Annotated in this window: 327 protein-coding genes, 2 tRNA genes, 2 pseudogenes and 1 CRISPR repeat array (2 of these 332 only partly in view); of the genes and pseudogenes, 149 read left to right on the top strand and 182 right to left on the bottom strand. The window is 71.9% G+C overall.

What is annotated here, in order from left to right; genetic code table 11:
- The 3 genes in view from WMF11_RS16705 to WMF11_RS16695 are tightly spaced (each overlapping or abutting the next) and all read left to right on the top strand, a layout consistent with a single transcriptional unit that may run on beyond the window.
- Window positions 1-768, top strand: partial view of an HD domain-containing protein gene (locus tag WMF11_RS16705; protein WP_437552852.1) — the 3' portion only. It extends 564 nt beyond the left edge of the window; 768 of the gene's 1,332 nt are visible here — the last part of the coding sequence; its start codon lies off the left edge, out of view; it ends in the stop codon at window positions 766-768.
- Complete coding sequence (locus WMF11_RS16700; RefSeq protein WP_437978133.1) at window positions 768-1,490, top strand: hypothetical protein; 723 nt, start codon at window positions 768-770, stop codon at window positions 1,488-1,490. Before WMF11_RS16705 ends, WMF11_RS16700 begins: the two co-directional genes overlap by 1 nt.
- On the top strand, window positions 1,487-2,788 hold the full coding sequence (locus WMF11_RS16695) for a DUF4147 domain-containing protein (protein WP_437978132.1): 1,302 nt from the start codon (window positions 1,487-1,489) through the stop codon (window positions 2,786-2,788). The genes WMF11_RS16700 and WMF11_RS16695 overlap by 4 nt, the downstream gene beginning before the upstream one ends.
- A gap of 120 nt (window positions 2,789-2,908) precedes the next feature.
- Here the strand turns inward: WMF11_RS16695 and WMF11_RS16690 are convergent, their stop codons facing one another.
- The 4 genes from WMF11_RS16690 to WMF11_RS16675 form a co-directional block, all read right to left on the bottom strand.
- Entirely contained in the window at window positions 2,909-3,913 is a 1,005-nt protein-coding gene (locus WMF11_RS16690) for a hypothetical protein (RefSeq protein ID WP_437978131.1), read from the bottom strand.
- Window positions 3,914-4,103: 190 nt separating this feature from the next.
- A complete protein-coding gene (locus tag WMF11_RS16685; RefSeq protein WP_020735583.1) occupies window positions 4,104-4,685 on the bottom strand; it encodes an ExbD/TolR family protein in 582 nt (193 codons plus the stop codon).
- Between the two features lie 15 nt (window positions 4,686-4,700).
- Window positions 4,701-5,270 (bottom strand): ExbD/TolR family protein, encoded by a 570-nt coding sequence (locus tag WMF11_RS16680; RefSeq protein WP_437300011.1) that lies wholly within the window; start codon window positions 5,268-5,270, stop codon window positions 4,701-4,703.
- A gap of 226 nt (window positions 5,271-5,496) precedes the next feature.
- Window positions 5,497-6,117 (bottom strand): MotA/TolQ/ExbB proton channel family protein, encoded by a 621-nt coding sequence (locus tag WMF11_RS16675; RefSeq protein ID WP_231864858.1) that lies wholly within the window; start codon window positions 6,115-6,117, stop codon window positions 5,497-5,499.
- A 997-nt stretch (window positions 6,118-7,114) separates the two neighbouring features.
- Here WMF11_RS16675 and WMF11_RS16670 point away from each other — a divergent pair.
- From WMF11_RS16670 to WMF11_RS16660, 3 genes are read left to right on the top strand one after another with little or no spacing between them, the layout of a single operon-like run.
- Window positions 7,115-7,792 (top strand): MotA/TolQ/ExbB proton channel family protein, encoded by a 678-nt coding sequence (locus tag WMF11_RS16670; RefSeq protein WP_012235624.1) that lies wholly within the window; start codon window positions 7,115-7,117, stop codon window positions 7,790-7,792.
- Window positions 7,793-7,795: 3 nt separating this feature from the next.
- Window positions 7,796-8,359, top strand: coding sequence for an ExbD/TolR family protein (locus tag WMF11_RS16665; RefSeq protein WP_437909370.1), 564 nt, complete (start codon window positions 7,796-7,798; stop codon window positions 8,357-8,359).
- Entirely contained in the window at window positions 8,356-8,964 is a 609-nt protein-coding gene (locus WMF11_RS16660; protein ID WP_012235622.1) for an ExbD/TolR family protein, read from the top strand. The genes WMF11_RS16665 and WMF11_RS16660 overlap by 4 nt, the downstream gene beginning before the upstream one ends.
- Before the next feature lie 160 nt (window positions 8,965-9,124).
- On the opposite strand, the gene WMF11_RS16655 is transcribed toward WMF11_RS16660, so the two are convergent.
- The 3 genes from WMF11_RS16655 to WMF11_RS16645 form a co-directional block, all read right to left on the bottom strand.
- Window positions 9,125-12,550, bottom strand: a complete 3,426-nt coding sequence (locus WMF11_RS16655; RefSeq protein ID WP_437978130.1) for an SNF2-related protein — start codon at window positions 12,548-12,550, stop codon at window positions 9,125-9,127.
- On the bottom strand, window positions 12,550-14,766 hold the full coding sequence (locus WMF11_RS16650) for a sodium-translocating pyrophosphatase (RefSeq protein ID WP_437978129.1): 2,217 nt from the start codon (window positions 14,764-14,766) through the stop codon (window positions 12,550-12,552). Before WMF11_RS16650 ends, WMF11_RS16655 begins: the two co-directional genes overlap by 1 nt.
- A 173-nt stretch (window positions 14,767-14,939) precedes the next feature.
- Complete coding sequence (locus WMF11_RS16645; RefSeq protein WP_437552844.1) at window positions 14,940-16,568, bottom strand: TolC family protein; 1,629 nt, start codon at window positions 16,566-16,568, stop codon at window positions 14,940-14,942.
- A gap of 438 nt (window positions 16,569-17,006) precedes the next feature.
- On the opposite strand from WMF11_RS16645, the gene WMF11_RS16640 reads away from it, so the two are divergent.
- The 5 genes from WMF11_RS16640 to WMF11_RS16620 all read left to right on the top strand — a co-directional run bounded on the left by WMF11_RS16640 (window position 17,007) and on the right by WMF11_RS16620 (window position 24,310).
- The gene (locus tag WMF11_RS16640; protein ID WP_437978128.1) at window positions 17,007-18,827 is read left to right on the top strand and encodes a c-type cytochrome; all 1,821 of its coding nucleotides are present in this window, start codon (window positions 17,007-17,009) and stop codon (window positions 18,825-18,827) included.
- Window positions 18,828-18,925: 98 nt separating this feature from the next.
- Window positions 18,926-21,151, top strand: coding sequence for a hypothetical protein (locus WMF11_RS16635; RefSeq protein WP_437978127.1), 2,226 nt, complete (start codon window positions 18,926-18,928; stop codon window positions 21,149-21,151).
- 100 nt (window positions 21,152-21,251) lie between these two features.
- Entirely contained in the window at window positions 21,252-22,865 is a 1,614-nt protein-coding gene (locus tag WMF11_RS16630; protein ID WP_437978126.1) for an aldehyde dehydrogenase family protein, read from the top strand.
- A gap of 24 nt (window positions 22,866-22,889) precedes the next feature.
- The gene (gene surE, locus WMF11_RS16625; RefSeq protein WP_437978125.1) at window positions 22,890-23,666 is read left to right on the top strand and encodes a 5'/3'-nucleotidase SurE; all 777 of its coding nucleotides are present in this window, start codon (window positions 22,890-22,892) and stop codon (window positions 23,664-23,666) included.
- 41 nt (window positions 23,667-23,707) lie between these two features.
- Entirely contained in the window at window positions 23,708-24,310 is a 603-nt protein-coding gene (locus tag WMF11_RS16620; protein WP_437978124.1) for an adenine phosphoribosyltransferase, read from the top strand.
- 4 nt (window positions 24,311-24,314) lie between these two features.
- Here WMF11_RS16620 and WMF11_RS16615 read toward each other — a convergent pair whose 3' ends face one another.
- Window positions 24,315-25,529, bottom strand: a complete 1,215-nt coding sequence (locus tag WMF11_RS16615) for a hypothetical protein (protein WP_437978123.1) — start codon at window positions 25,527-25,529, stop codon at window positions 24,315-24,317.
- 129 nt (window positions 25,530-25,658) lie between these two features.
- On the opposite strand from WMF11_RS16615, the gene WMF11_RS16610 reads away from it, so the two are divergent.
- The gene (locus tag WMF11_RS16610; RefSeq protein ID WP_437909355.1) at window positions 25,659-26,909 is read left to right on the top strand and encodes an esterase/lipase family protein; all 1,251 of its coding nucleotides are present in this window, start codon (window positions 25,659-25,661) and stop codon (window positions 26,907-26,909) included.
- Complete coding sequence (locus WMF11_RS16605; protein WP_437552836.1) at window positions 26,906-27,667, top strand: uracil-DNA glycosylase; 762 nt, start codon at window positions 26,906-26,908, stop codon at window positions 27,665-27,667. The genes WMF11_RS16610 and WMF11_RS16605 overlap by 4 nt, the downstream gene beginning before the upstream one ends.
- On the opposite strand, the gene grxD is transcribed toward WMF11_RS16605, so the two are convergent.
- A complete protein-coding gene (gene grxD / locus WMF11_RS16600) occupies window positions 27,664-27,978 on the bottom strand; it encodes a Grx4 family monothiol glutaredoxin (RefSeq protein ID WP_437552835.1) in 315 nt (104 codons plus the stop codon). The two genes, WMF11_RS16605 and grxD, sit on opposite strands and share 4 nt — an antisense overlap.
- A 672-nt stretch (window positions 27,979-28,650) precedes the next feature.
- Here grxD and WMF11_RS16595 point away from each other — a divergent pair.
- Window positions 28,651-29,334, top strand: a complete 684-nt coding sequence (locus WMF11_RS16595; protein ID WP_437909352.1) for a hypothetical protein — start codon at window positions 28,651-28,653, stop codon at window positions 29,332-29,334.
- Window positions 29,335-29,614: 280 nt separating this feature from the next.
- Window positions 29,615-31,189, top strand: a complete 1,575-nt coding sequence (locus WMF11_RS16590) for a hypothetical protein (protein ID WP_437978122.1) — start codon at window positions 29,615-29,617, stop codon at window positions 31,187-31,189.
- A 4-nt stretch (window positions 31,190-31,193) separates the two neighbouring features.
- Here WMF11_RS16590 and WMF11_RS16585 read toward each other — a convergent pair whose 3' ends face one another.
- From WMF11_RS16585 to WMF11_RS16565, 5 genes are all read right to left on the bottom strand, one after another.
- The gene (locus tag WMF11_RS16585) at window positions 31,194-34,070 is read right to left on the bottom strand and encodes a hypothetical protein (protein WP_437978121.1); all 2,877 of its coding nucleotides are present in this window, start codon (window positions 34,068-34,070) and stop codon (window positions 31,194-31,196) included.
- Window positions 34,071-34,511: 441 nt separating this feature from the next.
- Complete coding sequence (locus WMF11_RS16580; RefSeq protein WP_437552831.1) at window positions 34,512-35,855, bottom strand: zinc-ribbon domain-containing protein; 1,344 nt, start codon at window positions 35,853-35,855, stop codon at window positions 34,512-34,514.
- A 402-nt stretch (window positions 35,856-36,257) separates the two neighbouring features.
- Window positions 36,258-37,991 carry a sigma-54-dependent transcriptional regulator gene (locus WMF11_RS16575; protein WP_437909344.1) on the bottom strand — a complete coding sequence of 578 codons (1,734 nt, stop codon included), beginning with the start codon at window positions 37,989-37,991 and terminating at the stop codon, window positions 36,258-36,260.
- A gap of 298 nt (window positions 37,992-38,289) precedes the next feature.
- On the bottom strand, window positions 38,290-39,927 hold the full coding sequence (locus WMF11_RS16570; RefSeq protein WP_437909342.1) for a GMC family oxidoreductase: 1,638 nt from the start codon (window positions 39,925-39,927) through the stop codon (window positions 38,290-38,292).
- The gene (locus WMF11_RS16565; RefSeq protein WP_437978120.1) at window positions 39,924-40,511 is read right to left on the bottom strand and encodes a gluconate 2-dehydrogenase subunit 3 family protein; all 588 of its coding nucleotides are present in this window, start codon (window positions 40,509-40,511) and stop codon (window positions 39,924-39,926) included. The genes WMF11_RS16570 and WMF11_RS16565 overlap by 4 nt, the downstream gene beginning before the upstream one ends.
- A 179-nt stretch (window positions 40,512-40,690) precedes the next feature.
- Between WMF11_RS16565 and WMF11_RS16560 the strand changes: the two genes are divergently transcribed.
- Window positions 40,691-42,331, top strand: coding sequence for a hypothetical protein (locus WMF11_RS16560; protein ID WP_437978119.1), 1,641 nt, complete (start codon window positions 40,691-40,693; stop codon window positions 42,329-42,331).
- A gap of 82 nt (window positions 42,332-42,413) precedes the next feature.
- Here WMF11_RS16560 and WMF11_RS16555 read toward each other — a convergent pair whose 3' ends face one another.
- From WMF11_RS16555 to WMF11_RS16540, 4 genes are all read right to left on the bottom strand, one after another.
- Window positions 42,414-44,507 (bottom strand): ATP-dependent DNA helicase, encoded by a 2,094-nt coding sequence (locus WMF11_RS16555; protein ID WP_437978118.1) that lies wholly within the window; start codon window positions 44,505-44,507, stop codon window positions 42,414-42,416.
- Between the two features lie 10 nt (window positions 44,508-44,517).
- Window positions 44,518-44,943 (bottom strand): hypothetical protein, encoded by a 426-nt coding sequence (locus tag WMF11_RS16550; protein ID WP_437552825.1) that lies wholly within the window; start codon window positions 44,941-44,943, stop codon window positions 44,518-44,520.
- A gap of 127 nt (window positions 44,944-45,070) precedes the next feature.
- Entirely contained in the window at window positions 45,071-45,454 is a 384-nt protein-coding gene (locus WMF11_RS16545) for a PilZ domain-containing protein (protein ID WP_437909334.1), read from the bottom strand.
- Window positions 45,455-45,575: 121 nt separating this feature from the next.
- The gene (locus tag WMF11_RS16540) at window positions 45,576-46,085 is read right to left on the bottom strand and encodes a hypothetical protein (protein ID WP_437552823.1); all 510 of its coding nucleotides are present in this window, start codon (window positions 46,083-46,085) and stop codon (window positions 45,576-45,578) included.
- Window positions 46,086-46,214: 129 nt separating this feature from the next.
- On the opposite strand from WMF11_RS16540, the gene WMF11_RS16535 reads away from it, so the two are divergent.
- From WMF11_RS16535 to WMF11_RS16515, 5 genes are all read left to right on the top strand, one after another.
- Window positions 46,215-48,026: a peptidylprolyl isomerase gene (locus WMF11_RS16535; RefSeq protein ID WP_437978117.1), complete on the top strand. Its 1,812-nt coding sequence runs from the start codon at window positions 46,215-46,217 to the stop codon at window positions 48,024-48,026.
- Window positions 48,023-49,318 carry a M16 family metallopeptidase gene (locus tag WMF11_RS16530; RefSeq protein ID WP_437552821.1) on the top strand — a complete coding sequence of 432 codons (1,296 nt, stop codon included), beginning with the start codon at window positions 48,023-48,025 and terminating at the stop codon, window positions 49,316-49,318. The genes WMF11_RS16535 and WMF11_RS16530 overlap by 4 nt, the downstream gene beginning before the upstream one ends.
- Window positions 49,319-49,581: 263 nt before the next feature.
- On the top strand, window positions 49,582-50,694 hold the full coding sequence (locus WMF11_RS16525) for an ArsR/SmtB family transcription factor (protein ID WP_437978116.1): 1,113 nt from the start codon (window positions 49,582-49,584) through the stop codon (window positions 50,692-50,694).
- The gene (gene ahcY, locus WMF11_RS16520; RefSeq protein ID WP_437552819.1) at window positions 50,684-52,000 is read left to right on the top strand and encodes an adenosylhomocysteinase; all 1,317 of its coding nucleotides are present in this window, start codon (window positions 50,684-50,686) and stop codon (window positions 51,998-52,000) included. Before WMF11_RS16525 ends, ahcY begins: the two co-directional genes overlap by 11 nt.
- 46 nt (window positions 52,001-52,046) lie before the next feature.
- Window positions 52,047-54,116 carry a bifunctional aldolase/short-chain dehydrogenase gene (locus WMF11_RS16515; protein WP_437552818.1) on the top strand — a complete coding sequence of 690 codons (2,070 nt, stop codon included), beginning with the start codon at window positions 52,047-52,049 and terminating at the stop codon, window positions 54,114-54,116.
- 19 nt (window positions 54,117-54,135) lie between these two features.
- Here the strand turns inward: WMF11_RS16515 and WMF11_RS16510 are convergent, their stop codons facing one another.
- Together WMF11_RS16510 and WMF11_RS16505 are read right to left on the bottom strand one after the other, a co-directional pair.
- Window positions 54,136-55,641, bottom strand: a complete 1,506-nt coding sequence (locus tag WMF11_RS16510) for an MATE family efflux transporter (RefSeq protein ID WP_437978115.1) — start codon at window positions 55,639-55,641, stop codon at window positions 54,136-54,138.
- A gap of 65 nt (window positions 55,642-55,706) precedes the next feature.
- On the bottom strand, window positions 55,707-58,523 hold the full coding sequence (locus WMF11_RS16505; protein WP_437978114.1) for a protein kinase domain-containing protein: 2,817 nt from the start codon (window positions 58,521-58,523) through the stop codon (window positions 55,707-55,709).
- Between the two features lie 291 nt (window positions 58,524-58,814).
- On the opposite strand from WMF11_RS16505, the gene WMF11_RS16500 reads away from it, so the two are divergent.
- Window positions 58,815-59,309, top strand: a complete 495-nt coding sequence (locus WMF11_RS16500) for a hypothetical protein (RefSeq protein ID WP_437909324.1) — start codon at window positions 58,815-58,817, stop codon at window positions 59,307-59,309.
- A gap of 412 nt (window positions 59,310-59,721) precedes the next feature.
- Complete coding sequence (locus tag WMF11_RS16495; protein ID WP_437978113.1) at window positions 59,722-61,749, top strand: DsbA family protein; 2,028 nt, start codon at window positions 59,722-59,724, stop codon at window positions 61,747-61,749.
- A 219-nt stretch (window positions 61,750-61,968) separates the two neighbouring features.
- On the opposite strand, the gene WMF11_RS16490 is transcribed toward WMF11_RS16495, so the two are convergent.
- Window positions 61,969-66,039, bottom strand: coding sequence for a HEAT repeat domain-containing protein (locus WMF11_RS16490; RefSeq protein WP_437978112.1), 4,071 nt, complete (start codon window positions 66,037-66,039; stop codon window positions 61,969-61,971).
- 120 nt (window positions 66,040-66,159) lie between these two features.
- On the bottom strand, window positions 66,160-66,975 hold the full coding sequence (locus WMF11_RS16485; protein WP_437978111.1) for a sensor histidine kinase: 816 nt from the start codon (window positions 66,973-66,975) through the stop codon (window positions 66,160-66,162).
- Window positions 66,976-67,323: 348 nt separating this feature from the next.
- On the opposite strand from WMF11_RS16485, the gene WMF11_RS16480 reads away from it, so the two are divergent.
- From WMF11_RS16480 to WMF11_RS16470, 3 genes are all read left to right on the top strand, one after another.
- Entirely contained in the window at window positions 67,324-67,788 is a 465-nt protein-coding gene (locus WMF11_RS16480) for a response regulator (protein ID WP_012235586.1), read from the top strand.
- A gap of 228 nt (window positions 67,789-68,016) precedes the next feature.
- The gene (locus tag WMF11_RS16475; protein WP_012235585.1) at window positions 68,017-68,445 is read left to right on the top strand and encodes a response regulator; all 429 of its coding nucleotides are present in this window, start codon (window positions 68,017-68,019) and stop codon (window positions 68,443-68,445) included.
- Window positions 68,446-68,685: 240 nt separating this feature from the next.
- Complete coding sequence (locus tag WMF11_RS16470; protein ID WP_437552811.1) at window positions 68,686-69,678, top strand: sensor histidine kinase; 993 nt, start codon at window positions 68,686-68,688, stop codon at window positions 69,676-69,678.
- Between the two features lie 93 nt (window positions 69,679-69,771).
- Here the strand turns inward: WMF11_RS16470 and dapE are convergent, their stop codons facing one another.
- Genes dapE through ndk form a run of 4 tightly spaced genes read right to left on the bottom strand, consistent with a single transcriptional unit; the run spans window position 69,772 to window position 73,117 of the window.
- A complete protein-coding gene (gene dapE, locus WMF11_RS16465) occupies window positions 69,772-70,875 on the bottom strand; it encodes a succinyl-diaminopimelate desuccinylase (RefSeq protein ID WP_012235583.1) in 1,104 nt (367 codons plus the stop codon).
- Window positions 70,872-71,747 (bottom strand): 2,3,4,5-tetrahydropyridine-2,6-dicarboxylate N-succinyltransferase, encoded by an 876-nt coding sequence (locus tag WMF11_RS16460; protein ID WP_437978110.1) that lies wholly within the window; start codon window positions 71,745-71,747, stop codon window positions 70,872-70,874. Before WMF11_RS16460 ends, dapE begins: the two co-directional genes overlap by 4 nt.
- Before the next feature lie 42 nt (window positions 71,748-71,789).
- Window positions 71,790-72,683, bottom strand: a complete 894-nt coding sequence (locus WMF11_RS16455) for a hypothetical protein (RefSeq protein WP_437552809.1) — start codon at window positions 72,681-72,683, stop codon at window positions 71,790-71,792.
- Window positions 72,683-73,117, bottom strand: a complete 435-nt coding sequence (ndk, locus tag WMF11_RS16450) for a nucleoside-diphosphate kinase (protein WP_437552808.1) — start codon at window positions 73,115-73,117, stop codon at window positions 72,683-72,685. The genes WMF11_RS16455 and ndk overlap by 1 nt, the downstream gene beginning before the upstream one ends.
- Before the next feature lie 333 nt (window positions 73,118-73,450).
- Here ndk and WMF11_RS16445 point away from each other — a divergent pair, with 333 nt between their 5' ends.
- The 7 genes from WMF11_RS16445 (at window position 73,451) to phoU (ending at window position 80,447) form a co-directional block, all read left to right on the top strand.
- Window positions 73,451-74,146, top strand: coding sequence for a response regulator (locus tag WMF11_RS16445; RefSeq protein WP_437536566.1), 696 nt, complete (start codon window positions 73,451-73,453; stop codon window positions 74,144-74,146).
- Window positions 74,147-74,153: 7 nt separating this feature from the next.
- Window positions 74,154-75,650, top strand: coding sequence for an ATP-binding protein (locus WMF11_RS16440; protein WP_437978109.1), 1,497 nt, complete (start codon window positions 74,154-74,156; stop codon window positions 75,648-75,650).
- A 96-nt stretch (window positions 75,651-75,746) separates the two neighbouring features.
- Window positions 75,747-76,856, top strand: coding sequence for a phosphate ABC transporter substrate-binding protein PstS (gene pstS / locus WMF11_RS16435; RefSeq protein WP_437909309.1), 1,110 nt, complete (start codon window positions 75,747-75,749; stop codon window positions 76,854-76,856).
- Between the two features lie 80 nt (window positions 76,857-76,936).
- Entirely contained in the window at window positions 76,937-77,920 is a 984-nt protein-coding gene (gene pstC, locus WMF11_RS16430; protein ID WP_437909307.1) for a phosphate ABC transporter permease subunit PstC, read from the top strand.
- Window positions 77,917-78,828: a phosphate ABC transporter permease PstA gene (gene pstA, locus WMF11_RS16425; protein ID WP_437552804.1), complete on the top strand. Its 912-nt coding sequence runs from the start codon at window positions 77,917-77,919 to the stop codon at window positions 78,826-78,828. Before pstC ends, pstA begins: the two co-directional genes overlap by 4 nt.
- Before the next feature lie 9 nt (window positions 78,829-78,837).
- Window positions 78,838-79,701 (top strand): phosphate ABC transporter ATP-binding protein PstB, encoded by an 864-nt coding sequence (gene pstB, locus WMF11_RS16420; protein WP_437909305.1) that lies wholly within the window; start codon window positions 78,838-78,840, stop codon window positions 79,699-79,701.
- Window positions 79,702-79,721: 20 nt separating this feature from the next.
- The gene (gene phoU / locus WMF11_RS16415; RefSeq protein WP_437552802.1) at window positions 79,722-80,447 is read left to right on the top strand and encodes a phosphate signaling complex protein PhoU; all 726 of its coding nucleotides are present in this window, start codon (window positions 79,722-79,724) and stop codon (window positions 80,445-80,447) included.
- A 41-nt stretch (window positions 80,448-80,488) separates the two neighbouring features.
- Here phoU and WMF11_RS16410 read toward each other — a convergent pair whose 3' ends face one another.
- The 4 genes from WMF11_RS16410 to WMF11_RS16395 form a co-directional block, all read right to left on the bottom strand.
- Entirely contained in the window at window positions 80,489-81,007 is a 519-nt protein-coding gene (locus tag WMF11_RS16410) for a molybdenum cofactor biosynthesis protein MoaE (protein WP_437978108.1), read from the bottom strand.
- Window positions 81,004-81,519 carry a cyclic pyranopterin monophosphate synthase MoaC gene (gene moaC / locus WMF11_RS16405; RefSeq protein WP_044964956.1) on the bottom strand — a complete coding sequence of 172 codons (516 nt, stop codon included), beginning with the start codon at window positions 81,517-81,519 and terminating at the stop codon, window positions 81,004-81,006. Before moaC ends, WMF11_RS16410 begins: the two co-directional genes overlap by 4 nt.
- A gap of 77 nt (window positions 81,520-81,596) precedes the next feature.
- Entirely contained in the window at window positions 81,597-82,718 is a 1,122-nt protein-coding gene (gene moaA, locus WMF11_RS16400) for a GTP 3',8-cyclase MoaA (RefSeq protein WP_437978107.1), read from the bottom strand.
- A 25-nt stretch (window positions 82,719-82,743) separates the two neighbouring features.
- A complete protein-coding gene (locus WMF11_RS16395; RefSeq protein ID WP_276597196.1) occupies window positions 82,744-82,995 on the bottom strand; it encodes a MoaD/ThiS family protein in 252 nt (83 codons plus the stop codon).
- A gap of 156 nt (window positions 82,996-83,151) precedes the next feature.
- Between WMF11_RS16395 and WMF11_RS16390 the strand changes: the two genes are divergently transcribed.
- Window positions 83,152-86,697, top strand: coding sequence for a protein kinase domain-containing protein (locus WMF11_RS16390; RefSeq protein ID WP_437552799.1), 3,546 nt, complete (start codon window positions 83,152-83,154; stop codon window positions 86,695-86,697).
- A gap of 233 nt (window positions 86,698-86,930) precedes the next feature.
- On the opposite strand, the gene WMF11_RS16385 is transcribed toward WMF11_RS16390, so the two are convergent.
- Window positions 86,931-87,623, bottom strand: a complete 693-nt coding sequence (locus WMF11_RS16385) for a hypothetical protein (protein ID WP_437552798.1) — start codon at window positions 87,621-87,623, stop codon at window positions 86,931-86,933.
- 112 nt (window positions 87,624-87,735) lie between these two features.
- Window positions 87,736-87,960, bottom strand: coding sequence for a hypothetical protein (locus tag WMF11_RS16380; RefSeq protein ID WP_437978106.1), 225 nt, complete (start codon window positions 87,958-87,960; stop codon window positions 87,736-87,738).
- 137 nt (window positions 87,961-88,097) lie between these two features.
- On the opposite strand from WMF11_RS16380, the gene WMF11_RS16375 reads away from it, so the two are divergent.
- Entirely contained in the window at window positions 88,098-90,104 is a 2,007-nt protein-coding gene (locus tag WMF11_RS16375) for a PAS domain S-box protein (protein WP_437978105.1), read from the top strand.
- 11 nt (window positions 90,105-90,115) lie between these two features.
- Here the strand turns inward: WMF11_RS16375 and WMF11_RS16370 are convergent, their stop codons facing one another.
- On the bottom strand, window positions 90,116-93,712 hold the full coding sequence (locus tag WMF11_RS16370) for a protein kinase domain-containing protein (protein ID WP_437978104.1): 3,597 nt from the start codon (window positions 93,710-93,712) through the stop codon (window positions 90,116-90,118).
- A gap of 563 nt (window positions 93,713-94,275) precedes the next feature.
- Here WMF11_RS16370 and WMF11_RS16365 point away from each other — a divergent pair.
- Complete coding sequence (locus tag WMF11_RS16365; protein WP_437978103.1) at window positions 94,276-94,992, top strand: hypothetical protein; 717 nt, start codon at window positions 94,276-94,278, stop codon at window positions 94,990-94,992.
- A gap of 43 nt (window positions 94,993-95,035) precedes the next feature.
- Here the strand turns inward: WMF11_RS16365 and WMF11_RS16360 are convergent, their stop codons facing one another.
- From WMF11_RS16360 to WMF11_RS16350, 3 genes are all read right to left on the bottom strand, one after another.
- Window positions 95,036-96,949 carry a L,D-transpeptidase gene (locus WMF11_RS16360; protein WP_437978102.1) on the bottom strand — a complete coding sequence of 638 codons (1,914 nt, stop codon included), beginning with the start codon at window positions 96,947-96,949 and terminating at the stop codon, window positions 95,036-95,038.
- Window positions 96,950-97,114: 165 nt separating this feature from the next.
- Entirely contained in the window at window positions 97,115-98,479 is a 1,365-nt protein-coding gene (locus WMF11_RS16355; protein ID WP_437978101.1) for a DUF1552 domain-containing protein, read from the bottom strand.
- Window positions 98,476-100,182: a DUF1592 domain-containing protein gene (locus WMF11_RS16350; protein ID WP_437978100.1), complete on the bottom strand. Its 1,707-nt coding sequence runs from the start codon at window positions 100,180-100,182 to the stop codon at window positions 98,476-98,478. The genes WMF11_RS16355 and WMF11_RS16350 overlap by 4 nt, the downstream gene beginning before the upstream one ends.
- Window positions 100,183-100,496: 314 nt before the next feature.
- Between WMF11_RS16350 and WMF11_RS16345 the strand changes: the two genes are divergently transcribed.
- The 3 genes from WMF11_RS16345 to WMF11_RS16335 all read left to right on the top strand — a co-directional run bounded on the left by WMF11_RS16345 (window position 100,497) and on the right by WMF11_RS16335 (window position 105,036).
- Window positions 100,497-101,873, top strand: a complete 1,377-nt coding sequence (locus WMF11_RS16345) for a hypothetical protein (protein WP_437978099.1) — start codon at window positions 100,497-100,499, stop codon at window positions 101,871-101,873.
- A 20-nt stretch (window positions 101,874-101,893) separates the two neighbouring features.
- Window positions 101,894-102,484: a hypothetical protein gene (locus WMF11_RS16340; protein WP_437978098.1), complete on the top strand. Its 591-nt coding sequence runs from the start codon at window positions 101,894-101,896 to the stop codon at window positions 102,482-102,484.
- Between the two features lie 107 nt (window positions 102,485-102,591).
- Entirely contained in the window at window positions 102,592-105,036 is a 2,445-nt protein-coding gene (locus WMF11_RS16335; protein WP_437717902.1) for a hypothetical protein, read from the top strand.
- Between the two features lies 1 nt (window position 105,037).
- Here the strand turns inward: WMF11_RS16335 and WMF11_RS16330 are convergent, their stop codons facing one another.
- The 4 genes from WMF11_RS16330 to WMF11_RS16315 form a co-directional block, all read right to left on the bottom strand.
- Entirely contained in the window at window positions 105,038-105,169 is a 132-nt protein-coding gene (locus WMF11_RS16330) for a hypothetical protein (protein ID WP_437978097.1), read from the bottom strand.
- Window positions 105,170-105,231: 62 nt separating this feature from the next.
- Window positions 105,232-106,815 (bottom strand): tetratricopeptide repeat protein, encoded by a 1,584-nt coding sequence (locus WMF11_RS16325; protein WP_437978096.1) that lies wholly within the window; start codon window positions 106,813-106,815, stop codon window positions 105,232-105,234.
- Between the two features lie 200 nt (window positions 106,816-107,015).
- Window positions 107,016-107,924, bottom strand: coding sequence for a hypothetical protein (locus WMF11_RS16320; RefSeq protein WP_437909283.1), 909 nt, complete (start codon window positions 107,922-107,924; stop codon window positions 107,016-107,018).
- A complete protein-coding gene (locus tag WMF11_RS16315) occupies window positions 107,921-109,459 on the bottom strand; it encodes a hypothetical protein (RefSeq protein WP_437978095.1) in 1,539 nt (512 codons plus the stop codon). Before WMF11_RS16315 ends, WMF11_RS16320 begins: the two co-directional genes overlap by 4 nt.
- Window positions 109,460-109,806: 347 nt before the next feature.
- Here WMF11_RS16315 and WMF11_RS16310 point away from each other — a divergent pair, with 347 nt between their 5' ends.
- Entirely contained in the window at window positions 109,807-113,697 is a 3,891-nt protein-coding gene (locus WMF11_RS16310; protein ID WP_437978094.1) for a serine/threonine-protein kinase, read from the top strand.
- 72 nt (window positions 113,698-113,769) lie between these two features.
- Here WMF11_RS16310 and WMF11_RS16305 read toward each other — a convergent pair whose 3' ends face one another.
- Both WMF11_RS16305 and WMF11_RS16300 read right to left on the bottom strand, forming a co-directional pair.
- On the bottom strand, window positions 113,770-115,407 hold the full coding sequence (locus WMF11_RS16305; protein ID WP_437979314.1) for a protein kinase domain-containing protein: 1,638 nt from the start codon (window positions 115,405-115,407) through the stop codon (window positions 113,770-113,772).
- 189 nt (window positions 115,408-115,596) lie between these two features.
- Window positions 115,597-126,879: a tetratricopeptide repeat protein gene (locus tag WMF11_RS16300; RefSeq protein ID WP_437978093.1), complete on the bottom strand. Its 11,283-nt coding sequence runs from the start codon at window positions 126,877-126,879 to the stop codon at window positions 115,597-115,599.
- A gap of 87 nt (window positions 126,880-126,966) precedes the next feature.
- On the opposite strand from WMF11_RS16300, the gene WMF11_RS16295 reads away from it, so the two are divergent.
- Window positions 126,967-127,149 (top strand): hypothetical protein, encoded by a 183-nt coding sequence (locus WMF11_RS16295; RefSeq protein WP_437978092.1) that lies wholly within the window; start codon window positions 126,967-126,969, stop codon window positions 127,147-127,149.
- Between the two features lie 73 nt (window positions 127,150-127,222).
- Here WMF11_RS16295 and WMF11_RS16290 read toward each other — a convergent pair whose 3' ends face one another.
- The 6 genes from WMF11_RS16290 to WMF11_RS16265 form a co-directional block, all read right to left on the bottom strand.
- Window positions 127,223-128,131, bottom strand: a complete 909-nt coding sequence (locus WMF11_RS16290; RefSeq protein WP_437552778.1) for a tetratricopeptide repeat protein — start codon at window positions 128,129-128,131, stop codon at window positions 127,223-127,225.
- Window positions 128,132-128,693: 562 nt separating this feature from the next.
- Window positions 128,694-130,739, bottom strand: coding sequence for an AgmX/PglI C-terminal domain-containing protein (locus tag WMF11_RS16285; RefSeq protein ID WP_437978091.1), 2,046 nt, complete (start codon window positions 130,737-130,739; stop codon window positions 128,694-128,696).
- Between the two features lie 90 nt (window positions 130,740-130,829).
- Window positions 130,830-131,069, bottom strand: coding sequence for a hypothetical protein (locus tag WMF11_RS16280; RefSeq protein ID WP_157906686.1), 240 nt, complete (start codon window positions 131,067-131,069; stop codon window positions 130,830-130,832).
- 360 nt (window positions 131,070-131,429) lie between these two features.
- Entirely contained in the window at window positions 131,430-132,911 is a 1,482-nt protein-coding gene (locus WMF11_RS16275) for a tetratricopeptide repeat protein (protein WP_437552776.1), read from the bottom strand.
- Between the two features lie 11 nt (window positions 132,912-132,922).
- Window positions 132,923-136,792: a tetratricopeptide repeat protein gene (locus tag WMF11_RS16270; protein ID WP_437978090.1), complete on the bottom strand. Its 3,870-nt coding sequence runs from the start codon at window positions 136,790-136,792 to the stop codon at window positions 132,923-132,925.
- A gap of 91 nt (window positions 136,793-136,883) precedes the next feature.
- A complete protein-coding gene (locus WMF11_RS16265; RefSeq protein ID WP_437552774.1) occupies window positions 136,884-138,530 on the bottom strand; it encodes a tetratricopeptide repeat protein in 1,647 nt (548 codons plus the stop codon).
- Window positions 138,531-139,234: 704 nt separating this feature from the next.
- Here WMF11_RS16265 and WMF11_RS16260 point away from each other — a divergent pair.
- On the top strand, window positions 139,235-140,086 hold the full coding sequence (locus WMF11_RS16260; protein ID WP_437978089.1) for a hypothetical protein: 852 nt from the start codon (window positions 139,235-139,237) through the stop codon (window positions 140,084-140,086).
- Between the two features lie 241 nt (window positions 140,087-140,327).
- The gene (locus WMF11_RS16255; RefSeq protein ID WP_437552772.1) at window positions 140,328-140,651 is read left to right on the top strand and encodes a YraN family protein; all 324 of its coding nucleotides are present in this window, start codon (window positions 140,328-140,330) and stop codon (window positions 140,649-140,651) included.
- A gap of 85 nt (window positions 140,652-140,736) precedes the next feature.
- On the opposite strand, the gene WMF11_RS16250 is transcribed toward WMF11_RS16255, so the two are convergent.
- Window positions 140,737-141,606 carry a HAMP domain-containing protein gene (locus WMF11_RS16250; protein ID WP_437552771.1) on the bottom strand — a complete coding sequence of 290 codons (870 nt, stop codon included), beginning with the start codon at window positions 141,604-141,606 and terminating at the stop codon, window positions 140,737-140,739.
- Between the two features lie 76 nt (window positions 141,607-141,682).
- Window positions 141,683-142,480 carry a HEAT repeat domain-containing protein gene (locus WMF11_RS16245; RefSeq protein ID WP_437978088.1) on the bottom strand — a complete coding sequence of 266 codons (798 nt, stop codon included), beginning with the start codon at window positions 142,478-142,480 and terminating at the stop codon, window positions 141,683-141,685.
- 488 nt (window positions 142,481-142,968) lie between these two features.
- Between WMF11_RS16245 and WMF11_RS16240 the strand changes: the two genes are divergently transcribed.
- The 9 genes from WMF11_RS16240 to WMF11_RS16200 all read left to right on the top strand — a co-directional run bounded on the left by WMF11_RS16240 (window position 142,969) and on the right by WMF11_RS16200 (window position 154,522).
- Entirely contained in the window at window positions 142,969-144,747 is a 1,779-nt protein-coding gene (locus WMF11_RS16240) for a carboxypeptidase regulatory-like domain-containing protein (protein WP_437978087.1), read from the top strand.
- 145 nt (window positions 144,748-144,892) lie between these two features.
- Entirely contained in the window at window positions 144,893-146,251 is a 1,359-nt protein-coding gene (ftsY, locus tag WMF11_RS16235; RefSeq protein ID WP_437978086.1) for a signal recognition particle-docking protein FtsY, read from the top strand.
- Window positions 146,252-146,738: 487 nt separating this feature from the next.
- On the top strand, window positions 146,739-147,602 hold the full coding sequence (locus tag WMF11_RS16230; protein ID WP_437978085.1) for an outer membrane beta-barrel domain-containing protein: 864 nt from the start codon (window positions 146,739-146,741) through the stop codon (window positions 147,600-147,602).
- Between the two features lie 73 nt (window positions 147,603-147,675).
- Window positions 147,676-148,554: a hypothetical protein gene (locus tag WMF11_RS16225; RefSeq protein WP_437552766.1), complete on the top strand. Its 879-nt coding sequence runs from the start codon at window positions 147,676-147,678 to the stop codon at window positions 148,552-148,554.
- A gap of 271 nt (window positions 148,555-148,825) precedes the next feature.
- The gene (locus WMF11_RS16220; RefSeq protein WP_437552765.1) at window positions 148,826-149,587 is read left to right on the top strand and encodes a HEAT repeat domain-containing protein; all 762 of its coding nucleotides are present in this window, start codon (window positions 148,826-148,828) and stop codon (window positions 149,585-149,587) included.
- 242 nt (window positions 149,588-149,829) lie between these two features.
- Window positions 149,830-151,491, top strand: coding sequence for a hypothetical protein (locus WMF11_RS16215; protein WP_437978084.1), 1,662 nt, complete (start codon window positions 149,830-149,832; stop codon window positions 151,489-151,491).
- 11 nt (window positions 151,492-151,502) lie between these two features.
- Window positions 151,503-152,951: a cytochrome c3 family protein gene (locus WMF11_RS16210; RefSeq protein ID WP_437978083.1), complete on the top strand. Its 1,449-nt coding sequence runs from the start codon at window positions 151,503-151,505 to the stop codon at window positions 152,949-152,951.
- A 108-nt stretch (window positions 152,952-153,059) separates the two neighbouring features.
- On the top strand, window positions 153,060-153,314 hold the full coding sequence (locus WMF11_RS16205; protein WP_044964942.1) for a hypothetical protein: 255 nt from the start codon (window positions 153,060-153,062) through the stop codon (window positions 153,312-153,314).
- Window positions 153,315-153,373: 59 nt separating this feature from the next.
- The gene (locus tag WMF11_RS16200; protein ID WP_437978082.1) at window positions 153,374-154,522 is read left to right on the top strand and encodes a hypothetical protein; all 1,149 of its coding nucleotides are present in this window, start codon (window positions 153,374-153,376) and stop codon (window positions 154,520-154,522) included.
- 16 nt (window positions 154,523-154,538) lie between these two features.
- Here the strand turns inward: WMF11_RS16200 and WMF11_RS16195 are convergent, their stop codons facing one another.
- On the bottom strand, window positions 154,539-155,435 hold the full coding sequence (locus tag WMF11_RS16195; RefSeq protein ID WP_437909264.1) for a diguanylate cyclase: 897 nt from the start codon (window positions 155,433-155,435) through the stop codon (window positions 154,539-154,541).
- A 77-nt stretch (window positions 155,436-155,512) separates the two neighbouring features.
- Between WMF11_RS16195 and WMF11_RS16190 the strand changes: the two genes are divergently transcribed.
- Entirely contained in the window at window positions 155,513-156,277 is a 765-nt protein-coding gene (locus WMF11_RS16190) for a DUF3105 domain-containing protein (RefSeq protein WP_437978081.1), read from the top strand.
- A 41-nt stretch (window positions 156,278-156,318) separates the two neighbouring features.
- Entirely contained in the window at window positions 156,319-160,842 is a 4,524-nt protein-coding gene (locus WMF11_RS16185; protein WP_437978080.1) for a sigma 54-interacting transcriptional regulator, read from the top strand.
- A gap of 16 nt (window positions 160,843-160,858) precedes the next feature.
- Here the strand turns inward: WMF11_RS16185 and WMF11_RS16180 are convergent, their stop codons facing one another.
- From WMF11_RS16180 to WMF11_RS16150, 7 genes are all read right to left on the bottom strand, one after another.
- The gene (locus WMF11_RS16180) at window positions 160,859-161,593 is read right to left on the bottom strand and encodes an SCO family protein (RefSeq protein ID WP_437978079.1); all 735 of its coding nucleotides are present in this window, start codon (window positions 161,591-161,593) and stop codon (window positions 160,859-160,861) included.
- A 52-nt stretch (window positions 161,594-161,645) separates the two neighbouring features.
- Window positions 161,646-162,644: a heme o synthase gene (gene cyoE, locus WMF11_RS16175; RefSeq protein WP_437552757.1), complete on the bottom strand. Its 999-nt coding sequence runs from the start codon at window positions 162,642-162,644 to the stop codon at window positions 161,646-161,648.
- 364 nt (window positions 162,645-163,008) lie between these two features.
- Window positions 163,009-163,899: a carboxypeptidase regulatory-like domain-containing protein gene (locus WMF11_RS16170; RefSeq protein ID WP_437552756.1), complete on the bottom strand. Its 891-nt coding sequence runs from the start codon at window positions 163,897-163,899 to the stop codon at window positions 163,009-163,011.
- A 195-nt stretch (window positions 163,900-164,094) separates the two neighbouring features.
- Window positions 164,095-165,312, bottom strand: a complete 1,218-nt coding sequence (locus tag WMF11_RS16165) for a hypothetical protein (protein ID WP_437909258.1) — start codon at window positions 165,310-165,312, stop codon at window positions 164,095-164,097.
- A gap of 19 nt (window positions 165,313-165,331) precedes the next feature.
- On the bottom strand, window positions 165,332-165,835 hold the full coding sequence (locus tag WMF11_RS16160; protein WP_012235526.1) for a T3SS (YopN, CesT) and YbjN peptide-binding chaperone 1: 504 nt from the start codon (window positions 165,833-165,835) through the stop codon (window positions 165,332-165,334).
- A 44-nt stretch (window positions 165,836-165,879) separates the two neighbouring features.
- The gene (locus WMF11_RS16155; protein WP_437978078.1) at window positions 165,880-167,643 is read right to left on the bottom strand and encodes a hypothetical protein; all 1,764 of its coding nucleotides are present in this window, start codon (window positions 167,641-167,643) and stop codon (window positions 165,880-165,882) included.
- Window positions 167,644-167,916: 273 nt separating this feature from the next.
- Window positions 167,917-168,762: an SDR family NAD(P)-dependent oxidoreductase gene (locus tag WMF11_RS16150; protein WP_437909255.1), complete on the bottom strand. Its 846-nt coding sequence runs from the start codon at window positions 168,760-168,762 to the stop codon at window positions 167,917-167,919.
- 242 nt (window positions 168,763-169,004) lie between these two features.
- Between WMF11_RS16150 and WMF11_RS16145 the strand changes: the two genes are divergently transcribed.
- Complete coding sequence (locus WMF11_RS16145) at window positions 169,005-169,778, top strand: J domain-containing protein (protein ID WP_437909254.1); 774 nt, start codon at window positions 169,005-169,007, stop codon at window positions 169,776-169,778.
- Window positions 169,779-169,796: 18 nt separating this feature from the next.
- On the opposite strand, the gene WMF11_RS16140 is transcribed toward WMF11_RS16145, so the two are convergent.
- The 3 genes from WMF11_RS16140 to WMF11_RS16130 all read right to left on the bottom strand — a co-directional run bounded on the left by WMF11_RS16140 (window position 169,797) and on the right by WMF11_RS16130 (window position 172,913).
- The gene (locus WMF11_RS16140; protein WP_437552751.1) at window positions 169,797-170,531 is read right to left on the bottom strand and encodes an OAM dimerization domain-containing protein; all 735 of its coding nucleotides are present in this window, start codon (window positions 170,529-170,531) and stop codon (window positions 169,797-169,799) included.
- Window positions 170,532-170,848: 317 nt separating this feature from the next.
- Window positions 170,849-171,340: a hypothetical protein gene (locus tag WMF11_RS16135; RefSeq protein ID WP_437978077.1), complete on the bottom strand. Its 492-nt coding sequence runs from the start codon at window positions 171,338-171,340 to the stop codon at window positions 170,849-170,851.
- Between the two features lie 28 nt (window positions 171,341-171,368).
- Window positions 171,369-172,913, bottom strand: a complete 1,545-nt coding sequence (locus WMF11_RS16130; protein ID WP_437978076.1) for a lysine 5,6-aminomutase subunit alpha — start codon at window positions 172,911-172,913, stop codon at window positions 171,369-171,371.
- A 205-nt stretch (window positions 172,914-173,118) separates the two neighbouring features.
- Between WMF11_RS16130 and WMF11_RS16125 the strand changes: the two genes are divergently transcribed.
- From WMF11_RS16125 to WMF11_RS16110, 4 genes are all read left to right on the top strand, one after another.
- Window positions 173,119-173,715 carry an FxsA family protein gene (locus tag WMF11_RS16125; protein WP_437978075.1) on the top strand — a complete coding sequence of 199 codons (597 nt, stop codon included), beginning with the start codon at window positions 173,119-173,121 and terminating at the stop codon, window positions 173,713-173,715.
- A gap of 473 nt (window positions 173,716-174,188) precedes the next feature.
- A complete protein-coding gene (locus WMF11_RS16120; RefSeq protein ID WP_437552747.1) occupies window positions 174,189-174,731 on the top strand; it encodes an NUDIX hydrolase in 543 nt (180 codons plus the stop codon).
- A gap of 382 nt (window positions 174,732-175,113) precedes the next feature.
- Window positions 175,114-175,806 (top strand): oxidoreductase, encoded by a 693-nt coding sequence (locus WMF11_RS16115; protein WP_437552746.1) that lies wholly within the window; start codon window positions 175,114-175,116, stop codon window positions 175,804-175,806.
- Window positions 175,807-175,899: 93 nt separating this feature from the next.
- Window positions 175,900-178,086 carry a RecQ family ATP-dependent DNA helicase gene (locus WMF11_RS16110; RefSeq protein WP_437978074.1) on the top strand — a complete coding sequence of 729 codons (2,187 nt, stop codon included), beginning with the start codon at window positions 175,900-175,902 and terminating at the stop codon, window positions 178,084-178,086.
- 13 nt (window positions 178,087-178,099) lie between these two features.
- Here WMF11_RS16110 and WMF11_RS16105 read toward each other — a convergent pair whose 3' ends face one another.
- The 4 genes from WMF11_RS16105 to WMF11_RS16090 all read right to left on the bottom strand — a co-directional run bounded on the left by WMF11_RS16105 (window position 178,100) and on the right by WMF11_RS16090 (window position 182,605).
- Entirely contained in the window at window positions 178,100-178,312 is a 213-nt protein-coding gene (locus WMF11_RS16105; protein ID WP_437909244.1) for a hypothetical protein, read from the bottom strand.
- Between the two features lie 325 nt (window positions 178,313-178,637).
- Window positions 178,638-179,693 carry a tyrosine/phenylalanine carboxypeptidase domain-containing protein gene (locus WMF11_RS16100; RefSeq protein WP_437552743.1) on the bottom strand — a complete coding sequence of 352 codons (1,056 nt, stop codon included), beginning with the start codon at window positions 179,691-179,693 and terminating at the stop codon, window positions 178,638-178,640.
- Window positions 179,694-179,828: 135 nt separating this feature from the next.
- A complete protein-coding gene (locus WMF11_RS16095; RefSeq protein WP_437552742.1) occupies window positions 179,829-181,148 on the bottom strand; it encodes a PhoH family protein in 1,320 nt (439 codons plus the stop codon).
- A gap of 95 nt (window positions 181,149-181,243) precedes the next feature.
- Window positions 181,244-182,605, bottom strand: a complete 1,362-nt coding sequence (locus WMF11_RS16090) for a sigma-54-dependent transcriptional regulator (RefSeq protein ID WP_437552741.1) — start codon at window positions 182,603-182,605, stop codon at window positions 181,244-181,246.
- A 387-nt stretch (window positions 182,606-182,992) separates the two neighbouring features.
- Here WMF11_RS16090 and WMF11_RS16085 point away from each other — a divergent pair, with 387 nt between their 5' ends.
- From WMF11_RS16085 to WMF11_RS16060, 6 genes are all read left to right on the top strand, one after another.
- A complete protein-coding gene (locus WMF11_RS16085) occupies window positions 182,993-184,657 on the top strand; it encodes an aminotransferase class I/II-fold pyridoxal phosphate-dependent enzyme (RefSeq protein WP_437978073.1) in 1,665 nt (554 codons plus the stop codon).
- Between the two features lie 124 nt (window positions 184,658-184,781).
- Complete coding sequence (locus WMF11_RS16080; protein ID WP_437978072.1) at window positions 184,782-185,489, top strand: hypothetical protein; 708 nt, start codon at window positions 184,782-184,784, stop codon at window positions 185,487-185,489.
- Window positions 185,490-185,809: 320 nt separating this feature from the next.
- On the top strand, window positions 185,810-186,619 hold the full coding sequence (locus tag WMF11_RS16075; RefSeq protein ID WP_437909239.1) for a hypothetical protein: 810 nt from the start codon (window positions 185,810-185,812) through the stop codon (window positions 186,617-186,619).
- Window positions 186,620-186,731: 112 nt separating this feature from the next.
- A complete protein-coding gene (locus WMF11_RS16070) occupies window positions 186,732-188,180 on the top strand; it encodes a serpin family protein (protein ID WP_437978071.1) in 1,449 nt (482 codons plus the stop codon).
- 117 nt (window positions 188,181-188,297) lie between these two features.
- Window positions 188,298-189,467 carry an acyl-CoA dehydrogenase family protein gene (locus tag WMF11_RS16065; RefSeq protein ID WP_437978070.1) on the top strand — a complete coding sequence of 390 codons (1,170 nt, stop codon included), beginning with the start codon at window positions 188,298-188,300 and terminating at the stop codon, window positions 189,465-189,467.
- A 36-nt stretch (window positions 189,468-189,503) separates the two neighbouring features.
- Entirely contained in the window at window positions 189,504-190,562 is a 1,059-nt protein-coding gene (locus WMF11_RS16060) for an LNS2 domain-containing protein (protein WP_437978069.1), read from the top strand.
- 85 nt (window positions 190,563-190,647) lie between these two features.
- Here the strand turns inward: WMF11_RS16060 and WMF11_RS16055 are convergent, their stop codons facing one another.
- Window positions 190,648-191,844: a vWA domain-containing protein gene (locus tag WMF11_RS16055; protein WP_437909235.1), complete on the bottom strand. Its 1,197-nt coding sequence runs from the start codon at window positions 191,842-191,844 to the stop codon at window positions 190,648-190,650.
- Window positions 191,845-192,176: 332 nt separating this feature from the next.
- Between WMF11_RS16055 and WMF11_RS16050 the strand changes: the two genes are divergently transcribed.
- Window positions 192,177-192,806: an HAD family hydrolase gene (locus WMF11_RS16050; RefSeq protein ID WP_437978068.1), complete on the top strand. Its 630-nt coding sequence runs from the start codon at window positions 192,177-192,179 to the stop codon at window positions 192,804-192,806.
- Between the two features lie 27 nt (window positions 192,807-192,833).
- Here WMF11_RS16050 and WMF11_RS16045 read toward each other — a convergent pair whose 3' ends face one another.
- Window positions 192,834-193,502 (bottom strand): DUF2293 domain-containing protein, encoded by a 669-nt coding sequence (locus WMF11_RS16045; RefSeq protein ID WP_437978067.1) that lies wholly within the window; start codon window positions 193,500-193,502, stop codon window positions 192,834-192,836.
- Window positions 193,503-193,531: 29 nt separating this feature from the next.
- On the opposite strand from WMF11_RS16045, the gene WMF11_RS16040 reads away from it, so the two are divergent.
- Both WMF11_RS16040 and WMF11_RS16035 read left to right on the top strand, forming a co-directional pair.
- On the top strand, window positions 193,532-194,254 hold the full coding sequence (locus tag WMF11_RS16040; protein ID WP_437978066.1) for a class I SAM-dependent methyltransferase: 723 nt from the start codon (window positions 193,532-193,534) through the stop codon (window positions 194,252-194,254).
- A gap of 134 nt (window positions 194,255-194,388) precedes the next feature.
- Entirely contained in the window at window positions 194,389-195,198 is an 810-nt protein-coding gene (locus tag WMF11_RS16035) for a fumarylacetoacetate hydrolase family protein (protein ID WP_437978065.1), read from the top strand.
- Between the two features lie 50 nt (window positions 195,199-195,248).
- Here the strand turns inward: WMF11_RS16035 and WMF11_RS16030 are convergent, their stop codons facing one another.
- The 8 genes and pseudogenes from WMF11_RS16030 to WMF11_RS15995 all read right to left on the bottom strand — a co-directional run bounded on the left by WMF11_RS16030 (window position 195,249) and on the right by WMF11_RS15995 (window position 205,724).
- A complete protein-coding gene (locus WMF11_RS16030) occupies window positions 195,249-196,172 on the bottom strand; it encodes a glycoside hydrolase family 11 protein (RefSeq protein ID WP_437978064.1) in 924 nt (307 codons plus the stop codon).
- A 442-nt stretch (window positions 196,173-196,614) separates the two neighbouring features.
- On the bottom strand, window positions 196,615-197,283 hold the full coding sequence (locus WMF11_RS16025; protein WP_437978063.1) for a hypothetical protein: 669 nt from the start codon (window positions 197,281-197,283) through the stop codon (window positions 196,615-196,617).
- Window positions 197,284-198,142: 859 nt separating this feature from the next.
- A complete protein-coding gene (locus WMF11_RS16020; RefSeq protein WP_437978062.1) occupies window positions 198,143-198,430 on the bottom strand; it encodes a hypothetical protein in 288 nt (95 codons plus the stop codon).
- A gap of 439 nt (window positions 198,431-198,869) precedes the next feature.
- A pseudogene (locus WMF11_RS16015) lies at window positions 198,870-199,127 on the bottom strand (ATP-binding protein); the annotation flags it as partial.
- Between the two features lie 275 nt (window positions 199,128-199,402).
- Window positions 199,403-200,863, bottom strand: a complete 1,461-nt coding sequence (locus tag WMF11_RS16010; protein ID WP_437909226.1) for a serine/threonine-protein kinase — start codon at window positions 200,861-200,863, stop codon at window positions 199,403-199,405.
- Between the two features lie 79 nt (window positions 200,864-200,942).
- Window positions 200,943-203,084 (bottom strand): DUF2169 domain-containing protein, encoded by a 2,142-nt coding sequence (locus tag WMF11_RS16005; RefSeq protein ID WP_437978061.1) that lies wholly within the window; start codon window positions 203,082-203,084, stop codon window positions 200,943-200,945.
- Window positions 203,085-203,237: 153 nt separating this feature from the next.
- Complete coding sequence (locus tag WMF11_RS16000; RefSeq protein ID WP_437978060.1) at window positions 203,238-204,098, bottom strand: hypothetical protein; 861 nt, start codon at window positions 204,096-204,098, stop codon at window positions 203,238-203,240.
- A gap of 9 nt (window positions 204,099-204,107) precedes the next feature.
- Window positions 204,108-205,724 carry a hypothetical protein gene (locus WMF11_RS15995; protein WP_437978059.1) on the bottom strand — a complete coding sequence of 539 codons (1,617 nt, stop codon included), beginning with the start codon at window positions 205,722-205,724 and terminating at the stop codon, window positions 204,108-204,110.
- 125 nt (window positions 205,725-205,849) lie between these two features.
- Here WMF11_RS15995 and argJ point away from each other — a divergent pair, with 125 nt between their 5' ends.
- The 6 genes from argJ (at window position 205,850) to WMF11_RS15965 (ending at window position 211,122) form a co-directional block, all read left to right on the top strand.
- Window positions 205,850-207,025, top strand: a complete 1,176-nt coding sequence (gene argJ, locus WMF11_RS15990; RefSeq protein WP_437978058.1) for a bifunctional glutamate N-acetyltransferase/amino-acid acetyltransferase ArgJ — start codon at window positions 205,850-205,852, stop codon at window positions 207,023-207,025.
- A 330-nt stretch (window positions 207,026-207,355) separates the two neighbouring features.
- Window positions 207,356-208,231, top strand: a complete 876-nt coding sequence (locus WMF11_RS15985; RefSeq protein ID WP_437978057.1) for a hypothetical protein — start codon at window positions 207,356-207,358, stop codon at window positions 208,229-208,231.
- 48 nt (window positions 208,232-208,279) lie between these two features.
- A complete protein-coding gene (locus tag WMF11_RS15980; RefSeq protein WP_437552722.1) occupies window positions 208,280-208,876 on the top strand; it encodes an OmpH family outer membrane protein in 597 nt (198 codons plus the stop codon).
- A gap of 41 nt (window positions 208,877-208,917) precedes the next feature.
- Window positions 208,918-209,385: a 3-hydroxyacyl-ACP dehydratase FabZ gene (fabZ, locus tag WMF11_RS15975; protein ID WP_437552721.1), complete on the top strand. Its 468-nt coding sequence runs from the start codon at window positions 208,918-208,920 to the stop codon at window positions 209,383-209,385.
- 20 nt (window positions 209,386-209,405) lie between these two features.
- Window positions 209,406-209,993 carry a TlpA family protein disulfide reductase gene (locus WMF11_RS15970; protein WP_437978056.1) on the top strand — a complete coding sequence of 196 codons (588 nt, stop codon included), beginning with the start codon at window positions 209,406-209,408 and terminating at the stop codon, window positions 209,991-209,993.
- 28 nt (window positions 209,994-210,021) lie between these two features.
- Window positions 210,022-211,122 (top strand): dipeptide epimerase, encoded by a 1,101-nt coding sequence (locus tag WMF11_RS15965; protein ID WP_437978055.1) that lies wholly within the window; start codon window positions 210,022-210,024, stop codon window positions 211,120-211,122.
- Here the strand turns inward: WMF11_RS15965 and WMF11_RS15960 are convergent.
- Together WMF11_RS15960 and WMF11_RS15955 are read right to left on the bottom strand one after the other, a co-directional pair.
- Entirely contained in the window at window positions 211,088-211,813 is a 726-nt protein-coding gene (locus tag WMF11_RS15960; protein ID WP_437978054.1) for a pseudouridine synthase, read from the bottom strand. The genes WMF11_RS15965 and WMF11_RS15960 overlap by 35 nt on opposite strands.
- Complete coding sequence (locus tag WMF11_RS15955) at window positions 211,810-213,018, bottom strand: protein phosphatase 2C domain-containing protein (RefSeq protein WP_437978053.1); 1,209 nt, start codon at window positions 213,016-213,018, stop codon at window positions 211,810-211,812. The genes WMF11_RS15960 and WMF11_RS15955 overlap by 4 nt, the downstream gene beginning before the upstream one ends.
- A 311-nt stretch (window positions 213,019-213,329) precedes the next feature.
- On the opposite strand from WMF11_RS15955, the gene WMF11_RS15950 reads away from it, so the two are divergent.
- Together WMF11_RS15950 and WMF11_RS15945 are read left to right on the top strand one after the other, a co-directional pair.
- Entirely contained in the window at window positions 213,330-213,479 is a 150-nt protein-coding gene (locus WMF11_RS15950) for a hypothetical protein (protein WP_157906681.1), read from the top strand.
- 259 nt (window positions 213,480-213,738) lie between these two features.
- Window positions 213,739-214,704: an FHA domain-containing protein gene (locus WMF11_RS15945; protein WP_437552716.1), complete on the top strand. Its 966-nt coding sequence runs from the start codon at window positions 213,739-213,741 to the stop codon at window positions 214,702-214,704.
- Between the two features lie 22 nt (window positions 214,705-214,726).
- Here the strand turns inward: WMF11_RS15945 and WMF11_RS15940 are convergent, their stop codons facing one another.
- From WMF11_RS15940 to WMF11_RS15910, 7 genes are all read right to left on the bottom strand, one after another.
- A complete protein-coding gene (locus WMF11_RS15940) occupies window positions 214,727-215,866 on the bottom strand; it encodes an acyl-CoA dehydrogenase family protein (RefSeq protein ID WP_437552715.1) in 1,140 nt (379 codons plus the stop codon).
- Between the two features lie 79 nt (window positions 215,867-215,945).
- Window positions 215,946-216,089: a hypothetical protein gene (locus WMF11_RS15935; RefSeq protein WP_012235483.1), complete on the bottom strand. Its 144-nt coding sequence runs from the start codon at window positions 216,087-216,089 to the stop codon at window positions 215,946-215,948.
- On the bottom strand, window positions 216,089-216,367 hold the full coding sequence (locus WMF11_RS15930) for a CcmD family protein (protein WP_437978052.1): 279 nt from the start codon (window positions 216,365-216,367) through the stop codon (window positions 216,089-216,091). Before WMF11_RS15930 ends, WMF11_RS15935 begins: the two co-directional genes overlap by 1 nt.
- Before the next feature lie 4 nt (window positions 216,368-216,371).
- Window positions 216,372-217,163, bottom strand: coding sequence for a cytochrome c biogenesis protein (locus WMF11_RS15925; RefSeq protein ID WP_437552713.1), 792 nt, complete (start codon window positions 217,161-217,163; stop codon window positions 216,372-216,374).
- 109 nt (window positions 217,164-217,272) lie between these two features.
- Window positions 217,273-218,664: a TolC family protein gene (locus WMF11_RS15920; RefSeq protein ID WP_437978051.1), complete on the bottom strand. Its 1,392-nt coding sequence runs from the start codon at window positions 218,662-218,664 to the stop codon at window positions 217,273-217,275.
- Window positions 218,665-218,743: 79 nt separating this feature from the next.
- Window positions 218,744-220,207 carry a sigma-54-dependent transcriptional regulator gene (locus WMF11_RS15915; RefSeq protein ID WP_437978050.1) on the bottom strand — a complete coding sequence of 488 codons (1,464 nt, stop codon included), beginning with the start codon at window positions 220,205-220,207 and terminating at the stop codon, window positions 218,744-218,746.
- A gap of 22 nt (window positions 220,208-220,229) precedes the next feature.
- The gene (locus tag WMF11_RS15910) at window positions 220,230-221,405 is read right to left on the bottom strand and encodes a diguanylate cyclase (RefSeq protein ID WP_437978049.1); all 1,176 of its coding nucleotides are present in this window, start codon (window positions 221,403-221,405) and stop codon (window positions 220,230-220,232) included.
- A gap of 190 nt (window positions 221,406-221,595) precedes the next feature.
- Between WMF11_RS15910 and WMF11_RS15905 the strand changes: the two genes are divergently transcribed.
- A complete protein-coding gene (locus WMF11_RS15905; protein ID WP_437978048.1) occupies window positions 221,596-222,564 on the top strand; it encodes a COX15/CtaA family protein in 969 nt (322 codons plus the stop codon).
- A 59-nt stretch (window positions 222,565-222,623) separates the two neighbouring features.
- Here WMF11_RS15905 and WMF11_RS15900 read toward each other — a convergent pair whose 3' ends face one another.
- Window positions 222,624-223,298: a hypothetical protein gene (locus WMF11_RS15900; RefSeq protein WP_437552708.1), complete on the bottom strand. Its 675-nt coding sequence runs from the start codon at window positions 223,296-223,298 to the stop codon at window positions 222,624-222,626.
- Window positions 223,299-223,358: 60 nt separating this feature from the next.
- On the opposite strand from WMF11_RS15900, the gene WMF11_RS15895 reads away from it, so the two are divergent.
- On the top strand, window positions 223,359-223,934 hold the full coding sequence (locus tag WMF11_RS15895; protein ID WP_437909214.1) for a DUF99 family protein: 576 nt from the start codon (window positions 223,359-223,361) through the stop codon (window positions 223,932-223,934).
- A 45-nt stretch (window positions 223,935-223,979) separates the two neighbouring features.
- Here WMF11_RS15895 and WMF11_RS15890 read toward each other — a convergent pair whose 3' ends face one another.
- Complete coding sequence (locus WMF11_RS15890) at window positions 223,980-225,362, bottom strand: hypothetical protein (RefSeq protein WP_437978047.1); 1,383 nt, start codon at window positions 225,360-225,362, stop codon at window positions 223,980-223,982.
- Between the two features lie 240 nt (window positions 225,363-225,602).
- Here WMF11_RS15890 and WMF11_RS15885 point away from each other — a divergent pair, with 240 nt between their 5' ends.
- The 4 genes from WMF11_RS15885 to WMF11_RS15870 all read left to right on the top strand — a co-directional run bounded on the left by WMF11_RS15885 (window position 225,603) and on the right by WMF11_RS15870 (window position 234,906).
- Entirely contained in the window at window positions 225,603-226,220 is a 618-nt protein-coding gene (locus tag WMF11_RS15885; protein ID WP_437909212.1) for a bactofilin family protein, read from the top strand.
- Window positions 226,221-226,409: 189 nt separating this feature from the next.
- Window positions 226,410-227,237: an SRPBCC family protein gene (locus tag WMF11_RS15880; RefSeq protein WP_437978046.1), complete on the top strand. Its 828-nt coding sequence runs from the start codon at window positions 226,410-226,412 to the stop codon at window positions 227,235-227,237.
- A 509-nt stretch (window positions 227,238-227,746) separates the two neighbouring features.
- Window positions 227,747-230,890: a PD-(D/E)XK nuclease family protein gene (locus tag WMF11_RS15875; protein ID WP_437978045.1), complete on the top strand. Its 3,144-nt coding sequence runs from the start codon at window positions 227,747-227,749 to the stop codon at window positions 230,888-230,890.
- Window positions 230,887-234,906: a UvrD-helicase domain-containing protein gene (locus WMF11_RS15870; protein WP_437978044.1), complete on the top strand. Its 4,020-nt coding sequence runs from the start codon at window positions 230,887-230,889 to the stop codon at window positions 234,904-234,906. The genes WMF11_RS15875 and WMF11_RS15870 overlap by 4 nt, the downstream gene beginning before the upstream one ends.
- Window positions 234,907-234,975: 69 nt before the next feature.
- Here WMF11_RS15870 and lon read toward each other — a convergent pair whose 3' ends face one another.
- From lon to WMF11_RS15850, 4 genes are all read right to left on the bottom strand, one after another.
- Entirely contained in the window at window positions 234,976-237,390 is a 2,415-nt protein-coding gene (lon, locus tag WMF11_RS15865) for an endopeptidase La (RefSeq protein WP_437978043.1), read from the bottom strand.
- A gap of 52 nt (window positions 237,391-237,442) precedes the next feature.
- A complete protein-coding gene (locus WMF11_RS15860; protein WP_437978042.1) occupies window positions 237,443-238,294 on the bottom strand; it encodes a hypothetical protein in 852 nt (283 codons plus the stop codon).
- Between the two features lie 76 nt (window positions 238,295-238,370).
- The gene (locus WMF11_RS15855) at window positions 238,371-240,356 is read right to left on the bottom strand and encodes a hypothetical protein (RefSeq protein ID WP_437978041.1); all 1,986 of its coding nucleotides are present in this window, start codon (window positions 240,354-240,356) and stop codon (window positions 238,371-238,373) included.
- Window positions 240,356-241,366, bottom strand: coding sequence for a PEGA domain-containing protein (locus WMF11_RS15850; protein ID WP_437978040.1), 1,011 nt, complete (start codon window positions 241,364-241,366; stop codon window positions 240,356-240,358). Before WMF11_RS15850 ends, WMF11_RS15855 begins: the two co-directional genes overlap by 1 nt.
- A 175-nt stretch (window positions 241,367-241,541) precedes the next feature.
- Here WMF11_RS15850 and WMF11_RS15845 point away from each other — a divergent pair, with 175 nt between their 5' ends.
- From WMF11_RS15845 to WMF11_RS15830, 4 genes are all read left to right on the top strand, one after another.
- The gene (locus WMF11_RS15845) at window positions 241,542-243,305 is read left to right on the top strand and encodes an OmpA family protein (protein ID WP_437909204.1); all 1,764 of its coding nucleotides are present in this window, start codon (window positions 241,542-241,544) and stop codon (window positions 243,303-243,305) included.
- Window positions 243,306-243,397: 92 nt separating this feature from the next.
- On the top strand, window positions 243,398-245,494 hold the full coding sequence (locus WMF11_RS15840) for a thrombospondin type 3 repeat-containing protein (RefSeq protein WP_437978039.1): 2,097 nt from the start codon (window positions 243,398-243,400) through the stop codon (window positions 245,492-245,494).
- A 134-nt stretch (window positions 245,495-245,628) separates the two neighbouring features.
- Window positions 245,629-245,895, top strand: coding sequence for a hypothetical protein (locus WMF11_RS15835; protein ID WP_437552692.1), 267 nt, complete (start codon window positions 245,629-245,631; stop codon window positions 245,893-245,895).
- A 13-nt stretch (window positions 245,896-245,908) separates the two neighbouring features.
- On the top strand, window positions 245,909-246,451 hold the full coding sequence (locus WMF11_RS15830; RefSeq protein WP_437552691.1) for a nucleotidyltransferase: 543 nt from the start codon (window positions 245,909-245,911) through the stop codon (window positions 246,449-246,451).
- Window positions 246,452-246,518: 67 nt separating this feature from the next.
- Here the strand turns inward: WMF11_RS15830 and WMF11_RS15825 are convergent, their stop codons facing one another.
- The 4 genes from WMF11_RS15825 to WMF11_RS15810 form a co-directional block, all read right to left on the bottom strand.
- Window positions 246,519-247,367 (bottom strand): hypothetical protein, encoded by an 849-nt coding sequence (locus WMF11_RS15825; protein WP_437978038.1) that lies wholly within the window; start codon window positions 247,365-247,367, stop codon window positions 246,519-246,521.
- 771 nt (window positions 247,368-248,138) lie between these two features.
- Window positions 248,139-249,047, bottom strand: a complete 909-nt coding sequence (locus WMF11_RS15820; RefSeq protein ID WP_437978037.1) for a hypothetical protein — start codon at window positions 249,045-249,047, stop codon at window positions 248,139-248,141.
- The gene (locus tag WMF11_RS15815; protein ID WP_437978036.1) at window positions 249,044-250,138 is read right to left on the bottom strand and encodes a PEGA domain-containing protein; all 1,095 of its coding nucleotides are present in this window, start codon (window positions 250,136-250,138) and stop codon (window positions 249,044-249,046) included. The genes WMF11_RS15820 and WMF11_RS15815 overlap by 4 nt, the downstream gene beginning before the upstream one ends.
- The gene (locus tag WMF11_RS15810; protein ID WP_437978035.1) at window positions 250,135-251,754 is read right to left on the bottom strand and encodes a serine/threonine-protein kinase; all 1,620 of its coding nucleotides are present in this window, start codon (window positions 251,752-251,754) and stop codon (window positions 250,135-250,137) included. The genes WMF11_RS15815 and WMF11_RS15810 overlap by 4 nt, the downstream gene beginning before the upstream one ends.
- 168 nt (window positions 251,755-251,922) lie before the next feature.
- Here WMF11_RS15810 and hisB point away from each other — a divergent pair, with 168 nt between their 5' ends.
- Together hisB and hisH are read left to right on the top strand one after the other, a co-directional pair.
- Entirely contained in the window at window positions 251,923-252,510 is a 588-nt protein-coding gene (hisB, locus tag WMF11_RS15805) for an imidazoleglycerol-phosphate dehydratase HisB (protein ID WP_437552686.1), read from the top strand.
- Between the two features lie 3 nt (window positions 252,511-252,513).
- Window positions 252,514-253,191 (top strand): imidazole glycerol phosphate synthase subunit HisH, encoded by a 678-nt coding sequence (gene hisH, locus WMF11_RS15800; protein WP_437909190.1) that lies wholly within the window; start codon window positions 252,514-252,516, stop codon window positions 253,189-253,191.
- Between the two features lie 16 nt (window positions 253,192-253,207).
- On the opposite strand, the gene WMF11_RS15795 is transcribed toward hisH, so the two are convergent.
- On the bottom strand, window positions 253,208-254,140 hold the full coding sequence (locus WMF11_RS15795; protein ID WP_437552684.1) for a sensor histidine kinase: 933 nt from the start codon (window positions 254,138-254,140) through the stop codon (window positions 253,208-253,210).
- Between the two features lie 382 nt (window positions 254,141-254,522).
- Between WMF11_RS15795 and WMF11_RS15790 the strand changes: the two genes are divergently transcribed.
- Complete coding sequence (locus tag WMF11_RS15790; RefSeq protein WP_437909189.1) at window positions 254,523-254,999, top strand: pyridoxamine 5'-phosphate oxidase family protein; 477 nt, start codon at window positions 254,523-254,525, stop codon at window positions 254,997-254,999.
- A 76-nt stretch (window positions 255,000-255,075) separates the two neighbouring features.
- Here WMF11_RS15790 and WMF11_RS15785 read toward each other — a convergent pair whose 3' ends face one another.
- The 4 genes from WMF11_RS15785 to WMF11_RS15770 all read right to left on the bottom strand — a co-directional run bounded on the left by WMF11_RS15785 (window position 255,076) and on the right by WMF11_RS15770 (window position 258,513).
- A complete protein-coding gene (locus WMF11_RS15785) occupies window positions 255,076-255,828 on the bottom strand; it encodes an HAD-IB family phosphatase (RefSeq protein WP_437978034.1) in 753 nt (250 codons plus the stop codon).
- A 91-nt stretch (window positions 255,829-255,919) separates the two neighbouring features.
- Window positions 255,920-256,957: an aldo/keto reductase gene (locus WMF11_RS15780; RefSeq protein ID WP_437552681.1), complete on the bottom strand. Its 1,038-nt coding sequence runs from the start codon at window positions 256,955-256,957 to the stop codon at window positions 255,920-255,922.
- Window positions 256,958-257,092: 135 nt separating this feature from the next.
- On the bottom strand, window positions 257,093-257,635 hold the full coding sequence (locus WMF11_RS15775) for a non-canonical purine NTP pyrophosphatase (protein ID WP_437909187.1): 543 nt from the start codon (window positions 257,633-257,635) through the stop codon (window positions 257,093-257,095).
- Window positions 257,636-257,670: 35 nt separating this feature from the next.
- Window positions 257,671-258,513 (bottom strand): SIR2 family NAD-dependent protein deacylase, encoded by an 843-nt coding sequence (locus tag WMF11_RS15770; RefSeq protein WP_437909186.1) that lies wholly within the window; start codon window positions 258,511-258,513, stop codon window positions 257,671-257,673.
- On the opposite strand from WMF11_RS15770, the gene WMF11_RS15765 reads away from it, so the two are divergent.
- The 7 genes from WMF11_RS15765 (at window position 258,446) to WMF11_RS15735 (ending at window position 265,486) form a co-directional block, all read left to right on the top strand.
- Window positions 258,446-259,018, top strand: coding sequence for an SUMF1/EgtB/PvdO family nonheme iron enzyme (locus tag WMF11_RS15765; protein WP_437909185.1), 573 nt, complete (start codon window positions 258,446-258,448; stop codon window positions 259,016-259,018). The two genes, WMF11_RS15770 and WMF11_RS15765, sit on opposite strands and share 68 nt — an antisense overlap.
- A gap of 107 nt (window positions 259,019-259,125) precedes the next feature.
- A complete protein-coding gene (locus tag WMF11_RS15760) occupies window positions 259,126-260,691 on the top strand; it encodes a protein kinase domain-containing protein (RefSeq protein WP_437978033.1) in 1,566 nt (521 codons plus the stop codon).
- A gap of 97 nt (window positions 260,692-260,788) precedes the next feature.
- A complete protein-coding gene (locus tag WMF11_RS15755; RefSeq protein WP_437978032.1) occupies window positions 260,789-261,760 on the top strand; it encodes a hypothetical protein in 972 nt (323 codons plus the stop codon).
- Window positions 261,761-261,843: 83 nt separating this feature from the next.
- Complete coding sequence (hisA, locus tag WMF11_RS15750; protein WP_437909182.1) at window positions 261,844-262,569, top strand: 1-(5-phosphoribosyl)-5-[(5-phosphoribosylamino)methylideneamino]imidazole-4-carboxamide isomerase; 726 nt, start codon at window positions 261,844-261,846, stop codon at window positions 262,567-262,569.
- A 37-nt stretch (window positions 262,570-262,606) separates the two neighbouring features.
- On the top strand, window positions 262,607-264,304 hold the full coding sequence (locus tag WMF11_RS15745) for a tetratricopeptide repeat protein (RefSeq protein ID WP_437978031.1): 1,698 nt from the start codon (window positions 262,607-262,609) through the stop codon (window positions 264,302-264,304).
- On the top strand, window positions 264,294-264,950 hold the full coding sequence (pgsA, locus tag WMF11_RS15740) for a CDP-diacylglycerol--glycerol-3-phosphate 3-phosphatidyltransferase (RefSeq protein ID WP_437909180.1): 657 nt from the start codon (window positions 264,294-264,296) through the stop codon (window positions 264,948-264,950). The genes WMF11_RS15745 and pgsA overlap by 11 nt, the downstream gene beginning before the upstream one ends.
- A gap of 44 nt (window positions 264,951-264,994) precedes the next feature.
- Window positions 264,995-265,486 (top strand): hypothetical protein, encoded by a 492-nt coding sequence (locus WMF11_RS15735; RefSeq protein ID WP_437978030.1) that lies wholly within the window; start codon window positions 264,995-264,997, stop codon window positions 265,484-265,486.
- Window positions 265,487-265,624: 138 nt separating this feature from the next.
- Here the strand turns inward: WMF11_RS15735 and WMF11_RS15730 are convergent, their stop codons facing one another.
- On the bottom strand, window positions 265,625-267,838 hold the full coding sequence (locus WMF11_RS15730) for an MYXO-CTERM sorting domain-containing protein (RefSeq protein ID WP_437909178.1): 2,214 nt from the start codon (window positions 267,836-267,838) through the stop codon (window positions 265,625-265,627).
- A 418-nt stretch (window positions 267,839-268,256) separates the two neighbouring features.
- On the opposite strand from WMF11_RS15730, the gene epmA reads away from it, so the two are divergent.
- Both epmA and WMF11_RS15720 read left to right on the top strand, forming a co-directional pair.
- On the top strand, window positions 268,257-269,444 hold the full coding sequence (gene epmA, locus WMF11_RS15725) for an EF-P lysine aminoacylase EpmA (RefSeq protein WP_437978029.1): 1,188 nt from the start codon (window positions 268,257-268,259) through the stop codon (window positions 269,442-269,444).
- On the top strand, window positions 269,441-269,992 hold the full coding sequence (locus tag WMF11_RS15720) for a hypothetical protein (RefSeq protein WP_437978028.1): 552 nt from the start codon (window positions 269,441-269,443) through the stop codon (window positions 269,990-269,992). Before epmA ends, WMF11_RS15720 begins: the two co-directional genes overlap by 4 nt.
- A 76-nt stretch (window positions 269,993-270,068) precedes the next feature.
- On the opposite strand, the gene WMF11_RS15715 is transcribed toward WMF11_RS15720, so the two are convergent.
- A complete protein-coding gene (locus tag WMF11_RS15715; RefSeq protein WP_437978027.1) occupies window positions 270,069-270,962 on the bottom strand; it encodes a hypothetical protein in 894 nt (297 codons plus the stop codon).
- 194 nt (window positions 270,963-271,156) lie between these two features.
- Between WMF11_RS15715 and WMF11_RS15710 the strand changes: the two genes are divergently transcribed.
- Window positions 271,157-271,549: a DUF423 domain-containing protein gene (locus WMF11_RS15710; protein ID WP_437978026.1), complete on the top strand. Its 393-nt coding sequence runs from the start codon at window positions 271,157-271,159 to the stop codon at window positions 271,547-271,549.
- A gap of 27 nt (window positions 271,550-271,576) precedes the next feature.
- On the opposite strand, the gene WMF11_RS15705 is transcribed toward WMF11_RS15710, so the two are convergent.
- The 6 genes from WMF11_RS15705 to WMF11_RS15680 all read right to left on the bottom strand — a co-directional run bounded on the left by WMF11_RS15705 (window position 271,577) and on the right by WMF11_RS15680 (window position 283,150).
- Entirely contained in the window at window positions 271,577-274,897 is a 3,321-nt protein-coding gene (locus WMF11_RS15705; protein WP_437978025.1) for an efflux RND transporter permease subunit, read from the bottom strand.
- Between the two features lies 1 nt (window position 274,898).
- A complete protein-coding gene (locus tag WMF11_RS15700) occupies window positions 274,899-276,167 on the bottom strand; it encodes an efflux RND transporter periplasmic adaptor subunit (RefSeq protein ID WP_437978024.1) in 1,269 nt (422 codons plus the stop codon).
- Window positions 276,168-276,331: 164 nt separating this feature from the next.
- The gene (locus tag WMF11_RS15695) at window positions 276,332-277,219 is read right to left on the bottom strand and encodes a hypothetical protein (RefSeq protein ID WP_437978023.1); all 888 of its coding nucleotides are present in this window, start codon (window positions 277,217-277,219) and stop codon (window positions 276,332-276,334) included.
- Between the two features lie 40 nt (window positions 277,220-277,259).
- Window positions 277,260-277,364, bottom strand: a complete 105-nt coding sequence (locus WMF11_RS15690) for an AAA family ATPase (RefSeq protein WP_437909171.1) — start codon at window positions 277,362-277,364, stop codon at window positions 277,260-277,262.
- A gap of 177 nt (window positions 277,365-277,541) precedes the next feature.
- Window positions 277,542-282,035: a DEAD/DEAH box helicase gene (locus tag WMF11_RS15685; RefSeq protein WP_437978022.1), complete on the bottom strand. Its 4,494-nt coding sequence runs from the start codon at window positions 282,033-282,035 to the stop codon at window positions 277,542-277,544.
- Window positions 282,036-282,652: 617 nt separating this feature from the next.
- A complete protein-coding gene (locus WMF11_RS15680) occupies window positions 282,653-283,150 on the bottom strand; it encodes a hypothetical protein (RefSeq protein ID WP_437909168.1) in 498 nt (165 codons plus the stop codon).
- A gap of 182 nt (window positions 283,151-283,332) precedes the next feature.
- Here WMF11_RS15680 and WMF11_RS15675 point away from each other — a divergent pair, with 182 nt between their 5' ends.
- Complete coding sequence (locus tag WMF11_RS15675; protein ID WP_437978021.1) at window positions 283,333-284,187, top strand: AraC family transcriptional regulator; 855 nt, start codon at window positions 283,333-283,335, stop codon at window positions 284,185-284,187.
- Window positions 284,188-284,237: 50 nt separating this feature from the next.
- On the opposite strand, the gene WMF11_RS15670 is transcribed toward WMF11_RS15675, so the two are convergent.
- Window positions 284,238-284,969 carry a 2TM domain-containing protein gene (locus WMF11_RS15670; protein ID WP_437978020.1) on the bottom strand — a complete coding sequence of 244 codons (732 nt, stop codon included), beginning with the start codon at window positions 284,967-284,969 and terminating at the stop codon, window positions 284,238-284,240.
- A gap of 75 nt (window positions 284,970-285,044) precedes the next feature.
- Between WMF11_RS15670 and WMF11_RS15665 the strand changes: the two genes are divergently transcribed.
- From WMF11_RS15665 to WMF11_RS15640, 6 genes are all read left to right on the top strand, one after another.
- On the top strand, window positions 285,045-286,250 hold the full coding sequence (locus WMF11_RS15665) for a serine/threonine-protein kinase (protein ID WP_437909165.1): 1,206 nt from the start codon (window positions 285,045-285,047) through the stop codon (window positions 286,248-286,250).
- A gap of 88 nt (window positions 286,251-286,338) precedes the next feature.
- Window positions 286,339-287,097: a CDP-alcohol phosphatidyltransferase family protein gene (locus WMF11_RS15660; RefSeq protein ID WP_437552657.1), complete on the top strand. Its 759-nt coding sequence runs from the start codon at window positions 286,339-286,341 to the stop codon at window positions 287,095-287,097.
- Window positions 287,098-287,245: 148 nt separating this feature from the next.
- Window positions 287,246-287,650: a hypothetical protein gene (locus WMF11_RS15655; RefSeq protein WP_437299832.1), complete on the top strand. Its 405-nt coding sequence runs from the start codon at window positions 287,246-287,248 to the stop codon at window positions 287,648-287,650.
- Between the two features lie 210 nt (window positions 287,651-287,860).
- The gene (locus WMF11_RS15650) at window positions 287,861-289,180 is read left to right on the top strand and encodes a hypothetical protein (RefSeq protein ID WP_437978019.1); all 1,320 of its coding nucleotides are present in this window, start codon (window positions 287,861-287,863) and stop codon (window positions 289,178-289,180) included.
- Between the two features lie 77 nt (window positions 289,181-289,257).
- The gene (locus tag WMF11_RS15645; protein ID WP_437978018.1) at window positions 289,258-290,949 is read left to right on the top strand and encodes a L,D-transpeptidase; all 1,692 of its coding nucleotides are present in this window, start codon (window positions 289,258-289,260) and stop codon (window positions 290,947-290,949) included.
- A gap of 185 nt (window positions 290,950-291,134) precedes the next feature.
- The gene (locus tag WMF11_RS15640; protein ID WP_437978017.1) at window positions 291,135-292,436 is read left to right on the top strand and encodes a UDP-glucose dehydrogenase family protein; all 1,302 of its coding nucleotides are present in this window, start codon (window positions 291,135-291,137) and stop codon (window positions 292,434-292,436) included.
- 58 nt (window positions 292,437-292,494) lie between these two features.
- Here WMF11_RS15640 and WMF11_RS15635 read toward each other — a convergent pair whose 3' ends face one another.
- The 6 genes from WMF11_RS15635 to WMF11_RS15610 form a co-directional block, all read right to left on the bottom strand.
- Window positions 292,495-294,105, bottom strand: coding sequence for a sigma-54-dependent transcriptional regulator (locus WMF11_RS15635; protein WP_437978016.1), 1,611 nt, complete (start codon window positions 294,103-294,105; stop codon window positions 292,495-292,497).
- A complete protein-coding gene (locus tag WMF11_RS15630; protein ID WP_437978015.1) occupies window positions 294,102-296,459 on the bottom strand; it encodes an ATP-binding protein in 2,358 nt (785 codons plus the stop codon). The genes WMF11_RS15635 and WMF11_RS15630 overlap by 4 nt, the downstream gene beginning before the upstream one ends.
- Before the next feature lie 209 nt (window positions 296,460-296,668).
- Window positions 296,669-298,639, bottom strand: coding sequence for a S8/S53 family peptidase (locus tag WMF11_RS15625; RefSeq protein WP_437909159.1), 1,971 nt, complete (start codon window positions 298,637-298,639; stop codon window positions 296,669-296,671).
- Window positions 298,636-299,739, bottom strand: a complete 1,104-nt coding sequence (locus WMF11_RS15620; RefSeq protein WP_437909158.1) for a hypothetical protein — start codon at window positions 299,737-299,739, stop codon at window positions 298,636-298,638. Before WMF11_RS15620 ends, WMF11_RS15625 begins: the two co-directional genes overlap by 4 nt.
- A 156-nt stretch (window positions 299,740-299,895) precedes the next feature.
- Window positions 299,896-300,204 (bottom strand): hypothetical protein, encoded by a 309-nt coding sequence (locus WMF11_RS15615; protein ID WP_157906673.1) that lies wholly within the window; start codon window positions 300,202-300,204, stop codon window positions 299,896-299,898.
- Window positions 300,205-300,514: 310 nt separating this feature from the next.
- The gene (locus WMF11_RS15610; RefSeq protein ID WP_437909157.1) at window positions 300,515-301,987 is read right to left on the bottom strand and encodes a DUF4178 domain-containing protein; all 1,473 of its coding nucleotides are present in this window, start codon (window positions 301,985-301,987) and stop codon (window positions 300,515-300,517) included.
- 107 nt (window positions 301,988-302,094) lie between these two features.
- Between WMF11_RS15610 and WMF11_RS15605 the strand changes: the two genes are divergently transcribed.
- The 3 genes from WMF11_RS15605 (at window position 302,095) to WMF11_RS15595 (ending at window position 306,398) form a co-directional block, all read left to right on the top strand.
- Window positions 302,095-303,699: a polyamine aminopropyltransferase gene (locus tag WMF11_RS15605; RefSeq protein ID WP_437978014.1), complete on the top strand. Its 1,605-nt coding sequence runs from the start codon at window positions 302,095-302,097 to the stop codon at window positions 303,697-303,699.
- 4 nt (window positions 303,700-303,703) lie between these two features.
- A complete protein-coding gene (locus WMF11_RS15600) occupies window positions 303,704-305,341 on the top strand; it encodes an FAD-dependent oxidoreductase (protein ID WP_437909155.1) in 1,638 nt (545 codons plus the stop codon).
- Between the two features lie 238 nt (window positions 305,342-305,579).
- A complete protein-coding gene (locus tag WMF11_RS15595; RefSeq protein ID WP_437552642.1) occupies window positions 305,580-306,398 on the top strand; it encodes a PP2C family protein-serine/threonine phosphatase in 819 nt (272 codons plus the stop codon).
- A 217-nt stretch (window positions 306,399-306,615) separates the two neighbouring features.
- Here the strand turns inward: WMF11_RS15595 and WMF11_RS15590 are convergent, their stop codons facing one another.
- From WMF11_RS15590 to groES, 4 genes are all read right to left on the bottom strand, one after another.
- Window positions 306,616-307,383: an MBL fold metallo-hydrolase gene (locus WMF11_RS15590; protein ID WP_437552641.1), complete on the bottom strand. Its 768-nt coding sequence runs from the start codon at window positions 307,381-307,383 to the stop codon at window positions 306,616-306,618.
- 4 nt (window positions 307,384-307,387) lie between these two features.
- Complete coding sequence (locus tag WMF11_RS15585) at window positions 307,388-308,044, bottom strand: Crp/Fnr family transcriptional regulator (RefSeq protein ID WP_437552639.1); 657 nt, start codon at window positions 308,042-308,044, stop codon at window positions 307,388-307,390.
- A gap of 199 nt (window positions 308,045-308,243) precedes the next feature.
- Window positions 308,244-309,932: a chaperonin GroEL gene (groL, locus tag WMF11_RS15580; RefSeq protein ID WP_437717766.1), complete on the bottom strand. Its 1,689-nt coding sequence runs from the start codon at window positions 309,930-309,932 to the stop codon at window positions 308,244-308,246.
- Between the two features lie 68 nt (window positions 309,933-310,000).
- The gene (gene groES, locus WMF11_RS15575; protein ID WP_012235412.1) at window positions 310,001-310,297 is read right to left on the bottom strand and encodes a co-chaperone GroES; all 297 of its coding nucleotides are present in this window, start codon (window positions 310,295-310,297) and stop codon (window positions 310,001-310,003) included.
- A 599-nt stretch (window positions 310,298-310,896) separates the two neighbouring features.
- On the opposite strand from groES, the gene WMF11_RS15570 reads away from it, so the two are divergent.
- The 3 genes from WMF11_RS15570 to WMF11_RS15560 all read left to right on the top strand — a co-directional run bounded on the left by WMF11_RS15570 (window position 310,897) and on the right by WMF11_RS15560 (window position 311,939).
- Window positions 310,897-310,970 (top strand) — tRNA-Gln (locus tag WMF11_RS15570).
- Window positions 310,971-311,009: 39 nt separating this feature from the next.
- Window positions 311,010-311,084: transfer RNA gene (locus WMF11_RS15565), tRNA-Glu, on the top strand.
- Window positions 311,085-311,228: 144 nt separating this feature from the next.
- Window positions 311,229-311,939: an NUDIX hydrolase gene (locus WMF11_RS15560; protein ID WP_437978013.1), complete on the top strand. Its 711-nt coding sequence runs from the start codon at window positions 311,229-311,231 to the stop codon at window positions 311,937-311,939.
- Window positions 311,940-311,971: 32 nt separating this feature from the next.
- Here the strand turns inward: WMF11_RS15560 and WMF11_RS15555 are convergent, their stop codons facing one another.
- Window positions 311,972-312,943 (bottom strand): hypothetical protein, encoded by a 972-nt coding sequence (locus tag WMF11_RS15555; protein ID WP_437909153.1) that lies wholly within the window; start codon window positions 312,941-312,943, stop codon window positions 311,972-311,974.
- 556 nt (window positions 312,944-313,499) lie between these two features.
- On the opposite strand from WMF11_RS15555, the gene WMF11_RS15550 reads away from it, so the two are divergent.
- The gene (locus WMF11_RS15550; protein ID WP_437552634.1) at window positions 313,500-314,387 is read left to right on the top strand and encodes a DNA adenine methylase; all 888 of its coding nucleotides are present in this window, start codon (window positions 313,500-313,502) and stop codon (window positions 314,385-314,387) included.
- 27 nt (window positions 314,388-314,414) lie between these two features.
- On the opposite strand, the gene WMF11_RS15545 is transcribed toward WMF11_RS15550, so the two are convergent.
- Window positions 314,415-314,681 (bottom strand): hypothetical protein, encoded by a 267-nt coding sequence (locus tag WMF11_RS15545; protein WP_437552632.1) that lies wholly within the window; start codon window positions 314,679-314,681, stop codon window positions 314,415-314,417.
- 295 nt (window positions 314,682-314,976) lie between these two features.
- Between WMF11_RS15545 and WMF11_RS15540 the strand changes: the two genes are divergently transcribed.
- From WMF11_RS15540 to WMF11_RS15525, 4 genes are all read left to right on the top strand, one after another.
- A complete protein-coding gene (locus WMF11_RS15540; RefSeq protein WP_437978012.1) occupies window positions 314,977-319,539 on the top strand; it encodes a DUF2339 domain-containing protein in 4,563 nt (1,520 codons plus the stop codon).
- A 77-nt stretch (window positions 319,540-319,616) separates the two neighbouring features.
- Window positions 319,617-320,867 (top strand): hypothetical protein, encoded by a 1,251-nt coding sequence (locus WMF11_RS15535; RefSeq protein WP_437978011.1) that lies wholly within the window; start codon window positions 319,617-319,619, stop codon window positions 320,865-320,867.
- 135 nt (window positions 320,868-321,002) lie between these two features.
- Window positions 321,003-321,896, top strand: coding sequence for a LysR family transcriptional regulator (locus WMF11_RS15530; protein WP_437872101.1), 894 nt, complete (start codon window positions 321,003-321,005; stop codon window positions 321,894-321,896).
- Window positions 321,897-321,958: 62 nt separating this feature from the next.
- Window positions 321,959-323,650, top strand: coding sequence for a right-handed parallel beta-helix repeat-containing protein (locus WMF11_RS15525; RefSeq protein WP_437978010.1), 1,692 nt, complete (start codon window positions 321,959-321,961; stop codon window positions 323,648-323,650).
- Window positions 323,651-323,683: 33 nt separating this feature from the next.
- On the opposite strand, the gene WMF11_RS15520 is transcribed toward WMF11_RS15525, so the two are convergent.
- Window positions 323,684-324,577: a helix-turn-helix domain-containing protein gene (locus WMF11_RS15520; protein WP_437909148.1), complete on the bottom strand. Its 894-nt coding sequence runs from the start codon at window positions 324,575-324,577 to the stop codon at window positions 323,684-323,686.
- A gap of 156 nt (window positions 324,578-324,733) precedes the next feature.
- Between WMF11_RS15520 and WMF11_RS15515 the strand changes: the two genes are divergently transcribed.
- Window positions 324,734-325,789, top strand: coding sequence for an aldo/keto reductase (locus WMF11_RS15515; protein ID WP_437979313.1), 1,056 nt, complete (start codon window positions 324,734-324,736; stop codon window positions 325,787-325,789).
- Window positions 325,790-325,820: 31 nt separating this feature from the next.
- Here the strand turns inward: WMF11_RS15515 and WMF11_RS15510 are convergent, their stop codons facing one another.
- The 3 genes from WMF11_RS15510 to WMF11_RS15500 form a co-directional block, all read right to left on the bottom strand.
- Window positions 325,821-326,543, bottom strand: coding sequence for a type II toxin-antitoxin system RatA family toxin (locus WMF11_RS15510; protein WP_437909147.1), 723 nt, complete (start codon window positions 326,541-326,543; stop codon window positions 325,821-325,823).
- A 200-nt stretch (window positions 326,544-326,743) separates the two neighbouring features.
- Entirely contained in the window at window positions 326,744-328,291 is a 1,548-nt protein-coding gene (locus tag WMF11_RS15505) for an aminopeptidase (RefSeq protein ID WP_437978009.1), read from the bottom strand.
- A gap of 229 nt (window positions 328,292-328,520) precedes the next feature.
- Window positions 328,521-329,633, bottom strand: a complete 1,113-nt coding sequence (locus WMF11_RS15500) for an S-(hydroxymethyl)glutathione dehydrogenase/class III alcohol dehydrogenase (RefSeq protein ID WP_437909145.1) — start codon at window positions 329,631-329,633, stop codon at window positions 328,521-328,523.
- A gap of 251 nt (window positions 329,634-329,884) precedes the next feature.
- Between WMF11_RS15500 and WMF11_RS15495 the strand changes: the two genes are divergently transcribed.
- Entirely contained in the window at window positions 329,885-331,102 is a 1,218-nt protein-coding gene (locus tag WMF11_RS15495) for a hypothetical protein (protein ID WP_437978008.1), read from the top strand.
- A 9-nt stretch (window positions 331,103-331,111) separates the two neighbouring features.
- On the opposite strand, the gene WMF11_RS15490 is transcribed toward WMF11_RS15495, so the two are convergent.
- Window positions 331,112-332,005, bottom strand: a complete 894-nt coding sequence (locus WMF11_RS15490; RefSeq protein WP_437979312.1) for a serine/threonine-protein kinase — start codon at window positions 332,003-332,005, stop codon at window positions 331,112-331,114.
- Window positions 332,006-332,764: 759 nt separating this feature from the next.
- Window positions 332,765-333,187: a tellurite resistance TerB family protein gene (locus WMF11_RS15485; RefSeq protein WP_437909143.1), complete on the bottom strand. Its 423-nt coding sequence runs from the start codon at window positions 333,185-333,187 to the stop codon at window positions 332,765-332,767.
- Between the two features lie 253 nt (window positions 333,188-333,440).
- Here WMF11_RS15485 and WMF11_RS15480 point away from each other — a divergent pair, with 253 nt between their 5' ends.
- Window positions 333,441-334,484, top strand: a complete 1,044-nt coding sequence (locus WMF11_RS15480) for a serine/threonine protein kinase (protein ID WP_437909142.1) — start codon at window positions 333,441-333,443, stop codon at window positions 334,482-334,484.
- A gap of 26 nt (window positions 334,485-334,510) precedes the next feature.
- On the opposite strand, the gene WMF11_RS15475 is transcribed toward WMF11_RS15480, so the two are convergent.
- The 11 genes from WMF11_RS15475 to WMF11_RS15425 all read right to left on the bottom strand — a co-directional run bounded on the left by WMF11_RS15475 (window position 334,511) and on the right by WMF11_RS15425 (window position 349,242).
- Window positions 334,511-335,950, bottom strand: coding sequence for a GNAT family N-acetyltransferase (locus WMF11_RS15475; RefSeq protein WP_437978007.1), 1,440 nt, complete (start codon window positions 335,948-335,950; stop codon window positions 334,511-334,513).
- Window positions 335,947-337,083 (bottom strand): D-alanine--D-alanine ligase family protein, encoded by a 1,137-nt coding sequence (locus WMF11_RS15470; RefSeq protein WP_437552618.1) that lies wholly within the window; start codon window positions 337,081-337,083, stop codon window positions 335,947-335,949. The genes WMF11_RS15475 and WMF11_RS15470 overlap by 4 nt, the downstream gene beginning before the upstream one ends.
- A gap of 512 nt (window positions 337,084-337,595) precedes the next feature.
- Window positions 337,596-339,332, bottom strand: a complete 1,737-nt coding sequence (ftsH, locus tag WMF11_RS15465) for an ATP-dependent zinc metalloprotease FtsH (protein ID WP_437909140.1) — start codon at window positions 339,330-339,332, stop codon at window positions 337,596-337,598.
- A gap of 406 nt (window positions 339,333-339,738) precedes the next feature.
- Window positions 339,739-342,120, bottom strand: a complete 2,382-nt coding sequence (locus WMF11_RS15460) for a PAS domain-containing sensor histidine kinase (RefSeq protein WP_437978006.1) — start codon at window positions 342,118-342,120, stop codon at window positions 339,739-339,741.
- Between the two features lie 232 nt (window positions 342,121-342,352).
- Entirely contained in the window at window positions 342,353-342,778 is a 426-nt protein-coding gene (locus tag WMF11_RS15455; protein WP_437909138.1) for a DoxX family protein, read from the bottom strand.
- 128 nt (window positions 342,779-342,906) lie between these two features.
- Window positions 342,907-343,752 (bottom strand): ABC transporter ATP-binding protein, encoded by an 846-nt coding sequence (locus tag WMF11_RS15450; protein ID WP_437978005.1) that lies wholly within the window; start codon window positions 343,750-343,752, stop codon window positions 342,907-342,909.
- The gene (locus WMF11_RS15445) at window positions 343,749-344,726 is read right to left on the bottom strand and encodes an ABC transporter permease (RefSeq protein ID WP_437978004.1); all 978 of its coding nucleotides are present in this window, start codon (window positions 344,724-344,726) and stop codon (window positions 343,749-343,751) included. The genes WMF11_RS15450 and WMF11_RS15445 overlap by 4 nt, the downstream gene beginning before the upstream one ends.
- Entirely contained in the window at window positions 344,723-346,162 is a 1,440-nt protein-coding gene (locus WMF11_RS15440) for an ABC transporter substrate-binding protein (RefSeq protein WP_437978003.1), read from the bottom strand. Before WMF11_RS15440 ends, WMF11_RS15445 begins: the two co-directional genes overlap by 4 nt.
- Window positions 346,163-346,166: 4 nt before the next feature.
- Entirely contained in the window at window positions 346,167-347,162 is a 996-nt protein-coding gene (locus WMF11_RS15435; RefSeq protein WP_437978002.1) for a HEAT repeat domain-containing protein, read from the bottom strand.
- A gap of 21 nt (window positions 347,163-347,183) precedes the next feature.
- Entirely contained in the window at window positions 347,184-347,468 is a 285-nt protein-coding gene (locus WMF11_RS15430) for a 4Fe-4S dicluster domain-containing protein (protein ID WP_012235387.1), read from the bottom strand.
- A 40-nt stretch (window positions 347,469-347,508) separates the two neighbouring features.
- Window positions 347,509-349,242, bottom strand: coding sequence for a fumarate reductase/succinate dehydrogenase flavoprotein subunit (locus tag WMF11_RS15425; protein WP_437978001.1), 1,734 nt, complete (start codon window positions 349,240-349,242; stop codon window positions 347,509-347,511).
- 485 nt (window positions 349,243-349,727) lie between these two features.
- On the opposite strand from WMF11_RS15425, the gene WMF11_RS15420 reads away from it, so the two are divergent.
- The 3 genes from WMF11_RS15420 to WMF11_RS15410 all read left to right on the top strand — a co-directional run bounded on the left by WMF11_RS15420 (window position 349,728) and on the right by WMF11_RS15410 (window position 356,871).
- On the top strand, window positions 349,728-354,212 hold the full coding sequence (locus WMF11_RS15420) for a serine/threonine-protein kinase (RefSeq protein ID WP_437978000.1): 4,485 nt from the start codon (window positions 349,728-349,730) through the stop codon (window positions 354,210-354,212).
- The gene (locus tag WMF11_RS15415; RefSeq protein WP_437552608.1) at window positions 354,209-355,495 is read left to right on the top strand and encodes a patatin-like phospholipase family protein; all 1,287 of its coding nucleotides are present in this window, start codon (window positions 354,209-354,211) and stop codon (window positions 355,493-355,495) included. Before WMF11_RS15420 ends, WMF11_RS15415 begins: the two co-directional genes overlap by 4 nt.
- A 674-nt stretch (window positions 355,496-356,169) precedes the next feature.
- The gene (locus tag WMF11_RS15410) at window positions 356,170-356,871 is read left to right on the top strand and encodes a hypothetical protein (protein ID WP_437977999.1); all 702 of its coding nucleotides are present in this window, start codon (window positions 356,170-356,172) and stop codon (window positions 356,869-356,871) included.
- 139 nt (window positions 356,872-357,010) lie between these two features.
- Here the strand turns inward: WMF11_RS15410 and WMF11_RS15405 are convergent, their stop codons facing one another.
- The gene (locus WMF11_RS15405; protein ID WP_437977998.1) at window positions 357,011-359,350 is read right to left on the bottom strand and encodes a PilZ domain-containing protein; all 2,340 of its coding nucleotides are present in this window, start codon (window positions 359,348-359,350) and stop codon (window positions 357,011-357,013) included.
- 349 nt (window positions 359,351-359,699) lie between these two features.
- Here WMF11_RS15405 and WMF11_RS15400 point away from each other — a divergent pair, with 349 nt between their 5' ends.
- Window positions 359,700-360,059: a hypothetical protein gene (locus tag WMF11_RS15400; protein ID WP_437552603.1), complete on the top strand. Its 360-nt coding sequence runs from the start codon at window positions 359,700-359,702 to the stop codon at window positions 360,057-360,059.
- Between the two features lie 20 nt (window positions 360,060-360,079).
- Here the strand turns inward: WMF11_RS15400 and WMF11_RS15395 are convergent, their stop codons facing one another.
- Entirely contained in the window at window positions 360,080-365,218 is a 5,139-nt protein-coding gene (locus WMF11_RS15395) for an AAA family ATPase (protein ID WP_437977997.1), read from the bottom strand.
- Window positions 365,219-365,478: 260 nt separating this feature from the next.
- Between WMF11_RS15395 and WMF11_RS15390 the strand changes: the two genes are divergently transcribed.
- From WMF11_RS15390 to WMF11_RS15380, 3 genes are all read left to right on the top strand, one after another.
- Window positions 365,479-366,120: an RNA polymerase sigma factor gene (locus tag WMF11_RS15390; protein WP_437909128.1), complete on the top strand. Its 642-nt coding sequence runs from the start codon at window positions 365,479-365,481 to the stop codon at window positions 366,118-366,120.
- A complete protein-coding gene (locus WMF11_RS15385; RefSeq protein WP_437977996.1) occupies window positions 366,113-367,489 on the top strand; it encodes a FecR domain-containing protein in 1,377 nt (458 codons plus the stop codon). The genes WMF11_RS15390 and WMF11_RS15385 overlap by 8 nt, the downstream gene beginning before the upstream one ends.
- Window positions 367,490-368,051: 562 nt before the next feature.
- The gene (locus WMF11_RS15380) at window positions 368,052-369,056 is read left to right on the top strand and encodes a substrate-binding domain-containing protein (RefSeq protein WP_437977995.1); all 1,005 of its coding nucleotides are present in this window, start codon (window positions 368,052-368,054) and stop codon (window positions 369,054-369,056) included.
- Between the two features lie 287 nt (window positions 369,057-369,343).
- On the opposite strand, the gene WMF11_RS15375 is transcribed toward WMF11_RS15380, so the two are convergent.
- Window positions 369,344-372,112, bottom strand: coding sequence for an RICIN domain-containing protein (locus WMF11_RS15375; RefSeq protein WP_437977994.1), 2,769 nt, complete (start codon window positions 372,110-372,112; stop codon window positions 369,344-369,346).
- Between the two features lie 1,001 nt (window positions 372,113-373,113).
- Between WMF11_RS15375 and WMF11_RS15370 the strand changes: the two genes are divergently transcribed.
- Window positions 373,114-374,157, top strand: coding sequence for an MBL fold metallo-hydrolase (locus tag WMF11_RS15370; protein ID WP_437977993.1), 1,044 nt, complete (start codon window positions 373,114-373,116; stop codon window positions 374,155-374,157).
- A gap of 52 nt (window positions 374,158-374,209) precedes the next feature.
- On the opposite strand, the gene WMF11_RS15365 is transcribed toward WMF11_RS15370, so the two are convergent.
- The gene (locus WMF11_RS15365) at window positions 374,210-375,922 is read right to left on the bottom strand and encodes a hypothetical protein (protein ID WP_437977992.1); all 1,713 of its coding nucleotides are present in this window, start codon (window positions 375,920-375,922) and stop codon (window positions 374,210-374,212) included.
- Between the two features lie 298 nt (window positions 375,923-376,220).
- On the opposite strand from WMF11_RS15365, the gene WMF11_RS15360 reads away from it, so the two are divergent.
- Together WMF11_RS15360 and WMF11_RS15355 are read left to right on the top strand one after the other, a co-directional pair.
- Window positions 376,221-377,348: a hypothetical protein gene (locus WMF11_RS15360; protein WP_437977991.1), complete on the top strand. Its 1,128-nt coding sequence runs from the start codon at window positions 376,221-376,223 to the stop codon at window positions 377,346-377,348.
- A gap of 153 nt (window positions 377,349-377,501) precedes the next feature.
- A complete protein-coding gene (locus WMF11_RS15355) occupies window positions 377,502-379,079 on the top strand; it encodes a hypothetical protein (RefSeq protein WP_437977990.1) in 1,578 nt (525 codons plus the stop codon).
- Between the two features lie 12 nt (window positions 379,080-379,091).
- Here WMF11_RS15355 and WMF11_RS15350 read toward each other — a convergent pair whose 3' ends face one another.
- From WMF11_RS15350 to WMF11_RS15320, 7 genes are all read right to left on the bottom strand, one after another.
- Window positions 379,092-379,670, bottom strand: a complete 579-nt coding sequence (locus WMF11_RS15350) for a redoxin family protein (protein ID WP_437977989.1) — start codon at window positions 379,668-379,670, stop codon at window positions 379,092-379,094.
- A gap of 3 nt (window positions 379,671-379,673) precedes the next feature.
- Window positions 379,674-382,808 (bottom strand): efflux RND transporter permease subunit, encoded by a 3,135-nt coding sequence (locus WMF11_RS15345; RefSeq protein WP_437977988.1) that lies wholly within the window; start codon window positions 382,806-382,808, stop codon window positions 379,674-379,676.
- A 10-nt stretch (window positions 382,809-382,818) separates the two neighbouring features.
- The gene (locus WMF11_RS15340) at window positions 382,819-384,183 is read right to left on the bottom strand and encodes an efflux RND transporter periplasmic adaptor subunit (RefSeq protein ID WP_437977987.1); all 1,365 of its coding nucleotides are present in this window, start codon (window positions 384,181-384,183) and stop codon (window positions 382,819-382,821) included.
- 1 nt (window position 384,184) lies between these two features.
- Window positions 384,185-384,517, bottom strand: a complete 333-nt coding sequence (locus WMF11_RS15335) for a hypothetical protein (RefSeq protein WP_437977986.1) — start codon at window positions 384,515-384,517, stop codon at window positions 384,185-384,187.
- A 340-nt stretch (window positions 384,518-384,857) separates the two neighbouring features.
- A complete protein-coding gene (locus tag WMF11_RS15330; protein ID WP_437977985.1) occupies window positions 384,858-385,148 on the bottom strand; it encodes a hypothetical protein in 291 nt (96 codons plus the stop codon).
- A gap of 139 nt (window positions 385,149-385,287) precedes the next feature.
- A complete protein-coding gene (locus tag WMF11_RS15325; RefSeq protein ID WP_437977984.1) occupies window positions 385,288-385,965 on the bottom strand; it encodes a cation diffusion facilitator family transporter in 678 nt (225 codons plus the stop codon).
- A gap of 70 nt (window positions 385,966-386,035) precedes the next feature.
- Window positions 386,036-387,151, bottom strand: coding sequence for an STAS domain-containing protein (locus WMF11_RS15320; RefSeq protein ID WP_437977983.1), 1,116 nt, complete (start codon window positions 387,149-387,151; stop codon window positions 386,036-386,038).
- 248 nt (window positions 387,152-387,399) lie between these two features.
- Between WMF11_RS15320 and WMF11_RS15315 the strand changes: the two genes are divergently transcribed.
- Complete coding sequence (locus tag WMF11_RS15315; RefSeq protein WP_437977982.1) at window positions 387,400-388,491, top strand: serine hydrolase domain-containing protein; 1,092 nt, start codon at window positions 387,400-387,402, stop codon at window positions 388,489-388,491.
- On the opposite strand, the gene WMF11_RS15310 is transcribed toward WMF11_RS15315, so the two are convergent.
- The gene (locus tag WMF11_RS15310) at window positions 388,475-389,230 is read right to left on the bottom strand and encodes a LytR/AlgR family response regulator transcription factor (protein WP_437909113.1); all 756 of its coding nucleotides are present in this window, start codon (window positions 389,228-389,230) and stop codon (window positions 388,475-388,477) included. The genes WMF11_RS15315 and WMF11_RS15310 overlap by 17 nt on opposite strands.
- Window positions 389,227-390,261 (bottom strand): sensor histidine kinase, encoded by a 1,035-nt coding sequence (locus WMF11_RS15305; RefSeq protein ID WP_437977981.1) that lies wholly within the window; start codon window positions 390,259-390,261, stop codon window positions 389,227-389,229. Before WMF11_RS15305 ends, WMF11_RS15310 begins: the two co-directional genes overlap by 4 nt.
- A gap of 108 nt (window positions 390,262-390,369) precedes the next feature.
- On the opposite strand from WMF11_RS15305, the gene WMF11_RS15300 reads away from it, so the two are divergent.
- The 3 genes from WMF11_RS15300 to WMF11_RS15290 all read left to right on the top strand — a co-directional run bounded on the left by WMF11_RS15300 (window position 390,370) and on the right by WMF11_RS15290 (window position 395,105).
- Window positions 390,370-391,878: a 3' terminal RNA ribose 2'-O-methyltransferase Hen1 gene (locus tag WMF11_RS15300; protein ID WP_437977980.1), complete on the top strand. Its 1,509-nt coding sequence runs from the start codon at window positions 390,370-390,372 to the stop codon at window positions 391,876-391,878.
- Complete coding sequence (locus tag WMF11_RS15295) at window positions 391,875-394,442, top strand: polynucleotide kinase-phosphatase (RefSeq protein ID WP_437977979.1); 2,568 nt, start codon at window positions 391,875-391,877, stop codon at window positions 394,440-394,442. The genes WMF11_RS15300 and WMF11_RS15295 overlap by 4 nt, the downstream gene beginning before the upstream one ends.
- Window positions 394,443-394,730: 288 nt before the next feature.
- The gene (locus WMF11_RS15290) at window positions 394,731-395,105 is read left to right on the top strand and encodes a hypothetical protein (RefSeq protein WP_437977978.1); all 375 of its coding nucleotides are present in this window, start codon (window positions 394,731-394,733) and stop codon (window positions 395,103-395,105) included.
- Between the two features lie 587 nt (window positions 395,106-395,692).
- Here the strand turns inward: WMF11_RS15290 and WMF11_RS15285 are convergent.
- Window positions 395,693-396,577, bottom strand: a complete 885-nt coding sequence (locus tag WMF11_RS15285) for a polysaccharide deacetylase family protein (protein ID WP_437979311.1) — start codon at window positions 396,575-396,577, stop codon at window positions 395,693-395,695.
- Here WMF11_RS15285 and WMF11_RS15280 point away from each other — a divergent pair.
- Window positions 396,537-396,929: a hypothetical protein gene (locus WMF11_RS15280; protein ID WP_437979436.1), complete on the top strand. Its 393-nt coding sequence runs from the start codon at window positions 396,537-396,539 to the stop codon at window positions 396,927-396,929. The two genes, WMF11_RS15285 and WMF11_RS15280, sit on opposite strands and share 41 nt — an antisense overlap.
- On the opposite strand, the pseudogene WMF11_RS15275 reads toward WMF11_RS15280, so the two are convergent.
- From WMF11_RS15275 to WMF11_RS15240, 8 genes and pseudogenes are all read right to left on the bottom strand, one after another.
- Window positions 396,929-397,120: pseudogene (locus tag WMF11_RS15275) on the bottom strand (cellulose binding domain-containing protein); the annotation flags it as partial. The gene WMF11_RS15280 and the pseudogene WMF11_RS15275 sit on opposite strands and share 1 nt — an antisense overlap.
- A gap of 751 nt (window positions 397,121-397,871) precedes the next feature.
- The gene (locus WMF11_RS15270) at window positions 397,872-398,648 is read right to left on the bottom strand and encodes a polysaccharide deacetylase family protein (protein ID WP_437977977.1); all 777 of its coding nucleotides are present in this window, start codon (window positions 398,646-398,648) and stop codon (window positions 397,872-397,874) included.
- Window positions 398,649-398,958: 310 nt separating this feature from the next.
- Complete coding sequence (locus WMF11_RS15265) at window positions 398,959-400,338, bottom strand: MFS transporter (protein ID WP_437977976.1); 1,380 nt, start codon at window positions 400,336-400,338, stop codon at window positions 398,959-398,961.
- Between the two features lie 319 nt (window positions 400,339-400,657).
- Window positions 400,658-403,666, bottom strand: a complete 3,009-nt coding sequence (locus WMF11_RS15260) for an ATP-binding protein (protein ID WP_437977975.1) — start codon at window positions 403,664-403,666, stop codon at window positions 400,658-400,660.
- On the bottom strand, window positions 403,663-403,953 hold the full coding sequence (locus WMF11_RS15255; RefSeq protein ID WP_437977974.1) for a hypothetical protein: 291 nt from the start codon (window positions 403,951-403,953) through the stop codon (window positions 403,663-403,665). The genes WMF11_RS15260 and WMF11_RS15255 overlap by 4 nt, the downstream gene beginning before the upstream one ends.
- A 96-nt stretch (window positions 403,954-404,049) precedes the next feature.
- Entirely contained in the window at window positions 404,050-405,012 is a 963-nt protein-coding gene (locus tag WMF11_RS15250) for a macrolide 2'-phosphotransferase (RefSeq protein WP_437977973.1), read from the bottom strand.
- A gap of 404 nt (window positions 405,013-405,416) precedes the next feature.
- A complete protein-coding gene (locus WMF11_RS15245) occupies window positions 405,417-407,771 on the bottom strand; it encodes a pyridoxal-dependent decarboxylase (RefSeq protein WP_437977972.1) in 2,355 nt (784 codons plus the stop codon).
- 226 nt (window positions 407,772-407,997) lie between these two features.
- Window positions 407,998-409,149 (bottom strand): DTW domain-containing protein, encoded by a 1,152-nt coding sequence (locus WMF11_RS15240; RefSeq protein ID WP_437977971.1) that lies wholly within the window; start codon window positions 409,147-409,149, stop codon window positions 407,998-408,000.
- Between the two features lie 728 nt (window positions 409,150-409,877).
- Window positions 409,878-411,004: a CRISPR direct-repeat array (repeat unit 36 nt; unit sequence CTCTCCGCCGCTGAAAGGCGGCGGCCCCATTGAAGC).
- Between the two features lie 1,078 nt (window positions 411,005-412,082).
- Here WMF11_RS15240 and WMF11_RS15235 point away from each other — a divergent pair.
- Window positions 412,083-414,122, top strand: coding sequence for a GMC family oxidoreductase (locus tag WMF11_RS15235; RefSeq protein WP_437977970.1), 2,040 nt, complete (start codon window positions 412,083-412,085; stop codon window positions 414,120-414,122).
- A 376-nt stretch (window positions 414,123-414,498) separates the two neighbouring features.
- Here the strand turns inward: WMF11_RS15235 and meaB are convergent, their stop codons facing one another.
- The 3 genes from meaB to WMF11_RS15220 are packed head-to-tail and all read right to left on the bottom strand — an operon-like array spanning window position 414,499 to window position 418,586.
- A complete protein-coding gene (meaB, locus tag WMF11_RS15230; protein WP_437977969.1) occupies window positions 414,499-415,491 on the bottom strand; it encodes a methylmalonyl Co-A mutase-associated GTPase MeaB in 993 nt (330 codons plus the stop codon).
- 1 nt (window position 415,492) lies between these two features.
- Entirely contained in the window at window positions 415,493-418,141 is a 2,649-nt protein-coding gene (gene scpA, locus WMF11_RS15225; protein WP_437977968.1) for a methylmalonyl-CoA mutase, read from the bottom strand.
- Window positions 418,134-418,586, bottom strand: a complete 453-nt coding sequence (locus WMF11_RS15220; protein WP_437552567.1) for a VOC family protein — start codon at window positions 418,584-418,586, stop codon at window positions 418,134-418,136. Before WMF11_RS15220 ends, scpA begins: the two co-directional genes overlap by 8 nt.
- Window positions 418,587-419,169: 583 nt before the next feature.
- Here WMF11_RS15220 and WMF11_RS15215 point away from each other — a divergent pair.
- Complete coding sequence (locus tag WMF11_RS15215; RefSeq protein ID WP_437977967.1) at window positions 419,170-420,033, top strand: PAS domain-containing protein; 864 nt, start codon at window positions 419,170-419,172, stop codon at window positions 420,031-420,033.
- 19 nt (window positions 420,034-420,052) lie between these two features.
- Here the strand turns inward: WMF11_RS15215 and WMF11_RS15210 are convergent, their stop codons facing one another.
- A complete protein-coding gene (locus WMF11_RS15210) occupies window positions 420,053-421,552 on the bottom strand; it encodes a M14 family metallopeptidase (protein ID WP_437977966.1) in 1,500 nt (499 codons plus the stop codon).
- Between the two features lie 517 nt (window positions 421,553-422,069).
- Here WMF11_RS15210 and WMF11_RS15205 point away from each other — a divergent pair.
- The 3 genes from WMF11_RS15205 (at window position 422,070) to WMF11_RS15195 (ending at window position 424,992) form a co-directional block, all read left to right on the top strand.
- Window positions 422,070-422,390, top strand: coding sequence for a hypothetical protein (locus WMF11_RS15205; protein ID WP_437977965.1), 321 nt, complete (start codon window positions 422,070-422,072; stop codon window positions 422,388-422,390).
- A gap of 309 nt (window positions 422,391-422,699) precedes the next feature.
- Window positions 422,700-424,100, top strand: a complete 1,401-nt coding sequence (locus tag WMF11_RS15200; protein ID WP_437977964.1) for a hypothetical protein — start codon at window positions 422,700-422,702, stop codon at window positions 424,098-424,100.
- A gap of 82 nt (window positions 424,101-424,182) precedes the next feature.
- Window positions 424,183-424,992: a class I SAM-dependent methyltransferase gene (locus tag WMF11_RS15195; protein ID WP_437977963.1), complete on the top strand. Its 810-nt coding sequence runs from the start codon at window positions 424,183-424,185 to the stop codon at window positions 424,990-424,992.
- 114 nt (window positions 424,993-425,106) lie between these two features.
- Here WMF11_RS15195 and rnk read toward each other — a convergent pair whose 3' ends face one another.
- Window positions 425,107-425,529: a nucleoside diphosphate kinase regulator gene (rnk, locus tag WMF11_RS15190; RefSeq protein ID WP_437977962.1), complete on the bottom strand. Its 423-nt coding sequence runs from the start codon at window positions 425,527-425,529 to the stop codon at window positions 425,107-425,109.
- A 975-nt stretch (window positions 425,530-426,504) separates the two neighbouring features.
- Here rnk and WMF11_RS15185 point away from each other — a divergent pair.
- Both WMF11_RS15185 and WMF11_RS15180 read left to right on the top strand, forming a co-directional pair.
- Window positions 426,505-426,663, top strand: a complete 159-nt coding sequence (locus WMF11_RS15185) for a hypothetical protein (RefSeq protein WP_437977961.1) — start codon at window positions 426,505-426,507, stop codon at window positions 426,661-426,663.
- Window positions 426,664-426,724: 61 nt separating this feature from the next.
- The gene (locus tag WMF11_RS15180) at window positions 426,725-426,967 is read left to right on the top strand and encodes a hypothetical protein (protein ID WP_437977960.1); all 243 of its coding nucleotides are present in this window, start codon (window positions 426,725-426,727) and stop codon (window positions 426,965-426,967) included.
- Window positions 426,968-426,995: 28 nt separating this feature from the next.
- Here the strand turns inward: WMF11_RS15180 and WMF11_RS15175 are convergent, their stop codons facing one another.
- From WMF11_RS15175 to WMF11_RS15145, 7 genes are all read right to left on the bottom strand, one after another.
- A complete protein-coding gene (locus WMF11_RS15175; RefSeq protein WP_437979310.1) occupies window positions 426,996-429,533 on the bottom strand; it encodes an FG-GAP-like repeat-containing protein in 2,538 nt (845 codons plus the stop codon).
- 173 nt (window positions 429,534-429,706) lie between these two features.
- Entirely contained in the window at window positions 429,707-431,101 is a 1,395-nt protein-coding gene (locus WMF11_RS15170) for a PEGA domain-containing protein (protein ID WP_437977959.1), read from the bottom strand.
- A 93-nt stretch (window positions 431,102-431,194) separates the two neighbouring features.
- Window positions 431,195-431,683 (bottom strand): hypothetical protein, encoded by a 489-nt coding sequence (locus WMF11_RS15165; protein WP_437977958.1) that lies wholly within the window; start codon window positions 431,681-431,683, stop codon window positions 431,195-431,197.
- Window positions 431,680-435,402: an nSTAND1 domain-containing NTPase gene (locus WMF11_RS15160; RefSeq protein WP_437977957.1), complete on the bottom strand. Its 3,723-nt coding sequence runs from the start codon at window positions 435,400-435,402 to the stop codon at window positions 431,680-431,682. Before WMF11_RS15160 ends, WMF11_RS15165 begins: the two co-directional genes overlap by 4 nt.
- Window positions 435,399-437,396: a CHAT domain-containing protein gene (locus tag WMF11_RS15155; RefSeq protein WP_437977956.1), complete on the bottom strand. Its 1,998-nt coding sequence runs from the start codon at window positions 437,394-437,396 to the stop codon at window positions 435,399-435,401. The genes WMF11_RS15160 and WMF11_RS15155 overlap by 4 nt, the downstream gene beginning before the upstream one ends.
- Window positions 437,397-437,941: 545 nt before the next feature.
- A complete protein-coding gene (locus WMF11_RS15150) occupies window positions 437,942-441,202 on the bottom strand; it encodes a protein kinase domain-containing protein (protein ID WP_437977955.1) in 3,261 nt (1,086 codons plus the stop codon).
- A 92-nt stretch (window positions 441,203-441,294) separates the two neighbouring features.
- The gene (locus WMF11_RS15145) at window positions 441,295-442,029 is read right to left on the bottom strand and encodes a hypothetical protein (protein WP_437977954.1); all 735 of its coding nucleotides are present in this window, start codon (window positions 442,027-442,029) and stop codon (window positions 441,295-441,297) included.
- A 387-nt stretch (window positions 442,030-442,416) separates the two neighbouring features.
- Between WMF11_RS15145 and WMF11_RS15140 the strand changes: the two genes are divergently transcribed.
- The 4 genes from WMF11_RS15140 to WMF11_RS15125 all read left to right on the top strand — a co-directional run bounded on the left by WMF11_RS15140 (window position 442,417) and on the right by WMF11_RS15125 (window position 448,270).
- Complete coding sequence (locus tag WMF11_RS15140) at window positions 442,417-444,030, top strand: sigma 54-interacting transcriptional regulator (protein WP_437977953.1); 1,614 nt, start codon at window positions 442,417-442,419, stop codon at window positions 444,028-444,030.
- Between the two features lie 779 nt (window positions 444,031-444,809).
- A complete protein-coding gene (locus WMF11_RS15135; protein WP_437977952.1) occupies window positions 444,810-446,642 on the top strand; it encodes a hypothetical protein in 1,833 nt (610 codons plus the stop codon).
- Between the two features lie 93 nt (window positions 446,643-446,735).
- Window positions 446,736-447,749 carry a hypothetical protein gene (locus WMF11_RS15130; protein WP_437977951.1) on the top strand — a complete coding sequence of 338 codons (1,014 nt, stop codon included), beginning with the start codon at window positions 446,736-446,738 and terminating at the stop codon, window positions 447,747-447,749.
- Window positions 447,746-448,270, top strand: coding sequence for a hypothetical protein (locus tag WMF11_RS15125; protein ID WP_437977950.1), 525 nt, complete (start codon window positions 447,746-447,748; stop codon window positions 448,268-448,270). The genes WMF11_RS15130 and WMF11_RS15125 overlap by 4 nt, the downstream gene beginning before the upstream one ends.
- A 1,124-nt stretch (window positions 448,271-449,394) precedes the next feature.
- Here the strand turns inward: WMF11_RS15125 and WMF11_RS15120 are convergent.
- Complete coding sequence (locus tag WMF11_RS15120; protein ID WP_437977949.1) at window positions 449,395-449,928, bottom strand: LEA type 2 family protein; 534 nt, start codon at window positions 449,926-449,928, stop codon at window positions 449,395-449,397.
- Window positions 449,929-450,224: 296 nt separating this feature from the next.
- On the opposite strand from WMF11_RS15120, the gene WMF11_RS15115 reads away from it, so the two are divergent.
- Window positions 450,225-450,650, top strand: coding sequence for a CBS domain-containing protein (locus WMF11_RS15115; RefSeq protein WP_437909078.1), 426 nt, complete (start codon window positions 450,225-450,227; stop codon window positions 450,648-450,650).
- A 26-nt stretch (window positions 450,651-450,676) separates the two neighbouring features.
- Here the strand turns inward: WMF11_RS15115 and WMF11_RS15110 are convergent, their stop codons facing one another.
- Together WMF11_RS15110 and WMF11_RS15105 are read right to left on the bottom strand one after the other, a co-directional pair.
- The gene (locus tag WMF11_RS15110; protein ID WP_437977948.1) at window positions 450,677-451,351 is read right to left on the bottom strand and encodes a hypothetical protein; all 675 of its coding nucleotides are present in this window, start codon (window positions 451,349-451,351) and stop codon (window positions 450,677-450,679) included.
- A 25-nt stretch (window positions 451,352-451,376) separates the two neighbouring features.
- Window positions 451,377-451,922, bottom strand: coding sequence for a DUF4123 domain-containing protein (locus tag WMF11_RS15105; protein ID WP_437909076.1), 546 nt, complete (start codon window positions 451,920-451,922; stop codon window positions 451,377-451,379).
- A gap of 71 nt (window positions 451,923-451,993) precedes the next feature.
- Between WMF11_RS15105 and WMF11_RS15100 the strand changes: the two genes are divergently transcribed.
- Window positions 451,994-452,533: a hypothetical protein gene (locus WMF11_RS15100; RefSeq protein WP_437909075.1), complete on the top strand. Its 540-nt coding sequence runs from the start codon at window positions 451,994-451,996 to the stop codon at window positions 452,531-452,533.
- Window positions 452,534-452,597: 64 nt separating this feature from the next.
- Entirely contained in the window at window positions 452,598-454,949 is a 2,352-nt protein-coding gene (locus WMF11_RS15095) for a DUF2169 domain-containing protein (RefSeq protein ID WP_437977947.1), read from the top strand.
- A gap of 18 nt (window positions 454,950-454,967) precedes the next feature.
- Here WMF11_RS15095 and WMF11_RS15090 read toward each other — a convergent pair whose 3' ends face one another.
- The 8 genes from WMF11_RS15090 to WMF11_RS15055 form a co-directional block, all read right to left on the bottom strand.
- Window positions 454,968-455,810 carry a DUF4123 domain-containing protein gene (locus WMF11_RS15090; RefSeq protein WP_437977946.1) on the bottom strand — a complete coding sequence of 281 codons (843 nt, stop codon included), beginning with the start codon at window positions 455,808-455,810 and terminating at the stop codon, window positions 454,968-454,970.
- Window positions 455,807-456,163, bottom strand: a complete 357-nt coding sequence (locus WMF11_RS15085) for a PAAR domain-containing protein (protein ID WP_437909072.1) — start codon at window positions 456,161-456,163, stop codon at window positions 455,807-455,809. The genes WMF11_RS15090 and WMF11_RS15085 overlap by 4 nt, the downstream gene beginning before the upstream one ends.
- Window positions 456,164-456,182: 19 nt before the next feature.
- On the bottom strand, window positions 456,183-458,189 hold the full coding sequence (locus WMF11_RS15080) for a type VI secretion system Vgr family protein (protein WP_437977945.1): 2,007 nt from the start codon (window positions 458,187-458,189) through the stop codon (window positions 456,183-456,185).
- 168 nt (window positions 458,190-458,357) lie between these two features.
- The gene (locus WMF11_RS15075) at window positions 458,358-459,191 is read right to left on the bottom strand and encodes a class I SAM-dependent methyltransferase (RefSeq protein ID WP_437909070.1); all 834 of its coding nucleotides are present in this window, start codon (window positions 459,189-459,191) and stop codon (window positions 458,358-458,360) included.
- On the bottom strand, window positions 459,188-459,598 hold the full coding sequence (locus WMF11_RS15070) for a hypothetical protein (protein ID WP_437977944.1): 411 nt from the start codon (window positions 459,596-459,598) through the stop codon (window positions 459,188-459,190). Before WMF11_RS15070 ends, WMF11_RS15075 begins: the two co-directional genes overlap by 4 nt.
- Window positions 459,599-459,981: 383 nt before the next feature.
- A complete protein-coding gene (locus WMF11_RS15065; protein ID WP_437977943.1) occupies window positions 459,982-460,797 on the bottom strand; it encodes a hypothetical protein in 816 nt (271 codons plus the stop codon).
- Window positions 460,797-461,051 carry a hypothetical protein gene (locus WMF11_RS15060; RefSeq protein ID WP_437909068.1) on the bottom strand — a complete coding sequence of 85 codons (255 nt, stop codon included), beginning with the start codon at window positions 461,049-461,051 and terminating at the stop codon, window positions 460,797-460,799. The genes WMF11_RS15065 and WMF11_RS15060 overlap by 1 nt, the downstream gene beginning before the upstream one ends.
- Before the next feature lie 153 nt (window positions 461,052-461,204).
- A protein-coding gene (locus WMF11_RS15055) for a PAS domain S-box protein (protein ID WP_437977942.1) crosses the window boundary here: on the bottom strand, window positions 461,205-461,373 show its end. It continues 764 nt past the right edge of the window; 169 of the gene's 933 nt are visible here — the last part of the coding sequence; the start codon falls outside the window, past its right edge; its stop codon occupies window positions 461,205-461,207.

Below are 461,373 nucleotides of genomic sequence, written 5' to 3'. Positions count from 1 at the left end.
AGGTACGGCGAGTACGACCTGCCATGGCTGCTCCGCAGCCTCAGGTTCAGCGACGTCCAGGTGGAGATGCCCGGCGGCGGCGCCGCGTCTGCCCCGCCGGCGCCCGCGCTCGCCATCGACGGGACGAAGGGGATGAGCGCGATAGAGTCGTTCCTGCTCGCTCGCTTCTTCATGTTTCAGCAGGTCTATTTCCACAAGACGACGCGCAGCGCGGAGTGGATGATCGGCGCCATCCTCCGGCGCGTCGTCACCCGCCTCGCCGCCGGGGACCGGATCCCCGAGGTCCCCGCGGCCGTCGCGGCGATGGCCGTCGGCGAGATGCCCACCCTGGAGCAGTACCTCGAGCTCGACGATCAGGTCCTGCTCGGGTCCATCCATGCCTGGGAAGCGGCGCCCGATCCCGTGCTGTCCGATCTGGCCCGCCGCCTGCGCGTGCGCTCGCTCTTCAAGTCGGTCGAGCTGTTCCCGGAGCCCGGCGAGTCGCCGTCCGAGCGCGACGCCCGGCGCGCGGCGGCGCTTGAGACCGTGCGCGAGATCGCGCAGAGCGCCGGGCTCGACCCGGAGGTGTACGTCGGCGTCGACGTCGCCGAGGACACGCCCTACGCCGAGGACGCGTCGCTCATGGTCGTCTACTCCAGAGGGCGCCCGCGGCGCCCCGCCGAGGTGTCCTTCTTGCTGGATCGGCTGCGCAACGAGACGATGACTCGCACCCGGATCCTCTTCGCGCCCGAGCTGCGGGATACGGTGCGGGAGGCGCTGATACGCTGATGACCACCAGGAACAAGGCAGCCCGGGGATCGTCCGAGCCCGCGCGCCGCGCCATCACCAGAGCGCTCGCCGGCGTCGCAGCGCTCGCGGCGCTCGCGGGGGCGTCCACGGCGCATGCGGAAGGCGACGGCGCGTACGGCCGGCTGGACGGAGACCTCGATCTGCGCGCGGGCGCGGGCGCCTCGTTCGCGGACGGCGGTCCGGCGCTCTGCGCGCGCGGCGCAGCGGTGTACCTCTCGACCGCCGGCCTGTACGCGCACTACACCGACGCGCTCGGCGCAGAGGGGGCGCCCGTCGCGCGCTCGATCGCGAGCGGCGTCTTCATCCAGCCGCTCTTCCTCGCCCGCTATGCGAGCAATCTCGAGCGCAGCGCCCCCCGGCTCGACCTCTTCATCGATTCCGTGGCGCTCGGCGTGGGCTCGTTCTGGGAAGCGCCGCCCGGAGCCGGGCTCGCCGCGGAGCCCGGGCTGGAGCTCTCGCTGTCGCTCGACGTGCCGCTCCTGGGAGACGCCACGGGCCCGTTCCTCGGCCTGCGGGGCGCGCTCCGCTTTCGGGGGCCGGAGCTCTCGGGCGACGATGGCCCGCGCGACGCGCAGCGGGCGCTCCTCTCGGTCACGCTCGGCTGGCATCACGTCCTCCGCGCGCACCTCGTCGACGCAGGCGACCGCGCCCCCGCCCAGGGGGCGGCGCAGCGCGGCGTGGTCGGCGCGAGGACCCGTTGAGCGCCGCGCTCGACGAGCTGCGCGCGGCGCTGGTGACCGCGTTCCGCGCCGGGCTGACAGAGCTCGACCCAGCTGGGCTCGTCGAGCGCGCGCTCGACGCCGAGGCCGAAGCGCACCGCGGCCGCGTGTTCGTGATCGCAGCGGGGAAGGCGGCGCCCGGGATGGCCCAGGGCGCGCTCCGCCGCTGGGGTGGCAGGATCGCCGGAGGGCTCGTCATCACCGTCGCAGCCCCGGCGCTCGCCGCGCGCGATGAGACGACATCGATGGCCGCCCCCGAGGAGGCCGCGCTGCGCCCGCTGCGCGTGATGCGCGCGGCGCACCCCATCCCCGACGCGCACAGCGTGGACGCGGCCGAATCGGCCCTCGCCATCGCGGCCGCGCTCGGACCCGAGGATCTGTTGATCGCCCTCCTCTCCGGCGGCGCCTCGGCGCTGCTCGCCGCGCCGCCTCCCGGCGTGTCCCTCGCGGACAAGCAGGCCGTCGTCGCAGAGCTCCTGGAAGCAGGCGCGCCGATCCAGGACGTCAACCTCGTTCGCCGCCACCTGTCGCGGATCAAGGGTGGGCGGCTCGCGGCGGCGGCGGCCCCGGCGCGCGTGCTGACGCTGCTCATGAGCGACGTCGTGGGTGGACTCCCGCACGACGTCGGCTCGGGCCCCACCGTCCCGGACCCGACGCGCGTGGAGGAGGCGCTCGCCGCGCTCGATCGCTGGACCCCTCGGTTCGCGCGGCTCACGCCCGCGTTCAGCGAGTCGCTGAAGCCAGCGGACGCGCGGCGCCTGGAGGCGCGCGTGCTCGCCGATCCGGACAAGCTCGCGGAGCGCGTGGCGGCGGCCCTCGCCGACGGGGCAGGGCTCCGCGCCACCGCCGCCCCCGCCGAGGACGGCGACGCGCGCGCGATCGTGGAGCGTCGCCTCGCGCTCGCGCGCACCCTCGCTCCCGGCGAAGCGGCCGTGATCCCGTGCGAACCGACGCTGGCGCTGTCGGCTGACCGCGGGGCCGGCGGCCGCGCAGGATGGATCGCGCTCGCTGCCCTGCGCGGCTTGCCGCCGGACGTCGCGCTCCTCTGCGCGGCCTCCGACGGCGTCGACGGCAGCTCCGGCGCCGCGGGAGCGGCCGTTGCCCGCGCGGCAGCCGCCGCGACGGACGACCGCACGATCGACTCCGCGCTCGCGCGCTTCGACGACGCCGTCGTTCACCGCGCGCTCGGCACGCGCGTCGAGACGGGCCCGACAGGTCACAACCTCACGGACTTGCACATCGTCGCGCGCGACTTCCTCGGAGCCGCGCGTGTGCGCTGACGCGGCAATGCGCGCTGCGGCGCGGCAGCGCGCGTGAGCTCACGCGGCGGCGCGGGCTACGCGGCGAGCTCACGCGCGCGGGCGCGATGAGCGGCACGCCCGCCGCGGGGGCGGCGCGCCTTACTGCGGCTCGGTGACCGCGGCCGTGGTGTCGCCCATCGCTTCGCGCACCGCGAGCGCAAGCGCACAGCTGTTCGCCTGCCGCTGCCGTGCGTCGAGCACGCTCCCCTCGACCGAGGGCGTCCCGCCGATGAGGTTGCCGCTCGCTTCGCGGCGCACCCGCAGAATGGGCTTGCCGTCCGACAGCCGCCACACCCCGACCCGCGCCATGTGCGGCACCCCGAGCAACGCCTCGGTGCTCGCCGCTCCCTCGGCCGGCTCGTCGAGGACGAGGAGGTAATACTGCGCCCGCGTGAGGAGCTCCGCCGCGAGCGGAACATCGTCGCGCATCGTGTCCTCGAAGCTGGACTCCAGCAGCCGCAAGCGGAGCTCGCTCGAGGCATCCTGTGCGTCACGCACCCACTCGTCCGAGAGGACGTGCATCGTCCGGTAGGCGACGCGCAGGTTGAAGGGCTGCGCGGGCCTGGAGCAGCGCTCGGCCTCGTTGCAGTACTCGCCCGCGGGGCAGTCCCGCGTGCGCTTGCACTCCGCGCCGGCCAGCGGGTTCGGGTTCGGCACACGCAAGAGACACGCAGTGAACGCATCGCGGAGCGACTGCTGCGCGTTCTTCCGGACGGCGTCGACGCCCGTGGCCTCGTCTACCCGGAGGCGCAGGTAAATACCCGCAAGTTCACGGAAATTCCACGTCTTGAGCGCCTCCCGATCCACGAGATCGGCGCCGGCGCTCCGCGCCAGATCGAGGGTCCAGCCCTCCACGCGCTCGCGCATGGGGAACCAGCGCGGGCCGAGCTCGACGGCGACCGCACGCTGGCGCGCCATCAGCTTCTGGCGCGCGCTCTCCATCTGCCCCTGCGACCATTTCCAGTGGAGGATCGCCGAGACCACCAGGACGAGGGCCGTGTAACCCCAGAACTTCGCCGGGGGCCAGCGCATCTTGGAGCGCGCCTCGCGCGCCTTGTAGACCGACGGCAGGCCGCGCTCGCGGGGCGGCTGTTCAGAGGACATAGCAGAGGCTCCACGCAGGAGGCCCCAGCCCGATCACCCGAGCAAGGCAGCCTCCTCCACGCGAGCCGCGTAGAGGCGAAGGCCGCGCCGAGCGCGCCGCTGGAGCCACCACGTTCCATGGTGACCGAGGCCGCCGGGGGTCGCCCGGCGTGCCCCATCCTTCTGTGCTCGATAGGTCAAGAAGCGGGGATCACTGCGACTTCGGGAGCTTGCTGACCATGAAGCTGACGTTCGGGTAACCGGCGAACGCCGCGGTCTGGAACACGCTCTTCACGACCAGCGCGGGCACGTTCTGATCGACCTGGAGGATGCACACGCCGGGGAACGGCTTGTTCGGCTGCACCTGCTTCCACAGCTCGCGCTTGTTCTTGAGCAGGTTGAAGAGCTCGTCGATCTTCTGAAGCCGCCCGAGCTCCTCGATCGCGCGGGTCGACCCGGCCAGGGCGCCATCGACGAGGATCTGGTTGCCGTTCACGGCGACCATGGGCGCGTCGATGACGTCCTCGACGTTCTCCGCCTTCGGGAGCTTGACGTTCTTGTCAACAGCGATCTCGCCTGACGCCGAGAACGACATCAGGAGGAAGATCACGGTCACGACGAGGAAGTCGATGAAGCTCACGAGGTTGAGCCCCGCGTTCGGGCTGCGAGCCCCGTGTCCGGACACCTTGTTCCACACGAACCGGAGCGGCACGCCCTTCATCAGCCGGCGGCCCGGCTGGTGGATCACATGGGCGTGGGGGTTCTTGTGGTGCTTCGGATTGAACCTATCCATGTGCGCGCTCCTGCCTCAGCGGACCGAGAACGTCATGTTGAACACGGGGACCTGCTTGTTCCCATCGGGCAGGCGCATCTCGCGCTTGGGCGCGTAGAGCGCGTCGAGCACCGCGACGATCTCCTTGAAGGGCGTCCGGTTGTCGGTGTGGAGGATGGCCTGGTCGAGCTTCTTGTCGCTCGGATCCCGGTGGCCGCCGTGGGTCTTCCACTCCTCCTCGATCCGCTTCGCCAGCTCGGGGTAGCGGACGATCTTCGAGCTCGCGTCGCCGATCTCGACGGGCGACTTGTTCACCTTGACCTCGTTGACCACCGTCGCGCCCTGCTTCCACACGAGCCCGAACTCGCTCTCGCCGATGTGCAGGTTCAGCACCTTCTCCGGCGTCTGCGGGGTGAGCTCCTTGTTCGGGTCCGGAGGGCCAGGGACCTGGGCGTCCGCGTTCATGCGCGAGTTGGTGACCCAGACCGCCGTGATCAACAGGAATGCAATCGTGACCATCAGCAGGTCGATGAACGGGATCATGTTGATATCGCTGTTCGTCGACCGCTTCTTGCCGCCACCGTCGCCGACGTCTACGCCGCCCATATTGCCTTCCCAACGTGAGCCTGAGCCCACCTATCCAAGTTGTTCCGGGGAACGCCCTGCCCGCAGCTCGCGGTGGGCCACCATGCTGGGTCTGACTTCGTCGCTCTTCCGAAGTTCCCGGGACCCCGGCGGCGGAACCCGCCGTCCGGGGCTTCGAGGCGCGAGAGCGGGCCCAGGCGACATCGCGCGCGGAGGGCGCTCGACGACCCGGGCCCGCCGAGGACCATCAGGCAGCCGCCTGACCTACTGCTGCGACATTCACCTTCTGACGGTTCGCGACGACGAGGTTGAGGATCTGCACCGACGCCTCGTTGATGTCGTCCTCGATGTGCTGCGTCTTGCCGTTCAGCACGGCGAAGCCGATGAGGCCGATGATGGCGACGCCGAGGCCGAAGGCGGTGCAGTTCATGGCCTCGGAGATCCCGAGCGCGAGCACGCGGGCCTTCTGGCTGGGGTCGACCGACTCGCCGGCGACGGAGCCGAACGACTTGATGAGGCCCGTCACGGTCCCGAGGAGGCCGGAGAGCATCGCGAGGTTCGCGAGCAGCGCGAGGTACGAGGTACGCGCCGAGATCTTCGGCAGCTCGCGGAGAGCCGCCTCGTCCATCGCCGCCTGGACCTCCTCGTCGGGACGGTTCACCTTGACAAGGCCGGCCTGGACGATGCGGGCGAGCGGGGCGTTCGCCGCCGAACACATCTTCACGGCCTTGGCAACGTCGCCCGCCAGGATGCACTTCTGCATGGTGGCGAGAAAGACGTCCTTGTTGATGGACGAGCCGAACAGGTAGAGGGCGCGTTCGACGATGATGCCGATCGTGAGGATCGACCAGAACAGGATGGGCCACATACCCCACCCACCCTCTTTGAAAGCTTCATACGCTCCGTGCATTGCTTCTGTCCTCCAGTTCGCCTCGCGTCCCCGGGATGAGGTTTCGCGCAACTCGATCGGTTCCCTTTGTCAGACTCGTGTTGCCGAGGGGCGGCAGTCTTTCACTCACACGTAAAGACGGATGAGAGGCCTGTTTTGCTTGGCGGCGCTGGCCGTGGACGGCGTGCTGCTGTCGCTCTCTGGCGAGATGCCCACGGGACGCTAGCCGAGCGGCGCTGACCTCTGCAAGAGTCCTGATCGTCTCTTCTGGTGCCGGCGCGCGGCGCCGTCCCAGCTCTCCCACCTGTCGTCCAAGACTGACTTCGCGTCGTCGCGCCAGGGGCCCTTTCATGGCTCTGGGCGCGGCTCCCCGTTCACCGCAGAGCGTGCCGCCTTGTGGCCGAGCTACGCCGACGCGCCCGGGGGACTCGCGCATCTTCGCGATTGAGACCCGGCGCCGTCAAGAGAGATTTGGCCACACGTGAGCGCTCTGATACGGGCAAAACTTTACAACAATCGCGGGGTTATGTCATGATCGGCCGGGAGCGATGCGGGCCGACCTGCGGCAGATGCCGCGAATTTCAGGGGGCGCAGCGCCCGCATGGACCATCGCCGGCCGGATCGCGCGCCGCGGCAGTGCGAGCCACGTCACCCGAAAGCGAGCGCAGCGACTCATCCGCCCGGACGACGCGGCGATGGCCGAGCACGGCGGCCCGCTCAGACGCCGGCAGCCGGGGCGATTCAGGGGTCTCCGGACCACCCTGTCCGGCCTCGGCGCCGACGGCGCCCGTCCGCGTGGCCGGGGCGAGCTCGTCGTGAGATGCGCTGGTTCTTGCGGGGATTTTCGGCGATCCCGGCCTCGCGGCTCGGGGCGCGGCAGCATCGCCGAGCTTGCACACGGGATCGGGCGGCAGTTATAGTCGCCGCGCCTGGAGATTGTCGGGCTTCTGACGACGCTGAGAAAGGGACTTCGAGGATGCGTCATCTGCTGATGTTGGCGGCCGAGGGTGGTGGCGAAGGTGGGATGTGGGAGGCCATCAAGCACAATCCGACCTTCCTGATCGCGAACCTGGTCGTCTCCGCGGTCGTGGTGACCATCATCATCGAACGAACCGCGTTCCAGCTGGGACGCTACCGCGTGAACTCCAAGGAGTTCTTCGCGCAGGTCAAGAAGCTGGTGGCGGCCGGCAACATCGATCGCGCCATCAAGCTCTGCGACGCGAGCGACTACCCGATCCTGCAGCTCGTCAAGGCCGGCCTGACCCACGCGAACAAGGGGGCCGACGAGATCGACGCCGCCCTCAGCGAGAAGCTGTCCGAGCTCAAGCCGGCCGTGGAGAAGCGCATCGGCGCCCTGTGGTCGCTCGCGAACATCGCGACGCTGATCGGCCTCATCGGGACGGTCTCCGGCCTGATCAACACGTTCGCCTCCATCGCCGCCCAGGGCCTCTCGCAGGCCGACAAGCAGCGGATGCTCTCGAACGGCATCGCGGAGGCCATGTACAACACGGCGTTCGGCCTCGCCATCGCGGTCGTGTGCATGATCGCGCACGTGCTGCTCCACACCCGCTCCAAGAACATCCAGCACGATCTCGAGTCGACGACCGAGCGCGTCTTCAACCTGCTCACGATCAGCAGCAAGCCTGGCTACTAGCCCATGGCGGACACGCAAGACGTCCCGCTCAGCTCGGCGCAGCGATCGAAGATCCGGCGCCTATCGCAGCCCAAGGAGCCCGAAGCCGGGGAGGAGGCCGGCGAGCTCAACGTCGTTCCGTACCTCGACATCATCACGAACATCCTCATCTTCGTGCTCGCCAGCGTGTCGGTGACATTCGTGTCGTCGATCGACACGACCCCGCCATCCATCGGCGGCGGCAAGGTGCGCAGCGAGCTCTCGAGCAAGGCGTTGAACCTCTCCGCGTTCATCACGAGCCAGGGGATCTCGCTGAAGACGTCGAGCGGCAACATCGCGACCGGCTGCCAGGACGTGGGCGGCGGGGTCACGGTGCCGAAGGCGAACGACAGCTATGACTACCCCGCGCTCACGGCGTGCGCGAAGCGCCTCAAAAACGCCCGCCCCGAGTTCAAAGAGGAGACGCAGGTGACGATCACGGCGAACCCGGGCATCGACTACAAGACGATCATCGACGTGATGGATGCGCTGAGGAGCGACGACGGGGAGGTGCTGTTCCCGGAGGTCCACTTCGGGGTGGCCCGATGAGCGCCGAGCAGCGACCTGCCCCGCGGCCGAAGGCGAGCGTCGTCCGCTACAAGGCGGCCCTCCGGAAGGCGATCCGAAGGAACCGGCGGGACCCCGAGATCGACTTCTTGAACATCACGGCGATGCTCGACCTGATGACGATCATCCTCGTCTTCTTGCTGAAGAGCGTGGGATCGTCGGCGGCATCCATCCCGCAGTCGAAGGACCTCACCCTTCCGAAGTCGGTGATGCAGGCCGAGCCCTCCCAGGAGGGCGTCGTCGTCATCGTCTCGAAGTCGCAGATCCTGGTCGGCGAGGATCCGACCCCGATCGTCATGCTGCCCAACCGCGAGCAGCTCGCGCAGTCGGGCGTGGACGCAAAGTACAAGCGCAGCGGCCCGAACGATCTCTACATCGTGCCGCTGGCGAACGCCCTGTCCCACGCGCGCGAGACGGACAAGGCCATTCGCGCAGCGAAAGGGCTCGATCCGTCGTCGTCGGAGGCGATCATCGTCGCTGACGCAACCACGCCGTACCGCCTCCTGATCGAGGTCCTGTTCACCCTGGGGCAGAGCGAGTTCGGCAAGTACCACCTGATGGTCCTGAGCGGCGGCCGCAAGCCGTAGCCCCCTCCCCGCCCTGCGGTGCCGGAAGGCCCCGCGAGGGCCACTCCGACCGCCGTTATGGATCCACCCGTGCCCCCACGAGGGCGCGCTCCCCTGCGCGCCCTCATGGCTCGGCCGGTGCTCCGCGACCGGCGCGCTCCCCGTGCGCGCCGTCGTCCGTTCAGTCCACCGCGAACAGCTCTTCCAGGTCGGCCTTGGTGAGCTTCTTCGCGCCGCCCGCGTCCTCGCTGAGGACGGAGGCGACGAGCTGACGCTTCTTGTCCTTGAGCAGCAGGATCTTCTCCTCGATCGTCCCCTCGGCGATGAGCCGATAGGCCGTCACCACCTTCGTCTGCCCGATGCGGTGGGCGCGATCGGTGGCCTGCTGCTCGACCGCCGGGTTCCACCACGGATCGAAGTGGATGACCGTGTCGGCCGCTGTGAGGTTGAGGCCCGTGCCGCCCGCCTTGAGGCTGATGAGGAAGACCGGCACGCTCGGATCGTTCTGGAAGCGGTCGACGCGCTCCGCCCGGTCCTTCGTGGAGCCGTCGAGGTACTCGTAGGCGACACCATCCTCCTTCATCGCCTTCTCGATGAGCCTCAGCATCATCACGAACTGGCTGAAGACGAGGACCTTGTGCCCGCCCTCGACGGCGTTCGCGATGAGCTCCCGGACCGCGACGAGCTTGCCCGAATCGTCGTCGCCGAACTCCCGCGGCAAGCCGAGCAGCCGCGGGTCGCAGGCCGCCTGCCGGAGGCGGGTGAGGCCGGCGAGGATCTGCAGCTGGCTCTTCGCGAGGCCGACGCGCTCGACCTCGCCGAGGACCTGCGCCCGCACCTCGCGCGCGACCTGCAGGTAGAGCGCCCGCTGCTCGCCGGTGAGATCGCAGATCTGATCCATCTCGATCTTCTCGGGAAGATCCTTGGCGACCTCCTGCTTCGTGCGTCGCAGGATGAACGGGTGGATGGCGGCGCGGAGCCGCTGCGCTGTCTTGTAGTCGCCCGCCTCGATCGGGCGCGAGAAGCGGGCCTCGAACTTGTCGAGCGAGCCGAGCAGGCCCGGCGAGACGAAGTCGAAGATGGACCAGATCTCCGAGAGCCGGTTCTCGATGGGCGTGCCCGTCAGCGCGAGCCGGCGCTTCGCGCGGAGCCGCTTGGCCGCCGCGGCGGTGGCGCTCATCGGGTTCTTGATGTGCTGCGCCTCGTCGAGGATGGCGTAGCTCAGGTCGAGCTGCGCGAGGAAATCCTCGTCGCGACGGAGGAGCGCGTAGCTCGTGATCACCACCTCCGCGGCCTTCACCTCGTCGATCTGATCTTTGCGATCGGCGCCGTGCCAGAGGGCGACCGACAGCGAGGGCGCGAACCGGGCGAGCTCGCGCTCCCAGTTCGTGACGACGCTCGTCGGGGCGACGATCAGCGCGCGCATGTGCTTCTCCTCCTGCTTGACGGCGAGCAGGAGGGCGAGCGTCTGGACCGTCTTGCCGAGGCCCATGTCGTCGGCGAGCACGCCGCCAGAGCCGATGTCATGGATGAACTTGAGCCACGAGAGGCCCGCCTCCTGGTAGGGACGGAGCGTCGCCTTCAGGTTCCTGGGCCGCTTGGTGCTGCCGATCTCGTCGATGTTGCTGAGCTTCTGGAACAGCTCGCGCGCGGAGGCGGTCACGCTCGATCCGCTCGCGTGCTGGAGCAGCTCGTGCACCCGCCCGGCCTGCGCGAGCGGCAGCCGGCCGTTCTTGCCGGACGCCATCATCAGCTCGACCTCGCGATCGAGCATCGCGCGCACCGCGTCGGGATCGAACGCGGCGAACGACCCGTCCTCGAGGCGGACGTAGCGCTTGCCCTCGGCGAGACAGCGGCGCAGCTCGTCGCGATCGACGCCGACGCCCTCGCTCTCGAAGCTGAGCTTGACGTTCAGCCAGTCCATCCCCGAGGTGACCTTGGCGAACACGCCGATCGGCCTGCCGCGCACCTGCGTGTCGACGAGATCCTCGGGGACGAAGAGGTCCCAGTCGTCGGGGAGCTCGGCGAGCCCCTCGGTCCAGAAGGTGAGCGCCTGGTCGCCGTTCGCGATGAAGCCCTGGCCCGTCTCGTCCGGCCTGAGCCCGAGGGCGAGCAGCTTGCTCGCCGCCTCCTGCTGCGCGGCGATGTCCACGCGGATGCAGCGGGCGCGCTTCATCCCCTCCTCGGGCGGCTGAATGAGCACCGGGGGCGACATGCCGTCGGCGCGCACGGCGACCTCGGCGTCGCCGTAGGCGGCGGTCAGCGTGACGCGCGCCTCGATGAGCGAGCCGCCCGCGCGCATGCGGAACGTGGGCACGAGATCGACGACCTCGGCGATCTGGTTCAGGTCGGGCAGCTCCGCGCCGACCTCGAGCGCGATCTTGGGCAGCCCCTGCATGATGATGCGGGCCAGCTCGCTCATCGGCTCGCCGATGGTCGGCGAGCGGAGCAGGCGGCGCATCGCCGCGGGGGATACGCGCTTGTCGATCCGGCGCGCGAGCCCCTCCTGCGTGTCGATGTGCCAGCCCGGCCAGCCCTCGAACCACCCGCCCTGCAGCAGCGAGAAGCGGCGCTTGTCGTTCCCCCGCTCGAAGCTCGTCTTCACGATGATGGTGTCGCCGCCGACGGTCTCGAGATCGAAGCGCGGCCGCAGGCTGTCGTCGCCGAAGCGGAGCTGCATCAGCGCCGGCTCGAGCAGCACCCGCTGGCCCTCGAGCAGCGGGAGAAGCTCGGCCACGTCCTCGCCGCGGATGTCGACGGCCGGGTGGCGCGGGTTGCCGCTCTCGAACCGGGCGAGCAGCCGGAGCGCGTCGCGATCCGGCGTGGGATAGAGCGCCTGCCAGGCGAGCGCCGCAGAGGGCAGCACCGGGACGCGCGCCTCGGCGTCGAGGACGGTGACGGTCAGCGCCCCTTGCCGCACGTGGAGGCGGAACTCCACGCGTCGTGCCCCGGTGACGCCCTCGGGCGGCAGCCAGGCGCCGATCCCGGTCTGCTTGGCCGTCGCGTCCAGGATCGGCGCCGCGAGGGCGACGGGTGAGCCCGGCGGCCCGTGGGTGCCGACGACGGTCGGGACGGGCGCCGCCGGCGTGATCGCCAGGCGCCCGCGGCGGTCGCGACGGCGCACGCGCTTCAGGGCGTCACCGCCGGCGTGAGCGGTCTGCGGGACGAGCGCCGGGATCGGCGGCTCGCGCCGCGGCTGCGCGCCGCGCGCCTGGTCGCGGATGCTGATGAGCAGCGCCGCGACGTGCTTGCAGTGCTGCCCAGCCTTCTGGAACGCCGGACAGGAACACTGCGACTGGATGCCATCGGGGGATAGCTCGACCTTGACCGGATACGGCTCGGAGTCGGCGGCGCGGACGGTGCCGCTCGCCATCGTCTCGTTGATGGAGATGTCCTCGACGACACGGCGGCGGAAGTACTCCAGCCCGCGGAGGAAGGTGCGGGCGCCAAGCAGCCTTCGCAGGCCACGATCGCTGAGGGTGGAGAGTGCGTCGGAGATCGGAGGCGGCACGTCGTGGGCTCGGGATACGGGTGCGGCGGTTATTCGCCGGGATGGGTCGGGTGAACGGGATCTCTTGGCAAATCCCGCTGGGTGAAGAACCGTCATCAGATGAAGAACGGCAAGAACACGATGATCACGGCGGGTAGCATCTTGATGAGCACGTGGATCGCGGGGCCGGCCACGTCCTTGAGCGGATCGCCGATCGTGTCGCCGACGACGGCGGCACCATAGGTGGGGTTGTCCGCCCGCGCCCCCGTCTCGTCGACAAGGTAGCGCCCACCGTGCGCGCCGGTCGCGATGTACTGCCTCGCATTGTCCCAGATCGCCCCGGTATTCCCCAAGAAGAGCGACCCGAGGACGCCTGCGACCGTCCCGGCCATGATCAAGGCCGCGACTGAATCGGCCGCGACCAGAGGATTATCTTCCGTCCTTGCAAAGCGCAAGGCAAGTCCCACGACGACGGGCACCACCGCGGAGACGAGGGCTGGCGCGATCATATGGCGCAGCGCGGCCCGAGAGACCATCTCGACGCAGGGCTCGTGGTCGCCGACGAAGCCCGGCGGGCGGGCGCGGGCCTGGCGCCTCACCTCGTCGAGGACGCGTCGGCCAGCCTGGAGGACGTTGCGAATGCAGCGGCCGGCCAGCCAGAAGACAAGGAGGATCCCGACCAGGGCGCCGAGATAGACCTCGGGCCGATCGAGGCGCAGGACCATCGCGGTCGTCTCGCCGCGGATCGGCGCGCTCGACGCCAACGCGCGGCGCCGGGACTCATCGAGGTAGCCGGCGACGAGCAGCAGCGAGGCGAGCGCGGCCACGCCCGCCGTGTACGCCTTCGTGAGCGCCTTGGTCGTGTTGCCGACGGCATCGAGCACGAGGGTGCGGCCACGCACGTCCGGCCGCTCGCGGGCGACGGTCACGGCGACGATGCCGCCCGCGTTGTCCACGATGGGGCCGAACGCATCCATGGCGAGGACGTACCCCGCGGTGCCCAGCATCCCCATCGTCGCGACCGCGGTGCCGAACAGGCCCCCCCCGGCGAGCCCGGAGCGGGCGCCGAGCAGGTAGGAGCCGAAGGTGGCGCCGACGACGACCAGGAGCGGGGGCACCGAGCTCTCGAGGCCGATGGCGAGCCCGCGCAGGACCGCCATCGCGGAGCCGCTGCGGGCCGCCTCGGCAAGCTCGCGCACCGGGCGGTGCCGCTGCTCGGTGTAGTACTGCGTGACATGCAGCACGCCGATACCGGTGACGATGCCGATCACGCCGCAGGCGAAGAAGATGACCCAGTGGGCGCCGAGCAGCCACTTGGCGGCCCCGGCGATGCCGACGGCGTGGAGGGTGGCCGTGACGTAGAGCCCCCGCACGAGGGCGTTGAAGGCGTCCTCGCGGTCGTCAGTCTTGACGACCATCACGCCGAAGAGCGTCGCAATGAGGCCGAACGCGCGGCTGACGAGCGGGAAGAGCACGACGGCGAGGGCGCTCGGGAGCCCGGCGTTGTTGCGGAAGAGCATCGCGCCGACCACCATGGCGCCCGCGTTCTCGGCGACGGTGGAGGCGAAGACGCCAGCCGCGCGCCCGGCGCAGTCGCCGACCGTATCACCCGCCAGGTCGACGATCGTGGCCGGGTTCTGGAGGTCGTCCTCATCGAGCCCGACCTCGGCGCCGGCGAGGTCCGCGCCGAGGTCGGCCGCCTTGGAGAAGGTGCCGCCGCCGAGCTGCGCCATCAGGGCGGCGAAGGAGGCGCCGAGCGGGTAACCGGCGATGACCCAGGGGATGGTCGGGGCGAGCGCGAGCGCCTCGGCCGGCTCGGCGCCGAAGCCGCCACGGAACGCGAGGACCGCGGCGAACAGGCCGCCGAGGCCGAGCAGGCTCATGCTCGCGACGAAGAGCCCCGACACGGCGCCGCCGCGGAGGGCGATCTGCAGGGCGAGATCGAGCGAGCGGCGGGCGCCGCTCGCGGCGCGTACGCTGGTGCGGGGCGCGATCCAGGCGGCGACGCGGCCGGTCGCGACCGCGCTGGCGGCCCCGACCGCGAACGAGAGCGTCAACCAGACACCGAGCTCCAGCGCTGGCACCGGGTTGTTCTCCCCGGCGCGCCGGAGGAGGCCGTAAGCGAGGAAGATGGCGCCTCCGAGCATCGCAGAGACCGCGCCGATCACGCTGCTCTGGCGGCGAAAGTACGCCTCCGCGACCCCCTGGATGATCGCGGCGACGCGCTGCATCTCGGGCTCGACCGCGGGGCGTGCGACGACCCAGCGAGCGAGGTAAGCCGCAAAGGCGAGCCCGAGCAGGCCGCCGCTGAGGATGAGCGCAAGCTCCGTCATGACGGGCGGACCGGGCGCGCACCGTGGACGCGCTGCCTCGGCCGGTGAGGGATGATGCGGGTGGTTGCCGCGGTGTCGACAACGGCGCCGCAGGAACCCGCGGTGCAGCGGCGCACGCCTTCCCTACTCCGGCCAGGAGGGCCGCGCAAGCGAAGAAGACGCGCGCGGCGAGCTCATTTCAGGTCCTTCACGTCGCGTCCGACCACGTGGTCCAGCCGGGTCTTGGCGACGAGCGCGCCGACACGCGCGTTGAGCTGCTGGAGCCGCGCGCGCGTCACCTCGCCCTCGGCGTCGACCACGTCGACGCTCGTGGCCCGCCCTGCGCGGAACAGCTCGGATCGGACGCGCATCGACTCCGCGGCCGCCGCGAGCTGGCGCTCCGCTGACTCGATGCTGCTCGCGGTCTTGCTCAGCTCGGAATACGCGGAGGCCACCTCGAGGCGGAGGGCGTCGCGCAGCGCGGCCTTCTGCTCCGCGATCTGCGTGGTGCGGGCGTTCGCCTCGGCGGACGCGCCCGCGGTGGTGAAGATGTCGTTGACGACCCACGTGGCGCGGACGCCCGCGGACCATGTCAGAGCGAACTTATCCTGCGTCGGGAAGACACGCTGGTTGGGGTTCGCGTAGGTGAGATCGGCGAACCCATCCACGCGCGGAAAGTAGCCGGCCCTCGTGACCGCCTCGGCCTTCTCGAGCGAGTACTGCGTCTCGTCGAGCGCGCGGATCTCGAGGCGCTTCTGGAGCGCCTCCTGGACCAGCGCCGGGAGCGCCTCGGCGGGCGGCTTCGCGGGCGCGCTGCCCATCACGTCGATCCCCAGCGTGAGCGGCCTGTCCTGTGCGGCGCCGAGCGCGATCCGGATCTGGTCATCCGCGACCAGGAGCGCGGCTTGCGCCTCGTTGAGCACCTGCTCCGCGCCGGCCACCTGAGCCTCGAGCCGGAGCACGTCGGCGCGCGAGAGCAGACCCACCTCGAAGGTGCGGCGCGCGTCCTCGACGTGCGCCTTCGCCTGAGACACCGCCTCACCTGCGACGACGACCTGCCCCCTCACGCGGACCCAGTTGAAGAAGGCGACCTTCGCGTCGGCCGCGGCCTGAAGGGTCTCCGCCTGGAGCTCGAGCTTCTTCGCGCTCTCCGCGTGGGACGCAGCCGCATATCCCTGGGAGATGCGGAACACGTAGTCCGAGATGGGGACGGCGAGATTCGCCGCGAGCGAAATGCTGTTGAGGGGCGCCGGAAAGGACAGCGAGGCTGCCCCCACCGGCTGACCGCCGCTGTCGACGACACACTGCCCTTGCACGCCAGGCGGACACGGACCGACCTGGATCAGACCCGTGTTCTGCGCGCCGACCACGCCCCCGAGCCCTGCGCTCTCGACCTCAGACAGACGCGTGTACGTCGCTGTCAGGGTCACCCGCGGAAAGAAATTGACCATCGCCTGGTCGACCTTCGCAGCCGCCGCGCGGAGATCGGCCTGCTTGGCGCGGAGCGACGCGCGCGTCCGCAGCGCAGCCTTCGCGACGTCGTCCGGCGTCAGCCCTCCCGGCTGCGGCGCAAGCGCCGTGGCGAGCGGATCGGCCTTCGGCGCCGCCGGCTGGGCCGCAGCGACAGGAGCGCCCGGGGGCTGCGGTTGGCCCGCGGCAGGAGGCGCCGGGGCGGGCGGCGGGGTGACCGGCTGCGGAGCCGCCGGTCGGGGAGCGGCCGGCTGCCCCGCGGCCGGTGAGGCGATGAGCCCGAGGGCGAGCAGCCCGGCGAGCGTCGAAGCCAGCGAGATGCTGCGTCGAGACGAGGGTGCGGTGCTTTTCATGACCGGTCGGTCACTTATGGGCGGCGAGAGCACCCGTCAAGTCACAGGCGATCCCACGCATCGCGTCTCGGCGATGGCTCGCCTCGCGGTCCGGCGAAGGTGACCGGGCAGCCCGCGCTCTCGGCCCACGGGATGCTTGCGCCCCAAGGCCCACGTCCTACGCAGACCGCGCCACACACCGTCCGGGGCCACGCCGGGCCCGATGGTCTGGTGCGCTCGTCATGCCGTGCCGCAATGGGCCACGACAGCAGGGACGGCGTCACCGATGCGCATCACGGGACTCTCGCCGGACGCGCCCCCCAACCCCGCTCACGCGCGTTGTGGACGGCAGGAATACGTCGCTCTCTCCTCGGCAACACGTATTGCCGCGCGCGATCGGATGGAAGAACATCGAATGAAGTGGCCGCCATCTTGCTTGGCGGCGGACCGGAGGCCCTCATGCATAGACTGCTTGCGTCGCGCCGCAGCTTCTCCCCGTTCCTCGCCATCCTTGTCATCGCATCACCCTTTGCCGCCTGCGCTCCGTGGGAGCTCGGTGAGGACGACACCCCCGACATCGGCGATCCGGGGAGCGTCGCGGTCGCGGCGGAGCCGCCGCCCGCCATCAGCGGCGGAACGCTCGCCGTGAGCAAGAGCGCCCTCCGGGCGGTGGCCGCGGATCCGGATCGCGACCGGGTCTGGATCGTCGATCTCCAGGCGCAGCAGCTGACCGCGGAGATCGCCCTGCAGAAGGGCGACGAGCCGGGCAGGGTCGTCGAGGACAACGCGGGTCGCTTCCACGTCGCGCTCCGCCGCGGCGGCGCGATCGTGACCGTCGACGCGGAGAGCGGGACGATCGTCGACCGTCGCGACGTGTGCCCGGCCCCGCGGGGGGTCGCCTACGATGCGCAGACCGACGCGCTCCATGTCGCGTGCCTCGGCGGCGAGCTCGTCACGCTCCCGGCCGGTCCCGGAGCGGCGACGCGCCGCCTGAAGCTCGATCGCGATCTGCGCGACGTGATCGTGGACGGGGACCGGCTCCTGGTCAGCAAGTTCCGGTCTGCCGAGCTGCTCACCATCGGGGCGGACGGCATCGTCATGGAGCAAAAGAAGCTCCCGAAGTTCAACCTGTTCGGGCAGGAGTTCGCGCCGACCGTCGCCTGGCGAACGATCAAGCTGCCGACAGGCGGTGTCGCGATGGTCCACCAGCGCGCCTTGATCGCGCCCGTCGAGATCGTGGAGGGGGGCTACAGCTCCGGCGGATGCGATGGGAGCGTCGTCCACACCACGGTCTCGGAGGTCGGCACGCCCGACTCCGACGGCCAGCCGAACCTGGCCGCTGCCCTCCCCTCCGCGACCCTGCCGGTCGATGTCGCGGTGTCCGATGACGGTCTCTCGTATGCGGTCGTCGCGGCAGGCAGGAGCGAGATCCTCATGACCAGCCGCGCGAACTTGAACCTGACGGCTGATGCCTTCGAAGGAACCTGCGTCGAGGCGGAGCAGCGCGTGGTCGTGGAAGGCGAGCCCACGGCCGTCGCGTTCGCCGGCGGCTCCGTGGTGGTGCAGACCCGCGAGCCGGCGGGCATCCAGGTCCTCGGGGCTCCCAACACCGCCGGCACCCGCGTCGCCAAGGTCATCACGCTCCCCGGGGAGAGCCGGAGGGACACCGGCCACGAGATGTTCCACCGGAACGCTGCCGGCCCGATGGCGTGCGCGTCATGCCATCCGGAGGGAGGCGACGACAGCCATACCTGGCACTTCAACCCCATCGGAGCGCGGCGCACCCAGTTCGTCAGCGGCGGGATCCTCAACACGGCCCCGTTCCACTGGGACGGCGATATGTCGGGTATCGAGGCCATCATGGACGAGGTCTTCGAGCGGCGCATGGGCGGCATGCACCAGGGACCGCGCCGGGTGAAGGTCTTCGCCCGGTGGATCGACAGCCTCCCCGCTCCGCCGGCGTCGTCGGCGCCCGACGCAGAGGCCGTCGCGCGCGGCGACGCCCTCTTCCACGACAAGGCCGTCGACTGCGCGAGCTGCCACGCGGGCGCTCAGCTCACGACCAACGACTCATTCGACGTCGGCACGGGCAAGCCCTTCCAGGTGCCGTCGCTGGTCCGCATCGGCGCGCGCGCGCCGTTCATGCACGACGGATGCGCGCCGACGCTGAAGGACCGGTTCACCAACCCCGCCTGCGGCGGCGGCGACCGGCACGGCAAGACGTCCCAGCTCTCGGACGCCCAGATCGACGATCTGGTCGCCTACCTCGAGACCCTCTGACCCCTCCCGGCGGGATTTTCCGCCGGTGAGCCCGCCCGATCGCGCCCCTTCACCGCGAATGATGTAACGAGCGCCGAGCCGCGATATGCTGGCGCGGCGTGAACGTCGCCGAAAAAGTCGCCACCCTCGAAGCGCTCCTCCACCGGGTGCAGCGGAACGCCGCTGCGCCCCGCACCCGGGCGCAGCTCGCGGCCTCCGCCGAGCTCGTCCCGCATCGCGGCGAGGCGCCCGGCGCCATCGCCAACGACACGGCGGGCGCGGCCTCGCCCGACCCCAGGTTCAGCTCGACGGAAACGTCGCCGGCGAACGAAGCACGGCCGGCCGCGAGCGCGATCGCCGCGGGCGGACCGTCTGCGCCGCGCTCCCTCGAGCCCGCCCTGGACGACGTCGGTGGCATCGACGCCTTCAGCCCGGCGGCCGCGCAGGCCTCGCAGAGCGCGGCGGCCAGCGCCGCGAAGCAGCCCGCAGCGGCCGCGAAGGCACCGCAGCAATCTCCGGCGAAGACGCCGCAACAGCCCCCGGTGAAGACGCCCGTGGCGGCCACGCCCGCAGCGAGCGGGGTCAAGGCCGCGGCCGTCAAGCCGGCCGCGGCGACGCAGGCGCGCACCCCTGCGCCGCCTCCCAGCTCCCCCGGGAAGCCGGCCGCCAGGCCCGCCGCTTCGATCGATTTCCCGCGGGCTGACGCCGGCTCCCCCGCCGGTGCTCAGGAGACCTTCCGTCCTCCCGCGGAGGCGGCCGAGCTGAAGCCGAGAGAGGCAGCCAGGACGGCGGCCAAGGTCACCGCGCCTGCGGCCAGGTCAGCTGCCCTGGGCAAGGACGCGCCCGCTGCAGGCGCGGCGGTGCCCCCGGCCCGGGGCTCCAGCCCGCGCGCAGAGACGAAGCCGTTCTTCCCCCACGAGGACGTCGCTGCGCGGCCGAAGGTGGTGGAGAGCGACAGCGAGCTCTCGTTCGCAGGGCTCCTCCCCGACGAGCCGGAACCCGGCCAGAGGCCCGCTGCAGCGCTGAAGCTCCCGGCCGAGCGCAGGGCGGCGCCGGATGCCGAGGCGCGCGCGGAGCGCAGATCCCTGCCCGACCGCGCGGAGGTACACGCCACGGCCGCGTCGGCCGCCGCGGACGACGCCTCCACGCTCGAGGTGGTCACTGCCCGTGGGCCGTCCTCTTCTGGTGAGCCGGTCACCCCCAAGGCGCCGGATCCGATCGCCGCCGCCACGCGGCGCGCGATGGGGGAGCCTTCCACCGAGCGAGAGTTCAGCCGCGAGATGGTCGACGACGAGCCGACCGTGATCCGCGGCATGCTCGAGGACGAGCCCACCGTCATTCGTTCTCGCCCCGAGGGCCTCGAAGACGAGGAGACGGCGGTCCGTTCCGCGCGGTCCGAAGCTCAGGCTATCGCGCGCTCGGTCGCGGAAGAGACCGGCGATGCGTCGCCCGGAGCGCTGTCCAGGGACGCGAGCGACGAAGCGGATCGCAGGTCCAGGCCGAAGGCGGCCGACCGCGACCTTCTCCCGAAGGTCATCACCAAGGACCCGCCCCTCCCGGCCGACAAGGACGTGAAGCCTTCCGACCACGTCACGACGCGGCCGGCCGCGGACGCCGGCATCACCGTGCGACCGCCGCCGCGACCGCGCTCCCGCGTGGGCATCGTGATCGCCGCCGTGGCGCTCCTCGTGGGCGGCGCAGCGGTCGCGTACCGGCTCAGCATGTCTGACTCCGAGCCCGCGCCCCTCCCCAACGTCGCCCCCGACACGTCTGCGGGAGCGACCCAGGGCGCGACAGCGCAGCCGCCGACCACCGAGCCGACGCCCACCGCCGCGCCCACCGAGACGGCGCCCGCTGCACCGTCCGCGGCCGAGACCGCGACGCCGGCAGCGAGCGCTGCGCCCGAAGCGAGCGCTGCGCCCGAAGCGAGCGCTGCCCCCGAGGCGAGCGCTGCGCCGGCCGCAGGCAAGGCCGAGGATCTGCCGCCGGGCCGGGGCCACCTGATGGTCAATTCGCCGGAGCGCGCGTCGGTGTATGTGAACGGCTCGCTCGCCGGAAGCACCGGAGAGACGCTCGACGTGCCTTGCGGGACGCGTTACGTGCGGCTCGGCAAGCTGACGACGGAGAAGACGTCGGACCCCGCGTGGCTCTCCGCCGGCCAGGCGGTCATCGTCGGTTGCCGCAAGCAAACGATCTTGTCGATCACGCCCTCCGCGGCGAGCCCCACGCCCGACCGGCCCACGAAGCGGAAAGGCAGCCCCGCCGGCACCGCCACCCCGGACGGTGAGGGCGCTGCGCCCGCGCCCGCTGAAGAGACCGCGCCCGCACCTGATCCCGCTCCGTAGAAACCCGCGCCCCCGGCCGGTCCGGTCGGGGCCTGCTCCCTCGGGGTCGCCACATGCCCCATGCAGAGGGGCAGGAGCGCGGTGCTAGGCTCCGCGCCCGATGGATTCCGAGACGACTCCCCTTCCCCACGAGGCCGGCGCCGCAGCTGGCGACGCGGCGTCGTCGGCGTCCGTCAGGGTGGCGAGCTCCGGTCCCTTCCCGCTGCGCAGCCCGGCAGGGGGAGCGCCCCTCGACGACGTGGCGGAGACAGAGCTCAGCGACCTCGCGACGATCGTCGCCAGAGCGCGGGCGGCGCAGATCGCCTGGGCGGAGGTCCCGATCAGGGAGCGCGCCGAGCTCATCGCGCGCGTCAAGAAGCGCCTGCTCGCGCGGGCCGAGGAGATCGCGACGCTCGTGCACCGCGAGTGCGGCAAGCCGATCGAGGAGGCCGCGCTCGCTGAAGTGCTGCCGAACGCGGATCTCATCGACTACTGGACCCGGTCCATCGAGGAGCTCCTCGACGACTCCACCGTCGCGCTCGATCCGCTCGCCTACCCCGGCAAGGTCGGGCGCATCCAGAGGGATCCGCGCGGCGTCGTCGCGCTCATCACGCCCTGGAACTACCCTGTCGCGATCCCGCTGCGCACGATCGTGCCGGCGCTGCTCGCGGGCAACGCCGTCGTCCTCAAGCCGAGCGAGGTCACGCCGCGCTCCGGCGCGCTCGTCGCGTCGCTGTTCGACGGGCTGCTCCCGGACGGCGTCCTCGCCGTCGCGCAGGGCGGCGGCGACGTCGGCGCCGCGCTCGCCGGGGCCGGCGTCGATCTCGTCGTCTTCACGGGCAGCGTCGCGACCGGCAAGAAGATCGCCGTCGCGTGCGCCGAGCGCCTCATCCCGACGTCCCTGGAGCTCGGCGGGAAGGACAGCGCCATCGTCCTCGGCGACTGCGATCTGGAGCGCGCCGCGCGCGGCGTCCTCTGGGGCGCCTTCACGAACGCCGGACAGAACTGCGCCTCCATCGAGCGCGTCTACGTCGAGCAGGCGATCGCGGACCGCTTCGTCGCGCGCGTCGTCGCGCTCACGGGGCAGCTCCGGGCCGGCATCGACGTCGGCGTGATGACGACGGCGCGGCAGGCGGAGATCGTAAGGCATCAGCTCGAGGCGGCCGTCGAGGGCGGGGCAGAGATCCTCGCCGGCGGCGCGCCGGAAGAGGGCTCGCTCGCCTTCCCACCGACGGTCCTCAGGGTGGAGCGCGAGGACACGCCGCTGCTCCGGGAGGAGACCTTCGGCCCCGTGCTTCCCATCCTCGTGGTGAAGGACGCCGAGGAGGCGATCGCGCGCACCAACGCGTCCCGCTTCGCGCTCACGACAAGCCTCTGGACCCGCGGCTATGAGCGGGCCCACGCGCTCGCGCGGCGGCTGCGCTCCGGCGTGGTGACGATCAACAACCACGGCTTCACGGGCGCGCTCCCGGCCGCGCCGTGGACGGGGGCGGGAGACAGCGGCTACGGCGTCACGAGCAGCCCACACGCGCTCGCGGAGCTCACGCGGCCGCGCTTCTTGCTCGAGGACCGCGGCAGGGCGAAGAGCGAGCTGTGGTGGTACCCTTATACGCCCGCGCTCCGGACGGTCGCCTTCGCGATGGCGCGGGCGCGCGGTGGAGCCGGATGGTTCGGCCGCGTCAGCGCCCTCGTCGAGCTCGTCGCCGCGCTCGCGAGGCGCATGCTCGGTCGCTGATCCAGAGACCCATCGAGCGAACGCATGCGCCCTCTGATCCTCCTTTCCAACGATGACGGCTACTCAGCCCCGGGTCTGACCGCGGTGCTGGACGAGCTCGCCCGGCACGCCGACGTGGTGGTGTGCGCCCCCGCGGTCAACCAGAGCGCGACGAGCCACTCGCTGAGCCTGCACCGCGTCCTCCGACTGCTGGAGGCTGCGCCCGGCGTGTTCGCGGTCGACGGGACGCCCGCCGACTGCATCTACGTCGCCCTTCACGCCGGCACGCGCGTGCTGCCGCGGCGCCCCGATCTGGTCGTGTCGGGCATGAACCACGGGCTCAACCTGGGCGCCGACATCTTCTACTCGGGCACCGTGGCCGCCGCGCGCGAAGGAGCGCTCCGCGGCGTCCCCTCGATCGCGCTCTCCGCCGATGCAGGCGCGTCGCTCCCTGCCGCAGCGGCGCTCGGCGTCAAGCTCGCCCTCGCCCTCCACCGCGCCGCCGGGAAGGAGGGCCGCCGGCCAGCGCCGCTGCTCAACGTCAACATCCCCGCGGGCAGCAGCTGGCCCGTGCGGGCCACGCGCATGGGCGCGCGCCTGTACACCGAAGAGGTGATCTTCCGCCGGGATCCGCGCGGGCACGAGTACCTCTGGATCGGCGGCGCGGGCGTGCGCCACGACCTCGTCCCCGGCTCGGACACCGAGGCCTACGACGCAGGGGCCGTCAGCGTCACGCCGCTGACCCTCGACCTCTTCGCCGCGCAGCACGAGGGCATCGCAGGCCTCCTCGCCGCCGAGCTCAACGACGGCCAGGTCACCTGACGTAGCTCGCGTCGCGACGCGTGGAGCGCTTTCCGGCTCGAATGCGCTCGCCTACGCTCGGCGTCATGTTCAACCACGACGCCCTGCCCTCCGAGCACGCGCTCCGTTATCTGAAGGCGCACCTCCGGAACGTCCCGGATTTTCCGAAGCCCGGGATCCTCTTCAAGGACATCACGCCGCTCCTCGCGGATCCGCGGGCGCTCCACATCACGCTGGATCTCCTGGCCCAGCGCTTCGTGGGCGAGCACGTCGACGTCGTGGTCGGCGCCGAGTCCCGGGGCTTCATCTTCGGCGGCGCGCTGTCGGCCCGGCTCAACGCCAGCTTCGTGCCCGTGCGCAAGCCAGGCAAGCTCCCGGCCGCGATCGATCGCGTGGCGTACGCGCTCGAATACGGCAAGGCAGAGCTCGAGATGCACAAGGGCTCGATCAGGCCGGGGGCCAGGGTCCTCATCGTGGACGACCTGCTCGCGACCGGCGGCACGGCCGCGGCCGCGGCCGAGCTCGCGCGCAAGCAGGGCGGCGAGGTCGCCGGCTTCGCCTTCGTCGTCGAGCTCGATTTCCTCGGCGGTCGTGCGCTCCTATCGGAGCGCGCCGGCGACGCGGCGCGGGTCTTCTCGATCGTGCACTTCGCCGCGGGCGAGTGAGCGTTCACTCCTGGCCCACGCCGACCTGCAGCTTGCGCGCGACGGTGCGGCTCGCGGTCGTCGCCCGGGTCGGCCCGCCGACGGGGAACGTGATGACGACCGCGCCTGTCCCGCCCTTGGTGATGCCCCCGCCGTGCGCCCCCACCAGCTTGCCCAGGCTCGCGGCATCGAGCGAGGCGCCTGCGCCGCGCAAGGCGTCGATCGGCCCCACCCCTGGCAGCGCGGTGAGCGCCCCTCGATCGACCGCCGACATCTCGGCGAAGAGGCCGGACGCATAGACGAGCGCCGTCGCCGCCGCGGCCGGATCCGAGCCGCGGAACCAGGCGCCGGCGTCGTGGTAGGGCAGGTGCGCGCAGCGCGCGTACAGGGCGCCCAGCGCCGCGTCGGCCGCGTCGGCCATGCGATCGCCGAGCGCGACGAAGCGCGCCCGGTGCGCGGGATCGAAGTATGCCCGCGCGTATCCGCCGGAGAAACGCGCGGTGATCGCGCGCCACGACGGAGAGCGCCTTGCCTCCTCCGCATCGAACCCGGGGACGATCTCCACGACCCCGTCGGTGATCGCGGCGAGCTCGGCGTCGGCGCCCGACGTCAGCTTGCCCTGCGCGATGAGCGCGCCGAGCCCCACGGACTCGGCGGTCAGAGCTGGTGGCTCCCCGGCGCCGGAGGCGACCTCCGCAGCAGCTGCGCCGCGAGGCATCGCCAGCCAGAGCTCGGCGACCCAGCCCGCGAGCTCGAAGGGCCCCATGGAAGCGCCGGCGTAGATCCGCTTACGGGCGGCCTCGCAGGTGCGCGCGTTCCGCGCCGCGTCCTCGCCAGACGTCGTCTCCGGCTCTGTCGGCGAGGCGGCCGGGGCCTCCCGCGATCGGAGCATGCGCGACGCGAAGAGCGCGACGACGACCACCAGCGCGAGCGCGCCGACGGGGATCACGAGGTGCCGCGCTGGCCGGACCCGGGCGGCCGGCGCAGGCGGCGCGAGCGAGCTCACCGCGCGGTGCGCCTGAGCGAGCCGCCGCGCGATGTCGGACGCCTTACGCGTGCGCAGCTCTTGTGGCAGAAGCGGCCACTGCTCGACCAGCTGCTCCAGATCGATGGCAACGGGCGCACCGCGCCCGCGCAGCGCGATCTGGCGCCCCTGCACGCTCACCGAGCCCGATGTTCCAAACAGGCCAAGGGCCTCCTGTACAGCCGCCTCGATCTCCCGCGCGCTGGGGTCGTCCACGATCGCAGGGTAGCCGGATTCGCCGCCGGCATGCCGCCGCTTCTTCACGCCGCCCGGCTGTCACGGTCGCAGGCGCGGGCGGCGACGGAAATGCCGCGGAGGGCCGGCGGACATGGCACATTCCCGCGCGTGCAGAAGACGCGCGTCTACCTGTCGCCGGGCATGTTCGGCTTCGCGACCCTCGCCTCCCTCGAGTATTTCGAGCATTTCATCCGCGCGATCGAGGAGCGGTTCCGCGATCGCGGCCGGATCGTCGAGATCCACGTCTGCGAGGTCCACCCGACGGCCTCCATCCTCCGCCGAGCGGCGAAGCTCGCCCGCCTCGTGGACGAGAGCGCCGGGGACGACGACGGCCCCATCCACATCGTGGGCCACTCGACCGGAGGCCTGGACGCTCGCCTCGTCGCTTCGCCCACGTCACGGCTCCCCGGGAACGCTCACCGCCGGCTCGGCTGGACGAGCCGGCTGCGGTCCGTCACCACCATCAACACGCCCCATTTCGGCACCCCGCTCGCCGCCTTCTTCGCCACGGTGAGCGGCCAGCGCCTGCTCTACGCCGTCACCGCGCTGACGGTGGCCGGCCTCAAGCTCGGCGCGCCGCCGCTCGCCGCCGCGTCGGCGCTGGTCGCCGCCTTCGGCCGGGCGCAGCTCGGCTTCTTCGAGGTCGAGCTCATCGATCGCGCGGTCGAGAGCTTCATCCGCGTGCTCGACGACGCATCGAGCCGCGAGCTGCGCGCCTGGCTGAAGCTCTTGCGCGACGACCAGGGCGCCATCGTCCAGCTCATGCCCGAGGCGATGGATCTGCTCCACGCCGGACTCGAGGACCGCGCGGGCTTGCGGTACCAGAGCGTCGCGACGTACGCGCCACGCAACGCCGTCCGCGACTGGGTATCGGCGCTCCGGTCGCCGTGGGGAGCGATGTCGGCTGCCATCTTCACCGCGCTGTCGAACATCACCGCCCGCCTGAACGAGCACTACCCTTGCCGCTCCCATGACGGCTCGATCGAGCAGAAGCTCGCGCGCGTGCTCGGGGAGCTGCCGCCGCCGGACGCCAACGACGGCGTGGTCCCGCTGGCCTCGCAGGTCTGGGGGGAGCTCATCTGGGCCGGCAAGGCCGACCACCTGGACATCGTCGGCCATTTTCCGGGCAAGGGCGGGCACATCGACTGGCTGGCGAGCGGAGCCCGCTTCAATCGCCTGCGCTTCGACGCGGTGCTCGACCGCATCGTGACCGGGATGGTGGCCGGCGAGCAGAGCGGCCTGACGGAGCACCCGGCGGCGCCGCCGCGCCCGCTCGCGGAGGCGCGCGCATCGGAGCGCGGCGTGGACGTGGGGCAGAGCAGCGCATCGACGAGCTCGGGCGGCGAGCCCGCCGCGTGAGCCGCGGCGGCGCGGCGCGCGCGCTCGATCTGATCACGGCGGAGCTCGTCGAGTGCCGGCGCTGCCCGCGGCTCGTGGCGTGGCGCGAGGACGTCGCGCGAGAGAAGCGGCGCGCTTACCGGGACCAGACCTACTGGGGCCGCCCTGTGCCGGGCTTCGGCGATCCGGACGCGCCGCTCGTGATCGTCGGGCTCGCCCCGGCGGCGCACGGCGGGAACCGCACCGGCCGCATGTTCACGGGCGATCGATCGGGTGACTTCCTCTACGCGGCGCTCTATCGAGCGGGGCTCGCCTCGCAGCCGACGAGCACCTCGCGCGACGATGGGCTCTCGCTCCGGGGCGTGTTCATCACCGCCCCCTGCCGCTGCGCTCCCCCGGACAACAAGCCCACGATCGCCGAGCTCGCGGCGTGCCGCGGGTGGATCGACCGAGAGCTCGCGGCGCTGCATCGGGCGCGCGTCTACCTCGCGCTCGGCAAGATCGGCTATGACGCCGTCGGCGCGCTCGCCCGCTCGCGCGGCGCGTCCGCGGGGGATCGCGCGGAAGCTCACCCGCGCCTCCCGCCGTTCGCGCACGGCGTGGAGGCGGCGATCCCCGATCCGCGCGGCGGCGCCGGGGCGGCGCTGCTCTTCGGCAGCTACCACGTCAGCCAGCAGAACACCCAGACGGGGCGGCTCACCGGCGACATGTTCGACGAGGTCCTGCGCCGCGCCGTCAGCGCGGCGGGGCTTCGCTCCCCCGAGCGATCCGGACGTTAGTCCTGCTTCGACAGGAGCTTCTGCAGATCGCCCGACTGGAACATCTCCGTCAGGATGTCGGAGCCGCCGATGAACTTCCCGTCCACGTAGACCTGCGGGATCGTCGGCCACTGTGAGAAGTCCTTGATCCCTTGGCGCAGCGAGGGATCGGACAGCACGTTGACGTCCTTGAAGTCCACGCCGCACTTTTTCAGGATGTCGACGGCCCGCGCCGAGAACCCGCATTGCGGGAAGGTCTTGGTGCCCTTCATGAAGAGGACGACGCGGTTGCTCTCGACGGTATCCTTGATCGCCTGGTGGATGTCGCTCATGGCTCGTTCCTGATCTCCCGCCGCGAGCGGGATCGCCCATTGTTCAATCTACACAGAAGCGGCGCGTGACTGCCGGGCCGCACGCCGTGGCGTGCCGGCCGGGCTCGCGACGGGACCGCGCTGGGCTCGCCAAGCGGACCACGTGACCGCCCCGCCCCGCGCGCGGTTGTGAACGGGGTTTCTGGTGTCGCCCTCCGCCCGCGTCAACTGGGCTGGAGCGCCGCAGGGGTCCCATGGAGGGCGCAGGGACCCGTGGTTCCTCCGGCGGGTGCGCCGACGGCTTGGTGCGTCTTCGCGAGGAATGGGGGGCGGTAGGCGGCGCCGGCCAGGCTCAGCGCATCCATCGGGGGGCTCGACGGCCGCGGCCGTGTGGGGACACGGGGGGCGATCGACACCGCGCGCGCCCGCCCGCGAACACGGAAACGTCGAACGCTGGTCGACAACGTGCTCCAGGACCTGTGTGCCCAGGCCGCGGCGACGCCGCTTTCCGCTCGCTGGACGCGCCTCGTGCCATCTGCACCGCAGCGTCTGGCCTCGCGCAGCCAAGTCGTTGTAGAACACGCCCCCACCTCGGCCGTCTTACCGACCGTGACCAGCGGCGGTGAGCCGCCGCGGGTGCGGCGAGCGTCCCATTCTCGCGGCCTCACCCGCACAACCCTGAAGGAGCCTCGTATGCGCTTGCACGTCCTCATCCCAGCGGCCCTGCTCGGCCTCGCGCCCCTCGCCTGCGGCGGCAGCGACCCGGAGCCGAACAACCCGTCGCAGATGCAGAACCAGTACGGGGCGTCAAACCAGTACCCCCCCGGACAATACCCGCCCGGACAGTACGGTCAGCCCACCCAGCCGGGCCAGTACGGCCAACCCACCCAGCCGGGCCAGTACCCGCCGCCGGCCAACACGACCCCCACCCCGGCGCCGACGACGCCGACCGCAACGGGCACGAGCACCGGCCAGGCGACCCCGATCGCGCCGGCCGCGGTCAGCGCAGCGACCCCGATCCTCACCGCCATGGCGGCCTCCGAGGTCCAGGGCATGCAGCCGGAGGGCGGCGCGTTCGCCGGGCAGTTCCAGGACGGCCAGACGCTCGAGCAGCCGTTCAATATCCAGCCGGGCAAGTGTTACTCGGTGATCGGCGTGGGCCTCGGCGTCCAGGAGCTCAACCTGCAGATCGTCGCGCAGCCCGCGCCGATGCTGCCGCCCGTGGTGCTCTCCCAGGACAACACCACGGGACCGAACGCCACGCTCGGTGGCAAAGGCTCTTGCTTCAAGAATCCGCTCCCCGTGGGCGGCCCCGCGAAGGCCATCATGACCGTCAAGGGCAGCGGCCTCGCCGTCGCCCAGATCTACGTGAAGTAGTCGCGCCCCTGCAGGCTGGCGCCGTCTGCCTCAGGTATCGAGGCGCGGCGCCGCCGGTCGCGCCCAGGGACGTCCGCTGCCCTGCGGTCGTCCGCTGCCGCCACGCAGCCCCGGCACCACCGCCTCGCGGCACAGCTCGCGACGGCACGATTGTGCGACCCTACTCACCCCAAGCTCTGCTCGGCAGCGTCGGTGGCCGACGGACAGGGCTCACCCGGAATGCCGTCGTACGTTTGCCCCTCCACTGTTCGCTGGGGGAGATGCAAGGTACACTCCAAGAGTGAGCTTGCCTTGGAAGTACTCGGCTCCCTGGATCGCCATCGTCGGACTGGCGTCCTGCTCTTTTCGTATGGCCGATGAGTCGACGGGCGGCCCCGATATGCCCGGGGACACCGCTCAACCCACGGTCCTGGCGTTCGAGGAGGAAGGCACGCTCCAGCTCGTGCCAGGGGAGCTGCGCACGGTCTGGGTCACGGGACAACCACCGGCGCCCTACGAGGTGAGCTTCACCCTCCTCGGCGAAGCTGCAGGTGCATGGGTCGACCGCACCACGGCCGTCGCGGACGAAAATGGCAGGGCCTCGGTTCAGCTCCACGCGTCGACCCTGGGAAGCACGTTTCGGCTCCGCGCCGCGACAAAGGGCGGGCCGTCCGCGGAGCTCGGTGTTTCGGTGAGCGCGGAGGGCTTCGGTACGCTCCGCGTCATCCCGGTCTACGAGGGGACGCGCGTCGCGAAGGACTGGACGGCGAGCGTCGTCGCGGAGGCCACCTGCGAGGAGATCGCAGCCGCTGCGCCCGAAGCACCCGTGGGCGCGCTCGTGGCGCACGGCGGTCCGGACGAACCGGTGGTCGTCAAGGGCGCGCCTGTAGGGCCGAGCCTTACCGTCGCCCTGCACAGCGGTCGGATCATGTGGGGTTGCGTGGGCGAACGAGAGCTGCAGGCCGGCTCCGCGCGCGACGTCCGCGTCCCGATCAAGGACCTGCCGATCGATATGGCGGCGGCGCGCCTCGACACGAAGCTGACCCTCGTGACGGCGGAGGGCCTGAGCGCGATGCTCGAAGCAGCGACCGAGCAGCTGCTCGACGCCTTCTTGCCTGCCGGCGCGGAAGCCGCGTCCCTGCTCGACGCCATGCAGCGCGCGGCGCCGCCGGACCAGGCGCGCGCGCTCGCCGCGCAGCGGGTCGAGCGTGACTGGGACGCCGCAGCACAGGCGCACCTCGCCGCGCTCCCGATCCCCCTGCGCGACAGGTGTCGTGGATGGGCGCGTACCGGGCTCGCGGGGACGCCGCTCGCGCTCGACGGCCAGCTGAGCGGCGTGGCGGACATGCAGGGACGCGCGCTCTTCGAGGCGAGCTGGCTCGGCAGCGTGACCTCTGACAACGCGGGCGTACCACCGGCACATTTCATGTCGTGGACGGCGGATCCCGGCGACGTGCTCCGGCTCGCGGGGACGCTGACGTGGTCGCCAACCCGAACCATCGGCGGGCTGACGGGGCTCGGGGTCGCAGCGGAGACGGCCGCGGAGTCCGTCCCCGCGGCGCTCGCCGCTGCCGCAGAGTGCCAGGCGCTCGGCGAGCTGCTCGGCGGCTACTCCGACTGCACGAGCGACTGCATGGCGATGCTGTGCACTGACGGGCTCACGCTCCTGTGGCGTGCTGGAACCGAGGCATCGGAGACAGCCGGGAGGATCGGCGAGATCGTCGTGAACGCTTCAGGCCCTGCGCAGCTCGACAGCTCCGCCGCGCCGATCGCATGGACGGCTGACTGGCTCGGGACCATCCGCGACGGAGGAGGCGAGGAGGTCGGCGTCGAGGGACGGGTGAACGCGGTTTCGCCGGAGGCCATCACCCACTAGCGGATCATCTGGCGGCGTCCTTCGGCTCGCAGCGCAACCGCCACCTCCGGCCCGTTGCGCGCTCGGTCGCAGCGAGCGGGATCGCGCTGGCGCCAACGTCGTTCTGCTTCTCGGGTGCCTTCGCGAAGGCGCCCTGCAGCCTCACCGCCATCGCCTCGACGCACGCGCTGCCTGGATCCAGGCGAAGCCGGAACTCGGCGCCGTCGACGGAGGGAGAGCTTCCGCCGACGTCGAAGCTCGGCGAGCCCTCCAGGCTCGTGTCGAGGAGCCAGCCGTCCTGACCCGGAGCGCAGCGCTCGATCCGCGTATCCGCGAGGTCCTTGCGGCCGAGCGGCACGGCCTCGCCGAGCGCGCCGGTCTCGCGGTCGATCGGGAGCACGTGCCAGGAGCCGGCGCGCACGCCAGGGTCCGGAGCCGCCGAGATGAGCAGGCCGACGCCGCCGCCCAGCGCACGCCGGACCAGGCGCGGAGGATCCACGCCGTAGCCCGAGCGGCCAGGGCGATAGTAGGTCGCCAGCTGCCGCGCGATCCCGAGGTCGGCGCGCCACAGCGCCACGACGTCATACGAGCCGCCGGGCGTCGCGAAGAACCACGTCTCGCCGAGCCGCACGGCGCCGTTCGGAAACGGCCGAAGGAAATTCCCGGCGCGGCCTGCGCTGTCGCGCAACGGAAGGATCGGCAGCCCTTCAGAGGCCGCGAACAGGCTGCAGCCGGCGCCGCGACACACGTGGGTCAGCGCGGCCCGTCCGCCAGGATCGAGGTACGCGCCCCAGGACGCCGCCCCCTGACTCACCACCCCGAGCGCCTCGGCGGCCGACGCCTCATCCGACCAAGGCGAGGCGCTCACGCCGCTGGAACGCACCCCGCCATCCGGGTCGAAGCGATCGTCGAAGCGGAGGAGCCAGCGCCCGGCGCGCGCCCAGTCTGCGCCTCGCTTGCCCCATGCGTAGGCGCGCATCGTCACGATGTCGTACGGAGCCCCGTTATCGAGGCCTATCTCGTCGGCCCCGCGCTTGGGCGGCGGCGTGTTGCGGAAAGGAGCCCACGGCGACGTCGGTATCTCCGTCGACGCCGAGCGCGTGACCGACGAGGCCGGGCGCGCTCCCTCGGCGCGCGCGGCAGGCGCGGCGGGAGGCTTGTCCGGCAGCGGCGGCGTCGAGGAGCCGAGGGCCGCGCAGCGCATCGCGATCGGGCTCCCCGCGCGGAGCGGCGTCTGGAGCACCGGCGGCGGCTTCGCCTCGGCGAGATCGTCCGGCAGCGCCGTCTTGCCCCAGCCGACCCGGATCCAGCCCCTGAAGACGCAGCCGACGGGGCCGCACGCGCGCGTCCTCGACGCCGCGGTGTCGGCGTCCCGCTCGGGCAGATCGAGGGAGCGCCAGGTCATGCCGCCGTCCGTCGACTCGGCGGCGCGCTCGCCTTCTCCGAGGGAGAACGCGAACCGCCCAGACAAGAGCGCGCCCGTGCCGTCCTGGCGCGGCGCCCCCGCGGTCACCTTCCCGCTCTTCGCGTCGATCCGAACGCCCACGATCGGACCGCCTGCCTCTACCCAGCCGCCGATGACGCCGGGCTCGCGCTCCTCGAACCCTTCGATCCACATGCCGTGCTGCAGATCGCGCGCGGTGCTGCGCGGCTTGGGCGGGAGGATCAGCGGGACGGTCGTGACGTCGCTCCCCTTGAGCAGCGTGAGCTGCCCCGACGCGTCCAGGCGAGGCGGCGAGAGGACGGCGATGCGGCCGTCGGACAGCGCGACGACGCGCTCGATGCCGACGTCTCGCGCGGGCGCGCGGACGTGGATCTCGCGGGTGCGCCCGTCGGCGGCGACGACGCAGTACGCACGCCCGGCACGCTCCGCGCTGTCTTCGCTGCAGGAGCCGCGGATCACCAGCGCGCCGTTGCCGCTCGCGACCACGAAGCGGGGCTCGTCGAAGCGCATCAGCCGGCGCATGCCGAGCGGCGGCTGGAAAGCGTACAGGGTCGTCGGCCCCTCGCGCTCGCCGCACACGAACCCGAACGACGCCCCCGCGCGGATCGCATGGCAGGCCGCCTCTCGCTCCGGATAGGCGTCGGGCGCGACGTCGATGACCGCCCCGTCGCGCAGCGAGACGCGCGCCAGGGCGCCGCCGCGAGCCACCACCGCGGTCGTGCTCGAGTCGGGCCACCCGTCCTCGACCGCGGCGCGGAGCGGGCGCCTCCCGAGAGGCCCCTGCGCGCGCGCCGGCGGCTCCTGCACGTCGTCGGAAGCCTCCAGCGTGCGGTACGTCACGCCGCCGCGCGCGTCGACCGCGTAGAGCCCGCTCGCGGTCATGACGGCAGGATCGCCGCCGACGACGGCGACAGAGGTCGGCCGCGCGTCGATCTCGACCTCACGCCAGGTGGCCCCTGCGTCGAACGTGACGAGCAGGCCGCGCAGATCGGCCTCGACCAGGGCGCGCCATCCGTCGGCGAACGCGATCTGGCCGTACGTGCTCGCCGGTGGGAGCGGGCCGAGCGGCATCGCCGCGCCCGTCTGCGCGTCGATCGCGAGGAGCCGGTGGCTGTGCGAGAGCCGCGCGTAGAGGCGATCGAACCCCGCGAGGATCTCGTTCGCCTCCGACGGCAGCTGCACGAGCGGCTCGAGCGGGGCGAGCCACGCCTGGGCCCGCCAGAGCTGCGCGCTGCCGCGGCTCGAGGCGTGGAACAGGTACCCGCCGCCCAGGCGCGTCGGCAGCTTGAGCGAGGTGATCTGACCTGACGGCAACAGGTCGGCGGCGCGCTCCAGCGATCCATCGTCGTGCGCGACGACGCGCATGCGATCGATGAGCACCCGCTTGGCCCCCGCCTCGCTGGCCACCACCCCGCGCTCTCCGACGAGATCCGGGAGCAGCCGCGATGGAGTGACCATGGTCACGAGCGCCCCCTGCGAGGATCGCCCGCCCGTAGCCGGGCGCGACGCTTGCCCGGAAGCGCTGCGATCGCTCGACGCCGGTCCTCCGGAGGGCGCCATCGCCGCCTGTCCACCGCACCCTGCCGCGCTCGCGCAAAGGAGCAGCGCCATCGCGGAGCGCCGCGCCGCGCCCGGCATCCGCCGAGGAATCGGCGCGCGCAGCCGCCCGTCGGGCTCACTCATGACGGACGATGCTAGCGCGGCGGTCCAGGCGCCGCACCGTCCTTGCGGGCGCCCGCGTCAAGGTTCAGCCGCGGCTCGCGTCGCGCGTCTCTGCAGCGGCTGGCCCACGCCGGTCGCGCATCGCCCGCCCAGCGCCGGAGCAGCCGCTGCACGCGCGGCTCCGGCGACGAGCATCTCCGCTCACCGATCGGACGACGGCCGACGGCCGACGCGCGTTCACTTGCCCTTTGCGGAGCACTGCATCGCGCACATCAGATCGCCGACCGCGCACCCGCAGCCGCCGCGCTTCGCGGGGGCCGGAGCGGCCGGCGCCGGGGCGGCCGCAGCAGGCGACTGCTTGCCTGCGGTGCTGCCGCCGGTGTTCGGTCGCGGCGTCGGCCTCGCGTTCGGGCGCGCCCCTGCTGCCGTCGGCGTGGCGCTCGGCGCGGCGCTCGCGACCGGCTCTGCCGTCGCGGTCGCCGACGCCGTCGCCGGCGCGGTGGGCGCGGGCGCCGGCGCCGTGTCGAGGGGCGCCGTCGTCGCCGGCGCGGCGGCCGTGGGCGGCGCGGTCTCGACCGCGGTGGGGACCGGCGTGCTGCCCCCGCCCTTCATCAGAAAGAAGACACCTGCGATCGCGATGCCCGCGATCGCGATGCCCGCGGCGATGATCAACGGGGCGCGGTTCTTGGAAGGGGCCTCGCCGACGTTCGGCGGCGCGACCGACGGCGCTCGCGCCGTGGTGACGATCGGCGCGCTGAGCTGGAACAGGCCGCCGTCGTTGGCGACGATGCTCGCGACGGGCGACGGCGCTCGGACGCCAGCTCCCGACGCGAGGGCCTTCAGGTCGATGAGGCCGGAGTCGTCCGAGGCGCTGACGGCCGCCCGCGCCGGGGCCGGAGCGGCGGCCTTCGCCGTGAGGGCGCTCAGCGAGAACAGCATCGAGTTCTCGTCGCGCTGGCCAGGCGCGGCGCCGCTCTTGAAGAGCGGAGCGCTCGTGGCCACGTCGTCGGAGCTGGGCCGGTGCGCCTCGACGCCCGGGCTCGCGCCGAAGAGATCCTGCGTCGGACGCGCCGGATCGCGACGCACCGCCGCTGCTCGAGGAGCGGCCGCCGCGACCGACTCGACGCCCGGGGAGGTCTGCCCGAGGGCCGCTCCCCCGCTGGGCGCGGACGTCGACTGCACCGGCGCCGCTTCCTGCGCGGCCACGGAGGCAGGAGCGCTGCCAGCATGCAGGGCCGCGACGATCGTGTCGATCTGGCCGAGCGGCTGCCAGTCGGCCATGCCGTCCGCCCAGACGTACGTCTCGGCGTTGATCACCCCCGACTGGTAGCTCGTGACGATCTCGGCCAGCGCCATCGAGCGCTGATCGCCGTCCGCCACGTTGACCAGGTACGTCGTCCCGTCATTCGGAACGCTCGTGCCGGAGACCGGATCGGCGACCCCGCCGTTGGTCGTCACGCCCGAGCTGTTCACGAGGATCGTCGCGCCGCATTTGCGGCACTTGATCTTGACGGTTCTGCCTTGGACCTTCTCGTCCGAGACGGTGTATTTCGACTGACAGGACTGGCAGGTGATCTTCATTGGGGGCTGGCCCGCTGGGGTGTAGTGCCGGCGAGGCGTCGCGTAGAGTTTACCTTGATGCCGCGCCGGTGGCTCGCTCTCTGACGTGCCAGTCGCGCGTCTGATCTCGCAGCTCCGCTTTACGATAGCCGAGGTCGTCGTCCCTTCGTAAAGCACAAAGGGACGGACCTCCAACGAGACCGTTGTCGGGGTGCGGCGCAGCAGCGCCCAGATCGGGCTCCGGAGTGCGACCAGCCGCCTCGCGGGGCGGCTCAGGGGCCCATCCGCGCGGGGAGGCGCCTCACACTCGACACGCCCGCGCGACCCGTGATTGCTGCGGCACTGCGAACCTGCGGTGTGGCGGTGTGAGCTCGCGGCGCGGCGCGGTGTGGCCTCGCGGCGCAGAGCGGCAAGGAGGCTCCGTCAGGCGTCGCCGCGCGCGGAACCGAGCTCTTCCAGGACGGGCTCGTCCGTGACGACCGGCACATCGTCGACCGGGTCTTGCGGCTCGGCGCTCTCGCTGTGCCCCTGGGCCTCGTGGCTCCCCACGTGCTCCCCGTACGCCTGCAGCTTCGAGTACAGGCCGCGGCGGCTGATCCCGAGCACGCGGGCGGCGCGCTGTTTGTTGCCGCGCACCGCCTCGAGGGTCAGCAGGATGAGCTTGCGCTCCGCGTCCGCCAGGCGCGTTCCGACCGGAAGGCGCAGCACGAGCGGGTGCTCGGCCGCTTCGCCGGCGTCCCGCGACGGCTCGGCCTCGTGCGCGCCCGCCTCCCCCGGCCTCCGCGGCATCGAGGCTGGGCCGATGGAGGACGGCACGGGCTGCGCGCCGACGTGCGACGGCACGGGCTCGGAGGGAACCACCAGGTCGGCGGCATGAACGATCGGCACCGAGAGCGGCTCGGCCGGCTCGGCAGGGACGACCGGAGCCGCCACCCTCGCCGACGGGATGCTGTCGTAGGAACGCCGGCCCGAGCGCCGCTCGATCCGGCCCTGGCCGAGCTGGACGTCGTTGGCCGAGACCAGCTCGTTCGAGGCGAAGAGCGCCGTCTGCTCGATGACATTGCGCAGCTCGCGGACGTTGCCCGGCCAGTCGTGCTCGGTCAGCCGCTCGACGGCGGCGTCCGAGAGGCGGCGGGCCGGGGTGCCGTAGCGCTTGGCGAACTTCAGCAGGAAGCGCTCGGCGATGGGCAGGATGTCCTCCCTGCGCTCGCGCAGCGGCGGCAGCGTCACCGTGAACACGTTGAGCCGGTAGTAGAGGTCCTCGCGGAAGACGCAGTCGTCGACGAGGTCGAGCAGGTCCTTGTTCGTGGCGGCGACGACGCGGACGTCGGCCTCGATCTCCTTGCGGCCGCCGACGCGCGTGAACCGGTACGTCTCGAGCACGCGGAGGAGGCTGACCTGCACGGCCGCGTCCATCGTGCCCACCTCGTCGAGGAAGACGGTGCCGCCCGCCGCCGCCTCGAACTTGCCCTCCGCGGCCGCGAACGCGCCGGTGAACGAGCCCTTCTCGTGGCCGAAGAGCTCGCTGCCGATGAGCTCGCGCGGGATCGCGCCCGTGTGGACCGGCACGAACGGGCCCGCGCGGCGGCGGCTCCGGTTGTGGATGGCGCGCGCGACGAGCTCCTTGCCCGTGCCGCTCTCGCCGACGATGAGCACGGGGGCCATGGTCGCGGCGACGCGATCGATGCGGGTGAAGACCTCCCGCATCCGCGGCGAGCCGCCGATCATCCCCTCGAACACGAGCTGCCCATGGAGGGGATCGTCGTCGTCGAACTCGGTCGGCGGCGACGAGAGGAGCTCGCGCACGAGCAGCACGAGGCGCGCCGGATCGAGCGGCTTCTGGAGGTAGTCGGCCGCTCCCAGCTTGAGCGCGTCGACGGCGCTGGTGATCGACGCCGCGCCGGTGACCATGACCACGTGGGGCGGCGGCGCCTTCGGCTCGGGCCCCTCGAGCTCGCCGGGCGAGAGCCGGCGCATCAGATCGACCCCCGTCATGCCCGGCAGGTTGAGATCCGTGACGAGCACGTCAGCCGGCGTCCGCTGGTGGATCTCGAGCGCTTGCTCGCCGCTCGACGCAACGACGACGTCGAGCCCTTCATGGCGCAGCACCGCCTCGAGGATGGCCGCCTGGTCGGGCTCGTCCTCGACGAGGAGCACACGGCCGTGATGGCTGTGGCTCCGATGCGTCGAGCGCGCTTGTCCGCGCGGAATTGCAGCTGAAACTGCGTTCGGTCCCAAAGCTTCCCTCCCAGCTCGGCGGACGGACGGCTCGGCCCCGTGCGAGTTGAAACGTGCCGTTAAACTTGTACCTCGCGGGGCCTCGTATCAACTCGGGAGTTGCCTCCTTCTCGGGTGCAAAGCCCCCCTCACATACCGTCCGCGACATGCCGTGCCTGCCCGACGGATGTGGCGCCCCTGGCTCACTGACTCCTGTGGTGACACGCCGCCGCGCGCATCACCAGCGCTCGATGATGCCGCATGCGATGCGATCGGCCAGCGCCATGCACGTAAGCATCGGATTCACTGCCGGACTTCCAGGAAAGATGCTCGTGTCAGCGACGTACACATTGTCCAGATCGTGGCAGCGCCCCTCCTCATCGACCACCCCGTCCCGCGGGCGCCTCGACATCCGCGCCGTACCGAAGGCGTGATTCGCCGCGGTGATCGTGTCGCGCCCGTCGAGCCGTTTGCTCTTCAGGATCTCGGCTTCTTTGGGCGACGTCAGCTCGTCGGGCACGCCGTGCAGCCCGGGCAGTATCGACGAGGCCCCCGCCGCCCAGCAGATGTCGGACAAGATGCCGAGACCGCGCTGGATCTTCTCGACGTCGCGCGGTGCGTAGTCGAATCGCACATCAGGGTCCCAGCTGCCGCGCTTCGGACGCACCGTCCCGCGCGACTGCTCGGCTGCAATGATGACGTCGAACGGCGCCATCCGGTTGTATGTCCGGAGATGACGCTGGTAGTCGTGCCCGAGGCCGGGAAATCGCGCGGCGAGCACGGCCGGAGGCGACCAGAGGACCTCCAGCTTGATCCCTTGCTCGATGAAGTGGAGCGAGTGATAGCCCTGGGTCGCGCCCTCCCATGGATCGATGGGCTCCGGGAACACCGCCATGATGGCGAGCCCAGGGTGGAGCTGCAGCTCGTTGCCCACATGGCCGCTCGAGCCGGCGGCGCCGCTGCGGAGCAGGATGAGGGGGGTCGCCATGCAGCCGGCCGCGAGCACCACGAGCTCCGCCCGTATCTCGACGGGCGCCCCCTCGCGCCAGGTGAACGGCTCGATCGTGCGCCCGCGCATCCCGGTTGCGCGCCTGCCGGCGAGCAGCAGGTGCTCGGCGCGCACGCTGGTGAAGACGCGGGCGCCCGCCCGGATCGCGGCGGGGACGTACGAGACGTCGGTCGACATCTTTGCGCGGTTGCGACACCCCGTGAAGCACTCGCCCGAGCCGCGGCAGCCGCGCACGTTGCGGTGGGTCGGCTCGCTCGACAGCCCCAGCGCGTCGCAGCCGCGCTTGAAGCGCAGGTTGCGCTCGCCCTGCACCTCCATCGGCGTGGGCGAGACGCCGAGCAGGCGCTCGACGCGATCGTAGTGGGGCAGCAGCGCGTCCAGGGTGAGCGAGGACGTGCCGGTCCGCTCTGCCCACTTGTCGAACACCCAGGCGGGCGAGCGCGCGCAGATGGCCGAGTTGACGACCGAGCCGCCCCCGAGCGCGATCGCCTGCATGGTCGGGATGAGCATGCGCCCGCGGGCGGCGCGCATCCCGCCCTCGCGCAGCGTGCGCGAGAGCGACTCGCCCGGCTCCTGGCGGAAGTCCTCCACCCCGAACGGCGGCCCCTCCTCGACGAGGATCACGTCGCGCCCCGCCTCGGCGAGCTCCTTGGCGACGACCGCGCCGCCCGGACCGGAGCCGACGACGAGCACCTCGCACGACGCCCGCACCTCGCCCTCGTAGTCGGCGAACACCTTCACCTGCGAGCGCGGCTCGTCGGGCGCGAGCGGCTCCACCGCGCCCCGCGATCGGAGCGTCGCCTCGGAGAGCGAGCGCCGCTCGCGGGCCACGGCGCGAGGCGGCTCCGGGAAGGCGGGGAGCTTCACGCCGTCACCCCCGACGCGAGCGACGGGGGCGCCACGGCGGCGGGCTCACCCGCCGCTCCGCTGGCGGCGCGGCGCTCGAAGGGCGTGGCGCAGCAGGCGACGCCGATCGCGCCGGCGACCTTCTCGTTCGCGAGATACCCCATCGAGAGCATCGTCCGCAGCGAGAGGAACGTCACCCGCCGGAGGTAGATGCAGCTCTGCGCCATCGACGCGAGCACCGCGATGCGATCGGCCTGCGGGAGGCGGGTGAAGCGCGCGCGGCGCGGCCCGAAGACCCAGGGCGAGAGCTCGACGAAGTGGAACAGCAGCCGCATGTAGGGCCGGAGAGGCCGCGGTGTGCGCGCGACGTAGCGGTCCACGTACTCGACCAGCCCGGCCTCCGTGCCGGAGACCGGGATCGGGCCCCCGGCCGGGAACAGGGCGTCAGCGCAGGCCGCCACGATGGCCCGCTCCTTCACGGACAGCGCGGAAGAGGGCGCACCGGGGGCCGACGCCCTGCGCACGAGGAAGACCGCGGCGAGGGCGAGCGCCGCCAGGACAACGACGGGAACGATCACGGGCAGGTGCGCAACGAGCTCGCTCATCACTCGACTCCTTCCTTGTCAGCACGGGAAGCCGTCGCCGTGGCTGCCTCGACAGCGTAGCCCTACAGTCAGAGTGCGCAATTTCGTTCGCACTGCGTCCGGGTGTTCGCACACCATCCTGTCCCGATTTACGCAGCTCGACGTTGTGGCTGTGACAATCGCGGTATCGTCGGCGCCCGATGAGCGACGAGCCCGTGACCGCAGTGGGGAGGAGCGAGGAGGTGGGACACGACGAGTCCATCGAAGGCGAGGAGCCGTCCGGAGCCGAACGCCACAGCTCGCCGGCGCGCGATCTTCGAACCTGGCTCGCTGGCGCTCCCCTCCCCGCCTCGCTGGAGCTCACGCTCGGGCTGCTCGCGCCGATGGTGATCACGATCGCGGCTGCGCTCCGCGTCGCGAGCTTCACGATCGACGACGCGTACATCTCGTTCCGGTACGCGGAGAACCTCGCGAACGGAAACGGGCTCGTTTACAACGTGGGCGAGCGCGTCGAGGGCTACACGAACTTCCTCTGGACGGTGCTCCTCGCCGCGGCGGTGAAGCTCGGCGCGGCGCCGGCGGCGGCGGCGAAGGTGCTCGGCGCCGCGTGCGCCGCAGGTGCGCTCGTCCCGACCTACCTCCTCTCCCGGCGGCTGCGTCCGTTCTCGAACGTGCCCTGCCTCGCGACGTGGCTGCTCGCGATGAGCGTCCTCTTCTCCGGCTACGCGGTGTTCGGACTGGAGACGCCGCTGTTCCTCCTGCTCACGCTCGCGGGGACCGAGCTCTTCTTCCGCGAAGAGGACGCCGCCAGCGACGACAGCGGCGCTCGACCCGCGCTCGTCTCATGGCTCCCCTGGTCCGGCGCGGTGTTCGCGCTCGCCGCGCTCACCCGCCCGGAGGCGCCGCTGTTCCTCGGGTTGCTCGTCGTCTGGCACTCGGAGCAGGCGCTCTCGCGCCGGAGCGTGCTGCGCCTTGTCGCGTTCGCGCTCCCGGTCGCCGCGCACCTCGTGTGGCGGCATAGCTACTACGGCGCGTGGCTCCCGAACACGCTCGCCGCGAAGACGGGCGACTTCGCGCAGCAGATCCAGGGAGGGGGCGACTACGTCCGCAAGTACGCGCAGCACGCCGGCGCCTTCCTGTGGCTCGGGATCCTCTCGGTCGCCTCATCCATCGTCCACCGGCGCCGGAGCGGCCTCGCGATCGCGTCGATCGCGCTGCTGTTCGGCGTGTACGTCGTCGCGGTGGGCGGCGACTGGATGCCTTACTTCCGGTTCCTCGCGCCCGCGGAGCCGTTCGCGTTCCTGCTCGCCGACGACGCGGTCCGCGCGATCGCCGCGCGCCGCGAGCGCGTGGCGTCGCTCGCGATCGCGGCGTTCGGCGCGATCACGATCGCGACCCGCGCCGGCGAGCTCGTGCGGGCCCAGCGGAACCTCCTCGTCAACGACAAGGGCTTCTGGGACGACGCCGCAGGGCGCTCCGCGGTGTGGCTCGTCCAGAACGCGGAGCCTGGCCCCATCGCGCTCGCCGACATCGGCTACATCGGTTACCGCACGGGCTTCCCGGTCGTGGACCTGCTCGGGCTGCTCAGCCCCGAGGTCTCCCGCCTGCCGGGCGCGTACACGCACAAGGTCGGGGCCGGCTACACCGACGCGATCTTCGCGAAGAACCCGCGTTACTTCTTGCTCATCTCCTCCGCGATCGACTGCAAGAGCCCGACGGTGCCCTCCTCCCGCGCCTCGTACGACGACCCCAGGTTCAAGGCGGACTACAGGCTCCGCCAGGCCATCGCCCTCCGGAAGGGCGGCGCCTGGTGCATCTACGGGAAGACGTCGTATCCCTGACGAGCGCTCCGACGCAGCCCGCGCGTCGCCGGAGCGCGCGCCTCATCTCGCGCTTCGCCTCGCGGCCCCTTCGCGCCGCGCCTCACGTCCGCGCCGGCGCTCCGCCTCGCTCCGCTTCCGCGTCGGCCGCGTGGGCCGCCCAGAAGGCGCGCACGTCCTCGATGCGGTCGGTCCGGCGCGCGTCGGGCAAGCTGTCGAGCAGCACGCGGCCGTAGCCGCGCGTGCGGATCCTGCGGTCCAGGATCGCGACGATGCCGCGATCCGTGCGCGCGCGGATCAGCCGGCCGAAGCCCTGCTTCAAGGTGATCGCGGCCTGAGGCACGCTGTAGGCGATGAACGGGTTGCCGCCGCCCTGCTCGATCGCCGTGCACCGGGCCGCGACGACGGGATCGGTCGGCACCGCGAACGGGAGCTTCTCGATGATCACGAGGCGCAGGGCCTCGCCGGGGACGTCCACGCCTTCCCAGAAGCTCATCGTCGCGACGAGCACCGCGTGCCGCTCTGCGCGGAAGCGGCGGAGCAGCGCGCCCTTCGGCGCGTCCCCCTGCACGAGCAGCGGGGCCTGCCGCCCCGGAGCGCTCCCATCCGCGCGGGCCACCGCCGCGGCGCGCCCGAGCCGGACGCGGAGGGCCGCGGCGAGCGCGTTCATGGCGCGGATCGACGTGCAGAGGAGGAACGCGCCGCCGCCCGTGATGCCGATGAGCTCGGCCGCGCGATCGGCGGCCCGCTCGACGAACGCCGCGTCGGTCGCCTCGGGGAGGTCGCGCGGCGTGTAGAGCAGCGCGGCGGTCGGGTAGTCGAAGGGCGAAGGGACCTCGAGCTCGTCGACAGGGACGGACACGTCCTCGTCGAGGCCCATCCGCGAGCGGAGGAAGCGGAACCCCGCCCCGGCGGAGCCGCCCGTCGTCAGCGTGGCGCTCGTCAGCACCACGGAGCCGATCCGCTCGAAGACGTGCTCCCGCAGCATGTTCCCGAGATCGACCGGCGACGCGCCGAACGAGACGGCGCGGCCGCGCACCTCGACCCACGTGACCTGGTTCGTCGCGGGGTCGACGATCCGCGCCGCGTCGTCCCGCAGCTGCGCGGCGCGGTTGCCGACGAGCTGCACCGCCTCGTTGATCGCGTTCGCGCTCGCGTACGCCGCGAGCGCCTCGAGGTGGTCGTCGAGGCGGTGGTACGCGTCGAGCAGCTCGCCGGACCAGGCGTCCCTGGCGAGCGGGCTCCGGGCTTCGCCGCGATCCCCGCCGCCGGCGGCGCCGCCCAGCGAGGCGAGCCGATCGAAGAGCGCGTCCGCGGACTCGCGCACCACGGCCGTGATCGCCGTCCCCTCGCCCCGCCCGAGGATGCGATCGGCGAGGCCCGACGCGATGAAGGCCCGGTCCGCGTCGCGCAGCATCGAGTCGACCCGCGCGCGAGAGACGCGGACGCCGAAGAAGCCCGTCGCGATGTCCTCGAGCTGGTGCGCCTCGTCGAAGATGACCGCGTCGTACGGCGGGAGCGCGCCGGCGCCGGCGAAGCCGCGGCGCGCTCCGGCGATCTTCAGCGCGAGATCCGCGAAGAAGAGGTGGTGGTTGACGACGAGGAGGCGCGCCGCCTCGCTGTCGCGCTTCATCCGCGTGACGAAGCACCTCTCGAAGTGCTCGCACGAGGCGCCGAGGCGCGTCTCGCTGGACGACGCGACCTCTCGCCAGAGCGGATCCCCCTCGGCGAGGTGGGCGAGCTCCGCGACGTCGCCCATCTCGGTCTCCTGCGCCCACGCCTCGATCAGCGGCAGCGAGCGCCCCGCGATCCCGGCGCCCGCGCCGGGGCTGGTCCGGAGCTCGCTGAAGCGCCGCAGGCACAGGTAGTTGCCGAGCCCCTTCACCAGCGCCGCGCGCGGATCCAGCCGGAGGTGCTCGGCCACGAGCGGCAGGTCCTTCGTGTAGATCTGGTCCTCGAGCGCCTTCGTCGCGGTCGAGACGACGACCTTGCGACCGCTCAGGATCGCGGGCACGAGGTAGGCGAGCGTCTTGCCCGTCCCGGTGCCCGCCTCGCAGAGGAGGATGCGGTCCTCCGCGAGCGCGCGCTCGACGGCGCTCGCCATCGCCACCTGCCCCTGTCGGTCCTCGTACCCGTCCAGGCCGCGCGCGAACGGGCCCGACGGCCCGAGCAGGCTCGCGGCGCGGTCGAAGGGCATCGCGTACCGCTCAGCGCGGCAGGGCGGTCTTCTCCAGCGAGAGGGCGAACCCCACCTCGCTGACGGCGAGCTCGAGCGACGCCACGCGCTTCTCGAAGTGGACCTCGCACCACGTATCGAGCGTCCTCTCGGCGTCGCCGGGGTCGCGGACGTGGCGGAGGGCGGCCTCGGCCTCGGTGTAGCCACGCGCCACGGCAGGCTCGGCCATCCCGCGCGCGCGCTCGAAGAGCAGCTCGTCCGCCGCACCCGGGAAGTCGTTGCGCTGCGCGCGCACGACGAACCCGACCCGCAGCGGCTCGGCGCCCACGACGATCCCCGAGTCCATGAGGAGGTTCTCCCGCACCCGCTCCGCGACCTGCACGGCGTCGCCCCGGGTGCGGTAGACCTCGAATCCGGCCTGGAGCAGGGCCTTCTTTATCTCCGCGGGTGTCGGCATCTTCCGCTGGTTTCCGGCTACCCCCAGCTGTCAGCAGGAACATCCATCGCAAAATTGCGGGTGCCTCGTCAAGCCGACAGCGCCTACCCCGTGTGGCGCTCTGGCGCGCCGGCGCGCTCCTGTGGGCTCAGGAGCTCGATCGCGGCGACCTCGAGGGGCCTCCTTCCAGGCCCCCCAGACCGTTGATGCCCTCCCGACCCTCCAGGCCATCCAGGAAGCACACCCCAACGATCGATCCATCGGGCTCGTCTTGCACCCACATTATCCTACCCGGACGTGGGCTTCTGCCGTCGAGCCAGACCGTTAGCTCGGTACCGGGATCGAGTGAATTTTCTATCACCACCCTGAGCCCGCCGACGCTCACGTTCAGCGTCCAGCCGGCGACGGCGCGCTCGCCGGTCTCCAGGCGTACCCGTTCGCTCAGCTCACGGCGTGGGCTCCTGCGACGGTTGGCCAGGAGCTCAGGCGGAATCTGGAGTGACGGGGGTGTGAGGGTTCTGCGTCGAATCACGAAAGAAAATTACAAGCACACGCCGTGCCCGGGGACAGAAATGTGAGCTCCGGTCGATATTCAGTATGGACGGGAGCTGCGTCCTGCGCGGTGCACGAGGATGCACCCTCTACGGCGGTCCTCAGTGCGCGTCGGCGTGATCGGGCTGGTGGCCGGAGCCGTCGCTCGGCTCCTCGAAGACGGAGACGGGCTCGAGCAGGGAAAGCTGCTCGCGCTTGATGCCTACGCCCTTGTCGGAGAAGAAGAGGTCGTTCTCCTGAAGCCGCGAACGCACACGGGCGATGAACAGGATAGGCATGCCCGCCTGCGTGTAACCGAGCTGCACGAGCGTGCCCTTCGGCCAGTTGCCGCCGTCGAACGCGAGCTCCTTGCGAAGCGTGTAGAACCCTTCGGCGGGGAGGCGCTGCAGGGAGTCTGCCCACGTCGTGCCCCGGAACGCGACGGCAGGGCCGTGGAAGTGCCAGCGGTTGTGAACGTTGTGGTCGGGCGTCGTCACCGTCGGCAGACCGTTGTCCGAGTGGTTGTGGAAGGAGACGATGGTGCCAGCAGGCACCTTGTCCTCGTGTCCGGGGAGCGGCTTTGTCGTCAGGTAGAGGCCGCAATCGGGGAGGTGTGACTTCGAGCTTGCCATGGCATGTGCCCCTAGCCCCGCTCCCGACCGCCGTAAAGACACGCCGTCGACGCCGTGCTATGCCGCGCCAGGCCAAGGCGGGAGGCCGCTCGAAGAGCGAGCGGCGCACGCCCCGGGAGCGAACCCTTCGTGAACAGACTGAGCCAAATCTTCGGCGCCGCCATCATCATCGCGATCGCCGTCGTCTTCATCGTCCAGTTCCGCCCGAGCACGGGGCCCGTGCAGTCGGCCGGGAACACCTGCGCGGTCGAGGTCCGAGGCAGCTGCATCTCCTCCATCGACTTCAACGCGTCGAAGAACCTGCTCGCGATGCGGAGCCCCGACGAAAACCGCCTCCGGGCGATGGGTTACCGGCGGCTCACGGCGGAGGGGCTCTACGAGCGGTGGCTCCTCAACGAGGACGCGAAGCGCCTCGGGATCACCGTCTCGGACGACGAGCTCACGAGCGAGCTCGTGGCTGGCAGGGTGCATGTCTCGCTCCCGGCAGACAAGATCCGCCAGGTCGGTTACGCCCTCAGCCTCCGGGAAGACCTCACTCGCTACCTGGACGTCCGCAACCGGCAAACGAAGAAATTCGACAACAAGCAGTACGAGAAGCAGATCCGGAACATCACGAAGATGAGCCCCACGGACTTCCGCGATTACCAGCGGAAGGAGCTCATCGCCGCCCGGATGCGCGAGCTCATCCGGGCGCGGGTCCGGGTCGGCGAGAATGAGGCGTTCGAGCAGTTCTCGCGCGAGAAATCCACGAGGACGCTCGCCTATGTGCGCTTCGACCGGCGCTTCTACAGCGATCTCATCGTGGACACGTCGGAGAAGGCGATCCAGGCCTGGGCCGACAACAACAAAGAAGAGCTCGACAAGGCCTGGGAGGGGCGGAAAGCGCAGTATCAGCCCGAGTGCCGCGTCGCCCGAGTCCTCGCGGTCGAGGTGAAGCCCGAGGAGGCCGAGCAGGGGCCGGAGGCGGGCAAGGCCGCCGCGAAGGCGCGGATCGAGGGCGCGGTCCAGCGCCTCAAGAAGGGTGAGAGCTTCGCCGACGTGGCCCGCAGCGCGAGCGACGATCCGAGCGCGGCGCGCGGCGGCGAGCTCGGATGCGTGGCCAAGGGCCGCCTGAGCAAGCCTGTCGAGGACAAGCTCTTCGAGATGAAGGCGGGCGATGTGTCCGACCTGATCGAGACCGAGGAAGGCTTCCACGTGATCAAGCTCGAGCAGATCGCGAAGGACGCCGAGGCCGAGAAGATCGGCCGGCAGGAGACGGCGCGCGACCTCTACATCGCCCACGAGTCGGAGCGGCTCGCGGCCGAGGCCGCGAAGCAGGTGCTCGCCGCCGCCGCGGGCGGCAAGTCGCTGGAGGACGCGCTCGCCGCGTACATGGCGCAGCTCACGCCGGCGAAAGCGAAGGAGAAGGAGGGCGCCGCCGCGCCGGGCGCAAAGGCGAGCGGCGGGGCCGCCGCGGCGAAGCAGGATGGCAACAAGGACGCGGGCGCGAAGGAGGGTGGCGAGGCCGGGGAGGCGCGAGTCCCCTACACGATCGCGACGCACCCGAACCGGCCCACCGTCGAGACGAGCCTGCCGTTCAACGTCTCCGGCTCGCCCATCGCCGACGCGAGGGACAGCACCGAGGCCGCGCGCATCGCCTTCCAGCTCGACAAGCCGGGCGACCTGCCCAAGGACGTCGTGGCGCTGGCGAACGGTTATGCGGTGATCCAGCTCAAGGAGAAGACCTCTGCGAGCCAGGAGCAGTGGGACAAGGATCGCGAGTTCTACACGTCGGCCATGCGCGCCGCGAAGCAGAACGACGCGCTCATCGGGTACGTGCGCCGGCTGAAGTCGACGATCGGCAGCGAGGTGAAGTACGACCAGAACCTCCTCAAGGAGTCCAAGCCAGCCGAGGACGGCTCCGGCGAGCCGCCGCTGCCGCTCGAAGACGAGGGGGAATGACGTCGCTCCCGCTGCGTGACGCGCGCGACGTCGTCCTCTCGAACGGCCTCAAGGTCGTCCTCGTACCGCAACCGCACGTCCACCGGGCGGTCGCCTCGCTCTACCTGCGCGTCGGCTCGCGGTTCGAGAGCCAGCAGAACAACGGGATCTCTCACTTCCTGGAGCACATGGTGTTCCGGGGTACTCCGACGCTGCCGACCGCGCACGCGCAGGCGCTCGCCTTCGAGCGCCTCGGAGGGACGCTCTACGCGGCGACCCACGTCGACCACGGCGTGATGAGCATCTCCGTGCCGCCGACGAACCTGGAGCCGGTGCTCGCCCTGCTGGGCGAGGTGGCCACGTCGCCTCGCTTCACAGCGATCGAGGTCGAGCGAGGCATCGTGCGCGAGGAGATCCTCGAGGACCTCGACGACGAGGGGCGCGACATCGACGCGGACAACAACGCGCGCGCGCTCATGTACGAGCGACACCCGCTCGGGTTCACCATCACGGGCGACATCGAGGCGCTCGATCGCTTCGACGAGCCGATGCTGCGCGCCCACCACGCCCGGCACTACACGACGGCGAACGCGGTGCTCTGCCTCGCGGGGCGGCTCGATCCCGAGGCGTGCGCGCGGGTCGCCGAGCGGCACTTCGGCGCCATGCCGCGCGGCGAGCAGGTGCCCGCCGCGCCGCCGCCCAACGCGCAGAAGAAGCCGAGGTTCCGCTTCATCGAGAACCAGTCGAGCCAGACCGATCTGCGGATCGCGTTCCGGGGCGTGAGCGAGCGCGATCCGCGCGAGCCCGCCGTGGAGATGCTGCTCCGCGTCCTCGACGACGGCATGTCGACGCGGCTGTACGAGCGGATCTGCGATCGGCTGGGCCTCTGCTACGACGTGTCGGGGATGTTCGAGGCCTACGAGGACGACGGGGTCGTCGACATCGCCGCGGGCGTCCAGCACGACCGCGCGACCGTGGTGGTCCGGGAGATCTTCGCGCTGCTCCGCGAGCTCGCCGAGGTCGGCCCGCGCGAGGACGAGCTCGCCAAGGCGCGCGACCGCCACCTCTGGTCGGTGGAGGCGATGCTCGACGACGCCGAGGCGACCGCCGGCTTCCATGGGCTCGCCGCGCTCGCCGACATCACGCGCACCCCGGAGGCGCGGCACGAGGAGCTCGCGCGCGTCAGCGTCGCCGACGTGCGCGACGCCGCGCGCGCGCTGTTCCGGCCGGAGCGCCTCACCGTGGTAGCCGTGGGCCTGCTCCGCTCCTCGGAAGAGGCGAAGCTGGAGAAGGTCGTCCGCTCGTTCGGTTGACCCAGCGCGAGCCAGGAGCCGCGGCGCACCACGGCAGGGGCGATCGAAGAGGAAGCAGAAGGAGCCCCGGTAAGGAGGCGGCCGTCGATGGGCGCCCCCGTGCGCATGGCTGGCCACGGCTGCCCGCTGCACGAGAGCCTGCTCCGCCGCGCGACCCGAGGGTGCCCACGCATGTCAGCGGGGGCCTTCTCGGTGAACCGAGCGCGTTCAGGGCCTTGCTCAAACTATTTGCATTCATGCGCATCAACACATATATATGAGCCATGGTCTCGGTCGCAGAGACGCCGGCCCAGCCGGAGGAGGCGGTCGCGCGGTGCGAGCTGTACCGGCTGCTGGCGGATCCGGTGCGGGTGCGGCTCCTCGGCCTGGCCGCGGCGGAGGAGCTCGCCGTCGGGGAGCTCGCCGAGCTGCTCCGCGAGGGCCAGCCGAAGATCTCGCGCCACGCGGCCGCGCTCCGTGAGGCGGGGATCCTGCTCGCCAGGCGCCAGGGGACGTGGACGCTGCTCCGCCTGGATCCGCGCGCGACGACCGATCCCGTGGTCGACGACGCGGTGCGCGCGGGCCAGCGCGCGTGCGCGGCGGACGGGACGCTCGCGCGCGTCGAGGAGGTGCTGGCCGCGCGCGACGCCGAGACGCGCGAGTTCTTCGCGCGCGGGGGGCGGCCGTTGCGCCCGGGGCCGCCGGCCGAGCTCGCCGCCTACCTCGCGGCCCTCGCGCCGCTCCTGCCCCATCGGCGGCTGGCGGTCGACGCGGGCACCGGCGACGGGGCGCTGCTCGAGGTGCTGTCGCCCGTCTTCGATCGCGTCGTCGCGCTCGATCGCGCGAGCGCGCAGCTGCAGCTCGCCGGGGAGCGCCTGCGGCGGCGCAGCCTCGAGAACGTCGAGCTGGTGTGCGGCGAGATCGACGGGCCCGAGGTGATCCGGGCCGTGGCGCGCGCGCTCGGCGGTGATCCTCCGGAGGCCGGCGAGGCCCTCTCCGGGGGCGCCGACGTTGTCTTCGCGGCGCGCGTGCTGCACCACGCGCCTCAGCCGGCGAAGGCGATGCGCGCGCTCGTCGAGCTCGCGCGGCCGGCCGCGCCCGGCCGCGGCGACGACGCTCACGCCCGCGGGGGCGCGGTGTGCGTGCTCGATTACGAGGCGCACCACGATCAGGCCCTCCGGGAGCAGGAGGCGGACATCTGGCTCGGCTTCTCGCCGGGCGACCTCCGAGGCCTCGCCGAGGAGGCCGGGCTCTCCGGCGTCGAGCTCCGGCGGCTGCCGTCCGCATGGCAGGGCGAAGGCCCGGATCGACACCTGGTTTGGCAGCTGCTCGTCGGCTGGCGCGGCGCGCGCACAAGCGCATTCACCGAAAAGGCAAAGGGACACCATGACTGCTGAGAAGAAGCTCTCCTACAAGGTCGCCGACATCACGCTCGCGGACTGGGGTCGCAAGGAGATCCGCATCGCCGAGAAGGAGATGCCCGGGCTGATGGCGCTCAGGGCGGAGTACGGCCCGACGCAGCCGCTCAAGGGCGCGCGCGTCGCCGGCTGCCTCCACATGACGATCCAGACCGCGGTGCTGATCGAGACGCTGGTGGCCCTCGGCGCGGAGGTCACCTGGACGAGCTGCAACATCTACTCGACGCAGGACCACGCGGCGGCGGCGATCGCGGCGGCCGGCATCCCGGTCTTCGCGTGGAAGGGCGAGACCCTCGAGGAGTACGACTGGTGCATCGAGCAGCAGCTCTACGCCTTCAAGGGCGGCAAGGGGCCCAACATGATCCTCGACGACGGCGGCGATCTCACGATCGTCGCCCACGAGAAGCACCCGGAGCTCTTCACCGGCGCCGACCCGATCCGCGGGCTCTCCGAGGAGACGACGACCGGCGTGCACCGGCTCTACGAGATGCACCGCGCGGGCAAGCTGAAGGTGCCCGCGATCAACGTCAACGACTCGGTGACGAAGAGCAAGTTCGACAACCTCTACGGTTGCCGCGAGTCGCTGGGCGACGGGATCAAGCGGGCCACCGACGTGATGTTCGCGGGCAAGGTCGCCGTCGTGTGCGGCTACGGCGACGTCGGCAAGGGGTGCGCGCAGTCGCTGCGCGGCCTGGGGGCGCGCGTGATCATCACCGAGATCGACCCGATCTGCGCGCTGCAGGCGGCGATGGAGGGCTACGAGGTGAAGCGCCTCGAGACCGTCGCCCCGGTCGGCGACATCTTCGTCACGGCGACGGGCTGCGAGGACGTCGTCCGGGCGGAGCACATGATCGCGATGAAGGACGAGGCGATCCTCTGCAACATCGGGCACTTCGACTCCGAGATCCAGATCGCGTGGCTCGAGAAGAACCCCGAGATCAAGGAGGAGAGCATCAAGCCGCAGGTCGATCACTTCATCTTCCCGGACGGCAAGCGGCTGATCGTCCTCGCGCGCGGCCGGCTCGTGAACCTCGGGTGCGCCACTGGCCACCCGTCGTTCGTGATGTCGACCTCGTTCTCCAACCAGGTCCTCGCGCAGATCGCCCTGTGGACCGAGAAGCACACGATCGGCGTGCACCTGCTGCCGAAGAAGCTCGACGAGAAGGTCGCGGCGCTGCACCTGCCGAAGCTCGGGGTCGAGCTGACCCAGCTCACGACGGAGCAGGCGAAGTACCTGGGCGTCCCCGCCGAGGGCCCCTTCAAGGCCGAGAACTACCGCTACTGAGCGGCGGGCTTTCGGCGCCTCCGCCGCTGGGGTAGGCGGCCGATCGATGGATCCTCGCCACAGCAAGGACGAAGCCCAGCGCACCCTCGACACCTACGCCTCGACCTGGGGCGAGGATCTCGCCCTCCGCGTCTACACCTCGCGCCTGCTCGGCGCCGATCCGTCGCTCGTCCTCCACGGCGGCGGGAACACGAGCGTCAAGAGCACGGCCGTCGACCTGCTCGGCGATCGCGTCGAGGTGCTCTTCATCAAGGGCAGCGGGTGGGACCTCGCGACCATCGAGCCGCGCGGCTTCCCGGCGTGCCGCCTCGCGCCGCTCCAGCGCGCTTGCGCGCTCGAGGCGATGACCGACGAGCAGATGGTCGCGCTGCTGCGCGGCCAGATGCTGGATCCGGCGAGCCCGACGCCGTCGGTCGAGGCGCTGCTGCACGCGATCATCCCCGCGAAGTTCGTCGATCACACGCACGCGGACGCGGTGCTCGCGGTCATCGATCAGCCCGGCTCGGCCGAGGTCGTCCAGGCGATCTACGGGGACGGCGCGCTCTTCGTGCCGTACGTCATGCCCGGCTTCGCGCTCGCCCGCCGCGTCGCCGAGCTCGTCCGGGAGCGCCTCGCCCGAGGGGCGCTCCCGTCGCTGATGATCCTCGACAAGCACGGCGTCTTCACGTGGGGAGACACCGCCGAGGAGAGCTACACGCGCATGATCGACGCCGTCACGCGCGCCGAGCACTACATCGCCGAGCGCAGCGTGATCGTCTCGCACCCCACGGTCGTGGCGGATCCGGACCTCCGGGCCGCCATCGGGCCGGTCGTCCGCGGAGCGCTCGCCCGCGCGTCGGGGCGCCCCTGGGTCTGCACGCTCCGCACCGGCCTGGAGCTGCTCGCGTTCTGCGCGCGCGACGATCTGGCCAGGGTCTCGCAGATCGGCTGCGCCACGCCGGATCACGTCATCCGCACCAAGGCGCGGCCGCTCGTCATCCACGGCCACGACATCACCGACACGGCGCGCTTCCGCGCGACCGTCGAGCAGGCCATCGCGAGGTACGTGGACGAGTACCACGAGTACTTCCGCCGCTCCTGCGCGGCGCGGGGCGTCGTCCGCGACGAGCTCGATCCGTTCCCGCGGGTGCTGCTGTTCCCCGGGGCGGGCGCGCTGTGCGTGGGCGGCTCCCGCGCCGAGGCGGAGATCGTCGCGGACGTCTACGCCCATACCGTCTCCGTGATCGAGGCCGCCGAGGCGCTCGGCGGGTACCAGCCGGTCCCGGAGCTCGATCTCTTCGACATGGAGTACTGGAGCCTCGAGCAGGCGAAGCTGAAGCTCGGCGCAGGCCCGCGGGGCCAGCTCGATCGACGGATCGCGCTGATCACGGGCGCCGCCTCGGGGATCGGCCACGCGACGGCGGCGGCGTTCCTCGCCGCGGGGGCGCACGTGGCGCTGGCCGATCGCGACGAGGAGTCGCTCGAGAAGGCCGCCGCCGAGCTCGGGGGCCGCTACCGCGGCCGCTGCATGAAGGTCGCCTGCGACGTGCGCAGCGAGGCGAGCGTGCACCGCGCGTTCGCGCAGTGCGCGGCGCACTTCGGCGGCGTCGACGTCGTCGTGTCGAACGCCGGCCGCGCGTTCTCTGGATCCCTCCACACGTCCGAGGGGCACGAGGCGCTGTGCGCGTCGCTCGAGCTGAACCTGCTCGGCCACCAGAACGTCGCCCGCGCGGCGGCGCGGGTGCTGCTCGCGCAGGGCTCAGGCGGCGCGATCCTGTTCAACGCGTCGAAGAGCGCGTTCAACCAGGGGCCCGATTTCGGCCCCTACGGCGTCGCCAAGGCGGCGCTCGTCTCGCTGATGCGCCAGTACGCCGTGGACCTCGGGCCTCAGGGCATCCGGGCCAACGCCGTGAACGCCGACCGGATCCGCACCGCGCTCTTCGGCGCCGGCTTGCTGGAGGCGCGCGCCCGCGCCCGCAACGTCTCGGTCGACGACTACTTCCGCGACAACCTGCTCCGGCGCGAGACCACCGCGGCGGACGTGGCGCAGGCCTTCCTCTACCTCGCGACCGCCGAGGCCACGACGGGCTGCGTCGTGACCGTCGACGGCGGGAACGCCGCCGCTTTCCCGCGCTGAGCCGGTCGGCTCAGCGCGCCTACGCGCTCGCCCCGCCGCCGCCCTCGCCGAGCACGGCCTCGTCGAGGGGCTTCTGGGCGTCGAGCCGGATCTTCTTCCAGTCCCCCGAGCGGAACTTCCACACCATGGTCGCGGCGAGGAGGACCACGTAGACGACGCCGGCGCCCCAGATGCCCATCAGGCCGAAGCCGAGCGTGATGCCGAGCAGCCACGCCAGCGGGACGAGGCAGGTGAAGTGCAGGATGAGCTCCACGACCATCACGAACATCGTGTTGCCCGCGCCGAAGAGCGCCTGCGTGAGGATCATGCCGACCGCGACGAGCGGCGTGCAGATGCCCATGATCTGGAGCGGCCGGAGCGCCGCGGCCTGGACGAGCTCGCTGCTGCTGGCGAACGCGAGGATCTGCGGCGCGAAGATCGCCTCGAGCAGGCCGACGACGCCGAAGATCGCGAGCCCCAGCCGGACGCTGGTCCAGCCGAAGCGCGCGGCCTTGTCGCCGTCCTTCTCGCCGAGCGACTGCGCGACCAGCGTCGCCGTCGATGTGCCGAAGGCGAGGCAGGCCGTGAACGTGAGCTTCAGGATGCCGACGATCACCGTGGTCGCGGCGCCGTACACCGGCTCCGCGCGGCCGCCGGGACAGAGCGGCGAGACGACGCCCGCCGGCGCGACCTGGTCGAGCTTGCTGGCGATCGCGTAGAAGAGGGCGAAGCCCGTCATGATCGCGACGGTCGCGACGGCGCTCGGGATCGACAGCCGGAGGATGGACCAGACGAGCGGGGCCGAGAGCTTGCTCGTGGCGAACGGGCGGTAGCGGCGCCGGTACTCCGGCAGGAGCGCGTACGCGAGCATGATCGCGAGGCCGACGTAGGTCGAGATGAAGCCGGCCATGCCCGCGCCGGCGATGCCGTACTTCGGGATGCCGAGCGAGGCGTTGCCGAAGATGAGCAGGAGGCAGAGCACGATGTTCAGCCCGTTCATCGCGAGGGCCGAGATCAGGTGGATGTGCGTCTTGCCGATCCCGTCGAAGAACGCCTTCAGCGCGAACGTCGCCGCCATCGACGTCACGCCGAGCAGGCGCCAGCCGAGGTAGTCGAGCGCCGCCTGCCGCGCGTCCGGCACCTTGATGATGACGGACAGGATGTACGGCATCGTCAGGTACCCGATCGCGGAGAACACGACGCCGGCGACGATCGCGAAGAACAGGGCGTTCGCGAGGACCGCGCCGGCGTCCCCGGGGCGATTCTCGGCGAAGCGGCGCGCCGTGAACGCCTGCGTGCCCACCGAGATCGCGCTGAGCGAGCCCCCGAACAGCCACAGGACGATCAGCGACGGCAAGAGCGCCGCGTGCGCGTTCGAGGACTCGGGGCACGGCAGGTGCGCGAAGAAGACGATGTCGACCTCGTTGACGATGCTCTGGGTGAGCATCGCCGCCACGGTCGGCAGCGCGAGCCGCAGGATGGCGCGATGGGGTGGGCCCGAAGTAACGGCGTTCGAACCCGGCGCGGACAAGGCGATCTGAGCCATCGCAGGCTGCGCGGTATACAACGCCGCGGCCCATGCGCGAGCGAAATGCGCCGCGCGACGCGCGGCTACTCCGCTTTCGCGACCCGGGACCGCCGCTTGTGACGGCGCCGCTTCGCTTCGCTGCGATCCTCGTGCGCGTCTTTCGCCGCCGTGTCAGCCTCGCCACGCGCGGGTGTCGGGGCGGCCGACTCGCGCGCCGCGGACGAGGACGATCGCTCGCGCGCCTTCGGCTCGCGCTTCGCGACCTCGCGGGAGGCGCGATCCGCCGCGCCGCGCGCCGCAGGTTTGTCGGCCTTCGGCGCCGGCGCGCGCGCGGTCATCGCCGAGGCGCGCCGGGCGGGCTCGTCCCTCGCGGGCGGCTTCGCCGCGTCGCTCTTCGCGATGGCGGCCTGCGCAGGCGACACGAACGCCGCAGGCTGCGCGGCTCCCTCTCGGGGCGCGGCGGCATCGGAGCCGGCGGGCACAGCCGCGAGGGCCGAAGGCGTGGCGCTCCCCTGCCCTGCCGCGCTGGCCGCCGCGAGCGCTGCCGCGACGGACGCCGGCGCGTAGGAGGCTGCCGCGAGCGCGCCGCCCGCCGGCGCCTCCGCGGCTGCGGCGAGCGACCGCGCCTCCGCAGCTGCCGCCGGCGCCTCCGCGGCGACCGCCGGCGCAGCGGGCTGCGCCTCGTCGCCCGACGACGCGGCCGCCTCGCCCGCAGCGCCGACGAGCGCAGCGACCGCGGGGACACGGGCCACCAGCTCGCGCCCCTTGCCGACGACCAGCACGCCCGCGAGCGTCATCGCGGCGGCGACCGCGGCGAACCCCATCGCGCGGCGGCGGGTGCGCGCGCGAGCAGGTCGCCCCAGCGCCTCCAGGATGGCCTTTCGCATCTCGGCGGCGCTCTGGAAGCGGACGCTCGGGTGACGGGCCAGCGCGCGCATCACCAGATCGTCGACGAACGTCGGGATCTGCCGGGTCGGCGCGCGCTCGCGGAGACGCTCGGGGCTGCCCTTGATCTTCGCGTCGATCAGCGCGACGAGGCTCTGCTCGACGAACGGCAGGCGCCCCGTGAGCATCTCGTAGAGGACGCAGCCGAGCGCGTAGAGATCGGCGCGCCCGTCGATGCGCCCCGACGCGGCCTGCTCGGGGGCCATGTACTCGGGCGTCCCGACGATCGCGACCGCGGCTCGGGCTGGCCCTTCGCCGGCGCCCGTCTCGTCTATGACGCCGTCGGCCTCGCCGCGATCGTCGGCGAGGCGCTTCGCGAGCCCGAAATCGAGCAGCTTCAGGCCGGCGTCCGCGAGGGAGAGCGCCCCCTCGGCGCCGCGCGGGCGCGTCATGAAGAGGTTCTCGGGCTTGATGTCCCGGTGAACGAGCCCCTCGGCGTGCGCGAGCTCGAGCGCGCTCAGCACCTTGGCGGCCATCGCGAGCGCGTCCCTCCAGTCGATCGCGCCGCCGCGGACGAGCAGGGCGTCGAGCGTCTCGCCCTCCAGGAGGTCCATGGCGCAGAACAGCCGGCCGTCCGCGGCCATGCCGAAATCGTGGACCTTCACGAGGTGCTCGTGGGAGAGGCGCGAGAGGACGCGGGCCTCGCGGCGGAAGCGGCTCGCGATCACGTCGGTCGCCGACTGCTCCGCCGAGACGACCTTGAGCGCCACGCGGCGCCCCAGATCGACGTGCTCCGCCTCGTGGACGGTGCTGCTCGCGCCCGTCCCGATCTCGCGCAGCAGCCGGTAGCGCGTGCCGGGCAGCGTGCCGTCGTCCACGCGCTCGGCGGAGGCCATGGCCTCGGCGCGCGGGCTCACCGGCGTGACGGCCGTGGCGCGATGGGCCTTGGCGGCGGCGACGAGGGCCGCGAACTCGCCGCGCGAGCGCCCCGGCTCGCCAGGGAACAGGCGCTGCATCAGGTGCGCGGCCCGCGCGCGCACGCCGCGTTCGCCGCCAGGCAGGGCGACCGCCGCCCCGAGGAGCGCGGCGAGGTCGCGCGCGGCGGCGCGGCTCGACGGGTACCGGGCCTCGCGGTCGAAGGCCGTGAGCCGCCCGATGGCGGCGTCGAGCGCCGACGGGGCCCCGAGCGACAGCGCGATCGGCGGCGGGTCGTTCTGGTTGCGCGCGACCGCGGCCATGTGCGTCTGCGCGTCGCCCTGGAGGAACCGGCGCCCGGCGCACAGCTCCCAGAGCATGATCCCGAGCGCATAGAGATCGACCCGCGCGTCGCCCGGGTCGCCGTTGGCGACCTCCGGCGCGACGTAGCCCGGCTTCGCGAAGACGACGCCCGCGACCGTGTGGCAGCGCCGGTTCTGCCCGCGGGCGGTGCCGAAATCGATGATCTTCACGTCGCCGGCGAAGCCGAGCATCACGTTCTGCGGCGACAGATCGCGGTGGACGATGGCGAGCGCGGCGCCCGACGGGTCCCTGCGCTCGTGCACGTGGGCGAGCGCCTCGGCGATCATCGTCGCGATCGCGACCGCCTCCGCCCAGTCGAAGCGGTGCCCGAGCTGCACCGCGCGGGCCCGGACCTCGCCGAGGCTCCGGCCCTCGACGTGCTCGACCACCGCGTACGGCTCCCCCGTCGCGGGGTCGACGTCCGCCTCGATGACCTGCGCGACGCCTGAGTGCTGGAGCTGCGCCTGCACACGCGCTTCGTCCAGGAAGCGGGCGATGTAGCTCGGATCGGACGCGTGCTCGCGGCGGATGATCTTCACGACGACGGGGCGCTCGGCGCCTTCCAGCCCGGTCGTGGAGGCGAGGAACACCTCCCCCATGCCTCCCCGAGCGATGCGCCGCAGGAGCACGTAACGGCCGAGCGGCCGGGGAACATCATCCGCGGCGAAGCCGCTCTTGGTGGGCTCGTGCGAGGGCGGAGGAACCGGGCGAGGCACGGTCGCGGAGGAGTTCGCCATGAAGCGAACCTACCGGATGTAGGACAAGGTGGGCCAAGTTCGCGCGAAACGCTGCGCGACGCGGAAATCGCCCGTGCTCCTGCTGGCGCGGGCCGCTCGAACCACCGTTTCGACACAGGGGATCTTCAACTTATCCACAGAGTTATCCACACCCTGTCGACAAGTGGCGTCCTCCGGGCGGTACCCTGGAGAAGCGTCGGGATCCGTCCAGGAAGACCCCGAAGTGCCGCGTTCCCGCGGGGATCCGGGCCATTGCTCTCCCTGCACGCCTCGGCTAATCCTTGGCGAGGGATGTCGCGACACGCTGTCCAGCGCCTGATGACCGTGCTGACGTTCGCGTTGGCGCTGGTCCTGCCGCTGACAGCGCGCGCTGCGATCGTCCCCGTGTGCGAGGACGACCGGATGACGATCGTCGCCCCGCCGGACGAGCCGTCGTGCACCGTCTTGACCAGCGTCGACGATGCGACGGGCGAGACGAGGTACGCGCCCATCTGCGATCCCCGCGGAGCTTCCTCGGTCGCTCCGCCCCGCACCCTCCCGATCACCGACGCGCGGATCGACGCGGCGCCAGGCTGCGCTGGGAGCGATGGCGGGCCGATGGTCGGGCCGAACTCGCGGCACCCCGGCCCTGTGAGCGAGCTCTCCAGCGCCCCGCAGCAGGCGTTGCTCCTTCCTGACCTCGTCCTCCCTGCTCCGCACGCGTCGGTCTCGCTCTCCTCGTTCGCGGCGGTCTCCGGAGGACCGCGTCCCGGCGTCGCGCAGGGCGTCTACCACCCGCCTCGATGAGGCGAGCTCGCCGGCAGCCCGCCCCCGATCGCGCCGCGTGGTCTCTCGTGGACCGCAGCTCTCGGCGCGAGGGCGGCGCTGCCGCGAGGTCCGGAGCGCTTGCCGGTCTGACCCGAGCCTCCTAGGCGCTGGTCCGGTCCCACGTCGCGCAGGCTCGCCCTCTCGAGGGCGACGTGCAAGCCGCGCCCGAGGCCGGTCGCTGGCGCCGGCGTGAGGGGTCGAGAGCGGTCCTGGCGCTCCGCCGGGGGCTGCGCCGCGCGCACGCGGCGGAGGCTCCCTCGGCCCGGGGTGGCTCGCCGCCCCGGGAGGTCACGATTGGCGATCTTGTCGCGGGCGCTGCACCCGGTGCCGCGCCCGCGTTGAAGGAGGGGCCCGCCTGGCGGAGCCCCACCACGTTGAGAGAGGAAACATCATGAACAAGGGAACAGCCATCGTCGGCTTTCTTCTCTGCTTCATCGCAGGGATGGGGCTGATGTGGAGCATCGATCGGAGCGCCGGCTCGCGCGGACCTCACGAGATCGTGAGCGCTGACGACGGTCAGCCGTGGACCGACGAGGAAGCGGCGGTCCCGGTGTCGTCGAAGGACCCCATGTGGGGCACGCGGGCGGCGCCGGTGACGATGGTCGTCTTCAGCGACTTCGAGTGTCCGTTCTGCAGCAAGGTCGAGACGACGATCAACCAGCTCAAGGACAAGTACGGTCCTGAGAAGCTGCGCATCATCTGGAAGAACAACCCGCTCCCCTTCCACAAGAACGCGCGCCCGGCGTCGCTCGCGGCCGAGACCGTGTTCCGCCTCGGCGGCTCGAAGGCGTTCTGGAAGTTCCACGAGCTGGCCTTCCAGAACCAGAAGAGCCTCACGCCCGAGAACTTCGAGAAGTGGGCCGGCGACGCCGGCGTCGACAGGGCGAAGTTCAAGGCGGCGTTCGATCGGCAGGAGTACATGGCCAAGATCGACGCCGACATGGCGGTCGGCAAGAGCTCGGGCGTCACCGGCACGCCCGCCTCGATCATCAACGGCGTGTTCCTGAGCGGCGCTCAGCCGATCGACAAGTTCACGTCCGTCATCGACGAGCAGCTCAAGGCCGCGCAGGCGGCGGTCGCCGCCGGGACCAAGCCCGACAAGGTGTACGCGAAGCTCGCAGCGGAGAACAAGGCGAAGGCGCCGCCGCAGAAGGACCGCGAGCGCCCGCAGGAGGACGACAAGACCGTCTGGAAGGTGCCCGTCGGCGACGCGCCGGCGAAGGGCCCGGCCACCGCGCTGGTCACCATCGTCGAGTGGTCCGACTTCCAGTGCCCGTTCTGCTCCAAGGTCGTCCCGACCCTCGACGAGATCCTCACGACCTACGGGGACAAGGTCCGGGTCGTCTGGAAGAACAACCCGCTCCCGTTCCACCAGCGCGCCGAGCCCGCGGCTGAGCTCGCCATGGAGGCCCGCGCGCAGAAGGGCGAGAAGGGCTTCTGGGACGCGTACTACCTGCTCTGGAAGAACCAGCAGAAGCTCAACGACGAGGACCTGCTCGGCTACGCCAAGGAGCTCGGGCTCGACGTCGAGAAGGTGAAGGCCGCGATCGCCACCAAGAAGTTCGGCGCGTCCATCGCCGCCGATCAGGAGCTCGCGGACGACCTGCAGGCGTCCGGGACCCCGCACTTCTTCATCAACGGCCGCCGGCTCGTCGGCGCGCAGCCGCTCGACAAGTTCAAGGCGATCATCGACGAGGAGATCAAGAAGTCGGAGGCGCTGCTCGCCAAGGGCGTCGCGGCCAAGGACCTCTACGCCGAGATCATCAAGGACGGCAAGGAGCCGCCGCCGCCCGAGCGCAAGGAGGTCTCCGCGCCGGCGCCGAACAGCCCGTGGAAGGGCGGCGAGAAGGCCAAGGTCGTGATGCAGGTCTTCTCGGACTTCGAGTGCCCGTTCTGCAAGCGCGTCGAGGACACGGTCTCCCAGATCTCGAAGACCTACGGCGACAAGCTGAAGATCGTGTGGCGCCACCGGCCGCTGCCGATGCACAAGAACGCGCCGCTCGCGTCCGAGGCCGCGCAGGAGGCCTACACGCAGAAGGGCAACGCCGGGTTCTGGGCGTACCACGAGGTGCTCTTCAAGAATCAGGGGCAGCCGGACGCCTTCTCGCGCGCCTCGCTCGAGAAGTACGCCGAGGAGCAGGGCCTCGACATGACGAAGTTCAAGAAGGCGCTCGACGCGAACACCCACAAGGCGTTCGTGGACTCCGAGAACTCCGTGGCGGACAAGGCGGGCATCAGCGGGACGCCGGCGTTCGTCGTGAACGGCTACTTCATCAGCGGCGCGCAGCCGTTCTCGAAGTTCAAGAAGCTCATCGACAAGGCCATGAAGGAGGCCGGCGAGACCGCGCCCGCCGGGCTGCCCGCCAAGAGGCCGGCGCCCGCCACGCAGCCGGCCGCCGCCCCCGCCGCGCCGAAGTGAACCGCCGCTGCGCGGTTCGCTCACTCCCCTTCCCCTGACCCTCCCTGAAGCCCACCCGACGGGCGGCTCCCGCTGAGCGGCCGAGCCGCCCGCCTCCCCGCGCGACGCGGGCTCAACCTCCTTCTGCGCGCGTCGCCCGTGAGGCGCCGGCGCGCCGCTCCCACGGGAGGCGGCGCGGCGAGCCGCCCGCCCGCCGCCACCCGCTCCATGGTTGCGGCGTCAGCCGGTGGTGCGGAACCGCGAGCGCCCCTCGGAGATCCACCACGCGCGGTAGCGCTCCTGGGCGGCCTCCCGCTCCTGCCGCGGCAGGTCCTCGTAGTACCCGAAGTACTCCTTGGTGACGCCCTTCAGCTCGTCGATCGCCGCGCGGCGGATGGCGGGCTTCTCGTGCGTGAGCGCGTCGATGATCCACTCGATGCGATGGCGCTCGCCGTTCCTCGACCACCACGACAGCCACCTGCGCGCGTCTCGGCCGAGATCGTCCCGCGTGACGACGACCAGCGCCCGCGCCGCCGCCTCGACGATCGCCTCGTGAGGGTCGGTGAGCGCGCTGATGAGCGCCGGCACGCTGGCTCCCGAGCGGATCTCGGTCATCGTCTCGATGGCCGCGAGCCGCCGCGCGGGCGCCTCCTCGCGGTCGCGCGCGATGTGGTCGAGCCCCTGCAGGATCGGGCCGCCCGCAGGCGGCGCCGCGATCAGCGAGGCGGCCGACTGGATCGCGATCCGCCGCACGGCGATGCTGTCGTCGAAGAGCCGTGGGAGCAGCGCGTTGGCGGCCTCCGGGTACGTCAGCTCGCCGAGCACGTGCGTGGCCCACAGGCGCACCTCGGGATCGGGCGAGGAGCTCCGCACGGTCATGAAGGGCAGCGCCGGGCGCCGGATCGCGACGATGAGCTCGAGCAGCGGCCCGCACTGCGAGGCGGGGGGCACGGTGGCGACGATCGCGGCGCCCTCCGGGCCGGCGAGCTGCTCACGGAAGCGCTGGCGATCGACCCGGAGCGGACCGGGAAACCGCGCGGCGACGACCGAGATCGCCGTGTCGCCGTTGCGCACGAGCTCGGCGAACGCCCTCGCGCCGGCCTCGCCGCCCGAGAGGACATGTTGAAGGAGCGAGGTGTATTCCGCGCGCAAGTCGCCGGCCGGCGACGGCGAGACGGCGGCGCGCCGCTCGGACGGGGGCCTCGCGTACGCCGTGGCGGTCTCGACGGCAACAGGCGTACGGCGGCGCCATGAAGGCCGCCCCGTGGCCGGCGCCGGCCCGAGCTCCCGGTGCTCTTCTGCGCCCGGCGTGATCGAGCTGTCGAGCATCCACGGAGGCCGTGAGTACCGCTTCGTCCGCGCCTCTTCCGGCTCGCCGAGATCGAGGTCCTCCGACGCCGAAGGGACCGGCGCGGCGGGGATCTCGAGGTCGGGGATCTCGTCGATGATCGCCGGCGCCGACGACGCCGCGGCGCGCGGCGCAGGCAGCGGCGTGATCGCCGGCATCATCGGCGCTGTGACCGCCGGCATCATGGGCGGCGTGATCGCCGGCATCATCGGCGCCGTGACGGCCGTGCCGGAGACGACGTCCGCGTCCACCTCGAGGCCCGACCGGAACTGCGGCTCGGAGCCCATGCGCTGCGCGTGCGGCGTCGGGGCCGGCGGGATCGTCGAGCTGAAGGCCATCGCATGCGCGACACCTTCGTCCGGCCGCACGGGCTCGGTCTCCACGCCGGTGCCGCGAAGGCCGAAGGCCCGCGCGACGGCGTCGATCCCGGAAGCGCCGTCCTCCGTTGTCCAGCCGCCCTGCGGCCGCACGGCCTGCGGCGCGGCGTCGGAGGGCTCGGCGGGCGGGGGCTCTCCCGCGTCGCGGTCTGCGTCCGCCGCAGGCAGCTGCGCGCCCGCGGCGGCGACGTGCGAGCCGTGCGCGTCCGCGCGGACCATGCTGCTCAGCTCCATGAGCGCGGCGCGGGTGCGGAGGGAGAGCGGTCCCTCCGTGGCCTGCTCGTCCATCGGCGCAGCGGCGTCGTCAGAACGGGCGGGCGCGGGATGCGGCGGCGCGGGATGCGGCGGCGCGGGATGCGGCGGCGCGGGCGCCTTCTGCTGCGGCGTGGCGGCCTCGTGGGGCGCCGGGCCGTCGCTTTGCTGGGCTCCGCCGCTGCGGTTCTGCTTCTTTCGCAGGATGAGCCGCTCCAGCACCGTCGCCGCGATGCCGGCGAGCGCGATGAGGTCTCCGATGCTCGAGAGCTCGACCGAGGTGGCGCCGTCGTCGCCGTAGACGAGCGCGACGACGCGGCTGCGCACGACGATCGGGACCACCGCCACGGCGGCCGCATGGACCTTCCTTCCGAGCTCGCGCTGGAGCTCGGCGTCAGGCGCGCTGCCGGCGACGGCGGTGACGACCGGCGCGCGGAGCGCACGCGCCCTGGCGAGGGCGCTCGGACGTTCGAAGGGCACGGCGATCTTCGTGACGCGCTCGCGCTCGGCGCCTGGACCTGAAGCGTTGCGGCCTTCGGCGCGCTCGCCGTGCACCGTGAACAGGACCGTGTACTCGAAGTACTGTTGAGCGAAGTCGAAGAGGACCCCGAGCACCTCTTCGCTCGATCCGACGGCGGCGAGCGCCTGCTCGGCCATGGCCAGCGTGAAGGGGCCTTTCCGCTTCGGCGCGGCGGACGCAGACCGTCCCGCCTCCCGCATGGCGACCTTCGCCGCCGGCGCGCTCGAGGAGAGCTCGCGTCGCTCCGCCGGAGTTGCCGCAGGTGCCGACACTGCGGGCGCCGGCGCCGCAGGCGCTGACGGCACGGGTACCGGCGCCTCAGGTGTCGAACCTGCGGGTAGCGATGCCGCCGTTGTCGACGCCGTGGACGCGGATCCGTGGGGCTGCTGCTGGAGCGCCGCAGCGGCTCCCGGCAGCGGCTCTTGCTGCGGCCGGTGTGCAGCAGAGGCCCGCTTCAGCCAGCCCGTCAGGAGCCGAGTGCCTGGCGCTGGCGAACGCACGCTGGACAGCGCCGACGCCGGCGAAGCCGCTGCTTTCGGGGCCGGCTCCGGGATTTCGACGGGCGGCGCCGGGGCTTCCACGCGCGGCGGCGTGCGCGCGGCCTCCGATGGCGCCAGCGGCGAGAGGTGCGGCGCGAGCTGCTCGGAGCGCGGCGTCGGCACTGCCGGCTCGATCGCCGGCTCTTCCTGCAGCGCGGCCGCCTGGCCGGTAGGCGCGGCCGCTTCACCAGGTGCTGGCGCGGCGCGCGGTGAAGCGACCGCCTCGACCCGAGGCATGTGCGCCTCGGGATTGCGGAGCAAGGAGAGATCGAGCGGATACGCAGCGACGACCGTCGGCTCGTCATCCATCTCATGAAGCGGCGGCTTCCTCGGCGTGGGCACCGCCTCGTTGAGCGAGACGTCCGCGACGACCGTGTCCTCGTCGTAGATCGAGGTCAGCGATTCGACCGTCGGAGCATCCTCGATGCTGGGTCGCTGTTGCTGGGTCTCAGCGGCATCCTCGGGCTCGTCGACGCTGGCCAGCGAAGCCGCATCGACCCCTGGAGGTGACGTGGGGCGGACCCCTGCCGGTGAATCCGCATCGGCGCCGAGGGGCGAGGCGGCAGCGAGCTCGGCCGATGGATCCTCGACGACCTCGGCAGGCGAACTCGTGTCGATCTGCGCGGACGAGCTCGCGTCGACCGCCGCGTGCGGAGCCGCGTCGGTGCCCGCAGGTGAGGCGGGCGGCGGCGCCGGCGCCGGCGGGACCGCAGGGCCAGGCTCGTTCGCCGGGTTCGGCTCGTTCGACTCGTCGGGGCTCGGCTCGGCGCGCGCGTCGAGCTGCTTCACCAGCCGCGACAACCGCCGCTCCAGGGCCACGCCGTAGTGCTCGGCGAGCGCCTGGCGGATGCGCACCAGCGGCGCGGCGAGCTGCCGCAGGCTGACCCCCAGCGCGAAGCTCAGCTCCTCCGCCACGGGCAACGCGAGGGGCTCTGCCGTGGCGATGACGAGCGTCGCCTCGCGCTGCGGGGCTCCCGTCGCTGCTACGTCGAGGCCTGCGCGTACGTCGAGGGGGAACACGCGGTGCTGGACCGCAAGATCGACGGGGATCGTCCGGAGCACCTCGGGCGACGCGGGCCGCAGCCGGCCCACCGCGGGCGGGAGCCCGAGGCTCTCCGCGAGCAGCGCCGTGAGCTCTCGCTCACGCACCGCACCCAGCTCCAGCACATTCGTGGCGAGATCGCCGCCGTGGAGCACTTGGCGGGCGATCGCCTCCTCGACCACCCGCATCGAGGTAACCCCATGCTGCACGAGGAGAGAGCTCAGCGTCGGCATCGAGGCGCATTCATCGGTGGGCGGTGGAAGTTGGAGCACGCTCGCGACGTGCGGCCCCGTCCATCCTAGACGAAGTCTTCATCGGACACGATCCGCGCGTTGCGAGCCCAGGGCAGGATCTCATCCGTCATCGCCGCTCGCGCTTGCCGCACGGCCGCGATCCGTCGTTTCGGTCGAGCCGGGGGGCGAGCCCCGCCGAACGCCGCCGAGAGAGCACGTGAATCGCAGCCCCGTCGCGGAGAGCCCCGAGGCCGGCTCCGTGGAGCCGCCGTCCGCGCGCTCGGACGACGGCTCCACGGTCAGCCCGCCCCCGTGCGCGCCGAGGATGCCACGCGCGATGGCGAGCCCGAGGCCCAGCCGCTCTCGACGGCGCGGCGCGACAGGGTCGGCGGGGATCGCCGCCCGCTCGCCGAACGGATCGAGCAGCCGGGCGAGCGGCTCGGGCGCGACGGGGCCGGCCTCGTCGATGACGGTCACCATCGCCTCGCCGCCAGAGATCGAGACACGCATCTGCACGGGGCGATCGCGCGAGCGCAGGATGGCGAAGCCGAGCACGTACTCGAGCGCCACCCGGAGCAGCTCCGGATCCCCCTCCACGGGCGCGCCCCCGTCGGGCTCGGCGTCGAAGGAGATGCGCACGCCGCGCGCGGCGGCCGCTTCCTCGAGATGCCCCGCCGCGCGGCGGGCGAGCTCGCCAGCATCACACGAGGCGATCGCCATGGGACGGCTGGCGTCCTGGCGGAGCCAGATGGAGTTGTCGAACTCGTCGAGCAGCCGCTTCAGCCGCTCGCCCGCGCCGCGCACGCGCTCCAGCATGTCCCGCGGGGCCGCCCCGAGGTCCTTCTGGTAACGCAGGAGATAGTGGACCCCGGCCAGCATGGTCGCCAGCTCGCCCCGAAGATCGTGGCCCACACGCGCGAAGAACTCGTCATCCATCCACATAAACGCCTGCTCCGAATATGCAGCAGCGCGGACCGCGAGCATCAGACGAGCAAGCCAACTGTCGTCGGGGCTCCCCCGAAACAGCGGTCGCCGGAGGCTGGGGGTGAACCGCGCAGAGACCCCCATCTGCGCTGGACAGTTGATGGTTGCGGATAAGCGACCTGGGCACAAGGTGTACCTGGGGTTCAGGTTCCGCCTCCACCAGCGCAGGGGGGCCTTTCCAGAAACGCCGGCGGGAGGCCGTTGCTCTTCGTTGCTCTCCTTCCACGCTTCCGCGCATCACAGCGCATCGAAGCCCGAGCACCTGGGGAGCGCTGTCAGCCGAGCCGCGAGCGGGGGAGCATGTCCGAGGCAGAGCGCAGAGAGTTCACCGAGCATCACGACGAGCAGGGAGACGAGGATACCCTGGTGATCGAGCGGCGGCGCCGGGTCCTCATCGTCGATGATGATCCCGATTTCCTCGTCATGGCGGAGGCGGCGCTCGCTGCGCACGGCTTCCTGGTAGAGCGGGCAGCCGGCGGGTTGCGTGGCGTGTTCCTCGCGACGCAGGACGTGCCGGATGTGATCCTGTGTGACCTGAGGATGCCCGGCATCGACGGCTTCGTCGTCGCCGAGGCGCTGCGCGCCGATCCGGCGACCCAGCACGTCGCCATCTTCGCGTGCACTGGCCGGCGCGATCTCGAGGCCCGCGCCGCCCTCAACGCCTCGGCGTTCGACGGTGTCCTCGTGAAGCCGGTCGACTGGGACAGCGCCGCTCGTTTGCTCCACGAGATCGTCGGCGTCCGCCGCCCCTACGGACCCACCTAGGGCACGTCAGGAGCAACCTGAAACCCCTTCAGGGCAAATGCAGGATAACCCCTGCGCGGGAGGGGAAATGCCCGGCATTGTGCCCGCAATCAGGTATACAAACATGACGTGACCCGAGCGGATCGCCCCCCTACATGACCCTGCGTGAGAGGCCGGCCGAGCGATGCCGGAGCCCCTTACGATCGATCGGGCGGCGCGGCGCGCCGAGGAATGGAAAGGTTCACTGGGATGGAAGTGAAGTCTGATGACAACGCGGTCTCGCCGCTCGTCCTGGTCGTGGACGACTTCCAGGACAACCGGGAGATGTTCGCGGAGTACTTGTCTTTCTCCGGGTTCCGCGTGGCCGAGGCGGCGACGGGGCGCGAGGCGCTCGACCGCGCCTTCGAGCTGATCCCGGACCTCATCCTGATGGATCTCTCGCTCCCCGAGATCGACGGCTGGGAGGCGACCCGCCACCTCAAGAGCGATCCTCGCACCATGAGGATCCCCATCGTCGCCCTCACGGGTCACACGCTCGCGGGGCACTCGCGCGAGGCGAAGGACGCGGGGTGCGACGCCTTCCTGACGAAGCCGTGTCTGCCGGACACGCTCGTGCTCGAGATTCGCCGCCTCCTGTCGCGCGGCAGCGCGTCATCGCAGCCGGAAAGCGCGCCCTGACGCGCCGCGAATCCCCCTCCACGGAACCGGCGAAACCTACACAGCGCGCACGAGCTCGCGAGATCCGCGAGGCGCGTGCCCTCCGCGAGACCGCGGCGAGACTGCGGCGAGACTGCGGCGAGACTGCGAATAACGCACCTGCGCTCCCGCGCTGCCAGGACTTGACTGCGGCACCACCTGACTATTCTCGGCCCGGTCTTTCTGGCTAACTGAGTGCTTGAGAGGCACGAGGGGACAAGAATGGCGGGGGTGACGAGAAAAAAAGCCGGGAAGAACGCGGCGGACGGCGCGGACGCAGCGCACGGCCGCACGCTCCGCGGGCGCACAACGGCGGCGCCCCTGCGCGCTCCGAAGCGGGGCTCGACGTCCGCCGCGGCGAGCGGGCCTCGATCCGCGGGACCAGCGACCTTGCGCGCCAGGGCGCCCAGGCGATCGAAGGCGGACGCGGAGCGGCTCGCCCCGCGGGGCGACGCGGCCAAGCGCGAGCGGATCATCGAGGAGCAGCGCCAGCTCCTCGAGCGCCGCGCGGAGGCGGCAGAGCGCATCCTGCGCGAGACCGTATCCACCATCTCTCACGACCTCAGGAACTCGCTGAGCGTGATCGTCGTGAGCGCCCGCATGCTGATGCGATCCGTCCCTCAGGAGGGCCCGGGCAGGCGGCAGCTCGAGGCGATCACCCGCGCGGCGGACGAGATCAACCAGCTCGCGCAGGACCTGATCGACGCCATGAGCATCGAGAGCGGATCGCTGAAGGTCGGCAAAGGCGCGCACGAGGTCGAGCCGATCCTCGACAAGGCGATCGAGCTCATGGCGCCCACGGTCGCGCTGAAGCCGCTCGAGATCGCGAAGGAGCTGCCGCACGAGCTGCCGCCCATCGCGTGCGATCGGGAGCGCATCGTCCAGGTCATCGCCACCCTGCTCGGCAACGCGATGCGCTTCACGCCGAAGGGCGGACGCATCACGGTGCGCGCCGAGCCGTCGGGCACCGACGCGCGATTCTCGATCTCCGATACAGGGCCTGGCATCTCCCCGGAGCAACGACCGCTGCTCTTCGCTCGCCACGCGCCCCCTCGAAGGCCCATGGGACAAGGGATGGGGCTCGCGGCGTTCGTCACCAAGGGCATCGTGGAGGCCCACGGCGGTACGATCTGGGTCGAGAGCTCGCCCGGCCAGGGGAGCACGTTCTTCTTCACCATCCCCGCCGCCGGGCTCTCGGTGCGCACGGCCACCTGAAGGGCACGAGCGTCACCGGGGCGCGCCCCGAACGCCGCGCGCGATCAGGCGGCTCCCCCTGACACCGAGCGCGCGCAGCGGGTGCGCGCGGCGTCAGGCCGGTCCGAGCGCCGAGAGCCAGCGGCGGAGGATCGTGCGACCCTCGGACAGCTTTCGGAGCGACGACCACTCGTTGCGCTGGTGCGCTTGGGCGTTCTCGCCGGGGCCGAAGTTGACCGCAGGCACCCCGAGCTCCGCGAAGCGAGCCACGTCGGTCCACGCCTGCTTCGGCTCGACCGCGGCGACGCCCGCCTCGCGCAGCGCGACGACGAGCGGGTGCGACGCGTGCGGCGGCGCCGAAGGGCTGAGGTCGCGCCAGGCGATCTCGGCGCGGCCGTCCACGAGCGCCTCGATGGTCCGCTGCGCCTCCTGGATCGACGTCCCAGGCGGGAAGCGGTGGTTCAGGTTCATCGTGAACTCGTCGGGAACGACGTTCCGCCCGCGCCCGCCCTGCGCCATCGTCGCCGTCGTCACGGCGCGGTAGACGAAGCCGTCGATCTCGACCTCGCGCGGCGCGAGCGCGGCGAGCTCGCACAGGAGCGGGCCCGCCTTGTAGATGGCGTTCTCCCCTTGCCACGGCCGCGCGCTGTGCGCCGTCCGCCCGCGGAACGTCAGCCCCGCGTGGAGCGACCCGCTCGCGCCGAGGCTCAGCCGGTTGTCGCTCGGCTCGAGGCACACCGCGAGATCGAGCGCGCGCAGGTCCGGCTCGCGCTCGATGACCAGCGCGAGCTCGTTCTCCAGGTACGGCCCCTCCTCCCGCGCGTAGAACACGAGCGTCAGATCCACGCCCGCGATCGCCTCCCGCTCGCCCTCGACGAGGTCGAGCATCAGCGCGAGCCCCGACTTCATGTCGCTCGCGCCGGGGCCGTAGAGGCGATCCCCCTCGATCCGCGGCGGCCCGTCGTGCGAGGTGCGCACCACGTCGAGGTGCCCGGCCAGCGCGATCTTCGGGCCGCCCGTGCCCTGCGTCACCTGCACGACGAGCGAGTCGCCGTGGCGGCGCACCGGCGCGGCGAGCCGAGCCCGACCGAGCCGCTCCGCCACCGCGCAGCACAGCTCCTGCTCTTCGCCCGTGGGCGACGGGACGGAGCAGAGCCAGAGCAGCGTGTCCGCGAGATCGGCCGCGGCCGCCGCGTCCGCGTCGGCGCGCGCGCTCACACCGGCACCGCGAAATCTCGCAGCGCCGCGTTCAGCGACACCTTGCGATCCGTCGCCTCGCTCCGCTTGCCGATGATGAGCGCGCAGGGGACCGAGAACTCCCCTGCGGGGAAGCGCTTCGGCCGCGTCCCCGGGATCACCACGCTGCGCGCGGGCACCCGGCCGCGGTGCTCGACGACCTCCGGCCCCGTGACGTCCAGGATCGCCGTCGACGCGGTGAGCACCACGCCGGCGCCGAGCACCGCCTCCTCCTCGACCACGACGCCCTCCACCACGATCACGCGGGAGCCCACGAAGACGCCGTCCTCGATGATCACCGGCCGCGCCCCCGGCGGCTCGAGCACCCCGCCGATGCCGACGCCCCCGGCGAGGTGCACCCCTCGCCCGATCTGCGCGCAGCTGCCGACCGTCGCCCAGGTGTCGACCATCGACCCCGAGCCGACCCACGCGCCGATGTTCACGTAGCCGGGCATCACGATCGCGCCCTGCTCGAGGAACGCGCCGTAACGCACCGTCCCCGGCGGGACGACGCGCACGCCCGCCTTGTCGAGGCCGCGCTTGAGCGGGATCTTGTCGTGGAACTCGAAGGGGCCGACCTCCATCACGCTCATGCTGCGGAGCGAGAAGTAGAGGAGGATCGCCTCCTTGATCCACGCGTGCGTCACCCACCTGTGCGGGGCGCCCTCGCCGGTGGACGCCGCGCCTTCGCCGCCCGCCTGCGCGGTCTTGTCGGGCTCGGCGACGCGGAGCAGGCCTTGATCGAGGCTCTCGATCGTGCGGAGGACCGCGGCCTCGTGCGCGGGCGAGCGGAGGAGCTCGCGGTCGCGGAACGCCGCCTCAACGAGGGACTTCATGGATTCTTCGGTGGCCATGGCGCCGCCTTTAGCACGGCCGAGCCAGCACCGGCACCGGGGTCAGAACGTCATGGTGACGACGCGCCCGCCCGTCCCCTCGACGAGCTCGATGCGCGCGCGGCGCGCGACGACGCGGGCCACGGCGGCCGCCCGCTCGCCGCCGTCGCGCAGCACCACGTCGAGGGCGACCGCCGGCGCGCCCTCGCGCGGGCCGCGTTCGGCGATGCGCACCGTCGAGCGCCCGTCCGAGAGGCGGGACACGGCGAGGTGCGGGCTGGCCACGCCCGCGGCGCTGACCATGCCGACCGCGAGCTCCATGAGCCCGCTCACGGCGCGCACGTCGCCCTCCACCTCGTTGGCGCGGCCATCGGAGGAGGCGACCGAGATGCCGACAACGGGCCGCCCCTCGGCCGGGGCGGCGCTCCAGTTGCGGAGCACGTCGATGAGATCGAGCGGCGTCGGGCGCAGCTCGAGGGTCGCGATCACGAGCTCGGACAGGCGAAGCGCGCCGCTCAGCTCCCGGGCCGTCCTGCGCACCGACGCCTCGAGCCCGAGGCGCTGCCGCGCGTCGATGCCGCGCTCGGAGCCGCCGCGATCCGCGCGGCCGCGGCCAGAGCCGCGCGCCGGCGGGGCGCCCGCCGCGGCGCGGGACAGCTCGTCCGTGAGGCGCGCGACCTCGACGCCCGCGTGGCCGAGGACCGCGCAGGCGGCGTCGGCCGCCGCGGCGTCGGCCGCCACGGCGGCGTCTGTCTCGACGAAGCCGTCGCGGACCGCCGCGGACAGGCTGTCGAGGGCAACGACGAGCGCCGCGCACCCCTCGCACACCTCCGGCAGCGCGAGCGCGACCCCGCGCGGCCCGACGCGGCGCGAGCCGAGCAGGTGCGCGAAGCTCTCGATGCCTGCCGCGCCGTCCCGCGCCGCGCCGAGCGCAGCCGCGAGCCGCTCGCCGAGCATCAGGCCGTCGCGCTCGGGGCGACCTCGTAACCCGCGAAGAAGTAGCCGATCTCCCGCGCGGCGGTCGCCGGCTTGTCGGACCCGTGGACCGCGTTCTCGCCCACGTTCGCCCCGTAGAGCTTGCGGATCGTCCCCTCCGCCGCCTTGGCCGGGTCCGTCGCGCCGATGACCTCGCGGTACTTGGCCACCGCGTCCTCGCGCTCGAGCGCCATCACGAGGATGGGGCTGCGCGACATGAACGTCACGAGCTCGTCGAAGAAGCCGCGCCCCCGGTGCTCCGCGTAGAAGCCCTCGGCCTCCGCGCGGGTAAGGTGGATGCGCTTCATCGCTTTGACCGTGAAGCCCTCCTGCTCGAGGCGGGCGACGATCGCGCCGGCCGTGTTCTTTTCCATCGCATCAGGCTTGATGATTGAGAGTGTTCGCTCGAGGGCCATGGGCGGCCCAGTTAGGCGAAAACGCCGAGCGTTGCAAGCGCCACGCATTCCGTCCTGAAAGGCCGCCGCCCGCCTCGCTGCACGACCCGCCGCCCGGCCGCGCTTCCGTCATCGCCGTTGGTCCCCCCGGACCGCTCCAGGCTGCTCTCCCGGCCGCGCCCCCCGGGTGAGGATCGGCCGCGTCCGATGCGCCCGCCGTCCGTCTCGGATCTCCGCGCTCTCCTCGCGCTCGCGCTGCACCTCGTCCTTGTCGCAATTCCGTCTCGCGAGGGCGACGCGCGACACGCGCGATCGACATCAAGCTGTCACAATGCGCTGCTAGATACATCCGCCATGCCGAGCCATGTGCTCATCGTGGAGGACGAGCGCGACCTGCAGCGCGTCCTCACCTACAACTTCCGTCAGGCTGGGTTCGATGTGGTGTCCGCGGGGAGCGGAGAGACAGCGCTCCGGGCGGTCAAGGAGGAGCGGTTCGATCTCGTCCTGCTCGACCTGATGCTCCCGGACATGTCGGGCACGGAGATCTGCCGCCGCCTCAAGCAGAACCCGCAGACCTCGGCGGTGCCCGTCATCATGGTCACGGCCAAGGGCGAGGAGATCGACCGGATCGTCGGCTTCGAGCTCGGGGCCGACGACTACGTCGTCAAGCCGTTCAGCGTGCGCGAGCTCATCCTGCGCGCGCGGGCGATCCTCAAGCGCTCGGAGAGCCCGGCGTCGGCGCCGGAGAAGTTCGATTTCGGCATCCTGCGGGTCGACCGCGCCGCGCACCGGGCCTGGGTGCAGGAGGCCGAGATCGCGCTGACCGCGCTCGAGTTCCGCCTGCTCATGATGCTCTACGATCGCCGCGGGCGCGTGCTGTCGCGCGATCTCCTGCTCGACGAGGTGTGGGGCTCGCACGTCGACGTCACCGCGCGCAACGTCGACACCCACGTGAAGCGCGTCCGCGAGAAGCTCGGGGCGGCGGGCGACTACATCGAGACCGTGCGCGGCGTCGGCTACCGGTTCCGCGCCGAGCCCGAGATCGCCTAGAGGGCCCATGCGCTTGCCGAGGGGGCTGGGCATCGGCGCGAAGCTCGCGGCGGGGACGGTGCTCGCCCTCCTCGTCGCTGGCGTCCCGATCGAGCGCCTCGCCGCGCGCGACATGGAGGCGGCGCTGCTCGCGGAGCACAGCCCGCGCGCGGCCGTCGACGCCGCGCTCCTTCGCTCGCGGCGCACCCTGCTGCTCGGCATGGGCACCATGATCGTCGTCGCCGTCTCGGTCGGCTCCGCCACGGCCTTCTTCGTCACGCGCCCGATCCGGAGGCTGACCCGCTTCGCGCAGGCGATGTCCGAGGGCGACCTGTCGACGCGCGCCCCGCTGCGCGGCTCGGGCGAGCTCCGCCAGCTCGCGCGCGCGCTGAACCACCTCACGAGCGAGCTCTCCCGCTCCACCGCCGAGGTGCGGACGGAGCGCGCCCTGCTCGCGGGCATCCTCGACGGGATGAGCGAGGGCGTCCTCGTGCTCGATCGCGACGGGAGGATCCTCCTCGCCAACCGGGCGCTCCGCGCGATGGCCTCCCTCGGCGAGGACGCGCTCGGTCGATCGGTCATCGAGTCGATCCGCAACGCGCGGCTCACCGAGGCGATCCAGCTCGCCGGCCAGCGGGACGAGCCGGTCGACGCCGAGGTCGAGCTCGGGCGGACGCTGCCGAGGCGGCTGCTCGTGCGCGTGTCGCGCCGGAAGGGCCCGGAGCGGCTCGGGCACGATGAGCGCGAGGCCCTCGCCGCGTGGGGCGCGGATCACGACGGCGCGTCCGCCGAGCCGGGGCTCATCGCGGTGTTCCACGACGTCACCGACCTCCGCCGGCTGGAGACGATCCGGACCGACTTCGTCGCCAACGTGTCCCACGAGCTGCGCACCCCAGTCACCGCGATCAGCACCGCCGCCGAGACGCTGCAGCTCGGCGCGCTGAAGGACCCCGACGAGGCCGCCGAGTTCGTCGACGTGATCGATCGGCACGCGAAGCGCCTCCGCCACCTCGTCGACGACCTGCTCGACCTCTCGAAGATCGAGGCGAAGAACTTCCGCCTCGCGCTGTCGGAGCTCGACATCGCCCCCGCCATCGAGCACGTCACGCAGCTGCTCGCCGAGGCGGCGCGCCGGCGCAGGGTCACGCTGACGGTCGACGCCTCCGCGCTCCCGCCCGTCCGGTGCGACCGCCGCGCGCTCGAGCAGGTGCTCATGAACCTGCTCGACAACGCCATCAAGTACGCGGGCGAGGGAGCTCACGTCACGGTGAAGGCGCGCTCGGTCGATCAGCAGGTGACCCTCGCCGTCGTCGACGACGGCCCCGGGATTCCGCCTCACCACCTGGGCCGCATCTTCGAGCGATTCTACCGGGTCGACGCCGGCCGCTCACGCGATCTGGGCGGCACCGGGCTCGGCCTCGCCATCGTGAAGCACCTGGTCGAGCTGATGAACGGCTCGATCGAGGTCGAGAGCGCCATCGGCCGCGGCACCCAGTTCACCGTCCGCCTGGCGCGCGCCGGGTGATCCACGCGAACCACGCAAAGCCAGGAAAGCGCGGTGCTCGCTGTTCCACCTTGCCGTCACCGAGCTGTCACAAACCTCGATTACGCCTTGCTGTGCATGGCTCGAATTCTGCTCACCCTGGCGATGTTCCTCCTGACCGCGGCGTGCGGTCGCTCCGATGCCCCCCAAGACACCGGCTCGCTCCCCGGCGCGAAGAAGGACACCGCGCCGCAGCCGACCGCTGACGGGGACATCACCTTGACGGGCGCGGGCGCGACGTTCCCGTACCCCCTCTACACGAAGTGGATCGCTGAGTTCCAGAAGGCCAACTCCAAGGTCAAGATCAACTACCAGTCCATCGGCTCCGGGGGTGGGATCCGGCAGATCACCGAGCGGACCGTCGACTTCGGCGCCACCGATGCCCCGATGAACGAGGAGCAGCTCGGGAAGGCCGCCGGCATCCTTCACCTGCCGACGTGCCTGGGCGCGGTCGTGCTGACCTACAACCTCGAGGGGGTCCCGTCTGGCCTGAAGCTCACGCCGGAGGCGGCCGCGCACATCTTCCTGGGCAAGATCAAGAAGTGGAACGACCCGGCCCTCCAGAAGGAGAACCCGGACGTGAAGCTCCCCGACAAGGAGATCGCGACGGTCCACCGCTCGGACGGCAGCGGGACGACCAAGATCTTCGTCGACTACCTGAGCGCGGTCAGCCCGGACTGGAAGAGCGGACCCGGGAGCGGGACGAGCGTCAACTGGCCTGGCGGCCTCGGCGCCAAGGGCAACGACGGCGTCTCCGCCCTGATCACGAGCACGCCCGCCTCGATCGGCTACATCGAGCTCGCGTACGCGATGCAGAACAAGCTCACGTTCGCGTCGCTCAAGAACAAGAGCGGGAAGTTCATCACCCCGTCGCTGGAGAGCACGACCGCCGCGGGCGCCGGCGCCGCCGCCAAGATGCCGGACGACCTCCGGATCTCGCTCGTGGACGCCGAGGGCGAGGACGCATACCCCATCGCCGGCTTCACGTACCTGCTCGTGTACCAGGAGCAGAAGGACCTCGCGAAGGGCAAGGTGCTCGGCAGCTTCGTCAAGTGGGCGATGCAAGACGGCCAGAAGTTCACGAACGACCTCCATTACGCCCCGCTGCCCGCGGCTGTGGTCGAGAAGGTCAACAAGAAGCTCGCCGCGCTGGTCGGCCCTGACGGCAAGCCCCTGCTCGCCCCATGACCCCAGGAATGCGCGCCAGCCGCGCGAACGGCGCCCCGCCGTGCGCGGCTGGCGTGCGCGCAGGAGCGCAGGATAGGTCCATGAGCACCGTAGAAGTCCCGATGCAACAAGCCGCCTCGCCGGCGCCGCACAGCGATGCGCCACATGGCACGCGCGGAGCCGATCGAGCGTTCCGCGCCATCCTGACGATGTTCGGCCTCACGGTGCTCGCGGTGCCAGCGCTGATGGTGCTGGAGCTCATCCGATCGTCGCGGCTCGCCATCGACAAGTTCGGGCTGGGGTTCCTCGGCGGGAGCGTGTGGGACCCTGCGCGCGAGGAGTTCGGCGCGCTCCCGTTCGTCTACGGCACGGTCGTCACCTCGCTGATCGCCATCGTGCTCGCCGTCCCCGTCTCGCTCGGCCTCGCGATCTTCCTGTCGGATCTGGCCCCCCACCGGATCCGCAAGCCGCTCGGGTTCATGGTCGAGCTCCTCGCGGCGATCCCGAGCGTCGTGTACGGCTTCTGGGGCATCGCCGTGCTCCGCCCCTGGCTCCGGGACACCGTCGAGCCGGTCATCATCAAGTACTTCGGCTACATCCCTCTCTTCGAGGGTCCGCCGCTCGGATTCGGCATGTTCGCCGCGGGCGTCATCCTCGCCATCATGATCGTCCCGACGATCACGTCGGTGTCGCGGGAGGTGATGCAGGCGGTGCCCCAGCTGCACCGGGAGGCGGCGGTCGGCCTCGGCGCGTGCGCGTGGGACACGATCCGCTACGCGGTCCTCCCGTCGGCGCGCTCCGGCATCATCGGGGCCATCATCCTCGGGCTGAACCGGGCGCTCGGCGAGACGATGGCCGTCACGATGATGATCGGCAACGTCCCGAAGGTGAGCGCGTCGATCTTCCACCCCGGCTATTCGATGGCGAGCGTCATCGCCAACGAGTTCGTCGAGGCGACGAGCGACATGTACGTGTCGGCGCTGTCCAAGATCGCGCTGCTCCTCTTCGGGGTCGCCCTCCTCCTCAACCTCTTCGCCCGGTGGCTCGTGAGCTCGACCAAGAGCAAGCTGGAGAAGCGCGCATGAACAGCGACACCCCTGTCCCCGTGGCGAGCCCCACGAGCGCCCCCCGGCGCACGCTGCTCGAGCCCGCGCCCGGCGAGACGCTGCGCCGCGTACGCAGCTACTTCTTCGAAGGGCTCTGCGTGTCGAGCGCCGTCGTCGTCCTGGTCCCGCTGTTCCTGATCTTCATCTACGTCGTCAGCAAGGGCCTTGGCGGGCTGTCCCTCGACTTCTTCACCCAGCTGCCGAAGCCCGTCGGCGACGAGCGGAGCGGCATGGGCAACGCGGTCGTCGGCACGCTCATCCTCGTCGCCATCGGCTGCGGCATCGGGTTGCCGACGGGCATCCTCGCCGGCATCTACCTGGCCGAGATCGGGCGCGGCAAGCTCGCTGCCGCCATCCGGTTCATCGCCGACGTGCTCGGCGGCGTCCCCTCGATCACCATCGGCGTGTTCGTCTACGCCCTCGTGGTGGTCACGATGAAGCGCTTCTCGGCGCTCGCGGGCGGCATCGCGCTCGCGATCGTGATGCTCCCGACGGTGACCCGCACGACGGAGGAGCTGCTCAAGCTGGTGCCCGCCCACCTCCGCGAGGCGTCGCTCGCCCTCGGCGTGCCGGAGTGGCGCACGAGCCTCCTCGTCGTGCTCCGGACGGCCTCGCCCGGGATCGGCACCGGCGTGATGCTCGCCGTGGCCCGCATCGCCGGCGAGACCGCGCCGGTGCTCCTCACCGCGCTCGGCTCATCGTACTGGAGCTTCGCCATCGACCGCCCCATCGCCTCGCTGCCGGTGCAGATCTGGCGGAACGCCACTTCGCCCTACCCGAAGTGGCAGCAGGAGGCGTGGACAGGCGCCCTCGTGCTGATCGTCATCGTCTTCCTCCTCAACCTGCTCGCGCGCATCGTCACGTCGCGGAGCGTCAAGGCGCGCTAAAGGCACTCGATGAGCTCGTTTGACTCACTGCACCACAAAGTACGGTCCGGGGAACGCCGCAGCGGGCTCGACACCGATGGCATCGACAGCCGCTCCATGGAGCCTGAGGACGAGGCGCCGCCAGCCAAGATCAGCGTCACCCGGCTCAACGCCTATTTTCACAAGTTCCACGCCATCCACGACATCACGCTGAACATCCCCGACGGCCAGGTCACAGCGGTGATCGGCCCGTCCGGGTGCGGGAAGTCGACGTTCCTGCGCTGTCTCAACCGGATGCACGAGCAGGTGCCCGGGGCCTCGGCGAAGGGCTCCGTCATGATCGACGGCGTGAACATCTATGACAAAGCCGTTGACCCGGTGCGTCTGCGGCGCCGCGTCGGCATGGTGTTCCAGAAACCCAACCCGTTTCCAACGATGTCCATCCGCGAGAACGTCCTCGCCGGACACAAGCTGAACGGCATCTCCGTCAAGGATCCCACAGGCCTCGTCGAGAAGTGCCTGCGCCAGGTGGCGCTCTGGGACGAGGTGAAGGACAAGCTCGATCAGTCCGGGCTATCCCTCTCGGGCGGCCAGCAGCAGCGGCTCTGCATCGCCCGCGTCCTCGCGGTGGAGCCGGAGGTGATCCTGCTCGACGAGCCGTGCTCCGCGCTCGATCCCATCGCGACAGCGCGCGTCGAGGAGCTCATCGACGAGCTGAAAGAGCGATATACTTGCGTGCTCGTAACACACAACATGCAGCAGGCCGCGCGGTGCTCTGACTATACCGCCTTCTTCTACATGGGGGACTTGGTGGAGTTCGACAGGACCCAGACGATCTTCACCAACCCCAAGGAGAGCAAGACGGAAGACTACGTCACCGGGAAGTTCGGCTGATGGAAGCGGGGGATAGAGTCATGCCGACGTCGCACACGAGCAAGGTCTACGAGCACGAGCTACGCACGCTTCGCGAGAAGCTGCTGCTCATGGGCAGCCTCGTCGAGGAGATGATCCAGAAAGGCTCGACCGCGCTCGCGACGCGCGACACGGGCCTCGCCAAGGCGACGATCCGGCTCGATCGCCGGATCAACCGCCTCGAGTGCGAGGTCGACGAGCTCTGTATGAGGATCCTCGCGACGCGCCAGCCCGTCGCGTCCGACCTGCGCTTCGTCACCACGGCGCTCAAGATCGTCACCGATCTGGAGCGGGTCGGCGACCTCGTGGTGAACGTCTGCGAGCGCGTGCAGGAGCTCAACGAGGAGCCGCCGCTCGCGCCGGTGGCGGATCTGCAAGGCCTCGCGGACGAGGCGATCGAGGTGGTGCACGAGGCGCTGGACGCGCTGGTCGCCCGCGACTGCGAGCGAGCGAACCAGCTGCTCACGCGCGATGACGTGATCGACGAGCACTACGCCCGCATCTTCCAGGAGGTGCTCCTCGTCATGAGCCGCGACCCGAGCACGGTGTACAGGGCCACACGCATCCAGTCGATCGCCAAGTACCTGGAGCGCATCGCCGATCACGCGATGAACATCGCCGAGTCGGTCGTCTTCCTCGTCAAGGGGACGGACATCCGGCACCACAACCGCCTGAAGGAGAACGACCCGCTCTCCTCGCCTCCGCCGGCCGGGCTTCGCCTGCGCTAGGCGCCAGCGCTGGCCGGAGGCGCGCACGGCCGGCGCCTGCGCTAGGCGCCAGCGCTGGCCGGAGGCGCCGTCCCACCGTGGCCGTGGGGCCCCTCGTCGCCGTGCGCGTGCCCGTGATGCGCCTCGTGCCCGTGCTCGCCGACGCAGCGGGCGTCCTCCCATCCGACCCAGTAGGGGCCGTCCGGCCCGTGCTCACGCTTCCAGATCGGCAGGCGCTCCTTGATGCGGTCGATGAGCAAGCGGCACCCGCGGAACGCCTCTCCCCGGTGCGGCGCGCTCGCGGCGCAGGCGACGGCGACATCGCCGACGTGGAGCGCGCCCACCCGGTGCGTCGCGGCGACGCGCACGCCAGGGATCTCTGCGGCGAGCTCCGACAGGATCCGCTCGAGCTCGGCCTCGGCCATCGTCCCGTAGGCCTCGTACTCCAGCAGCGTGACCGAACGGCCCTCGTTGACGTCGCGCACCACGCCCAGGAACGTGGCGATGCCGCCCGCGCCAGGGTGAGACACGGCGGCGATGAGCTCGTCGAGACCGAGCGGCTCGGCGCGGATCCGGCTCACGGCGCGCTCCGCTGGAAATGGCCGGAGCGGCCCCCGCTCTTCTCGAGGAGCTTGATGTCCGAGATGACCATCTCGCGATCGATTCCCTTGAGCATGTCGTAGATGGTCAAGCACGCGGCGCTCACCGCGACCATGGCTTCCATCTCGACCCCTGTGCGATCCACCGCCTCCGCGGCGGCGGTCACACGGATCGTCGCGGAGGGCTCGTCCACGTCGAGCGAGACCGAGACGTGGGTGAGCGCGATGCCGTGGCAGAGCGGGATGAGCTCCGGCGTGCGCTTCGCCGCCATGATCCCGGCGATCCGCGCGGCGGCCAGCACGTCGCCCTTCGGGGCGTCGTCGCGCGCGACCCGGGCGATGGTCTCGGGGCGCATCATGACGGCGCCGGACGCGACAGCGCGGCGGTGCGTGACGGGCTTGCCTTCGACAGGCACCATGCGGGCCTCGCCGCTCGGAGAGAGGTGAGTCGAGAGCGCTTCGCCCTCGCCGGGTCGATCAGGGGTTCGCGGCATCGCCCGGAATCTGACACGGCAGCCGTGAGGACCGGAAGCCGAACGTGATCCGGCCCCGCTCGGATCCGCCCGCTCCGTCAGCCGCCGATCGCGCGGATCGACACCGTGGAGGCCGTCTCTTCGGTGCAGCCCTTCCAGACCTTGCCGTCCGGCTTGAGGCGCCACGCCTCGTCCAGGCGCAGGCGGATCGCCGCCCGATCGCCGCTCTTCGCCTCGCGCGAGGCGTCGACGCCATCGTCGGTGGCGAGGCACGGCCGGAGCACGCCCGTCGAGGAGACGCGCAGGCGATCACAGCTCTCGCAGAACGTGTCGCTCGTGCCCGTGATGAAGCCGACGCGGAGCGACGGGTCGCGGCGAGCGCGGACGTACCTGGCCGGGCCGAGGCCGGGCTCGCCGGCCGCCTCTTCCGGCAGGAGGTGCTCGGCAAGGCGCGCCCTCATCTCGGCCGCGGTGACGAGGTGCTTGCCGACGAGCCGAGCGCCCTCGGCGATCGGCATCACCTCGAGGAAGCGCGGCACCATCCGGCGCTCCCAGGCCCACAGCGCGAGCCGCTCGATCTCGTCGTCGTTCACGCCGCGGAGGACCACCGTGTTCAGCTTGATCGGCGAGAAGCCCGCCGCGATCGCGGCGTCGATGCCGTCGAGCACCCGGGCGAGCTCGCCGCCCCGGGTCATCTCGCCGAAGCGCCCGGGATCGAGGGTGTCGATCGAGACGTTCAGCCGGTGCAGCCCGGCGGAGCGAAGCGCCCCGGCGAGCCGCGCGAGCTGCGACGCGTTCGTCGTGAGGGCCAGATCCTCGAAGCCGAGCGCGGCGAGGCACTCGATGATCGACACGATCTCGGGGTGGAGCAGCGGCTCGCCGCCGGTCAGGCGCACCCGCCGGACGCCGGCGTCGCGCAGCGCCTCGAACATGGTGCGCCAGGCGGCCGTCATGAGCTTGCCGTCGGCATAGCCGTCATGCCGCGACGGGCGGCAGTAGGTACACGCGAAGTCGCACCGATCCGTGACCGAGATGCGCACGCTCCGCGGCGCGGGCCCCGCGTGCTCGCCAGCTGCCTCGCCGGCGCCGTCGCGGTACGGGATCACGGCGACGCGCCGGCCAGCGTCTCCGCCGCCGACGAGCGGCAGCGATCGCCGCCGCGGAGCCGATGCGTCGCCCGCACTGCGCGCAGGATCGAGGCCGCCGATAGAAGAAGGCATGGCGCGTCCCTCTCGGGTCCTCTCGCTAGCCGCCCGCCACCGGCGGGATCAGCGCGACCTCGTCACCGAAACCTACAGGATCGCTCGGCGTCGCATAGACGCCGTTCACCGCCACCCGGATGGATCCCTTGTAGGGGCCGAGCCCGGGATAACGAGCACAGACGTGCTCCAGGAGCTCCGCTGCGGTGCAGGGGCCAGCCAGCGGCAGCGCCACTTCTCCGGTACCCAGCACATCCCTCGCGCCAGCGAATGCGAGCACGCGTACCGCTGCATCCATCACCGCAACCTAGCATCGCTCCGCGGACCCGACACGACGAACTGCCGCCAGGCGACCTCGGGCCGCCCTGGCGCCAGGCGCCTGGCGCCGCGCGCCTCGCGAGATTCGAGTCTACCGGGCCCGGCCGGCACGGCTATCATCGGGCGGCTCACCGTCATGTCGGAAGAAGGCTTTTTACCGGGCACGATCCTGGCCGGTCGCTATCAGGTCCGCCGAGAGCTGGGCCGCGGCGGCATGGGGGTCGTCTATCTCTGCCGCGATCTCGTGCTCGACGAGCGCGTGGCCGTGAAGCTGCTCGACCGGCCAGGCGCGGCAGCCCGCCCCGAGGACGCCTGGTGGTTCCAGGAGGAAGCCCGGGCGCTCGCCGGGCTCTCCCATCCGGCGCTCGTCAAGGCCCGCGACTTCGGGGCGCTCAGCAACGGGACGCCGTACCTCGTGATGGACGCCGTCCCGGGTCGATCGCTCCACGAGTGGCTCTACCTCGCGCGGCTCGAGGACCCGCTGCCCTGGCCGATCATCTGGAGCGTCATCGACCAGGTGCTCGGCGCGCTGGCGCACGCGCACGCGCGCGGCGTGATCCACGGGGATCTCAAGCCCTCCAACGTCCTCGTCGATCTGCAGCACGGGGGCGAGCCGCCGCTCGTGCACGTGCTCGACCTCGGGCTGGCCTGGCTCATCCAGGACCGGGTCGATCACCGGCTCGACGGCTCCAGGGAGAGCGAACCCACGGTGCGCTGGGGCGCGGGCACCCCGGGCTGGATGGCGCCCGAGCAGATCCGCTTCGCGGCGCCCCACGTCGGACCGCCGACGGACCTCTACGCGCTCGGCTGCATCCTCTACGCCCTGCTCGCCGGCGGCGAGGTCTACGACGGCAACAACGACGAGCTCCTCCAGCAGCACCGGAGCGCGTCGATCCCGGACCTGCCGCTCCCCCCGGTGGTGCCGGGCGACGTCGCGAAGTTCGCGAAGCGGCTGCTCGCGAAGCGGCCCTGGCACCGCTTCGACTTCGCGGGCGACGCGCGGCGGGTGTGGAAGCGGTTCGAGCCGCGCAACAACGCGAACGTGACCGCGACGCCGCTGCCGATCGCCCTCTTGACGAGCGGCCGCCTGCCCCCGAGCCGCAAGGAGCTGCTCACGCCCGAGCTCATCGAGCCCCCAGACGACGACCCGCCGCCGTCCGTGACGACCACCGGGCTGCTCGCGCTCCGGCCGAGCCCGTTCGTCGCGCGGACCGGGGAGCGGGCGCGGCTCATGGAGGTCGTGGCCGAGATGGTCGACGCGCCGAAGGCGATGCACCGGTTCGTCCTGCTCGCGGGCGAGGCCGGCGTCGGCAAGAGCCGGCTGGCCGAGTGGCTCTGCGAGGAGGTCCACGAGCGGGCGCTCATGGTGCCGCTCCGCGCGCGCTACCGGCGCATCGCGGCGCCGCTCGACGGCGTGCTCGGCGCGGTGACCCAGCACTACCGGCTGGAGCGGGCCGAGCGCGAGATCGTCGAGAAGGTGCTGATGAACCTGTGGGAGGTCCCGCCGGAGGACGAGGTCGGCAAGACGTGGGTCGCGGCGACCGCCGAGTGGATCAAGCCGTCGCCCCCGGGGAGCGAGGCGGTCGGCCCGACGGGGAAGCGCTTCCGCCTGGATCGCCCCGAGCTCCGCTGGCTGATCATCCGCAAGACGCTGGAGAGGATCGGCCGGGACAGGCCGGTGCTGCTCTGGCTCGACGACCTGCACTACGCCTCGTCGACGACGTTCGAGGGGCTCCTCACGCTCCACCGCGACGCGCCGAACCTGGGCCTGCTCGTCGTGGCGACCGTCAGGAGCGAGGCGGTCGAGTGCGATCCAGTGGCGGCGAGGCGCATCGAGGGGGCGCTCGCGGCCTACGTCGGGGAGCGGCTCGACGTCGCCCCGCTGAACCCCACGCAGACGCACGCGCTGCTCCGGGAGACGCTGCCGCTCGACGACGCGGCGGCCGAGGCGGCGACGGCCCGCAGCAAGGGGAACCCGCTCTTCGCGCTGCAGCTGCTGCACGCGTGGGCGGGCGGCGGGCACCTCCAGCTCCGCGCGGGCAAGTACTTCGTGCCGAGGGCGTCGATGGCCGTGCAGGCGGCCACGACCGCCGACCTCTGGGAAGAGCGCCTCGCGGCGCTGCCCGAGGAGCTCCGCACCGGCGCGCGCGCCGCCGCCGCGCTCGGCGGCGACATCCGGCGCGAGATCCTGCGCGCGCTGCTCACCTCGCTCGACATCTCGGCGGACAGGGCGATCGCGTCCATGCAGCGTGCCCAGATCCTCCTCGCCGTGGGCGATCGCCTGCGCTGGCCGCACGCGCTGCTCCAGGAGCACCTCCTCTCGCAGCTCTTCCTCGAGCCGGACGCGGCACGCGTGTTCCGCGCCGCCGCCGACGCGCTCGGGGCGCACCCGGCCGCGTCGAGCCGCCGCATCCTCCGGCACCGGGTCGTCAGCCTCCTGCGCGCCGGCGACACCGACGAGGCCGCGGCGCTCATGCACGCGCACGTGGCGGCGCACTGGCAGAGCTCGCGTGACATCGCGGCGACGCTCCGCGATCTCGCCGTGCTCGACGGCAAGCTGCCCGGGGGGAGCGACTCGCGCCCGGGCCTCCGGGGCGGCGTGGACGCGCGGCCCGTGCTGACGGGGACGCGCCTCGGGACGCAGCTGCGCTTCCGCGCCGAGGCGCTGCGGCTGGCGGGGAGGCTCGACGAGGCGCGGCGCGACGCGGAGGACGCGCGGCGCATCTTCGAGCAAGCCGGCGACCGCGAGAACCAGGCGCACTGCCTGCGCCTGCTCGGGCACATCGCGTCGGACCTCGGCGCGGAGGCGCAGGGCCGGCGGCTCGTGGCGCGGGCGCACGCGATCTTCGACGAGATCGGCCACGGCCACGGGCAGGCGCAGTGCGAGGTGCTGCTCGGCGAGATCGACTACCTGCTCGGCGAGCACGCGCGGGCGCGGGCGGTGCTCGCGTCCGGGGCGTCGCGGTTCATGGAGGTCGGCGATCGGCTCGGCCGGGCGCAGTGCCTGCTGCTGCAGAGCATGGTCGAGCAGGCCGGGGCGACCTCGGACGCGGCGCGCGCGCTGCTCACGACCGCGCACGCCGACTTCGACGCCATCGGCTACCGGCTCGGGCTGGCGCAGTGCGACCTCGCGCTGTCGCACTCGGACCACCGCGTCGGCAACTTCGAGGCGGCGCGCTCGGGCGCGCTCGCGGCGCGGCAGAGCTTCCGCGACGTCGCGAACCCGCGCGGCGAGGCCGGGTGCGAGCGCCTGCTCTCGATGGTGGCGCTCGACGCGGGCGCGCCGGAGCTCGCCGAGGAGCACGCGCTCGCCGCCGGCAGGCTCTTCGAGCGGCTCGGGGATCCGTGGGGCCTTGTGGAGGCGCGGCTGCTCTTCGCGCAGATCGCGCTCCACCGCGGGGAGGCGGAGCTCGCGCGCGAGCACCTGATGGCGTGCGAGGCGGTGGCGCTCGCGGAGGCGGAGCCCCGGCAGCACCGGCACCTGACGCTCGCCTGGCTCGCGTACCACGAGGGGCGCTTCCACGAGGCGGCGCGCGAGCTCGACGCGGCGCGCGCGGCCTTCAAGGACAGCCGCACCGGGGACCACACGCCGCAGCTCCTCGAGCGCTTCGCGCGGATGGGCTGGCCCAAGCCGGCGGGCGCGCGGATCAGCGGCTGGATGCGCACCCTCGAGAACACCTGAGCCGGAGGCCGAGCACGCGGGGCGCCCGCGCACGGCAACTCCCCTCCACGAGAGCTCTCCAAGGGGATCAGAGGCCGTCGATAGCTGACGTTCTCACGAGCTGCGTCGCCGAGCGGGTCTCACCCGCACAGGAGACGGGTCCAGATCGGCGTCTTCGGCGCGCAAGCGCACTCCCGTGCGCTGAGCACCGAAAACGCCGAGATGGGCCCGTATCCGAAGCGGGTGAGCCCCGCTCAAAGAGGGAGCCAGAAGTCGGGGCCAAAGAGCCGGCGCGCGTCCTCGATGGTGCGGAGGGCACGCGGCAGATCGAGCCTCGCCTGGTGCTCGGCCAGCTGCACGACGTAGGGGATCCAGAGCGGCCTGCAGACGACGAGCGCGGCGAGGTGGAACTCCGCCTCCTCGGTCTGGCCGAGATCCATCGCGACACGCGCAAGGAGGCTGTGCACCGGGACGGGCGACCCGAGCGGCGCGATGGCCGTGGCGCAGCGCCGCACGCTCTCCGCGGCCTCCTCGCTGGGGTGCCGCCGGAACTCCTGGAACGTCTCCTCGAGCTCGTGCTCGTCGCTCACCTGCTCCGGCAAGTGCTGCGCGACGAGCGCCTTCCAGTGATCGACGAACGGCAAACCGGCGAGGGCGCTCGAGCTGTCGGCGTGGGCAAGGAGCATATCGGCCTCCTTCCAGTCGCCAGCCTCTCGGGCGAACTCGAGCCCCGAGACGACCCGAGCCTCCTCGTGGAGCCCAGGCTCCTTCGTCAGGAGCCAGCGCTGCCAGTAGAGCGCGCCCCGGAAGGCCACGCGCGCGAGCGGCTCTTTGTCGTCCGCACGCATCTGCAGCGCCATGTCCAGGAGCGCCCCCTTGTGCCGCTGCACGTCGTCGACAACGAGGCTCGCTGGCCAAGCGCAGAGCCCGCACGCCTCCGAGATCATCGCACCCCCCTCGCACCGCGCGAGAGCTGCCTGCCGAAAGGCAGCGCAGAAGAACCCCCCCGCGATACAGGCCAACGCTACCACGGCGCCCGCAGCAGGCGAGAGGTCGTCGTCAGCGGGTGGCAGGCAGACAACATCGACGAAGGCGACAGCGCTCGAATGCCGCCGCGCGAGCGGCCTGCACCGGGACGGATCCCGGACCAGGGAGCGGACGAAGGGCGAAACCGACGAAAGCGACGAAACCGACGAAAGCGAGCGGGACGACGAGGACGGCGAGGACGACGACGACAACCACCCGCGCCGAGCCGCGCGCGGGCTCATGGACCTCGATCTCCACCGAGGCTTCCTGCACAATGCGCCGCTGGCGGCAGCGGCAGAGAGGGGTGTCGGCGGCCGCTCGAGGTGCTGATTGGCGATCGAGATCGAGAGGACAACGCGGCGGCACGGCGCTCCTGACCCCCTGCGGCGCCCACGATGAGCCAGCCTGATCTCCACCGGGCCGCATTCGATGCGGCCGAAGACGCGATCCTCCTCCTGGAGAACGGCCGCGTGATCGACGCCAACCCGAGGGCGATCCAGCTGCTCGCCGGATCCGCGGACGGCCTCGTCGGACGGGAGCTCGCGGACCTCGCGCCGCTCCTGCAGCCCGACGGACAGGCCTCCGCCGAACGCCTCGCGCAGCGGCTCGACGCGGCGGGCCGGGGCGAGCCGCAGCGATTTCGGTGGCTCTACCGGCGCCCGGGCGGGGACTTCGTCCAGGCCGACACGCAGATCGCGCGGCTCGCCCTCGCTGACCGCGCAGGGCCGATCCTGCGCGCGGTCGTGCGCGAGGAGGACAAGGAGCAGCGGCGGCTCTACGCGCTCGCCGTCGACATGCTCGGCGCCGCGACGCTCGACGGGCGGTTCAAGGAGCTCAGCCCCTCGTGGGAGCGCACGCTCGGGTTCAGCCGTCAGGAGCTGATGGCGCGGCCCTACCTCGAGTTCATCCACCCCGAGGACAAGGCGCGCACCCTCTCGGAGACAGACACGTTCTCGACCGGCGCGCAGACGATCACCTACGAGAACCGCTTCCTCTGCAAGGACGGCTCGTACCGGTGGCTCGAGTGGAACGCGATGCTCGCGCTCGACGAGGGGCTCGTCTACTTCGTCGCCCGCGACGTCACGCGGCGCAAGACCGCCGAGCTCTCGCTCCGTGAGTCCGAGGAGAAGCTGCGGGCGCTGTACGACGGCATCCCGTATTACCTGGTCGTCGTCGACAAAGACGCGCGCATCGTCTCGGTGAACCGGCCGTATCCCGGGGTCCGGGAGGAGAGCGTCGTCGGCCGGAGCCTCTACGATTTCACGTCGCCGGAGTACCACGCCACGGTGAGGGAGGCGCTCCAGACGGTGATCCGGGAGGGAGGCCGCGCGAGCTACGAGGTGGTCGGCCTCGGGGCGAACGGCGGGCGGGCATGGTACGCGAACCACGTCAGCGCGATCCGTGGGGCGGACGAGGTCACGAACGCGCTGATCGTGGGGGAGAACATCACCGAGCGCCGGCGCGCCGAGGAGGAGCGCCGGGAGAGCGAGGCGCGCTTCCACGCGGCCGTCGAGGCCAGCATGGACGCGTTCCTCACGCTGGCCTCCCGCCGCGACGACAGCGAGGAGATCGCCGACTTCGTGATCACGGGGCTCAACGCGCGCGCCGCGACGATGCTGTCGTCGATGCCGCGCGAGCAGCTCCTCGGTCGGCGCCTCTCGGAGCTCGTCCACTCGGTCGAGGCCGGCGTCCTCCTGGAGAGGTGCCTGCGCGGCCTCCGGAAGGGGGCGCCGATCGAGGAGGAGATCCTCCTGCCCGCGCCGAACGCCCAGGCGTCGCGCCCGAGCGTCTGGGTGCACCACCAGATCGTGCCGATCCAGAGCGGCGTCGCCGTGACGATGCGGGACACCACCGAGCGCAAGCGGCTCGAAGATCAGCTGCGCCAGTCGATCGAGCGCCTCGAGGTGTACGCCGAGGAGCTGGAAGGCAAGAACCGGATGCTCGCCGCGGAGAACGCCGAACGCGAGCGGACGGCGAGCGTCCTGCGCCAGCAGCAGGAGGCGATCCGCGCGCTGTCGACGCCGATCATCCAGGCGTGGGAGGGCGTCCTCGTGCTGCCGATCATCGGCGCGCTCGACCGCGCCCGGGCCACGGACGTCATGGAGAAGCTGCTCGGGGAGATCGTCCGCACGCAGGCCCACTTCGCCGTGCTCGATCTGACCGGCGTGGAGGACGTGGACACGCCGACGGTCGACCACCTGTTCCAGGTGGCCCGGGCCGCGAGCCTGCTCGGCAGCCGCTGCCTCGTCTCCGGGATCTCCCCCGGGGTCGCGCAGGCCATCGTGACGCTCGGCAGCGACGCGCGGACGCTCGAGACCTTCGGCGCGCTGGAGGACGCCCTGCGCCACGCGCTTGTCGTGTCCGGCGCCCGGCTGCCCAGCGCGCGCGGCAAGGCGCTGTAGCGGCGGCCTCCCTACGCGTCGTCGGCCGCGAGCTCGTCGTGGAGCTCCCGGGCGCGCGCCGCGTGGCGCAGCGCCGCGGCGCCCTCACCGATCGCGGCGGCGTGCGCCGCGGCGCGGTCGTACGCCGCCGCGGCCGCCCGCAGATCGCCGCCCCGCTCGTAGTGGTGGGCGAGGAGGGCGGCCCCCTCGTCGCGCGCCTCCACGTTCGACGCGCGGTGCTCTATCCAGTCGGCGACGAGCAGGTGGATCCGCCGGCGGATCTTGAGGCTCAGCATCTCGTAGGCGACCTCGCACGTCGCCTGCTCCACGAACACGTACTCGCGCTCGCCGGGGAACGACGCGGGGGAGCGGAGCCGGATCAGCTGGCGCTCGCAGAGGCGCGCGAGCAGCTCGGCGGTGGACGCGCTGCCCCCGTGGCGCACCGAGAACGGCGGATCGAGATCCTGGAGCTCCGCGAGGATGCGCTCGCTCGACATCGGCGAGCGCGCCTGCGGGGCGTCGTTCCGGAGCCGCTCGACCGCGCCCTCCCAGAAGGTCCGGCCGACGACCGCGGCCTGCGCGAGGAGGCCGCGCGCGCCTTCGTCCAGGCGGTCGAGGCGCGCCTGGACCACGCCGTGCACGGCCGGCGGCAGGCTCAGCGCGCCGATCGCGTCGTCACGGACGTGCCACGCGCCGTCCTGGGCCTCGATGGCGCCGGCGTCCACGAGGAGGTGGAGCGTCTCCTCCACGGTTCGCGGGTTGCCTTCGGAGCGCTCGGCGATCGCGCGCACGAGCTCGTGGTCGAGCGCGGAGGCGCCGCGGAGCCGATCCCGGATCATCTCCTCCGCGTGCCGCCGCGCGAGCGGCGACGCGTCGACGCGGACGTACGCTTCCTTCCCGACGCCCCAGTCCGGGCGGCGCTCGTAGAGCTCGGGGCGCGCGGTGCACACCATGCAGAGCGGCAGCCCCTCGGCGTTCGCCACGAGCTCCTCGACGAGGTCGAGCGTCGCGTCGTCGGCCCACTGCAGGTCGTCGCACACGATCACCATCGGCGTCCGCTCGAGCGCGAAGGTGACGAGCAGCGCCAGCGCGGAGGCGATCCGGCGCCTCGCCAGCACGCTGCCGCGCGCCGCGGCCTCGAGGAGCCCGGCGGGCGCGGGCCGCGCGCCCAGGATGGCCGCCAGCCGGGCGAGGATCTCCTCGAGGTCGCTCCCCCCGGTCGGCCTCGACAGCGAGGGGGACGGATCGAGCTCGTCGTCGTCCTCGTACCGCGCCGCCCCGGCTCCCCTGCGCCCGCTGACGGTCGAGCTGATCGGCCCTCGGAGCGGGACGGACGAGGTGCGGGTCACGATGGGCGACGCGCCCCCGAGCGCGGCGGCCCTGGCCCCCGCGCCGGCGGCCTCCCGCTCGGCGCGGACGCGGGCGCGCGCGGCGCGCAGCCGGATCCAGCGCAGGCCGCGGCGCAGCTTGCGCAGGATGACCTGGGCCGGATCGGCCTCGTGGATCCCGAACCAGCGGCGGAGCAGCGCGCCGGCCAGGCCATAGCTCGAATCCTGCGCGAGCGCCGAGCACTGCGCCGACAGGACGAGCAGCCCCCCGGGCGGCGCCAGCGCGTACCCGCGCTCCGAGGAGGGCGCGCCGCCCCCGGCGCCGCCGTCGCGGAGGCCCGCGAAGAGCTCTGCGAGCATCCGCGTCCGTCCCACGCCGGGCGCGCCGACCAGCGTGATGAGGCGCGGCCGCCGCTCGTGGAAGGCGGTCTCGACGAGATCACACAGGCGCTGCATCTCCGCGCCGCGCCCGACGAGGCGCGTCGAGAGCCCATGGAAATCGGGCGGTACGAGCGCGTGGTGGAGCGGCGCCTCGCCGAGCACGCGGTAGATCGGCGGCGCCGCGCCGTGCGCGGTGGACGCCGGCGGCGCCGCCGGCGCCCGGACCGCGCCGGCGCTCGCGCCCGCGTCGAGCGCCTCGACGAGGAAGCGCCCGAGGACGAGGCGCCGGGTGTCGCGGCCGATCACGATCGCGCCGCGCGGCGCGAGCTGCTGCAGGTGCCCCGCGCCGTCGACCGCGTCGCCGATGACGGCGAGATCTTGCCGCGCCGAGCCCCCGACGCCGACGAAGGCCCGCCCCGTCGCGATCCCGAACCGCACCGAGAGGCGGACCGAGCGCGCGGCGCGCGGCAGCGTGAGGCGCGGGATCGCGGCCTGCGCGCCGAGCGCCGCGACGATCGCTCGCTCGGCGTCGCTGTCGGTCGAGCGAGGGACGCCGAAGACCGCCATGACGCGCCCGCCGATCGGTCGCTCCACGATCCCGTGCATCTGCTCGACGTGCTCCGCGAGCACCTGATAGCAGCGGTCGACGACGTCCTTGACGTCCTCGGGATCGAGCCGCGACGAGAGCGCGGTCGCCTCGGACAGATCCGCGAAAAGGACGGTGCAGACCCGGTGCTCACCGCCCTCGAACGGCAGCGCGGCCCGGGTCCGAGGCGAGCCGCGATCGGAGCTCACGCTCCCCCTCATCCCGCTGCTGTCCGGCGCCCGCCACGGCGTCGACGACGGCGGCAGCGACGGCGGAGGGACGGACAGCGCCGGCGGCGGCGGCAGCGGCGGCAGGTGGACGGCGGCGAGATCGAGCAGCCCGTCATCCGCGTCGTCGTTCGCGTCGCCTTGGCCGAATGCGGGCGCGCGCAGGGTGTCGCGCGCCACGACGACGACGCTGGAGCGGTGGGCGGCCTCCAGGGCGGCCCACATCTCGCCGAGGTTGTGGAACCGCTGCGAGGGGTTGATCGCGAGCGCTCGGCCGAGGACCGCCTCGACGTCAGCGTTCGCGTTCACCCCGCGGGCGCGGAAGCTCGGCCGGATCGCCTCGTCGCTCGAGGCGACGAAGAGCTGGATGACGTCGCCGCCCGAGAGGGCGGGCTGACCGCTCGCGACCTCGACGAGGATGAGGGCCATCGCGTAGACGTCGGTCCAGGGCCCCGTCGCGCCGAACCGCGGGCTGAACTGCTCGGGCGCGCCGTACTGCGGCGTGAAGGCGCGGAACGTTCGTCCCGTCTGGACGAGCGCCTCTGCGAACGTCGGCGTCTCGGAGAAGACCTTGGCGAGGCCGAAGTCGAGCACCTTCATGCGGTCGCCGAGCAGGAACAGGTTGGCCGGCTTGACGTCGCGGTGAGACACGTTCTCGTCGTGGGCGACGGCGAGCGCGGAGGCGACCGGCGCGAGGAGCCGGATCGCCTCGCCGAGGCTCCTCGGCGGGAGCTTCTCGGCGCTGCGGCGCTTGAGATCCTGCTCGAGCGTCTCGCCCTCCAGCCACTCCATGACGATGTACGGCGTCCATGGCCCCTTCGGAGCGGCGGCGGCGCCGATGTCGAGCGCCTGGACGATGCCCATCGTCCGGCGTGAGAGCTGGTGGAGCAGGCGCGCCTCCTCGCGGAACTTGGCGAGGAAACCGTCCTGCTGGTCAGGGCTTAGACCCGCGGGGATCTTGAGACATTTGACGGCGACCGGCGAATCGAAGCCGAGGTGCCGGGCCCTGTAGACGACGCCGAACGCTCCCTCGCCCGCCAGCGCCTCGACGGCGAACTGGCCGTCGATGATCGACCCCACCCAGCCGAACGGGTCGCTGGCCTGCATCGTTGCCTAGGCTACCTGTTGCGCCGAACCCCGAGCAAGAGAAGCAACGGCCGCGGGCGAGGGGATGTGCGAGGCGGGGCGCGCGTGAGGCCCCGCCGAACTCGCGGCTCCAAGGAGGAAAAGGGGCCATGACGGCCGCAGCGGGCGACTGGCATGGATCCATCTCCGCTGGCCGGCTAACGGAGGCAGGAGATGCGAGCTCGACGGCGCCGATCTGCCTACATGAGCGCTGCGGCGCCGCGGCAGAACTCGGACCGCCGGACCACCGCAGATCCGGTTCATCGAGGCGCACTGCCGTCCTCGCGCTTCTCTCATCGCCACGCGCACCACGCGGCGCGTACCGGTGGATCGAGCACGAAGACGAGTCCCCTGGATCGGGGACAGGCAGCTCATGGGCGCTCCTGCCTGCCACGGCCGGCCTGCGCTGCAGGCCCTCACGGGCCCGCGGCGTCGCCGAAGCAGCCGTATCCCTTGCCCCACAGCGGGAATTCAGAAGGGCGAGGGAGAGCGCGCCGCATCGCTTCGCCGTCGACCGCCGCGGACGGCGGCGCCATCCTGAACGCATGAACTTCCTGCTTCATCGCCACCTCGCCGCGCGCGACCTCGGCTCGGCCGCCGCGGGTGCGGCGGCGATGCTCCCGGACCTCTGGCGCATGGCCGACCGGCGCGTCAGGCCCTCGCGCGCGCCCGATCGTCCCGCCGCCCCGCCGCCCCGCCTCGCCGAGGTGCTGGCCGGCATCGACCACCACGTCGCCGCCGACCGCTGGTTCCACGCCGCCCCTGTCTTCGTGGAGGGCGAGCGCCGCCTCGCCGCCGCGTTGCGCGCCGCCGCGCTCGGCGCGCCCCGGCTCGCGCTCTTCGCCCACGTGCTCTGGGAGATGTGCCTCGACGGCGCGCTCGTCCGCAGGACCGGCCTCGCGCCCCTCCTCGACGACCTCCGCGCCGGCCTCGAGGCCATCGACGGCGCCCCGACCGAGGCCGCCGCCTCGATCCACCACTTCCAGCAGCGCGCCCCCTCCCCCGCCGGCGCCCTCGCCGATCGCGCCGCCTTCGAGTCGCGGCTCCGTCGCATCTGCGACGAGCTCACCCGCGGCCCCTGGATCGCCGGCTACCAGGACGGCGCCGGCCTCGTCCTCCGCCTCTCAGGCGTGCGCGCGCGCTTCGGCATGCCCCCGTTCACCCCGGACCAGCAAGCCCGCCTGGCCGCGCTCCTCGACGCCCTCGCCGCCTCCGCAGACGACGCGCTGACCGACCTCCTCCACACCGCGCCGAAGCACTGAAGCGCCCCCTCTTCTCCCTCATCGATAACAGCGACCGCCTCACCTACTCGTGGACGATGATCGTCGTGCCCTCACCCAGCTCTTCGCCTGTGTTGATCGCGTGCCATCCGGGCGGCACCGGGGGATCGGTCCACAGGAACAGCCGGTGGGCGTCGATGGGCGACAGGTTGATGCAGCCGTGGCTGCGCGGCGTGCCGAAGACGTCGTGCCAGTACGCTGCGTGGAGCGCGTAGCCGCTCGCGAAGTACTGGATGTACGGCACGTCCTTGAGGGCGTAGGTCCCCTCGCCGCGGCGCCGCGTCACGCCGTACTCCCCGTCGCCCTTCCGGGGGACCACCTTCTCGCCCGCCGCGGGCTTCGCCGCCGCGCTCGCGCCAGGCTTCTTCGAGGCGCGCTCCTTCGACGAGCCGCCCTTGTCCGGCTTCGCGCCGCGCGAGGCCGACGGCGCGTCGGCGGTCGTCTCCGCGCGGCCGCCGACGCTCGACGACTCGTTCGAGTCCATCGTCGCCGTGATGTGCTTGTTGCGGATGCGGAAGACGCCGCGCACCGTCGCGGTCGTGGTCTTGGGATCGGCCACCCCGGCCTGGCCGGTGGAGACCAGCGTGGCGTAGACCGGGCGCTTGCCCTCCCAGAGGACCAGCGTCTGGTGCGTGATCGACACCTCGATCCACTTCTCGCCCTTCTCGGCGACCTCCGGCCACGCGGACGGGGCGACCGCGAGCCCGACGTCCAGCTGGCTCACGTACCGCTGATCCCGGGTGCGGTAGTACTTCACGCCCTCGATCCGGCGCATCCTGCCGGTCAGCGGGACGATGTCCCGGAACGGCAGCTCCTTGCCCGGCGTCGCCTTGTCGCCCTGGATCTGGACGTCGCGAGCGCCGCGCGCGCGGACGAAGGCGAGCGGCAGCGTGAGCGCATCGGTCAGCTCGACCCCGTGCCAGGGAGAGCCGGTGTCGGGCTTGATCTTCGTGGCAGGCGCGAGCCGCAGATCGGTCGTGATCGCGAACCGCCGGCTCAGCGACTCCGGTCCCGTCGCGAACGATCCGATCAGCGACAGCCCGGTGAAGCGCCGCGCGCGATCGGCGAAGACCGCGTAGTCCGGGACCTTGAAGTCGCTGATGTTGCGGATGAGGCGCTTGCCGCCCTCGAGCCAGAAGGGGATCGGGTCGCCGTCCCCTTCCCCGCCGAGCAGGGCGCCCTCGCCGAGCTCGAGCGAGTTCTTCCCCAGGCCGAGCTCGCCGAGCTGCTTGCCGGGAAGCGGCACGCCGCGCGCGTCGATCGCCACGTCGTTCGCGCCGAGGATGACCCGCTGCACGGTCGCCTTGTTCTCCTCGAACCACGACAGGTGCTCGTCGAGCTTGAACTCCGATTTGCGCTGCTCCTCGGCGGTGGGGACGCGCAGGTAGAGCGGCAGCACAGCGCGGACGAAGGCGTACCGGTACGGGAGCGCGGTCCTCAGGTTCGGCCCGGGGCCGGCGGCCTTGAGGATCGGGTCGTTCAGGTCGAGCGTCGCGTCCTCGCCCACGCAGAGGTAGCCGTGGGGCTCGATCGCGTACCAGCCGCCCGGACAGCCCGCGGTGCCGGCGGGCTCGGCGGAGCGGGGCACCCTGGAGCCGACGCGCAGGTACCCGAGCTTCTTCGACGTGTCGCGCGGCTCCTTGTAGACGGTCGCCACGAAGGCCGTCACGCCGAGCAGCGGCTTGTCGCTCGGCGGCCACGCGGGCGCCGCGAGCTCCGCGGGCGCGGCCTGCCCGTCGGTCGCCGTGAGCGCCGCGGGGGCCGCGCCTTCGCCCGAGGCGCCGGTGGGGGCCGCGGCCCCCGCGTCCGCCGGGACGTCCGCGGGCTTGCGACAGCCGCACGCCGCCGCCGTGAGCGCCGCGAGGTGAGCGAGACAGAGAGCGAGGCGCGCCGCGCGCCGCGCGCCGTGAGGCTTCCCGGAGGACAGCAGGGCGCCCATGCGGGCGTACTTGCCAAAATCGGCGCGCGACGAAAAGCCCAAAACACGCGGCGGCGCGCGCCGGCGCTGGTCCCTCGAGGCTCCGCCCCGAACCCCGGCGTCCGCTTCGCGGCCGCTCTGGTTGCGCGCTTCAGCGAGCCCTGGCGGGATTTCCGGCGCGCGCACCTAGGCCAAGAGGCCCGGCAACACCCCCGTGCAGTAGGCGGGGTTGCCGAACGTCGACACGTCCACGCCCATCGCGTTGCACAGCGCGACGAGCAGGTTGTTGTGGGGATCGCCGGTATAGCGCAAAAATCTTCCAGTCCTGAGCGCACCGCCGGCGCCCCCCGCGATCACGTACGGCATGTCGCGCCGCGAGTGGCTCTGCCCCTCCGAGATGTCCGTGCACCAGAGCACGAGCGTGTTGTCGAGGAGCGTGCCCGTGCCCTCCTGGACGGCGTCGAGCCTCTCGAGCAGGTACGCGAGCTGCTCCGCCTGCCAGCGCCCGATGTCGACGAGCTGCTGCTGCTTTTCCGCGTCGCCGATGTTCGAGTGCGAGAGCGCGTGGTGCGTCTCCGACTGGCCGAGCCACGTGAACACCTTGCCCGCCTGGGTCGCGCTCCACTGGATGGACGCGACCCGCGTGAGATCGCAGGCGAGCGCCATCGCGAGCAGATCGGTCTGCAGCCTCCCGATCGCGGGGAAGTTGTCGTTCGCGTAGACGTCGAGCGGCTCGCCCAGCGCCGGCAAGGCGCACGCGCCGCCGAGGAGCGCCGGCACGTCGAGCCGCTGCTCGATGTCGTTCAGCGCGTGGAGGTGCTGCTCCAGCTTCCGCCGGTCCTCGCCCCCCAGCTCGCGCGCGAGGGCGCCGTAGTCCTCCATGACGCCGCCGAGCACCCGGCGGCGCAGGACGCGCCGCCGCGCGAGCTCCGCCGGATCGGCGGTGAGGTCCAGGAACAGCCGGTCGAACGCCGCGCGCGGATCGTCCTCGGGCGGGACCGGCTGGCCCGGGCCGAGGTAGGAGAGGCGCGACGAGACGTTGGCGTACTGGACCTGGACGCCGAGCTCGAGCGACGAGAGCTTCGTGCGATCCCCGAGCCTCGCGGCGAGGAACTGGTCGACCGAGATGCCCCCGCCCCAGCCGACCCGCGCGGCCGGGTTGCAGGCGTACGGGAAGAGGGTCCCCTCCTGGAGCTCCGTGCCCGTGAGCGCCTGGCCGATGCCCTGCTGGTGAGAGTCGCCCGGCCCGTGGTAGGCGGACTCCATGTCGATGCCCTCGACGACGAGCAGCTTGTCCCGGTAGGGAGAGAGCGGCGCGAGGATCTCTCCGAGCTCGAACGACGTCTCGGTCCCGGTCGGCTGCCAGGCCTCCTTCACCGTGCCGAGGCCGGTGAAGAAGACGACGAAGCGCTTCGGGAAATCGACGGCGCTCGCCGAGCCCGCCATGGCGTCGAGGAAGGGGAGCGCGAGGGCGAGCCCGCCGGCCCCGCGCAGGAAGGCGCGGCGATCGAGGCGCCCCCTCGACGCCCGGCGCTGTGCGGCGCCGCTCACGGCGCGCCCCCTGCGTCCGGCGCCGCGCGGCGGTAGCGGAACGCGTCCGTCTGGGTCAGCGCCACGAGCAGCGCCTTGATGTTGTACCCGCTCTCGGCGAACGCCGCCTCGATCTGGCGCATGCTGCACTCGTCGTCCGCCTGCTCGGCGCGGCCGTAGCCGAAGCGGAACCACTGCGTCGCGACGCACTGGCGCACCTCGTCGCTCTCCGCGAGGCGGTGCGCGAGCTCCACCGCCCCGTCGAAGGGCCCATCGACACTCCGGCTCGCCACGATCTCGCCGCTCGCGTCGACCGGGACGCCCTGGTCGACCTCGCGGTAGAGGCCGATCCCGTCGTAGCGCTCGAACCCGAAGCCGATCGGATCCATGAGCCGGTGGCAGCCAGCGCAGGCCGGGTCCTGCGCGTGCTGCTCGAACTGCCGGCGGGTCGGGATCCCTTCCCGCACCGGCGGCGGCTGGATGTCCACGTCGGGCGGCGGCGGCGGCAGGATCTGGCAGAGCAGCCGCTCCCGGACGAACTTGCCGCGGTGGACGGGCGAGGACTGATCCGGCTTCGCGAGCACCGCGAGCACGCTGGCGTGGGTGAGGAAGCCGGCGCGCTGCGCTGGGTCGAGCGGCACGACCGAGAGCTCGCCGGGCGCCTCCGCGCCGCCCGCGGCGCCCAGCCCGTAGAACGCGCGGAGCTCGGCGTTCATCAGCGAGTAGGGCGCCGTCAGCAGCGTCGCCACGTCGCCGGCGCCGTCCTCGAACACGACGTGATCGAGGAACGCCTCGGTCTCCGCCCGGAGGAGCGCCGGGAGCCCGGCGTGGAAGCCGGGGTAGACCGCCGGGTCCTTGGTGAGGGTGTCGATGTTCGAGAGCTGCAGCCATTGCGCGTGAAAGTTCGCGACGGCGGCGCGGGCGCGCGGATCCTCGAGCATGCGGCGGGCCTGCGCGGCGATCTGCGCCGCGGAGCGGAGCTCCCCCGCGTCGGCTGCCGCGAACAGCGCGTCGTCGGGCATCGAGCTCCAGAGCAGGTACGAGAGCCGCGAGGCGATCTCGTGGTCCGAGAGCGCCACCACGCCCTCGCCGGCCGGATCCGGCATGCCGTGCTCGACGCGGTAAAGGAAGTGCGGCGACTGGAGCAGCGCCTGGATCACGAGCTCGACCCCCGTCGAGAAGCCGTGCTCGTCGTTCCCGAAGGCGAAGAGCCGCGCGAGCCGCTCGCTCTCCGCGGGCGCGAGGGGCCTGCGGAACGCGCGCTTGCCGAGGCGCTCGATGAGCTCGGCGGCGCACGCGTCGGGCCCCTGCACCGCCGGGTCGCACCCCGGAAGGAGCTTCCCGAGATCCTTCGCGGCCCGCGCCGCGATCGCCTCGGAGGCCTTCATGAGCTGCTCGGCGAGGAGCTGAGTGACCCCGAGCGCCGCCGCCTGGTTGTTGAACCCGAGCGCCTCCTCCTCGACCACGAAGGCGTCGGCCGGCGCGCTGTCGTCACCGAGGAGATCGCGGATCGTGTTGTTGTACTCGAAGCGCGTCATCCGCCGGAGCGGCGACGCGCCCGGCCGGATCTCCGCGCAGCGCGGCGCCTCGCCTTCCGGTCCCCCCGCGGCCCCGCCGCCGCGCCCGCCGGAGCAGGCGGCGGCCGCCGCCACGACGATCGCAAGCCCGAGAGAGCCGCCGGGGCCGCGCGCCGCGCGGCGGTGCCGTCCTCTTGACCGATCCATCTGCCCTCTCCCCTGGGGGACGCGCTGGCCTGCGATGCGATGCGGCGCTGCGCATCGGGCGACGACATTTCTCACGTCGCAGGGGCCCGTCAAGGCGCCAAGAAGACGAGGCTCGGCGCGCCCCGCGAGTTCGATTGTAGCGGAGTCTCGTAGCGACACTGCGCGTCACCCGAAATGTCGCTGAGCCCCTCGAAAGACGCTGGATCCAGCCGGGACATCGCCTGTAGGCTCGCCGCGTGCAAGCTTCGTTTGACGCCGCTGCCGGCAAAAGGCCCGCGCGGAAGCCGACCAGGTTCACAACGCTGTCCCTCTCTTTGAGCCTCTGCGGGAGGATCCTCCTCGGGCTCTCCGCCGCGACGGTCACGACGTTCGCGCTCTCGCCCATCGCGCTCGCCGCCCCCAAGGGGTCGAAGTCGATCGCGATCTACATCGAGGGGCCGAACGCGGACGACATCCGCGAAGATATCGTGTCCCTCGTCCCGGACACGCTGAAGGTCGTGGACGACGACGCGTTCTCGAAGTCGCTGCGCAGCGCCGGCCAGACCAAGCCGGTGGGCGACGCGCTGGTGATGAAGGCCCAGCGGAAGAAGGCGCTCGACCGCATCCGCAAGGCGGGCAAGGCCGCGAAGGTCGAGGGTGTGATCTACGGCGTCTCGCGGACGAACAAGAAGAAGAAGAAAGAGGTCTACCTCGTCTACGTCGACGAGAACGCCGGCGACCTCGCGGTGGACAGCGCTGTGCCGCTGGGCGGCTCGCGGGACGACCGCAAGAAGGCGCTGGAAGATCTGCTCGGCCCGACGCTCTCGCAGATCGCGCCCGCCGCCGCCGCGGCCGACGACGACCAGCCGAAGGACGGCGGCGACGACGGCGACGGCGAGAAGGACGGCGACGAGAAGGACGGCGACGGCGACGAGAAGAGCAGCGACGACGGCGACAAGGGCGGCGACGACGGCGACAAGGGCGGGAAGCGCAAGCCCCACGACCCCCGCTCGGCGCTCTTCTCGATCGAGGCCGGCGTCGAGTTTGCCGGCCGCTGGTTCGACTACTCCGATCCGGTCACGCAGAACCTCCGGCCCTACGACGTCTTCGGTCAGCCCGCGCTGTCGATCTCCGGCGAGGTATACCCGCTCGCGTCGACGGACATCCCGGTGCTCAAGGGCCTCGGCATCACCGCGGGGTTCATGATGGCGCCCGGCCTCAACTCGGCGGTGGGCGAGGGCGATCCGCTCGCCACGACCTACCAGCGCATCAACCTGGGGCTGCGGGAGCGGCTGTCGATCGGCGAGTCGTCCGTGCTCGGCATCTCCGCCGGGCTCCGGCTCCTGACCTTCGAGGTCGACGCGGCGGAGGCCCTGGCCAGTACGGTGCCGAACGTCTCCTACACGCTGGTCCGAGCCGGCCTCGACGCGCGGGTGCCGGTCGGCCCGGTCGCGCTGGCGCTCGGCGCCGAATACCTGTTCCCGCTCTCGTCGGGCGAGGTCTACGATCGGTTCGAGGGCGCGAGCGTGCAGGGCATCGGCGCGATGGCCGGGGTGCTCGTGCCCGTCACGACCGGCGTCGAGGCGCGGCTCCTCGTCGAGTACGCGCGGTTCTTCTCGTCGTTCGAGCCCGCGATCGGCGACCGGTACGTCGCCGGCGGGGCGATCGACCAGTACCTTGGGGTGCGGCTCGCCGGAGCCTATATTTACTGAGCGAGAGAGAGAGGTAGCACGTGACGTACATCGCTTTCCTTGGCGGGCGCACCGCGCTCGCCGCCGCCGTGATGAGCGGCGCCGCGTTCATCATCAGCTGCGCGGGGACCCTCGAGGACAAGGACCAGTACCTCGCCGGCGGCGACGGGCCTGGCGGCGGAAACGGCCAGGGCACCGGCGCGGCGACCGGCGGCGCCGGCGACGCCGCGACCACCACCACGGGCGGCGACGCCGCGACCACCACCGGCGGCGACGCCGCGACCACCGGCGGCGACGCCGCGACCACCAGCGCGAGCAGCGGCGGTGGCGCCGGATGCGCTGAAGCGCAGGCGCTGGTGATGGCGAAGTGCGCCACCGCGGGCTGCCACGATGGGCAAGCGAACCTGGGGGGCCTCAATCTGACGGCGGGCTGGGAGACCAGGGTCGCGGGCCAGGCGTCCGATTGCGGCGGCGAAGCCACGGTGGTCGTGCCGGGCGATCCGGACGCCAGCCTGATGTACCTGAAGGTCACGGACGCCCCGCCGTGCGACAACCGGATGCCGCTCGGTCCGACGCTCAACGCCGACGAGATGAAGTGTCTCTACGACTACATCGCGGCGCTCCCGCCGTGAGGTAGCGAAGGAGCGTCTGGCCGCGGCAGCGGCGCGGGCGGCGCGGTCGTCCCCTCGATGAGACCGCCTCGTTGGCGCCCCCGTGGCCAAACGCTACGCTCGCCGCGATGCTGCGCCGGCGCTCGTTCTGGATCGCCGCGGCCGCCGTCGCCTACACCGCCTTCGCTGCGCTCCGGGCGTCCGGCGGCCACGGGCCCGCGTGGCTCGCCCTGCTCGGGCTGCCGGTGTTGCTCGCGCTTGGCCTCCGCTGGGTAGAGCGGCCGCCGCGGGGAGAGGACCGGATCGAGCCGGCGGCCCGCCGCGCGGCCGCCGTGTGCCTCACCGGCGCCGCGATGCTCGCCGCCGCGCGGAGCGGCCCCTCCGGGCTCGCGCTGATCGCCCTCGGCAACCTCGGCGCCGCGGCCGCGTCGATGGCCGCCCTGGTCGGGCTCGCGCGCATCGCGGGCCTCGGCGGCCTGCTCGAGCCTCCGCCGAGCACGCGGCGCCTCGACGCGGCGGCGTTCGCGTCGCTCTTCTGGACCGTCGCGGTCGCCCTGCCCGCCGTCTCCGCCGTGGCGCCCGAGCGCGCGGCGGATCTCGATCCGCTGCTCGTCCACTACGCCACCTCCGCAGCGTCGCTCGGCTCGCTCACGGTGACGCTCGTGGCGATCGCGCGCGTCCGCATCGCGCGGCGGCTCGAGCTCGGCGTGGCCGACCGGGTCGAGGCAGCGCTGCTGCTCACGGCGACCGCGCTGGCGGTCGGCCTCGCGGCGGCCTTCGTCGGCGTCGCGCCCCCCGAGTCGATCCTGCCGGTCACGAGCGCCGTCGCGGCGGTCTGCGTCGCGTTCTGCACCGTGGCCGCGGACGCGGCGCAGGTCTCGCGCGCGCTCCGCGGCACGCTCGCCGTCGCGACGCTCGCGACCCCGCCGGCGCTGCTCGCGGTCTACGCCGTGCACCAGGCGCCGCGCGGTGATCTCGGGCTCCGCGGCGCGCCGCAGTCCTCCGTCGGCGTCGCCGTGTTCGGCGCGTGCGCGCTCTGCGCGCTCGCGGGGCTCGCGGCGCCGGCGCTCGCGCGCCGGTTCGCGCCGGAGGGGGCGCGCTGGCTCGGGGCGTTCGACGCCGCGACGCGCGCGGCGATGAACCCGGAGCCGGAGGCGGCGCTCGAGGCGGCGCTCTCCGCGCTTCGCGAGGCGTCGGACGCCGGCGTCGCCGGGCAGGCCCCGCCGGCGCTCTACCTGCTCTCGCCGCCGGAGCAGGTGACCGTCGATCGCGCCGGTTACAAGCACACCGAGCCGGCGGAGGTGCCGGCGCGCCTCATCGAGCTCGCCCAGCTCGAGCCGGAGCGCGTCCTCCGCGTCGAGGCCGCCGAGGCCGTCGAGGTCCGGCGGCCGGAGGTGCGCCCGCTGCTCGCCTGGCTCGCGGAGCGCGACGTCGGCGTGGTCGCCCTTGTGAACGACGCGGAGGGCCCGATCGGGGCCCTCGCCATCCCCCGGGCCCGGCGCGCGTCGCCGATGACGCTGGAGGAGGTGAGCGGCCTGCGCGCGGTCGCCGACCGGCTCGGGGCGGTGATCGCGGTGTCGGCGATGCTGTCGGGGTCGCGCGGCCGCGAGGTCGCCGCCCGCCGCGAGGCCGAGGAGCGGGCGCGCGAGGTGAGCCGGCTCGAGCGCGCCGTGGCGCAGGGCGCGGGGCGGTTCCGCGCGATCGCGGCGCTGCTCGCGCGGCCGGCGCGGGCGGCCGCCTACAGCCCCGCCGCCCGCGCGGCGCTCGAGCAGCTGGAGCGGCTCGGCGTTGCCGGCGGCCCGGTCACGCTGCTGACGGCGCCCGGGATCGACGCGGTGGCGTGGGGCGCGGTCGTCCACTTGACCTCACCGCGCGCGGGCGGCCCGCTGGCGATCGTCGACGGCGCGGCGCCCGTCCCCGAGGGGTTCGCGCAGGCGTTCGCGCAGGCGCGGGGCGCTGCGCCGGCGCGCGACGAGGCGGCTGCGATCGAGGGCTCCGCGGGGACGCCCAGCGCGCTCGCGCTGTGGCGCGATCCGGACAGCTCGCCCATCGAGGCGGCGCGCGGAGGCACGCTGCTCGTGCTCGACGCCCAGGCATTGCCGTCCGAGGTGCAGAGCTACCTCGGCGCGGCGCTGCCGGACGACGTGGGGCTCGTCGTGGCGGTGCCTCAGACCGTGGACGCGCTCGCGGCGACCGGTCAGCTGAGCGAGCGGCTCGCGGACCGGCTCGGCGACCGGGCCGTCGCGCTGCCCTCGCTGTCGTCGCGCGCCGAGGATCTCCGTGCGCTCGCGCTGGATCACCTCGCGCGCATCGGCGTCCGCCTGCGGGGCCGGCCGTTCGGCCTGGATCTGCGCGCGCTGCAGGCGGTGCTCGACCACCCGTGGCCCGGCAACGACGCCGAGATGGGCGCGGTCCTGCTCCGCGCGGCGCTCGTGGCCAAGGGCGACGTCATCGGCGAGAAGGATCTCGCGGCGATCGGCTTCGCCCCGCCGCCCGAGCCCGCCAGCGGGGCGGACAGCGCCCGCGGCGAGGCGCGCCGCGCCCGGCGGCGGCGCGCGGACCCGAGGGGCTAGGCTACGCCTCGGGCGGGGCCCGCCGCGCTGCCCTGGGTGGCACGCCGGGGCGGAGCTGCGCGGGCTGCAGCATGTTCTTCCGGAGGAGGTGATCGAACAGGTGCTGGCGGCTGGGACAGGGCTCGTCGGGCACCGAAGCTCCCGGTGCCCTCACCCGGGCGCCCGGCAAGAGAGCGCGATGGGTCGCGAGGCCGCTCAGTAGAAGCGGTAACCGAGGCTCGCCGGCGCCGCGAACACCCAGCCGTCGAGGCCCTTCATGATCGTCGGCGAGACGCTCAGCAGGAGCGCGCCCGACGTCCAGCCCGCGCTCGGAAGGTCCGCGAGCACCAGGGACACATCGACGCTCCCGCCGAACGCGAGCGTCTGAACGAGCGCGCTCTCAGGGAGGCTGCCCTCGCGCGCGTTCACCGCGACCTCGCTCCGACCGTAGTTGAGATGGACCACCTCGGAGGGGATCTCCCCCTTGATCCCGGTGACCTTCGCCTGCTGCGCCACCGGGCCCACGAGCCCCGAAAGGCCGAGCCAGAGACGACCGAGGCGCATCGAGACGGAGGGGCCGCCGACAGCGAGATAGCCGCCGCCGAACCGGTAGCCGCCCAGCACACGCGCGCCAAGGTGCAGATCCTCAGAGAGCGCAACCCCGATGAACGCCTCCCCGCCGGCAAACGGCCCGATCGCCGGATCGAAGCTCGCATGGCAGACCTCATCGTCGCAGGGCGCGATGAGCTCCCCCTCCGGGATGTTGTAGCTGTACGAGTACGCGCTCAGATCGCCGAAGCTGCCGGAGTCCATCAGGCCGATCAACGCGCCGCCGGCCACCCCGGCCTGGATCACGAAGCTCCCTGTGTGCCTCGGCGAGGATCCGGAGCTCGGCTCCTGCTCCTCGGCTGCAGGAGGTGCCGCAGGCGGCGCATCGGGCTCCGGCCCCGCAGCAGCCTTCCCCGGCCCCGCAGCGCCCTTCCCTGGCCCAGCAGCGCCCTTCCCTGGCGCCGCAGCAACCGCGCCCTTCTCAGGCGCCGCGGCGCCCCTCCCGGCCCCTGCAGCGCCCTTCCCCGGCTCCGCTGCGCCGTCCCCGGCCCCCGCGCTCCCCTTCTCCGGCGCCGCCGACGCGGGCGCTTCCGCCGCGGGCGCAGGCTGCGCAGCGGCCGATGCGTCCTTGGCGAGCGCCGGCACCGCGACGGTCTTCCGCTCGCCCCGCTTGATCGTGACCGACTTCTCCCACGGCTTTCTGCCAGGGGCGTTCGCGCTCACCTTGTGCTGGCCAGGATCGATCGGCCTCGCCTGACCCCAGAGCGCGCCGTCGACCGGCGCCCCGTCCAGCGTCACCTCGAGCCCCTCGATCGCGGCCGCCCGCGGCACGCTCAGCGTCAGCCGCGGGAGAGACAGCTCCAGCTTCGCTCCCCTCGCCTTCGCGTCGGCCTCCAGGCGCTTGTTGCCCTCCTTGCGGGCCGCCGCGCCGAGATCGATGTACTCGGACCACGCCGTCGCGATCTTGCCCTGCTTCTCGTGGCACATCGCCAGCGCGAGGAGCGTCGCCGACCTCGGGCTCAGCCTGTAGCTCTCCTCGAGCTTCGGGCAGGCCTCCGCGACCTTGCCCTTCTTCATCAGGCTCTTGCCCTCGTCGAGCAGCGCCTCCGCCTGCGCGAACGCGAGGCCCGGGCTCACCGCGAGCGCGAGCGCGAACGCGACGCCCGCAAGACGCGCGCAGCAGCGCCCGGCGCGCGGCAACGCCTCGAGACAGGAGCCGCGGCGCCGCGCGCGCCAGGGAGAAGCAAGCAACTTGTCGGAAGTCTCAGCGTCTTGCCGGTTCAAACGGTTCGTCGCTCCCAGGGCCATGCCCGTGAGGTGATGTCGAAGGCGCGGGCGCGATGACAGCGCGCCTCTCCAAGGAGGACGGAGCGTACCACGCCCCGTTTGAACCGAGCAAAGCCGCGCGCGGTGCGTGGAGATGACAGGACGGGCGCGTGGCGAGGCGCGGGTCAGCCGGCCGCAGAGCGCTCGTCGAGCAGCTTGATGCCGGCGGCGACCTCGCTGGCGAACGACTCGGCGAGCGCCCGGGCCTGGCCGAACCGCGGCGGGACTTCCCGGGCGGCGCGGGCGAGCGCCGCGACGGCGAGGTCGTGGGGCTGGCGCACGAGGACGCGGTACGCGAGGCTCCGGCCAGGAGGCGTGGCGACGACCGCGAGCGTCGAGGCCGACCACGCGAACGGCGGGTCCTTCCGCGCGGCGGTCGCGAGATCCGTGAGCGGCGTGCGCGTCATCCAGAGGGAGAGCGCCTCGGCGAAGTCCGGCGGGGCGAGCCCCGGCACGCCGTGGCCCATGTCCGCGAGGCCGACGCGCCGGGTCTCGACCTGGACGCCGCGCAGCTGCCGCCACCGGAGCAGCCGCGGGGGCGGGCGCTGGCCGCGGAAGCTCGCGCGGCCCGTCCACCAGGCGACGAGCGCGTCCGTGCGAAAGCAGTCGAGCACCCGCGCGAACGTCGCGTGCCGCGAGAGCGCGGACCCGACGTCCGCCGGCGCGGGCACGAGCTCGCAGAGGTCGCGCACGCTCGCGAGCAGGCGGGGATAGCGGCTGCGCGTGAGCACGCCGGCGAGCTCGTGGTTCGTGAGCTGGAGCAGGTCGTTCAGCGCGGCCAGGAGCGCCCACTCGGCCGCGCCGAGCTCGGGGAGCACGTCGATCGGGGCGATGAGGCGGGCGACGCGGACGCGGACCAGATCGATGCGCGAGCCGAGGTCGCGATCGATCGCCGGCGCGCCGTCGCCGAGGAGGAGCGCGAGCCGGACGCCGAAGGGGCGCACAAGGCGCAGCGGACCGCCGAGGACGAGCGGCGCGAGCACGTCCGCCTGGAGCTCGGAGAGGCGCTCGGCGATCGCTTCAGGCTGGGTCATTGGGGCGTCCGGCCAGGGCCCGGCGGCAGCGCCCTCGGCTCGGCCAGCGGCTCGGACGGAGCCAGGTCGCGCAGCGGCCGGATGCCGACGCCGCCGAGCACGACCTCGGGCAGCTCGGTGGCCAGCGCCGCCGTGAGGCCCGCGGACGACACGGCCACCGCCGACCATTGCTGGGCCTCGAGCAGCGCCGTCTCGAGGGGGACGAACGCCTCCTCCGGCACGCCGATCGCCCCACCGTCGCGCCCGATGAACAGCGCCTGCCCGGCGGGGGCGCCCAGCGCGCGGAACAGCACGCCGGGCGCGACCGCAGGGACCGCGTCGTACCCGGCAGGGATGTAGAGGCCCGGATGGACCTCCCGGAAGAACTCGCCGACCGGGATCCCCTCGATGCCCGTCGGGTGCCGGAGGAACGCGCCTGCCGCGGTGAAGGCGATGCGGGCGCGGCGCAGGGTCTCGGGGCCGAGCGCATAGGCGACGTGCCGCAGGAGCGGCATCTCCTGCGGCCGGATCCACGACGCCGTGACCGACCGCCACGGCTCGGAGCTCGGGACGAGGCGGAGCGAGAGCACGACCGACGCCGGGCGCTGCGCGTCGCCCTCCGCCGCCACCTTCGCCGCGACAGGCTCGCGGCCGAGCTCCACCCGGGCGAACGCCGCGACGTCGCCCATCGCCGGAAGCTTCGCGATCTCCAGCGCCTCGCGGCCCCCGCCCCGGAAGAGCACGAGGCCCGCCTCGCCGAACACCGGGCAGGCGCGGAGGTTGACCGGGTGCCGGAACCCCACCTCCACCGCCGCGCCCGGCGCGACCGGGACGAAATACCCGAGCCCCGGCGTGCTCGTGAGCAGCGGGACCATCCGGGCAGCGATGGCCGGCACGCGGAAGAGGTACCGGAGCACCGGGGCGTCATCGAAGCTCGACTCCGGCGGCCACTCGCACAGGCCGACCTCGGCCTCGACGCTGCTCCGGGAGAAGTAGCGGATCAGCGCCGGGCCGAGCCCCGACTCCGCGAGCAGCCAGCGCGGGCCCGGGTCCTGCCCGGCGGACGGATCGAGGTGCGGCTCGAGCCGGAGCAGCAGCGTGCGCACGTCGACGCGCCGCTCGACCTCGTACGTCTGCGAGAAGGCGTTGTGATAGAGCGAGAGCGCCGCGTCGCTGGGCAGGATCTGCGGGACGTCGTACCCGAACGGCGCGGCCGCGTCGCGGTACTGGACGAAGTGCCGGCTCGTGCCGGTGAAGCTGTAGCCGCCCGCGAGCCGCGCGATCTCGGCGACACGGTCGAGCCGATCGCTGCTCTCGGCCGCGAACAGGAGGGTGACCTCCCGCGCCCCCAGCTTCGATCGCACGATCTCGACGACGAGCGAGCGGAGGATGTCCGCGAGCGAGCCCTGCCGCGTGTAGAGCGCCAGGAAGGCGACGAGCCGATCGATCGACGGCAGGAGGACGAGCCCCTTGGCGCCGAGCGCGACCCCCTTGGCGTCGAGCCCGAGGCCGGGCGTGCGCAGCCGGGTCTGGTGAACGGCGACGCGATCGAGCATCGAAATGGCCCCCGTCGCTCGAACGTAACGTGACGGTGAACGTAACGTTGAAGGAGCAGCGGAGCCGACGACCGTAGGAGGAGCCGCCGGATCCGTCAAGGGAGGCCCGCCGCGCGCGCAGCGCGCTGCGCGCTCGACGACGTCTCCGGCCGGCTCGCCGCGTCCGCGACGCTGCCGGTTCCCGTGACCGCGACACTGGAACTGCCATGAGCGACGGCGTAGTCTCTTTCGCGAATGCGCCCTGTCGGAACACCGCAGGCCCACGCGGCCCGGCGCCATGAGATCGCCTCTCCGCTGCGCCGGAGCCCCCCCGGCGCCCCTATCCTACGGACCACGTCGGCCAGCGCATGAGCTCCGCGCGCATCGAGTCCGCACGGCCGCTCGTCGCAGGCCGGTTCCACATCGAGCACGAGGTCGGCCGCGGCGGGATCGGCACCGTGCACCGCGCCTTCGACGTGCAGACAGAGCGGTACGTCGCGCTGAAGATCATCACGGCGGTCGGCGTCGACGCGGAGGGCCAGGCCCGGCTCTCCCGCGAGGGGCAGATCCTCTCCGAGCTCGATCACCCGGGGATCGTGAGGGTCGTTGCGTTCGGGACGCTCGAGGCGAGCGCTGTCGACGCGGAGGGGCGGCGGATCGAGGAGGGCGCGACCTTCATCGCGATGGAGTGGCTCGACGGCGAGGACCTGGCGGCGCGCCAGAAGCGCTCCCCGCTCTCGCTGCGCGAGGGGATCGAGGTCGGGCGGCAGGTCGCGAGCGCGCTCGCGGCCGCGCACGCCGCGGGCGTCGTCCACCGCGACATCAAGCCTTCGAACATCATCCTCCTGCGCGGCTCGCCGGACGCCCCGCTCCGCACGAAGCTCGTGGACTTCGGCGTCGCGGCGTCGAAGGAGCTCGTGCTCACGACGGACGCGGGCGGCCTCGTCGGCACGCCGGCGTACATCTCGCCGGAGCAGGCGCGCGGCGACGCGACCGTGGACGCGCGCAGCGACCTCTACTCGCTCGGCGCGACGCTGTTCGAGCTGGTCGCCGGCCGGCCCCCGCACATGGGGCCGACCTCGATCGCGACCCTCGTCCGCCTGGCGACGACGCCCGCGCCGCGCCTCTCGGAGTTCCTGCTCGACGTGCCGCCGGCGCTCGACGACCTGATCCACGCGCTCCTGCTCGCCGACCGGGAGCTCCGGCCGAGCTCGGCGCACGAGGTGGCGGACAGGCTCGCGGCGCTCGCCGAGGAGCCCTACCTGCCCACCCCGTCGCCGCTGCGCGTGAGCGACAACCCGCCGGGCGCGATGGGCACGCGGCTCGTGACCACGATCGTGGCGCTGCACGTGGCGACCGGCGAGGAGCGCCAGCGGGAGCTCGAGGCGCTGCGCCGCCGCGGGGCCGACGCGCTGCCGCTCGGCACGGACTCCATCGCCGCCCACCTCGGCGTGCGGCAGGCCCACGGCGACGAGGCGTCGCGCGCCCTCGAGCTCGGGCTCGCGCTCGGCGGCCGCGGCGGCCGCGTCGGCGTCGCCTCCGGCCGCATGCGCGTCGACAGGACGCGCGCGGCCGGCGAGGTCGTCGACCGCGCGGTCGCGCTCGCGCGCGAGGCGGGCCTCGGCAGGGTCCTCGCCGACGCCACCACGGTGGAGCTGTCCCGCGGGCGCTTCATGGGCGAGCCCCTGGAGAGCGGCGCCGTGCGGGTGCTCTCGCGCGCGCCGAAGCGGCCCGACGCGCAGACGCCGTTCGTGGGGCGGGACGCCGAGCTCATCACGACCGTCGCGGCGTTCGAGCGCTGCGTGGAGGACGGGACGCCGGTCGTGATGAGCATCTCGGGGCCGCCGGGGATCGGCAAGAGCCGGCTCGCGCGCGAGTTCGTCGCCCGCATCGTGGATCGACCGGATCCGCCGCGGCTCATCCAGCTGCGCTGCGAGTCGTTCGGCCGCGCGCAGGCGCTCGGCGTCGCCACGGACGCGCTGCGGGTCCTCATGGGCCTGCCGAAGGGCGCGTCGCTGGAGCAGGCCGAGGACGCGGTGCGCGCGCGGCGGCCGCTCCACGGCGACGGCGGGCTCCTCGCCCGCCTGCTGGCGAACCAGCCGTTCCCCGACGGCGTCGACCTGCGCGGCGCGCGCGACGCGCTCTACCTCTCGATGACCGACATCGCCGTCGACGCGGCGTCGAGCGAGCCGTGCGCGCTGCTCGTCGAGGACGCGCAGTGGGCCGACCCGGAGAGCGTCGCGTGGCTCGATCACCTCCTCGGGCGGGCGACCGGGAGGGCGCTGTTCATCCTGCTCATGGTGCGCCCCGCGTTCTGGCGCGACCAGGGCCAGCGCTTCGCCGGCCGCGACCACGTGCGCGTGGAGCTGCGCCCCATCGCGCGCCGGGCCACGCGCGAGATCGCGCGGGCCGTCTTCAGCGCTGCCGCGGCCGCGCGGCCGTTCGAGGACGCGACGCTCGACCGCGTCGCGCAGCAGGCGGCCGGCTCGCCGCTCTTCGCCGAGGAGCTCGCGCGGGTCATCGCTTCAGGCAAGGACGCCGCCACGGCGCCGACCATCGAGGCGGCCATCCAGGTGAGCCTCGACGCGCTCGACGAGCCCACCCGGGAGGCGGTGGTGCGCATGAGCGTCTTCGGCCTGTCGGTGTGGGACGTGGGCCTCGCCGAGGTCGGGGTGGCAGAGCCCGCGACGGCGCTGAAGAAGCTCATCGCCGCGGAGCTCCTCGTCGCGCAGCCCGCGTCGCGCTTCCCGGCCGCGCGCGAGTACCTGTTCAAGCACGCGCTCGTCCGCGACGTCGCCTACGCCTCCGTCGGCGACGAGCTCCGCCAGAGGCTGCACGCCGCGGCGGCGCGCTGGCTCGATCGGCTCGGCGAGGACAGCGCGACGGTGGCGCAGCACTTCGACCTCGGCGGCGAGCACGAGGAGGCCGCGATCCGCTGGGAGGCCGCGGCGCGCCGCGCCCTGGCGACGAACTCGCTCCGCGACGCGGTCACGATGGCCGATCGCGCGCTCGTGTTCTCCCCCGACAAGCCGACGGGGTTCGCGCGCGCGGTCCTCCTCGAGGAGGCGTACTCGCGGCTCGACGCGCGCTCGCCCGAGCGCGACTCGGCGATCCGGGCGATGTGGGAGAACGTCTTCGACGAGGCGAGCGAGCTGCGCACGCTGACGGCCCGCGCGCGCTACGACCACGCGTGCGGCTCGGGGATCGACCTGGAGGAGCGGCTGACGGCGCTGCGCGACCGCGCCCGGTCGATCGATCTCGTCGAGGAGGAGGCGCAGTGCTCGGCGACGCTGGCGCAGGTCCACGCGTTCGCCGGGCAGCTGGCGATGGCCGAGCAGGAGGCCGCGCACCTGCTCGACCTCGCGGCGCGGCGGAACCTCGTCTGGGCGGCGGTCGACGCCTGGCAGACGCGCGCGGTCGCCCACCAGACCCGCGGCGAGCCGGCCGCCGCGCTGGGGGCGCGCCGGAACGCCGCGCGGGCCGCGCGCCGCGCCGGGCTGCAGGAGCGCGAGGCGATGCTGACGATGAACGTCGGCTTCGCGCTGACGACCATCGGCGCCCGGGAAGAGGCGCTCCAGGAGATCGAGGGGGGCATCGCCAGGGCGCAGGCGATCGGCAGCTCCGGGGCGGCGCGGCACGGGCAGATGATCCTGCTCTGCTGGGCGGCGACGTTCGGCCCCGAGCCCCGGCTCGACGCCGTGCTCGCGGAGCCGCGCGCGAGCGCGGACGAGGCCGCGGGGAGCATGTGGGTCGTGCGCGACCGCGTGACGCTCGGCATCCTGTTCTACCGGGGCTGCGAGCTCTTGCGCCTCGAGTCGTCGGGCCTGGCGCGGGCGCGCTCGCTGCTGAAGAAGGCCACCGACGCGTACCGCGTCACGGACAACCGCGACGTCCTGCCCGTGGCGCTCGGGTTCTGCGCCGAGGCGGAGCGCCGCTTCGGCGACGCCGAGCAGGCCCGCGAGATCGCGCGGGAGGCGGCGGCCCTCGTCGAGGCGGGCGCGCCGAGCCTGCTCAACGAGGCGCCGATCTACCTCGCGCTCCACGACGCCTGCGTGGACATGGGCGATCTGGAGGGCGCGCGGGCCGCGATGGAGCGCGCGATGCCCCCGCTCCTGCGCCGGCTGAAGGGCCTCGAGGGGACGCCCTACGCCAGCTCGTTCCTGCTCAACCTGCCGCAGAACTCGGCGCTGCTCGCAGCCGCCGAGGCCTACGGCTGCGTGCCGCCGGAGCTCGAGGTGATGCTGAGCGGCCGGCCGTAACGCCCGGCGCGGCGCTCCCGGCGCCCTCTCGCGCGGCCTCCGGCGGTCACGCCGAGCCCGCGGCCCTGCCGGTCACTTCCGAGGCGCGGTTCCGCCGCCTGCCTTGGGGGACGTCGACGGCACCGGGCGGAGGTTGATGGTCAGCACCTCGTCGCGCGTGAACACCACGAAGCGCGCCTCCGGGGTGTACCCGTCGGCGGTGACCCGGATGCGGTGCCCGGTGCCATCCCGGCTGAACCTCGCGAAGAACGGGTTGCTGGGGAGCTCCACGTCGTCGAGGTAGATCTTCGCGTCCAGCGGCGTGGCGATGATCCGGAGCTCGACGAGGTTGGCGACCGGGGGCGCGTAGGTCGGAGGAGAAGGGGTCGTGGCCTCGCCCCCCCTGGTCTCCGCGGGAACATCGCCCTCCGGCGGGGTCGCCGTGGGGCGAAGCGCGAGGACCGCCCACGCGCCGCCGATCAGCAGCACCGAGAGCACGGCGATCCCCGCGCTCCAGAGCGCCTTTCGCCGGGTCGACTTGGTGTTGGCGACCATGATCGTGGGGATCGTCTGGCGGTTCGAGATGCTGTCCTCGCGCGACGGATCGTCGCCCAGCATCTGGTCCCCCACCGGCGCGGAGAACTGCTGCGACATCTGCGAGAGCGGCATGCGCTGAGACCACGGCACGGCGCCGCGCTCCTCGAGCACGGGCAGGATCTCGAACTCCTCCCCGCCCTCGGCCGCGCCGGCGTGGAGCCTCCCCAGCTGGTCGCTGATCGCGGACCTCACCTCGGCGCGGCGGTGCGCGAAGGTCTCACCGATGAGGCGGCCGATCTCGGCCGACGAGGGGCGGCGGCCCATCGTCGCCAGGTACGCCTCGACGTCGTCACGCATCTGGGCCGCCGTCGCGTACCGCTCCTCGGGCGCCATCGCGAGCGCGCGCGAGCAGATCCGATCGAGGGCGTCAGGCGCCGCGGGCCACCGCTCGCGCAGCTTCGGGATCTCGCCGAACGTGAGCCGCTGGAGGATCTGCACGTCGGAGAGATCTCCCCAGAAGCGCTCGCCCACGACGAGCTCCCAGAAGATGAGGCCCATCGAGAAGATGTCCGCGCGGCGGTCGACCATCGTCGCGAGGGCCTGCTCCGGCGCCATGTACCGGATCTTCCCCTTCACGACGCCGGTGCTGGTGTCCGCGTCGCGCGTCGCCCACTTCGCGATCCCGAAATCGACGACCTTCGCCTGCCCGTCGTAGGTGACGAAGATGTTGTGCGGGCTGATGTCGCGGTGGACCACATGGAGCGGCTGGCCGTTGAAATCCATGAGGTCGTGCGCGTAGTGAAGCCCGGCGAGCGCGTCGGCGAGGATCGCCAGGTAGACCGCGCGGTGACGCGACGGGTCGATCTTCCTGCAGATCCGATCGAGGGAGTGCCCTTCCAGGTACTCCATCACGATGTAGTACTGGTCGTCGATCTGGCCGCACTCGTACGTCTGCACGACGTTCGGGTGGTTCAGCCGCGCCGCGAGCCTCGCCTCGTCGAGGAACATCGCGTTGACCTCGGGCTCGGTCGCGATCCCCGGCTTGAGCCGCTTGATCACGACCAGCTTCTCGAACCCGAGCGGGCCGCGATGCGCAGCGAGGAAGACCTCGGCCATCCCTCCCTGCCCAAGCTTTGCGATCAGCCTGTATCTCCCGAAGCCTCTGGCGGACTGCACGGGGAGCCGGACGATCATCGATGACGAGGTCACAGCACCTGATCGTTCGTAAGGATTGCTGACTCGTCAAGCAGACTCATGGAGATGTGCATCCCTCCGGCACAGCGGAGCCCCGGGGCGAGGAGCGCACGCGCGCTCCCCCGAGTGCCCCGGGTGCTCCGGTTAATGAGGTGAATTCCGCTACTTAGGCCCTGCTGCCGCGCGGGATCACCCCTCGCCGATGGCGATCCCGAGCGCCTGACGCAGCGCGAAATACTGATCGCTTGTCGAGAAGACGATCAGCTCCTTGAGCCTGTCCTGGGGCGGGAGATCCCCGGGCTGCTGCGGCTCGGCGGCGATGATCTTCTTCGCGATCTCGAGATCGCCCGAGAGGAGCAGGCCGGTGCGCGCCGCGGTGATGTCGACGCACTGGACCCACCTCTTGATGTTGGCCTTCGCGCCCTCCGCAAGGAACTTCTTGACCACCATGCGGAGCCCCTCGAGCTGCATCGGCTGCATGAACCCGCGGAGCGTCTGCGCGGTCGCCGTGATCTGCTTCTCGATGTCCGGCGGGACCGACGTGTCAGGCGCGACGAGCTTGATCCCGGCGAAGAGGAGCACCGTCAGCTCGGTGACCGTCGGGAACAGCGTCTTGATGTAGTGCTCGCCGCGGTACATCGCGAGGTGCTTGCCGACGATGAACGTGAGCTCCTGCGGCGAGAACCCGGTCAGCACGGTCTGCCCTGCGACGGACGCCGGCTGCTCGTTCGCCACAGCGACGAGCGCGCCGGGCACGTCGCTCCGCACGTAGAGCCGCGGCGCCGGCAGGCCGAGGACGTTGGCCGCCCACCCGAAGGTCCGGGCGAACGTCACCGTCGAGGTCGCCGGATCCTGCAGGAAGCGCTGATCGAGGACCGGCAGCTCACGGCGCTGCTTGAGCGTCTCGATCTTCGCCCTGAGCGCGGCCCCCGCGATCATCTCGAAGATCTTGCCGACGTAGAGGTTCTCCTCCTCGTGGAACAGGTTCCTGATCCACTGCTCGTTGTCGAGCCGGCTCTTCGCCTGGATGAGCCCCTGCGGGCGGTAGTCCTCGAAGTACTGCTGCTCGTCGGGATCGGCCTTGCGGAGGAACGACAGCGCCGCCGCGACGCACCAGGCCTGGTCGTAGCGCTTGCTGTCCACGTACAGGCGGTAGAGCCGCTTGTACGGGTCGATCTTCATCGGATCGATCTTGACCATCGCCTGGAACTCGCCGGTCGCCAGATCGAACTGCTCCGACTGCTCGTAGAGCTCCGCGAGGATCAGGTGCTCCGTCGCGTCCTCGGGCTTGAGCCGCGACGCCATGCGGAACGTCTCGAGGGCGGCCGTCCTGTCGCCGAGCCGATCACGGTAGATGAGCCCGAGCGCGTGCCAGAGGCTGTACTCGAGGTCCGTGTTCCCCTTGCCGGCGACCCTGTGCAGCATCTTGCGGTACGCCCGCTCGAGCTGCTTCCACTCCTTCTGCGCCGTGAGGATCTTGTTGATGCGCTCGAAGGCCTCGAGGGAGTGCGGGTTCAGATCGAGCGTGTCGTTGAACAGCTCCACCGCGCGCGCCGGGTCGTCCAGCTTGTCGCGGTAGATCTGCGCCATCGTGTAGAGGTAACGGCTCTTCCGATCCGGCTGCGGCTCCAGCTCCGCGATGCGCTGGAGGCAGTCCACCATCCGCTCCCACTGCCCCGTGCGCTGGTAGAGCTGGAGCAGCTTGTGGAGCAGCACGTGGTTCTGCGGCTCCAGCTCGAGCGCCTCCTCCAGGGCCTCCACGCCCTTCGGGATGTTGTTCTCCTTGTCGACCCAGATGTCGCCGATGTCGTTCAACATCCTGAACCGCTCGGGGCCGTCCATGATGTTGTCGAGGATCAGCCGCTTGTAGTGGCAGACCTGCTTCCAGTCCTTGAGCGCGTCGTAGACGGCGACCATCGCCTCGAGCGTCGGCCGGTGCGCGGGCTCGGCCCCGAGCGCCTTCTCGAAGTTGTTGACCGCCTGCTTCGACTGCCCCTGCGCCTGCTTGATGCAGCCGAGCTTGTAGTAGACGGTCGCGCGCTCCTCGGTCTCGGCCTCGTCGAGGCTGGTGAGCACCTTCTGGTAGTTCGTCAGCGCGCTCGCCCAGTCGCCGAGCTTGAAGCTGACGTCCGCCAGGCCCCGGATCGTCTCCTGATCGGCCAGATCGAGGTTGTGCGCGGCCGTGTACGCCTTGAGCGAGGCGTCGTCCTTGCCGAGCCGCTCGAGGACCCGCCCGAAGGTCCGCTGCAGCCGGTGCTGCTCTGACCTGTCGCGCTTGCCGCTCTTCCTGACGAGCATCTCCGCGAGCGGCTCGGCCTGGGCCCACCGCTCCGTGGAGACGTACTCACCCAGGAGCGGCATCGCGGCGTCCTCGTTGTCGGGATCGCTCTGGAGCGCCATCTCGTACGCCTGCACCGCGAGCGCGTGCTCGCCGAGCATGTCGTCCCGGAGCTTGCCGAGCTCGACGAGCAACCGCGCCTTGGCGCGGGGCGCGTCGGTGTTCATCTGCTCCTGATCGAGGTAACGCGCCGCCCGGTCCCAGTCGGCCGCGTCGATCGCGATCACCCGCAGCGCCGCCAGCGTCGGCACGTGCGACGGCTCGAGATCGAGCGCCATCTCGAAGCGCTCCTGGGCCAGGACCCGCTCGCCGAGCTTCTCGTCGAGCTGCCTGCCGATCCGGAAGTACATCTCGACGCGCTGCTTGCCGTCGGCCGTCAGGTCGGCGACGCGCGTCATGTACTCGATGGCCTTCGACGAGTTGTCCTGCTTCTCGTAGAGCTTCGCCAGCGCCTCCAGGGCCGGGATGTGCGTGTCCTGGATCTCGACGATGTTCAGGTACGCGTCGATCGCGCGGTCGAGGTCCTCGATCTCCTCTGCGTAGACCTTGGCCGTGTGGGACCAGAGCTCGATCTTCTTCTGCCGATCCTCCGCCGCGTTGATGTGGCGATCGTAGGTGTTGATGAGATCGTGCCACTGGCGGAGCCGGCGATAGCAGCGCTCCAGGGCCTCGAGCGCGGGCTCGTGGCTCGGGTCGATCTCGACCACCTGCTCGAGGCGCGCGGCCGACAGATCGGGCTTCAGGAACTGCTCCTCCTGGAGGGTCGCGATCTTCATCAGCACGTCGATGCGCTCGCGCTCCGTGGTGACCACGTCGAGCTGCATCTCGAGGACGCGCACGAGATCGGGCCACTGGTGCGTCGCCGTGTAGACGCGCTCGAGCCCCCGCATGGCGAGGAGGTTCGAGGCGTCGATGTCCAGCACCTCGCGGTAGACCGCGCCGGCCTTCTCGATCAGCCCGAGCTTGGACTCGTAGAGGCCGGCGGTCCGCAGCTTCACGGCCGCGACGACGTCGGACTCGTTCACGGCCCGCGCCTTGCGGAGCAGGACGTCGACGAGATCGTTCGACTGATCGCGATCCGTGTAGATCCGCTCCAGCGCCTCGAGGGCCGGGAGGTGCAGCGGATCCACGTCGAGGGCGCGCCGGTAGAAGCTGAGCCCCTGCTCGACCTCGCCCATGTGCCGCTCGAGGACCTCGCCGAGCTCGGTCAGGACCTCTTTCCGATCGACGTCGGTCACCGCGACGTTGAGGGCGCTCGTCAGCATCTGCCCCTGCTGCTGCCACTGGCCGGTCTTCTTGAAGAAGTTCGCCATCTGGCGCAGCACGGCGACGTTGTTCGGGTCGTGCGCGAGGATCTGCTGGTAGTACGGCTGGGCGTACTCGGGGTGGCCGAGGTCCTCCGCGTACCACTTGGCGAGGCGCAGGCAGAGCGTGATCTTCTGGAGCGGGGCCGTCTGCTGCTGCAGCCACCCGTTCACCGTCTGCACGAGCTCCGGCCAGCGGTTCGTCGCCTGCGCCATGCGCTCGAGGTAGCGGACCGTGTCCATGTCGGAGAAGTCCATCTCGAACGCCGTGAGCAGCGCGTCGAAGGCCTGCGGCTTGTCCTCGAGCTGCTCCTCGAAGACCCGGGCCACCTTGCGGAGGATGTCGGTCTTGTCGGAGACCTCCTCGCGCGAGTCGAGCCGCGCGAGGTAGAGCTCGATGAGCGGCTCGCTCCGCCGGGCCGCGTCGTGGAGCTGCTCGAGGGCCGCGAAGGCCTGGTCGTGCGTCGGCTCGAGCTCCAGGACCTTCTCGTACGCGAGCGTGCCCCGGTCCCTCTCCTCGACCTGGTGCTCCCAGATCTGCGCCACCTCGAGGTACTCGCGCACCTTGTCCGCCGGCGACTCGTAGGCCGCCGCCCGGCCCATCTTCACGTCGATGACCTCGACCCAGCGCCCCTCGGCCCGGAGCAGGTTCTCCAGGGCGGCCATCGCCTCGAAGTCCTTCGGGTCGACCTCGAGCAGCTTCCTCCAGGCGTCGATGGCGTCGTACGCCTGCCCGAGGACGTGCTGGTAGGTCGTCCCGAGCTCGCGGTACAGCGCGATCACGTTCTCGGCCGGCAGCACGTCCCGCGCCCGATCCACCGTCTGGTGGAGCGAGCTCACGATCTGCTCGGGCTCGTTGCGCAGCCGCCAGATCGCCGCGATGGCGTAGAGCGCCTCGAGGTTCGCGTAGTCGATGTCGAGGACGCGCTGGTAGTCGTCGAGCGACGAGTCGTCGCGGCCGAGCTGCTCGTGGAACAGCTTGGCGCGGCGGAGCAGCACCGCGACGCGCGACTCGTCGTCGATCGCGATGTCGTAATGCCGCTCGAGGACGTCGCAGAGCTCGGACCACTGCCCCACCCGCTCATAGAGGTTGGACAGCGCCCCGAGCGCCTCCGGGTCCTCGCCCCGGAGGTCGAGGACGCGCTTCCAGGTCTCGACCGCGCCCTGGACGTCGTTCAGCCGATCGGCGAGCAGGTGCGCCATCTTGGCGCGGATGTCGGCCTCCTGGCTGTCGCCCATCGCGTTCTCGAGCTCCCGCTCCAGCACGACCTTGAGCTGGGTCCAGGCGCCCTTGGCCGTGTAGATGCGCTCGAGGGCGCTGATCGCCTGCTCGTTCGTCGTCTCGAGCTCGTCGAAGATGCGCCGGAACGCGCGGATGGCGTCGTCGAGCTGACCGAGCCGCTCCTCGTACGTCTGCCCGAGCCGGAGGTACAGGTCGACGAGCTCCGGGCGATCCTCGGTCGCGCGCACCCGCTGCTCGAGCACGCTCGCGAGCTCCGGGTACTGCTCGAGCTGCGTGTAGATCCGATCGAGGTTCGAGAGCGCCTCGGCCTCGAGCGGCTCGATGCCGAGCACGTACCGGTACGTCTCCTCGGCCTTGGCGACGTCGCTGAGGTCGGTCTCGAAGACCCGCGCGAGCCGCTTGCCGATGCCGGTCTGGACGTCCTTGTCGCTGTGGATGCCCAGCACGTCGGCGTACGCGTTGGCGAGCATCTCCCAGCCGCCGTCGACCGAGCCGGCGAGCCGCTCGACCTCCTCGAGCGTCTTCTCGTCGCCCGGGTACTCCTTCAACGCCCGCATGAAGACGGCGAGGGCCCCGTCCGGCGAGATGAGGCGCTCCTCCTGGAGCTCCCCCAGCCGGTAGTACATCGCCTGCCGCTCCTGCGCCTCGGTGAGGTGGGTGAGCTCCGCCTCGAGCACCCCGCCGAGCTTCTCCCACTCCGCCGCCGCCTGGTAGAGCGGCTCCAGGATGGCGCCGATCTCGATCTGCTTGATCCCGGCCGCGAAGAGCCCCTCGAGGGCCTCGAGCGTCGGCGAGTGCTCGGGCGCCGCCGTGAGCACCTCGCGGTACGCCCCGATGGCCGCGGGCAGGTCGTTGAGGCGCGTTTGATAGACCACGCCGAGCCGGTACTTGAACTCGAGGATCTCGTCCGGCGACTGCGCGATCTCCGACTCGCGCGACAGGATGGTGACGAGATCGCCCCACCGCTCGGTCGCGGTGAACAGGCGATCGAGCGACGCGATCGCGGTCTGGTTCTCCGGCTCGACCTCGAGCACGCGCCGGTAGCGCGCGACGGCGCTGTCGATGTCGTCGAGCTGCGTCTCGAAGATCTGCGCGAGCCGCAGCCCGAGCTCCACGAAGCGCGCCGGCTCCTCGCCGAGCCGGCCGAGCTCCGCGTCGTACAGCGCGGCGACCTGCGGCCAGCGGTTCACCATCATCGCGAGCCGCTCCAGGTTCGAGAGCGACTCCTCGTTGCCGATGTCGCACGTCACCGCCCGCGCGTACGTCTCGAACGCGGTGACGTGGTCGCTCAGCATCTCCTCCGACAGGCGCGCGATGCGGTGGAGCAGATCCACCTTCTCGTACGGGTCCTCGGCCACCTTGACCCGGACCTCGAGCACGCTGATCAGCTTCTGCCACTCGCCGGACGCGTCGTAGATCGGCTCGAGCACCAGCGCGGCGCCGAGCGGCTCGCGGCTGCCGTCCTTGATCTGCTCGAGCGCCCGCAGCGTCGGCTCGTGATCGGGCATCTGCTGCAGGAGATCGCGGTAGAGCTCGATCGCCCGGGACACGTCGTCGAGGTGCTTCTCGTAGAGCTCCGCGATCCGGTACTGGTAGCTGATGCCCTCCGCCGGGTCCGCGGTGATCTCCGCCTCGTGCTGGAGCACGCTGAGCAGCTCGAGCCAGTTCTGCGACGTCTGGTAGAGCACGTCGAGCCGCCCGAGCGCCTGGAGATCGTCCGGATCGATCTCGAGCACGCGCTGGTACGTGTCGATCGCGCTCGCGACGTTGCCGAGCTCGCGCTCGTACACCGCGCCGATCTGGTAGTAGATGCGCTTCTTCTCGTTCGAGTCGAGGACGAGATCGGCCTTCTTCGCGTAGACCGAGAGGAGCTCCTGCCAGCGTGAGAGGCTGAGGTAGAGCTTCGTCAGCGCGTCGATCGCCCGCAGATCCTCGGCGTCGAGCTCGAGCACCTTGCCGTAGACGGCGATGGCCTGATCGTGCCGCTCGAGCACCTCCTCCTCGAGGCTCGCGGCCTGGAAGAGGGCGAGCTTCTTCTCGGTCAGGTCGTCGAGGATGTCCGCCTTCTGCTGGAGGATCTGCGACAGCTCGTTGTAGCGCTCCGAGGTCCTGAACAGCCGCTCGAGCGACTCGGCGGCGTGCAGGTTGCGCGGATCGATCTCGAGCACGCGCCGGTAGTGCCCGACGGCGCTGTCCATGTCGCCGAGGTCTCCCTCGTAGATCCGCGCGCTCATCGTGTAGAGCGAGCTCGCGAGCTCCGCGTCCGTCTGCTGCGCAGCCAGCGTCTCGAACACGCGCGCCAGGTCGGCGAAGCGACCGGTCGCGCGCGCGAGCCGGTCGAGCCCCTCCTGCGTCGACTCCGAGGCCGGATCCTGGCTCAGCGCCCGCGCGTAGGTGTCGAAGGCCGAGCTGAGGTCGCTGCCCGCGTCCTCGTAGAGCACGGCGATCTGGTGGAGCAGCTCGACGCGACGGGTCACGTCGTCGCTGCGCCGCACCTGCACCTCGTGCACCCCGATGAGCTTCTGGAAGTCGCCCGACTGGCGGTACAGCGGCTCGAGGATCTCCGCGATCGCGAGCTCGTGCTCGGCGACCTTCCCGAGGCGCTCGAGCGCCCCGAGCGCCTCGACGTTGGTCGGCTCGCGCTCGAGCACCTGCCGGTAGATGTCGATCGCCGAGTCGACAAGCCGCATCCGCGACTCCCGCAGCGCGGCGAGCCGGAGCATCAGCCGGATCTGCGCCTCCTCCTCGACCGCGATGCCAAGCTGCGCCTCGAGGTTGTCCGCCAGCTCTTCCCACATGCCCTGGCGGCTGAAGAGCCCGTCGAGCGCCGTCAGCGCCACCAGGCTCGTGTTGTCGATGGAGAGGACCTCGCGGTACGCGGCGATCGCCTCCTCCGGCTGCCCGAGCCGCTGCTCGTAGACCTCGGCCATCTGGGCATAGAGGCCCTCGCGCTCGGTCGGCTGGTGCACGAGCTCGATGCGGCGCCGGTAGACGCCGATGAGGTCGCCCCAGCGCTCGGTGCGCCGGTAGAGCTCGTCCATCGCCTCGAGCGCCTCCGAGTCGGCGGGGTCGATCGAGAGCACGCGGAGGTAGCCGTTCGCCGCCTCCTCGACCTTGCCGAGCCGCTCGTGGATGCTCGCGAGGCGCATCCAGTACTCGCGGCTCAGCCGCGCGTCGCTCAGCGAATCGGCGATCTCGCTGAAGATGACGTCGAGCTTGTCCCAGGCGCCCGCCTGCGCGGCGAGCGACTCGAGCTCCGCCCGCGTCTCGGCGTGCGACGGGTCGTCCTTGAGCGCCCGCGACTGCGCGTCGAACGCGCGGCCCAGGTCGCTCAGGCTCTCGGCCGCCGTCCGCGCCACCTTCCGGAGCAGCGCCACGCGCGTCGCGGTGTCGCCCTCGGCCGCGGCGAGGATCTCGAGCGCCTGGATCAGCTTCTCCCAGTCGCCGCGCCCCTCGTAGATCTCCTGCAGGATGGCCGCCGCCTCGGCCCGCAGGGACTCGTTCGAGAGCAGCGCCTCGAGCGCGAGGCGCGCGGCGTCGTTGCCCGGATCGAGGATCAGGATTTCCTTGTAGTTCTCGAGCGCTCCAGCCGCATCGTTCAGGTGCTTCTCGAGGGTGCTCCCGAGCCGGAACTTGAGGTCGATGAGCGCCTGCTCGTCGAGCGGAGAGTCGATCCGCTTGCGGAGCACGTCGACGTAGGACTCCCAGTCCTGCTGCTCGCGGTAGAGCTTGTCGAGCGCCGCGAGCGCCTGCGGGTCCGTCGGCTCGTCGTCGAGCACCTGGCGGTACGTCCCGATCGCCTGCGCCGCGTCGCGCAGCTCCCCTTCGTAGAGCTCCGCGATCGCATAGAGGATCTGCTTGCGCTCCTCCGGCTCGGTGACGATGCCGAGCTTCTTCTCGTAGATGCCGAGCAGCTCGCCGAACCGGCCCGTCTCGCGGTAGAGCCGCTCCAGCGCGCCGATCGCGGCCTGGTTCTCGCCGTCCGCCTCGTACACCGCGCGGAACTGCGAGAGCGCCTCGTCGATGCGCTTCACCTCGTCGAGCAGCACCCGCCCGAGCCGGAGCCGGAGATCGACCCCGAGCGCGATGTCCCCCTCGCTCTCCGCGCGCGAGATAGCCGACGAGTAGGCCTGGATCAGGGCGTCCCACCCCTCGGTCGAGCGCGCGGCGCGCTCGACGTCATCGATGCACTGCTCGTCCTGCGGGGCGATCTGGAAGGCCGAGAGGTAACGCTCGAACGCCCGCTGCGGCTCCTTGAGGCGCGTCTCGTAGAGCGCCGCGACCTGCCGGTAGAGGTCGAGCCGGGAGACGTCGTCCTGGTCGTGCGAGAGCTTCACCTCGATGGCGCCGGCGAGCCCCTTCGGGTTGTTCGCCTGCGTGTAGATCGGGATGAGCGCCTCGGCCGCGGCGAGGTGCGAGCCGTCGATCGAGAGCACCTTCTCGTAGGCGCGCGCCGCGCGATCCGCCTTCTGCTTCTGGACCATCCAGAGCTCGGCGATCTTGACCAGCAGGCTGATCTTGGCCGCGTCGTCGGTCTCCTTGGCCTCCTGCGACTCGAGGACGCGGATGAACTCGTCCCACTTGCCGCTCTCGGCGTAGAACACCTCGAGGTCGTCCCAGCGCTGCAGCTGGAGGTACGCCTTCTTGAGCGCCTCCTGGGCCTTGCGGTCCTGGGGGTTCAGCGCGATCACCTCTTGCCAGGCCTTGACGGCCGCCTCGTCGTCCTTGAGGCGCTCGCCGTAGAGCTGCGCGAGCTTGCTGAGGAGCGCGAGCTTCTGGGTGCTGTCGAAGGTCGTGTCGACCTGCTTCTGCAGCACCCTCGCGAACGCCTGGTAGTCCTTGTTCTTCTCGTAGAGCCCGGCCAGCGCGTTCAGCGCCTCGGGGTTCTCCGGGTCGTTCGCGAGGACCTCGTCCCAGAGCTCGATGCAGAAGTCGACCTTCTTCACCCGCTCCGACGCGAGCTTCGCGATCTCGAGGTACTTCGCGGCGCGCTCGCCGCCCTCCGGGAGCGCCGCGGCCTCGCGGCGGAGCAGCCCGATGAGCTTCTCCCAGTCGCGCCGCTTCTCGTAGCTCTGGCGGAGGAAGTCGATCGCCTGAGCGTGCTCGCCGTCGATCGCGAGGATCGACTCGTAGCACTTCACCGCCTCGGCCGCGTTCGAGAACTTGCCCGAGTAGAGCTCCGCCGCCTTCGCGTAGTTGTCGATCTTCTCGGCGGGATCCGAGACCGCCTCGGCGATCTCGATCAGCGTCTTGACGTACTCGTTGTACCGCTTGGCCTGCTCCTGCTTCTGGGCCTTGGCCTTGAGCTCTTCGACGCGGCCCGCGGCCTCCGCGGCCGGAGGCGGCGGCGCTGTCGGCCGCCGGCCGACCTCCGAATCCGCAGGCCTGCTCTCGGCGGGAGCCCGCGCAGGGGGCGGCGGCTCGATGTCGGCCACCGAGGACCTCGCGTCGCGCTCGTCCACCGACGAGGTCGACACAGGAGCGCTCGCGGGCGCGCTCGCCCTGCCGCTCACCGGGGCCGGCGCGCTGAGCGGGGCCGGCGTGCTCACCGGGGCTGGCGCGCTGACGGGCGCAGGCGCGCTCGCGGGAAGCGGCGTGGCGTCCGCAGGCGCGGCCGGCGCGACGACAACGGGCGCGGGCGCGACCACAACAGGCGCGGGCGCGACGACGACGGGCGCAGGCGCGACGACGACGGGCGCGGGCGCGGCAGCAGCCGGCGGAGGCGCGGACGGCGCGACAGGCGCGGCCGTGAGGCGCTCGCCGATCTGCGCCTCGAACGCGCTCACGCTCGGGTGCGTCGGGGCGACCGCAGAGAGCTTCTCGAACCAGCTCCTGGCCCGGATGAGGTTGCCGAGCTGGCGCCATGCGACGCCGCCCGCCTGCGCGATCATGTACGGGGAGCTGCCGTTCTGGTTGGCAGCGCTCTCCGCCAGCGACGCGACGCGCTCCCAGTTGCCCTCCTTCGTCCCCCAGAGCTCGCGCAGGTAGGCGAACGCAGCCTCGTTCGAGGGATCGAGCCGGAGCGACTCCTCGAGGAACTTCGAGCCGATCTCGACGTCCTGGTGCCGCGTGGCCCAGCGGACGCCGAACTTGAACGCCGCCTCGCCGCGGGCCACGCCGGCGCGCGCATCGAGGATGCGGCGCTGCGTCTCCACGATCGCCTGCTTCCGCTCCGCCTCGACGAGGAGCCCCTCGAACATCGCCGCGGCCTGCTTGTCGGAAGGCGCCGCTTCGTACGCCCTCCGGAGCAGGTCCTCGAGCTGACCGCGATCGAAGCGCTTCGCGAGCCGCGCCGCGCGGAGCAGCAGCCGCTTGCGCTCGTCGGTGCTCGCGGCCGCGTCGGCCGCGTCCACCAGCTCCGCCATGCGCGCCGACCACGACGACTGATCGACCTGCATGTCGAAGAGGCAGGCCCGCGCCTCCTCGCTCGTCCCGCCGGACGCGGCGAGGCCCTTCGCGTACATCTCCGTCGCGCGCTCGAAATCGCCCGCGTCGCAGAGCACGTCGCCGAGCTCCACGCGGAGCTCGGCGGCCGCGGTCCCCTCGGGGGCGTTCCTCAGCTCGAGCTCCAGGAGCTTCTGGACCATGTTGGTCTTGCCGAGGTCCCAGTAGATGGAACGAGCCGACTCCAGCGCCTCTAACAGCGCTGGATTCAGCTTGTAGGCGTCCTGGAAGTGCTTCAGCGCCTTGACGGCCTGAAGGAACTTCTCCTCGAGCAGCCGCCCGAGCTTCAGGTGATATGCCGCCTTCCGGGTCGCGTCCCCTTCGGCCGCAATCCCCTTCTCGAGCTCCTCGACGAGCCCTTGCCAGTCATGAACCGACTCGAGATGATTGAGACGCTGCGCAAGATCCATTGATTATCGACCCTCGGCCCCGACCTTCGAACGAATTGAAACGCTTAGGTGCCCCGTGCCGCGCGCGGCATCACGGCTATTGACCGCCGAGCCGCGCGACGAGCGTGTTCGCCGTCTCGCACTCGGTCTTGAAGCTCGCCGCCTTCGAACCTTTGCAGGCGCGCGTGGTGAACCCCTTGAGCATCTGGATTGCCTCCTGCTTGCGCGGCGGATCCAGGGTCGCGTAGGTGCTCCCGAGACTCCAGAGAATCTGCACCGACTCGGGACCATCCGTGGGCGCCACCGCCTTGGCGGCCTCGAGCTCGGACACCATCTCCGCCGTGGACCCGCGGTCCTGGTAGACCGACGCGAGCAAGCTGTGGACGCCGAAGAGGTACTTGTCCCCCGGCTTCGCGAACGACTTCGCCTCCTTGAGCACCTGCTCGGCCTCCTTCGTGTACCCGAGACGGGTGTACAGGTCGGCGAGCGCCGCGTAGTAGCGGATTTCGTTCGGATTGTGCTCGATCGCCTTGGTGAGGTTCTCGAGCGCCTTCTGCTCGTCGTCCGTCCAGAGGTAGACGTTCCCGAGCTGGGAGTAGCAATCCGCGAAGTTGGGGTCGTTCTCGATACACTTCTGGTAGGGCTCTTTGGCCTCTTCGTACGAGATCGTCTTCTTCTTCGCTTGCTGCTCGAGCGCCCAGCCTCGTTCGAACCAGTAGTTCGCGAACTTCGGGGCGATCTGCGTGGCGCGCGCCAGCGTCGATGCGACCTTGTCCCACGACTCCGACTTCTTGTGTGCCATCGCCAGCTTGAAGAAGATGCGGTGGTTGTTCGGGTCGAGCTTGGTCGCCTGCTCGTACTTGTTGGCCGCACCGTCGGGGTTGACGGCGACCTCCTTGTCGGCCTGATTCGCCAGGATGACGGCCTCCTGGCGATGGCGGCTGCAGCCCAGGCCCGCCGCGCTCGCCGCGACCAGGCCAACCATCAAGAATGCCCCAAGCTTCATCTCGCTCACCTTTCGAATGGCCCCGGCATCGCCGGCCTCTGAGTGACCTGGGCGTCGCGTCGCCCCTCTTCAACGTCCCGGAGTCGGCTGCGCCGCTCCTTCACAGCGTCCCGGAGTCGGCTGCGCCGCTCCTTCACACACAGCGTCCCGGAGACGGCTGCGCCGCTCCTTCCAGCGTCCCGGAGTCGGCTGCCCCGCTCCGTCCCCAATCCCGGAGCCGGCTGCGCCGCTCCTTCAGCAATCCAGGAGACGGGCTGCCCCGCTCCGTGTGGCACCGTCACAAGCGTCCCGAGGTAGCGCGCGTTGAACCTCGCGCGGCGACGCGAGAATAGGCGGAGGCAACCGCGGAAGTCCAGGGCTTCAGACCCCGCGCATGCGCCTCGCTGCAGCGCCTCACGCAGGGCCCCGCCCTCCCCGCGCGGCGGACGCCGAGCTGGCCACCCCACGGCGCTCGCCGCAGACCGCTGGCCGCGCCCGGCGCCGGCCGCGTCCAGCGCTGAAATGGAAAACGCCCCGCACTTCGCGTGCGGGGCGTTCGCTCGAACCGAGCGGCGAGGCGGGCTCAGCCGCCGGGGCTGAGCATGATCGGGTAGACGACGGTGACGATACCGCCCTCGGGCTGCGGGAACGACAGGCCGTAGAACGCCCGAACGACGCAGGAAACCACGCCGTTATCGGGCAGATCCGAACCGCCGTTACCCACGTTGGAGACCGCACCGTCACGCCCGATGACGAAGCGCACCGCGACACGGCCCTGCAGATTCGGGTTGTTCCTGAGCCCGTTCTCGTAGCAGAGCCGGAATCGACCGAAGTTCTGGCGGACGATACGCTGGATGACCTCGGGGGGCAGACGGCCGCTCACGCTGGTCGCACCCATGCGCACCTGCGGCGGCTTGGTGCGATGCGACCCGCCGAGTCGGCCATGGCCGGAGCCGAAGCCCTGGCCGGTGCCGGTGCCGGCGCCGTGACCGATGGTGCCGATCGAGCCGAGGCCGATGCCCTCGCCGCGCCCGCCACCGCCCTCGCCGATGCCGGAGAGGCCGAGGCCGCCGGCGCCGAACGAGTCGCCGATCTGATCGCCCCACATGTTGCCGCGGGCGCTCAGCGGATCGTTCCCGAGCGAATCGTCGCGTCCCCACGGCGCGGTCGGCGCGTTCGGATCGCCGCCAGCGCCGGCGTTCAGCAGCCCGATCATGCCGAACTCCGCGGCGTCGCGGAGCGCGGCCTGGCGCGCGATGTGCGGGTCCGGGTTGTCGGCGGGCCCCTGGACGCCGTAGCGGTTGCCGGTGGCCTTGGTGTTCGGGTTACCCATCGAACCCTCTTCACCCTTGGCGCGGGTACCGGTGCCCCCCTCCTTGTTGTCCGCCGCGTTGTCGGCGACCTGCTCGGTCTCCTTCTCCTCCATCTCCTTCTCGGCGGCCGCCGCGAGGTACTGCTGGATGAGGAACTGCTGGTCAGCGGAGATCCCGTCCTCGCCGGTATCGCCGAGGGGCGGCATGAAGAAGGCCATCGCCGCGAGCAGCCCGAGGTGAACCGCCATCGAGAGGCCCGTGTACAGCAGGCTCTGCGTGTCCAGCTGGAGGTGGCCGGCCACGACCTTGCCTGCGTTCACGGCGGACACCTGGAAGACGATGCCGTCGAGCTCGATCTTCGCCTTCCCGCCCGACGGAAGCGCCATCTGGTAAGCGCCAGAGAGCTCGGAACACGGCTGCGTGAGGCCCTGATCGATCGCCTGCTGCACCGTCATCTTCGGCCTGCCCGGGATCTCGATGGTGCCGGTCGCGCGGGGCAGGAGCACCACGGAGACCGAGCCTGAGCGATCCGCGAGGATGATGGGCGCCCGCGTCGTGCCGAGCTTCTCCGAGGGGATGAAGTAGTCGCACTTGAAGTTCTTCCCCGCCTCCTCACCCACGTAGAAGGAGCGCGGCGGCGTGAGGTGCTCGACGTGGAGCACCGCCGCATCCCACAGAATCATGACCTCGACCGAGGCCGCCGGGACCTCGGTTTCGTCGCTCGGCACGTCCGGCCCGTTCTTCACGAGCGTGTACGTGTAGGAGCCCTCGGGCGCGTCCGGGGGCACCTCGTCGACGGCCGGCGCCGACTGCGCGAACGGGTTGTTGTAGGAGAACGGGTCCGCGCCGCCCGCGGAGGCCGCGGCGAACGGGTTCCCAGGCGGCGCGGCCGCGAACGGATTCCCGGGGGCCGCAGCGCCGAACGGGCTCCCACCAGGCGCCGCCGCAAACGGGTTGGCGGGGACCGGCTTCGCAGGGCCCGCGGCCGCGGCGACCGCCACCGGCTCCGCGCGCTCCAGCATGATCTTCGTGCCGCCGATCTGGAGCTGATCGCCTGGGCTGATCTTGCACTTGTTGACGCGCGCCCCGTTCACCATCGTGCCCGGCTCGTTGCCGAGATCGATGAGCGTGATGTCCTGCGGGGAGGCGACCTCGATGACCGCGTGCATGCGCGAGGCAAGCTCGTCATCGACACGCAGATGGCTCTTCGCGTCCTTGCCTACCTTGACGATATCCTGGGTGATCGTCTCCCGGCGGACGAGCGCCTCGTTTTGGTAGAGCGCAAATGTGAGAGCGACCCTTTGCTTGCCTTCCATCTCCGCCAGCCTTCCCTATGCGCCGCGCGGCGCACGCCCCCAGCACCGGGGGGTAAATCGATAGGGCAGGTGCCAAACCTGCCCGTCACATCAGAGGTTCTCGACCGACTTGAGCATCTCCGGAACGAACGAGGTGCGGGGCCTGATCAGCGTCGTCCGGACAGGGCCGGGCCGCACGCGGATGGTGGCGTCGTTGGGGCCGAACCCGCCGGCGTTCAGCGGATCGTCCGAGAACTCGTACCCGTACCCCTCGTCCTTCTTCCCACCGCCAGGAGCCGCTCCCTGCGCGAACGCCGATGAGGCGACCACGCTCGTAAGAACGGCAGCCACGACTCCCGCACCCAATCGGGTCAACCCTCTCATTCCAGCCTCCTCACAATGTTCCGACGCGGTTACAGTGCCATTGTACCGCCTTACGCGGCGGCCGGTCAACCAGCTTCGCATGCTATCGAGGCGTCGGAGAGCACGACCCACACACGCCTCGACAACCGATTCCACCCAAGGTTCCCAGAGAGCTGCGACGACGACGAAAAAAGGAAGCCCCCTTCTCCTTGATGCAGCTTCGTGCAGCGAGAGAAGAGGGCTCCAGGTGCCGTTGTCTGTCGCACCGCCACGCGGTCCGACCCGCCCGTCGAGCTCGCCCGGAATACTACCGTATCCCTTGCTCACTGCGCGCGGGACGAGGCTCCGCTACTGGGCAGGAGCCGGGGCCGGGGTCGTCGCTTCGCCCCCTTCACCCTCGCTCCCGGCAGCTGCCTCCTGCTCGGCTTCCTTCGTCTTCATGTCGGCCTCGGCCGCCTTCCGCTCGGCCTCGGTCTGCTTGTTGAAGGCGATGATCTGGTCGATCTCGCTCATACGCTCCTTCGACCGCTTCACCGCGTCGGCGAACTCGGCGCTCGCGCCCGCCTTCTGGATGAACTGACCGAACAGCCCCTTCGCCGACATGAGGGCGCCCTCGGCCCCCTTGCCGCCCGACTTCGCCTTGTACTCCTGGGTCAGGATCGCCTCGTTGTAGTAGGTCTCGGCGCGCTCGGGGGCGACCTTCTTGGCGGCTTCGAGCTCAGCGCTGGCGGCGGCCACCATGCTGTCGAAGTTCGCGTCATCGATCTGACCGCGCAGGGCGAGCGCGAGGCCCAGATGAGCGTCGTAGTCGTTCGGACGCATCTTCAGGGCCGCGCGGTACGCCTCGTCCGCCTGCTGGAACCCGCGGAACTGGAGGTTCACCGCCGCGTAGTTCATCTGCGCCTCGTAGAAGGTCGGATCGAGCCTCCTCGCGAGGTTGAACTCCTGCACGGCGCCGTTCAGGTTCGCGAGCTCGACCTGGATCATCCCCGCGGTGTTGTGGATCGGCGCGTAGTTGGGGTTCTTGCGGATGGCCTGGGAGCAGACAAGCGCCGCGAGCTCCAGCGCCTGGGTGTCGACCTTCTTCTGCTTGCTGACGTTGGTCGCGACCGCCTTGCCGGTCTTCCTGCCCGCCTTCTGCTTCGCCGTCTCCAGGTAGTAGATCGCGAGCTGGTTGAACGCGGGCATGAAGGCATCATCGACGGCCAGCGCGCTCTGGATGTACCGCTTCGCGCGCTGGAAGTCGTTGGGGCCATCGTTGTCCGCGACCTGGTTGCCGCGCTTCATGTACAGGAGCGCGAGGTGCACGAGCGCCTCGACGTTCTTGTACTGAGCATCCACGACGGCGGCCTGGCGCATCTCGCTGATCGCCGCGTCGAGGTTCCTCTCGCCCGACTCCGCCAGGTTGTAGAGCGCCACCTGGACCCGCGCGGGGTGGAACTTCGGGTTCTTCTGAAGCGCTTGCGTGAAGTACTTCTTCGCCTCCGAGTCCTTCTTGCAACGCTGGTACGCGAGCCCCGCGTTGTAGATGGCCTCGGCGAACGTCGTGTCCCCTTGCTCGTCCGCCGCGTCCAGGAACAGCTGGGCCGTCGAGCTGCAAGTCGCCTCGGACCAGTCCCCAGCCTTGTCGTGCTGGACCATGGTGTCCATGGCGGTCTTGAACTTGTTGGCCGCCTCGACCGACACAGCCTGACCCTTGCTGTCCGTGATCGCCTTGCCCGTCGTCGGGTCCTTCGCCCCGTGAGCCGTGCCGCCGGTGGTGCCGCCGCCACAACCCGTCGCAGCCAGAAGGAGCACCGCAACCGCTGCCAATGAGGTGATGCTTCTCATGTTTCGCTCCATCACTTCCTGGGTCGGGTCGTGGCCCGATCGAGCGCCGAGCCTTCCTTGGACGCGCCAGCCGCCGCCGGCGCCGCCTTCTTGTCCTCGCCCGCCTTCTTGTCCTCGCCCTCTTCCTTGTCCTTGTCCTTGCTCGCAGCCGGCTTGTCGGTCGCGGACAGCGCTTCTCGGAAGGGGGTCCCGTCGAGGTTCAGCGGCGCAGGGCGTTCGCTCATGCCGGAGTTGACCCGCGACGGCGAGCCACGGAATTCGTCGATGAGGTGGTACTCGGCGCCGTAGTTCTTCGACAGCCACACCTCGCAGGTACGCGAGTAGTCGTCGAAGTACTGGTACTTCACGGACAGGTCGAGGCAGGTCTTGAACGCGCCCTTCGCCATCTGCTTCTGCGGCTCGCTCGCCTCGTCGAGGCGCGAGTAGTACTCACCCCGGATCTCGTCGTACGAGACGTCGGTGCCCGGGACCATGCCGTGCCCCTTCCATTCCTTCGGGATGGGCGCGGCCCGGAACTCGGCGACGAACTTGCCCCACATCTGACCGACGCGCGCACCGGCCGCGATGACCCACTTCGGCGGAGGCGTCGGCTCCAGCTTGAGGATCTTCTGGTACTCGACGTCGGCCGCCTCGATCGCCGGGCGCTTCTTCTTCACCCAGTCGGCGACCTTGGTGTTGATGTGCTTGAGGACGTCCTCGCGGTTCCCGGAGCCCTTGTACTCGGGGAACTTGATCTTATCGACGTCCTTCCGCTTCTGCTCGGCGAAGTGGAAGTAGGCCTCGCCGACCGCGGTCAGCACCTTGCCGAGCCGGCGCAGCTTCTCCGGCTCCTCGCCGCCGATCGCGTCGAGCTTCTTGAGCGCGGCCGCGGGGTCCTTCCAGTAGCCGCGGACCTTGTTGTACTCGCCGTTCGCCGGGGTCACGCTCTTCGTCTGCAGCAGGACGCGCGCGTACATCGCGTGCGCCTGCACCTGAACGTCGAACGTCGCGTTGCGATCGATCTGCGGCATCGCCGTCGACAGCCGCCGGCGCGCCTGATCCCAGTCCTCGCGATCGATGTAGTGCGCGCCGATCGCGAACGCGATCTGCGCCGTCTGCGCCGGCTTCGCCTTGCCGTAGTTCTTGTTGAAGAGGTCGGCGTCCTTGATCGCCTGGTCCTCCTGACCGAGGCCGAGCCGAAGCACGACCGCGTCCTGGAGCGCCTCCGCGGCCTTCTCCCCCTTCGGGTTCTCGCGGGCGTAGCGCTCGTACCAGTTCGCCGCCTCGTCATAGACCGCGATCGCCTGGTAGTTGCCGCCGATCTCGTAGATCGACGTCTTCGCCAGCTCGGTGTTGTGGAGGTTGTACCGCGGGTCGAGCAGGATCTTGCGGGCCGAGATCGACTTGGCGATGAGGCGGGCGGCCTGGAACGCCTTCGCGGCGTTGTAGAGGACCTCCTCGCTCTTCTCGCACGCGGGCTGCTTCGCCTCGCAAGCGGCCTCGCCGTACTTCTTCCACATGTCCATGTAAGCGACGGCGGCCTTCTCATAGTTCTTGAGGGCCTCGACGCCACCGGCCGCGTCAGCAGCCTCGACGAGCTTCTGCGCGCGCAGGCGCTCGATGTCGCGCTGGATGCGGATCAGGATGCCGCACTGCTCGGCGTTCTCCTTCTCCTTGCCGCCCTTGCAGTAGAGATCGATGAACTTGGGCACATCCGCGGCCATGTCGTCGTAACAAGACGGACGCGGCGGGTCCATGTTCGCGCCGAGGACGTTGAGCGACTCGAGGTAGAGCTGAGACGCGTAGATGCCGACCTCCTTGTCGGCATGGTTCAGCGCCACGTCGCGGAACGCGAGCGCGGCCTCCTCCCAGTGCTGCGCCTCGAAGTACGTGCGGCCACGCGCGTACTTCACCTCGACGTACTGCTCCTGGGCCTCCTTGTCGTTGGCGGCGGGCTTGATGTAGCAGACGTACCGGTTGAAGGCGGTGATCATGCCCTTCTGGCTGTCACTGAAGTCCTTCGGCTGGAACTTCGCCTTCTCCGCCTTCTTGTCGCCCTTCTTGCCCGTCCCCCCGTCGGGGAGGTTGCCCGACCCCTTCTTGTCGGAGCCGTCCTTGTGGGTCTCGGTGTAGATGTTCTGGTAGCAGAGCACCGAGGCGTACGCGGCCTCAGCCGCCTGCGGGCCGTTCGGATCCTCGGCCACGACCGAGTCGAACGCGGGACCGCACTTGGCCCAGTCCTTCTGGAAGTACAGAAGGTCGGCCATCGCGTACTTGATCTTGAAGATGTTCGGCCAGTCCTCCTTCAGGATGCGGGGGAACTCGAACTTGGCGAACTGCTCCTGCTTGAAGTTGTTGACGACCTTGTCGTAGAGCTGCGCGGCGAGCTGCATCGTCTTCTTGTCGCCGGTGCCGCGCACGCCGCCCGAGCCCACCGCCTCGAGGTGCCAGGCCATCGCCGTCTCGGTCAGCAGACCGGCGGTGATGTTCGAGCACTTCAGCTTGGCGTCCGCCGGGTGCCCCTCGCCCTGGAACTTGTTGTGGACGTCGAGCTGGCGCCCGAGCTCGCCGATGATCTGGTCCTTGTTGCCAGACTTCATGGCGAGCGTCGCCTCCGCGATGTGCCCCTGGTAGACGCAGTACCTCGGGCCGCGATCGCGGGTCATCAGGTCGGTGTAGAGCTCGATGCCCTCCTTGTAGTGACCGGTGTCGAGGTAGTTCTGCCCGAGGTCGTCCATCATCTTGAACGTCTTCTCGGAGCTGCCGCCCGCGTCGCCGCTGAGCGGACGGAGGAAGTCGTGCGACTTGCGCGGGTCGCCCGCGAGCGCGTAGACGGGGATGATGTCGCGACGCGCAGAGACCGCGAGCTGCGCAGCGTTCGGCATCTGCTGGAACTGCTGCCCGTACTCGATCGTCTTCTTGAACTCGCTGATGGCGCGGGCGAAGTCGCCCTTGTTCCAGTAGACGTACCCGAGCTTGTAGTGGGCGTAGCCCCAGACCTTGTTCTCGGGCGGCGGGTACTGGGTGACCTTGACGTACGACTGCTCCGCCAGGTCCCACTTGGACGGGTCGCCCTGCGCCTCGTTGAAGAAGAGCTCACCGAAGGCGAGGTACGCGTTCGGGATGTACTTCGAGTTCGGCCAGTTCTTGATGAGCTCGAAGTAGACCTTGCGAGCGTCCTCGAGCTGCTGGGCCTGCTCGTACTCATAGGCGAGGTAGTAGAGGACCTCGTCCGTGCAGCCCGTGCTCTTCGCGGGGTCGGCCGCGTTGGTGCTCTGGCAGTACTTCGGATACTGCGTCTTCAGGTCCGTGTAGTACTTGATCGCCTGCTTGCGCGCGAGGACGAGGATCTTGTCGGCCTTGGCGATCTCGGCCCGGATCCCGGCGACCGCCTTCGGGTTCTTCCGCTTGGCCTCGTCCGCCTTGATCTGCCCCTCGGTCTTGTCGCGGAACGCCGCCGACTCGAGCTCGACGTAGCCCTCGGCGAGGCGCCGCATCAGCTTCGGCCGGTCCGGCGCGTTCTTGGGCGTCGAGGAGTACAGGCCCTCGAGCCCCTGGATCTCCGTCACGAGCAGGCTCCTCACCTTCGGGGCGAGGCGATTGCGCCGCTCGTCGCGCTGCGCCGAGGCCTGTGAAGCGGTCGGATTGGCCGGCTTCGTCAAGTCCTCGCGCTTCTTCAGCTGGATCCCCTGCGGGGCTGACTTGAAGCTCACCTGCGGCTTCTTGCCCGCCGACACCTGGAGCTTGCCGCCCGGACAGGCGGCGATCGCATCCTTCGCCGGCTGCGTGATGCACGCGTCGGCCGCCGACGCGGGGCTCGTTGTGACCGCGCACGCCGCCACGGCCAACGTACCCGCCGCCGCGCGGAGCGCATGCAGTACACCGAACTTCGACTGCTTCATCTCCATCTCCGTCCCTCCGCCACGGACCCCCGTGAGGAAGCGCTGCCTGCCCCGCGACCTCTGGCCGCGGGGCCAACCATGATGAAATCGCTCACTTGCTGCACTTCGACGTCACGACCTGCCGGTAGAAGCCGAGCTCGTCGCGCCAGTACTCGCCGTCGAACGGCCAGAGCACGTGCTCGTCGTCGGGCTTGACGACGCCGTACGTGAGCGCGTCCTCCTTCGACAGCTGGCCGCTGACGACCTGCTGATCGAGCTTGTTCCTCTCGGCCGCGGTGATGTCGATGAGGATCTTCGACGAGTCGCGGAGGTGCTCGTTGAGCTCGTCGAGGTTGCGCTGGTAGCGCTCCCGGCCGAGCGTGCCGGCGTTCCGGATCGCGAGGCTCCTCGCGAACTCGAGCGCGTCGGTCACGTCGCTGCCGACCGGAGAGTTGCGGAAGTTGGCGGGCGCCTTCTTGAACCGGTCCGCCTCCTCATCGAGGATGCGCACGTACTCCATGTTGCGGCGGAGCTGGCGGTCGGAGAGCGCGTTCTCGACGATCGGCCGGACCCTCGGCGGGATGTCGCCCTTGCCGGCGCCCACGTCCTTCAGGAACTGGAAGAAGCGCTCCTCGTTCCCCTCCCCCTGGTACCGCGTAAGGATCGACTCGAGGTCCTTCTTGATCGGCTCGTACTTCTTCTTCATCTTCGCGACGATCGTGGTCGCGTCGCCGTACTGGCAGATCGTGAACGAGACGACGGCCTTCAGGATGTCGGCCTCGGGATAGAACGAGTTCGGGAAGTAGGGCGACTCGATCGTGTGGATGTTGCCGAGCGCCTGCGGGTACAGCCCGGCCATGAAGTACGCCCAGGACTGCTCGAAGAGGCTGTCCAGCCAGTACTCGCTCGCGACGTCGACGCGGTTCCAGTACTTGACGGCGGCCGAGAGCTTCGCGGCGTCGATCGTCGGAACGTTGTTGTCGTCGAGGCGGACGGAGGCCGAGTAGTAGGTGCGCGCCATCGAGAGGAACGCGAGGTCGCGCATGCGCGCCTCGTCCTCGAGGCCCTCGACGCCCTCGTCGATCGCCTGGACGATGCGCTGGAACGACTTGACAGCCGGCACCGACTTGCGCAGCTGCACGTACGAGATGCCGCTGAAGAACTGGGCCTGGACGTAGTACTTGCTGTTCGGGTCGACCTTGGCGAAGAGGCTGATGGCCTCCTCGTAGTTCCGGTTCCGGTACTTGTAGCGGCCGAGCAGGTAGTTGAGCTGCCAGTAGAGGTCGCGCTGCTGGGGGTTGTTGAACCGCGCGATCTGCTCGGTCTTGTACTTGCCGACGCGCTCGATGATGTCCGCCGGCTCCGGGAGCTGCGTCGCGAGCTTGGACAGCCAGAGCAGCGTCTCGTTGAACTTGAGGTGGTTCGGCTTGTCGGCGATCTGCGAGAAGATCGCGTAGCTCGCCTGGTAGAACTGCATGCGGTAGAGCGCGATCGCGAGGTGGTACTGGGCGATCTGCTTGTTGCCATCGTCATCGCCGGTGTCGCCGTCGACGACGCGCTTCAGCTGCCGCGCGGCGTCGCTCCACCGCTCGCTGTCGAAGAGCCGCTTGCCCTGCGCCGCCTCCTCCGTCATCTGGCCCGCGGTCACGGGGCCCGCATCCTCGTCGGCGCTGACCTCTTTGCTGGGCTTCTTGTCGCCCTTGGCGTCCGCCTTTTCAGCCGCGACGGGCTTACCTTTGCCGGGCTGCGCATGCCCCACGGCGGGGGATAGCAACAGGGCAGAAGCTACAAGGCAGATACTCGCCACCCGGTTCCGCATCGTCGTTCCTCGCTTTCGGCGACGTAAAGATCGTGGCCCCTTCGCCCCGTTCGCGGCTCCACACACGGAGAACGCGCGCCGTAGACCCCCGAGGCAGCTCGGTCAGGAACCAAAAAGTTCAATGAGAATCAACGGATACTTGCGTGTGGCGGGGGATGGTAGGATTGTGGCGCGCAGCTTGTCAAGCGATGCCGGGCGAGGGGCCCCCTCTTGCATTCCCGTCCTGAGACACCGGGCGCCGGGCCGACCTTGGGGTTGCGCACTGCGTAGGAGTCGACGGTGGAATTATCGAACGGAGGCGCGCTCGCTTCCTTAAAGCGCGATCGCCGCGCCGTCGCCGCGCCGTCGCCGCGCCGTCGCCGCGCCGTCGCCGCACGATTGCCGCCCAGGCGGCAGCCTGACCGTCCGCTGCCAAGGGACCAGCGCGCGCAGGGTCGAACGCCTCGCACCGGCGGCGCCCGCCCACCTCGGCGACGTGGACGGGCGCGCCCCATCCGGCTGTTGACGCTCGAGGCGCGCTTCGTCTAGGGTCCAACCGCTGACGTTGTGCCTTTGAGCACCTCGACTTGAGCGTTTTCTTGCCTCCCGTCCGCGCGCCTCTGCCGAAGCGGTGGCGCGCACCGCCGCCGAAGGAGCACGTTCTGATGACCCGTTCCATTCTGTCCGGCCTGCTCGGCCTGCTCAGCGTCGTCGCAATGGCGAGCCTGCCCTCCGCGTGCGAGAGCGGCGGCGTCGGCGACCCGTGTCTGCCCGAAGACGAGTACGATTCGCAGTTCGCTGGCTTCAAGGTGACGGAAGAGAACATCGAATCGCGATCCTTCCAGTGCCAGACGCGGATCTGCCTGGTGAACCACTTCCAGGGGCGCGTGAGCTGCCCGCTCGGCCAGGAGGCGCCCGCGACGTGTGTCCCCGGGCAGGCCGGGTGCACAACCTGCGAGGAGTCGGGGACCTACGCGCCCGACTGCGAACCGTCGAGGCCGGATGGCGGCAAGAGCCAGTGCCTCAGCGGCATGTGCGACCCCGCGGGCGCCTTCTGTCGCTGCGGCGGCGACGCGGACTGCCCCGGCAGCGGCTGGATGTGCCAGGAGGGCGTCTGCAAGCTCTACCTCTGCCGCGACGGCTTCACCGGCTGCCAGGACCCGACCAAGTCGGCGGCAGAGAACGAGGGCAAAGCCTGCTGCGTGCCGGGGACCGACGACCAGGTCGCGTCGCCCGTGTGCGGCCAGTGCGCCGCCAACTCGAACCGGAACGCGCAGCAGGCGGTGTACTGCTCGTGCCGGTGCGGCGTGGCCGACGGCGAGCCGGACGACCCGAACTTCAACTTCTGCGAGTGCCCGCAGGGCTTCACCTGCTCGGAGATCCGGCCGAACGTCGGCCTCGGGGACCCGAACATCACCGGCAAGTACTGCATCAAGCAGAACACGGGTTTCGAGAACGAGGGGTCCTGCGGCGACGTGCAGGGCCGCGCCAACTCGGACCAGTGCGAAGGCTTCTAGGCGTCGGGTGACCGGCCGTCGCGGCTCGCGAAGCCCTCGCCCGACGGCGGCCGATCTGGCCGGCACCTCCCTCTCCCTCCCTCCCAGCGACGATTCGGGCTCACACGACGGCCGTCCGCCCGGGCGCACCGCCACGCGCAGCGCGCCGGCGGCTTCGGCGACGAGCCGGACCGCGATCGGGCGCGCTGGCGCTCCGGCGGCCAACGCGCGGCGAGCGCTCGGCGCGCGCGCGGAGGACGCGGTGGTCGCTCACCTCGCCGCGCAAGGCGTGGAGATCGTCGCGCGCAACGCGCGGGTCGGGCGGCTGGAGATCGACGTGGTCGCGCGCGACGGCCCCGTCATCGTGATCATCGAGGTGCGGACGCGCGGCGCCGGCTCCTACGTCCGCGCCCTCGACAGCATCGACGCGAGCAAGCGCGCCCGCGTGCGGCGAGCGGGCGAGCGGCTCTGGCGCGCCACGTTCTCGCGCGTGCGGGGCGTGGAGCGGATGCGCTTCGACGCCGCGTCCGTGACGTTCCTCCCGAGCGGAGAAGCGACGGTCGAGATCGTCAAGGCCGCCTTCTAGCGCGGCCTGAACTCTTCCTATTTTTAGCTTGATTTCGCGCTGGATTTGGATGGCGCGTGCATCGTTCGACCGCGCGCGGGCGCGATCACGCGTCGAGCTGCTCCTGCATCTCGCTGCGGAGTCGCTTCAGCTGGGAGAGGCCCTCGGGGTCGATCTCCATCGTCCCCTTCTGGGCGTGCGCCCCCGCCTCGAGCTTCTCGAGGATCGCATCCATCTTGGCGATCTTGCCCTGCTGGCGCGCCCTCAGGTCCTCGACCATCTTCTCGAACGCCTCGAAGAAGTGCTGGAGCTCGTCGCCCTTCCGGAGCTTCTCGCGCACGATCAGCTTGCCCTCGCCGACCTGACGCAGCAGCCGCTTCATCTTGAAGATCGGCCCGGCGATCTTGTGCGTGAAGACGATGCCCGCGACGCCGACGCCGAGGACGAGCAACGACAGGAGCGCGACGATGAGGCGGAGCAGCATCTGCTGGTTGTTCGCGACGTCGGCGGCCTGCCGCTCGAGCGCCTCCGCCCGCTGCTGCAGCGTGGCCGCGTCGCGCTCGAGCCGCGACTGCTCGTCCTTGAGCTTGCTCTCGTCGAGCTGCGCCGCCTCGCCGAACGTCTTCGCGAGCTCGGGGTCGTCCTTGTACTCCTTCGCGATGTTCATCGCGACGACCTCGCTGACCCGACGGCTCTGGACGAGCACCTCCTGGCCGCGCTTGACGGTCTCCTGACCCTGACGGACGGTCTCCTGCCCCTGCTGCACGGCGCTGCGGCTCTGCTCGATGATCTTCGAGCTCGCGTTCCAGAGGAGGATCCCGAGCGCCACGGAGAGCGCAAGGCTGATCCCCACGAGGAACCCCGTGTATTTCAGCTGGAAGTTCTGGTCGAGCAGGTAGTTCCGCGCGCTCCGCTGGTAGCGCGCTCTGACCTCCGGCGCGGAGGTCTGCGGGGCCGTGCTGGAAGCGTCGCTCATGGGATCCTCGAAGCTGGCTGGAGATGACAAGGGTCGTGAGGCACTGGAAAAGCCAATATCGAGCAGCGAAGGTGCGTCACAGCGAGGCGACGACCTTGTGGAAGGTCTCGACCGCGTTCTCGACGCACATCTTCATCAGGATGTTCTCGCTCTGGACGTCTTTCTTCGGGGTGCCGCTCTGCGTGAGCTTCGGCGCGAACTCACCCTGGAGCGACTTGGACGGATAGGTCCACATGCTGACGCGGACCACCTGGGTGAGGTTGCCGCCCTGGTACACGGCGGGCTCGACCGTGGCGAGGAGATAGAAGCCTTTCAGCTTCTTGCCGTTCAGAATCTTCTTGCCTTGCGCCACCGTCTCGCCCTTGGGGGCGACCGCGTAGCCGGCCTTCGCGAGGATCTTCGACTGTATCGCGGCGCGCACGAGCGGCTCGATCTCGGACTCGGGGCGGCCGCTCTTGTTCGTGATCTCGATGGCCACGTAGTACTTCGTGTCCGCGCCCGGAGGCGGCGGCGCCGCCGAGCCGCTCCCGCCGCCGCCGCCGCCGCCGGCGGACAGCGCGGCGATCGACTTCTGCATCTGCGACTTGACGGCCGGCGTCTGCTCGCGGCCCTCGGCGCGCTCCAGGCACGCGAGCCCCGCGGGCTTACCGAGCTTGCCGAGCGCCGCTGCCGCCGCGACCTTGACGGACGCGTTGCCGTCCGTGAGCGCGTCGCAGAGCGGCCTCGTGGCGGCGTCGTCTCCTGACGCGCCGAGCGCGAGCGCCGCCTGCGTGCGGACGCGATAGTCCTCGTTGGTCCTGAGCTGGTCGGCGAGGTAGCTCGTGCGCTGATCCGCGTAGAGCCTCGTGGGTATCAGCGAGAGTACAAGCGTCACAACCAGCAACACGAGCACTGAAAAGGGCCGACGCATTCCACGTCCGACGATACACGAGCGCATCGCCGCCGTGGCGATCGGATCAGCGGGTCTACACCCGAAAATTGGTGCGCACACGCTCGCACTTTTGCCTTGCATTCGCTCGCTCCTCGCTGCGACCAGACTGGACGGTTTGACGCGGCCTGCTCGCGGCGCTTCAACCCGTGAACCATGTTGGGCTCACGGCGAACACGGCTTCACCATCCGCTTATCTACCCACCGCTGCCGCCATCGACCCGACGCGCTGCCGCGAGCTCGCGTGCACGTCCGCTCACGTCCGCTTACGTCCGCACTCGCCGCTTGCTCGCTCGCTCGCGGCACGCACACCACGCCCGCCGGGCGAGCGCGAGCTCGGCACGACTTCGGATCGGCTTCCTCTTGCCCGTGCCGCGCCGGCGTGACCGATAATGCGCGACCATGACGAGGAGCTCGCCGGAGGCGTTCGGGAGATGCGCGGACTGAGACGATGCCTGCCGTGGGCGCTCCTCGCGGCCACGGCGCTCGCGGCGGCGCCCGCGGCGCACGCGCAGACGCAAGGTGCGCCGCTCCGCATCCATGTGCGCGGAAGCGCGCAGATCGAGGCGGTCGCATGGACCGAGCCCGACGGGTTCGTCGTGCGCGGAAGCGTGGTCGACGACGCGCGGAGCGCGATCGCGGAGGCGCCGCTCTCCCTCGATGCCCTCACGAGCGCCGGCGCCCCCGCGGTCCTGCCGGCGGCCTTCGGGTGCGGGGCCGACGGCGCGGCGCGCGCACGCGAGCCCCGCCCCTCGCAAGGCGGCTACGTGATCGCGACAGACGAGCGCGGCGGGTTCTGCCTCCGCGGGCGCGCGCCGCTCGCGGACGCGACGCTGCGCATCCGGTTCGCAGGGGGAAAGCTCTACGACGCGGTCGAGGCGAAGATCCCGCTCGAGGCGCGCGCGGCCCCGCTCGCGCCGGTGATCCTCCGGTTCGATCCGCCGGTCGACGCGGTCGATCTCGATCGCCCGACGGTGAACGTCACCGTGGCGCTCCGGCTCGATCGCAGCGGCGCGCGCGGCGTCGGGAGCGGCGCGCCGTTCGAGCGCGAGCGCCTCCCGGTCGTGCTCGAGGACGAGCGCGGCGCGCGGCTCGCGGAGGCTCCGACCGGCGGCGACGGCCGCGCGCGCTTCGAGCTCCCGACCGAGCGCCTCGACGGCGCCGGCCAGGGCGTGCTGCGCGCGCGCTTCGATGGCACCGCCACGCTGGCGAAGGCGAGCGTCAGCCAGAGCGTCGTCCGGTACGCGCAGGTCACGCTCGATCTGTCGCATCCTGTCGAGCCGGCGCGCGCGGAGGACGGCGTGCCGATCGACGTCGAGGTGCGCTCGTCCCGCGGCCCGGTCGAGGGCGGCGTGGTCGAGGCGCTGCGCGCGGGCGAGCCCGTCGGGGCGGCCACCGTGGCCGGCGGCAAGGCGCGGGTGATCGCCGCGTTCACCGCCGAGCGAGCGGGGACGGTCCCGATCTCGCTCCGCTACGTGCCCGCCTCGCCTTGGTGGATCCCCGGCGCGGAGCTCGCGATCGACGTGCCCGTCGCGGGCCCAGGGGCGTGGCGGCAGATCGCGCTCGGCGCCGCCGTCCTCGCCATCGCGGGCTGGGTGCTCGGCGGCTGGCGGCGGGCGCCGAAGCGCGCCGCAACGACGCGCGCGGGCGACGAGCGGCCCGTCGCGCCGCCCGGCCGCGCCGGCGTGCGCGTCATGGGGCCGCTCGAGGGCGCGACCGGCTGGCGTGGCGCCGTCGCCGACGCGCATGACGGAACGCCCATCGCGCGCGCCGAGCTCGTGATCGTCGTCCCCGCCTTCGACGGCAGCGGCGTCATCGCCCGCGCGCAGACGGACGACGTCGGCGAGTTCTCGATCGAGGCGCCGTACCGGAGCGACGCGAGGCTCGTGGTCCGCGCGCCGATGCACAGCAGCCATGAGCAGGCGCTCCCGTCGCCGAGCAAGCTGGGCATCGCGCTGGTCACGCGGCGCCGCGCCGTCCTCGATCGCCTCGTGCGCTGGGCGCGGCGCCAGGGGGCGCCCTTCGAGGGGCCGCCGGAGCCGACGCCCGGGCACGTGCGCCGGGTGGCGAGCAGGGTTCAGCAGCGCGAGGTCGAGCTCTGGGCGAGCCGGATCGAGCACGCCGCCTTCGGTCCCGATCCCGTGGACGAGCGGATCGAGCAGGACCTCGGGGCGTCGGAGCCCAAGCCGGGCGCCGCGCCGCTGGCCCCGTGAGCCAGGCGCACGGGGCCCGCGGAGCGCCGGCCCCGTCGCCGCGCCGATCTGCCGTTTCGCTGGTCGGATCGCGCCCCCGCGCGACCGCACGTTGACGTATGGGGTGCGTCCCATATAGTCGGCTCCCTCGCCGGAGAACGCCAACGTGGAAATCGCCCTAATTATCGTCGGCCTCGTCGTGGTGGCGGCGATCGTCTACTTCGTCACGAAGAAGGCGCCGCCACCGGAGATCGCAGCGCCCCCCGAACCGAAGAAGCTCCAGGAGAAGGCGAAGCAGCCCTCCGAGAAGCCGGCGGACAAGCCGACCGAGAAGCCGCGTGCCCCGAAGAAGCCTCCGGCGGAGGAAGCTCCTCCGGCGAAGGCGAAGGAGCCCGCGCCGCAGGAGGAGCCGCCCGCGGCGGCGCCCGCCCCTGTCGAGGCGCCCGTCGCGCCGCCGCCCGCCGTCGAGCCGGCGGCGACCGCGGCCGCGGAGGCGCCCATCGCGCCCGCGATCGAGGCGCCGGCCGTCAAGCCGGCCGCCAGGCCAGCGCGGGAGACCGCGCCTCCGGCCGCGCGCAAGCGAGACATCGAGGGGCTCCGCAAAGGCCTCACGAAGGTGCGGGAGAGCGAGGGGTTCTTCGGCCGGCTGAAGGCGCTGTTCGCCGGCAAGAAGGAGATCGATCCCAACGTCGTCGAGCAGATCGAAGAGGTGCTGCTCACCTCGGACGTCGGCGTGAAGACGACAGAGCTCCTCCTCGACGAAATTCGGTCGGCGCTCAGCAGGAACGAGCTCGCCGACACCGACAAGGTCTGGGACGCGCTGCGCGAGCACGCGAAGCGGATCCTGCGCGTCGGCGCCGGCGGCGGGCTGCCGTTGAAGGCGCAGCCCACCGTGGTGATGGTGGTCGGCGTGAACGGCGTGGGAAAGACGACCACGATCGGCAAGCTCGCGACGCAGCTCAAGGCCGAGGGCCGGACGGTGGTGCTCGCGGCGGGCGACACGTTCCGGGCGGCGGCGGTGCAGCAGCTCAACGTCTGGGGCAAGCGCGTCGGCTGCGAGGTCGTGCGCGGCAAGGACGGCGCGAACCCCGGCGCGGTGATCTTCGACGCGATCCAGAAGGCGAAGGACACCGGCGCCGACGTGGTGCTCGCCGACACCGCCGGCAGGCTGCACACGAAGACGAACCTCATGGAGGAGCTGTCCCGGGTCGCGCGCACCATGAACAAGGCGCTCGAGGGCGCGCCTCACGAGACGCTGCTCGTGCTCGACGCGACGAACGGCCAGAACGCCATGCAGCAGGCCGCGCTCTTCAAGGAGGCGCTGCCGATCACCGGCATCGTGCTGACGAAGCTCGACGGCACCGCCAAGGGCGGCGTCATCCTCGGCATCTGCGCCGAGCACGGGCTGCCCGTCCGGTACGTCGGCATCGGCGAGCGCGCGGAAGACCTCCGCGAGTTCGAGCCCGACGAGTTCGTCGAGGCGATGCTCGGCCGCGCCAGCGGCTCCGAAGACGCGGCCGCCTGACGCGCGGTCCGCGGCGTGAGCGCCGGCGGCGCTCGATCTCTCCTCACCACCCAATCGCGCGGCTCGACACCGGTCCAACCAACGGGCGATGGCTCCGATGTCTCAGCACGCCGCGCCTCTGCCGCTGAACCCGTCAGGCGTCACCACCGTCGCGCCCTCGGCGCAAGCACACCGGCGATCCGGGCCCGCGGTGATTGTGCAGCGGCTCTGCCGCTCGCCGCGTGTCCACCCGCCGGGCCCCCTCTGCGACGCCGCCGGTCGTCCGTGGCAAAAGGATTTGGTTGTTGATCCTTTTATTTTCGACGTGATATAGTCCGTCGGGCTTGGCGGTTGACCGAATTATTTAATGAATTCGAGTAGTTAGGAAGCTGTACTACCTGGGCGATCGATCGCTCGCATCGCACGGACTTTGGAAGGGATGGCGATGAACCAGGCTCGCGTGGGGCTTCTCGTTGCGGCTGCGCTGGTCGCGATGCCGCTTACGGCGTTGGCTCAGCCAAAAGAGCAACCCAAGGAAATCAACCTCGACGAGCCAGAGACTCCTGCCGAAGGCACGGAGCCGGTGGAGGCGCCCGCGGCCCCTGCCGAGGGCGGCGAGACGACGGGGCTTGGGGACATCTGTGCGATCGACCCGACGGCGTGTCCCACGATCAATTTGGAGAAGGAGGCCGCGAAGGATCTCAGAAACGAGACCTACGCGGTGCAGCAGATCTACGCGCTGCGCTACCACCGCTTCGAGGTGAACCCGTACTTCGGGCTGACGATGAACGATCAGTTCGTCGGCCACAACGGGCCGGGGCTCGCGGTCAACTGGTACCTCACCAACGTCCTCGCGATCGGGGTCAACGGCAACTGGTACGGTGCCCTCAACACGCCGTCGGACTTCAACTTCCAGACGAGCAGGGCGGCGCGTATCGGCGAGCCGATCACCGAGTATCAGTGGAACGCGAATGCGAACTTCACGTACGTCCCCGCGTACGGCAAGTTCGCCGGGTTCAGCGACTTCATCTTCCACTACGACTTCTTCGTGCTGGGCGGTGTCGGCGCGATCTCGACGAGGCCCATGGCCGTCGTCGATCCCGACAACCGCACCTTCGACTGGAAGCCGAAGCTCTCGTTCCACGTCGGCGGTGGCCTCCGCATCTTCTTCAACCGCTGGTTTGCGGCGATGTTCGAGGTCAGCGACTACATCTTCTTCGACGAGCTCGAGAACCCCAGCGTCGACACGAACAACCCTCAGGACAAGAGCACCTGGCTCGCCGAGGGGAAGAGCTTCACCAACAACGTACAGGCGCAGGTCGGGCTGTCGGTCTTCCTGCCGTTCTCCTGGGAATACCGGCTGCCGAAGTGAGGACTTTGGACGCGGGGACGCGCAGACGCTGAGCGCGAGACATAGGATGATTCAGCCAAAGACGGGGACAGGCATGATGCGTCGATTCGTCCAGAGCCTCTGCACCGTGGTGGCAGGGCTTACCGGCTGTGCACTTCTGATGACGGCTGCGCCCGCGGAGGCGCAGGAGATTCAGCTCACGGGCCCTCTGGCCGGCGCGCCGGCCGTGCGGAAGCTCCGGCTCCACCGTGACGGGCGGTTCGAGGTGGCTCCAGGCGCATCGTTCACGCTGCTGGACGAGTACCGGCGGACGATCATGCCGGGCCTGCGGCTCACCTACCACTTCACGGACTGGCTCGGCTTCGGCGCCTGGGGCGGGTACGGGTTTCAGTACAACACCGGGTTGACGGACGAGCTCCAGCGCGTCGCGATCGACGGGCGTAACTGCGACACCCAGCCGTTCACGAAGGCGTGCCAGCTGACCAGGGTCAACCTGACCAAGGGCGACCTGACGAAGGATCAGCTCGGACAGATCCAGTGGGTCGCAGCGCCACAGGTCACGGTCGTTCCCTTCCGCGGAAAGCTGGCGCTGTTCGCCGAGCTCTTCGTTGACACCGACGTGAGCTTCTTCGCGGGAGCCGCGGCGATCGGCGTGAAGGAGCGCAAGGAGTGCGGCACGACCAACCAGAACGCCTGCGCGGAGACCTTCGGGCTCGAGAGCCGCATGGCCTTCGCGCCGACGTTCGGCCTCGGCTGGAACTTCTACCCGTCGGACTTCATCGGCTTCGGAGCGGAGTGGCGCGCCCTGCCGTTCGCATGGAATACTTCGGGCTTCGACAACCACGGGCTCGGAACCGACGAAGCGTTCCCTGACCGCAAGGTGGACGACAAGGACCGCGAATTCCACTTCACGAGCATGGTCACCGTGAGCCTGAGTATTCAATTCCCCACCGGCATCAAGACGACCGAGTAGACGGCTGCGCCGGCTCGCGGTGACCGAGCCGGTCCGCCCGGGATAGCTCGGGCGGGAGGCCCCCCTCTACCGGGAGCCACTCTGGCGGGGTGCAGGTTCGCGTGATACGGGCTCAGCCGCTAGGCAAGCGCGTGGGCGTACCAAAGTGCGCCGCAGCGAGCCGAACTAGCGGATGAGCCCGTAGCGCACGAAGATGCGCCCCGCTATAGATCGGGCCACGATCGCCGGGTAGCTCGGACCGGGCGGCGGGGACAGCCACCAGAGGTCAGCGTTGGGTATTTTCGATTTTCTCCGCAAAAGCAATCCCCCTGCCGGGGGCGCCCCCTCCGACAAGAAGGTGGCCGGGCCTGCGAAGGTCGTCGCGGACAAGCGCGCTCAGACGTACGACCGCCTTGACGCCATCCAGTCGCTCGCCGCGATGAAGAGCGCGGATGCGGCGGCGGCGCTGCTCAGGCGCTTCACGTTCTCGATCGACCCCTCCATCACGGATCAAGAGGAGAAGGATCTGGCCTTCCGGGGGATCGTCGATGCGGGCAAGGACGCAGTGCCCGCCGTGGTCGAGTTCTGCATCAAGGCCGAGGCGCTCACCTGGCCGCTCAAGATCCTGCGGGCGCTGCTCGACGACACCGGGTACCGGACCGAGCTCGTCCAGCTGCTCGACCGCTTCGACACGGAGTATGCGCGCAACGTCGAGCCGAAGCAGCAGCTCATCATGGCGCTGGGCGACATCAAGGGCGACGACGTGCGGGTGGCGGTCGAGCGGTTCCTCGACGACGTCAACGAGACGGTCCGTTTCCACGCCGTGCAGACCATCTTTTCCCAGGGCGATGAGGCGAGCGTGCCAGCGCTGGTGAAGATGCTCGCGACCGAGGAGTCGGTCCGGGTGAAGAACAAGGTCGCCGAGGGGCTGATGACCCGGGGCTGGACGGTGCCGGCCGAGCTGCGGAGCAGCGCGAGCCAGGCGCTCCAGGACTCGAACGGCTTCAGCGTGGGCTCGGACGGCAAGCTCCGGAAGGGCGCTGGATACAGCTGACCCGGCGCGCGTCGTGAGAAGTCCGTTCGTCCTGCGATCAGGTTGACAGCATCACCGCACGTGGACGAAACTCCACGCCATGCTTGTTCAGCCCTCGGCGGTAGCTGAGAGCGAAGCCGCGCAGACCGGCCCGCACAAGACGAAAGCGAGCGCAGTCCGTGATTGAGCACCGCTCATGGATGGCGGAGCTTCCGTCACGACCTCGTCCCCGGCGCTCCAGCGACGCGCGCCCAGGCACGCTCGTGGGGAGCGCCCGTCGCGTCCTCCTCTGTCGCCTCCCCCTGTCACGCGCGCTCGCCGCGGCGTGCCTGCTGCCTTGCGCGCTCGCCGCGCGCAGCGCGGCCGCAGCCGACTTCGAGGTCGAGTCGACGACCGGCGTCCAGGCCTACGAGGTCGCGGGCCCCTGGGGCGACACGAACATCGAGCGGCGGCGGCTCCTTCAGACGCTGGGGCTCGCCGTCTACAACCTCCAGGGCGACTCCGCCCCAGGCGAGGCCGACTACTCGGCGACCGTGCGGCTCCGGCTCGACGCGGACTTCGGGATGAATGGCCACCTCGACGGCGCGCAGCGGGGCGGCGAGACCGACTACAGCATCGATGGCGGCTCGCGCTACATCCCTGGGCTGCGCGAGGCGCCCCTCGATCTGATGTACGCGTACGTCGAAGGGCGGAACGTCGCCAGCGGGTGGCTCGGCTTCCGGGTCGGCCGCCAGTACGTGAGCGACGTGCTCGGGTGGTGGTCGTTCGACGGCGCGCTCGTCCGGGTGACGACGCCCTACTACGTTCAACTCGAGGCGTACGGCGGGCTCGAGCAGCGCGGCGGCCTCCCGCTCTCGACATCGCGCTTCGAGCGGCAGGGGATCTGGCGCGGCAGCCACCGGGGATTCGGTGACGACCGTACGCAGCCCGGGAGCGCAGCCGATTTCCCGTCGTACCAGGAGGCCGATCTGGCGCCGGCGTTCGGCGTCGCGCTCGAGAGCGCCGGTCCGAACTACATCCACGGTCGCCTGACCTACCGCCGCGTTTACAACCTGGGAACCTCTGTCACCCAGCAGTTCCCGGATCCGGACGGAGGCGTCCGGACGTCCGATGCGTCGCGCATCTCGCAGGATCGGCTCGGGTACGCCGCCAACCTCAACAAGCCCGATCTCGGCGGCATCAAGGGCGGAGTGACCTACGACTTCTACAACCAGCTCGTCGGCTCGTTCTACGGCGGCCTGGAGGTGTACGCCGGGAGCCGGGTCACGCTGGGGGCGGACGTCGACTACTTCGTTCCGACGTTCGACGCTGACTCGATCTGGAACTGGTTCACCCACGATCCCATCACCACGATCACCGGACGGGCGGCGGTGGACATCACCCGCGAGATCGATGTCGCGGCCTGGGGCGGCACGCGGATGTGGATCGCCGAAGGCAACCCGGAGGAGTTCGGCGCTGGCCAGTGCGAGGCGGTGGATCGACCGGGCTGCGTCGGCGCGACGTCGCTCGATCCGAACGACGGCGATCTCCGCGACTACGCGCGCGACGAGGAGAACCGCGCCACGACGATCTCGACCGATGTGCTCGCGAACCTCGCGGGCCGCTACCGCACGCGCACGACGTCGGTCGAGCTCCGCGGGATGCTGCAGACGGGGGAGCGCGGGCGGCGGACGGGGGCCGATCTCTCGGGAGAGAAGCGGCTGAGCGGGCAGCGCTACGCGCTCGGAGCGCGGATGTCGCTGTACAACTGGGAGGATCCGCTCAGACCGGACCGGGGCGCTACGTCGTTCGGATATGTCCTCGGGGCCGGGTATCGGCCGGGCGAGGCCGCGGATTTCAAGCTCGAGTGGGAGCACGACATGAATCGGCTGGTGGGCCAGCGCTTCCGGGTCGTCGGCCTCGTGAACCTGCGGGTGGCGCCGTGAGCGAGGATCGCATGGACGCAAGACAGGACGGACGCCGCCGCGCTCGGCGAGACGAGGCGAGGTTCGTCCCTGGGTGGGTCGCGATCGTCGCGTGCCTTGGCGCGCTGGCGCTCGCGATCGTGGGGCCCGAGGCGGCTGCCCAGCCGAGGCCGCCGGCGGCAGCAGGCGACGACAGCGCCGAGGCGGCAGAGGATGACGCGGAGGAAGGCGACGCCGAGGGAGAGGCGCCCGCCAAGGCGCCGCGCGGCGGGTACACGTCGGGCCTCCACCCGATGCCCGACGACGCGGAGGTGCCGCTGGCGTGGATGCCGCCTGGGACGAGCGCGACCCCGGTCCCGAGCGACGAGATCTACCCCCCGCAGACGCTGACGATCCGGTTCAACCACAAGAAGCACGTCAAGGGGCTCAAGCAGACGTGCAAATCGTGCCACGGCGCGGCCTACACGAGCGGCGCAGTGACGGACCGGCTGCTGCCGAAGCCGAGCGAGACGTGCGACAACTGTCATGATGTCGATCACTCCGACCTCACCCAGGTGAAGGCGGGGACGAACGAGAACGGACAGTGTGTGTACTGCCATATCGGGGAGAACGCTGGCAGCGACGGAAAGGTGGCGCCGCTCGTGCTGCCGCACGCGAACCTCCGCTTCCCTCACGCGAAGCACGTGAGCCGCAACATCAAGTGCAGCCAGTGCCACGGCCGCGTCGACCGGATCGAGCTCGCTACCCGTGATCAGCTGCCGCGCATGGCCGGCTGCTTCACGTGCCACAACATGAGCGGCGCGGCCCAGGGTGAGGCGAAGAGCGACTGCGACGTCTGCCACCTGACCCGCCCTGACGGGCGGCTCGTGACGGCGTTCGCCACGGGCGATCTGCTGCCGCCCGCGTGGCTGCACAGCGCGGGGCACACGCCCGACTGGCTCGAGCGGCACAAGCAGATCGCCGCCAACGACAGCGCCTTCTGCGGGTCATGCCACAGCGCGAACTACTGCACCGACTGCCACGACGGGAAGATCCGTCCGCGCAACGTCCACCCGAACGACTTCCTCTCGATGCACCCGCAAGCGGCCCGGCAGGACAATCCTCGCTGCGTGAGCTGCCATCAGGAGCAGACGTTCTGTGCGGACTGTCACCGGCGGACGGGCGTGGCGCGCGACGCGCCGAGCGCAGCGCGGCCCGCGGGGCGCCGCTTCCATCCCCCGCCGGCGGAGTGGACCACGGCGCCGCGGAGCGCGAAGCACCACGCCTGGGAAGCAGAGCGAAACCTGAATGCGTGCGTTTCCTGCCACACCGAGCGGGACTGCGCGACCTGCCACGCGACGCGCGGGGCGTCAGGCGGGCAAGGGCTGAACCCGCACCCGCTCGGGTTCGAGAGCAAGTGCAAGACGGCGTTCTCCCGGAACCCGCGTCCGTGCCTGGTGTGCCATCAGTCGAGCGACAGGTTCGTGCAGCGGTGCCAATGAAAAGTCAAAATCCGTCAGTATATTCCTTGCCCTGGCCTTCCAGCGACGGGTATAGCGAAGTGCGCGCGGCTTCCCTAACGATCGCCGCGAACGCCAAGGAGAACGGGCGTGAAGGAGCTGATCAAGTACCTGATCGACAACCTCTATCTCGATTTCCAAGGGGAAATCACGCTGGAGACAGTGCGGGGCTTCCTCCGCGAGGACGACGGACGGGAGGCACGCCAACTTTTGTCGAAGCTCATCGAGGAGAAAGGGGTAGACGACATGCTGATCACGCTGGCCGACTGTCTCAAGGAGCACATTCAGTCCGGGGTAAACGAGAAGGTCGTCCGCGAGCAGCTCTCGCTCTACTCCGAGAGCTGAGCACGCTGGCTCGCGCCACACGCCTCACCCCCCTCCCCCTCTGCCTGCAGGCGGCCCTCGTGACGGCCGGCTGCGACGTGGGGGAGGCCATGCTCCAGCCGATCGACGCCCCTCCTGTCCAGCTGATCGAGGCACGCGCCACGACCAGCCTCGACCAGAACTACCAGCCCGTCCGCACCGCGCTCGATCCCGCCGGCACGACCGAGGTCCTGTCGACCGCTAGCTTCGTGCTGAAGTTCGATCGTTACCTGCTGCCGAGCTCGGTGAGCGCCACGGTCGGCGCCGAATCCGTGTGCGTCTCGGGCGATCTGGCGACGGTCCAGACCTACGCGGACTGCGTCAATCCGATCGCCCTGGCGCCCACGTACAACCCTGTCCAGCGGGAGGTCATCTTCCGCCAGATCGAAGGCACGCCGGGCCTGGTTCCCGGGACCCGGTATGCGCTGACGGTCTTCAAGCCGGCGGACGAGGCTGCGCCGTCCGGCATCCGCGCGTTCGACGGCGCGCCCCTCGGCGGCAACACGCGCATCGAGTTCTCCGTCGCGGCGACGAACCCGCCTCAGGCGATGCCGGAGCGCCCGCCGAGCGGCGACTTCTTCTGCCAGCGAGACCTCGAGTGCGTCACGGCCACGGCGGCTTGCCAGGGAGACGCTCCCATGGATCCGACGTGCGTCACCTGCGTGAGGGGCGCCGCGTACTACCTCTTCTACGGCTGCTTCGGGTGCCACAGCGGCGCGAGCGCCGCCGCAGGGCTGGACCTGAACCTGGGCATGGCGTTCAACCAGCTCGATCCGCTGCTCGAGACCGCGATCGGGCGCACCGCGCACCAGACCCAGATGGGCGAGAAGGCGCACGTGGGGGAGGCATCCCCGGAGCGCTTCGGCAGGGCCATGCCGCTCATCGACCCGGGAAACCCGGGGAACAGCTACCTGCTCTACAAGATCCTCATCGGGCAGAGCGCGCTCGACCCCTCCTTGCCCGCCGATGCGGCGGAGAAGCTCCGCCAGGAGAACGAGCGGCTGCAGGCGGCGTTCGTGGTGGGGATGCCGATGCCGCCCCCGCCATCCAACCCCATCTTCTGGTTCCATCCCCAGGGGCCGGACGATCAGAACACAACGCCCTACGTGGACGGCATGGACATCCTGTCCGCGTGGATCCTCAACGGCGCCGCGCCGCGAGACTGCTCCGCCCCGGCTGCCTCGCCCTGACGGCGCTCGCGGAACGTCACATCACGCGATTCCGCCCGGCCTTCTTCGCATGATAGAGCCGCTCGTCGGCGCGGCGGTAGAGCTCCATCGGCGAGACCGGCGCGTCCGGCGTGACGCCGGCGACCCCGAAGCTCGCGGTGACGGCGACCTCGCCCTCCTCGAAGCGGAACGGCGTGCGCTCCACGAGCGCGCGCAGCTTCTCGGCCACCAGGCGAGCGCTGTCGACGGCGATCTCCGGCACGAGCAGGGCGAACTCCTCCCCGCCGACGCGCGCGAGGATGTCGTCGCGGCGGACGTTCGCCGCGGCGAGCGCGGCCATCTGGCGGAGCACGGCGTCGCCCGTGAGGTGCCCGCGGGTGTCGTTGATGTTCTTGAAGTGATCGATGTCGAACATGATGAGGGCGAGGTGGCGATGGTAGCGACAAGCCCGCGACACCTCGCGCTCCAGCGCGACCTCGAAGGAGCGCTTGTTGTGGACCTGCGTCAGACCGTCGAAGGTCATCAGCCGGTAGATCTCCTCGTGATACGAGAGCTCGACGTTCCCACCCTGGATGAACTTGAAGATCGTCCGGCCGATCTTCACCTGGTCACCGTCTTTGAGGGCGCGCTCATCGACGGAGACGTCGTTCACGTAGGTGCCATTCGTCGAGCCGAGATCGCGGACAACGTAGCTCATCCCCGTCCAGGAGATGCGCGCATGGCGCCGGCTCACCGCGTCGTCGTCGAGCGGGATATCGGTCTGTATCGCGCGCCCACACTCGATCGCCCCGGTCCCTAGCGCGATGCGGCGCCCGAGCTCGGTGCCGTAGATCACCACCAGGCACGCGGTGCCCGGCGCCGCCGGCAGCACCGGCGGGGCGATCGCGGTGCAGGTGACGAGCGTCTGCCGATGATCGTTCTCTTGCTTCGCCACGCTAGGGGACCCAAGTACACCAGAGCCGACGTGCCAGGGCAACGCGCGTCGCGCGTCGGACATGGTAGGCTTCGGCCATGAAACACTGCGGTTTCGCGCAGATGTGTGTCGCTGCCACGATGGTCGCCGGGCTCGGCGTTCCTCTGAGCGGGTGTGGCACGAGCTCGCCCCCGATCGACGAGGGCGACGCCGCGCCCGCGCCGCAACAACCCGAGACCGTCACGAGCTTTCCGGAGGCTCCGCCGCTCCCGGGCGAGGCCGAGTGCAAGGTCGTCGTCACGACGGGGATCCCCGTCACCTCGGCGCAACACGTGGCCACGTGCGCGCCTGTCCAGTACGCGACCAACCCGCCGAGCGGCGGAGATCACTGGGGCCTGTGGGCCGAGTACAAGCGCTTCGAGTCCGAGGTCCCGCGCGAGGTGTACGTCCACAACCTCGAGCACGGCGCGATCGTCCTCGCGTACCGGTGCGCCTCGTCCGGCTGCGCAGAGGTGAAGGCGGTGCTCGACGAGGTGCGGGCCGAGGCCGCCTCCGATCCGAAGTGCCTCATGGTGCCGGGAGGGCCGGAGGCGCGCCTCGTGATGACGCCCGACAGCGCGCTGGACACGCCGGTCGCGGCCGCGGCCTGGGGCGCGACGTACACCGCGACGTGCCTCGACAAAGCGTCGCTCGCGCGCTTCGTGGCGGACCACTACGGCAAGGGCCCGGAAGACACCTGCAGCGACGCGGGGGCCGTCGATATCGATCTGCCAGACGGCGGCGCGCCGAGCTGCGGTGACGGATCGGGCGGAAGCGGGGCAGGCGGGGCAGGCGCGGCGGGGGGCGCTGCGCCGGATCCGTAACCGGGTTGACAGGTGGCTCCTTGCCCGGGAGCATTCCGGGGATGAGCGAGCCGTCGACCGTGACACCTCGGTTGGCAGAGCGCTTCCGGCTGCTGGACGCCGCGGGGTCCGGCGGGTCGGCCGAGGTCTGGAGGGCCGTCGATCAGGAGCGCGGCGGCTTGGTGGCGCTCAAGATCGAGGCGCGCGGGCGCGGAGCGTCCGCGGCGCAGCGCGCCTCCGTGCGGCGGGTGCTCGGCCGCGAGGCGCTGCACGCGGCGCTGGCGCTCTCGCCGCGGCTGCCAGAGCTCGTCGACGTCGGGTGGCTCGCGGCGCCACCTGGCGGCTCGCGCGTCGAGGGCGCCGCCGGCGAGGAGGGGCGCGCGTTCGTCGCGATGCGCTGGATCGAAGGGCGAGCCGTCGCCGACGCCCTGCGCGGGCTGCCCCCTGGCGAGCGCGCGGCGCTCGCGCTCGCCGCCGCGCGCGACGCGGGCGAGGCGCTCGCCGACCTGCACGGCATCGGCCTGGCGCACGGAGACCTCAAGCCGGAGAACCTGATCCTGACGCCGGAGGGGCGGATCGCGGTGATCGACCTGGGGCTCGCCTGCTCGATCCACGAGACGTCCGTGGACGGGGCGACGCTGCGGTACATCGCGCGCGGGGACGCGGAGCTCGGAGACGCGCGGGCGAGGGACCTGCTCGCGCTGGGGACGCTGCTCGCCGAGATCGCCTTCCCCGGCGTGGCGGACGCGGACGATCCGATCGGAGCGGCGCGGGCCGCGTCGGCCGCGGAGAGCGCGGCCGGGCCGCCGCTCGACGCGATCTGCCGCGCGCTCCTCTCGCCCTCCCCCGCGGCGCGCCCGTCGTCCGCGTGGGTCACCGAGTCGGCCCGCGCGGCGATCGCCGGCGCGCAGCGGGCGCGGCCCCCGTTCGCCGCGCCCCCCGCGGGGCGCGCCGGCCGCGACGCGGGGGCGCCCGGCGCAGAGCGCGATCGACAGGACCGCGACGCGCGCCGCGTGCGCGCCGCCTACCTGCGCCTGCGGCGACACGAGCTCGAGGCGGCGCTCGGGGTGCGCGACGATGTCGCCCCCTGGCTCGTGGACGCGTTCGCGGTGGTCGAGCGGGTGCGCGCGCTCTCCGGCGCGTCGCTCCGCGCGAGCGACGGCGCGGCGCGCGCGGGCCCGCCGCAGAGCGACGCGGCGTGGCTGGGGCGGCTCGGGCCGGACCGCGTCGCGCGGTGGCTCACCGCGCTCGCGGGGACGAGCGCGGCGGCGTGGCCGATGGGGCCGCTCGCGTCTGCGCCGGAGAGGGCGCTCGCGGACGCGCTCGTCGCGCTCGCGCGGCAGGTCCCGCCGCGCGCCTGGACGTTCGCGGACATCGAGGCGGCCGTGCTGGAAACGCCGGGGAGCAGCGCGGGGCGGCGGGCGAGCGCGGCGCCGAAGGACCGCGGAGCGGCCGAGGGCGCCGCCGAAGCGCGCGCCCTCGGCGCGGCGGAGGCGGCGGCGCTGGCGCTCGCGATCGCGCGGGTGCCGCCGGATCCACTCGCGCTCGAGGCGATCGAGCAGCGCGACGACGCGCCGGCCAGCCTGGTCGTCGCGGCGGCCAACGCGCTCCGGCTGCACGGCGACGCCGGGCGCGCGCGGAGCCTGATGCTGCGCTCGTGCGTTCGCGGCGCGACGGAGGCCGCGGCGCTCGCGGCGGAGGTGCTGCGGCGCGCCGGCGATCGCGCCCTCGCGGAGGAGCGCGCGCGCGCCGCGATCGACGCCGGCGCGGACCCGGAGGGGCGCGCGCGCGCGGTGCTCGCGCGCGTCGCGATCGACGCGGGGGCGCTGGAGGCGGCCGACGCGCTCGCCGGGGACGCGGTCACGGCGCCGCTCTGCGAGGTGCGCGCGCTGCTCGCCGTGCTGCGCGGCGACACCGCGCGGGCGCTGTCGGAGGTGGCGCGCGGCGAGGCGCTCGCGAGCTCCGTCGAGGAGCTGGCGCGGATGGCCGCCGTGCGCGGCTACGCGTGGCACGCGAGCGATCCGGAGCGAGCGCACGCGTCGTTCAGCGCCGCGGTCGACTACGCCGTCCGCGCCGGCGCGGTGGTCGAGGAGGCGACCTACCGGACCGGCGAGGCGGCGGCGGCGGTGGATCTCGGCGATCTCGACGGCGCGATCGCGACCTCGACCCGTGCGGCACTGCTCTGGGAGCACCTCGGCCGGCCGGCGCAGGGCGCCCGGGCGCTGCTCGCCTGCGCCGCCGCCTACGCAACCGCTGGGCTGGTGCACGAGACCTGCCGGACCGCCGAGGACGCCATCGCGCGGGCCCGCGACGCGGGCGACGCGAAGGCGGAGGCCTACGCGCTCTGGGCCATCGCCGACGTGGTCGCCGCGCGGGGCGACGGCGTCGTGAGCGCGGACGCCGGATCGCACGTCGACCCGCGCGCGGCGGCGGCGCGCGCGGCGGCGCTCCTCGCCGGAGGCTCCGCGGACGACACGCTCCGGGCGGCCGCGCGGCTCCTCCGCCACGGCGCGGGCGAGCTGGATGGAGCCCGCGTCGAGGAGCTCGACGAGCTCGCGAACGGCCCGGAGCCCGCGGCGGCCTCGCGGCTCGATTGGTGGGGAGCGCGCGCCGCGATCGCGCTCGCCGCGGACGACGTCGGCGCCGCGGACGACGTCGGCGCCGCGGACGACGTCGGCGCCGCGACCGCCGCGGACGACGCGCCACGCGGCCCGGCGGGCGCGTCGGCGTGGCGCGGCCGCAGCGACCGCATCCTCGCCGCGATCGCCGCGATCGCGGGCGCCCGCGCCTCGATCGCGGCGCGCGGCCCAGCGCTGGCCGCGGCGCACGCGCTGGCCGTCAGGGCCGGGCAGACGGACGTCGCGCACCGGGTGCTCGCGGCGCTCGCCGACGCCGCGCGCGAGCTCTGCGGGCGCACCGCCGGCGCAGGCTCGGCTGGCGCCTCCGCTGCGTCGCCAGGGGCGTCGGCGCTCTCCGGCGCGGTCCGGTCGCTCCCGTGGGTCGTCCGCGCGCGGGCGCTGCAGGAGAGCGGGCTTCGGCCCGAGCAGGCGCGCGATCTGGAGGCCCTCGTCGGCGCGCTCGGCGAGCGCGAGCGGCTCGCGCCGCTGCTCGACCGGGTCGTCGACGCGCTCGTGCTCTGGACGGGGGTCGAGCGGGGGCTCCTGCTCCTGCGCGCCCCGAACGGGCGCCTCGTCCCGCGGGCCGCGCGCAACCTGGCGCGCTCGAGCCTCGGCGCGGAGCAGCTCGCGCTGTCGGAGACGCTCGCGCGCCGCGCCCTGGAGGCGCGCGAGCCGGTGGTCGCGGTCGACGCGGCGGGGGAGCTGCCGAGCGTGCACCACAGCGTGCACGCGCTGAAGCTGCGGAGCGTGCTGGCCGTCCCGCTCGTGGCGCGCGGCGAGGCGCTCGGCGTCGTCTACCTCGACGACCGCGTGCGCCGCGGCGCGTTCGGCGCGCAGGAGCTGCGGTGGGCGCGCGCCATCGCGTCGGTCGCGGCGCTGGCGATCTCCGACGCGCGCGCGCAGGTCGAGCTGCGCCGGGCGGCGCGCCGCGCGGAGCGCGCCTCGTCGCGCCTCGCCGAGGAGCTCGCGCGGCGCGAGGCGGAGCTCGACGCCGCGGCGCTCGAGCTCGCCAGGGCGCGCGGCGGCCGCGACACGCGCTACCGGTACGACGCCATCATCGGCGAGAGCGAGCCGCTGCGCGCGATGCTGCGCCTCGTCGATCGGGTGACCGCCTCCGAGGTGCCGGTGCTCGTGTGCGGCGAGTCCGGCAGCGGCAAGGAGCTCGTGGCGCGGGCCATCCACCACAACGGCCCGCGCGCCGCGCACGCGTTCGTGAGCGAGAACTGCGGCGCGATCCCCGAAGGGCTCCTCGAGTCGGCGCTCTTCGGGCACGTGCGCGGCGCGTTCACGGGCGCGGATCGCCCGCGCGCCGGGCTCTTCGAGGTGGCCGATCGGGGCACGCTGTTCCTCGACGAGATCGGCGAGATGAGCCTCGCGATGCAGACGAAGCTGCTGCGGGTCATCGAGGACGGCCTCGTGAGGCCGATCGGCTCCGAGCGGGCGCGCAAGGTCGACGTGCGCGTCATCGCCGCGACCCACCGGGATCTGGAGGCGCTCGTCCGGGCCCGCGCATTCCGGGAGGATCTGCTCTACAGGCTGAACATCATCACGATCCGGGTTCCGCCGCTGCGCGAGCGCGCGACGGACGTGCCGCTCATCGTCCAGCACCTCGTCGAGAAGCACAGCCGCGGCTCGGTCCGGGTCACGCGCGGGGCGATGGATCGCCTCTCGGCCTCCGCGTGGCCGGGCAACGTGCGCCAGCTGGAGAACGAGATCCGGCGGGCGATCGTGCTCTGCGACGGGACCATCGATCGGGAGCACCTCTCACCGGAGATCGCGCACGGCGGCAACGCGACGCCCCGCGAGCTCGGCCTCAACGTCCGAGCGAGGATCGACGCGCTGGAGACGGAGCTCGTGCGCGACGCGCTCGAGCGCACGCGCGGGAACCAGACGCAGGCCGCCAAGCTGCTGGGCCTGTCCAGGTTCGGCCTTCAGAAGATGATCAAGCGGCTCGCCATCGAGGCGTGAGGAGGGCGGGAGCCGGTCACCTCGACTTCACGAGGGCGCCCGCGTCGCGCAAGACCGCGTCGATCCCGTCGTCGTTCGCCTCGTAGTAGCCGCGGATCACGCCCTGCTGGTCGACCAGCACGAGGCGCTCGCCATGGAAGATGCTGAAGAGGCCAGGGCTCGACTCCTTCTTGCCCATGGCGATCTTGAAGCCGTCGAGGACCGTCGACTCTATCTGATCGAGCGGGCCTGTCAGGAACGTCCAGCGCTCGAGCGGGAGCCGCTGCGACGCCGCGTAGGCCGCGAGCACCGCCGGGGTGTCGTTCTCCGGATCGACGGTGAATGTCACGAGGTGGAGCGCGTCACCGAGATCGCGGCCTCGGCGCTCGATCTCGCTCATGCGCTGCGTGAGCTTGGGACAGACGGTCGGGCAGGTCGTGAAGATGAAGTCCGCGATCCACACGCGGCCCCGGAGCTGCTCCAGCCCGAACCGCGCGCCCCGCTGATCCGTGAGCTCGAAGGCGGGCAGAGGGATGCGGATCGCGGGCGTCTCCGCGGCCTGGCCGTGGAGCGCGCGCCCGGCGACCCCGATGGTGATGAGCGCCACGAGCCCGACCAGCGCGAGGAGCGCGGCCCAGAACACCGGCGTGCCCACGAGCCCGCCGCGCCGAGGCCTCCCCGCGTCGCCGCGGTCGGACGGAAGCGATTGGCCGGTCGGCTCCGCAGGCGACAGAGCGCCGTTCGTGTGGCGCGTGGGCTCCGTTGAGACCATCCGGTGACGCTTAAGGGCCTGTCGCCAGTGAGTCAAGGCGACGAGGCGCCGCTCAGGCGCCGATCATCAGCGCAGCGAAGAGGAGCACCAGGTAGACCATGGAGGCGAAGAAGACCTGACGCGCCCAGCGAGCGCCGGTGCCCGCGCGGAGACCGTAGACGCCGAGCCCGAAGAACGCCCCGCCGAGGAGGATCGCGGCGCCGAGGTAGACAGGGCCCGCCACGCCCAGCGGGACGAACAGCACCGAGGACAGCACGAGCAGCGCCAGGTAGCCGACGATGTGGCGCCGTGTCGTGAGATCGCCCTTCTCGAGCGGCAGCACCTTGAGCCCCGCGCGCTGGTACTCGTCCTGACGGAAGAGCGAAATCGCGAGGAAATGCGGGATCTGCCAGAGGAACATGACAGCGAAGAGCAGGAAGCCGGGCGCGTCGATCTGGCCTGTGACGCTCGTCCACCCGAGCAGCGGCGGGATGGCGCCGGGGATCGCGCCGATCGGCAGCGACAGCGTCGTCCTGCGCTTGAGCGGGGTATAGACGAGGACGTAGCTGAGCAGCGCCACCGCGGCGAGCACGCCCGTGATCGCGTTCACCCCGAGAAACAGCACCGGAATCGAGGCGGCCGAGAGCGCGATCCCGAACCAGAGCGCCAGCTCCGGCGAAAGCCGCCGCGCCGGCAAGGGGCGGCTCCGCGTCCGCGCCATCAGCAGATCGGTGTCGCGCTCGATGTACATGTTGAGCGCGTTGGCGCCGGACACGACGAGCGCCGTCCCCAGCAACGCCAGCGCGAGCTGCGCCGGCGGCACCGCCGCGCGCTCGATCGCGGCCTCTCCCGCCAGTCCGGCGCGGAGATAACGGCTCGCGACCCACATGCCGCCGAGCATCGTCGCGACCACCATCCTCGTGATGCGCGGCTTGGTGAGGCTCACGAGATCGGCCGCTCCCTTGAGCAGCGGGCGCGCGCTCGTGGGGACCGCACAGCCGCCGCCCTCGGATGGCTCGGCCTGGCGAACGTAAGGGACCGGGGCGCGCTCGGCGGCCGGCTCGACGCTCATGGTCACGCGCGCACCTCGCTGCTGTGCCCGGCGCCCGCGCCGCGCGCTCGCGCGACAGCTCCGAAGATCCCTGGTCTCGGGACAGCTACACTGAAAAACGACGTCGTCACCGGAGCGCGGGAGGCGGGAGAAAACAGCATCGGGGCCGGGAGACTAGCGCGCACAACACGGCTCGGGGAGTCGAGTTCGTCAGTTGTCGCCCGCCACCCTTTAGGGCACGAGTCGCCTTGCGGCAACCGTCGTGGCGTGCTCATCCGTTCTTTGCGCGTCGAGTGAGCCTGGAAAGGTGGCTCCACCGCGCCGCTCGCCGCCAGCCGGGCGGCCCGGGGCGGGGCGACGCCTGCTGCAGGCGCTGCCATGGATCTCACCAAAGGCCCTTGAGCTCGTCCTTGTTTTCCGCCGGCTCAGGCTCGGTGCCGGCGTACGTGAACGTGACCTGGGCGGGCTTGTCGTCCGTGACCGTGACGTCGGCCGTCTTCAGGCCATGGTGCGGGTGCCACGCCTCGAGCTTGTACTTGCCGGCAGGGACCTTCTCGATCGTGAACGAGCCGTCATCGCCGCTCACGGCGAAGAAGGGGTGATCCGTCACCACGACAAAGCCGCGCATCCACGGGTGGACGTCGCAGGTGAGCTTGATGATGCCGTCCTTCCACGCCTTCGTCAGCGGCGCGGCGCCCCCCGGCTGCGCCTGGTTGAACAGCGTCTCAGAGCCCTTGTAGGTGTGCACGTTGTGCAGCGTCCGGTCGCTGTTCTTGATGTCGACCTGCTGCTCGGAGACCACGCCCTGGATGCGCGGCACATACATGCAGTCCTGCTGGTCGACCACCGCGTGCGCGTCGGGCGCCTTCCAGCTGCCCGGCACGCCTCCGACCGCGATGCGGACGAAGGTGTCCTTGAGCTTGCCATCGTTGACGACAACAGCGTTGTACAGGACATCTTTGTCCTGGCAGACCGGGGCGTCCTTGCGCGCGGTGGGGACCTTCATCTCGACCGGCTTGCCGGTGAACTTGACGATCCCCTTGATGATCCCCTTGCCCGCGGGGGCCGCCGGGGCGGCCTCCTGCGCCGTGGCCTTCGGCGCTTCAGACCCCTGCGGGGCCGCGGCGGGCTTCTCGACCGAGGCCGCCGGGGGCGCCGCCGTGGTGGCGGTCGCGGCCGTGCCGCCGCTGGGCCTCGAGGGCTCCTCGGGGCACCCTGCGAGCGCCAGCGCGGTGAGCGCGAGAGCAGAGAGCGAGGCGAGATCGCGACGATGCATGAGGACTCTCCCGCGCCCGCGGCGCGCCACGCGAGCCTGGTTCGCGCCCCTCCGAGCCTGATCTGGCCTTTTGAGGAGGGACCGTCTGGACCGGGCGGCGGCTCCCACCGCGTCCTTCTGGCGAGCAGCGGGTGGAATGCCGCGCGCTGTTCTTCCGCACAGCGAGGGCGTGCTTAACGAGTGTCGTCGCTCGCGTCAACCTGACGCGCCGCCGGTGATGTCCGGCTTCCCGGCGCCCGGGAGCGAGCTCGAGGTGCGCTCGCGCTCGTTCGCGAGCATGGCCGCCCAGAAGCCGCGCTCGTCGCGGGCCGCGAGCGCGATGCAGAGGGCGGCGATCACCAGCGACAGCGCGCCGAGCGGCACCTCCGGGGCGCTGCCCGCGACGAGCAGCAGCGCGAGCGCGCCGCCCAGCGCCGGCAGCCGCGGCGGGGCGACGAGCGCGAGCGCGACGACCACCACCGACAGGGCGGCGACGAAGAGCTGGATCGAGAGCGGCACGACCGGAGCGGGGCGAGTGAGCAGCCGGTCGAGCGCGCGGCGGAAGAGCGCCTCGACCATCGATGCGTCGTCGGCGGCGCCCGCGAGCGCCGCCCGCGTGGCGAACAGCGCCGACGCGAGCGCCACCAGCGAGAGCGGGCTCACGAGGCGCGGCGGCGGCGGCTCGGCGTCACGCGGCCGCGCCTCGCGGCCCGCGCCGAGCGCGACCGTCGCCGCGAGGACGGCCAGCGCATCGAGCGCGAAGGCTGCGGTCGCGACAGAGCTCGTCGCGCCGGCGAGCGCCTTCGAGCCGCGGTCGTTCGCCCAGACGGCCAAGAGGACGCCGGCGAGCCGCACGAGCGCGGAGGCGCCGATGAGCCCGAGCGCGGCAGCGACCGGACGCACGAACGGGACGCGGAGCGCCTCCCACGCGCTGCCGAGCGCGAGGATCGCGGCGCTCACGCCGATGAGCGCGGCGGACAGATCGGGCACGCGCTGCACGGTCGCGTGCAGCACGACCAGGATGACGAAGCTGCCCGCGACGATCGCGCCGATCCGCAGCGCGTACGGGACGCGGCTCCGCACGACCGCGCTGATCAGCGCCATCGCGACGACGATGGCGCCGATCGCGAAGAGCTGCGAGGCGCCGGCGCCGGCGAGCTCGATCGTGTGGACAGCGCGCTCGATGCCCACCGCCAGGCCGACCATCGCCGGCGCGACCATGCGGCCGAGGATCATCGCGAGCAGGGCGAGGACGGCGAGCGGCCGGATGAGCGCGAGCACAGGCAGGCCGGCGAGCGGAGGCCGCCCGGCGGCGGAGGACCGGCGCTCGGCGGGCGGAGGCTCGCCGCCCTCCTCGCGACGGGGCGAGGCAGCGGTGTCCGGCGCGGCGGAGGGAGGAGGGCCTTCGGGTGGGAGATCGATGGTGAGGAGCATGAAGAACAGCGCCCGTCGCTCAGCCCTTGTCCCAGGCGCGGGGAGCTTCGAGATCCGTGAAGACCGCGGCGGTCGCCGAGGCGTCGATCAGGTCCTGCATCCGCTGGCCGCCGGCCTCCTCGACGATGCGATCGTCGTACTCGTCCGCGAGCACGGACAGATCCCGGAGGGCGACAAGGATCTCGTCGGCGTCGAGCGTCTCGCCGCCGAGGAGCGTGTGGACGATGACCACACACGAGCCCTGCGCGACGTAACCGAAGGCGCCGAAGCGGATGCGCGCGTTCAGGCGGAGCAGCTTCATCGCGAGGTCCGGCGTCATCTCGACGCCGCGGGCGAGCTGCGCGACGAGCCGCACGAGCGCGCGATCGGGCGCCCAGGGAAGGACATGAAGGTAGACGTACGCTGTCCCCTGGCGAACGACGTAGAACTGCGGCTCGACTCGGGTGAACGCCGGGGAATCCGCGAGCGCCGCCTCGATGCGCGCGTTGGTCACTCGAACGGCCTCGTCGGAATCCTTCGGCATGACGCGGAGGATACATCGCCGCGGTCCCGGTGCAGAGCCGGGACCTAACGCCTGAGCGGAAGCAGCGGGCCTGGCGGCGCTGGCGCCCCCTCGTCGCCCGGGACGGGCCGCGGCCCCTTGCGCACAGGCGCCGGCTCGATCGGGGCGGCGCCGGAGGGCGCCTTCAGCAGGAACGGGCGGGCGTTGCGGGTGGAGCACGCGTCGTACGGATCCCGGTGGAACTCCCAGTGCAAGTACACGTTGCCGTCCGGCGACACGATCGCGTCCGGCGCCTTGCCGAAGGGCGACGCGCGGTGCACCGAGTTCAGCGCGACGATGTCGAAGGCCGTCATCCCGCTCGGCCTCGTGACCCCGAGGCGCACGACGCTGCCGCTGTCCTTGTTCAGGACGATCTCCACGTGCGTGACCCGGTTCTGGTTGAACGCGTGCCCGGAGGGCAAGCTCTCGAGCGACGCCAGGAACTCCTCCGCGAAGATCGGGTGGAGCCGGTTGTGGATCATGTTGATGTACGTCGCGAACGGCACCCGCGCGGCGTTGAGCGAGGTCTGGTTGCCGGGCTTGACCGAGGGGTCGTAGTTCTCGATCGCGGCACGCCATTTCTTCCACTTGTCCGTCGTCTCCCACGAGCCCCGGTGCGCGCTCCTGCGGGAGGCGCCGTCCGAGGCCCGCTCCGCCCTGAGCTTCTCGTTGCCGACGGCCGCCTGCACGCCGGCCATGTCCAGGTTGAGGTTGGGCCCGCCGGGGAGCCCCGGCGCGCCGAGGCCGATCGAGCCGACACGGACCGGGCTCTGGTAGGGCTGCGGCGTCGCCTTCTTGCCGGCCACGCGGCTCTTGCCGTCGCCGCCCGGGTTCGCCGGATTGAGGGTATAGCCGCCGCGCGCGCCGTCGATCACCTCGGGCGACGCCGGGCCGGAGCCGCCCGCGGCGCCCTTCTCCGGCGGCGGAAGCGCGGGAGAGACCTGCGCGACGCGAGCGCCGCCGCTCGCGCCCGGCACGCTCGGGGGGGGCGCCGCCCGGGAGGCCTGCGCTGCCTTCGCCGGCGACGCCGGGCTGTGGTGCTCCGCGCTCTCGCTCTCGGGGTTCCCCTCGCCGGGCGCGTGCTTCTCGTTGCCGGCGCGCTCCTCGCTGTGGCCGCTGTGATCGTGGTCGCTGTCGCCGACCCTGTCCGTCGGCGCCTTCGGCCCCGACGGCGTCCCGGGCGTCGGCTCGGGGTCGTCCTGATCCTTCGAGCGGATCTGCGCCATGGTCTCCTCGTCGACCTTGTTGGCGTCGTCCGCGATCCGGCTCGCCTCGGGGTTGTCCTGCTGGTCCTTCTGGACGTGCTGCCGGACGGCGATCCGCTGATCCGCCGGCGGCAGCGGCGGCGGCGGCGCCGGCTGGACCGGTACGATCTTGGCCGCCTCTTCCTTGGGCGGCTCAGGCTTTGGCGGCGCGGGCGGAGGCGCCTTCGCCTGGCGCGGCGGCTCGGCCTTCGGCGGCTTCCGCGGCGGGATCGTCGCCGCCTTGGTCGGCTCGGGGTTCGGCTGCTGCGGATCGGGCGTCGCGTCCTTGTCCGGCTCGCTGTCCGACGGTCGCTCGGGCGGCGCGAGCGGGGCGGGGGGCGGCGTGAGCGCCGCGCCGTCGGTCAGGATCTCGAACGTCGTGTCGCCCGGCCGGAGGCCATCCCTCACCGCGTGGACCATCTGGCGGAGCTGGGCGCGATCCTCGATGACCTGCGCCACCTCGACGGCGCCGCCGCCGCCCGCCATGTGCGCCACGATCGCCGCGCAGATCCACAGGGCGAGCGGGATGTGGGCGTCACGCGACACGGCGCTCAACGCCTCCGCGCTGCAGAGGCCGCACCGCGCGACATGGCGCAGGCGTAACAGCAGCGAAAGACGGTCACCGGTGGCACCTCCAGACTCCGCGTGAACGACCTGCTCGAACAGTGCGCCGATGCGCCAAACGTACCCCGGAAGCGGTTCGAACCTAGCATCCAGGGATCAGCGCAGCAACGGTCGGCTCACGCGCAGCCGCATCGTCCGCGCCGGCGCTCCGGCCGCGCCCGCCCTCGGCGAGGCCGCCCTGCGCCGTCGCCACGATCAGAGCTTGATGATCGCGTCCCAGTGATCCGCGATCTCCTGCGCCGTCCAGACGCCGCCCTCGTCCTTGAACTTCCCGGGGCTCTGGACGACCTTGTAAATGTACATCTGTGCACCGGCGACGGCGAGGACGTTGCCGGTCTTGTCGGCGCACAGGTCGGACGCGAGGAACAGCGCCGCAGGCGCCACGTGCGACGGCGTGAGCGTGTCGCCCGCCGATTGGAACATGGGCAGATCCTCCGTCAACCGGGTCTTGGCGATGGGCGCGATCGCGTTGACGGTGATCCGTTGCTTCTGCAGCTCGATCGCGGCGGTGCGGGTGAGGCCGTAGATGCCGGCCTTGGCAGCCGCGTAGTTGGCTTGCCCGAAGTTGCCGAGCATCCCGGAGACGCTCGTGGTGTTGACGATCCGCCCTCCCCCGCCCTGCGCGACCATCTGCTTCGCAGCGGCCTGCGTGCAAAGGAACGTCCCCTTCAGGTGAACGGCGATGACGGCGTCCCACATGCCCTCATCCATCTTGAGGAGCGTCTTGTCGCGGACGATCCCCGCGTTGTTCACCAGGATGTCGACCCGGCCGAACGCATCGACGGCGGTCTTCACGATCTTCGCCGCGCCCTCGGGGGTCGCCACGCTGTCGAAGCTCGGCGCGGCCTGCCCGCCCGCGGCCTTGATCTCCTCCGCGACCTGCGCCGCCATCGCGTCGCTCGAGCCCGACCCGTCGCGCGTCCCGCCGAGGTCGTTGATGACGACCTTCGCGCCCTCCCGGGCGAAGAGCAGCGCTTCCTCGCGGCCGATCCCGCCGCCGGCTCCCGTGATGATCGCGACCTTTCCGTCGAGCAAGCCCATCGCAGATTCCTCCTGATCCGCGCGCCGGCGCGGTGCGCCGTGCCGTTTTCGCGCGGAGCTTCGCACGGCGGGCCTCGGCCCGGGCACACATTCGTGCGCGCAGGCGCGCGCAGCGCAATCGAGCGAGCGCCGAGCGACGGTGCGCGCGAGCGGGCCCGTCCGACGAGGGTGATGGCCGCGCGCCGGAGCGCCCGCGCCGCTTCTTTGGCCGATCGAGCGCGGCAGTGATAACGCCGCCTTCGATGCAACTGCCCAGCCGCCTTTCCACGTCGACCCTGGGAGACCTGCTCGGCGCGCTGCACCGCGAGAAGACCACCGGGCTCCTGGAGCTCTGCGAGCTCCGGACGCCGAGCGGCTCGACGGTGCCAGGCCGCCAGCACCGGATCCAGCTCTTCTCCGGCCTCGTCACGGCCGTCGAGACGCCGCTCCGGGTGCCCCGCCTCGGCGAGATCCTCGCGAAGGAGGGCTCCGCGCCCGAGCCGTCGATCCAGCGGCTCGCCGCGCTCGTCGCCGCGCACCGGGGGCGCCGGACCGGCGAGGTGCTCGTGGCGGCGGGGCTCATCCCGGCGACCGCGGTCGACCGCGCGCTCCGGATCCAGCTCCGCGCGCGCCTCGAGGCGCTGTTCAGCATCGAGGAGGCGACCATCTGCTTCCACACGGCGAGGCCCCTCGCCGGGTCGCTGCGGCAGACCGGCCCGCTCCCGCCGAGCGATTTCCTCCACGGCCGCCCGCGCGCGCGGGATCGGCAGCGGCGCGCCGGCTCGTCGGCGCGCGCCGCGCACAGCGGGCCGACGGGCGCGCCGCCGCGCGCCGCTCGGGCGGACGAGCCGCGCCGCCGGGCGCTCGATGTGCTGGGCCTGCGCGAGGGCGCGAGCGAGGCCGAGATCCGCCGCGCATTCCGCCGCCTGGCCGCGTCCATGCACCCCGACCGCGCCGCCGCGCACGCCGGCGACGGCGCCCAGCGCACCGCGCGGTTCGCCGAGCTCTCGGCCGCCTACCACCTGCTCGTCGCCTGACCGCCTACGCCTGACCGCCTACGCCCGGCCCACGAGGCGCTCGATCAGGAACGACGCCACGGTGATCGGCTTCGTTCCCGGGCCGAAGCCAGCGTCGAAGCCGAGCTCGACGGCCAAGTTGTGATCGATGCGCGGACCGCCGAGCAGCAGGATCACCTTGTCCCGGAAGCCCTGGCGCGTCGCCAGGTCGACGAGCGCCGCCGCGTTCTCCTTGTGGCAGTTCCGCTGCGTGATCACCTGCGAGACAAGGATCGCGTCCGCGCCGAGCGCCTTGGCCTTCTCGCAGAGCTCGGCGTTCTCGACCTGCGCGCCGAGGTTGTGGGCGTCGAAGCACTTGAAGCTCTCGAGCCCCTTCTCGCCGGCGAACCCCTTGTAGTTCAGGATCGCGTCGATGCCGACCGTGTGCGCGTCGCTGCCGGTGCACGCCCCGACGACCACGATCTTCCGGCCGAGCTTCTTGGCCTGCGCCTCGATGTCGTCCCGGGTGAGCGGCTGGGCGGCGAGCTCCTGGACCTCGATGTCCGAGAGGTCGACCCCGTGCTGGGAGTGCCCGTAAACGACGAAATACGTGTGCTCCCGGCTGGCCTGCTCCATCGCCGTGACCAGCGGCTCGCGCAGGCCGTGCGACTCGGCAAAGCGCTTCGCCGCCTCGCGCGCGCGGTCGCCCGGCAGGACGCGGAGCGTGAACGACATCTGGACCATCCCGTCGCCCTCGCGGTCGCCATACGCACGCAGGATGTTTCGCGGTGTCATGCTCACCTCCGTCTACAGGCTACAGGGGGCGGACTGCGCCGATCCCTGGTTGACAGTAGCGCCAGGCAGCCTCGCGCGGCTAGGGCGATCGCGCCGCAGAGAGCGAGCGAAAACGACACGAAAGCTCAGAGAGCATGCCTTTTGAAGACTCCAGTGACGCGGCTTCCCGGAGCGGTTCGAGCCCGACTCTGGCGCTGTGCTGGGACGAGAAGGGAGTGAGACGCCAGGATGTAAGGAGGAGAGATCCAGGGGTTCCTGGCGTCCATGGCGCTTCGGCGGTCCCTTCTCCGATCGTTCCGTTCCCCTCGATCGGCGCGTCAGCGCTGGAAGGAGAGGGGCTCGTTGCAGCGCGGGCATCGACCCGACCAGTACCGCTCGTGGTGGGCCGGCTCGCTGGGGTCCGGGCGTCGGATCCGCCGCGCGCAGCGGGCGCAGTGGACCCGATCGACGAGCTCCTCGATGAAGCCGTGCGCCGGGTGGGCGTCGACCAGCTTGCGCAGCTCGGAGAACACCTCCGACGAGGGAAGGCGACCCGCGCGGCGCAGGAGCTCCTCGGCCGCGCGGCGGACGTCGTCCCTCTGCGGCGGCTCCGCCTTCGCGGGGGGCGCGGGCGCCGGGAGGTGAGCGAGCTGAGCGCGCATCCGCTCGAGCTCCTCCCTGAGCTCGTCGATCGCGCGCTGCTGTCGGTCGAGCGCCTGCCGCTGCTCCGCGACCCGATCCTCGAGGATCTCGAGCCGCACCGCATCGGTCGCGTCGCTCCGGTAAGGCGAACCGCGGCGCCGTGTCTCCTCGGGCGTCCTTCCGCTCATGCGCCCATGCTCGCAGATTCCGGTCGGCTTATGGCCGCTCCAGCACGTCGAGGATCGGATTGAGGTACTCCGGGTGCCGCACCACGACGCCCGAGTACCCCTTCCCCCCGGTGCGCGTGCGCTTGACGTCGCCGAACGCGCCACGCCCGATGGCGTCCCAGACGGTCTCCTGCTCGACCTCCCGCAGCAGCTCGTGCGCCTTGTCGAGGACCTCGCGGGCGCGCCGCTCGACGATGCCGCCCGGCTTCCACTGGATCTCGTCGCCGAGGTGCCGCGCCGCCGTGAAGATGTAGCGGGCGCTCTTCAGCGAGAGATACCGGTCCATGAGGAGCGGTGTGTGGACCGCCTCGCTGAACATCCCGAGCAGCTCGATCGACTGGCCGGTCGTGATCCCGACCAGGTTGAACATCGCGTCGTGGACGTGGCTGTGGAAGATGTCGCCTGTCTTGAACTTGGTGGGCGGCATCCACTTGATCGGGTGCCGGTCGAAGATCTGCCGGACGAGCTGGGCCTGGGCGAGCTCGAAGAGGAGGCTGTCCTCGAGCCAGGGGTCGATCTCGAAGGCGTGGCCGAGCCCCATCTGCTCCTCGCGGAGGCCCGCGCGCCGCGCGAACGCCTCGTTGATGAACTGCGACGCGAGCACCGTATGGGCCTTCTCGACCGCGTCGGCGGTCGTGAGGTAGTTGTCCTCTCCCGTGTTGATGACGATGCCGCTCCTCGCGATGATCCTGCGGGAGAAATACTGATCGATGAACGTCCGCTGCATGTTGATGTCGCGGAACAGGATCCCGTACATCGCGTCGTTGAGCAGCATGTCGAGCCGCTCCACCGCCGCCATCCAGGCGATCTCGCTCATGCAAAGGCCGGACGAGTAGTTCGTCTGCGCGAGGTAGGTGCCGGTGTCGCGGGTCGCCTCGTCGGCGGCGCGGCGGATGATCCTGAAGTTCTCCTGGGTCGCGTACGTGCCGCCGTATCCCTCGGTGGTCGGCCCCTCCGGGACGTAGTCGAGGAGCGACTGGGCGGTCGCGCGGATCACGGCGACGATGTCGGCGCCGGCGAACCCGGCGGCCTTGGCCTGCACGGCGTCGTCGTAGATGTTGCCCGTCGCGACGATGACGTACTTGAGCGGCGCGGCGCCGACCCGGTGCGCCGCCTTGGTGGCCTCGCGCTCGTCGCGGGCCCTGTCGATCCGGGCGATCGCCTCCCGCGTCGCGGCCTCGAGCGCGCCGCGCGCCTCGGCCGCGGAGGGCCCCGGGCCGAGGTCGGCCGCCTCGCTGAAGGCCAGCATCTCCGCGGCCTCCTGCACCGAGCCGGCGCCCTCGCAGAGCGCCCGGCCGAGGTGGTACGCGACGCCGCGGCCGGCTTGCCCCGCCCTGTGGATGCGATCGACCAGCGCGTTCACGAGCGGCGTCCCCTCGGCGTCGGCGCCGACCACGCCGTAGGCGCGGGCGACGGTGCGCTCGACGCCGACCGTCGTGTGGCGGTCGATGAAGCGCTGCACCTCGTCGGCGATGTCGGCGGCAAACGCGCGGCACGCCTCCACCTTTTCCTGCTCCACGGGGACAGTCGTCATGGATTTCTCCGGGGCAAGCGCTCTTAGCGCACTCTCACCGCGGCCGGTACTCCGGCGCAGGATCCATGGCGGAGCATGGAACAGCCGGCCTCGCGGGACTCAGCGGCGGCCGATGACGGCGCGGCGCGGCGCGTGATGACGGCGCACGGCGGCGGGCGGCCTCACGCGTGCGCGGCGCGGCCGGGGGCGCTAGACGACGGGGGTCATGGGCAAGCTCATCCTGCTCTTCACGGCGCTCCCGATCCTGGAGCTCTGGCTCCTGCTGTCGATCGGCGACGTCATCGGCTTCTGGCCTACCGTGGCGATCGCGCTCGGGACGGCGGTCCTCGGCGCAGCGCTCGCGAAGCGCGAGGGGCTCAAGGTGCTCGCCTCGTGGCGCGGCGCGATGGCCGCGGGGCGCGTCCCGGACGAGGGGCTCGCGGGAGGGCTCCTTGTGCTCCTCGGGGCGGCCCTGCTCGTCACGCCGGGGGTGCTGACCGACGTGGCAGGGCTCCTGCTCCTGCTCCCGCCGGTGCGCCGCCGCGTCGCGGCGGTGGTGCGGGAGCGGTTCGAGCGACGGGTGGCCGAAGCGAGCGCCGCCGGCATCGGCGTGGGCGGCCCCGGCAACGGCGCGTTCTTCAGCATGAAGGTCATCGACCTGGGCGGCGGGCCGTTCGGCGAGCGCGCCGAGGGGCGCGCTGGCGCGTCCCGCGGGCAACCGGAGTCATGGCAGGTCATCGACGTCGATGCGGAGGTGACCGAGGGCGCCGAGGAGGATGAAGCCGGCGGGCCAGCGCGGACGTCGCGACGACTGCCCGGCTGACACCCCGATGTCATCGATGCCCCGGCGAACGCATGCGCGCTCGCCGCCCGGAGCACCAGCGACTCTCACGCACGACACCCGAACACCGGCGTCAGGAGCTCGGCGAGACACGCGAGCAACGACGCAGGACAATGATTCACGTCCGAGCTGCACGACTGAAACGACAAAGAAACAGAGCGCATTGTAGGCTCATCAACGTCGTCGGCGCAGCCCGACATCTCAGGAGAAACGACATGAAGATCTGAACCCGCGCAACATCACGCAACAACGCACAACGACACCAACGCAGCAACCTCTATGAAAGATCCAACTCGAACCTCGATCCCGTCGACCCGGCCGCGCCGCCCCGGCAGCAGCGCGAAGGACGACCCTGGCACGACGTCCAGCCCTGAGCAGCGCCGACGCGCTCGCCTGAACGCCCGGCAGGCGCTGCTCCAGCAGCCCCGCCGCACGCCCTCGCGGAGGGTGCCGCGATGAGGCTCATCAAGTCGATGGCCGGCTGGCTCCTCGGGTACGTCGATCCACGGGAGCCGCTCGGCAGCTCGCTCATCAACGCTCTTTCCCGGCTCCCCATCCACCTCGCCGCGGACGCCGTATGCCTCCGGAGGAACGCGGACTCCGGCGCCCTCGAGGTGCTCCTGACCCAGCGCGGAGCGTCGGCGGCAGGCCCTGGAGAGTGGTGCTGCCCCGGCAGCGTCCTCTCGCCGGGCGAGCAGCCCGAGCACGTCCTCCACCGGGTCGGGATGACGATCTCCGACTTCACGTTCGTCGGCGACTACTTCTCGGCCGCCACGCGCGGCTGGATGCTCTCCCGGGTCCATCAGGCGAAGCTCGCCGAGGTCCCGGCGACGGGCACCTGGTGGCCAGTCGAGCAGCTGCCGAACAACCTGGTACCCAAGCACCGGGAGCTGGTCATCCCGATGGCGGTCAAGGCCTTCCACGCCCAGCGCGCGAAGCGCTCGCAGGCCCAGCGCGCGAAGCCGTCGCAGAAGGTCGCCAGCGCGCCGCTCACGTGAGGACCCGCGCGGGGCCCGGCCACGCGCGCGGGCCCCGCTCAAGGCACATCTCGGACGCTCGCTCCGAGAGGCGCCCGCGGGATCACAGGAGATGTGCGATCATCCGCCCTTCAGCGTACAGCCATCTCCAGCGCCAGCTGCTCGACGGAGCGCCGCGGTCGTCCGTCTATGCTGCTCCGGGCGAGCGCGGCGCGTGACTGGACACCGACAGAGCATGTAGCGCCCAGACACACCAGGAAAGGAAGCGTGGGGGAGCCGCGCCGTCGGTCCGCTCGCGCCGTGCGCGGCCGGCCGCTATGGTTCGCGCGCCGCTTGCGTTACGCTGCGTGGTACGGCTGTGGATCCCCGCGGCGGCGCTCTCCGCGGGTGATTCCGCACGGACATGGAAGACATGACGGTCGACAAGACAGCTCTCATCGTGGGAGGAACGGGCCTCGTCGGCGGCCACTGCCTGCGCCTCCTCGTGCAACAGCCAGCGTACACGAAGGTCGTCGCCCTGCTCCGCCGCCCGGCCCCGATCGAGGATGCGCGGCTCTCGCAGCGCATCGTCGACTTCGACCGGCTCGAAGGCGCGGACTTCGCCGGCGTGAGCGACGTGTTCTGTGCGCTCGGGACGACGATCGCCAAGGCCGGCTCCGAAGAGGCCTTCTACGAGATCGATTATCGCTACCCCATCACCGTCGCCAGGCTCGCCGAGAAGGCCGGGGTGAAGCAGTTCGTCCTTGTCTCCTCCGTGGGCGCCGACCCGCGCTCGACCAGCTTCTACCTGCGCGTGAAGGGCGAGCTGGAGCAGGAGCTCTCGGCGGCGAGCTTCGCGGCGGTCCACGTGCTCAGGCCGAGCCTGCTCCTCGGCGAGCGGGGCGAGGTCAGGAAGGGCGAGGCCATCGGCGTCGCGGCGGCGCAGACGCTCCGGTTCACGATGAAGGGCGGCCTGCGCAGGTACCGGCCCATCGACGCGAGGACGGTCGCCGGCGCGATGGTCGCCGCCGCGCTCGGCGGGCGCAGCGGTCGCCACGTCTATCACTTCGACGACATGGAAGCGCTCGCCAAGGGCATCGGCGTCGTCCAGGCCTGATCACCGCCATGGCGCCGCCACCCACCGGGCGACGCAAGCGCGCGAAAATGCTAGGGCTCTCGGCAGGCACGGCGCTCGCTCGATGACGCCGCCATGGTCTTCGCTGAACGCCCCTCGCCGATCGTGACCGAGCGCCTCTCCCCCTCCCCGCTGCGCCCGCCGGAGAGCCCGCCGCCGTCGCTCGACGCCGTGCTCGCGGAGCGGTTCGGCATCGCCGCCTTCCGGCCGTGGCAGCGCGAGGCGATCGAGGCCCTGCTCGGGGGCGCGGGCCGCGTCCTCGTGGTCGCCCCGACCGGCGGCGGCAAGTCGCTCTGCTACCAGCTCCCGGCCGTCGCCCTGCCCGGCACGGCGCTCGTCCTGAGCCCGCTCATCTCCCTGATGGAAGATCAGGTCCGCGCCCTCGAGGCGCGCGGCATCCCGGCGACGTTCATCGCGTCCAGCCTCGCGCGCGAGGAGAACGGCCGCCGCCTCGCCGCCCTCCGCCGCGGCGAGTACAAGCTCGTCTACGCCGCGCCCGAGCGCCTCGCCCTCGACGGGTTCCTCGAGGCGCTCGCCGCGAGCCGCCTCTCGCTCGTCGCCGTCGACGAGGCGCATTGCATCGTCCAGTGGGGGCACGACTTCCGGCCCGACTACCTGCGCATCGGGGCCGCGCTCGCGCGGCTCCGGCCGCCCCGGGTCCTCGCCTGCACCGCGACGGCGACCCCCGACGCGCGCGACGAGATCATCCGCCGGCTCGGCTGGCCGCTGCCCGCGCCCGACGGCGCGGGCGACGGCGGCGGCGGTGCGGTGAGCGGGCGCGGCCCCGAGGAGCCGCCGCCCAAGGTGATCCTGCGCGGCTTCGCCCGGCCCAACCTCCACCTGCAGGTCTCCGCGGTCGACGGCCCGCGCGAGGCGGGGCGCCGCACGGCGCGCGCGCTGCTGGAGGCCCTCGGCGATCCCGGGCGGCCCCGCGGGGCGGGCATCGTCTACGCGGCCACCCGCAAGGGAGCCGAGCGCCTCGCCGAGGCGCTCCGCGACGCCGGCTGGAACGCGGAAGCGTACCACGCCGGGCTCGCCCCCGAGTCCCGCGCGCGCATCTCGGCGGGCTTCGCCGATCGCAGCCTCTCCGTGGTCGTGGCCACGAACGCCTTCGGCATGGGGATCGACCGCCCCGACGTACGCCTCGTCGTGCACGCCCAGCCGCCGTCGTCGATCGAGGCGTACTACCAGGAGGTCGGCCGCGCCGGGCGGGACGGCGCCCCGGCCCGTGGCCTCCTCCTGTTCGCGCCCGCGGACATCGCGCTGCGCCGCCGGCTCTGCCAGCTCGGTGAGGGGGGCGTCGAGGCGAGCGCCGACGACGCCGCGCGCGCCTGGGGGCTGTTCCGCGAGCTGCTCCGCTACGTCGACGCCGCGACGTGCCGGCACGACTTCATCCTCCGCTACTTCGGCGACGAGGCCGAGTCGCTCGGCGGCTGCGGCCACTGCGACGTCTGCCTGGAGGTCGACGCCCTCGAGGCGAGCGACCCGGCCGCGCTCGCCCGCGACAACGACCTCGTGCGCCGCGCGCTCGCCGGCGTCGCGCGGGTGAAGGGCGGCGCCGGGATGCAGGCGGTCGCGTCGATGCTGATCGGCGAGTCGAACGAGCGCGTCCGCCGCATGGGGCTCGACAGGCTCTCGACGTTCGGCGTCCTCGAGAAGAAGAGCCACGACGAGGCGATGTCGATCCTTCGTGCGTTGCTCGCCAACGCCTGGATCGATCTCACGACCGGCGAGTTCCCCGTCCCCCTCATCACGCCGGCGGGCTGGCGCGTGATGCGCGGAGAGGTGCCCGCGCGGGTGCGGCTCCCGGTCCCCGCGGCGCGGCGCCGGGCCCATCGCCCGCGCCGCGCGGCAGCGGGCCCGTCGCCCGCCGCGCGCTCGCCGGCGGCCGCGCCCTCCCCGCGGGCGCGCGCACAGCCGGCCCCGCAGGCATTCGCGTCCGCAGCGACCCACGACGACGCGGCGCGCCCTGCGCCGGGCGCCCCTCTCCCCCCCTCGCGCGCGCAAGCGGAGCCCGGCGTCGAGCTCGAGGAGCGCGACGTGCCGCTGTTCGAGGCGCTCCGGGCCCACAGGGCCGCGCTCGCGAAGGAGAAGTCGCTGCCCGCCTACGTCATCGCGCACGACCGGACGCTCCGGGAAATCGCGCGGATCCGGCCCGCGTCGCTCGACGACCTCGCGCTCGCGCGCGGCATGGGGCAGGCGAAGATCTCGAGCTACGGGGAGGGCATCCTCCGCGTCGTCCGTGAGTTCTCGGGCCCCTGATGGGCCCCGGACCTCAGGCGAGACCGGCGACGCGGAGCTCCGCGATGAGCTGGCCCTCCAGGCTGACGAACGTCGTCAGGCGCCCCTCGACGTTGATGAACACGTCGAGCATCAGGCCCGCGCCGAGATCCAGGACATGGAGGTCCCCCTTGAGGACCACCGTCGGGGCCTCCCCTCCCCTCGGCGGCCGCCTGGGTTCCCTCTCCATGGCCTTCTTCGAGTTCATGCCCGCCTCCGCCCGGCCCATCCGCTCGCAGGACCGCCGCCGCACGCCGCGCGGTCGACCCGGACGCGACCGCACGCGCGAGGCAGCCCGCCCGCCGGCCACCACGTCAAGCGCGTTCCATGCCGTGCTCGCACGGCTGGAGTGATCCTTCCCTTCACGCAGCCCCCTTTCTCGCCCGCTCCTCACCCGACCGGCGCTGCCTTCATTTCATGGGATCGGCTTCACAGGAAGGCATGAAGTTCAGCGAGGATCGGACTTTCTTCCCGGCTTCCCATCCTCCCGATCGAGCCGGGCAACCCCGGTCGAGCTGGGCAGCCACGATCCATCACCTCTCCCTGGCCCAGGACGAGAGCGACGCTGCTGCGCCCACCGAGACCCGGCCCGACGCGAGCACCGGCCCCAGCGCTGGCTGCTCCACGAGCAGCGCCTCGACCCGCAGCAGCGCCGGCAGGTAGACGACCTCCCGCGCGAGGCCGCCGCCCCGGTGGACACGCGCCGCGATGCGCAGGGCGTCCCCCGTGGAGCGCGCGCCGCGCGCCTCGAGCAGCCGCGCGGTCTCGACGAAGCCCGCGCCGCGCTCGACGCTCCGCGCGGCGAGGTGGCGCAGCCCGAGCTCGATCCGGCGGGCGCCGACCAGGTACCCCGCGGCGCGCTCGCGCGCGAGCGCCCAGCCCTCCTGATCGTCGCCCCCGTTCGCGGTCCCGATCGCGAAGATCCCGAGCGGGAGCGCCGCGGCGCGCACGCTGGGCGCCGCGTGCCCCTCGATCTCGTGGAGCACCGTGCGCTCGACGTCGTCGCGCGTGAGCATGCGCCCCCGCGCGACCTGGATCACCCCGTCGCCCGTCGCGGCGAGCGGCGCGATGTCGGCGATCACGACGCGGAGGGGCAGGCGCCGCGCCCCGATCTCGCGGCGCATCCGCGACACGAGCGACCGGGGCGAGCGCGCGTCATCGCTCCGCACCCGCTCCTCGTCGCCCGACGCGGCGCCCGCCTCCTGCTCGACCCAGGCCGCGGCGAGCGCGTCCGCCTGCTCGTCGAACGCGTCGCGCGCGGCGTAGCGGCGGCGCGCGGCGGCCCAGCACCCGGCCCCGCCCGCGGCCTCGCAGATGGCGGCCTCCGCGGCGAGCTCGCTCGCGCGGCCGGCGTAGACCGCGCCGAGCTCCCCTTGCCCCGCGAGCCGCTCGGCCGCCGCCTCCATCGCCTTCCGGAGATCGCCGTGGTCCTGCGCGGGCGCGTAGGCGAACCGCGGGAGCTCCCCGCCGCTCCGAGCCCAGGAGGCGGCGAGCCGCGCGAGCTCCTCGACGAGGTTCACCGGCGTGCTCGACCCGACGACGCGGATCCGCCGCGCCGCGGCGCCGAGAAGCCGATCCGCGTCCGGCACCCACGCCGGAGGCGCCGGCCGCTCAGCCGACCTAGCTCGATGACGCCGCGCCACCGCCCGCCGCTCCTTCCAAGTACGCCCCCGCCCCGTGTGCCCCTGCCCCGTGAGGGCGCCGCGCGCCCGGTGCCGCCCGCCTCAGAGCAGGTTCGCCGCGAGCTCCGCGAGCTCGCTGCGCTCGCCCTTGGCGAGCACCACGTGACCCGCGATGCGCTCGCGCTTGAACCGCTCCGCCACCACGAGCAGGCCGTTCGACGCGTGGTCCACGTACGGGTTGTCGATCTGCTGAGGGTCGCCGGTCAGCACGATCTTGGTCCCCTCGCCGCACCGCGTGATGATCGTCTTCACCTCGTGCGGGGTGAGGTTCTGGGCCTCGTCCACGATGAGGTACTGGTGCGGCAGGCTGCGCCCCCGGATGTAGGTCAGCGGCTCGACCTGGATCTGCCCGCTCTCCAGGAGCTCCACGAAGCCGCGCGCGTCGCGCCCCGGCCTCGCGCCGCCGTTCGAGAACAGGAACTCGAGGTTGTCGAAGATCGGCTGCATCCACGGGTTCAGCTTCTCGTCCACGTCGCCCGGAAGGAAGCCCAGATCGCGCCCGAGCGGCATGATCGGCCGGCTCACGAGCAGCCGGCTGTAGGCGTTGTCCTCGGTCGTCCGCTTGAGCGCCGCCGCGAGCGCGAGGAGCGTCTTGCCCGTCCCGGCCTTGCCGATCAGCGTGATCAGCCGGACCGAATCGTCGAGCAGGAGGTCCAGCGCGAACGCCTGCTCCTTGTTGCGCGGCCGGACCCCCATCACCCCCTCCCGCCCGACGCGGAGCGCGACGATCTGCCCGCGCGCCGCGTCGAACCGGCCGAGCGCCGTGTGGCTCGGCGCCCCCGCGTCGCGGAGCAGCACCGCAGAATTCGGCAACAAATCCGAGAGGTTGGCGCCGGCGAGAAAGCCGTTCTGGAAGAACGCGTCGACCTCGGCGCCGGGCACCTCGAGCTCCACGACCGACTGCTCGATGGCCGGGTCGTGCACCCGCTGGTTCTCGTACGTCTCCGCCGGGATCCCGAGCGCGTCGGCGCGGATCCGGAGGTTCGTGTCCATCGTCACGAAGATGGTCGGCCGATCCTTGTGCCGATCGCGGATGTCGATCGCCGTCTGCAGGATGGCGTTGTCCTGCGATCCGGACTCCAGCCCCACGAGCAGCTCCGGCCGCCGCTCCGGGATCGCGATCCTCAGCGTTCCACCGCTCTCGAGCAGCACCCCGGTCGCGAGCGTCCCGGCGCCGCGGACCTCGTCGAGCAGCCGGGCGATCGTCCTCGCGTTGCGCCCGCGCTCGGAGCCCTCCCGCTTGAACTGATCGATCTCCTCGATCGCGTAGATCGGGATGATGACGTCGTTGTCCTCGAACCTGAAGATCGCGTGTGGATCGTGGAGGAGGACGTTCGCGTCGAGAACGTAATTCTTCTTCATGGGGGAGCGGGACGACGTAGCCGCCTGAAGCGACGGGCGCAAGAGAGCTGTTCTGCCGCCCGCGCTCGGTTGTGGTCCCAGCCGGCCCGTCGTCGTCAGAGATCGATCCGGTAGTCCTTGATCTTGTAGAGCAGCGCCCGGTGGCTGATCTCCAGCACCTCGGCCGCCTTGGTCCGGTTGCCCTTCGTCTTCTGGAGCGCGCGCCGGATGAGGATCTCCTCGATGACGCGGGACGTCTTCTTGATCGACAGCTCGCCGCTCGTCAGCTGCATCTGGATCGGATCGCGCGCCTCGCGGATCCGCTCGGGCAGGTCGGCCTCGCCGATGCGCTCGCCCTCGCAGAGCACCATGGCGCGCTCGACGGTGTTCTCCAGCTCCCGCACGTTGCCCGGCCAGCGGTACTCCAGGAGCAGCCGCCTCGCCTCGGGCTCGAAGCCGCGGATGTTGATGCCGAACCGCGCGTTGTTCCTCGCGAGGAAGTGATCCATGAGGATCGGGATGTCCTCCCGCCGCTCGCGGAGCGGAGGGATCGCGATCGGGAGCACGTTGATCCGGTAGAAGAGGTCCTCGCGGAACCGGCCGGCCTGCGTCTCGGCCATCAGGTCGCGGTGGGTCGCCGCGAGGATGCGGACGTCGACCTTGATGTCCTTGCTGTCCCCCAGCCGGCGGAGCGTCTCCTCCTGGAGCACCCGGAGCAGCTTCACTTGCAGCGGGAGCGGCAGCTCGCCGATCTCGTCGAGCAGCAGCGTGCCGTGGTTCGCCTGCTCGAACAGCCCCGCCCTGTCGTTCACCGCGTCGGTGAACGCGCCCCGCTTGTACCCGAAGAGCTCGCTCTCCAGCAGGTTCTCCGGGATGGCGCCGCAGTTGACCGCGACGAACGGACCGCCGCGGCGGCCCGACCGCCGGTGGATCGCCCGGGCCACGAGCTCCTTGCCGACGCCGCTCTCGCCCGTGATGAGCGCCGTGGTCTTGTAGTCGGCGACCTTCGCGATCGTCTTGAAGATCACCTGCATCGGCGGGCTCTTCGCGAGGATCTCCTCGAAGAGGTTCTCCCGCCGGATCTCCTGGCGCAGGACGCGGTTCTCGCGGCGGAGCGCCTCCCGCTCCTCGGCCTTGCGGAGCGTGAGCAGCACCTCCTCGGCCTTGAACGGCTTCTGGAGGTAATCGTACGCGCCCGCCTTCATCGCCTCGATCGCCAGGTCGACGTTGCCGTAGGCGCTCATCACGATGACCGTGGCCTCGTTGCCCTTGGCCTTCAGCGTCGCCAGCAGATCGAGCCCGCCCATCCTGGGCATCCGGACGTCGGTCAGGATGACGTCGGGCCCGAACGTCTCGACCATCGCGAGCGCCTCCTCGCCGCTCGAGACCGCCTCGACCTCGTAGCCATCCCGCTTGAGGAAGGTGCGCACCACGAGGCGCAGGTTTTCTTCGTCGTCAACGACTAGGACACGGCGCATACACCCTGAAAACTTTTCCTACACCGGCGCGCACCACTCCGCAACGAGTTGCGTCTTTTCCCCTGCCGCAGCCTGTCCTCCGCGGTGTTTGGGAGTCGGGCGCGGCGCGCGCGGGCCCCCGGCGGGCGAGCTCTGCGAACGTCGCCGCGCACCGCGCGAACGCCCCTGCGCGACGCGGAATGCGCGTGCGCGGCGACGGCGCTTCGCGGCGCTCGCGGCGGGCCGGGGCGACGCGGTGGTGGCAGTTGACGCGGCCAGCTCAGGCTGCTTTAGCGGCGACACGCGCAGGGAACCAGCAGGGGCTCGAGAGGCCTCGATCCTGCACGCCGGAGCGGCTTTCGCGGACAGGACCGCGCCCCTTAATTCGATCGCGTGAGGAGCCAGGGCATGAGGATGAAGGATCGTCTGGTCGACCAAGCAAAGAAGCTCACCTCGTCGGGCGTGGTCGTCCGTGTCGTCAGCAACGATCGCGTGATGCGGCTCGCCACGGGGGTCATGGACGCGAAGAACCGCCTGCGCGCCGCCCGGGAGCGGGCCGCCGAGGCCTGGGACATCCTGCTCAACGGGCACGCGCTCCCGAACATCGATCCCGCGCTCGACGACGAGGCCGGCGTCCACGTGGCGACGCCGTCCCGCGCCGCGGCCCGCCAGCCCGCCGCGGGCGGCGCGGGCGGCGCGGGGCTGTCGGTCGTGGAGGAGACGGCGAGCAGCGACGCGCCGCGCGAGCGTACCGCCGCCCGCACGCACGTGAACGGCGTGGGCTCGAACGGCGCCGGCACCTACGTGGCCGCGGCGGCCGAGCAGCAGCTCGCGACCCAGATGGCGGCGCGGACGTCGCTGTCGCGGATCGGCGGGCGCGACGTGTTCGAGAAGGCGTACAAGTTCATGACCGCGGACAACGCCCGCGCCATGGGCGTCTACCCCTTCTTCCGCCCGCTCGACTTCAACAACGGCCCCGAGGCGCAGCTCGAGGGCCGGACCGTGATCATGCTCGGCTCGAACAACTACCTCGGGCTGACGACCCACCCGAAGGTGCGGGAAGCCGCGCGGAACGCCATCGACAAATACGGCACCAGCATGACCGGCTCGCGGCTCGTGAACGGGTCGATGCGCCTCCACAACGAGCTCGAGCAGAAGCTCGCCGCCTTCCACGGCAAGGAGGCGGGGCTCGTGTTCACGACGGGCTATCAGGTGAACATCGCGACCATCTCGGCGCTGCTCAGCAACAAGCGGAGCGTCGCGATGATCGACAAGGACGATCACGCATCCATCTACGACGGCGTGCGGCTCGCGCAGGCGGCCGGCGCCCGGATGGTGCGCTACAAGCACAGCGATCCCGCCGCGCTCGACAGCGCGCTCTCCGAGATCGCCGACACCGAGGGCGCCCTCGTGATCACCGACGGCGTCTTCAGCGCCCAGGGCGAGATCGCGAGTCTGCCCGGGATCGTCGAGGTGGTGAAGAAGCACAAGGCGCGGCTCCTCGTCGACGACGCGCACGCGCTCGGCGTCATCGGCCCCGGGGGCCGCGGCACCGCCGCGCACTTCGGCCTCGAGAAGGAGGTCGACCTCATCGGCGGCACCTTCTCGAAGTCGCTCGCCTCGATCGGCGGCTGGCTCGTCGGTGAGCGAAAGGTGCTCGATTACATTCAGCATTTTGCCTACAGCTTCCTCTTCGCGGCGAGCGCCGCGCCGCCCTGCGTGGCCGCCGCCATGGCCTCGCTCGAGGTCATGCAGGAGGAGCCCTGGCGCCAGGAGAAGCTCCGCGAGAACTTCACGTACATGCGCACGGAGCTGCAGCGGCTCGGCTTCGAGCTCGGCAAGACCGAGACGGCCGTCATCCCCATCTACATCCGCGACGATCTCAAGACCGTGATGATGTGGAAGTCGCTCCTCGACGACTACTCGCTCTACGTGAATCCGTTCATCACGCCCGGCGTCCCGCCCAAGCAGCAGGTCCTCCGCACGAGCTACATGGCGACCCACGAGCGCAAGCACCTCGATCACGCGCTCGAGGCGTTCGAGAAGGTCGGCAAGAAGTTCGGCGTCATCTGAGCCGGTGAGCCGGTGAGCCGGGAGGAGCGCCCCCCGGGCCCGCTCCCCGCGCTCGACGTGTTCGACGCGCGCCCGCCAGGTTCGGCATTTTCGCCGCGCGGCGGGCGTGGTCAGCTGAGCGGTCATGGATCTTCGACCGTTCGTGCAAGGTGTCGCCGGGGCGCTGGGACCTGCGCTCCGCTCTTTCTTCCTGACCGCCGCGGCCATGTCGTTCCTGGCCCTCGTCCTCGCGGGCTCGTCGTATGCCATCGCGGCCGACGGCTCGGCGCTGCGCGGGGGGCTGGCGGCCGTCGCGGCGCTCGCGCTCTCCGCCGTGATCGGCTTCACGCTGTCGTGGAAGCGGGCGCTCGGCACGGGCATCCTGCAGATCGTGCGGGCGAAGCGCCTCGGCGGGACGCTCGTGACCGCCGTGTTCGAGCGGCTGCTCGGCGTCTCCGAGCAGGCCGAGGCGGGCGCCCGCGGCGGGCGGATGGCGCAGGCGGTGGAGCGCGTCCCGCTCAACGAGGCGGTGAAGCGCCTGCGCCTCGCCGTGATCCACAGGGTGCAGGCCTCGCCGACAGGGGGCGGCGTGCGGGGGTTCCTGCGGCGCAGGATCGAGGCGCAGCTGCTCGGGACCATCGAGACGCTGACGCTGGCGCGCTTCCGCAACGAGGCCAACCAGGGAGGCGGCATCGACCTGCTGAAGGTGCGAGACGAGCTCGCTCAGGGCGTCGACGGCCTCGTCACGGACCAGATCGAGGGGACGCTGCTGAAGATGACGCTGCTCCTCGTCGGGGCCGCCACGCTGGCGTCGCTCGGGGCGGCCGCGGGCATCCAGCACATCCCCCTCTGATCTCCCGCTCAAGCGAGGCGCAGCCCCTCTCCCCTGCGCGCCCCCGGCGAACGGCACGTCGCCCAGTCGAGCGCCGCCAACGGCTCAAGCCGCTCCCCTGCCCGATCGACGCCTCCTGTGGCCAGCGATGTGCGCCGCCGGGGGGAAACACGCCGCCGCGCGCCGCTCGGGGGCTCCCCGTGCACATCGGCTTTGCCTAATTGCTCTCCATTACGTTAGTGTCAACCGACTGCCGTTACGTTTCATGTTGCTCTCACGTTTCATGTTGCTCTCACGTTTCATGTTGCTTTCACCTCATGCTGCGCAGAGGAGGCAATTCGATGATGGAGAACGATATGCGGAGATGTTGCTCGGCGCTCGCTTGCGTCGTGGGCTTGCTCGCGTCGCCGGCCGCCTGGGCTCAGGATCCCGCGCCGCCCCCGGCTGATCCGGGCGCAGCGGCCGCGGCGGGGGCGACGGCCGCGCCGGCGCCCGCGGCGGAGCCCGCCGCGCCGGCGCCGATCCCGAGCTGGTTCCGCTTCGACGCAGACAGCCTCGGTCTCCAGCTCTGGGCCGGCGCCACGCACCAGGTCGGCCCCATCAGCCTCTCGAGCGACATCTACCTCACCACGCTGGGAACCGCGGAGTTCGACATCGGGCCCGCCTTCACGATGGGCCCTGTCACCCTCAACCCGATGGTGGGCTTCTCGTTCAACTTCATGACGATGGAACCGGCGGCGCTGGTCGCCCCGCAGCTGTTCACCTACGTCGACGCAAAGCCCGTTTACTTCGAGTCGTGGATCCTGGGGTCGTTCTCCAGCATGTTCAACGAGAGCGTCCAGAACTACGTCTACACGCGGGACTTCCTGCTCTACTACCCCATCGACGACTTCGGCATCGGCCCGCACCTCGAGGCCACGATCGACCTCAACGAGGTCGTGACCTCCGTGGACGATCCCTTGACCGCCGGTGTGGACGAGGGGAGCGTCGACGAGAGCGGCCTCGCCAGCCTGCAGGTCGGCGGCGTGATCGGGCTGAACTACGGCACGGGAAACAAGCTGCTCCTTTACCTGGGCTACGAGACGCAGGAGGAGAGCCAGGCCGGCGGGAACAAGCTCGCTGGCCGGTTCACGTTCGTCCACAACTTCTGACGTCGCGCGGCGCGCGGCGACGCCCGCCGGCGCGGTAGGGGCGCACGCCCTCGCCGCCTTCCTCCTTCCGGTCGAGCTTCCCGCCGGCCTGGCGCGCTGGTACCGCAGCGCCATGGCCAGACCGATCTCGTTCTTCACGACCGCGCTGTGCACGTTGCTGGGGCTCGGGTGTCAGGCCCGGGACGGCGCCCCGCCGGCCGCGCCGGCCCCGAGCGCGTCCTGGTGCGGGCCCGCCGACTGCGGCCCCCTCTCGGTGCCCGTCTGCGACGATGGCTCCAGCGGCGCCCCGCAGTGCGTGCGCGCCCAGAACGGGGCGTGCCAGTGGGTGCGCGTCTGTCAGGGCCCGGAGCCGGCCGCCGGGACGGCGACCCCTGGGCCGAGCGAGCCCGCCACGCCGGACGCTCAGCAGGCCGACCCGCCGCCGGCCCCGGCGCTCGCGGACACGAACGCCGCGTTCGCGCAGCGCCTCTACGGCAAGCTCGCCGCCACGAAAGACAAGCTCTTCTTCTCGCCGGCGAGCATCTCGACCGCGCTGGCCATGACCTACGCCGGCGCCCGCGGCGAGACCGCGGCTCAGATGGCGAAGACGCTCGAGTTCACCCTCCCGCCCGAGGCGCTCCACCCCGCGTTCGCCGGGCTCCTCAAGGAGCTGGCGCTGGCGACCGGGCCCAAGGGGCCCGAGCTCCGGATCGCCAACCGGCTGTGGGGCCAGGCCGGGCTGCCGATCGAGCCCGCGTTCCAGAGCACCACCCAGCAGCACTACGGGGCCGGGATCGAGCTCGTCGATTTCAAGGGCGGGAGCGAGCCGGCGCGGGGGCGCATCAATCAATGGGTCGAACAACAGACGAACGGGAAGATCAAGGACCTGATGCCCGCCGGCAGCATCACCGGTCTCACACGGCTCGTGCTCACGAACGCCGTCTACTTCAAGGGGAAGTGGGCGACGCCGTTCGACAAGCAGGCCACCAAGAACGAGCCGTTCACGGTCAAGCCCGGGACGGCGCCGGCCGTGCCGATGATGCGCAAAACGCTCCAGGCGGGCTTTGGAAAGACCGCTGACGCGTCGGTGCTGGAGCTCGCGTACGAGGCGCAGAGCCCCGAGCGCCGGCTGGCCATGGTCGTCGTCCTGCCCGCGCAGGTGGACGGGCTGGCGAAGGTGGAGCAGCGCCTTGCGGCGGGAGAGCTCAAGGCGTACGTGGAGGCGCTCCATCCGGCGCGGGTCGACGTGGCGCTCCCGCGCTTCAAGATGACCGCCGAGCTCGAGCTGTCGGCGACCCTGAGCGCGCTGGGCATGCCGCTCGCGTTCGACGACAAGAAGGCCGACTTCACCGGGATCACGAGGGCGGAGCCGCTCTTCATCTCCCAGGTCCGCCACAAGGCGTTCGTGGAGGTCAACGAGGAAGGGACCGAAGCCGCCGCGGCCACGGGGGTCGTCGTGGCGACACGGTCGGCCCCGGCGCAGCCCCAGGTGTTCCGCGCGGATCACCCGTTCGTGTTCCTGATCCGCGACGTGGCGACAGGCGCCGTGCTGTTCATGGGCCGCGTGACCGACCCGCGATGACGTTCCTCCCCGCGGAGGGGGGCTGAAAGTCCGCGCGGGGCGCCAGAACCGCCGTACGATGAGCCGTTTTGCCGGGCCTTCACAGGCTCCACCACCCCCCATCTCGAGGAGCGAGCGATGAAGAACGAAGACGCCGCGAAGGTGCTGCATGCCGTCCGTGACCTGGCCCCCGCGATCGCCTCACGGAGCGCGGAGATCGAGGAGGCGCGGCGCCTCCCGGCGGATCTCCTCGGCCAGCTCAAGGCGGCGGGTTGCTTCCGGATGTTCGTGCCGAGGAGCCACGGCGGCCACGAGGTCGATCTGCGCACGGGGATGGACGTCCTCGAGGCGCTCGCCCGGGCGGACGGGGCCACCGGCTGGACCGTGATGATCGGCTCGGAGAGCCCGAACCTCTTCGCGCTCCTGGCGCGCGAGCGCTTCGACGCCATCTACGCCGGCGGGCCGGACGTGATCATCGGCGGCGGCTTCAACGCGCAGGGGGAAGCCCACGCGACGGACGGCGGCTACCGGGTCACCGGGCGCTGGAGCTTCGCGAGCGGCTGCGAGCACGCCAGCTGGCTGTTCGGGAACTGCGTGATCATGGACGGCGGCCGCCCGCGGATGGGCCCGGCGGGCGAGGTTCCAGAGATGCGGGGCATGCTGTTCCCGGCGAGCGAGGCGCGCATCCTCGACACCTGGTCCGTGCTCGGCCTGCGCGGCACAGGGAGCCACGATATCGCGCTGGAAGGGGCCTTCTGCCCCGAGGCGAACACCTTCGATATTTTCGGGGGCCAGCCGTCGGTGGCCGGACCGGGCTTCGTCGCGCCGGTCCTGCACTTCGTGCTCCACATGGGGGCCGTGGCCGTGGGGATCGCCCAGGGGGCGCTCGACGACGTCGTGACGCTCGCGAGCTCGGGCAAGAAGCGGCTGTATGCGCGCGCCCAGCTGGCGGACTCACCGCTGTTCCAGGTGAACCTCGGCCGCGCCGAGACGAGCGTCCGCGCGGCGCGCGCCCTGCTGCGCGACATGGGGGACGAGCTCTGGGACGGGTGCGTGAACAACCCAGGCGCCGCCGTCGCGATGGCGCCGCGGATCTCGGGCGCACTGGCCTGGGTGACGGAGGTGACCGCCCGGGCCGTGGACGCCTGCTATCAGGCGGGCGGAGGCGGAGTCGCCCGGAACGCCTCGCCCGTCCAACGGCGGTTCCGGGACATCCACACCTTCTCGCAGCACGCCGCCGCCGCGGAGGGCTGGTTCGGCCAGGTCGGCGCCGCGCTCCTGGGGCAGCCGACCGGCTTCTGGACCTGAACCTTAGCGACCACGACCAACGCGGTATACGTGGACATGGTGCGCCCCGCCCCGCTCGCCCCGCTGGTCCTCGCCGCCGTCTCGTTCGTCGCCTGCGCCGGTGCCCCGCGCCACGCTGACGCTCCCGCGCCGCCGCGGCCCCGGGCGGGCGCCTGCCCGGCCCGTCCGGCTTGCGACGCGCCGCCGCCGGCGGCCCTGCCGCGCGGGTTCAGGCACACGCGCTCGCGCCTCGTCGCGGCCGGGTGGCCGCGCCACCGCGGGCGCGACCTCTTCGCCCGCGCCGACGGGCCCCAGTGGGCCATCGCGAAGCTCGCTTACGGGCCGCAGGACGACGATCTCGAGGACGAGGACGTCGAGGCCTACCTGCTCCGCGGCTGCAGCGGCGCCTGGGAGCGGCTCGGCACCTTCCGGACGAGCGACGACGACCACCCGCACCCGACCACGGAGGGGATCCCGGACACCGGCGGGCGCGTCTACATCGACCTCGCCGCGGGCCGGCGCCTCGAGGTCGGCCGGCACCGCGTCCACCTCGCCGTGGCCGGCGACGCCACGAGCGCGGATCTGTTCATCGAGGTCCTCCCGTCCGGCGCGCAGGTGGCCGTGACCGACGTCGACGGGACGCTCACGTCGAGCGAGACGGCGGTCGTCAGCGAGCTCGTCGGCGGCGGCCCGCCGGCCGCCCACCCCGGCGCGGCGGAGGCGATGCGCGCCCTCGCCGAGAGCGGGATCTACCTTTTCTATGTGACAGCGCGCCCCGAGTGGCTCGTGGGCAGCACGAGGGTCTGGCTGCGAGAGCAGGGCTTCCCGCCGGGCATCCTCCACACCACCATCGGCGTCACCGGCGCGTTCGGCGGCGCGGCGGCCGAGTTCAAGACGATCGAGCTCGGATGGCTCAAGGCGCGCACGGGCATCGTGCCCTCCTTCGGCTTCGGCAACATGCCGAGCGACGTGGCGACGTACACGGCCGCCGGGATCCCCGCCTCGCGGTGCTTTTATTACAAGCTCGGCGGCGATCTCCGCGGCGGCGTGCCCCACGAAGACTACCGGGGCCTCGCCCCGGCGCTCTTCAGCCCTCAGGCCGCCTGCGCGCCCTGAGGGAAGCGCTGGCGACGCGGGCCTGCGCGCCCCGCGCCCCGTCAGCGGCGGGCGCGCCCGGATCAGGGAGCGCCCCCGCCGCCGATCACTGCGGGATGTCGATCACGTCCTCGCAGGTGAAGTCGACGCCCAGGGACGCCTGGGGATCGGACTGTATCGCGCCGCACACGCTCTCGCAGAGCTCGATCTGCGTCGGGTTCGACGGATTGTCGTAGCGCCAGGCGTCGGCGCTCGCGCACTCCTGATCGTACGCGACGGCCTTCGGCTGGCCCCCTCCGCTCGTGTACGTCACGCGCACCCGCTGCTTGTCGAACGTCCGCCCGTCGGGAGCGGCCGGGATCGCGACCGTGCACGACACCGCGGCGCCGCGGATCTCGTCGATCGCCGCCCTGAACGCGGTCGCGGTCGCGTCGGGGTTGCCGGTCTCGATGATGAACGCCTTCCCCGTGCCGCCCGCCACCGCGATGTCGCGCAGGTTGTCGACGTTCCCCGGCTCGTCCTCCGGAGGGTTCGCCACCCCGATCACGTAGGTCGGGACGTTGTCCTGGCGCGCCCCCTCGACGCGCTCGACGACGGCCTCGATGCTGTCCGCGTCTCTGCTGCAGCGCTGCGGGTAGCCGTCGGTCACGAGCACGAGCGCGTACTTCCCGGGGTTCTCCTGGCGCTGCGCCTTGATGAAGGTGACCGTCCCGTCGACCACGAACGCCGTCGGCGTGCTCATGCCCCAGTCGTCGTCGTTCGCGGGCGTGACATCGTCGATCGCCTCGCCGAACGCCTCGGAGGGCAGCGGCGTCATCTCGACGTCCGGCGTGCGGTAGGTGCTGGCGTCGCACATCCGCCGCTCGCCGGGGAAGAACGTGAGCGAGGCGGTGAGCCCAGCGGACGCCGGATCCTTGAAGAACTGCTTGGTCGCGGCGACGACCGGATCCCACTTGAGCTCCTTGCTGTGCGAGGGCCTGTCGTTCATCCCCATGCTGCCTGACACGTCGAACGCGACAGCCAGGTACACGGGCTGGAGCCCGGCCTGGGCCGATTGCGTGGCGCACGCCTCGCCGGCCCCGGTCGAAGGGCCTGCGCCGCTGCTGGGGCCGCCTGTGCCGGCGCCGCTGCCCGAGGTCGCCCCCGCTGAACCGAAGCCGCCGTCGTCGCCTCCGGTCCCATTGCCCGAGCTGTTCCCGGCGCCCGAGCCGCTCTGATCGAGATTCTGGTCGTCACCACCGCCGCACGCCGCGCTGGCCACGGCGACCGTGAACAAGGCAATGCCCATCGCAGGCAATCTCATGGCCTGACTCCTTTTTAAGTAAGTACCGGCGCCGCGCGCCGGTAGATAAAGCAGACCAGCACACGAGACCTCAGGAGCCGGCGCATCGCCGGACCACGCTCCTGAGAACTCGCCACCCATGCCCAGTATAAGCCATCGCGCAGCGCATGGCGAGATGCGCTTTCTCAAAGTTCGTATCGGTTTCGTGACATCGGGTTGGTTCGCGCCGGTTCGCGTTGGCTCGCGTTGGCTCGCGCGCCCTCAGCGCAACTCACCCGTGTGGTCGCACGCCTGTGCGCCTGTGTGACCTGTGTGCGCACACAGGCGCGCGCCGGTGCTACGGTTCGCGACTGATGGTCCGCGCAGTGTGTTTCGATCTGATGGACACCGTCCTCTACGACCCGTACCGGGAGGCGCTCGCCGCGGCGATCCGGTCCGCCGCGCCCGCCGCGCCCGCCGCGCCCGCGCCCGCGCCCGCCGAGATTGCAAAGCACCGCGACCCCACGTGCTGGCCTGCGTTCGAGATCGGTGAAATCGATGAGGCCGAGTTCGCTCGCCGGTTCTTTCGTGAAGGCGCCGCGGGGTTCTCGTTCGACCTCGACGCGTTCAACCGGGTGCGCCGCGCGGGATACCGCTTCTTGCCCGGCGTGCGGGAGATCGTCGCGTCGCTCGATGGCCGCGCGCTCCGGTTCGTGGCGAGCAATTACCCCGTGTGGGTCGAGGAGGTGCGCGAGGCGTTCGCGCTCGACGTCCTGTTCGAGGGGGTCTATTCGAGCCATCACCTGGGCGTGCGCAAGCCGGCGCGCGAGTTCTTCGATCGGCTCATGACGCGCACCGGGGTCGGCGCGGGCGAGTGCCTGTTCGTCGACGATCGCGCGGAGAACTGCGAGGCGGCGGCAGCGATCGGGATGCGCGCGCACGTGTTCGACGGGGCCGCGGGGCTGCGCGCGCGGCTGGTCGGCGAGGGGCTGCTCGGCGGGTAACGCGCTCGCTCTGCTCCGCCCCGCGCGTCAGAGCGCCGCGCAGAGCGGGCACGACGCGCCCGCGTGCGGCGCGTCGCCGCGATGGAGATCGAGGATGGCGCGGGAGATCTGCGCGAGCTCGCGCCGCACCTCGCGGCGCATCCCCTTCACGCGCGGGATGGACATCGAGTCGTAGGCCGTGGTCTGGTGCCGCATCCAGGCGATAACGGCCGACTCGGCGCGCTGCGCGACCGGGATCCGCTCCGTGCGGGCGACGGTGCCGCTGCCGACCGGCGTGGCGTGCAGCGTCACCTTGGTCGCGACCGCCCGCGCGAGCGCCGCGTAGCGCGGCGAGAACCGGAGGAACGCGGCCACCGCGGCCTCGAACTCGCGCACGTACTCCTCCTGGTCGCGCTCCCTCCGCCGGGCGTCCGCCTCCCGCTTCTTCGCGTACGCGGGCGTGCTGCGCTCCGCCTCGAGCGCCGCGCGGGCGGCCTCGATGGTGGCGGCCGGCGCCCAGAGACCCCGGGAGAACGTCTTCCTCCCGCGCTTCTCGACGACCATCCAGGACGGGCCCGCGAGCTTCACCCGGCGGGTGAGCCCGGCGTCGCCCGGGGGCAGGCACGCCCAGCCTTCGGGCGGCGAGAGCAGCGCGCCGTCGGGCGCGCGGAAGCGGCGAGGATCCGGGGTCGGGGCCAGGGTCAGGCACTCGTGCATGGCAAACCGCCGGCGTGCTAGGCCAGGTCATGCCGCGCGTCCAGAAGACGCCGGCCGGCGCCGTCGCCCCGCGCCGGAGCGGCCCGCCGGAGGATGGTACGCTCCGCGCCAGCGAGGGGCGCTCGCCGGTGTTCGCCCCGGCGCGGCCAACAGCACAGGAGGACAGCGTGTCGGACGACGATCGCACGAGGTGGGACGCCCGCTACCGCGAGGGCGGCGGCGATCCGGGGGAGCCGTCCGCCGTGCTCACGGCGCTCGATCCGCTCCTGCCCCGGCGCGGGCGCGCGCTCGACCTGGCGGGCGGCGCAGGTCGTCACGCCCTGTGGCTCGCGCGGCGCGGGCTCGACGTGACGCTGGCCGACATCTCGGAGGTCGGGCTCGGTATCGCGCGGACCACCGCGGCGAGAGAAGGGCTCGCGCTGCGCACGGTGACGCTCGACGTGGAGCGCGATCCGCTCCCTGCCGGACCGTGGGACCTCCTCCTGATCTTCTACTTCCTCGAGCGCAGGCTCGCGGCCTGCGCGGCGGAGCTCGCTCCGGGCGGCCACCTCGTCGTCGTGCACCCGACGCGGTCGAACCTGCTGCGGCACGCGCACCCGAGCGCGCGCTGGCTGCTCGATGACGGCGAGCTGCCGGGGCTCCTCGGCGAGGCGCTCGAGGTGGTCCGTTACGAGGAAGGGTGGCTCGAGAAAGGGCATCACGAGGCTCGCCTCGTCGCGCGACGCCGGGGCGTCGCGGCGCCTCCTCGGTGACGGCGGCCCGCCGCCGACGTCGCGCGACGACCACGACGCACGAGCTCCGCGCTGGCGGGCGCCCGGCGCTCGCACGTCGCGGCGCGTGGGTCCCGAGCCTTGCCGCGACGCGAAGATCGCGCTTTGCTCGCGCCATGCGCTTCGCTCGCCTCGCGCCTCCCGATCAGGATCGCCCAGCCTTCTTCGCCCGCCTCGACGGCGCAGCCGCGCTCGTCCTGGACGCCCCGCCCTGGCTCGGCGGCAAGACCACGGGGGAGGCCGTGGCGTGGACCGACATCGATCTCGCCTGCCCCGTGGTCCCCACGAAGATCGTGTGTGTGGGGCGCAATTACGCCGCGCATGCGCAGGAGCTGGGCAACGACGTCCCGGTCGAGCCGCTCCTCTTCCTCAAGCCGCCGTCGGCGCTCATCGGTCCTGGCCAGTCCATCGTGCTCCCTCCGGAGAGCCAGCGGGTCGAGCACGAGGCGGAGCTCGGCGTGGTCATCGGCCGCCGCGCCCGGGCCGTGCGGCCGGAGGAGGCGCTGGATCACGTGCTCGGGTACACCTGCGTGGGCGACATCACCGCGCGGGATCTGCAACGGAAGGACGTGCAGTTCACGCGGGGCAAGGGGTTCGACACGTTCTGCCCCGTGGGGCCGTGGATCGAGACGGCGCTCGATCCCGCGGCGCTCCGCGTGCGGGCAGTCGTGAACTCCCAGGTGCGGCAGGACGGGATGACGTCGCAGATGATCTGGGGAGTGGCCGAGCTGGTCGCGTACATCAGCCGGGTGATGACCCTGGAGCCTGGCGACGTCATCGCGACCGGGACGCCCCAGGGCGTGGGGCCGATCGTGTCCGGCGACGAGCTCGTGATCGACATCGCCGGCGCCACGGCCGAGGCGCGCGGGATCGGCGCGCTGCGGGTGTCCGTGGCCGCGCGGGGAGACGGCGCGAGCGGGCGCTAGCTCGGCGAGCGGCCCGCGGGCGGGCCGGAGCGACGCTCCGACCCCGGCGCTCATCTCAAGGAAAAGCTCACCTCAGCCCTTCCGCTGCTCTGATATCCTTCCACGAACATCGAGACCTCGCTCAAGGTCCCCATGTTCATCCCCAGACTCTGCCATGCGTCGAAGTGGTTGGCGACGGTGATGGTTCCGCTCGTGCGCTTCTGCGTGCGAACGCTCCAGAACTGGGGAGGGGCATTGACGCCATCGATCCCAATCACATCGGATCGATCGACTCTGTAGATGTCATAGACGCCTCCGTCGCTCGTGACGGTGCCCATGGTTCTTGTACCGCCAGGGGGGCGCCAGGTGCCCCAGCCATCGACGATATAGTATTCGACGTCCGGCTTCTTCGTCCAACCATAGACACCCAGGTAGGCGTTGCCGTTTGGCTGAAAGTCAGCCTCGTAGGTCACGATCTGGTTCGCCGACCCGGGCCTCAGGCCTTTGCGGCCCAGCAAGTTGTTGATATCGCTCCATTCCACGCTGAAACCATCCGCGGTGCTGGTCAGGCAGCCGGTCCCCCCTTCCGTCCAGAGTTGATAGGTGAAGCCGCAGTGGTCGCCGGTTTGATTGCTGCAGACCGACGGTTCGGATGTCGTGCACGCGTCGGGTGCGCCGCCGGCCCCGCCGGCCCCGCCGCCGCCCGTCCCCGAGCTGCTGCTCGACGACGAGCCTCCGCCGGCCCCATCGCCGCCCGTCCCCGAGTTGCTGCTCGACGAGGAGCCCCCGCCGGCCCCATCGCCGCCCGTCCCGGAGCTGCTGCTCGTCGACGAGATCGAGCCGCTGCTCGACGACGACGAGCTGCTCGACGAGGAGTCCAGGACGTCGAGATCCTCGCCCACGATGCGCTCGGCGTTGCACGCCAGCAGGCCGCATGCCATCGAAGCGGATAAGTAGCCGAGCAAGGGAGCGATGCGCATTGAAAGGTTCTCCATGATGGACCGGCGAAGCCGCAGGCTTCTGCTCGATATGAATTACTGAACCATCGAGATGCCTGCGTGCCCTCGAACCATGGGTCAAGATTCAAATTTTTCGACCAGCGCGCTCGTGTTCGCGGTGTTCACGAATGCACCCGCGGGCCTGCGCCGACCACATGCCCGGCGATCACGACGCTCGCCAGACAGATGCTCACACTCGAATACGCCGTGTGATGGGGCCGGGCATCACCACGGAGAAAGCAAGACCCACTCGGACGCGCAGCTGCAAGAAGCAAATAATCCCGACAGTACCCTCACTCGGAGTCGGCCCTTGCGCGATCCCGCGACCGACTGCGGCCCCCGGCGGAGAGAGGTCCGGACCGTCAAGGGAGGGTGGAATACTCTTACGATCAGGAGGCGAAAGTCAAGGGTCCTTTCTTCATCGCGACAGGTGGCGACGTCAGTCGATCGCGATCGCAACCGCCGTGTCGTCCGGGTACGTGAAATCCTGCCTGACAGTAAACGGAGCGCTGGGGTTATCGCATTGGCTGCTTAGTCCACACTTGGCCGCGCCGAAGAGCTCGATGGCGATCTCGAGCGCTCCGGGCTGCACGGCGACGGCGCGCTCGCAGAACGCGACGAATGGATTGTCCGGCCGAACCGCGCAGGCGCTCGGCATCTGCTGGCGCTCGTACAGCACGCCTGTCCAACCGAACGTCGCGCTCTGTCCGGCCGCGATCTCGATCACGGTCGCGTCGTGGCAGTCGAGCGGCCAGTGTTCTGCCGTCTGGACCTCCTCGCAGGTCATCTCGATGTTCGAGAGCTCCGCATTGCCGAGTTGCCCACCCTCCGGAGCCACGCGGAAGCGGTCGGAGCACTGGTCGTTGTGGTAATAGATGGGCGTCGCGCGGTTGTTGGTCACCGTGAACGTCACCTGCGGTCCGGGCTCGTCGTCCTCGAACGCCGAGCAATCGACCGCGCCGCCGCCGGGCCCCGGGCCGGAGCCGCCGTCCCCCCCTTGGCCGCCGCCGGAGGAGCTGCTCGTGGGCCCGCCAGGGCCCACCGTCGTCGAATCGACGCAGGCGGACGCCAGAAGACCAATTGAAACCATCGCCAGGATCCTCGACATGAGCATCACCTCCTGAGGGCACGGACAGCAAAGGTTGGTCCAGGCTGAGGGATCCCGCAGATCGCGTGGTTTCGCCGCGTCGCAAGATCGCGCGTGCCGCAGTGAGCCTTTCTGTGCCGGACACGATGCCGTTACCGTGTGCGGCGGCGAGCAGCGCCAAGGAGGCCGCGCCGACTCCCCTGCGCGCTGCGCCCGCTCCGCACGCGCAGGCCCCCAGCCCGTGGGCTTCCTGGCCAGGGATGCTCCGTATCACCGGCACCGCCTACCTAGCCAGACGCCCGGAGGAAGGGGCAAGCGGACTCCGGCACGGCCGCTGCGGTCCAGAGGCGCCTCGACGCCGAAGGCGGCGCGATGACGGCGGAGGTACTTGGACGCAAACTGAGCAGCTAGCTCCACAGCATGGAGTGGGTCCACACCAGCCAGCGGCCGATCAAATGCGTTCTCCGCTCCCCATACGATCGTCACATCGATAACCCAAGGCGCGGGATCGTCGGCATCGCGCGCCGGCCTGACATCGGACAATCGCACAGCAACATCCCGAGAAGCATCACCATGAAATCGATACTTCAACTCGATCATGACCACCCGCAACCTCTATCTCTCACAATTCCTGAGGTAGCGACTGATACGGGCGCCATGTAGCGCCACGCTGGCGCGCTCCGAGCTCACCAGCGCCCCCGTCGATCCCGCGACCGCCCCCCGGCATGCTCTACCAGGCCGACGGCGATCTCGATCCGGCCTCTTGCTCGCGAACCTCACCCCGGCCATGCTGAAGAGCTCGCCGGCCACATGGCCGAGCTCGACCACCGCCCCGAGCGCGCGGCGCCGAGCATTGGTGTCCACCATCGCGTCCACTCGCTCAAGTTCCCCATGTCGTGTTCCAGATGGGTGGGTCGAGGGTTCCGCCGCCCGCGTTCTCGACCTTGTCGTTGACCCTCCGAGCGATGAATTGGGCACCATCCGCGATCGCCTGTGTCCAGTCTACCTGTTTCAGCCGAACCCTGTCATCATCCTTGAACCCGAGAATCTCCACGGCAACAGACCACGAAGCGCCATCGGAATCGAGCCGCACATCACTGATTCGAAGCGTGATGGTCCGCTTCGGACTACCGTCCACTGGGGTAAACAGCGTGGTCAGCTCAAGCATTGAACCTCACTTGCAGCTATCCTCGCATTTGCGAAGACACTTGGAATAGTCGGCATTACACTTCGCGCGACACGTTGACGTAGGATCGCGTTTTGTGCAGTCCTCATGACAACCGTCGTGAACTGCGTCACAGTTCAGCTTGCAGCGCTCCTTGCAATCCCCATTCGCGCCATTCACCCACCAGCACGAGCCGCACGACTGCGCTCCCGAGCGGAGGTGCACCCCGTTGGCGATACTCACATCGCTCCTTGGCCTCGTCCAGGCTCGCATGATCGCCCTGGTAGAGCGAGGTGCAGGCGCCTGTCTCTCCCCAGTTCTTGCACTGAATCGAGCCAGCCTTCCACGTGACCGTGCACTCGGCGAGCTGTGAGCCGTGTCAGGCGACAGTAACTTTTGACCCCCTTACGACAGTAAAACTGACCCCCCTGCGCCTCCTGTGTCACCTGGCCGACGCGGCGTTCCCGCCGAGCAGCCCCGCCTTCTTTTTCTGCTTCAGCCTGTAGCTGTCTCCCGAGATCATCAGGGTGTGGCTGTGATGGAGTAGACGGTCGAGGATGGCGGCAGCGAGGACTTCATCCCCGAAGACCGTGCCCCACTGCGTCACCGCCTGATTTGTCGTGATCAGGGTGCTGCTCTTCTCGTACCTCCTGGCAACGAGCTGGAAGAAGAGATGGGCGCTCTGCCTCTCGAAGGGCAAGCGGGAGCTCGTCCTCGGCGAAGATTGCGCAGGAGACAGCCAGAGTCGCGCAGGAGAGCCAGCGGCGCTGCGCAGGACGAGGCCAAGGCTGCGCAGGAGAGTCAGCGGCGCCGCGCAGGAGGTGACCTACGGTGACGAAGGACACAGAAATGGACGTGCAGAAGGGCGCCCGAGCTGCGCAGGAGCCATGCGACCGTAAGCAAGGACACCTGCATAACGGCGCAGGAGGGCAGCTGGGCCGTCATTGGAGCGCCATGGCCCGCCTTGGCGCTCCCTCAGACCCCGGCGCCCTCCCGGAGCACGATCGTCACGTGCGACAGCCCTGTCCCGCCGAGGAGCATCGCCTTCACGAGGAACTCGACCATCGTGTCGAGGCACTCGGCGGGCGAGAAGCCCGCTCGCCCCGCCCCGAGCAGCGGCAGCGCCATGCTCCGGAGCTTCATCGTGTCCGCGTGATAGAAGCACCCTTCCAGGAGCCGCAGGATGAGGTCGCGCGTCGGCCTGTAGGTCGCCACGTGATCCCAGTCGAGCGTGATCGCGTGGAACACGAACCGCGCGTTCAACCTGCCGCCGGAGCTGACCACCACCCCGCCGTGCCGCACGGGAACGTACTTGCGCGTCTCCATGTGGCACACGCCGCCGCTCGCGTGGTTCAGGGCGAGCGCCACGCCGCCCGACATGGTGAGCTGCCCGTCGTCCGCGCTCACGAGCGCGTCGGCCGACACGCCTGCGATGTTCGCGCGCACGATCGAGAGCGTCCGGTCCCCGTGGAACTGGAAGGCCGTGACCAGCCCGGCAGCGCCGCCCGACAGGAGGGCGGGCCGGAAGCGCGTGTACTGCTCCATGTACACGCGGAGCGTCAGGTCGTGCGGGTCCCCCCAGCGGGTGCTCTGGGCGCCCACGAGGGCGGTGTCGATCTCGTCGAAGGACTGGAAGCGGTCCTTCGGGTCCTTGGCCAGACACCGCTCCAGGACGGCCTGCACGTCCTCGTCGAGCTCGGGACGGAGCGCCCGCGGCCGGGCCGGGATGTCCTGCCGGTGCGCGAGCAGGAGCGGCAGGAGCTCCTGCTCCTCGAACGGCCGCTGGCCCGTGGCCGCGTGGTAGAACGACGCGCCATAGCTGTAGATGTCCGCGCGCGTGTCGCTCTCCTGCGGGCTCCACGCCTGCTCCGGCGCCATGTAGAACGGCGTCCCCAGCACGGTGCCCATCGCGGTGAGGGGCTGCTCCCGGAGCGCCGAGGGCCCCGTCGTGGCGGTCAGGCGCGCGAGGCCGAAGTCGGCGACCTTCAGCTCCCCTGACGGCGCGATCAGCATGTTCGACGGCTTCAGGTCGCGGTGCATCACGCCGAGCTCGGTCGCGGCGGCCATCCCCCGCGCCGCATGGAGCATGTAGCGCCGCAGATCGTCGAGCGGCAGCGGCCCATCCTGGAGCCGCGCGGCCAGCGACGGGCCGCCCACGTACTCCATCACCATGAACGGCGATCGGCTCGAGAGGAAGCCGAAGTCGTAGCAGCCCACCACGTGCGGCGACTTGATGAGCGCCGAGATGCGGGCCTCGCGCAGCATCCGCTCCCCGGCGTTCGGATCCGTGTGCCCGGTGAGCACCTTGATCGCGACGACCCGCGCGAGCGCGAGGTGGCGCGCGCGGAAGACGGCCCCCATCGAGCCCACGCCGAGCAGCCCCTCCACGCTGTACCGGCCCGCGAGCTCCTTGCCCAGCGTCGACGCGTCGATCATGAACGGACCATCGCTTGCACCAGCGATGATGTTCGGAACCCCGGGCGCCGCGGTCAAGGGGCACGGCGCGCGACGCGGATCAGACGGCGTACGCCGCGGGTGCGCCGGCCTGCGCGCGCTGGCGGGGCGCCTCGCGCAGCCTCGCGATCTCGGCCTCGACGCGGGCCCTGAGGCGCGGATCGTCGGCGAGCCGCCTGGCCCAGAGCCGCTTCATGCGCACCCACACGGTGCGTCGGATCGCGCGGTCGCCGAGCGCCGCGGCGCCCCCGCTGCGCTCGGTCGCGACGAGCAGCCGGGCATAGTCGGCCGCATGCAGCGGGCCACAGACGGCTTCCCACGCGCCGACGTAGGCCGCGTCGAACCTGTCGCGGAGCGCCCGCTCGCGGCGCCTGGCCTCTTCTGCCATCGACTCCCGCCACCGCCGCTCGGCCTCTGCCCAGCGCGCCTCCGACAGGCCGTGCGCCCTGAGCACGTCGGCGCGGGGGACCGGCTTCTCGGCGAGCTCCGCCGTGACGATGGCGCACCGCTCGAGGCTCACCTCGTCGCCGTCGCCGAGCGGCGGGAGCGACCCGGAGGGCGATTCGCCCTCGCGCCGGAGGACGTGAAAGAAGCGGGACGCGGCGGGTCGCTCGGGCTCACGCGCGAGGACGCCCGAGGCCGGGGCCGCGTAGGACGAAGACTCGACGGGCGGCGGCAACACCTCGGCGGGCGGCGGCGGAACATCCTCCTCCAGCGCGAGGGTCGCGAGCCCCATGGGCGGGCCGGGCGCCGGTGAAGCGAGCGCGCCAGACCAGGGCGCGCCGGGGATCGGCGCCCTGAGCTCGACGCGCGGGGCCGGCCCCGGGTCGAAGAAGAACGGGATCGCGGGCCGCTCGCCGACGCGCACCTCGTCCTCGCTCGACAGCGCGAGCGTCGCGCTCGCGACGGCATCGATCTGCGGTCGCGCTGGCTCGGGCCGGCCCTGCCGCGCCGATCCCGGCGCGGGCGCGAACGGAAGCGCCGGCGCGCGCACCGCCGCCTCGCCCTGCTCGTCGGAGAGCGCGACCGTCTGCAGCGGCGACGGGCGCTGGATCAGGTCGATGAGCTCGATCTCGTCGTCCGAGAGGTGGATGGTGCGCCCCGGATCCCCGTCCCGCTGGCGCGCCTGACCGGGCGCGTCCTCGATGTGCACGGTCCCTCGCGGGCCGATCGGGAGCGCACCTGGAGCCGCTCCCGCGGCGCCGGAGGCCCGCCCGGGGCGCAGGTCGGGCCACGCGAGCTCCTCGCCGTCGACCGCGACGCCGGCGGCGATCCGCACGGCCGCGACGGCGTGGCCGTCGGGTACGGGGACGATCTGACGCCACACGACCGTGCAGCGCTGCTCGGCGCCGTCGATCCGGAGCGTGTCCGCGTTGAGCTCGATGACGTCGCCCCCTGCCGCAGGAGGCGCGGCCAGCCCGTGGATCCGTGCCACGCCGCGCGCTCGGGGCAGGCGCATCTCCAGCCGGCGAGCGGCCGGGTGCAGGTTCTCGAGCACGATCCACTCGTCGCCGCGCAGATAGTCGATCCGCTGGTCCGGGGGCGCCGCCTGGAAGTACGACCAGTCGAAGCCAGCGGGAATCTCGGCGTTCGGTCCCTCGAGCGTCTCGCGCCGGGTCTTGCCGAGCAGCCGCTTGCGCACGGGCCAGGCGCGCGCGATCGGGCCGAGCCCCGCGGGCCGCGCGGGGTCCTGGGGATCGAGGATCCTGGCCTCGCCGTCGCTCGCGTCGATGCCGAAGGGGTTCTCCCACCCGTTCGCGCCGCGCGCTGCCTTCTCGTACACGAGGGGCATCCGCTGGAACGGCTTCTTGTCGCGGACGAGGAGGCGTTTGTCGAGCGCACAGCCGCCCGCGCCGAAGACGGCGAGCCGCACCGGCAAGCGCTCGACATGCTCCCCCTCAGGGGCGTGGGCGTCGCCCGTGAAGAGCACGTCCGCGCGGCCCAGGTAGGGCGCGAGGTCGCCGGTAAACCGCACGCTCCGCGCGGGGTTCTTGCCGTGATGGACCTCGGCGCGGAGGATCTCCTGCGGCTCCGTCCGCCACATGGCCGCGCCGGGCGTGAACGCGAAGCTCGCCTTGACGATGATCGTGATGTAGCGCTGGCCCTGCGTGCGCCACGAGACCGCGGCGGCCTCGGCGCCCGGGAGCGACGTCACGGCGTCGGGCGGCAGCGCGCTCACGACCGCGTCCTTCTGCACAAGCACCTCGCCATGGTTCGCATCGCGTCAAGCATCGCTCGGCGACCATTGAACCCGCGCAACGTGAACATCGCGTTGCAATCGCGTGATCTGCGTGTGGAGCCGGCGCGGCGGCGAGGGCGTGAGCGGGCGTGGGCGGACGTGGATCGAAGCCGCCGCTCACCCGCCGCACGGGTTCGCCCGGCATGCCCGGACGAAGCCGATCTCGCTCTGCCCCGCCTCGATCCGCTCGATCCACCAGGCGAGCCCCGGGTAGGTGGCCCGGATGAACGCCGCCGCCTCCGCGAAGCGCGCCGCGTCTCCCCGCGCGGCGTAGATCTCGGCGCGGAGCGCGTGGGCCTCCGGCTCGTAGACGCCGCGGAGCACGTCGAGGAGGGCCGGGTCCACGTCGCCGAGCGGCTGCGGCCCGTACATCAGATAACGCAGGATGTGGTCGAAGCGGAGCGGGTCGCCCGGCTCCACGCGGCTCGTGACCGCCGCGCCGCTGTCCGGAGGGAGGCTCGTCCAGCGGCCCCAGGAGCCCGCGCGTGCGGCCTCGGGCGCGAGGCGCCCGAGCTCGCGCTGCTCCTCGGGGCTCGGCGCCGCGAGCTCGATCGGCGCCGGCGCGCTCTCCGCGCGGTCCGGCGGCCCGACGTAGACGATCGCCAGCGTGTACTGCCCGGGATCGAGCCCCGCCGGGAGGTACGACGAGACATCGATGAGCATGCGCCTGCACTCGCCCGGGCACAGGCGGAACACCGGCGTGCCGTGCTCGGGGAGCACGACCGGCGCGGGCTCGGTCCTCACGACCTCCTCGCCGGTGCCCGCCCGCGCGAGGCGGACGCCGATCGCGCCGGCGTTGCCCGCCCAGCTCGGGCGCGGGAGCCGCAGGATGCAGGCCCCAGGGCGGTCGGCGCACAGCGTGATGGCCACGTGCAGGGGAAAGCCGAGCACATAGCGGCGATCGTGATCGAGTGAACGGAGCACCAGCCCAGGCGGGCCCACCGGGTCCCCGGCGCTCCGCGCGTGTTCATCGGACATGACAGCCCCTCATCTCCATCGAAGTCCCCTGTTGTTCTCGAGGCGCACGCGCCGGGTCTCCTTCACGTGGCGCCCGCACAGGTCGTTGCCGACCCGCCCGTCGGTTCCAGGGATGAGCTGCTGGTCGGCGTCGACCATCCAGTGGGACCGATAGTTCATGCAGCACGTCGTCCGGCGCGGCTGCCGGTAATCGAAGTAGCCGCACTTGTGCGGCATCCCGAACGCGTGCGTGAGCTCGTGGACGACGGTGTGGAGCGTGGCTTGCTCGTAGCCGCGACGGGGCTGCGCCCCCTCGGGGTCCCACCACGCCCTGTGATGGGTGAAGAGGATCGTCCTGCCGGCGAAGTACCTCGCCGGCCCGATGTCGATCGTGGGGCTCATGCCGGCGGTGTAGGCGGCCCCTGGGCCCCGCACGTCGGCCTCGACGCGCGCGGGGATGCCGTAGCCCGGGGGCTCCCACGCCCCGTCCCTGCGGCGGGCCCGGGGGAAGAAGAAGAGGCGCCGCTCGTACGCGTGCGCCAGGGAGCCGTCGCCCGCGGTGAACTGGCTCTGGATGTCGTGCGGCGCGAGCCAGAGGCGGGTCCGCGGCGGGTCGTCGAGGACTGCCGCGCTCGCGACCGAGAAGCTCATCCGCCAGCCGTCCCAGCGGAACGTGACGTAGCTCGCGTCCGGGTGGGCGCCAGGGATCTCGACGTACTCGCCGCGCCGCTCGCCCTCGCCGCCGTCCAGGATCGTGACGCTCCCGGAGAACAGCGGGTCGCCCCGGACCTCGGGCACGGGGTGCGGCTCGAGCGCGGCGATCAGGCAGAACCAGCCAGGGTCCCCGGCGTGCTCGAAGTGCTCGCTCACGAAGCGCGAGGCCATCTCGCCGAGCGTGCCCGCGTCGAGCGCCATGTGCTGAAGGTCCTGGATCGCGCGCGCCTCGGTGAAATCGAGCTGGGTGAAGACCGGCTCGAAGTGCGCCGGCGCCTGCTCCACGGGCACCGGGGGGGCGCTCTCCATCCGGATGTACTCGACGTCGATCCGGCGCCAGAGCGTCATGATCCCGGTCTCGTCGCCGGCCGCCTCGGCGATGCCATCGGCCTCGAGCTCGGCGCTCACGATCAGGTTGTCTCCGGCGATATCGGTCATGTGGCGCCGGATCGTGCTCCGCACCCCCACGATCGCCGTGCTCGCGCTGGTCTCCGTCGCGTCGGACAGCGTGTAGCCCTCCACCTCTTCCCAGCCAGGTGCCCTGTCCTGCGTTCCCTCGTTGTCGTCTTCGGCCGGCGCCACATAGTCCCCCGCGGCGCCGTAATCGTTCTCGTCGAGGGTGGCAGCCCAGTCCGGGTGCACCTCCGGCCGCTCATTCGAGGGATCGTCTGGATCACGCGCGCTCCAGCGAATCCGGGCTCCTTCTGGCAGCTCGCCCTCGGAGCTCGTCACCTCGACGGTGATCTCGACGAGCTGCGTATTCTTTGCCCACTGCCCATCGAGATCTCGGTTGATGTAGACGCGTCCCCGGTTATCGAGGCTCTTGTAACCTGGCTTGTACCCAGCCGCCCGCGTCGTCCCCGGCGGCGCCGTGCTGTCGGGAAAGCCCGGCAGATACAGGCCCTTGATGTCGACAATCCGGACCGAGATCATCGGGGCAGAGCATTGCAAATGCCGCGCTCAGCTCGGCCGCCTCCGAGCGTCGCATCCCGCGGGGCGCATGCCTTCCGCTTGTCGCTTTCTCCCGGCGCGCGTTCGTGCGTAGACTCCGCGCCCTCATGAGCTTCGAGCCAGTTGCAGGGTTTCGCTTCGGCGCCATCAGCGCCGGGATCCGGAAAGACGGGCGCATCGACGTCGCGCTCGCGGTGGCCGATCAGCCGGCGATCGTGGCCGGCATGTTCACGCGGAACGTGGTGCGCGCGGCGCCCGTGGACATCGCGATGCAGCGCGTCCGGTCGGGGCGCGCTCGCGCCGTCGTCGCCAACAGCGGGTGCGCGAACGCGTGCACGGGCGAGGCAGGCTGGAAGGCGACGCTCGACACGACGCGCGCCGTCGCCGAGTCCATCGGCGCCTCGGAGGACGAGGTGCTCCCCGCCTCGACCGGCGTGATCGGCGCCGTCCTGCCCGCGCACCGGATCATCGAGCGTGTCCCCGAGCTGTCGGCCCGCCTGTCGCCGAAGGGCTACCTCGATTTCGCCCAGGCGATCTGCACGACCGACCGCTGGCCGAAGCTCGCGCAGCGCAAGCTCGGCGCCGGCGCGACGCTGCTCGGCATCGGCAAGGGCGCCGGGATGATCCACCCCGACGTGGGCCCGCCCCACGCGACGATGCTCGTCTTCCTGTTCACCGACGCCGTGCTCGACGCCGGCGAGGCGAGCGACGCGCTGGCGGCCTCGTGCGACGTGACGTTCAACGCGTGCAGCGTCGACGGGGACACCAGCACCAACGACACGGTGCTCCTCTTGTCCTCCGGCGCGTCGCAGCGCCGCGTCTCGCGCGACGAGCTCTCGGCGGGCCTCACCGAGGTGTGCGGCGAGCTCGCGCGCTCGATGGTGGCCGACGGCGAGGGCAGCACGCACGTCGCCGAGATCCGCGTCCGCGGGCTCGCGACGCGCGACGGTGCGCGCGCCGTCGCGCGTACGGTGGCCACGTCGATGCTCGTGAAGACGGCGCTGTTCGGCAAGGACGCGAACTGGGGGCGGCTGCTCGCCGCCGCGGGCCGCGCAGGCGTCCCCTTCGACCCGCGCGAGGCCCAGATCCTCGTCGGCGGGATCCCGATCGTGCGGAACGGCGCGCCGATCGGGGCGGAAGCCGAGCTCAAGGCGAACGAGGTGCTCGCGCGCGACACCTACGTCATCGAGCTCGTGCTCGGCAGCGGCCCCGGCGACTTCGCGTACCTCACGAGCGACCTCGGACACGGCTACGTCGACGTGAACGCGGGGTACCGCTCCTGATCCTCACGGGGTGACCGGCCGGGCTGCTCGCAGGGAGCGCCCCCGCGCCTTCGCCCCGACCGGAAACGCCGGCTGCGGCCTTCCCCATCGCTCCCCGGCCCCGAGCGCCGGCCGTCCCCCGCCTCACACCGCGCGACCCCCGCGGATCAGTGAACCTCGCGCGACGAGCGCAGGTGAACGCAGGTTCACAAGCGGGTTCACAAAATGAACGCCTCGTCGGGCTTCCCGGCGCTCCTCTCCTGCCGCCCCGTGGCACGCTGCGTGTTAGCGCGCGTCATGGTAGTCGTGCGGGAAGGCCGCGCCGGTGCCGGCCGCCGCTGGAGGACTTCGATGCTTCTTCATTCCCCCCTTGCGAAGATCCTGGGCCGAGGCGCGCTGTTCCTGATGATCGCCGCGACCTCGACGGGCTGCGGCGGCTGTGGCGATGCGTCGCTCCAGTGCGACCCCGATGGCGAGAACTGTTTCCTCTGCGACGGTTACGGGTGTCGCCCCGTGGAGCCGGACATCGACACCGGCAGCAGCGGGGGTCAGGGCGGCGCGGGTCCGGCAGACCCGGGCCAGGGCGGCGCGGGCCAGGGCGGCGCGGGGGGCGCGGAGGCCGAGTGCGACGCGGAGCTCACCACGTGTCCCTGCGACGGCGACGGCGCATGCGAGGACGGCACGCGGTGCGTCGACGGGCTCTGCATCGCGGCGTGCGAGTTCAGCTACGAGTGCGGCGACGGCAGGGTGTGCGTGAACGGCGAGTGCGCCGATGGCTGCTCCAACGCCGCGCCCTGCGCGGAGCCCGGCACGCGCTGCGACCGCGGGGTCTGCGTCCCCGACCCCGCGAACCCCGAGTGCGGCGACGCGGCCCCGTGCGAGGGCGGCGCGGTCTGCGTCGACGGCGCCTGCACCACCGGCTGCGCGACGCACGCGGACTGCGCGCCCGGCGAGGTGTGCAACGCGGCCACCGGCGCGTGCATGGACGATCCCTCGCCTCAGCCCGGCTGCGGCGCCAAGGCCTGCGCGGCGCAGGGTCAGGAGTGCATGGAGGACGGCTACTGCCACTACCCGTGCGAGAACACCCGGGCCTGCCAGCTCATCGACAGCCGCTTCGTCGGCTGCGAGGACGGGTTCTGCAAGACGCGGGAGGAGGTCGCGCCGGAGTGCTCGCTCGACGAGCCTTGCCCCGACGGCGAGAGCTGCATCTCGGGCAAGTGCCTCTGATTCCCCGCACACCTTGACCGTCCGTCACGCGGCGGGTAATCGCCTCCAATGGTCTCCCGCTCTCCCGTCCATCGGCCCGCGCCGCTCTTCGCTCGGATCGCCCGCGCCGCCGCCGTGTCGCTCGCCCTCGTCGTGCCGAGCGTCGCCGCCGCCGAGACCCGGATCGCCGTCGTCGACGTGCAGCACGCCGTCATGCAGACGGAGGACGGCATCCGGGCGCAGGCCACGCTGAAGAAGCTCTTCGACCGGCGGCAGCAGGAGCTCGACGCGAAGCAGACCGAGCTCCAGCGGGCGCGCGAGGACATCGAGAAGCAGTCGCGCGTGCTCTCGCGCGAGTCGCTCCAGAAGCGGATGGAGGACTGGCAGCGCCAGATGGTCGAGCTCCAGACCGTGTTCGTCGACTACAACAAGGAGCTCCAGAAGAAGCAGGGCGAGCTCACCGGGCCCATCCTCAAGAAGATGATGCTCATCGTCGGCCGGATCGCGAAGAAGTCGGGCTACGAGATCATCTTCGACAAGCAAGCGGCCCCGTACGTCCGCGCCGATCTCGATCTGACGGAGCAGGTCATCCAGCTCTACAACACCGGCGGCGGCGAGGACGACGCGGGCGGCGACAAGGCAGAGAAGAAGGACGACGCGAAGTAGCGCGCCGCCCGCGCGCTCCGCACCGCGGAAAGGAGCCGGCCTTGCCTGAGCGAACCCAAGCGCCCGTCACGCTCGACATCCACCAGATCCTGTCGATCCTGCCGCACCGTTACCCCTTTGTGATGGTCGACCGGGTGACGGAGATCACCGCCAACAAGTGCATCCGCGGCTACAAGTGCGTCGCTTACAACGAGCCCTGGTTCCAGGGGCACTTCCCCCAGCGGCCGATCATGCCCGGGGTGCTGATCCTGGAGTCGCTCACGCAGCTCGGCGGCATCCTCGCCTATGCGTCGGATCCATTCGACGCCACGTCGAACCTCATGTTCTTCCTTGGCATCGACAAGGCGAAGTTCCGCCACACCGTGACGCCCGGCGACCGGCTCGATCTCTACGCCGAGGTGCTGCACCACCGCTCGAACGTCTGGAAGCTGCGCGGCGAGGCGAGCGTCGACGGGACGCTCTGCGCCGAGGGAGAGATGCTCGCTTCCATCGTGGATCGCGAGCCCTGATCGGGGAGGGAGATCGCATCATGAGGCCCAGTCCATCGCCGTCGTTCGCCCGGGTCCTCGCGGCCCTCTGCGCCTCGCTCGCCCTCTCGCTCGCAGGCGGCTGCGGCGGCGCCGCGCCCATCGCGCCCCCTGCGCCCGCGACGGGCGGCGGCCTGATCGGCTCGGCGGCGCCCGAGCTCGCGGCCGAGGTCGTGAGCGGCGAGGGGCCCTCGACGCTCAAGGACGCGCGCGGCAAGGTGGTGATCGTCGATTTCTGGGCGACCTACTGCCGCCCCTGCAGAAGATCGTTCCCCAAGTACCAGGAGCTCGTCGACCGCTTCGGCGGCAATCTCGCCGTGCTCGCCGTCTCCCTCGACGCCCCCGAGGACGTCTCGACGGAGCAGCTCGCGGGGTTCGCGGACGAGGCGGGCGTCAGGTTCAAGATCCTCTGGGACAAGGACCAGCGCGCGGAGAAGGCGTACAGGCCGCGGAGGATGCCGACCGCGTTCGTCGTCGATCGGGACGGCGTCGTGCGCCATATCCACGCGGGCTACGAGGACGGCGAGGAGGACAAGATCTCCCGGGAGGTCGAGGCGCTGCTCGGCCCGGCCGCGGCCCGCTCCCCTTGACGCTCCCGAGGAGGCGACGCTCGTCCTGATGACCCCCACCCTGATCCGGCGCGTCTCGGTCGAGGCGCTCGACATCCCGCTGCACGAGCCGTTCGGCATCGCCGGCGGCGCGCAGGAGCGCGCGGCGAACCTCCTCGTCACCGTGGAGCTCGCCGACGGGACGCTCGGCTTCGGCGAGGCGGCGCCGCTGCCCGCGTTCAACGGCGAGACGCAGGACGGGTCGCGCGCCGCCGCCCTCTCCTTGCGCGAGGCCGCGGTGGGCTCGGACGCGCGCGCGTGGCGCGCCGTCGCGCGCGCGCTCCGCGAGGCGTCCGGGGGCGGCGCCGGCGCGGCGCGCTGCGCGATCGAGACCGCGATCCTCGACGCGCTCACGAAGCGCGCGGGCATGCCGCTCTGGGCCTTCTTCGGCGGCTCGGGGACGGCGCTCACGACCGACATCACCATCACCACCGGCTCCCCGGAGCGCGCGGAGGAGGCCGCGCGGCGCGCCTCGGCCATGGGCTTCCGCGCGCTCAAGGTGAAGGTCGGCGGCCGCCTCGCCGCGTCGGACCCGGCGCGCATCGAGGCGATCCACGCGGCCGCGCCCGGGGCGTCGCTGATCCTCGACGGCAACGGCGGGCTCACCGCGAGCGAGGCGCTCGCGCTCGTCGCGCACGCGCGCCGGCTCGGCGCGGACGTCGCGCTGCTGGAGCAGCCGGTGCCGCGGGACGACTGGGACGGCATGAAGGAGGTCACGCGGCGCGCCGGCGTCGACGTGGCCGCCGACGAGAGCGCCGCCTCCGCGGAGGACGTCCTCCGCGTCGCGGCGGAGCGCGCGGCGACCGTGGTGAACATCAAGCTGATGAAGGGCGGCATCGCCGAGGCGCTCGACATCGCGGCGGTCGCCCGCGCCGCGGGGCTCGGGCTCATGATCGGCGGCATGGTCGAGTCGGTGCTCGCGATGACGGCGTCGGCGTGCTTCGCCGCCGGCCTCGGCGGGTTCTCGTTCGTCGATCTCGACACGCCCCTGTTCCTCGCCGAGAACCCGTTCGACGGCGGCTTCGTCCAGCGAGGCCCGGCGCTCTCCCTCGAGGAGATCCGCGCCGGCCACGGCGTCACCCCGGAGCGCCGCTCTCCAGGGGCGGGCTAGCGGCCGCGTCGCCGACAGCGCCGATCCACGCCGGCACGCCCAGCAGATCGAACGGGCCCCGCAGGTCGTCGGGCAGCGGCGCGGCGAGGCGCAGCGGCGCGCCCGTCTCGGGGTGGGCGACGGCGAGCTCGGCCGCGTGGAGCGCGAGGCGGTGCAGCGCATACCGCTCGCGGAACAGGCGGTTGTGCTCGCCCTTGCCGTAGTTCACGTCGCCGATGATCGGGTGGCTGATGTGCTTGAGGTGCCTCCGCACCTGGTGCAGGCGGCCCGTGCGCGGGCGCGCCTCGACGACGGCGTAGCGCTCGAGCGCGTGGAGGCGCTCGAAGTCGGTGACGGCCGGCACGCGCGGCCCCCCCTCGCGCCGCGGGATCGGGTGATCGACGCACCCGCGCTCGGGGGGTACGCCGCGCACGAGCGCCAGGTAGCGCTTCCGCGCGAGGCCCTGCTCGAACTGCGCGCAGAGCAGCGCCGCGGCGGCGGCGTCGAGCGCGACGAGCAGCACGCCGCTCGTCGCGCGGTCGAGGCGGTGGACCGGGTAAACCTTCCGGCCCAGCGCGCGCTCGGCGAGGTCGACGAACACGACCGGCGCGTCGCCCCAGCCGCGGTGCACGAGCAGCCCGGACGGCTTCGCGAAGGCCGCGACACGATCGTCCAGGTGGAGCAGGGAGAGCTGCATCTCGGCCGCGCTCATCCCGTCCCGAGCGCGAGGTACCGCGCGAGCCGCTGGTACAGGGCGGCCGCGAGCTCCGCGTCGTGCTCGCAGACCTCGGCGAAATCGTCCTTGCGGATCCGGATGAGCCGCGTCCGCGCGGCGGCGACCGGCAGCTCGCCCTTGCGCCGCGCGCCCACGAGCGACTCCGGGAAGAGCAGGCCGGAGGACCCGACGCGCCGCCCGTCCGGCAGATTCACGGCCCCGTCGAGCACCAGGTAAGCGACCAGATCGCTCGCGACGTCGCGCGGGATCCGATCCCCCGCGCCGAGCTCCACCTCGACGCCGGCCGCGAGCGCCCCGAGCACCGCCGCGGGGCTCATGCCGGCGAGGAGCGGGCACGCGGAGAGCACCGACAGATCGCGCGAGGACGGGCCGGCGTCGTCCGCGCGCTTGACGAAGCGCTCCTTGATGTCGATGACGATCGCGCTCGCGTTGTCGTGGCCCCCCCGCTCGCGCGCGTGGCCGAGGAGGCCCGCGGCGACCTCCTCGGGCCCGCCCTTCGAGCAGAAGCGGGAGAGCGACGCCTCGCTGTCGATCGCGTTGTGCACCCCGTCGGTGCAGAGGAGGATGCGGTCGCCGCGCGAGAGATCGACGAACACGGTGTCGACCGCGACGGTGCCCGCGAGCCCGATCGCGTTCACGAGCGGGTTCCGTTGCGGCTTCCTGGCCGGGGTCGGGTTTCCGGCCGCGCGGAGCGTATCGTAGAGCGCGTGGTCCTGGGTGAGCTGGACGGTGGTCGTCGGGCGAACCAGGTACGCGCGGCTGTCGCCCGCGTGGGCGAAGAACGCCCGGCTGTGCGCGAGCACGACGAAATCGAGCGTCGTGCCCATCCCCTGGTAGCTCGGCTCCGTGCGGCGCGCCTCCAGGATGGCCGCGTGCGCGGCCTCGGCCACGCGCCGGAGCAGCGCGAACACCTCGCGCCGCGCCTCGATGTTCGGGTCGGCCACGTACGCGTCGAGGATGGCGGCGGCGGGCGGACGGAGCACCTCGCCGCGCACCGTGTCGACAGCGATCTGAGCCGCGACCTCGCCCGCGGCGTGGCCGCCCATCCCGTCGGCGATGCCGAAGAGGGCGAGCTCGGGGCAACAGAGGATCCGGTCCTCATTGCTCGGGCGGACGAGGCCGACATCGGTCGATGCGGCGAACTCGATGCGATAGTCGAAGCGTGGGAGGATCCGGGACACCGCGACCAGGATAGACACCGTGCGGGCGGCGTCAAAATGGCGCGTCTGTCGACGACCGCGCGGCGGCTCCACGCCCGCTCGCCTGCGTCGGCCGGCCCTCCCCCTGTCCCTGCCGCGAGCGCGCGCCACGTCGCCGCCCCGCTGCCCCCCTCGCGGCGGCGCGCAGCGGGGCCTCGCCCTGCCCTGGCCCCGCTGACGCGGGCCGGCGCGCCCTGCGCACCGGCCGAGGCGAGGCCGTGCCTCCGGCGGACACACCAGCGTGCAACGCGCACGGATCCACGGTTGGCCCGACTCTCGCGTCTTCGGGGAGCATGCAACTCATCGAGGTGGACGTCGGGCGCTTTCGGCTCGAATTCGGCGGAGGGCTCGGGCTGGAGGTCATCGTCCTGTTCAGCCGCTCGGTGGCCTTCTGGCGCTGGGGCGGCGAGCTCGTTGCGGAGGTCAGCGTCGGCGTGAGCTGAACCGGACAGCCGTCGTCTCGCCCTGAGCCCCGCCGGCCACAGCAGATTCGGGGCGCGCAGCGGAAGAGCCCCAGACGAAAAATTCCGGTAGGATTCGGCTCGACCGCATGAGGCCACGCCGCTGCCTGACATCCACCACGCTCGCTCCTGCCGCGGCTCTGCCGGAGGCCTGCGCAGCGACTCGGCCGTTCACGCTCGAGCTCGGCGGTCCGACGCGGACTGCGGGGCGCGCGACCTCGCGCCGCTCGTGGAGCGCGCGATGACGGTAGAACCGCGGATCGACGTCGCCACGATGCGGCGCGCGCTGTCCACCGCCGAGGCGGTGATGGCGCTGAACCCTCCCGAGTCGCCGATGACCGAGGGGTACCGGCTGTTCCGGGTGTCAGGCGGTGACGTCGCGTGGCTGGACCTGCCCGCGAACAGCGGCGCATATGCCGTCTTCGGCTCGCACCCGCGCTGCGACATGAAGTTCGCGTCGGGCGACGACGTCTGCGTGCGCCACCTGGTCGCCACCTGCTGCAACCTCCCCGACGGCGGCTTCGGCCTGCGGCTCATGGATCTGCAGACCTCGATCCCCTTCTTCGTGGACGACGACGTGCCGCGGCGGTCGATCGTCGTCAGCGGCCCGCTGCTCGTGCGCATCGGCAAGCACGTGGTCGGCGGGCTCCCGGTCGGGCCGCGCGCCTCGTCGAGGGTGCTCGAGGTGAGCTCGTGCGGGATGAGCGAGCCGCCGCGCGGCCTCGAGAGCGTCGCGAGCAAGGCCGTCAGCGAGGGCGCCGCGCCGCCCCCGGCGACCGAGGGCATCACGACCAGCCACCGCTTCGCCCGCGGAGAGATCTCGCACATCACGTCGGTGCGCCCCGTCTCGCACATCGAGGAGATGGTGGCACCGCGCGCGAAGAGCGGGTACGTGCGGCTCACGCTGCAATCGAGCGAGCGCAGCGCCGCGGTCGAGCTGCCCCAGCAGGCGCTCGACGACGGCGTGCTGCTCGGGCGCGCCGACAACTGCCTCGACCGCGGCCTGCGCGCCGTCCTGAGCACGCACATCTCGCGGACCCACCTGCTGCTCCTGCGGGACGGCGCGGAGATCATGGCCCTCGATCTCTGCTCGACGAACGGGACGAGGTTCGCAGGCCAGAAGGTCCGCCGCGTGATGGTGCCCGCCGAGGGCCTCGCGCTCACGCTCGGCCCCGAGCTCACGCTGGTCTGGCACCCGCAGACCTGACGCGGGTCGCCCTCGCGGCGCGCTACGCGAGGAGCTGGCGCGCGATGACGAGGCGCTGGATCTGGCTCGTGCCTTCGTAGATCTGGAGGACCTTCGCGTCGCGCATCATCTTCTCGACGGGGTACTCCTTCACGTAGCCGTTGCCGCCGAACACCTGCACGGCGTCCACGGCGGTCTGCATGGCGCTGTCAGCGCCGTAGGCCTTCGCGAAGCTCGAGACGATCGGGTCGCGCACCCCGTGATCGAGGTTCCACGCGGCCTTCTGGTAGAGCAGGCGCGTCCCCTCGACGCGGATCGCCATCTCCGCGAGCATCCACTGGATGAGCTGGTGGTTGCCGATCGGCTGGCCGAAGGTCTTGCGCTCCTTGGCGTAGGCCACGCACTCGTCGACGCAGCGCCGCATCAGGCCCGTCGCGGCCGCGCCGATGTCGGGGCGGGTCTGGTTGAAGGTCTCCATGGCGAGCTTGAAGCCCTGCCCCTCGGGCGCGAGCAGGTTCGCCTTCGGCACCTTCACATCATCGAGGAACACCTGGGCGGTGTCGCTCGCCCGCTGGCCGAGCTTGTCCTCCTTCTTGCCGACGCGGACGCCGGGCGTGTCGCGGTCGACGATGAACGCCGCGATCCCCTTGTGCCGCAGCTCCGGGTTCGACGTCGCGAAGATCACGTAGTAGCGCGCGTAGCTCGCGTTCGTGATCCAGCACTTCTGCCCGTTCAGCACGTAGTCGTCCCCGTGCTTCGTGAAGCGCGTCTTGAGGCCCGCGACGTCGCTGCCCGCGTCCGGCTCGCTCGTGCAGTAGCTCGCCATGATCGGCTCGGCGGTGAGCATGCCGAGGTACTTCTTCTTCTGATCCTCGTTGCCGGCGAGCTTGATGGGGGTCAGCGCGAGGCCGTTCGCGAGGAAGCTCGTCTGGATCCCGGTGCATCCGTACGAGAGCTCCTCGGCGAGGAGGGCGTTCTCGAGCTCGCCCATCCCCGGGCCGCCGTACTCGGCCGGGCACGTCGGGTTGACGAGGCCGATGTTCCAGCCCTCCACGAAGACATCCATCGGGAAGTACGACTTCTGATCGCACTCGGCCGCGATCGGGAGGATGCGCTCCTTCGTGAAGCGACGCGCCGTATCGATGAGAGCCTTGTGCTCTTCGCTCACAGAGAAATCGACCACCTTGTGACCTCCGGCTAGTGGGGCGGGGACGGCGCTCGGCGGGCCCGCCAGCTACGCGGGACGAGGGCCTGCGCCCCCGTCACTCCTTCATTCTGCGCCTGCGTCGCTCGAGCTCGGCGCGCACGGCGCGGCTGCCCAGAATGTAGCCGACGATCAGCCCAAGCATCAGCACCACGGGGATGTAGAGCGCGTGCTGCGGGGTCATCTCCCCCAGGTTCGGCATCAGCCCGCCCCCTGGCCCGCTCCAGCCCGCGCCTTCTGCACGGCGGCCTCGAGCGCGTCGATGCGCCGGTCGATCTGCTTCTGCCGGCGCCAGGAGACGAAGACCAGCACGAAGAGGATGAGCCAGATCGCGGCGTACGCCTCGACCAGCAGCTTCTCTCCGCTCTGCATGTCGTTCCCCCCCTGAACGGGGCGGAACGCCTGCGCTCGGTCGTCCGTCGTGGTGCTCGTCGGCTGCTGCAACGCCGCATGGGAGAACAAGGAATGATTGGATTGCATGTTGTCAGTCCTCTCCGATGCCGGCTTCGAGGGCCTCTTGCTCGAGCTCCGCGAGCCGCGCGGACGCGAGATCGACGCGGTAACGCGCCCACACGAGCGCGAGGGTGAGCAGGGTGAACGAGAGGAAGCCGAAGCCGAGCGCCATCTTCATGTCAGGGTGCCCGAGGCCGCCGCCTTTGCCCGTGATGACCGTGGGGTGGTTACCGCCCCACATCTTCACCGAATAATGGATGATCGGCAGGTTGGCCGCGCCGAGGACGCCCAGGGCCGCCGCGAACTTGCGCTCGGCGTCGCTGTCGCCGGTGAAGGCGCGGAGCACGACGTAAGCGATGTAGATAAGCACGCTGAGCAGCGACGTCGTGAGGCGCGGATCCCACGTCCAGTACACGCCCCACGCCTTGGCGGCCCACAGCGGACCGGTGACGAGGACGATCAGCCCCATCGCCACGGCGACCTCGGCGCCGGCCTTCGCCAGCGAATCCCAGCGCTGGGTGCCGCGCGCGAGGTAGCCGGCGGAGCCGATGAAGCAGATGGTCGCGCCGATGTACATCGCGTACCCGGCGGGGGCGTGGAAGTAGAAGATCTTCTGCACGATCCCCATCGAGGCCTCGGTCGGCACGACGTACGCCACGAAGTGGAGAGTGCCGATGACGGCGAGGGCCGACGCCGCGAGCAGGACGTAAAACGCGATGCTGGCGCCCGCGGATGCGCCGCTCGCCGCGCGCCGCGCCGCATCACCGTTCGCTGCCAAAGCCACCTTGTGCGGCGCCCGCTCGACGTTGACGTTGGCTCCCATGCTGTCGCGCACCGTACTGCCAAGGACGGTCGCGTTCAAGCCGGGGTGACGCGGAGCCGAGCGGCGCCCGAGCGACGCAGCGCGTGCCTCAGCGCGGCCGCCCCCTCGCTCAGGTGCCGTCCGGCGCGATGGCGTCCCAGCCGGTCGCCTTCGCCAGCCGCGACATCGCCATGTCGAGATCCATCGTCGCGTTCAGCTGGTTGAATCGGTTCGTGGCATATGCCTTGGCTGGATCGATGAGATCCTTGTCCGCCATCGTCCCGACGTCGATTCCTTGCTGCACCATCACGAGCCAGCGCTTCCCGTACTTGGCCGCCTTGGTGTACGCGTCGAGCCGCTTCTGGGCCTCCACGACCTCGGCATAGGCGGTCTCGACCTCGGTCGCGACCCCGCCCATGGCGAAGCGCTGCGTCGCGGCCATCTCCTCGAGCTGCGCCTCGGCGGCGCGGATGCGCGCCGATTGCGGCAAGAGGTCGAGCTTCCACTGCAGCGCGAGCGCCGCGCTGTAGTGGAAGAAGTTGCCGGGGTCGCTGGTGAACGGGTTCAGCTGATCCGCGACCTCCGGGGCGGCGCTCACCCCGACCTGCAGGGCGATGCCGATGTCGGGGAACAGCTGCGCGCGCGCGAGCCGCACCTGCGCGGACCTCGCGTCGAAGCCGGCGCGCGCCTGCGCGAGCTCCGGCCGGTACAGGCGCGCCGCGGTCAGGTAACGGGTGACGTGGCCGAGCCGGTGGTTCGGCGGGCGGATCGGGACGTCGGGGATGTCGAGATCCGCGACGCCCGTGTAGAAGCGCAGCCCCGCCAGCGCGACCGAGATGTATTTGTCGACCTCGGCCCCGCGCGCCTCGAGCTCGGCCCCGAAGGTCTGCAGCTTGAGCAGCTCGATGGGATCGCCCTCCTCGCGCTCGACCTGCTCCTCGAGGCGCCGGAGGGCCTTGTCCATCTCGGCCCTCACGTCGACGAGCAGGCTCCGCGAGTCGCGCGCGAGCTGGAGGCCGAAGTAGGCCTTGCGGACGTCGAGCCGCACCGCGTCCCGCTCCTTCTCGACGCTCGCCTGGTTCACCCGGACGTTCGCCTCGGCGGCGTCCCAGAGGTTCGTGATCTTCCCGAACGTCCAGAGCGGGACGACGCCGTCGATGTTCACGCGCCAGCCGACCCCGAGGCTCGAGGTGAGCGAGACGTCGGTGTTCGGGCTGAAGACGTTGTTCCCGCGGACGGTCGGCGCGAGCGCGACGCCGCCCGTCAGCTTGAACTGCGAGAACGGGGCGTACCGGGCCTCGTCGAGCTGCGCGCGGACCTGATCGAGCTTCGCGCGCGCGGCGGCGACGTTCGGGTGATTGCGGTCGGCGAGCGCGAGCACGCCGGGGAGATCGTGGACCACCGCCGCTCGCCGCCCGGGCGCCCCGCCGGTGTCGGCGGCGGCAGCAGGGAGCGGCGCGAGCCGGACCGCGAGGGAAACGGCGGCGGCAGCAAGGGCAGCTCGTGCAGCGCGTCGGGCCATTTTCGGCGCAACGTAGCACGAGCCGGCCGCGCGCTTCTGCGACGTGCGCGCGCGACGTGGGCCGCGACGTGTCCGCGCGTCAGCCCGCGCCGCCCTTGCTCGGCCCCGCCCCGTCGCTCTCCCCCTGCGCCGGCTCGTCTCCGCGCGACGCGACTTTTTTCTTCAGCCTCCGGAAGTTCGAGCGATCCATCCCCGCCTGCCGCGCCGCCTCGCTGAGGTTGTTGCCCGTGCGCTCCAGCAGGCGCCCGACGTAGATCTGATCGAACGCGTCGACGGCGCGCTCCTTGGCCTCCGCGTAGGCGAGATCGCAGAGCTCGGCCGGCAAGACGAGCGCGTCCCTCGGAGGGCGAAGCGGCGGCCCGGAGCGCCCCGACACCGAGGGCGGCAGGTCCGCGGGCAGGATCGCCTCGCCGCGCGCGGAGATCACGGCGTGCTCGATGGCGCTCTCGAGCTCGCGCGCATTGCCCGGCCACGCGTGCTCGCGGAGCAGGCGCGCCGCCTCGGGGCCGATCCGCTTGACGTCGCGCCCGTGCCTGCGCGCGCACCGGTTCAGGAAGTGGCTCGCGAGCAGCGCGACGTCCTCCTTGCGCCGCCGGAGCGGCGGCAGCTCGACGACGATGACGCCGAGGCGGTACGCGAGATCCTCCCGGAGCTGGCCGGCGGAGGCGAGCTCGCGGAGGCCTTCGCACGCCGACGCGATCACGCGCACGTCGACGCGGCGCGGCTCGCCCCCCGCCCTCGCGATCTCGCCGTGCGTGAGGACCCGGAGCAGCCTGGCCTGGGCCGCGGGCGGCAGCGCCGAGACCTCGTCGAGGAAGAGCGTGCCCTTGTCCGCCGCCTCGATCAAGCCCCCGCGGGCGCGCCCGTCCGGCGAGGCGTCGCCGCCCTCGCCGAAGAGCTCGTCCTCGGCCCGCGACCCCGGCAGCGCGCTGCAGTCGACGGCCACGAACGGCCGCGCGGCGCGCGGGCCGCGCCGGTGGACGGCGCGCGCGACGAGCTCCTTGCCCGTCCCGCGCTCGCCGATCAGCAGCAGGGGCGCGCCGACGGCCGCCACACCGAGCGCCTTCCTGTAGGCGTCCTGCATCGCGGGCGAGCTCGTGATCACCTCGCCGAGCTGCTCGTGCTCGTCGACCCGCTCCTCGAGGGCCCGCGCGCGGCCCTCGAGCCGCCGGCGCTCGATCGCGCGCTCGATCGCGATCGAGACCGCGGCCTCCGCGTCGACGGGCTTCGTCACGAACCCGTACGCGCCGGCGCGCACGGCCGCGATCGCGGCGTCGAGGTCGGCGTGGCCGGCCATCACCACGACCTCGACATCGGGGTACGTGGCCCTGATCCGATCCAGCACCTCGGCGCCGCTCATGCGCGGCATGGCGAGGTCGAGCAGCACCGCCTCGACGCGGGTCGTCGCGAGCAGCCCGAGCGCCGCGGGGCCGTCCTCCGCGGTGAGGACGTCGAAGTCGCGCACGAGCGCGCGCGCCAGGCCGCGGCGCAGGGCCGGCTCGTCGTCGACGAGGAGGATACGGGCGCGATCTGCGGCGTTCACGAGGCGGAGCGGCGAGGCGCGACTACAGCGGCTTGCGTGAGGCGAAGGGCGGGAGGTCGGTGCCCCGGCGCGTCTGCGGCTCCCTCGGCTCGTCCGTGGCCGTGTGCGCCGTGTGCGCCGCGTGCGTCGCGGCGAAGGCGGGATCGCTGGAGCGGCGGAGCTTCCCCGGCGGCGGCGAGGACTGCGGCTCGCCGCTCGCCGCCGGCGTGTAGATCTGGCCGTGCTGCTGGAAGACGCAGATCCGGTTGCCGCCCTCGCGCTTCGCCTGGTTGAGCGCGCTCTCGGCGGCGCGGATCAGCCCGTCCTTGGAGCGGACGTCGCGCGAGGGGTAGAGCGCGACGCCGATCGAGACGCTGCACGGCCTCGCCTCTCCGCCGAACTCGACCGGGTTGCCGGCGGCCTCGCGCCAGATCCGCTCGGCCACCGTCAGCGACCCGGCGAAGTGGGTGCTCGGCAGGACGATGAGGAACTCCTCGCCGCCGTAGCGCGCGACCACGTCGACCTCCCGGACGGAGCGGCGGATCCCATCGGCCACGCGCCGGATCACGGCGTCGCCGAGCGTGCGCCCCCCGGTCTCGTTCATCACCTTCAGCCGATCGATGTCGACGAGCACGCAGGCGAACGGCTCGTGGTAGCGCTCCGCGCGCTTGAACTCCTCGTTGAGCCGCGTGAAGAGGTAACGGTAGTTGTATAGCCCCGTCATCTCGTCGTGGATGGAGAGCTGCTCCAGGTAGGCGCGCTGCGCCGCGACCTGGTCGTGCAGCCGCTTGATCCGGAGCATCGCGCCGACCCGCGCGAGGAGCTCCTCCTCCTCGAACGGCTTGCAGACGTAGTCGTCGGCGCCGATCTTGAGCCCCTCGACCCGGTTCGCCGTGTCGCTCTTCACGGTGACCAGCACGACGGGGAGGAACGACTCGGAGGTCATGCTCTTGAGCAGCCTGCACGCCTCGAGGCCGGTGAGCCGGGGCATCACGATGTCGAGGAGCACGAGATCGACCCCTCCCCGCCCGATCAGCTCGATCGCCTCCTGACCGTCGTCGACCGCCTCGACCTGGAAGCCGGCCTTCTGGAGGATGCTCGCCAGCATCTGGCGCGCGAGGCGGTCGTCGTCCGCGACGACGATCCTGGCCGGTCGACCGCTCGGGAGCTCGATCGGCGCGGAGAGCGGAGCGCTTCGGAGGTCGTCGCTGTTCGGCACCGGCACATCCTCCCTTCAGCCGGGGCCGGGCGCAACGAGATCGCGCTGCGGCGGACGCCGCCTCGCCGGAGGTCGCGCGCGGTCGCGCGCAATCACGAAGGCAATCGCGGGAGTTGCCCGGGCAAGTCGCCCCTGCGTCGCCGATCTCGCGCGGGCTGCCGTCGCGCTGGTTTCGCGGTAAGGACCCGGCATGACTCAGGCGCGGTTCTGGAAGCTCGCGGCGCTCGCGCTGGCCTTCACGCTCGGCGTGATCCTGTGGGGCGCGTTCGTGCGCGCGACCGGCTCGGGGGCCGGCTGCGGCAGCCACTGGCCGACGTGCAACGGCGACGTCATCCCGCGCTCTCCGAGCGCGGCGACCTTCATCGAGTTCACGCACCGCGCCACCTCGGGCGTCGCGTTCCTGCTCGTCGCGCTGCAGCTCGTCTGGGCCTTCGTCGCGTATCCGTCGGGCCACCCCGTGCGCGGCGGCGCGGCCGCGTCGATGCTGTTCATGATCACCGAGGCGGCGGTCGGCGCCGGGATCGTCCTGCTCGAGTACGTCGCCCACGACGCGTCGGCGGCCCGCGCGATCTGGATGGCCGTGCACCTCATCAACACGTTCCTGCTGGTGGGCGCCATGACCTGCACCCTCTACTGGGCGCGCGGGGGCCGGCGCGTGCGCTTGCGCGGCCAGGGGGTGACGGGCGCGCTGCTCGGCGCCGGGCTCGCGGGGGTCCTGGCGGTGGGCGTGACCGGGGCCATCGCCGCGCTCGGGGACACGCTCTTCGCCGCGGCGTCGCTCCGCGAGGGCCTGGCGCAGGATTTCTCGCCCGCGGCGCACTTCCTGCTGCAGCTGCGCGTGCTGCACCCGACCGTGGCGGCGGCCGTGAGCGTCTACCTCCTCTTCGCCCGCGGCGCCGTCGCTGCCCGGCGCCCCTCGCCCGAGGTCGCGCGGCTCTCGGCGGCGATCGGAGCGCTCGTGCTGCTGCAGATCGGCGCGGGGGTCCTCAACCTCTTCTTGCTCGCGCCGGTGTGGATGCAGCTCGTCCACCTCCTGCTCGCCGATCTCCTGTGGATGGTCCTCGTCACGTTCGCCGCGGCGGCGATGAGCGAGTCGGCCTCGCCGGCGGACGCGAGCCCGCCCGGGGAGAAGGCCCGGCGGGAGGCGGTCGCCCTCTAGTTGCCCTGAAGCGGTGAGCTCGGCCTCGGCCCGGGCCCCCGCCGCGGCCAGCCGGAGCCCTAGAGATCCGAGCTCTCCTCGTCGCTCCCGGGGTCCTGCGAGATCGTGCGGCGCTCGGAGCGCTTGCGCGCTCCCTCGGCCGGCGCCGCCGAGCGCTGCTCGGGGACGGACGGGGGGAAGTCGACCTGGAGCACCATCCCTTGATCGGTCTCGAGCACGCGGTAGGTCGCGTCGGCCTGGGTGCGCAGGTCGATCACCATGTCGAGATCGTTGCCCTGGCCGACGAGCTGCACCTGGGTCACCGGGGTCGCGAAGAACGACGTCACGAGCGGGAAGCGGTTCGTCTGGATCGCCCCCGCGCCCTTCAGCCGGTAGACGAGGCGTCCGGCAGCCTTCGACTCGGCGACGTCGACCTTGCCGCCGTGGATCTGCACGAACACGCGCGAGCCGCCGGTCGGGAGCATGCGGAAGCCGGGGAAGGTGGCGACCGGCCGCCCGGCGAGGCTCGCCTGCGCGTCCTTCTTGGGCTTGCGCGCGCGCCCGGGGCGCTTCGGCGCGCCGGCGGTGCCGCCGCGCGGCTTGTTGACCGCCGGCTTCTGCGGAGCCGCGGCCTTCTCCGGCGCCGCGGGGGCCTTCGGGGCCGGCTGGGCGGTGGCGCCCTGCGCGAGGGCCAGCGACGAGGCGAGGCCGAGGGCCAGCGAGAGGCTCAGCGAGAGGTGCCTGGAAGGTCGCATCCTAGCAGTACAGCACGACCGCCTGGCCCGGCAAAGGCGGCAGCACGGTAAGCTCCGCGTGTGCCGGCCCGCGCTCCACGCTTCTCGCATGTCATCGGCGTCGACGACGCGCCGTTCGCCCGCGACCACCGCGGCGACGTGCAGGTCGTCGGGACCGTCTTTTCGGGGCTGCGCCTCGAGGGCGTCCTCTCCACCCGCGTGAGGCGCGACGGGCGGAACGCCACCCCCGCGATCGCCGCGATGATCCGCGGCTCCCGCTTCTACGCCCAGGCGCAGGTGGTCATGCTCCAGGGCATCGCGGTGGCGGGCTTCAACGTCGTCGATCTCGCGGCGCTGCACGAAGCCCTCGCCCTGCCGGTCGTGGTGGTGGCGCGGCGCCTCCCCGACCTCGACGCGATCCGCGACGCGCTGCTCTCGCGCGTCCGGGGGGGACGCCGCAAGTGGGCGCTCATCCAGCGCGCCGGCCCGATGGAGCCGGTCGCGGGCGTGCACGTGCAGCGCGCCGGCATCTCGCTGGACGACGCGAGCGCGCTCATCGCGCGGCTCTCGGTGAACGGCCGCCTCCCCGAGCCCCTGCGCGCCGCGCACCTCATCGCCGGCGGGCTGACCACCGGCGAGAGCCGCGGGCGCGCGTGACGGGACGCTGACGAGCCGCGGACGGGCCGCGACGGCTCGCGCGCGTCAGAGCGCCTGCCGGCGCGGAGCGCCGGCGGTGCCCGCCTTCTCGGCCTTCTTCCCGCGGCCTGTCACCTTCGAGTAGATGACGTCGAGGTTGGCGTTGATGTCGAGATAGAACTGAGCGTCAGGGCTGTAGAAGAAGTTCCTCCGCTGGCCGCCCTCCCCGAGTTGCCTCGTTGTGTTGTTGTAGCCGAGCGTGAGGTCGACAACCTCGTAGACCGGGTAGTTCAGGTTGATGTCGAACGACGTGCTCGGATGGTAGGTCTCGCCGCGGGACTCGACCGGGGCGCAGCCGGTCGCGATCTCGGCGCACAGGTCCTCGAACCCGTGCTTCCACTGGGGGAGCAGGGCGAAGCTCGTCGCCATCGAGAGGTCCTTGTAGAGCGGTAGGCTGAAGTCGAGGCTCACGGTCAATCGGTCCATGACGAAAGAGGTCCCGCTCAGCTGCTCATCGGGGGCCACCTCGCCGCTCGGGTTCATCCGGGGCCGGTTGAGGTCGCCGTTCACCGGCGTGAATGACCTCGAGAACAGGTGCGCATACATCACACCAAGCCTCGCCGTCACATCGTTGAGCCCGCTGGCCTTCGAGCCGAGCAGCTTGACCTTCTGCGTGATCTGCGGGCCGAGCGACAGGGTGAAGTACTTGCCGGAGTTCCAGCTCGCCGGCGAGGTCGGCAGGATCACGCGCAGCCGCATGGCGGCGTCCGTCTTGTAATCGCCTTTGTTCGCGCCGCCGCTCTGCCAGAGCTCGCGCCTGTACTGGGCGCCGAGCGAGGCGTCCTTGAGCTGCGTCTCCCGTCGGTCCGCCGTGATGTCGCTGTTCGTGAGCTCGACCAGCCAGCCGATCTCGGCTGACAGGGACACCTTGTCCTTGGGGCGGTCGAGCAGGTAGTAGCTCGGCCTCAGCGTGAAGTCCCAGCCGTAGACCTGGATGTCGGGCGCGTACTCGCCGCCGACGCCGAAGAGGGTCGTGCTGCCGGCCTGGTTCCAGGTGAACGTCGTCCCCCGCCAGCGCAGGTTCGTCTCTTCGTCCTCCTCCTGCATCGAGTCCGCTGCGGTGGCCTGATTCCACTGCACCACCGGGGAGACCGCGCCTGAGTCCGGCCGCGAAGTCTCCGGGGGTGACGGCGCCTCCGCCGGAGGCTGAGGCTGCGCGGGGGGCGCCGGCTCCGCGGGCGGAGCGGCAACCGGCGCAGCAGCAGGAGCGCCGGGAACCGCGGCAGGAGCGCCGGGCGCTGCCGGCGCCGGGGCGGCCGGTTGCTCGGTCGGCTGGAGCGGCGTGGGATCGACCGGCGGAGCTGTCGGCTGGGCGGGCGGCGTCTGCGCGGACGCTACCGAGATGCTGCCCAGGACACCGGCAGCCACAAGCAACGATCGGAACGTCATCTCCACTCCCTCTCCTGGTCGCCTCGGACCCTCACGCTCCACCGCGCGCTTGGCCAAACGTCGGCCCCACTCCGCGCGCCCCCGGCGGTCAGCGCGCCGGGACACCTGCTCGGTCCGCCCCTTTGCAGAAAACGTACCCTGCTGCAAAGACCACCCAAGCATTGGTAATCATTCAACAACCACGGCCGCCGCCGCGCGCCCGTTACGGGGCTGACGCGCGCCCCCGTTGCGAATGTGACGATGCCTGAAGTAAGCCAGCGGGCGATGGAGCCGATGTCCTTCCCGGGCGACAGGGATTCGCCCCTCTCGCCGCGATCCCCAGGAAGCCCCCGCGGCGACGACGGCGGGGGCCACCGGCCCACCGAGATCAACGCCCTCCTGGGCCGCGGTACGCACTTCGAAGGCAAGCTCTTCTTCGAGGGCCGCGTGCGCATCGACGGCAGCTTCCGCGGCGAGATCCGCGGCGAGGACGTGCTCGTGATCGGCGAAGGGGCGCTCGTGATCGGGGAGATCCACGTCGTCACGTGCATCGTCACGGGCGGCGAGGTGCAGGCGAGCATCCGCGCCCGCGATGCCATCGAGCTCTACGCTCCATCCAAGGTGACCGGCGCCCTGCACGCGCCCGCCATCTTCATCGACCGCGGCGTGCAGTTCGACGGCTCCTGCAAGATGGCCCCGCTCGACGAGGAGCCAGGCGAGCGGCCCCTGCGGCCGCCCGCGGCGTCGTCCGAGCCCGACGCCGACGCTGCCGGACAGGCCGCGAGCGCCGCGCCCACGACGCCCACGACGCCCACGACGCCCACGACGCCCACGACCGACGACAGCGGCGGCAGCGCGCAACGCGCGCGTGAGCGTTGAGCGCGCCGACGCCGACCGCTGAATTCCGACCTCGTCCGAAGAAAGCATGTTTTCTGTAGTGCGCAGGCGTGCGGCCGCGTGCTGACGGAGTTACATCTAGCGAGGGGCTGCGGTCTCGCCGCCCGAGGCGCATGTCCGCGACGTGGGGGGGAGCCCGCGCTGACGGACGTCGCTCGAACAGGAGAGTCCATGAAGAAACTGTGGTCCCTGTCCCTGATCGCCTTCTCGCTCGCCGTCCTCGCCCTCTCCCTCTCGCCGCGCGCGGCCCGCGCCGCCGACGCCGAGTCGGAGAAGCTCGCGTCGCTCGGGAAGGCGCTCCGGTACACGCTGAAGACCACCGGGCCCGTCGCCGCGATCGACACCGGGGGCGCGGCGATCCTCGTGAAAGCGCCCCTGTCGACGGTCCGGAAGATCGTCACCTCCTACGGCAACTACAAGACGTTCATCGGCCCCTTCGACCAGAGCCGCGTGCTCACGAAGCGCAAGGGAACGAGCGAGGTCTATCTCCAGGTGCCGATCCTGAACGGCGCCGCGCACATCTGGACGGTCGCCGACATGTCGCCGCCCACCAAGGACGGCGCCGACGAGGTGATCTCCGGCCGCCACAAGCGCGGCAACGTCGCCGACTTCCGCGCCCGCTGGCGGCTCCGCGCCGTCGACGAGCACCACACGATCCTGAAGCTCGAGATCTTCGTCGCCCCGAAGCTCCCTTTCCCGCCCTCGGTCGTGACGACACAGCTCGTCAAGGCGGCCGACAAGGCGGTGACCGCCGTGCGGAATCGCGCACAGTCCGAGGCGCCCCCCGCCGGGGCGACCACCGCCGCCGCCACCGACGTTCCGCCGGGCACCGCAGCGAGCACGTCCGCCGCCGCGTCCGCTGGCTCGGCTCCCGCCGCGCGAGGCGACGACCAGGGCAGCGGGACGGCGGCCCCCGCCGTGCTGCCGGCGAGCGTGGCCGATCTGCCGCCGGCCGATGACACAGGCGTCCGCCGCGACAAGGACGTGGCGCGCCGCTAGCTCTCCTCGCAACCGACCCAACCGACAGGGCGCCTCGCGACAGAGCGTCCAACCACCCCTCCTCCGTTTCCCTCCTTCCGTCCGCCCTTCCCCGCTCGATTCTACCGGGGCGGCTCACGCGCCCGTCGTGACGCCCGGTCGCCTCCGGTCGCCTCCGTTCACCGCTGAGCCTGTTGAAAACCCCGGAGCGCCCCGGGCGTGCTCCGGCGCGCGCTTGCTGGGTGCAATTCCGCAGATCTACGGAGGCTACGGCCTGGACCGTCCAGGGTTCCCAACAGGTTTTTCAACACGCATTCCGATTTCCCCACAAGAATTCCCACATTCCGCGAGACTTTTTCAACAAGGCGAGCCCCCGGCGGAGGTTGCGAGGGGACGGATGCATGAAGTAAAGGGTCTGCCGTGAGGTACCCCTTGCTGGACGTGCATTCAGATGCGCCGGCGCCCTCTCAGCCCCCTGCCGTGGCGGGCGCCTGCGCTTCCCGGGAGCGGCGCTCGGCCGTCTCGCGGTGGTGAGCAGAACATCGCTGCTCATTGTCCCGACCGAGCGGCACGTTGAACGCGAGCTCGCCTCTCTCGATCTGCGCGACGCGCGCACCGCGGACCAGGAAATCCGCTCACGGTGGAGCTTCGTTTCCGAGGCGCTTGCCCTGCTGGCGCCGGACACCGCCATAGCGAGCCCTCACACAACCCGCCTCGCCACCCGGCTCGCCCTCGACGCCCTGCCGCCGGATCGGCTGCGGCAGCCGGCCGAGCCTGCCGCGCGCGTCGCGCTCGCGCACGCCCTCGACCGCGCCCTCGGGAGCTTCCGGCGCGCCGGGACCTCCCCGGCGGAGCTGCGGGCGCTCGGGACCCCGTACGCGATCGCCATCGCCGAGGTCCTCGATCGGGCGGACGCCGCCCTGCGGGCAGCGCGCCTCGTCGACCCGCGCTGCGCGGGGTTCCTGCTCGCGCGGGCGCTCCGCTCGGTCGGCGCATCCGCCGCGCTCCCGCTTCCGCACAAGGTCACGATCCGCGGCGCCGTGGCCTGGGAGCCCGACGATCTCGCCTGGGTCGAGGCGCTCCACGCCGCGGTCCGCGCCCGCGGCGGCGCGGGCGTCACCGTCGAGCTGCCCGCGCTGCCGGACGACGGCGCGGCGCCGGTCGCCGACGCCCTGGAGCGGCGCTGGGCCTCGCTCGGGGACGCGCCCGAGATCGCGTGGGTGCCCGACGGCGGAGCAGAGCCTCTCGCCGCCGTCGCGGCGAGGACCCCGGAGGGCGAGGCGCGCGCCGCCGCCGCCGAGGTGGCCGCCGCGCTCGGCCGCGGGATCCCGCCCGAGCGGATCGCCGTCGTCGTGCCGGCGCTCGACGACGCCGCGCTCGAGCCCCTCCGCGCCGCCCTCGCCGACGCGGGCGTCCGCTCGTCGGAGCCGCGCGGCCGCGCCGCCGCGAGCTGCCCCGACGGGCGCGTCGCGCTCGCCATCCTGCGCCTCGCCGTCGGGCCGGTGCGTCGCGAGCAGGCGATCGAGATCCTCCGCGCCCCGGGGGTCCACGCCGGCGCCTGGATGGACCGCACGTCTGCCTCCGAGGCGGAGCGGCGCTCGACCGACCTCGCCCACCGGCTGCGCGACGTGCCGGTCGAGGTGGATCGCACGGGCCGGCTGCTCATCGACGGCCTCATCTCGGTCGTGGCGGCCCGCCGCGCGGACCGCCGCGCAGGGACGGCGCGGACGCCGCCGGCGACCGCGCAGGAGGAGCTGAGCGACGCGGAGCTCGCCCTGGGCCTTTCGGTGCTGGGCGGCGCGCACGGCGACGAGGACGGCGACGACGAGGCGTGGATGCCGCACGCGCTGGAGCGGCTGCTCGCCAGCGCCCGCTGGATCGGCGAGGCGACGACGCGGCCCGAGATCGTGCGGCGCTTCCTGTCGCTCCTCGACAAGCTGGGCTTCGGCGAGCCCGGGATCGAGGAGCTCCGCGCCGCGCTGCGCGGCGAGCGGCGGAGCGGCGGCGCGCTCGCGCTCGAGGCGGTGGGCGCGATGGGTCAAGGCGCGCGGGCCGCGCGCGCGATCCGCGAGCAGGCCGAGGCGCTCGCGCGGGCCGCGTACGACCTCGGCTGCGAGGAGCGCCCCGCCACCGCGGCCGAGATCTACGCGGAGCTCGAGCGGGCCGCGGCCGAGCAGGGCGCCGGGCCGCGCGGCGACGCCGGCCGCGCCGGCGCGGTGCGCATCGACGTCGCCGCGGGGTTCACGGCGCTCGAGCACGACGTGGTGGTGGTGACCGGGCTCGACGCGCGCGCCTACGGCGGCAGCCCGGGCGCGGACGAGACGCTGCTCGGCGAGGCGCTCCGCGGGAGGCTGCCGGCGCCGAGCCGCCCCGCGTCGGGGCGCGAGCGCCAGGCGGCCCAGCGCGCGGAGCTCGGCTGGGCGCTCGCCGGCGCCCGCCGCGTCGCCCTCTGCTACACGCGCGGCGTAGACGACAGCGAGCCGAACGAGCCGCACCCGCTCTTCACCGCGGCCGCGGCGACCGGCGCGCACCAGCGGACGGAGCCCGCCTCGCGCGTCGCCCCGGACGCGGCGCCCCTCGGCCCGCGCGACGCGGAGCTCATCGCCCTCGCGGGCGGAGGGCGGCCGGCGGCGGACCTCGCGGAGCGGATCCGGATCGAGCGCGCCCGCGCGGACTTCTTCCTCGATCCGCGCGCGCCGATCGACCTCCACACGGGCCGCGTCCTCGTCGACCGCGACCCCGCGCTCGCCGCGCAGCTCAGGGCCGCGATCGGCGGGGCGCACCCCGGCAGGCCGATCGCCGTCACCCACATCGAGCGCGCCGTGGGCTGCGCCTTCGCCGCGTTCGCCCGCCGCGTCCTGCGCGTGCGCCGCGCCGAGGATCTCGCCGAGTCGGCCGACGCGCGCGAGCGCGGTACGCTGATCCACCGCGCCCTGCAGGCCTCGTTCGAGGCGCTGCGCGAGCTCGGCCCGGAGCGCGATCCGGCCGAGCAGCTCGCGGCGGCGCGCGCCGCGGCCGAGGCGGCGCTCGGCGCCTCGGCGCCCATGGCCCCGCTCCGCCGCGAGGCCGTCGAGAAGGCGATCGCGGACGTGATGGAGGTCGTGGCCCGCACGCTCGACGGAGACGGGGAGGACGCGTCGCCGGAGCTCCGCTTCTTCCTGGCCGAGCGGCGCTTCGGCGCCGGAGAGCCGCCCCCGTGGCAGCCGCTCGAGCTCCCCCCGCTGTCCGACGAGGAGGACGGCCCGAGCCTGTGGGTCGACGGCCAGATCGACAGGCTCGATCGATCGACCGACCAGCGCGTCGTGCGGGTCGTCGACTACAAGACCGGCAAGCTCCCCGACGCCAAGGAGCGGCGGAGGGCGCTCCAGCTGCCGCTGTACAGCGCCATCGCGGCGCGCGCGCTCGGCGCGGAGGAGGTGCGGGCCGTCTACATCGGCGTGCGCCAGCGCGGGCTCATCGAGCTGTGGCCTCGCACGGCGGACGAGCAGCGCGCGCTCGCCGAGGGCTGGGCCGAGGCCGCGCGCACGGCGCGGGCCGCGGTCGTCGCGCTCTGGGAGGGCAAGGCCGCGCCGCGGCCGGCGCTCTCGACGATGTGCGCGCGGTGCGACGCGCGCGACGTGTGCCGCCGCCCCGCGGTCGTGCCGAGCGACGAGGCCGCGGAGGAGGTCGCGTGAGCGCCGCCCCGCGCGGCGCGGAGCTCGCCGAGGGCGACGCGCTCATCTACGCCTTCCGCCGCAACGTCGTGGTCGCCGCGAGCGCCGGCACCGGCAAGACCCACCGCCTCACGGCGCTCTACGTGCTGCTCACGCTCGGCCTCACCTCCCTCGGCCTGCCCGACGCCGCGTCCGCCGCGCCGCCCGTGCCGCCGGACCGCATCGTCGCGACGACGTTCTCGCGCGCCGCGGCGCGGGAGATCGCCCACCGCGTCGAGCGATCGCTCCGCGAGATCGCCCGCTGGAACGGCGAGGCGGACATCCCCTTCGCCGACATCCTCCGGGCGCGGCAGGCGGCCGTCGCCGGCCTCGCCGGCGCGTCGCTGCCCGCCGCCGAGCTGCGCAAGCGGGCGGAGGAGGCGCTCGCCCGCCTCCCCGCCGCGCGCATCGACACGCTCCACGGCGTCGCCAAGCAGATCGTGGACCGGCACGCGATCGCGATGGGGCTCTCGCCCTCGGCCCGGATCCTCGACGAGGAGGAGGCGCAGGCGCTCAGCGACCTCGCCGTCGACGAGGCGCTGAGCCGCGCGCTCGCCGACGGGGGCGAGCGCGCCGAGGCCGCGCGCGCGCTCATCGCCGCGACGGGCGGCGTCGAGGCCGCGCGGAGCGAGGTCACGCGGCTGCTCGACCGGCTCGACGAGGACGGCCTCGCGCCGCGCCGGCTCGCCGTGTCCGATCACGCCGCCGAGGCCGGCGCGCTCGCGCGGGAGCTCCGCCGCCTCGCCGCCGGGAGCGCCGCGCTCGGCAGCGCCGCCTTCCGCGCGCCGGCGGCGGCGCTCGTGGCGGCGCTCGGCCGCGAGGACGGCGTCGCGCCCTTCCCGGCGAGCGCGGCGAGCGCCCCGCTCATCGAGCTCCTCACGCAGCGCAAGCCGCACAAGAGCAAGTCCACGCCGGCCGACGAGGCGCTCATCGCCTTCCGCGAGGCGCTGCCGGGCGAGACCCACCGCGACAAGGCGCAGCAGCTGCTCGGCTTCCTCCGCGAGGCCCCGGCCCTGTCGCGCCGCGAGGCGCGGATCGTCGAGCTGCTGGAGGAGATCCGCGAGCGGCTCTCGGCGATCCGCCGCACCGAGGGCGGCCTCGGGTTCGGGGACCTCCTGCGCGCCGCCCGCGACGGCCTGCGGGACGATCCGGCGATCGGCGCGGCGGTCCGCGGCTCGGTCGACGTGCTGCTCGTCGACGAGTTCCAGGACACGAGCGCGGTGCAGCGCGATCTCGTGTACCTCCTGCGCGAGCGGGACGACGCCGCCCTCTCGCGCCCGGCCGGCGCGGCCCCGACGGCGGCCAGCCTGTCCGGTCATGGCCTGTTCCTCGTCGGCGATCGCAAGCAATCCATCTACGGGTTCCGCGGGGCCGACGTCTCCATCTTCTGCCGCGTCTGCGCGGAGCTCGCCGGCGCCGCCGCGGGCCGCGCGCTCGAGCTCGCGCCCGCGCTCTGGTCGCCGGACCCGAGCGCCGATTTCGTGGCGCTCCGCGAGAGCCGCCGGTCGACGCCCGAGCTGCTCGCGTTCATCAACGCCTTCTCCGCGCGCGATTTCGCGCAGGATCGCGGCGCGGGCGACGGCGACGCGGGCGCGCCCCGGGCTTCGCCGCGCGAGTTCGAGATCGCCTACAGCGCGGCCGAGCACCTCGTCGCGGCGCCGGGCAGGGCCGCGGAGGGCCCGACGGACGTCGTGCTCGTCAGCGACGGCGGCGGCGCTCCCGACGGGGTCGACGCCCTCGTCAGGGACGCGCGCGGACAGCTGCGCGAGGCGCTGATCGCGGCCGCGTACATCGCGCGGCGCGTCCGCGGCGCGGGCGGCGACGGCGCCGCGACCGGCGACCTGCGCTTCCGCGACGTCGCCGTGCTCACCCGCCGGAGGAGCACGATCCCGCTCGTCGAGCTGGCGCTCGCGCGCCTCGAGATCCCGTACGTGGTGGCCGGCCGCGCGCTCTTCGACGCGGCCGAGGTCCGCGATCTGGCCGCGATCCTCCGCCTCCTGCTCGATCCGCGCGATCGCCTGGCCCTGGCGACCGTCCTCCGCGGCCCCGTGGTGGCGCTCTCCGACACGTCGCTCGCGCTCCTCGCGCCTCCAGGCCGCGGCCTCGCGGTCCCGTTGCTCGGCCGCTGGCCCGCCGCCGCGCTGGCGCAGGGGGTCTGGTCGCCCGCGCCCGACGACGCCGAGCTCGACGACGGGCGCCCGCTCCCCGTCCTCGCGCGCCTCCCCGCGGGGGATCGCGAGCGCCTCGAGGCGTTCCGCGCCCGCTATGCCGGCCTGCGCCGCGCGGCCCTCCGCTCGACGCCGGGCGAGGCGATCCGCGCCGCGGTCACCGCCTTCGATCTCGACCGCGTCATCGCGGCGCTCCCTCGCGCCCAGGCCCGCCTCGGCAACGTCGATCGCCTGGTCTCCATCGCCCGCCGCCGGGGCGGCTCGCTCGCGAGCTTCGTCCGCTGGCTCGACCGCCGCATCCGCGACGAGGCGGACGAGCCCGAGGCCGCCGTCTTCTCGCCCGAGGACGACGCCGTGCGGCTCACGACGATCCACGCCAGCAAGGGGCTCGATTTCCCGGCCGTCGTGCTCCTGGATCTCAACGCGGAGCCCCGCGCGGCGCAGCCAGGCCTGAGCTACGTCCCCGCCGCGGGGGACCGGCCTGCCGCCCTGCTCGTGCGCCACTTCGCGCGGGTCATCGACGGGCGGTCGCGGACCGGCTCGCTCCACGACGCCGAGGCGTCGGCGCGCGGGCCGTTGTTGCCCGTCAGCACGCCCGCGCTCCTGGCGGCGCGCGCCGAGGTGCGGGCGCGGGAGCGCGCCGAGCGGCAGCGGCTCACGTACGTCGCGATCACGCGCGCCCGCCGCGAGCTCGTGCTCGTCGGCGCCGAGGCGAAGCCGCGGAGCGGCTCGGCGTGGCTCACGCTGAAGGCGGCGGTCGACGCCGAGCCCCGCGCCACAGCGGAGGCCGACGGCGAGCCCCGAATCGCCGCGGCGGACCTCGTCGAGGCCTCCACGCCGCTCGCCGGCGCCATCCGCGCGACGCTCGACGCCTGCGCGCTGCTCGCCGGGGCGAAGGCGCCCGCGCCTGGCACCGACGCATACGCGCGCGCCGCGCCGGCCCCCCGGGCGCCGCCGGCGACGGGGCCTGCCCGCGCGCAGACCGTGCTGGTCGCGGCCGCGTCCCTCGCGGCGTTCCAGGCGTGCCCGCGCCGCTTCCGGCTGCGCCACCTCCTCGGGATCGGCGAGCCTGCCGGCGAGGGCCAGCTCGGCCTGTTCGACGTCGAGGGCCTGCCCGAGCTCCCGGGCGAGGAGCGCGTCGAGCTGGAGGACGGCGCGGATCCTCGCCCCCCTGGCCGCGCCGTGCACCGGGTGCTCCAGCGCTGGCCGCGCGCGCGCTGGGGTGAGCCGACCGAGGCCGAGGAGGTCGTCGCCCGCCTCACCTTCGAGGGGTTCCCGCCGCACGGCCCGGACGTGCTGCGCACCGCGGAGCGCGTCGCGCGCTTCCTGGACGGCCCCTACGCGCGGCAGGTGCGCGCCGAGGAGGCGTCGCTCCTCCGGGAGGAGGCGCTCGTGCTCGACGTCGAGCCCCAGCGCTCCGGACGGCGGCGCGGCGCGAGGCTCGCGCTCTCGCTCGCCGTCGATCTCGCCGTCCTGCACCCGGGCGACCTCATCGACGTCGTCGAGTACAAGCGCGCGCGCCCCCGCGCGGATCTCTCGCCGTACGAGCTCCGCCTGCGCGCGTATGCGCTCGCGCTCAGGAGGCGCCACCCCGACCGCCCCGTCCGCGCGGGCGTGCTCTTCATCGGCGCCGAGGTCGAGCCCGTGTGGCTCGCGGCCTCGGGCCCCATGGGGACCCTCACCGACGACGAGCACGCGCGGTTCGAGCGCGAGCTCGCCCGGCTCGCCGATCGCTTCGCCGAGGCGAGGGCCGAGGATCGCTTCGACGGCGTCCCGGTCGAGGCGTGCCGCAAGCTGCGCTGCGGCTTCGTGCGGGCCTGCCACGGCTAGCGTCGCCGCGGCCGCAGAACGCGCTCGACATCGAACGAAGGCGGGAAGGCGCTCGTGGAGCGCCCTCCGCTACACCCCCGCCTGCTCCTCGATCTCCTCCTGCGACGCGCTCTGCGCCGGAGCGCGCCGCGGCGGCTCCAGCACGAGCGGCAGGATCTCCTCCATCGACGACACCATCGTGATCTTGATCTGATCCTTGACGTCCTGCGGCACGTCCTCGAGGTCGCGCCGGTTCTTCGTCGGGATGAGCACGTGCCGGATCCCGGCGCGGTGGGCCGCGAGCAGCTTCTCCTTGACCCCGCCGACCGGCATCACCCGCCCGCGCAGCGAGATCTCCCCCGTCATCGCGACGTCGCTGCGCACCGGCGCCCCGAGCAGCAGCGACGCCACCGCGGCGAACATCGTCACGCCCGCGCTCGGCCCGTCCTTCGGCGTGCCGTGCTGCGGGATGTGCACGTGCAGATCGATCTCCTTGAGCCACTCCGGATCGAGGTGCAGCCGATCGGCCTTGCTGCGCACGAAGCTCACCGCCGTGCTCGCCGACTCCTGCATCACGTTCCGCATGTTGCCGGTGAGCACCACGTTGCCCTTGCCCGGCATCTTCGTCGCCTCGATGAAGAGGATCTCGCCGCCCGCCGGCGTCCACGCGAGGCCGGTCGCGACCCCGGGCTGGAGCGTCCGCTCGGCGATCTCGGGGCGGTGCTTGTGCGGGCCGAGCACCTGCTCCACGTGCTCGGGCGTCGCCACCTCGCGCACGTCGTTGCCCTCGGCGACCTTCACCGCCGTCGCGCGGCACACCGCCGCGATCTGCCGCTCCAGGCCGCGCACGCCCGCCTCGCGCGTGTAGTGGTCGACGACCGCCTCGATGCCCGGCTCCGTGAACTCCAGGCGCTCGTCCGTGAGCCCGTGCGCCGACAGCTGCTTCGGCACCAGGAACTCCCGCGCGATCCCCAGCTTGTCGGTCCGCGTGTAGCCGGGCACCTCGATGACCTCCATGCGGTCGACGAGCGGCCCCGGGATCCCGTCCCAGTTGTTCGCGGTCGCGAGGAACATCACCTGCGACAGATCGAACGGCAGGTCGAGGTAGTGGTCCTGGAACGTCGAGTTCTGCTCCGGATCGAGCACCTCGAGGAGCGCCGCCGCCGGATCGCCCCGCAGATCGACGCCCATCTTGTCGACCTCGTCGAGCACGAGCACCGGGTTCCTGGTCCCCGCCTTCTTCAGCGCCTGCAGGATGCGCCCGGGCAGCGCGCCCACGTAGGTGCGCCGGTGCCCGCGGATCTCGGCCTCGTCGCGCACGCCGCCGAGCGCGATCCGCTCGTAGCGGCGCCCCATGCTGCGCGCGATCGACTTGCCGAGCGACGTCTTGCCGACGCCGGGCGGCCCGATGAAGAGCAGGATCGGCCCCTTCTTGTCCGTGCGAAGCTGCCGGATCGCCGAGTACTCGACGATCCGCTTCTTCACCTTCTCCAGCCCGAGGTGATCCTCGTCGAGGCAGCGCCGCACGCTCTCGACGCTCAGCTTGTCCACCGTCGTCTTGGACCACGGCAGATCCGCGATCCACTCGAGGTACGTCTTGGTCACGTTGAACTCGGCCGACTGCTGCGCCATCGAGCGCAGCCGGCTGAGCTGCTTGCGGACCACCTTGTCGACCTCCGCCGGCACCTTGGCGCGCCGGATGCGCTCGCGGAGCTCCTCGATCTCGTCGTCGTCGCCGCCCTCGCCGAGCTCCTCCTTGATCGACTTCATCTGCTGCCGGAGGATGTACTCGCGCTGCGACTTGCCCATCTCCTCCTGCACCATGGAGGAGATCTCCTTCTTGACCCGCAGCACCTCGAGCTGGCGGCCGACCATCGCGAGCACGAGGCGGACGCGCGCCTTCACGTCGAACGCCTCGAGGATCTCCTGCTTGTCGCCGACCGAGGCCTGCGCCTGCGGGAAGTTCGAGGCGATCAGATCGGCGAGCGCGCCCGGCTCGCGCACGTTGTCGAGGATGCCCGCCGTGTCGCGCGGCAGGTTCGGCATCAGGCCGAGCACCTCGCGCGTCGCCTCGCGCAGCCCCGCGCCGAGCGCCTCGAGCTCCACGTCGCGCACGAGCGACTCCGGGATGCGCTCGATCCGCGCGCGCATGTACGGCTCCAGCGAGAACGCCGACTTCACCCGGAAGCGGCCGAGCCCGTTCAGCACGACCGAGTAGTTGTTCGGGCCGAGCCGGATGACCTTCACCACGCGCGCGACGGTCCCGACGGAGTAGAGCTCCTTGAACGTCGGCTCGTCCACGTCGGGCGACCTCTGGCTGATCACGCCCACCAGCGCACGCTCGCGGCCGAGGAGATCCTCGACCAGGCGCACGCTCCGCGGCCGGCCGACGTTGATCGGCACGACCGACATCGGGAACAGCACCGAGTTGCGCAGCGGGAGGATCGGGACGCTATCCGCGTCGGGCGAGGGGGGCGTTCGCGAAGAAGGATCGCCGGTCGGCATGCAGACAACCCTAGTACAGCGCTCTTCTCGAAGCCATGACGCGGGCGCGCCGCTAGAAGTCCTTGATCTTCCAGACCCCGTGCTCGCGCGTGAAAGCGACCGTGCCGCCGGCGCCATAGGCCATGGACGCGCTGTCCCCGGTCTCCTCGATGGTCGCGGTCGGCAGCGCCGCCTTGATCGCCTGGACGACCCGGTTGATCTGCTCCTTCTGCGGCCCCTCCCAGGCGCTCTTCAGCTTCTCGGGCGTGAGCTGCCCCGCGTCGGCCGCGGCCTTGACCGTCCCGGGTCGACCGCCCGGCTTCTGCGCCGCGTCAGCTCCCGCGCCGGGCGGCGCGGCTCCAGGTCCGGCGGGCTGCGCCGGGCCCTCGCCGCCGGCGCGCGCGGAGCCCGCCTCGCCGGGCGCGCCTGCCTCATCGGGCGCGGCGCCCGCGGGCTCGACGAGGCCCTCCTTCTCGGCGTCGGGAACGTAGCGCATGATCACGTCGTAGCGCCTGCGCTCGAAGGCCCGCAGGAAACCCACCAGGGCCTGCCGGGGCGTCGCCTGACCGTAGAGATCGACCGCCGCCGCGTCGAGCCGCCAGCGGCCGCCCTCGAAGACGAGCAGGAGCTCCTCGCCGTTCGGCATGGTGACCGTCGCGGTCACCACCGGATCGGCCGCGGGCCGCGCGATGGCGCGGGCGATCTCGAGCGCGTCGTCCGGGTTGTCCCGCACCGCGCGCCGGAAGGCCTCGAGCGACATCGACCGCTTGGCCTCGTCCGAGAGCAGCCGGTAGGCGGCGTCGACGCGCCCCTCCTGGAGCGCCTGCGCGTAGGCCCGGAGCGTGTCGCTCGGGCCCTGCTGAGCGTAGCTCGAACCGCACGCCGGGAGCGCGAGGGCGAGCAGGAGAAGCGCCGTGCGTTTCACGGATCGCGCCATAGCACACGCGGCGGCGAGCGCGCAGACGGCGCGGCGCCGCCCCCTGCGCTCGCCGCCGTCCCCGTCACTTCGGGCGCTTCAGCACCGCCCCGTCCTTCACCGGCGCGCCGTCGCTGCCGTCCGGCGATCCCTCGTTGATCCAGTAGACGGTCGCCTCGTCCACAGCGATGTCGCCCGGCCGCGCCTGCCCCGAGGCCAGCACCTCCTGCTCCCCGCCGCCCTTCGGCATGCGCACGACCGTCCCCGCGTCGCGCCGCGTCCAGTACACGTGCCCCTCGTCCACCGCGAGGCCGTTCAGCTGGCCCTGATCCGAGGCGATCTCCTCGGGCGCGCCGACCTCCGCCCCGCTCAGATCCGACCGGAAGACGCTGCCGCCCTCGAAGCTCGCCCAGTAGACCGCCGCCGCGTTCCCCTCCCCGTCCACGTCGAGCGCGATCTCCCGCGGGGTGAGCTGCTCCGCGGCGATCGTCACCGTCGCCTCTCCCACGCGGCACGCCACCGCGCCGTCGGTCCTGCCCAGCGTGCCCTGGTACGTCCAGCACACGGTGTCCCCCGCGCTGGCCACGCGGTAGGGCGACGAGAACGCCGTGCCCGGCGGCGTGAGGTCCTCCGGCGCGCCGAGCGCGACCTCCACGCCGCTGCCGCTCAGCTGCGCCCGGAACACGCCGCCTCCCCAGAGCTCGGTCCACGCGAGCGCGTCGCCCGAGAGCGCGAGCCCCTCGGGCTGCTCCAGATCGGCGAGCAGCACGCGCGGCGCGCCGCCCGCGAGCGGGACCACGCTCAGCGTGCCGTCCTCCGCGTTCGTCCAGAAGGCCACCTGCCGCGCCTCGTCGATCGCGAGATCCCGCGGCGAGGCCTGCGTCCCGCCGAGGATCCGCGGATCGCCGCCGCCGACGGGCGCCGTCTTCAGCTCCCCGTCCTCCTGGGCCATCCCCTCCCCGTCGAACGTCGCGCCCGCGATCCACGTCACGCTGCCTCCCGCCACCCGCAGCGACACAGGGTGGACCTGCGCCACAGCGATGGGGACCGGCGCCGACGCGTCAGGCCTCGTGGACTCGCCGCCCAGCAGCGCCGACCAAGGGCCGCACGTCGGCAGATCCGTGCCCTTCCTGCGGCACTGCCCCTCGCCCGCCGCCGCGATCGCGAGCCCCGCGAGCTTGCCGCTCTGCGCCCGCCGGCACACCTCGACCGGCAGCCGGAGCACGTTGCCCTCCTCCACCCGGAAGCCCGCGTCGCTCTCCGCGTCGAGCGGCACGAAACACGCGCTCTCGCCGCAGATCCCGCCGCCCTGGGTGAGCAGCGCGACGTTCACGTCGCCGCTCGGCGCGGCGGCCCGGCAGACGGTGCCGTCCGCGGCGAACGCCTCGAGATCGACCGGCGCCGACGCGGCGGCGGCGAAGCACCGCAGAGTGTCGAAGCAGAGCCCGTCGCCGTCGCCTGCCCCGCCGCCGAACACGGCCACGGCCTCGTAATCGGGCAGCTCGCGCGAGTCGACCTCGCGCGGCACGCACGAGCCCGCGACGCAGCTCTGGCCCTCGGGGCAGCTGTTCTTGACGAGCACGTTGCCCTCCGCGTCGCGCAGCGCGTTGCCCTGCGCGTCGCGCTCGACCTCGGCCGAGCCGTCGCACAGGAACTGGATGGGCATGTGCAGCGTCGCCGTGCGCCCCTCGGGCACGGTCGTCAGCACCTCGCGGAGCAGGCGCACCCCGTCCTTGCCGCCGCGGCTCGCGATGACGCGCACCCGGAGCGCCTGCGACGGGTCGTCGGGCGTGAGGAAGCCCAGCGTCGCCGGCAGCAGGATCGACCCCTCGGTCCCGAGCCGCTCGAACGTCTCGTCGTAGACGACGGACCCGTCGAGCGTCGCCTCGATCCGGACCGTATCGATGTCCTTCGGCAGCGACATGTCCGTCTGGAAGACGACCATGAGCTGCCCCTTCTCCCCGCCGCAGGCCGAACCCCCCGCCACCGCCGCGAGCGAGAGCAACACCACCGCCGACATCGGTCCCGTCCGCTTCGTCCGCTTCGTACGCGCCGTCCGTTTCATCCGCATCAACGTCTCCCTCCGAAGCCGAGCGGGACCGTGCCCAGGCTGCCCTGCTCCGCCGGCGTCCCCGGCTCGAAGAGCAGCGAGCCCGCGACGAGCGCGCCCGCGAAGATGGCCGCGCCGCCGCCGATCCAGAGCCACTTGCTCGCGCCGCCCCGCTGCGCGGCGCGCTCCAGCGACACGTCGATCCGGCGGCGCTCGTCGTCCCGGACCAGGATCTGCGCCTCGTGCGGCGTCATCCCCGGCGCCGTCACCCGCAGCGCGTGGGTCCCGCTCTGCACCGAGCCCTCCCAGCGGCCCTTGCCCACCACCTTGCCGTCGATCGCGATGAGATCGTCCTGCCCCGCGGCGATGGCGAGCCGCCCCCGGTGCACCGTCCGGTCGAGCCGCGCCACGAGCGCGACGCTGTCGCCGCCCACGACCTTCTCCTGCCGGACGAAATCGACGAAGCCCGGCTTCGACACGCGGATGCGGCGCTCGCCGATGTCGATCGGCACCGGCGCCGCGAGCGGCGTCGTCCCGACCGGCTCGTCGTCCACGAACACCGCGGCCCCCGGCTCGCTCGACGTGATCTCGAGGAAGGACACGAACGCCCCGGCCGCCTTGATCAGGTCGGCGATGTCCTGCTTGTCGCGGGCCGACAGCGCGGCGCCCGCCTCGGCCTCCATCCGGCGCAGCGTCGCGATCATCTTCGCGTAGCGCCGCAGGTTCTTCTGGCAGAGCGCGACCTTCCAGAGCAGCCGGTGATCGCGCGACAGCTCGTAGGCGCGCTCGTACCGCGCGAGCGCGCCCGCGTAGTCGCCGTCGTCGAACAGCGCCGCGCCCGCCCCGTGCTCGGCCCTGGCCATCCCGGTCAGCGACTCCGCGAGCGGCGTCTCCGCCGGCGGCGGCGCGGCGGGCGGCGTCCCTGCGGGCGCGGAGCGCGCCGGCTGGGCCGCGGCGACCCCTGCCGCGAGCCCCACGCCGAGCGCGGCCGCGATGGCGCGCCCCCAATGGCCCAGCTGCTTCCCTCGCATCGATGCTCCTTGCTGGCGGAGGCACACCGCGATGGCCGTGCTCCGACTCTCCGACGCTCCACCTCGGATCACCGCGATGCTATCCGATGCACGCGCCGCACGAGCAACTGTTGGAAACGTCTCGGACAAATCGCCTTTGCTCCGCTCGCCGTGGCGGGGATACCATCCGGCGCCCATGAGAGGCTTCATCACGGTGGGCGCGGCGCTCGCGGGCGCGCTGATCGGCATCGCCCTCGGCCCGTCCTCCGCGCGCGCGGAGGGGCCTGGCGCCGTCGCGCTCAGCCGGTTCGAGCCGACACCCGCGGGTGATCCGCTCTTCGGTGTGCCGTCGCCGTTCATCGGAGGGCACCTGGTCCCGCGCGGGCTCGCGCTGTTCGACCACGCGGAGGATCCGCTCACGCTCGGAGGCGGCGCCTCGCCCGAGCGGGCGATCGTCGGCAGCCAGTCGCTCCTCCACGTCGGCGGCTCCCTCTCGCTGTGGGATCGGCTGCTCGTCTCGGCGTCGCTGCCGCTCGCGCTCGCCCAGAGCGGCGACGGCGCCGCCGCGGCGGCCGGCGCAGGCGCGCCCGAGGCGCCCTCTTCCCCGGCGCTCGGCGATCTGCGCCTCGGGGTGCGCGTCCGGCTGCTCGGCGACGAGGGCGACCCCTTCCAGATCGGCACGAGCGCGTCGCTGCACCTGCCCACGGGCAGCTCGGACGCGTACGTCGGCGAGGGCGCGGTCCGCGTCACGCCGCAGCTCCTGCTCGGCGGGCGCGTCGCGCGCGTCGTGTGGAGCGTCGCGGCCGGCGCGGTGATGCGGAGCTCCGAGAGCCCCTCGACGCTCGCTTATGGCGGCGGCGCGGGCGTGCTCCTCTGGGACGAGCGGCTGCAGCTCGGCCCGGAGGTGGTCGCCGAGACGATGCTCCAGGGCGGCTCCCTGTCGCTCACCGCGCGCGAGCGGGTCGAGGTGGAGAGGACGACGAGCGCCGAGCTCCTGCTCGGCGCGCGGTTCCGCCCGTTCCGCCCCCTCGCTGGCCTCGTCGTCGGGGCGGCCGCCGGGCCGGGCATCGGCGACGCGATCGGCACGCCGTCGTTCCGCGCGATGGGGACGGTGGCGTGGGCTCCCCCGGCGCCGCCGCCCGCCGGCGCGGCGGCGGGCGCGGACGCGAACGCGGATCCGGACATGGACGGCATCCCCGGCGCGCGGGACGCGTGCCCGTACGCTCACGGCCCGGCCAGCGCCGACGCGAAGAGGAACGGCTGTCCCGTCGAGGACGAGGACGAGGACGGCGTCGCCGATCAAGACGACCTCTGCCCCCATGCGGCCGCGGGCTCCGGGGGCGGCGACCCGTCGCGGCGCGGCTGCCCCGCGGACCAGGACGGCGACGGATTGCCCGACGCGCTCGACGCGTGCCCGACGGAGAAGGGCGACGCAGCGGGCGGCGCGACGCGGCCTGGCTGCCCCCCTGCTCCTCGCCAGCCCACGGACCAGGACGGCGACGGCCTGCCCGACGACGCCGACGCGTGCCCGCGCGAGAAGGGCCCGGCGAGCGGCGACGCGCGCTCGAGCGGCTGCCCGACGCGGGTGCGGGTGCAGGGCGAGCAGATCGTGCTGCTGGAGCCCGTCGTGTTCCGCGTGCTGAAGAATGACCCGGCGCCGATCGATCCGAAGAGCGAGGCGGTGCTCGCCGAGGTGCGCGACGTCATCGAGCAGCACCCGGAGTGGGTGAAGATCGAGGTCTCCGCGCACACGGACGGCGCCGGCAACGCCAGGTTCAACGAGACGCTCTCGACCGCTCGCGCGGAGGCCGTGCGGCGGTGGCTCGTCGGGAACGGCATCGCGGCCGAGCGGCTGGTCGCGAAGGGATACGGGGCGAGCCAGCCGATCTCGGACGACAGGAGCGCGGCCGGGCGGGAGAAGAACCGGCGCGTGCAGCTCCTCGTCCTGGAGAAGAGATAGCCGGCGGGCGACGTCCGGGCGCTGACGAGCGCGGTCAAGCCGTCAGGCGCGGCCCGGGGAGCGAGAGAGTGATGATGATGAAGCGAACCCTCATGGCCGCAGCAGTCGGCGCCGCGCTGGCCCTCGCGGCGGCGCCGCGGAGCGCGGCGGCGCAGTGCACTGTCACAGGGCCCGTCCAGGCGCTCGTCGATGGTCTCAGCTTCCGGTGGGACGTCGGGACGGAGGGGGTGATCAGCGACGGGACCGATGACGCCTTCGACAGCGGCATGCTGCTTCGGGTGGACGGGGTCGCCTTTCCTGCCTCGGCCCGGGTGGAGGAGATGGACGGGCGGCAGTTCGTCCACGGGCCGGCGCTCCTCGGCGAGCTCGAGGTCACCCGGAAGGTGTACGTGCCGACCGACGAGGGCTGGGCGCGCTTCCTGGAGATCCTCCACAACCCCACCGCCCGAGAGCGGGCAACGGTCGTGCGGATCGAGACGAACGTCGGATCCGACCGCGCGACCACCATCACGCAGTCGCACACCGGCGATCTGGAGTTCACGCCGGCGGATCGATGGCTCGCCACCGACGACGCCAACGACATGGCGGGGGATCCGAGCCTCTTCTTCAATTTCTACGGGCCTTCCGCGGCGATCGCCCCGGGGAGCGTCGGGATGGCCACCTTCGACTGCGCGGAGACGCAGGGGCCCGTCGTCGAGTTCACCCTGAACCTGCCGCCCGGAGAGACGCGGGTCGTCATGCACTTCGGCGGCCAGCGCGCGAGCCGGGCCGATTCCCACGCGGGTGCGGCCCACCTGGACGCGCTCCCGGCGCCGGCGCTCGCCGGGATGTCGGTGGCCGAGCGGGCCTTCGTCGTCAACTGGGACGTGAACGGCGACGGCGACGACGACGGCGTGAAGGACCTCGACGACAACTGCCCGTCCGCGCCGAACCCGGCTCAGGCCGACGCCGACAGCGACGGCGCGGGCGACGCCTGCGATCCCGACGACGACGGCGACGGCGTGCCCGACGGCGACGACAGCTGCCCGCTCACGCCGAACCCCGATCAGTCGGACCTCGAGGGCGACGGCGCGGGCGACGCCTGCGATCCCGACGACGACGGCGATGGCGTGCCCGATGATGTGGACAACTGCCCGTCGGCGCCCAACGCGGGGCAGGAGAACAACAAGGACGAGTCGCCGCCGGACGAGAGCGGCGACGCGTGCGACGACGACGACGACAACGACGGCCTGGGCGACGAGGCCGACAACTGCCCGCTCGCCCCCAACCCCGATCAGGCCGATGCCGACACGGACGGCCGGGGCGACGCGTGCGATCTGAACGCGCTGGACAGGGACGACGACGGCGTGGAGGACGGCGTGGACAACTGCCTCTCCATCCCGAACCCCGACCAGTCCGATCTCGACCGCGACGGCCAGGGCGACGGGTGCGACGGTGACGACGACGGCGACGGCGCGCCCGACGACGGCGACAACTGCCCGCTCACGGCGAACCCGAGCCAGAGCGACGGCGACGACGACGGCTACGGCGACCGGTGCGACGACGACGACGACGGCGACGGCGCGCCCGACGCCGACGACAACTGCCCGTTCCTCTCGAACGAAGGGCAGGAGGACGCGAACGGCGACCACGTCGGCGACGCGTGCGACTGCAGCGCGCCGGTGAAGCCCGACGGCGCGCCCTGCGACGACGGCGACCCCTGCACCCGGACCGACGCCTGCGACGGCGGCGTCTGCAAGGGCGCCGATCCGGTCGTGTGCGCGCCCTCCGGGGACGTCTGCACCTCCGCGCAGTGCCACCCGAGGCACGGCGAGTGCGCGCTCTTCCCCAACGAGGGCGCCCGCTGCCCCGGCGGCACCTGCGTGGCCGGCGGCTGCGTGCCCGATGACGCCGGCAGCGGAGGCGGCGGCGCGGGCGGCAAAGACGGTGCGGGCGGAGGCGACGCGGGCTCGGGCGGCGGCGACGCGGGCTCGGGCGGCGGCGACGCCGGGGCGGGCGGTGGCGGAGGCCACGGCGGCGAGGACGGCTCGGGCGGCGAGGGCGCCACCCCCAGGCCGCTGCGCGGCGACCCCCGGGCGCACGGCAACGGCTGCGGGCTCGCGGCGGGCGCCGACGGGGCGGCGGGCTCGGCAGCGGCGTGGCTCGCCGCCGCGGCGCTCCTCGCGCGGTGGCGGCGGCGGCGCGGGTGACGCGCGCCGGCGGGCCGTCCGTCACGAGATCGGCGCCGGCGCACACGCGCGATGCACCGATCCACACGCGCCTGCGGCCCTCGTTGCCGGCCCCGTGGGTACCGCGCGCTGCCTGCCGTGGTAGGGTGAGCGCGGTGCGAGACCCTGACGAGCTTCGCCGGTTCGCTCGCCAGGACTGGGCGGCAGCCCAGCGCGACAAGGAGCTCTACTGGCGCGACTGGAAGAAGCAGCACGGCCCCGCCGCTGGAGTCCGGATCGCCGATGAGCTCCGCAAGCAAGTCCTCGCGCAAAGGCCAGCGTGGCCGAGCGACGGAGAGCGCGAAGAAGACCTCGCCACGCACCTCCGCGTCCTCGAAGCGCTCGATCGCCTCCCGCCCCGCCGCCGTCGCGCTGCTCGCTGACTTCGCCGCAGCGATGCGCAGGCGGCGCCTTGACTGGTACGTCTTCGGCGCCCAGGCAGCCGTGGCCTACGGGAGACCCCGCATGACCGCGGACGTCGACGTCACCGTTGCCATCGAGCAGCTGGGCACGCTCACGCTCGTCGACGAGCTCTCGCGTGCCGGGTTCGACCTCCGGGTCGCCCTCGGCGAGGACTTCCTGCGCGACGCTCGACTGCTGCCGCTGGTGCATCGCTCGACCGCCATGCCCGTCGACGTCGTGCTCGCGGGCTCCAGCCTGCACCTCGAGTTCCTCGCGCGCCGGAGGCTCGTCGACGTCGGGGGCGTGCGTGTGCCGATGATCAGCCCGGAAGACCTGATCGTCACCAAGGTCCTGGCGGGCCGACCCAAGGACATGGAGGACGTGCGCGGGGTGCTGCTCGAGCAGCCCCGCCTCGACCTCGAACGCGTCCGCGAGCTGCTCGGCGAGCTCGAGGTCGCGCTCGGCGACGACCAGCTGATCCGTCGTTTCGAGCGCCTGATCCGTCGACCACGCGTGACGCGCGCTCGCGCGAAGTGACCGCAGGCCGGCCCGCGCTCGATCCCGGCGCGCGGCCTCCGCATGCGATATGCGCCGCCCAGCCGCGTCACTCCACAGGCGGGCTGACGCCGAGCGCGCCCCCGGCGGCGGCGCCCCCCTCCCCCGCTGCCGCCGGCTGGCGAGGCCCCTCGGCGCCGGCGCTCCCGGCCTTGCCGCCGGCGTAGCGCCTGCCGGCTCGCTCGGACGCCTTCAGGACGGGGCCGCGGATCGTCTCGATGGCTTCCGCCGGAGCGCTGGAGATCTCCAGGTTGGAGAGCACCGCGGCGACGACGCGGAGCCATTGATTGCGCGCCGCCAGGATCGTCGCGTTCACGACCGGCGCGGTCTTCTCCTTGGCTGCGAGCGCGTCCCGCCGGTGCTCGATCGTCGAGAGCTCCTTGCCCGACGCGATCCACCGCTGCACGGTGTGGAGCAGCGTCGTCTTGCCCGGCGCCGGGATCGCCTTGAGGAACGCGGCGGTCGAGGGCTCCTCGTCGAGGAGCCGGGCGATCCGCGCCGTGTTGCCCGACTCCGCGGTGGGCGACGCCTTGATGATGGCGAGCCCGGTCGGGAACAGCCTGGCCTGGGCCTGATCACACGCCTCCGCCCCCCCGACGTCCGGCGGCTCCTCCGCCAGACAGTGCTCGCGGTGCGCGTCGATGCCGTACGAGACCGCCTTGGCCAGGTGATCGTGGCGCTCGTCGACCTTCGAGAGCTCGTCGCTCAAGGCCGTCATCCCGGCCGACACGCCCGTCCTGCTCGGGCGAACCGCGAGCACGGCGCCGTGGACCTCGGCCACCTTGTCGTGCAGGCCGGCGATCTCCGGGATCGACAGGAACAGCCGCTTCCGCTGGGCATCCTCGATCCACGGAGCGACGAGGGCGACCATCTCTTCGATCATCAGGTGTTTCAACATGGGACAGACCTCCACGTGGGGACAGCGCGCCGTGCCAGGGAAGCGCCGGTCTCGTGTCCTGTCGATGACACCCGATTACAGGAGCAACCGCGGAGCGCGCAGCCCGGCCCCAAGGCGCGCCTCGGGGTGATCGACGTGATGTGACAGCCCTGACCGGCGCCCGTCATGGGCCGAGGCTCACAGGAGCCGAGGGGAAGGCGGCCCCGATCTGGCGCGCAGCGTAATTTTGAAGGGAAGCCCGGGTGTGAACCTGGGCACCCCGTTCGCAGCAAGGTCCTGGGAAGATCGCGATCTTGCTGGCACGTCGAGCTCCGGCGCTCGGGCAGATCGCGATCTGGGCGAGCGCCTGACGACGTGCGGCAGCTCAGGTCACGTTCTCGACGGGACACCCGAGTTCGAGCGTCCTCCCAGATCGCGATCTGCCGGAACGCCGGACGACGAGTGTCAGCCCAGGTCACGTCCTTGACGGCATGTCGCTATCGACCGCTTTCCCACATCGCAACCTGTCGGAACGCCAGACGACAAGCGTCCTGTCAGGTCACGCTCTCGACGGCACATCGATATCGACCGCTTTCCCAGATCTCGACCTGCCGGAACGCCGGACGGCGAGCGTTCGAGTGGGTGGAGGGGTACTTCGGCCAAGGGTAGGGGCTTTTGAACCGTGAGGTCGCCAAAAGACGCCAAGAAACGCCAGAAGACGCCAGAAGACGCCAGAATTTTTGTGTTGTTTCTTGGCGTCTTCTGGCGTTTCTTTGGCGTCTTCTGGCGACTTCACGGCTTCGCGGAGCCCGACGCCGACCACGGCCCGCACGTCGGCAGGCCCACGGTCTTCTGGACGCAGGCGGCCGTCACCGGCGACGTCACGACGGCCGCAATCCTGCCGGCGGCCACCTGATCACAGACGGCGGTCGGCAGCTGGATCCGCCCGTCCTCCGCCACCTGGAAGCCATCGGCGCTGCCGGCGTCGAGCGCCACAAGGCAACGTTCGGCGTCATCGCAGATCCCGTCGCCCGCCGCGGTCTCCAGCGCCACGTTGAGCGGGACCCCGGCCTCGCCCGCGATCGAGCACGCCGCGTCGACCTCCGCAGGCGTCGTGCCCTGGAAGCAGGCCGTCACGTCGAAGCAATCGCCGTCGCCGTCGCCGTCGCCGCCACCATAGACGTTCGCGGGCGCGTAGTCGGGGAGCGCGCCCGCATCGACCTCGCTCGACGCACACGCCCCCGCGACGCAGGTCTGCCCTTCCAAGCAGTGCTTGTTCACAACGCCGCCGGTCCCGTCGCTCTCGCCCGAGTCGTCGCAGAGGAAGTTGAGCGGCAGCGTCAGCAGCGCGACGCGGTTCTTCGGGATCCTCGTGACCGCCTCGCGCAGGATGCGTATCGCGCCGAGCTCGTCCCCGATGAGGGCGCTGACCTTGATCCGGATCGAGTCGCCCCCGCCGCTCGAGGAGTAGAAACCGATCGTCGCCGGCAGACGCGCGGCGGCGTCGGCCTTGCCGAGCCGCTCGTAGGTCGCCGAGAACTTGGGGGTGCCGCCCTCGAACACCTGCACCTGGAGAGCGCCGAAGTCCTCGGGCATGCGGAGATCCGTCGAGACGGCGAGCATGATCTCGTCCGGCGGAGAGCACCCGCAGGCCGCGATAGCGACGAACGCGGCGAGCGCCGCCCGGGCGACGGCGCTCATCGGCCACCTCCGAAGGGGATCGTGAACTTGGCGCCGCCCTGCCGGGACAGGGAGACCGAGCCAGGCGACGTGCGGCCGTCCACCGGCGGCTCCGGGCCGAAGACCCCCGTGGCGACCAGGACCGCGCCCGCGAGCACCAGCACACCGCCGCCGATCCAGAGCCAGGTCTCGACATTCCCCTGCTTGGGCTGCGGGACCAGCGTGACCTGCACGCGGCGCGTCTGGTTGTCCTGGATCATCACCTCGGACTGGTGCGTCACCATGCCGGACGCCGTGACGCGGAGCGCGTGACCGCCGCTCGGCACAGGACCGTCGTAGCCGCCGCGGCCGACCACGCGACCATCGACGGAGATGACGGCGTCCGGCGCCGCCGTGACGATGAGCCGCCCCTGGTGGACCTCTTTCTCCAGCGTGGCCGTGACCGTGACCTCGCCGCCGCCCGTCACCTGCTGGGAGACCTCGACGTCCTTGAAGCCCTTCTTGGTCACCCGGATCTTCCGGGTGCCGACGTCGAGCAGCACGGGCTCGCTCAGCGGCGTCTGGCCGACCTCCTCGCCGTCGACGAAGACCGTGGCCCCCGCCTCGCTGGCCTTCAGATCGAGCCGGCTCACGTAGGCCTTCGTCGCCTCGATGAGCGCAGCGGCGTCCTTGCGATCCTGCTCCCCGAGCTGGGGGCCGGCGTCCCTGAGGAGCTTCTCGACCGTCCCGAGGAGGCGCGCGTAGCGCTTCAGGTTCTTCTGGCAGAGGGCGATGTTCCAGAGCAGCCGCGGGTCGCCGGAGAGCTCGAAGGAACGCTCGAACTTGATGATGGCGTTGCGGTAGTCGCCGTCGTTGAAGAGGATCCGCGCCGCCTCGTACTCGGCCTTCGCCTCGCCGGTGAGCGTCGCGGACAGCGGCCCCTGGACGGCAGGCGCGCCCGCGGCAGGCGCCGGCTGCGCCCCCGCAGGCGCCGGCTGCGCCCCCGCAGGCGCCGGCTGCGCCCCCGCGGGCGCGAGGGCCGTCAGCACGGCGCCGCCGAGCGCGACCGCGGCGCCGACACGACGGCTCCTGCTGCTCCACAGCGGGAGCCGTTCGCTTCCTGGCCAACTCATCTGGGCTTACCTTTGTCGTTCAGCACATCGAAGATGCTCCCCGGCTGCGCGGCGGTCCCGGTCGGCGCGGCTGTCGCGGCCGGTGGGGCCGAGGGCGCGGCGGTGGGCTTCGGCCGAGGGCTCGTGGCGACCGGCGCCGCGCTCGACGGCGCCTTCGGCCCGGCGGTCGACAGCGGCGCCGCGGTGGCCACCGGCGCGGCGGTCGACACCGGGGACACCGTCGCTGACGGCGCCGCGGTCGCCGGCGGCTGCAGCTCCGCGGTCACCTCCGGAGGCGCGACCGGCGGGGGCGGGGCCGGCGTCGCGGGCGCCGAGGGCTCGGCGGAGGCGGTCGCCGCCACGGCCGACGGGTCGGCGGGAGGAGCGTCCGCGCCGCCATGGAACGTGACGAAGCGCAGGATCCCGCCGATCACCACGGCGACGCCCACCACGGCCAGCGCGAGCACGACGCCGCTCCGCGAGCGCGGCCCGGGCGCGGCGCCCCCGGCCGTCCAGCCGGGCGCGGTGCCCGCCGCGCCAGCGGTGTGGCCGGCCGCGCCGACCGCGCCGCCCGCCGTCGCGCCGGCGGGCGGCGCCGCGCTGTGCCGCGCGGTCGCCGCGGGGACGCCGCTCACGCGCTCCTGCGACGTCTGCCAGGCGGGCGGCGTGCTCATGCGCTCGCGCACGGAGCTCGCCCGGTCCCGGAAGGAGACCGCGGGGACGAGCCCCAGCGTCCGCTCGATCCGCTCCAGCGAGGCCAGCGCGAGCGGAGGCCCGAAATCGACGATGGCGCCCGCGAGCTCGGCGACCGACTTGAAGCGCTTCGCGACGTCCCTCTCGAGGCAGCGCAGGATCGCCGCCTCGAGGCCCGGCGGCAGGTCGCGCCGGAACGTGGTCGGGGGCGGCGGCGACTCGGTGTTGATCATCAGGATGAGCTCGGACAGCGAGCTCGCGTCGAAGGGGACACGCGCCGTGAGCAGCTGGTAGAGGATGGCGCCGAGCGACCAGATGTCCGCGCGCGCGTCGACCGAGCGCGCCGAGCGCATCTGCTCGGGCGCCATGTAGAGCGGCGAGCCGAGCACCATCGCCGTCTTCGTCAGCCCGAGCTCCGGCTCGGCCCCGGCCGTCGACGGGTCCGCGAGCGCCTTCGAGATGCCGAAGTCGAGCACCTTCACCATGCCGGTGCCGTCCGCCGCGCGCGTGAGGAAGAGGTTCGCCGGCTTGAGATCGCGGTGGATGATGCCGGCCGCGTGCGCCTCGGCGATGGCCTCGCAGGCCTCGAGCACGTAGCCCACGGCCTCCTCCAGATCGAGCGGGCCGCGCTGCCGCAGCGTCTCCTGGAGGTCGCTCCCCTCCAGGTACTCCATCACCATGAACGGCGCGCCCGTCTCGAGCGTCCCGACGTCGAGCACGCGCGCGACGTGCTCGCTCTTCAGGCGCACCGCCGCGCGCGCCTCGCGCACGAAGCGCTCCACCATCTCGTCGTTGGCGCCGGGATGGAGCAGCTTGATGGCGACCCGCTGGTGGAGCTTCTCGTGCAGCGCGGCGACGACGACGCCCATGCCCCCTTGCCCGAGGATGCGCTCGACCCGGTATTTCCCCGATAGAATTTGACCTTCGGTGACCGGTGAGCTCACGGACGCTCCCGCGCTGGGGCTGCCTCGAGGGCGCCACCACCGCCACGTTATCCAGGGGGCCACCTTATGCGATCCGGCGCTCGCATCCAAGGCCATTGCCGCGCTACCTGCCACGTGATCGGGATCACGCCGCTTCCCTTGCGGCCGAGGGCGACTACCCTACGCGCCATGCCCCGCATCGCCAGTGTCGAGCGCAAGACGCGCGAGACCGACATCCGCATCGAGATCGATCTCGACGGCCAGGGCCGCTCGGAGATCAAGACGCCGCTCCCCTTCCTCACGCACATGCTCGATCAGATCGCCCGCCACGGCCTGTTCGATCTCACCATCCACGCCGAGGGCGACGTCGAGATCGACGGCCACCACACGACCGAGGACTGCGGCATCACCCTGGGTACGGCCGTGCAGAAGGCGCTCGGCGACAAGGCGGGCATCGCCCGCTACGGCGAGGCGACCCTCCCCATGGATGAGGCGCTCGCGCAGTGCGCGCTGGACCTCTCCGGCAGGCCGTACTTCGTCTGGCGCGTGCCGCTGCCCAAGGCGAAGCTCGGCACCTGGGACGTCGAGCTCGCCCCGGTGTTCTTCGAGGGCTTCGCGCGCGGCGTCGGCGCGAACCTCCATGTCCGCCTCATCGAGGGGGACAACCTGCACCACATCGTCGAGATCTGCTTCAAGTCGTTCGCCAAGGCGCTGATGAAGGCGACCCGGATCGAGCCGCGCGTCGCCGGCATCCCGTCCACCAAGGGGAGCCTCTGAGCCATGCAAGCCATCGCGCTCGTCGATTTCGGGATGGGCAACCTGCGCTCCGTGGAGCGGGCGCTCCTCCAGGCCGCCGAGGACGCCGGCGCGCCGTGCGCGGTGACGCGCACGGGCGACCCGGAGATCATCGGCCGGGCCGACAAGGTGGTGGTGCCCGGCCAGGGCGCCTTCCGCGACTGCGCCGCGGCGCTGCAGAGCGGCATCGGCGAGGCGCTGCGCGCGCAGATCCGGAAGGGGACGCCCTACCTCGGCATCTGCCTCGGCATGCAGGCGCTCTTCGACGGGAGCGAGGAGGCGGAGGGCGCGCGCGGGCTCGGCGTGTTCCCCGGCACCGTCAAGCGCCTCACCCCACAGCCGAGCGCGGCCGAAGCGGACGCGGCTCCCGGCGAGCCCTGGGTCGGGATCAAGATCCCCCACATGGGCTGGAACCGCATCGCGTTCGCGCGCGAGGTAGAGGGCCCGCTCGCGGTGTTCGCGGGCGAGCGCCCCTTCGTCTACTTCGTCCACAGCTACCACGCCGTCCCGCTCGACCCCGCGCTGGTCGCGGCGACGACGGAGCACGGCCCGCACCGCGTCACCGCCGCGATCGAGCGGGACAACGTCACCGCGACGCAGTTCCACCCCGAGAAGAGCCAGGCCGCCGGCCTGCGCCTGCTCGCCCGCTTCCTGGACGGCTGACCCGCCCGCCCGCGCGTCAGTGCGGGCGCAGCAGGCGCTGGTGCACCTGCTTGACCTGCGCGAGCTTGAGGTGCGCGCCCAGGGGAAGCTCGGGCGCGCGCGCCACGCCGCGCCCGCGCCGCGGCCGCGCCGGGCGCGAGGGGGGGATCGGCGAGGAGATCGACGAGGAGCGCCGCGCCGCCCTCACCCGCTGCGGCCGCCGCGGGGCGAGCGGGAGATCGACGATGAACGCCGCGCCGCAGCCGAGCTCGCTCTCGACCCGGATCGCGCCGCCGTGCGCGCGCGCCGCGACGTGCGCGATGTACAGGCCGAGCCCCAGGCCGCCGAAGCGCTCCACCGGGACGGCCCGCTCGAAGCGCGCGAAGATCCGCTCGTGGTCCTCCCGCGCGATCCCCATGCCGTGGTCGCGCACGATGAGCCGCGCCCGCGCGCGCGTCCCGCGCACCTCGATCGAGATCGGCTTGCCCTCGCCGAAGGTGAGCGCGTTCTTGATCAGGTGGAACGCCATGCGCTCGAGCTGCGACCGGTCCCACCAGCCGATCACCGGGCCCTCGGCCGCGACCGAGATGGCGCCGCACGCGGCCGGCCGGTGCGCGACCGCCGTCGCGACCACCTCGCGGATGAGCCCGACGAGGTCGACGGGCTCACGGGTCGGGGCGCCGTGGGCCAGGCCGCCGTGCCTCGCCTGGAACATGTCGTCGCAGAGCCGGGCGAGACGGCCGAGCTGGCGGTCGAAGACGATCAGCATCGCCGCCGCCCACGCGGGGGTCTTCTCCGGCTCCTGCTGGCTCATCCGCTTCGTCAGCTGGAGCTGCAGGAGGAGCGAGGTCACGGGCGTCCTGATCTCGTGCGCGGCGAGCACGAGGAAATCCTCCCGGATCCGGGCGGTGTCGCCCCGGATCGGGACAGCGGGGATACGAGGGTCGAAGTCGTCCAAAAACGCGGTCATGGCAGAGCCTGCTGGGCGGAGTTGTGGTGTGCCCCCGCGCCCGCGAAGGCATGGAGTGTGCCGCCCAGGAGGGCCCGCAGATTGGCACTTCTGGCAGCAGGAGAGCGCCCCATCTGCCGAGCGGACGCGCGTCAAGGCGTCGCATCGCGCCGTCCACTGCGCAAAAAACCAGCGATGGTGAGCCGAGCCGCCTGGACCGTTTTGCAGCGCGCGGCGCCTCGGGTCACACCGGAGCGCCGCCAGGCTGCTGCAGTACACGGGTCAGGGCGCACCCCTGCTTGCGGGCCAGGGTCCGCGGAGCAGCTTTGTCCGCATGCAACACCAGAGTGGAGAGCAACACCGGAGTGTGGAGCCGGGGGCCCGGGTCCAGGTCCGCGGATCCATGAGCGAGCTGCACGCGCTCCTCAGGGAGTTCGACACCGCCATGCTCGTCACGATGACCCCGGAGGGGCTGATGCGGGGGCGGCCGATGGAGATCCAGGAGCCGGCCGAGCTGATGGACTGCGATCTCTGGTTCGTGACGGAGGACGAGGCGGCGAAGACAGGCGAGATCGCCCGCGAGCACCAGGTGGCGGTCTGCTGCTACAGGCCGCGGGATCGGGCGTACGTCTCGATCTCGGCGCGCGCGACGATCGAGAGGAACGAGGAGAAGATCCGGAGCCTCTGGAAGCCCTCGTGGAAGGCGTGGCTGCCGGCCGGCCCCACCCACCCTCACGCCGCCCTCCTGAAGCTCTATGTCGAGCGCGCCGAGTACTGGGAGCCCGAGGGCGGGCGGCTGCGGGTCCTCTACGAGAAGGCCAAGGCGCTCGTCCAGCGGAGGTCGGCGGAAGACAAGCTGAACCCGCCGAAGCACATCTGAGCCGCGCCTGCGGCGGCGATCGAGCGGGCGTACCCCGAAGCGAGAGGGTCCCTGGGCTGGATGAACCTCGGATGGATCAGCCAGGTGCCGGCGTAGCGTCGGCCGCGCGCTGCGCGCGCTCCCCGTCAGGGGTGCCGCCGCCCTCGAGCGCCGCGCAGATCTCGGCAAAGCTGTCAAAGGATGTGCACGGTGTCCCGTCGCGGGAGCAGAGCGCGTCGAGGGCGCTGTCCCGCACCGCGAACACGCGATCGCAGCACCGCGCCGCGGGGTAATCGAGCCGGCCGTCGCCGATGTAGACCGTGGAGGTCTCGCCGGTGGCCGCCTTCACTTGGTCGAGCACGCGGATCTTGAAGTCCTCGCCGGGACCGAGCGGCACCGTCTCCGGCACGGTCACGCGCCAGCGCCCGTCGAAGACGGCATCGAAGCAAGAGAACGCGGTGCCGGGCGGCAGGAACTCGCGGATGTAGAACGGCAAGCCGTGGCTGATCACGTGGAACACCCACGACCGGCGGGCGCACAGGGCCAGGAGATCCTCGAAGCCCGACCGCAGCCCGGCGTGCGGGCGCAGCTCGGCCAGGAGCTCGGCGGCCGGGCGATCCACGTCGGCGTAGCCGCGGCGGAGGAGCTCGAACGGCGTGAGCTCGCCGGAGGCGGCAGGCGCGAGCAGCACCTGCCGCCAGTCATAGCGAAGGTGGGCGTCCCAGACCCGGTTCGTCAGGTCGTCGCGGGTGATGGTCCCGTCGAAGTCGCAAAGAATGAGCACGACCGCTGATTTGCACGCCGCCACGCCGGACGCCACCGCCGTGCTGCGCTGACGGGCCCTCGCCACGGGATCGCCTCCCACGGCGAGGGCGCGGCGCGCGCCCCCGAGCCGGGCCTCCGCGCAGGATCAGCCGCCGGTCGCGGCCAGGCCGCGACCGTCAGAGCGCGACAGGGAACGGATTGCGCTCGCTGAACCCGGCCTGGTGAAAGTAGGGATAGGGCAGCTTCGTCTTGCTCGCGGCGTCCAGCTTCGCGATGTGCTCTGGCGCGAGGTTCCAGCCGACGGCGCCGAGGTTCTGTCGAAGCTGCTCCTCGTTGCGAGCGCCGATGATCACGTTCGCGACGCTCGGCCGCTGCAGCAGCCAGTTGAGCGCGATCTGCGGGACGGTCTTGCCCGTCTCCTTCGCCACCGCGTCGAGCGCGTCGACCACACCATAGAGGTACTCGTCGTCGATCTGCGGCCCCCCCTCGGTAGACAGCTTGTTCCGGAGCCGGCTGACCTCGGGCAACGGCTGCCCGCGCCGGATCTTCCCCGTGAGCCGCCCCCAGCCCAGCGGGCTCCAGACCACCGCGCCGACCTTCTGATCGAGCGCCAGCGGCATCAGCTCCCACTCGTAGTCGCGCGCCACGAGCGAATAATACGCCTGGTGCGCCACGTACCGAGAGAGACCATATTTCTCCGACACCGCGAGCGACTTCATCAGGTGCCAGCCGGAGAAATTCGAGCAACCCAGGTAGCGGATCTTCCCCGCTCGCACGAGATCGTCCAGCGTGCCGAGCGTCTCCTCGAGGGGCGTGACCGCGTCGAAGCCGTGCAGCTGAAAGAGATCGATATAATCCGTCTGTAGCCGGCGCAGGCTCCCCTCGATCGACCGGATCAGATGATACCGCGACGAGCCGACGTCGTTGGGGCCCTTGCCGCTCCGGAAGGTCGCCTTCGTGGAGATGATGACCTTGTCGCGCCTGCCCTTGATCGCATGGCCGAGGATCTCCTCGGCGAGCCCGTCGGAGTAGATGTCGGCCGAATCGAACATGTTCATCCCGGCCTCGAGCGAGACGTCGACCAGCCGAGTCGCCTCGGCCACGTCGCTCGATCCCCACCCCCGGAAGAACTCGTTGGAGCCACCGAACGTCCCCGTCCCGAGGCTCAGCACCGGTACCTTGAACCCTGACCCGCCGAGCTGTCTGAACTCCATGAATCGCCTCCGCGCCAAATGGGGACAACCTCAGCGCGGGGGAGAGGAGCGCCGGACATCAGGCTCTCGCCCCCTTGCCGCGGTCGTGGACGGTTAGGAACTCCAAAGCGATCCGGAAGTCAAGCGCCACCGCGATCATAGGCCGAGATCGAACCGGAACGCCCGCAGCGCCTCCGCGCTCGCAGAGCACCGGAGGCGCTCGTCACGCGGCATCTGCCCGAGCGTGCGCGTGTGCCCGGCCGGGATGAACATCGGCTCCCAGTGGATGCCCTCGTCTCCCCGCCGCTCGACGGCGATCTCGCCGGGGACGCGGCCCGTGTAGACACGCAGCGTCCGGCCGTCGCAATAACACACCTTCTGGACCACGTGCGCGGCGCGCGACTGCCCCGGTGGGATGAGGGAGCAAATCCGGTCCTGCAGCCGCTCCCAGAACGGCATCACGAGCGGGCCCGGGAAGCCGTTCAGGTGCTCGATGAAGAGGCCGCCGTGCTCGACGAAGAGCGGCACGAGGGAGAGCCGGTAGGCGGCGAGGGCCTCCTCGCGAACGACGGTGTCGAGATCCGAGGAGAGGATCTGGGGCACGTCGAGCCGGAGGACGCGGAGCGGCGTCGGGGCGTCCTTCCATACATACGTCATGTCCGCGATCTTGCGGTGGTTCGACGAGACGAAATAGACCATGACCACCGCCCTCACCCGTCCCCTCACCCGTCCCCTCACGCGTCCAGAGCGTCGAGCAGGTCCACGACGCTCTTCGTCTTGTCGTTCGGGTCGAGCTCGATCACGTCGATGTGCCAGTCCTCGAGCAGCGCCGGCTGGACGAGCCCGGCGCCGAACGTCGCCCAGTAGCCGCGGCGGTTCGAGGCGCGCCTCGCGAGCTGCGGGCTGCCCTCGATGCGCATCTGCTCCATGCGGTACCAGATGTACCGGATGTCGACGTCGCCGAAACTGTAGCCGAGGAAGAGGAAGCTGTTGCTGAGCAGATCGGCCCGCAGGCGCTGATCGGGCGCCGCCTCGAGCCGGAGGCGGCTGAAGTACTGCGATTCGGTGAGCACCACCGTCTCGGGCCACTCGAGGTCTCCATGAAACTTGATGACGTGGCACGCCCCCTGCGCCGGGCACCGCGCGAAGTCGTCGAACCTGGCGAGCGCCACGGCCTCTTTGCCGGCGTCCCGCAGCGCCTCCTCGATGTGGTGCTCGAAGTTGGTCGTGTAGATGGTCGAGAAGTCGCGGCGCGCCAGGGCCTTGTGCTGGCACGAGCTCCTGCGCCGCTCGTCCACCTCGCCCGCGTGGAAGCGCGCGCGCATCTCGGCGATGAAGCTGTCGAGGCCGCCCGCGCACTCGCGGGCGAAGAAGCCGGCGAGCTGCGGGGGCAGGCCGTGCAGCTCGAAGAGCGCTGGCTCGAACCCCAGCGCGGCGCCCATCCACCCCATCAGCTCCTTCCACATCGGCAGCCGGAGCGGGGCAGAGAAGCCCGCGCCCAGAAAGGGAATGAGGCGACCTTCCCGGTACGCCTGCCGGAGCGGGATCGCCGCTTGCTCGAGCGTGAGTACAGCCATCTTCAGCGAGCGATGGTATCTGCCCGACGACCTCGCGCAACCAGCGCCCGCCGGGCCGGAACGCCTCGCCCCGAGCGGATGTCGGCGCGGATGTCGGCCGGCGCGCAAGGACAGAAGCCGCGATGCATCAGGACACACGCGGCAGAGCCCGGCGCTGCGGAGGAGGGCGCCGGTCGCACCTCGCTCCCCACGGCGCCAGAGCGGCGTCGAGCGGGCCCTCTTCGCGGACCTCCAGCCGGGCGGGTCGAGGTCGCCGCGGGGAGACGGGCGGTGGGGACACGCGGATCTGGGGGGAAACGTGTGGGAATGGGTGCTGGATTCGTTCGCGGCGGACGACCCGCTCGAATGCGATGACTGCGCCGTCCTCACCCCCGACACGAACCACATGATCTGGGGCGGGGGCTGGCGCAGCGGGAAGGAGACATTGCTCACCTCAGCCTTCCAGGAGCGCCCGCCGACGGGCCACTTCGCCGGCGCAGGGCTGCGGTGCGCACGGGCGCGGTGATGCGCGCGGTCGGACGTCGCGGCGTCGCGGCCGCGGCTCCGCGCTGCGCGCCCTTCGCGGGTCCCTGGATCCTTGACGCGACAGCCGCCGCGCGCGACCCTCCCGCCGTGTCGGGCACGCTCGCGGACGGAACGGTCTTCGCGCACCGCTATCGCGTGGCGCGCCTCCTCGCCGTGGGCGCGATGGGGTCCGTCTACGAGGTCGTGCACATCGAGACGAACCGCCGCCGGGCGCTGAAGGTGATGCACGCGTACCTCTTCCAGAGCGAGGAGATGCGCAGCCGCTTCAAGCGCGAGGCGCAGATCACGGCGGACATCGAGAGCGAGTACATCGTCGACGTCTTCGACGCGGGCATCGACGAGGCGACGGGCATGCCGTTCCTCGTGATGGAGCTGCTCCGCGGCGAGGAGCTCGGCCAGCGCCTCAAGCGCCTCGGCAGGCTGCCTCCCGGCGAGGTCGCGACGTACCTCCAGCAGACCGCGTCGGCCCTCGACCGGACCCACGCGGCGTCCATCATCCACCGGGATCTCAAGCCGGAAAACCTGTTCGTCACCCAGCGCGACGACGGGACGCCCCGCATGAAGATCCTCGACTTCGGCGTGGCGAAGCTGCTCGCCGAGGGCGGGACGGGGGCCGGCATCACGCGGAGCCTCGGGACGCCCATCTACATGGCGCCCGAGCAGTTCCGCACCGACACGAAGCTCACCAGCGCCGTGGACATCTACGCGCTCGGGATGATCGCGTACACGCTGCTCGTGGGGACGCCGTACTGGAGCCCGGAGGCGCTCAGCGCGAACGACGTGATCGCGTTCGCGCTCGTGGCCGTCAACGGGCCGCAGGAGCCGCCGGTCCACCGGGCGATGTCGCAGCGGGTGGTGCTGCCGCAGAGCTTCGATGGCTGGTTCGCTCGGGCCACCGCCGTCGATCCGGCGGCGCGGTTCCGCCTCGCGAGCGAGGCGGCGCAGGCGCTCTCCGAGCTGCTCGGCCTCGCGCCGGCCAGCAGCGGGCGTTCGCCCCGCCCGACCACGCCGCCCTGGGCCCTGGCGAGCCCCTCGGCGCACGCGCTCACCACGCCCGCGATCACCGCGCTCACCACGCCCGCGATCACCGCGCTCACCACGCCCGCGATCACGGCGCCCGCGATGATGCCGCCGGTGGCGACGAGCGTCGGCCCGATGGGGCCGGAGCACCCGTCTCGCTCCCCGGTCGCACCCCTCGCGGCGACCATGGAGACGTCGGTGACGTCCGTCCCGTCAGGGAACACCACGCCGATCGCGCCAAACCGAGCCCCGCTCGTCGCCGCCGCGGTCGTCGTCGGGCTCGGGGTGCTTGGCGCAGGGACCTGGCTCCTGATCCGCGCCGGGGCCCAGGCCGATCCGGCGGTGGCCGCGCCGCCTTCGGCCCCCGCGCCGGACGCCGCCTCGGCGAGCGCCGCCGCGACCGCTGCGCCGAGCGCGACGCCGCCGGCAGAGCCGCCCGCGCCGGCGCCCAGCGCCTCCGCGCCGGCGCTCGCCGCGGAGCCCACCCCGCCCGCGACCAGCGCCAGCGCCAGCGCGGGGCCGGCCGCGCGCGGGGCGGCGGGCGCTCCCCCGAAGGTGGCGCCGAGGCCCGCTTCGACCGGGCGAACAGGCGCCGCCTCTCGCCCCAAAGTCCCTTTGCTCGGACGAGATTGAGGCCGATGTCCGCCGCGCTGCCGGTCCGATCCTCGCCGACACCCATCGACACCTTCGCCTGTGGATGCCCCAGAACATGACACGTCGCCTGCGCCGGATGGCTCCTCTCGCTCTCGTCCTCTGGCCGCTCGCCGCCGCGACGCCCGCCGCGGCGCAGGACAGCGCGGCCGCGGAAGCCCTCTTCAACCGGGGGCTCGCCGAGATGGAGGCGGGCCAGTACGAGGCGGGCTGCAACGCGATCGCCGAGAGCCATCGGCTCGAGCCCAAGCCGGGGGCGCTCTTCACGCTGGCCATCTGCGAGTCGAGGTGGGGCCGCGTCGCGAGCGCGTTCGCGCACTTCGGGGAGTACCTTGCGCTCCACGAGCAGCTGACGCCGGAGCAGAAGCGCCGGCAAGGCGAGCGGCCCAAGGTCGCCCGGGAGGAGCGCGAGAAGCTGGGCCCGCTCGTGCCGGAGCTCGCGCTCTCCCTGCCGCCCGGAGCCCCCGCGGGGACGGTGGTGAAGCGCGACGGTCGCGCGGTGGACAGCGCCGCGCTGGGCGCGAGCGTGCCGGTGGATCCCGGAGAGCACGTCGTGTCGACGCAGGCGCCGGGAGGGCCTGTCCAGGAGACGCGGATCCACCTCGCGCACGGCGAGAAGAAGCGCGTCGAGCTGCAGGTGAGCGGCGCCCCGCCGCCGTCCGCCGAGGGCCTTTCAGGCCGGCGGGCGGCCGTGTACGTGGCCGGCGGCGTCGGCGTCGCGGGGCTCGTGCTCGGCGGGGTGACGGGCGCGCTCACGCTCGGCAAGAAGAGCGTCGTCCGCGAGCACTGCGGCAGCAGGATCGGCCTGAGCGACCCGACGGCCTGCGACCAGACGGGCCTGGACGCGGCCGAGAGCGCGAGCACCACCGGGCTCGTGAGCACGATCGGCTTCGGCGTGGGGCTGGCCGGGCTCGGGGCGGCGGCGGTCCTCTACCTGACCGAGCCGGAGCAGAGCGACATGACCGCCGGCGCGACGTCAAGGCGGATCCGCGCAGGGGTGCTCGCGGCAGGCCCTGAAGGGGTCGTGCTCGGGGCGAGCGGGTCGTGGTGACGCGGCGGGGCCGTTCACCTTCGCGACCTTCGCCGCCCTCGCCGCCTCTACCCACCGGCGCAGAGGCGCGCTAGACCCGCCGCGTGCAGCTCATCCCCGCCATCGATCTCCTCGGAGGCCAGGCCGTGCGCCTCCATCAAGGGCGCTACGATCAGGTCACCGTCTACGACCAGGACCCGGCGGCGCTCGCCGCTCGCCTCCGCCGTGCCTGCGCTCGGCTGCACGTGGTCGACCTGGAAGGGGCCCGCGCCGGCCTGCCCGTCCAGGCCGACGCCGTCCGCGCCGTCATCGCGGCCTTCGGCGCGGAGGGCGGCAGCGTGCAGGTGGGCGGCGGCATCCGCTCCGCCGCTGCGGCCGAGAGCTACCTCGCGCTGGGCGCCGAGCGCATCGTGCTCGGGACCGCCGCGGTGAACGATCCCGCGCTCGTACGCGACCTCGCCGGCCGCTTCCCGGGGCGCGTCGTGGTCGCCGTGGACGCCAAGGACGGGCGCGTGGCCGTGCAGGGCTGGGAGCAGGTCTCCTCCGTCACCGCCCTCGACGTCGCCCGCGCGCTCGCCGGCGCCCCCGTCGCGGCGCTCCTCTACACCGACGTCTCCCGCGACGGCACGCAGGTCGGCCCCAACCTGGAAGCCACCCGCGAGCTCGCCGCCTCGTGCGGCTTCCCCGTCCTGGCCTCCGGCGGAGTCGGATCGCTCGCTCACCTGCGCGCGCTCGCGCAGATCCCCGGCGTCAGCGGCGTCATCGTGGGCCGCGCGCTCTACGAGGGGGCCTTCACGCTCGCCGAGGCGATCGAGGCGGCGAGCGCCTGACGGCGTGTGTGCGTTTTCGTGTACGATCCCCCCGACAATGCACGAGCGCGACGACCCACGGCCCTCCTCACGCGAAGTCGCGGCGGAGGAGTTCCTGTTTCACCTGCACCGGGGCAGCGAGCTCCTGCAGGACAACCGGGTCCACGCCGCGAAGGCGGAGCTCGAGCGCGCGCTGTCGCTCCAGCCGAGCGATCCCAAGGGGCAAGACCTGCTCGGGATCGTCTACTTCCGGCTGGGGCTCTACCCGCGGGCGATCGCGATCTATGAGCGGCTGATCCAGGCCCACCCGGAGGCGGTCGAGCCGCGCATCAACCTCGCGCTCTCGTACCTCAAGACCGGGCAGCCGGCGCAGGCGCGGTCCGAGCTCGAGAGGGCGCTCGAGCAGAACCCGAAGCACCAGCGCGCGTGGGGCTACCTGGGGCTCGCGTTCCAGCGCATGGGCGACTACGAGCGCGCGAGCCACGCGTTCGCGGCGGGCGGCCACGACGCGATGGCGCGCCGCCTGCTCGACATGACGGGCGGCGCCACGGGCCGCTACTCGATGGAGCCGCCCGACACCGAGGATCAGCCGCCGGTCGAGGCCAAGGTCGAGGTGCAGCGCGCCGCAGGCGAGGCGGTGCAGGCGCTCGATCGCGCCGGCGCGGGCTTCCGGCACGACTCGGATCTGCCGCGCATCCCGTCAGGGACATGGTCGGCCATCGAGCCTGGCCGCGAGATGATGCCGACGATCCCGGCGCCGCCGTCGTTCAAGAGCCTCGGGGCGGACAGCCGCGCGGGAGGCGCGACGAACCCGCCCGGCGCGAGCAGGGCTCCCGGCCCGAGGGTCGGCGCGGCGCCGACGGTCCCGTCGATGCCGGCGGTGCAGGCGCCGCCAGGAGGGAGCGTGGCGCCGACCGTGCGCCGCAGCACGGTGGCGCCCGAGGAGCCCTCCGCGACGGGCCGCTTCGCGATCGCCGTCCCCGCGGCGGCGGACGCGGCGGCGGCGAGCAAGAAGGCGGCGGGGCGGCCGTCGTCGTCCTCGCTGCCGCCTCCAACGGCGGCGCCGGCCGCGACGCCGCCGGCCGCGACGCCGTCCGCGGCGCCGTCCGCGGCGCCGCCGCTGGAGACGCTCTCGGCGCTCGCGCGCGAGCGGCTGCTCGTCTTCCCGCGCGAGGCCGCGGTCACGCGGCACCCGAGCGGCATCGTGCTCGTGCAGTCGGCGAAGGGCTTCGTCGCCCGGCTCGACGCGCTGCGCACCATGAGCGTGCACTCCGGGACCGCCACGCACGTGCTGAAGCGGCAGGCGCGCGGGCGCATCTTCGACGAGCCGCTCGGCGGGCCGAGCACGCCCTTCATCGAGATCGGCGGGCGCTGCGAGCTCGTGCTCGGCGCGCCGGAGGGGCGGCGGCTCCACCCGGTGACGCTCGGGGAAGAGTCCATCTACCTGCGCGAGGACGTCCTCGTCGGCTTCGATCTGCCGATCGGCTACGAGAACGGCCGCCTGCCGGCCGGCGAGGGCGAGGCGGTCGCGATGGTGCAGCTCCGCGGCCGCGGCCACATGGTCCTGTCGGTGCCCGAGCGCGCCGCCGCGCTGGAGATCACCCCGTCGCGGCCGACGTCGACGCGCGCGACCGCGGTGCTCGGGTGGATGGGCCGGCTCCTGCCGCGGACGCTGCCCGCCTCCGAGGCGCCTGGAGGGATGCAGGGCTTCGTGACGTTCGGCGGAGAGGGGATGGTCCTCATCGATGGTCGCTAGCGCGGGCACGTCCCTGCGGGGCATCAAGGCGCAGCGGCGGCGCACGCTCTGGGAAGACGCGCGGAACCTCCCTAACCTGCTCACGTTCGCCCGGATCCTCATGATCCCGGCCGTCCTCTTGCTCCTGTCGAGGGGCGCGCCGCGGGACTGCTTCTGGGCCGCGGGCGTCTACTCGCTCGCGGCGATCACCGACATGCTCGACGGCTACCTGGCGCGACGGCAGGGCCTCGTGAGCGTGCTCGGCAAGTTCCTCGATCCGCTCGCCGACAAGCTCATCGTCGCCGCCACGCTCGTGTGGCTCGTGCCGATGGGCCGGATCCCGGCGTGGGCGGTGGTGCTGCTCATCTCGCGCGAGATCACGATCACGGCGCTCCGATCCATCGCCTCGACCGAGGGGCTCGTCATCGCGGCGGGCGACGGCGGGAAGATCAAGACAGCGCTGCAGATGATCGGGATCGTCTGCTTGATCCTCGGCTACCCGTACCACATCCACCTCGGCGTCGACTTCGGAGAGGTCGACGTGGTGCACGTCGGACGGCTGCTCATCTATCTATCGCTCGTCTTCTCGATCACGAGCGCCGCGCAGTACATGGGCCTGTTCATCGACGCCATCGACGCCAAGAACCGGCCTCCCCCTCCGCAGTAGATGGGCAATAGGCAAGCCCGCCTGGTTCTGCTAGACCAGCGCGCGTGAAAGCCCCGAAGACATCGCGCAACGCGTTGCGCCCCGCGCTCCTCCTGGCCGCGCTCGCCGCGGCGATCGTCGCCTCCGCCGCGAGCTGCAGCCGGCAGCAAGAGGGCGAGCCCTGCGAAATCCTGAACGGCAACGATGACTGCGCCGATGGCCTCGAGTGCATGGGCATCGGTCAGCAGCAGCAACAACATCGTTGCTGCAGACCGGATGAGATCACGCAGGTCTGCGATCCCAACCAGAACCCGACGACGAGCGGCGCGAGCAGCACGAGCGGCGCGAGCAGCACGAGCGGCACGGGCGGCGGCGGCGGTGGCACCGGCGGCAACGGGACGGCCGGGGGCGGCGGTACGGGCGAGGGCGGAAGCGGGGGCGGTACGGGTGGCGCCGATGGTACGGGTGGCGCCGGTGGTGGTACGGGCGGAGGCGGGGGCGGCGCGGGTGGCGGCACCGGCGGCGCGGGCGGTACCGGCGGCGCGGGCGGCCGCTAGCGCAGCGAAGGCAGCCCCCGCATCCCACCCACAGAAGCGACAGGCGCGAGCGCTCCAAGCCTCGCGCTTGTGTCGGGGCAGGCGGCGCGCGTCGATGCGCCGCCCGCCGCGTGACGCCAGCGGCCTCAGGCCCTCACTTCAGCCCAGCTCGCGGCGCGCCCGCGCACGCCGCCTGAGCACGGCAGCTCCGGCGAGCGCGACCCCCGCGAGCGCCGTCCACGGCGCGACAGGCGCGCTCGGCTCGGCGGCGCGGCAAGCGCACCCCACGACCGTCTCCGGTTCGGGATCCTCGATCGGATCGGTCGGATCCGGCGTCGCGCCGCCCGTGGCGCCGGCGGGCTCCGGCTCGACGGGCTCCGTCGGATCGACCGGCGGCTCCAGCCCGAGATCTTCGCTCTCCACCGTCACGGACGAGGACGGACAGTTCTTGTGGCCGATCACCAGGTAGTACGTCTGCGTGGGATCGAACGGCGGATCGGAGGTCTCGTCGATGACGAGCTCGCCGTCCGTCTCCGTGATCCCCTCGACGCTGTAATCGTAGTTCGTGGCCTCCGGCAGGATCTCGCCCAGCGTGAAGCCGACGTGCCGGCGGGCCCTCACGTAGATGCTCCACTCGACGTCGCTCCCACGGTCGGGATCGAGCTCCACGGTGAAGCGGACGCCCTTCGCGGCCGGATCCGGCTTGCTCTTGAAGTGGAAGAGGCTCTGCAGGCTGAGCTGCGAGCGGTAATCCGCGCACGACGCCCCCGAGCCGAAGACCAGCGAGTCGATCCCGAACATGTTCGTCGTCTGCGACTTGCCCCCGGTCAGATCGAGCACCTCCTCGCAGTCGTCGAGGCCCCGGCTCTCGAGCAGCGCGTCGACGGCGCCGGCGTCCGCCTCCGTGAGCTCACCGGCGGTCACCAGCTTGCCGGTCGCCCGCTTCAGCGCCTTGGCGAAATCGCCGAACGAGGCGTTGGGGGTCAGCAGCGTCACCGTGCCCCAGACGAGCTTGTCGCCCACCTTGGCCCCGAATTTCTCGCGCAAGGACCACGCGAGGCTGCCGATCAGCTCGCCGTCCTCGTGCACCTCGCCCACCAGATCGCCGGGGCACGTCTTGGTGTCCTTCGCGAGGTCGCGCGCCATGCCGAAGGGCGCCAGCGTCGCCTCGCCGAGCGTGGAGTCGCCGTTCACGGTGCAGGCGAAATAGTCCGCGATGCCCTCATCGATGCTGCCGGCCCAGGGGGAGAGCCCGTATTCGTTGATCGCGAACTGCCCCCCATTGTAGCCGACCGCGTTGGCGGAGACGTAATGAGTGAACTCGTGGAGGAACACGTCGGAGTCGTCCGAGAAATCGAAGAACGAGCCCTGGCCGATGGCGATGAGGTTCGGCGCGCGGAAGGGCTCGCCCACGCCCTCTCCCGAGAAGAACGCGTTGTCCATGGGCCGGCCCGCCTCCAGCATGTTGGCGACCGCGACGAGCTTCCAGCCAGGCGCCCCCATGTCGATCTGGTGGGTCGACACGAAGTAATCGCGCATCCGGGTGAGGTGGTAATAGATGCCGACCTGCGCGAACTGGTCGTGCGCATCCTCGGCGCTCGTCGGCGGATCGTAGAGGAAGTCCTCCCCCGCGTTCGGCCCGACGCTCTGCTCCACGGTGAGCGGGACGCGGCCCGTGAGGTCGCCATCCACGTAATTCACCACCTTGAAGTTGCCGTTCCAGCCGCTCAAGGTCTGGGGATCCGCCGCGTCGAGGCTGGTGAGCTCGAGATCCTGGACCTCGGGCGTGACCGCCGAGCTGATGGGGTAAACGCGCCCTCGCGCGTGCACGGCCAGCGAGCGCCTGTGGACGAGCTTGCCTGTGTGCGCGTCGACGAGGTAGCGCTCCCCGCCGCGATCCGAGCGGACATCGACGACCCAGACGAGCTTGCCGCCGGTCTCCGCCTCGGGAAACACCGCGAGCGCCGCGTTCGGCCGCTCCGCGAGCGTCATCCCGTAGGTCGCCTCGACCGCGCGCCGCGCGGCCTCTTCCCCGTGAGTCGGCGTCGTCGCGACCGACAGGTCCCGCGCCACGTCGAGCACCACGACCTCCGCGCGGTTCTCCCGGGTGAGATCGATCGCCACCGCGGCGCCGAGCACGGGGAGTCCGGCGTGGACCTGCCCAAACCGGACAGTGCGGTGATCGCCATCGACGAGCTCGCTCTGGTAACGCAGCGAGACGCCCTGGAGGCGGAGGTCTGAAGCGGCGTGCGTCAGCGCCGCCTCCGCCGCGCCTCGCGCGCCATCCGCGCCGCGGAAGGACAGCGCCGTTGCTGGCGAGCCCTTCGGCAGCGTGTGCCACTCCGACGCGGCGGCGGGCCCCGCAGAGGCCAAGGCTGCGAGTGCGGTCAACGGAAGCAAGAGCGGCAGTCGTCTCATGGGTTCATCTCTCCGGCTGGATTTCTGCTGGCTTTCTGCAAGCAGCGCTCGCGTGAGGCGCGGCAGGGCCGGACCGACGAGCGCGACCAACGTAACGAGTTGCGTTGGCTCATCAAGGAGAAGCGACGCGACGTCCTCGTGGAAAATCAAGGAGTTGTGGCCGCGATTGCCTCGTTACGTGACCTCCCTGGTCAACCTGCGTGGTATGTCTCCGGCACCTTCAACGCAGGCTCCCGTGGCTCTCTCTGAAACAAACACCTCCATTGGATTCCCGGCGACGTTCGCCCCGAGCGACATCGTCTCCGCCTGTTCCCCGTGCCCCCCCGGTCCCTCCGGTGCGCCGCTGCCCAGCAGGGTTCGCGTCGGCGGCCGCGTGCTCGAGGTCGCGGAGGGCGCGGTCGTCCTCGGCGACGCGTTCGGCGCGCTGCGCGTCGCGCTCGAGGGCGCGCCCGCGCCGCCGCTCGAGGTCGGCGATCTCGCGATCGTCGAGGGCGCGCCGGCGCCGGCGCCGACCGACTGCGCGCTCGCGTCCGCGCGGCTCGTCGAGCGGATCGCGCCCCGGAGGCCGCCGCGGGCGCGCGCGGGCGCCGCCGCGCCGCCGTCGAGCGAGACGGAGCGCGCGATCCATCGCGGGCGCGGCGCGGCGCTCGCCCAGCGCGCGGCGGCGCTCGCCGCGGTGCGCGCGCTGTTCGCCGAGCGCGGCTTCCTCGAGGTGGAGACGCCGAGCATGGTCCCCTCCCCCGGGCTCGATCTGCACCTCGACGCGTTCGCGGTGCAGGCGGCGCGCCCGACGTTCCTGATCACGAGCCCGGAGTACCAGATGAAGCGGCTGCTCTCGGGAGGCGTCCCGCGCTGCTTCCAGCTCGCGCGCTGCTTCCGGCGCGGGGAGCTCGGGGACAGGCACAACCCGGAGTTCACGATGCTCGAATGGTACCGCGCCTTCGCCGGCGTGGACGAGGTGATGGCCGACACCGAGGCGATCGTGCAGCGCGTCGCGGGCGCGCTCGGCGCGGAGGGCACGATCTCGACGTCCGGCAAGCAGGTACGTTTGGAGCGGCCGTTCCCGCGGATCTCGATCGGCGAGGCGTTCGCGCGCTGGGCGGGCGTGCCCGCGGACGACGCGATCGCGCTCGCGTCGAGCGACGAGGAGCGCTTCTTCCGCCTGCTCGTGGACGCGGTGGAGCCGGCGATCGCCGCGCTGCCCCACCCGGTGTTCCTTGTCGACTTCCCCGCGCCGTTCGCGTCGCTCGCGCGGCTCAAGCCGAGCGATCCGCGGGTCTGCGAGCGGTTCGAGCTGTATGTCGCGGGCGTCGAGCTCTGCAACGGCTTCGGCGAGCTGACCGACCCGGTCGAGCAGCGCGCGCGGCTGCTCGCCGATCAGGCGGCGCGGGCCGCCCAGGGCAAGCCGGTCTATCCGATCGACGAGCGCTTCGTCGACGCGCTGGAGGAGGGGATGCCGCCCGCGGCGGGCAACGCGCTCGGGGTCGATCGTCTCGTCGCGCTGTGCCTCGGCGCCGCGTCGATCGGCGACGTCCTCGCGTTCCCTCACGGCTGGCTGTGACCGGCGCGGCGGTCCCCGACGGCGACACGCGCCTCTCACCGGAGGTCCTGTCGCAGCTCGCCCGCAAGTACCTCACGCTCGCGGAGCTCCGGCGCGCGCGGGCGGCCGGGGAGCCGATCCCGGGCAAGGAGGTGTTCCGCGCGCTCGCGGGGGAGTTCCCCGGCGCGCTGAACGAGCTTGACAACCTGCCCTTCGACGAGATCGAGCGGCGCCGCGACGCGCTCTCACGGGCCCTCGCCGGGGGCCCGGAGGAGCGCTGGATGGCGTGGATGCACGGCTATCACGCGCTGATGCGGGCGGCGCTCTACGTGAAGATCCGCGTGGCACGGCGGGAGGAGCTGTCCGACGTCGCCGCGGCGGCGCTCGCGGAGCGGGCGGCGAGGCACGCCGGCACCCCCGTCGACGTCGCATTCGTGATCGCGGTCAGGGCGCCGCCGGACGGCCGGCTGAACCGCCTCGTCCTCGGCCGGCTCGCGACGACGTTCGGCGCGTCGATGGCGGAGATCCGGGGGACGATCTTCCCGCGGCGGAGGGCGGAGGGCGGCTGACGCGTGGCGTGCGCTCGGTCGGGCGCGCCGCAATGGGGCCTCGTTCACGGAGCGCCAGCGATGAGCAGACCGCCCCTCAAGGCTCGGCTGCCGGAGCGAGCCACGTCGACAGCTCGCCCGCGGAGAGGTCGAGCACCACGTCGCCCACCCTCTCTGGCCCTTCCGCGCGCAGCCGCTCGGAGAGCCCGCTTCGCTCCACTGCCGTGAGAGATCGCCCCAGCCGCCGCTCGATCTGGTGCGCGAGCGGCGCGAGGCCCTTCTCTACCCCCTTCTCTAGCCCTTCCTTGAGCCCGGCCGCCTTGCCGTCCCTGTAAATCGAGTTCTGCATCACGACCTCCCGCGGCAGCAACGACTTTATCACGTCGGCGAGACCCCGCTCACGCGTGTCCGCTTCGGCCAGGGCCACCATCGCTGCTCCGAGCTCGGCAAACTGCCGCTCGCCGGAGCAGGCTCGGAGTGCCTCGATCACCTGGTTCAGCTTGCTGCCATCCGCATCCGCTGCCAGGGGCGTAAAGATCAGCCAAAACGGGCTGCCACGCGCAGCGAGCTCGGCCACGGTCCGCTGATAGACAGCCTCGATACGGAACTGCACACCGGAGAACGGCTCGTCCCGCGGCGATGTCCGATACGAACCGTGGCTCGGCCACGGCTCTTCCCGCCCAGAAAGGACCACCACCACACTGTCGATCGGCGTTGGTGGCGGCGCTCCCTCGCTCGCGCGCGCCTCGTCCGCCACCGCCAGCGCCGTCAGGCAATGGTACTCGAACACACGGAACGGAATCTCCTCGCTCATTGCCAGCGTCCACTCTGCGTGGAGCAGCCGCCGCTCGCCGCCCACCTTCACGGCCAGCGCCCGATCGAGCCGCCGCTGGCGGCCGGTGACCTGCGTGTCGACCCAGCCCAGCGGCTCGATGGGCCCGGCCGCGCCGAGCAGAGCGCGCGCGACGTCGTGCGGGAATTGCCGCGACACGTGGCGGAGGATCAGATCGACGTCGTCCTGCTCGTCGTCCTGCCTCGTGTTCTCCTTTCGGCGCCTGCGGCCTCGCTTGCCCATGTCGACAGACCGTCCTCCCGACCTCGAACATCGACGCGAGCCCGCCGCAGTTGCGCGGACGCCGAGCGCCCCCGTGACGAGCTCCGGCCATGGGCTAAGCTCCGCGCCCGATGGAACGTCTCTTCTTCTTGCTCTCGGGCGCTTACGGGTTCCTCGCGGTGGCCCTCGGCGCCTTCGGCGCCCACGGGCTCAAGGCGACGTTCGACGCGGCGCCGGACGGCGCGCTGCGCCTCTCCTGGTGGCAAACGGGCGCCCAGTACCACCTCGCCCACGCGCTCGCGCTGGCGCTCGCCGCCCACCTCGCCGCGCGCACCGGCGGGACGGCGGCGACCGTCGCCGGCTTCTGCTTCGCGGGCGGCGTGCTCCTCTTCTCCGGCAGCCTCTACGTGATGACCCTGACCGGCGTCCGCGTCCTCGGTATGGTCACGCCGCTCGGCGGGCTGCTCCTGCTCGCGGGCTGGGGCGCGGTGGCCGTGGCCGCGCTCGGGATGGCGAAGGGCTGAGGCCCCCGGCAGAGGGGGCCGCCGCGCCTACGTCGTCCTGCGCGCGAAGAGCCGGCCGAACCGCGCCGACGCGCGCTCGCGGAGGGAGGCCACGCGGGACCGGACCCGCCCCCAGCGCTCGCTGCGCGCGAGATCGTCGAGCAGCGAGTACGAGACCGGCGTGACGATCAGGGTGAGCAGCAGGCTCAGGGACTGGCCTCCGATGACCACCACGGCGATCGTCTGGCGCTCCTCGGCCCCGGGCCCCGTGCCCAGCCAGAGCGGGAGCATGCCCGCGACAAGGGCCAGCGTGGTCATCAGGATGGGCCGCAGCCGATCGCGGTTCGCCTGGAGGATCGCCTCCTCGCGCGGCACGCCCTCGCTCCGGAGCTTGTTCATGTGGTCGACCTGGAGGATCGAGTTCTTCTTCACCACGCCGAACAGCACGAGGAAGCCGAGCGCAGAGTACAGGTTCAGCGTGTTCCCGGTCGCCCACAGGCTGAGCAGCGCGAACGGCACCGACAGCGGCAGCGAGAGCAGGATCGTCACCGGGTGCACCAGGCTCTCGAACTGCGACGCCAGGATCATGTACATGAGCACGATCGACAGGAGGAACGCCCAGATGAACTCGCCGAACGTGCGCTCGAGCTCCGCGCCGCGGCCGCGCACGCTTGTCGTGTACGCGGCGGGCATGTCCATCTCCCGGGCGGCTCCGCGCAGCGCCTCCAGCCGGTCGGCGAGCGCGTAGCCGGGGGCGACGCCGGCGCGCAGGCTCGAGACCCGCTGGCGATCGAGCCGGTCGATGCGCGACGGGCTCCTCGCCTCCTCGATGCGCACCAGGTTGTCGAGGCGCACAAGGTCGCCCCGGAGCAGCGGCGTCGCGGCCGAGGGCGCCGCCGCGCCGCCAGTGCCGCCCGGCTGCGGTGCGGCCGGCGCGCGCGCCGTCCGGGGCACGTACAGGCGGCGGACGGCCGCCACCCGATCGCGATCCTCCTCGATGAGGCGCAGCTGCACGTCGTAGTTCTCGTTCTCGGCCTCGTCCCGGAAGCGCGAGACCGCCTGATCTCCGCCCACCATCAGGCGCAGCGCGGTCGCGATGTCCTGCGTGCGGACCCCGAGCTGCGCCGCGCGATCGCGCTCGATGAGCACCCGGAGCTCGGGCCGGTCGATCTTCAGCGTCACGTCGGCGTCCACGATGCCGCCGAGCTGCGCGGAGCGCTCGCGGAGCTCGTTCGCGTACCGCTCGAGCTGCTCGATGTCGGGGCCCTGGATCGCGAAGTCGATCTCGAAGTTCCCGCCGCCGATGTTGAACGACGGCACGTTGCGCACCGAGATCCGGAGATCGGCGTACTTGCGCAGCTTGCGCCGCACCTCCTGCATCACGTCCTTCTGCGAGGTGTTGTCCTTGAAGGCGCGCCATGGATGGCCGGAGAGCGTCTCCCGGAGCAGCCGTGTCAGGGAGAACGTGCGCTCGTCGTGCGGGGCGATCCGCACGAAGGCCTCGCCCGCGCTGACGCCGCCCACGAAGCCGCCGCCCGCGGTGGCGAGCACGCTCCGCACCCCGCGCACCCCGCGGACGTCGTCGCTGATCTGGCGCATCACGTCGTCCATCGCGCCGATGCTCGCGCTGAGCGGGGCCGTGACGCGGATCTCGAACTGGGCGTCGTCCGCGCCCGAGGGGATGTACTCCTGCTTCACGAGCCCGTAGAGCGGCACGGCCGACGCCATCACCAGCGCGCCCGAGACGGCCACGAGCGCCCGGTGCCGCATCGCGAACGCGAGGGCGCGCGTGTACCTGGCCTCGAGCCTCCCGTAGAAGCCCTCCCGCGTCGCCGCCCCGCCCCCGCCGCCGTGCGCTCCCGCCGCCCCTGGCCCGTGCGCGCGGGCGCCCTCCTCGCGGAGCAGGCGCGCGCTCATCATCGGGGTCAGCGTGAAGCTGACGAGCAAGCTCACGAGGATCGCGACCGTGGCCGTGATCCCGAACTGGAACAGGAACCGCCCCGAGATCGACGACATGAACGAGACGGGGACGAAGATGACGACGAGCGACAGCGTCGTCGCGAGCACGGCGAGCCCGATCTCCTGCGTCGCGGCCCTGGCCGCCTCGAAGGAGTCCATCTTCTTCTCCTCGACGAAGCGGAAGATGTTCTCGAGGACGACGATGGCGTCGTCGATGACGATGCCCACCATCAGCACGAGCGCCAGCATCGTCACGCTGTTCAGCGTGAAGTCGAGCAGCCACATCATGCCGAACGTCGCGACGACCGACGTCGGGATGGCGACGCCCGCGATGATCGTGGACCGCCACGACCGCATGAAGAGCAGGACGACCGCGCACGCCAGGATGCTGCCGAGGACGAGGTGCACGTTGATCTCGTGCAGCGCCGTGTAGATGTAGCCCGACTGATCGCGGATCACCTCGAGCCGCACGTCCTCGGGCATCTGCTCGGAGAGCTTCGCCAGGTTGGCCTTCACGGCCTCGATCACCGCGACGGTGTTGGCGCCCGACTGCCGCACGACGTCGAGGACGACGGTGGGCTTGCCGTCGAGGCGGGCCAGCGAGCGCTGCTCGTAGGTGCCGTCCTCGGCGCGGCCGATGTCGCGCACCCGGACGGGCCGCCCGTCGACGGTGGCGACGACCAGATCGTTGAACGCGCCCGCGTCCTCGATGCGGCCCATCGTGCGCAGCGTCCGCTCCTCCTCCTTCCCCGTGACGTTCCCCGCGGGGATGTTCGCGTTCTGCTGCACGATCGCGTCGCGGACGGCGGTGATCGGCAGGCCGTACGCGGCGAGGCGATCGGCGTTCAGCCAGATCTTGATGGCGCGCTGCTGCCCCCCCACGACGCGCACCTCGCCGACGCCCGACGAGCGCTCGAGCTGCACCCGCACGAGCTTGTCGGCCACCTCGGTGAGCTCCCGGATCGAGCGATCGGCCGAGAGGGCGATCGACATGACCGGGGTCGAGTCGTTGTCCTGCTTCGCGATGACGGGCGGATCGGTGCCCACGGGGAGCCGGCGCAGCGCCGCCTGCACGCGATCGCGGACGTCCTGCGCCGCCGAGTCGATGTCCCGGTCGAGGTTGAAGGTGGCGACGACGACGGAGGTGCCGCTCGTCGAGATCGAGCGGAGCTCGGCGATCCCCTCGACGGTGTTGACCGCCGCCTCGATCTCCTCGGAGATCTCCGACTCGACGTCCTCGGGCGCGCCGCCGGGGAGCGTGGTGCGGACCGAGACCGTCGGCAGGTCGACGGCGGGGAAGCGATCCACGCCCAGCTTGAAGTAGGCCACGGCGCCGACCACCACGAGGGCGAGCGTCAGCATGGCGGCGAAGACGGGCCGCTGGATGCAGATCCTGGCGAGCGCTTGCACCCTAGCCCCCTTCCACCACGCGCACCGGCTGCCCTTGCTGGAGCGATCCGGGCTTTGCGACGACGGACTCCCCCACCGCGACGCCGGACACGATCTCGATCCGATCCCCCGACGTCTTTCCGGTGGTGACCTGCTTCTCCTTCGCCTTGCCGTCCTCGACCGTGATGACCTTCGCGATGCCGGCGAACCGGACGACGGCGGTCGCCGGCACGGTCGGCACCGGCCTCGAGCTCACGACGATCTGCGCGCTGACGAGGCTCCCCGGCCGCAGGTGGCCGGGGTTCTTGATGTCGCTCTCCACGAGCAGGGTGCGGCTCTGCGGGTCGAGCGCGGGCGCGAGGCGCGCGACCGTCCCCGGATAGGCGGCGCTGTCTCCCTGGAGGGTCACGCGCACGGGCTGGCCCGCGCGCACGCTGGCCGCCTCGAGCTCGGGGATGGCCACGCGCAGCCGCAGCGGGTCGATCCGGACGACGTCCACGATCGGCGCCCCCGCGGCGAGGTACTGACCGACGTTCGCTCTCCGCACCTGGACGACGCCATCGAGCGGCGACCGCACGAGGGTGTCGGCGAGCTGCTGCCGCGCCATGCGCAGCTCGGAGCGCCGCTGGCGGACGGCGGCCTCGCGGATGCGCACCTCCTCCCGCGCCGACTGCACGGCGGTCTCCGCGCGGACCGCCGCCGCCTCGGCCGCGTCGAGGTCCATGCCCGACATCAGCCCTTCCCTGGCGAGCCCCCGCGCCCGGACCTGGTTGGCCTGCGCTTCCTTGAACGTCGCGAGGGCCTGCCTCACGACCGCCGTGCCCTCGATATCGAGCTCGCTGTCAGGCCCGTCCGGGGGCAAGCCGAGCTGGGCGCGGCTCTGCGCCAGCGCGGCCGTGGCCTGCTCGATGCGCAGCTCGTAGTCCCGCGCCTCCAGCTGAGCGATGACCTGATCCCGCTGGACCGGGCTCGCCAGGTCGACCGAGATCGAGGCGAGGCGCCCGGCCACCTTGGCCCCCAGCGTCACCTGCTCGTCGGCGTCGAGGGTCCCCGAGATGTCGATGGCCTGTTCCATGACGAGCTCCGTCACGGGGGCGAGCGTCACCTCCTTGACGCTGGCGGCAGGCTTCTCCGCCTTCGCGCCGCCGGGCTGGGACGCTCCCTGATTGCATGCGAGGCACTGCAGAGCGGCCGCGAACGCGACCGCCGATGTCCAGAGCACCCTTGGCGGGCCGGAGGCGCGGTGACGGGAGTTTTCGGGCTGGCGAAGCTCGGGAAGGACAGTCCACATGGCGGCGGCCTCAGATGACCAGGAACGCCCCCCCGAGCGCGTGTTCGCCGCAGGATATTGACGGCATCAGGGTTGGAGCGCAACGTGCGCTCGAGCACGCCGCAGCGGTGTCCGCTTCGCGAAAGTGGCTGGGATCGGGCTCTCGACGTGTCGGATCGCTGCCGTCAGGTCGATTCAGGCTCAGGCTCAGGCGCCGCCGGTGTCGGGCTCGATCCGGTCGTTTCGGGCTCATCCTGCTTCACTGCGCGCCGACGCGCGCGGGCGCGCGCGCTCGATGTGCGGAAGCTCGCGAGCACCTTGCGCTCGTCGCGGTAGACATAGCGGCCTGCGGCGCGGATCTCGTCCATGGCCTCGCGCAGCCACCAGAAGGCGCGATTCCGGAGTGCCATCGCGGCGTCGCCCCCGGGATCGACGGCGCGCTCCGCCGCGCCGCTGCCGAGCGCCGCGGCGAGCTCACGGGCGCGCTCCGGGGCGCGCTTCGGAAGATCGGCCCTGGCCAGCGCGTCGCGGTGCTGCTCGAGGAGCTCGGCGAGCTGGCTCAGATCGCTCACCAGGTCGGCGACGCCGGTGCCAAGGAGGATCCCGTCGATGCGCCGCTCCACCTCCTCGTCCGCCGCGAGGAAGTAGCGGAGCGCCGCGAGGGCGTCGCGCTTGAGGGCTTCCGCGTCCTTGCGCTGCGCGCGCAGGTCCGAGGAGAGCGGGAGCGTGCGGACCTCGGTCCAGGCGGACTCGGCGGCGGCGAGCAGGTCGCGCCGGGCAGAGATCGAGGTGCCGACCTCCTTCGAGAGCCTGCTCTTCTTGTAGATCTCCTTGCCGAGCTTGCTCAAGGCGACCTCGAGCTCCCGCGCCTCCTGCAACGTAGTGGAGACGGGGTGGTCGATCGGCGCCTCATAGGCAGGATCGAGATCGAGCAGCTCCTGCCGCTGGGCGGCCGTGAGCGTCGACTTCTTCTTCTTGCCGCCGCGCTGCGGCTCAGCGGAGGGCTTCTCGCCCTGCGTGTCCGCGTCCGAGGCGGCCTCGGTTCGTGACTTCTTCTTCTTTTCGCTGGCCATTGGCGTGAGCGTACGGCAGCTCACGCCATGCGGTCGAGCGTCAAGGGCGCGTGCTGCGCCGGCGGCCTGCTGCGCGGAGGAGCGAGCTCAAAATCGAGCGCTGCCAGCGCGGGTGCAGATGATTCTCGATCTCATCGAACCGCATGATGACCTAGTTCCGCCCGCCAGGAGTCCGGCCAGAGATCGGGAGAGAGAATTCAACGCAAAGGCGTAAAGGCGCAAAGGCGCAAACGAAAGAACAATTGTCGTGCATTTTGGCGTCCTGGCGCCTTTGCGTTGAATTCTCTCCGCTGGCGAGGCGAGAAGGCTGGGGCCGCCGCCCTCACATCGCTGCTCCCGCGGCAGCGGACATCGCCTGTCCCGGCCCGCCAGGCGCGGCCGCGGCCACGGGCAGGAGCGGCACGCCGTCGCGGTAGATGACCACGTTCCCGAGCGCAGCCGGCACCCGCGGCCCCGGCGTGACGATGCCGACCAGGTTCAGCGGGTCGCACGCCGAGAGCTGCACGATCTCGCCGGACAGGGGCTCTCGCCGGACGGCGCGGAGCGCGTCGAGCGCCTCGGGCAGCGCGAAATGCTCGCCAACGAAGCCGGCGACGAGGTGCCCTCCCCGGAGCTGACCCGCCATCTCGAGCCGCCGGTAGACCCGGAGGAGGTCGCGCCACGCGGGCGGCCGCGGCTCGCGCGCGAGCAGCTCGCGACAGACCACGCCGTAGCGGCGGAGGTACTGGTGCGCGAGCGCCTCGACGACGTCGGGGCCCTCGGCGCCCTCGCCGGCAGCGGGCGCGAACGCGTCCGGCCGCGATCGCAGGAGCGACCACCTGCCCGACGCGACGGGGCCGCCCCGGCGCGCCCCGCCGCGCAGGCGGCCCGCGCCCAGCGCGACGGCCGCGCCGCCGCCGAGCAGCGAGCGCAGCGCCGCGAAGCCGTCGCCGGTCACGAGCCCCGCGGCGACGAGCTCCCAGAGCGCCTCCTCGACCTCGTCCCGGGAGCGGCCCGCACCGCCCGCGCTGCCCACGCCGACGGCGAGGTCGTCGAAGAACGACGCGCCCGCGCGCGTCAGGAACGACAGCACGCCCTGCGCCGCCTCGGAGAGCGACGCCGGCGGCGGCGCGCCCTCGGCCTCCCGCGGCGCGAGGAGCCACGGGAGATCGCGGCGCAGCGCCAGCGTGATCGGCGCCGCGCGCGTGGGCGCCGCCGCGTCGCGCGGGACCACGCGGCCCCACGCCACCTCGCCGGACAGGCAGAGCGCGTCGAGCAGCCCCTCGTCGTAGCCGGCCACGCGCGCGGGCAGCACCGCCTGCTCCCACGCGCCGGCGGCGAGCTCGAAGCCCTGTAGCTGCTCGATGACCCGCCCGAGGCCCCCCGGCCCGCGCGCCTGCGTGCCCGGCCGCACGCCCTGCCACGCAAGGAGGAACCGGAGGAGCTCCGCCGCGGTCGCGGGCTCGATCGCCTTGCGCAGGCCGGTGACGGTGCGGCGGTGGATGCGGGCGAGGAGATGGCGGTCGCACCACTCGATCGACGGATCGCCGCCGCCCGCGGCGGCCTGCGCCGGATCGCCGCCGCCCGCGGCGGCCTGCGCCGGATCGCCGCCGCCCGCGGCGGCCTGCGCCGGCCGCGAGGGCGCGCTCGGCAGGAAGCGCCCGCGCAGCGCGCCGCCGGCGAGCTCGATCCGCGCGAGCGCGGACAGCGCCTCGTACGCGGGCACGTCGAGCCGCGACGCGAGATCCTCGGTCGAGATCGGCCCCGCGGCGCTCAGGAAGCCGCGGACGAGCGCCGTGATAGCGGCGCCGCGATCGACCGTCCCGGCGGCCCCGCGCACGGCGGGCGGCACCGCGACGTCGGGCGCAAACACCGCCTCCGGCCAGATCACCTCGACCAGCGGCCGCCGCTCGGTCGCCACCCAGCGCGGCGCGCGCGGCACGCCCGCGCCCGGAGCGGCGCCCACCTCGGCCGCGCGCCCCGCGGCGCAGAGCGCCTCGAAGTGCCTCGCGAGGCCGCTCCGGATCCCCTCCTCCGCGGGGAGCGCGACCCGGTCGAGCAGGAGCTCGTGCAGCTCGTCCGCGTCGCGCACGTCCGGCCGCGCCTCGGCGACCACCTCGGCGACGACCTGCGGGTCGAGCCCGCCCAGCCGCTCGGCGACCTCCGCCGGGAGCCCGCGCCGCACCCGGACCGCCCTCGCGCGGCGCTCCTCCAGCGGGGCGTCGTCGAGGAACGCATAGGGGTTCGCGTTCAGGATCTCGTGCGAGAAGACGCTCGGCTCCGGCGTGTCGAGCGCGACGACGCGGATCGACCCGCTGCGCAGGCCGACGAGCAGCGCGCGCAGCCCCTCGACATCCATCAGCTCGGTCAGGCAGTCGCGCAGGGCCTCGCGGACGAGCGGGTGATCCGGCGGATCGACGTGCGCGAAGAGCCCGTGGTTGTCCTGGCAGCCCTGCTGCTCGGGGAAGATCGAGAGCAGGAGGTCGTCGGCGCGCATGCGCTGGAGCGCCGGAGGCACCCGCCGGCCCCCGCGGAACCGGAGCAGCGCGAGCGCGCGGGACGCGGCCCAGCGGAAGCGCGTGCGGAACATCGGGCCCTGGAGAGCGGCCTGGACGAGCACCTCCTCGAGGCCCTCGGGGCGGACCAGATCGAGCACCTCCTCGATCGGGATCCCGTGCTCCGCCGACAGCGAGAGCAGCACGCCGTCGTCGGTCGCCGCCGCCTGGAGCTCGAAATCGAACGAGCGGCAGAAGCGCTTGCGCAGCGCGAGCCCGAGCGCGCGGTTCACGCGGCCGCCGAGCGGCGTATGGACGACGATCTGCTGCCCCCCGGCCTCGTCGAAGAAGCGCTCGACCACGACGGTCGCGCCGCCCGGGACCGCGCCGAGCGCCGCGCGCCCCGCCTCGATGTAGTCGCGCACGAGCAGCGCCCCGCGCGCGTCGAGCGCGCACGCCTCCATGAGCCAGCGCGCCGCCCGGGACCACGCCGCCCGCGCCTCCTCGCCGCCCTGGCCCCGCTCGGCCGCCGGCCGCGCCCCATCGGCCCGCTCCTCGTCGAGACGCGCCGCGACCTCGGCGCGGAGCGCGGCGACCTCGGCCGAGAGCTCCGGGGTGCGCGCCGGCGCCTCTCCGAGCCAGAACGGCACCGTCGGCGCGGCGCCGTGGGCGTCCTCGACCCACATCTGGCCGCCCTCCAGCCGGAGCACCCGCCAGGAGGTGTTGCCCAGCAGGAAGACGTCGCCCCCGGACGACTCGATCGCGAAATCCTCGTCGAGCGTGCCGACCTTGGTGCCGTCGGGCTGGAGCACCACGTCGACGGCCGCGATGTCGGGGATCGCCCCGCCCGAGGTGAGCGCGGCGAGCCGCGCGCCGCGCCGCCCGCGCAGCCGGCCGCCGATCGCGTCGCGGTAGACGAGCGACCCGGCCCGCTGCCGCGCGCCACGGGCCGCGGACGCGCCGTCGTCCGCGGCGGCGGCGCCGCCCGAGACCATGGCCACCACCGCGTCGAAGTCGCGGCGCGAGAGGCCTTCGTAAGGCGCGGCCCGGCGGACGAGCGCGTAGAGCGCCTCCTCGTCCCGATCCTCGCACGCGCACGCGGCGATGATCTGCTGCGCGAGCACGTCGAGCGGCCCCTCGCGCGACGTCATCCGATCGAGCTCGCCGCGGCGCGCCGCGCGCACGATCGCCGCGCACTCGACGAGCTGGTCGCGCGTCAGCGGGAAGAGCCGCCCGCGCGGCGTCGCGGCGAGGGCGTGGCCCGAGCGGCCGATGCGCTGGAGGGCGACGTTGATCGACCGCGGCGAGCCGACGAGGCAGGCGAGATCGACCGCGCCGACGTCGATGCCGAGCTCGAGCGACGCGGTCGCGACGACGACCCGGAGCTCCCCGGCCTTGAGGCGCCGCTCGGCCGAGAGGCGCCGGGCCCGCGAGAGGCTGCCGTGGTGGGCCGCCACGACGTCCTCGCCGAGCCGCGCGCCGAGCGCGTGCGCGACCCGCTCGACGAGGCGGCGCGTGTTGACGAACACCAGCGTCGATCGCGCTCCCTCCGCGAGCGCCGCGATGCGGTCGTAGATCTCGGTCCACTGCTCGTGCGTACAGACCGCGCCGAGCTCGTCGCGGGGCACCTCGATGGCGAGATCGAGGTCCCGCCGCTGCCCGACGTCGACGATCTGGGGCAGCTCGCGCGCGCCGGCGACGAGCCGGGCGGCGATCTCGATGGGGCGGACCGTGGCGCTGAGCCCCACGCGCTGCGGCCGGGCGCCGCCCTGGCCGACCACGAGGTCCTCGAGCCGCTCGAGCGAGAGCGCGAGGTGGGCGCCGCGTTTGTCGCCGGCGATCGCGTGGACCTCGTCGAGGATCACCGTGCGCACCCCGGAGAGCGCGCGCCGCCCCGACGCGCTGGTCAGCAGGATGAACGCCGACTCCGGCGTCGTGACGAGCACGTGCGGCGGCCGGGCCGCCATGGCGCGCCGCTCCTGCGCGGGGCTGTCGCCGGTCCGCACGAGGGCCCGGATGCCCGGCGCGGGCAGGCCCGCCGCCTCCATGGCCGCCGAGATCTCGGCGATCGGCTGCTCGAGGTTGCGGTGGACGTCGTGGGAGAGCGCCTTCAGCGGCGAGATGTAAAGGACGTCCGTGCGGTCCTCGAGGGCGCCTCGCGCCGCGTCGCGGACGAGCCGGTCGAGGCAGAAGAGGAAGGCCGCGAGCGTCTTGCCGGCGCCGGTCGGCGCGCTGATCAGGGCGTCGCGACCGGCCGCGATGACCGGCCAGGCGCGCTCCTGGGCGGGGGCGGGGGCGCCGAAGCGGTCACGAAACCACCGATCGACGACGGGGTGAAACATCCCGTCGAGGGTAGCCCGCCGGGGGGAGAGGCGAAAGCGAGAGGGGCGGCGGCTGGCGTGCGGGAGCGGCGCCGGGCGAAGGCCCGCGGCGACCTGGGCGAGCGCTCGACGAAAGAAATCGACAGATGCCTGTCGGGTTCTCTTCTGGCCTTCCGGATGAAGGGGTGAAGCGCGCGGAGGGCGGGGTGAGATGCCCCCGAGACCGCACATGCTGCCGGAGCGAGGCTCACAGAGGCCTGTCTCCAACCCCGAGAGGAGAGCCCCGATGTCTACCCCCTCGTGCGCCTGGACGGCGACGCGAAGGCGGCCATTCACCTCGACGTGAAGCGCTCGGACATCGATATCAAGCTCGAGGGGAGCCGGGGCCCGCTCGATTTCGACCGCAGGTCGCTCAACAAGACCATCAACGCGCTGCTGGACGCCGTTTCAGCGCGCCGTCTTCGACGCGGAGTCCGGTCAGACCTGGTCAGAGTGGGAGTTGCGATCATGGCCATCGAACGTTGGGGCGAGTGGGCACTTGCCTTCGCAAAGGCGTTTAACCCCCCACCCACCGCAAAGGCGGTTGGCCCCCCTACCCTACCGTGCCGAATCTCCCCGAGCTCTGACGCGCGGCTGCGTCACACGCGCCGCTGGCTGCCGTTCTGCCAGGCGATGAGCGCGAACCAGACCATCATCAAGATCGACGCCGGCGCCAGCACCGTCGGGGGCAAGAAGGGCGAGACGAAGCTGTAGGCGAAGAGCCAGGCGCCGGCGGGGACGCCGACGAGCTTCACCGGCAGCGAGGCGGCGCGCGACGCCGTCACGATCCAGATGCCGGCGAAGATGTGAGCGCCGAGCCGCACCGGATCGGCGACGGCGTGGGGCACGTCGTTGAGCGCCATCACGCCGGTGGTCACGTCGAGGAACAGCCAGCCGTAGCCGGCCATCCGCGCCCACTCCGGCGCGCGCAGGCTCGGGACCAGCGCGAAGACCGCGAGGTGGAAGGCGAGCCCCGGGTACTCGGGCCACCGCGCGCCTGGGGCGACGGCGAAGCTGACCATGACGGGGGCGAAGCACAAGAACGCGGCGCTGGCGGCGACGCGCGGCGAGCACGGGGCGGCGGACGATTCCTGCATTGCGTGGGCTCCTCGCTATCGAGCGCGAGCATGCGGTCCGACCGCGGCGTCGTCTTGGGCTTCCTTGCGCCATTGCGCCATTGCGCCAACGTTGGCGCGCGCGCGACCGCCAGCGTCGTTGTCGAGCGTTCGCGCGCAAACTTCGGAGAGCGCGACCGCTGGCGTCGGTTTACGCTCGGTGGATGCCTAGAGACGCCGCGCCCGTGCGCACCGAGCTGCGCGCCTACGCCGACGTGCCCGGGGTGCGCTCGCTGCTCGTCGACGCCGACGAGCGGCTGTGGTGCGCGGTGAAGGAGACGTACGCGGTGGCGCTGATCCATCGCGGGCGCGCGGAGTTCTGGTCGCGCCGCGGCGGCGTGGCCAGCGCGCCGGGCGACCTGCACTTCGACGCGCCGGGCAGCGTGCACAAAGATCTGCGGCGCGACGGGCCGGCGCGCTTCCAGATCGTGACGTTCGACGTGGCGCTGGTGCGCGAGCAGGCCGAGCGCCGCGGCCTGCGGCCGAGCCTCTCGCTGCGGGTGCCGCTGCTCGAGCGGCGCCATCCCGATCGCCGACCGTTGCTCGCCCTCCACCGTGCGTACCGCGGGCGGCCCGATCCGCTCACGCGGCAGGTCGTCGTGGCCGAGGCGCTCGACGCGCTGGTGCGCCAGCTCGACGGCGCCAATGCGCGGCCACACGCCGGCGTGGCGCGCGGCCGCCTCGGGCGCGCCGTCGAGCTCATCCACGCGCGCCTCGGCGAGGCCCTCTCGCTCGACGAGCTGGCGGCGGCGGCCGGGCTCGATCGCTACCAGCTGTGCCGTGCGTTTCGCGCCGAGCACGGGATCCCGCCGTACACCTACGTGCTGCGCATGCGCATGGCGCGCGCGTACGCGTGGCTGGCGGCGGGCAGGCCGGTGAGCGAGGTGGCGAGCGTGCTCGGCTTCTGCGATCAGAGCCAGCTGCACGGCCATTTCCGGCGCGCCTTCGGGATCACGCCCGGCGCCTTCGCCCGCGCCGCCCGCCGTGGCCACGCGCCGCTCGCGGTGGTCGAGCGATAGGCCACGCGCCGCTCCCGAAAAGTCACCGCCACACGCGCGGCGCCGCGCCGTCAGCGCCGGCCGCGGCCTCGCCGGGCCGCGCGCTCCGCCTCTTCCTCGCCGAGCTCATCCGATTCGGCCTCGTCCGCGTCGAGCGGCGCGATCCGCGACCTCTTCGACGCGCCCTCGACCGGCGCCGGCGGCGGCGCGCTCCCGCGGATCTCCTTCGCGATCCGCGAGAGCACCGTCGCGACCCCCTCCTCGACGGCGTGCCCGAAATCCTCCGCGCTCTGCTCGAGGCGCTCCTTGCGCTCGCGGCGCTCGGCCTCGCGCTGCTCCTTCAGCCGCCGGTGCTGCTCTTTCCGCGCCTGCGCGGCGCTGCGCTCGAGCTCCCCGCGGATCTGCGGCGGGGACACGTCGCTGGAGAGCGCGCCGAGCGCGTGGAAGGCGAGCCCCAGGCCCCACCCGAGCAGCGGCCAGAAGAACCACCACGGCCCGTCCGTGAGCGCGTTCACCGCGAAGAGGAACGCGTTCACGAGGAGGTACGAGAACAGGTGCGAGCGGAACTCCTTGCGCCGGCGCGCGAGGATGGCCACGCGCGCCTCCTCCTCGCCTTGGACATGCTCGATGTCGCGCGACGCGGCCTCGATCGCGGCCCGGGAGATGCCGATCTCCTCGGCCGCCGCGACCAGCTCGTCATGGCTCACGTCGCGCGTCTGCGCGTCCCGGAGGGCGCGCTCCAGGATGGCCCGCACCTCGGCCTCGGTGTACTGCCGCCCGCTCTGCTTGCCCGGTTTCACCATCGCTCTCCTCGCGACCGCGCGGAGCATACGCTTGACCGCGTGCGGCCGCGCCGCTTCCATGAGCGGAAGGACCCCATGAGCAGCGAAACCGCCTCACAACGCGTGGGGACCACGATCCGCAACAAGTGGACGCTGGAGCGGCTGCTCGGCGCCGGCGGCATGGCCGCCGTCTACGTCGGCGTCCACCGGATCGGCCGCCGGGACGCGCTCAAGATCCTGCACCCGCAGGCCGCGAAATCGAAGGAGATCTGCGACCGGTTCGAGCGCGAGGCCCAGGCCGCGAACCGCTTCCGCCACCCGGGCGCCGTCGAGATCCGCGACATCGACGTCGCCGAGGACGGGGCGCCTTTCCTGGTGATGGAGCTCCTCGAGGGCGAGTCGCTCGCCGAGCGCGAGCGCCGCCTCGGCGGCCTCCCGCTGGCCGAGGTGCTCCGCTTCACAGCGCAGGTGCTCGACACGCTCGCCGCGGCGCACGCGCAGGGGATCATCCACCGCGACATCAAGCCGCCCAACCTGTACGTCGTCGGCGACGGCGCAGCGGACTCGCCCGCGCACGGCGGCGTCCCGCGCATCAAGGTCCTCGATTTCGGGCTCGCGCGGATCCGCCAGGACTCCAGCCTCCAGGGGGAGCTCACGCGGATGGGCCTGGTGCTCGGCACGACGCCCTACATGCCGCCGGAGCAGGCGAAGGGCCGCGACATCGACACCCGCGCCGACCTCTTCGCGGTCGGCGCCACCATGTTCCGGCTGATCGCCGGCCGCCATGTCCACGAGGCGAGCACCGACTTCGACCTCCTGCTGAAGATGGGCAGGGAGCCGGCGCCGCCGCTCGCGCAGCGCGCGCCCCACGCGCCGCGCGACGTGTGCCTCGTCGTCGATCGCGCGCTCGCCTTCGACCGCGACCAGCGCTACCCCGACGCGCGCCAGATGCTGGAGGACGTGCGCGCCCTCCTGCGCAGCGAGCCGCCGCCGCGCGCGTCGCGGTTCGCGCACGCGCTCGCTCCGGACGCGATCACGCTGCGAGAGCAGCCGTCGCCCCGGGGCGCCACGGACGAGAGCGGGCCCGCCACGATCCCGGTGCACCCCGCGAGCGTCTCGACCGCTGTCGAGGGCATCACGGGCATCACCGTCGACTGGAGCGACGAGCCGCCCGTGAGCGGCGCCTCCATCACCAAGGAGTGGGTGCGCCCCGAGGCCGCGAAGGAGGACTCGATCGCCGTCGACTGGAGCGACGAGCCGCTGGACGGGGGCGCGCCCGCCTCGCGCCCGGCGCGACGCTGACCGGACGGCGGGCGGATCCATCCGTCGGGGCGAAAGCGCCGCTGCCGCCCGAGCAAGACGGGAGCCGCTCGGCTAGGATGCGCCGGCCATGCTCGGCGAAGCGAAGCGGATCTACCTGGCCACGCGGAAGAAGCACGATCAGCTCTTCAACACCTACCTGATGCGCCCGCTCGCCGGCGGCGTGGTCGCGCTCCTCGCGCGGACCGCGATCACGCCGAACCAGGTGACGCTGCTCAACCTCGCCGTGTTCGTCGTCGCGGCGGCGCTGCTCGTCGCGCTGCCCACGGCGGCGGGGGGCCTCGTCGCCGTCGCCGTGCTCGAGCTGAGCTACCTGCTCGACTGCGCCGACGGGATGCTGGCGCGCCACAAGCAGCTCGCGTCGAAGGAGGGCCACCTCTTCGACTTCTTCACGGACGAGCTCAAGGCGGTGCTCCTCTCGGGCGCCCTCTCGATGCGCCTCTTCAGCGCCGGCGGCCTCGGGCTGGACGGCGGCCGCTGGCCCGGCGGAGACCCGCGCTTCCTGCTCGCCGGCGTCGTCGGGGTCGCGGTGATCGCCTCGGCGATCTCGCTCACGAACTTCGTCCGCCGCCCGGAGATCAGCGGCAAGGAGACCTCGGTCTCCGCCTATTACGAGACCGCCACGGAGGAGCGGCCCCGGTCGCCCGCCGCCCGGGCGGCGGGGCTCGTGATGACGTTCCTGCGCTTCCTGAACCACTACCCGAGCCACATCTGGGCGTTCGCGCTCGCGGACCGGCTCGACGTGTTCTTCTGGGTGTATGTGCTGATCAACCTCCTCTACCTGGCGAAGGGCTGGCTCGGGCTGCTGCTCAGGTTCGGACGGTCGTAGCCCCTCATCGCCCCCACCGTGGGGCCATGTCACAGGGAGAAGGCGTCGAGACGACCCACCCTGCGTTCCTGTGTGCGATGACCGAACAGCGTGATCTGCCCCGACGGACTGGTGGAGATCCTGGGCCCGGTTGAGGTATGAACGCGCGATGGAGATCCAAGATCTTTCCGACTTCATGCGCGCCGACCCTCGCTTCGCCACCCGCCGCAAATGGCTGATCCTGAGCGAGACCGTGTACACGCCCACGGGTGAGAAGGTGGAAGAAGGGTTCCGCTACTTCACCTGCCCGATCGGAGCGCTCACTGCCGCCCTGGAGAGGCGGGACTTCGCCGCCATCGCGAAGCTCCCCTTCGCCCTGGATGGGGAGGGCGAGCCGGACACCTCCGCGGTGCGCCTGGATCTCGCCTATACCGCGTCCGGTGCGCTCGCCGCCTTCCAGCCCGTGGAGTATCGCGACCACGCGCCCACGTGCGTGTCGGCGCCCCTGGTCCTCGAGCGCGCCGAGGCCCAGGCGCTCCGCGACATCCTGCGAGAGCTCGACCAGTCCGCCTAGCACGACAGCCGCGGTTCGAGGGCAGCACCCTTGGCACGCACGCAGCCGGGTGCTGCTCCGCTGCTCGCCCAGCGCGGCCATGCTGGCGGCCGCTCCTTGCAAGCTCCCTGGTGGCTCGGTTAAAGCGCCTCGATGCGGCGATCCCTTCCTTGGCTGGCTTGCTTCACGCTCGGCCTCGGGCCCGTCGGCTGCGGCACAGAGGGCGATGACATGACCCCGGCCACACCGTCGGAGTACAAGCACCCTTTGCCGGAAGGCGCGAGCATCTGTGGGCGAGCCGACTTCGAGGAGATGTTCCCTTTCTCCCTTCGATCCTCGACCCTCCCCGTGCTCGTGCACCATTACAAGGCGGAAGAGCGCGACACCGCGCGCCAGGTCCTCGCGTTCGTCGAGGAGGGCTGGGACTATCATGTGCGCCAGATCGGCATGCGCCCGCCCATCGGCGATGGCGGAGAGTGCGGGCCGGACGACGCGCTCGATGTGTTCGTGTGGAGAGGCCACCGCAGCTGCCTCGTCGACGTCCTCGGAGGCGAGCCGTCGACCTCATGGGACGACCGGCACCCCACCATGATCGTCGATCCGTGGGGGCCTTACGGCGGCGCCGCTCTCGAGGAGACCGTGGTGCACGAGATGGCGCACGCCTCGCAGGCCGCGGACGACTGGAGCGAGAGCCCCGTCGTGTTCGAGATGTCGGCGACGTTCCTCGACCAGGTCCGCGCGGATCGCTATGCGGGCGAGGGCCTGGCCGACTTCCAGAGGCACCCGGAATGGGCGATCGACCACAACGACCATTACGAGACATGGTCCATGTACGGCGCCTCCATGGTGCTGCTCTACCTCAAAGATCGGTTCTTCGACGGCGATCCGCGGTTCGTCTCGCGCATGTGGCTCGGGTCGCGCGACGCCCCCGCCGCGGGCGACGGCGCGCAGCCCAACGAGCCTGACTTCGTCGATGCGCTCGATGCGATGCTCCGGGAGGCGGCGGGCATGAGCTATGTCGAGGCCGTCCCCGAGCTCGCGCGCTGGCGCTGGTACACCGGCGATCACATCGACGATCGCCATTTCCGGCACTTCGCGGGCGGCCTTCAGCACCTCGCGGCGGCCAAGCTCTCGCTGGCAGCCCAGGCCGAGGCCAGGCCGGGCAGGATCGACGTCCGCGAGCGCGCGCCGATGTTGCTTGGCACCAGCTATATCGAGCTCTCGGCGGGAGCGGACACGCCGCGATCGCTCCGGGTGTCGCTCGAGGCGCCCGACGACGCGAGGCGCCGCTTCGTCGTCCAGGCCGTCCCCGGTCTGACGCCCGACTCGGACGGCGAGATCCTGGATCTGTCGTCCGGCTCCGCGGAGCTGAAGCTCGCACCGGACGGGAAACGAACGCTCGTGGTGACCGCGCTGCCCACCGGGGCCTACGATCCCGACGCGAGAGGTGAAGAGCGGTATCCGTTCACCCTGATCGTGCGCGACGACGCGGCCGCCGTCGCCGACGTCGAGGCGCGTCGAGGGCGGCTCTCGGCGCCTGATCCGAGGTGAGGCGCCGAGAGCCCACCTCCAGCCGACCGCCGAAAACTGGCCCTCCTCCCCCTCCTGTGCACTAGGGTCGGCGCGCCATGGACACGCCGCCTCGAACGCGCGCCGCAGCCACGCTCGCGGCGAGCCGCCATGCGCTCGCGCTCCTCGCGCTCGCCGCCTCCCTCTCGGCCTGTGGCCGCTCCGGGAGCGCCGCCGACGCGCCCATCGAGCTCCCCGGCGCCGCCGGAAGCCAGAAGGCCCAGGGCGCCTCCGCCGCCGCCCTCGCCTCCCCCGCGGCCCTCGCCTCCCCCGCCCCGGCCGAGGACGAGCCGCCGCACGGCCTGCCCGCGGGCCCGCCCATCGTCTCGCTCGGCGGCGTCGCCACCCCGCCGGCGCCGATCCCCGAGGGCCGCCCGCGGCTCGCCAGCACCTCGATGCTCACCCGCGTCCTTGCGCGGCCCAGCGCCGACGCGAAGCCCGTCGGCTTCCTGCGCGCCGGCGCGGTCGTGGAGATGGATCCCGAGCCCGCCGGCACGTCCGGCTGCCCCGGGGGCTTCCGCAAGATCAAGCCGTTCGGCTACGTGTGCGTCGGCCCCGATGCGACGCTCGACCTCGACGACGAGATCGTCCGCGCCACGGCCCGCCGCCCCGACGTCACCCACAAGCTCCCGTACATGTACGGGACCGTCACGCGCGGCGGCCCGGCCTACGCGCGCATCCCGACCGAGGACGATGTCGCGCGCTTCGAGCCGAGCCTCAAGAAGCACCTCGATCGCTGGGCCAAGGACGAGGAGAGCGGCGCCACCTACGGCCTCGACGTCTGGCTCAAATGGAGCGCCGAGCCCGCCCCGCCCGCGCTCGACGCGCTCGCGCAGCGCATCACCGATCGCGAGATCCCCTGGTACCTGCGCGACGGCCGGCGCGCCCCCAACCTCTCCGGCCTCATCAAGGCCGCTGACGCCGTGAAGATCGACGAGGTCTCGCGGCGCAACGGGATGGCCTTCCTCGAGTCGTTCCTCCACGAGGGCCGGCGCTACAACGTCACCACCGATCTGCGCGTCGTCCCGGCCGACCGGTTCCGCCCCATCCGCGGCTCCGAGTTCCACGGCGTCGAGATCGGCAAGGACATCGACTTCCCGTTCGCGCTCGTGCGCCGCGCCGGGGGCAAGCGATGGCGCGTCGAGGGCAAGAAGCTCGTCGACGGCGGAGAGCTCGAGTGGCGCTCCGCCGTGCCCCTCACCGGCAAACAGCAGTTCTTCGGCGGCAAGCTGCACTACGAGACGAAGGACGGCGACTGGGTCGACGACCGCCACGCCGGCCGCATCGACCCTGCCAAGAAGATGCCTGCCTGGGGCAAGAACGGCGAGAAGTGGCTCGACGTCAACATCACGAAGCAGGTGCTCGTCGCCTACGAGGGCACGAAGCCCGTCTATGCGACGCTGATCTCGAGCGGCGAGGCGGGGCTCGAGGACCACGAGTCCAGCACCGCGACCAAGCGCGGGATCTTCCGTATCCACACGAAGTTCGTCACGAGCACCATGGACTCGGACACCGTCGGTGAGGAGTTCGAGCTTCGCGACGTGCCTTACGTGCAGTACTTCGAGGAGGGGTATGCGCTGCACGGCGCGTACTGGCACGACAAGTTCGGCCGGCCCAAGAGCCACGGCTGCATCAACCTGTCTCCAGAGGACGCCCGCCGCCTGTTCTTCTGGACCGAGCCGGCCGTCCCGCCGGGATGGCACGGCGCAGCGCGCTCGCTGACCGGCACCGTGGTGTTCGTCCACCCCTGAGCCGCGCGGCGCCACGGCGCCACGACCGCCAGGCGCCCGGCAGCCCCTCGGCTCGGGCAGGGCAAGGGCAGCACGAACGCTCGGCGCGCGCTCGCACGCGAGAGGAGCGGGACAGATCGATCGGAGGCCACACTCCGTGCGACTGCCGGCTCGAACGGCGCCGGGGTCGTGGTAGCGTCCCGCCCATGCAGCTTGCCGTCGTGGGAACAGGGTATGTCGGCCTCGTCGCCGGCGCGGGGTTCGCGGATTTCGGGAATGACGTGGCGTGCGTCGACGTGTCCGCTGCCAAGATCGAGATGCTGAAGCGCGGAGAGGTGCCGATCTACGAGCCCGGCCTCGACGTGCTGATCGCGAAGAACACCCGCGACGGCAGGCTCCGGTTCTCCACCGACGTCGCCGGCGCCATCCGCGACGCCGAGATCGTCTTCATCGCCGTCGGCACGCCCCAAGCCGACGACGGCTCCGCCGACCTCTCCGCCGTCGAGGCCGTCGGCGAGACGATCGGCAAAAACCTGAACAATTTCAAGGTAATCGCCACGAAGAGCACGGTCCCCGTCGGCACGGCGGACCGGCTCCGGCAGATCATCGGCGCCAACGCCGCCCAGCCGTTCGCTGTCGCGTCGAACCCGGAGTTTCTCAAGGAGGGTGACGCGGTCAACGACTTCATGAAGCCCGATCGCGTGATCATCGGCTCGGACGACCCGAAGGCGCGCGAGATCCTGCGCCACCTCTACAACCCGTTCGTGCGGGCGAGCGACCGCATCCAGCTCATGGACGCGCGCTCGGCCGAGCTCACCAAGTACGCCGCCAACGCGCTGCTCGCGTCGCGCATCTCGTTCATGAACGACCTGGCCGTGCTCGCGGAGAAGGTCGGCGCGGACATCGAGCTCGTGCGCAAGGGCGTCGGGGCCGACCCGCGCATCGGCACGAAGTTCCTGTTCGCCGGCCCGGGGTTCGGCGGGTCGTGCTTCCCCAAGGACCTCTCGGCCATCCTCTACACCGCGGGCTCCGTCGGGCACGATCTGGAGATCGTCCGGGCGACCGAGCGGATCAACGCGCGGCAGAAGCGGCTGCTCGCCAGCAAGGTGAGCGCCCACTTCGACGGCGCCCTGAAGGGGAAGACGATCGCGGTCTGGGGGCTCGCGTTCAAGCCGCAGACGGATGACATCCGCGAGGCGCCGGCGCTCACGCTCATCGACGCGCTGCTCGAGGCGGGCGCGACGGTCCAGGCGCACGACCCGCAGGCGATGCCGAACGTGCGGGCCATCTACGGGAACCGCATCCTCCTGAGCGACGGCATGTACGGCGCGGCCGAGGGCGCGGACGCGCTGGTCGTCGTCACCGAGTGGCACGAGTACCGGCGCCCGGACTTCTACCGGCTGAAGCGCATCCTGAGCTCCCCGACGCTCTTCGACGGGCGCAACATCTGGGAGCCGGACGAGCTCCGCGGCATGGGGTTCGTCTACACGGGCATCGGCAGGAAGTAGCGCGCGGCGCCGCCGTTGGCGCGGCGTGGCGCGCCGCCGACGTGGCGCGCCGCGCCCCTCAGGCGTCGTCGTGGTCTGGCGGCGGCGCCTGGCGGCGGGTGCTCGGCGCCTCCTCGCCGACATACCGCGGCAAGCTCACGGGCGTGTGGTTGCGGTTGCCCGATAGCTCCTCGCCGAGGTGCCGCGTCCCGTTCGCGGGCGTGTGCCGCCGGCTGCTCGGCGGCTCCTCGCCGAGGTGGCGCGCGGCCATCGGCGTCGGCATCGACATCTGCCGGCTGCTCGGCGGCTCCTCGCCGGTGTGCCGGTCCCAGCGCCGCTCGAGCATCTTCCGATCGACGCCGATGAGCCGCGCCGCGGCCGCCTTGTTGCCGCCGCAGCTCTCGATCGCGTGGTGCAGGACGGCGCGCTCGATCACGCGGAGCTTCGATCCCAGCCGCTCGGGCAGCGCGAGCAGGGCGCGCGCCAGCCGGTCGATCTCCGCTGTGGCGTCCACGACCGGCCGCTCGCGCGCGAGCTCCTCGAGCGTGGGGACGTCGATGAGATCGTCGTCCGCGAGCAGCCCCAGCCGCTCGACCACGTTCCGGAGCTCACGCACGTTGCCGGGCCAGGGCCGCCGGACCAGCCACGCGATCGCGTCGTCGGTGTAACGCAGCTTGCGCGGGAGCTCCGCGCTGAACGCGAGCAGGAGCTCGATGAGATCGGCGTCGCGCTCGGCCAGCGACGGGACGTGCACCGTGACGACGTTGAGCCTGTAGAAGAGGTCCTCCCGGAAGCGCCCCTCGCTGATGCGCTTCTCCAGGTCGACGTGGGTCGCGGCGAGGACGCGGGCGCGCAGCGGGATCTCCGACTCGGCGCCGAGGGGGCGGAAGCGGCGATCCTCGACGACGCGGAGGAGCTTCGCCTGGAGCTCACCGGGCATCTCGGCGATCTCGTCGAGCAGGATGGTGCCCGCGCCCGCGAGCTCGAGCTGGCCGCGCATGCGCTTCTCGGCGCCGGTGAAGGCGCCGCGCTCGTGCCCGAAGATGAGCGACTCGATGAGCGTCCCCGGCAGCGCCGAGCAGTTGACCGCGACGAACGGCTCGCCGCGCCGCGAGCTCATCTCGTGCAGCGCGCGGGCGACCATCTCCTTGCCGCTGCCGGTCTCGCCGCGGATGAGCACCGTCTTGCTCGACTCGGCGACCCGCTCGATGATCCGGCGGACGCGCTCCATCCCCGCGGACGAGCCGATGAGCGCCTTCGTGCCGAACGTGCGGTCGACCCGCTCGCGGAGCCGCACCACCTCGCCCTTCAGGAGCAGCCGCTCGCGCTGCCCCTCGATGATCGGCAGGAGCATCTCCGGGCAGAGCTCGTCCTTCAGCACGTAGTCCTGCGCGCCGAGCCGCATGGCCTCCCGGATCTCGGAGAGCTCGCTGACCGACGTGACCATCAGCGCCGGCGTGCTCCGCCCCGAGGCCCGCACCCGCCGCAGGATCTCCAGGCCGCCGCGGTCGCGCGGATCGTCCGACAGGCGCACGTCGAGGAGCAGGAGGTCCGGCGCGCTCCGCTCGACGACCGTCATCGCGTCGTCCAGGCCGACCGCCTCCAGCACCTCGACCTCGTCGAGCGCGGCCAGGATCTGCCGCAGCGTGCGGCGGCCGCTCCGCTGATCATCGACGATCAGGATCTTCACGCGACCTCGTCCTCCGCGGTCATCGAGACGTCTGCGGCGGGGATCGAGATCACGAACCGCGTCGTGCCGTCGCGCCGCTCCGGCTCGATCAACCACCCGTGGGCCCGGACGATCCGGTGCGTGATGGCGAGCCCGAGCCCGGTCCCGCGGGGCTTCGTCGTGTACCAGGGCGCGAAGAGGCGCGACGCGTCCCCCGAGATGCCGGGCCCCGTATCCCACACGACGAGCTCGGCGCCGCTCTCGGTGGTCTCCCAGACGACCCCGATCGTCCCCTTGTCGCCGGCCGCGTCGAGGCCGTTCGAGAGGAGGTTGACGAGCACCTGCGTGGCCTGATCGGGATCGCAGCGGAGCCTCGATCCGGCGCTCACGCGCGCCTCGATCCGCCGCTTGCCGAGCTGATCGCGCAGGAGCATCTCCGCGCGGCTGACGAGCTCCTCGACCGCGAGGCGGCGGCGCTCGAGCTTCCTGTGCGTCACCCGGCGCAGCCCCATCACGAGGCGCTCGAGGCGCTCGACCTCCTCGCAGCCGATGTCGACCTCCTCGGCGTCCAGGCTCTGGTTCTTCGATCCGCGCTTGAACACGGAGCGGAAGAAGTTGATCGGGTAGCGCACCTCGTGGGTGATCTCGGCCGCGAGCGTCTCGATGAGCGCCGCGCGCTCGTCGCGCCACGCGGCGGCCTGCTCCCGCCGCCGCCGCTCCAGCTCCGCGTAGCTGTGGGCGTGCGCCATGGCGAGCGCGGCCTGGTTGCCGATCGTGCGGAGCAGGTCGAGATCCTCGCTGGTGAACAGGGCGCCGCCGCGCTTCTTGCCCACCTCGAGGACGCCGAGCAGCCGCCCGCGGAACATGACGGTCAGCGAGAGCTCGCTCGCGCTCGCGCTCGCCTGGGAGGGCTCGACCTCGATGACCCGCTCGCCGCTCGACTCGTCCGCCGTCGGCGCCGGCTCGCCGGGCGCGGCGCCGGCGCTGCCCGCGCCGTCGGCCGCGTCGACCGCGATGCGGCGGAAGGTGACGCGCTCGCAGGAGAGCCAGCGCGCCACCGTGCGCTCGACCGCGAAGGCGACCTCGTCGGGATCGGCGACGAGCGTCAGCTCCTCGCTGAGCTGCTCGACGGTGGGCTTGTACTCCGCGCGCGCCGGGAAGAGCTTCCGATCGCCGGCGCCGAGCGCGAACACGACGAGCGCCGCGCTGACGACGGCGGCCGGCGCCGCGACCTTGATCGCGCCGAGCAGCGGGAGGCCGGCGTACCCCGCGCACGCGGAGCAGAGGATCACCGTGAGCGCGACCATCATGCAGGCGATGATGACGCGCGTGAGCGGGCGCGACAGGAGCGCGCGGCTCCCCCAGAGGTCGTAGCGGATGAACGCGACGACGCTCGAGACGGGCGTGAGGGCGAGCGCGGGGATCGCGAACCACGCGAGCGTCGACGCCGGGGCGCCGAGCATGGCGAGCATGAAGCCGAGGGCGATCACCACGTGCGGCGGCGCCATCGCGAGGAGCAGCGCGCGCAGCGTGCGGCGGCGATCGCCCTCCGCCGCGGCGAAGCGGAGGATCAGCGTGATCGCGAAGAAGAAGAACGACGCCACGAACAGGATCGCGCAGACGCTCCGGAGCGCGACGGTGGTCCAGCCCATGGCGTGCGAGGCGAGCAGGGCGGCGGCGAGCAGGCCGCCGAGCCCGTGCGCGATCCGCGCGAAGACGGGGTAGCGCGCGATGAGCGGGACGTCGTCCGGCAGCCGCAGCGCCAGCGTGAAGAAGCTCATCGGGACGAGCGCGTAGGCGACGTGGAAGAACGGGACGAGGTGGCGCGAGCTGTGGTAGTCGAACAGCGCGAACTGGAAGAGCGCGGCGAACAGCGCGGCGCTCGCGAAGGCGCGGGCGAGCTTGCCGTGGGGGCTCGCGCTGAGGGCGATGAGCGCGGCGCCCACGTAGAGCGAGGCGACGACCATCAGCCCGCCGGCGTAGAACCACCAGGCGAGCGCGTCGAAGGGGACGAGGGAGAGCTCGACGTCGCGCAGCCCCTCCGCCGTCTCGACGCGGGCGTGCACCGAGCGGCGCCCCTCGTGCGCCGCCCGCTCGACCGCGGCGTCCCAGGCGCCGGCGCGGTAGCGCCCCGCGGTGCTCTCGAGGCGCCAGCCGTCGACCTCGACGACGCGATCCGGGTACCGGAGGCCCTTCTGGAAGCCCTCCCAGGACGGCAGGCCCACGCTCGAGACCACGCCGTCCGGATCGACGAGCACGCCGGGGAACGGGCGCTCGTACCAGCCCAGAGCGCTCCTCATCCCCGAGCCGCCCAGCACGAGCGCCGCGAGGACGACCACCGCGAGGAGCCAACGGCGATTCTCGATAGCTGGCATCGGGAGAGCCGACGGCGCGCAAATTGCGCCGCCAGCCACTCACGATACGCTGGAACTCCGGGTGAACCAACGGGGCTCGCGCGCCGGACGGGGAGCTACGCGCCCGTCACCCGCGATCCCGGCGCCCCAGCGGCGCTACTACGCAATTATCATTACGTTTTCCCGCGGAGATGAGAGCGGGATCACCCCGCGGCGGGACGGCGGCGCGCTCAGGCGGCGCCCTCGTGAGCGTCGCCGTCCGTTGTGTCCGCGAACACGACGTCCGCCAGCGCTCCGAAGCGCGACTCGACGTCGGCGACGGCGGCGGCGTCGGTGGCCGATCGCTCGAGCCGGTCGAGCAGGGCGGTGATCTCGTCCCGCACGCGCGGCGAGGGCGGCGGCGCCGCGCGGCTCGCGGCGAGGGCGCGGACGACGAGCGAGAGCTGCCGCAGCACGGCGCCAGCGCCGTGGGCGCGCCGGCGCCGCGGGTCGCCCGCGGTGAGGCGGGCGTGGCGCACGAGCGCGCAGACGCCGTGGCAGAGGCTCGGGTCGGCGAGCAGCGCCCGGACGGCCCAGCGCGCGAGGCGGCGCGAGTACAGGCGGCGGACGAGCGGCCCCTCGGCGCGGGCGTCGTGCCAGATGCGCGCGGCGCCGTCCTCGCCGACGGACACCAGCGCGAGCGCGATGGGATCTCCGGCGGCGAGGCAGGCTCGACCGGCGTCGATGCGGCCGTAGCCGTGCTTGGCGTTGTGGCCGTCGCGATCGCGCCCGTCGGGGAGCACGTCCCACGCGTCGGCGATCGGCTCGGCCGACGCGGGCGCCGCGGGAGGCACCGGGGCGAGCGTGCGCATCACGAGGGCGTCGAGCTCGGGCAGGCGGAGCGACGGGTTCTGCGACAGGACGAGGAGCAGCGAGCCCGCGGCGAGGGCCGAGGCCCCGCTCGACTCGGCGTGGCAGAGCCGCTCGAGCGCGGGGGTCGCGCTGGACGCGGACGGCAGCGGACAGGTGATGTCGTCCCCTGGCGCGAGCCACCGCACCGCCGGGCCGCGGTTGGCGAAGGGGCGGCTGCGCCCCCGCCGGTCCCGCCAGAGGAACCACCCTTCGCCGCGGGCGCCCGGGCCAACGCAGAACACGCGCGGGTCGCTCGCGGGCTCGCCGAACCCGAGCGAGAAGCTCGCGTGCAACGACTCGGGAGGGCTCGAGGCCTCACGGCCCGTGGGGAACACGACAGGGCAGCCCCGGCCGCGGCGCCCGAGGCGGGCGGCGAACTCGAGCGCGTCGTCGAGCATGGGCGTCGTCGAGCCCTCGACGTACGCGGCGCACACAACGACGTCGGCGCCGTCGCTGACCGCCCGGACGATCGCGACCGGAAGGGCGAGGACGCACGATCCAGGCTTCGGGATCAGGTAGAGCCGGGGCGACGCGTCCGGCGCGACGCCGCGGAACCCGCCGGGGCGACGGCCCCCCACGGCCCACGCGACCATGAACGCGCCGTGCGCCTGGCTGCGCGGCGGCTGCTCCATCATGACGAGCACCTCGCGCTCGAGGCCGAGCTCGTCGGCCGTCCACGCGTCGTCGTCGATGACCCCGAGGCGCGTCCCGGCGCCGCCCCCGCAGCGGCGGCGATCGACGCCGATCCCGCCGCCCTCGTCGCGCAGGAACCAGCGGCCGGGGGTGACGGGCTCGTCCTCGACCGAAGCGCGGCGCGCCGTCCAGCCCTCCGGGCGCGCCGCGGCGCCGGCGGCCGCGTCGAAGCGCGGGGCGACGGCGGCGCTCGGGCGCCGGGCCGACGCGACGTAGCGCACCGGCAGCGCCGCGGCCGAGAGCGCCGCGGCGACGTCGGCGCGCCGCCCGCGGTCCGGGGATCGGACGCGGAGCCAGAAGATGGGCGTCCGTTCGATGACGCGCTCGACCGCGACGCCAGGCCAGCGCGCCCCGAGCGCCGCGGCGACCGCGTCGGGCGCGACGGGGCACCGCGAGGCGACGACGACGTCGAGGGGACCGTCGTCGTCGTCGCCGGCGGCGGTGGGGACCGGGGCATAGCCGAAGTCCCATGGCGGGCGCCGCGGGCGCGCCCTGGGCGTCGCGGACGACGCCGGGGGCGGCGCGCTCTTGCGACCGGGCGCCGGACGCGCGCGCGCGGACCCCTCCTCCGGAGAGCCCGCCCCCCCTCGCGCGGCCGCGCCGCGGCCGCGGCTCATGCCAGCACGGCCTTGGCCCAGGCGTTGAGCGCGTGGGCGCGGTTCGCGAAGCCGGGGCTCTCTGCCTCGCACCGCGCGAGCTCCTGCGCCTGCGCCGCCTTCCCCTCCGCCCAGGCCGCGACGCGGCGCGCGCCGAGCACCGCGGCGCGCCGCCGCGCGGCGCGGAAGCACCGGCGCTCGCCGTCGAGCATCGCCGCGAGGACGCCGGAGTCGAGCACCATCCGGCGGACGGGGAGCAAGGACGAGGGCGCGTCGGGGATCGGCGGCTCGCCCTGCGCCTTCGGCGTCACCGCGATCCCCCAGGGCGGCGTGCCGAGCGGCCCGTACGCGACCGCGCCGCGGTGGCGCGGCTCCGAGGCGCGCTCCCGATCGCGCTCCTCGGCCCGGGGCTCTCCGTGCGCGCGCGATCGGAGCTCCGAGGCCAGGACGACGGCCCAGGCGCCGCCTCGCTGGTAGTCGTCCTGCCAGTCCATGACGTCGTCGTGGAGCTGCAGCCCGAGCCACACCGACGACAGCAGCCGCGCGAGCACCTCGCGCCGCTCGGCCGTCCAGCCGGCGGCGTGCGCGAGGGCGATCGACGCCGGGAAGCCCACGCTCTGCTTGCCGAGGGAGAGCGCGTAATAGCGGCTGAAGCCGGCGGGCCCGCCGCTCGCGAGGAGGCTGCGCTCGGTCTCGATGGCGAACAGCGTCGCGTCGTCCGCGCGCGCGAAATCGATGGCCGGGTCGTCGACCCCTGGCGCGACGCGGCGGAGCGCCTCGTCGCGCGCCCGCCGGGCGTGCGCCAGGATGGCCTCGAGTTGCCAGGTCGGGCGGACCTGCTTGTCCTTGATGCGATCGGTGCCGAACGCCTCGATGACGGCGAGCAGGTGCGCGAGGAGCGCGTCCTGCACCGTGGCCCCGCGGACGCCGGGCATGGCCTCCGCGAGCAGCGCGGGCGCGGCCAGCGTGATCTCGTTGCTGAACACGGCGCTCCAGGGCACGTCGCGCGACGGCGACAGGCCGAGCGTGTAGGCCAGCCCCTGCGCGTCGGCGTGCAGCATCCCGGGGAGGGTCCGCCAGAACGCCTTGTAGAGCTCGTCCACCCACAGGGCGTCATCCATGCGCGGGCACCTCCCCCGCCCGGCGCGGCGCGCCGGGCCCGGCGCTCGCGGTGCGCGGCGCGCTCCGGGCGCCGGTAGATGGCACCGGGGCAGAGCCGCGCCGGTGAGACGTACGCCGATGGCGGTGCAACCCCGCCTGTCGCCTGCGCCGCAGCATCAATAGACGTTCGACTCCTTCCAGGGCGACAGGCACACGTTGAAGCGCTCCTCGACCACGATCGCGCGCCACTGGAGCACCTGGGAGGCGCTCAGCCCATCGAAGAAGCCGCCGATCCAGGAGCGGATGCGGCCGTTGAGCTGCGCGCGGATCCTGGCCGCGTCCACCGGCTCCTCATCTGCCTCGGGCGCGACGACGTAGAGGGCGAGCAGCTGCTTGAACTCGTCGAAGTGCTCCTGGTTTCGGAGCAGGGAGATGTAGAGCGCACGCAGCTGTGCGTGCGGGTCGATCGAATTCACCGTTTGCATGGGCCTCCGCCGCCGGTCCACCACCGGCGTCGGACGGCACATTGCACGTCACGGGCCGCCGTGAGCCAGCGTGTAACCCATTGGAATTACTCGATCGACGGCGGCGGCCGGAGCGGGTCGATACCCGAAACCGACCATCATCTGCCCGAATCCGACCGCTCCGCTCGACGCGATGTCGCCTTTCCACCGAGGTGGACATAGATATGTCCAGTGCTGCACGTGCCCGACTCGACACCAGCCGGGATCGCAAAAGACGCACCGGCACATGCCGTTCATTTCATGCGTAGCCGAATCGAGCAGTGGAGCTGGATCACTTCCCGCCGCCGAAGCTCGGGCTGCCGCCCCCGCTCGGAATGAAGAGGACGCCGCCGCCCCCCCCACCGCAGTCGCTGAGCGCGATGAGAATGAGGAGGACGACGATGACGACGACGACGATGACGACGATCCGGCCGGCTCCGGCGCTCGTCCCGTCACCGAACGAGGGGCTCGGCGGGGGTGGCAGGTGGAAGGCGGCGGCGAGCTCCTTCCCTGGAAGCGGTGAGCAGAACGACACGCTCACCTCGGTCGGGGCCTGCTCGATGCTGACCTTGCCGCCCTCGCCCTGGTACTCGGTGGCCTGCACGGCCTCGCCGATCTCGACCTTCCAGTAGAACTCGCCGATGACGTATTCCACCTCGGCGTGGACGCTCTGCTTCAGCGCATACGTCCGCCCTTGATAGCTCGCCGTCGAGCCCATCGGCTGGACCTCGCCGGGCGAGAGAGGCGTCACGAGCTGCCACGCCCCGTCCTCTTCCATGAGCCACAGGTAGCCAACGCTCGGTCCGCCGTAGAGCAGGTACTCGCGCCAGCGGTAACGCTCGCCTTCCACGGTGCAGCCCCGGATGACGAAGCCGATGCAGAGCACGCGCATGCCGCGGAGCTGGCCCTCGGCGCCGAGCGGGACGTACGGCTCCATGGGCGGCCTGGGGACCTGGCCGAGCGCGACGAGCGTGCCCTTCGTGAGATCGCTCGCAGTACCGCAGTACCGGCAGACGATGCGCTCCGTGGTGCCGGGCGCGGCGAGCGGCAGGTTGCCGCCGCAGTTCGGGCACACGACGGCCGACACCTGCGCCGTGGGCTGGTCCACGGGGGCCCCGGTGTCGAGCTGCATGATGGCCGGGTCGATCTGCCGGCCCAGGTAGAGCTTGGGCGGGATCGTCCGCCCGTCGCCGTAGTCGAGCGTCCCGAACTCGCCCCTCGGCCCCGCGATATCGGCGAAGCCCGTCACCACGCCCGGCGCGGCGACGTAGGGCATCTCTCCTTCGGCCGAGATCACGCGCCGGCGGCCGACCTCGACGACGGTGAACATGCCGTGCCCCTCGAGGTGGACACGGCCGCCCGGCTGGAGGGAGCTCCACGGCGGCAGCCCGTTCATCGGGAGCGGCGCCTCGGTGGTGGCGTACCAGCGCCCCTGGGCGAACGCGACCCACGTCCAGCGGCCGCTGGCCGGGAACGCGACGAAGATCTCCTGCCAGGGCGCGCCCGGCGCGCTGGCCCGATCGAGCTGGACGCGGCCGTCGACCACGAACGGCTCGTTGCCCCAGCGCCCGGTGACGCCGAGCTGGAGGGGCGTGGGAATCTCGACCAGGTCGGCGACGCGCCCGACGGCGCGGAGATCCCGATCGGTGCGCGCGACGACGAATTTGCAGTGCTTGCACACCTGCGCCATCGCGCCTGCGAAGCGAAACGTGATCGGCGCGCCGCAGGAGGGGCACGCGGCTGCTCGGTCGAAGGGCGTGCTCACGCGAGCACCATACTAGAAGCCTCGACGACGAAAGAGGAAGCGTTTCAGGTGCGCCGGCGAGCCCGAACAGGCTGTGGTCCAGCGCGAGCGGTGCTAGGACCGCGCCGATGCCGGCCGTCGAGGAGAGCCCTGCGGGCGCTCGGGGCGCCCCTCCCGGGGACGCTCCGGCGCCCTTCCCTGCGGCGCAGCCGCTGCCCCGGCTCGTGCACCCGGCGCTCCTCGCGAGCGTGTTCGTCATCGCCACGTCGGGGCTCGTCTACGAGCTCATCACCGGCACGCTCGCGAGCTACGTCCTCGGCGACTCGGTGACGCAGTTCAGCTTCGTCATCGGCCTTTACCTGTTCGCGATGGGGATCGGCTCGTACCTCTCCCAGTACATCGAGAGCCGGCTCCTCGAGCGCTTCGTCGAGATCGAGCTCGGCCTCGCGCTGGTCGGGGGGCTCTCCGCGCCGATGCTCTTCCGGGTCTACACCGCGCTCGGGTCGTTCCGCGCGCTGCTCTACTCGCTCGTGCTGCTCATCGGGATGCTCGTGGGGCTCGAGATCCCGCTGCTCATCCGGCTGCTCAACTTCTCGCTGGATCTGAAGCGGCTCGTCGCGCGCGTGCTCACGCTCGACTACATCGGCGCGCTGGCCGCGAGCCTGCTCTTCCCCTCGCTCCTCCTGCCCCGCCTCGGGATCCACCAGACGAGCCTGTTCTTCGGCGTGCTCAACGCGGCCGTCGCGCTCACGAGCACCTTCCTGTTCCCGCTCGATCGCGCCGTCATCGTCCGGCTGCGGGCGCTCTGCCTGATCGTGATCGCCGGGCTCGGGGTCGCCTTCGCGCTCGTCTCGCGGTTCGTCGAGCGCTCGGAGGCGCTCTATTTCGGGGCGCCCATCGTCTACGCCGCCCAGTCGCCGTACCAGCGCCTCGTCATCACGAGGAGCCCGCGCACGACGCGCCTCTTCCTCAACGGCAACCTGCAGTTCTCGTCGGACGACGAGCACCGGTACCACGAGGTGCTCGTGCACCCGGCCGTCGCCGCGCTGGGGCGCGAGCCGCGGCGCGCGCTGATCCTCGGCGGCGGCGACGGGCTCGCCGCGCGCGAGCTGCTCCGTTACCCGTCGGTCGAGCAGATCCTGCTCGTCGACCTCGACGGCGCGGTCACCAGCGCCTTCCGCGATCTGCCGCTCGCCGCGGACCTGAACCAGGGCTCGCTGCACGACCCGCGCGTCGCCGTCCGCAACGAGGACGCGTTCAAGTACCTTGAGGAGTCGACCGAGTCGTTCGATCTCGCGATCGTCGACTTCCCCGATCCCGGCAACTACGCCGTCGGCAAGCTGTACACGGACGCCTTCTATCACCTGCTCCGGCAGCGGCTCTCCGTGCGCGGGCTCGCCGTCGTCCAGGCGACGTCGCCCCACTACGCGCGCGAGTCGTTCTGGAGCGTCGTGACGACGCTCGAGGCGGCCGGCTTCAAGACCGCGCCGCTCCACGTCTACGTGCCGAGCTTCGGCGAGTGGGGCTTCATCCTGGCGGGCGGCGAGGGGCTCGCCGCGCCCGGCGCCCTCCGGATCGATCCGTCGAGGCTCCGCTACCTCGACTCGAGCGGCCTGCCGGAGCTCTTCCGGTTCCCCCGCGATCTCGGCCGCGTCGAGGCGCCGATCAACCGGCTGAACGACCAGAAGCTCGTCTCCGTGTACACGCGCGAGTGGGCCGAGTGGACCCGGTGATCCGGTGAACCGCCGCGGCTTCCTGAGCTCCGTGGCCGCGGGCTGGGTCGTGCACACGGCCGCGCCGGGGCGCGCGCCGCTCGCCGGCGAGATCGTCGGCGCGGCCCACGGCGCGGGCCACCTGCTCCGCGGCGGCCCGCTCCCCGCGGCGAGCGGCCCCGCCGAGCGCGCGGACGTCGTGATCGTCGGCGGCGGGGTGAGCGGGTTGTCGGCCGCGTGGCGGCTCGCCGGCGCCGGGCTCGATCTGCGGGTCCTCGAGCTCGAGCCGAGGCCGGGCGGCACGAGCGCGTGGGGCGACGACGGCGTCGTGCCGCACCCGTGGGGCGCGCACTACCTCGCCGCGCCGAACGTCGAGGCGCGCGCGACGCTTCGGCTGCTCGATCAGATGGGCGTCGTCACGGGGTGGGACGCGGCGGGGCGCCCCGTGTTCGATCCGAGGCGGCTGTGCCACGCGCCGGGCGAGCGGCTGTTCTACGAGGGCGCGTGGCACAGCGGCCTCGCGCCGGTCGACGCGCTCTCGAGCGAGGCGCTGGACGAGCTCGAGAGGTTCCACGCGCTCGAGGAGGAGCTCACGGAGCTCACCGGCAGCGACGGGCGCCCGGCGTTCCAGATCCCGCTCGATCGCTCCTCGCGCGACCCCGAGCTCCTCCGGCTCGACCGGATGAGCATGGCGGCGTGGCTCGATCGCGAGGGGTACCGCACGCCGTTCGTGCGCTGGTACGTGCGCTACGCGATGCTCGACGACTTCGGCGGCGAGCCCGAGGAGATCTCGGCCTGGGCGGGGCTGCACTACTTCGCGGGGCGCAAGGCGCGCGCGCCCGAGCTCGCGGGCAGCCGCTACCTCGTCTGGCCCGAGGGCAACGGCCGGCTCGTGAAGGCGCTGCTCGAGCGCGCGGCGCCGCGCGTGTCGCTCGGCGCGCTCGTCACGTCGGTGCGCCCGCAGCCGAGCGGCCGCGTCGAGATCGACTACGTCGACGTGCAGCGCGGCGAGGCGCGCCGTATCGAGGCCCGCGCGGCGATCCTCGCGGCGCCGGCGTTCGTCGTGCGCCGGATCTTCGCGGGGGGCGCGGCGGGCGAGCTGCCGGAGCGGGTCGCGTCGGCGTGGCTCGTGGCGAACCTGCACGTCGAGCGGCCCATCGATCCCAACCACGCGTGGGATTCCGTCCTCTACGGCGCGGAGGGGCTCGGCTACGTCGACGCGCGCCACCAGCTCACCGATCTCGCGGCGGCGACGACGCAGCGGTCGCGCCTCGCGACGCCGGTGCAGCGCACCGTGCTGACGTACTACCGCGCCTTCGGCGGGCCGGACGTCGCCGCCGCGCGCGCGGCGCTGCTCCGCGCGCCGTGGGCGTCGCTCGCCGACGGCGTGCTGCGCGATCTCGCGCCGGCGCACCCGCACCTGCGCGACGACGTCGAGCGGATGGACGTCATGATCTGGGGGCACGCGATGCCGCGCCCGCGCCCCGGCTTCCTCGGCCCGCGGCCGTTCGAGCCGCGCTGCGCGCTGTCCGAGCGCGTCGCCTGGGCCCACGTCGATCAGCCGGGGATGGCGCTCTTCGAGGAGGCGCAGGCCTGCGGCGTGCGCGCCGCCGAGGCGATCGCGGCCTCGGCGGGGATCGCGATCGGCGAGAGCTGGCTCTGAGCTCGATCGCCCGTCGCCTCGGCGCGCGCCGCGCGGCGGGGAACCCCACGTCCTCTCTCATCTTTCAAGAGCAAAGTGCGTCCGGCGAGCGGGCGCCTCCGGAACGGTCCTTTACCCCTGCCGCCGGCCGCTTCCAGCGGCCATGGAGCGGCCGCTGTGGGAGATCCAGCCCAGGATTTCAGCTTTGCCCTCGCCTTGAACTTGCGCTGCCCCCCTGCTCCGCGTCTACTCTCTGCCCATGTTGCGGACCCGGTTTGCCGGGATGACGGATACCGGGCTCCTCCGGGACCACAATGAGGACAACCTCCTCGTCAGCGAGGAGTACCGTGTCGTGGCCGTGGCGGATGGAATGGGCGGACACCGCTCGGGCGACGTCGCGAGCCAGCTTGCCGTGAGCACGCTCTCGGACTTCTTGTCCGTGACGGTGGGGAGGGACGCCACCTGGCCTTTCCCTGCCGATCCGAACCTGACCGAGGAGGAGAACTACGTCGTCACCGGCCTCAGGCTGGCGAACCGGCGCATCTTCGATCGCTCGCTCAAGACGCTCGCCGACTTCGGCATGGGCACGACGATCGTGGCGGCGATGTTCTCCAAGGACGCCGAGCACGTGACGGTGGGTCACGTCGGGGACAGCCGCTGCTATCGCCTGCGCGACAGCCAGATCACGCAGCTCACCCGCGATCACTCGCTCGTCAGCGACGCGGCGCACATGGCGCCGTGGATGACCGAGGAGGAGGTCAGGCAGCTGCCGGCCAACGTCATCACGCGCGCGCTCGGCATCCGCGAGGACGTCCTCGTCGATCTCGTGACGGACGAGACGCGGCACGGTGACGTGTACCTCCTCTGCTCGGACGGCCTGTCCGGGCTGGTGAGCGACGATCAGATCCTCGAGCTCGTGATGTCCAGCGGCTCGCTGGACGCTGCGTGCACGGCGCTCATCGATCGGGCGAACTACTTCGGCGGCACCGACAACATCACGGTCGTCCTCGCCCGCGTCGAAGAGGTGCCTGACGGCAAGCGCCCCTTCAACGACGAGCCCACCCAGGAAAGCCGCTAGCCCGCCGCGGCGCGCCGCTCTGCGGTCGCGCGCGAGCTCCCGACACCGCCGCCGCGCAGGCCTCACCCCTGCGCGGCGCGATCTCGCCCGGACCAGCGAGCGATCCCCCTCGGACAGGACAGCTCGGCCCCACGATCGCGTCGAGCGGAGCGCCGCCATTACCCGCGCGCGCACCACGCTCCGGACGCCCCGCCCCGATGCGTCGGCGATGCGTCGGCTACAGGACGAAGTGATCCATGAGCTGAAGGACCTCCAGGTTCAGCCCCTTCAGCGCGGCGCACTCCCGCTCCACCTCGGCCTGGAAGACCGGCTTGATGTGGTAGAGCATCGTCGGCAGATCCCTCGGCGCGCGGAACTTCTGGAGCTCGAGGGCGAGCGTCTGCGGCGTGTGGTGGCCGCTCACGGTGGCGAGGCGCTGCTCCCGGTTGGGGAAGCTGACCTCCATCAGCAGCGCGCGGAGGTCCTGCTGCTGGTTCAGCACCTCCCACAGCCGCTCCGTGGGCCCGGTGTCGCCGCTGTACGCGATCGCGCCGCCGTCCCCTTCGATCACGAACGCCGACGCGTCGATCGTGTGCGTCACGTGGACCGCGCGCACGAGCCGACCGGCGACCGGCGTGGGGCGCTCCGGCTTGAGCTCGAGGTACTGGATGGTCGGCTGCCCGGCGCTCGGGATGACCGCGAAATCGGGCCAGAGCACGTTGTTGAAGAAGTGCTTCTTGAGCGTCCGCAGCGTCTCGCGCGTGCCCGCGATCACGAGCGGCGGGCACCCGAGCTGGCAGCGGTTGTCCGCGATCGTGGCCAGGTCGCGGATGTGATCGAGGTGCGCGTGGCTCACCAGGCACGCCTCGATCCGCGCCTGGTCCTTCACCTCGAGCCCGCTGGTCAGCGAGCCGGCGTCGATCGCGAGGATGTCGTCCACGACGAACGCGCACGTGCGATGCCTGGGGGTCTCCCCGCCGTGGCAGCCGATGACACGCAGCTCCACTGGTTCAGCTCTCTCCGCCGAACTTCTGCGGCATGTCCAGGAACTCAATGAAATCCCTGAACCTGCGCATGTCGGTCACCATGATCGCCGCGGGTCCAGGCGGCCCGTACGAGAGGAGCTTCAGCCGGCGGAGCCGCTTCATCACCTCGTCCACCGTCTCTTGCTCGACGTCGACCTCGCGCGCGATGTCCTCGGGAGAGGAGCGGACGCGTATGCCTTCAGGCGTCTCCTCTCCGAAGGCCTCGGCGTGGCGCGCGAGCGCCAGCATCACGCGCGCCTTCGGGTCACGGTGCATGAGGATCTCGACGAGCGAGTTCGCCGCGTCGAGCCGCTTCGCCAGCTTCTTGAGGAGACGGAGCGCTATCTCGACGTCGCGCTGCAGCATGACCTCCAGCTTACGCGCGTCGATCACGAGGCAGCGGGACGGCTCGCTCACCGTCGCCGTCGCGTTCCGGGGCTTGCCGTTCAAGATCGCCATCTCGCCGACGAACTCGCCGGGCCCGAGCACCGCGAGCACCTTGTCCTCGCCGACGACCGACTTCGTGATCCGCACGGCGCCCGACTGGATGACGAACATGACGTCGCCGGAGTCACCCTCACGAAAGAGCACGTCGCCCGGCACGTACTCGCGGCCATAGCGGGCGAACGACGACTCCGACATTGCCCGGGAGTCTAGCGCCCCACGTGACCGCGGGTCAAAAACCCGGGCAAGAGCGCTGGCGCTCACAAAACACAAAACGCGAGGGGCCCCCCAAGCCAGCATGCTTTGGAGGGCCCCTCGGCCCGCTTCGTCGGGGCAGCGCGCCCGGCGGGCCGCCGCGCGGAGGCGGCGGCAGCCCGAGAGCGGCGCGGACAGGCGATCAACCCATGTCGAAGTCGCCCATGCCGCCCATGCCGCCCATACCCCCCATGCCGCCCATACCCCCCATGCCGCCCATGCCGCCGGGAGCCCCGCCGCCCGCGGCCTTCTCCTTCTTGGGCTTCTCGGCGACGAGGGCCTCGGTCGTGAGCATCAGCGCGGCGACGCTGGCCGCGTTGGAGAGCGCGTGCCGCACGACCTTGGCGGGATCGATGACGCCGCCGGCGAGCAGGTCCTCGTACGAGTCGGTCGCGGCGTTGTAGCCGAACGTCGGCGCGCCCGTCCGGACCTTCTCCGCGACCACCGTCCCGTCGACCCCCGCGTTCTGGGCGATCTGGCGGAGCGGCGCCTCCACGGCGCGGCGCACGAGCCGCACGCCGACGTCGCGCTCGTCGTTGAACTTGAGCGACTCCAGCGAGGCGGCCGCCCGGAAGAGCGCCACGCCGCCGCCGACCACGATGCCTTCCTCGACGGCCGCGCGGGTCGCGTGGAGCGCGTCCTCGACGCGCGCCTTCTTCTCCTTCATCTCGACCTCGGTCGCCGCGCCGACCTTCACCACCGCGACGCCGCCGGCGAGCTTCGCGAGCCGCTCCTGGAGCTTCTCGCGATCGTAGTCGCTCGCCGTGTCCGCGATCTGCTTGCGGATCGCCTCGATGCGGCCCTTGATGGCGGTCTTGTCGCCCTGGCCGTCGACGATGACGGTGTTGTCCTTGTCGATCTCGACCCGCTTGGCCGTCCCGAGGTCGCGCACCGTGGCGCTCTCGAGCTTCTGGCCGAGGTCCTCCATGAACGGCGTCGCGCCCGTGAGGATCGCGATGTCCTTCAGCATGTCCTTGCGGCGATCGCCGAAGCCGGGCGCCTTCACGGCGGCGACCTTGATCGTGCCGCGCAGCTTGTTCACGACGAGCGTGGCGAGCGCCTCACCCTCGATGTCCTCGGAGAGGATGAGCAGCTCGCGCCCCTGCTTCACCACCTGCTCGAGCAGCGGCAGGAGGTCGGCCATGGCCGAGATCTTCTTCTCGTGCACGAGGATGAGCGGGTTCGTGAGCACCGCGGTCATCTTCTCGGGGTCGGTCACGAAGTAGGGCGAGAGGTAGCCGCGGTCGAACTGCATGCCGTCGACGGTCTCGAGCTCCGTCGTCATGCGCTTGTTCTCCTCGACCGTGATCACGCCCTCCTTGCCGACCTTCTCCATGGCGTCGGCGAGGATCTGGCCGATCTCCTTGTCGCCGTTGGCGCTGACCGTGGCGACCTGGGCGATCTGGTCCTTGTCCTTGGTCGGCTTGGCGGCCTTCTGCACCGCCTCGATGACCTTCGCGACCGCCGCGTCGATGCCGCGCTTCAGATCCATCGGGTTGTGGCCGGCCTCGACGAGCTTGAGGCCCTCGCCGAAGATCGCCTGCGCCAGCACCGTCGCCGTCGTCGTGCCGTCGCCGGCCTTGTCGCTCGTCTTCGAGGCGACCTCGCGCACCATCTGGGCGCCCATGTTCTCGAGCTTGCCGGCGAGCTCGACCTCCTTGGCGACCGTGACGCCGTCCTTCGTCACGACCGGGGAGCCCCAGCTCTTCTCGATGACGACGTTCCGCCCCTTCGGCCCGAGGGTCACCTTGACCGCATCGGCGAGCGTGTTCACGCCCTTGAGGATCGCGGCGCGGGCGCCGCGGCTAAAAACGATCTGCTTCGCAGCCATCTCTCAATCCCCTCGCGGCCGCGCGGCCGCGTGTACTAACGCTTGCGTTCGGTTGCCTCAGACCTGGTTCACGAGGCGGACTCGGTCACGGCGAGCACATCGTCCTCGCGGATGAGCACGTGCTCCTCGCCGTCGAGCTTCACCTCGGTGCCGCTGTACTTGCCGAACAGCACCTTGTCCCCGACCTTCACATCGAGCGGGCGAACCTTGCCGTCCTTCAGGACCTTGCCGTTGCCCACCGCGACGACGCGCCCCTCGATCGGCTTCTCCTTCGCGGCGTCGGGGATGATGATGCCCCCCTTGGTCTTCGTCTCGCTCTCGACGCGCTTGACGACAATCCGATCCTGCAGCGGCCTGATTTTCATGCTGGCTCCCTCGTCCTCGGCTTGTTGACTGACCATCGGCTCGCCGGAGGTCCCGTTCGCCCCCCCGCTGGGGCGATCCGCCCGCGCGACGAGAGCTAAGTGCCCGACATCGCAGTGTCTTGGCACTCTCCTAGGCCGGTGGCTAAACCGCGGCCGAAAGTAAATCAGTCACCCGGCGCGTCAAGGGCACGCAGCAGGGAGCCGCGACTTTTCCGGGGCCGAAAGTCCAGGGCGGCGAAGCCGAGATGGCTGGAGAAGCGACGGGCGACGGCGAGAGCGCGGTCGCGACATCGTGGAGCCTCCCCAGGGACGAGCCCTCCGAGAGTGCGAAGACAGTACGGACGGATTATGGCGAGAGCGCGATGGCATCAGCGCGACGACAACGGACGGCATACAACGAGGGCGGAGCGGGTTGAGCGAGGAGCCGAGCAGGGGGAAGGGCTCGCTCGATGCCCGAGTCGCTCGAAACACGCGAGAACTGGGCGATTTTTGGCGGTGAGCATTTTTCTTCGGCGGGTCCGATTTTGATCGCTTGACAATCCAGGCAGCCCGAGTAGATTCCGCGGCCCGTGGCGCTGATGAACACGGCGCTGACCCCTTGGGGGATCGTCTAACGGCAGGACGCAAGATTCTGGCTCTTGCTATCAAGGTTCGAATCCTTGTCCCCCAGCCAGGCCGCTCAGCTCTGCTGTCGGTCTTCTCCACAGAACAAGGTCCCATCGTCTAGCGGTTAGGACATCGGCCTCTCACGCCGGTAACGCGGGTTCGATTCCCGCTGGGATCGCCACTTCACACCTCTCGCCTCGTTTCCTGCTGCTTCCGTCTGATGTCGTGCGTCGGGCACGGCAAGAAGCACAGCGTCATCGAACGAGCGAGCACGCAGATCAGCGAAGACGTCTTGCTCCGTTCACGTTGCGCTACCCTGTGGCGCATGGCGGCGCAAGACGAAGAGGAGCTCTTCGACCTCCTCGATGACGGCGGCCGGCCGCTCGGCGTGCGCAAGGCGCGCAGGCTCGTTCACCGCGACGGCGACTGGCACCGGAGCGTTCACGTGTGGGTGCTCCTCGAGCGGGGGCCCGATGGCCTGGAGCCGGACGGCGGCCGGAGCGCCGCGGAGCCCTGGGTGCTCTTCCAGCAGCGCAGCCCCGACAAGGACACCTGGCCCGGCGCGCTCGAGGTCGCCGTGTCGGGGCACTACCGCGCCGGAGAGGATCTCGCTGGGGCGCTGCGCGAGGCGGAGGAGGAGATCGGCCTGCCGCTCTCGCCGCGCGACGTTGTCCGGCTCGGCACGCGCCGCAGCCAGGACGATCACGCGCCGGGCATCGTCGATCGCGAGCTGCAGGACGTGCTGCTCGCGACGACCCGCCGCGCGCTCGAGGAGCTGCGTCCCGATCCGCGCGAGGTGACCGCGCTGCTGTCGCTCCCGCTCGGCGCGGCGCTGCGCCTCGTCCGAGGCGAGGTGCCCCGCGCGAGCGGCGTCGTGCGGCGGCCGCCGGACGCCGCGGGCGCCGTGAAGGTCGAGCCGCGCGACGTGCGGCTCGATGAGTTCGTCGTCGCGCGCGACGGCTACTTCGAGCGCGCGCTCGACACGATCCGCAGGCGCCTCGCGGGCGAGGCGCCGGCCCCGTGGCTCCTCGGCTAGGACGGCGGCGCTCTCTCCTCGCGCCCGTGCTGTCAGCCTGAGCCGCGGCGCCCGTCCGCCGGCCGCCGGGGCTTCTCGGGGGGCACCGCCGACGCGACGAGGAACCCCTCGGCGCGGTGCGGGGCGAGCCCGCAACGCGCGTTCATGCGCTTGGCGATCTCGTCGCCGGCCCTGACGAGCGCGTAGAACCACCGGATCCCGAAGCGATCGTGCCCTTCCCGGAGCGCCGCCGCCTGCAGGGGGGCCCCGAGCCCCCGCCCGCGGTGGTCCTCGCGCAGCGAGGTGCAGATCGGCATGGCCGTCCACGAGGGCGCCTCGCCCACGTCGGAGATCCAGAGCGGCGGGGCGCCCAGCAGCCCGAGCTGGGCGAGCGCCTCGCGCCCGCCGATCTCGGCAGGCTGTGGCCGCGTCATGACGCACAGGGTGGCGCAGCCGATCAGCGCCCCCGCGCCGTCGCGCAGCGCGAGCGTCAAGGAGCGCCCCTCGCCGCCGCGCAGGTACCACCCCGGGAGCGGCGCGTGGCCGCTCTCGGCCTGAAGCTCCTGGATCGCGCGGATCGACGCATCGTCGTCGTCCGGCGACACCCTGGACAGGCGCAGGCCCGGCGGGAATGAGCGAAACCGGCTGAGCCCCTGCACGGCGGCGCGCACCTCGCCGGCCGGGGCGCCCATCACCGAGAGGTCCTCGTCCACGGAGAGCCCCGCCTGGCGCAGCGACGCCGAGAGCGCGGCGAGCTCCGGCCGGGGGGCGTGCAGGATCACGCGCTCGAAGCAGCGCACGAGCGCCTCGCGCCGCTCCGGCGGCGTCCGCTGGGCGTGCAGCAGGATCAGCGAGCGGCCGTCGGTGGTGATGCCGTCCTGCTCGCCGATCCAGTCGCGGGCGGCGTACAGGATCCGCTGAGCACGGTAGTCCGCGGCTTCACCGAAACAACCCGGTCCGTCCGCAGGACCGGGGCCGCGCTGCTGCGGGGCGTCGTCGCGATCGAGGTCGAAGGCAAGCATCATGGCGGCATCCCTCCTGTCGAGAAGCAACGGCGGCTGCCACGAATGGCGGCCCCTCGAGGAGCCGCCACCCGGCGCGGGACGCCCGCGCCCAGCGCCCGAGCGAGCCCCTGCCGCGCCGCGCAGGTCCACCGGCGAGATGGCCTGACGCGGCGGTGCGCGAATGCGGGAGAGCGCCGCTCCACCAGCGGCTGTTCAGCCCGCGTGTCGAGACTTCAACTTATCCCTGCTCGGCGATCGCGCAAGCGGCGACATGCCATGATCCGGGCAGCGCTCCAGCGGGGACACGCACGCTCATGCATGCTTACAAGCAATCGGAATCACTAACGAATCAGGCCAACATCCACTGTCGATCTCAAGGCACATCGCCGCCCGACGGGGCCGCGGCATGGACATAGAAAGACCTAGCCTGGAGAGACCCATGGCCCCGGGCACCCGCGCGTCGGGGGCGGACCGGCGAGGCGCGTCGGACGCGTCGGACGAGCGCGCTCGCTCGCGGCGGCCTTCGGCGGTTGAGGGCGATCGCGCGCCCTGGTAGGTTGGCGTCCAGTATTGCGCAATGACCACCGCCCTTGTCACCGACCCCGACGACGACGCGCCCGTGACGCCACGCCCGTTCCTCAAATGGGCGGGCGGCAAGGGCCAGCTGCTCCGCCAGTTCCAGCCGCTCCTCCCCGCGTCCTACGGGCGCTACTTCGAGCCCTTCATGGGGGGGGCCGCGCTCTTCTTCTGCCTGCAGCCGAAGCGCGCGGCGCTGACGGACGTCAACGCCGAGCTCATCGACTGCTACCGGGCGGTGCGCGATCGGGTCGACGAGGTGATCGCCGCGCTGGGCAGCCACGCCTACGAGGAGGCGCACTACTACAAGGTTCGCGACGTCGATCCCGCCTCGCTCTCGCTGCCCGAGCGCGCCGCGCGGACCATCTTCCTGAACAAGACGGGGTTCAACGGGCTCTACCGGGTGAACAGCGCCGGCCGCTTCAACGTGCCTTTCGGCCGCTACGTCAAGCCGGCCATCTGCAACCCGCCCCAGCTGCGGGCCTGCTCGGCGGCGCTGCAGGGCGTCGAGATCGAGGTCCGCGACTTCGAGCGCGTGCTCGACCACGCCCAGGAAGGCGACTTCGTGTACCTGGACCCGCCGTACTCGCCGGTCTCGTCGACCGCGAACTTCACGTCCTACAGCGCGGGCGGCTTCGGCTTCCGCGACCAGGAGCGCCTCGCCGCCCTCTTCGCCGAGCTCGACGCGCGAGGCGTCCAGGTGATGCTCTCGAACTCCGATGTTCCGGAGATCCCGCCGCTCTACAAGCGGTTCAAGATCGACCGCGTCGCGGCGCTCCGGAGCATCAACGCGAAGAGCGACGCCAGAGGCCGCGTGGGGGAGATCGTGATCCGGAACTACGGCGCCAGGCGGAGCCGCAAGGCGGCGCCCGCAGACAAGGCGGGCTGAGCCCGGCGCCGCCGCGCGGCGCGCGGCTCAATCGACGGTCTTGCCCTCGTGCTTCTCCGGATCGGGCGCCGCGCGCTCCTCGGCGTACGCCATCGCCACCTCGATCTCCTCGTGGATCTCGCGCGAGGTGACCTTGTTCCCCGAGGGATCGACGGCCTCCCACACGAAGCCGCGGACCTCACCCGGACGCTCGGGTATCCAGCGGACCCGCAAGGTCCAGCCGTGCAACTCCGCCGTATAACCGCCTTCCTCGTGATCCCGCTGCCACGCAGAGACGGTCGGGTGCTTCACCATCGCGATGTCTCCGGCGCAGAAGGTCGAGAGGACAGAAGAACTGTTCCCGAATGGCCGCGCTCCCCCCCCGAGCAACGCCGCCGTCCGGGAACACGGGGAAGATAGCAGGCGCCCGACGCGCGGCGATCAGGCAGGCGTGTGTTCCTCATGCGGATGCACCTTACCCGAATCCCAGCGCGCGCCGAAAGGTCCTCGCCTTCCGATGGGGCCGTCAGCGCGAGCAGCGTGAACAGCACAGGCATCATCGCGCGGACGGGCGGCGCCTGCGATGCGCACCCCATGCTACGAAGCATGCATGGGGGCAGGAATCGTCGTCTTCTTCGGGCTCGCGCTCGTCGCCTATCTCCTGGTTGCCCCGCTCGTCGCCTTCGTGTTCGCCGTCCGGGCCAACCGGCGCAATGAGGACCTGCTGCTGCGGATCCACGCGCTGGAGCACCGGGTGGCCGAGCTCTCCGGACAGCGCGGCCGCGCAGCGCTCGCCGCAGCGGCGGAGAGCCCTCGAAGCACACACGGCCTGGAGCGAGAGCGGATTGCCCAGGGCGCGCTCCCGCCCCCAGCGGCGGCGCAACCCGCGCTCGACGCCGAGGGCGCAGGTGCACCGCCCTTGCTCGACGCGGCGACCGCCGGCGCGACCCCCGCGCTCGACATGGCGACCGCCGGCGCGCCGCCCTTGCTCGACGCGGCGACCGCCGGCGCGCCTCCCGAGATCGCGCATCCGACCGCCCCCGCGCCCCGGGCGGTCGCGTCCACGGCGGTCGCCGCCGCGGAGGCCGCGGCGCCCCCCGCGGTCGCGTTCCCGGGTCCCGCTGCTCCTCCGATGCCTCGCGCGCTTCGCCCCGCGGCGACGCTCGACGCCAGCGCGTCCGGCGCCGGCTCGGCCGCGCACCGCGAGGCCCCGGAGCGACCCTCCATCGAGGAGCGGCTCGGCCTCACCTGGCTCACCCGCGCAGGCGCGACCACCTTCTTGCTCGGCGCGCTCTTCTTCTTCAAATATGCCTCGGACAACGCCTGGATCGGGCCGTTCGGGCGCGTCGCTGTCGGCGCCGCGATCGGCGCCGCGCTCCTCGCCATCGCCGAGGTGCTCCGCGGGCGCGCGCAGCGTCGCTTCGTCCACACGCTCATCGGCCTCGGCCTCTCGGTCCTGATCGCGTCGGTGTGGGCGAGCGCCGCGCTGTACGAGCTCGTCCCGATCCCCGCGGCATTCGCGGCGGACACGGTGCTCCTCCTGCTCGGCGCAGGCCTCGCCCTCCGCCACCGCGGCGAGGCCATCCTGGTCCTCAGCCTCGTCGCCGGCTTCCTCAACCCCGTCGTGCTGTCGACGGGGCAGGACCGGCCGCTCGTCCTGTTCGGCTACCTCCTGCTCATGACGAGCGTCGCCCACGCCGTCGCAGCGAGGCTCGGCTTCCGCGTCGCGCCGTGGCTCGCGATCGCAGGCCATACGGCGCTGTTCTGGGGCTGGTACGCCACGTACTTCGACGCCAGCGCCGCCCCGGCCGGCGGAGACCCGGACGCGGCGCCCTGGCTCGACTCGCCCGCGCAGGCGCTCCCGGGGCCCTACTTCCCGCTCGCCGCGCGCGCGGCGCCCCTCGCGTTCGTCGCGCTCGCCGCGGCGCAGGGCATCCTGCGCGCGCTGTGGCTGCGCCGCGCGCCCGCCTCGAGCCCCGATCGAAGCGCCGCGCCGACCGGCGCGGCGGCGACCGGCGTCCTCCGCGTCGCGGCGCGCGCGGACGCCACGGCGACAAGCATCGCCGCGCTCGTGCTCGCCCACGCGGGCGCGACCGCGCTGCTCTTCGACGCGCCGCGCGCGCTCACAGCCGCCGCCATCGCGCTCGCGCTCGCGGCGCTGGTCGCCCTGCGCGCGCCGGTGGAGAGCGCCTGGCTGCTGGCGCCGATGGGGGCCGCCTTCCTCGCCTTCGCGGCGACGTTCGCGGACGCGCCCGCCGCGCACCGGACGACGCTCGTCGCGCTCGTCGCGGCCTGGACGCTCGTCTACCTCGCGGGGTGGCTCCGCGGCGCCGGGCTCGCGCGCCAGCTCGATCGGAAGACCGCCATCGCGTGCTCCGCCGGCGCGGCGCTCTTCGCCTGCACCGCGGGCATGCTGTTGATCGAGGCCGATGCGGCGCTCTTCGCGCTCGCGCTCGCGGGCGCGGCCGCCCTCGCGGCGTGGACGGCCGCGCGCGCCGCGCTCCCCGCCCTGCTCCTCGCCGCGGCGATCGTCTCGGCAGGCGCGCTCGCGGCGGCCGCGCATTTCGCGATCACGCCGGCGGACGCGGGCGCCTCGGCGGCCGCCGGTGCCGTCGACGCCGTCGACGCCGTCGATGCAAGCTTCCTCGGCGCATCGGCGCTCGTCATGCTGGTGTTCCTCGGCGCCGCGGGCGCCTCGGCGCGGCGCCCGCGCGAGCCCGGCGCGCCGGCGCTCTCGTGGTCCGACGCGCTCGCCGCGTGCGTGGCGACGCTCGGGTTCGTCGCGGCCGCGCTCGGCGCCACGCCGGAGGACACGCCGACGCTCCGCGCGCTGCTCACCGCGGGCGCCGGCGCCCTGGACCTGGCGCTCGGCGCGGCGCTCCTCCGCGCCGGCGTGACCCGCGCGGGCGCCGCGCCCCCCGCCGATCGCATCGCCCTGCTCCTCGGACAGGCGCTCGCCCTGTTCGCCGCGGCCGTCGCGTTCGGGCTCGGCGGCGCGACGGTCACCGTGGTCTGGAGCATCCTCGCGGCCGTGGCGGCCGCGATCGCGGCGCGCACCGGCGAGCGCGCCTGGCTCGCCGTCACCCTGCTGCTCTTCGCCGCCGCCCTCGCGCGGGCGCTCGTCGTGGATCGGGCCGAGGCCGAGGCGCTCGTGACGACCTGGTTCGCCACGCACGGCCGCGATGGGACGATGGCGGTTCCCGTCCTGCTCAACGCGAGGACCTATGCGTTCGCGGGCGTGAGCGCCGCCCTGCTCGCCGCGGGGCGGCTGCTGTCGCGCGCTGCGCTCGCGCGCGACGTAGACGCCGCCCGCCCCCCGGACGCCGCGCCCGCCGAGCTGCGCGGCGCCGCGGTCACGGCGCTGGGCGCAGGGTATGCCCTGCTCATCACGACCGTCGTCCTCGAGGTGCGGAGCGCGATCGCCGCGCTCCCCGCCGCCCCCCCTGCCCCGCTCGACGCGGCCGAGTTCGCCGAGCTCACCGTGCAGCACCGCGCCGCCCTCGAGGGCCAGCAAGGCAGCCTCGCGATGGCGACCACGCTCGTGCTCGCCCTCGCGGCGATCGCGCTGCTCACCGCGGGGTTCGCGGCGCGCGACGCCTTCCATCGCTACGCCGGGCTCTCCCTGTTCGCCGTCACCATCGCGAAGCTCGTTGCCTGGGACGTCTGGCACGTCGAGCGCATCTACCAGATCGCCCTCTTCACGGGCGTCGGGGCGCTGCTCGTCGGCGGAGGGTTCCTCTACGCGCGGTTCGGCCGGCGCCTCGTGACGCTCCTGCGCGCCGGATCGCGGGGCGCGGCCGGGCCGCTCGCGCTGCTCGCGGCGATGAGCCTCGCGCGGCCCGCCGAGGCCCAGACCGGCGCGGCGCTCCCGACCGAGAGGCACGCGCTCGTCCGGCCCATCGAGGGCGTGGACGCCGCCGGCGACCACCGCGTCGACGTCGATCTCGACCTCTACCGCGAGAGCCGCGCGGAAGAGGTGCTCGCCGACGTCCGCATCGCAGGCCCCGACGGCGCCGAGGTGCCCTACGTGATCCGCGAGCCGGGCGCCGCGCACGCCCCCGGGCGGATCGCGGCCACGATGCTCGATCCGGGGGTCGACGCCGCCGGCGTGGCGCACGCGACCTGGGCGCTCGACGCGCCCGGCACGCGCCACTGCCGCGTCGAGCTCAGCGTCACCGGCGGCAGCTTCCTCCGCGAGGCGCGGGTCGAGACCGGCGCGGATCCGAGGGCGCTCAGCGAGGTCGCGCGCGGCGCCTACGTGTACCGCGTCCCCCAGGGCTCGGAGACGGTCGAGCACGTGTCGGTCCGCTATCCCCTCTCGCGCGCCGCCCTGGTCCGGATCCGCCTTGTCCCCGAGGGCGCCCCGGCGCGCGGCGCGGCGGCGGACGTCCGGATCACGGGCGGCGCCGTCTCGTGCGAGCCGCAGGCCCCCACCGACTCCCCCGCGCTGCTACCGCTCGCGATCGTCGAGACGCAGCGGGACAGCGAGGCGAAGACGACGCTCGTCACGCTCGACGCCGGCGCCGACGGCGCGCCGCTGGAGGCCGTCCTCCTCGACGTCGCCACGCCGGAGTTCAGCCGCCGCGTCGACGTCGCCTCGACCACGTACCGCGCGGTCTGGCCCGCCGTGGGGAGCGGCCTGATCCATCGTATCCGTCCGCGCGGCGAGTCGGGGCCCTCGCTCGCGTCGACGCGGATCCCGCTGAGCCCGACCCGGAAGCGCTTCCTCCGGCTCACGATCCACGACGGGGACTCGGCGCCGCTCTCCCTCTCGGGCGCGCAAGGCGAGGTTCGGGCGCGGGAGATCGTGTTCCGCGCCGCGCGACCGGGGCCGCACCGGCTCTACGTCGGCGACGCGCTCGGCAAGCGCCCGAGCTACGATCTGGCCGACCTGCTCGACCCCACCGTGCGCGAGCGCCCCCCCGCCGCGAGGCTCGGCGCCGCAGCAGCGAACCCGGAGCTCGGCGCCGCCCCGGTCGCGCGCGAGCTTCCGTTCACCGAGCGGCACCGCGCGCCGATCGGGGGCGCGCTGGCCGTCGGGTTGCTCGCGCTCTCGCTGTGGGCCGCGCGGCTCCTGAAGCGAGGGGAGCGAGGGGAACGGGAGCGAGGCGCGCCGCCCGACGACCCCGCGCCGCCGAGGCAGCGAACAGAAGACAGCGAGCCCAGGCCGTGATGTGCTCGCATGTTGCCGTGGGTCGCCGGGGACGCGGCGCTCCGGCGGTCGGGACCAACCATTGAGGTGGATGCACCATGAGAGGCGGGCGCTTCGTCTACTTGGGTCTCTGCGCGAGCGTCGGGGCGGCGCTCTGGGCCTCGGGCGCGTGCTCCGCGACGGCGCGCGACCAGCAGGCGCCTGGCGAGGGCGGCGGCGGGGGCGCGACCAGCGCCAGCGCCACGACGGCGGAGGCAGGCGCCGGCGGACGCGTGGAGTCGACGGGCTCCTGGGCTGATTTCGGCGGCGGCGCGCCGGCGGAGGAGGGCCCGTCGCCCGACGAGGACGGCGACGGGTTCACCGTCGAGGACGGCGACTGCAACGACGGCGACACGAACGTCAACCCAGGCGCCGTCGAGGTCGTGATCCCGGAGCCCGACCCGACCGGCGCGGTGCCCGAGCCGGCCGACGAGGACTGCGACGGCGTGATCGACAACGCGCCGTCGGCCTGCGACAGGAACATCGCTCCTGCCGATTTCGACGCCATCCACGGGGCCCACGCGATCGACCTCTGCGCCAAGGCGTCGCCCGGCGACAGGAAGTGGGGCGTGCTGAGCGCGCAGTACGTGCGCGGGGACGGCTCGCCCGCGGAGCCCTCGCCCGCGGTGGGCGTGCTCGATTCCTTCGGGCCGAACGTGCGCCCGCAGGGCGGGACCCGCCTGCTCGTCCTGTCCTCGGGTCGCGCCCGGATCGCGGGGTGGCCGGGCGCGTGCAACGCGGATAGCTGCGAGAACTACGGGCCGGGCGACGCGCCGCCCGGCTTCCCGCAAGGCCCCCCCGAGTGCGCTCCCTCGGCGAACATCCACGACGACATCGCCCTCGAGCTCGTCATCCGCGCGCCGACGAACGCGACAGGCTACGAGTTCGCGTTCAAGTTCTACACCTTCGAATACCCCGAGTTCGTCGGAGAAGAACACTGCTTCAACGACCAGTTCGTCGCCCTGGCGACGCCGGCCCCGCCAGGGTCGCTCGACGGCAATCTCTCGTTCGATAGCCTTGGCAACCCCGTCAGCGTCAAGCTCAGCTTTTTCGATGTCTGCGAGGAGTGCCCGCTCGGGACGGACGAGCTCGAGGGCACCGGCTTCGGGCTCTGGAACAACGCCGGCGCGACCGGCTGGCTGCGCACGCGGGCCCCGGTGACCGGCGGCGAGGAGCTCAAGCTGCGGTTCATGATCTTCGACGCCGGCGACGAAAGGGTCGACTCGACCGCGCTCGTCGACGGTTTCAAGTGGATCGCGAACGGCGGCACCGTCCCGCTCGAGACCGCGCCCGTCGAGGATCCCCGGTAGCGCCCCGGGGTCCGGACGACGCGAGCCCTCCGGATCACGCGCGCCGGCCGCAGCGCGAGGTGGACCGCGCGCCGCGGCCGGCGCGATCCCGTATTTCATGGCCGGGATTGTTGCGCAAAACGATACGATCCCGCGATGCTGCTCCCTTCCTTGGAGAACCTCGCCTGCTTCGAGGCGGCGGCGCGGACGCTGAACTTCCGGACCGCGGCGCGCGCCGTCGCGCTCAGCCCCGCCGCGTTCGGCCAGCGCATCCGGCAGATCGAGGAGCAGGTCGGCGCTCCGCTGTTCGAGCGCACAACGCGCCGGGTGCAGCTGACGCCGCGCGGGCTCGCCTTGCTGCCGCGCGCCCGCCAGTGCCTGGCGCTCGCCGAGGACTGCCTCCGCAGCGCGATGGGCCCCGCGCCCGCGCCGGTCGAGCTGACGCTCGGCACGCGGTTCGAGCTCGGGATGTCGTGGATCGTCCCCCAGCTCGGCGCCCTGACGCGGCGGCGCCCCGAGCTGACGCTCCACCTCTACTTCGGCGCCTCCGACGACCTGCTGAAGCGCCTCTACGACCGCAGCGTCGATTGCGTCGTCACCAGCGCGCGCTGGAGCGCCACGAGCCTGGCGGCGGAGACGCTGCACGAGGAGCGTTACGCGTTCGTGGCCTCCCCCAAGCTGCTCCGGCGCGAGGCGTTCGCCCGCCCGGAGCACGCGTCGCGGCATTGCCTGCTCGACATCGATCCGACCATGCCGCTGTTCCGGTACCTCGCGGATCAGGCGGGCGGCGCCGGCTGTTTCGCGTTCGCGCGGCACCGCTGGGTGGGGCTCGGCGCCGCCATCAAGGCGCTGGTGCTCGCCGGCGAGGGCGTCGCCGTGCTGCCGCGCCACATGGTCGCCGCCGAGCTCCGCGGCGGCAAGCTGAAGCGGCTCCTGCCGTCCGCGCCCCTCGCGCGCGATCATTTCCGGCTCATCTACCGGCGCGACGACCCGCGGAGCTCGCTCTACGCGAAGCTCGCCGAGTCGCTGCGCGCGGTGCCGATCCAGTGAGACGCGCGCTCGCCGGCGCGGCGCGGAGCGGGCTGAACGGCGTAGACTCCCGCCCGAGGACCATGAGCGAGCTCCCCGGCGCCAGCGCGCGCCTCCCCGCGACGCCCATCACGGCGCAGGACATCAACGGCGGACCGGACCCGGAGCGCCGCGTCCCCTTCGTCATCACGGCGCCCGGCGTGTATACCCTCGTGGAAGACGTCGACTGGGTGGCGCAGGACGCGAGCGCGCGGGCCATCACGATCGCGAGCGACGACGTCACCCTCGACCTGTGCGGCAGGACGCTGCGGCAGATCGACCCTCCGGCGCCCGTCGTCGCCCCCGACCCGGGCGCGAGGCCTTGCCGGGGCGAGGTCGTCTCCGGGAACGTGGGCGTGTTCGCCGAGGGGAGGACGCGGCTCGTCATCAGGAACGGCAGCGTTCTCGGGATCCAGGGGGTGGGGATCGCCGCCAGGGCGTGCAGCCAGCTGGATCTGCTCGATCTGTCGGTCCGGCGGTGCGGCGGCGACGGCGTGATCGACACGGGCTTCCTGTGCCGCAACGGCGGGATCTTCGTGATGGGCGCCCGGGACGCGGCCGGCGGCGTCGCCTTCGCCGAAGGCATCCGGATGATCAACTGCGTGTGCTCGGAGAACACGAGCCGGCTCGACTTCGTCGTGACGCTGGGCGCGCTCGTCCTGTTCTGCGACGACGTGCAGGTCAGGCAGTGCGTGTTCAACCGCACGGCGAACACCAGCGCCCAGCCGAGCGGCGTGCAGTTCAACGTCGTCGGCGCCGACTTCGTCATCTGCCGCAACGTGCTCGTGGAGGACTGCGAGGCGCACGACAACACGTCGGGCGGAGAGCCGGCCGGCTTCTTCGCGTGGGGAGAGAACTACAAGTTCCTGCGCTGCAGGGCGAACCGGAACTTCACGCTCACCGGGAACCGCGCGTGCGGGTTCAACATCTCGACGACGAGCAACCTGGAGATGGTCGAGTGCGAGGCGGACGGGAACTACAACGCGAACCCGGCCGCGTCCGCCGATGCGGTCAAGGACTTCTCCGCGCTCGGCTTTCGCCTCGGCAGGGCGGTGTACCGCGGGCTGCTCGAGGGCTGCCGCGCGATCGGCAACCACGGCGCGAGCGCGAGCGCGCCCGCCGGCGGCTTCGCCCTCCACTCGACCCGCCACGTGGTGCTGAGGCGCTGCGTGGCCGTGGGGAACAGGAACGCGAGCGGGGCCGCCGAGGACGACGGGCTCGCGGCCGGGTTCATCGCCTCGACGCCGCTCGCGGATCCGCAGGGCGGCCTCGTGGGCGGCGAGGGCAACGCGTTCATCGACTGCATCGCCGACGGCAACACGGTCCACCGAACGCCCCTGTTCGTGCAGCCGCCGGCCCCGCCCGTCGACGCCGGTCCGTCGCGCGGCGACCCGCAGAAGGGCGCGGGGTTCCTGCTCGAGGGGCAGAGCGACGCGAGGATCATCGGCTGCCAATCCGCGAACAACGACGGCAAAGGGATCTGGCTGAGGGCCTGCGCGCGCGCGCTGGTCGAGGGAAACACGCTGTCGAGGAACACGCTTTACGGCATCCAGAACGAAGATCCCGCGGGGCTCAGCGCCTTCACCGGCAACCGGGCGCACCTCAACGGGTCCCGGCATCGCCACAACTACGTCGGGCTGCCGCCGGGCACGCCGGTCCGCAAATGGACGCTCGGCTCCCCTCCCCTCGACGGCCCTTCGGACGGGATAGCCAACCTCAGCACCCGGCTGCCCTGAGGGCCGCGAGCGCCTCACGCCGCCGGGCGGCGATCAGCGGGTACGGGCGAGCGCGCCCGGGGTGATCCCGAACCGCCGCTTGAAGAGCCGTGTCAGGTGGCTCTGGTCGGCGAAGCCGAGCGCGCGCGCGAGCTCCCCGATCGGGCGGTCGCCGGCGAGCAGCGCCTCGCGCGCGCGATCGAGCCGCCGCCGCGTCACGTAGGCGAGCGGCGGCTCCCCCAGCGCTCGCTTGAACTCCCGCGCCATGTGCGCTGGGCTCAGCCCGGCCACCCCGGAGAGCGCCTCCAGCCCGAAATCGTCGCCGAGGTGCGCCTCGATGTAGTCGAGCAAGCGCCGCAGCGTCGCAGGGGAGAGCCCGCCCCGGGCCGGCCGCTCCGCCCGGACCGCATGGCGGGCGCCGAGGCGCGCCGCGAGCCCGGAGAGCATCGCGTCCGCGAAGAGCGCGCCCGTGGCGCCGCCGCGCGAGACCTCGACCAAGAGCGCGCGGAGCACATGCTCGATCTGGGCGTCCACGAGCCCCACGCAGGGCTCGATCAGCAGCTCCCGCACCCCTGCGAGCCGCGCGAGCCGCGCGGGGTCGAGCACGAGCGCGCCATAGATCGTGGGCTCGCTCACGCGATGGGAGAAAGGCACCTCCGCGGGCTGGAGCCAGAGGCTGCCGGGCGGCATCTCCACGCGCTCGAAGCCGCGCTGGCCCTTTCGCTCGAAGCGCAGCGGCGCGTCCGCGAGGTTGATGGCGATGTAATGGCCGGCGACGGCGAGGTGGTCTGTCTCCCAGGACGGGTTCACGCCGAGCTCGGCCACCACGCCGGTCCAGCGCAGCGAGCGGCTGGACGCGCGGATCTCCGCCTGCCGGAGCGCCTCGATGGGCTCGCGGGTGCCGGCGCGGACGAACGGGATGGCGCTGCGGGAGACGCGGGAGATCATCGGAGAGCCGGCCCCAGCATGCGCCCGCGGCGCGGGGCCGGTCAACGCAGCAGCCCGGTTCCAGGGAGCGCAGCGGCGTTCTATAGGGCCCTTCCCGCCCGCCCTAGGATGCCCGTCGCCGGGCGACGACTTCGCCCGAGGAGGACGACCATGGAGATGCGTTACAAGCTGCTCGGCGGCAGCGGGCTCAAGGTCTCGGAGATCAGCCTTGGCACCATGACCTTCGGCGAGGACTGGGGCTTCGGCGCCTCGGCCGAGGCGTGCCGCGGCATCCTCGAGGCGTACCGCGCCCGCGGCGGCAACTTCATCGACACCGCCAACAAGTACACGAACGGCAGCGCCGAGCGGATCGTCGGTGAGCTCGTCCGCGGAGACCGCGGCGCGTGGGTCATCGCGACCAAGTACTCGCTCTCCATGAACGACGCCGATCCGAGCGCGAGCGGCAACGGCAGGAAGAACCTTGTCCAGTCCGTCGAGGCGAGCCTCAAGCGCCTGGGGACGGATTACATCGATCTGCTCTGGGTCCATGCGTGGGACTGGACGACGCCAGAGGCCGAGCTCATGCGCGCGCTCGACGACGTGGTGCGCGCGGGCAAGGTGCTCTATGTCGGCATGTCCGACGCGCCTGCCTGGGTCGTCTCCCGGGCGAACGCGATCGCCGAGCTCCGGGGCTGGTCGCAGTTCGTCGGCATCGAGATCGAGTACAGCCTGATCGAGCGCACGGTGGAGCGGGAGCTCATCCCGATGGCGTCCTGGCTCGGCCTGGGCGTGCTCGCGTGGGCGCCCATGGCCGGCGGCGTGCTGACGGGCAAGTACACGCGGGGGGGCGGCAACGACGCCGCGCGCGCGGCGATGAACCAGGGGCGCCTGGACGAGCGGGGCCTGCGCGTCGCGCGCGCGGTCGACGCGGTGGCCGAGGAGCTCGGCTGCTCCTCGGCGCAGGTGGCCCTCGCGTGGCTCAGGTCGCGCCCGGCGCAGGTGATCCCCATCATCGGCGCCCGGAAGCCCGAGCAGATGCAGGACTGCCTGGGCTGCCTCGACGTCGTCTTGCCCGCCGCGGCCCTCGAGAGGCTCGACGCGGCGAGCCGCGTGCCGCTCGGCTTTCCCTACGAGTTCCTGGGCGACCCCGGCACCGAGCGGGTCGTCTACGGCGCCACGGCGGCGCGGCTCGACGTGCCCAACCCCGTCCGGAGGCTCGCCTCGGGCGGGTGACGCCGGCCTCGCCGCCTCGCTCCGGCGCGCGTCAGCGATTCCCGTCCTGCGCCTGCTCGACGCGCGCCCGGATGGCCGCGACGGCGCGCGCCGAGCCGTCCAGGTTCTCCGCGTTGAGGAGGCTCTTCGGAAGCGGCAGCTTCGGCCGGAGGAACACCTCGAGGGACAGGCGCGTCGACTGGGCGTCGATCTTCTCGAGCCGCCAAATAGCCTGGAGATCTTGCACATTGCCGGAGATGAAGCGGGACGAGTACGTCTCGACGCCATCCTCGACGACCGGCTTCTGGATCTCGATGCGCGCCCACATCGTCACCGCGCCCGAGAGGGCCGAGACCTCCATGTAGAGATCCCACCCGCCCGCGGGCGTGCGCCCGAGCAGGCGGCACTTCTTGTAGTGCGGCATGAACTCCGGATACCGCTCGAACGAGAGCACCGCGGCGCGCACGCGCTCCAGCGAGCCCTTCACGACCACCGTCGACCGTCCACGGGCCAATCCGGTGCTCCCGATCGGGACTGCCATGCTCGTGATCCCGGCCGTATCGGGCGCCGGCTGCGCGCGCTCGGCCTGCTCGCCGTCGCTCGTGACAGCCGGCAGGACATCGCCTCTGTCGCGCTGTGCCGGCAGGCGCGGTACATCCAGGTTGATCCCCCGTTCCCCCGTGCTGCACGCGGTGGCCGCGAGGGCGAGTCCCCCGGCGAGCGCGCGCGGGATCGATGCGCGATGGCCGGTCGTGGTCGAGCGAGTTCTCCGCATGACGGCCCAGCTTGCCAGCGACGTGCCGGCCGCCCCCATCGCCCCGATGATACCGCGCAACACATCCGCTCGGGCCGCCCCCCCACCCCGGCCACCAAGAACGGATCACCGGCCCATCGAGCGCGGAAAACACGGGCTCCTTCCCGATTCTCCACGAGAGCTCGGAAGGCCCCCTGTCTCCTCCTTCCCGCTGCTATCGGTTAGGATTCGCCTGAAAGATAGGCTGTCAAGCTGGGAATCGGGACGCCTGTCGGGCGGCCGAACTGCCAGTCCGCCGACTCGACCCCGACGCCGCCGATGTCGAGGTGGATGAACGGCAGCGCCCCGCCCTTGAGCCCCGAGGCGATGTCGAGGAACGCGAAGGGGAACTGGTGCCCGCGCGGCGTGTTCACCGAGGCGAGGCGGTTCGAGGAGACCACGTCCTCGGCGCTCGACCGGGGCGCCACGAACGCGTAGTCCTCGCGCCGCGGCCGGACGCGCTCCATCGGCTCGCCCCAGCGCTCCGCGAGGACGTCGAGCCGATCGAGCTCCGCCCGCGCGGCGGAGTTGCCGATCGCGCCGGTGTAAGGCCCGTGGGCGCGGTAGACGTGCCCGGTCAGCGTCGCGACCGAGAACACGATAGGATCCGGCGCGCCGCTCATGGCGAGCTCCCGCCCGAGCGCGAGCAGGTCAGCCAGGATGAGGCGCCCCTCGGCGTCGGTGTTGCCGATCCGGACGCGCACGCCGGCGCGGCTGCGGATGATCTCGTCGCTCACATAGGACTCCTCGCCGATGCTGTTGCGCACGAGCCCGAGGAGCCCGACGATGCGCACGCCCTCCAGGCCGAGCGCCGCGGCCGCGCGCACGAGGCCGGCGACCGCGCCGGCGCCGCCCTTGTCCCGGGACATGCCGGCCATGTGCCCGTCGGTCTTCAGGTCGACGCCGCCCGTGTCGTAGGTGACGCCCTTGCCCGCGAGCAGCACCGTTCGCCGGATCTCCCCGCGAGGCCTGTAGTCGAGCCGCACGACGCACGGCCGGTGCCGCTCGACGACCCGCGACGCCCGCGAGACCGCGCTGATGAGCGGATAGTCATCGACGTTGCGCTCGATCTTGACGAGCACCCCCGTCCTGGCGAACGCCGCCTCGCACAGCTCGGCGACGCGGCGGGGCGCCATCCGCTCCGGCTCGGTGCCCGTGATGTCGCGGCAGAGCGCCCGACCGACCTCGACGGCCGCGATCTCGCGGGCGCGCGCCTCCGACAGCCCGAGCACCGCGACCGACTCGGCCGAGCGCGGGGCCATCTCCGCCTCCCGCGCCTCGAGCGGCGTCCACTGGCTCCCGAGCGCGGCGAGCGCGCCCACCTCGACGGCCCGCGCGAACCGCGGCGCGGCGCCCACCGGAGCGCGCACGACGAGCAGCGGCCGGCTCGCCCCCGCGTCCACCGCCCGCGCGAAGCCGGCCGCCGCAGCCTCCGCGACGGAGCGGACGTCATCGACATCTTCCGAGAGCGGCCCCATCGGCGCGAGCACCAGGCGCCCGCCAGGCACCCCCGGCGCCGGCAGGACGAGCGGAGCGCTCTTGCCCTCGAGCGCGGAGTCGACGCGCGCCGCAGCCTCGACCACCGCGCCCACGGCGGACCCGAGCCCCCCCGCGTACTTCGCGATGGGCGACGGCGCGACGAGGACGACAGCATCGCACGCCGCGATCGCCGCGTTCGGCTCCGCGAGGGCGTTGGCGGGCAGCCCCGCCAGGGAGGTGACATGGACCATGGCGGCGAATGATGTCACATGGGTCAGCATTTTTGCATCACCCGTCGCCGCCGATAGGGCACCGACATGGCACCGGCATGCGCCCCGAAGAGCAGGCTGTCGCGCAGGCATGGCGCGCAGGCCTGGCGCACGCGCCGCGCTCGGCGCGCGCCATGCCGCGCGCCGAGCGGCCTAGTGCGCTCGTCCGCCCCTGCGGTCACGCGCGAGGCGGCCGGCGTCGAGCGCCGCTTCAGGAGAAGAGCACGACGCTGCGGATCGACTCGCCTTCGTGCATGAGGTCGAAGGAGCGGTTGATGTCGTCGAGCGGCATCGTGTGGGTGATCAGCTCGTCGATCTTGATCTTGCCCTCCATGTACCAGTCGACGATCTTGGGAACGTCGGTGCGCCCCTTGGCGCCGCCGAACGCGGTGCCCTTCCAGACGCGCCCGGTGACGAGCTGGAAGGGGCGCGTGGCGATCTCCTCGCCGGCCCCGGCGACGCCGATGATGATGCTCGTCCCCCAGCCCTTGTGGCAGCACTCGAGCGCCTGGCGCATCACCTTGACGTTGCCGATGCACTCGAAGCTGAAATCGGCGCCGCCCCGGGTCAGATCGACGAGGTAGGGCACGAGATCCCCCGCCACCTCGCTCGGGTTGACGAAGTGGGTCATGCCGAACCTCTCGGCCAGCTCGCGGCGCTTCGGGTTGATGTCGACACCGACGATGATGTCGGCGCCGGCCATCCGGGCGCCCTGGATCACGTTCAGCCCGATGCCGCCGAGGCCGAAGACCACGACGTTGTCGCCGGGCCTCACCTGCGCGGTGTTGATGACGGCGCCGATACCCGTCGTCACGCCGCAGCCGATATAACAGACCTTGTCGAACGGCGCGTCCTCGCGGATCTTGGCGACGGCGATCTCGGGCAGGACGGTGAAGCTCGAGAAGGTCGACGTGCCCATGTAATGGTGAATCCGCTCCTTGCCGATCGAGAAGCGGCTCGTTCCGTCCGGCATGAGCCCGCGCCCCTGCGTGGCGCGGATGGCCTGGCAGAGGTTGGTTTTTCCGCTCGTGCAATAAGAGCACTGCCGGCACTCCGGCGTGTAGAGGGGAATCACGTGATCGCCTTTCTTGAGGCTCTTCACGGACGGCCCGACGTCGACGACGACGCCCGCGCCCTCATGGCCGAGGATCGCGGGGAAGAGCCCCTCCGGATCCTTTCCTGAGAGCGTGTAAGCGTCGGTGTGACAGACGCCCGTTGCCTTGATCTCGATGAGGACCTCGCCCTCGCGAGGGCCCTCCACCTGGACGTCCTCGACCGTCAGCTTCTCGCCGGCCCTGTGGGCCACGGCTGCGCGCGCTTTCATGATCGGTGGTTCTCCTCCCGCAAGCGGGGCGTTCGGGGCCCGAGCGGCGCCCGAACCCCTCCCATAGCCGGGCGGGGAAGCAGGTTTCAAGGGGAACCCCGCCGGCGCCTCCCCGCCTCGCCCGCCGTCCAGCCTGCCCGCATTGCGCCGTCCTTCCTGCTGCCCGCGTCGCGCAGCCCGCTCGCTGCCCGCGCCGCCACCCGAGGATGGCGTTCGCGTGACAGCACGCGTACGATCACCCTGCTGTCCTTATGAACACACTCCGTTGCCCACCGGGTCTCCGCGCGCTCATCGCAACAGCCGCGCTGGTCCTCGTCGCCTGCACCGGCGAGAGCCCGCCTGCTGGCGGGGCGGCCGGCAAGGGCGGTGGCGGCGCCGGCGGCGGCGGCGGCGAGGGCGCTTCCTCCGAGGGTGGCCACGGAGGACAGGGAGGCGCGCCGATCGACAGCATGGAGTGTGTCGACGAGTGCCCCGCTGAGAGCGCTGGTATCACGATCGGCTGCAAGAAGCGCTTCATGTTCGGAATGAACTATGCGTGGCACAACTTCGCCGGTGACTTCGGCGGCATCGCCGCGTGGGACAAGCGCGGCGTCGCGGACGAGGCGGAGACGCACGCGAAGAACCTCGCCGACATCCGTGCTCACGGGGCGAGCGTCGCGCGGTGGTGGATGCTGCCGGAGATCCGGGGCGAGAGCGTCGTCTTCGACACGAGCGAGAACCCGACCGGCCTCGGCGGGACGACGCGGCGCGACGTCCAGAAGGCGCTCGAGCTCGCCGAGGAGGCGGACGTCAACCTGGTGTTCTGCCTGTTCTCCTTCGACAACTTCCACCCGACGCGGATCGACGCCGACGTGAAGACCGTCGGTATCACCCCCATCGTGAAGGACGCAAAGCGGCGCGCGAAGCTGATAGACAAGGTCGTCCGGCCGATCGCCAGGGCCGTCGCGCAGAGCCCCTACCGGCACCGGATGGTCGCGTGGGACGTGATCAACGAGCCCGAGCTGGCCATGACCGGACCGAGCCCGGACGACGGCCCTCGCTACGAGCCCGACGCCCAGGTGGATCCGATCGAGCACGCGCAGATGGCGGCGTTCCTCGGCGAGGCGATCCGGGCGCTGCGCGCGGAGAGCGCGGCGCTCGTCACGATCGGCTCGGCGTCGATGAAGTGGGCGCGGTCCTGGCGAGACACCGACGTCGATTTCTACACCTTTCATATCAACGACCGGGTCAACCTGTACTGGCCCTACAACCAGTCGCCCAAGGACTACGGCATCACGGACAAGCCCGTCATCATGGGGGATTTCCCGATCGCCGGCCTGGCGACTGCCGCTTTGCCGACGCTCCTGGAGAGCTGGTACAGCCAGGGATACGCGGGCGCGATCAGCTGGGCCTACAGCGACGCGACAACGGCCGAGCTCGAGACGATCAAGGCCTTCGCCGACGCGAAGGGCTGCGGCGTGACGTACTGAGAGCCCCTCTCACGACAGCCAGTAGTCGACGAGGGACGCGCCCGTCACGTCGTGGGCGACCCCGGCCGCGATCGCCCACTGGGCCAGCGCGCGACCGAGCGCGGCCATGGTCGTGAAGCGCCCGTCAGGGTCCTTGGCCAGGCCGCGCTCGATGATCTCCCAGAGCCGCGGGTGCAGCTCGAGGGCCTCCGGGCGCGGCGGGGCGGCGCGCAGCACGTCGTGCACGATGGAAATGCTGCTCGGGCCGCCGAACGGGCGACGGCTGCTCACGAGCTCGTAGAGCACGACGCACGCGCTCCACACGTCGGCGCGCGCGTCCGACTCCTGCCCGCCGCGGACCTGCTCCGGCGCCATGTAGGCGGGGCTCCCGACCAGCGCTTCCCTCCGCTCGTCGCTCGCCGCGCGCTCCGCGGTGAACGCGATCCCGAAGTCGATGAGCTTGGGGACCGTGCGGCGGCCCTCGCGCACGAGGACGATGTTCGCCGGCTTCACGTCCCGGTGCACGACCCCCGCGCCGTGCGCCGCGCCGAGCGCGCCGATCACGGGGAGGAGCAGCTGGACCGCGGAGATGGGCGACATCGGGCCCGACTCGGCGAGCGCCTGGGCGAGCGACCGGCCCTGGAGGAGCTCCATCACCGCGAACGGCTCTCCCTCCTCCGTGAAGCAGAGATCGAAGATCCGAACCGTGGCGCGGTGCGACACCCGCGCCGTCGCCTGCGCCTCCCGGATCAGCCGCGAGGCGGCCTCGGGGACGGCGCAGTCGCGACGGATGAGCTTCAGCGCGACCTCGAGGCTCAGGGAGAGATTCCGCGCCTTCCACACGGCGCCCATGCTGCCCTCTCCGAGGAGCTCTGTGAGGCGATAGCGCCCCCCGAGGACGTCGCCTGGGGCGTAGCGCCGCAGCGCGGCGGAGCACGGGTCGTTCGCAGGAACCGCCCGGGCGGCGGCGGGGGGCGCGCCGGCAAGACCGGTCCGCAGCGTGGCGGGCGGTACGCTCGCCGGGGTGGCCGGAGCGTCGCTCGGCGTCTCCAGCGGCGCGACGTCCCCGCCCTGACGGAAGGCCGAGCCGGACGGCCTCGACAGGCGGCCCGATGTCCGGAGGTCGACGGGCTCGAACGGAGGGCGGTGAGATGCGGGCCAGCGCGGAGACCGCGGCGAGCGGTACGCACGCTGAGAGGCTCGGCCCCCGCTCGGGGGGCGGGATCGATTCGACGCGGGATCCATCGAGCCGCCATGTGGCGTCGTGGAGCTGTCAGTTCGGTGGCTGTCCATGTCCTTGCCCACGTGTGCTGCAAGGAGCAGGCCGATGGAAATCGCCGCAGATCCGCCTCTTTCCCGCCCGCCGCGGCGCCGGATTGCGGTGTGGAGGCATCAGATCCGGCGCCCGCGGCCATCGGCTCGCCCCGGGGGCTGCGCGCCGTCCGCCGCGACCGGCGCGCGCGTCGTCCGCAGCCGCGGCGCGTCGTCCGCCGGCGTGGTCCCGGGACGCGCGCGCGACGGATCCGTCGGCGCAACGGTCGTCGCACGACGCATTCCCTGCGCGCCACACCGGCGCTCGACGGGTACATCGACAGCGGATGTCGGTCAGGATCGCCCGATAGCCAGCGAGGCCCCCCGGGGCGCGCGCCGGGATCGCCACGGCGCGGTCGCCCCTCGCGCCGCTCAGCGGGCCGAGCCGGGCACGACGCGCCCCTTGAACGCGATCGGCACCTCGAGGGCCGTGGCCGCCTCGACGAGCAGCGCGTGCTCGCTCTCGTGGATCACGCCGTCGGCGGCCACGAGGCGGACGGCCAGCTCGATCGCGGCCTCGCGCATCCGCACGTCGGGCAGGCGGACGCGAAGCGCCGCGAAGCGGCCGCTCCTGCCCTCGTCGCGCACCGAGCGCTCGATGATGGAGATGAGCGACTCGACGAGGTCGGCCCCGAGGCGCCCCTCGCTCATGGCCGCCGCGTGCCGCGCGAGCTCGGCGCGCTCGGCCTCGTTAATGGACCCGTCAGCGTATGCGGCGAGGAACATGATCTCGACCATCGCCTCGAGCCTGTTGAGCTCGAGGTGGCGAAACGAAAGCTGCGTTTCTTCCATCATGCGGTCCTCAGGATAGCGTATCGCGGCCGCGCTTGACACAGCGCCCCTGGGCCCGCCCGGTAATGGCGCTCGCCGCTCGGTAACGGCGCTCGCCGCGCGGCAACGACGCTCGCCGCGCGGCAACCACGCTCGCCGCGCGGCAACCACGCTCGCCGCGCGGTAACCACGCTCGCCGCGCGGCAACGGCCTCCGGCAGCGCGCGGCGAAAGTTCTCGTCGAGCGCGACGCCGGTCGGTGCTCAACTCTCCCCACCATGAGCACCACCACCCCGACCGACCTCTTCCTGTCGCTGACGCCGCACAAGGTGATCGAGGCCGTCGAGGCCGCGGGCGTCCACTGCAACCGCGTCTGCTACCCGCTGAACTCGTTCGAGAACCGCGTCTACGAGGTCGAGCGCGAGGATCGCACCCGCGTCATCGCCAAGTTCTACCGGCCGGGGCGCTGGACGCGGGAGCAGATCCTCGAGGAGCACCGGTTCCTCGCGGAGCTGGCGGACGCCGAGATCCCCGTCTGCCCGACGCGCCCGTTCCCCGACGGCGAGACGCTCAAGCAGATCGACCACATCCCGTACTGCCTCTTCGAGCGCATGGGCGGCCGCGCCCCCGACGAGCTCGGCGACGAGCTGTTCGTGCGCCTCGGCAGGCTCGCCGCCCGCATCCACAACGTGGGCGCGGCCAGCGCCGCCGAGCACCGCGTCCGGCTCTCCGCCGACACCTATGCGCGCGAGGACCTCGGCTGGCTCGTCGAGCGCAAGCTCATCCCCGCGGCCGTCGAGCGGCGGTACCTCGCGGCCGCGCGCGCCGTCGCGGACGCGGCCGAGGAGCGCCTGCGCGGCGTCGACGTGCACCGCATCCACGGCGATCTGCACCCCGGCAACCTGCTCCTGCGCGACGGCGCGCTCCGCGTGCTCGACTTCGACGACATGGTCGTCGGCCCCGCCGTGCAGGACCTGTGGCTCCTCCTCCCCGGCCGCGACGAGGCCGCCCGGCAGCAGCGCGAGCTCTTCATCGAGGGCTACGAGGAGCTCCGCCGCTTCGACCGCTCGACCCTCGGGCTGATCGAGCCGCTCCGAGGGCTCCGCATGATCCACTACGCGGCATGGATCGCGCGGCGATGGCACGACCCCATCTTCCCGAGGACCTTTCCGCACTTCGGCACGGAGGCGTACTGGCGCGAGGAGGCGAGCTCGCTCGAGGAGGTGCTCCAGCTGACGCGCGACGGAGACGCGGGCGGCCCCGGCGGCGGCGCGGACGAGCCGCCGCCGAGCGGGGGCAAGTACTTCTGGGATATGAACTGATCGCGGCCGCGCGCGGCTTCGATCGATCAGAGGCGCTTCAGCACCAGGATCAGCCGCCACGCCGCGGCGTGCTCGAACGGCACGTCGACGTTGAAGTCGCCGAGCGTCGCCACCAGCGAGAGCTCCGGCACCCGCTCCGCGACGCGCCGCCACCCGGCGAGGTCCGGGACGTACCACGTCGCCTCCTGCCGGATCGACGAGAGCTCCCTCGGCGCGCCGCCGTTGCGCCGGGCCGAGCACACCACCTCGAGGGTCACGGGCACCACGCGATCGGGCGTCGACCGCTCGATATGGATGCGGAACCGCGCGTCGATCGACTGCTCGCCGCGCAGCTCGGTCCACTCCGTCCTGTTCACGCCGGACGGCGTGAGATCGGCGGGGTGGGTCGCCTCGATGACGTGGACGCCGCCCGGCAGGAGCAGCGAGGCGGCGAGCCGGAGGTGGCGCTCGAGCGCCGCCGGCGTGGCCAGCTGGTGGATCGCCGAGAGCGGCACGAACGAGAGATCGACCGGCGCGACGTCCGGGCGCTCGTCGAGCTCCGCGCACGAGAAGCGGATGCACGCCCCGGCGCCGCGGGCGCCCGCGGCGCGCTCCGCGAAGGCGATCATCGCCGCCGAGCCGTCCGCGCCGGCGCAGCCGACGCCGAGCTCCGCGAAGGCCTCCAGGTGCCGCGCGGGCCCGCAGGCCCACGAGAGGACGCGCTGCACCGGGCGGCCGCCGAAGCGGCGCGCGCACGCGAGCAGGAAGTCGCGCTCGGCGGCGTAGTCGCGGTAGCCGAACGCCGCGTCGTAGAGCGCAGGCTCGCCCGGCGGCGTGTCGCCGCGTGCGGGCGCGTCGCCGCGTGCGGGCGCGTCGCCGCGTGCGGGCGCGTCGCCGCGTGCGGGCGCGTCGCTGCGCGCGCGCGCCGGCGCCTCGCCGCGCGCGGACGCCTCGCCGGCCGAGGGCGCCGCCGAGGCGCGCGCCGGGGCGACCCGCCTCGTGTAGATCATGAGATCGTCGCCCGGCGCGTAGAAGTCGGCGAGGACCGCGGCCCGCGTGAACTGCACCGCGTCGTAGAAGCGCACCGCCGCGCCGTGCCCCTCCCGGCTGCCCGTCTCCACGCGCACGAGGCCGCCGCCCTCGCGCGCGATCTCGCTCTCCATCGTGGCCACGAGCCCCCGCGCCACCCCCGACCGGGCGAAATCGGGCGAGGTCGCGATCCAGTACAGGTCGTACGTGGACTGCGTCATCGGCGTGCGGCCATAGCAGAGGTACCCGAGGAGCCGCGGCGCCCCGTCGCCGCCCGGGGCGCCCAGGAAGCTCAGCACGAACCGGTAGCCATAACCGTCCGTCGAAGGCTGGCCGAGCGTCACGTCGACGAGCTCCAGCGCCACCGCGCGCTCGTCGTCGGTGAACGCCGGGACCGAATCGAGCAGCGCGGCGATGAGCGGCCGATCTTCCGCGCGGAGGCCGCGCTGGGTGATCACGGCGCCTCGGGCGCGGCGGCGAGGGCGCCGCGGGCAGCGGAGCGTGCCGCGGCGCGGCCGCGCGCCGGCGCGCGGCCGCGCGCGCGGAGCAGGTCGTCGTGGCGCGCGCCGCGGGCGAGCGCCGCGCGGAGGATCTCCCAGACGACGTCGGCGTACGACAGGCCGGCGCGCGCCGCCGCCCGCGCGAAGCCGGCGTCCGGCGAGAGATCGCAGTTCGGGTTGACGTCGATGACGTGCGGCGTGCCGCGCTCGTCGAGCCGCACGTCGACGCGGCCGTAGTCGCGCAGCCCGAGCACCTCGAACGCGCGGCGGCCCACGGCGACGACCCGGCGCAGATCGAGCGGCCGCAGCACCGCCGCCGAGGAGGGCGTCCCGATCGACGCGGCGGTCTCCGGGCGCCACTTCGACTCGTACGTGACCACGTGCGGGTGCCCCTCTGGCAAGCCCTGAAACGTGATCTCGCCGGGCGGCAGCACGCGCGGCGTCGGCCACCCGAGCAGCGAGACCGAGATCTCCCGCCCGTGCACGTAACGCTGCACCACAACCGGCTGGCGGCACTGCGCGACGACCGCGGCGACCTGGTCGCGGAGCGCCCTGCGATCGTGGACGACCGAGCCACGATCGATGCCCATCGAGCCGTCCTCGCGCTCCGGCTTGACGATGACCGGGAACGCGACCTCCGGGATGCGATCCGGGCCTTCGACCCGCACCGTCGCCGGCACGCGCACGCCGGCGCGCGCGAGGATCCGGTTCGCCTCGGCCTTGTGCAGGCAGCTCCGGAGCGCGACGTGATCGCTGCCCGTGAAGCGGAGATCGAGCCCCGCGAGCAGCCACGCGCACATGACCTCGTGGCGGCTGTCGCCGTCGAGCGCCTCGCACAGGTTGAAGATCACGTCCGGGCGATGGTCGCCGATGGCCGCGAGCACCTCGCTCGGCCGGAGCACAGGCCGGTGCGCCACGCGCACGCCCGGGGCCGCGGCGAGGGCCGCGAGCACGCTCTCCGCGACCACCGCGCTGCCGTCCTCGCGACCGAGCCGGAGCCGCCCGCTCCCCACCCGCTGCGCGAGTGGCGGCTCGTCGACGACTTCCTCCGGATCTCTGTTCGACAGGATCAGTATCCGAGGCTCAGGCACCGCACGCCTCCGAACCGACGCGGGGCAGGAGAGCCCGCGACGGCCGCGCCGGGCTCAGGGAGCGGCCCGTGAGAGGCCTGGCCATCGGCGAACACGGAGAGGGTGCCCTGTCGAGAGACACGCGAACGAAACAGAATCCATGCATGCAAGTGGCCACACTTCACCAGCTTGCCCGGCAATCGCAAGGGGAGATTTGACCTCTCCGGACGGAAAGGAAGGCGCGACGCGCCGCGGCTCAAAGCCCCGCGCCGGGATCGGATCCGGCGCGCGCGGCCGGGAAGCGAGCTTTCCGAGCACAACGTATCTCGGACAACAGGCTCTTCACACGCCAGCCACACGCGCGGGAGCGTCGGAGACGAGAGGAGACGGCTGGGCTGCAGGGGGAAGAGTCGAGTCCGGCGGGCGAGAGGGGAGAGCGGAGAGCGCCGGACGCGCGCGCGGCGAGCGGGTGGCCTGCCGCCGAGGACGCCTGAAAAGGACTTCCCTTTCCGGCGTCCTCGAGCCTCCGCCGGTCAGGCGGCCTGGCCTTCGGGGCGCGGCCTGCGATCGGCCGGGAAACAGGCCTGGATCTCGTCCATGCCGAGCGTCTCCTTCTCGAGGAGCGCCCTGACGAGCGCCTCGATCTCGCCGCGCCGGGACCTCACGATCTCGATGGCGCGCGAGAGCTGCGCTTCCGTGAGCGCCCGCGCCGTCTCGTCGACCCGGTCGAGCAGGGCCGGGCTCCGCGAGGGGTGCCCGTCGCCGACGCAGATGGGGCCGAGGTGGCTCATGCCGAGCTCCGCGACCATCTTCCACGCGATCGTCGAGGCGCGCTGGATGTCGTCCGAGGCGCCCGCCGTCATCGTCCCGAGGACGACCATCTCGGCGGCGCGGCCGCCCATCAGCATGCAGATCTGATCCTCGAGGTACTCTTTCCGGTACATCAGCCGATCCTTCTCGGGCAGCGCCTGGGTCACGCCGAGCGCGCGGCCCCGCGGCAGGATCGACACCTTGTGCACGGGATCGCAGCTCGGCGCGAGCAGCCCGACCGCGACGTGCCCGGCCTCGTGGACGGCGGTCGCATAACGCTCATCCTCGTCGACGAGCACCCCCTTGCGCTCGAGCCCCATGAGCACCCGGTCGCGCGCGCGGTCGATGTGCGTCGGGTCCACGGCGTCGGCGCCCTCGCGGGCCGCGAGGATGGCCGCCTCGTTCAGGAGGTTGGCCAGGTCGGCGCCCGAGAAGCCCGGCGTGCCGCGGGCGATGTAGCTGAGATCGACCTCCCCCTGGAGCGGGATCGGCCCGGCGTGGACGTTGAGGATCTCCTCGCGGCCGCGCACGTCCGGGAGCGGCACGGTGACCTTGCGGTCGAAGCGCCCCGGCCGGAGCAGCGCCGGGTCGAGCATGTCGGCGCGGTTGGTCGACGCGATGACCACGATGCCGGTCTCGTGGTCGAACCCGTCCATCTCGACGAGCAGCTGGTTCAAGGTCTGGTCGTGCTCCGCGGAGGCGGAGTCGCCGTGCCCCTTCGCGCGAGCCCGCCCGACGGCGTCGATCTCGTCGATGAAGACGATGCACGGCGCGGACTTGCGCGCCTCGGCGAAGAGCGCGCGGACGCGGGAGGCGCCCACGCCGACGAACATCTCCTGGAAGCTCGACCCCGACGCCGAGAGGAACCGCACGCCCGCCTCGCACGCGACGGCGCGCGCGAGCAGCGTCTTGCCGGTCCCGGGCTCGCCCGTCAGCAGCACGCCGCGCGGCGGGCGGCCGCCGAGGCGCGCGAAGCGATCGGGGCTCTTCAGGAACTCGACCGTCTCGGCGAGCTCCTGCTTGACCTCGTGCATCCCCGCGACGTCGGCGAAGCGCACCGCCGCCCGCGCCGCCCCGGCCTTCACGTCGGAGAAGACCTTCGGGCTGCGCCGCCGGCTCACCGTGAAGAGCGCGAAGCCGACCGCGGCCAGCACGACCACCGGGAGCACCGCGGACGCGGCGCGCGACGGATCCTCCCGGGAGGCGAAGTCGACAGAGGCGCCGGCGCCCGCGAACCGGGAGACCAGCTCCTGCCGGAGCGTCGGCTCGTCGACGACGGCCGTCACCGCGGCGCCGCCCGCCTGACGCACGAGGAAGCGATCCCCGCTCACCTCGACCGCGGTCGCCTGCCCCGCCTGCGCGATCTGGAGGAGCTCGGTGTACGTCGCCGTACGCTGCGTCGACGACTCGCCCGCCGCGCGCAGGGCGAGCCCGAGCGTGACCGCAAGCACCACCCCCATGAACCCAAGCACCCAAAGCCGGCGCCCCGCGGGCCCCAGCCGCTTACTCACCTGCAAGAACCAGGAATTCACTGCTGCGCCACCTTACTGCTCCGGCGTCGGGCCGGAGCGGATCTCAGGTGTAGCAAGGATACGAACCTCAGGAAGTTCCTTCTGCAATCATTCTGACGATCTGAGCCGTAGAAACCTGCGAAAGGATGGCAGCACCGCAAAACGGACTACGGAGAACGGACAGCGACGGGATAAACGTCTCTGCGATCTTGGGAGGATTGGGACGACCCATCGACGAGCTCGCCGATGGCAATTGACGAGCTCGCCTGAAAGCCCGCTTCTCGGGATGGGGTCGCCGGTGGAGCAGGAACCAGGAGCGAGGGGCAGAGAGGGGTAGAGAGGGGCTGTCTGCGCGCTACGCCCCGACGGCTCGCGCGGTATCGGGCGCGAACGGCAGCGAGAAGCGGAATGTCGTCGCGCCGCCGGGGCTGCTCTCGACGGAGATGCTGCCCCCGTGGGCCTCCACGAGGCCCTTCGTGATGTAGAGGCCGAGACCGACGCCGCGGACGCTGCGCGGAGCGGCGTCGGGCGCGCGCCAGAAGCGCTTGAACAGGTACGGGAGCGACGCCTCCGGGATACCGCCGCCCCAGTTGGTCACCGCGATGTGCGCGCTGCCCGGCCCGGCGTCGACCGCGACCGCGATGTCGCCCTCCGGCCGACCGTACTTGGCCGCGTTGGAGAGCAGGTTGGTGACGATCTGCTCGAGCCGCCCTGGGTCCGCCAGGACAGCGGGCACATCGCCCTTCACCTCCAGGCGCAGGGCGTGACCCGCGGTCACCTCGGCCGACTTCTCGAGGATCTCGCCGAGCTGGGCGCGCAGATTGACCGGCGAACGATCCAGCGTGAGCTGCCGCGCCTCGATCCGCGACGCGTCGAGGAGGTCGTCGATCATGCGGCGCAGCCGCTCGATGGACGAGGTGATCCTGTCGAGCTGTTTTTGGCAGTCCGCGACGGGCCGCTCGCCGGCCGCGCGACCCAGGAGCCGGCTCGCGGTCGCGATGACCTGGATGGGCTGGCGGAGATCGTGAGCGATGACGCCGATCCACTCCTGGCGCTGCCGCTCCAGCTCCTTGAACGCCGAGATGTCATGAAAGACGGCGACGGCGCCCTGGAGCTCACCGTCGTTCGAGCGCACCTGAGCCGCGTTGACCAGCACCGGGACGAGGCCCCGGTCGGCGCGCCGCAAGAGCCCTTCGGCGCCCGTCACGCCCTCCCCGCGCTGAAGGGCCCGGAACAGCGGGCGCTCGTCCCAGGCGAGGGGCTCTCCCGCCGGCGTCCTGTGCTCGAAACACAGCCGGTTGCCCCAGGGATCGGGATCGTCCCCGGCGCCCGACGCGTACTGGAGCGCTAGTTTGTTGCAGCTGATGAGCCGCCCCTTGGTGTCGACAAGGACCGCCGCTTCAGGCAGCTGCTCGATGACCGCCTCGAGCTGCGAGCGGATGCGCCGCTCCGCCTCGTGCGCGCGCGAGACCTCGGCCTCCATCGCCTTGCGGCGCCCGATGTCGCGGCAGATCGTCGAGACGCCGGTGACGCGCCCCGACGCGTCCACGATCGACGACACCGTGACCTCGATGTCGATGCTCTTCCCGTCCTTGGTCCGGCTCACGGCCTCGAAGCGCTCGACGCGCTCGCCGCGGCGCAGGCGCGCGAGGACGGCCTCTGCCTCGGCGGCGCGCTCGGGCAGGCACAGGAGGGGCAGCTTCTTCCCGATCGCCTCGCAGATGCAGTAGCCGTAAAGGCGCTCCGCCGCCGGGTTCCAGGTCAGGATGGTCCCGTCGAGCGAGGTGCCGATCACGGCGTCGTCCGAGGCCTGCGCGACGGTGGCGAGGAAGGCGCGCGCCTCCTCGGCGCGCTGCCGCGCCTCGTCGAGGAGGTTCATGCGCGCCGCGCTGACCCAGAGCATGGCCCCGAGCAGGAGCGTCGTGATGGCGGAGGCGAGCGATAACGACGCCGTGATGGGGTATGCCCCGCGATCCGCGCCGAACAGGAAGAGGCGGCCGATCACGAGCGGAACGAGGACGACGTAGGGCAGGAAGCGCCGCAGCAGGATGCCTCCGGACCGGCTGGCCGTCAGCGTGGCGAACGTCGTGCAATCGGGCCGCGCCATGAGGAGCCCGGCGCAGAGAGCGAGGAACGCGATCGCCGCGTGGAGCGCCATGCCCGTGAACGGAAAGAGCGGCGGCAGCCCATAGAAGTAGCCGACGCCGAACACGTAGCCGGTCAGCGCCGTCAGCGCGAGCGCCGCGGCCAGGAGCGCGCTCCATTCCGAGAACAGGCACGCTCGCCGCGTCTTCACGCGCAGCGAGAGGAGCGAAAGGCCGATCAGGACGCAGCAGAGCGCGGCGTTCGGCGGGGGCCTGCCCGGGAACTTGCTCGGGAAATCCACGCTCCCCGCGAACAGCACGCGATCGATGCCGAGATCCGAGGCGAAGATGTACTGCGCGAGGACCACGAGGCCGAGCGCGAGAATGACGGCGGCGCACGCATGTCCCAGCCGGCGTAAACGCGCCGGACACTCCCGCGCGCCGAGCGCCCAGAGCGACACCCCCGCCAGGACGAGGGCGACGGCGGTGTTGGGCATCATGCGCGGCAGGCCGTCCGCGATGGCGACGAGGGCGGTCGCCCCGATCCACCAGCCGAGCAGCGTCACGCACCCAACGGCGAACGAACAGGTCGCTGCGATGACGACTCCGCGCCGCGCGCTGCTCGAAGGCGCCATCGCCTCGGCGTCTCTCATCGGGTCCTCCCGACCGGAGCATAGTGTCGGGACGGCGCGGCTTCACAGGCGCAATTCAAGCGCGCACATGGGTCGGCGCACGCGCTGTCCAACCCAGATGGATCAGGGCGCTCCAGCGCGTGCCGACATCCTCCGCCCGGCCGGACGCAGCAGGGCAGCGCGGCTCCGATCGGCCGCGCGAGAGCGAGCGGCGACGCCCTCGCGCGGACCGCGCGAGGGCGCGCGCGAGAGCTCAGCGCTTCGTCCCGAAGACCGCCGCGTCGACGGAGAGCCTCCCCGGCCCGACGAGGAGGAGCGCAACCGAGATGCCGAGGTAGACCGCCGCCGCCTCGTAGGAGGGTCCGCCCATCGCGACGAACGGATCGCCGTTTCCGACGTGAACCGCGACCGCGACGGCCATCGTGGCGGCGAGGCCCAGCGACGCGAGCGGCGTCAGGAGGCCGAGGATCCAGGCAAGGCCGCCCCCGAACTCCGCGAGCGCGGCCAGCCCTTGCAAGAACCCCGGAACGGGCGCGGTGGGCCCCATCCAGCTGAAGGGGGCCTGGATCTTCCCCCAGCCGTGAAACATGAACGCGACGCCGATAACGACGCGCAGCGCGAGCAACCCGACCGAGGCCGAGAACGGCACGTCAGTCACCCGCAGGAATCTCTTGAGCATCGGGAACACTCCTCTCGGCTCGGTAGTAAGGAGGAACGTCCGGGACATCAAGCGCGACGAGAGGGCCGGAGCCGCCGGACCCGAGGCGCCGGGCCCCGCGACCCGGACCCGGCGCGCCGGCCCGCGCCTCACGCGCTTGTCTCGGCCTCCAGGTCGTGGCGGTGCGCGGCGGCGGCGCGCTCGTCGCGGAGGGCCTCGAGGCACCGCCGCTTGATCGCCGCGAACTCGCCGGAGCCCACGATCGCCGCGGTCCTCGGCCTCCCGAACGGCACCGCGATCTCCGCGCCGACGCGGCAGGGGCGGCGGGTCATGAGGGCGATGCGGTCGGACAGGAAGATGGCCTCGTCGATGTCGTGCGTGACGAACAGCACCGTCGTGCGCACCTGGCGGAAGACGTCGAGCAAGAGCTCCTGCATCGAGAGCCTGGTCTGGGCGTCCAGCGCGCTGAACGGCTCGTCCATCAGCACGACGCGCGGCTCCGTGATCAGCACGCGCGCGATCTCCACGCGCTGCTGCATGCCGCCGGAGAGCTGCGCCGGGTAGGCGTCCTCGAACCCCGACAGCCCGACAAGCGAGAGCAGGCGCCGGGACGCCTCCCTGCGCTCGCGCTCGGGGACGCCGCGCACCTTGAGGCCGAAGCCGACGTTGTTCAGCACCGTCTTCCAGGGGAGCAGGGAGCTCTGCTGGAAGACCATGCCGCGCGCCGGCCCCGGCCCCTCGACCCGCTCGCCGCCGACGACGATGCTGCCGCGCTCCGGCGCCACGTACCCGGCGACCGCGTTCAGGATCGTCGACTTCCCGCACCCGGACGGGCCGAGCAGGCTCACGAGCTCGCCGCCCTCGACGCGGAGGTCGAGGTCGCGCACCGCCTCGACGCGGCGGGCGCCCGTCCCGAGGGCCACGGACAGGCCGCGGATCTCCACGGCCCCCCCCGGGCTCTCCCGGCGCGCCGCGCGGTTCGCGTCGAGCGTCATCGGCCCTTCTCCTGGGGCTCTTGCCACGGGGTGAGCCACGCGCCGACCCGCAGGACGAGCGCGCTGCTGAGCATCCCGAGCAGGCCGATGAGCAGCATGCCGAGGACGATGTCCGGGTAGCGCTGCAAGTTGTACGACTCCCAGGTGAAGTAGCCGATGCCGTACTGCCCCCCGATCATCTCGGCGGTCACGAGGCAGAACCAGGACGTCCCCATGCCGATGCTCATCCCCGTGACGATGCTCGGCAGCGCGCCCGGCAGGACCACCTCGAGGAACAGGCGGAGCGGGCGCGCGCCCAGGCTGCGGGAGCTCGCGATGAGCCGCGGATCGAGCGCGCCCACGCCGTGGATCGTCGCGATCAGGATCGGGAACAGCGCGCCCATGGTCGTGATGAAGATCATGCTCAGCTCGGCCGACGGGAACATCAGGATCGCGAGCGGGAGCCAGGCGACGCCGGGGATGGGGCGCAGGATCTCGAGCGGCGGCAGCAGGGTGTCCTCGGCGAGCCGCGACCTGCCGATGAGGAGCCCGAGCACGACCCCCGTGACGCCCGCGGCGGCGAACCCCGCGAGGACGCGGAACACGCTGTTCCCGAGGTGCTGCCAGAGCTTCGGCGAGGCGAAGAGCTCCCGCGCCGCGCCGAGGACGTCGGTCGGCGCGGGCACGTTGAGGAACGTGACGACGCCGAGATCCGCGCGGGTCATCGACGCCCACTGCCAGAGGCCGACGCACGCCGCCACGGACAGGGCGCGCAGGAAGGCACGGCGTAGGTCGCGGCGCGGGCGCCCGTCGCGGGGCGCGCGGCCCGGCGCAGGGGGCGGGGCGCCCCGCCGGGCCGCGCTCGCCGCTGCGGGCGTGAAGGCCGCGCTCGCCGGGGCGGGCGCGAACGCCGCGCTCGCCGGGGCGGGCGCGAAGGCCGCGCCGGCGGCGAGCTCCGCCCCGGCCGGCGCGCTGCGCTCGGAGATCATCGTCATGGCGCCGCCGCCGTGAGCTTCGCGCGCTCGGCCCGCAGGGTCGCGAGGTCGACGACCGCCGCGCCGTTCTCCGCGGCCCACCGCTCCGCGTCCTCCTTCGCCAGGAACGCCGACAGGCCGCCGTCCGGGCGCCTCGCGTACCACGCGCGATCGGCCAGGAGCTTCACCCCGCTCGCGCGATCGTGCACGAACACCGCGCGGATCTCCTTGCCCTCGATCGTCAGCTGCCCGAGCGCCGCGAGCGCCGTGCCCGGGCTGGCGTACGCGCGCACCTTCGGCTCGCCCGCGACCCAGATCTGCGCGACGAGCGTCGGCTCGGCGATCGGCTCCCCGGACAGGGCGTCCTTCCCGGACAGCGGGAGCTTCGCGTAGCTCGCGAGCCGCGCCTCGTAGTCGAGCCCGAGCTCCGCCGCCGCGCGCCGGATGTACCGATCGTCCACGAACGCACCGACATCGAGGGTCGTGTCCGTGCGCTTCAGCAGCGTGAGCGTGTCGACCGCCACCTGGAGGGCGCGGCGGACCTCCGGCTTGATCGTGAAGTCCCGTGTCTGGATGCCGAGCGGGCCGTGGAACATGTAGGCGACCTCGGCGTCCACCCCGGTCACCTTCTCGATGAGCTCGCTGTACTTCTCGGGCTCCTCCGCGAACAGGCGGTCGGCCTCGAGCGCCGCCTTGAGGAAGGCCACGACGATCTCCGGGTATTTCTCCGCGTACGCCTCGCGCACCAGCACGCCGTGCGCCGTCGGCACCTTCACGCCGGAGCCGTCGTAGATCTTCCGGGCGAAGCCGCGGAAGGGGAACAGCTCAGCGAACGGGACGAAATCCGCGTGCGCGTCGATCTTGTTCGCCTTGAGCGACGAGCCGCCCACCTCCGGAGACTGCGAGACGAGCGTCACGTCCTTGTCCGGGTCCCAGCCGAGATCGCGGATCGCCCGGAGCAGCATGCCGTGGGCCGACGACCCGAACGGCACCGAGATCTGCTTGCCCTTGAGGTCCTTCAGGCCCTGAGCAGGGGAGTCGCTCGGCACGACGATCCCGTTGCCGCTCCCCAGCGCGCTGCCGGAGAGCGTGGCGATGAAGCGGCTGCGGCTCCCCTGCTTCTGGAACGCCACGCCGTTCAGCACGCCGGGGAAGTCGGCCATCGCGCCGATATCGAGCTTCTCGGCCACCATCTCGATCGTCAGCGGCGGCCCCGAGGTGAAGTCCTTCCACTCGATCTCGTAGGTGACGCCCTTGTACTTGCCGTCCCTCGGCAGGTGCTTCTCGAGCAGCTTGAGCTCCCGGATGAGCAGCCCGCCTGTGGCGCAATTGATCGTCGTGTCCTGCGTCCCTATCGCGATCCGGATCGTCTGCTTCGCCTCCGGCTTGCACGACAGCCCGGCGAGGACCGCAGCGAGCAACGTGAGGAAGACGAGCGCGCGAAGTGCCCTGGTCATCGGTTCAATCCCTCGCAAAGGTCTCATGTCGTTCGTTGCCTCGCCCGATCCCCGCCCGGATGGCCTCGAGCGCGCGGCCGGCCGCCTTCCGCACCTCGACGTCGGCGTCGCCGAGCAGCCGGCGGAGCGGCGCCTCCGCGGCCGCCGCCTCGATCTCGCCGAGCGCCTGCGCGGCCGCCTTGCGCAGATCCGCGAGATCGCTCCCGAGCAGCCCGACGAGGTCCTCCGCGGCCGCGGCGGCCCGGAGCCGCCCGAGCGCGAGCGCCGCCTCCTTCCGGACCTGCCAGGCGCCGTCGTCGAGCGCGCTCCGGAGGTGCGGCGCCGCGAGGCCGTGCGCCGAGCGGCCGAGCACGATGGCGGCCTCGACCCGCACCCGCCAGTCCGGATCGGAGAGCAGCCCCACGAGGTCCTCGACAAGCGCGGTATTACCCCGCGCGCCGAGCGACTCGAGCGCGCCGATCGCGACCTGCCGCACCCGCGCGTCGGGATCGCGCAGGCTCGGGCGGAGCGCCGGCGCCGACTCGGGCCGCCGCAGGTAGGCCAGGGAGAGGACCGCCTCGCGCCGCACCTCGGGATCCGGGTCGCCGAGCGCCCCTTCGAGGGGCGCGAGCGCCCGCGGGTCGCGGATCTCGCGGAGCGCCACGATCACCGAGGTGCGGACGAACGGGCTCGTGTGCCCCAGCGCCTCGATGAGGTGCGTGGCGGCGTCTGCCCCGCGGATCTCGCGGAGCGCCGTGGCGGCCGCCTCCCGCACGCGGGCGTCCTCGTCGTCGAGCGCCCCGACGACGGCGGGCACCGCGCGGGCGTCGCCGAGATCCTCGAGGTGCCCGAGCGCGAGCGCCCGCACCGTCGGATCCTCGTCGCGGACGGCCGCGATCAGGGGGTGGATGATCTCCGGATCCGAGAGATCCTCTATCTGCGTCAGCGCGAGCTGGCGCGCGCCGGGGTCGGGATCCCCGAGGATGCCCTCGAGATCCCGCGCGAGCGAAGGCTGTGTCATGTCGTCTCTGCCGTGGTGTCGCTATCGGATAAGAAAGGGGATCTTCACGGTGATGGCCTCTTTGGGGCAATCGATCTCGCACGCGAGGCAATACCAGCACTCGTCGTAGGCCATGCGGGCCTTCTTCGTCTCGGGATCGATCGCGAGGCAATCGACCGGGCACGAGTCGATGCAGATGCGGCAGCCCTTGATGCACGACGCCTCGTCGATGACGACAGGCAGATCGAGCCGCACGGCGGCCTCGGCGTGCCCCACGGACCTGGCGCTCTGCGCCTTGACGGATTCGCGGTTGAGCAGGTGACCCATCGCTTGATTGACCTCGTGTTCTCGCGTTCTCGCGCGCTCGTCAGGCCGACGCGCGCTGCTCCTCGGCCGGGATGCGCAGCCGGTGGTAGGCATTGCGCTCGCCGTCGTCGATCGGGAAGAGATAGGGCTCCACCGGCCTCTTGAAGGCGACCATCTCGCCGCGCTCGTCCTTCTTCAGCTGCACGTGCGTGAACCAGCTGCGGTCGTCCATCTCGGGGTAATCGAGCCGGTAGTGGTAGAGGCCCCAGCGGCTCTCGGTCCGGTACAGCGACGCGCGCGCCGCCATCTCCGCGCAGTCGCGGATGAAATGGCACTCCATCACCCGCATGAGCTCGTGGGGGCTCTCCGCGGTGACCTGCTCGAGCTCCTCCTTCGCCCGCAGGAAGTACTCGAGCCCGAGCGTCATCTTGTTCCCCGTCTTGGGCGGCTGGAGATAATCGTTCACCAGGCGCCGCACCTTGTATTCGTACTGGTGCGGCGCCACCCCGCTCCGCCGCGAGAGGGGGGCGAGGATGCGCTCCCGCTCGGCGTCGACCGCGGCGGCGAGCGGCTCGACAGCGGGCGCGCGCTCGAGGTAATCGAGCGCGCTCTGGGCGCAGATCTTCCCGTAGGTGAGCGCGCCGAGCAGGTAGTTGTGCGGCACGCACGCCATGTCGCCGGCGGCGTAGAGCCCGGGCACCGTGGTCTCGCCCTTCTCGTTGACCCAGACCCCCGACGCGCTGTGCCCGCTGCACAGGCCGATCTCGGAGATGTGCATCTCGACGAGATCGCTCGCGTAGCTGTGCCCCCTCCCCTCGTGGAAGCGCCCGCGGCTCGGGCGCTCCGTCTGGTGCAGGACCCGCTCGACCTCGGTGATCGTCTCCGGGGCGAGGTGGGTGAGCTGCAGGTACACGGGGCCGTTCGCGGAGTGGAGCTCCCGGTAGAACTCGAGCATCATCTGCCCGCTCCAGTAATCGCTCTCGATGAAGCGGTGCCCCCGCGCGTTGACCGTGTGCCCGCCGAGCGGGCCTGTCACGTACGCGCACGCCGGACCGTTGTAGTCCTTGATGAGCGGGTTCACCTGGAAGCACTCGATGCCCGAGAGCTCGGCGCCCGCGTGGTACGCCATCGAGTAGCCGTCTCCCGCGTTCGACGGGTTCTCGTACGTCCCGTGGAGATAGCCCGACGCCGGCAGCCCGAGCCGCCCCGAGGCGCCGCAGCACAGGATGACCGCCCTCGCCTTGATGATCTCGAGTTGTCCTTCCCGGGTGTCGAAGCCGATCACCCCGGCGACGTGGCCGTCGGTCACGAGGATCCGCGTCGCCATCACGCGGTTGACGACCTTCACGCCGGCGCGCTTGACCATGCGCGTCAGGATCTTCTTGAGATCGTAGCCCTCGGGCATCGGGAGGACGTAGCTCCCGTTATGGTGGACCTTCTTGACGTCGAAATCGCCCGATCGCGTCTTCTGGAACTTCACGCCCCAGGAATCGAGCTCCTGGATCATCGCGAAGCTGTTGCGCGCATATTCATAGACGGCGCGCTGGTTCACGATGCCGTCGTTGGCCACCGTGATCTCCTTCACGTACTGCTCCGGCGTCGCGTGCCCCGGGATGATGGCGTTGTTCAGCCCATCCATGCCTATCGCGATGGCGCCGCTCCGCTTGATATGCGCCTTCTCGAGGAGGACGACCCTCCCCCGGGGCAATCGCTGCTGCGCCTCCACCGCTGCAGTGGAGCCTGCGCTGCCGCCGCCCACGACGACGACGTCCGCCTCTGTCACGCGAATGTCCATTACAAGCCCTCAAGGTTTCGGGCGCGCACACGACGACCCCACCGCCTCTCGGCCCAGTGGCCAATGGCCAGCGGCCGGGGTCGGACGCCCGGCGTCTCTCATCACAGACGCGGCATCCGTTTTAACAGACGGCCTGGACTTCGGCAACAGCTTTGTTGTTGCTGGCGCAGCACCGGCCAGGTGTCGGGCGCCGTGGGAGGGCGCCTTGCAAGCGAAGCGTCAGAGCGAGGGTCTGGCGCCGCCATCGCGGATGTGGGGCGCGCGGGCAGGCTCACCCCCCGCGGGGATCCCCGAGCCGCCCAGAAAGATTCGCCTTTCCACCCTGGTTGTCTCCCCGGAGACGCGGGCGGGACGCTACCATGCGGGTCAACCCGTAGTCCTCCCATGGATCGGGGGAACCGAGCGCGGACCTCGTTCATCACCGGTCACCCGATTCACCGCGCTCGGCGCCTCCCAGCCAGGGCGCCCGCGCGCCGCTTCGCTGCATGGCCAAGCACCCGTCCCAGCTCGCCGACCTAGAGATCCAGCGCCGCCTCGGCGCTGGCGGCATGGCGGAGGTCTTCCTCGCCAAGAAGCGGGGCGCCGAGGGGACGTACAAGCTCCTCGTCGTCAAGCGCATCCTCCCCGCGCACGGGGCCTCGCGGCGCTTCCGCGCGATGTTCGTGGAGGAGGCCCACCTCGCCACGCGCCTGAACCACCCGAACATCGTCCAGGTCTACGAGTTCTCCGACCACGGCGAGGACGGGCTGCTCCTCTCGATGGAGTACGTCGAGGGCTTCGACCTCGGCAAGCTGATGCGGGCCGCCCAGCAGAAGGAGTCGCGGATCCCGCCGCTCGTGTCGGCGTTCATCGTCTCCGAGGCGGCGAAGGGGCTGCACTACGCCCACGAGCGCAAGGACGAGGGCGGCATGCCGCTCGCCATCGTCCACCGCGACGTCTCGCCGCAGAACATCCTGCTCTCGCTCGAGGGCGTCGTGAAGATCGCCGACTTCGGCATCGCCAGCGCCAACCTCTTCCGCGAGGAGCCCGGCGTGCTGAAGGGCAAGTTCGGGTACATGTCGCCCGAGCAGGCGCGCGGCGAGCGCGTCGACCGGCGCAGCGACATCTACGCCCTCGGCGTCGTGCTCTACGAGCTGCTCGCCATGCGCTCGCCGTACGGCAAGCTCGACGACGAGGCGCTGCTCCAGGCCGTGAAGGAGGGCCGGTTCGACCCGCCGTCGTCGCACGCGCGCGACATCCCCGCGGAGCTGGAGGCGATCGTGATGCGCGCCATGGAGCGCGAGCCCGAGGCCCGCTTCCAGACCGCGCGCGACCTGGCCGGGGCGGTCGCGCGGGCGCTGCTCGCGCGGCAGGAGCTCGTCGACAACGCCTCGGTCGAGCAGACCGTGGCCCACCTGCTCGGCCGCGACCGCGCGGAGGAGGCGCGCGAGGGCGCCGCGCGGCGCATGGAGGGCGCGGAGGGCGCGGAGGAGCAGCCCGCCGACGACGGCTCCGTGGCGCAGCCGCAGACGCTCGCGGCGGTGCCGGCCGCGCGCACGGGCGGCGACGCCGAGGGCACGGGCGCGCCGCGCGCCGTGCGCGAGGTGCGCCACGTCGCCGTGGTCACGCTGCGCATCGAGGGCGTCGACGCGCTGCTCGGGGCGCAGGGCCGGCTCGCCGGCAAGCGCAGCGGGCGCTCGATCCGCACGACCCTCGACGCGATCGCCTTCAAGCACGGGGCGATCTGGTCGTGGGAGTCGCACGCGAGCGCGCGCGCGGTGGTCGGGCTGCTCGCGAACCCGTCGCGCGCCGCGGCCGACGCGGCCTCGCTGGCGGTCGACGTGCACGAGGCGCTCGCGGGCGCGTCGGAGGACCTGCCCGTCGAGCTCCGCGCCGCGATCGGCATCGTCCGCGGCATCGCGTACGGCGAGCGCGACGAGCAGGGGCACCTCATCAACCACGCGCTCAAGGAGCCCGCGAACTTCCTCGCCGAGCGCCTCGGCAGCCGCACCCCGTTCGGCAAGACCTGGGTCGCGGGCGGCGTCTACCGCCTCGTCCGCCGCGACTTCCGCTGGGGCGACGCGCCCTCGCTCGACCTCGACGACGCCCGCGGCTACCCGGTCCCGCACCAGATGCGGCTCTACGCGCTGCAGCGGCCGCTGACGCGGGAGGAGCGGATGGCGGAGATCGCGCTCTCGCCGAACGACCTCGTGGGGCGCGACGCGGAGCGGGCCGATCTGCACGCGGCCTACCACCGGGCGATCTCGCCGCCCGTGAAGGGCAACGTCGAGCCGCCCGCGCGCTTCGGCGAGAGCGAGCCGCCGGGGAGCCGGCAGAGCAGGCCCCCGAGCATCTCGAGCAGGCCCTCGAGCCCGCCTGTCGGCGCGCTCCGCGGGCAATCCGTGGCGCGCGTCATCGTCGGCGAGATGGGCATCGGCAAGAGCGCGCTCATCTCCACGTTCCTCTCGGAGCTCCCGGGCGACGCGCGCGTGCTCCACGTCGAGTGCTCGCCCGTGAAGAGCGAGCTGCCGCTCGCCACGGTCTGCGACGTGCTCCGCGACGTCACCGGGATGGGGCTCGACCACGCGATCGACGACGCCTCCCACGTGATCCGCGCCCTGCTCGGGCCCATCGCGCGCTCGCCGCTCGGCGCGCGCATCGTCACGCGGCTCGCCGAGCTCGTCACCGGCAAGCAGCTCGAGCACCCCGAGGAGGAAGCGGCCGCCTACGGCCGCGACGTGGTGGTGCGGGGCGTGAAGTACCTGCTCGGCTCGCTGGCGCGCCACCAGCCGCTCGTCGTCGTCATCGACGGCCTCCAGTGGGCCGACCGGCCGAGCCTGGAGCTGCTCTCGGAGCTCCTGAAGCAGCGCGCGGAGCGGCTCCCGGTGCTGGTGCTGCTCCTCACGCGCCCCGAGGAGCGCGTGACCCCGTTCATCGAGGGGCTCGTGCGGATCGAGCTCCGCGGGCTCAGCGCGGAGGAGCAGATGCGCCTCGTCGAGGCCCGCCTCGGCGTGCGCGACGGGGTGGCGGCCGTCTGCGGCGAGCTCGTGCCGCGCGTCGCGGGCAACCCGTTCTTCCTGCTCGAGATGATCGACGCGCTCCTCGAGCGGGGCACGCTGGAGATCGTCGAGCACCCGGGCGGGCGGCACGAGCTCGTGCGCCACGACCGGACGGGGGATCGCGGCGAGCCGCTGCCCTCGACGCTGGAGCAGCTCATCGGCGACCGCCTGCGCGAGCTGCCGCCGGCGGAGCACGACGTCGTGAACTGGCTGGCGGTCGCGGGGGGCCCGCTGCTCAAGGACGACATCCTGAACCTGACGCGGCTCGCCGACGACGAGGCGGTGACGCGCCTCTGCGCGCGCGGCCTGTGCGATCGCCGCGCCGGGGCGGTGGACTTCCGGCACCCGCTCGTGCGCGACGTGGCCTACCTCGCGCTCGACGGCGCGAGCCGCGTGCGCATGCACCGGCGGCTCGGCGAGCACCTCTCGACGACGCCGCTCTCGCAGGGGCTCTCGGCCGCGATCGTGGCGCAGCACCTCGCGCGGGGCGAGGCGCCCGGGCCGGCGGCGGAGCTCTACCTCGACGCCGCGCGGGCCGCGCGCGCGGGGCACCAGGCGCAGCTGTCGCGGCGGTACTACGAGCGCGCGCTGTCGCTCCTGCCGACCGGCGACACGCGGCGGATGATCGCGCACGAGGCGCTGGAGGCGATCTTCCGCCACCTCGGCCGCCGACGCGACCGGCGGCGGCACCTCGCGGCGCTGCGCCAGCTCGCGAAGGAGAGCGGCCACGCCCGCTGGGCGGCGCTCGCCCTCGTGCGCACCGCGCGGTTCGACCTCGACGACGGCTACCTCGCCCGCGGCCTGCCGGTGGCGCAGCGCGCGGCCGAGATCGCGCGCATCGCGCGCCGCCCCGCGCTCGAGGTCGAGGCGCTCACGATCCTGTCGGAGGTGCTGCGCGAGCTCGGCGACGTCCAGGGCGCGATCAGCGCGTCGGATCGCGCGCTCCGGGTGACGCAGGCGGGCGGGCTGACGCCGCGGGCGCGCGCGGAGGTGCTGCGCACGAAGGGGGTGCTCCTGCGCCGGGTCGGCCGCGTGCAGGAGGCGGTGGAGGCCTACGCCGAGGCGATCGCGGTGTTCCGCGCGGTGGGGGCGCGCCGCAGCGAGGCGCGCGCGAAGAACTCGCTCGCGGTGGCGATGTTCGTGCTCGAGCGCTTCGAGGACGCGATCGCGGTCGGGCTCTCGTCGATCTCCATCGATCTCGCGATCGGCGGCCGGTTCCAGATCGCCAAGACGTTGAGCAACATCGGCCACGCCTACGCCAAGCTGGGGGACGTCCCGCGGAGCCTGGCGTACATGAAGCGGGCGCGCGAGGCCCACGAGCGCTATGACGATCAGGATGCGCGGGCCGACACGCTGCTCTGCTCGGCAGGGATCCTCCTGGAGGCGGGCGACGTCGACGCCGCGCACACGCTCTGCGCCGACGCGGGCGCGCTCATCGCGGTGACCGGCAGCGTCTACGACATGATCCACGAGCGCAACGTCCGCGGCCTGCTGGCCAGGGCGCGAGGCGACATCCAGGGCGCGATCGCGAACGCCTCCGAGGCGCGGCAGCTCGCCGAGTCGCAGGGGCTGATGAGCTACCACGCCCACGCGACGGCGATCGAGGCGGCGTCGCGGGTGGACGCGGGGGAGGTCCACTCCGGGGTGCTGCTCGCGCGGACGGCGCTCGGCGCGGTCGAGGCGGGCAGCTCCGAGTACGGCATCGAGGTGCGCGACCTGTGCTGCGAGGCGCTGCAGAAGGGCGCGCCGGCGAGCTCGACGGACGCGTACCACCGCGCGGCGGCGCACGTGCGGAGGGTGGCGGGCTACATCCGCGACGCGCGGCTCAGGGCGCTGTTCCTGGAGCGCACCGTGGTGCGGCGGGTCCTCGCCGCGGAGGCGGACGGACCGGCGGCGGCGCACGACCCGCTCCGCCGCGGGGAGATGGCATGACGGGAACGGGCGCGAGGACCGGGGCGAAGCCGCGGCGCAAGGTGGCGGTGATCCTCTCGGGCGGAGGCGCGCGGGGCGCGTACGAGGTCGGCGTGCTGTCGTACGTCCTCGACGCGTTCGCCCGCCTCCGCGGGGCGCCGCCGCGCATCGACATCCTGTGCGGGACGTCGGTGGGCGCGGTGAACGCGTGTTACCTCGCGGCGCACCTCGACGATCCGACGCTGGGGGTGCGGCGCCTCGTCAACCTGTGGACGCAGCTGAAGCTGGAGACGGTGCTCGGCTTCGGGGTCCGGCAGGCGATCTCGATGCCGAAGCTCCTGTTCGGGGGCGGGTCGGAGGGGGTGGGCCTGTTCGACGTGTCGCCGATGCAGCGGCTCGTCGAGCGGGAGATCCCGTGGCGCGCGATCGCGCGGACGCTGCGTCACGGCTACCTCTCGGCGGTGAGCGTGTCGGCGACGGAGATCGGGACGGGCCGCACGGTGATCTTCATGCAGACGGGCCCGGACGGGGCGCTGCCGACGACGGCGCCGCCGCGGACGATCATCCGGGGGGCGCTGATAGGCCCGCAGCACGCGCTCGCGTCCGCGGCGATCCCGATCCTGTTCCCGCCGGTGCGGATCGGCCGCGATCTGTACATGGACGGGGGCGTGCGGCAGAACACGCCGATCGCGCCGGCGCTGCGGCTGGGGGCGACGCACGTCCTGGCGATCGGGCTGTCGCGCGAGGTGCGGAGCATCGACGCGGGGGACAGCGGCAAGCCGCCGGGGATGGCGCTCGTGCTCGGCAAGGTGCTGAACGCGTTCCTGCTCGACCACATCCAGACCGATTTCGAGGTGCTGACGCGGGTGAACCACATGATCGAGGACGGGGAGCAGGCGTTCGGCCCGGATTTCCTGCAATCGATCAACGGAGCCGCCGCGCTGCGCGGGGCGCTGCCGTACCGGCGGGTGGAGACGCTGGTGGTGCGGCCGAGCGCGGATCTCGGGCGCCTGGCGGCGGAGCACGTGAGGGCGGGCAAGCTGCAGGGCGGCCCGGCGATGATGCGGAGGCTGCTCTCGCTGGTGGACGTCGGCGCGGAGAACGACGCGGATCTCGCGAGCTACCTGCTGTTCGACGGCTCGTTCACGAGGAAGCTGATCGAGCTGGGGCGCGCGGACGCGGAGGCGAGGCGGCACGACGTCGCGGACTTCTTCGGGAGCGCGGCGGAGGAGGCGGAGCCGAGGCTGTCGGACAGCGCGGAGTGGTCGATCCCGCCACCGGTGGGGCCGGGGAGATCCGTGTAGCGCGGCGGGGGCGGAGGTCGGCGCTGGGGGTGTGGGAGGGAGTACCGAGCTGCCCGCCCCCCTCCCAACGGCTCCAATCCGTTGCGCTCCCCGGCGGCGCCCCGAGGCCGAAGGCACAGTATCTCGGGGCACTCGCTCTCAACGAGATCGTCGACGATATCTCCTTTGTGAATGACATGCTTGTCGAGGAACACGGCCTCGACGTGCAAGCGCTGGCCGACGGCCCGCATCGTCACGGCGTCGAGGTCCGCCTCGTCGGCGAAGCGAAGCACCGACCGCAACAGCCGATCCCGCGAAAGAGGCATACGCGGGTCGGCCCCGCGGCCACGCTCCTGTGCATCCATCGGCCGAGCCTTGCTCGGCGTCCATGGCCAGCGCTCCCGGGAGTTCGACCCAAGCCTGCTGGGTATGCCTTTACGACGCCATGACCTCTCCCTGCTTCGCCGTTGACAAGATTTCACAACAAACCCATTGTCTATCACCTCGTCACTCGAAGGCTCACACAACGCCAGCACGCGTGTCCTTCACCGAGGCTGACGCCGCACCGAGTGCCGGTATGACGGCGTTCAGAGGCTGCACGACGTCGGGAAGAGCCGCGCGGACAAACGCGTACTCGTCGGCGTGCGCGACAAGATCGTCGTCACCGGCTGACGGCTCGGATTGGAGCGAGAACCATGACCATCAACTCGAAGATCCTGATCACGGCGCTGGGGGTGGGAATCCTAGGTTGGGCTTCCGTGGCGCGCGCCGAGGCCCCCTCCGCAGCACCCGAGGCGGATGCCGCTCCGAACGAGTTCGCCCCGGCGCTGCGCCGCGGGGAATGGCTCTCGACCCTGGGGCTGCACGCCTCGCTCGGCCTCGCCTTCGGCGGCGATGAGCTCGCCGAGCTCACGTACTCGGACGGCTCCACGACCACCGTCCACGCCGGAGAAGGGGTCTCCCTCTCCGGTGGACTAACCTGGACGCCTCTCTGGCTCGGGGATCGCGTGGGACTCGGTCTCGGGCTGGACGCCGGGTGGAAGTACAAGAGCACCCTCGTCGACGCCGATGGCTCGATCAAGCTGGAGCGCATCCCATTGATGGCCTCCGTCCGAAGCCTGGTGGCGATCGACAGCTCGTGGCACGGCGTCGTGGCCGCAGGCGGGATCCTGGAGCTCAACCCGCACCTCTATGGCGACGGCGTCCTCGGCGGCGCCGATGCTCGGTTCGACGACGCTCTGGGCGGCATGCTGGAGCTGGGCGTTCTGTGGGGTCGTCCGAAAGGCTTCGGGTTCGAGATGACCGGGCGCTGGACAATCCTGAGCTACGACTACATGGGCGAGAGCAGCAACGCCAGCAGCGGGTCCGTCAACCTGACGGCCCACTTCTTCCTCTGAGGAGGAGAGGAAAGCGCCGAGCCCGGATTCGACCCCAGGCGGGCGGCGCGCCGTGCGGATCAGCGATCGTCGAGCGATGCGGTCCCAGCAGCGGACCCGGTTCGTTGCGAGCCGTCGGCCATGCTCGGCCGAGCGCCCCTCAGCGCTCCTTGTCCTTCTTGCCGCTCCCCTTCTCGCTCTTCTTCTTGGCGTCGTCGGCCTTCTTCTTCTCGTTCTTCTCGTTCTTCTCGGGCTTCGACTTCGACGCCACCTTCTTCGACTCGCCGCGGCCGAGCGAGATCTCCAGGCGATCGCCGCGCGCCTTCGCCTTGTAGGCGGGCACGCCGTCCTTGAACTGCAGGGTGACCTCCGCGCCGTGCGCCGTGTTGACCACGCGCACCGACGCGATGCGCTTGTCCTTGCGGGCGAGGCCGCTGCCCGACGACAGCGCCCGCCGATCGGGCAGCGATACCGTGAAGCCCATCGCGCCGGCCGCGCCGTTCAGCTCCTCGATCGGGCCGTCCATCTTGAGCTTCAGGACGATGGGGTTCCGCACCGATCCCTGCCCCCACTCCCGCGGCCCCTCCTGGTCGCCGTCGTCCGCCGCTTCCACCTCGTCGTCCTCGCCCGGGCCGCCCGGGACCGCCGCGCCCGGCGCGAGCGCGTCGCCGGCCAGCGCGCTCGGATCCGCCGGCGGCGTCGGCGGCACAGGCTCCGTCGTCGACAGCGGCGTCGCGCCGAACAGCGGGACGTTCGCCGTGAGCGCGCCGCCCGGCGCTGCAGCCGGCCCCGCGGCCGCCGCGAGGGCAGGCGCGCCGGAGGACGCCGACGCTGGCAGCGCCGGCACACCCGCGGCCGACTCGGCCCCGGCCGAGGGCGCGTCGCCGCCCCGCAGGCCGAGGAAGCGCGCCGCCCCGAACACCACGAGCACCGCCGCCAGCCCAAGGAAGCTGCCGACCGCGGCCGCCTTCTTGTTGAAGCGCGGCGGCTCCCCGCCCTCGCCCGCCGCCTCCTCGGGGTCCTCGCGCACCAGCCGGCGCCCGCCGGACTTCAGCGCGCCAGCCGGCGGCGGCGCCGTCTTGCGGCGCGGGCCGCCGTCCTTGCCCGACCCGTCGCCGTCGCCTGCGCGCGCGGCGCGCCGCGCCTTGATCCTCGCCACGAGGCCCGCCATCGCCGTGGCCGCGCGCGCCCCGGCGCCGGCGAGCGCGGGCGCGATCTTGCCCGCCACCGCCTTGCCCGCCATCGCGGCCTTCTCGCCGACCTCGCGCAGCCGGCCCGGCTGCGCGTCGGCAGCCGCCTCGGCGCCCGCGTCCTCGGCCGCGCTCGCGGAGGGCGGCGCCCCGTCGTCCGCGGAGAGCGGGGCCGCTTCGGCGCCCGCGCGCGCCTCCCGGGCCGAGAGCGCCGGCGACACGTCGCTGTCGTGCTCGTCGTCCGCGTGGGCCGCCGCGCCGCCGCTCGCGCCGCCGCTCGCGCCGCCGCTCGCGCCCGATGAGGCGCGCTCGCCCCGAGGCTCGGCCGCCGGCGCCGAGGAAGGCCGCGCCGTCGCGCGCTCGCCCTGAGGATCGCGCGCCGGAACCGTCGGCGCGGTGGAAGGCCGCGCAGCCGCGCGCTCGCCCTGAGGATCGCGCGCCGGGACGGTCGGCGCCGACGACGGTCGCGAAGCCGCGCGCTCGCCCTGCGGCGGCGACGACGGCGCCCGCACCGGCGCGCCGGCGTCGTGGGAAGATCGCGCCGGGGCCCGGGGGAGCGCCTCGGGCGACGAGGGCCGCGGCCGCGGCGCCCTGGCCGCGCGAGGCGCCTCGTAGCACAGCGTGACAACGAGCTGCGGCACGCTCGTCGCCGGGTCGACCTCGACCTTCACGTGATCGATGTACGCCTCGCGGCGCGTGCCCTGATCGACCTCCTCCAGCTCGAGGGAGCGACCCACCTTGAGGAACTCCAGGTTGGAGCCGACCTCGAGGTCGTCGAGCCCGCCGCCGCGCACGCGCGCCTTCATGGGCGAGCCCAGCCCCTCGATGTGGAGCCGCACGCGGGAGCCCCGCTGCGCGGCCCCGAGCGACGCGGCGGCGGCCTGGACGGTGAGCGCCGGCGCGGGGCCCGGGGCGCCCGCGTCGATCGACGAGCACATCGCGCGCACCGCCTCCTCCGACTCGGCGTCGAGGCCGGTGAAGCGCAGGCCGAACTCGCCGCCGCGCGCCTGCTCGGCGCGCCAGCAGACCTCGCCCTCGACGACCAGCTCCTTGCCGAGCCCGTCGAACCGGCAGATCAGGGCGTCGCCGACCCGCGGCAGGTACGCCGTGCGCAGGCGCATCCCCTCGGGGGACATGTCGATCGACTCGGCCTCGAAGCCGCCGCCCGACGTCTCGCCGACCGCGACGAGCGCCTCGACGCGGACCCGCTGCCCGGCGCCAGCGCGCCGCTCGCCGCCGCCCTCGCGCTCCCTGTCCAAGGATTCCGGCGCCTTGCGAACGCCCTCTCCCTCTGCGCCTCGACCGTTCATACGCCCATTCCTCCGCCGCGAAGCCGCGTCCGCCATCGCGGGCCCTCCGCGGTGCAAAGGGCCCATTGGCCGGCAGTACGGCGTAAGCCACGCGCTGGCCAAGTTTTGGAGGCCCCGGCCACGCGCCATGCACCACGTGCCCCGTGAACACGCGCCGCCGTGATGCGCAGCGTTGCGGCGCGGGGACCGACGGAGCAACGGGAGCAACGGGGCGGAGGCGGGGTGCGATGGGCGGCAGGCGGTGACAGGCGGTGACAGGCGGTGACAGGCGGTGCCGGGCGGTGCCGGGCGGTGATCGACCGCTCGCTTCACCTGGCGCTCGGGGGGGCAAACGTGGGAAACTCTCGCGATGGGCAAGGACGAGCCCCCGCAGAACCAGGACACGCCCGCGCCCGCCGCGAATCAGGATGTCGTCTTCATCCATAGCCCCGTCGAGCAGGGGGAAGGCTTCCGGGTGATCCGGAGCCGGGAGGACCGGCTCGAGATCGGCGAGCTGCGGCCCACCGAGCACGGGCGCCCGCTGAACGGGGAGCTCGTGAAGCTGACGCAGCGGTCCGAGCACGCGCGGCTCTTCGACGTGGAGGTGCTCCTCCCGGCGGCGCGCGGCGAGTCGCCCCGGTCAGGCCCCGCGCAGGTCGCGACCGACGCCTACCGCTCGAACTGGGAGGCGATCTTCGGCCCGCGAGAGGCGAACAAGCTCGCCAACTGAGCGCCCGCGATCGCGGGCCGTCAGCGAGGGGCCATGGCGGCGAGCTGCCGCGCCTGGCCGGTCTTCCGGAGCGCGTACGCGATCCCGCGCTGGAGCGTCCCCTGGACGACGGTCTCGCTCAGGTCGATCCCGAGGCTGACCAGCGTCTGCGACACGTGGCCTCGGATCCCGGTGATCACCGCCTCGGCGCCGAGCAGCCGCAGCGCGGTCGCGGCCCGGACGAGCGTCGCGGCGACGCTGCTGTCCACGCCCTTCACGCCCGTGATGTCCAGGATGACGACCTGCGCCGACGTGTCCGCCACGCCGTGCAGCGCCGTCTCGAGCGCCTCGTCCGCCCGCTCCGCGTCCAGGGTCCCGATGAGCGGCATGACCATGATCTGGTCGGTGATCGGGATGAGCGGCGTCGACAGCTCGGCGAGCCGCTCGCGCTGCACGCGGATGAGGTCCTCCTGGAGGGCGGCGCGCGCCCGCTCGGCGCTCTCCCGCTCGACGAGCTCCGCCTCCAGCTGCACCTTCGCCGCGAAGAGCTCCGCGGTGCGGGCGGCGACGGCCGCCTCGAGCGCGTCGTTGGCCCTGCGGAGCTCGTCGCTCGCCGCCTGGACGCGCGCATAGAGCAGCGCGTTCTTCACGGCGATGGCCGCCTGCGCGGCGACGAGCTCGAGCACGTCGAGGCGGGCGGGCGAGAACACCTCGGGCGCGGCGTTGTTCTCCAGATAGAGGACGCCCGAGATCTCCCCCTGGCTCACCATGGGCAGCGCGAGCACCGATCGCGGCTTGCGCGCCGCGACGTAGGGGTCGCCATCGAACCGCCCGTCCTGCGCGGCGTCGGCCACGACGACGGCGCTCCCGGTGCGCATCGCGAGCTCGATCACCCGGGCTGCGGCGGCGCCGCTCTCGCGCACGGGCGTGGACGGGCCGACGCGCACCTCGCCCTCGTCCTCGGCGACGGCCTCCACGCGCGGCCCGCCCTCGTGGTCCAGGATCAGCGCGCCCCGCTGGGCGCCGACGCTCTCGATGGCGAGCCGGAGCAGCCGCGTCATCACGCGGCCGAGGTCGATCTCGCGCGCCACCGCCTGCGCGGCGCGGATGAGCGCCGCCGCGTCGAGCAGCGCCACGCGCCGCGCGACCGCATCGGTCGTCGACGAGACGACCGAGGTCAGGTTCGACAGGACGCTCGCGGATGCGGGCTGGCCCGCCGCCGCGCGGGGGAGCAGCTGGACGTACGCCTCCTCCATCTGCCGCAGCTTGGCCGTGGCGCCCCAGCGCGCGTAGGCCTGGTAAGCCTCGACGAGGCACGAGCGCGCGAGCCACGGCATACGCCTCGCCGCGAGGAACCTGCCGCAGAGCTCGCTGACGAGCGCGCGGTAGCGCACGTACCCCGCCTGCTCCGCCGCGTCGCTCGCCTGCTGGTAGAGCTCGAGGATCGGCTCCAGCGCCTCCCCGGCGACGCGCGCGCGCTCCGCCCGGACGAGCAGCTCCAGGTGCCGGAGCTCGGGGCAGTCCCGCGCGAGGACGGCGAGCTTGTCGTGGCTCGACGCGAGCATCTCGGCCAGCGCGCCGCCCTCTTCCCCGCTCGCCCGAGGGCCCTGCGCCAGGAGGGTGAGGCAGGTGTAGAGCGGCAGATCGACGATGCCGATGTACTGGCCCGTCAGGGCGCGGGCCCGCTCGTGCGCGCGGCGCGCCATCCGCAGCGCGCCCTCGTGATCGCCGTAGAGGTACGCGAGCGCGAGCTTGTTCGTGTAGTAGAAGCCAGCGACGATCGCGAAGGCCATCCCATCGAGCTTCGGCACGAAGGCGTCCTCGTCGAAGCCGGCGTCGCTCAGCGTGCCGCGGTCCAGCGTGCGCCCCTCGAGGTTCTGGATCACCTGCCGCGCGACGGTCTGGACCGCCGTCGACAGCGCGTCCTTCGTGCGGGAGGTGAAGCGCAGGAACCCGCCGACGTCCTCGCGCACGCGCCGGAGCTCGCCTTCCAGGCTGAGCTTCATCTGGGCGATGATGTTGGAGGACGCCGACGCGAACATGAAGTCGCCGGTCTCCATCCCGGCGATCCGCGCCCGCTGGAGGACCTCGAGCGCCTCGCGCTGCGGCCTCGAGAGGTTCATGACGACCCCGTAGTTGAAGTCGAGCTTCGCCCTGATGGCATCGACCCGGTACCTGTCGTTCAAGGCGACGCCCATCCGCACGATCCTGTAGCCCTCGTGCGGCTGGCCCCAGAACGCGGCCAGGTAGAAGCCGTGGTACGCGTACGCCACGCTGGCCATCGGCGAGTTCCCGTGCCGGAGCGACAGGTTCGTCATCCTGACGGCGAGGAGCTGGGCCAGCGGCGGGTTGAGGAAATACGCCGATGGCGAGCCGTAGCCGAGCATCTCCACCACGGCCCTGACGCGCGGATCGGCGAGCTCCGGGCCCGCGCCGACGTCCTCGCCCCGCCGGGCGGCGAAGCCGCGCTCGGCTTCGGCGATCTCCGCGCGGAGCGCGGCGGCGAGCGCCTCGCCCTCGGTGGGCACCTCCATGCCGAAGAGGCGCAGGCCCTGGAGCGCCAGCGCGAGCGTGTCCGCCCAGCGGTGCTGCGCGTTGTAGAGGACCATCCGCGTGCAGTACACGCGCGCGCGCTGGACGTCCGAGGCGGCGCGCTCGAGGAGGGCGTCGAAGAGCGCCTCCGCGTCGTCGCAGCGGCCGCTCAGGTACGCGCACTCGGCCTTCACGGCATGGATGTCGAAGACGTCGAAGGCGAGGCCCGGCTCGCCGGCCCATGGATCCGGGCCGAGCGCGGACGCCGCGGCGCTCAGGTAGCCGAACGCGGCGTCGTACGCGGTCGCCGCCTGCGCGCGCCGCCCCGCGGCCACGTTGAGCCGCACGAACTCGCCGCGCTCCGCCGGATCCTCGACCAGGGCCGCGGCGACGTTCAGGTGCCCGACGACGACGAACAGCTCCTCGTCGCTCGGATCCTCGCCGAGGCTCGCCGCGAGCAGCCGGCCGATGCGGTGGTGCAGCCGCTTCCGCTCCGGCTCGTCGATGAGCGCGTACGCCGCCTGCTGGACGCGATCGTGCAGGAACCGGTACGAGACGCGGAACGAGGAGTCCTCGAGCAGCCTGCCGGCGACCGCCGCGTCGCCGGCGTGGACGAAGCGGTACTCGGGATCGAGGGGCACGACGAGGCCTCTCCGCAGGGCCTCCCAGAGGGCCGCGGCCACCTCGCCCGGGGGCTGCTCGGCGACGAGCGCGAGCGTCCGGAGGTCGAAGCGGTGGCCCACGCAGGCGGCGAGCCGGAGGGCCCGCTGCGCGCCGGGCGCGAGCCGCCGCAGCTTCGCGGCCATCAGCTCGACGACGCCCTCCGCGCCCTCCGCGCTCCGGGCGCGCTCGAGGCTCCACGCCCACGCCCCCGCGGCCGGATCGAAGCGCACGATCCCCTCGCCGGCGAGGGCGTGCAGGAGCTGGTGGATGAAGAACGGGTTGCCCGCGGTCCGCTCCAGGATGAGCGCCGCGAAGGCGTCCGTGTCCTCGAGGCGGCAGCGCAGGGCGTCGGCGAGGAGCTGGCGGATGTCCTCGATCTCGAGCGGCCCGAGCCACACCTCGCAGGCGGACGCGCCCGCCGCCCGCAGGCCGCCGACGAACCTCGCCAGCGGGTGGGCGTCGTCGACTTCGTGGTCGCGGTAGGCGCCGATCACGAGCATTCCGCGGACGTCGGGATCGGTCATGAGGAGCTCGAGGAGCTTCAGCGAGGCCGGGTCGGCCCACTGGAGATCGTCGATGAAGAGCGCGAGGAGGTGCTCCTCCGTGACGGCGCGGACGAAGGTCTGGAACGCCAGGCTGAAGCGGTTCTTCGACTCGCTCGGCCCGAGCGGCTGCACGGCGGGCTGGGGTCCGAGGACGCGCTCGAGCTCGGGGATCACGTCGACGACGACCTGCCCGATCGAGCCGAGCGCGGCGCTCAGCCGGGCCTTCCAGCGCGCCACGGACTCCTCGCCCTCCGACAGGATGCGCTCGCACAGCTCGCCGAACGCCCGCGCGATGGCCGCGTAGGGGGTGCGCTGCTTGAGCTGGCCGAACTTCCCCGAGACGAAGTACCCGGGCCGCCGCGCGAGCACCTTGTAGACCTCGCGGACGAGGGCGGACTTGCCGACGCCGGCGTGGCCGGAGATGAGGAACAGCTCGACGGCGCCGGCGCCGGCCGAAGCGCGCTCGCACGCGGCCACGATCGCCTGCGCCTCGGCCTCGCGCCCGTAGAGCTTCTCCGGCAGCCAGAGCCGGCCGCCCGCGTCGCGCTCGCCGAGCGGAAAAGGATCGACGCGGCCGTCGGCCTCGTACCTCCGGAGGCACTCCTCGAGATCGGCGCGCAGCGCCTCGGCGCACGGGTATCGATCCTCGGCGGCCTTGGAGAGGAGCTTCATGACGAGATCGGAGACGACGCGCGGGATCTCGGCCGACACGGCGTGCGGCGGCGTCGGCGTCCTGGCCAGGTGGCAGTGCACGAGCTCCATGGCGCTCGGCGCGGTGAACGGAGGCGCGCCCGTGAGCAGCTCGTAGAGGGTGACGCCCAGGGAGTAGAGGTCCGTCCGGCAGTCGAGGCTGCGGTTCATCCAGCCCGTCTGCTCAGGTGACATGTACGCGAGGGTCCCCTCCACGGCGCCCGGGTTCTCGGCCCTCGGCGCCTCCTGCGACAGGCGCGTTGCGATCCCGAAGTCGGAGAGCTTGACCACCAGCGGATCGAGGCGGACGAGGATGTTGTGCGGCTTGACGTCCTTGTGAATGATGCCCGCGTGGTGGAGCGACGCGAGGGCGTCCGCGACGTGAATGCCGATCCGCAGGATCGTGCCCAGGCCGAGCCTCTCGCTCCGCGAGACGATGTCGAGCGACGCGCCGCCGAAGTCCTCCAGGACGAGCACCGGCCCCTCGTCGCTCTCCTCGACGTCCAGGACGCGGAGGACGCCCGCGTGCGCGATCTCACGCGTGATGACCAGCTCGTGGCGGAGCCTCGCGATCGCGCGCGGCGACGCCCGACCGGCGCTCGGCCCCTTCAGCACGACGGGCTGCCCGTCCGACGCGCGGCGCGCGCGGCGCACGGTGATCATCGTCCCCTCGTGGAGGACGGCTTCCGCGGCGTAGCCCTGCAGCGGGCTCGCGGATCCGGTAGCATGAACCGCGCCGAGTGTGGTCATACGTACAGGTTACATCTGATACGGAACCCACCGTGACGGCGTCGATGTCGTGTACGAGCCGCCATGGCCGAGAACGGTAGTCCAACGCACATTCCATGGATGGTGCTCGTCGTTCCTTGCCTCGAGCTCCTCCGGTGCGCGGGCGTGCCGAATCTTGAGCCGCGGTGGACCTCTGGAGAACACTGCTGGGCGTGTTCCCGACGCGCCGGTCGACCGTCCCGCCCTTGACAGCGGTCGCGCCCTTCACGCAAAGGCGAGGCGTGCAGGCGCTACCGCTGGCGGCGACCGATGACGAGGCGCTCGCGCGCGCCGCAGCGCAGGGGCACCCGGGCGCCGCGCCGATCCTCTGGCAGAGGTTCGCGCCGCTCGTGCGCCGGATCCTGACGCGCACCCTCGGGCCGGGCGATGAGATCGACGATCATGTGCAGGACACATTCCTGCGCTTCTTCCGTGTGGCGAAGGACCTCAGGGACCCTTCGCTGCTCTCGAGCTTCATCGTCGGCATCGCGGTGCGCGTCGCGCGCGCCGAGCTGCGGCGCAGGCGTGTGCGGCGCTGGCTCCAGCTGTCGCCGTCGGGCGAGCTCCCGGACATGGGGGGCGCGCAGCAGGATCCGCAGGGGCGCGCGGCGCTCACGCGGCTCTACCGCATCCTCGACCAGGTTGACGACAGGTCCCGGACGCTCTTCGTGCTGCGGTTCATCGAGGGGCTCGAGCTCACCGAGATCGCCGCCGCGCTCGGCTGCTCCCTGGCCACGACGAAGCGCCACCTGGCGCGCGCGTCCCACCGGATCCTCACCGCCGCGGAGCGCGATCCCGCGCTCTCGGCCTACCTCACCAAGGCCCCGCAGGACCTCGATCGGCCCGGGACCCTCCCCGCCGACGGAGGAGATCGCGATGAATGAAGCGGAGAAGCTGAGCCGGCTCGCGGACATCGTGCGGAGCGGCGTCCCCGCGGACGTCGACGCGGCGCACGACGCCGCCGAGCGCGCCCGCTTCGTGGAGGCGGTGAGCCGCGGCGCGGGCCGCGCGGGAGCCCTGGGCCGCGTGGGCGCGTGGCTGCGCGCCTCGCCCCTGTGGAGCGCGCTCACCGGGCGGCCGCGGTGGAGCTTCGCGCTCGCCGGCGGGGCGGCGCTCGCGCTCGCGCTCGTCACGCTCTGGCCGGCGCGGCCGCTCGACTACGCCGTCGAGGGCGCGCCTTCCGCCGCGGGCCGGTACATCGCCGCGACGGCGGGCGGAGAGGCGCGGCTCCGCTTCACGGACGGCACCTCCGTCGCGCTCTCGCCGGGCAGCGCGATGCGCGTGGTCGACGTCGACGCGGCCGGGGCGCGCATGCTGCTCGAGGACGGCCGCGCGTCGCTGCGCGTCACGCGGCGGCCGAAGGCGCGCTGGTCCGTCGAGGCGGGGCCGTTCGCGGTGCTGGTCACCGGCACGGCGTTCGACGTGTCCTGGAGCCGCGGCGACGGCACGCTGCGCGTCGATCTGCACGAGGGGAGCGTGACCGTGCGCGGGCCGCTCGCGCCCGACGGGCTGCCGCTCCGCGCCGGGCAGCGGCTCGTGGCGCGGATGCGCGAGGGCGACGTGCAGATCTCGAGCGGCGACGCCGCGAGCGCGGCGGACCCGGCGCCGAAGGCGCTGCCGCCCGCGGGCACGGCGGCGCAGCCCCGGGAGGAGAAGACCATCGGACCTGGCGACGCCGGGGGCGGCGACGCCGGGGCCGTACGGCCGGAGGGTTCGCGGGCAGAGGGGGCGCCCGCGAGCCCTCCGACGGACGGTGCGGGGCCGGCGGCGCCGGCCGGCGCGGCGGCGGCGGCGCCGAGCTGGGCGCAGCGCGTGGCGGCGGGGGATTTCCGGGCGGTCCTGGCCGAGGCGGAGCAGCGCGGACTCGGGGGGGTGCTCGAGCGGGGCTCGCTGGACGACCTTGTCGCCCTCGGGGACGCGGCGCGGTACGCGCGGCGGGGCGACGTGGCGCAGCGCGTGCTCTCGGCGACGCGCAAGCGGTTCCCGGGGACGAGCCAGGGCAAGGCGGCGGCCTTCCTGCTCGGCCGCCTGATCCACGACGGCGGCTCGCCCGAGGCGGCCGTGGCCTGGTACGACACGTACCTCGCCGAGTCGCCGGGCGGCCCGTTCGCGGCCGAGGCGCTCGGCCGCAAGATGGTGGCGGTCGAGCGCACGGCCGGCCGGGCGGCGGCGCGCCCCATCGCGGAGCTCTACCTGAAGCGCCACCCGCGCGGCGCGCACGAGCCCGTGGCGCGCGATCTCCTCACGCCGTGACGCCCGGCGGGTGACTCACCCGTTCTGGCATCCATCGTCTGATCCGATCGGGAGAACGTTCGCTCGAAGGCGGAGGCCCGAGGCCCGAAGGGGCAATTCGGCACGCGCTTCTTGCGCGCCGCGCTGCCCTCCTCGGGCCGAGAAGCCGGGCGATCTGAGCGTGCTCCCGCGGGCTGTGGAGTCATCGCGGCCCCATCGACGCATGAATAACTTGTTGAACGAGCGTCGTTTTTAAGGGGTGTCGGCGCGCATACAGAACTTCCTGTCACCTGAGGTGAGCGTGGCGCTTCCTCCTTGATATCCACGAATCGTCTTATTCCAGTTCTTCCCCCAGGTTGCTGGACAAGCAGGTCGATCCGAACAAACCGCTTGATTCACCACGACGGAAATGCGTTATGCTGGTGTACGGGTGGGGCAGAGCGCGCGGCGCGAGCCGGACAGCGTCGCCTTGATTTCAAGCCCTGGAGGTCCATCGATGCACCATCGATCTCTCTCTGGAAGCCTTCTGTCTGCGCTTTGCGCGCTTGGCTGTGGCGGAGCCGATGACACAGCCCAGGAGCCCGTGGTCATAGCCTGGATATCGACCTCGGCGTGTAATCCATTCTACGACTTGAGCCGAGCGGGCGCTGCTGCAGCGGGGGCTGACCTGACGGCCGCTTCCGGGCAGCCCGTCACCGTGTTGATGCTGGAACCCCAATGCGTGGAGTCGCCTGACGGGAGCCCGAGCGGAACACCTCCTTGCGAGGCGCAGACGGCGCGGATCCAGGAGGCCATCGACAAGAAGGCGGACGCCATCGCCATCGACGTGTCCGACGCGGCATGCGCGACGCCCTTCATCAACGACGCGGTGGACGCCGGCGTCAAGGTCATCACCTTCGGCGACGACGCTCCCGAGAGCAAGCGCCTCACCTTCTACGGTATGGATAACAAGGCCGCCGCCGCGTTCCTCATGGATGCGCTCGCGATCATCAACGGGGGGACGGGCAACGTTGCGTTGCAAACGCACATGGAGCCCGATGGCAAGGGGGGATACGACCTCTCCAAGCTAGCGGCCTATGTCGAGCGACACGCCGGGTTCTTCGAGACGCTGGCGAAATACCCAGACATGACGAACGTGGCGACCATCCCCTGCGTCGGCAACGACCTCGACGACCCTACGTGCTCGATGGAAGCGGAGCAGGCGCTGACAGCTCAGCCGGACATCAAGGGCTTCTTCTTTGCCCGCGGCAAGCTCCTTCGCGAGCACGACCTGGAGACCAATGCGCCCCTGCTCACCGCGAGGGTGAAGGAGAAGACGATCCACTCGGTCTCCTTCGATGCTCTGCCGGAGTCCTTCGAAGCCATCCGCGAGGGGTATGCCGAGGTGGTCGTCAGCCAGAAGGTCTTTGGCTGGGGCTACGACCCCGTCATGCTCGCATACGATATCGTCACCGCCAACCGGCCCGTGGAGCAGTTCACCGACGCCGGCTGGTACACCGTTTGTCCGAACAACCTCGCGGAGTTCGAGCGAAACAACCAGGCGCAGGACTATCGCACGCCCCTTTCGAAGTGCAGCTTGCTCCCTTGAGCGGCGAGCCCGCATCCTCGAAGTAGCCGCTCCGCTGACCGCGTCTTTTCCCTGGCCAGATTCGGTTACACGCTACGCGACGCCAGATGAGGGCCGTGCCCTCGCCGAGCGAAGAGGAGCGAGCGATGAGCTGTTTCCGCCCGCCCTTGGCACGAGCGTCGCAGTGCGGCGGTCACCCGCACAGGAGACGGGCCCAGATCGGCGTTTTCGGCGCGGAAGCAAACGAAGGTGCGCTGAGCACCGAAAACGTCGAGGTGGGCCCGTATCCGAAGCGGGTGACCGCCGCTCTAGTTCGAGCGGCTCAGCGGGTACTTGTAGAAGTTCTGCGCCCACTCGATGGTCCAGATCGTCGGCTCCACGTACACGTTCTTGTCCGCGCCGAGGATCATGCCCCGCTTCATCTTCGCCATCGCCGTCAGGAAGACCTTGCGATCGTCCTCCATGCGCGGCCGCATCACGGTCGACGGGGGATACAGCTCCTTGACCTGGGCCACCGTCGCCGCGTCGTTGATCCACCCGTCGACCCCGTGCTCTCCCTTCGGGAGGCGCGAGCCGCCGGCGTCCAGCCAGTCGCGCAGGTCGTTGTTGCCTCGGTTCATGCCGTCGGCATGGCAACCGATGCAGGAGCTGCCGGTGTTCAGGCGGCGGTCCTGGGTGGCGAAGCCCAGCGTGCTGTTGATCTGCGCGTCCGAGGCGTTCCGGAGGAGGCGCGGATCGCGCACGATGTTGCCGAACGCGTCGACGCGGCGCTGGTTGATGCCGCCCCAGAGGGAGTACCCCTGCAGGCCGTTCGGCAGATCCCAGATCACCTCCTCCGCCGACTGCTGGAGCCCGTCGGTCCCTGTGTAATAGCGGCAGTTGATGTAGCTGCCGCCCGCGTAGCTCGGCGCCCCGTCGCACCCCGCCGGCTCCGTGCCGTTCGGCTGAGCCAGCGTCGCGATGAAGCTGTAGTTGCTCGCCGAGCCGCCGGCCCCGCTGATGAACTTGGGGATCGGGTGCGCCCAGAAGGGGAACCGGATCTGGCCCGTCTCGTACGCCTGCTCGATGGTGGTCACGCCGTCGAGCTGCCCGGAGAAGACGTCCCACGTCTTCCAGTAGTACCCGCCGCTCTTCGTCCTGGCCCTGTAGTACATGCGGGAATCGACGGTGATGGCCTGCTTCGTGAGCATGTACTCGTACGACTTGATCCCCGCGTCCTTGATGACGCCGAGCTCGGCCTCGAGATCCTGCGCGTACCAGGGGATCGCCATGATGGCGTTGTAGACGTCCGGGCGCGTCAGCGTGTAGACGAGCTGGCCCGCCTCGATGTAATCGGTCTTGAAGCCGTTGACGTTGGGCGGCAGCACCTGGCTGTCCGTGGCGCCCTCCACGTTGCCGGCGAGGACGCGCCCCCAGACGAGCCTGGCGAAGCTCGGATCCACCTGGACCGTCGAGGTGTACCTGTACCGCTCCCTGAACGTGACGTCGGAGCCGACGGGCTCACCCAGGTAGTTGACCGAGGTCCTCCCGAAGAAGACGTCGTCGTCCGATCCACCGAAGTGGAGCTTCGTGACCCCCTTGTTGTAGCCCCAGTAGTTGCGGGTATCGAAGCGGTAGACCATGCCCTTGCCGTTGATGTCCACCGGGTTGACGATCGTGGGGGCCCAGCGCGCTGTCGAGTTCAGGGCCTTGGACAGCCCCACGCGGGCCACGTTGAGCTCCTCCGCGCTGACGCCCGCGTTGTGGAGCTCGTGCAGCGAGGCGTACTTGATGAACTCCGCGTCCGCCGCGGCGACGGTGGCCTTGTCCGTCGCGATCCACGCCTTCACCTGGTCCTCGGTGACCTTCTCGCCGGCCGCGACGGGGCGCGGGGTGGCCGGCAGGGTCGGCGCGACGGCGTTCGCCCACGCCGTGACGGCGTTGAGCATCTGCGTGTTCGCGTCTCTGCAGCTCGTTCCGAAGCAGTTGTGCCGGTCGATGCCCATCCGGACCACGAGCTTGGAGTCCGCCGGCTTCTTGAAGTTGACGCGCGTGAGCGCGTACTCGTGGGCCAGCGCCGGATCGACGTCGGCGTGCATGGGCGCCTGGGCCTTGCCCGTCGAGCTGTGGCAGCCAGAGCAGTTGGCGGTCAAGAGCGGGTAGACCGTCGTCTTGAAGGCCTCCAGCGACGCGGCCATGTTGAAGTTCATCTCCTTCGGAAGGCAGACGGCCTCGACGTTCTTGCCACCCTTCCCGTCCGGGATCTGGCTGTAGCCAAGCGTGCAGCCCGACGCCGGGTTGACCCCCGTATCGGCGTCGCCACCGCCCGAACCGCCAGCGCCGCCCGAGCCGCCAGCACCGCCGGAGCCACCAGCACCGCCCGAACCACCGACGCCGGTGCTCGCGCTGCTGGAGCTGCTGGCGCTGGTCGAGCTGCTGGAGCTGGTCGAGCCGCCAGCGCCACCAGCGCCGCCCGAACCACCGACGCCGGAGCTCGCGCTGCTGGAGCTGCTTGAGCTGCTGCTCGCGCTGCTTGAGCTGCCCCCCACGACCTTGAACGTGAACTTCTGGTTGTCGCCGTTCGCCCAGCTGTACTGCTGGAGGCCGGCGCCGTCCGCGGTCGACCGCCCGGTGACGTCGAGCGCCTTGTTGCTGTTTCGGGCCATGATCCGCTGGGCGTTGTTGCCGACGTCCACGAACGAAAATTGCTGGCTCGTGGCGTTGCCGCAGCTGGATTGGACGACGGTGGCGCCGTTCGCCGTCGATCCACCGTTGATCCCGAGGCAGAGACCGCTGTTCACGTTCCGCAGCCGGAAGTATCCGCTCCCCGCGGACTCCGCCCGGAACTGCTGTCGCGTGGCGCCGTTGCACGCGGCGATCTGCGCAGCCGCCGCGCTCGCCGTGCTGCCCCCACGTATCTCGACGCACTTGCTGCTCTGCACGCCGACGAGCGTGTAGACCGCGTTCGGGTCGATCGTGAGGCTCTCCTCGAGCGCGTCGCCTTGCTCGCTGCCGGTGTCGTCCAGACCAGCGATGCATGAGACGGCGAGAAGGCTCGTCGCGGAGGCAAGCAAGGCGCTCCTTGATGCGAATCTCATGTTGTTCTCCTCTGTCAAGTAAGAAGTACGGTCTATCTACAGCTCGACGCTGCCCTTGCGCTGATCAGGGGCTCTCGACACGCAATGCGCGATGGAGGCTCCGGAGGGACGGCCGCGGTAGTCATCGGTCATCGCCCCCCAGGGGATCTCGATCACGAGGTGCGGAGCTGGAGGACTCGTTCGACAGGCGGTCAGGCACCGCTAAGAGGATCACTCTTGTCCCGTATCGTGTTGCGAGTCAAGCCCATCATGCGTCCCGCCGCGTCATTTGCATGTTGGTTTACGTGGTCATGCGTAGTCATTTACGTGTTCGTTCACATGGTCTTTCACGTGAGCGTTCACATGTTCGAACACATGCATGATCGTTCGCGTAATCGTCTACAAATCCGCGCAAACACGCACGAACTTGCGCATCTCCGCGCCGATCTCCCGCCGTCGATCCTCTTCACTTTGCCGCGCATCTGTCCATCTTGTTCAGTTTGTCGGCATTTATGAACGACTATTTACGAAGCCACGACCACGACAGTTGATGGCCAGTGACCTGTGCCGCAATGTCCTACATCGACCGAGACATTTGGCTTCTCGCGCCCTCTTCGCCCGTGTCACTGAACGGGTCGAGTCTCGCCTGAACGAGAGTTGCCGCGGCCCCCCTGGATCATCGGATGACCAGGGATCCGCCGTGCGTCGATCCCTGCACACATCCAGGCAGGTCGCTCCCCCGAGGCGGTGCCCGGGGTGAATCGCCGAGGGGCCAGGGCAAGGAGAGAGCGTCAGGCGATGGTCAACATTGACAAGTTGAGAACAATTTGTCAAGTTCAGGCCTTGACGGTCGGCGCGCCGATCGCAAAGCTCGTCCGGTGCGTGAGCGAGCCACCCTGGCCGAGCGCGCGCTCCAGTTGGAGGAGCCCTCGCCTCCTCCGGCGACCAGGCCGCGGAATGGTCGCCTTCAAGGTCGTGTTCCGTCTCGCCAGACACCGCGCCTGGCAGGAGGTCGTCCCCTCATGAACGATTCACGGCGTCGCAAAGGGCTGCGGCTCGAGCGGGCGCGCGCTTCAGCTCAGTTCAAGGACGGCAAGTTCGAGAACCCATCGGGCGCCGGCCCCAGCATGACCAAGGGCTCGACGCTGCCCGTGCTCGGCGAGTTCTTCTTCCGCCGCGGCCGGCGGGAGCCGCCCGCGCCGCTGCCCGTCGTGCGGCCCCACGAGAGCTGGGCCCGGCAGTGCGACACCGGACTGCGGGTCACCTGGCTCGGCCACAGCACCGTCCTCCTCGAGCTCGATGGCCGCCGGGTGCTCACCGATCCGGTGTTCGGCGAGCGCGCCTCGCCGGTCTCCTTTGCCGGGCCGCTGCGCTTCCATCCGGTCCCGGCCGCGCTCGACGAGCTGCCGCCGCTCGACGCGGTCCTGCTCTCCCACGACCACTTCGATCACCTCTGCGCGCCGACGATCGAGGCGCTGGCCCGCACGCGCGTCCCCATCGTCACGCCCCTCGGCGTGGGCGCGCTCCTCGAGGCGCTCGGCGTCGACCCGGCGCGGATCACCGAGCTCGACTGGCACGAGCGCGCGGAGATCGGCGGCGTCCGCTTCACCGCGACGCCCTCTCAGCACTTCTCGGGCCGCGGGCCGACGAGCCGCAACGCGACGCTCTGGGCTTCCTGGGTCATCGAGTCGGAGCGGCGCAAGGTCTTCTTCTCCGGCGACACCGGGCTGTTCCCCGGGTTCGAGGACATCGGCAAGCAACACGGCCCCTTCGACCTGGTGATGCTCGAGGTCGGCGCGTATCACCCCGCGTGGGGGACCATCCACCTCGGCCCCGAGAACGCGCTGACCGCGTTCGAGATGCTCGGCGGCGGCACGCTCCTGCCCGTCCACTGGGGCACCTTCAACCTCGGGCTCCACGACTGGGACGAGCCGGCCGAGACGCTGCTCTCGCTGGCCACCGAGCGCGGCGCGCGCGTCGTGACCCCCCGGATCGGCGCCGCGTTCGAGCCCGAGCGCGTCGGCGCGCCGACCCCGTGGTGGCGGGCGGTCGCGGGCCCGCGGTGACGGACAGCGGCCAGCCCCGCTCCGCCGGAAGGCCGCGCCACGCCTCGCGCGGTCACGCCGCCTGGGGCCTCGTCCCGGCCGAGGGCGGCGTGAGCTGCTCGACGGTGTAGGCGTATTCGTAGGTCTTGCGGAACTCGCGCCAGCTCCGGAGCTGCGGCATCCACTCGTCGTCCCGCAGCGCGCTGAGCAGGAGCAGGATGCGCGACTCGGAGGAGAGCCGTATCACCGCGTCGCGCGTCTCCTGCGTCGCCATGCAGAGCTCGAGATCGGTCGCCGTGCGGATTCCATGCGCCTTCAGCTTCGAAAGGATGCTCGACGGCGCGTTCCGGGCCGGCTCGGCCTCGTCTCGCGCGTGGAGATACAGGATGGCCTGATCCACGAGGTCGACAAGGCGCGGGGCCGGGATGCGCGTGCGCAGGATCAGCTCGATCAGGTTGTGGTGCGCGAGGTTCTCGATGTTCTCGATGCCCTCCTCGAGCAGGCGCGCCTTGTCGTAGAGCGTGATGCCCTCGAGGTGGGTCAGCGGGTCGCGGTCCTTCAGGGTCGGGACGAAGAAGGTGACCATGCGCGTCTTGAGCAGGTCGTGGAGCACGGCGAGCCCGGTGTCCGGGACGATGCCAATGAAGAAGGCGAGCAGGAGCAGGTGCCAGGGCGCGTTGTCGATGGGCGCCGCGCCGCCCGAGAGCGAGGCGCCCTCGAACGTCTTGCTCATGACCCAGGCCAGGATCGTGGCGATGATGATGCGCACGGAGATGTGGCTGTACGCCTTGGGCCCGAGATCCGCCCGCACATAGCGGCGGAATACCATGTTGAGCGCGAAGAAATACGTGCCGAGGAACGCGAACGTGAAGGCGGTCCGGTTGGGGATGAACAGGGAGTGGAGCTCGACCGGCTCGTCCCCCAGCGTCTCCGCCACGGACGCCACCGTCGGCAGCGCCGAGATCACCCAGCCGACCGAGAGGAGGAACGTGCTGAGGATGATCGGGACGAAGAACAGGGGACCGCGCCGGGTGTCGAGCGCGTCCTTCATCAGCGGCGAATAGGCCCGCTCCGCCTCGTCGATCGTACGGAGCGCGGGATCGAGCCGCAGCACGTCGCGGTGAAACTGCTCTTTCACCACGTTCCGGCGCTGCTCCGCGAACAGAAAGAACAGGAGCGCGGGCAACGTCGCCGCGGCGCCGATGAACAGCGCGAAGAGGAGCAGCAACGCCATGCTGCGCATCGATAACGTGAAGATCTCGTGAAGGCGCTTCTCGGCCTGCAAGAGGACGGTGGCGGCGGGGATGCCGAACCCCACGAGGCACACCGCCAGCATGCCGATCGCGCGCCAGAACTGGTCGCGCAGCATCAACGCGGTGCTGCGATGGCGATGCCGGGCCCAGCGATCCAGCGACGGGAACACGGTGAACGCGATCATCCCGACGCCGACCGTGCCGAAGGCCAGGCGGGCCCAGCCGTCCAGGGTGACCACGAACAGCGACGTGAGCCCCCCGAGGACAAGCACCCCCGCGATGGCGGCGGCGTCGAGGCTCGGCTCTTCGGCCTGGACCGGGGCGCGCTTCTCCACATAACCACGCTCGAGCCAGACGCTCAGATCCAGCCCCTGCGCCGCCGTCTCCGTCGTGCGCACGACGTCGAAAGGCGCCACGACGAGGTCGCTGCCATCGCGCCTGATGCAGATCCGGCGAGCCGTCTTGTTGACGAGCTCGATCTCCTCGGCGGGCGGCGCCTGCCGCTGCAGATCCTCGAGCTCCCCATCTGCCATGGCGTTTCCCCTCGATCGGCGCGGTCGCCCCTGATCCCTGCGGCGGCGCATCGACGGCAGGTTGGGGCCCAGTCGAGCTTATGCCCATCGACGCTCCTCCGCGAGAGCGCGCCGCATCGTGGAGGTCCTCCCGGTCGTGGCCCGTCCGGACGGACGCTGCGGGCTCTGGCTCGGCTCCTCGGGTGCGTCGCCGGGCCCGGTGCCCCCTCCCCCTGGCCCCCTCCCCTCCCCCTGGCCCCTTCCCCGTTCACTGCAATGCGCCTCCACCCCCGCCTGCGATCTGATAGAGCCCTGGCGCGTGCGCTCCCTCACTCTCCTGCTCTGGCTCCTCCTCGCGTCGGCGCCCGCCGCGGCGCGGGCCGACGCGGCGCCGCCCGGCGCGCCCTCAGGGGAGGCCGAGGCGGCCGCGTCACGGGTGGTGATCGTCGAGGCCGGCGTGGACGACCCGCTCGTGCTCGAGGCGGCGACGCGGCTCCGGGCCGAGCTCGGCGCGGCGGGGTTCGAGGTGGTGCGCGTCCTGCGAGCGCCCGAGGGCGATCTGCGCGCGGGGCTGGAGCGCGCCGCGAAGGAGGCGGACGCGTTCGCGGCCGCGACGATCGTCCGCTCGCGGACGGGCGCGACCGCCGACCTGTGGATCGTCGATCGGGTGACGCAGAAGACGGTGGTGCGCGCCGTGGAGGCGGCCGGCGCGGCGGCGCCGTCGGTGATGGCCGTGCGCGCGGTCGAGCTCCTGCAGGCGAGCCTGCTGGAGGCAAGCCTGCAGGAGCCGCAGGGGCGCGCCGCGGAGGACGGCGGCGCCGCCGTTCCCGACGACGTGCGGCGGTGGATGGCGCCCGTCCGGCAGCGGGCCGGGATGCCCCCTGCGCCGGAGCGGGCCGGGATGCTCGCGGGCGTGGGCGTCGAGGCCGGCTTCGTGGCGCTCCTGAGCGCAGGCGGCGTCGGGCCGGCGCTGGGGCCCGCGCTTCGGCTGTCGTACGGGGTCGGCGCGGACGGCCGCGGCGGCGCGCTGCCCGCGGGGCTCGCGGCGCGGCTGACATTCGCCGGGCCGACGCTGGGGCCCACGCTCGATGGCGAGCTCGGCACGGTGTCCGTCCGTCAGGAGATGGCCTCTCTGGAGGCGGTATGGGCGCTGGACACGGGCGGCGCGATCTGGCCTGTGCTCTCGGCCGGCGTGGGCGGAATTCACCTGTTCGTCAGCGGTGATCCCCTGCCGCCGCTGCGGAGCGCGACGGGCGATGTCTGGTCGGTCGCCGCGGCCCTGGGCGGGGGCGCCGGGCTGCGCCTGACCGACCGCGCGGCCCTCCTGGTGGATGCACACGCGATCTTCGCCGAGCCCCGCGCCGTCGTGACGCTCGGCGGCGAGCGGCTCGGCACCGCGGGGAGACCGACGTTCGCCGGGTTTCTTGGGCTGCTCGTGCGGCTCTGAGGCGGGGCCGCGCCCGCGTGGCCCGGCGGGGGGCATCGAACGCCGGCACAAGGCGGTTTGCCGATGTTGGAGAGGCGCCGATTCCGGTACCGTCTGTGAATCAGTCGATGGCGCGCCCGATGGGGGCACGGCCTCCTGGTTCGGGTGACAGCGATGAGAGTGCGAAGAATTGCGGCGGCTTTGCTCACCACGGTCGCCGTTTCGACGGGATTTCTCGGCTGCTCTGACGATTCCGACGAAGGCACGGGAGGCACATCGACGAGCGACGGCGCGGGCGCCGGCAGCAACGGCGCGGGCGCGGCGGGCCATGGCGGCTCGGGCGACGGCGGCTCGGGCGACGGCGGCTCCGACGGCAACGACGGCGGCTCCAGCGCCCAGAGCGGCGCCGGGGGCGGCGACGGCGGCTCAGGCGACGGCGGCTCAGGCGACGGCGGCTCAGGCGAAGGGCGGGGGCTCGGCGCCCGGTGCGAGAGGGACGCGGACTGCGGCCGGCGCGGCTTCTGCTTCACGGAGTCGGGCGACGAGTTCCTCGGCGGAGGCCCGGCGGGCGGGTACTGCACGACCACGTGCACGGGAGACAGCGATTGTGAGGGCGAAGGCAGCGCGTGCTTCGACGGCCTCTGCCTTCTCGGCTGCACCCCGGGAGAGCCGCCCCTCGAGACCATCGTCGACGAGCTCGATCCGACGAAGTGCCGCGGCCGCGAGGAGCTGCGCTGCGAGGAGATCGACGATGTGTCCGTGTGCATGCCGAACTGCGGATCGGACAGCCAGTGCGGCGGACGGGTCTGCGATCCCCGCATGAACATCTGCATCGACGAGCCCACGCAAGGGCTGCCGGCGGGCGCCGAGTGCGCGCTCGAAGCCGACGGCACGGATCCCTGCGCGGGGTGGTGCATCGACATCGGCGCCGACGTCGGCGTGTGCGCCGAGCTGTGCGGGCTCGGCGGGGACGTCGCCAACGAGGACTGCGGAGGGCTGGAGAGCGGTCTCTGCTTGTATCCTCTGACAGCCGAGCCCGGGGTTGGTGACCTCGGAATGTGCGCGCCCGCGTGCAACAGCCACAGCGACTGCCTGCTGCCGCACGCCTCGTGTGTGTTCTTCGGCGTGGAGACCAACGGATTCTGCCTCTTCGACGTGACGAAGTGCCCGAAGGGGCAGAGGGCCTGCGCGAAGGGAGAGATCTGCACCGCGACGCCTGAAGGCCGTCTGTGCCTCGACGAGAATTTCCCCCTGGAGGACCCCGACACAGGCGGTACGGGTGGTGGTGGTGGCGGCGCCGGTGGAACGGGCGGCGCGGATGGCACCGGTGGCGCCGATGCCACGGGCGGCGCAGGCGGCACGGATGCCTCCGGTGGCGCAGGCAGCACGAGTGGCGCAGGCAGCACGAGTGGCGCGGGCGGCACGGATGGCACCGGCGGCGCTGGCGGCACGAATGGCACCGGCGGCACGGATGCCGCGGGCGGCGCTGGCGGCACGAATGGCGCGGGCGGCACGGATGCCGCGGGCGGCGCTGGCGGCACGAATGGCGCGGGCGGCACGGATGCCGCGGGTGGCGCTGGCGGCACGAATGGCGCGGGCGGCACGGATGCCGCGGGTGGCGCTGGCGGCACGAATGGCGCTGGCGGCACGAATGGCGCGGGCGGCATGGATGCCTCGGGTGGCGCAGGCGGCACGAATGGCGCAGGCGGCTCCCTCGATGGCTCGTCGGTGTCTGCCGGGGGCGCCGAGTAGCGGGAAGCGCGCTCAGGGCGCTGGCCGCTCCTGTCCAAGCAGCAGCGTTGTCGCTTCGGGCGCTCGCCAGTCCCTCGCGCCCGTGAAGCGGAGGGACATCCTGCCGTCCGCCTCCACCAGGAACGTGTCGGGCAACGTCGAGACCCCGAACCGCTGCTGCACCGCAGGGGAGCCGGCCCGCACGACGCCGGGAGGGACCTCGCCCCCGAAGAAGGCGCGCACGACCTCCCAGTTCTCGTCGACGCTCACGGCCACGACCTGGAGCCTCCCGGCCTTCTCCAGCTCTTGGCCGAGCTCCAGCAAGCGCGGGAGCTCGGCGCGGCAGGGGGCGCACCAGGTGGCCCAGAAGTGGAGCAGCACAGGCCGGCCGCGCAGGGCGGCCGCGCGAAGCGAGGTCCCGTCCGGTTGCTCGAAAGCAGCGTCGGGCATGCGCTGGCCGTCGTGGAGCCGCTCGACCGCGAAAGGGCGACCTGGCCGCTCGGCGCCGCGGCGGCGCTCCACGGCCCAGTAGAGCCCCACGGCGAGCGCCTGGACGAGGATCAGGACGCCCGCGGCGGCGGCGATCGCGCGGAGGCGGGAGCGCGCGCTCACCGGCTACTCCGCCGCAGGCGACAGGGCCGGGCCGGCGGGCCGCGGAGGCTCGGAGGCGCCCGCCTCGCCGGCGGCGTCCACGCGGAGCCTCCCGCCGACCACGATGTAGAGCGCCGGCAGCACGAGCAGCGTGAGCAGCGTGGAGGAGATCACGCCGCCGATCACGACGGTCGCGAGCGGGCGCTGGACCTCGGCGCCGACGCCCGTGTTCAGCGCCATCGGCACGAAGCCCAGGGAGGCGACGAGCGCCGTCATGAGGACCGGGCGGAGGCGCCGCTCGGCCGCGAGCTCGATGGCGTCGCGCACCGGCATCCCGGCCGCGGTGAGCTGCCGGATGGTCGAGACGAGCACCATGTCCCCGAGCACCGCGACGCCCGACAGCGCAACGAACCCGACGCCCGCGGAGATGCTGAACGGCAGATCGCGGAGCCAGAGCGCGACGACGCCGCCGATCGCGGCGAACGGGACGCCCGTGAAGACGCGGACCGCGTCCAGGAGCCGCCCGTACGTGAAGTAGAGCAAGAGCAGGATCAGCCCGAGCGCGATGGGCACGACGACGAGCAGGCGCGCCTGCGCCCGCTCGAGGTGCTCGAACTGCCCGCCGAAGCGGACGTAATAGCCGGGCGGGAGCTCGACCTCCCGATCGAGCCTCGCCCTCGCCTCCTCGACGAAGGTGCCCACGTCGCGGCCCCGGACGTTCGCCTGCACGACGATCCGGCGCTTGGCCCACTCGCGGTTGATCGCGGCCGGCCCCTCGGTCGCGCGGATCTTCGCGAGCCGCGCGAGCGGGATGCGCTCCCCGCCGGCCGCGGTGACCAGGATGCGGCCGATGGAGGCGGGGTCCTCCCGGTAGCGATCGTCGATGCGCAGCACCACGGGGAAGCGGCGCTCGCCCTCCTGGAGCTGCCCCACTTCCCGCGCGCCGAGCGCCTCGACGACATCCAGGACGTCGGCGGCCGCGATGCCGTGGCGGGCGATGGCGGCGCGGTCGACCTCGATCTCGAGCACGGGCTGGCCTGTCACCTGCTCGGTCACGACGTCCGCGGCGCCGGGGATCGTCTTGAGGGCGGCCTCGATCTCGCGCGCCTTCTGCTTGAGCGTGTCGAAGTCGTCGCCGAACAGCTTCACCCCGAGATCGGCCCGGATCCCCGCGACCATCTCGTTGACCCGCATCTCGATGGGCTGCGTGTAGATGACGCGCATGCCCGGCATCCCCGCGAGCTCGGACTCCATCGCCTCGACGAGCTCGTCCTGCGTGGCGGCGCGCTTCCATGCCTCCCGCGGCTTGAGCGTGATGAACATGTCGGACAGCTCGAGCCCCATCGGGTCCGTCGCCACCTCCGCGGTGCCCGTGCGCGTCCAGACGCGCTCGATCTCGTCCGGAAACCTGTCGAGGAGGACCCGCTCGAGCCGGGTGCCGTAGCGGATCGACTCGCCCGCCGAGACCCCCGAGAGCCGCACGGTGTTGGCGACGAGGGTGCCCTCACGGAGCCGCGGCACGAACTCGGCGCCGAGCCGCGTCGCGAGGAAGGCCGCGTTGCCGAGGAGCAGCACGGCCCCGGCGAGCACCGCCCAGCGCCAGCGCAGCGCGAGCTGCAGCACGGGCCGGTAGGCCCGCTTGAGGAGGCGCACGAGCACGTTCTCGCGCTCCTTCATGCGGCGCGGCAGGAGCAGGCTCGCGAGCGCCGGCATGAGCGTGAGCGACAGGATCATCGAGCCGATGAGCGCGAAGATCACGGTGAGCGCCATCGGCCGGAACAGCTTCCCCTCCGCCCCCTCGAGCGCGAGGATCGGCAGGTAGACGATCATGATGATCAGCTCGCCGAACATCGTCGGCTTGCGGACCTCGATCGAGGCGTCGCGCACGACCTCCGTCGTGCTCCGGTCGCTCGAATCCTCGGAGAGCCGCCGGACCGAGTTCTCGACCATGATCACCGAGCTGTCGACGACGAGGCCGAAGTCGATCGCGCCGAGGCTCATCAGGCTCCCCGCGACGCCCGCGCGCAGCATGAGGTCGAAGGCGAAGAGCATCGACAGGGGGATGGCCGAGGCCACGATGAGCCCGGCGCGGAGGTTGCCGAGGAAGGCGAAGAGCACCGCCACGACCAGCAGCGCGCCCTCGAGCAGGTTCTTCTGCACGGTGCCGAGCACCCTGTCGATGAGCTCGGTGCGGTCGTAGACGACGGCGACGTCGACGCCGCTCGGGAGGCTCTTCTCGACCTCCGAAAGGCGCGCCTTGAGCCGCGTCGTGACGTCGTGGCTGTTCTCGCCCATCAGCATGAAGCCGAGGCCGAGCACGACCTCCCCCTTGCCGTCGGCGGTGACCGCGCCCCGCCGGATCTCGCGCCCCTCGACCACCCGGGCGACGTCGCGCACCCGGATGGGCGCCCCGCCCTTGGCCGCGACAACGATGTCCTCGATGTCGCTCACGCGCGTGGCGATGCCGATGCCCTGGATCAGGCTCGACTCGCCGGCCTGGTCCAGGGTGCCACCGCCCACGTTGGCGTTGTTGCGCTCCAGGGCCTCGGAGAGGTCGTGGAGCGAGAGCCCCCGCGCCGTGAGCTCCGCCGGGTCGACGAGCACCTGGATCTGCCGCTCATCGCCGCCCCACGCGTTCACCTCGGCCACGCCGCGCACCGAGCGGAGCTGCGGCGCGATGACCCAGTCGTGGACCGTCCGCAGCTCGCTCAGCGATTTGCCCTTGCCCGTGACCACGTAGTGGAACACCTCGCCGAGCCCGGTGGCGACCGGGCCGAGCTCCGGGCGATGGATCCCCGGCGACAGCGCCACGGTCTGGAGCCGCTCCATGACGACCTGGCGGGCCAGGTAGATGTCCGTGTCGTCCTCGAAGCGCGCCGTGACCTGCGAGAGGCCGAAGCGGGAGAGCGAGCGGACCTCCTCGAGCCTGGGCAGCCCCGAGATCGCCTGCTCGACGGGCGCCGTGATCTGGCGCTCGATCTCGACCGGGGAGAGGGCAGGCGCGACGGTGTTGATCTGCACCTGCACCGGCGTCGTGTCCGGGAAGGCGTCGATCGGCAGGCGGCGGAACGCGAGGATGCCCGCCAGGGAGAGGCCGATCGAGGCCAGGATCACGAGAAACCGGTGGCGGAGCGACCAGGTGATGACGGCGTTCAGCATGGCCCGCGCCTCAGTCCTCGCCGCAGCAGCCGGCGCCGATGCTCTCCTTGAGGGTCTCGGTCTTGAGCAGGAAGCTCCCTTCGGTCGCGACCTCCTCGCCCGGGCGCACGCCCTTGATCACCTCGACGACATCGCCCTCGGTCGCCCCGACCTCGACCCGCCGCGCCTCGAACTGGTCGTCCGCGAGCCGCACGAACACGAGCTTCACCGTCCTCGCGCGCTGCACGGCGGCGCGGGGCACAACGACCGCCGCGCGGGATGGGGCGAGGATGCGCGCCCTGCCGAACATGTTGGCCCGCAGCGCGCCGCCCGGGTTCGCGAGCGGGACGCGCGCCTTGGCCGTGCGCGAGGCCGGGTCGATGGCCGGCGCCACGTACGTGATCTCCCCCTTGAGCTCGCGCCCCTCGATGCCATCGACCTCGATGACCACCGGCTGCTTCAGCGAGACGGCCGGTAGATCGGTCTCGGGGACGTCGAGCTCGGCCCACATGCTCGAGACGTCGACCACCTCGAACAGGGTCTCCTCGACGCCGACCAACCTGCCCACGGTGGCCTTCCGCTGCGTCACGACGCCGGCGAGCGGGGTGGTGAGCGTGTAGCCCCCGCTCCCGCCCGCGCTCGCGCCCACGACGGCCAGGGAGGCCGCGAAGGAGGCGCGCTCGGCGCGGGCAGCGTCGAGCTCCTGCTGCGCGGCGAGGACGCTCCGGCGCGACGAGATCCCCTCCTTTTCGAGCTGCTCCTCGCGCTTCAGGTTCTCCTCGGCGATCGTGAGGCGCGACTGCGCGCTGGCGAGCCGCGATCGATCCGCCCCCACGTCGGCGCTGTCGATGATCGCGAGCGGCGCGCCCTTCTTGACCTCCGCGCCCACGTCCACGTGCAGCTGCCGGACGACCCCCGGGGCGCGGGCGTTGATCTCGGCCACCTTGAGCGCGTCGTAGACGACCCTGGCGGTCACGGGGATGCCGCCGCCGCCCTGACGCTCGACGGCCTTCGCGGTGAGGATGCCGGCGAGCCGGGCCGTGTCCTTGGTCTTGAGCTTGACCTTCGTCCCGTCGGCAGGCGCGCCGTCGCTCGCCACGTCGGCCGCCGGCTTGCCTCCGCGCTCGGGGTGGCAGAGGGGGCAGATGGATTCCGGAAACGCGTGCTCCTTGCACCAGTCTCCCTTGGCCTGGAAGACCGGGACGAGCCTCGGATTGCACTTCGTGCAGAGGGCTTCCAGCACGCCGTGCTCCTTGCACATGGCGCCCTCGACGGCCGCCGCGGCCTTCGGCTTGGCCTCCGCCTTCTCGTGCGCGGCGGCGTCGGTCCCTTTGGCCCCGCACCCCGACAGAACGGCGAGGAGCAGGAGCAACACGATGTGAACGCGGCGGGGCACGTCAGCTCCCCTTCGGCGGCCTGACGATCTTCAGGTCGGGGTTGCACTTGAGGCACTGGGACTCGGGAAGCCCGTGCTCCGCGCACCAGTCGTTCGTGGCCTTGAAGGCAGGGATCAGCTCCGGGTTGCAGCGGGTGCACTGCGACTCGGGCACCTGGTGCTCTCCGCACCAGTCCTCGTGGGAGCCGGGCTTCACGTCGGCCGGCCCGTGCGCCGCAGGCTTCGCCTGCGTCTGCTCGGGCGCCGCCTTGCCGGCGCTCGGCGCCTCCTTCGAGCACGACACGGCACCGAGGGCGAGGGCGCAGAGCACGATCGAGATGGAACGAATCTTCATGGGTCTACCCTTCCTTGTTGTTCGCAACGTCACGTGGCGGACGAGCCTCGGGCACGCTGTCGCTCGCACGCGCCAGCGCGCCGCCGCTCAGCGCAGCACCGCTACCATCGCCGCCGACTCGCCCGCGAGCGTGATGCGCGAGCTAGGTCGAGCAGCGCTGAACGGACGCGCTGGAGCGGGCGCGCGACCTCGCGTCGCGAGCGTGCCCTCCGCTCGGACCTGGCAGGGCGCTGAACCACGCCGCGATCGCCTGAGGCCATCGAGGGCTGACGGGGCCCACGTGGAGCTCACAGGAGCGCGATCGACGGCTCGGGCCGCGGAGCGGCCATCAGCGCCGTGCCTAGGCCAGGAGCCTTGGGACGTGGAGCACCTCGCGCGCCTCGGGCGATGGGGGCGCGCGCTCGGGCACGAGCAGCAGGAGCTCCACGGAGAGGGGCGCGAGCAAGACGGGGACGATGGGCGAGGGCGGGACCGCTGGCGCCCTGACCGCGCAGCACCCCGAGGCGCAATCCAGGGGACAGTGGCAGTCCCCTTTGTCGTCGTCGTCGGGACACGACTCGCCGCAGTCGTCGATGGCCACGAAGGCGTACGCCACGGTCAGCTGGCTCATGACCAGGGCGAGCACGATCATCGAGAGCAGGCGGACGAGCCGCTGCGTCCATCGGGATCGGGGATGTTGCCTTCGCCGCCGAGTCACGAGCCGGCAGAGCCTACCATGTGGACCGACGGGTGCGAGCACCAACCGCCGCAGGGCCGGCCAGGAGACACCTTCAGCAACAACCGTCGCCGCGCCACGTGGCGAGGCCCTCCTTGACGACGAGCGCGGCGATGACCAGGGCAGCGATCGGGTCCGCCCACCACCAGCCGAGCGCCCCGTTGAGCCCGATCCCGACGAGCGTCGCGAGCGAGAGCCAGACGCATGCGGTGGTCTGGAAGGCGTCCGCTTCCATGGCCCGGCTGCCGATCTGTCGAGCGACGCGGCGCTTCGCGCGCGCCAGCCAGCGCATCACGAGGAGCGACAGAGACGTGATCCCCACCCCGACGAGGGTGAACTCGGGCCGCTCGCCGCCCCAGAGCGCCTGACCGGCGTCGAAGGCGACGTAGGCGGCGAGCAAGAACAACGACGAGGCGACCAGCCGCTGAGCTCGGTGCTCGAGCGTGTCGAGGGCCTGGCTCGTCAGCCGGCGCGCCGTCTCCGCGCGGAGGCGCCAGATCATCACGAAGCCCGAGGCGCACTCGACGAAGCTGTCGATGCCAAAACCGAGGAGCGCGACGCTCCCGGCGAGGACGGCCGCCGTCACGGCGACGATGCCCTCGACGATGTTCCAGCTGACCGTCAGGTACTCGAGCCGCAGCGCTCGCCTCACGTGCTCCTGGCGTCCTTGTTCCTCCGTATCCGCGGAGCAGCTCGTGCAATGGTCGCAGCTCGCCTTGTTGATCATCTCCATCGCAGGCCTCCACCTCGCAAGGATCGACGGACCTCGCCGGCTCGGCCCGGCCCGCCGCCGCCCGCCGTCTTCACACCCCTGCAGGCTTGTCCGAGAGCGACTGGATGCACATCCGCAGCCCCTCGCGGAGGTTCCGCAGCGTGGTCACGGCGGACAGCTCCAGGCCGAGCGACGTGATCAGCGCGGCCACCGCGGGGCGCACGCCGGTGATGACCCCCTTGGCGCCGAGCAGCTCGACCGCGCGGATGATCCGGATCACGTGATCGGCGGTCTCGCCGTCGATGCTGTCCACGCCGGTCATGTCGAGGATCGCATAGCGGGAGCCTGTCCTGACGATGGCGTCGAGCAGCTCTTCCGTGATCACCCCGGCCCTCACGCCGTCGAGCGTGCCGATCAACGGGAGCGTCAGCACGCCGTCCCACACCTGGATGATCGGGGTGGCGAGCGCGCGGAGCTCGTGCTGCTGCCGCTCGATGAGCGACAGCTTGTCGCGGAGCTCCTGCTCGGTCCGCTGGAGCTCCTCGGCGATGCGGGCGCGCTCCTCGACCTCGCGCTTCAGCTTGTGCAGCGCGATGGCCAGATCCGTCTTCGTCGCCCGCTCCTCGTCGAGCAGGTGCTGCAGCCGGTCCTCCAGGCTGGTCGTGGCGGGGCGCACCGTGAACTCGTCGTGGGCGTCGCCCCGGGCGGCGAACGACGTCTGCTCGACGTCGCACTCCTCCCCGAAGAGCCGGGTGCAGAACCCGGCCAGCTTGCCCGCGATCATGCTGCTGCCCCAGCAGACATCGAGCTCCTTCTGGTAGACCGACTCCCACCCGTTCACCACGCGGAAGCGGGCCTCCTTCCGCTCCCGGTCCAGGGAGAGCACGTGCCACACACCCCAGCCCGCCGTGGCCGCGCCGACGCCGAGCGCCTTGAAGCCCTCCTCGAACGTCGGATAACCGGAGATGTAGGTCCAGTCGTCGTCGATGCTGAGCCGCCCGCCGCTCTCCACGGCGAGGTTGAAGCGCTCGGTCCCCGCCATCCGCTGGAAGCCGGACATCAGGCCAACCACGCTGCTCGGCAGGAACATCGACACCGAGGGGACGCCGGCCCACGTGCACTGCCCGTTCTCGAGATCCCACTCGATCGCCATCCCCCCGACGACGACGCGGATCTTCTTGTCCAGAAGCTCAGAGCTTGTGCTCATAAATTCCCCGAGTCCACGAGCGCACCCGCCCGCTTGCCGCAGTGTAACGGCTCACCCCGGCGCGCGTCGCCCTCGACGGGCGAGCCACGACTGGCCTCGATCCGGCCAAGACGGCGCTCTGGGGCTCGGGACGCGCTGCCGCCGCCCCCACGTGCTCGTCCCGCGGAACCCCCCGCTCGTGACCGAGAACCTGGCGCTCGTCGATTCGTCCCTGATCTTCGCGAGCCCGGCTGGCAGCCTGGCGCGGCATGAAACCAATCTCGCAATGGCTGATGACAGCCGGCCTGGTCACGCTGGCTGTCCCACAAACTGGGTGCAGCGGGGATTCGACCGCACTTCCCGAGCGGGACGAGCTCCGCGAGGAGCTCGAGCGTCGCCTCTCGGACGCGGCCGCGGCCGGCTTCTCCGGATCGGTGCTGGTCACAGTCGACGGGGCCGAGGTGATCGCGAGCGGCTACGGCCTGGCGGATCGAGACAGCAACATCCCCAACGTCGCCGGTACGGCGTACGACTTCGGCTCCGTGATGAAGGACCTGACCGCGACGGCCATCTTCAAGCTCGAAGGCGACCACGAGCTCGCGGTCACCGACTCGCTCGCGACCCTCTTCGATGACGTGCCGGCCGACAAGGCCGAGATCACGCTCGTTCAGATCCTCCAGCACCGCGCCGGGTTCGACGAGTACCACGACACGGAGGGGGACTTCGAGCCGATGACGCGGCTCGAAGCACGCCAGCGGATCTTCGCGCAGGAGCTGCTGTTCGAGCCCGGGAGCGACGAGCAATACTCCAACTCCGGCTACACGCTGCTCGCCGACGTCGTGGAGACCGTCTCGGGACGAGCGTTCACGGACTACGTGCGTGACGAGCTCTTCGCTCCCGCCCACATGCGACAGAGCGGGTTCTTCGGTGACCCGATCTGGGAGCAGGTCGACACAGCGATCGGATACGACGCCTCGACCTTCGGGGAGAACGACCCCGCCGGATGGCCGTACACCTGGTCGCTCGTCGGCAATGGCGGGCTGGTGACGACGGTGTCCGACCTCGAGCGCTGGCTGGTCGCCGTCTGGAAGGGGGAGGTGCTCGGTCCGGCAGCATTCGCGTCGTACGAGGCGCATTACCTCTCGGGCGGCGCCCACGACCTGGAGGGCAAGACGGTCTACGCCGTCGCCGGCGCCGGGGACTATGGCCTTGGAGGGGTTGCGGTCGACTGCCCGGCGGCGAACACCCGCGTGATCCTCGGGACGAACACGTACGACGTGTTCGACATCGAGGGCTTCGGGGTCGAGCTGGCGAAGCTGGTCCTCTCGGCCGAGAGAGGCGAGCTCAGTCGGGCAGAGTGATGCCGACGGTGTTCTCCAGGAGCCGCTGCCGGACCTCGCGCGCGCGATCGCGCGAGACGGGCACGCGGAGACTTGGACCGACCTCGAGGATCAGCTCCCCGTCGAGCCGGCCGAGCCCGCGCACGTACGCCGGGGCGACGAGCCAGTTGCGGTGCACGCGAAGGACACGGTCGCCCAGCGTGGCCCCGAGCGCGCTGAGCGAGAGGTCCACCGAGAACACGCCGTCCACGTGGTGGAGATAGGTGAGCCGCTCCGCCGCCTGAAACGCCAGCATGCCGTCGAGGTCCAGGAAGACCAGGCGGTCGTCTCTTCGCGCGACCAGGCGCGGCTTTCCCGCGCTCGGGGACGGCGCCCGGCGTCGCTCGAGGAGCCGCGCCACACACGTGGTGACGCGGTCGAGCGTGAACGGCTTGAGGAGATAGTCGACAGCGCCCATCTCGAACCCGTCGAGCGCGTGGTGCGCCAGCGCGGTGGCGAGCACCACCGCCGGCGGGCTCGCGCGGGCCGAGAGGGAGCGGGCGAAGTCGAGGCCCGACGTGTCTCCAGGGCGATCGACGAGCCGGATATCGACGAAGACGGCGTCGATGCCGAGCTCTAACCGATCGAGCGCCTCTCGAGCCGCCTCGACGTCCGTCACCGCGGCGATGTACCCGAAGCTCCCTGTATCGCGCAGCAGCTCCACGAGGAAGTTGCGCGCCGGCCACTCGTCCTCGACGACGAGAGCAGAGAGCTGCTTCATGCCGTCCTCCTCGGCAGCGTGACCTCCAGGCGCGTCCGGCCGGGCTTCGAGTCGATGCGCAGCGACGCGTCGGCCGACTCCAGGGCGACGCGGCGCCGCACCAGCGCGAGCCCCCGCCCCTCCGGCGGGACAGCGGCCAGGTCGAAGCCGGGGCCCTCGTCCTCGACGGCGCAGCGCAGGTGTCCTGCCTCCCCGGTGATCTGCAGGACGACGCGGCCGCGCTCCCGCCGGCGCAGCGCGCCGTGGTGCACCGCGTTCTCCAGCAGGGGCTGGAGCAGCAGCACCGGGAGCACGCAGTCGTCCACCGAGGCGTCGACGTCCCATTCGAACGCGAGCCGCCCGAAGTGCCGGGACTCCAGGATGCGCGCGAAGCCCCGCAGCCAGCTCACCTCCTCGCGGACCGTGTGATGGGATCGCCGCGATCCCTGCATGATGTCCCGCAGCAGGTCGCCGAGCGTCGCGATCAGGGTGCGCGCCTCGGCCGGCTCTTCGGTCACCAGGCCGGCGATCGTGTTGAGCGTGTTCAACACGAAGTGAGGCTCGAGCGCGGCGCGGATGTGCGCGAGCTCGACCTCCTGGCGCAGCGCGCGCCGCTCGTCCTCGAGCCTCCGCTCGGCGCCGATCTGTCGAGGCAGCTCGATCAGGAGGGCCCAGAAGCCGAACAGGGCGTCGCCGTCGAAGAAGCCCACGACGGCGGTGGCCACGAGCGGCCGTCGCGGTCCCTCTGGGAACACCGCGGGCAGCGCCGCGGCGACCAGGGAAAAGAAGGTGGTGGCGATGGAGCTGGCGATCCCGGCGGTGAACGCGAGCACGACGAGCTGACGCCAGATCGGCGCGCGCCGCGGTTCGATGCGGCGCGCCACCAGCGTGAGCGCGCCGAGGACCGCCGCGACCCACGCCGCGGTGCCCAGCCCGCGCCAGGGCTCGAAGCTTCCATGGTCGATCCAGTCGAGGAGCCAGAGCACGGCCGTGGTGATCACCACGGCCTTGCCGACGTGAGCCTTTCCCTGGCTTGCGGGCTCCTGCGTCACCCGTTCAACGCTAGCAGCGCCGGGCCCCCCCGCGTCGGCGAAGCCGCCTCCGCGCGGTCGCGCCGAGCGTGTCGCTCGTCGTCCCTCTCGCGTAGACTCGGGCCCCCGATGCTCCTCACGCTCACCACCACGCACCGGCCGGCGACCGACCTCGGTTACCTGCTCGTCAAGAACCCGGCGTACACGCAGTCGTTCCCGCTGTCGTTCGGCAAGGCGCACGTGTTCTATCCGGAGGCGACCGAGGAGCGATGCACCGCCGCGCTCCTGCTCGACGTCGACCCCGTGGACCTCGTGCGCGGGCGCGGCGCGGGCGAGCCCGGGACGCTCGCGCAGTACGTGAACGACCGGCCCTACGTCGCCTCGTCGTTCCTCTCCGTGGCGATCGCGCAGGTCTTCGGCTCGGCGCTCGGCGGCAAGTGCCGCGACCGCCCGGAGCTCGCGGACGCGCCGATCCCCCTCTCCGCCACGATCGAGGCCCTGCCGTGCCGCGGCGGAGAGGCGCTGCTCCGGCGGCTCTTCGAGCCGCTCGGCTACGAGATCGCGGCCGAGCGCCTCCCGCTCGACGAGGCGTTCCCGGAGTGGGGCCAGAGCGCCTACCTGCGCGTCTCGCTCGCGAGGACGTGCCGGCTCAGGGAGCTGCTCGCGCACCTCTACGTGCTCGTGCCCGTGCTCGACGACAAGAAGCACTACTACGTGGGCGACGCCGAGGTCGACAACCTCCTCGCCAAGGGCAAGGGGTGGCTCCCGGAGCACCCGGAGCGCGAGGCGATCGCGCTCCGCTACCTGAAGCACAGCCGGCCGCTCTTCCGGGCCGCGCTCGCGCGGCTCGTGGCCGACGACGAGGCGAGCCCCGAGGAGGCCGAGGACGAGAAGGCCGCGCCCGAGGACCGGGGCGAGGCGCGGATCAGCCTCGACGAGGCGCGGCGCGAGGCCGTCGTCGCGGCGCTCCGCCGGGCCGAGGCGAGGAGCGTGCTCGACCTCGGCTGCGGCGAGGGCAAGCTGCTGAAGCGCCTCGTCGACGAGCGCGTCTTCGAGCGCGTCGCGGGCGCCGACGTCTCCATGCGCAGCCTCGAGATCGCCAAGAACCGCCTGCGCCTCGACGACCTGCCCGACAAGCAGCGGCGGCGCATCCAGCTCTTCCAGGCGTCGGTCACCTACCGCGACGCGCGCTTCTCGGGCTACGACGCCGCGACCCTCGTCGAGGTCATCGAGCACGTGGACCTCTCGCGGCTCGGCGCGCTCACGCGCAGCGTCTTCGAGCACGCGCGGCCGCGCGTCGTCCTCGTGACCACCCCGAACGCCGAGTACAACGCGCTGTTCGAGGGGCTGCCGCGCGGCGCGCTCCGCCACGGCGACCACCGCTTCGAGTGGACGCGCGCCGAGTTCCACGCCTTCTGCGAGGGGGTCGCGGCCGCGCACGGCTACGCCGTCGAGCACCTGCCCATCGGCCCGATGGATCCCTCGCTCGGCGCGCCGACGCAGATGGCGATCTTCACGCGCGAGGGCGGCGCGGGCGGCACGAGCAGCACCAACGGAGCGGGCGGCGGAGAGGCCCAGGACGGCGGCGCGGGCGGCGCGGGCAGCGCCCTCGCGCAGGCGACGGAGGTGGCGTCATGAGCGAGCAGGCCCCCCTCATCGTCCCTTCCCTCTCGCTCGTCGTGCTCGTCGGCGCCTCCGGCTCCGGCAAGAGCACGTTCGCGAGGGCGCACTTCAAGCCGACCGAGATCCTCTCGTCCGATCACTACCGCGGCGTCGTGTCCGACGACGAGAACGATCAGGCCGCCAGCGCGGTCGCCTTCGAGGTCCTGCACTTCATCGCGGGCAAGCGGCTCGCCTCGGGGCGGCTCGCCGTCGTCGACGCGACCAACGTGCAGGCGGACGCGCGCAGGCCGCTCGTCGCGCTCGCGCGCGAGCACCACGTGCTGCCGGTGGCCATCGTGCTCGACATGCCGGAGAAGCTCTGCCACGCGCGCAACGCCGGCCGGCCGGACCGGCAGTTCGGCCCGCACGTCGTGCGGGGCCAGAGCCGCGAGCTGCGCCGCTCGCTCAAGGAGCTCCGGCGCGAGGGCTTCCGCTACGTGCACGTGCTCTCCTCGCCCGAGGAGGTCGCGGCGGCCACGATCGAGCGGCAGCGCCTGTGGACCGATCGCCGCGACGAGCGCGGGCCGTTCGACATCATCGGCGACGTCCACGGCTGCTTCGACGAGCTCGTCGAGCTGCTCGAGGCGCTCGGCTACAAGCTGGAGGGGCTGCCGGACGCGCCGCGCGTGTCGCCCCCCGAGGGCCGGCGCGCGATCTTCCTCGGCGACCTCGTGGACCGCGGGCCGCGCTCGCCGGACGTGCTGCGCCTCGCGATGGCGATGGTCGCGTCGGGCGCCGCGCTCTGCGTGCCCGGCAACCACGACGTGAAGCTGCTGAAGAAGCTGCGCGGGCGCGACGTGAAGCCGACGCACGGGCTCGAGCGGACGCTCGAGCAGCTCGAGTCGGAGACGGACGCCTTCAAGGCGAAGGCGGCGGACTTCATCGACGGGCTCGTCAGCCACTACGTGCTCGACGACGGCAACCTCGCGGTCGCGCACGCGGGCGTGAAGGAGGCGTTCCAGGGCCGGGGCTCGGGCGCGGTGCGCGAGTTCTGCCTGTACGGCGAGACCACGGGCGAGACCGACGAGTACGGCCTTCCCGTGCGGTACAACTGGGCCTCGGAGTACCGCGGCAAGGCGATGGTGGTCTACGGCCACACGCCGACGACGGTGGCCGAGTGGGAGAACCGCACGATCTGCATCGACACCGGGTGCGTGTTCGGCGGCGCGCTCACGGCGCTCCGCTACCCGGAGCGCGAGCTCGTCGAGGTCAAGGCGCGCCGCGTGTACTACGAGCCCGCGAAGCCGCTCGCGCCGCTCGCGGGCGAGCCGAAGGCCGGCGCGCGGGGGCAGGCGTACGACGTGCTCGACATCGACGACGTGCGCGGCCGGCGCGCGATCCGGACGCGGGTGCACGGGATGGTGACGATCCGCGAGGAGAACGCGGCGGCGGCGCTCGAGGCGATGAGCCGCTTCGCCGTGGATCCCCGGTGGCTCATCTACCTGCCGCCGACGATGTCGCCGAGCGAGACGGCGAAGGACGGGGGCCTGCTCGAGCACCCGCGCGAGGCGTTCGCGTACTTCCGGCAGAACGGCGTGGGCCGCGTCGTCTGCGAGGAGAAGCACATGGGCTCGCGCGCGGTGCTCGTCGTGTGCCGCGACGAGGCCGCGCGGCGGCGGCGGTTCCGCCTCGACGAGGGGCCGCTCGGCGTGTGCACGACGCGCACGGGCAGGCCGTTCTTCTCGGACGAGGCGCGGAGCCGGGAGCTCATCGACCGGGTGCGGGCGGCGATGGATCGGGCGGATCTGTGGGCCGAGCTGCGCACGGACTGGGTCTGCCTCGACGCCGAGCTCCTGCCCTGGTCGGCGAAGGCGCAGGATCTCCTGCGCGGCCAGTACGCCGCCGTGGGCTCGTCGGGCCGCGCGTCGCTCGACGCGGCGGTGCGGGCGCTCACGATGACCGCCGCGCGCGACGAGAGCGCGCGGGAGCTGCTCGATCGGCACGCGGCCCGGAAGGCGGCGATGGACGGGTACGTGGCGGCCTACCGGCGTTACTGCTGGCCGGTGCGGTCGCTGGCGGACATCCGGCTGGCGCCCTTCCACCTGCTCGCGAGCGAGGGCGCGGTGCACGCGGCGCGGGACCACGGCTTCCACCTGCGGCAGCTCGCGCGGCTCGCCGAGGTCGATCCGGCGTTCTTCGTGGAGACCCCGCACCGCGTCGTCGACCTCTCGGACCCGCAGAGCGAGGCGCAGGCGGTGGCCTTCTGGACGGAGATGGTCGAGCGCGGCGGCGAGGGCATGGTGGTCAAGTCGTGGGAGTGGGTGGTCCGCGGCCCGCGCGGGCTCGTCCAGCCGGCGATCAAGTGCCGCGGGCCGGAGTACCTGCGCATCATCTACGGGCCGGAGTACCTGACGCCGCAGCACCTCGCGCGGCTGCGCCACCGGAGCGTGTCGGGGAAGCGCGCGCTCGCGCTGCGGGAGTACGCGCTCGGCCTGGAGGCGCTCCACCGCTTCGTGGAGGGCGAGCCGCTCCACCGCGTGCACGAGTGTGTGTTCGGGGTGCTGGCGCTGGAGAGCGAGCCGGTCGATCCGCGGCTGTGAGGGGCGGATTGCCGGGCTGCCCGGCCGCAGGAGCGGGTGTTCGTCGCGCGGGGTGGGGCCCCGCCGAACTCCCCTGGGCTCAGACATCGGCCCATCCCCTCCCCGCGCGACGAACACCCGCTCCTGCGGACTACCCTCGTCGAAGCTTCCATCGATAACCAGCACGCTGCGACTGCTTGACGACCACTCGTACGCGAAGCAGAGATCGCTCATGATCCCTCCACTGGGGCCCTCAATACCGACATGCTGGGGAGCCTGGATGGAGGGGCTCGACCGAGGGAGGGGACGATGAACGTCGCGCGTCGCGTGGGGGTGATACAGATCGTCAGCGCCGCCTTGCTCCTGTGCTGCGCCGCTGCGTGGGCAGCCCGCTCAGGAAAATCGGACGCTGTCGGCGGGGACGCCACTTGCACCGTCTCCCCGGATGGTCGCGGCTTCTGTGCTCGATGCACGCTGCGCGACACCAAGGCCGACGGAAACTATGTTCGTCTCGAATGGTCAGGCCCAGGCAAGAGCGGTAAGGACGACCTCCGGCGCGGAGCCGGGAGTACCGAGAAATACACGCATTGCTTCGACAGCAGGGGGGACTTCCGGTTCAAGGCCGTGGTCGATCGGGGGCTCATTCCGGACAGCCGGGGGAGAAACATCACGCTCCGCCTCTGAACGTGAGCTCCGCACCAGGCGGGTGGGACGAAGACGACGCCCCCGCGGCGCTCCGGCTCCCACGCACGACCACGGAGGCAGAGAAACCGAGAGCTCGCCGCGCGCCGTTGAGCGCGATCGAAAGGCCCCAGGACGTGCTCGGCCTGGAGCTCGCGTTCCTCACGGTCACGTTCGCGCAGTACCCCTCCCCCAAGACACCACATTGTAACCGCGAAGGACACAGAGCTCCTTCGCGGGAGGCGGGGGGGAATTCCCCTACGCTGCCGGGGCCATGAGGACGCCAGAAGACGCCAAGAAGCGCCAGAAGACGCCAATATTATTATATTATTCTGGCGTCTCTTGGCGTCTCTTTTGGCGTCTTCTGGCGTCCTTTGGGGTTTCAAAGACCCCATCGTCGGCCAAGCCCCCCACCGCCAAATCGCGCTCTCGTCCGTGCCCTCTGTGCCTCGCTGATTCCTTCTCTCACGAGGCCAGTAGCGAGCTGCAGCCGCTCGGCGACAGAGCGCTCCGCGGCTGACTCGGATCCGGATCGCTCGGACAGCGCGCGTCGCGGCGGCAGGGGGCCCGCGGGGCGCGGGCCCGCTTCGTCACGGCGACAGCGTGACGGACTTCGCGTCGAGCGCGACTTCGTAGTAGCCGTGCGGATCCCAGTTCAGCGGAACACCGTTCTGCTTGAGCGTGCCGCCGGTGACCGTCACACGCAGGTACTTGCCCGGCGGGAAGTTGGCGGGGAGCTGCCACGTGTAGGTCGTCGCGCCGCCGGACGTCGAGGTGGTGGCAGAGGAGACCGCCTTCTGGCCGCGCCAGTAAGCGCCGACGTTGACAACGCTGTCGAGCCACATGTCGCCGAGCGCCTTCGAGTGCTTGACGTGATCGACGAAGGCCTGGAGCCCGATGGGCTGATAAGCGCCGTCAGAGCCGCCGGTGAAGCCGTGCACCAGGACGGTGCGCCACTTCTTGGCGTCCCGCGCGCTCGTGACCTGCTGGTCCAGCACCGTCGTGGAGGCGCCGGTCGGCGGGATGTAGCAGGGCAGCGTGAACGGATCGGTCGAGTCGTTCGGCCCGATGAGGTTGTTGGCCACGCCGCGGTTGATGAGGAAGCGCGTCCTGGCGATGCCCGTGTACACGGACGAGCCGTTCGGAGCCGCCATCGTCCACACCTTGGTGCCGAACCTGCTCTCGATGAACTGCGTCGCGGCGTCCGTATCGGCGCCGCTGTCGTTGCTCGAATGGCTCTTCGTGTGGTTGCCGAGCTCGTGCCCGTCGCTCAGCGCCCTTTGCCACACCGAATTGGTCGATTCGCTCTTGCCCGTCTGGAGGTAGAAGGTGAACGGAACGTCGAGCGCGTTCAGCGTGTCGTAGTTCTGGATCTGGCTCGAGTTCGAGTCGTCGAACGTGTACGACACGGCGCCCGTGAAGCCGGCCCAGTTGATGACCCTGAACCCGCCGGCCGCGCCGGACGGCTTCGCCACATTGCTGGAGCCTGGGGGTGTCGGAAGGCCGGAATTGACCACCGGACCGCCTCCGCTGCCGCCCGCGCCGCCGCCACCTGAGCCCCCGCCCCCGCCCGCGCCGCCTGCGCCAGAGCTGGCCGACGAGCTGCTGCTGGAGCTACTCGATGCGCTGCTGGAGCTGCTCGAAGCGCTGCTGGTGCTGCTCGATGCGCTGCTGGAGCTCACCGACGTCGAGCCTCCATTCCCGTTGCCGTTGACCGACGAGATCGATGGCTTCCCCGTGCCGTTCGCGCAGAACCCCCAGGTCGTCGACGCTCCCGTCGACGCTCCGGCTCCCGTCGACGCTCCTGCTGCCAGCGAGCCATTGTAGCTCTCGTTGGTGGCGTTCAGCTGCCCGTTCGACTGCGTGATCCGCGCGTTCCACGAGCTGGACAGCGTCGCGCCGTTGAGCGCGATCGAAAGGCCCCAGGACGTGCTCGGCCTGGAGCTCATGTTCTTCACGGTCACGTTCGCGCAGTACCCCGTCGACCACTGCGACTGGTACGACAGCTCCGCCGACATCGTCCCATCCGAGCTGAGCAGCTCGCCTTCCAGCGACTGGATCTCTTCGTCGTCCGGAGACGCGGCGATGCAGGCGGCCAGGCAGCAAGCGATCGAAACCGAGCCGAAGCTCAGCAGGCTAGCAAAGCGCATGAATTTTCTCCTAGGGGCGGCCGAAAGGCCGCAAGCAAGTTCCGTAAGATGCCACGCCGACGCGCCGCGCGCAAAGCATATGACACGGCGCGCTCAACCTATCTTTGTCTCGTGGTCCCCCGATTTCGGATTTCCCATCTCCCGTTTCTGATGCCCGACCAGCGACCCTTCGATCACACCACGTACCGAGTCAAGAACAATTGCTCTCTCAAGCCCGCGACGAATCAAACACCATGCTGTAGTTCAATGTAGCGAAGCCGCATGGGGCACATCGGCGAACCACAACCTATCAGTGGCAACAAAACTATTCATCGACGCGATTCGCCGACATCGCGTCTCCCATGGCCACCCGGGTTCCTTGAAGAGAAATTATTTGAACCACAGGCGCACAGAGCACACGGATGCTCCTCTGTGCGCTCGCTGCCTCCGTGGTTCGTGCGCGAGATCAGGGCCGCGCATCGAGCGATGCGGTAACAGCGCGCCCCTCAGCCGAATCGGGCCAGGGCGACCCGCTGCCAGGTCTGCGTGAACGGTGGACGGCGCCTGCGCGCGGCGCCGCGCCCGTGAGGGCGCCGAGGTCGCCGCGCCCGCCGACTCGGCCGCCGGGATGACAGGGTTGTTACGGCGACAAGGTGAGCGCGCCTGCGTCGAGCGCGATCTCGTAGTAGCCGTGCTCGTTCCACGCCAGCGCATTTCCCCCCTGCGTCAGCGTGCCGCCATCCACCGTCACACGGACGTACTTGCCCGTCGGGAAGTGCTCCGGCAGCGTCCACGTCCAGGTCGTCTCGTCGCCAGAGGCATCGCTCGTCGCCTCCGCGAGCACCTTCTGACCGACCCAGTAGGCCCCGACGTTGACCATCGTGTCGATCCACACGTCATTCAGCCCTTTGGCGTGCTTCATGCTATCGGTGATGCTCGTGAGCTCGACGTCGGCGTACCAGTGATCCTCGGTCGGCAGGATCGTGTGGAACAGGAAGTTGAGCCACTTGCCGTCCGACCTCGCCGCGTCGATGGCCGTGTTGAACGGCTCGGCGGTCTCGCCCCCGTTCGCCATCATCGTCGGGAGGTTCCACGGATCCAAGTTGTCGTTCGGCCCGACCGTCCCGCCCTGGACGCCGCGGTTCAGGAAGAACCGTGACTTCGCCGGCTCGTTCCAGCCCGCGTCACCGAAGGGAGAGGCCATCGTCCAGACGTCGCTCTGGCCGTAGTTCGAGACGATGTAGTCGGTGCACTCGTCGATCTCTTCGATGAGGCTGCCGGCCGACTCGCCCGCGCACTCGGTCATGTCGTCATGGCAGTGGTGCGCCGTGTGGTTGCCGAGCTCGTGGCCGTCCTGGACTGCCTTCGTCCACGTCTCGTCGAAGTTCGCAGAGCTCGTTTTGTGATGGCGGGGCACACCAGCGCGCACGCTACGGGCTGACGAATCCCCTCATTTTATTGGCATTTTCGAGAAAAGAAATTGAACAGGGAGACGGGGAGGTTGGTGGGATTCCACTCCTCTCCGCCCCGCCTCCCCGTGAATTTTTCCGGAATTTCGAGGGAGGTTTCAGCTCTACGGGCTCATCCACGTCGTGCGGCTCACTGCGGCGTACTTTCGTATGCCTCGCTTCAGCGCCTGACGGCTGAGCCCGTATCCCACGAATCTGCGAGGAGCAGGAGGCGGCGGACGGCGCGCGAGCAGCGCTCCGTCCGCCGGGAGATCGCCGTCAAGCCGGGCGATCGAGCTCGTCCCAGAGGCGCACGTCGCTGCGCTCTTTCAGGAAGATCCCGCCGACCACGACGGTGATGAGCGCCACCGCGATCGGATAGAGGAGCCCCGCGTAGATGTTGCCCGTCGCGACCGTCACCGACGAGGCGATGAGCGGCAAGAGCCCGCCGAACACGCCGTTGCCGACGTGGTACGGGATCGAGAGCGACGTGTAACGCACCTTCGCAGGGAAGGCCTCGACGAGGTAGGCCGCGATCGGGCCGTAGACCATCGTGACGAACAGCACGAGCACGAACACGAGCGCGGTGAGCACGACCGGGTTGTCCGCGTTCTGCTTCATCGCCCAGAACACGGGGAAGAAGCCGATCGCGCCGCACAGGTTGCCCGCGAGCATGATCTTCTTGCGGCCGATGCGGTCCGAGAGCGCGCCGAAGAACACGAAGAACGGCATGCCGAGGGCGAGCGCGGTGGCGATCACGATCGTGGCCGTGATGAACGGGACCTTGAGCGTGTTCTGCAGGAAGTAGAGGGCATAGAACTGCCCCGTGTACCAGACCACGCCCTGGCCGGCCGTGGCGCCGAAGAGGGCGATCAGGATGACCTTCCAGTTGCGCTTGTTGCCGAGGCTGTCCTTGATGGGAGCGGTCGACGTCTTCCCCTCGGCCTTGAGCTTGCTGAAGATCGGCGACTCCTTGAGGCGGGCGCGCACGTAGAAGGACACGCCGACGAGGAGGACCGACAGGAGGAACGGGATGCGCCAGCCCCAGTCCTTGAAGGCCTCCTCGCCCACGAGGAGGCGGGTGCTGAGGATCACCGCCAGCGAGACGAACAGACCGAGCGTCGCCGTGATCTGGATGAACGAGGTGTAGAAGCCGCGCTTCTCGTCGGGTGAGTGCTCGGCGACGTACACCGCCGCGCCGCCGTACTCGCCGCCGAGCGCGAGGCCCTGGACGAGGCGGATCAGGACGAGCGCGATCGGGGCGAGCAGCCCGATCTTGTCGTACGTCGGCAAGAAGCCGATGAGCGCCGTCGCGCCGCCCATGAGCAGCAGCGTCACGAGGAACGCGTACTTCCGACCCACGATATCGCCGATGCGCCCGAACACGAGCGCGCCGAACGGGCGGACGACGAAGCCCGTGGCGAACGTGCCGAGCGTCAAGAGGAAGCTCGCCGTCGGGTTGTCCTTCGGGAAGAAGTGGGTCGAGATGATCGCGGCGAGACTCCCGAAGATATAGAAGTCGTACCACTCGATCATCGTGCCGCCAGCGGACGCGAAGATGACCTTCCAGAGCGTGGAGCTGCTGACAACCTCACGCCCGGCCGCGGGGGCCTGGTTCGTGGGCGTCACGGCGAAGGTTTGGGGAGACGTCTGTGCCATGAGAACGGTTCCTCGGAGGAGTTCCAGCGCTCGTCGAGAGGGCCGGAGACGGGCTTGGAGGCGCGCCGAGCGGAAAGAGGCAGCCAGGGTGTTCTTCATGGCTCCTCCTCACCCCGCACGCGGGGGAGGAGGAGGGGCCGGGCAGCGCGTGGGTCGATGCCCTGTCACCCCCGGCTCGCGGAATGCTGCTCTCTTTGATCTCAATACCACGCAAGCAGCCTTGAGAATACCTGTTCGTCCACGGAGCAAGCACGTTGGCGGGCTCGTTCGGCCAGGTCTCGTTACGATCGGTAACACCCGACGTCCCGCGCCGACCGCTTCACCCCGCGCCCGCGAGCGGCAGCCGGACGACGACCGTCGTCCCCCGCCCCACCGCGCTCCGCAGCGTGAGGGTCCCGCCGTGGTCCTCGACGATCGAGCGCGAGAGCGGCAAGCCGAGCCCCGTGCCGCTCGGGTCGCGCTTCGTCGTCACGAACGGCTCCAGCACCGCGGCGAGGAGCTCCTCGGGGATGCCGCTGCCGTGGTCCTCGACCTCGACGACGATCTGGCCCGCGTCGATCCACCCTCGGACGGCGATGAGCGCGCCGGCCTCGGACGCGTCGCGGGCGTTCGCGAGCAGGTTGACGAAGACCTGGACGAGCTCGCGCCGGTCGCCGATGACGACGAGCGACTCGGGGCAGGCTTGATCCACCCGGACGTGGGGCGCCGCGCGGTCGAGCCGGATGAGCCGCACGGCCTCGGCGACCACCTCGGCGAGCGCCACGCGCCCGACCCGCGCGCGCGCGCCCTCGCCGGGCTTCGGCACGGCGCCGGTGCGGCTGTGGTCGAGCAGCGAGCGCAGGATGGCCTCGATGCGCGCCGCCTCGCCGAGGATGAGGCCCGCCCGCGCGCGGATCTCGTCGCTGTCGGACTCGGCGCGGAGGTTCTGCGCGAGGCAGGCGATGCCGGTGAGCGGGTTGCCGACCTCGTGGGCCACGCCGGCGGCGAGGCGGCCGAGCTGGGCGAGGCGGTCGCGGTGGGCGAGCTGCGCCTCGAGCGCGCGCTGCTCGGTGCGGTCCTCCACGAGGAGGACCACGCCCCCCGAGGCGGCGCGCGCGTCGAGCGGGTCGAGCGCGGCGCGGTGGACGCGCAGCGAGCGCGCGCGGCCGGCCACGTGCGCCTCGATCTCGTCCGCGCCGGCCTCGCCCGCCGAGGCGGCGCGGGCGGCGCGCGCGAACAGCTCCGCGAACGGGGCCGGCAGCCGGTCGAGCGGCGCCCCGACGAGGTCGCGCTCCTCGGCGCCGACGAGCGCCTCGAGGCGCCGGTTCACGAGGCTGATCGCGCCGTCGGAGCCCACGGCGCAGACGCCGAGGGGGAGCTGCGCGAGCACCGAGCGGAGCCAGCGCCGCAGGAGGTCGAGCTCCTTCGCGGCGCCGACGAACGTCGTCGTGGCCTCCCCGCGCGCGAGGCGCCGCTCCAGCCAGCGGAGCTCCTCGGTGAGCGCGCCGCTCGCCGCTCTGCCGCCGAACGCCCCGGGGGCGGCCTGCGCGTCCGCTTCGGCGACGGTCCTCGCGAGCACCGGGCCGACGAGCGGCGACAGGTTGCGGTGCAGGCGCTCCTGCAGCGCGTGGAGCTCCGTGGGCCGCGTCTCGTCGCGCGGGATGTCGAGCTCGATCCGGGCGCGCGTGACCTCGAGCGCGGCCGCCTCGCGGCCGAGCAGCCGCGCGAGCCGCTCCTCCAGCGCGCCCACGCTCGAGGCCACGGTCGCGCGCTCGACCGACGGGCCGATCTCGCGGCGCGTGCACAGGCGCGCCGCCTCGCGCTCCTCCTCGGCCGGGGGGCGCAGGAGCGAGACGAGCCCGAGCGTGGCGCCGTTGACGGCGAGCGACACGAACGTGGGCAGCGACCAGGTGTCCGTGGCCGTCACGTACAGGGCGGGGTCGGCCTGGCCCGCGCCCTCGCGCAGGAGATCGAGCCACCCCGGGTCGAGCCCGGACAGCTCGGGCAGGAAGGGCGCGAGGCAGGTGGCGGTCCAGGTGCCGATGCCGGCGAGGAGCCCGGCGAGGAACCCTGCGCGCGTCGCGCGCTCCCAGAAGAGCGCGGCGAGGAGCCCCGGCAGGAACTGCGCGAAGGCGACGAACGACACGATGCCGCTCTCGACGAGCAGCCCGCGGTGCGGCTGCGCGCGGTGGAAGAGCCACCCGCCGGTGAGGATGACGATCAGGAGCCCGCGGCGGAGCCACAGCACGCGCGCGTAGACGTTGCGGCGCAGCGTCCTCCGGGCGATCGGCAGGAGCAGGTGCGTGGCGCTGGCGCTCGCGAGGGCGACGGCGGTGACCATGACCATGGCGCTCGCCGCGGAGATGCCGCCGATGAACGCGGCGAGCGCGAGCCAGCCCTGGCCGAGCAGCTGCGGCACGAGCAGCACGTAGCTGTCGGCGGGCTCGGCCGGCGCGAGGCGGGTCCCGGCCCAGAGGACGGGTAGCACGGGCAGGTTGAGCGCGAGCAGGAAGAGCGGGAAGGCCCAGGCCGCCTTGGCGAGCGCGCGGTCGCCGGCGCCGCCCGCGAACGCCATGTGCCACTGCCTCGGCAGCAGGAAGGCGGCGGCGAAGCTGATGACGAGCATCGACGTCCAGCCGCTGTCGTCGCGCACGGGGCGGCCGAGCGCCTCGACCTCGGCGGCGTGATCGCCCAGCCAGTCCGCGAGCCCGCCCGCGCCGCCGAAGGCCCCGAGCACGGCGACGAGGCCCACGACCACGAGCACGGCGAGCTTCGCCGCCGACTCGAACGCGACCGCCGCCGCGAGGCCGTCCTCCCGCCCCTGCTCGGCGGCCGGGCGAGCGCCGAAGAACGCCGTGAAGAGCGTGAGCAGCGCCCAGAAGACGGCGCCCACGGCCTCCTCGTGCCCGGGCCCGGAGAGCACGCGGACCGACTGCTCGGTCGCGCGGAACTGCTGCGCGACGTAGGGCACGCTGGCGACGACGGAGAAGGCGGCGACGACCGCCCCCGCCGCGGGGCTCTGGAAGCGGAAGGCGAAGAGGTCGGCGAGCGAGGAGAGGCGCTGCTCGCGCGTGATCCGCAGGACGCGCGACCAGAGGAGCGGGGTGGCGATGCACGCGAGCGTCGGGCCGAGGTAGACCGCGAGGAAGACGAGGCCGTGGCGCTGCGCGAAGCCGACGCCGCCGTAGTAGGTCCACGACGAGGCGTAGACGCCGAGCGACAGGGCGAGGACGAGCGGGTGGCGCGCGACCGCGCGGGGGATCCGCTCGCGCTGCGCGGCGAGCGCGATCGCGGCGAGCACGGCGAGCCAGGCCACCGTGGCGAAGAGGAGGACGCCGACGTCGATCACGGCGGGCCTCGATCACCGGCGCCGGGGGCCGGGTCGCCGCGCTCGCGCTCGCGTTGGCCTCGGGCGAGATCGCCGCTTGGTAGGTCGCCTCGGTCGCCGCGGTCGGCGCGCGTCGCGAGCACGGCGAGCGCGATCAGCGCGGCCCAGACCGCGAAGACCGCGGCCACCGCGAGCAGGCCTCGGGCCCAGAGCAGCCGCGCCGGCGACACGAGCAGCACCGTGCCCAGCAGCATGAGCACGAGCGCACGATCCGCCGCGCCGGCATCCGCGCCGTGTCCTCCGGTCATGCGGAGAGGCTACTCAGGGCCGCCGCGGCTGAACATGCGCGGGGCCACAACGCAAAGCGTTATTTCAATGGGTGATGGGGTCCGACGAGCCGGCGCTCACCCGCTCTCGGCCACGATCCCTGCGAGCAGGTTGCGCGCGTGGGTGATCACGCCCTCGTCGCCGGACTCGACTCCCCACTTCGCCGCGATCGCGGGGAACGCCGCCCAGCGCTCGCCGGCGTGGGCGGCGAGGCCCGGCCACGTCGTGCCGCCGGCCGCCTCGAAGCGCGCGATGCACGCGTCGAGCGCGGCCTTGCCGAAGGCGCCGACGAAGAGGGCGAAGTCGACCGAGGGATCGCCGATGTGGGCCTCTGTCCAGTCCAGGATCCCCGTGAGCCGGCCGCCCTCGTCGAGGAGCATGTGGCCGGGGTGGAGATCGCCGTGTACGAGCGCGAGGTGGCGCGGCCAGATCGCGTCGTTCGCGAGCCAGCGCTGCCACCGGGCCCACAGCGCCTCCGGCGGCGCCAGCGCGGCGCGCGTTTCCTCCATGGCCCGCGCGTGGAGCTGGCGCGCGTCGTCGATGGACTTCACGGGGACGCCCGCCGAACGGGCCGCCGCCTCGTCCACGCGCTGGAGCGCCGCGAGCGCCTCGGCCACCGACGCGATGAACCCATCGGACGGCGCCGCCGGATCGACGCGGCTCCAGCGCGGGCCCACCTCGGGGTCGAAGGAGACGGCGGGCACGTCGCCGAGGCGCGGATAGGCGATCACGTGGTCGGTGTGCACGCGCCAGTCCGGCACGGCCACCGGCAAGCGCGGGGCTACCAGGGCCAGCACGCGGGCTTCGACGCGGGCCGACGCGACCTCCGCGAGGCGGCGCGGCGTGCGCACGACCCACGGTATGCCGTCCTCGTCGTGGGCGTGCACGACGAGAAAGGCGAGCCCGCTCCGGTCGAAGTCGGCGTGGGACGTGACGAGACGGAGCCCCTCGCGGCGCGCCGCATCGAGGAGCGCGCCGACGGAGTCGATGGGCGCGAAGGAGGAAGAGCCCGTTGAGGAGATTTCGTTGATTCCGGTCATGAGAGCGAGCCTCTTCGCGCGCCACCTTTCCAGGGAGGCGCGCGCGGATGGGGAAGACTCGCGGCGCGAGCTCACGACCGGCGGGGCGTGCGTGACCTGAGCGTTCCAGGTTGCCGGGCGTGAGTCACCGCGCCCCGGTCTTCCACGTTGCAGGGGAAGACAGGGCACGGACAGGCACCCGCGCGCACGCCTCGCTGCCCCGGCAGCGCCGGGGCGACAGGGCGGACGAGGATGCCGAGCTCAGCGCAGCCGGAGGAATGCCACGGCCGGAGCATCTCACGCGGGGCCCGGCGCCGCAACGGCGTTCAGGGCGCTTGGCCCGACGCTGGCCCGGCGGCACGGCGGCGCCGCGAGCTTCCCGGCTCGGCCTCGAGCCAGGCGGCGAGGGTCCGCCTCCGCCTGGCTTACCCCCTCGCCTCTCTCCCCGAGAGCTTCGCCTTCATCAGGAAGTGCGAGAACGCCCCGAGGAACTCGCTCACCGACACACTGCCGTTCCTGTCGAGGTCGCAGACCTGCAAAAACTCGTCAACCTCGCTGTCGTGGAAGCCCTTCTCGCGAAACTTCGCCATGATCTCGGCCACGTCCAGGGCGCCGTCCCGATTCGCGTCGATCTCCTCGAAGGCCTGGAGCATCGAGTCCCGCATCATCGCCTTGAAGATCGCATCGCGAAGCTCGAGCTCCAGCACATCCAGGATGCTCCCCTCGGGCGACTCCGGGAGCCAGGGCGACATCACCGTGGACCTCAGCACCGTCACCGTCGAGCCCGGCGACGCCGAGACCCCGAGGCGCCGCTTGTAGTCCTCGATGAAGACGTTGCCGTAGTGCTCCTCGCTGAAGTCCGTCGTGCTCACGATCATCCGGTAGTGATAGATGTCGTCCCCGGGGGCGATGCTCAAGAGATCATAGATCGCCTTGTTCAACCGGTTCATCATCTCGAGGCTGGTGTTGATCGAACCGTCTGGGTGCTTGAAGTTGACGGCGTAGGTGAGGATGTTCTGATCGGGACCGAGCTCCGGCAGCACCGCCATCGCCTCGGGGTCGGCCAGGAGCTCCTCGAGGCTCGGTCGGTCGATGCGCTCGCGGATGAACTGCAGCTCGCTCTCCACGTCGCCGCCCCCGATCTCGGCCGGAAGCCGCGGGACCGGGACGATGATGAACCGATCTTCCCGGCGAGCCAGGCAGAGGAGCCGCGCGTAGAACCTCTTGCAGTTGAACAGGGCCTTCCGGTGGAGCTGCCCGTACCCGCTCCGGGTGGGCCGGATGACCTTGTGGCTCAGGTAGACCGCCGCCACCGCGGCTCCTGGCTTCGACCCTTCGAGCCCATAGATGCCCACGGTCGGCTCCGCGTCCCCGTGGACGATGTAGGGGGCCTTGAACGTCACCATGTCGCGCATCGCCGAGTTTCGGTAGCAGAGCGCCCCGGCCGGGTACGGGACATAGCCCGACTTGTGCGGGTCCACCGTGATCGAATCCGCCCGGCCGAGCGCCGAGAGCTGCGCCGTCACGTACCTGCTCATCCCGATCTCGGCCGCGGGCCCCGAGGGCACGTCCTTCGCGCGCGGCCCCTCGTCAGGGCGGAGGATCGAGGCGAAATAGCCGCCCCATGCGGCGTCCGCGTGGACCGTGAACGAGAGCCCCTCCTTCTGGAATCGATGGCGCAGGTCGAGGATCGCCTTCAGCGGATCGACCGCGCTCTCCTCCGTGCTCCCGACGACGCTCACCACCGTGTAGACCGGCCGCCGCTCGTCGAGGCAACGCCTCAGCGTCGCCTCCAGCGCGGAGAGGCTCATCCGCGCGTCGCAGTCCACGGGGATATCGAGCACGTTCGCCGAGCCTATGCCCAGCACGGCCGCTGCCTTGGGGAATGAGTAGTGCTTCGTGGCGGGGACGAGAAACACAGGCGAGCACGGCAGGTCCGCCCCACATCGCCGGTAGAGCTCCTGGATCCCCAGGTGCTGGAGGGAGTGACCCGCCATCGCCGCCGTGATCGTATCGCTCGAGATGCCGTACTCCTGCGTGAGGCGCGCGGGCAGCGCGAGGATCTCGTCCACCTTGAGGTTCAGGAGCGACCAGGCGTCGAGGTCGCAGAGCAGCGCGCGCCGGCCGTCGCACGTGGTCACGACGAGCTCACGCGCCGCCGAGAGGCTCGGCTCGGATCTCATCGCGTCCCGGAGCGACAACGGGTAGAATTTCAAGTTCCTGGAAGACCAGATCGCCTCGATGTTCGCGACCGTGCCGCCGCAAGTGATGTGTCCCCAGGGTCGAATGGCCTTGTCGCCGGCGCCCTCGTCCGGCAGCGGATAGCCGAGCATCCGGCAGAGATCGTCGCCCACGATCATCTCCAGGATCGTGGTCGCCGTGGACCCTTCGAACGCGACGTTGTTGGGGTTGTAGAGCATCGCGGCGAAGTAGCCGAGCACGCTGGGGATCGAGGTATCCCAGTTCATGTGCCCCTGGTACCGATCGCTGAAGAAGGGCACGGATTTCTTGAGGAACGACATGAGCGACCGGAAGCTGTCCTTCAGCGTATCCATCGCGTGGAGATAGGACGGGTGCCGCTTGGACTGCTCGGTGATGTGCGTGGGATCCTGAGGGTGGAAGTTCCGTCGCCAGAACGAGTGATCCCGGATGGCCTCCACGATGAGCCTCTCGAACTCGTCAGCGTTCTCGGCCTTCGGGCCCAAGAACCACGCCTCCGGCGACCTCGTCCCGGCCCCTTTGAGGAACGGCCCGTCGCCGAATTGGAAGTACTGTTTCATCCTGGATCTGTCGTTCGACGCCCGCCCGTCCATAAGGCTTTCGCTCCTCTTCGCTCGCCGTCTCGAGGGAATCTCGCAACGAAGGTGGCCAGACGGTACAGGTCACCTTGGCCACGGTCAAGCCGGCGCGATCCGTCCGGGCGTCGCCGCTCGGGCGTTGGCGTCCTTGGCACCTTGGCGGTTCAATGTCTTGCTGTTTGCAGGCGGTTTCAACCCGTTTGTCTCTCTAGCTGTCTGGTGCCGAGTCCTCCCCCGCGAGGTCGAGCAGGCGCGCGAGGACGACCTCGAGCCACCCCACCGTGCGCCCGGCGCGCCCGCCGCCGCGCGCCGCGGGCTCCCCGGCCAGCAGCGCCCGCGCCCCGTTGGCGATGCCGCCGGGCCGCCGGCGCAGGTGCCGCGCGCAGAGGTCGCGCAGGTCGAGAGAGGGCGGGCGCCCGAGGCCCTCCTGCGCGAGCAGGTCCACGGTGAAGGTGCCCCAGGCGCCCAGCACGCCGCCCGGGCCGACGAAGGCGCGGAACCGGATCAGGGCGGTGCTCACGTCCTCGCCGTCGAGCAAGCGGCGCTCGGGCACCTCGAGCTGGTGCGCGACGCTCGGGCCCAGCGGCCGCCGCGGGCGGAGGAACGCCTCGAAGCGCTCGCCCGACGCGCGGCAGGCCACGAGGTGCACGAGCTCGGACGTCGGCTCGCCCGCGCCCGCGCCCGCCGGCCCCCCGGAGCTGGCCCCGCCGTCGACGAGCACCACCCTCCCCGGCTCGGCGAGGTGGGGGCGCAGCGGCGCGAGCGGCGAGGCCGCCTGCGCGCGCCGGCGTCGCGGGGCCTTGCTCCGCGCCTGGTGCTCGATCTGCCGGTCGACCATGAACGTGAAGGCCCGCAGCATCTCGTCGAAGCGCGCGGGCTCGCCCTCGAGCGCGCCGAGCGCGCTGGCCACCGCCTCGACCGTGGCGAGGCACTCGGGCCGGGGCTCCTTGCGGATGCGGTAGTTGCCCGGCGCGCGAGGCGTCACGCCGATGCGGCGCACCGAGGCCAGGCGCGGGTTCAGCGCGAGCATCTTCCTCGCCTGCGACCACGTGCCGTCGACGACGATGAGCGAGCGCACCGGCGCCCCGCCCGCCGCGGGCGCGTCGCCCCCGGGGAAGAGCACGGCCGTCGTCGGATCGCTCGCGAGGGCGGCGATCCGGGCGTCGTCCTCGAAGACCACCCCCTCGTGCAGCTCGGAGTTGGGCAGCGCCAGGTGGGCCATGCGCGCCGTGCCGATGCCGACCTTCCGCTCGCGCGGGTGCTGGAGGAGCACGACCCGGGTCCTCGTCGGCAAGGAGGGCAGGAGCGAGCAATAGCAGACCGGACGGGGGCGCCGGCAGCGCCAGCAGACGTCGCGCATGGGGGCACGGTAGAGCGACAGACGGATTGAAAGCTCCTGAAAAAGCACGATTTCGAGGCGCCAAGCGCGCGAGGGACGCCAGGAAGAGGACAGCGTGCTTGGCGTGTTGGGCGTGTTGGGCGTGCTTGGCGGTTCACCTCTCCGTAGGATCCATGGGATCGGCGCTCGAGTCCTGCAGTTGCCGTTCGGCGCCTGGCGAGCCGGCCCGACACGTCCGATCTTCCGATCTCCGGAAAATCCGACGTCGAGCACGGCCGCGCGGTGAGCTCCCGGCCGCGGCCTCTCGCTCGACATTCACGCTGAACCGCACCATGCACAGAAGGCACGCGAAACGGTGCCCAAGGCGACGCAGGAGGACGACCGAGGCTGCGCAGGAGCCAAACGATGGTCATGAAGGACCCCCACAGCGGCGCACAGGAGGGACGCGGGGGCCGCGCAGGACCGGGACGAACGTAACGTAGGACACCAAAGGAGCTGCGCAGGGGGGCCGGCGGGGCGGCGCGGGAGGCCGGCGGGGCGGCGCAGGACGCTGCCGAGGCTGCGCAGGAGGGACGGCGCGGCTGCGAAGGACGGTGCCGGGGCCGCGCAGGAGGGACGGCGAGGCTGCGCAGGAGGGACGGCGCGGCTGCGAAGGACGGTGCCGGGGCCGCGCAGGAGGGACGGCGCGGCTGCGAAGGACGGTGCCGGGGCCGCGCAGGAGGGACGCACTCACAACGCTGATGACCTCACTCTCCGCCGCTGAAAGGCGGCGGCCCCATTGAAGCTTGCCGTCAGGCCCGCGCAGCTCGCAGAGCACGCATTGCTCTCCGCCGCTGAAAGGCGGCGGCCCCATTGAAGCGCCGCTTAGCGGCCCGTCTTGCCCGCGTGCTCCACCTCTCCGCCGCTGAAAGGCGGCGGCCCCATTGAAGCGCTCGGCTGGTGTTGTCGCGCTTGCCGGGGACGAGCTCTCCGCCGCTGAAAGGCGGCGGCCCCATTGAAGCTCGCTGGCATGGGGGAGCGGGCGCCCGCGGGTGGTGGCTCTCCGCCGCTGAAAGGCGGCGGCCCCATTGAAGCCTTGCGAGCCCTTGCGCGATCCTCCGGCCGTGATCCTCTCCGCCGCTGAAAGGCGGCGGCCCCATTGAAGCCGCGTTCTCGGGGGTGGGGGTCATGATCTGCACGAGCTCTCCGCCGCTGAAAGGCGGCGGCCCCATTGAAGCCGCGCCTGGAGCCCTCGCAACATCCCGGGCTGCCTGGCCTCTCCGCCGCTGAAAGGCGGCGGCCCCATTGAAGCATACACCATGGGGCGCTTCTTAACCCCGGCTGGCCAGCTCTCCGCCGCTGAAAGGCGGCGGCCCCATTGAAGCCCGAGCTCGGCGCGGATGCTGTCGGCGGAGTCGAGGACTCTCCGCCGCTGAAAGGCGGCGGCCCCATTGAAGCGACCACGTCGCGCGGATGTTGGACAGGACCTCGTCGGCTCTCCGCCGCTGAAAGGCGGCGGCCCCATTGAAGCGAGCACTCGGGCAGCGAAGGGAACTCGCCATTCCCCACTCTCCGCCGCTGAAAGGCGGCGGCCCCATTGAAGCAGGTGCTGGAGGCGACGTGGCGACGACGCGGCCTGCCTCTCCGCCGCTGAAAGGCGGCGGCCCCATTGAAGCGCGTCCTGCGCCTCGTCCTGCATCACGTGGAGCCAGCGGCTCTCCGCCGCTGAAAGGCGGCGGCCCCATTGAAGCGAACGGAGAGGTTGGTGATGCGCCCCTACATCAACACTCTCCGCCGCTGAAAGGCGGCGGCCCCATTGAAGCATCACCGTGCCCAGCGTGCGCATGGCGGGCACCAGGTCCTCTCCGCCGCTGAAAGGCGGCGGCCCCATTGAAGCCCCACGGCCCGTGGAGAAACCCGGAATCGATCGGGAACTCTCCGCCGCTTAGAGCGCCTCTCACAACCTCCCGTCGCCAGGCGGCCGAGGGCGGGCGCATCGCGTCGTTGCTCCTCGTCGCCCTACATGAGTAGGGCTCCTCGTCGCGCCTAGCGCTGCACCCGCCCTCGGCCGCCTGGCTCGGTCCGGTTTTGTTCGGCGCTCTAATACTACAGCCGCACGTCGCGGAATCTCCGTGGATTTCGATGAGCGAGCGGACGATCATGACGCGTGGCGCGTCCGCACACCGGTGAAGCCCAGCTCGTCCGGCGCTCACCGACGTGCGGCTGTAGTACTAAGGCCGCTCGCCGGATCGAGCAATCGGCGGGGCGGCGCGACCTGGGCTTCCGGCGTGCCGATATTCACCGGGTGTTCCTCCAGCTCGCCGTATGCCTGATCTGCCTCCATCATGTCCCGACGGGCTCTCGCCAGGCGCTCCAGGCCGTTGATAGAGCGTCACTCTTCCAGGAAGCGGATCGCGCAAGAAACCTTCTGTCAGCTGAGGCGAGTGCGGCGATTCGTCCTTGACATCCTCGAGTCGTCTAACTCTTCCCCCCCCGCGCAGCTGTTCCAGTACAGCATCCCCTGGATTCCTACCAGGATCGACTCGCGCGCGATTCATGCGCTCCGATCACGAGCAGGAAGCCTGGGACGGACCAAGGGGCGTGTTACCAGGCCCCAGAGTGAGTGGCCTGAAACAATTCAGGACGAGCCCCACTACAAGGTTTCTTGACTTTTTACCCTGAGCCTCTCAACCTATACTTGTCACACACACTGCTGCTGCCGGGGCCGTTGGTTACAGGACGCCAGTTCGGCGATCGCAGCGCATGCCATGACAACCGCGCCTCGTCAACGACGAGATTGGCACATCGGAGAATGCGCACGGAGCAGCGGCACAGCTTCTCTCTCCGCGCAGTCACGCCATGAACGGCAACCATCCTGGACGAGGCACAACGCCACGGACTCATGGAGTCTCGCCCGTCGAAAACAACCTGGCGCGCCGGTGGCGGCGCTGCCCACGATCGGGAATGACGGCATCATGAAAAAGGATATCGAGCAAGCCTCCGTCGCCCCTGAAACCGAAGCCCAGATCGACAACAGCCGATCGACCCGGCGCGACTTCACCCGCGGCATGCTGGGATTCGGCTTGCTCGGCATCACCGGCGCCAACCACCCGACATGCGACGTGACAGGCGACGAAGGGGAGGACGGAGACACGACGCCGGATGATCATTCCAGCGCGCCGGCGTACGATTTCGTCATCGTGGGCTCTGGAGCAGGAGGCGGCCCGCTGGCCGCGAACCTCGCCCGCAACGGCTTCACGGTGGCTGTCCTCGAGGCGGGCATCGATCCGCTCAGCGACGAGGCGCAGCGCGTCGATCCGACCGCCGCCCCCATCTATCAGACCCCCGCGTTCTGGGGAGCTGCCAGCGAGCACGCCCTCCTGAGCTGGGACTTCTACGTCAAGCACTATTCGGACCCCGCCCGTCAAGCGCTCGACTCGAAGTACGTGGAAGGCAAGGGCATCCTGTACCCGCGCGGGAGCACGCTCGGCGGATCGACCGCGCACAACGCGATGGTGTTCATCTATCCGCACGACGAAGATTTCGACCAGATCGCCCGAGAGACAGGCGACCGCAGCTGGGAGAGCAGCAATATGCGGACGTACTTCATCCGCCTCGAGCGCTGCGAGTACCTCGAGCGCGGCGCGCCCGGCCACGGCTTCGACGGCTATTTCAACTCCAGCTTGCTCGATCCGCAGGTGTTCGACCTCTGCCCACCGCTCCATGATCTCGCGTTCGCCGGCGCGGATCCGCTGTCCGCGCATCCTGAGAACCCCGAAGCGGACGTGAACCACCCCAGCGTCGCGAGGGGCGCCACAGGGACGTTCAGGGTGCCCATGCACACGGCGGGCAAAGTCCGCGTTTCCGTGCGTGAGCACCTGAGGGCAACGCAGGAGCAATTTCCGGACCGCCTCTTCCTGATCACCGGCGCCCTCGCCACGAAGATCAACATCCGAGGCCGGCGAGCCGTGGGCGTCGAGTACATGCGGGGGCAGAACCTGTACCGCGCCGACAAGCACTTCAATGAGGCGGAGGTCGCGCCGCGCTCGCGAGTCCGCGCCATCCGGGAGGTCATCGTCGCCGGCGGAGCGTTCAACACACCCCAGTTGCTGAAATTGTCGGGCATTGGCCCGAAGCGAGAGCTTCGCCGTCACGGCATCCCGGTCGTCGTGAATCTGCCCGGCGTCGGCGAGAACCTGCAGGACCGCTATGAAGTGACGGTCAGCGCGGAGCTCAAGACAGACCTCTCGGTCTACACGCAGTGCGCCCCCTTCCAGCCCGCTGATCCCTGTCTCGACGCTTATCAGACAGGCACCTGGACCTCGCCGACCCCCGCGCCGTTCTTCGGGCCGTACGCGAACAACCTCGGCGTCGGCGGTCGTATCGCCAGATCGAGCGACGCGCAGCCGCTCCCGGACCTCTTCTTCGGCGGCCTCCCGGTCCCGTTCCTCGGCTACGAGCCCGGGTACTCGCAGGTCCCGCTCGGCCGCCACTTCAGCTGGCTGGTCCTTCGCGCTCACAACAAGAATACGGCCGGCCAGGTCCTCCTGAGGTCGCGCGACCCACGGGATACGCCCGACATCAACTTCCACAGCTTCGACGAAGGAAACGACTCGTCCGGACAGGACCTCGAGGCGATGGTGACGGGGGTCAAGCGCGCGCGGAGCTTCCTGGAGGACCCGATCGCGAGGCAGCACGTCCTCACCGAGGTGTCGCCGGGCGCATCGGTGCAGACCGACGATCAGCTCCGGGAGTTCATCAAGAACGAGGCCTGGGGGCATCACGCGTCCTGCACCGCCAAGATCGGCGCGGACTCGGACCCGATGGCCGTCCTCGATAGCCGCTTCCGGGTTCGAGGGGTGAGAGGGCTTCGCGTCGTCGACGCCTGCGTCTTCCCGCGGACCCCCGGGTTCTTCCCGGTCGCAGCCGTGCTCATGATCAGCGAGAAGGCGAGCGACGTCATCATCGCCGAGGCGAGAGGCTGGCCGGGCGAGTGGACCGAAGAGACCGGGTGACCTCCGCGCCGGCCGAGGGGCGACACACCGGCGGCGCCGAGAGCCTGGTCGGATCGCCGGTCGCCCGACCCGGGTCGGTGCGCGGCCCTGCTCGACGTCAGCCGTATCATGGGCGTCGTCCAGAGCAAGGACGTCGAGCATGGCAAACGGCTTCTGTCACGCCTCGCCGCCATGCTGACAAGGATGTGCCGATAGAGACGTGTGTCGCGCACGCGCACACGCACGCGCACGCGCACGCGCACGACCACGACCACGACCACGACCACGCGTTCGTGCCGTGTGACTGCCTGCCCCTTTCCCTTGTGGGGAGGCGTACTTATGCAACGCTGGGGTGAACTTCGCCGAACTCCCGCGGGTTGCCGCGATCATCAACACCTCAGCCCTTCCCGGCCGGATCCCACGCCTCCAGCAGCTGCCGCGCCGCGCGCAGCGGGCTGAGCGATCCCGCCTCGACGAGCGCCTCCACGCCAGACAGGCGCTCGCGCACGGCAGCGCTGCGCAGGAACGCCTCCCGCAGGTGCCCCTCGATGAGCTCGAACAGCCAGCGGCGCGCCTGGCCCGCGCGGCGGCGCAGGAGCCAGCCGCTGGCCTGCATGTGCGCGCGGTGGCGCAGCACGCTCTCCCACGCTTCGCGGACGCCGCGGCCCTCCTGGGCCGAGCAGACGGAGGCGACGGGCGCCCAGCCGTGAGGCGCCGGCGGGAACAGGTGCAAAGCGCTCTCGTAATCGCGGCGCGCTCGCGCGGCCCTGTCGACGTTCCCGCCGTCGGCCTTGTTGATGATCACGAGATCGACGAGCTCCATGATGCCCCGCTTCACGCCTTGCAGCTCGTCGCCGGCCCCAGGCAACATGAGGAGCAGGAAGCAATCCGTCATGTCGGCGACCGCGACCTCGGATTGCCCGACACCGACCGTCTCGACAAGGATGTTGCGGTATCCGGCCGCCTCGCAGAGCAGGATGGCCTGGCGCGTGGCCCGCGCCACGCCGCCGAGCGAGCCGCCCGACGGCGAGGGGCGGATGAAGGCCCGCGGGTCGCTCGCCAGCCGTGGCATCCGCGTCTTGTCGCCGAGGATGCTCCCGCCATGGACAGGGCTGCTCGGGTCGACAGCGAGCACGGCCACCGTCTCCTCGCGATCGCGCACGAGGTGAACGCCGAGCGCGTCGACGAACGTGCTCTTGCCGACCCCGGGCACGCCGGTGATGCCGAGGCGCGTGGCGCCGCCGGCGTGAGGCATGCAGCGCTCCAACACCTCCTCGGCGAGCTCCTTGTGGCGGGGGAGCGAGCTCTCGGCCAGCGTGATCGCGCGCGCGAGCGCCGCCCGGTCGCCCGCGAGGAGACCGTCGACGAGCTCCCTCGGGCTCGCCTTCAACCTAGCGCGCCTCCTGCGACGAGAGGCTCCCAAGGAGCGTCCTGACGATGCGCGCCGCGGCCTCTGGGATGACCGTCCCGGGCCCGAAGATCCCCGCGACGCCGCGCTCCTCCAGATACCGGTAGTCCTGCGGCGGGATCACGCCGCCCGCCACCACGAGGATGTCCCCGCGGCCGGCCTGCCCGAGCGCTTCGATGAGCTGCGGCACCAGCGTCTTGTGGCCGCCGGCGAGCGAGGAGACCCCGACCACGTGCACGTCGTTCTCGACGGCGTGGCGCGCAACCTCGTCCGGGGTCTGGAAGAGCGGACCGATATCGACGTCGAACCCGAGATCCGCAAAGGCGGTGGCGATGACCTTCATCCCCCGGTCGTGCCCGTCTTGACCCATCTTGGCGACCAGGATGCGCGGGCGCCGGCCCTCGAGGGCCGCGAACTCGCGGACGAGCGCCTCCACCTCGCGGCCAGCGCCCGCATCGCGGATCTCCGCGCCGTACACGCCGCTCACCGTGCGCACCGGGGCCTCGTAGCGGCCGAAGACGCGCTCGAGCGCGCCGGAGATCTCGCCGAGCGTCGCGCGGCGGCGCGCGGCGTCGACGGCGAGCGCCAGCAGGTTCCCCTCGCCCGTCTCGGCAGCGCGGGTGAGCGCGGCGAGCGACTCGCCCACGGCGGCCTCCGCGCGGGCGGCCTTCACCTCGCGGAGCCGCGCGAGCTGCTTCTCGCGAACCGCGGTGTTGTCCACCTCGCGGACCGCGATCGGCGCCTCTCTCTCCAGCCTGTACGCGTTGACCCCGACGATGACGTCGCGGCCCGCGTCGATCCGGGCCTGCTTGCGGGCCGCGGCCTCCTCGATGCGCAGCTTGGGCAGGCCGTTCTCGATGGCCTTGACCATGCCGCCCAGGGACTCCACCTCCTGGATGAACTGCCACGCTCTCCGCGCGAGCCGGTCTGTCAGGCGCTCGACGTGGTGGGAGCCGCCCCACGGGTCGATGACCCGGCAGATGTCGGTCTCCCGCTGCAAGAAGAGCTGGGTGTCGCGCGCGATCTTCGCCGAGAAGTCGGAGGGGAGCGCCAGCGCCTCGTCCAGGGCGTTCGTGTGCAGCGACTGCGTGCCGCCGAGCACGGCCGCGAGCGCCTCGATGGCGGTGCGCGTGACGTTGTTGAACGGGTCCTGCTCGGTCAGGCTCCAGCCCGACGTCTGGCAGTGGGTCCGCAGCGCCATCGTCTTCGGGTTCTTCGGGTGGAACCCCTTCACGATCTTCGCCCACAGGAGCCGCGCGGCCCGCAGCTTGGCGATCTCGGTGAAATGGTCCATGCCGATGCCGAAGAAGAACGAGAACCGCCCGGCGAAATCATCGATATCCATGCCCGACGCGATGCCGGTGCGCAGGTACTCGAGGCCGTCGGCGAGCGTGTACGCGAGCTCCAGCTCGGCGGTCGCGCCGGCTTCCTGCATGTGATAGCCGCTGATGCTGATCGAGTTGAACTTCGGCATCTTCTCGGCGGTGTAACGGAAGATGTCGGCGACGATCTTCATCGACGGCGCCGGAGGGTAGATATAGGTGTTCCGGACCATGAACTCCTTGAGGATGTCGTTCTGGATGGTCCCGGAGAGCAGCTCGGGGCGCACGCCCTGCTCCTCGGCGGCGACGATGTAGAACGCCATGACGGGGAGCACGGCGCCGTTCATGGTCATCGACACGCTCATCGTATCGAGCGGTATCTGGTCGAAGAGGATCTTCATGTCCTCGACGGTGTCGATGGCCACGCCGGCCTTCCCCACGTCGCCGACCACGCGCGGGTGATCCGAGTCGTAGCCGCGGTGGGTCGCCAGGTCGAAGGCCACCGAGAGCCCGGTCTGCCCGGCGGCCAGGTTGCGGCGGTAGAACGCGTTCGACTCCTCGGCCGTGGAATACCCGGCGTACTGGCGGACGGTCCACGGGCGGACCACGTACATGCTTGTGTACGGCCCGCGCAGGAACGGCGGCGCGCCGGCGGAGAAGCCGAGGTGCTCGAGCGACGCGACGTCCGACGGGGCCGCGCCCGGCTCCGGGATCTCCCTTGTGCCGCCGAGCTGCTGCATCGCCGCGCGCGCGAGGCTCCGCGCGAGCTGCTCGATGGTCCAGGCGCCGGCCGCAGGGCTGTCTCGCGGGTCGAAGCGGGCCTCCTCGCGGAGGATGACCCGTGCGTTGCCGAGCAGGCGCTCGGGCGGCGTGACGACGATGTCGTCCGCGCCGCCCGCGATGGCCGCCATCATCCCGACGATGCCGCGGAGGAGGTTCTTGTGCTCCTCGTCGCCAGGGACCGCGGCCGACGGGATGACGGCGGTGATCGTGGCGCCCGGCCGCAGGCGCTCGGCGAGGAGGCGCGCGGCGCAGAGGCGGGCGATCTCCAGGAAATAGCTGCATCCCATCGTGAAGCGCAGCTCCGGCGCGCCGCTCCGGAGCTCGGCGACAAGCGACGCCACGAGCGGGCCGCCCGTGGCCGGCGGGAGCGGGGGGCTGTCCGGCGCGAAGATCGGCGGCACGAGCAGCCCCTCGGCGCTCGCCCAGGAGAGGTCGTCCGCGGTCTTGCCCTTGAGATCCCGGTGGAGCGCCTGCTTCCACGTCGCGAGCGCGACCGGCGCGAAATCGCCGAAGAGCCTGTCATCCATGGGACTGCACGACCTCGATGAGGTGACCGAACGGCGCGTCCTCGCGCGATCGGGGGTGCACGAAGAAGATCGTCGTGCCCCGGGAGCCCGGCCGCGGCGCCGCGTCGATGATACGGAAGCCGCGCGCCTTGAGATCGTCGAAGGCGGCCTGGACGTCGCTGACCCGGTAGGCGACATGGGCGAAGCCCCCGCGACCGCCGTTCTTCTCGATGAGCTTCTGGACGGGAGACTCGGGGGAGAGCGGCTCGAGGAGCTGGACGTGGTTGTCGCTGTCGCCGATGCGGAGCATCACCTCGCGGACCTGATCCGTGCCCCGCACCTCCTCCCGGTGCACCTCGCGGAAGCCGAGCATCTCGTACGCCTTCACCTGCGCGTCGAGCTGCCCGGCGGGCACCGCCATGGCGATGTGGTCGATGAACAGAAACCCGGGAATCTGGTCCTTCATGGGCTCTCCTTGAATCGGGATCGCGCGGCGAGGATCTGGCGTTGTGGTCGGCCGCATCCGGGAAGCTGCCCGGGTCGCGCAGCCCGCCAGGGGGCCAAGGATACCCTTCCGGCGTGCAAATCCTGTTCCTGACGTCCTTGGTGCCCTCGTGTTCCTGTGCCCGTCTCGTTCGAGCGCCGCATCGGCACGGATCGCCGGCGTCGAGAAAGCAGAAGGGCCTGGAAACGCCGGGGCCGGACCTTCTGCGGCGCGGCATGACGACGATGTAGGTGTTTGCCCTTGCCTCGCGGGGGGCGTGTCGGGGCGGCAGGGGCCGGCCGTGCCGAGGGGCGCGCCATGCGCACAGCTTGCGTCGCGACGCAGGGCGGGGGCAAGCACCGCGCGCTGACGCGGGCCCCGCTGCGCGGCGTGCTCGGCGCTCGCCCCGCGCGGCCCTGGTCCTCTCGCTCAGGCTCCCCGCCGAGGCGGCTCTCCGCAACGCCGCCACCGCGCCGGGCTGCTAGCGTGGGCCGGGGTTGTTATAGACCGCGAGACGCGCAACGCAGCGTGAGCGCGCCCGGGGCAACACAGGGGGAGCTGCGCCATGCAGGGACGGGAGCACGAGGAGCTCATCGCGGAGATCGAGCGGCTGCGCCAGCGAGTGCGCGCGCTCGAGAAGGACATGATTCGTCGCGACGCGAGGGTGGGACGGATCGAAGAATACCTGCGACTCCTGACAAACTACATGCCGGCGGCGGTAGCGTTGTTCGACCGCGACATGCGTTACCTGCTGACGAGCAGGCGCTGGCTCGAAGACTACGGCCTTCCGTCGGGCGAGCTCATCGGCCTCTCGCACTACGAGGTCTTCCCCGAGATCCCGCAGCGATGGAGAGACATCCATCAGCGCTGCCTCGCAGGCGCGAGCGAGCGCCACGAGGAGGACCCGTTCCAGCGGGCCGACGGGCGCATCGAGTGGGTGCGCTGGCAGGTCTTCCCGTGGCACGACGAGCGCGGCGAGATCGGTGGCATCATGATGTTCACCGAGGTCATCACCAGGCAGAAGGAGCTCCAGGAGCGGCTGCGCGTGCAGTCTGCGGCCCTTCGCGAGCTGTCGACGCCGATCATCCCGATCTGCGACGAGGTGCTCGTCCTGCCGCTCATCGGCACGCTGGACGAGCGCCGCTCGCACCAGCTGGCGGAGGCGCTCCTCCACAAGATCTCCAACAAGGGAGCGCAGATATGCATCGTCGACCTCACGGGGGTCTCCGCCTTCGACACGCCGGCAGCGAGCGCGCTCGCGCGGATCGCGCAGGCGGTGCGGCTGCTCGGCGTCGAGGTGGTGTTGACGGGCATCCGGCCCGAGGTCGCTCAGGCGCTGGTCGGCCTGGAGGTGGAGCTCAGCGGCATCGTCACGCGCCGCGACCTCTCGCACGGGATCGCGTTCGCGATGGCGACCAGGAAGCGCTGACCGCCCTGCCCCTCCGGGCTCACCGGACCCGCCACGCCGGGTGCTCGTCCCCGAGGGCGGGCGCCTCCACAAGGCCGTTCTCGACGGCCCCGTCGTCGCTCTCCGGCTCGCACAGGTACACGGCGATCGCGCCGAGCGGCTGCTCGGTGTCGACCTGGAACCAGCCCTCGGGGGCCCGCCGGGCCTCCTCGCGCCACCGCACGGACACCTCGCCGACCCGGGCCGCCTCCAGGATCGCCCGTCCGCCCTCGGCGCCGAGCGACGCCACCCGGGCGACCTCGACGTCGTGGACGCCCCCGGCCGGCTCGACGCGGAGCCCGTGCCGGCGCAGGGCCTCGGCGATCGCCGGCGGCACGAGGTAGGCCCGCGGCCGATCGACCACCGTGGTCCCGACGAACCGCGCGTGGTGCGGGATCCGCAGGGTGACCGGCTCGCCGTCGAACGCCCGCGGGCTGCGCGTCAGGACGTCGATCGGGGTCCCGGTCGGCTCGAGGCGGTACCGGACCGCGACGCGCTCCGGCGGCCGGGCGCTCGCGGCCACGACCTCGCGGACCGCGTCGGCGTGGGCGGCGACCCAGGAGAGGGCCTCGATCTGCCACGCCGAGGCGGTCTGGACGCGCTCCTCGAACGGGAGGTAGCTATAGCACTCGAGCAGCAGGTCGAGCCGCCCCGTGAGCCCGCGGTAGTTCGAGCCGAACCGCGGATGGTGCGGGTAGGTCATCCAGCCGAGGCCGACGGGCGCCGCCGGATCGACCTCGCCGTCCGCGTCGAGCACGCGCTCGTCCTCGACGAAGTTGCCGTACCAGCCGCTCTCGAAGCCGCGCCGCCGGACGGCGGCGATCACGTCGGGGACCAGGCGGTCGCGCACCATCGCGATCGGCTCGGGGCGGCCGGACTCGATGGTGTGCGGCACGTCGACCGTCATGTGGAACCGGTGCACCGACCCGTTGGTCGCGTGGTTGTCGATCGTGAGATCGGGCGCCCAGGGGATGCACACGCGCTGCTGGAGCAGGCGCATCTCGGGCGCGGCCTGGCGGAGGTAGTCGCGGTTCAGGTTGATGCCCTGGCTCTGGGTGCGGGTGCCGACGACGGGACCTGGCTGGCCGGTGAGCTTCCTGAGGTCGAGGCGGCGGTTCCGCGGATCGAGCGCGTCGTTGCCATCCGCGTTGAACAGCGGAACGACGAGGAGCACGAGCGCGTCGAGCCAGTCGGGGTGGCGGCCGTCGAGCAGATCGCGGACGAGCGCGAGGCTGGCCTCCTTGCCCTCCACCTCGCCGGGGTGGATCCCGTCGAGCATCAGCACCACGGGGCGCCCGGCGCGACGGGCCTCGTCCGGGGATCGCACGCCGTCCCTGGACAGCACGAGCAGCGGCAGCTCCCGCCCGCCCGGGCTGGTCCCGAAGGTGTTCACGTACAGGCGCGGGTCGTTGCGGCCTTCGAGCGCGCGGACGAACCGCATGACGTCGGCGTGCAGGGAGGTCTCCCGGAATCCGGTGGCTTCGGCGCGGGTGAGCAGCATGGGCCCGATCTCTACCCCGCCGCGCGCAGGAGGGGGCCGTGATCGGCGACGACGGCGCGACGACGGGACGACGGCGCGCCCCGCCGGAAGAGCCCGCACGTGGGGTCGTGTGGTGGGTGTGGCGGACGAAGCGACGGAGTCCTCGTGCAGGCTGGTCAAATCGACAGGACAGGATGCGACCCGAAACCATGGAAGGCTCGGCAGGCGCGTCAGACACGCATGTCTTCACGTCGCCACGGTGGCCGGCGCGCGCGGTCGGCGCGGTCCCCACGGGGAGTGCGCAACGCGGCTCATGCGGCGACGCGGCAACAAGACGCCCAAAGAACGGATTGTCATTTTGGCAGGATGAGCCATTGTACAGGTGGCGGACGTGTCAGCTTTGGCAGAGCGGCGCAAGAAGCCCCTCGATCCATGCGCAGGTTCCAGCGGATGGCTGCTGGCACGACCCTCGCATTGGCAGGAGATGTCCCACAGACGCTGGCAGCGAGCGGGCGCTGCGAACGAGGCAGGTAGCACCATGTTGAAGATCCTCCGGAAGTTGAATGAAGGGAGCCTCCTCCAGCGCACAATGATGCATATCGCGGTGCTCGTCGCCGGTTCTGCGAGCGTCGTCGCGCTGACCAGCGTGCTGCTCGTGTCGACCGCGAGGACCGTGCTGCCGCGCCACGATGCGACCGAGGCCGACGCCGACAAGGCGGATGAGGAGCAGGGCGCGGACTCGGATGCTGATCCGGGCTCGCCGGAGGCGGCGGCGAGCCCCGCCGGCCCGAGAGGCGCGCCGAAGGCGCTGGCGCAGGCGCGCATGGCGAATCGGCGCGAGAGCGCGGTGGCGCGGTAATCACCGCATCACGGCATCACGGCATCTCCCTCACGCGAACGCGCGGTTGTCGTCGCCTCGCCCCGAGGGCGTGAGCGCTCCCAGCTTCGCAACAGGACATACGAGGGGACGAACCCGGACGGCATGAAGCATGCGCTGTCGACCCGTCACCGGGCGCGCGGCTGGTGCTTGACACGCCCGAGAGCTTTTCGGTTTCCTTCTCCCCTGCGTGCGCCTCGTCATCACCCACCACCGCCCGAAGCGCTGCGAGATCCCTGACCCGCGGATCACGCCGCGCTCGGAGGGACCGGTGGGGGTCACGGCGCGCGCGTGACAGCGGTGCGCTGGACAGGCTGGTTCACGACGGAGCGGCGCGCCGCCGCGGCTCTTGTCGCGCTGGGCGCCGCCTTGCGGGCCGCCCTGTTCGCGGCGCAGCCGGAGCCGAGGGTCTGGTTCGACACCGGGACCTATCTCTTCTGCTCCCTGCCGGGCGCGGCTCCGGCGCTGGACCGGCAGCAGGGTTACTCGTGGTTCCTGCGCGGGCTCCGGGCGATCTCCCCGGATCTCCGGCTCATCCAGGCGACGCAGCTGACCCTCGGCCTGATCACGGCGCTGCTGTTCTACGGGATCGCCCGGCGGCTCGCGCCGCGCCCGGGCTGGGCGCCGCTCGCGGCGCTCGGGCTGTGCCTGTTCTGGCCCACGAACCTCCTGCTCGAGACCCATGTGCTCTCCGAGGCGCTGTTCCTGTTCCTCGTCGCCCTCGCGGGTTATGCCGCTGCCGAAGGAGCCCACCGCGGCTCCCCGTGGCTGCTCGGCGCGGCGGGCCTCGCGGCCGGCGCGAGCGCCTCGGTCAGGGTCGTGGGTCTCGCGGTCTGTGGGCTGCTCGCCGCCCTCACGCTCGCCTGCGCCCTTCGCGTCCCGACCGCCAGCGCCCGCGAACGCGCCCGCCGCCTGCTCGCCCCCTGCGCCTTCGTCGTGGCGGCCAGCCTGATCGTGCTGGCCTACATGAGCCATTACCGGAGTCATCGCGGCGCCTGGGCGATGGAGAGCTGGGCCGGAATCAACCGCTATTGCATGCTCGCTCCCCTCATCCGGCCCGAGCACGCCGCCCCGGACGAGCGCTCCGTCGCGTTCCTCCGGGAGCACGGCGACGGCAACCTGCGCGGCTTCGACTTCGTGATGTGGGACGATGAATCCCCCCTGGCCATCGCCGCCCGCGAGCTCCACCTCCCGCCGCCGGCGCTCGATCGCTGGGCGAGCCGCGTCGCGCTCAGCGCGGCGCTCGACAGGCCTGTCGACGCTGGGAGTATCCTGCTTGACCACCTCCGGGAAGCGACGCTGTCGGTGGGCATCCTGGACCGGCACGTCAAGCTGACCCCGGCGTCCGCTGCGCACCAGGCGGTGAAGCAGATCTACGGCGTCGACGTGTCGACCTGGCACGAGACGCGTTCCTTCACACTCCCCTACCGCCGGCCGCTCACCGTGCTCAAGCCGATCCTCGCGGCGGCCGCGCTCGGGGCGCTCGCGCTCCAGCTGTCGAGACGGCATCGCCGCGGTGTTCAGCTCGCGCTCGCGGGGAGCGCGCTGCTGTTCACGGCGGCGGTGTCGATATCCATCCTGCCAGAGCAGCGGCACGTGCAGCTGGCGGAGAACCTGATGCTGCTCAACATCGCTCTCCTCGCGGGGCAGGTGCTGGCGCGCCAGCGGGCGCAGGAGGGCACAGCGCGATAAGGAACACCCCGACCGCGGAAACGCCGCGCCGGGGCGCCCGCGGCTGGATCCGCTCGGCGCGCCCGTGGTAGCACCGTCGCCGATGACCCAGCCCCCGAGCCCCCTCGCCACCCCTGTCGCGTGGAACATGGTCGCCGACGACTACGCGGCCGATATCGTCCCTCACTTCGAGAAGTATGCCGCAGACGCGCTGCGGCTCGCCGGCGTCGGCCCGGGCGCCCGCGTGCTCGACGTGGCCGCCGGGCCAGGCACCCTGTCGCTCCTCGCCGCCGGGGAGGCGCGCGTGACCGCGATCGATTTCGCGCCCGCGATGGTCGAGCAGCTGCGCGAGCGCGCCGCGCGCGCGGGGCTCGCGGTGGACGCCCGCGTCGGCGACGGCATGGCGCTGCCCTTCGAGGACGGCGCGTTCGATGCGGCCTTCTCGATGTTCGGGCTGATGTTCTTCCCCGACCGCGACCGCGGCTTCCGCGAGCTCCTCCGTGTGTTGCGTCCTGGCGGCCGCGCCGTCGTCGGGAGCTGGGCGCCGATGGACAGGACGCCCATCCTGGCCGAGCTCTTCTCGGGGATCGGCGCCGAGCTGCCCGGGCTGCCCTTCGGCGAGGGCAAGGCCCCGCTCGGAGACCCAGGCGAGTTCCGCGCCGAGATGGAAGCTGCCGGGTTCCGGGACGTCTCGGTGCGCGAGGTGGAGCACTCCCGCGAGTCGCCCTCGACCGAGGAGTTCTGGCGCTCGGTTTGCCGGACGAACGCGCCGCTGGTGCTCCTGCGGGACAAGCTGGGCGAGGAGCGCTGGGAAGCGTTCGGCAAGGCGATCCTCGGCAGGCTGCAGGCGCGGTTCGGCGACGGTCCTCAGCAGCTCTCGATGACCGCCCTCCTGGGCGTGGGCACGCGATAGCGACGCCACGAGCGCCCGGCGGAGGCGGAGGCCCGCGCTGCGATGAGCAGCGTCGGGCCTTTCGCGTTCACGACGCACGATGCGCCGGCGAGGCCGGCCGTTCACGCCGAGGGCTCACAGATCGAAGCGACCCGACGCCTCGGGCTGGTAGGCGATGCGCTCGATCCGGAGCCGCCGGGTGCGGCTCGGCGTGGGCCACTCCACCTCGTCGGCCTCTCGACAGCCGAGCAGCGCGAGCCCCATCGGCGCGAGCACCGAGATGCGGCCGCTCTTCACGTCGGCGATCCCGGGAAACACCACGGTCACGCAGAGCCGCTCCTCCGTGTCGAGATCGACGAGCTCGACCCTGGAGTTCATGGTGGCCACGTTCGGCGGGATGTCCCCTGGCTTCACGACGTCGGCGCGCTCGATCTCGATCTCGAGCGCCTCCAGGTTCGGGGAGTCTCCCCCGGGCCGCGCGCGCAGCGCCTCGAGCAGCCGCGCGAGGCGATCGCGGTCAAATTTGGTGAGGACAATGGGGTTCGTGTGAGGTGCCATGAGCTGGGATCTCCTTGTGTCGTCGGTGCGTCAGTGCGATCCGGGCCTGGCCGAAGGTCCGCGCCGGCGAGCTGGACGGCGTGAGTGCTCGCCCAGGTCGCCCGCTCAGGCGCCCTCGACGCCAGGCCCGCTTCCTTCCGGGAGCGGCCAGCGAAAAACGCCGGAAGGCCGCTCCCCTACGAGCGTACGGGCGACCTCCGGCAGAGGAGCCGGGATCGCAGGGGAATGAGCGCGCTACGCGCGCCGCGGCAAGGCCACGAACGCGACGCGACGGGGTGCAGGCAGGCGCTCATTCCCTGGCATCGTAACACGACGGTGCCCCCCGGCGCCATGACAAGGGGAGGCGCGCCCGGGAAGCGGTCCTCATTTGCCGTTGTCGTCGTCCCCCCGGCCTTGCGTCACCCCCAGGCGGGCTCGGCCATCGACCGGGCTGGTGCCCTGCGAGGTCGATGGCCTCGGCGCCCCAGCCCCAGAATAGCGTTCACGTTGATCGAGCGAGAAATAGACGCCACGACCAAGGAGGCCAAGACAAGATTCTCTTCTTGGCGCTCTTGGGGTCTTGGCGGCTCGAAATTCCGCGCGTTTCATTCAATTTCAACCCGTCTATCGCTCCAGTGGACTGTTCGATAAGCTTGTTCAACATCGTCACACGGCATGCCCTCAACCCGAGCGCGGGGTACACGGCGCGGGGCGCTGGAGCGGTGAGCACCGAGCCCGATCTGTAGCCGGCATCACTCGTAGCGACATGCCGGGGGGCATGCGAAGCAGGGCGCCGGGCAAGATGGACATGGCCCGGTGCCTGCTCGACCAGGCGCCCGCCCATGTCCGACATGCCCGGGGGCGTCGCCTGCGCGCCGTCGCCGGTTCGCCCCCCGTCTCTCACTTACACCCACCCAGCGAAAGCGATTGAGAGCTGCCTTGCGCAGCCTTCGGTCGGCATATGGGTCGTGGTCCTGCTTGGCCGAGGTGATGGACATGTCCATCATCGCGGTCGAGAGCATCGCGAACGGACGGGCCAACGGCTCGCCAGCGACCGCGCTCCGCGCTGCGAAGGCGGCGGGCGTCACCGTCGACCAGCTGCTCGGTGATCTTGCTCCGGTCCATCGCTGCTCCGCGTGCGGGAGGAGCGGGTGAGGCGCCCGCGGAAGGGGCGACGAGCCAGCCGACCGCGCGCTACCCGAAGAAGAAGCCGACGATGGAGGCGATCCTCGCCGAGCGCGGCATCGTCCTGGCGACGCTCGCCGGCATCCCGAAGCGGGACCGCCGCGACGTGGAGGCTGAGGTGTTGCTCAACGCGTGGAACGCCATCCGTCGTGGGCTCCACCGTCCCGACCCGCGGGACAAGCCGCGCGACGCGCTCAGGAAATGGCTCCGCGGCATCGCGTGGCGACTCGCCTCGCACTACATCGTAAGCGCTGCGAGCCCTCGCATCTCGTGAGGTGAGCGACTCGCAAGGCGTGGCGGCGCTACGGGACGCATGCGTTGGGTAGCGCACTCACGCTGTTGCTCCACCGGTTCGCGACGGCGAGGTCAAGCTTGCCGTCGCCGTTCAGGTCCGCGGCCGCCACCGAGAAGGGAAAAGCGCCCGTGGGATAGTCGACATGGTGGGAGAAGGTGCCGTTGCCGTAGTTGAGCAGCACACCCACGCTGCCGCTCGCCGCTACCGCGACGGCGAGGTCGGGCTTACCGTCGCCGTTCAGGTCCGCGGCCGCTACCGACGCGAAGGAGTCGCCCGTTGAGTAGTCGATTCTGGGGGCGAACGTCCCGTCGCCGTTGTTCCGCAGAACGCTCACGCTGCCGGGATTCACGAGCCCCAGGTTCGCGACGGCGAGGTCGAGCTTACCGTCGCCGTTCAGGTCCGCGGCCGCTACCGAGACGGGGTTATAGCCCGTCGGGTAGTCGACCTTGGGGGCGAAGGTGCCGTCGCCGTTGTTCCGCAGCACGCTCACGCTGCCGGGATTCTCGAGCGCCATGTTCGCGACGGCGACATCGGGCTTACCGTCGCCGTTCAGGTCCGCGGCCGCTACCGAGACGGGGTTATCGCCCGTCGGGTAGTCGACCTTAGGGGCGAAGGTTCCGTCGCCGTTGTTCCGCAGCACGCTCACGCTGCCACTACCGGGGTTCCCGCGCGCCCTGTTCGCGATGGCAAGGTCGGGCTTACCGTCGCCGTTCAGGTCCGCGGCCGCTACCGAGACGGGGTTATCGCCCGTCGGGTAGTCGACCTTAGGGGCGAAGGTTCCGTCGCCGTTGTTCCGCAGCACGCTCACCCTGTCGATGTTCACAACGGCGAGGTCGGGTTTGCCGTCGCCGTTCAGGTCCGCGACCGCCACCGAGACGGGGCCATCGCTAGCGTTGTCCATTGGGTAGTCGACCTTGGGGGCGAAGGTTCCGTCGCCGTTGTTCCGCAGCACGCTCACACTGTCGCTCTCCATGTTCGTAACCGCGATGTCGGGCTTGCCGTCGCCGTTCAAATCCGCGGCTGCTACCGAGCTGGGGCTGTCGCCCGTCGGGTAGTCGAACTTGGGGGCGAACGTGCCGTCGCCGTTATTGCGCAGCACCTGCACTCTGTCGCTGTTGGTGTTCGCGAGCGCGAGGTCGGGCTTGCCGTCGCCGTTCAGGTCCGCGGCCGCTACCGAGTTGGGCCAAGCGCCCGTTAGATAGTCGACTATGTCAGCGAAGGTGCCGTCGCCATTGTTAAACAGCACGCTCACGCTGTCGCTGTTGGTGTTCGCGAGCGCGAGGTCGGGTTTGCCGTCGCCGTTCAGGTCCGCGGCCGCTACCGAGTTGTGGCCCCCACTGGCCTTGTCCACCGGGTAGTCGACTTTGTCGACAAAGGTGCCGTCGCCATTGTTAAGCAGCACACTCACGCCGCCGGGATCATCGAGCGCCAGGTGCGCGACGGCGAGGTCGGGCTTGCCGTCGCCGTTCAGGTCTGCGACCGCTACCGAGACGGGGTTATCGCCCGTTGGATAGTCGACTATGTCGGCGAAGGTGCCGTCGCCATTGTTGAGCAGTACGCTCACGCTGTCGCTGGACACGTTCGCGACAGCGAGGTCGGGCTTGCCGTCGCCGTTCAGGTCCGCGGCCGCTACCGAGTTGACCAAACGGTCCATTGGGTAGTCGACCTTGGGGGCGAACGTGCCGTCGCCCTTGTTAAACAGCACGCTCACGCTGTCGCTGTTGTAGTTCGCTACGGCAAGGTCGGGCCTGCCATCGCCGTTCAAATCCGCGGCAGCCACCGAGACGGGGTTATCGCCCGTCGGGTAGTCTACCTTGGGGGCGAACGTGCCGTCGCCGTTGTTCCGCAACACGCTCAAGCTGTCGCTCTCCGTGTTCGCAACGGCTAGGTCGGGCTTGCCGTCGCCGTTCAAGTCTGCGACCGCCACGGACTCGGGCATATCACCCGTCGGGTAGTCTACCTTGGGGGCGAAGGTGCCGTCGCCGTCGTTGCGCAGCACACTCACGCTGCCGCTGCCGGCATCGCCGAGCGCCCGATTCGCGACGACGAGGTCAGGCTCGCCGTCGCCGTTCAAATCTGCGGTTACTACCGAAGCGGGAGAGGGACCCGTAGGAAAGAGCAGCACGCCAGCAAACCCCGGCTTTTCACAGATGCACGACCCATTGCCGCAGCTCTCTCCCACCCCACAGACCACCGGGTCGCTGGCCCTGCATGCAGCAGTGTTTGGATCGCAACCGACACACGGGTCGCAGGCATGACCGCTACTCTGCCAGCTCCCGTTCGCGTCGCAGTACTGGGGGATATTTCCTGAGCACTGCAGGTCCCCCGGCGAACAGGTCTGCACGCAGTCGCCGCCTGAGCAATGATACCCGAGATTCGAATCGCACGACTCACGCGTGCTTCGCCACTCCCCGTTCTCGTCGCACTCCTGGGGCGTGGGTCCCAGGCACCGCTTACCCCCTCGAGGGCAACGACCCGTACATGCACCGGCAACGCAGGCCTGACCAACGCACGGGTCCTCTGACACGTTCTGCCATCGTCCCATGGCGCAGATCTGGGGCCAATCGCCGTCGCACTGCCTGGCTCCTTCATGACACACGGCCGACTTGAAATCGCCGACCCCCAGCACATCGTTGCAGGCCCACAGGACGAGGCTGACGAGGGCCGCCCCCACGATCCAGGCGCCGCCCGGGCTCCCGCCCCTTCTCGGCTGGCCCATCAGAACCTTCCTTTCAGCTCGAAGCCCCCGAGCCCCACACCCGCGCTCACGGTCACGCCGGCGCCCTTTTCATCGCTTTCTGGCCTCGTGAGCAGCAACACGGTCGTTCCCGCCGCGGCCCCTAGCCCCGCCACCACCAGGCCGACAGTGGCCGCCGTTCCCAGGGCCGCCGCGGCGCGCTGGTTCTCTGCTTCCGTGGAAGGGCATTGCTTGTCCGGACAACGAGCATCGAGCCCATTGACCTTGCCGAGCGCCAGACCCCCGGCCACGGCAAACACCCCGAGCCCCGCCGCCCCCACGCCGTAGGCCAACCCCACCCCGATCTTCCTGTTCCTCGCGGCGCGCTCCCCGGCCAGACGGTCCGCCAGCGACATGGACAGCTCGCGCTGCTTGCGCCGCTCGAGCTGCACCGTTCGCGTCGCCGAGACGAACCCGTCCGCGCTCACCTCGATCACATGCTCCCCCAGCGGCAGCCGCCCTTCCCACGGCGCTTTGCCGACCACCCGCGCATCGATGCTCACGGTCGCCCCCTCCGGCGTCGACTCGACCCGCAGCGACGCATCTTGCTCCTCCGCGCCCAGCACCACCCGGGTCTCCTCGTACAACCTCACCGACGCCACCTCGACGCCCGAGGCCACCTTCGCCCCTTCCTCCGCCGCCGCGCCGGGCGCCTCGCACGCGGCGAGCGCCTCCGCCCCCATGAACCCGTGCAACCGCACCTTGTGCTGGCCGACGTCCACCAGGCCTTGCCAGGGCGTCACCCCGACATCCTTGCCGTCCAGCTCCACGCGAAGCACCCAGTTGTGCTTCTCGTTTATCACCAGCAGCCCCCTCCTCGACGGTGCCACGAGCTCCGCCACCCTCTCCTCTCCGGCCCTGACCTCCACCGTGGTCCTGAGCGGCGCGAACCCCTCTTTCTCGACGCGGACGGCCCGGCTCCCCGCGCTCACCCGCAACGATTTTTCGAGGGGGAGCTTACCGCGCAGCCGATCGTCGACGAACAGCAACGCTCCGGCTGGCGCGTCTCCCGTCACCGCCAGCGTCCCCAACAGGCCCGATAGCTCCGCCATCTCGGCTGCTACTGTCGCCTCGATCTTGGCAGGCAGCCGGGGGAACTCGCGGCGCATCTCCTCGTACTGGTCCAGCGCGTCGTCGTACTGGCCGAGCTGCTTGAGGCACGAGGCGATATAGCCCATGGTGTTCCGGTTCTTCTTGAGCCAGAGCGACCTGCGAAACGCCTCCAGCGCCTCGCGATACTCCTGCTTGTCGAAGTGGGCGACGCCCATCTGGAATTGGGCCCGAGCCTCGACGTCATCGACGTAGACCTCCGCCTGCAGACCATTGCTCGGCGGCGCAGGCGGCGCCGCCCGCGCACCGAAGTCGATCAGCCCCACCGCAAGGACCCAGCCAACCAGTGTTCTCGAATGAATTGGACGCACGAGCTCCGCCCTCCTCCCGGTTATCCTGCCGTCATGACACCCGTGACATCATTCGTCGTCGAAGCCGCCGAAGCGCGCCGGTCTCTTCGGCTTCGCCACCGGTTTCGCCGGCGGAACCTCGTTGAAGTCCACGAGCGGCGGGGAGGGCTGGCTCTCGTGGATCGTCACATCCTTCTCCAGCGCCGCCTTCGCCCCCTTCCACACGCGCACGCGGCGCACCTCGCCGACCTTGCCGGTAAGGTCGATCGCCCCGTCCCGGCGATACGCCGGCTGGCCGTCGACCTCCACCAGGGCGTCGCCCGGCACCACGAGGAGGGGCACCCGTCGCTCGTCCGGCCCGAGCACGGCCATGCCGGGGCGAGCCGCTGCCCTGGGCGCAGCGCCCTTCGGCGCGCTCGAGGCCGACGGTTCACCGCCGCCGCCAGTACCCGACGGCTGCAATCCACAGGCGACTAGGCACATCGACGCCGCCGTCACGAACGCTTTCGCGACGAACGACCGTCCGCAATGAGCTCGCCCCCTGGTCAGCGTGCTCATGGTCCCTGCCCCTCCCCGAAGAACGGCGTCCTCGAATGCTCCCGCTCGCACGCCGCGTGGCGCTCCGACGCCCTGTCCGGCGGCTCGCCGAGATGGAGCACCCGCAAGCTCGCGGGAAGGCAATCCGCGTTGCTCGAGAGGAGGCCCCGCCGGAGCTCCGCGGCGTCGATGGTGAAGGTGCGGGTGGTGTTGCTGGCCGCGACGGTGAAGAGCCGCTTCCCGCCGTCGATGAAGGCCATGGAGATGATGGCCGCCTGCGTGTCGAGCAGGACAGGCTCGCTCGTTCCGGGGCGGTCCCACCCGTCGCGGCTCCACAGGAGGACCCCACCGTGCCGCAGCGAGAAGGCGATCCAGCCACCGTCGGGGCTCCAGACGGACTCCAGGACGGCGACGCCGCGATCGAAGGACGCAACGACCGCGCCGCTCGTCGCGTCCCAGACCTGGACGGTGCCATCCTCGGATCCGGTGACGAGGTGCGCCCCGTCAGGGCTCCACGACGCGCTGTACACGGCGCCTCCGTGCCCTTTGAGCACCATGGGGTCCTGCGCTCCCGAGGCCAGCCAGACGCGCGCCGTGTGGTCCATGGATGTGGTGACGATGCGTTGTCCATCAGGGCTCCACGCAGCCGCTGTGAGACCGTCGGTGTGCCCGGACAGCACCCGAGCATCCCCCGTGCCGTCCACCGAGACGACACGCGCGGTCCGGTCGTCCGATACGGTGACAAGGCGCGTTCCATCCGGGCTCCACGCGGCGGCGCGCACGGCGGCCGCGTGGCCCTGGATCGACACGGCATCTCCCGTACCGTCCACGCGGACGACGCGGGTCGTCCCGTCGAAGCACGCCGCGGCGACGCGCGCGCCGTCGGGGCTCAAGGCCGCGCCCGCGATCCATGCGCTCTGCTGCGCGAGCACGACGCTCACGCCGGCGCCGTCCGCGCGCCAGACACGCACCGCGCGGTCGTCGTAAGCAGAGGCGACGAGCTCGGCGCCGAGGCCGATGGACGCGGCGTGGTAGACCTCGCGACGCTCGCGCGGCAACGACTCGAGCAGCGCGGGGCGCCAGATCCGGACCGTGCTGTCTCGCGAAGGCGCCCCGGACTGCGGCGCCGCGGCCGTGAGCACGCGCGTTCCATCCGGGCTCCACGCCGCCGTCAACACCGGGGCGTCGTGCGCGGCCAAAACGACATCCTTGCCTCCCTCCGACGGCCAGAGACGCGCGCTCTGATCGAGCGAGGCCGTGGCGACGTACCTGCCGTCCGGCCGGAACGCCACGAAGGTGACGGCGCGGCTGTGCCCCGCGAGGACGACCGGCTGTCCGGTGCCGTCGGCGCTCCAGACCCGGGCTGTCTTGTCGGCCGACGCGGTGGCGACGCGCGCGCCATCGGCGCTCCACGCAGCGAAGAGGACGCCGCCCTGGTGGCCCTCGAGGACAACCGGTTTCCCCTTCCCCGAGGCGCTGAAAATCTGCGCGTTGCCGTCGCTCCACGCGGTCAGGACGCGCGTGCCATCGGGGCTCGGCGCGGCAAAGAGGATCTTGGCATCCGGCCCTTTCAAGATCACCGGCTGCCCGGTGCCGCCGACCGGCCAGACACGCGCTGTTCCGTCCGCCGACGCGGTGAGCACACGCGCTCCATCATCGAAGAAAGCAGCGACGGTCAGCGCCCCCGTGTGGCCTCTCAGCTCGACCCTGCCCGCACCGCCGGCAACGGTATAGACGCGGGCAATGTTGTCGGCCGAGGTGGTCACGACGCGGGCTCCGTCGGGGCTCCACGCGGCGAGGCGAACTGGCTCGTCCCCCGCGTCGAGCACGGCGATCTGGTCGCCGTTTTCGCCCCACAGGCGCGCTGTCCCGTCCGCCGAGGCGGTGAGCGCGCGCTTGTCGTCCGGGCTGAAGGCAACCGCCTTGATCTGCCCCTCGTGCCCGGCGAGCACGACGGGATCGCCCGTCCCGTCCGCACGCCAGAGCCTCGCCGTCCTGTCGTCGGACGCGGACAGGACCCGCTGGCCGTCATGGCTCCACACGGCCGCGCGGAGCGGCTGCTCGTGGCCACGGAGCGTGACGAAGAGCGCATTCTGGCCGAGCGCGTCGCTCGCCAGCGCGAGCCAGCCGCGTGCGGCCTCGGGCCGCTGCATCTCTGGCAGCAGCTTGATGCCCCACGCGATCTGGCCGCTGTTCTTGAGCTCGCGAAAGCCCGCGAGCAGGCGTGCGTCGGAGGCCTCGATCTCCTTGTCCTTGGCGATCTCCTCCGCCGCCCGGGCCTCCTTCGCCGCGGTCTGGGCGGCCTCCCGCTGGCGGAAGGCATAGAGGCCCAGCGCCATGGCGCCCGCCGCCACCACGACCGCCGCGAGGGCCAGGATCGCGAAGAAACGCCGCTGCTGCCGCGCCCTCGCGAGCCGCTCGGCCGCCTCGCTGCGCTCTCGCGCGAGCTCCCTCTCCTGCTCTTCCTCGCGGCGGCGCAGCGCTTCCTCGCGGCGGCGCTGATCCTCCTCGAGCTCGCGCTGCTGCCGCGCCTCGGAGACCCTGCGCGCCAGCCAGTCGTGGCCTATCTCGAAATAGCGGCTGCCCTGGTGCTCCTCGGCGTGGAGGATCGCGGCGCCCTCGAGCGCCTTGAGGATCGGCCCGAGTTCCTCGGCTGGCAAGAGCCGGAGGAGCTCCTTCTCGGTGCGCAGTGTGCGGCTACCGTCCGCCGTGATGAGGTGATCTTCCAGGAGGCGCCGCGCCGCCGCGTTGAGCGCGCCGAGTTCGTCGAGCGTCGCTTCCAGGTAACGGCGCAGGACCGGCTCGGCCTCGACGGCCTCCTGCTCCGCCGCGCCTCCGCCCTGCGACCGCTGCTGGAACAGCGCCCGGCAAACGATCTGCGCATATGCAGCCTGCGCCTCGGCTTCGTCCGACTCGGCCTGGCCGGGCATGCGCACCTGGAGCATGAGCGCACGCACCGGCGCGAGCTCCCAGGTCTGCGGCGGCTGTCCGCCGGCCGCGGCCTTGCAAACCGCCTCGGAGAGCTCGGCCACGGTGAGCGGGCCGACCCGGAAGCCGTGGCTCAACAGCCGGCGGTGCTCGCGCAGCCGATCGCGGAAGCGACCCAGGTAATCCTCGCGGAGCAAGATCACCACGCGCAGACCGCGGAGCGGCGTGTCCACGAGGCGATTCAATGCAGCGAAGAACGCCTCTACCTCGGTCGTGCTCCGGCTCGGGTAAAGGAGCTGCTCGACCTGATCGAGGTACAGGAGCGTGATCCGGGGCGACTTGCGCGCGGCGCGCTGCGCCGCCGCCAGCAAGGCCTCTTCGGCCGACAGCTCGACCGGCCGCGCGCCGAACGAAAGCGCGGAGTAGATAGCGGCCGCGAGCCACTGCGTGGGCTCCTTGTCCTCGGGCCAGGCGTCGACCCGCACGACCCGGAGCCGCTGCGTGTCGACGAGCGCAGGGATCACCGACGCCTGCATGAGCGACGACTTGCCCGCTCCGGAGGGCCCGTAGACGGTCACGCAGCGGTTGGCGAGGACGCTCGCCTCGAGGCGGTACGAGAGCTCTCCGCGGCCGTGGAACCGATCCCGATCGGCCGCGCGGTACGGCTGCGGGCCGGGAAATGGGTTCGGCGGGGCGACGACGTTCGCGGGCTCCGCCACCTCCTCGGCCGAGATCCGGCCGCCGGAAGGAGGGGATAGGCTGCTGCGCCCTCCGTCCGCCTCCTCGCCTTCCGGCGGCGTGCTCGCGCTCATGGCACCTCGGCAAGGGTGAACGCCTCGAGCTGCGTTACGAGCTCCGGGTCCTCGACGACGGAAGCGATGCGCCCGCCGCCCGGCAGCCCGCAGCCGGCCTCCCAGATCTCGGGCTCGCTGGCGTCGGCGTCCGGCGTCAAGATGGCCAGGCTGTCGCTCGGCGCCTGCCGCTGATCGTAGAGCCAGCGCAGCAGCATGCGATGTCGAAAGTCGAGCGCCGAGAGCCCGACGAAGAGGCCTGATTGAACGCGAGGCCGCGAGAGCAGCTCCTCCATCCACACCGGAGGATCGAGCCCGAGGGCCCCCAGGAAGCCATGGATATGATCGTCCTCGGTGAGCACGGGGTGGGAGAAGATGGGGCGGGCCCCGGCCGAATATCCCCCATAAAGACGGAGGATCACGACGTCGCTGTCCAGGTCGAACCGCCTCGGAAGGACGGGCTCGATCTTCCACGCGGTGGCCCCGGCGGCGCGCTTCACCACGAGCGGCTTGCCGCTCGCGCCCAGCTGCGACGGCTGGATGGCGAATACGTTCCGCTGCGGGTGCGCCTCGGCAATGGCGCGCTCCATGTGCGGCCGCCAGAGGAGCGTGATGTGGACGCCAGGCGCGACGAGGCGCGCGAGCGCCCGGGCGAGCGGTGGGACCGGCTCCTCGAGAGAGGCCATGAGCGCTTGCTGGAAGAGCACGTGCAAGCTCTCCTGTCCGAACCTGAGCGCGCACCGCTGTGTGAGCGCGCTCAGCGAGAGGGCCGCGGTCGCGGTGTCGCCGCCCGCCTCCATGAACGAAAGGAGCTCGGCCTTCAGCGCGGCGCGGTCCTCCTCGAAGTCGCCGAGCACCATCGTGAACGGCCTCTCGAGCAGGCTTTGCAGCGCCGGCGAGAGGCCCCTTGAGCTCCGCCGCGCTCGCTGCTGGGAGACGCGCCGTTCGGCGAAGTCGAAGATGGCCGAGCCTGTGCCTCGCAAGAAGAGGATGGGAGAGAACGCCTCGGCGCTCTGCACGAGCAGCGTCCTGCGCGCCGCCGCCACGCTCGCGCCGATGTCGCCGAGGCCTCGCTCCGCGCTCGTGAGGGACCGGTAGATCTCGGACGAGCAGAGGCGCGCCACGTCCGCCTTCACCGGCCAGAGGTGGGCCACCACCGCGTCCGCGCCGGCGCTCGACAGGATCTCGGCGGCGCTGCCGAACGCGCCTGCCTTCGCGCCCTCGCAGGCTTCGAGGATCACGAGGCGCAGCTCCTCACAGAAGCTCGCGGAGAGCTCGCGCCCCAGCGCCTCTGCCGTGATCCACGCCTCCTCGCCGTCCTCGTCGTCGGCCACGCGCAGGACGGGCTTCCCCGAAAGATCCACCCCGCCGTGACCGAGCCAGTGCAGCACGTGAGGGGTCTTACCCCGCCGCAGCCTGTCGAAGAGGATTTGAGCGCTGATGTCCGGGCCGGCGATCGGGTCCAGCCACTCCACCTCACCCGCCTCGATCGATGGCGAGAGGGCCTCTTTCAGCACCACGAGGCTCCGCTCGTCGCTCCCCGGCGCGATCGCCAGCACGCGGACGGCGCCCAGGACGTCGCGCGGCTCCCAGGGGTCCGGCGAGGTCACCCCGCGCGCCAGGAGGACCTTCGCGTCCGTCCCAAGGAACCCCTCCGTCGTACCAGGACGGCAAAGCGCCTCCCAGGGGATCCCGAGGAGCACGCGGTCGCGCAGGAACAATCGCACGAGGAGCGGGCTGTCTTTCGATGCCTCCCGAAGCCTCACCAGCACGTCCCGGAGATCGTCCTTGAGCAGCTCGCCGTAGAGCGCCTGGGCCTCCTTCACGACGGCGGGATCGAGCGCCCTGCCGCCCCGGACCGCCCTCCCGACCTTGCTGGCGAAGCTTTGCAGCGCTTCGATGCCCAGCTCGGAAGAGAGCGTGTGCGCCGGGGGGCGCTCTCCGCGGCTCCCGCGCGCGCCCACGCGCACGCCCTGCCCACCGGAGTCCACCTCGATCTCGATCCACATAGGCATACTCAAATGCTGACGTGCAGCATGGTCGAGGCGCCTCGCCTACTGTGCCAATCGGGAGAAAGACAATGAGCATGCGGATTCGCAACGACAACGCGAGGTCATGACGGCACACTCGCGCTCCAAGCAATCGATATTGTTCGGTGCAGCTTTATCTCGCGCGGTGTGCATCCCGTTGGCGGTTTCCCGCCGCGGGCTGCGCGTCACGGATGAGCCCCCTTATCCCGAGCTCAAGCAGACACTATGCCAAGCACCAGAAGCCCAGGTTCCGTCTCGTGCCCCCGTGGGAACCGAACGGGCCTTCCAGGAACGCAGGGGCGTGCGAGCTGCACCCATTGCGGAGCTCCCCAAGTCCGAGCTCGAGCGGCGTGGCGTCGAGGCTCAGCGCGTCAGCAGCTCATCCGCGCCCGACGGCGCGCTCCGGAGCGCCCCGGACGCGTCAACTGGTCCGGACGCGTCAACTGGTCCGGACGCGTCAACTGGTCCCGGACGCGTCAACTGGTCCCGACGCGTCAACTGGTCCCGACGCGTCAACTGGTCCGGACGCGTCAACTCGACGCCTGAGGCGAACTCTCGGCCACCGCCGTCGTTGAAGTCGGCTCGCCGCCCCCCAGCGCCCCTTCGAGCGCTTCCTCCACCGACAGCACCTCGATCCGTCGACCCCAGTGCTCCCGCGGTATCCCGTGCACGAGCTCCTGCACCGCGTCCCTCCAGGAGTCCCTCGCCTCCGGGAACGCCCGCCCGAGCAGCCCGAGCGCCTGCACCCCGATCCCGGGAATGCGGCATTGCACCGCCAGCGCAGCGAGCGACCGCACCTCTCCCCCCTGCGCGCCCGCTCCGCACGCCAGCGCCACAGACCGCGCCAGCAGCGCCCCCCAGGGCCGCGCCATCTGCCGCCACAACCACGCCGCCCTGTTTGCGAGCGCCGCTGCGAGCTCCAGCGCCCCGGCCCGGTAGGCCACGGCCGCCTCGTTCAGCCGCACCAGCGCCTCCAGCTCCTGCACGCCCACCCGCTGCACCGCCTCGACCAGCTCCAGATCCGGCTCGTTCGCCTCCCCCATGCGGTAGCGCGCGGCGCGGAGCAGCCACTCTGCGCGCCCTTCCCAGTACGCGTGCCGGGCCCGCGCGGCGAGCTCTCGTCCGACGGCCGCGCGCTCGGCCGCCTCCTGGTGACGGAACGCTTCCAAGAGCGCCGAGGCGCCGTTCACGGTCGCCGCGATCCGCGCGGTCAGCCGCGGCTCCTCCTCCGCCGCGACCGCGTGCAGCGCCGCCGCTTCCTCGAACCGTCCCTGGCTATAACGCAGCAGCGCCTGCCCCTCGATGAAGCAGAGCTGCGCCATCGGCTCTCCGGATCGCTCCGCCCACTCCCTCACCGACGCAAGGACCTCTCCCAGCAGCGACGGCGACGACTTCGCTGCAGCGACCACAACGCGCACCCGCTGGCGCCGCCGCTCCAGCTCGGCATCAGCGAACGGCGGAATCCCGTCCGTCAGCTCCAGGGCGCGCATCCCGTTCGCGCCCGGCGCCGCGAGCCCGGCGCGCACCAGGGCCTCCAGGTGCTGCACCTTCGGCGTGCGGCGCACCGCGCGCGACAGCTCGTACAGCACACGATCCAGCGCGTAAGGCGTGCCCTCCGCAAACGCCACCTTCACCCACTCCGCGAGGAGCGTGTCCTCGTATCCGGCCTCCACGTGGTCTTGCTGCCGCACGACGCGCAGCCCCTCCGCGAGCGCCGTCACCGCAGCGGCCAGATCCCCCTCGCGCCCGCGCCGCTGCGCGACCTCGATCGCCTCGGCCCACGCCTCATGCACGTCCTCGGCGGCGAGCCAGTGGAACAGGCGCCCCTCCTGGCCCGGACGCAGCGTCCGAGCGATAGCCCGGTGCGCCGCCAGGCGGCGGCTCGACGGCCACGGGATGTCCACCTGTCCGCGCGGCACCATGCGTCCACCTGGCAGCCGCCGCGCCGCGCCGTTCGCCTCGAGCGCCTCACATTCCGCCTCGATCTTCCACAGCGGCTGCTCCATCACCTGCGCGAGCTGCGGCAGCTCCAGGTGATGTCCACCGACCGCCAACCATCGCAGGAGCTCCTCCTGGTGCGACTCGCGCTCTCTCTCCACCGGGAAGGACCGCGCGCGCATCGCGCCGAGCATGCCGGCGCTCAATCGCACCAGCCCGTCGCGGTCGATCCGTAGCTGTGCGCTGTCCCAGCGGGCCAGCCCGAGGCGCACCCACAACGTCACCTCGGCTTCGATCCACAAGGGCAGCCCTTCGGTCCGCTCCCAGAGCGCGCGCGCCGCGTCCTCGCGCAGGTGCAGCAGCCGGTCGGGCCCCGCGAACAGCGGGCGCAGCGCCGCTTCGTCGAGCGGGAGCAGCCACGCGACGTCCGCCACCCCCTCCCGCGCATCGGAGGGCGCAGCCAGGAGCGCCCGCACGATCGTGCCTTGTCCGAAACGGACCCGATCCAGCACCGCAGCCGACCACGGATCGAGCCCCTCTGCGTCGTCCGCGACCACGACCACGCCCCGCGCGAGGACGGACCGCAGCTCCGCCTCGACCCAGGCCGTCATGTCAGCGAGCCCGAGCCCCGCACCTTGCTGCGGCACCCCGACCACCGCTTGCACGCTGGCCAGCGGCGTGCGGGCAGCGCGCGTCCACGCCACCTCCCGCCCCTCGCGCGCGAGCGCCTCGGCCGCGTCGCCCAGGCAGCGCGAGCGCCCGGAGCCCGGCGAGCCCACCACATCCACCGAGCGCCCCGCCCGCGCGGCCGCGAGCACCTCGCCGAGCGCGCATCCATCTCCGAGGAGCGGCAACGTCGGTCCGGCCCGCGCTACGGCCGGTTGCCCTCGGAGGGCCGCCAGCACCTCGGTCGCCGTTCGGAACCGCTGCTCCTTGTCCCGCGCGAGCAGCCGATCGACGATCCTCGCCACGTCCGCGGGCAGGTCGGCGACGAGCTCGTGCACGGGGGGCACGGGCTCCAGGAGCCGCGCCCGCAGCATCTGCTGGAGATCCTCCCGGTCGTGAGGGATGTGCCCCGTGAGCGCATCGTGGAGCATCACCCCGATCGCATAGAGGTCCGTCCGTGGATCCACCGCGTTGCCCAGGATCTGCTCCGGGGCGAGGTAGAGCGGCGTGCCGAGGATCTCTCCTGCTTCGGTCAACCGATCCGACGGATCGCGCCAGAGCGAGACGCCGAAATCGAGCACCGTGGGGCGCCCCTCCCGGCTCACCAGGATGTTGTCAGGCTTGAGATCCCGGTGAACGATGCCCGCCGCGTGCACCCGCGCGAGCACCTCGAGCAGCGCCATCGTCGGGTCGACAAGCGCGGCCCAGCTGCAGCGGCGCCGTTCCCCGCCCCGGCGCACGACGCTCCCCGGAAACGGCTCGCCCTCGACACGCTCCATCACCAGGAACGGCCTGCCGCCCTCCATGCCGTCGTCGAGGAGCCGCACCACGCCGGGCACGCGGAGCATCCGGAGCGTCGTGATCTCCCGATGGATCCGGGAGAGAAGCTGGCCCCCAGCATGGCGCATCCACTTGAACGCCACCTGCCCGCCGAGAACGAGATCGTCGGCCGCCCAGACCTCGCCGTGCGCGCCGGCGCCCAGGCGCTCGACCAGGCGGTAGCGGCCCGCGATCACGGCGCCCATCTGGCTCGCCTCGCCGGGAGGCGCTGCCAGCGACGACGTTGCCGCCGCGGCGCTGGCGCGCGTGCCGCCTGCTCCTGGCAGGAGCTCGCGCGCTGCGCCGGCTGCGTTGGGGTCGTGATCGCGCTCGGTCGTCGGGAGGAGCGTGTCATCCCTCGGCGCCATGCGCCCAATCTAGCGCCAGCACCCGGGCGGCGTCTTCCGCAAACGGGTCGACCGCGGCACGCGCGCAGGCCGCCGAACCTCGGCAAGCGGCGCTATCGCGCGGCCGGGGCCCGCTCTCCGCGGTAGTTGATGCACCCCGTGATCACGAAGGTGCTACCAGGGCCCCATCCCCGGTTTGCCACATCGATGAACTCCTGGAGCGACTTCGCTTCCTGCGGTCCTGTCTTGACCGCGACCGCCGCGCTCTTGCCGGCCGGCTCGTACGCCGCGGGCAACATCCAGTACTCTGTGCTCGCCGGATCGAGCAGTCCATTCACCACATAGGCGAGGCCTCGTGCTTCGAGCGCCATCGCTGCGTTCAACTTCACTCCCGCCGCTTCGAACGGCTCGTTCCGCGCCAATACGAGCCCGACGGCTCTCTGCTGCAGCACCTGGAAAAGCCTCCCTCCCGTGGGATCCAGCTGGAAGTCGCAAATTCCCACGTCGGGATACGTGGGCGCAGGCAACCGCGAGGCCGGCGGGATCTTCGTCCATGCCTTCTGCCTGGATGCGTCGTCGTAGCGGTAAACGTCGGCCTGGGCCCACACATAGAACGACCCGGGCCGCCACAGCTCGGCCACGTTCGCCTGCCAATCCGAGAGCGACCATTGGGCCATGTGCTCAGGCGGCGGCTCGATGTCGAGCGTATTGTGCGGGTGCTCGAACAGGAGCCAGCGCTGCAGCTGGCCACGCTGCGTCTCCACGCTGAACGCGTAACCAATCACCTTCCTGCTCTTCGGGTTGACGACCTGAACAGCCCCAGGTTGGAGCAGCCCCATGATGCTCATGAACTCTTCCTCCTCATGCTCTCGGCGCAGACGAGCGCCCGCGCCGCGAGCCGCGCAGGCGCCATGGGCGCGGGTTCGCGACGCCAGGTTCAGCCGCGCTGGTGCACCCGGCCGGACCGTCGCTCCGCCACGCCGTCACTCCGTCGCTCCATCCTTGCAGGGCGTGTGCCAGCGACGTCGGTGGAGTGCCGTTCGAGGAGGGCGGAACGCCGGTCGCGGCAGGGTGTCCCCGAATCGTTATCGCGTGGTTCCCTGGTTCTTGCGGCCGCTGCGCGCCATGCTCAACATGCCGTGCCAATGGAGCCTGGAAGCCGAGCACTGCTCGAAAGGTCGACGCTCATTGGCCGGCACACCACCGGCGGCGCGCGAGGCAGCGCCGCAAGGCGGATGCTGACGATCCTGTACCACCCCTGCCTGGATCGCATCGGAGATCGAGCGCTGCTCCCCGACCTCGATGCGGGCGGGGCAGCGCCGCTGTCGCGGGTGGAGCCTGGCTTCGCGCCGCCTGGTCGATCGGGGGACGAGCCGCTCGCCGACGAGTACCTGAGCCGCAAACCCTTGCGCTTGCTGCCAGCCGCCGACGGCGGAGTACGGATCGAGCTGGGCGACAGCAGCACGGTCGTCGTGGTCCACGGCAAGCGCGTGCAGTCCGCCGCCCACTTCTCCGCCGCTCAGCTCAGGCGGGGTGTCGTCCTCGAGCTCGGTCATCGCGTGGTTCTCCTGCTCCATGCTTCGGCTTCCTGTCAGGACCTCATCACAGGCACCAGCGTGCCAGGCGAGGAGCGCGAGCTGATCGGCAACAGCGACGGTTTGCGACGGCTCCTCTGGGAGGTGCGGAGTGTCGCGGACATCGAGCTGCCCGTCCTGATCCGTGGAGAGACCGGCAGCGGCAAGGAGCTCGTCGCACACGCCATCCACCAGGCGGGGCCACGGCGCGGGCGTCCGTTCGTGGCGATCAACTTCAGCGCCATCGCGCCGACGCTGGCGAGCGCCGAGCTGTTCGGCACCGAGAGGGCGTCCTTCAGCGGTGCTGTGCAACGGAAGGGCTACTTCGAGCAGGCGCACGGCGGCACCCTGTTCCTCGACGAGATCGGAGACGCCCCGCTCGATCTCCAGATCGCCCTGCTGCGTGTCCTCGAGACCGGCGAAGTGCAGCGCACGGGCGCGCAGGTCCGCAAGGTCGACGCCAGGGTGATCGCGGCCACGGACGCGGACCTCGAGGCGAAGGTGGCCAGCGGGATGTTTCGCGCCCCTCTGCTGAACCGCCTCTCCGCGTATGAGCTCAGCGTCCCGCCGCTGCGCGAGCGCCGGGACGATATCGGCCGGCTCCTGCTCCGCTTCTTCCGCGAGGAGCTCGATCGGGTCGGTGAGATGCACCGGCTCGCTCCCCCCGCGCCGGAGGACAAACCGTGGCTCCCGGCCTCGCTCGTGGCCCGGCTCGCCGAGTACGATTGGCCGGGCAACATCCGCCAGCTCCGGAACGTCGTACGGCAGCTCGTCATCGGGAGCCGCGGCAGGGACCGCCTCGAGGTCACCCCCGCGGTGGAGCGCCTCCTGACCGCGCCCTCGAGCGCGGGCGCCGAGCTGCCCGAGGACGATTCGTCGGCACGGCACGCGGCCCGTTCACCCATGAGGCCGGAGCCATCCGCGCCCGCGCCTCCGCCGCGCCAGATCGCATCCGCTCCGGCTGCCGCGACCGCCGCGACGTCCCATCCGACCCGGCGCCCGACGGCCGACATCACCGAAGACGAGCTGGCCGACGCGCTCCGCGCGAGCCGGTGGAACCGCGCCGAGGCGGCGAAGCGGCTCGGCATCACCCGCCCCTCGATCTACGTGCTCATCGAACGCTATCCGCGGTTCCGCGCGGCGCAGGATCTGACGCTCGAAGAACTCACGCGCTGCCACCGGGAGTGTGAAGGCGATCTCGGGCGCATGGTCGAGCGACTCCAGGTATCGGAGGAGGCGCTGGCGCGTCGGGTACGCGATCTCGGTCTCGGTTAGGGCGCGGTGTTGGCCCGCCGGGATGCGGACATTCCCCGTCGAGAATGGGGCAGGCACGCCTCGGCTCGCCCGCGGCTCTGCCATGACGCGCGCTGCGCCGGTAAATCGACCTCAACCCCCGTCACCGATGAGCGCCAGAGCTCGAGCGCCAAGCTCGTCTCAGCAGCGCCGACGCGCGCCCGGTCGCTTTACGCGTCAGGTCGTCACTGACGTATCGCCTCGTCGCCGACGCGTCAGATCCTCACCGACGTATCACCTCTTTACCGACGCGTCAGGCCCTCACCGACGCGTCAACCACCGGCGCGGCGGCCCCTCCAAGCAGCGCTGAGCAGCGCACGGCTGCACCTCGGCAGCAGCTCCACCGCATCGATTCGCGCTTCTCCGACGCCGATCTTTGTTCATCCTATTTCGTATCAGACTCTCCCAACGAGGATCGAAGCGCCGGGCGAGCCCAGATCAGCCGGTTCCCTCGCCTGAGGAGGTGACGCAGACGACTGCGCCTCGCGGGGCGCTCGGCGTTCGACATCACGCACTGCAGCCCTGCCTGCACACTGGCATGGCGAATGCTATTGAGCTCAGCCGAAGACGGCTGACGCTCACTATGAGCCGGCGGGCATCGAGCGCCGCAGAAGCTCATGAGGCGGCACCTTCGCCAGCGGCGCACGCCCTGGCTCACGGACAGCACGCCTCGCAATCTCATCACAGCATCCGATTTCAGGCTCTCGAAATTCGATCACATAAACGGTCATCTTCTCCGGCACATCACAAGGAGTATCATAATGAAACGTGGCAAGATGAATATCGCGCTCGTCTCTGCAGCGGCGATCATGATCGCTTCCGGCACCGCCAGCGCCGCCCCCACCATGGATCTGACGCAACTTCCGGTGTCGGAGTCGCTCCGGGAAGCGTTGAAGAACAAGCGCGGCATGACGGAGGAGCAAGTCAACAAGTTCATAGAGACGCTCGCGGAGATCGCCTTCTACGACGATCACAAGAACCCGACGGACAAGAGGCGCAACGACCCCTCCGTCAACAAAGTCTACTGGGCAGCGCCTTTCTTCGCGCCGAGCCCGGCGCGGAGCGTCGTCGGCGCGGACTCGTTCGCAGATTACGCCCTCGAGATCCTGGACGCGGCCGACCAGCTGCTCAACTCCTTCGAGCTGGAGGCCCAGGAGAGCCAGCGGCTGACCCACCGCAGGAAGGATATCGAGGGGAAGATCGACAAGATCGATAACACCCTCGCCGGCTCCCTCGATCCGATCGCTCGCCAGAGCCTCGAGCAGCTACGCCCGCGGCTCGCAGGCGAGTTGGCCGCCGTCGAGGCGGAGATCGCCGCGCTCGCCAGCGCGGCCGCCGATGGCGCCGCCAGCCTCGGGGCCTCGCTGCGGCGATCCATCACCGACAGCTACGTGCTGCAGATGTCCCGCATCGGCGTGGCGCCCACCTCCCAGGAGCTGGCGCTGCTCAATTCCAGAGATCCGCAGAACTGGATCGCGGGCCTGACCCAGCTGCGCGCGCGCGTGAGCAATGGCCAGCTCGGCCTGCGCCAAGCCATCCTGGAGAGCGGCTACACCGCGGAGCAGCGCGACGTGCTGCGCCTCTACCTCGAGCTGCGCCCGGACGTCGTCGCCAAGAACCTGTCGCCCACGAAGGTGTACGCCCGCCCGACGGCGCAGACGGTCTTCGATGAGGAGAACGGGTACATCACCCGCCCGAGCGTCGTCCAGATCCGCGGCGTCAACCTCGGCAGCGGCGGCGCATGCGGCAACGTCCGCTCCTGCAGCGTCCTCATCGAGTACACGAACGTCGGCGCGAGGACCGCGCGTTTCGCCCGCGGCGGGCCCGCCGAGATGACGCCCGTCATGCTGCCGGTCCGCTTCGAGGCCGACGTGACGGTGGCGGTGCCCGACTTCGTCGGGAGCATCGAGTGCGATTTCAAGACCGGCTGGACGGCCCAGGGCCGCGCCGACATCAAGGATGGCGCCATCATCTATGACGGAGACCTGACGAACAAGATCAAGTTCGATAGCCTCGACGATGGCTTCGGCGGCTGCCGGCTCGACGTCCAGGAGGGCAGTGAGGACTCGGCGTTCTATCATATCCTGACGGACCTCGACCGCTACTACACCAGGCTGCACACGGAGCGGCAGCAGGCCGCCAAACAGGAGAAGGACGCGTACCGCCAGTCGATCGAGGCCGAGCTGCAGCGGCACCAGGCGAACGCCCAGCGCCCCCGGCGCGGAGGCTGGTTCGGCGACGTCTTCGGCCTGTTCCTCGGCGGGAGCATCTTCCGTGGCATCGGTGCCTGGTTGATCGGCGAGACGCGAGACTTCTACTGGCACACGACCATCCTCGATACCCACAGCATCGATGAGATCCATCTGAAGCAGAACTATAACGTGCGCAATGTCACGGGCACCCGGCGCTACTCGTTCGACGGGTTCCCGCTGGTCTGCTGGGCACCGGCGGCGGGGAGCCTCACCAAGGTCATGAAGGCATGCCCGGACGCGCTGTTCCCCGAGGCGACGACGGAGGCAGACGTGGGCGAAGAGACCTGCGAGGAAACGGACATCTTCGGCGACTGCGTGGACGCGGAGTCGACCGGGATCTGATCCATCGCACGGCGGCGGGGGTCGGCGGCACCGGCCTACCGCCGCCGTGTTACGCCGTTCAACCGAGCTTTCAGCGAGGAAGTTATGCGAAACATGTTGAAGAGTCCGAAACACGCAGGGGTGGTCGCGGGCCTTGTCGCCCTCTGCACCTCCGGATCCGCGGTGGGGCAGACAGCGCCGCTGGAATTCGAGGTGCGCTACACCGCGGCCGCGGCCGGCAGCACGGAGCTCGCGCCCATGCCGACGGTCGCCGTCATGCCGAAGGGGAGCGCTGCGATCTCGTCCGATCTGTCCGCGCAGCTCACCGACGCCGTCACTGCCGCGGGAGACGGGGCCGCGGACGGCGATCGCTTCTCGGCGACGGCGCGCCCGTCGGGGAGCGCGGTTCGATGGAGCTACAACGCGCTCACCCAGCCGCGCTCGGCCAACAGGAATCTCACGGAGGCGTACCTCAACAACCTGCTCTCGTGCCTCCACTCGCTCGCGGAGGATAGCGTCGAGATCGCGGCGCTGAACCTCCTGCTCGCCGGCGGTGCCGCGCCGGGCGAGGCCGAGCGCGATGCCGCCAAGAGCGGCGGCCGGCAGATGTTCGAGAACTGGAAGGCCAACCGCTGCCAGACGAGGCGAAATTCGCTGCCGTTCTTCGAGCGGAACAAGGCCGACATCCGGGCCGCCACCTCGGGTATGCTGACGGACGAGTTCGACGCGACCGTCTTCAACGGTCAGCCGCTGCTCGATCTCATCCGGTCGCTCTACCCGCTGTTCTATCATCCCGGCGGCCTGTGGGCGGTCGACCGCAAGGCGCGGCTCGATGCCCTGTTCGTCACGGCCGTGGACGGCGGCTTCCTCACGGTCGACGAGGCGAGGAACGTCGCCCAGATCGAGTTCAGCAGCTACTGGGATTGGGTGGTCTACGTGACCGCGAACAAACCGACGCTCTCGCGCGCTTTCTTCTTGGCGGTCGCGGAGCACTGCGTCGGGAGCATCGGCGGGCTCGGCGAGCCGTTCCAGTTGCAGCAATGCGTGGACGGCGGGGATCTCGAGCTGGTCCCCCTGCGCGCGCGGGGCAAGGACTACGTTGCTGCGCAGGCGGGAGGGGCGCAATGACCCGGCGCCGATGGATCGCGGCGGGCGCTGCGGCCGTCGTCGCGGCGCTCGGGCTCGTCGCCGCGGGGACGCGGGGCGATCTCGGCCGCGCGGCAACGGCGCTCCGGCTCGGGGACCTGCCGAACGAGGGTGCGCAGGCGGGCGAGCGCACCGCGGCGGGCGATCATGCGCAGGCGAAGGAGCGCGTTGGCGCTCCCTCGATCCGCACGCGACTCCGACCGGGCAGCGCAGCCGCCGGGGCCGCGGACGCGCCGTCCGAGGACGCCAGCCAGCGGCCGAAGGTCGACGTGGAGAAGGTCGAGGCGGCGCTCGATCGTTTCAACACGATATCCAGCCGCATCACGCAGGAGCAGCTGGACGCGGAGCAGAAGCGCATGCTGGAGGCGAAGGAGAAGCTGTCGGCCATCGAGGCGCCGGAGCCCAGCGCACGAGAGATCGTCGATGATCACGGGTTTGAGTGGGTCGAGCTGACCTACCCCTCCGGCGACGTCCGGTACGAGCTCCCGCAGGCGCGCCCGTGAACTTGCACCGCCGGGATCGCGAGGTGCCGATCCCGGCAATGCCAGCGCGCTCCTGCGGCGGCGCTTCAGAGGGACATCACGTGGTGGCACTCCAGAGGAATATCCAATGAAGGACCGGCTGACCGCCGGCCTGCAGACGCAGACATCAGGAGAGGGCACATGCGCCAGTCAAGGCTTTGGTTCGTGGTGGTCGCGCTCGCTGCCGCACCCCCGGCGTGCGGAGGGACATCCGGAGGCAACGCTCCAGGCAACCCTCCTGAGGATGGGGGTCCGACCGAGATCGACGAGGATTCAGGCAACGCTCCAGGCAGACGTCCTAAGGGTGCGGGCCCACCCGGGATCGACGAGGATTCCGGAGTGTCGCCCACGTGCATTGAGGAGCAGGTGACCTACGTCCTGGCTCTCCTGCCGCTTGGGGATAACCTCAGCGTCGCCGAGGCAGTCCAGGCCGTGCTGGCGCACCCCGAGTTCACCAGGGAGATGCCCTACTGCTCCGGCATGCGACCGTAGCCGCTCGTGTCGGGTGGTCGATGTGGCTACTTCGCCTCTCCCGCCGTCCCGGCCCCCGCGTGCGTCGGCGTGCGCTCGGCCGCAATGGCGCTCTCGTCTCGATCCAGCAATCGATATCGCCTCCCGCAGGCCGTGGAGTGAAGGCAGCGCCTCCGATGCTCGGTCTCGCTCAAGGTGCGGTGTTGGCCCGCCAGGATGCGGACGTGGTCCGTCGCGGATGAGTGAGGCGCGGCTCCCCGTCGCTGCCGCAACCCAGGCGCGCCGCCGGAGCCAGCCGCGACACCGTTTGCCAGCTGGCGCCGCGTTCGGAGTGCATCCGCGCGCCCAAGCCGCGGGCCACGCGCGGCCCATCGGCAGGTTGAACGCGAGCGTCCCGGAAAGCACGTGGCTATCGTGGAGCTGCGGCGCGCTCGCCACGCGGCTGCGTCACGCCGCCCCGCCCAGCGTCCGCCGGTCGAGGCCGCGCAGCAGCACGAGCCCCGACGACGGCGCGTGAAGGCCGCTGAGCACGGCAGCGAGCGTCGACTTCACGAGCGGCCTCCGCGCGAGGTACGGCGCAGCGAGCACGCGCGCCCCGCCCGCGCCGCCCCAGCAGGCTCCGGGCGCGGCGGGCGTTATCGCAGGATGCCGAGGGCGGTCTCGATCTGGTTGCGGGCGACGACGCCGTGCTCGTCGACCGAGTAATCGTCGGCCTCGAGCCGGAAGGTGCGCGTCGCGGTGACGTCCGCCCGGCCGCTGAAGCGGTACGGGATGACGGGCGACGTGAGCGTCTCCCGGAGCAGCTGGAAGCCAAGATCGACGGGGACGCTGACGGGGACGCGGACCTGGGTCGTGCGGTCGGAAGCGAGCCACACGCCGTCGCCGTCGGCCCGGAAGTCGACCGGCAGCGGGTAGCGGCCGGCGAGCACGACCTGGCCGCGGACAGCGCGCACCGCCACGTCGTACGAGTTCGGGTTGTGGACGTTGACGACGACGGTCATGAGGATGCCGAGGCTCGGCGGGAAGGCGATGCGGATCCCTGTGATCTCGGCGTGATCGAGCTGCATCGTCGGCTTGCTGACGCAGGCGGCGCCGGCGATCGCCGTCAGCGCTGCGAGCGCGAGCGCGGGCAGGCGGCGCAGGGGGTTGGTCTTCCGGGTGAACGGCACGAGGGCGAGCTTAGCCGCGCAGGGCCACGCCGTCACCTCGCGGCGTGGCGGGGCGGGCGCGGCGGCTGTGTCCACCGCGGCCAAAGACGATCTGGTGGCTCCGCCCCTCGGAGGCCCCCGCCGCCGAGCGCCTTTATCATCTCGTCGTGTCGCGTCGTGCCGCGCCCCTTGCCGCGCGCCTCGGAGAGGCCCTCGGCGCCTTCGACGGGCCGGCGGGTGGGCCCGCTCGCTCGCCCGGCGAGCTCGACATCATCGAAGGATCGACTGGTCCGGAAGTTGCTCTACACGTGCATGTGATGCCGCTGCCCAAGATCTGCGCCGCCGAGCTCATGACCGAGAACCCCCGGACCGTGCGGGTCGACGACCCCATCGGCGAGGCGGTGAACGTGCTCCAGACGATGGACTTCCGCCACGTGCCGGTCGTCGACGAGCAGGGTGAGCTGGTCGGGATGCTCAGCGATCGCGACCTGCGCGCGCTCCAGTCGCCCTACGCGGAGGACACCGCGGGGGCCGGCGCAGCGCCGCGGAAGGCCGGCGCGCCGGTGTCCACGATCATGAGCGGCAATGTCGTGAGCGCCAGTCCGGACGCGGACGTGACCGAGCTCATGGAGCTCATGCTCGACAACAAGATCGGGGCGCTCCCGGTCGTCGACGGAGAAGGCGCGCTGGTCGGCATCGTCAGCTACGTGGACGTCTTTCGCGGGCTCCTCAGGGAGGAGTGACGGTCGCTTCAGCGAGGTGGGCTCGGCTACCGTGGCTGACCTACCAGCAGGCCGATGACGGGGAACGACAGCAGCACCGAGAAGGAAATTCCCATCGTCCAGCGCAACCATCTCTTCTCCGGATGATGGACCCAGGTTGACAGCAGCAGCGACAGAGACAGGGACTGCAGGAGAACCTCTGGAAGACCCCTGAGGTGGACCCATGTCGGCAACGTCGTATAGAGCATCCCCTCGATGGATCCCGGAGACGGTCCGAACGTGCCAAGGATGCCTATCACCACCAGGGCGATCCACATCACCAGCCACCCGTTCCTCTTCCCGAAGAGCGGCTCGCGCAGCAGATAGAAGACCCCCCCGAACATCGCTCCCCGGATGGGCTGAAAGAGCGGTCCCGCCATCACCCAGGGATCGCTCGTCGGCCGCATCAGGAGGTTCAGGCTGGACTCTGCGAAGAACCGCGTATAATCGAGCAGCGAAGACGCCAGGAGACCCACGATGGTGTAGGTGACAGAGTGGGTCACGGCCGTCTTGACCACGATCTCGAAAAGCGTTGGTCGCACTGGACTCACGACGTGCAATCCGCGCGCCGACGTCCCGCCGGGCTTCATCGCGAGCTGGCAAGGTGGCGTTGCCGAGGATCCGCGGCCAGGATCATGGGCAGCGACCTGCATTTCTTGCGTCAACGCGAACGACACGCGCATGGAGCAACAGGGCCGCGCTTCGGCTTCACGCCGGCGCGGCCGCGCGGAGGTCGACCACGGAGCGCGCGAGCTCGGGCCCGGCGCGCCGGAACACGACGAGCTCCCCGGTGTCTTCGCCCTCGACCGCATAGCGAAGGACAGGACCGAACACCTCGCCGAGCTCGCCGGCGTTGCACGTGGGCAGGTAGGTGCGCAATACCCGCGGGTCGTAGTAGCGAAAGAACATGGCCGCTCCGTCCGGGCCCAGGACGCGGAGCAGCCGGCGCAGGTGCCGCCGCACGGTCTCGAGGGGAGACGGCGTGGCGAGGAAGATACCCCAGCTCTTCCCCCACCCGAGCCGGAGCAGGCGTCGCGTGAACTCCCCCGATCGCTGGAGCCTCACCAGGTAGGGCGCCACCTGGGCCAGCTCCGGGCCCAGCTCGCCCGCGAGGAGGCAGCAGTGCGGCAGGTCCGAGGAGCGCACCGAGCCGGAGATCGCCGTGTCGCGCGCGCCGTCGAGGACGGCGTAGACCAGATCCGCCTCCGCGCCCCAGAGGTGCTGAACGATTCGATCGAGCGCGGCGTCATCCATCCATCACCTCGCGGCGGGGCCGCCCGGCGCGGCCCCGGGCATGATAACCTGCCTCCGTGCTGCGGCTGCGGTTGAACGAGCGTTTTCTCGACCTTGTCTCGCCGGAGGGCGGCGGGCCCGCGAGGCCGGCCGAGGAGCGGTGGATCGATCTCTTCTGGTCATGGGAAGAGCCGCCCCAGGGCGATCGCGTGCCGCTTCGCGGAGATCGGCTCGCGGCGCGGCGCACCATCGCCTCGCTCGGCGCGCGCGCCGAGATCCTGCACGAGCTGCGGCGGTTCCTCCGCGAGGATCGGCCCTGGCTCTCGATTTCGCCGGACGATCGCGAGGTGATCGACCACCTCGCGGCCGCGCTCGCGGCGGGGCAGGTGCACCTCGCGGAGGCCCCGGACCAGGGTGGCTCCGGGAAGGACTTGGCCCAGCCCGCGCCCTCTCCGGCCGCGGCGGTCCCGGCCCAGCGCCCGCGCGCCGCGGCAGCGCCGGTGGAGGATCCCGACGACGCGCAGGAGCCGTGCTGGCCGTGCCTGCAGCGGGCCGCCGCCTCGGCCCAGGCGTTCCGGGACGCGGCCGCGGCAGGGCTCCCGTTCATCGCGGACAGCCCGCGCGCCTCCTGACGGCGCGGAGCGCCGCGCCTGACCGAATCCAATCGGCCGGAGTGGTGGTACCGTCGGCCCACCTATGGATGTCGTCTCCGACGGGCCGCTCCCCGTCGCCTCGCTCCTCTGGCAGGTGCGCTCGTTGACCTGGGTGCTCACCGTCGTCTGCAAGGCGACGTTCACGCTCGCGCCGGGCGAGTCGCCGCTCGCGCCCGCGCAGGAGCCGATCCGCGAGCGCGACGCGCACCTGGACGACGACCCCGCGCGCAGCCTGATCGAGGCGAGCGATCTCGCGCCGCTCAAGCAGGGCGCCGATATCGTCCTCGTCGGCCACGCCCACGCGCCCGGCGGCAGCCCCGCGCGGTCGCTGATCGCGCGGATGGCGGTGGGCGATATCGACAAGCCCATTCAGGTGTTCTGCGATCGCCTGTTCACCCAGGAGGGCGAGCTCCAGGAAGGAGCGCACTTCACGGCGATGCCGCTCGCCTACGAGCGCGCCGCGGGCGGGCCGGACACGGACAACCCTGCGGGCATCCATCGCCAGGCACGCGACGCCCGCGGCAGGGCCGCCGTCCCGAACCTCCTCCCCGTGGATCGGGCCGTGGCCAGCCCGGACGACCCCATCGCGGCGGTGGGCTTCGGGCCCATCGCCCCCACCTGGCCTTTGCGGCGCAGCAGGCTCGGCAGGCACGCGGCGGCCTGGTCGTCGGGAGCGCTCCTCTCGAGCCCGCTGCCGGAGGATTTCGATCGCACCTTCTTCAACGTCGCTCCGCTCGATCAGCGCCTGCTGCAGCTCCGCGAGGACGAGCAGATCGTGCTCGAGAACCTCCATCCTCGCCACCCGCGCCTCGTCACAAGCCTCCCCGGCGTCCGCCCGCGGGCGACCGTCACCGGCCGCGCCGGCGGGCCGCGCGATCTCACCATGCGCTGCGACACGCTCGTGATCGACACCGATCGCCTCCTCTGCACGCTGACCTGGCGAGGCCAGCTCCCGCTCGCGAGCCCCAAGGAGTCAGGGCAGATCCGCGTCTCGCTGGAGCGGCCCGCGAGGCAGGCGCCGGTCGAGGCACCCACCCCGTCGGCGCCGGGGCCCCAGCCGCCGCCGCGGGTGGCCCCGGCCGCGCCCAGGGTGACGCCTCCCTCCCTCGACCCGTCGAAGCAGACCGTCGACATGCCGGCGAAGTCGCTCGACGCCGTGCAGCCGTCGATCATGCCCTTTCGCGCGGTGCCGCCCGCGCCGCCTCCTCCCGAGGCGCCCGCTCCGCGGCCGGCCGAGCCGCCCGGTGTCGGGCCGAAGCCGAGCTCGGCCGAGGGCCAGACGGGCGATCTCACCGAGGATGCGACGAAGGTGCCTCTCCCCTTCGTCGCCCCGTCCTCGGCGCCGCCCCCCGCGGCCGCATCGAACACCCCTCCTTCGAACACCCCTCCTCCGAACACCCCTTCTCCGATCCCTGCCCCGCCGATCGCGAAGGCCTCGCCCGGCGAGCCGGTGAGCCCCTGGGCGGCCGGCGCTCCGCAGCCCGGGTCGAGCGCCATGGGCATGATCCCGCACGCGCCGGCGGCGCCGCAGACCATCGGCGCGATGCTCGCGGGCACAGGCGGGGCAGCAGACGCCAGCGCCGCGCTCGCGCCGGCGCAGCGGGACACGCTGGTGCTCGTCTGGTTCGATCGGAAGAGCGTGCCGCGCATCGTCCGCAAGCCGGCCTGGCAGCGCCTGCTCGACGCCATGGAGGCCGAGCCCCTCGACCCGGAGGCCGACGATCCGGCCCTCTCCGACGAGCCCGCCGAGATCGAGGATCGGGCGCAGGTCTTCGAGATCCTCGATCGCGGCGCGGCCGCCGGCGTCGCGGGCGTGCACGGGGCGCTCGCGCGCGCCGCCGGCAAGCGCGGCATGCCGGTGCCGCCCCTCGAGCTGGTCGAGGGCGAGCTGTCGCTGTCCTTTGACGAAGTGGAGACGCTGAAGGCGCTGGTCTCCACCGCGACGCCGCTCGCGACAGGCGACGACGCGCTCGCGGCGGCGCTCGGGGCCGCCGAGAAATTCCTCGCCACGCCGGGCGTCACGACGGCGCCCGCCGTCGCCGAGGCGCTGTGCGGGAAGATCCGCGAGGCGCTCGGCCACGGAAAGAGGGGCCGGGTGGAGCTCGCGAACGAGCAGGTCGAGCGCGCGCTCCTGGAGCAGCGTCACTACCAGAAGCGCAAGGTGCTGGGCGGGCCGCACCTGCGCGGGCTGCTGCGCGTCGCGGGAGAGACGCAGCCGCTCGTCATCTACCTGCCGGCCTCGATCGCCGAGGCGCTGCCGCTCTCGGCGCGCTTCCGAGCGCGGGTGATCGCGGCGGTGCACCCGGCGATGGACGAGCGGGAGGCCGAGCCGGTGGCGCTCCAGGCGGCGGCGCTGGGGCGCGTTGTGCAGGTCAGGCAGCGGCGCGCATCCTGAGGATCCGGACAGGCGCCGTCACGCCCCCCCGAGCCGCAGCACCTCGCCCGTCTCGCCCTCGATGACGAACCCGCCGATCTCCGTCCCCAGGATCTCGCTCCGCTGCCGCGCCGAGCACGACGGCAGGAACAACCGCAGCACCCGCGGATCGTAGAACCGGAAATAGAGCCCCTTCCCCGTCTCTTCGTCCCTCACGATCAGCGACCGACGCAATCTCTGCCGCACCTCTCGAAGAGGCCTCCGCCCGGTCAGGTAGACTCCCCAGCTCTCGCCCCACCCCTCGTTCACGAGCACCGGCAGGAGCGCCGACCCCTTCTCTATCCTCACCAGGTGCGGCGCCGCCCGAGCCATCGCCTCGCCGGCGACGCCCTCGAAGAGCGAGCGATTCTCGTCCTCGCAGCCGCGCAGCAGCGTGAGGATGCGCCGCTCGCGGGCGGCGTCGAGGAGGGCGAAGAGCGGCTCCGGCTCGCTCTGCAGCGCCTCCAGCGCGACCGCCCGCGCGGCGAGCAGCTCCCGTGACGGCGGCGGGCGCGGCAGCGCAGGCGGGAGATCGTCGCCCAGCTCGTCGGGCACGAGCCGCAGCAGGAAGTGGGTTTGCCCCGCGACGACGAGGGCGCCGTCGCCGATCGTGGCCTCGGCGACCGCCTTGCCGCCGACCTGCGTCCCCCGGCGGCTCCGATCGACGAGCCGGCACGCGGCGCCGTCCCACGCGATCTCGAAGTGGACCGGCGCCATCTGCTCATCCTGCGAGATCACGAGTTCGGCCCGCCCGAGGCGCCCCACGCGCAGCGCCTCGCCGGCCTGGAGGCGCACGCGCCGCCCGGCGAGCAGCCCTGATGTCACATAAAGCAGCGCCTTCACCCGGCGCCGTCCATCCGGCAGCTCTCGCAATCGAGGAACGGAGTCCCCGACACGGACGCGGCGAGCAGCGCATCGATGGTGGGGGTCGAGCCGATGTTCACCGTCGGACACCCCGTCACGATCGCGCCCTTCGGCGCCGTCTCGTCGCCGAGCCGCGCGGCCATGGCGCCCTCGATGAACACGGTCGCCGAGCCCTGGACGATCGCGGCGCTGGCCGGGCACGCGGCGCGATCGCCGACCCGCGCCGCGGGCAGGAAGCCGATGTTCACCGTCCTGGCCGACGAGACGAGCGGCGTGGTCCCAGGGTGGGTCTGGCAGGTGTGCAGATCGGTGAGGCGCGCGGCGGCGGGCATGATCTCGCTCCTCCTCGTCTCAGGGAGACGGCGTGTCCTTGGGGTGCGCCTCTTCGGCCTCGAGCGGCGCGGCCGGGTTCGCGCCCTGGCCGGCGCCCGGCGCGCCGCCGCTGTTGATGTTGACGATGGATCCCACGATATCGACGCCCCCCGGGTGGATGTCGATGAAGCCTCCAGGCCCCTTGATGGTGAGCCGCTGGCCGGCCTCGAGCACCAGCGTCGCGCCCGCCTTGATGTGGATCTGCTGGCCGGCCTCGAGCGCGTGGTTCGCGCCCACGCGCTCGTCCCGGTTCACCGCGACCGTGAGCGACACCGAGCCGTCGACGGCGGTTCGCTGGTCCAGCTTCACGTGCACGTGGTCGCCCCCGTGGACGAGCTGCCTTCGCGCGCCCTTCACGACCACGTGCTCGTCGCCGCCCACGGTGCTCCGCTTGTGGCGCGCGGTGCGCTCGACCTCATCGCGCTTGACGAGCTGGTTCCTGTCGCGCTGCGCCTGCATGTAGACGAGCTCCTGGCCCGCCTGGTCCTCGAACTTGATCTCGTTGTAACCCGCGCCGCCGGGCGACGAGCTGCTCTTCCAGGTGCTCACCGTCTTGTGATCCGGCAGCTTGTACGGCACGAGCTCGCGGCCGTTGAAGGCGCGCCCGGCCACGATCGGGAGATCTGGATCGCCGTCGAGGAAGGCCACCAGCACCTCCTGGCCGACGCGGGGGAGCATGAACATCCCGAACCCGGCGCCCGCCCAGCCCTGGCTCACGCGCATCCAGCACGAGCTGTTGTCGTCGAGCTTGCCCTCGCGATCCCACGGGAACTGCACGCGCACCCGCCCGAGCTCGTCGGTGTGGATCTCGGCGCCCGGCGGCCCCACCACGGTCGCGCTCTGCAGCCCGGACGCGACCGGCCTGGGCGTCTTGCGCGCCGGCCGGTACGGGACCTTGGGATCGGCGAAGAGCGCGCGCCCGCGCACGCTCCACGGCTCGCCGAGCGAGGCCACGATCTCGAGCTCGGCCACCAACAGCGGCCCTCTTCCGAACTCCGGGTGCGGGTGCTGATCGACGGCGAAGACCCGGCCGGGGTAGAGGTCGATCACGTTGGCCTCGAAGAGCACGGCGCGCTTGTCGGCGCGCATCGCCGCGAGGACCCGCGTCGAGAGATCGGCTCCGTGCTTCGGGTCGTGGCGGTAAACGCCCTTGGCGTCGCCGACGGGCGCGCCGCCCCCGGCGCTCGCCGCGAGGAACGCGCCGGGCTCGTAGCGGTACTGCTCGTATCTCGCCTCGGGCGCGGGCGCCGGGGGCGCCTCGCCGGTGAGCGAGAACGAGGGCTTGCGGAAGTCGTGGCCGCGGATCGTGCTCGCCCCGGGCCGGACCTCGTGGCCGAGCCGCACCCTGGTGACGAACTCGCGCTCGGCGGTCTCGATGGGGTTGTCGACGTACGGCAGCGGCGGCCCCGGCCGCAGCGGCTCCGCCTCGAGCTTGTCGCTCAGCGTGAGCTTGGTGTCCGCCCCGCGGTCCGGGAAGGTGTAGGCGATGCCCGCCTCCTCGAGGAGGCGGGAGAGAAAGGCGTGATCACTCTCGCCGTGCTGCACCTTGTACTCGAGCCTGGGGTACGCGCCGCGATCGATCTTCCACGCCGGCTCGATCGCCCACTCGCCGAGGAGCGCGTCGACGATGTCGGGGATGGAGAGGTGCTGGTAGACGCGGTGGCCGCGGCGCTGGGTGAGCAGCCAGAGGCGCGGCACGATGCGGAGGTAGTACGTCGAGAGCCCCGTCGGCTCGGCCTGCACCTGCTCCACGTGGCTGCACACGCCTTGCCAGAGCCTGCTGCTCAGCCAGTGGAGGTGCGCAGCGTCGGGCTGGATCTGGAGCGACGCGCTCTGGCCGACGAGCGACTCCAGCTCGAGATCCGAGAGCCTGGACCGGGCCCACACCGAGACGGCGAAGAGCTCGGAGACAGCCTCCTGGACCACGACACGGCGCACGGAGAGCGAGGCCTCCCCGGACTGGAACGAGAGCTCGAAGATCGACATCCGGATCGGTCCTGGGTGCGGGCGCCGCCGCGGGAGGCTGCGGAGAGCGGATGATAGCCCACCTCGGAAAAGGACGGGGGCGTGGCGACCAGGAGCATCGCGTCGTCCTGGCCCCGAGACCAGACAAACGTCGACGCAATCCAGAAAAGACCCTCGAGGTTCAGGGGGTCAGCCTTCGCGTCCCCACGAGTGCGCCGGGGCGAGCCGCGCCTCGAACCAGCAGAACGTCTCGCGCACCCGGAACACACCGCCGTCGCCGTGCTGCTCGGCGAACCGAGAGAGCGCCGCGGGCTCGATGGCCCGTGGGTCGAACCGCTCGTGGGTCGTCGCCTGCCACCACCTCAGCAATGCGTCCAGCGTCGGATACACGTGAGTTCCATGCTGCTCCTCCAGGCGGAGCAGCTGCAGCCCGGCGCCCTCGACGTGGTGCCCGAGCGCCGCGGCGTCCTCGAAGGCGAAATCCCGCAGGATCTTCTCCCCCGAAGGGTCGGCGAGCCGCGAGAGCTCCCCGACGAGCGCGGGGAGCGACGAGACGCACTGGACGAGGATGCGGCCTGAGGGGCGGAGCAGGTCGCGCATCCGGCGGAGGACCGCGCGCTTGTCGCGGATCCAGTGAAACACGAAGTTCGAGAAGACGAGATCGAAGCGGCGGTCCCGGGCGACCTCGCCGAGGCTCTCGGCCGCCGCCACCTGGAACTCCAGGTTGGGCGCGCCTGCGGTGCGCCGGGCGAGCGCGATCCGCGCCTCGTCCGGATCGAACCCAAGGACGCGCCCGTCGGGGCCCACGAGCTCGGCGAGCTGCCGCGTGAGGCCGCCGGTGCCGCAGCCGAGGTCGAGCACGAGCTCGCCCCGCCTCACGCCGGCGAACGCGATGAGGCGCTCGCCGCGCCCCCTCTGCCAGAGGCTCCCTCTCCGGTAGGCCTGCGCGGCGCTCGACGCCGCCACGGCGGGCCTCCTGACGCCGGCGTCCTTGTCGAGGCTCCGAGGAAGGTCACGTCTCATCTCGCCCCCCCGTGGTCGAAGCGCGCGGTGATGAAGTAGCCAGAGCCCCGGACCACGTTCGCCGAGTGCGGGACGCCCGGCGGGATCCAGATGCTCGTGCTCTCGGTGACGTATTGGACGCGGGAACCGAGCTCGACGCGGTACTCGAGGCCCGCGGGATCCGGGAGGATCAGGTTGATCTCCGGGCCGTCGTGGGTGTGCAGCGCCGTGTAATCCCGGCGCGCCGCCTCGGCGCTGTCCACCCGATGAACCGCCAGGTGAACCGGGAACCCCGCGGCGAAGAACCTGCGGATGCACTCGACGTCCTCATGGAACGCGACCGAGGACAGCGGGCTCGGCACGTTGGCGCAGAGGACCGCCTCGTCGATCCGCTCTTCGACAGAGAGGGACCTCGAGAGGAGATTCATTGTCGTCATCGGTATCGGCGCAGACATCATGGCGCTCAGCTCCGTGTGATGGCGCGGCGGCGCCGCGCGCCCGTGGATGGGTGTCGCGAGCGAGCGTTCACGCAACGCGCATGCCGCCTGCCGCGCCCTCCCCGGCGTGACATCCATGGACGCAGCGCAAGCGCACCAGCGCGCCAAATTCGACCCCCATGGGCGAGCCGCGGCGCGCGCCGGGCCGACGGCTCGACCTCTGCGCCGGGCGAGCCTCCGTGACATGTCACACCCGACAGCGTGACATGTCACACCCGACAGCGTGACATGTCACGCCCGCCGCCACACCCTGACCGTGCCATCGCGCGCCGCCGGGGCGTCCTGTGACCTGTGCAACCACCGCACCACCGTCGTCAGTCGGTGATCGTCTCGTATTGAAGCATCATCCCGCACGCCGCCGCGAAGTACCCGAGGAGCAACATCATGTCCACGCCTGGCCCGAACGCGGTCACCTTCGCCGAGGAGAAGAACGCGAACAGGATGTCTCCCACGGCCATGAGCGCGCAGCCCGCGAGCAGCCATCCCCAGATGGCCCACACCTTGCCGCCGCGGAAGGCGCGCGCGATCCGCAGCATCACCAGCGCGGGGACGAGCGCGATCAGATCGAGGATGGGATAGGCGATGTTGATGAGCCGCTCGCCGAGCGGCACCGGCGCGCGCGCGATCGGGGCGAGCAGGGGATAACCGATGATCACCATCGCCGCCGCCGCGCCCGCGGCGATGCCGAGGTGCTCGCGCGCGCCGCCGACGGGGAAGCCGGACGCGCGGTACACGAAGACGAAGCGCACCGACGCGGCGATCAACAGCGCATATCCCAGGAGGAACGCGGCGTCCGCGATGGACGGCAGCGGCGCGGGCGCGCGCGCGACGAGCGGGTAGTACACGAGCCCGACCTGGCCCAGGGTGAAGAGCGCGAGCCACGCGCCGAGCAGGAACCACGGGCCGCGCGCCGGGTTGTCGCGCTCGAGGCGCGCGGCGCTGCGCAGGCCGAACACGGCGGCGACCGCGAGGCACGCGAGCCGCACGAGCGGACCCACGGTGTCGACGACCGACGTCGGGAGGAGCCGCTCGGAGAGCTCGGCGGACTGGGGCAGCAGGCGCGGGACGTACACCGCGCACACGATCGTCACCACCACCGGCGCCACGCGGCGAACGGGGACGCGCGTCATCAAGCCCCTCCCTGCGCCCCGATCGCGGCGCGCGCCTCGTCGAGGATCCGCTGGGCCTTGTCGCGCCCGACGAACACGCCGAGCCCCGGCGCGACCGCGTCGAGCAAGCGCTCCACGTCGGCAGGGGAGAGGCGCCCGTGCTTGAACTCGAGCTTGTCCGCCTGGCTGCGCACGGCCGCGCGCGCCATGTTCTCGCCGAGGTACGGCGCGAGCACGTCCACCAGCTTCTTGATGACCTCGTCCGCCGGAAGCATCGCCCTCAGCAGCGACGCGCCATGGCGGCCGGAAGCTCGCCCTGGCGGACGACGTGGATGGTCATAAGGCAGATCGCGCCGCGCGAGGGGGTCAACGAGGCAGAGGACGCGCCCGCGGGCCGCTTCACATGCTCCGTGACGATCTCCGAGAGCTCATCGAGCTGCCCGCTCGCGGGCCGGCGCTCGAGAGCCGCGGTGTTCGCGCCGCAGCGCAAAGGCGATACCCTCCTTCAGGGTTTGAAGCGTCACGAGGTCGCCGAGGCCGACGCCCTGTTCGATCAACGACTGCGCGATCCGCGGCTGGATGCCGGTGAGCACCGCC

It is taken from the genome of Sorangium sp. So ce295, assembly GCF_051527405.1.
Taxonomy (GTDB): Bacteria; Myxococcota_A; Polyangia; order Polyangiales; family Polyangiaceae; genus Sorangium; species Sorangium cellulosum_B.
The sequence above is the reverse complement of the archived record's forward strand: the minus strand, read 5'-3'. Positions and strand labels throughout refer to the sequence as shown.

Coding starts and splice junctions, on each gene's coding strand:
- WMF11_RS16700 (WP_437978133.1), top strand. CDS start 768: ATGACCACCAGGAACAAGGCAGCCCGGGGATCGTCCGAGCCCGCGCGC.
- WMF11_RS16690 (WP_437978131.1), bottom strand. CDS start 3,913: ATGTCCTCTGAACAGCCGCCCCGCGAGCGCGGCCTGCCGTCGGTCTAC.
- WMF11_RS16685 (WP_020735583.1), bottom strand. CDS start 4,685: ATGGATAGGTTCAATCCGAAGCACCACAAGAACCCCCACGCCCATGTG.
- WMF11_RS16680 (WP_437300011.1), bottom strand. CDS start 5,270: ATGGGCGGCGTAGACGTCGGCGACGGTGGCGGCAAGAAGCGGTCGACG.
- WMF11_RS16675 (WP_231864858.1), bottom strand. CDS start 6,117: ATGTGGCCCATCCTGTTCTGGTCGATCCTCACGATCGGCATCATCGTC.
- WMF11_RS16670 (WP_012235624.1), top strand. CDS start 7,115: ATGCGTCATCTGCTGATGTTGGCGGCCGAGGGTGGTGGCGAAGGTGGG.
- WMF11_RS16665 (WP_437909370.1), top strand. CDS start 7,796: ATGGCGGACACGCAAGACGTCCCGCTCAGCTCGGCGCAGCGATCGAAG.
- WMF11_RS16660 (WP_012235622.1), top strand. CDS start 8,356: ATGAGCGCCGAGCAGCGACCTGCCCCGCGGCCGAAGGCGAGCGTCGTC.
- WMF11_RS16655 (WP_437978130.1), bottom strand. CDS start 12,550: ATGACGGTTCTTCACCCAGCGGGATTTGCCAAGAGATCCCGTTCACCC.
- WMF11_RS16650 (WP_437978129.1), bottom strand. CDS start 14,766: ATGACGGAGCTTGCGCTCATCCTCAGCGGCGGCCTGCTCGGGCTCGCC.
- WMF11_RS16645 (WP_437552844.1), bottom strand. CDS start 16,568: ATGAAAAGCACCGCACCCTCGTCTCGACGCAGCATCTCGCTGGCTTCG.
- WMF11_RS16640 (WP_437978128.1), top strand. CDS start 17,007: ATGCATAGACTGCTTGCGTCGCGCCGCAGCTTCTCCCCGTTCCTCGCC.
- WMF11_RS16630 (WP_437978126.1), top strand. CDS start 21,252: ATGGATTCCGAGACGACTCCCCTTCCCCACGAGGCCGGCGCCGCAGCT.
- surE (WP_437978125.1), top strand. CDS start 22,890: ATGCGCCCTCTGATCCTCCTTTCCAACGATGACGGCTACTCAGCCCCG.
- WMF11_RS16620 (WP_437978124.1), top strand. CDS start 23,708: ATGCGCTCGCCTACGCTCGGCGTCATGTTCAACCACGACGCCCTGCCC.
- grxD (WP_437552835.1), bottom strand. CDS start 27,978: ATGAGCGACATCCACCAGGCGATCAAGGATACCGTCGAGAGCAACCGC.
- WMF11_RS16595 (WP_437909352.1), top strand. CDS start 28,651: ATGCGCTTGCACGTCCTCATCCCAGCGGCCCTGCTCGGCCTCGCGCCC.
- WMF11_RS16585 (WP_437978121.1), bottom strand. CDS start 34,070: ATGGTCACTCCATCGCGGCTGCTCCCGGATCTCGTCGGAGAGCGCGGG.
- WMF11_RS16580 (WP_437552831.1), bottom strand. CDS start 35,855: ATGAAGATCACCTGCCAGTCCTGTCAGTCGAAATACACCGTCTCGGAC.
- WMF11_RS16565 (WP_437978120.1), bottom strand. CDS start 40,511: ATGAGCGAGCTCGTTGCGCACCTGCCCGTGATCGTTCCCGTCGTTGTC.
- WMF11_RS16560 (WP_437978119.1), top strand. CDS start 40,691: ATGAGCGACGAGCCCGTGACCGCAGTGGGGAGGAGCGAGGAGGTGGGA.
- WMF11_RS16555 (WP_437978118.1), bottom strand. CDS start 44,507: ATGCCCTTCGACCGCGCCGCGAGCCTGCTCGGGCCGTCGGGCCCGTTC.
- WMF11_RS16550 (WP_437552825.1), bottom strand. CDS start 44,943: ATGCCGACACCCGCGGAGATAAAGAAGGCCCTGCTCCAGGCCGGATTC.
- WMF11_RS16540 (WP_437552823.1), bottom strand. CDS start 46,085: ATGGCAAGCTCGAAGTCACACCTCCCCGATTGCGGCCTCTACCTGACG.
- WMF11_RS16530 (WP_437552821.1), top strand. CDS start 48,023: ATGACGTCGCTCCCGCTGCGTGACGCGCGCGACGTCGTCCTCTCGAAC.
- WMF11_RS16525 (WP_437978116.1), top strand. CDS start 49,582: ATGGTCTCGGTCGCAGAGACGCCGGCCCAGCCGGAGGAGGCGGTCGCG.
- ahcY (WP_437552819.1), top strand. CDS start 50,684: ATGACTGCTGAGAAGAAGCTCTCCTACAAGGTCGCCGACATCACGCTC.
- WMF11_RS16515 (WP_437552818.1), top strand. CDS start 52,047: ATGGATCCTCGCCACAGCAAGGACGAAGCCCAGCGCACCCTCGACACC.
- WMF11_RS16510 (WP_437978115.1), bottom strand. CDS start 55,641: ATGGCTCAGATCGCCTTGTCCGCGCCGGGTTCGAACGCCGTTACTTCG.
- WMF11_RS16505 (WP_437978114.1), bottom strand. CDS start 58,523: ATGGCGAACTCCTCCGCGACCGTGCCTCGCCCGGTTCCTCCGCCCTCG.
- WMF11_RS16500 (WP_437909324.1), top strand. CDS start 58,815: ATGTCGCGACACGCTGTCCAGCGCCTGATGACCGTGCTGACGTTCGCG.
- WMF11_RS16495 (WP_437978113.1), top strand. CDS start 59,722: ATGAACAAGGGAACAGCCATCGTCGGCTTTCTTCTCTGCTTCATCGCA.
- WMF11_RS16490 (WP_437978112.1), bottom strand. CDS start 66,039: ATGCCGACGCTGAGCTCTCTCCTCGTGCAGCATGGGGTTACCTCGATG.
- WMF11_RS16485 (WP_437978111.1), bottom strand. CDS start 66,975: ATGGATGACGAGTTCTTCGCGCGTGTGGGCCACGATCTTCGGGGCGAG.
- WMF11_RS16480 (WP_012235586.1), top strand. CDS start 67,324: ATGTCCGAGGCAGAGCGCAGAGAGTTCACCGAGCATCACGACGAGCAG.
- WMF11_RS16475 (WP_012235585.1), top strand. CDS start 68,017: ATGGAAGTGAAGTCTGATGACAACGCGGTCTCGCCGCTCGTCCTGGTC.
- WMF11_RS16470 (WP_437552811.1), top strand. CDS start 68,686: ATGGCGGGGGTGACGAGAAAAAAAGCCGGGAAGAACGCGGCGGACGGC.
- WMF11_RS16460 (WP_437978110.1), bottom strand. CDS start 71,747: ATGGCCACCGAAGAATCCATGAAGTCCCTCGTTGAGGCGGCGTTCCGC.
- WMF11_RS16455 (WP_437552809.1), bottom strand. CDS start 72,683: ATGCTCGGCGAGCGGCTCGCGGCTGCGCTCGGCGCGGCGCGGGACGGC.
- ndk (WP_437552808.1), bottom strand. CDS start 73,117: ATGGCCCTCGAGCGAACACTCTCAATCATCAAGCCTGATGCGATGGAA.
- WMF11_RS16445 (WP_437536566.1), top strand. CDS start 73,451: ATGCCGAGCCATGTGCTCATCGTGGAGGACGAGCGCGACCTGCAGCGC.
- WMF11_RS16440 (WP_437978109.1), top strand. CDS start 74,154: ATGCGCTTGCCGAGGGGGCTGGGCATCGGCGCGAAGCTCGCGGCGGGG.
- pstS (WP_437909309.1), top strand. CDS start 75,747: ATGGCTCGAATTCTGCTCACCCTGGCGATGTTCCTCCTGACCGCGGCG.
- pstC (WP_437909307.1), top strand. CDS start 76,937: ATGAGCACCGTAGAAGTCCCGATGCAACAAGCCGCCTCGCCGGCGCCG.
- pstA (WP_437552804.1), top strand. CDS start 77,917: ATGAACAGCGACACCCCTGTCCCCGTGGCGAGCCCCACGAGCGCCCCC.
- pstB (WP_437909305.1), top strand. CDS start 78,838: ATGAGCTCGTTTGACTCACTGCACCACAAAGTACGGTCCGGGGAACGC.
- phoU (WP_437552802.1), top strand. CDS start 79,722: ATGCCGACGTCGCACACGAGCAAGGTCTACGAGCACGAGCTACGCACG.
- moaC (WP_044964956.1), bottom strand. CDS start 81,519: ATGCCGCGAACCCCTGATCGACCCGGCGAGGGCGAAGCGCTCTCGACT.
- moaA (WP_437978107.1), bottom strand. CDS start 82,718: ATGCCTTCTTCTATCGGCGGCCTCGATCCTGCGCGCAGTGCGGGCGAC.
- WMF11_RS16395 (WP_276597196.1), bottom strand. CDS start 82,995: ATGGATGCAGCGGTACGCGTGCTCGCATTCGCTGGCGCGAGGGATGTG.
- WMF11_RS16390 (WP_437552799.1), top strand. CDS start 83,152: ATGTCGGAAGAAGGCTTTTTACCGGGCACGATCCTGGCCGGTCGCTAT.
- WMF11_RS16385 (WP_437552798.1), bottom strand. CDS start 87,623: ATGATCTCGGAGGCGTGCGGGCTCTGCGCTTGGCCAGCGAGCCTCGTT.
- WMF11_RS16375 (WP_437978105.1), top strand. CDS start 88,098: ATGAGCCAGCCTGATCTCCACCGGGCCGCATTCGATGCGGCCGAAGAC.
- WMF11_RS16370 (WP_437978104.1), bottom strand. CDS start 93,712: ATGCAGGCCAGCGACCCGTTCGGCTGGGTGGGGTCGATCATCGACGGC.
- WMF11_RS16365 (WP_437978103.1), top strand. CDS start 94,276: ATGAACTTCCTGCTTCATCGCCACCTCGCCGCGCGCGACCTCGGCTCG.
- WMF11_RS16360 (WP_437978102.1), bottom strand. CDS start 96,949: ATGGGCGCCCTGCTGTCCTCCGGGAAGCCTCACGGCGCGCGGCGCGCG.
- WMF11_RS16350 (WP_437978100.1), bottom strand. CDS start 100,182: ATGGATCGGTCAAGAGGACGGCACCGCCGCGCGGCGCGCGGCCCCGGC.
- WMF11_RS16335 (WP_437717902.1), top strand. CDS start 102,592: ATGCTGCGCCGGCGCTCGTTCTGGATCGCCGCGGCCGCCGTCGCCTAC.
- WMF11_RS16320 (WP_437909283.1), bottom strand. CDS start 107,924: ATGACCCAGCCTGAAGCGATCGCCGAGCGCCTCTCCGAGCTCCAGGCG.
- WMF11_RS16315 (WP_437978095.1), bottom strand. CDS start 109,459: ATGCTCGATCGCGTCGCCGTTCACCAGACCCGGCTGCGCACGCCCGGC.
- WMF11_RS16310 (WP_437978094.1), top strand. CDS start 109,807: ATGAGCTCCGCGCGCATCGAGTCCGCACGGCCGCTCGTCGCAGGCCGG.
- WMF11_RS16305 (WP_437979314.1), bottom strand. CDS start 115,407: ATGATCGTCCGGCTCCCCGTGCAGTCCGCCAGAGGCTTCGGGAGATAC.
- WMF11_RS16300 (WP_437978093.1), bottom strand. CDS start 126,879: ATGGTCCAGAAGCTCCTGGAGCTCGAGCTGAGGAACGCCCCCGAGGGG.
- WMF11_RS16290 (WP_437552778.1), bottom strand. CDS start 128,131: ATGAAGCTTGGGGCATTCTTGATGGTTGGCCTGGTCGCGGCGAGCGCG.
- WMF11_RS16285 (WP_437978091.1), bottom strand. CDS start 130,739: ATGGAAGGCAAGCAAAGGGTCGCTCTCACATTTGCGCTCTACCAAAAC.
- WMF11_RS16275 (WP_437552776.1), bottom strand. CDS start 132,911: ATGAGAAGCATCACCTCATTGGCAGCGGTTGCGGTGCTCCTTCTGGCT.
- WMF11_RS16270 (WP_437978090.1), bottom strand. CDS start 136,792: ATGAAGCAGTCGAAGTTCGGTGTACTGCATGCGCTCCGCGCGGCGGCG.
- WMF11_RS16260 (WP_437978089.1), top strand. CDS start 139,235: ATGACCCGTTCCATTCTGTCCGGCCTGCTCGGCCTGCTCAGCGTCGTC.
- WMF11_RS16250 (WP_437552771.1), bottom strand. CDS start 141,606: ATGAGCGACGCTTCCAGCACGGCCCCGCAGACCTCCGCGCCGGAGGTC.
- WMF11_RS16240 (WP_437978087.1), top strand. CDS start 142,969: ATGCGCGGACTGAGACGATGCCTGCCGTGGGCGCTCCTCGCGGCCACG.
- WMF11_RS16225 (WP_437552766.1), top strand. CDS start 147,676: ATGATGCGTCGATTCGTCCAGAGCCTCTGCACCGTGGTGGCAGGGCTT.
- WMF11_RS16210 (WP_437978083.1), top strand. CDS start 151,503: ATGGACGCAAGACAGGACGGACGCCGCCGCGCTCGGCGAGACGAGGCG.
- WMF11_RS16190 (WP_437978081.1), top strand. CDS start 155,513: ATGAAACACTGCGGTTTCGCGCAGATGTGTGTCGCTGCCACGATGGTC.
- WMF11_RS16185 (WP_437978080.1), top strand. CDS start 156,319: ATGAGCGAGCCGTCGACCGTGACACCTCGGTTGGCAGAGCGCTTCCGG.
- WMF11_RS16180 (WP_437978079.1), bottom strand. CDS start 161,593: ATGGTCTCAACGGAGCCCACGCGCCACACGAACGGCGCTCTGTCGCCT.
- cyoE (WP_437552757.1), bottom strand. CDS start 162,644: ATGAGCGTCGAGCCGGCCGCCGAGCGCGCCCCGGTCCCTTACGTTCGC.
- WMF11_RS16170 (WP_437552756.1), bottom strand. CDS start 163,899: ATGCATCGTCGCGATCTCGCCTCGCTCTCTGCTCTCGCGCTCACCGCG.
- WMF11_RS16165 (WP_437909258.1), bottom strand. CDS start 165,312: ATGCTCCTCACCATCGATCTCCCACCCGAAGGCCCTCCTCCCTCCGCC.
- WMF11_RS16160 (WP_012235526.1), bottom strand. CDS start 165,835: ATGCCGAAGGATTCCGACGAGGCCGTTCGAGTGACCAACGCGCGCATC.
- WMF11_RS16150 (WP_437909255.1), bottom strand. CDS start 168,762: ATGGGCTTGCTCGACGGAAAGGTCGCGATCATCACGGGAGCCGGCGGC.
- WMF11_RS16145 (WP_437909254.1), top strand. CDS start 169,005: ATGCAACTGCCCAGCCGCCTTTCCACGTCGACCCTGGGAGACCTGCTC.
- WMF11_RS16140 (WP_437552751.1), bottom strand. CDS start 170,531: ATGACACCGCGAAACATCCTGCGTGCGTATGGCGACCGCGAGGGCGAC.
- WMF11_RS16135 (WP_437978077.1), bottom strand. CDS start 171,340: ATGAGCGGAAGGACGCCCGAGGAGACACGGCGCCGCGGTTCGCCTTAC.
- WMF11_RS16130 (WP_437978076.1), bottom strand. CDS start 172,913: ATGACGACTGTCCCCGTGGAGCAGGAAAAGGTGGAGGCGTGCCGCGCG.
- WMF11_RS16125 (WP_437978075.1), top strand. CDS start 173,119: ATGGGCAAGCTCATCCTGCTCTTCACGGCGCTCCCGATCCTGGAGCTC.
- WMF11_RS16120 (WP_437552747.1), top strand. CDS start 174,189: ATGAGGCTCATCAAGTCGATGGCCGGCTGGCTCCTCGGGTACGTCGAT.
- WMF11_RS16115 (WP_437552746.1), top strand. CDS start 175,114: ATGGAAGACATGACGGTCGACAAGACAGCTCTCATCGTGGGAGGAACG.
- WMF11_RS16110 (WP_437978074.1), top strand. CDS start 175,900: ATGGTCTTCGCTGAACGCCCCTCGCCGATCGTGACCGAGCGCCTCTCC.
- WMF11_RS16105 (WP_437909244.1), bottom strand. CDS start 178,312: ATGAACTCGAAGAAGGCCATGGAGAGGGAACCCAGGCGGCCGCCGAGG.
- WMF11_RS16095 (WP_437552742.1), bottom strand. CDS start 181,148: ATGAAGAAGAATTACGTTCTCGACGCGAACGTCCTCCTCCACGATCCA.
- WMF11_RS16090 (WP_437552741.1), bottom strand. CDS start 182,605: ATGCGCCGTGTCCTAGTCGTTGACGACGAAGAAAACCTGCGCCTCGTG.
- WMF11_RS16085 (WP_437978073.1), top strand. CDS start 182,993: ATGAGGATGAAGGATCGTCTGGTCGACCAAGCAAAGAAGCTCACCTCG.
- WMF11_RS16080 (WP_437978072.1), top strand. CDS start 184,782: ATGGATCTTCGACCGTTCGTGCAAGGTGTCGCCGGGGCGCTGGGACCT.
- WMF11_RS16075 (WP_437909239.1), top strand. CDS start 185,810: ATGATGGAGAACGATATGCGGAGATGTTGCTCGGCGCTCGCTTGCGTC.
- WMF11_RS16070 (WP_437978071.1), top strand. CDS start 186,732: ATGGCCAGACCGATCTCGTTCTTCACGACCGCGCTGTGCACGTTGCTG.
- WMF11_RS16065 (WP_437978070.1), top strand. CDS start 188,298: ATGAAGAACGAAGACGCCGCGAAGGTGCTGCATGCCGTCCGTGACCTG.
- WMF11_RS16060 (WP_437978069.1), top strand. CDS start 189,504: ATGGTGCGCCCCGCCCCGCTCGCCCCGCTGGTCCTCGCCGCCGTCTCG.
- WMF11_RS16055 (WP_437909235.1), bottom strand. CDS start 191,844: ATGAGATTGCCTGCGATGGGCATTGCCTTGTTCACGGTCGCCGTGGCC.
- WMF11_RS16050 (WP_437978068.1), top strand. CDS start 192,177: ATGGTCCGCGCAGTGTGTTTCGATCTGATGGACACCGTCCTCTACGAC.
- WMF11_RS16045 (WP_437978067.1), bottom strand. CDS start 193,502: ATGCACGAGTGCCTGACCCTGGCCCCGACCCCGGATCCTCGCCGCTTC.
- WMF11_RS16040 (WP_437978066.1), top strand. CDS start 193,532: ATGCCGCGCGTCCAGAAGACGCCGGCCGGCGCCGTCGCCCCGCGCCGG.
- WMF11_RS16035 (WP_437978065.1), top strand. CDS start 194,389: ATGCGCTTCGCTCGCCTCGCGCCTCCCGATCAGGATCGCCCAGCCTTC.
- WMF11_RS16030 (WP_437978064.1), bottom strand. CDS start 196,172: ATGGAGAACCTTTCAATGCGCATCGCTCCCTTGCTCGGCTACTTATCC.
- WMF11_RS16025 (WP_437978063.1), bottom strand. CDS start 197,283: ATGTCGAGGATCCTGGCGATGGTTTCAATTGGTCTTCTGGCGTCCGCC.
- WMF11_RS16020 (WP_437978062.1), bottom strand. CDS start 198,430: ATGCTTGAGCTGACCACGCTGTTTACCCCAGTGGACGGTAGTCCGAAG.
- WMF11_RS16010 (WP_437909226.1), bottom strand. CDS start 200,863: ATGATCGACGCGTCGACGCTGGGCAAGGAGCTCGCGGGCCGGTACAGC.
- WMF11_RS16000 (WP_437978060.1), bottom strand. CDS start 204,098: ATGTCCGATGAACACGCGCGGAGCGCCGGGGACCCGGTGGGCCCGCCT.
- WMF11_RS15995 (WP_437978059.1), bottom strand. CDS start 205,724: ATGATCTCGGTCCGGATTGTCGACATCAAGGGCCTGTATCTGCCGGGC.
- argJ (WP_437978058.1), top strand. CDS start 205,850: ATGAGCTTCGAGCCAGTTGCAGGGTTTCGCTTCGGCGCCATCAGCGCC.
- WMF11_RS15985 (WP_437978057.1), top strand. CDS start 207,356: ATGCTTCTTCATTCCCCCCTTGCGAAGATCCTGGGCCGAGGCGCGCTG.
- WMF11_RS15980 (WP_437552722.1), top strand. CDS start 208,280: ATGGTCTCCCGCTCTCCCGTCCATCGGCCCGCGCCGCTCTTCGCTCGG.
- WMF11_RS15970 (WP_437978056.1), top strand. CDS start 209,406: ATGAGGCCCAGTCCATCGCCGTCGTTCGCCCGGGTCCTCGCGGCCCTC.
- WMF11_RS15965 (WP_437978055.1), top strand. CDS start 210,022: ATGACCCCCACCCTGATCCGGCGCGTCTCGGTCGAGGCGCTCGACATC.
- WMF11_RS15960 (WP_437978054.1), bottom strand. CDS start 211,813: ATGAGCGCGGCCGAGATGCAGCTCTCCCTGCTCCACCTGGACGATCGT.
- WMF11_RS15950 (WP_157906681.1), top strand. CDS start 213,330: ATGCAACTCATCGAGGTGGACGTCGGGCGCTTTCGGCTCGAATTCGGC.
- WMF11_RS15945 (WP_437552716.1), top strand. CDS start 213,739: ATGACGGTAGAACCGCGGATCGACGTCGCCACGATGCGGCGCGCGCTG.
- WMF11_RS15935 (WP_012235483.1), bottom strand. CDS start 216,089: ATGCCGAACCTGGGGGAGATGACCCCGCAGCACGCGCTCTACATCCCC.
- WMF11_RS15930 (WP_437978052.1), bottom strand. CDS start 216,367: ATGCAATCCAATCATTCCTTGTTCTCCCATGCGGCGTTGCAGCAGCCG.
- WMF11_RS15925 (WP_437552713.1), bottom strand. CDS start 217,163: ATGGGAGCCAACGTCAACGTCGAGCGGGCGCCGCACAAGGTGGCTTTG.
- WMF11_RS15920 (WP_437978051.1), bottom strand. CDS start 218,664: ATGGCCCGACGCGCTGCACGAGCTGCCCTTGCTGCCGCCGCCGTTTCC.
- WMF11_RS15905 (WP_437978048.1), top strand. CDS start 221,596: ATGACTCAGGCGCGGTTCTGGAAGCTCGCGGCGCTCGCGCTGGCCTTC.
- WMF11_RS15900 (WP_437552708.1), bottom strand. CDS start 223,298: ATGCGACCTTCCAGGCACCTCTCGCTGAGCCTCTCGCTGGCCCTCGGC.
- WMF11_RS15890 (WP_437978047.1), bottom strand. CDS start 225,362: ATGACGTTCCGATCGTTGCTTGTGGCTGCCGGTGTCCTGGGCAGCATC.
- WMF11_RS15885 (WP_437909212.1), top strand. CDS start 225,603: ATGCCTGAAGTAAGCCAGCGGGCGATGGAGCCGATGTCCTTCCCGGGC.
- WMF11_RS15880 (WP_437978046.1), top strand. CDS start 226,410: ATGAAGAAACTGTGGTCCCTGTCCCTGATCGCCTTCTCGCTCGCCGTC.
- lon (WP_437978043.1), bottom strand. CDS start 237,390: ATGCCGACCGGCGATCCTTCTTCGCGAACGCCCCCCTCGCCCGACGCG.
- WMF11_RS15855 (WP_437978041.1), bottom strand. CDS start 240,356: ATGCGGATGAAACGGACGGCGCGTACGAAGCGGACGAAGCGGACGGGA.
- WMF11_RS15850 (WP_437978040.1), bottom strand. CDS start 241,366: ATGCGAGGGAAGCAGCTGGGCCATTGGGGGCGCGCCATCGCGGCCGCG.
- WMF11_RS15845 (WP_437909204.1), top strand. CDS start 241,542: ATGAGAGGCTTCATCACGGTGGGCGCGGCGCTCGCGGGCGCGCTGATC.
- WMF11_RS15840 (WP_437978039.1), top strand. CDS start 243,398: ATGGCCGCAGCAGTCGGCGCCGCGCTGGCCCTCGCGGCGGCGCCGCGG.
- WMF11_RS15830 (WP_437552691.1), top strand. CDS start 245,909: ATGCGCAGGCGGCGCCTTGACTGGTACGTCTTCGGCGCCCAGGCAGCC.
- WMF11_RS15825 (WP_437978038.1), bottom strand. CDS start 247,367: ATGTTGAAACACCTGATGATCGAAGAGATGGTCGCCCTCGTCGCTCCG.
- WMF11_RS15820 (WP_437978037.1), bottom strand. CDS start 249,047: ATGAGCGCCGTCGCCCGGGCGGCGCTCGCCGCGTTCGTCGCTATCGCG.
- WMF11_RS15815 (WP_437978036.1), bottom strand. CDS start 250,138: ATGAGTTGGCCAGGAAGCGAACGGCTCCCGCTGTGGAGCAGCAGGAGC.
- hisB (WP_437552686.1), top strand. CDS start 251,923: ATGCCCCGCATCGCCAGTGTCGAGCGCAAGACGCGCGAGACCGACATC.
- hisH (WP_437909190.1), top strand. CDS start 252,514: ATGCAAGCCATCGCGCTCGTCGATTTCGGGATGGGCAACCTGCGCTCC.
- WMF11_RS15795 (WP_437552684.1), bottom strand. CDS start 254,140: ATGACCGCGTTTTTGGACGACTTCGACCCTCGTATCCCCGCTGTCCCG.
- WMF11_RS15790 (WP_437909189.1), top strand. CDS start 254,523: ATGAGCGAGCTGCACGCGCTCCTCAGGGAGTTCGACACCGCCATGCTC.
- WMF11_RS15780 (WP_437552681.1), bottom strand. CDS start 256,957: ATGGAGTTCAGACAGCTCGGCGGGTCAGGGTTCAAGGTACCGGTGCTG.
- WMF11_RS15775 (WP_437909187.1), bottom strand. CDS start 257,635: ATGGTCTATTTCGTCTCGTCGAACCACCGCAAGATCGCGGACATGACG.
- WMF11_RS15765 (WP_437909185.1), top strand. CDS start 258,446: ATGAGGCGACCTTCCCGGTACGCCTGCCGGAGCGGGATCGCCGCTTGC.
- WMF11_RS15770 (WP_437909186.1), bottom strand. CDS start 258,513: ATGGCTGTACTCACGCTCGAGCAAGCGGCGATCCCGCTCCGGCAGGCG.
- WMF11_RS15755 (WP_437978032.1), top strand. CDS start 260,789: ATGGCTCCTCTCGCTCTCGTCCTCTGGCCGCTCGCCGCCGCGACGCCC.
- WMF11_RS15745 (WP_437978031.1), top strand. CDS start 262,607: ATGCACGAGCGCGACGACCCACGGCCCTCCTCACGCGAAGTCGCGGCG.
- pgsA (WP_437909180.1), top strand. CDS start 264,294: ATGGTCGCTAGCGCGGGCACGTCCCTGCGGGGCATCAAGGCGCAGCGG.
- WMF11_RS15710 (WP_437978026.1), top strand. CDS start 271,157: ATGGAACGTCTCTTCTTCTTGCTCTCGGGCGCTTACGGGTTCCTCGCG.
- WMF11_RS15700 (WP_437978024.1), bottom strand. CDS start 276,167: ATGTGGACTGTCCTTCCCGAGCTTCGCCAGCCCGAAAACTCCCGTCAC.
- WMF11_RS15695 (WP_437978023.1), bottom strand. CDS start 277,219: ATGGCCAGCGAAAAGAAGAAGAAGTCACGAACCGAGGCCGCCTCGGAC.
- WMF11_RS15690 (WP_437909171.1), bottom strand. CDS start 277,364: ATGCGGTTCGATGAGATCGAGAATCATCTGCACCCGCGCTGGCAGCGC.
- WMF11_RS15685 (WP_437978022.1), bottom strand. CDS start 282,035: ATGTTTCACCCCGTCGTCGATCGGTGGTTTCGTGACCGCTTCGGCGCC.
- WMF11_RS15680 (WP_437909168.1), bottom strand. CDS start 283,150: ATGCAGGAATCGTCCGCCGCCCCGTGCTCGCCGCGCGTCGCCGCCAGC.
- WMF11_RS15675 (WP_437978021.1), top strand. CDS start 283,333: ATGCCTAGAGACGCCGCGCCCGTGCGCACCGAGCTGCGCGCCTACGCC.
- WMF11_RS15670 (WP_437978020.1), bottom strand. CDS start 284,969: ATGGTGAAACCGGGCAAGCAGAGCGGGCGGCAGTACACCGAGGCCGAG.
- WMF11_RS15665 (WP_437909165.1), top strand. CDS start 285,045: ATGAGCAGCGAAACCGCCTCACAACGCGTGGGGACCACGATCCGCAAC.
- WMF11_RS15660 (WP_437552657.1), top strand. CDS start 286,339: ATGCTCGGCGAAGCGAAGCGGATCTACCTGGCCACGCGGAAGAAGCAC.
- WMF11_RS15655 (WP_437299832.1), top strand. CDS start 287,246: ATGGAGATCCAAGATCTTTCCGACTTCATGCGCGCCGACCCTCGCTTC.
- WMF11_RS15650 (WP_437978019.1), top strand. CDS start 287,861: ATGACCCCGGCCACACCGTCGGAGTACAAGCACCCTTTGCCGGAAGGC.
- WMF11_RS15645 (WP_437978018.1), top strand. CDS start 289,258: ATGGACACGCCGCCTCGAACGCGCGCCGCAGCCACGCTCGCGGCGAGC.
- WMF11_RS15640 (WP_437978017.1), top strand. CDS start 291,135: ATGCAGCTTGCCGTCGTGGGAACAGGGTATGTCGGCCTCGTCGCCGGC.
- WMF11_RS15630 (WP_437978015.1), bottom strand. CDS start 296,459: ATGCCAGCTATCGAGAATCGCCGTTGGCTCCTCGCGGTGGTCGTCCTC.
- WMF11_RS15625 (WP_437909159.1), bottom strand. CDS start 298,639: ATGAGCCGCGGCCGCGGCGCGGCCGCGCGAGGGGGGGCGGGCTCTCCG.
- WMF11_RS15620 (WP_437909158.1), bottom strand. CDS start 299,739: ATGGATGACGCCCTGTGGGTGGACGAGCTCTACAAGGCGTTCTGGCGG.
- WMF11_RS15615 (WP_157906673.1), bottom strand. CDS start 300,204: ATGCAAACGGTGAATTCGATCGACCCGCACGCACAGCTGCGTGCGCTC.
- WMF11_RS15605 (WP_437978014.1), top strand. CDS start 302,095: ATGCCGGCCGTCGAGGAGAGCCCTGCGGGCGCTCGGGGCGCCCCTCCC.
- WMF11_RS15595 (WP_437552642.1), top strand. CDS start 305,580: ATGTTGCGGACCCGGTTTGCCGGGATGACGGATACCGGGCTCCTCCGG.
- WMF11_RS15585 (WP_437552639.1), bottom strand. CDS start 308,044: ATGTCGGAGTCGTCGTTCGCCCGCTATGGCCGCGAGTACGTGCCGGGC.
- groL (WP_437717766.1), bottom strand. CDS start 309,932: ATGGCTGCGAAGCAGATCGTTTTTAGCCGCGGCGCCCGCGCCGCGATC.
- groES (WP_012235412.1), bottom strand. CDS start 310,297: ATGAAAATCAGGCCGCTGCAGGATCGGATTGTCGTCAAGCGCGTCGAG.
- WMF11_RS15560 (WP_437978013.1), top strand. CDS start 311,229: ATGGCGGCGCAAGACGAAGAGGAGCTCTTCGACCTCCTCGATGACGGC.
- WMF11_RS15555 (WP_437909153.1), bottom strand. CDS start 312,943: ATGATGCTTGCCTTCGACCTCGATCGCGACGACGCCCCGCAGCAGCGC.
- WMF11_RS15550 (WP_437552634.1), top strand. CDS start 313,500: ATGACCACCGCCCTTGTCACCGACCCCGACGACGACGCGCCCGTGACG.
- WMF11_RS15545 (WP_437552632.1), bottom strand. CDS start 314,681: ATGGTGAAGCACCCGACCGTCTCTGCGTGGCAGCGGGATCACGAGGAA.
- WMF11_RS15540 (WP_437978012.1), top strand. CDS start 314,977: ATGGGGGCAGGAATCGTCGTCTTCTTCGGGCTCGCGCTCGTCGCCTAT.
- WMF11_RS15535 (WP_437978011.1), top strand. CDS start 319,617: ATGAGAGGCGGGCGCTTCGTCTACTTGGGTCTCTGCGCGAGCGTCGGG.
- WMF11_RS15530 (WP_437872101.1), top strand. CDS start 321,003: ATGCTGCTCCCTTCCTTGGAGAACCTCGCCTGCTTCGAGGCGGCGGCG.
- WMF11_RS15525 (WP_437978010.1), top strand. CDS start 321,959: ATGAGCGAGCTCCCCGGCGCCAGCGCGCGCCTCCCCGCGACGCCCATC.
- WMF11_RS15520 (WP_437909148.1), bottom strand. CDS start 324,577: ATGATCTCCCGCGTCTCCCGCAGCGCCATCCCGTTCGTCCGCGCCGGC.
- WMF11_RS15515 (WP_437979313.1), top strand. CDS start 324,734: ATGCGTTACAAGCTGCTCGGCGGCAGCGGGCTCAAGGTCTCGGAGATC.
- WMF11_RS15510 (WP_437909147.1), bottom strand. CDS start 326,543: ATGCGGAGAACTCGCTCGACCACGACCGGCCATCGCGCATCGATCCCG.
- WMF11_RS15505 (WP_437978009.1), bottom strand. CDS start 328,291: ATGGTCCATGTCACCTCCCTGGCGGGGCTGCCCGCCAACGCCCTCGCG.
- WMF11_RS15500 (WP_437909145.1), bottom strand. CDS start 329,633: ATGAAAGCGCGCGCAGCCGTGGCCCACAGGGCCGGCGAGAAGCTGACG.
- WMF11_RS15495 (WP_437978008.1), top strand. CDS start 329,885: ATGAACACACTCCGTTGCCCACCGGGTCTCCGCGCGCTCATCGCAACA.
- WMF11_RS15485 (WP_437909143.1), bottom strand. CDS start 333,187: ATGATGGAAGAAACGCAGCTTTCGTTTCGCCACCTCGAGCTCAACAGG.
- WMF11_RS15480 (WP_437909142.1), top strand. CDS start 333,441: ATGAGCACCACCACCCCGACCGACCTCTTCCTGTCGCTGACGCCGCAC.
- ftsH (WP_437909140.1), bottom strand. CDS start 339,332: ATGGGGGTGGTGCTTGCGGTCACGCTCGGGCTCGCCCTGCGCGCGGCG.
- WMF11_RS15460 (WP_437978006.1), bottom strand. CDS start 342,120: ATGAGAGACGCCGAGGCGATGGCGCCTTCGAGCAGCGCGCGGCGCGGA.
- WMF11_RS15455 (WP_437909138.1), bottom strand. CDS start 342,778: ATGCTCAAGAGATTCCTGCGGGTGACTGACGTGCCGTTCTCGGCCTCG.
- WMF11_RS15450 (WP_437978005.1), bottom strand. CDS start 343,752: ATGACGCTCGACGCGAACCGCGCGGCGCGCCGGGAGAGCCCGGGGGGG.
- WMF11_RS15445 (WP_437978004.1), bottom strand. CDS start 344,726: ATGACGATGATCTCCGAGCGCAGCGCGCCGGCCGGGGCGGAGCTCGCC.
- WMF11_RS15440 (WP_437978003.1), bottom strand. CDS start 346,162: ATGACCAGGGCACTTCGCGCGCTCGTCTTCCTCACGTTGCTCGCTGCG.
- WMF11_RS15435 (WP_437978002.1), bottom strand. CDS start 347,162: ATGACACAGCCTTCGCTCGCGCGGGATCTCGAGGGCATCCTCGGGGAT.
- WMF11_RS15430 (WP_012235387.1), bottom strand. CDS start 347,468: ATGGGTCACCTGCTCAACCGCGAATCCGTCAAGGCGCAGAGCGCCAGG.
- WMF11_RS15425 (WP_437978001.1), bottom strand. CDS start 349,242: ATGGACATTCGCGTGACAGAGGCGGACGTCGTCGTCGTGGGCGGCGGC.
- WMF11_RS15420 (WP_437978000.1), top strand. CDS start 349,728: ATGGCCAAGCACCCGTCCCAGCTCGCCGACCTAGAGATCCAGCGCCGC.
- WMF11_RS15415 (WP_437552608.1), top strand. CDS start 354,209: ATGACGGGAACGGGCGCGAGGACCGGGGCGAAGCCGCGGCGCAAGGTG.
- WMF11_RS15410 (WP_437977999.1), top strand. CDS start 356,170: ATGACCATCAACTCGAAGATCCTGATCACGGCGCTGGGGGTGGGAATC.
- WMF11_RS15405 (WP_437977998.1), bottom strand. CDS start 359,350: ATGAACGGTCGAGGCGCAGAGGGAGAGGGCGTTCGCAAGGCGCCGGAA.
- WMF11_RS15400 (WP_437552603.1), top strand. CDS start 359,700: ATGGGCAAGGACGAGCCCCCGCAGAACCAGGACACGCCCGCGCCCGCC.
- WMF11_RS15395 (WP_437977997.1), bottom strand. CDS start 365,218: ATGACCACACTCGGCGCGGTTCATGCTACCGGATCCGCGAGCCCGCTG.
- WMF11_RS15385 (WP_437977996.1), top strand. CDS start 366,113: ATGAATGAAGCGGAGAAGCTGAGCCGGCTCGCGGACATCGTGCGGAGC.
- WMF11_RS15375 (WP_437977994.1), bottom strand. CDS start 372,112: ATGAGATTCGCATCAAGGAGCGCCTTGCTTGCCTCCGCGACGAGCCTT.
- WMF11_RS15370 (WP_437977993.1), top strand. CDS start 373,114: ATGAACGATTCACGGCGTCGCAAAGGGCTGCGGCTCGAGCGGGCGCGC.
- WMF11_RS15365 (WP_437977992.1), bottom strand. CDS start 375,922: ATGGCAGATGGGGAGCTCGAGGATCTGCAGCGGCAGGCGCCGCCCGCC.
- WMF11_RS15355 (WP_437977990.1), top strand. CDS start 377,502: ATGAGAGTGCGAAGAATTGCGGCGGCTTTGCTCACCACGGTCGCCGTT.
- WMF11_RS15345 (WP_437977988.1), bottom strand. CDS start 382,808: ATGCTGAACGCCGTCATCACCTGGTCGCTCCGCCACCGGTTTCTCGTG.
- WMF11_RS15335 (WP_437977986.1), bottom strand. CDS start 384,517: ATGAAGATTCGTTCCATCTCGATCGTGCTCTGCGCCCTCGCCCTCGGT.
- WMF11_RS15330 (WP_437977985.1), bottom strand. CDS start 385,148: ATGATCGTGCTCGCCCTGGTCATGAGCCAGCTGACCGTGGCGTACGCC.
- WMF11_RS15325 (WP_437977984.1), bottom strand. CDS start 385,965: ATGGAGATGATCAACAAGGCGAGCTGCGACCATTGCACGAGCTGCTCC.
- WMF11_RS15320 (WP_437977983.1), bottom strand. CDS start 387,151: ATGAGCACAAGCTCTGAGCTTCTGGACAAGAAGATCCGCGTCGTCGTC.
- WMF11_RS15315 (WP_437977982.1), top strand. CDS start 387,400: ATGAAACCAATCTCGCAATGGCTGATGACAGCCGGCCTGGTCACGCTG.
- WMF11_RS15310 (WP_437909113.1), bottom strand. CDS start 389,230: ATGAAGCAGCTCTCTGCTCTCGTCGTCGAGGACGAGTGGCCGGCGCGC.
- WMF11_RS15300 (WP_437977980.1), top strand. CDS start 390,370: ATGCTCCTCACGCTCACCACCACGCACCGGCCGGCGACCGACCTCGGT.
- WMF11_RS15295 (WP_437977979.1), top strand. CDS start 391,875: ATGAGCGAGCAGGCCCCCCTCATCGTCCCTTCCCTCTCGCTCGTCGTG.
- WMF11_RS15290 (WP_437977978.1), top strand. CDS start 394,731: ATGAACGTCGCGCGTCGCGTGGGGGTGATACAGATCGTCAGCGCCGCC.
- WMF11_RS15280 (WP_437979436.1), top strand. CDS start 396,537: ATGACCCTGAACCCGCCGGCCGCGCCGGACGGCTTCGCCACATTGCTG.
- WMF11_RS15265 (WP_437977976.1), bottom strand. CDS start 400,338: ATGGCACAGACGTCTCCCCAAACCTTCGCCGTGACGCCCACGAACCAG.
- WMF11_RS15255 (WP_437977974.1), bottom strand. CDS start 403,953: ATGACCGGAGGACACGGCGCGGATGCCGGCGCGGCGGATCGTGCGCTC.
- WMF11_RS15250 (WP_437977973.1), bottom strand. CDS start 405,012: ATGACCGGAATCAACGAAATCTCCTCAACGGGCTCTTCCTCCTTCGCG.
- WMF11_RS15245 (WP_437977972.1), bottom strand. CDS start 407,771: ATGAAACAGTACTTCCAATTCGGCGACGGGCCGTTCCTCAAAGGGGCC.
- WMF11_RS15240 (WP_437977971.1), bottom strand. CDS start 409,149: ATGCGCGACGTCTGCTGGCGCTGCCGGCGCCCCCGTCCGGTCTGCTAT.
- WMF11_RS15235 (WP_437977970.1), top strand. CDS start 412,083: ATGAAAAAGGATATCGAGCAAGCCTCCGTCGCCCCTGAAACCGAAGCC.
- scpA (WP_437977968.1), bottom strand. CDS start 418,141: ATGGATGACAGGCTCTTCGGCGATTTCGCGCCGGTCGCGCTCGCGACG.
- WMF11_RS15220 (WP_437552567.1), bottom strand. CDS start 418,586: ATGAAGGACCAGATTCCCGGGTTTCTGTTCATCGACCACATCGCCATG.
- WMF11_RS15215 (WP_437977967.1), top strand. CDS start 419,170: ATGCAGGGACGGGAGCACGAGGAGCTCATCGCGGAGATCGAGCGGCTG.
- WMF11_RS15210 (WP_437977966.1), bottom strand. CDS start 421,552: ATGCTGCTCACCCGCGCCGAAGCCACCGGATTCCGGGAGACCTCCCTG.
- WMF11_RS15205 (WP_437977965.1), top strand. CDS start 422,070: ATGTTGAAGATCCTCCGGAAGTTGAATGAAGGGAGCCTCCTCCAGCGC.
- WMF11_RS15195 (WP_437977963.1), top strand. CDS start 424,183: ATGACCCAGCCCCCGAGCCCCCTCGCCACCCCTGTCGCGTGGAACATG.
- rnk (WP_437977962.1), bottom strand. CDS start 425,529: ATGGCACCTCACACGAACCCCATTGTCCTCACCAAATTTGACCGCGAT.
- WMF11_RS15185 (WP_437977961.1), top strand. CDS start 426,505: ATGTCCATCATCGCGGTCGAGAGCATCGCGAACGGACGGGCCAACGGC.
- WMF11_RS15180 (WP_437977960.1), top strand. CDS start 426,725: ATGGAGGCGATCCTCGCCGAGCGCGGCATCGTCCTGGCGACGCTCGCC.
- WMF11_RS15175 (WP_437979310.1), bottom strand. CDS start 429,533: ATGGGACGATGGCAGAACGTGTCAGAGGACCCGTGCGTTGGTCAGGCC.
- WMF11_RS15165 (WP_437977958.1), bottom strand. CDS start 431,683: ATGAGCACGCTGACCAGGGGGCGAGCTCATTGCGGACGGTCGTTCGTC.
- WMF11_RS15160 (WP_437977957.1), bottom strand. CDS start 435,402: ATGAGCGCGAGCACGCCGCCGGAAGGCGAGGAGGCGGACGGAGGGCGC.
- WMF11_RS15155 (WP_437977956.1), bottom strand. CDS start 437,396: ATGCCTATGTGGATCGAGATCGAGGTGGACTCCGGTGGGCAGGGCGTG.
- WMF11_RS15150 (WP_437977955.1), bottom strand. CDS start 441,202: ATGGCGCCGAGGGATGACACGCTCCTCCCGACGACCGAGCGCGATCAC.
- WMF11_RS15145 (WP_437977954.1), bottom strand. CDS start 442,029: ATGAGCATCATGGGGCTGCTCCAACCTGGGGCTGTTCAGGTCGTCAAC.
- WMF11_RS15140 (WP_437977953.1), top strand. CDS start 442,417: ATGCTGACGATCCTGTACCACCCCTGCCTGGATCGCATCGGAGATCGA.
- WMF11_RS15135 (WP_437977952.1), top strand. CDS start 444,810: ATGAAACGTGGCAAGATGAATATCGCGCTCGTCTCTGCAGCGGCGATC.
- WMF11_RS15130 (WP_437977951.1), top strand. CDS start 446,736: ATGTTGAAGAGTCCGAAACACGCAGGGGTGGTCGCGGGCCTTGTCGCC.
- WMF11_RS15125 (WP_437977950.1), top strand. CDS start 447,746: ATGACCCGGCGCCGATGGATCGCGGCGGGCGCTGCGGCCGTCGTCGCG.
- WMF11_RS15115 (WP_437909078.1), top strand. CDS start 450,225: ATGCCGCTGCCCAAGATCTGCGCCGCCGAGCTCATGACCGAGAACCCC.
- WMF11_RS15110 (WP_437977948.1), bottom strand. CDS start 451,351: ATGCGCGTGTCGTTCGCGTTGACGCAAGAAATGCAGGTCGCTGCCCAT.
- WMF11_RS15105 (WP_437909076.1), bottom strand. CDS start 451,922: ATGGATGACGCCGCGCTCGATCGAATCGTTCAGCACCTCTGGGGCGCG.
- WMF11_RS15095 (WP_437977947.1), top strand. CDS start 452,598: ATGGATGTCGTCTCCGACGGGCCGCTCCCCGTCGCCTCGCTCCTCTGG.
- WMF11_RS15085 (WP_437909072.1), bottom strand. CDS start 456,163: ATGCCCGCCGCCGCGCGCCTCACCGATCTGCACACCTGCCAGACCCAC.
- WMF11_RS15080 (WP_437977945.1), bottom strand. CDS start 458,189: ATGTCGATCTTCGAGCTCTCGTTCCAGTCCGGGGAGGCCTCGCTCTCC.
- WMF11_RS15075 (WP_437909070.1), bottom strand. CDS start 459,191: ATGAGACGTGACCTTCCTCGGAGCCTCGACAAGGACGCCGGCGTCAGG.
- WMF11_RS15070 (WP_437977944.1), bottom strand. CDS start 459,598: ATGAATCTCCTCTCGAGGTCCCTCTCTGTCGAAGAGCGGATCGACGAG.
- WMF11_RS15065 (WP_437977943.1), bottom strand. CDS start 460,797: ATGACGCGCGTCCCCGTTCGCCGCGTGGCGCCGGTGGTGGTGACGATC.
- WMF11_RS15060 (WP_437909068.1), bottom strand. CDS start 461,051: ATGCTTCCGGCGGACGAGGTCATCAAGAAGCTGGTGGACGTGCTCGCG.